This window comes from Paraburkholderia sp. (assembly GCF_050742655.1).
GTDB lineage: Bacteria > Pseudomonadota > Gammaproteobacteria > Burkholderiales > Burkholderiaceae > Paraburkholderia.
Genome location: NZ_JBOIGG010000001.1, coordinates 114,768 through 576,140, shown reverse-complemented (window position 1 = coordinate 576,140; position 461,373 = coordinate 114,768). Strand labels below are relative to the sequence as shown.

The following is a 461,373-nucleotide window of genomic DNA, read 5'->3' as shown; positions in this document are numbered from 1 at the left end:
GCGCACGACGACGGCGCGTGGGTCCGCGAAGCCGCACTCGCCCACACCGACAAACAACGCCAGCGCGCACAGCAGCACGCCGCCTGACGCAAGCAATCCGGGAGATCGACAATGAACAAGGAATGGCCGATTTGGGAAGTGTTCGTGCGCAGCAAGCAGGGCCTCGACCACAAGCATTGCGGCAGCCTCCATGCCGCCGACGCATCGATGGCGCTGCGCATGGCGCGCGACGTCTACACGCGTCGCCAGGAAGGCGTGAGCATCTGGGTCGTACCGTCGTCGGCGATCACGGCATCGGCACCGGACGAGAAAGCGGAGCTGTTTGAACCGGCCGGCGACAAGATCTATCGCCACCCGACGTTCTACACGCTGCCCGATGAAGTCAACCACATGTAAGCGCGTCATGGACATCACGCCCCAACATCTTTCCTACGTACTGCGCCTCGCCGACACCGCCCTTGTGCTCGGCCAGCGCAACGCCGAGTGGTGCGGCCACGGCCCGATCCTCGAAGAAGACATCGCGCTCGCCAACATGAGCCTCGACCTGATCGGCCAGGCGCGCCTGCTTTACACGCACGCCGCGACGCTCGAGCAACGGCTCACCGGCACGACGCGCACCGAAGACGATTACGCGTACTTCCGCGCCGAGCGCGAGTTCGCGAATTACACGCTCGTCGAGTTGCCGCATTGCGGTCCGCTGGCCGGCACCGCGCACGCGGACAAGGACTATGCGGTCACCATCGTGCGCAACTTTCTCTACTCGACGCTGATGGCACATCTGTGGACTGAGCTCGCCGCATCGCCGGACGAACAGCTCGCCGCGATCGCCGCGAAGTCGATCAAGGAAACCCGCTACCACGTGCACCACGCACGCGAGTGGTTGATCCGCTTCGGCGATGGCACCGACGAATCGCACCGCCGCGCGCAAGCCGCACTCGACTACCTGATGCCGTACACGCGCGAGTTCTTTAGCGCGGACGCCGTCGAAGAAGCAGTCGGCGCGGCCGGCATCGGTCCGCGTACGGCGGCGCTCGAAGACGCGTGGCTCGACGACGTGCGCACCGCGCTCGACGAAGCGACGCTCGTGCTGCCAGAACCGGTGAAGCACGTGACGACCGGCAAGCACGGCGAGCATTCCGAGCACATGGGCTACCTGCTGGCCGAAATGCAGAGCATCGCGCGGCAGCATCCGGGCGCCACCTGGTAACCGGCGCGGAGAGCGACATGAACCCGGCCTCGAACGCGATGCCCGCAGGCATGAACGGCACGAGCGACCTCACGCTGCAACGCGCGTGGTCCGCGCTCGAAGCGGTACCCGATCCGGAAATTCCGGTGGTCTCGATCCGCGAGCTCGGCATCCTGCGCGACGTGCGTCGCGCGGCTGACGGCACGCTCGAAGTCGTCATCACGCCGACCTATTCCGGCTGCCCGGCGATGTCGCAGATCGCGGAAGACATCGCGCTCGCGCTCGATGCGGCGGCGCTCGCGCCGTACCGCATCGACACGGTGCTCGCGCCCGCCTGGACCACCGACTGGATCACTGCCGACGCGCGCGAAAAACTGCGCGCGTATGGCATCGCACCGCCCACCGGCGATTGCGGCGGCGGTGCCGAGTCCGCGTCCTCGCAGGCTAAAGGCGAGGTCATCCGCTTCATGCCGAAACCGCTCGCTGCCCCCGCCTGTCCGCGCTGCGGCTCCGCGCATACGGAACGTCTCGCGCAGTTCGGCTCGACCGCCTGCAAGGCGCTGTATCGCTGCATCGACTGCCGCGAACCCTTCGACTATTTCAAACCGTATTGACATGGCCACTCCGCAATTTCATTCGCTGCGTATCCGGGAAGTCCGCCCCGAAACCGCCGACGCGGTTTCGGTCGCCTTCGAGGTGCCCGACGCGCTGCGCGAGCAGTATCGCTTTACCCAAGGGCAGTTCGTCACGCTGAAAACACACCTCGACGGCGAGGAAACACGCCGCTCGTACTCGATCTGCGTCGGCGTCACCGACTACGATCGCGACGGCGAGCTGCGCATCGGCATCAAGCGCGTGCGCGGCGGCCGCTTCTCGAATTTCGCGTTCGATACGCTGCAGGCCGGCCACACAATCGACGTGATGACGCCTGATGGCCGCTTCTTCACGCACCTGAACGCGGGCGAGAGCCGACAGTACGTCGCGTTCTCCGGCGGCTCCGGCATTACGCCGGTGCTCGCGATCATCAAGACGACGCTCGAAGTCGAGCCGCGCAGCACGTTCACGCTGATCTACGGCAACCGCAGCGTCGACGCGATCATGTTCGCGGAAGAGCTTGAGGATCTGAAGAACCGCTTCATGAACCGCTTCGTGCTCTATCACGTGCTGTCGGACGATCTGCAGGACGTCGAGCTATTCAACGGCGTGCTCGATCAGTCGAAGTGCGCGGACTTCCTGAACACACTCGTGCCGGCCGACACCATCGACGAAGCCTTCATCTGCGGCCCCGCGCCGATGATGGACGCCGCCGAAGCCGCGCTGAAAGCCGCGGGTGTCGACGCGCCGCGCGTTCATGTCGAGCGCTTCGGCACGCCGCTGCCGCAGGCCGGCGCACCGGTCGTCGAGATCACCGAGGACACGCCCGCCGCCGACCTCGAAATCGTGCTCGACGGCAAGCGTCGCAAGCTGCGTCTGCCGTACCAGGGCGTGAGCGTGCTCGACGTCGGGCTGCGTGCGGGTCTTGCGCTGCCGTATGCGTGCAAGGGCGGCGTCTGCTGCACCTGCCGCGCGAAGGTGCTGGAAGGCGAAGTGAAGATGGACAAGAACTACACGCTCGAAGAACACGAGATCCGCGATGGGTTCGTGCTCACCTGCCAGTGCCATCCGGTCAGCGATCGCGTCGTGGTCAGTTACGACGAACGCTGATGCTTCATTCGCGGATCGAGACCGGGCGCCTTTCGGCGCGGCCTCGATCCGCTTACACTAGGGGCCGCCCGCAGCCGGAACATCGTTCCGCATGCGGGCGGCCTTTTTCTTGTTGACGGGGTGGACAAGTTGTCGACGAATACGATCCACATCACGAATGGAGACGTCGCCGCGGAATCGCTGCGCGCGGCGTTGAGTGCAGCGAATCGCGATGATCGCGTGCTGCCGCTGCGCGACGATCTGGCTGTCGGTCCGCTGCGCGGTGTCGATGAATCGCCTGACGTGCGCGCCGAATTCTGGCAACGGGTAGTCGGCGATGGCACCCGCGATCTCACCGCGGAATTCGCGCAGCAGCTAACCGAACTGGAGCGCCTGACGGGCGCCGACTCGCACGTCGTGATCTGGCATGCGCAAAGCGCCGCGGACCAGTTGACCTTGCGACGCGTCTGCTATCACCTGCGCAACAGCCCGCAGCGGCTGAACGAAGTGCGTCTGTCGATCCGCGATCTCACCGATCCCGGCGCGTGGGCGCATAGCCGCCCCGATCAGGCGACGTCGCTCGGGATGTTCGCGCCGGACGTGCTGCAGGCGCATCTGCGCGACGCCGCGCCGATCTCGGTGCTGCGCATCAGCCGGCTGGCGCTCGAGTGGCAGGAGGTCAAGCAGGCGAACGGCGAGACGCGCCGCCTGCGCGACAACACGTTCGCGAGCGGCAGTTTCGGCGAGCTCGACGCATTCCTGCTCGCTCACACGACGCACGCGTGGCGGCCGGCCGCGTGCATCGCGGCGGAACTGATGGTTGCCAACGTGGGCTTTCTGGTCAGCGACCGCATCGCGCTGTGGCGCTGTCGCGAGCTCGCGGCAAGCGGCCGCGTGCAGCTGCGCGGCGACGCGTCGTCGTGGCGCACACTCGAACTGTGCGAGGCCGGCACGCCTCACCCCGCCGCGCTTTCCACCTGCCCCGACTGATCCTACTCAACCATGGCCCGCACACGCGCCCCCGACCACGAGACCCAGCGCGACCAGATTCTCGAACTGGCCGCCGAAAAATTCGCGCAGACGAGCTACCCCAGTACGTCGATGTCCGATCTCGCCGCGGCGAGCGGCACATCGAAAGCGCGGCTGTATCACTATTACGAGAGCAAGGAAGCGATCCTGTTCGATCTGCTGGACCGCTACACGAAGCGGTTGATGCTGATCATCGCGGAGGTGGAAGGCGCGAGCCAGCGGCGCAGCCTCAGCGAACGCGAGACGTTCGCCGAACTGGTCCGCGCGTTCCTCACCGAGTACGAGACCTCGCATAGCCGGCACGTGGCGCTGCTGAACGACGTCAAATACCTGGTCGATGCACAGCGCGAGGTTGTCCTGAATCGCCAGCGCGACGTCGTCGCCGCATTTGCCCGGCAACTGGCGCGCGCGTACCCCGAGCGGGTCACACGTCAGAACCAGACTGCGCTGACGATGATGGTGTTCGGGATGATCAACTGGACCTTTACCTGGTTGAAGCCGGGCGGTCGCATGGGATACGGGGAGTTCGCCGAACAAGTGGTCGGGATGATCGATCACGGTCTCGGATTGCCGAAATAATGCGGTGATGCAGCATCGCTGTATGAATAAATACGATTATTTAAATACAGAAGTTAGCGCATACTCACAAAAATAAAAATGTTAAATATCAACAATTTATAAAAATAAAATAACCCGCTAGAACATATCTTCCATTCATATTGCGGGTTTTCCCTAGGTTCATTTTGTCGGTTCGGCTACAATTGATGTCGCAGTGCATCATGCTGCCTGTCAGAAAAGGAGAACCGCAAATGAACAAGCTCGCTAAACGTGCCGATGAGCCGATCGTGACCCCCGATCGCCTGATGCAGGCAGGCGGACGCGCGCCTGCACTCGTTAGGGAACTCACGTCGGCCGATCGTGACCGCCTGCTGACCCACTTTCTCACGCTGAACGAAAACGACCGCCTGCTGCGCTTCGGCCAGATCGTGCCGGATCACGTGATCGAAAACTACGTCCGCACCATCGACTTCACGCGCGACACGGTGTTCGGCGTCTTCGACAGCCAGTTGCAGCTGACCGGCGTCGGCCATCTGGCCTATCTGCCGGACGACGGCAAAAAGCGCACCGCGGAGTTCGGCGTGTCGGTGCTGGAAAGTGCGCGCGGTCAAGGTGCCGGCACGAAGCTGTTCGAGCGCGCCGCGATCCGCAGCCGCAACACGCACGTGACGACGCTGTACATGCACTGCCTGTCGCGCAACTCGACAATGATGCACATCGCGAAAAAGGCCGGCATGAAGATCGAGTACGCATACGGCGAAGCCGACGCGTACCTGACGCTGCCGCCGGCCGATCAGTCGAGCATCCTTGCCGAAATGCTGCAGGAACAGGCCGCGGTGTTCGACTACGCGCTCAAGCGCCAGGCCCGGCAGACGTCGAAGCTGTTCGAATCGTTCATGCCTGCGGCCACCGCCGCCTGACACGCTACGCGGCATCGATACGAAGGCGGCCTCGGCCGCCTTTTTTACGTCCGCACGCCGCACACCATGAAAGCGGAAGCACTACAGGATCGGCAGCGCCGTCGTTTCCTTGAACTTCTCGAGCGAGAAGCTGCTCTTCACATCGATGACCGACGGATGGTGCAGCAACTGCTCCTGCACGAACCGCGAGAAGTGCGCCATGTCCTCGACCTGGACGCGCAACAGGTAGTCCATATCGCCGGTCATCGCGTGGCAGGCGACCACTTCCGGCCAGGTCTGCACTGCCGCGCGAAACAGTTCCGAATGCGTCGCGCCGGCCCGTCCAGCCGCGCCGCTCTGGCCACGCGCGCTGACCGCAGGACCGCCGCGTTTCTCGAGCCGCACGTTGACGTACGCAAGCAGATCCAGCCCAAGCTTCTGCGGATCGAGCAACGCGACGTAACCCCGGATCACGCCGGTTTCCTCGAGCCGGCGAATCCGCCGCAGACACGGGCTCGGCGACAGATTCACGTGCTCGGCGATCTCCTGGTTCGACAGGCGGCCGCTTTCCTGGAGGATCGCGAGAATCCGCCGGTCGATCGCGTCCAGCTCGATACTGGCCATTTTCTGTCTCCCATTCCGAAATTCGAGCCATTAAATCGCGCCAGCCTATCGATTCACAATTAAGTTCGCAAGTTTTCTCCCCGGATGGCCACTTACACTTCCGTCATTCGATCGCGCTCCGCGCGCCCTCACGAGAAGGAGACAGACATGCAGGTTTCAACCTGGGACAACCCCGTCGGCACCGACGGTTTCGAATTCATCGAATACACCGCACCCGATCCGAAGGCGCTCGGCAAACTGTTCGAGCAGATGGGCTTCACCGCGATCGCGCGGCATCGTCACAAGGACGTGACGCTGTACCGCCAGGGCGAGATCAACTTCATCGTGAATGCCGAGCCGGACTCGTTCGCGCAGCGCTTCGCGCGGCTGCACGGCCCGTCGATCTGCGCGATCGCATTTCGCGTACAGGATGCGGCAAAGGCGTACCGCCACGCACTCGATCTCGGCGCCTGGGGCTTCGACAACAAGACCGGCCCGATGGAGCTGAACATCCCGGCGATCAAGGGCATCGGCGACTCGCTGATCTACTTCGTCGACCGCTGGCGCGGCAAGAACGGGGCGCAGCCGAACAGCATCGGCGACATCGGCATCTACGACGTCGACTTCGAACCGATCCCCGGCGCGAACCCGAATCCTGCCGGCCACGGCCTCACCTACATCGATCACCTGACGCACAACGTGCATCGCGGCCGCATGCAGGAATGGGCGGAGTTCTACGAGCGCCTGTTCAATTTCCGCGAAGTGCGTTACTTCGATATCGAAGGCAAAGTGACGGGTGTGAAGTCGAAAGCGATGACGTCGCCGTGCGGCAAGATCCGCATCCCGATCAACGAGGAAGGCTCGGAAACGGCCGGCCAGATTCAGGAATACCTCGACGCGTATCACGGCGAAGGCATCCAGCACATCGCGCTCGGCAGCGACGACATCTACCGGACGGTCGACAGCCTGCGCGAGTCGAACGTCAAACTGCTCGACACGATCGACACCTACTACGAACTGGTCGACCGGCGCGTACCGAATCACGGCGAGCCGCTCGACGAACTGCGCAAACGGAAGATCCTGATCGACGGCGCACGCGAAGACCTGCTACTGCAGATCTTCACCGAAAACCAGATCGGACCGATCTTCTTCGAGATGATCCAGCGCAAGGGCAATCAGGGATTCGGCGAGGGTAACTTCAAGGCGCTGTTCGAATCGATCGAGCTGGACCAGATCCGTCGCGGCGTCGTGAAGGATCGCGAGTAAGTGTCACCAAGCGAGTAAGCGCCGCTAAAAAAGAAAAAGGGCGAAGATCGTTTCGATCTTCGCCCTTGTCTTTTAAATGCCGACGCCCTTAGGCTTCGGCGAAAAATGGAACGACGCGCCGCGTCAGCGGCCCATCACTTTTGCTGGCCGTCTTTCTCGACCGATGCCGACGCGCGCGAGCGGTTCATATCGGCCTGGCACGGTGTGACGTATGTCGTCGTGCGGGTAATCGCTTCGGCGGCACCTTCCGCGGCGTTCGAGCGCAACGGGGCGCTGATCGCGAAGAAGGCGGCGGAGACCGTCAGGAAGGTCTGGATGTGTCTTTTGTTCACGTGTACTCCTTTGTCAGACTACCTGTCGCCGCGGGCCTCGCAACGTAAGGCGGGGCGCACGCAGTGGCAACAGGTGGGGAATTAGACAGGGATTTCAAGTCCGGTTCCTGAATCCCGGGGGCTTTTACAGGCTGTTACAGCGCCGCACATCCGGACACATTCGCAGACATATGGGCGTCACAACCGCCGTTCCCGGCATGCCGCAATGCGGCAATTCTGACAGCGATGCGGCGGGTTTCTACCAGTGCTACCATCGCCGAAAAGCCGTCAATATGGCGACCCCGGCCGGAGCATTCACAAGATGCCGAGGCCCATGAAGTTTTGGTGATCCCAAACTGGTTGGAGGAGTACACAGAATGAATGCCCCGCTAGACGCCGGTCAGAGAGCTTCGCTCGAAGCCGCGCTATCTTCCGTCACGCTCGACGACAAATACACACTCGAACGCGGCCGCGCCTACATGAGCGGCATCCAGGCGCTGGTACGTCTGCCGATGCTGCAGCAAGAGCGCGACAAGGCTGCCGGGATCAATACGGCCGGTTTCATTTCCGGCTATCGCGGGTCACCGCTCGGCGGGCTGGATCTGTCGCTGTGGAAGGCCAAACAGCATCTCGCCGCGCATCAGGTCGTGTTCCAGCCGGGCGTCAACGAAGACCTCGCGGCAACCGCCGTGTGGGGCTCGCAGCAGGTCAATCTCTATCCCAGCGCACGCTTCGACGGCGTGTTCTCGATGTGGTACGGCAAGGGTCCCGGCGTCGACCGTTCCGGCGACGTGTTCAAGCACGGCAACTCCGCGGGCTCGTCGAAGCACGGCGGCGTGCTGGTGCTGGCCGGCGACGACCACGCAGCGAAATCGTCGACACTCGCGCACCAGTCTGAGCATCTGTTCAAGGCCTGCGGCCTGCCAGTACTGTTCCCGTCGAACGTCCAGGAATACCTCGACTTCGGTCTGCACGGCTGGGCGATGAGCCGCTACTCCGGCCTGTGGGTCGCGATGAAGTGCGTGACCGATGTGGTCGAATCGTCGGCTTCCGTGGACATCGATCCGCACCGCACGCAGATCATCCTGCCGACCGACTTCGCGATGCCCGACGGCGGCCTCAACATCCGCTGGCCGGATCCGCCGCTCGTGCAGGAAGCACGGCTGCTCGACTACAAGTTTTACGCCGCACTCGCGTATGTCCGCGCGAACAAACTCGACCGCGTCGAGATCGATTCACCCCATGCGCGCTTCGGCATCATGACCGGCGGCAAGGCGTACCTCGATGTGCGTCAGGCATTGACCAATCTCGGCCTCGACGACGAAACCTGTGCGCGGATCGGCATCCGTCTCTACAAGGTCGGCTGCGTGTGGCCGCTCGAAGCGCAAGGCGCGCAGGCCTTCGCGCGCGGCCTCGACGAAATTCTCGTGGTCGAGGAAAAGCGCCAGATTCTCGAATACGCGATCAAGGAAGAGCTGTACAACTGGCCCGATGCGCAACGGCCGCGCGTGTACGGCAAGTTCGACGAGAAGGATGGCGCTGGCGGCGAATGGTCGGTGCCGATGGGCAAATGGCTGCTGCCCGCGCACTATGAACTGTCGCCAGCGATCATCGCGAAAGCAATCGCAACGCGGCTCGACAAGTTCGAGCTGCCGTCCGACGTGCGCGCCCGCATCGCGACGCGCATCGCCGTGATCGAAGCGAAGGAAAAAGCGCTCGCGCGGCCGCGCGTCGAAGTCGAGCGCAAGCCGTGGTTCTGCTCGGGCTGCCCGCACAATACGTCGACCGCCGTGCCGGAAGGTTCGCGCGCGATGGCCGGCATCGGGTGCCACTACATGACTGTGTGGATGGACCGTAGCACGAGCACGTTCAGCCAGATGGGCGGCGAAGGCGTCGCGTGGACCGGCCAGGCGCCGTTCACGAACGACAAGCACGTGTTCGCGAATCTCGGCGACGGCACCTACTTCCACTCAGGCCTGCTCGCGATCCGCGCGGCGATCGCGTCGAAGGCGAACATCACCTACAAGATCCTGTACAACGACGCGGTCGCGATGACCGGCGGCCAGCCGGTCGACGGCACGCTGACCGTGCCGCAGATCACGCTGCAGCTCGCGGCCGAAGGCGCGACGAAAATCGTCATCGTCACCGACGAGCCGGAGAAGTATCAAGGCGCGATGCAGCAGCTCGCCGCGGGCGTGACGATTCACCATCGCGACCAGCTCGACGACATTCAACGCGAACTGCGCGAGATCGCCGGCACGACGATCCTGATCTACGACCAGACCTGCGCGACCGAAAAGCGCCGCCGCCGCAAACGCGGCGCGTACCCCGATCCGGCGAAGCGCGTCGTGATCAACGAGGCGGTCTGCGAAGGCTGCGGCGACTGCTCCGTGCAGTCGAACTGCCTGTCGGTCGAACCGCTCGAAACCGAATACGGCACGAAGCGGCAGATCAACCAGTCCACGTGCAACAAGGACTTCTCCTGCGTGAAGGGCTTCTGCCCGAGCTTCGTCTCGGTCGAGGGCGGCCAGTTGCGCAAGCCGAAGGCCGCAGCGGGCGTCACAGGCGACGCGCTGCCGCCCGTGCCGGATCCTGAGGTGCCGTCGATCGGCCGGCCATACGGCGTGCTCGTGACGGGCGTCGGCGGTACTGGCGTCGTGACGATCGGTGCGCTGCTCGGCATGGCTGCGCACCTGGAAAGCAAGGGCGTGACCGTGCTCGACGTGACCGGCCTCGCGCAGAAGGGCGGCGCGGTGATGAGTCACGTGCAGATTGCGAACCAGCCCGCCGACATTCACGCAACCCGCATCGCGATGGGCGAAGCGAGTCTCGTGATCGGCTGCGATGCGATCGTCACCGCCAGCGACGAATGCGTGTCCCGGATGCAGAGCGGCCGGACCAACGTCGTGCTGAACAGCGCGCCGACGCCGACCGCCGAATTCATCAAGAACCCGAACTGGCGCTTCCCCGGCTCGAGCACCGAAGCGGACGTGCGCGCCGGCGCGGGCGACGACGGTGTCGCGTCGGTCGACGCGAACCGCTTCGCGGTCGCGTTGCTCGGCGATGCCATCTACACGAACCCGTTCATGCTCGGCTACGCGTGGCAGCGCGGCTGGATTCCGCTCACGCACGAATCGCTGACCCGCGCGATCGAACTGAATGCGGTGCAGGTCGAGAAGAACCTTGCCGCATTCGAATGGGGCCGCCGTACCGCACACGATCCAGCCGCTGTGACTCGTCTCACGAGCACGCAGGGCCGTGGCAGCGACACCAGCGATACCGCGACCAGCAAGATCGTCTCGCTGCATACGCCGAAGGCGCTCGACACGCTGATCGACAAGCGCGTGCACTACCTGACCGCGTATCAGAACGCTGCGTACGCCACGCGCTATCGCGCGCTCGTCGACGAAGTGCGGACAGCCGAAACGGCGCTCGATAACGCCGACAGCCAGCAGCCGCTCACCGAAGCGGTCGCGAAGAATCTGCACAAGCTGATGGCCTACAAGGACGAGTATGAAGTCGCGCGCCTGTATGCCGACCCGGCGTTCATCGAGAAGGTGAAGGGAAGTTTCGAAGGCGACTGGAAGCTGAAGCTGTACCTCGCGCCGCCGGCATTTTCGAAGAAGGACGCGCACGGCCATCTGGTGAAGAAGCAGTACGGGCCGTGGGTGTTCAGTGCGATGCGGGTACTCGCGAAGCTCAAGTTCCTGCGCGGCACGGGCTTCGACGTGTTCGGCAAGACGGAAGAGCGCCGGACCGAACGCGCGTTGATCGGCGAGTACGAAGCCCTCGTGCGCGAGCTGATTGGCGGGCTGACGGTGCAGAAACGCGCGCTCGCAGTTGAGCTCGCGAGCCTGCCGGACGGCATCCGCGGCTACGGTCACGTGAAGGAAAACAACCTGAACGGCGTGCGGACGAAGTGGGCCGCACTGCTCGCGAAATGGCGCGCACCGGAGGGCAGCACCGAACGTCACGTCGCGTGACGCGGAGCAGGCCGATAGCAGCAACCGGTCGATAAAAAAGGCGCCACGTAAAAAAACGTGGTGCCTTTTTCTTTGCGGCGATCCCGCACGACACGCGCGATGCGTGCCGCGCGAACGCGAACTAAACCCCGCTTACTTCGCCGCCGCTCGCTGCACGCGTGCGTTGGCCGAAGCGACCGCGGTCATGTTGATGATCCGCCGCACGGTCGCGGCCGGCGTCAGGATGTGCACCGGCTTTTCCGCGCCGAGCAGGAACGGACCGACCGTCACGCCCTCGCCACCGATCATCTTCAGCAGGTTGTACGTGATGTTCGCCGCCTCGACGTTCGGCATGATCAGCAGGTTCGCTTCGCCGGTCAGCGTCGAGCCGGGGAACGCGGCCTTGCGCACAGCTTCGGACAGCGCCGCATCGCCATGCATCTCGCCGTCCACTTCGAGCGTCGGTGCGCGTTGGGCGATCAGCTTGCGCGCCTCGGCCATCCGCTGCGACGACGCCGACGGAATGCTGCCGAAGTTCGAATTCGACAACAGCGCGACCTTCGGCACGATGCCGAACTTCTCGATCTCGCGTGCGGCGAGGATCGTCATGTCGGCGAGCTGTTCGGCGGTCGGCACTTCGTTCACGTACGTATCGCAGATGAACAGGTTGCGGCCCGGCAGCATCAGCAGATTCATCGCGGCGAAGTTCTGCACGTTCTCCGCCTTGCCGAGTACCTGCTCGACGAACTTCAGATGGCTGTGATAGTTGTCGATCATCCCGCAGATCATGCCGTCCGCGTCGCCGAGACGCACGAGGATCGCGCCGATCAGCGTGTTGAACTTGCGCATCGCGGCCTTCGCGACTTCGGGCGTGACGCCTTCGCGCGCGCCGATCTCGTGATACGCCTGCCAGCACTTCTGGTAGCGCGGATCGTCTTCCGGATTGACGATCTCGAAGTCTTCGCCGCACTTGAGCTTCGAGCCCATCTTCTGCAGGCGCATTTCGATCACCGACGGCCGGCCGATCAGGATCGGCCGCGCGATCTTCTCGAGTAGCACGAACTGCGCGGCACGCAGCACGCGCTCATCTTCACCTTCCGCGAACACGATGCGCGCCGGCTGCGACTTCGCGGCGGCGAACACCGGACGCATCACCATGCCTGTGCGGTACACGGTCGCACCGAGTTCCTCGCGGTACGCGTCCATGTCCTTGATCGGCCGCGTCGCGACGCCCGAGTCCATCGCGGCCTGCGCGACGGCCGGCGCGATCTTGATGATGAGACGCGGATCGAACGGCTTCGGGATCAGGTAGTCCGGACCGAACTCGAGCGAATGGCCCTCGTAGGCCTTCGCGACTTCATCGCCCTGGTCGGTTTCCTCGGCCAGCTCGGCGATCGCCCGCACGCATGCGAGCTTCATTTCCTCGGTGATCGTGGTCGCGCCGACGTCGAGTGCACCGCGGAAGATGAACGGGAAGCACAGCACGTTGTTGACCTGGTTCGGGTAGTCCGAACGGCCGGTCGCGATGATCGCATCGGGGCGCACCTTCTTCGCCTCTTCCGGGCGGATCTCCGGTTCCGGATTCGCGAGCGCGAGAATCAGCGGCTGCGTGCCCATCTCCTTGACCATCTCTGGCTTGAGCACGCCTGCGCTCGAGCAGCCGAGGAACACGTCGGCGCCGCGGATCGCATCGGCGAGCGTGCGCGCGTCGGTGTTGGCCGCGTAGCGCTCCTTCGACGGATCGAGGTTGCCGCGCCCTTCATAGATCACGCCCTTCGAATCGGTGACGAGCACGTTGTGCTTCGACAGGCCCAGGTTCACCAGCAGGTCCAGGCACGCGATCGCCGCGGCGCCCGCGCCCGAACACACGAGCTTCACTTCGCCGAGCTGCTTGCCCACCACTTTCAGCCCGTTGAGGATCGCCGCCGACGCGATGATCGCGGTGCCATGCTGGTCGTCGTGGAAGACTGGAATCTTCATCCGCTCGCGCAGCTTCTTCTCGATGTAGAAGCACTCGGGCGCCTTGATGTCCTCGAGGTTGATGCCGCCCAGCGTGGGTTCGAGCATCGCGATCGCGTCGACCAGCTTGTCCGGATCGGACTCGGCGAGCTCGATGTCGAACACGTCGATGCCCGCGAACTTCTTGAAGAGGCAGCCCTTGCCTTCCATCACGGGCTTTGCCGCGAGCGGCCCGATGTTGCCGAGGCCGAGCACCGCAGTGCCGTTCGTCACGACGCCGACAAGGTTGCCGCGCGACGTGTACTTCTGCGCGTCGAGCGGGTCTTCGTAGATCGCCATGCATGCGGCGGCGACGCCGGGCGAATACGCGAGCGACAGGTCAAGCTGGTTCGACAGCGGTTTGGTCGGCGTGACCGAGATCTTGCCGGGCTTCGGATTCTGGTGATACGCGAGGGCGCTTTGCTTCAGTTGTTCGTCCATTTTTGACCTGCGAGACGTGAGAAATGGGACCGGCGCGCCGCGGCACATGAGCCTCGCTTGCGGGAATCGAAGGGGTGGTCGATTGCGGCGGTCGTTGCCTGCGCCGGTTGGGCGCGGCACCGGACCTCGGCGGAGGGCAGACGGCGCAAAGCTACGTGGGTCGATTAGTGTACACCCCGGGGATGTCGCGACGGGCTGAGCGTATACGACAGATTCGCGACAGATTCGCGCGGGTTTACGAGGTCCGCCGGGTCACTCCAGCGCGGCGCCGCGGCGTTCGGGAATCAGGAAAAGCGTCGCGAGAATATCGAGCACGTAGATCGACGCGAGCATCGCCAGCGCCACGCCGAATGAGAAGCGCGCGGCCAGCGCGCCGACCGCGACCGGACCGAAACCGCCGACCGCGCGCCCGACGTTGAACAGCACGTTCTGCGCGGTCGCGCGCGCCTGCGTCGGGTAAAGCTCGGAGATCAGCGCGCCGTAGCCGCCGATCATCCCGTTGACGAACACGCCCATCACCGCGCCACCGATCAGCAGCGCGAACGGCGTGCTCAACTGCGCATAGACGAACACCATCACCACCGCGCCCACCTGATACGCGAGAAACGTCGGCTTGCGGCCGAAGCGGTCGGCCGCGATGCCGAACAGCCAGATGCCCGCGCTCATGCCGACGACGGTGGCCGCGGTCCACAGGCCGGACTTCGTCAGCGAATAGCCGAAGGTTTTCGATAGATAGCTGGGCAGCCAGATCATCAGACCGTAGTAGCCGAAGTTCTGCACCGAGCACAGCACGACGACGCCGATGCTCGCGCGCGTCGTACGCGCATCGGCAATGAGCTGCTTCAGCGGCGACGTGCGGCGTACGTCGGTCGCCTTGCTCGCGACGCGCCCGGTGAACAGCTCAGGCTCCTCGACGCGCCGACGCACGACGAACGAGACGATCGCGGGCAACAGACCGATCGCGAACATCCCACGCCAGCCGATGACCGGCAGCAATAGCGGCGTGAGCAGCGCCGCGGCCAGCACGCCGAGTTGCCAGCCGAGCCCGACGTACGACGACACGCGCGCCCGCTGCGCGGCCGGCCATGCTTCCGCGACGAGCGTCATGCCGATGCCGAACTCACCGCCGAGACCGATCCCGGCGATCGTCCGGTAGACCAGCAGGTCGCCGTATCCCCGCGCGAGCGCACACAGGCCGGTGAACACCGCGAAGATCAGGATGGTCCACGTCAGCATCCGCACGCGGCCGAAGGTGTCGCTCAACACACCGAAGATCACGCCGCCGGCCACCGCACCGATCAGCGTCCACGTGACCAGGGACCCAGCCTGAGCCGACGTCAGATGCAGGTCGGCGGCGATCACCGGCAGCATGAAACCGAGAATCAGCAGGTCGAAGCCGTCCATCGCGTAGCCGAGCACCGACGCGAGCAGCGCGCGCGCCGGATGACCGGGCCGCACGGCGGCGGACGAAGCGGAGGGATCGGAGGAAGAAGGCACGACGTTCATCGAAGACATCCTGGCGGGGCGGCACAGCAACGGAAAAGCGTCGCCGCGAAAATCGCGTGAGTGTAAAGGCGGGCCGCGCCGCTCACAAGCGGACCAAAAAGCCGGCCAAAAAGCGGACCCAAAATGGCCGCCCGCTGCGGTTCGACACGCGCGCATACGGGTCATAAACGCACGACATGCGCGCACGGCGCCTCGTCGGCGGGGCGCTAATCGGGTAAAATATCGGGCTACGCGTGCAGCAAACCGGCCGATCCAAAGCCGGGCCACGTGTTTCGCACGGCTCCGTGCGAAACACCGCCCCCACGACCGTTTGCCGCACCACCGGGCCGCCCGCCTCCTCCCGCTCAACTCCAAGGACCCGCCCATGACAGGCTTCGATCGTCAGACGATCTCCGACACCACCGCCAAGATGCTGCTCGAAGTGCAAGCTGTGCACTTCAACGCCGAGAAACCGTATATCTTCACGTCCGGCTGGGCGAGCCCGGTCTATATCGACTGCCGCAAGCTGATCTCGTACCCGCGCGTACGCCGCGGCCTGATGGACATGGCCGAAGCGACGATCCTGCGCGACGTCGGCTACGAACAGATCGACGCGGTCGCCGGCGGCGAAACCGCGGGCATTCCATTCGCAGCATGGCTGTCGGACCGACTGATGGTGCCGATGCAATACGTGCGCAAGAAGCCGAAGGGCTTCGGCCGCAACGCACAGATCGAAGGCCTGCTGACCGAAGGCCAGCGCGTGCTGCTCGTCGAAGATCTGACCACCGACAGCCGCAGCAAGATCAACTTCATCAATGCGCTGCGCACGGCCGGCGCGCAGGTGAACCACTGCTTCGTGCTGTTCCACTACAACATCTTCAAGGAAAGCGTGTCGGTCCTGAAGGACATCGACGTCGATCTGCACGCGCTCGCCACGTGGTGGGACGTGCTGCGCGTCGCGAAGGGTTCGGGCTACTTCGAGTCGAAGACGCTCGACGAAGTCGAGAAATTCCTGCACGCACCGGCCGAATGGTCGGCGGCGCACGGCGGCGCAACCGCCGCGCCGCAGTAACGCCGGCACCGCTGTTTCCATTGGCCGTGCGCTTCGGTGCGGTCGGCGGACAACAGCAGTCGCTTGAGCAAAGCCGCCTTGTCATAGCGACAGGCGGCTTTTTTACGCGCGTCGCTCCTTCTTTGCGAATCGCGTCGGCTCACATTGCGACGACGGACTCGTCCGGCACGTCGAGCACACGCGACGACAGGTTCAGCAGACCGTTGCTCTGCGCGTACTGAAACAGCTCCGAGTCCCGCGCGAGCCCGAGCTTGCGCATCGCGGTCTTCTTCTGCGTGCTGATGGTCTTGATGCTGCGATTCAGCTGCGCGGCGATTTCCTTGAGCGTCATGCTCGACACAAAAAGCCGCACCACTTCCAGTTCGCGCTTCGACAGCAGCGTGCCGTTCACATCGCCGCTCGCACCGGCGTGCAGTGCGTCGAGCGACGCTTGCACCGTCGGACTACGATATTCATCGCGCCGGCTCGCGTGCTGAATCGCGACGCCGATATGGCGCAGATCGTCGGACTTGCTGACGACCGCGGTCGCCCCCAGGTCGCACACCTGCTTCAACAACGCGGCGTTTTCGAGCATGGTCAGAACGACCACCGGCAGATGCGGAAAATGGCGGCGCAGGTAGCCGATCAGCGGCAGTCCGTCGCCGTACTGGCCGCCGGGCATTGCCAGATCGGTGACGACCACGTCGCATGGCGTATCGCGCAGCCGCTGCATCAGATCGGTTGACTGCAACGCGCGCCCGACCACCTCGATATCCGGAAACGCGAGCAGCGCCTGCGCTGCGCCCAGCAGGATCACCGGATGATCATCGGCGATCAGCACCCTGACGCGACCCTCTATCGGATTCGCCCGTTTGGTCTCTCTCACTGCGGCTCCTCAGCGTTCGCGCGATGTTCGCGGTATCCGGACGTGGCTTGCCGGCCGGACAGCAGTGAATCGATTTATTGGTCAGACTATAGCCGAATTCGTTGTCTGACGGCCCTCGCGCGGAATATTCGACGCGTCTCGCCTTCGAGGCAGAAAATAGGGACAATAATCGAGAATCGCTGCTCCCTTCAGAGGAGAACCGGCACATGCGTCCGCCTTACCCAGCCTTGGCCCAGGCCATTCCATTGGCATCGCCGCGTGCGTCGTCGTCGACGCCGTCGTTCGGGTTCCTGCTGCTCAGTCTCGGGCTCGCGCTCGCCGTGGTGCACGGTCCACGGGCGCTGGCCGAAGGGGCGTTCGAACTGACCAGCGCGAGCTTCCGCAACGGCGCGACGGTCGACACGGCCCAGGTGCTCAACGAAGGAGACTGCAAGGGCGGCAACCGCTCGCCGCAGCTGTCGTGGCGCAACGCGCCGGAAGGCACGCGCAGCTTCGCGGTCACGCTGTTCGACGTCGATGCGCCGGGCCGCGGCTGGTGGCACTGGGCCGTCGCCAGCATTCCGGCCACGGTCACCCAGTTGCCGGAGAACGCGAGCGCGTCCGGATTCCTGAAAAAACTCGGCGCCATCGAAGCACGCAACGACTTCGACGACGACGGCTACGGCGGCCCCTGCCCGCCGCCAGGCAAGCCGCATCGCTATGTCGTCACCGTATATGCGCTCGATACAGTGGACCTCCGGCTTGCACAGGGGCGTCCGGCGCTGATGTTCGATCATGAGATTTCGACCGCGACGCTCGGCTACGCACGCATGACCGTCATGTATGGACGTTAGGCTGCGGCGAATGGGGGTGCCGTCGATGGCCGGCGAATGCGCCGCCAACGGCTCGCATCTGCCCATATCGTCTTTTTTCGGCCCAGGCCGCACGATTCCCGCACGTCCCCTCCAAAGGGTCTTAAAATATCGTTCCAGCGCGCCGCGGCGTCGCCCTCAGCCAGCGAGAATCAGATGAGCACCAAAGTTTTTGTCGACGGACAGGAAGGCACCACCGGCCTGAAAATCTTCGAATACCTGTCGGCGCGTACCGATATCGAAGTGCTGCGCATCGACGATGCGAAGCGCAAGGATCTCGACGAACGCCGCCGTCTCATCAACGCGTCGGACGTGACGTTCCTGTGCCTGCCCGACGTCGCGTCGCGCGAGTCGGCATCGCTCGTCGAGAACGACCGCACCGTGCTGATCGACGCGAGCACCGCGTTTCGCACGAGCGCCGACTGGGCCTACGGCCTGCCCGAACTGACCCGCGCGCAACGCGAGCGCATCCGCACCTCGAAGCGCATCGCGGTGCCCGGCTGCCACGCATCGGCGTTCGTGCTGGCGATGCATCCGCTCGTCGAGGGCGGCATCGTCTCGCCGGATTTCGCGGCCCACAGCTACTCGATCACCGGCTACAGCGGCGGCGGCAAGAAAATGATTGCGGCGTACGAAGCCGGCGGCAACGCGAAGCTGAAGAGCCCGCGCCCGTACGCACTCGGGCTCACGCACAAGCATCTGCCCGAGATGGCTGCGCACACCGGCCTCAAGTCGGCACCGCTCTTCACGCCGATCATCGGCGACTTCTACAAGGGCCTTGCCGTAACGACGTATTTCTCGCCGGCCCAGCTCGCGAAGAAAGCCAAGCCGCAGGACGTGCTGGCGCTGTTCGCCGAGTACTACGCAGGCGAAGCATTCGTGCGCGTCGCGCCGTTCGCGGCCGACGACAATCTCGATGACGGCTTCTTCGACGTCCAGGCCACGAACGATACCAACCGCGTCGACCTGTTCGTGTTCGGCAACGATGAGCACTTCGTCACCGTGGCTCGCCTCGACAATCTCGGCAAGGGCGCATCGGGTGCGGCGATCCAGTGCATGAATCTGACCATCGGCGCAGACGAAAACAGCGGATTGAAACGCTGACGTCACCCGGCCGGGCACGACCCGGCCACCTTCCGCATCAATCCAGGCCGGCGTTCAAACGCCGGCTTTCTTTTTGCCCGCGCTTTCAGCGGCAGTACCAATTCATACAATCCGCACAACCCACACAATCCGCATTAACCGGCCAATTAGCAAAAACCCCAAATAACGGCTAATTGGCCTCGCGATTAACGCCGGTAATTCATTCCCTTCCCATATTCGTTGCGCATCGTTTTTTCCTTCCTGGGGAAATCACTGATTCTTCTACGAACGATCGTTCGCAGAAGATAGAGCCATTTTGCCGGTGCCGTTGCCTGGCAGGCGCGTGCGGGCAAACAACGCCGCCGCCTCCGCATCGAAAAATCATTTTTTGTTTAAAAGGCTCGCGACCGTCGCCGCAGTGTGAGTTTCGCGAAACCTGTGTTGTTTGAATCGGTCTTTTTAGACGGTTCTATCAATTGACAGCCCTTTTAAGCGCGGCGAAATTACTTTGCACAATTACATGAAGGGAGACAGCGGTATGTCGTACGCCATTTCTAGAGGCGTGGCCCTGGCCATTGCCGCAACGCCTCTGATGATCGCCTGCAGTGGTGGCAACCCTGGCGATCCAGGCCCAATCAATTCAGCGCAATGTTCCGGCGCAAGCTGCGGCGTCCAGGGTCCTCCGGCCCAGGGTGCAGGCGCAGCATCGTTGTGTCCCGCGGACGGCGACATCGTCAAGAGCACGTATCTGGGCGGCGCAGGCAGTGGCGAAGTGGTCTCGCTGAACATCGACGCGACGGCGATGACCTACACGCTGAAATGGCTCGAATCGCCGATCCCGCTACACACCGGCCAGGTGACACCGTCGCGCGCCGGCGTGCAGATCACCGGCAAGGTGGCGCACCCGCCCACCGGCACGCTCCCGACCGCGGAACAGACGCGCTGCGCGTTTATCCTGACGCCGGGCACCGGCACCGCGGCGGTCGACGGCAGCACCTACACGACCGCCGATTCGTTCAACCAGGCCAATCCGCCGATGGTCCTCGTCGGGCTCGGCGTGGCCGGCGGCGGCATTCCGGGTGCGACGGTCCAGTTCGACGGTGTGAACATCAATGTGATCGGCATCCCGATCGTCAACAACGTCGGCGCGGTGAAGAACCGCCACTTCGACTTCTATCCGTTCCTCGGCTTCGCGAGCACGACCACCGACATCTCGAAGCTGCCAGGCACCTACAACGGTCTGCTCTATCACCTCGTGCCGTCGGGCAACTACCAGACGGTCGCCACCAACACGGACGAAACCTTCGACGCGAACGGCAACTGCACGTCGACGAGCACGGTACCGACCGGCGGCGCGGCCGGTCCGGGCGGCTGCCTGACCACCGGCACCGCCTGGACCGCAAACAGCAGCGGCTATTTCGACAGCCAGCAGGCGCCGCAGATCCTGCCGCAATTCCAGCGGCCCCTCGGACTCGGACCGAGCACGCCTAGAACCGGCACCGCACACATGGTGCTCGGACAGATCAACGGCGCAACAGTGCCGCTGGTGGTTCGCACGGGTGCCGTCAACCTGGGCACCCCGCCGCTCTACATCGACGCAAAGATCGACGACGAATCCGGCATCTCACTGCTCGCGAAGAACACGGCGATCTCGTCGGGCGGGTTCGACGGCGGCTACGTCGGTGCCGACTCGAACTTCAAGTACACGGCGACGCTGATCCAGGGTGCGACGGGCTCGTTCCTCAATCCGAACACGTCGCAGGTCGAAGGAAAGCCGTTCGCTCTGAACTACGGCCTGTCGTCGCCCGGCCTGATCGGCGTCACCGACAGCAATGGCAAGACCGGTTTCGCGATCGCTTCCGGCGGACTGTATGCGATCGCGATCCAGGGGGAACAGAACGGCGGCCTTACGTCGACGTCGGCGAATTCGGACACACCGAACACTCCGTACTTCGGCGTCGGAGCGCAAATCAGCAAGTAGCCCGCGACACGGGGCGTGAGCGGAACAGAGAAATTATTAAAGCAAGAAGCGGCTGGACAGGGAGCTGGCCGCCCACAACGAAAACATAGGATAGGAGGCGCGGTATGAAATGGAAAATCCTCTCGGCGCTCGCTGTTGCGGCGCCGCTTCTCGGGGCATGCAGCGGCGGCGGAAACGATACACCCGCACCGCCGGAAGCGCGGCTGTGTCCAGCCTCGCTCGACTACAGCACGGTGTTCACCGGTGGCGGGGGCGACGGTGAACTCGTAAAACTCCAGCTCGACACCACGAAGATGACCTGGCAGGTCAACTACGTCGAATCGCCGATTCCAGCGGCCGTGGGCACCGTTTCGCCGACCCGCGCGGGGCAGTCGGCGAACGGCACGATCACGCAGGAAACCGCGCTGCCAACGCAGAAGCTGAACCAGTGCGCGTACCGTCTGAACGGCGCGAGTCTCGATCCGAATCGCCCGGCGCGCATCTTCGTCGGCGAAGGCGTCGCGGGCGGCACGATCCCGGGCGCGGAAATTTCGTTCGCCGGGATTCTCGGCACGGGCGCAGTGCCCGACACGACGTTCCCGTACTACCCGTTCATCGGTTTCTCGTCGATCGAGACGAACATTGCGAACGTGGCCGGCACGTATAACCAGCTCGGCTATCACCAGGTGCCGTCGCAGAGCTTCGCACCGGTAGCCGTCGATTCGACGATCGTCATCAACGCGGACGGTACGTGGACCGAGCACGACAACAGCGGCGTCAACGCAGGCGTCACGCAGCAGCCGGGCTCGAACTGGGCGCAGTCGCCGGACGGCAGCGGCGCGTTCGTCACCAACGGCTTCCTGGGCCAGGTCAAACCGACGCTCGCGACGACGCCGCAAGCCAAGGGCTACATGATCGTCGGCAAGCTGCGCAACCAGAACGTCCCGATCCTGATTCGCACCGGCGCAGCCAGCTCATCGGCGCTGAACGGCGGCCCGTACGCCGACGACGAATCCGGCATCTCGATCCTCGCGCCGCGGACGGCCATCGCGAGCGGATCGCAGGACGGCGAGTACATCGGCGTGGACAGCCAGTTCGACTACCGCACGACGGCGATCGCCGGTACCGAGGCGACCTTGCTCGATCCGTTCCAGGCCTCGCAGGCCTCGCTCGCGACGGCGCTGAACTTCGACTACACGCAGACGGTTCCGGGCGTGGTGACGACGACGCACGTCAACGCGACGACGGGCACCACACCGACCGGGAAGTTCATCTTCACGGGCGGCGTGTTCGGCTACCTCGATCTGACGACGGCGACGTCGCCGTACTTCACGATCGGCGCCTTCGTCCAGTAACGGGTGCAACGCACGCACCCGACACGCAACCACGCGACCGTCTCCCTGCCCGCCGCCTTCGACGCGGCGGGCAGGGGTCGAGGGGAACGCCGCGGGCAGCAGCACGCCGCACGCCGCGCAAGGCAGTAATGCCCGCATGAAGAGAGGAAGAAAATGAAAAGAATCATTGTTGCAGCGCTGGCCGCCTGTCTGTCGGTGAGCGCCTATGCGCAGCACGCGGGCGACAACGTCGTCGCGCTCGGCTGGTTCCACGTGATGCCACAGGACACGAGCACGCCGCTCACGACCTACGTCGCGCCGACGCCGATCAATACGCCGCTGCGCCTGCCGAGTTCGTTCACGTCGTCCGGCACGGGGCTGTCGACCAACAGCGCCGATACCGTCGGACTGGTGATCAGCCACTTCCTGACCGATCACATTGCCGTCACTTCTGTGGCCGGCGTGCCGCCAACGTTCAAGATCTACGGCCACGGCACGATCAAGCCGCCGGGACCGGCCGGCGCGCTCGGCAGCCAGAACCTGAGCGATCCGTCCGCCAATCCGATCGTCAAGAACGTGCGCCAGTGGAGCCCGGCGTTGATCTTCCAGTATTACTTCGCTTCGCCGGACGCGAAGTTCCGGCCTTACCTCGGTATCGGCGTGTCGTACAACTGGTTCTCCGACATCCAGCTGAACGACAACTTCGTCCGCTCGACACAAAACAATCTGGGCGCGATTCTCGCGGCCGGTGCTGGCAAGCCAGGGCAGACAACGGTGGAAGCGAAGGCGTCGTCGTCGTGGCAGCCCGTGTTCAACGCGGGCCTCGCCTATAACATCACCCAGCACTGGGGCGTAACGGCATCGGTGACGTATATCCCGTTGAAGACGACGTCGTCCGTCATCATCAAGGCCGCTGACGGCACGCAGCTTGGCGTAAGCAAATCGGAGCTAAAGGCAGACCCGATCATCACGTACCTGGCAGTGACGTACAAGTTCTGACGGTTGGTTTGAGAGGGCGAGCGCTCGCCGCATGCATCGTCGCGGCGGCTGCCCCTGCGCCATTCATCAGAAACTCGGGGCAAAAAAAAGCCCGCCTGGTTTGGCGGGCTGAATCCATATCAGAGGAGACATGGAGGAGACAATTCCAACTATAGCAAAGCATTTGATGCGACGCAACATTTTCCTCTGAATCGATCCTCTAAGCTTGTGTTCTGGCGCCAGCGGCCTGCAACGCACGGGATGCTGCGATGCACTCCCACATTGTGGGTCGAGTGCAGCAATCAGCGCCCAGCCCGGCGGCTTGCCACCTTCCCTAGCACCGCAAAATCCTTGTCGCCGTCGCCATGCGCAACCGCTTCGAGCAGGCTGTCGCGTACCGCGCTCGCCACTGGTAGCGGCGTCGAAACGAGGTCGCCGGCCGCAAGTGCGAGCCGCACGTCCTTCAACCCGAGGCGCGCCTTGAAAAGCGCCGGTTCGTAGCGCTGTTCCGCGATCATCTTGCCGTAGCCCTGATAGACCGGGCCCGGGAACACGCTGCTCGTGATCACGTCGAGAAAATCCTGCATCGCGACACCATGGCCGCCGAGCAGCGCCGATGCCTCGCCGAGCGTTTCGACGGCCGATGCCAGCATGAAATTGGCCGCGAGCTTCGTGACGTTCGCGTGCTGAGCAAGCGAGCCGATGCGCCACGTCTTCTGGCCGATCGCGTCGAACACCGGCTGCACGCGGTCGATCGCTTCCGCCGGGCCCGCGGCGATGATCGTCAGCTTCGCGGCTGCGGCGACGTCCGGGCGGCCCATCACGGGTGCGGCTACGTAATGCAGCCCACGGGCCGCGTGCGCGTGCGCGAGTTCTTCGGCGAGCGTGACCGAGATCGTCGACATGTTCACGTGAATCAGCCCGCGCGCGGCGCCCTCGAGCAGCACCGCATCGATGACGTCGCGTAGCGCCGCGTCGTCGGCGAGCATCGAGAACACGGCGTCGCCGGCGAACGCCTCGGCCGGCGTCGCGACGACCTGCGCGCCCGCCTGCACCAGCGGCTGCGCGCGCTCGGGCGAGCGGTTCCAGACCCGCACGCGATGTCCGGCTTTCAGCATGTTCGCCACCATCGCGGCGCCCATCTCACCGAGACCGATAAAACCGATGTCCATCTGTCACTCCACGTCTGCGAAAAACGAAAGTAAAGCACAGCTGCGTGACGGCTGCAGCGGCCCAGTCGTCACACCGGCGATCGCGGTGCGATACTGGTGCGATGGTCACCGCGACATTCCGCTTCTATGAGGAGCTGAACGATTTCCTCGCACGGCCGCAACGCCGGCGTGCGTTCAGCTGTGTCTGCGCACGCGACGCGACCGCGAAGCACATGATCGAGGCACTCGGCGTGCCGCATACGGAAGTCGAGTTGATCGTCGTGAACGGCGAATCGGTGGGCTTCGACTACGCGGTGCAGGACGGCGATCGCGTCGCGGTGTACCCGAAGTTCGAGGCGCTCGACATCCGCCCGCTGCTGCGCGTACGCGACCAGCCGTTGCGGGTGATGCGTTTCATCGCCGACGCGCATCTCGGTGGACTCGCGCAGCTGCTGCGGCTCGCCGGATTCGACACGCTCTACGACAACCACTACCCGGACGCCGACATCGAGATGCTGGCCGCACGCGAACAGCGCATCGTGCTGACCCGCGACCGCGAACTGCTTAAACGCCGGACGATCACGCACGGCTGCTATGTCCGGCAACTGAAGCCGGAGGCGCAGCTGCGCGAGGTTTTCGCGCGGCTCGATCTGGCCGGCAGCGCGCAGCCGTTCAAACTCTGCCTCACGTGCAATGCGCCGCTGCGCCGGATTCCGAAGAGCGAGGTCGGCGACCGTGCTCCCGACGGCGTGCTCGCGCGGCACACGCAGTTCGTCACGTGCGACGTGTGCGGTCGCGTGTTCTGGGAAGGCACACACTGGAAGCGCATGCGCGAACTCGTCGACAGCGTGGCCGGACCGCCCGGGTAGTCCATCGGGACCACCGCCCGCAATGCGTACAATGCGGGCTCACTCTTTCCGCAAAGGCACCCCTATGACGATGAAAAAAACCGACCTTGAGAAAAACAAGGCATTGAAGCTGAACAACGCGCTGAAGCTGGCCGCGGCTGACCGCTTCGGCAAGGCCTCGGCACAGCCTAAGCTCGATCGTCGCGAGCAACGCAAGCTCGATCAGGCGCAGGGGCTCGTGCCGTTCGCATGCAAGCTGGAGGCGGATCTCGTCGCCCAGTTGAAGACGCGCGCCGCCGACCATCCCGGCGGTCTCAACGGTCTGCTCGACGAGTTGCTGAAGCGTGGCCTCGCCGCCGATGCATCGTAGCGCAAAGCATTCGACCGCAGACGCCGCGCGGTGTCGTGTCGTGCTGTGTCGCGAGTCGACACGCCGACAGCGACAACGCAACGGCTAGACAATCGTTGCCGGCAAACCACCCGTAAGAAAAAAATCCGTCCTGCGAAGCATTATTCGTTGACTCGCCGTTCGGCGAGTGCCTAAAATCCACCTGTTTTCATCAAAGGGGCGAATGCCTTGGACAGTAGCAGTAGTCGATCCTCGACACGTTTTTCTGCCTGACAGGCAGGACGCACCGCGCTAAGCCTCTTCTCTAGCCGCCGTCTTGCCCGCTGGGCAAACGGTGCGCGCCGCAGTTACTCGCAGCAGTATCCGCAGTACTTCTCCGTGCACATCCGCTGACCGTTGTCGTCGCGGCACGCGTTCGTTCGCGTGCACGACGGCCGGTCCGACGCTTCGGGTATTGCCCGTCGCGTTGCCTCATCGCGCCTGTGGTCCGCGTTCACGCGGAGCCGGCGTGCGAATCAACGCATCTGCGCGATACGCGCAAAGGAGGCCGCCATGCCGGACAGTGACTCTAGTCCCTGTACTTCCGTCCGCCGCACTTCCGTCCGCCGCACGCGTTCGCGGCCCGCGCCCGGCACACATGCCGCACGCTGCGCCGCCTGACTGATCGCCCGCCGCATTCTTCCGGTCGCCGTTGCGCCTTAGCTTGACCTGGCGCGCCGGCAAACGAACTGCGCAGGCCATCCGTGCGCCGCTCAACGTCTTACCGGAGGAATTGCCATGCACTTCGCTCTACTCGTCTCGCAACTGCCGCACATCGAAGAAGCTCGCGCGCACTACAACGAATTGCTGTCGCTCGAGCCGCGTCGCCACACGGAACCGTCGCATCGCATCGCCGATGCCGTGTCGATGCTCGGGTCGCTTCGCGGCACACTCGGCGCCGCGCTGCACGCGTGGCATCGCCATACCTGACAAGAACACGCGGCCCACGGGCCGCGACACCACACTCACGCTTCGGAGCACGACATCATGTCCACCCCAACCCAGGTTTCACCACCACGCAGCGCGGTCCTCGACGACGCGCATGTCGGCGACATCAAGGGCGCCTTCGGCACCATCGCGCATCACGACACGGCGCCGCGCACCAACTGGTTCGCGCGACTGCGAACGCTGCTCGCGATCCTCGGCCCGGGCCTGATCGTGATGGTCGGCGACAACGACGCCGGCGCATTCGGCACCTATACGCAGGCCGGCCAGAACTACGGGACCACGCTGCTGTGGACGCTCCTTCTGCTGATTCCCGTGCTGTTCGTGAATCAGGAGATGGTGCTGCGGCTCGGCGCCGTGACCGGCGTCGGCCACGCGCGACTGATCTTCGAGCGCTTCGGCAAGTTCTGGGGCGCGTTCAGCGTGATCGATCTGTTCATCCTGAACGCGCTCACGCTCGTCACCGAGTTCATCGGTATCACCTTCGCGCTCGCTTTTCTCGGCGTGCCGAAAGTGCCCGGCGTGCTGCTTGCCGCCGTGCTGACAGGTGCCGCGGTCAGTACCGGCAACTTCAGACGCTTCGAGCGTTTCGCGCTCGCGCTGTGCGTACTGAGCCTGCTGCTCGTGCCCGTGCTGGTATCGATCCACCCGCCGATCAGCCAGATGACACGCGACTTCTTCATCCCGAGCTGGCCCGCGCACTCGAAGCTGAGTGACGTCATGCTGCTTGTGATCGGCATCGTCGGCACGACGGTCGCGCCGTGGCAGCTGTTCTTCCAGCAGAGCTACATCGTCGACAAGCGCATCACGCCGCGCTTCATGAAGTACGAAAAAGCGGACCTGTGGATCGGCATCGCGTTCGTGATGATCGGCGCGATCGCGATGATCTCGTTCTGTGCGGCGCTGTTCGAAGGACGGCCCGAGTTCGGCAACTTCACCGATGCGGGCGCGGTGATCGCGGGTCTCGACAAATACGTCGGCAAGTGGCCCGCGGTGATCTTCGCGGTGGCGCTGCTGGACGCGTGCATCATCGGCGCGGCGGCGGTGTCGCTGTCGACCGCCTACGCGATCGGCGACGTGTTCCGCATCCGTCACTCACTGCATCGCGGCGTGTCCGACGCGAAGGGCTTCTACTTTGTCTACTTCGGGATCATCGCGCTCGCCGCGGCACTCGTGCTGATTCCCGGCAGCCCACTCGGTCTGTTGACCGAAGCCGTACAGACGCTCGCCGGCGTGCTGCTGCCGAGCGCGACGGTGTTCCTGCTGCTGTTGTGCAACGATCGCGCGGTACTCGGTCCGTGGGTCAACTCCACGCAGCTGAACATCTTCACCGGCGCGGTGATCTGGGTGCTGGTGATGCTATCGATCGTGCTGACCGCGTCGGTGATGTATCCGGACATCAGCGGCGAAACGATTCTCGCGGTGCTGGCGGGTGGCACGGCGCTCGCGCTGGCAGCGGCCGCCGTGGCGATCCCGTTGCGCAAACGCGGCATCAACGCATGGGCGGACGCGCTGGCGGCGTCGCTCCAAAAAGGCTCGCGCGATACATGGCGGATGCCGCCGCTCGACGAACTGCCGCCGCCCAATTTCACGCTCAGCAAGCGGATCTGGATGGGCGTACTGCGCGGCTATCTGGTGATCGCGGTCGTGCTCGTGCTCGTAAAGGTGATCCAGATGGCGTGGGGTTGACGGAGGAACCCCGCGCCAGAAACAGAAAAGCCAGGGCAGTGGCCCTGGCTTTTCTTTTGTGCTGCTGCTGCAGTACGCCAGCCCGACCTCGCGCGCCCCAAGGCGCACCGGCAAGACAGCGCTGCCGGTTTACTGCGGCGTGCCCTTGTCGGCCGTACCCGCAGCCGATGCAGCTTCCTGGACCTTGGCACGCTTGCCGTGATGCTTCAGCGTCTTGATCTTGTGGTGCTTCTTCGGCATGCTGGCCGCGGCGGCCGGCGCAGCTGTGTCCGATGCCTGCGCGAAAGCTTGAACGGACACCAGCGCGATGGCGACGGTTGCGAGCGAGGCGATGATCTTCTTCATATGTTTATCCCCAAACCTGAACGGCACTTCGAATTGAATGGAAAAAAGCAGAGCGGCGAAGCGGGCCCAGCAGTGCGGCGCTGGCCGATTCCCCGCCGGGGAGTATCACGCAGCGTAGGCGGTTTGTCATCTCATATGAGCCGGTATGTATTTTCCGGGAGACACGTTTCTTTCGACAACCTTTCCGCCATCGGACGCTCGGTGCCAGGCCGCGCGAAGTCGCGTTTCATCTGCTTCAGGATGCCCGTTCTATAGGACGTCCGCACGCATTCGTTCAGGTAGTCGGTGAAAGGCAGCGGGTCGAAGCCGATCTCCTCGCGCAGACGCCGGTTGTCGAATACGTAGTCGAGCTGCGCAAAGGCAGCATAGACGCCGAGCACCCGCTCCAGCAAACGCGCATGGCTGGCGGCGTCCTCGCCGAGCGCTTCATGCGCGACTGCGTACAGATCGCGCGGCGAGCACATCGAATAGCGCCGGCCGGAGGTGTCCGCGGCTTCGTCCATCGCGTTCAGGATCTGCGTGAGGGTCGGCGAATCGCAACCCGCCGACACGTGGTACGTGTCGTATGCGAGCGTCGGCTTGACGGTAAGCAGTGTCAGCGCGCGGGCGCAATCGTCCACCGATACCATGTCGATGCGGTTCGCCGCGCGCGCCGCGAAGCGTCGCGACGCGTGCACGACACGAAACACCCAGAAGATGCGCGCGGACGGCAGCGTGCCGAGCACCGTGTGACCCACCACCGCCGACGGCCGCACGACGACCAGCGGCAATCGCGGCAACTCCGTGCGCAACCGCCGTTCCGCATCGCGCTGGCTTCGCGTATGCGGCATCAGATGCCCGGTCTCGCCGTGGCCGAACGCCGCTTCCGGCACGACTGCGCCGCAGCGCGTGCCGCAGGCCATCGCCGCGCTGACGTGCACAAAGCGCTGCAGCTGCTTGCTGCCCGCAAAGCGTGATGCGAAGCGCAGCGTGTCGCGCACGCTGGATTCGAGCAGCCGCGGATGCGTCGAAAACGACGCCAGCGCCGCGCAGTTGATCACGTGCGATGCGCCGGCGAGCCGCGCTTCGTCCGCGCGCGAGAATTCAGTACCCAGTTCGCCGACGATCACGTTGGCCGTGGTCAAACGCTCCGCGCGGTAATGTGGAAGGCCGCTGCGCACCGCGGACGCGCGCAGCCGCGCGAGCGCATGCGCGGCGCTCGCACCACGCACGACGCAGACGAGCCGGTCCAGCAGACCGGCGTTCACCAGCGTCACAAGCACGCTGCCGCCGATGAAACCAGTCGCGCCGGTCAGCACCAGCGTATCGACGCCCGGCGCCTGGGTGTGCGACGAACGGATCAGACTGTCCTGCCATGCCGTGGACAGCGGGGTTTGCCAGGCAAACATCGCGTACTCCCGTACTTCGTGTGACGCGGCGGTCGATGCGCGGCCGCCGCTCAATATCGATAGGTCAGTGCCGTTATGCCAAACCAGTTGTTCTTCGTCTGCACGATCGGGCTGTTGCTCGACGAACCGATGAGGCGCGTGAGGCCACCCGTCGTCGTCACCGACCAGCGCGGCGAGACGATGTAGGTCCACGCGGTGGAGATCGTCGCCTTGTCGAAGCCGCCCTTGGTCGAATACGCCGAGAAACCGCTGCTCGCCGACTGCGCGCCGGTAACACCGAAAAAGGTCTGCGTGTAGCGGCCGTTGCCCGCATGCAGGCTGCCGGTCACGCTGATCTGGTTGGTCGACGTCTGCAGCACGGGCACCGTCAGGTCGACGTGGCCGCTGACGCCGCGCGTCGTGTGCGTGACGGGCTGGTCGAGCGTCACGCTGACGGTCGAGTCGCCGAACACATGCGCACCGGCCTGCAGCGAAATAAGCAGCGCCCCCGGGATGTTGCCCATCCCCTTCAGGTAGTCCGACCCGTTCCGGTCGAAGCGGTTTTCGTCGCCGCGGCCGTCGGCGTAACTGAGCGCCGCCGACACGTACATCCCGTTCGCGAAGGTCTTCTTGTAACCCGCTCCATCGAGCATGCTGACGAAAAAGCCGTTGTCGAACTGCGCCGAGAACGAAGGCCCCAATATCGCGCGATAGTCGCGGCTGCCCTCATAGCGCGCGGTCACGCCGGTGGCGAGCGAAAACAGGTAGGTGTTCTCCGCGTGGGCGGCAGAAACGCAGGTCAAGCCCAGCAGCGGGGCACAGCAACGAAGGAGGTGTTTGCGCACGATCGAGTCATTTCGGGAGGGGATGCCGCAGTCTAGGGATAACCCGCGTCGACGTCTGTCGCGAAATTCCTGGAATTTGTGCTCAATTGTGCAGAAGTGTCCAAGAGTGTCTGCTTACCTCCTCGCGCGCGCGTGCACGGATAGAATCGGCGCCTCAGCGGGAGAAAACGATGGACGGGACGCCGCTCAAGTACACGGTATTGCTGATCGAGGACGACGATCGCCTCGCTCAGCTGATCGCCGAATACCTCGGCGGCTACGAATTCGCGGTGACGATCGTGCGGCGCGGCGACCTCGCTGTCGCAGCGATGCACGAACACCGGCCGGCGCTCGTGATCCTCGATCTGATGCTGCCGAACATGGACGGTATGGAAGTGTGCCGCCGCATCCGCGCGTTCTCCGGAGTGCCGGTGCTGATCCTCACCGCGCGGGTCGACGTGTTCGACCAGATCGCCGGCCTCGAGACCGGCGCCGACGACTACGTCATCAAACCGATCGAACCGCGCGTGCTGGTCGCGCGAGCCCGGGCGCTGCTGCGGCGCGCGCCGCGCGAGCCCTTGCCCACGCCGGCCGCGGGCGAAACGCTGGTGTTCGGCGAACTGCAGATTTCGCCGCCCAATCGGACGGTCACGTGGCGCGGCCAGGTGGTCGACCTGAAGACCGCTGAATTCAACCTGCTACTGATCCTCGCACGCGCCGCCGGCACCGTGCTGAGCCGCGACGACATCCTGAAGCAGCTGCGCGGCATCGAGTTCGACGGCATCGACCGGACTGTCGATTCCGGCATCTCACGGTTGCGGCGCCGTTTCGAGGATGCATCGCCGGAGCCGCACCGGATCAAGACGATCTGGGGCCGCGGCTACCTGTTCAGCCCGTCCGCGTGGGAGGAGTGACATGCTCCGTTCGTTGATCCGGCTGTACCTCGTCGTCGTGCTCGGCTGCGGGCTCGGGATCGCGTTCGTCAGCTACTCGTTCGTGCGGCTGTTTCATGAACGCGTGACCGACAACACCCGCGAAGCCGAAAGGGGCTACGCGTTCGTGCTAAGCGACTACCTCGCGCGCCATCCCGGACCGGAGCGCGCCGCCGCGCTCGCCGAACTGCGGAAGCACGGCAGCGACGGCTTCAGCCTGCTGACGATGCGCGACGTGATCCCGCTGATGGACGACACGCAACTGCGCGATCTGCGCGACGGCAAGCTCGTGCTGAGCGCCGACGGACACGACTACTATCTGCCGCTGCCCGACGGGACGATCGTCCACGCCCACCCCAACGAGCCGACCAACCTCGACCTCCAGGTGCTGGCCTACGGTGTGATCGCGCTCGCGACGCTGCTCGCCATAGTGTCCTGGATTCACTTCCACTGGCGCGATCTGCGCAAACTACAGATGGCCGCGCGAGCGTTCGGCGCGGGCAACCTCGCGACGCGCGCGCAACTGTCGAAGAAGTCGAACATCTACGAGTTGTCGCAGCAGTTCAACGACATGGCGAGGCAGATCGAAGCATCGATCCTGCATCAGCGCGACATGATGCACGGCATCTCGCACGAACTGAAAACGCCGCTCGCACGGCTCGAGTTCGGGCTCGCGCTGCTGCAGTCGCCGGAGCCGGCGGAACGTCAGCGCGAGCGGCAGCGCGCGCTGCGCGAGGACGTGCGCGAACTCGACGACCTCGTCACCGAACTGCTGACGTTGAGCAGCCTCGAACAGGGCGGCCGGCACGTCGCGCCGATGCAGGTATCGGTTGGCGAATTGATCGACAGCGTCGCCGCCAGCATCGCGCACGACATCGCCGCCCGTACGCTGACGCTGACCGTCACGACAACGGAAGCGCCCGCGCATCACGTCTGCGATCCGAAGCTCGTCGCACGTGCGTTGCTGAACCCGATCCGCAACAGCGCGCGCTACGCTCGCCACGCGATCTCGCTGCGCGCCGCGGTCGGTGCGGGCGGTGTGCTGGTGCTGACGGTCGAGGACGACGGCCCCGGCATTCCCATCGACGATCGCGCACGCGTATTCGAGCCGTTTCACCGCCTGGACTCGAGCCGCGACCGTCACACCGGCGGCTTCGGGCTCGGCCTCGCGATCGTGCGGCGGGTCGCGCTGGTGCACGGCGGCGACGTGCATCTCGACAACGGCTCACGGGGCGGCGCGCGTTTCGTCATGACGCTGCCGCCGTTGCCGCTGCCCGATGCAGCACGGGCCGCGTGATATGTTCGGGGCCTGGACCTCTGCCCTAACCTCTCGCTTTTGAAAACCGCTGCCCGCAAACACCTCCGCGCCAATCTGCTGATGCTCGTCGCAGCAATGATCTGGGGCTCCGCATTCGTCGCGCAGCGACTCAGTCTCGATGCGATCGGACCGTTCCTGTTCACCGGCCTGCGCTTCCTGCTGGGAGCCGGCGTCGTGCTGCTGTTCGTCGCCTGCATGCGGCTGCGGCGCGCACCTATCGCCGCGCCGGCACGCAACACTGCAGCGCTGCTGCGTGCTGGCGGCGCGCTCGGGTTGTTGCTCGCCTTCGCAATCTCGATGCAGCAGATCGGCCTGCAGTACACGAAGGTCGCGAACGCCGGCTTCATCAGCTCGCTGTACGTCGTGATCGTGCCGCTGATCGGCGCGCTGTTCGGTCACCGGACAGGGCTCGGCACCGTGCTCGGTGCGCTCTTCGCGGCTGTCGGCATGTACTTTCTGAGCGTCAACGAGCATTTCTCGATGCTCTACGGCGACTGGTACCAGCTTGCCGGAGCGATCGTGATTTCCGCGCAGGTCATGCTGGTGGGCCGCTTTGCGCGCCGCCACGATCCGCTGTCGCTGGCGCTCGTGCAGTTCGTCACGTGCGGAGTGGTCTGCCTGGCGATCGCCGTCGCGTACGAACCGCTGCGGCTCGCCGACATCGTGCGCGCGGCGCCGAGCATCGTGTACGGTGGCGCGCTGTCGGTCGGCATCGCGTACACGATCCAGGTGGTCGCGCAGAAAAACGCCGCGCCCGCGCACGCGGCGGTGATCTTCAGCATGGAAGGGGTGTTCGCCGCGCTCGCCGGATGGTTCGTTCTTGGCGAGACGCTGTCGGCACGCGCGCTGCTCGGTTGCGCGTTGATGCTCGCGGGGCTGATCGTGTGCCAGGTGCTGCCGCAGCCGGCCGCGCGGCGCAACGCCGCGTCCGTGGGCTAGTGCGCGTTACCGCTGCGTTTACTGCGCGCGATGGCACACGCAGCACAGCTTGTTGCCGTCGAGATCCCTGACGTAGGTGCCGTAGTAATTCGGCGAGTAGTGCAGGCGGAGTCCGGGTGAACCTTCGTCCGCGGCGCCGCGCGAGATCGCCAGCGCGTGGAATGCATCGACCTGCGCGCGCGTCGACGCTTCGAACGCGACGGTGGTGCCGTTGCCAGCGGTTGCCGGCTCGCCGTTGATCGGCACGTAGATGCAGAACGTCTCGCCGCCCGGCGCATCGGCGGCCGCATAGAACACGCGTTCGGGATTGTGACGACGGGTCATCATGCGGATGCCGAGCGGACCGAGCACGGCGTCGTAGAACGCGATCGCGCGATCGAGGTCGCGCGTGCCGACGGTGATGTGACTGAACATGGCCTGTCTCCGGATCGTCGTGCGGGATACTCACGATGATACCCGGCAGACCCTGCCGCGCTGTCACCTTCTCGACCTTCGCGCCCGCTACAACTCGTCGAGCGCAAGCGCTTCTTCGGCGTGCCGCAATTTGTCCGGCGTCGGCGGAAACACGCACCAGCAGCCGTCGTCGTGGCGAAAGAAGAATAGCGAACGCGGCACGCTTGCTGCGCTGCTTTCGACCTCGACGCAGACGTATCGTCGATGATCCCAGCGCGTGCGGCTGAATTCGGTCACGTGAACGGGAAGAGACTGCGGCGGCGCGAGCCACTTCTCGACGAGGAGTCGCAGCGAGTGCTCACTGGAGGTTTTCACGACGCGTCCCCCCGACGAGCGGCTTGTCCGGCGCGGCATCCTGCTCCTGCGCGGCGTCCAGCGCTCCCTCGCATTCCTTGTCGTTCAGTGTGCGGTCGAGCTCCCTGCTCGCTGCCGCCGCACGCAACGCCGTGCAATTGGCAGCGTATCGAAGGTCCGAAAGCAAACGGACCAGCTGCCGTGGCGTTCTTCTTTTCATTACACACCCCCTGCACTGCACAATAAACTTGAGAAAACGCTTTAACTTTAGGCGTTAGAGCGCCGCTCCGTTTATTTTTTGACGAAATAGCAACACCTCTTTTCAACACGTGTGGTGGTCTAGGTCACACGGGTCGCTGCCAGCATGCTCGTGCGGGATCGCAGCGTATGTGCGATACCGGGCGAAACGCAGAAAGCGAACACGGTGCCGGGTTGTCCACGTCTGGCCGAGCATGGCTGCCGCGACGCCGTTAATTTAATATCGGCCAAAAAACAGACGAAATAAATGAGGGTATTCAACATCCAGGGTATTCGACGAGAGTCGCTGAGGTTGCCGCGGTGACGTTTCAGTCGCACGCAGCCCTTTCCGATCCGGAAAGGGTGCTTGAGAAACCGTCGATTATCACGGCCTCCGGAATCTTCCACCATCGCCGTCATGAATGAAGGACGGAGATACGGAGATGAAGGGTCCTCTGGACGGCGTGCGGGTGCTCGAGATGGGTCAGCTGATTGCGGGGCCGTTCGCCGGCAAAATGCTGGCCGAATTCGGCGCCGACGTGATCAAGATCGAACCGCCGGGAACGGGCGACCCGCTGCGTAAATGGCGGCTGCTGCACGAAGGCACCTCGGTCTGGTGGGCAGTCCAGTCGCGCAACAAGAAGTCCGTCACGCTCGATCTGCGTTCGCCCGAAGGCCAGGACGTCGCGCGCAAACTGATCGCGGAATCCGACGTGCTGATCGAGAATTTCCGCCCCGGCACGCTCGAAGGATGGGGCCTCGGCTGGGACACGCTGCAGCAGATCAACCCCGGCCTCGTGATGCTGCGTGTGTCCGGCTACGGTCAAACCGGACCGTATCGCGACCGCCCCGGCTTCGGCGTCGTCGCCGAAGCGATGGGCGGCCTGCGTCATCTGAGCGGCGAACCGGACCGCACGCCCGTGCGGGTCGGCATTTCGATCGGCGATTCGCTGTCCGCGCTGCACGGGATCATCGGCATCCTGCTCGCGCTGCGGCATCGCGAACAGCACGGCGGACAAGGCCAGGTCGTCGACGTCGCGCTGTACGAGTCGGTCTTCAACATGATGGAAAGCCTGCTGCCCGAGTACTCGCTATTCGGCGCGATCCGTGAGCCCGCCGGCAGCGCACTGCCAGGCATCGCACCGAGCAACGCGTACCGCTGCCTCGACGGCAAATACGCGCTGATCGCCGGGAACGGCGACAGCATCTTCCGCCGCCTGATGGACCTGATCGGCCGCCCGGATCTCGGCGACGACCCCGCGCTCGCGCAGAACGACGGACGCGTGAACCAGGTCGCACGCATCGATGCGGCGATCGGCGAATGGACCGCTGCACGTCCGCTCGAAGACGTGCTCGCCGCGCTCAACGAAGCGCGCATCCCGGCGGGCAAGATCTACGACGTCGCCGACATCGCCGCCGACCCGCACTACCGCGCGCGCGACATGATCGTCGATACCGAATTGCCCGACGGCACACCGGTCCAGGTACCCGGCGTCGTGCCGAAGCTGGGCGCGACGCCCGGCGTGATTTCGCAGCCTGCGCCGGCGTTGGGCCAGCACACCGACGAGGTGCTGGACACGCTCGGCATCGACCACACCACCCGCGACGCCTGGCGTTCGCGCGGCATCATCTGAAGGAGCCGCCGACATGTCGTCGAACGGAAAGAGACTCTACCTCCACGAAGTCGCCACGCGCGACGGATTCCAGAACGAAGCGCGCTTCGTTGATACCGACGCGAAGGTCGCGCTGATCGACCAACTGAGCGCGTGCGGCTACGCGAAAATCGAAGTCACGTCGTTCACGTCGCCGAAGGCGATCCCGGCGCTGCGCGACGCGGAAGCCGTCATGCATCGTATCGCCCGCGCGCGCGACGTGATCTACACCGTGCTCGTGCCGAACCTTCGCGGCGCCGAACGTGCGCTGTCGTGCAACGTCGACGAGGTCAACCTCGTGATGTCGGTCAGCGAGAGTCACAACCGCGCGAATCTGCGCATGACCCGCGAGCAGTCGTTCGCGCAGTTGCGCGACGTGATATCGGTCGTCCGCGAGACGCCTGTCGCGATCAACGTGTCGCTGTCCACCGCGATGGGCTGCCCGATGGAAGGCGACGTGCCGTTCGAGACCGTACTCGGCTGGATGCAACGGTTCGCCGATCTCGGCGTGCACGGCGTCACGCTGTGCGACACGACCGGCATGGCGTTTCCGTCGCAGGTCGCCGAACTGTGCCGGCGCGCCGCCGACGCGTTCCCTGCCCTCGAACTCACGCTCCACTTCCACAACACGCGCGGGATGGCGCTCGCCAATACGCTCGCCGCGCTGGGCGAAGGCATCGTCCGTTTCGACGCGTCGCTTGGCGGCCTCGGCGGTTGCCCCTACGCGCCCGGCGCGACCGGCAACGTCACCACGGAAGAACTGGTTCACATGCTCCAGCTCGACGGCTACGACACGGGCGTCGACCTCGCCGCCGTACTGAACGCGTCCGCCCTTCTGCCCGGTCTCGTCGGCCACGACGTGCCGAGCCAGTTGCTGAAGGCCGGCCGTCGCCTCGATCTTCATCCGATGCCCGCTGTCGCCGACGACGGCGCTCCTGAACAGCAGGCTTTTACCCAGCAGGGAGTTTGAGATGCCATTGATCGATCACCTCGACCATCTGGTCCTGACCTGCGTCGACCCCGAGGCGACGAAGCACTTCTACACGGAAGTCCTGCAGATGCCGCTCGAAGCCTTCGGCGCCGGTCGGCTCGCATTCCGCTTCGGCAACCAGAAGATCAATCTGCACGTCCGCGGCGCCGAGTTCGAGCCGAAGGCGCACGTGCCGGTGCCAGGTGCGCTGGACCTGTGCTTCATCGCGGCCGTGCCGCTCGACGATGTGATCGCGCATCTGGGGCGCGTCGAATGGCCGATCGTCGAAGGACCGGTCGAGCGGACCGGGGCGACACAGAAGATCCGCTCCGTGTACGTGCGGGATCCGGATCTCAACCTGATTGAAATTTCCGAACTGGTGTAAGCCGCTTCGACCAGATTTAACCCGACTCATCCAGATTCACGCAGGTTCAAACCAATAATTCAGGAGACTCGATGAACAGCAACCCGATCGGGCTGGACGCAGCGACGGCTGCCCAGACCTCGCCACCTGCAGCGAACACCACCGATGCCACGGGCCCGGCGCGCGGCATCACGCTCAGCGATTTCATGGACGACATGCCGGTCGGCTCACTGCACCGGTTCGTCGTATGGGTCGTCGGTATCGGCCTGTTCTTCGACATGTTCGAGATCTTCCTCGTCAGTTCGATCGGCACCGCGCTGCAGACCGAATACGGCATCGACCGGCATGGCAACGAATTCAAGCTGCTGCTCGCGTCGGCGTTCATCGGCATGTTCTTCGGCTCGTTCTTCCTCGGCAGCCTCGCGGACAAGATCGGCCGACGCAAGGCGTTCCTGTTCAACCTGGTCTGGTACAGCGGCTTCTCTCTGCTCGGCGCGTTCTCCGTCAACAGCACGATGCTCGTTGCCTGCCGCTTTCTCACCGGCATCGGCGTGGGCGCGCTGTACCCGATCGCCGACACTCTGCTGTCCGAAGTGCTGCCGAAGGAGCGCAGAGGACGACTGGCCGGATGGGCCTATACGACTTCATACATCGCGGTGCCGCTGGTCGGATTTCTCGCGGTGTGGCTCAACCCGCTGCATCTGGGCGCGATTGCCGGCTGGCGCCTGATTCTCGCGATCGGAAGTCTGGGCGGCGTATTCGTTATGCTCGTGAAGCACCGCCTGCCCGAAAGCCCGCGCTGGCTGCTATCGCAGGGACGCGTCACCGAAGCGCACGCGATGCTGAGCCGCTTCGCGCACAGCGCGAACGTCCGCGTTCCCACGCTCGCGGACGAAGTGAAACCGAAGCATGTGAAGCCGGGGCTCGGCGAGCGGATCGCGTTGCTGCGCCGCGCGCCGTACAACAGGCGCTACGGGATGCTGGTCGTCTTCCACCTGTTTCAGGCGTTCGGGTATTACGGCTTCGGCACGCTCGCGAGCGTCGTCGTGAAGAGCCGCGGCTTCGACGTGACGGACAGCACGCTGTTCGTCGCGCTGTCCTTCCTCGGCTACCCGGTCGGCTCGCTGCTGTCCATTCCGTTGATGAACGTGATTGAACGACGCACGCTGGTGATCGGCGCGATTCTGTCGGTGGCTGCATGCGGCCTCGCGTTCGCGTATTCCGGCAACACGGTGTTGATCGTCTGCTTCGGCGTGTTGACAACCTGCGCGTCGAACGTGTTCAGCAACGCGTATCACGTGTACCAGGCCGAGATTTTTCCGGCCCGGGTACGGTCGACGGCGATCGGCAGTACCTATGCGCTGTCGCGCATCGTCAGCGGCTCGCTGCCGTTTGTTTTGCTGCCGGTGCTGAACGGGCACGGCGCGGGCGCAATGTTCGGTGTGATCTCGGTGGCGCTTGCGATCGTCGCGGTTGTCGTGCGGACGTTCGGGCCGCTGACGACGCGGCGGAGTCAGGATGAGATCAATCCGGTTTAGGGCTCGATACGGTTTTCCCGGCGGTGACACGGCGGCACGGCGATCAGGGACATCTGCCGCTGTACCGCCGACACCCGATGCATCGCCGTACTGGCCGCGCAAACTGCTCAAATCACAGATGGAACGGATCGGGGTATTCCCGAATCTTTGGGGTTAACCCCTCCGTATTGAAGCGTCCGGTTGTCCTCTCTATGATGGGTCAAACGATTTAGTAAATCGTTTTACAAAACTTAGGAGACACCGTCATGCAGGTCACCCGTCGCCGTTTCATTCAGGGCGCGACAGCCGCCGCAGCAGCACTCGCCGTGCCGGAAATCGGTCGCGCGAGTGCGCCGGTCGCACTGCGCTTCTCGTCAACGATGACGGCCGACGAAAATTCCGCGCACTACATCTGGTACCAGCGCTTCAGCGAAAACCTGAAGAAGAGCGTCGGCGACCAGATCCGGGTCGACTTCTTTCCGAACGGGCAACTGGGCAAGGAAGCCGACGTCGTGCAGCAGGTCCGGCTCGGCTCGATCGACATGATGGTCACAGGCAGTTCGATCTGGGCGACCGCGCTGCCCGAACTCGCACTGCTCGATCTCGGTTTTCTGTTCGACGACTATGCGCACGTCGGCCGTGCGGCGGACAGCGGCGTGGCCGGTATCTACGACAACCTGCTGCAAACGCACACCGGTTGCTCCGTGATCGGCTGGGGTTCGCACTTCAGCGGTCGCAGCGTGTACACGAAGCCCGCGATCAAAAACCTTGCGCAGTTGAAGAACGTCAAGCTGCGAGTACTGCCGACCCAGGCGTTCGTCGAAACGTTCAAGCTGATGGGCGCGATCCCGACGCCGATCGCGTTTAACGAGGTCTATACCGCCGTGCAGACCGGTGTGGTCGAGGGCTTCGAACACGACGCGGCAAGCGTGCTGTCGAACAAGCTGAACGAGGTCGTGCAGAACAGCTGGCAGACCAACCATCTGTTCAGCCCCTGCATCGTCGTGATTGGCAAACGTGGCTTCGCGAAAATTCCCGATCCGCTGAAGCAACCGTTTCGCGCCGCCGCCAGCGAGGCGAGTCTGTATCAGCGCCAGCAGGCGGTCACCAAGGGTGCCGATGCGCTGGCCACGCTGCGCAAGCTGGGCATGACCTTCTATCCGATGGCGGCCGCGGAGCGCGACGCCGTGCGCAAAATGATGCGCGACCAGTTGTGGGTGCCGTTCACCCGCACGTACCCGGTGACCGCCCCGGTGCTCGCCGCGATCGACAAGACCCGCGCGTAACGTGCGCCCATTGGTACTGGCGACGGGAGCCACGCGATGAACGAATCAATCAGCCAGATGCACGGCCTCGGCCTGCGCGACGACACGACCACACCGGCCAGCGAGCCCGGAACGGCACCGGACAACTGGGGCTTCGGCACAGGCGGCCTTGCGGGCCGCACGCTGGCGGCGCTGTGCGTGCTGGTCGAGCGACTGTGCGCGGTGGTGCTCGCCGTCGACGTGCTGGTCGTGTTCGCGTCGGTGATCCTGCGTTACTTCGTCCACCATCCGGTCGACTGGGCGGAGGAAGTCGCCGGCGACCTGATGGTGATGCTGGTGTTTCTCGGCGGCGCGACCGTGCTGGCGCGCGGCCAGCATGTCCATATCGATTTCTTTCGCGGGCTGCTGCCCGAGGCATGGCGGCCAACAGCCACGCGCACGGGCGGCTGGATCGTCGCCGGCACTGCGGCGGGACTCGCGTGGTCCGCATGGCAACTGCTCGGCGACGCTGCCAATGTGACCACACCGATGGGCCTGCCGCAGTGGATCGGCGTACTGCCCGTACTGCTGGGTGCGCTGCTGATGACGGCCGTCGGCATCGCCAATGCCGTCAGCGGCGCGACCCGCGGCACCTGGTTCACGCTCGCCGGTTGCTGCGCGGTCGCGGCCGCGGTGTACGGCTGGAATGCGCTGGCCAGTGCGTATGCGATTGCTCCGTGGGGGCTGCTGCTCGCGGGCTTTGTCGTCAGCCTCGCGGTCGGCGTGCCGATCGCCTTCGTGCTCGCGCTGGCCGCGCTGCTGTTTTTCGTCAGCGAGCCGAGCCTGCCGATGATCATCTATTCGCAGCAGGTGATGGCCGGCATCGACCACTTCGTGCTGCTCGCGATTCCGTTCTTCGTCCTGGCCGGTCTGTTGATGGAAGCGAACGGCATGTCGGCACGGCTGATCGAGTTGCTCGTGCGCATCTTCGGCCGCGTACGTGGCTCGATGAACCTGATCGCGATTCTCGCCACCGCCTTCTTTTCAGGCGTCTCGGGCTCGAAGCTCGCCGACATCGCGGCGGTCGGCGGCATCGTCGTGCCGGCCGTACGGCGCACCCGCCAGGACGCGAACGAAACGGCGGCGGTGCTCGCGGCATCGGCGGTGATGGCCGAAACCATTCCGCCCTGCATCAACATGATCATCATCGGTTTCGTCGCGAACATCTCGATCGGCGGGCTGTTTCTGGCTGGCATCGTACCCGCCGCCGTGATGGCGCTTGCGCTTTCCACGATGGTCGTGATCTTCGGCAGGAAGATCGATCCACAGGCCGCATTTCCCGTGCGCACGCCGCTGCTGCGGCTGCTCGGCGGCGCGCTGGTCGCGCTCGCGATGGTCATGATGATCGGCAAGGGCGTGACCTCGGGGATCGCCACGTCGACCGAAGTGTCGGCGTTCGCGGTGATCTATGCGCTCATCGTGGGCGGTCTTGCGTTCCGCGAACTCACGCCGCGCGCGACGGCGCGTCTGTTCGTGCGCGCGTCGTCAATGGCCGCGGGTATTCTCTTCATCATCGCGGCGGCCTCCGGCGTTGCATTCGCGCTCACGATCCTGCAGATTCCCGCGCTGCTGTCGACGACCATGCTGGCGCTCGCGCACAACTACGGCAGCCTCGCGTTTCTCGGCGTGTCGGTGGTCATCATGATCGTGTTCGGCTCGGTGCTCGAAGGTGCGCCCGCACTGATCATCTTCGGGCCGCTGCTGGTGCCGATCGCCGTGCAGCTCGGCATCAATCCGCTGCACTTCGGCACGATCGCGGTGACCGCGATGGGATTCGGCCTGTTCGCGCCGCCGTTCGGCCTCGGGCTCTTCGCCACCTGCGCGATGACCGGTACACGCGGCGAAGACGTGGCGCGCCGGATGCTCAAGTACCTCGCGCTGCTGGCGATCATGCTGGCACTCCTGGTGCTGGTGCCGTCGATCTCGCTATGGCTGCCGCGGCATTTCAACATGGCGTAACCGGCACTCCACGCGCAACGAGACACACGACCTCTATGGCAACGGACAGAGCAACGGACCGGGCAACCGACAGGATCACGGCAACGATTCACGACGTCGCCGCACTCGCAGGCGTGTCGACGAGTTCGGTGTCGAACGTGCTCAACGGACGCACCGACAAGCTGAGCGCGCAGACATGGGAGCGCGTGGAAGACGCGATCCGCACGCTGTCGTTCAGTCCGAACCGCGTCGCGCGCCAGCTGAAAACCGGCCACACGCCGATGCTCGGGTTGCTCGTGCCGTCCACAGCGAACCCGATGTATGGGCAACTCGCACTGAACATCGAAGCGGCCGCGCAGCAGCGCTTCAACTACCGGCTGCTGCTCGGCAACACGCATCGCGACAAGCAGCAGGAAGCCCGCATGTTCGACGATCTGCTGTCGTTCGGCGTGCGCGCCGTGATCGTGATCTCGTCGCTCGACGATGAACGTCACCTCGAAAAAGCGGTGGCGCGCGGCCTCGCGGTAGTCAGCTACGACCGCGGTGCGGGCAGCGATAGCGACAGGCACTCGCGGGTCGATCACGTTTCGCCCGACAACTATCAGGCGGGTTATCTCGCTGCGGATCATCTGATCGAGCACGGCCACCGCCGGCTCTCGTTTCTGCTGCCGCACGGCAAGACCGTCAGTCGCGGCGAGAAGACCGCGGGTTTTCTCGAGCGCGTGTCGTCCGCCGGCGCCCGGTATTCGGCGAAGGTCGTCGAAGGTCAGGTGTCGCAGGCGTTCGGCGACTCCGAGCTGGCGGACCTCGGCTTCGCGATGGCGAGCCAGGTCGCTGCACTGCGGCCGAGGCCGACCGGCATCGTGGCCGTCAACGACATGCTCGCGATCGGCCTGATGTCGGGCCTCACGCGGCTCGGGCTGCGTGTGCCGGAAGACGTGTCGGTGGTCGGTATGGACGGCCTGCCGGTGGCCGCGTTCGTCAATCCCGGCCTCACGTCGGTGGCGATGCCGCTCACAGAAATGGCCAATGCGATGGTCGAGCGCGCGATCGAACGCTCGGTCGACCCGAACCTGCCGCCCTCCGATTTTCTATTCCAACCTGTTCTGATCGCGCGCCAGTCGGTTGCTGCGCCGGCCCGCGTCAGAAAGACTGCCTCCTCGACATGACCCGTATCTATCTGACGCATACCCCCGATGCGCTGAAAAACTACTACGGCGCCCGCGCGCTCGCGCAGCTGCGCACGCTCGGCGACGTCACACTCAATCCGCACGGACGGCTGCTCACGCTCGACGAATTCGTCGACGTCGCGGCCGGCCACGACATCGTCGTTGCGAGCCGCGATGCGGCGGCGCCCGCGGCGCTCTTCGAGCGGCTGCCGGACCTCGTTGCGATCTGCCGCGTGGCGGTCGATATCCGCAACATCGACGTCGACGCCGCGAGCCATCATGGCGTGCTCGTCACGCGCGCGACGCCAGGCTTCGACACGTCGGTGGCGGAGTGGATCGTCGGCGCGATGATCGATCTGGGCCGCGGCCTCAGCACGTCGGCGGCCGCGTACTGGCAGCGGCGCGCACCCGCGATTGCGATGGGCCGCGAGTTGCGCGCGTCGACACTCGGCATCGTCGGCTACGGTTTTATCGGACGGCGACTCGCCCAACTCGCTCGCGCGCTCGACATGTCGGTGCGCGTCTACGACCCGCACGCGACGATCGACGACGCGGACGTCGAACAGGTTTCATTCGACGACGTGCTCGCGCACAGCGACTACGTGGTGTGCCTCGCGCCCGCCGTGCCCGAAACTGCGAATCTGTTCGGTCGCGACGCATTCGCGCGGATGCGCAGCGACGCGTTCTTCATCAACGCGGCACGCGGCGAACTCGTCGACGACGACGCACTGATCGACGCACTGGACCGGAACACGATCGCGGGCGCGGCCATCGACGTCGGCCGTGCCACCGACCAGATGCCGGCCGCCACGCTGGCGGCTCATCCGAAGATCGTCGCGACGCCGCATGTCGGCGGACTCACGCCGCCCGCAATCGAACACCAGGCGATGGATACTGTCGAGCAGGTGCGCGCGCTCGTCGACGGCCGCATGCCTGCGCACGCGGTCAATGCGGAGCACGCGACGCGCCTGTCCGCCTTCTTTCGCGTAACACAAGGAGCACGCCGATGAGTACGCCGTTTTCGAATCCGCTGGCCGGCGCGTGCGACTGTCACGTGCATATCTATGAACTCGAATGCTATCCGCTTGCGCGAACGTCGACGTTCACTCCGCCCCAGGCTTCGTGGGCGCAGTACGCGGCCGTGCAGCGCAGTCTCGGCCTTTCACGCGCGGTTCTGGTCCAGCCGACGGGCTATGGGTTCGACAATCGCTGTCTGCTTGAAGCGCTTGCGCTGGCCGACGACGCGGCGCGCGGCATCGTCGTGATCCGCCCCGATACGTCTGTGGCCGAACTGCAGGCGATGCACGACGCAGGCGTACGCGGCGTGCGCTTCATGATGATTCCGGGTAGCGGTGGCCTGCTCGAATGGGGCGATCTCGAAGGGCTCGCCGCGCGGATCGCGGAGTTCGGCTGGGTCGTCAATCTGCAACTGGATGGACGCGACCTGCCGCACTACGAGACGAAACTGCGGGCCCTGCCATGCAGACTGTCGCTCGATCACACCGGCAAATTCCTGGAACCGGTCACAACGGATCATGCTGCGTTCCGCAGCCTGCTAGCGCTGCTCGATGCCGGCAATACGTGGGTAAAAATCTCTGCTCCCTACGAGACATCGCGTGTCGGGCCGCCTCACTACGACGACGTGAGCGCGCTCGCACAGGCACTGGCGGCGGCGCACCCCGAGCGTTGCCTGTGGGCGAGCAACTGGCCGCATCCGAACCGCAAACCTGTTCCCGACGACCGCGCGATGCTCGATCTGTTGTCGCGTTGGGCGCCGGATCCGGCGGTGCAGCTGAAGATACTCGTCGACAATCCGGCGCGGCTTTATGGGTTTGGGTTGGAGTGACCGGCAAACTGGTGTGGGCACTGAGCTCAAGATTGTTCAGGCCGACGAGCGGTCGGATCCCAATCGTCCTCGCAGCCTTGAGAGCAGCGCGAGAAGCTCGCTCCGACGAACCCAGATCACGAAGATCGACAGCACCCAGATGATGCAGGCCGTCATAAACAGGTGGCCGCCGTCATGTGCCGGGTCGAGGCCCAATGGGCTGACAACGTGAAAGAAGATCGCGCCGGACATGACGGCAAGTGCCAGCAGCGCACCATATAACCGGGTCCACGGAAGCAGGATCAGCACCGTCGCCAGCACTTCCGCCGACGCGGTAATCAACCGGAACTGCGCCTCATGGCCGGGGATGTGCAGCCAGGCCGTCAAGATCGTGAAAAGGTGCACGGGAAACGGCTTCGCTCCGAACTTGCCTATGTCGGCCGGAATGAAGACATACGCGGTGTACAGCGCCGCAGCCCAGGTGAGCATATCCAGGACTCGCGGTACGGCGCGCGGGCTGGTCAGCGAAGAAGTTTGCATGGAAGCCCTTCCATTGCGGTCGAATGTTGAGGAACCGCACGTGCCCGATGAGCTGTGCGTAGGTCGGTTCTATCTAGTTCGTTCCGGCAGTCGGAAAAGTTACATGCGCGATGTGGACCGCAGAAGCGCGATAATGGTCGCACTTCAACCCGTGAGGATGAACATCATGGCGAGCGCAACCGAACTGCCTCTTCACGAACGCGGAAAAATATCCGAGTCGCTCCAGACGCTGGCCGAATACCTCGAACTGTCGCTCGACAGGGTCGAGAGCGTCGTGATGATTCGTCACACGAGCGATGTCTGCACCGTCTACCTCGGTGACCCGACCGCTCCGCTTGAGGATCTGAAGAAGCGAGGAACAATTTCGGCCGCGTGCGCAAACGAGATGCTCGAGCTCACTCGATCGGGTATTAATGAGATGGAGATCGGTGACCAGGCGTACCGTTTTGTCCGGACCTTCGCCCAGATTGGCGACAACGCGGCGATTGTTTTTTCGGGCGCCTGAAATGGAGCCTGAGCAAACGGATGAATGCGCGGATAACCGGAACAGGTGTCCGGATCATCAACTCGTCATGTAATTCTGCTGACCTACAATATGTCCGACGAAGCCGCAATATCGTCGGAGCCTGCACTCTATCTATCAAGGATCACTGGAAGAGGAGCACAACATGTTTGGTATCGGTAAGAAAATCCAGGACGCAATAAAGAAAGCGGAAACAGACCCCGTAGGTGCGATGGAGGATCACAAGAAGTCGCTTAACTCCGGATTAACAGGCCTCATGACAAAGACTTTTATGGGCAAAGGATTTGTCGACAAAATGAATGGCGTGATGGACATGGGACAGAACGCTCTGGCGGGACAACAGGAGCGACTGAAACTGATTCAGACCGGACTGGACGGTACTGCCGATATCCTTTCCGTGCAGGACACCGGCGCCACGGTCAACGATAGTCCCGTAGTCGTGATCCACATGACTGTCAGCCCTGCGAACGGCACGCCCTACGATGTCAACATCCAGACCATGGTCTCCCGCATTGCCGTGCCACGGGTCGGTGACAAGGTAAAGGTGAAGTATGCCGCCGAGGATCCCCAGCAGGTAGCCATTCTGTAGGGGCCTGCCTGGATCGGCGCCGCTTGTCGATCGACGCCATCAACTGATAGCGGTCGGGCTCGCATCGAGCGACAGACACATCCAGTTTCTGCATGACAAACTTTCTTTGGCTTCTGAAACATGGACAACAGCTTGAATGGAAAGGTCGTCGCCGTAACAGGTGGGTTCGGTGCCCTTGGCAGCGCTGTTGGGAAAGTTCTGGCAGAGCATGGGATGCAGGTGGTGTTGCTGGGCCGCGAGGCGCCACCGCAGATGCCCAAAGATTCGGGCAACAACTCAATGGCGATCGGTGGAGTGGATTTGACTTCGCTTGTACAAACCCAGCAGGCTTTCGCCGAAATCAAGACCCGCTTTGGCCGTCTCGACGCATTGATCAACGTGGCTGGAGGATTCCGATGGGAGCCGGTCATCGGAGGTCATTCGGAGACGTGGGATCTGATGTATCAGGTGAACCTGAAGACGGCGTTGACCGCTTCCGAAGCGGCGATCCCCTTTTTACTGGAAAACGGCATGGGACGTATCGTCAATATCGGTGCCATGGCGGGACTTAAGGCCGGTCTCGGAATGGGGGCCTATGCCGCATCGAAGGCCGCTCTGGCACGCTTCACCGAAGCGCTTTCCGAAGAATTGAAGCACAAGGGGATAACGGTCAACGCCATTTTGCCGAGCACTATCGACACCGCAAAGAATCGCGCCGATATGCCCGATGCGGATTTTACGAAATGGGTCAAGCCGGAACAGATTGGCTCGATCATTGCGTTCCTGCTTTCTTCGGATGCCGACGCGATCACCGGGGCGTTGCTGCCTGTCGCGGGGCGTGTATAGGCTGGAGCCAAACGCGGCTCAGCGTGGAACCCGGCACTTCATCTCTTGCCGAGGTACATTAATTCTGGTTACACGTCACCGTTAGTTCTGGTTACGCCAAAATTATCTCGGCATATCAATCTGTTACGTGGGCGTCCTGTAGGCATCCAGTCCGACAAATGTTTGCGAACACACCTTCAACATCCGAACACACGTTTTTCCAATAATTTGGTTTACGGACAACGCCGCCTGAAAACCACGCAGGTGACTCACCGTCTGAGCGCACAAAAGCGCCGCACCAGTTGCGGCAGGCACCGAGTGTAGTCGAGCGTCAAATGCGAGTGTCGTGGCTTCACATCAGGTCGCCACGCTCGAAAGAGAACGACGACTAGGCACGGTTCGCCGGACATCACTGTTGCGTGCGGCTCGACCAGACGAATGCATTGATGCTGGACTAACACCTGTTGCCACATCTGGCGTGACTTTCAACCAGTTTCGCGAGCAAGTATTGCGCGACATCGTTCCAACTCCTTTGTGAGCAAATCCATTTCGGCTTGCATACTAACTGTTCGCCGTAGAAGCTGACCAACTTCGTGCCAGTATGCATACCCTAAATCGCCGTCCGCCATAGACAGTTCGTGAATCTTCCGAAGCGCAATCTCAAGGTCCAGAATATTTTCCGAAAGCATCTGCCGCTCCCCTGTAGTGACGGGCGATAGCCGCGTTGTCAGGTGGCCCGACCTCGGTGGTCAGCCTGCCCAGTCGCAAAGACATTTCGAGAACCAGACGATGACCGTGTCGTTCCCGGCATAGCTCATCTGAGCAGCAGCATGACAATGACTGCGACGGTAAATGTAGCTGCCAGAACTGAGACGCCCCCTCCGAACCACATCGCGACGCGGTCGATATTCTTTTGTGATGAAGCGAAGTGGAGTAGCCATTCAGAAAAGGGGTTGAGCTGCTTCATGTCTTACCTCCTTGTGGTTCTGATGATGGGCGAATAGCTAAACCATAATGTGGCGCTGGTGTTCGTTTTGACCATGTGGGGAGCCGATTGATGTCGCTAGGGCCAGATAGCGGCAGTGGCGATATCCTGAGCTAGGAATCATCGGGCGGAGGTCGTCGATGTACCTGCGACCTCACAGGGTCGTTATCCTCCGTCTGCGCATCCAGCCAGGCTCGCCGCGCGGCGTCCAATCTCTCCCGGTAAGCCTGTACCGAAGCCACTTCGACTTCGACCTCACCGAGCGGGTTTCCCGGCAAAACTTCGAGCAGCGTCCCTGACGCGAGAAGAACGCGGATATGAGAACGGCTCACGAAGAGATATTTCGCGGCTTCTTCAACGGTCATGGTGAACGCCTCCGCCGCTGCTCGCAGCCGACAGTAGCTCACGCGTACGCTGCATCAACCAGGCCATCACGCCGCGAGAAAAATCCCACCGGCCGGCGCCTACCTTCGCTTTCAGACCTTTCTCGACCCTCTCCAGTGCATCGTCCAGCGACAGGTCAGACGCGGACATCTTTCCCGAGGCGTACTCCGCGAGCTGACCGGAGAGGTCCTCGCACGCGTCATAGCGCGTCCACAACTCTTCGTCTGTGAGACCGGTGTGATATCGCCTGTTCTTCTCGCGCACGAGAAGCTTGGGTTGTGCACCGGGCACGAGTCCAGCCCACGACTTCCTCGGGAAATCGTCAGGAACCACATGCCGTCTGGTCATCTTCTTCTTCCTGACTGCGGACATCGTCAGCATCGCCCCGGTAGGGAGAACCTCGTGGACATTCCGAGACTGCTGTTGAGCCCGACCGCCTGTGTTTTGGTGCGGCCCAGATTCCGGGTAATGCTGCGGCCGACCGGTCCAGGTCAATGTCGAGTGGATAGTGCCTGAGCAGGCCTAGGGCCACGGTCTGGACAAGGCCGTTGATGGTTATCTCGTCGGCAGAGGCGAGCATCTGCAACAGCGCTCGCGTATCAATAACGGCTTTCGTGCGCTCATGTGGGGTCGTCATAATCAGCTCCGTCGAGCAGACGTTCGGTGACGTCGGTGTACGACGTCACCTCGTACAGCTCGCACCACCTTATCCAGACGTATTCGACATTCAATGACCAGCCTTTCCTGCCGACTAGCTCGTAAATACGTCCGGTCTGAGTCGTGCCCTGCATTGCGACCGGGTCGAACGTCACTATCGGCGAGCTGACACGCCCGGATGAGTCAAACATATCAACGCCAACAAAATGCCTGCTCCCATCCTCCGTCTCGAATATGCGCCATCGAGATAACGGAATCCTTGGCAATGCGGACGCAGGGCGCGGTCTCCAGATAGGCATCGCAGTCTCCCGGTGGCGGGAGGTCATACCCTTCGGTTCTGTCGTGGACCTGGCGGCCAACATGCGCAGTCCAACCATCTCCTGACCGACGCAGCGAACCGGAGTCGACGCGCTTTTGGGGTTGACCTGGAAAGCAGTACCAAAGCTCCCGACGCCCTCCACGACGTGTCGACGAAAGCGGCGAGTGTCACGCATTAGCGGGGCGTGACTGCACGGGGTCGACGATGAATGTCGGCGCAGCGACGGAAATTTGGCGCTTCAAATACGATACAAATGTATCGGTACAAGCAGTGTAGAACACTGCCTGAGGAACGCAAGACGCTTAGCTATTTAGCCCGATTTCGACGGTGGCTCTGCAACGGGTGCAGCTGCGGAAGTGAGGTCAGGGAAATCAATGTAGCGGTCGAGGCTGGTGCTTCCCAACACGACCAGACACTGGAGAAAGAGAGACAGCGGCAACGCGCCGCTCGACAGTTGGGAGACCAGCACCTTCTCGGAGATGGTAGTACCAATGTCGGCCAGCAGACCAGTCAATCTTAGCGGCGTTACCCACGGTTTACGCGCAAGTTCAGTGCTGACAACGGCTTGTGCGCGGCCCTCCCAAGAGTCAGCTGCCCTGATGGCATCTATCCACAGACAGGGAGGAAGTGCGTGAGTGACGTGAACAATCTGGAGCAGCAGAGTTAGCTTGGCGCTACCGCGTGCAACTCGCGAAATGAGAGAGCGTTCGGTTTCCTTCACGCCAATTGCGGTGAGCGCATTGGCTAACTCAGCATAGCTGAGGCCCTTTCGCTCGAGCGCCACGCGTATCACTCGGGAGGCTAGGTCGTTCCATCGCGTATCTGCCTCGCTCACAAAAAGGTCCTTTGTATTTTGAAAACGATGTACTAAATTAACTGTGACAAATGTATCGAAATCGCTCAAGAAAAATATAACGAATGCTGGCCCTAACCGAGCGTCCAGTGCCTGTGATTGTAGTGATGTATGGCGCAACACCGCCAGTAGTCAGTTTGCGCCACGCCCGTGAACAGGCCATCCGCCGCATCGAGTCGACGACGGACATTGGATTGCGATGCGCACGTCAACCAAGCTGCGAAAACGAAAACAAATAATCACAGTCTGGGCCGATTGGCGCCAACGCTTGATGTTTGGATTGATTGTCGCCCGAACGGGCAATGGATTGAAGCGAGTCTAGCCGACCGCGCTGTGGATGTGCTTGCAGAAAGGCAGCGATTTCCTGTAACATCGCGCCCCACCTTGGCCTGAATTTTTTGGCCGACTATTCGTATTTTTGTAGTTCATTAGTTCACTTTCCAGCTGATTCGAAGTGAACTCGGAGCGGATTTTCCCGCGAAATAGCTGTTTTGTCAAGTCGGCCCGCCAGTAGCTGACCAGAGTTCCTTGGCGAGCAAGCACCGTAGGAGGAAGCATTAACGCATTGCATCGCTACAAATGAAAAACGGCAACTAGGGGACCAGCCCTAATTGCCGCCTTACAGGACGTACCTCGAAAGGTAACTCCTAACGCTTCGACGCGCGTTAGGTTGCCAGAAAGGGTGCGCCTTGTCAACACGCCTGTACTCAGGCGTATAGGGACATCCCATGACGACGTTTCGCATGTCATCGCGCCTTCCTGCGCGCGACGATTTCATCCGCAGCAACGCTGCATCAATTGCGGCCCCGCGAATTAGCGCGGTCCGCTTGCCACCTACGTTCGCTCTCGCCCGTCGGAAGCCGACATGGCCATCGCCTGTGCGACCATCGGCGCGCTCGCGGCCGGCTGCAGTTCCTCCTTATTCGCGTCAGCAAACACATCGTGCCGTCGCTCTGTCCACACTCGCGGCGGAGGTGGCGCCATGCAAATGATTGTCGACGCTTCGGACGACATTGGCGTCGCGCAACCCGCAGACCATTTGGGTCTGCCTAATCCGTGCGCGCGGTTTCTCAGGGACATCACGTCGCTCGATGACGGCTACGACGCAATGGAGTGCATCCCAGCAGAGCGCCTCGGGGAGCGCAGCATTGGCGTAGGTGACTTTCAGATTCCAACGTTCGAGCATGCGCGACTCGCGGTCGAACTATTTGCCTCTGCTCTCGAAAGCGCGGCAGAGCGCAACTTGAATTGCGAAGAGTTCAGACGTAAGACCGTCTCCGCGGCCATGTACATCAATCATCAGACTGACCGGCACGGCCATGCGCTAGAAGCCGCGCCGATTACCGTCGACAGCGCCGGACCGCGTGGTCATTTCGTCATAATTCCGACGGGGATGAGCCAGCAGGCACTTCGGAAAGCTTTGCAGCGTGTGTTCGGCAAAGAGCGCGAACTCATTGAAATCGCTGTGCCGCAAGGTGGGGTGATTCGATACACGCGCCTGCCATCTCTGAGCGTGCCGTTCCCAGAAAACGGCTCACCGCGTTCGTTTGGAAAACTTTTCCTCCGCTACTTCGACGACGCCATGAATCTGGCGCATTCAGCGCGCCTGCGCGGTCCTTTCCATCGCGGAGAAGAGGAAGTTGGGCCGGCCTTACAGGCCTATGCGATTGCGGCAAATCTCGGCGTGCTGATTGTCGAACAAATCGATACGCGCAATGCAAGCACGAAGCCGGCCAAAAGCTTGTGGGCAATCCTTGCTCGTTTCACCGCAGATACCGGCATTCCGATTGTTTGCCTTGCTACACCAGGTGCTGCGGCGGCGCTCTCCGAGCAGAGCACTGCGACTACGTTCCTTGCCGGAAAGACCTGGTACAACATTGCGCCGGCACAACGAGGCTCTGCGCAGTGGTCCCTGACGTGCGAGTACATCTACTCGACGTATCTGACAGGTTGCATGGGTTTTGGCGAACCGGACTGGTTCGCTGACACGATTTGGTGGATGACTTGCGGACTCAACGAGCTTGCGGTCAAGGTATGCGTTCATATCGAGAGCATCAGCCGGAAAGAGGATTTCAAACGACCTGGGAAGGACGATTTTCTGAAGTTGGCAACAGATGCCCTCGCCCTGGAAGGGCCGCATCTCCGTGCCATCAGGAGACTGCGCGAAGGTGGCTCATTCACCTCTGCCAGCATTCGTAGGCACGGTGACTGGCTTCCCGTCGAGCCGATGATGCTGTCGGTGCCGGGACTGGAAGAGACGAATCCAGCATTGCGCATCACCGACGTGCCGACGCAGGGGGCTAACCATGCTTAGGACCTATGTTCCCGCTAGCGCGGGTGAAACCGCGACGAGTCTACTTGAGGCTGCTGCTTTTACGACCGGCACTGAAGCCGCTCGTCGGCTATCTGGACGTTGCTACCGACGTTGTGCTCCGCTAGTCGGGACCCTGCCGTCGCGCGCAAAGCTGTTCTGCGAAGCAACAGAAGGTGCATACGGAGGACCCGAACAGGTCGTGTCCGAGTTTTCGCTCGCGCCTTTGTATTTCCAGGGTATGAGCCCTCTAATGCAACGGAAGCTCGTTGCCCAGCTAGTGGGCGGGCTGCATTCCCGAACTTGCTGTCCTCGGCTGCAGCCGTTCATCCAATGTGGAAATCGCCACGGCCTGCAGTGCCCTGAATGCGCGCGTTTCGCCGCTGAGGTGCATGGGCGCCGCGTTTCGTATTGCATACACTGCATTGATTTCGTTACCCGCTGTCCGATTCACGAGTGCAAGCTGGTCAGCGACGACGATTGCAGCTCCCTCGAAGAGATGCTGGCGTCCCACGCCAGCGAAAATACGGCATGCAATGCAACCCGTTACGCACAGGTGGCTCACGCAATGGCGTGCGGATGCTCATCTCAGCGGACTAGGGACGGCATACGTCGGCGGCTATGTGAGAAACATTACCTTTCCGGAACCGGACGGTGCCGGCTCGATTCGCTTCGAAGCGCATTCACCGCTGTTTTCTCCGATGGCTTCGAGGACGTTCGTCTGAACGAGCTGCTCGCGAGTACGGACATCGCGGCAACCAGCATACACATGCTGAATCGGGAGGAGAGAGCCATCCATCCGGTCTTCCTGATACTGCTTGAATGGCTGTCGGCGGATGTTGACCCATTGCCCATCAGGTCATGCACAACAAAAACGGGGGGGAGCAATACGGCGCCCGCTATGGATAAACGTGACGAGAAGCGCACTGCATGGTTGCGCCATCAAACCGAGTGCGCTGGAATGGGGCTCAAGGAGATTCGGCATCGGCAACCGGCTCTTTGGGTGTGGTTGTATCGACACGACCGTGAGTGGCTGGTCAGCAACCAGGTCACTCGTCGACGCCGCTTGAATCGAAAGCAACCTGCGATGCCGTCGGCGTCGTTCGCAGGCGTCTTCTTGTCAAACGAGAGGCCGGTCCGCAGCAGCGCAGCTGGTCGCGAGCCGCTTCCGTCGGCATATCAGACACGTCTCGCCTACGGGATGAATCAATACCTGTTCGACCGTGCAACACAAGCGTTCGGTGGTGCAGGAAAAGCCGCACAGTTGCCCGCCCGTCGCGAGGTTTTCATCGCTCGCAGACTGGAGAGCGCGATTTCGGTCCTTGCTGAAAATGAAATGACAATGGATGTGGCCTCGGTCGCACGCGAAGCGAGATTACGGATTTCGACCGTGCTCAGCTATCAACGCGAGGGAGCCCGCTGAACATGCAATCGAATGAACCTTTTGCATCGATGGTGATGACCTCCATCGCCGAGGGTGAGCATTTACCCCTGTACCCGGCGCGCCTTCGTAGCTTCGCGTGTGTTGACCTGACACCAAGTGGACTGCTGTTTCCGAGTGGTATGCGGAGCCTTATTAACCAGTTTGGAGATTTGGTTGGACCGCTCGATAAGGTTTTCGCTCGCAATATGCTTTTGCCGTTATTCAAGCGCGCATTGGACCCCGAAGGGCAAGCCTTTCTCGAAGGTCACTGTCTTGACGCGCCCAAAATGGGGCTACCGGCCGTGGTCGGGCTAAACGGACCACGCTCTGGCTGGGCGCGCGCTACCGCTGCTTGCTGCCCTATGTGCATCCAGGACAATATCGCGCCGTGCGGCAACCCTTATTGGAAACGCGACCATCTTGTACCAGGCCTGCTCTTTTGTGGTCGGCATCAACTGCCGCTGCACGTCCCGTGCGAGATGTGTGCCGACTTCAGGAGATATCCGAATCTGACAACGCACCCGGGCAGGCATTGCGGCTGCGGACTGAGGCCTCTCTCGCAGGCGACGGCGTTGTCCGACGCCGACATGGCATCGGAAACGGAGATGGCGAAAGCTGCTTCAAACCTGCTGCAGCCTAACTACTTGCCGCAACTCAATCACATAGGTTTTGCGACCCTTGTTGCAAAATCCGCCAGTGAACTGGGGTTGGTAGAGGAAAAAGGCATCAACTGGCGTCGCACGGAAGAGTATCTTAAGGACACCCCTCACTCACGTCTAATCTCGCGTACTTCGATTCTGCTCGGACGCGTGCAAGTCGGGGCCGTCCTACGCGGCAAAGCCGTATTCCGAAATCCGTTGCAAGGCGTCGCGTTGCTGATTGCACTCTACGGAACTTGGGATGCGGTTGAAGCGGAATGTTTGACCGCGGCATCCGAGGAACGCCAAACTGCGCCCGCGACGGAAAAGGAGAACGTCAGTCTTCGAAGCACTGCCGCCAGAAACCGTAAATGGGCTGCGAAAAATCACGACCGATGGTTCGCTCACTACGTTGAGTTGTATCGGGAAGTTCGAAGGATGCATCCTGATGACACTTTCTCTCAACTGATGCGTCGCCTTCCTCGCTGCGCAGGTTATTTTCTGTCTCGCTCAAACATGGTCGCAGCAGGAGAAGACGTACCTACGCGATTTGCCTATGACAAAGCTCTCGACCGGTCATTCTCCGGACACATACGTGCGACGGCAAAGCGGCTTTTTGATGAGGGCTATCGCGGGAGACTTACACAACGCGCTTTGACACGTGGACACCGAATGGACCTCGCATGGCATCTAATCCGTGACCGATTGCCGCTCGCGAAACTGGCGCTCGCGGAGTGCGAGGAGTCCGAGCCGGCGTATAGACGCCGCCGCTTGATGACGCTTTGCAACTCGGCGACCGTCTTGAAGATGCCGCAATTCACCAAGGAACAGATTAACGAAATGGACGATGTGACAGTGCGGAAGTTTCTCAAACACGGAGTCGCACGATGAGTGTCCCCACATCCAGCAGAGAAGATATTGCTGCCTGCGCGGAAAGGTCTGGCTATCTCGCGACCAGCACTCTCCAGGTGAAGCGGACGTGGCCGCCTATCGCTGCCCATCGACCACCCGCGAACCAGGGAGCTACCATCGGTGAGTTCAGGCTGTTGAATCTCGCGCGCCCGTTCGTCACGCCGAGAGACATCCGGTTACCGCCGACCGACAAGTACGGTTGGCCGCACGGTGTTGACTATGACGCCTTGCTCAAGGCCCGCCAGTCATCGTTGAGTACGCGTACGACATTTCGTGGGCTGAAATTCCGCCGACGCTACGAGGCGTTATCAGGAAATGAGCAGCGCATCCTGTTCTCCCTCGCATTCCATCCGTACGTCATTGATGTGCGGGACCAGTATGGAATCTACGACGTCGCTGCCCTACGCCGCGCACAAAGCAAGCGCGAACTCCTGTTGCGCACAGACCTTATGACCATTGACGTCATCGTTACCTACGTGATGCCGGGCAGCCTGGAGTTGCACTACCACGGTATCTCCATCAAGGACGCGAAATACGTCCCGAACCAGGCGGAACTCGACCGGGAGCAGCGCGAGCGGAACGCTCTCGCGCTTCGTGGATGGACGTGGGAGTTGATGCGTGGCGACGCCATTGGCCAGCGGGAGTTCGTAAATAACTTCGGTATGTATCGAACCGTGCGCGACCAGGATGTGGCTTTGAACTATGACGACGCACATTGGTTTGCGAATGCGTTTCTTAGGAGCAGCGCACGGGGGGCAATGGGCTCCGTGCTTGGACGCATTTCAAGACGCCTTGGCATCAGCGACGATGCCGCGCATCAGCTCTTTGCCGTCGCTGTCTCATACGGTTTCTTGACGGTCGACCATTCGAAAGAGCTAAAGGTGGAGTTACCCATGCACCTGATTCGCTAGCAACAGGCAACCACAGCCGCTCATAGGTCGTCGTCGGGGCCATCCAGATAGCTGGTCATGGCCTCGTTCGGTCTCCGATTGTAGAAACATGTCAAATAACATCGATTAGTATACCTAGTTGATAAGAAGCAAAAAATGCAACCCATTTTCTCCGATTTCATTAATCCCCCTGTCCCTAATCCTGAGCAGCTTGCACAGCTGCTCGAGTTTCAATCCGCTACCTGGCCCCACCAGCTTGGCCGATTTACCCCTTTCAAGCGCGAGCGCGATGGCGACTACGTGATTTACCGGTCTGTCGCCTGGAACCCATACGACAAATCCCTCCACGTGCTGCGGGTCACCTCCGGAACACCCAAGGATGTCGGCGCATGGGAAACGTGGCATGAGAGCGCAGACGACAAGCCGCTCGACGACATTTATCTGGTCGATGACACCGTCATGCCCATCGAGATGAAGGGGGCTCGCGACAAGCTGAGACCCAGCGCCATGAAGGGAATGGATAAGCGTATGCGGATTGTGCAGGCGTTCGCGTATCTCGACCCTGTCGGAAAAGGCAACCCTTCCGATTTCATCTTCAATGACCTGGTGGTGGTCAGCGATAGCGCTCGCTCAGTGGCCCTGAAACGCGTAGTCACCGCGCTTGGTCAGCCGCATGGATTCCAGACGGCCATCAGAAAGTTGTTCCACAAATTCGTGCATAACGGCGGCCACCCGAACGCGCTCGCGAAACATACGTTCCGGCAGGGACATCCTAAAATGTCGCGTGTTGGGATAAACAAGATGAAGCCGGGTCCAAAGTCAGCAAGTGAAGTTCGCGTCGCGTCGCGAAACGCAGCGATTGGTGCTGAGAGTCATGAGCGCCGTCATCCCGTTAGGCCGAGCGACGAAACAAAGTTTATTCGCACGTTGGAGCAGCATTGGGCGCGGTTACGTTGCACCATGCGTGAGGCCTATGACCGCATGGTTCTCATGGACTATCCAAAATGGCCGAAACGTCTCATTCCTAGCCTTCGGTCGTTCCGCCATCACGCGACAAAGCGGCTCATCCCTGACCTTTCCCTCAAGAGCCTCAGGGAAGGAAAACGGCTGTCAGCGCAGTACAACGACGCGCGTGTCGGTCAGGCAAGCCATCTCACACAAGGGCTCATTGAGATTCTTGACGTCGACGGCTTCGTTGCGAAGATTGGCGTAGCCGCTCGAATTGGCGCCCGGATTGAAAGTGTCCACATGACGGTAATGTTCGCGGTGTCGCGTCTGTCCGGAGCCATCCTCGGTTACGAGTTAGCCATCAGGGGTGAGAATGCCGAAGCGTTTCGCCGATGCATCGCGTCGGTCTTTCTGCCTAAGGTTGAACGCGCGCAGGAACTCGGTCTCACGTCGACCAAAGGACTGCTTCACGGCAACATTGACGCGATATTCGTCGACAACGGAGCTGGCGCATCCGAGCACGTCATTGTGGCTGCTTGCGATGAGATGGGCCTGATGAGGATGCTGCCGCCTCCCGGACGTGGAGACCTTAAGGGTGTCGGAGAAGGCGTCAACAGCTTGATGATTCTGATGATGCTCGGCGAAGACAGCGCATACACCCGCCGAACCGACCATCTCTCCAAAGATATGCGGCGCCGGAAAGCAAAGGATGTCCCCATTCCATTGGACCAGTTCGAGCGCCTGCTGCTGAAGGCAATCCAGCATTACAACCTGTACACGAACAAAAAGCGGCTTAGGTCACACGCGATGCGAACGGCAGGCGTCGGGCTGACCCCGGAAGCCATCTTCAACTACACCCAGGCACAACGCCGCGGCGACGCCGCTCGCAAGCTTACACCCCGAGAGGTGTTCGAGCGATTTATCCCGTGGCAAACGCGGATTTGTCGGCGAGGTTTGGTCAACTTCATGTCGATGCGCTACACCTCCGATGAACTCGTTGAGCACTTCAATGAGCATGCGAGCCAGCCTGGCAGGCCCACTCCTTTGCCCGCGCGGGTGAAACGTCTGGACGGACACGCCCGAATCCTACTTTGGCAAAAATCCGATGGTACGACAGCTGTCCTCAACATCGTCGAGGAAGATGCCCGCAATATCGGCTCCGTCACCTGGAAAGGACTGGAGTTCCTCAACGCGGACGATTCGTGGCGAGAAGAAATACTCAAGCCAGCCCGTCGAACGAGTCGCAACCGGGTTACGGGCAGGACTCACTCCAACGTCGTCAAAGCGGACGGCATTCGCGCCGGAAACGAGATGGGCGGACTCGAAGGCGTCAGCGCGAAAAGCGCCAGGGCTAACGCCGAAGGGAAGCAAAACGCCAGGCGGGGTGCCGCCCAGGCTGACGCCTATGGCATTGCGAACACCGGTGTTGAAGTTCCAGGGTCCGAACCTGCGCGGCGCACAGAGTCCTCACTGGCCGTAGAGTCGTCTTACTTGCAACGACTTGCGCAGCGTCTTTCTCGGCGTATCCCAGGTCAGGAGGCGCTCGAGAAGCGCTGAAGCGAGGCAGATATTTCCGGTCAGGTAACCGGGTATGACTAACACCTTGAAGATTTGGAGCCTTTGCATCGGTGCGATGCGGCTCCGCAAAACAGGACAATTAAATGGATGAGGTTAAAGAAGTCTTCTTTGCGCCATCAATCGAGTGGTTCAAGACGATGGCAAAAAAATTGCGTCTGCATATCGGGTGGGACGTCAAACAGTATTACGCGTCGTTGAACCTGCTTGCACGGATTTACGGCTTCGCCAGTTGGCTCGACATCGTTGAATATCAAGGCGGTGCCCATGAATACGTGACCTTCTGGGATTCTGAGCTTGACGAGAGGACTTTCGAAGAGCGACGGTACATGCAAGCTTCCGAGCTGATGCGTACCCTGCAAATTGGGGAGGCAGAGGCCGCAGAAATCCTGGACGAAGTCGTTGCGTCCAGCCAGCGCGCGGCCATGTCAGATTTGACTGAAGGCGACGAAATTAACGAATTTAGTTTCGCGCTTCAGGAGATGCTCGGCGAATATCGTGAGGCGGCGCACGCTCGGAATGCGCTGCCTGCGAAGCCCGTTGTAACCTACAAGAAGCGGCATAGGAGGGTCCCGGATGTCGTGGCGCCGAGGGTTCACTAGCGACTTGCTTCCCTGTTACCTGCATCTCGTGAGGAGGCGAAAGACTGTCCATGCTCGCGGGTTTTACCTCGCGCAGCGGTAACGTGGTGCAGCGCCCCCGAGCGCTGCACCACCCCATCACTGAGTGACGGTGTTTGCCGGCAAGATGGCGATTACGAGCCGTTTGCCTACAGCGGGAAGGTCATGGTCGGGAATCGGCGTGAAGAACGGTTTAACTCCAGCCCGCACGACGCACTCAACGTCTTGCAAGTAGGCTAGAAACTCTTCGGCATCGACGGAGTGAACCGCCGCGTCAAGGCCTTGAATAACACCTGCGCGATTCTGCTCTGCGGCCCAGCGTGCTGCAGCAAGGTCCTCGGCCGCCTCATTGATGACGGCGATGGCGTGCGGAGAGAACTGGGGAGACACGTTGACGCGCACCTGCTCAGTCGCGTCCAAGAGGCCTTGCAAGACCCCTGCCGATTGAGCATCGAACCATGCATCACGGGGTATCCGGCCAACCAACTCGTTAAAGTCAGACACCCCGAGGAGCGATGCGACCTGGACGGACAATCCGATAGAGTAATCGTCCTCCAGTTCTGCCTCGTCGATTTCAAGGTGTTGTGCCAACTGACTTTTCGACATGCCGCGTTCGTCCAGCAATGTCGCGAGCGCATCGCGATTGACGACGACTGACCCTGGCAAGTCGCTGCCTGCCGGATAGCGTATTGCCGCCGATGGTTTCACCATCGAGCGCAACAGATTTCGCTTTGCAAATTGCTGTGCCCGCTTCAGCCGCGAAGCAGTGGCAGGCTGAGGCGAGGTGTAGTTGACCACGCGCAGAAGTGGTTAGGTTTCCCTAGGCGCCTGCACGAAAGCAGCCAACTATCGTAGCAGCGACGCCACGCCCTTTCACACTTAAGCCGCACGAAAAAATAATATAGCCTCCTACCCTATACTCATGATTATGACATATACTCCCCCACAGTATATGAGGAGGTCATCATGAGTCACACGGTTCGCGAAAAGCAGAAGCTCCTGAACAGAGTTCGTCGAATAAAGGGGCAGGTCGAAGCTATCGAGCGCGCGCTCGAGGAGGAACGAGGTTGCAATGACGTTCTTCAGCAAATCACGAGTTGCCGGGGCGCAATGAACGGTTTGCTCGCAGTCGTGCTCGAGGACCACATCCGGACCCACCTCGTCGATGCGGACGCGGAAGGGCACGAGCAAGACGGCAGTGCGACGGAGCAGTTAATCGAAGTGGTTCACAGCTACTTCAAGTAGAGGCAGAGATGAGTGACTTCAAAGACGCCGCCTTCGGGGCGGGACACGACCACATCTTTCTGGGTGCAGGCCACGAAAGCAACGAGCGCAAGACGTGGGCGGTGATTGCGCTGTGTAGCGCGATGATGCTGGTTGAGATTGTCGGCGGCAGCATGTTCGGGTCCTTGGCCCTCGTTGCCGATGGCCTCCACATGTCGACGCATGCCGGGGCGATGCTGATTGCGGCGCTGGCATACACGTACGCGCGTAAGCACGCTACCGATTCACGCTTTGTCTTTGGCACTGGCAAGCTCGGTGACCTGGCGGGGTTCACGAGCGCCATCGTGCTGGCAATGATTGCCCTGCTGATTGGCTACGAAGCCGTGTCGCGGTTATTCTCGCCGGTACCCATTCATTTCGGCGAGGCGATTCCAATCGCAGTGGTCGGTCTGCTGGTCAATATTGCCAGTGTCTGGCTACTGAGCGGTGGGCATCACGGCCATAGCCACGGGCACAGTCACGGTCATGGCCACGATGAGCACGGTCATGAGGATGAGGTGCAGCGAATCTTCACTCCGTCCGGCGTGTTTGCCCTGTCCATCTTCGAAGATGGTGTGCCGCCCGTTTTCCGCATCACATCGGAAACCGCGAACTCGAAACTGCCATTGCAGTCCGTCTCCGTCACGACAGTACGACCCGACGGAACGCAGCAATTGTTTATGTTTGCCGACCGGGGCGGCTACCTCGAGTCGAAGGAAGATATTCCGGAACCGCATGGATTCAAGGTCATCGTCCGGTTGCCGGATGGCGAACATGAAGTCGAATTCGAAGAGCACGAGCACAGCCACGACGACGCCCATGAGGCAGCTACCCGGGACCACAACATCCGGTCAGCGTACATCCACGTGATGGCGGACGCGGCGGTATCTGTGCTGGCCATCATTGGTCTTGTGCTGGCTCGCACATTCGGCTGGCTCTGGATGGACCCACTCGCGGGCGTCATCGGTGCGCTCGTCATTGCAAACTGGTCCTACGGATTGATGCGCGATACAGGTGGGATTCTTCTTGACATGAGTTCGGACCAGCGCATGGCGGACAACGTCCGTCACCTGGTTGAAGACAATGGCGACAAGGTGCTCGACCTTCATGTTTGGCGTCTAGGACCGGGGCATATGAGCGCCGTCGTATCGGTTGTAACGACTGAAGCACAACGTACTCCGGGCTTCTACCACGCTGCCCTCAAGCGCTTCAGGGGTCTGTCGCATGTGACGGTCGAAGTGAATCCGACTCACGTGGCGGTTTGACAGATGGCGGTGAAATCACCCTGCATCGACGTGTGCGCATTCGACGGCAAGACCAAGCTTTGCGTTGGATGTTTTCGTACTCTCGATGAAATTCGAGGGTGGAAGAAGATGACCGACCACAGGCGCCATCAGGTGCTTAACGACCGGGCGCGGCGACAGGCCAAGCTGCAGCGGGAATCCTCAGAGATGCCGTTAGAGTGAAGTCCAGTCGCCCGGCCTGATAGAACCGCCTTCAACGAACGTGCATTTCGGATTGGCGGGCAACTCTTCGTTTGGCTTACAAAAGGTTACAGGAGACGCCTCGCCGTTTCACCTGCCGTTCGCTCCCTCATCTACCATGGAATTCTGGGATGTACCGAGCCGCTTGGGCGGACTGCCTAACTTGAACGGAAGTGCATCATGAAACGCGCGATGGTTTTATCCGCTTTGGGAATTTGTGCCTGCGCGTCGGGGCAAGCGTCTGCGCATGCAGACGTCAACGTCTTTCTCGGCGTGCCCGGTCCGGTTTATGTAGCGCCGCCTCCAGTGGTCTATCAACCGCCTCCCGTCGTCTATGCACCGGCGCCTGTCTATGGTTACGGATATCAGGGTGAATACCGTGATGAACGTCATTGGCATGACAACGGCAAACACAAGGGCTGGTACAAACACCACGGGGACGATGACGAACAATGATTCGTCGTGTAATCGTTATCTGATGTCGCTCAGGGTTCGCAACGACATTGACCGTGCCCGGTTAGATGCACCGCTCGGCACCATATTCAACTAGAAGGCGCGCTTTCGGCGCAATCCTCCACCGACAGCCAGAGTGCACAGCGTCAACAAACAAATCCCCGCTCCCGCATAGAATGTCGCGCCGGCCCCCAGACGGTCCCGCAAGTCGTCAGACGACCCTCGCTACAAGCATCGCCAGACCGCTCATCAATTGAAGAAACCGAACGCGGTGCCTTTCAGGTCCGGCGGTGCTGCATGGGATGGGCACCACGGTTGCAAGCAAGCTCTGCGTGAGCCCCATATGCAGGCCCCACAACGCGACGCCCAGCACTACGAGCGGCCAATGGTTTCGATGAGCAAGTACGACATCCGATGCAATGAGTATCACAAGCCCGATGGCCAGGGTGGAAGGCATCGCATAAGACCGTTTTCGCGATTGAACTGGCACGCCCCATGCCGTAGCACCGTCAGGTGTCCCTTGGGTCCTTCATGCACACATAGGAGTTCGCTCGCGAGCGAACGCAGTTTAATCACGGCAACCACGTCCAGGGAGGACTGGTGCATTTAAGACAACTTTGGGCAGTGCTGCTGTCAATGGCGGCGTTTGGTTCAACGGGAGCATGGGCGAGCGACATTCGATGCGCAACCACGCGACAACCGGCCGAGCGCGTCATATGCGACCACGCCATCCTGAACAATGAGTACGACGATATTTTCGCGCAACAGCAGGCTCTGCTACGCAGTGGGAAGCTCTCGCCAGAACAACTCGCCCGGTGGAGGCAATCGCGAAGCGCATGCACTGACGTCCATTGCATCGACGGCGTATTTGCGCGGTGGGGGGTGATGGCCAAGTCCGAAACCAGGTCCAGCGCAGCACTGGCTCCGGCAATGACCTCATCTACTAGCATGGCCCCCGTCGGGCCGACGTCAGATGCAGTTCCCTCTGTCGCATCTCAGGCCTCGCCAACCTCGGAGGCCTCTCTCGTTCGCCACGGCAGTGCCGCCGGCGTAGCGCTCCCGCAGCCGGTTGCCACGCAGGCTTCCGCACCTACTGTGGCTTCTGCCGCCTCCAGTCCGAGTGATTCGCGCAGCACGACCGGGATGAGCGCCGGTCTGGTGGTGGCCTTGTTTGCCGCTGTTGGATTTGGCGTGCTCTTCAGGCGACGAATAAAGAGTGGCGGCGGCCCGGGCAATCACTGAAGGATTTGCGTGGAAATGACGAGCTTTGAGCACCCCCAACGTAAGGCCAACGTTGACTGGAGTTTTTCGATACTGCCGCGCGCCCATAGTGTTGAACGTCTTATCTCGGGTCAGTTAGGCTTCTTGCTACCTGGCCGCGCCGATTTGATGAGGCGGCTCGCCCGCGGAACGGGGGGTGCTTGACCGGCGTACGGTTTGCCTTTGAGGGTGAAAAGAGCCAGCAGGGACTGCACATCTATCTGCTGTCCCGGGAACAAAAGCAGTCTCGCGTGAAGCATCGTGTTTTCGAGAACAAGCTTTGCTGTGCTCAGCAGATATAGCGTGTGGACGTCAGACACTGACATGTTACCGGCTTCAACCAAATGGTGGCGCTCAACGAGAGAACTCATGACAAGGCGCCTACCTTGAAGCGGTCTGATATATCTGGACCGCATACACTATTACCGAATTCGTGGTTGTTGACGTGTTCCGCTGCTTCGGCGAAGCCCTTTACGCGTACGCACGTGAGGACTGGTCCGAAGATTTCCTCCTTGTAAATTCGCATCTCAGGCGTTACGTGGTCGAAAAACAGACCACCCATAAAGAAGCTCTCCTCGCGGCCTGGCAGTTACAGGGCTCGGACTTCAACGACCAGGTGAGCGCCTTCTTCGACACCTGTCGTGACGCCGACAGTTAGACTGAGTGCCTCTTGTGTGGTCCGTCGGGCAATCCTTGAGATTCCTGACGGGCACTCTGACAACCCGGGTACAACCGGGCATCCGTTCAGACAGCTTTTTTCTTTCCCATTATCGCGCCCATCGCAAGCGCAAGCAGCGTGACCAGGCAGAATCCCGCCCCTGCGTAAAACGTCGAACTGGCTCCGAATTTGTCCCACAGTTCGCCGGCGACCACACTCGCAACGAGCATCGCCAGGCCGCTCATCAGGTTGAAAAAACCGAACGCGGTGCCTTTCAACTCCGGCGGTGCCGAGTGCGCCACCATGGTGGCGAGCAAACCTTGCGTCAGCCCCATATGCAGCCCCCACAGCGCCACGCCAATCAGTACGAATGCCCAGGAGTTGCTATGGGCAAGTACGATGTCGGACACGATTAGTACCACGAGGCCGACTGCCAGCAGCCTCGTGTGACTCACTGAGTCGGCCAGCTTTCCAAACGGATACGCAGAAAGCGAATATACGACGTTCATCGCCACCATGACGAGAGGCACAAGGGCTATCGGCACCCCGCCCTGCATGGCTCGCAACACGAGAAATGCTTCACTGAAGCGTGCGAGTGTGAAGACTGCGCCGACACCGACGACCCACCAATAGGGCCGGCTGAGCTCTTTGAGGCTTTCAAGCTTAATCGGGTTGACGCGTTTTGCTCCCGGCTGCCGTGCGGGCTCCCTGACACCAAAGGCCAGCAACGCTACCGCAATGAGCCCTGGGACCACCGCGACCCAGAATACCCGCCGAAAATTGTCTGTCCACAGCAGCATCAGTACGACCGCCAGCAACGGCCCAAGAAACGCGCCGACCGTGTCGAGCGATTGTCGCAGGCCATAGGCCGCGCCACGCAGATGAGCGGGGGTGATGTCAGCCACGAGCGCATCGCGTGGCGCACCTCGAATGCCTTTGCCTACCCTGTCGACCACACGTGCCGTCAATACAATTCCAGCCGTGGGCGCCAATGCAAACAGCGGTTTGCTCAATGCCCCCAGGCCGTACCCGATGACCGCAAGCCACTTCCGGTTACCAAGGTAGTCGCTCAGAGCCCCCGAAAACACCTTTACGATAGGCGCGACCGCCTCGGCGATGCCTTCAATCAACCCGACCGTCATGGCGCTCGCACCGAGGCTCGTCACGAGGAACATTGGCAAAAGGCTGTGGATGATTTCCGACGAGATGTCCATGAACAGGCTCACCAAGCCAAGCATCCAGATGCCACGGGGGATTTGGCTGAGCGTACTGGCGCGCTGGGTGGAATCAGTCTGCACGTGTCCTCCGTTCACTGATGGTCTGCATCAACGCCCGCATTGTCACACCGTTGCGCAACAGAGCGGCGAAACTCGCTAACCGTCGTCGATGCATTCGGGCGTCGGCCGGACCTAGGATGTTTTTCGCAGTTGCCGCTCGCGTCGGTACACATAGAGAGCTGGCAACAGGTTTGTACTGAGCAAACCGCTCCAGACTAATCCGCCCAACGTAACGATGGCGAGCCCCTGTTCCGGAGCTGCACCTTTGCCGAAGCCAAGTGCGGTTGGGAGCAGCCCCAGCGAGGCAGTTAGCACCGTCAGGAGAATTGGCCTGAACCGCACCTCGACCGCGTCTCGTACTGCATCGAGCACGGACAATCCCTGCGCTTCGTTTCGCTTAACGAGCTGCAGCAGCACGATGCCGTGGTTCAGGCTGACGCCAATCAGTGTGAGAAACGCAATCAAGCCGATGGCGTTCAGACCGATGCCGCTCACGACCAGTGCGATGGCGCCACCCGAGAATGCTAACGGCATCTGCAATAGAAGCAATCCCGGCACAAGCAGGCCATCAAACTGCAGCGTCAGGATACCCAGCATGAGCACAAGTGCGATAGCAGCCGCGATGGCTACATTGATAGCAGCGTGCTCCAGTTGCGGATACAAACCGCCAAACTTCACCTCGTATCCTGCCGGCATGTGAAGTGTTTCGAGCGCACGTTTTGAGGCCGAGATGACCTGGCCCAGTGGCGCAGTTGGCGTAGCCAATATCTCAATCGCACGAAGTCCGTTCAGATGCCGGATGACGTTGGGGCCAGTGGCCATGCGGACGTCAGCCACGTCTCGCAAGGCGACCCAGCCGTTGGCCATGACGGGAATCTGTTTCAACTGCTCGATGGATAGTTGGGTGGGGTCCGCCAGTCGAACGAAGACGTCGAGGTGGCCGTTGCCTTCAGGGACCGTCGCAATCGTCTGTCCCGCCAGCAGGATGTGGAACTGCGAGAGGAGCTGCGCCGGTGTGATGCCGTGAATGGCGAGACCTGTCGGGTCAGGCGTGATTTGCAATTCGGTGATGGGATAACCATCGTTGTTGAACACGTCTGACAGGTCGGGCACGCCTGACAATCGGCTTGCCACATCAGACGAGAGAGACTGCAGGGTTGTGATTGAATCGCCATATACGTCAATCACGAACGGCTGGGGCAAGCCGGAAAGCGTCTCGCCGACCCGCTCCAGCGTCGGTGTTCCAATCGCGGTCTGCACCGCAGGGAGCTTCGACGCGGCGAGAACCTCCTGACCGATTTTGTCGAGACTGCTTGCATTCACGTTCGACTTCAGCGCAATCTGGATTTCGCCTGCGTAGGCAGGTTCCGTGTAGGACGTCCCAGATGCCGACCCCACGCGCGTGAAGACGTGCGCGACCGGGGCGAGCCCCATCAGTCGCTGACCGATGCGGTCGGCCACGTCCTGAGTATCGTGTAACGATGTACCGGGAGGCAGCGTGAAGCTCTCCAGCAGTACCTCCTCATTGGGCAGGGGCAGGAAGTCGACGGGCACCAACGCGAGGCCTGCCACCGAAACAGCAAAGATGGCGACGCACGTCCATAGGGACAGTTTCGGTCGGCGCAATGTGAAATCCAGCAACCTGAAGTTGTGGCTCTTGAGCCATGCGACTGCCCGGGAGCCTGAAGTCGTGCGCCTTTCGACATGCGGTCCGATGAAGCCGAGTACAAGTGGAATCAGGCTCAGGGAGATGAGGAGCGAGGCGATAAGGCTCACCGTCATCGCGAGTGAGAACGGGACAAAGAACAGTCCGGCCAAGCCGCCCACGAATGCGAGCGGCAGAAACACCGAGACGGTTGTCAGCGTGCCGGAAATATCGGGACCAGCGATGTCACGCAAGCCCTGTGCGACCCCTTCCCACCGGCCATCGCCTCGCTCCCAGCGATGGTAGATGCTCTCAAGCACGATGATGGCATCGTCCGCAAGCAAGCCAACTGCGACCGAAAGAGCGCCGAATGTCAGCAGGTTCAGCGTCTGTCCCATCAGATACAGGCCAGCAATGCCAAGTAGGAGCGAGAGTGGGATGCTCAAGGCAAGTGCCCATATTCCACGACTCGCCCCGAGCATCCAGAACAGGACGGCAACGGCCAGGACCGCCCCGATGGCGAGATTCCGTGTCAAATCCTGGGCGACCACTCCGACAATGTGTCCCTGGCTGTAAATGCGCACGAAGCGCGCACCTCGCGGCAGTTGGGGTTCAAGCTCGCGTAGCGTCCTGTCCACTGCGTCGACTACTGGCACGGTAGAGGCGTCAGGTTGCTTGAAGACAATCAGCGCGATGGTGGGTCGGTTATCGAGTTTGACCTCGTGGTGTGACGGCAGCGCTGAACGCACGACGTCAGCCATTGCCCCGAGTGGGACCGCGCCGCTGGGCGTCTGTACGGATACCCCGGCATAGGCCGACGGTTCAGTCGGCAGATTTCTGCCTTCGATAAAGACGTCCTGGTGACCTAGGTCGACATACCCGCTCGGCACCATCGCAGTCGTGGTTGCGAGTGACGACGTAAGCGCCGACGCAGAGACGTTGAACCGCTGCAACTTCCCGAGGTCAGGCCGCACCCATATTGCATCTGCACCTGGTCCCACGACGGACACGCGTTGTACACCAGAGACCGCTCGGACACGGGGTGCAAAGTTCGATTCGACGAGGCGCTGCACCTGTGATGCATCCACGCCATCCGGAATCTGTATTGCGTAGTCCGCGACTTCGTTGATTGCGTTGCCGGAGATTTCGGTGGTCAGGCTCGTCCCTTTGGGAAGCGCGCCATTGACGCGGCCCACAACACCGTTGACGTCCTGCAGTGCGCTTGCGGCAGTCTTCCCTTCTGCGAAACGCGCTTCGATTTTGACAGAGCCCTGGCTCACAACCGTCCGTACGTCGCTCAGTGACTGAAGCGACGTCAACTCCGCCTCGACCGGCCGGGCAATTAGTCCCTCAAGGTCGAGTGTCGTTGCCCCGGGTAACTGGGCAACGATGCTCACCTGCGGCATGTTGAACTGCGGCAGAACCTCCGAGTGGATATTGACGAGGGCATAGATGCCATAGGCAATCAATGCGCCGTACAGCATGACCCATAGCAAGGGCCGCTTGACGATGTCGTTGAGCATATTCTAGTCGGTTGGCGTCAATCGGCTTGCTGGTAGCGTGTGGAGAAATCCTGATGGAAGTGCAGATAAGCGTCCTGAGTGACGACCAGTTCGCCAGCTGAGAGCCCATTCCTGATGGAGGTCCAGCCAGCGTCAGCTATTCCGGGCGCGACGTGACGACGGTGGTTTCCCGTCTTGTCGTGAACCAATACCCACCATTCGCCACTGTCGAGGACGAGTGCAGTGGATGGAACGGCTAACTGCCTGTCGTCTGATGCGGAGAGGGATACGGTGCCAACCGCGCCGGACTCCAGGCTGCCGCCCTGCTCGGGACTGAGCCAGACTTCGAGTTGACCGGGTGTTGGAACACTCCATGAAGTACGTTTGACGACAACGTAGACGGGTGCCTCGCCGGATTCAGGCAGGAACACCGCCTTCATGCCGACCGCAACCAGGGCGGCGTCGCTCCCGTAGAAATTTGCGACAACATGGAGGTCGCGTGACGACGAGACAGTCACGAGGGCCTGTCCAGCGCTCACGTACTGACCGTCGGCTGCACTGACCGCTGTCACTACGCCTGGTTCCGACGCAGTGATTGTGGCAAGTCCGGTGTAGCCTTGAGCCGCCACCTGTGCGGCCACCAGTTGCTGACGCGCCGCGTCCAGGTCTGCGCGAACGCGGACGATTGCGTCGCGGGTGCTGAGTTGGTCATTAAATTTCTGTTGTTCAATCGCAGCAGCTTGTGTCGCAGCGGACAGGCGAATCTGGGCAGTTTTCAGGTCGCCCGCAAGACGCGCTTTCTCCGACATCACTGTCGGCCCGGTCAGATGCGCAATTGTCTGTCCCGCCCGAACCGTCTCGCCTGGCGTGATTCGCAGGCCCGAGACGACCCCCGCCGTCGGTGCAGTCAGTACCGCATTGGACACAGCCTGCACGTGCGCTGGAGCGGATACTTTCACCACAATGCGTTTCTGTACCGCGGGCATCGTCACAACGTCCTGGGCGAACACAAGGGGACTCGCGGCGCACCATGAGCTCAAGATGACAGCAATTGCGAGCAGGCGGATAGGCTTCATCTCGGACCTATTGAAGAGATTGGTGGTCGACGGCACTTATGCCAATCAGAGTGCACAACTCGACCTGCTGCTGAAGCACAGCGTTCGCGAGCTTCGTGGTCGTGATGCGCTGATTCAGTCGTCGAGACTCGAGGTCCATCAGCGTTGGGAGTGTCATGTCGCCTCGAGCGTGAGCGCTACGCGCCTGTAGCGTCGCTCCGTCCAGCGACGCTTCAAGTGACCGGGCGTTGCGGAGCTGGTCGTCGAGCAGGTTCATGTCTGAGACGATGTTGTCGACGGCCGCGTAAGCCTCTTCGAGCCGTTGCGTGTACTCCTCGTACAGACTTTCCCGCGTGGCTTTTTCGACCGCAATGTTTCCCCGGTTGCCGTTAAACAGGGGCAACGTCACCGTGACGGCGATGCCCGAGGTATAGATGGCAGACGTGTCCCGGCCGCGCGTGACACCGATATCCAGACGAGGAAATTGCCCGAGAAGAGCTGCGCGGTAGTGCTCGTCCTGTTCCGCGTAGCCGGCGCGCAGTGCCAGCAGGTCAGGACGACGCTGGCCGAGATTGGCGAGCGCGTCGCGCACTGCATCGGGAGGGACGCCGTAGGGTTCAGGAGGTGCCGAGAGAATCAGACGCATGCCAGGCGGCAGGTCGAGCAACGTAGCGAGTTCCTGCTGAGCTTTGAGATGGTCCTGTCCAAGCGTGTCCAGTTGCTGCAAGCTGTCGCGATACGCGGTCTCCGACTGTATTGCGATATCGCGCGTCACGTCGCCCCTTGCAAGCGCCTGCCGCATGCGGTTGTCGACAGCCTGTTCATGGACCGCGAGTTGTGCGACTTCTGCCTCGACCCGGGCAAGACTCACATTGCTGATGTATAGCGCGTAGGCGCGATTGGCGACTTGCCATTTGGTCCACTGCAGCGCGAACTGCTGTTTTTCCAGTGCCGCTGTGGCGCCTCGCTGCTTTGCAGGGTGGTCAACGAGTGCGGACACCTCATAGCTGAGCCCGACCATGAACGCTGGGGCAAATCCCACGGCCCCGGGTCGGTCCGTGCTGAAGCTGAGCTGAGGGTCCGGAAGCAGTCCATCCGCATATTTCCGCGCCGTTGCAATATCCAGTTCGCGCTCTGCCCGGCGGACATCCGGACTGTGCTCAAGCGCACGTTCGACCACCTGGTCGACGGTCAGCGGTGCGGTGGGTGTCGCGATGTTATCGGGCCATTCCGGTGTCGCCGGAAGAGGCTTGGTGGCATACGACGCACAGCCACACAGCGTCACGAGCAATGCCACAAGCGAGACCCGCACGAGCGCGCATAGGCTGACTTGTCGTTGATGACTGGTTGCGTGAATTCCGCTTTGCGACCTAGTATCGTAGGCACGACTGGGCACGATGGCTATCCGGTGTAAAAAACGCTTCGGATGCTATGCCGCAAGAATTAGTTTTGGCTTAGCACGACACCTGTGATTCCTTGAGACCGATGAGAATTCTCCTGGTTGAAGACGACGAAATGATTGGCAATGCAATTGTCCAGGCGTTGCAAGACGCTGCGTATGCCGCGGACTGGGTGCGTGACGCCGACTCCGCAACTGGGGCGCTGCTAGGGCAGGAACATGATGTCCTGCTGCTAGACCTGAACCTGCCGCATCGGGATGGCATTGACGTGCTGCGCTCGCTGCGCAGCGGCGGCAACAAGCTTCCGGTGATAATTCTTACGGCGCGCGACGGAGTCGACGACCGAATTGCCGGACTGGACGCCGGCGCGGACGACTACCTCGTGAAACCGTTCGAAATCGGCGAGCTGCTTGCGCGCCTTCGGGCCGTGACTCGCCGGTTGAGTGACCACGGCGATACCCGGATGACAAGCGGAAAGCTCACGCTCGATTCGGCGACACACATTGCCGTGTACGACGGAACGGAGTGCCGGCTGACAAGTCGGGAATTCGCTCTTTTGAGCGCGCTGTTGACGCGCCCCGGGACGGTCCTCTCACGAACCCAGCTGGAGCAAAAACTTTATGCGTGGGAGCAACAGGTGGAAGGCAATGCGGTGGAGGTCCTGATTCACGGCATCCGCAAGAAGTTGGGCGCGGCAGTGATTCGTAACGTACGAGGTGTGGGATGGCTGGTAGACAAGGACGACAATCACGCTCTCTGACGCTCCAGCTCTCGGCATGGATTGGCGGTGTGATGGCAGTGGTAGGTGTACTCGCATGCGGTTTTTCTTTCGCGTTCGCCTACCAGGAAGCGCGAGCGTTGCAGGATGGCCAGCTGAACGAAATTGCCGCCCTGATTGACAGCCACGCACTGGCGCTCACGGGAACGCGGTCTTCGGTCGAGAGCTCTCAGGACTCAGACGTCAAAGTCGTCATCGACCGACTAAGCGAGACGTCGGCTGGCATGTCGCAGGCCGCGGGACTCACGATTCCTCATGGGATGACCGACGGATTTTACGACCTGGACGGCAGCGGACAGAGTTGGCGCGTCAACATCCGTACGCTGCGAACCGGTGAGCGCGTCGCCGTCGCGGAGCCTTCTGCATTGCGTGACGAAATTGCCAGGGACGGTGCAATGAGGACGCTCGTGCCCGTGCTTCTCCTGATGCCGGTTCTGTTTGCGGTCGTCGTTGTTATTGTCAGAACGAAACTGGCGCCGCTTTCAAATCTGGCGACGGTCGTGGACCGGCAAACGGATGCCTCGCTCGAGCCGCTACCTGAAGAAGGCATCGCCACTGAAGTGCTGCCGTTTGTCCGGTCGATTAACAACCTCATCGCGCGACTGAAAGACGCCATTGGTCATCAGCGCCGCTTTGTCGCGAGCGCGGCGCACGAGTTGCGTTCGCCACTTGCCGCCCTGTCGTTGCAAGCGGGTAACCTGGGCGCAACCATTACGTCACCCGATGCTCGTGAGCGACTCTCAGCCTTTCAGGCTGGATTGCGACGTACCCACCGGCTGGTGGAGCAACTGCTGGCCCTGGCGAGGTCAGAGCAGGCAACACTGGAGCAGCCGGCAGCGTGGTCGTTGAGTGCTGCCGTGACTGACGCCATCAATGCCAGCATCGGACTTGCCCGCGCAAAGGACATCGACCTCGGGATTGAGCAGGTTGACGACATCGACGTGGTGGTTGATGCGTCATCCATGGCAGTGGTGCTGAGGAACCTCGTCGACAACGCCGTGCGATACACGCCAGATGGCGGGAAGGTCGATGTGTCGGCCTTTGAGAGAGAGGGCGAGCTGATATTCGAGGTCACCGATACAGGACCTGGCATACCAGACAACGAACTTGAACGCGTGCTGGAGCCGTTTTATCGGCTGAACCATTCGGTTGCGTCGGGAAGCGGACTGGGTCTCTCTATCGTTTCAGAAATCGCGCGACGCTCAGGTGGGCGCCTGGTGCTCGCGAACGTCAAGGGTGGATTTCGCGCCCGCTTTCTTCAGTCTCTTCGCCAGACGAGCAGCGTTCCTTGAAGCCGTTGCCGTCTTCGGAGTACACCGCGCTCACCAATGCCGAGGTGAAGAAGGTAGACGCGGAGACCGGCATGGTCAAGCTAAAGCGCGGCGCGCTTGAAAACGTCGGCATGCCACCGATGACGATGGCGTTCATCGTGGTTGGACGCTCCTCTCATTCTGAGGGACGCTCTCCAGTTCGATGGTCGACCACGAGACAATATCAGTGAGCGGTACCGTGTGAGCATGGATGGGACCGACCGGGGAATAAATGGCGCATAGCTTGTCGGTGCATGAGATGGGCACTCCAGATACCGGTCCTCCTTTTTCGCGGATAATTTCGACAAACTTCATCTCATGTGATTTCAGTTCCTTGACATCCCAATGCCGTATCGCGGTCATTGCCTTTACCGCATCATTTTCGCCTCTATTGCGAACAGGTCCAAGGAGAGCAAGCGGCACGACACTGCACACAAGCAGAACGATAATCACAATTGCTGCCACCCCGAAAAACATCACTTCGGTCGTGACGAGGTTTATCGATTTGCCCTCGTTTACCTTCGCGGGCTTTGCCGCTTGCTTCCGCGCCGCGCGACCCTTTACAAGGTTGCTTGCAACGAAGACCACTGCAAATAACACGGCGAAGACGACGAACAACCCAAGCAGAGGTACAAGATAGTCCCCTTGTGCGTAGTAGCCCAGGTAGATGAGGTCGTCGGCACTCCACGGTAGCGCGTCTGGCTGGAAACCAAAGCCGAGCAAATAGCCAAGTCGATACGCGTGCCCCGCATTGCGCAGTAGCCATAGAAAGATTGCGCCAGTGAGAGCAAAGCCGCTGATGATGACCGCTGTAAGCGGTATCGCAGGAAGCGAAGGGCGCGAAGTGACATCGTCAGTTTTCAAACTCTGTTGCGAGATGGGTGCCATTTTTTTGCTTGATTGTGTGCTCATGACTCGTAGATATCCGTTCTCTATGGAGCAGCGCACGACTGTATCGGCCGCAGTCCGCGTTTTTTAGGTAGTCACTGCTGCATAGTTCTATCGGTTACTCGCTCTTGAACTTTAATGTGTTCGTTGGCCGCGCGGGCTTGCGAGCCTACTGCCGACTCTTGAAGTTTTGCAAGTCCTCGACGCGGATAGCCACGTTCCATGCGGAAAGATTCAATCGACTCGGTTCGAGAAAATCGCGATGCATGTCGCTGACTGTCCGATTGCTGTCCCCAATGGTTCGACGATTCGACCAGAACTAGCGCACTCAGCCCTGTGCATGTCATAGTTCGGCCATCTCAACTACGGAGGCGGGAATGCCCACCCTGGAATCCTTGCAAGCAAAAATTCAAAAGCTGCAGACTCAAGCAGAAGCGCTCATCGCGAAGCAGTCGTCGACCGTTATCGAAAAGATTCGCGACCTGATGTCAAAGCACGGTCTGACGACCGCGGATATTGAAGCGTATGTTGGCGGCAAGAAACGCGGACCGAAAGCAGCAGCTAGTTCTGTGGTCGTCTCGAAGACCTCCGTAGCGAAATATCAGGACCCGAAAACCGGTGCCACCTGGTCCGGACACGGGCGCGCTCCGGGTTGGATTGCAAACGCAAAGGACCGCAGCAAATTCCTTATCGGCGATGGCGCCGATGCCGTCGTCGCTGCAACTACCAGCACTGTTGGCAAGGCAAAGACTGTGGTCAAAAAAGCTTCGACTGCTGTCCGCGCAACTGCTCAATATGGACAACCTAAAGGCCCGCAGCCGGCCAAATATCGAGACCCCAAGTCGGGCGCGACGTGGAGCGGACGTGGTCCGGCTCCTGCTTGGTTGGCTGGCACGAAGGACCGGACGCGGTTTCTGATTGAAGGGGCGGCTGCCGCTGCCCCGGGGGCGGAAACGAGCAAGCCGAAGACCGTTACAAGAAAAGCCGTTGCGAAGAAGGCGCCTGTCGACAAGAAGGTAGCCGCTGGTAAGAAGGCAACTGTCGCAGCATCTCCTGCTGCCAGCAAAAAGGTTGCAGCGAAGAAGGTCGCTGCCACGCCGGCGAAGCGTCCGGTCGTAAAGAAGGTGGCTGCCAAGAAGGCTGTTGCGGTCAACGCGGTTGCTGCGAATGCCGCAAACAGCACCGTCGCACCGGAAGCGTCGCTGGAATTGAGCGCATAACTGAGCGCTCCGTGATTGATGCCCGCCCGCCGGAGCGTATCGCTTCGGCGGGCGTCATTCGATTCACCTTCATCGACTTGGCGACGCTACAGCTAGACTTCTCGATGCCTAATCACATCCTTGGCCACTGCAGGTCACCGTGCAATTGAAGGCCCGCATGAACGAATTACGGCTTGCCTTTGAGGGTGAATGGAGCCAGGAGCGACTGCACGTCAATCTGCTGTCCTTGTAGCAGGAGCAGCCTCGCGTGAAGCACCGTGTTTTCAAGAATCAGTTTCGCGGTGCTCAGCAGGTATAGCGCGTGTATGGCGGAAACCGACATGTTGCCGGCTTCGACCTGGTGATGACGCTCAACGAGAGAGCTCATGACAAGGCGCCTGAGCTCCTGCTCTCCAAACGGAAGGTCTGCGTAGTCAATGGGGTCGTCGGCCTCGACTTCTCGCAGCATGTCAACAAGCGTTTCTGTGCTCACTTCCATGTGTCGGCTCCATGTTGTCGGTTAGAACCAGCATAGGCAAACAGCGTCATTCGTCACAATCAGCCTACCGATTCTATCGCCAGGAGTCCGGCCTGATGATAGCGACGGTGCCGGGCCATCCCGTGCCTTGGGCCAACGGTATTCTCCGCAACGCCATTGACCGCGCCGACCTGCGCTGTGCAACGTGCCTGCGGCACGTCTTACTTGGAGGCTTACGCTTTTCCTCGAGACTTGGACACTTCTTGCAGTCGTCGAAATGGGACGTCTATGGTGCCTGCCGGAATCACCGGGTCGGTCACGCCCTGCAACGATACGCTTGCCGGATGGTTCGGCCCGACGGCCCAAGCCTCAATCACGCTCAGTTTGCGCTTGATAATAGCCAAATCCGCGAGATGCTCAGGCATGACTAAATTTCCATTGGACATCCCTGCAGGCGCCAGAAAAAATCCATCATACTTCCTGAATTCGCGCAGGAAGATGTCCAGATTCCTGGTGTCTTTCGGGGTCATCTCCTTGCTACGAGATACCATGGTAAAGAATTGGTTGGGACCGGATTTGCTGGCAATATAGTCTTCGCCGACGCTGATTGAAACTAGGTAATGCGAGGGATTGGCACGGTCCACTCCGGTAATGATGGTGAGGCCAATCCAGCCTTCGGCATCCACTCGCCCGACTCGCTTCCGCCAACCTCGAAATATCTTTTCGCCGGATTGTATGTCGTCGAAGCAAAGATGCATTTTAGGGGGGCTACCGATGTAACCCGCATATGCGCAGCCACCCCAACGGGCGCGGTCCCACAAATGCATGTTAATCGGTGAATGAACACGCATTTTTTTGTGGGTAAGACCGTCGACCCCGAAGAGGTCATCTGGAGGTGGGCCGTCGGCGAACTCCAGTCTCTTCGATACCTTGTCGTCAGTTCCAGTCGAGATAGGAGTTACAGCCGGCATGCCTTCATTCCATGCGTTAGTCCGATGCACCTTGCTGACGTTACCTTGCCATTCTGACGCCCAGTCTTTCGCCCAATATTTGGGGGAGTCGCCCAGGACGTTGCAGGTAGAGATTGTGGAGCGTGCGACCATTAAAGCCCGGTCTATCGACCCATCTTCATCGAACAGCTTTCTTAGCGACTCGGACATTGACGAAAGGCAGAGTTGACCGAGCACGTCTCCAAGAAGACCAAGGAGGGCTTTGCTGAATCGCGAATGCTGGGCCATCCGAGGCGCGGTTAAGCTAGATAAAACGACTCGTATACTCACCTCTCCACAATCGTCCTCGACTGTCTCGTGGGTCAGTGGCACAACGTCGCCGCGACCTGTACCAACAACGACGTCCAACCGAAGATATTCGATGGACGACGCCGCGTAGCGCGACTGGTCAATTGACGTAGATAGCAAGGCTTCCAGAAATCCTAGCAATGCTTCTGCCGTCAACACTGCTGAAACGTCGGATTCAGCGACGCACTCAATTACACAACCCAGAATCACGGTTCGCATTGAGACTGTCGGCCCTGTATTCCACTGAGCGACGGCCGGTAAGTCGGAGGCGGCAGGCTGCATCAGCCAGCCAATCATTACCTTGTCCATCCCTTCGACCCCACTGTCTCCCAACTCGGCCCGTAACCTCTCCATATCTCCCAGGCTGAACAGCATGGCGACGCTCGACATTGGCAGTGCTTTGCTATCGAACGAGTCTGGAACCCATGTCAGAACTGGCAAGTCGGAGAACGCCGTTCTCAACATCAAAATTCCGAGCACGGTGTCCACGTGCGCGTACTCTTGGCGGACCTCCATCTCCGTCGTTTCGTCCGGCCCAACGATTGTCATCAATGGTTCGAACCACGAAAGCCACCCAAGTACACACGGTATGCGACCAAGCTGGAGTTCAAGCCACACAAGTTTCCGTAGGAATGACAGCGCCACACCCGGAATTTTTCCGTCTTTTTGGTATTCAGACATCGCCCTGCCTAAAGCAACGACCAGATTGCTACGAGCAGCCCACAGCAAGCCGGCTGCCTCATAGGCCAACCCGGTTGCGGCAACAGCCCGCACGAAGTCATCTCTGTGCTCCTCCTGCGCTAGAAGCGTCTGAGCGGCGGCGCATTGGCGGATGGCGGCATAATGGCTTCCGCTGTTGAGCTTTTGCAGGCCGCGCCGAAGCCGCATTTCACCTTCCTTTCCCCTCCCAAACCTCTTTGCGCGAAGCGCCACTGCGGCCTCGAAGACCTCGTCAACAACGTCGCTGCTTCCAAGCACCTCAGCCAACTCTTCAATTATCCGGGCGACGGTATCAGCCGGGTAATCTATGTGCCCGTCGGCTTCCTTTAGAACGGCCTTCAATCCCGACAAGGTGGCCGCGATTTCGTCTTCGTTTCCGACGGCTGCGTTGAGGTCTATAAAAAGCAACTGCGTACGTGCCCAAAGCGCACTCGTGGGTCGATTCGAATCCATCGCATGGCGAAGAAGCGCTTCTCTCAAGCGCTCAGTCCGTGGCGCCCACTCCTCTGGACGAGCGATTCCACCTGCGCGGGTCCACGCTATCCCGACCTGCCATAGGTTCTCGAGCTTGTCGACGTCCCAAACGTGCTCCGACGACAGGCCAATGGGCTCCGCCAGTTCATATAGGCGATTGAGTTCCGAGTAGTCGTCATACCACCAGTTTGCTGTCCACGCTCTGTGATAGTGGACCTGAAACAGCTGCCGCTGACTGCTGTGCTTTTCCGCAAGGCGTTGAGCGCGGTCGAAACGACCATCAACCTCTGAGCGTGGACGGCCGAGCGCCCGGGCAACGAGTGCGCTCTGCAGGCAGTCCTCGAACAACTGCCAGCCCGCGCCGATGTATCGCGCAGTATTCTCGATGAGCTTGTCGAGTTCTTCGAGCTCCTGTTCCCGCTGGGTGTCCAGGGGGCCTATCTTTGTGTGCTCGCGTCCCACCGGGGCCAGGATGTCCAGCGTTTGGTAGACGACATCCCAACGGCCGTTCTGAACTACCCGGTCGACAATCCAGGTGCGGTCCAGAATGCGCACATCGAAATTCCACTTCGCGCGTAGCTCGTCCTCGACCTTAGCCCGCTCCCGGTCTGCGACAGCCTGGTTAGTCATAAAGTAGACGACCGTGTATCCCCGTCTGGTCTCCGCTACCTTGCGGACATCGTCCTTTACCTTAGGCTTCCAATCCGCCTTTGCGCTGAAGGCGAAAGCCCATCGCTCGCTTGCCGCGCGGCTGGGGTCGCCCTCGTACCAGCGGTCCGCGATTGACTCCGCCACCGGATAGGTCTCGCTATCGACCTTGCTATCGCCACCGCCCGTTGGACCAGTTTGTGGCAACAGGTTTGGACACAGCTCTTTCTCGCCGAGTCGCCGGCAGAAATGTTCAAAACGAGTTTCCTCCTTGCGCTGGGTAAGCGTGTGGAGGTGGAACTCAAACTGGCTGCGGTCCATTCCCCGCTCTTCGACGAGGATGGAATCTGAGTAGAGTTCGGGCCGTCGCGCCCGCATAAAACTCGCGGGGCTATGGGCAGGAGCTTCGTTCTTTTCGTCGTCGTAAGATGCGCGCTGCATCACTTGCCTCGTCCGGTCCGTATGGTTTGCTGCAATATTATCCTGGCCGCGACCGCGATTATTTTGAAATCATATGGCCAGGTCTTGCAATAACGACGGGATGAACGATGCCCTCACTCTGCTCTAGTCCTTGCAGAAATTTTGCGTGTTCTACTCTCGTCCTACACGAAAGGCAAGACATGCACGCATGCTCTTTTTTTCGACTGTGGAAGGACGGCCAAATGTCTTCAACGATTGCGACAAACCCAAACCGGCGTTTGAGTACCAGAATTTAGGACTCACCGACCGATACTGCTCACTGTTGGGCGGCGACAATCATCAGACTGGCGAGGGCTCGTCAGTATCTTGCAGTGCTCAACTGCGCTTGGCTAGAGGATGTCCTACAGCGCGATGTCGCGTCTCCACGAGGCGCTCATGCATCGAGCTGAGGGCCTGTCTCAACGATTTAGTACGCTTTTAAGCATCTGGTTGACCGCTGCGAACGAGTTGATGACGCCATTGAAGATGAAATCGAGGGCACCGCCGTAGCCCGGATGCAGGGTTGCTCTATCGAACCCGAGCTCCTCAAGCCGTTGAATCCCTTCCGTAGTGAGCGTATGAGCATCGGCGGTCCGAAGGTCCCTAAGCACGAACAGGGCGGCAAGACGCTCGTTTCGCCGTGCCCAGTTTTCTGGAGCATTCTCGCTTGCGAACGCGCTGGCATCTTCCTGGTGGCCATCGAGACTCTCCAACACATTCAGCAGCGCTTGTAGAAGTCTCAGGCTGCGGTAGTCAGCCAATTCCTTCCTGTCGATACCGGACGCTATCAGGAGCCTCTTCAATACGCCTTCGGGAATGACCTGCCAAATCTCATGAAGAGCCTTACACCGGCTCAGGAACGCCTGCTGGGACATCTCAAGCGGCGCCACCCGCGCGAGTTGCACCAACGCTGGGGCAGTCGTCCATCCGTTCGCCTCGATAGAGGCGCGGGATAGCTTGATAAGGCTGACTGGCTCCAACTCAATGCCGATAGCGGCACCAAGTTCACAAAGGTTGTCCGCGAGGTCAAGTAGCTCCTTCGCAAGCCTTTCAGTTTTCGCGACGATATGCTCTTCGGCATCATCGAGCTGTGCGACGACGTCTGGGTCCATCGCGTAGCTATGGGCATGAAGAGTCTCTCGAGCCGGTATGCCCCTGTAGAGGTCGCGTAGCCGAACCCTGATGATGTTCCGACCGACGCGCTTGCAGTCCGTGAACGCCCATTTACCATGATATGAGGGGCTGTTGACCCAATAGGTGCCAAAGACCTTGACCGGTATGCTGTCGTAGAAAGCGTCTTGCTCGTATTGCTCAAGAAACTTGTCGTTCAAAAATACGAAAGTGCGGTCATCCAGCTGGTCTACGAATGCGCGCGTGACAGGTTCGGTAATGCCTGGCCACCGGAGGCCATAAGCTATCTGTTCCGGGAGCCGCTCGCAGGACACCACGACGACCGTTGCCCAAACTTGCAGGCGTATGCGCCGGTCGATTTCAAGCAAGCTGACCGAGCACCAATGACCTTCCTCTTCGAAGTCGAAGCGATTGTCGGCGCCCATCAACGCTCGTAGCTCGGGCCGGTCTTGAACGGTCGCCTCATAGAAGAACACGCGCGCTCCTTGAGCCCCTCGCATCCATAGGTACTTGCGTAAATATTCGTTCGACATCGTCCATCGAATATCGCGCGATGGCTCCCAGAAATAGCGACCGGAAATCTCGCCTTCGGCGATATGAGTCGTCGGGACTTGCAAGTCGTCGTACACCAGTTTTTGGATGTCGTTGCCGATACATCTCGGTACCAGACCAAGAGCCATCCACACCTTCTCCGCCAAGTTGTAGGCGTAGAACGAACCGTCTCCCCAAGCTGCGACAATATAGTCGTGACCATCAATGTTCGGCGAGAAGTTGCGTACCGCACCCTTTTCGCGGATGTCCGGAACGGAGAAGGCAACCACTCCTTCCTCGCTATGGAGGGCGGGAAGATGCTGTTCATCCGCATCCTCGACAAGAGCCATGAGCATGTGCAGGCATTCGTATGCAGCATTGTCTCGGTCATGCTCGAAAGTGCTGCATACCTCGACGGGATAGTCCGACCCCATGCCGATAGGGGACAGCAAGTCGCGAAGACGGTGAGGAAGAAGCTCTGCGGCGATGGGGAAGTTGCGGAGATAGTCGAACATATAAGGCGCGGTGGAAGGACCTGCGAAGAATGGAGCGGAATCCGAAGCGCTTTAGAACCCCGGCAGCGACTGTTGGCGCGAACTAGGTATCGCCGCGTCGTTCCAAAGCTTCGTCGCGAGGGGATGGCGGGCGAGATGGATGAGCCGATATAGAGGCCCCTTGTTCATGTTGACGAAGAGTGGCTTGCTCTGTGCGACATGCATTTTGGTCAGGTCGGTCACAAGCGATTCCCAGTATTCAAGGTAGGCACCGACCTGCTCGCGCTTCGGGACTGAATCGAGCTGAAGATTGTTGCGCCAGCCTGGCGCTGCCGCGTCCAGCCTGGAGCTGGCCAGGCTGAAGTCGCCACCGATGTTTCGCTGGACGTCCATCACGCTGAAGTGAATCAGGATGTCGATATTCGGCCGAACGGACAGCTTGCGGATAATATCGAACTCTAGGTGCTCGATGTTGAACGGGTCGAGAAAGGCGAAGTGCAATCCCCGTGGAAGGGCATCGAGCACCCAGTCGACGGTTTCGGATGCTTTGCCTACGCGTGCCTGGACGTTGGCGCCAGCGGAGCGAAGGCGCGTTGCGCATGCCTCCACATTGTCAGCATCCGCGTCACCGATGTAAATCTCGTTAAACGGAGCGCCGCCCTTTTTCGACATGCGCCATGCCGATAACACTCCACCGTCCGAGATTGTCTTGGAATCTCGGTTCATGACGCGTCCCGGACCGGAGAAAAGGTCGATGAACGACGCGTAAGGCCACTTCCCACGGGCCTTTCGAGCGGCGTCGACGTAGCGTGACAGCGCCACATGCTTGTCTTCGGACCAGGCGCCAACCTTCATGACCGGCAAACCATCGGCAGGGTCGATGGCAACCTCGTCTTCCTGTTTGCTGTTCACGCTTTGTGTCCCGTTTTGGGGGCTCAATGGGGAGATTAAATAGTATGCCGTGGTTTCGAAATATTTACTAAAACCTGATAATCTTTCGAGAGACCAAGGGCCACACCAAATAACACAGCGAATGGCAAAGTCAAAAGATAAGTATCTCTGGCAAGTTGGGAAGCCGCCGCCGATTCTCGACCAGCACAGTGCCGTAAAGCACTCGATTGTCGAAAGCTACGTTCAGAGATACATCGAAACGGTGATGTCTCAGGCCATTATTCCGAAGCTGACTTTGTCATTGGTCGATGGTTTTGCGGGTGGAGGGGAGTACATCAGCGAAGCTGGCATATCGGTCGATGGAACGCCACCTTTGATGATGCGCGCGACGCACGCGGCTCGCGCCAGCATAAATGTTGGTCGCAAAGTTACGGAACGCGAGGTCGACGCCGAGTTCTTCTTCATCGAGAAACGGCGAGAGTCAGCAAGGTATCTGCGCGAACACATTGATAAGCGGCGCGCGGAAGGGACTATCGCTGACATGGATTATCTGCGAACGACCATCCGGAATGCGAGTTTCGTAGACGAATTGCCTGGAATCGTCGCGCGAATCAAACAGCGTCGCGGTGGCTTTCGCTCCATCTTTCTGCTCGACCAGTACAGCTACAACGCCATACCGATGAGCACGCTTCGATGGTTGATGTCGGAGCTACCAGGTGCCGAGGTCATCATGACCTTCAACGTCGATTCCCTGCTTACGTACATCAGTGACAGAGAAACGAATCGGAAGGCGGTCCGCGGCGTTGACCTCGAAGGCTACATCCCATGGGAGCACCTCGGACAAATCAAGGCGGAGCATGGCCGGGCATCGCTGCAAAGATACGTCGCGCACGGCATTAAGGAGGAAACGGGCGCGCCGTTTATGACGTTGTTCTTTGTTCGCCCTAACGCAGCGAACCCTTGGAGCTACTGGCTCGTGCATTTGTCGCAGCGCTACAAGGCACACGACGTCATGAAGTCACTGCATTGGGACCATTCAAGCGAGTTCGGACATGAGCTTGAACCAGGGCTCTTCATCCTTGGCTATGACCCGAAACGCGATGAGGAATACAACGGCCAGTCGTCACTTCTGTTCGATAGAAGTGGGGAGCAACGCTGTATTGAAACGCTGACCGACGACCTCGGTCGCGTATTAGCCAGTCAGCAGCAACCTGTCTCGGTCGCGCAACTGTTCACGGGAAATATCTCGAACACAATCGCGGACGAAGCTCGTCTCCAGAAGGTGCTCCGTAGCCTGCACGCCGCAGGGACCATCGCAGTATCGAACAAAGAAGACCGAGCGCGGCGACCGTCGAAGCTGTATCGCCCGACCGACATCATCGAATACTCCCGGCAACTGCGGTTCACCTGAGCCGGCGTGGTCAGGTTAGCAGAGCTCGTTCGGGCATATCGTCCCAGGTGCGTCCTTCAAGAAGCCGGCCGTTGGCTGTCTTGGAGCGGCGCACGCCGTCGCTCCCCCACGTGCCCCATTGCTTGAAGAAGAACTTCACGCCTTGCTCTTCGCACTGGACCTTGACGTTCTGCACCCAGTCTTCGAGCATCGGGCGTGCCTTCGGGCCGGACTCCCCGCCGACGATTACCCAATCGATGTTTTCGAGATTCAGGGCGCCCAAGTCCTCGAGCAGCGGCTCGACCGACAAGAAGCGAACACCGCCTTCCACGCGACGCAGCTCGTCCATTCTTGGTAGGCCGTGCCGGCGGTCCTCGACGGTCACGCCAAGCCACGCATTCGCTGGTATCTCTCGGCGGCTGCAATAGGACGCCAAGCGCTCTGCTCGCTTCGTGAGTATCTGGAAGGTGTGCTGAGGGCATGCTCGAATCGAATCGAACACCTGCGTGATGTAGGCGTCCGACACGGAGCGGTGGAACAGGTCCGACATCGAGTTGACGAAGTAGACCGTCGGGATTTTCCGCTTCAGCGGCTCGTCCAAGCGGTTGGGCAAAACGGTCAGCTTGAAGCCATTTTCATAGCCTGGAGTCCCCATGGCGTGCAGACGCTTCGCCATGCCTTCGGCGTAGCAGTTTTTGCAGCCCTTGGAGATTTTCGTGCAACCCACAGTCGGGTTCCACGTGCGCTCCGTCCACTCAATTTTGCTTTGCCCACCGCTCATTATTCGACCTCTCAATTAGGTTGCGATTTTATCGGGCTTCCTGCGGCTGCTACGAAATAGCCATACTTTCGTCATGTGGTCGCGTTTGTCCGGATGCTTCCATGCGACAAGCGAGAGAAAAGTGGACCGAGCATCCGCGTAAGACGCCTCAGCAGTATAGAGACCGAGACTGTATATTTATACAGTATATGAGTAAATATGATTGAGTGAGGGCAGGAAATAGGCCCGGCCTATGCGCCGGCCGGTGCGTTCGGAGAAAGTGCTCCCGGCCAATACCAGCAAGGCTTATAAAACAGGACAAGGAACGCATTCATTTCCAGCGAACATCTCGGTCATGGTGCGCTGCGACGGCACGCAAAGCAAAAAATCTGAGGGCAATCGCAAAAAAGGGGCGCTGAAAAATGCTCCAGCACCCCTTTGACATTAATTCTGGTTACGCCCTGTCAGGTAAGGCTCAGCGGCAGGTAACAACCCCCGTAACCAAAACTGAATCAAGGCTTCGTAACTGAAATTAATGCAACTCAGCACTCTCTCGACTATCAAGACGGTTGCTCACTCCACCGTCACCGACTTCGCCAGATTCCGCGGCTTATCCACATCCGTCCCCCGCGCACAAGCCGTGTGATAAGCCAGCAACTGCAATGGCACGACGTGCAGGATCGGCGACAACATCCCGTAGTGCTCTGGCATCCGGATCACATGCAGCCCTTCGTCGTTGACGATGCGCGTGTCCGCATCCGCGAACACGTACAGCTCGCCACCGCGCGCGCGCACTTCCTGGATGTTCGACTTCAGCTTCTCAAGCAGCGCATCGTTCGGCGCCACCGTGACGACCGGCATCGCCTCGGTGACGAGCGCGAGCGGTCCATGCTTCAGCTCGCCAGCCGGGTACGCTTCGGCGTGGATGTACGAGATTTCCTTGAGCTTCAACGCGCCTTCGAGCGCGATCGGATAGTGCAGCCCGCGCCCGAGGAACAGCGCGTGCTCCTTGCGCGAAAACTCCTCCGACCACGCGATGATCTGCGGCTCCAGCGCCAGCACGCTGTTGAGCGCCGCCGGCAGGTGGCGCAGCTGGCGGAGGTAGTCCGCTTCCTGCGCCGCGCTCACGTGACCGCGCAGCTTGCCCAGCGTCACCGCGAGGACGAACAGGCCGACCAGCTGCGTCGTGAACGCCTTCGTCGATGCGACGCCGATCTCGCGCCCCGCATGTGTCAGAAACGCCAGTTCGGTGAGCCGCACCATCGCGCTCGCGCCGACGTTGCACACCGACAGCGTATGCCGATGCCCAAGCGCCTGCGCGTGCTTGAGCGCGGCGAGCGTGTCGGCGGTTTCGCCCGATTGAGAGATCACGACCACCAGCGCCTTCGGGTTCGGCACCGATTCACGGTACCGGTATTCGCTCGCGATCTCGACCTGGGTCGGAATCTTCGCAATCGATTCGAGCCAGTACTTCGCGGTCAGCGCCGAGTAATAGCTCGTGCCGCACGCGAGAATCAGCAGGCTGTCGCTTTCGACGAACGCCCGTTCGGCGCCTTCGCCGAACAGCGAAGGGTCGAATGTATCGGTTTGCGGAATCGTGTCGGTGATCGCGCGCGGCTGCTCGAAGATTTCCTTCTGCATGAAGTGCCGGTACGGTCCGAGTTCGACCGCGCCGCCATAAGCGGCCACCTGGCGCACTTCGCGTTGCACGTCGTCGCCGTCGCGATCGGCAATGCGCACGCGATCGATCGTCAGTTCGCAGACATCGCCTTCCTCGAGGAAGATGAAGCGTTCGGTGCTGCCGGCCAGCGCGAGCGCATCCGACGCAAGGAAGTTCTCGCCGTCGCCGAGCCCGACGACGAGCGGTGAGCCCTGCCGCGCGCCGACCACGGTGTGCGGCTGGTCCTTGTGCAGTACGGCGATCGCATACGCGCCATGCAACTGGTGCACGGCCTCCTTCACCGCCGCGAACAGGTCGCCTTGATACACGCTGTGGATCAGGTGCGCGATCACTTCGGTATCGGTCTGCGACGTGAACACGTAGCCCTTCGCACGCAGCATGTCGCGCAGCGTCTCGTAGTTCTCGATGATGCCGTTGTGCACGAGCGCGAGCGCGTCGCGCGAGAAGATCGGGTGCGCGTTGTCGGTGACGGGCGCGCCGTGCGTCGCCCAGCGCGTGTGCGCGATGCCGGTCACGCCTTCGAGATGCGAGTCCTTCACCTGCTCGTCGAGATCCGCGACGCGCGCGACGCTGCGCGCGCGGCGCGGTTCGCCGTTCGCGAGCACCGCGACGCCGCACGAATCGTAGCCGCGATATTCGAGACGACGTAGTCCTTCGACGAGAACGGGAACGATGTTACGTTGCGCTGCCGCGCCGACGATTCCGCACATGATCTATCTGTCCTTGAGGATGGAGGCCGGACACGCGCGGTGCCGGCGAGCCGGTTCAGCGTTTCTTTTTGGTCGGTCGCACGTAGCCCGTGCGGCTGGTCTGTGTCTTGTCGTTCAGCACGAGCCGGTCGGGCTCGACGTCCTTCCAGACGGTCGTGCCCGCCGCGATCGTCACGCCACGGCCCACGCGCACTGGCGCGACGAGCTGCGTGTCGGAACCGACGAACACGTCGTCTTCGATGATCGTGCGGTGCTTGTTCGCGCCGTCGTAGTTGCACGTGATCGTGCCCGCGCCGATGTTGACCCGCGCGCCGATGTCGGCGTCGCCGATATACGTCAAATGGTTCGCCTTCGAGCCATGACCGATCACTGCGTTCTTCACTTCGACGAAATTGCCGACGTGCGCCTCGTCCTTCAGCAACGCGCCAGGCCGCAACCGCGTGTACGGTCCGAGCACCGCGTGAGCGCCGACTTCGGCGCCTTCGATATGCGTGAACGCGTCGACCCGCGTACCCGCGCCGATCGTCGCGTTGCGGATCACGCAGTTCGGTCCGATCGTCACGTCGTCGCCGAGTACGACGCGACCTTCGAATACGCAGTTCACGTCGATCGAGACGTCGAGGCCGCATTCGAGCGTGCCGCGCACGTCGATACGCGCCGGATCGGTGAGCGTTACGCCAGCCGCGAGCAGCGCGTCGGCCGCGTTGCGCTGGTACACACGTTCGAGTTGGGCAAGCTGCTGCTTGCTGTTCACGCCGAGCGTTTCCCACTCGTCGTCGGGCTGCGTCGTGACGATGTCGATGCCTGCTTCGATCGCGAGCTCGACCACATCCGTCAGATAGAACTCGCCCTGCGAGTTGTCGTTCTTCAGCGAACCGAGCCAACCCTGCAGTTGCGCAGTCGGCCCCGCGATAATGCCGGTGTTGATCTCGGCGATGGCCCGCTGCTCCGGCGTCGCGTCCTTCTGCTCGACGATGCGCACGACCTTGGCCTTCGCGTCGCGCACGATGCGTCCGTAACCGGATGGGTCGTCGAGCGTGACTGTCAGCACGCCGTAGCCACTGAGACCGACCGCATCGGTGAAGCGCTTCAGCGTCGACGCGCGCGTGAGCGGCACGTCGCCGTACAGCACGAGCGTCGGCACCGCGGGATCGAGCAGCGACAGCGCCTGCTGCACGGCGTGGCCCGTGCCGAGCTGCTGCTCCTGAACGGCGAATTGCACGTCCGGTGCCGCGACCGCGGCGCGCACCGCCTCGGCACCATGCCCGACCACGACGACGAGCCGGGTCGGATCGAGCGTACGGGCAGTATCGATGACGTGTGCGAGAAGCGGCCGGCCGGCCAGAGGATGCAGCACCTTGGGCAGCGATGAACGCATGCGCTTGCCGGTGCCCGCCGCCAAAATCACGATGTTCATGGCGTAAGCGAAAGGACGATTGGGTAGCGGCCGATTCTAGCACGCAGCCTGTTTGCGCTGCGGCGCCCGCCGGGCCGCCGCGCGACGGCTGGAGGCGTATATGAGGCCGGTATCGAGGCCCCTACAGGTCGTCGAACTGAACGATCGAAATCGGCTTCGAGCCGGCGGCGAAACCGTCCGGCGCCGCATCGGTCGAGCACGGTTCCTCGTCGAACGCGATGTCGCCTTGCGGATCGACCTCGCCGGTCGCACGCAGGCCGGCGAACGGGAACAGCCCGGTGTCCATCAGATGCGACGGCACGACGTTCGACAGCGCGTTGAACATGTTCTCGACGCGCCCCGGAAAACGCTTGTCCCAGTCGCGGATCAGCGCCTTCATTTCCGCGCGCTTCAGGTTTGGCTGGCTGCCGCACAGATTGCACGGGATGATCGGGAATTCGCGCAGCGCGGCGTACTTCTCGAGATCGGTTTCCTTCACGTACGCGAGCGGCCGGATCACGATGTTGCGGCCGTCGTCCGACTGCAGCTTCGGCGGCATGCCCTTCAGCTTGCCGCCGTAGAACAGGTTCAGCAGCAGCGTCTGCAGGATGTCGTCGCGATGATGGCCGAGCGCGATCTTCGTCGCGCCGAGTTCGCCGGCGACGCGATACAGGATGCCGCGGCGCAGTCGCGAGCACAGCGAGCAGGTCGTCTTGCCCTCGGGCACGAGGCGCTTGACGATGCTGTACGTGTCCTGGTTCTCGATATGGAACGGAATGCCGAGCGCCCTCAGGTATTCGGGCAGTACGTGCTCAGGGAAGCCGGGCTGCTTCTGGTCGAGATTCACCGCGACGATGTCGAAATGGATCGGCGCGCGTTCGCGCAGGCGCAGCAGCACGTCGAGCATCGCGTAGCTGTCCTTGCCGCCCGACAGGCACACCATCACCTTGTCGCCTTCCTCGATCATGTTGTAGTCGCCGACCGCCTGGCCGACGAGCCGCGCCAGCCGCTTGAACAGCTTGTTGTTCTCGTACGCTTCCTTCTGCTCGCGGCGCGTGAGCGCGGGGCGCGTCTCGGTGTCGGCTTCGACGGTAGCAGTGGCGGTGAATTCAGGCGCGTTCATCGCTCAATTCTCCTTGATGCGGAAGACCTCGACGCCGACCGCGTCGCAGTCCGGATAGACGTCCGGCTTTTCCGTCGACAGTCGCACCGCGCGCACGTTCGGATGCGCGAGCAGCGCAGTCGCGAGGTCGTCGCACAGCGTTTCCTGCAGATGGATGTGCCCCTGCTGGACACGATGCGCGATCGTCGAGCGCATGAAGTCGTAGTCGACGACTTCGCGCAGCTTGTCTTCGACAGGCGTCGACAGCGCGAGCGGCACGAACAGCTCGACGTTGATCACCACGCGCTGTTCGCCGCGCTTTTCGAAATCGTGCACACCGATGTTGATGTGCACCTCGTAATTGCGCAGGAAGAGCCGGCGGCAATCGGCGAGTAGGGGATGCGAAAGAGCGGCAAACATGTTCGTTCCAGTCGTAAAAGGCGTGCGGACACGCAGGTGGGCCGACCGCCCGGGATTGCGCGTGTCAGGCGCCCGTCAAAAACATCACGTCGCGCGGCAGTGGCAGCAGATGTTGCCCGCCGTCGACGACCAGCGTCGTACCCGTCACCCCCGAGGCGTCCGCGAGATACAGTGCGGCCGCGACGATGTCCTCGGGCCGCGACCCGCGGCCAAGCGGTGTCGTTCGGTGCGCCGAGGCGAAGCCCTCCGGCGTCTGCCCCGCCGACTGCAGCGTGAGCCCCGGCGCGAGCCCGACCACCCGCACCTTCGGCGCCAGCGCCTGCGCAAGCGCCACGGTCGCGGCCTGCAGCGCGGCTTTAGTGAGCGTGTAGGACAGGTAATCCGGATTCATGTTGTACAGCTTCTGGTCGAGCATGTTGATGACCGCGGTGCGCTGCGTCTCGTCGCTGCGCGCGGCATCGGGCGTCGCGTCGAACAGCATCCGCGCGAGCACCAGCGGCGCGCCGACGTTGATCGCGGTGAGCTTCAGCAGCCGCTCGTAGCCGACGTCCCGCGCGGTGTCCTCGTCGAACAGCGACGCGTTGTTGACGATGCACGCGGGCAACCCGAGCGCCGCCGTGCAGGCCGGCAACAGCCCGGCAACGTCGGCCTCGACCGCGAAATCCGCCTGCAACGCAACCGCGCGGCGGCCCAGCGCGACGATGTCGGCGACGGTACGCCCGGCGCCCTCATGCGACGCGCCGAAATGCACCGCCACGTCCCAGCCCCGAGCGGCGAAGCCCAGCGCGAGCGCACGACCGATCCGGCGGGCGCCGCCGGTGATCAGCACGACGCGGGCCGCGCCCGTGGGCGCGCCGGCGGCGGAAAGGTCGGAAGAAGCGGTCATTTACAATGCGGGGATGAATCCGAAAGCTCACGAACCCGACAGTTTACCTGCTCCCGACCCCACCGCGCTCGCGCAGTCGTATGCGTTGTCCGCGCAGATTCGCGCGGACCTGGCCGCGGCCGGCGGCTGGCTGCCGTTCGACCGCTACATGGAACGCGCGCTTTACACGCCCGGGCTCGGCTATTACAGCGGCGGCTCGGTCAAGTTCGGCCGGCGCGCCGACGACGGCAGCGACTTCGTCACCGCACCGGAACTGTCGCCGCTGTTCGCCGCGACGCTCGCACGTCCGGTCGCGCAGGCGCTCGCCGACAGCGGCACGCGCGACGTGATCGAATTCGGCGCGGGAACCGGCAAGCTGGCCGCCGGGCTGCTGCGCGCGCTCGATGCCGCGCAGGTGCCGTTCGACAGTTATTCGATCGTCGATCTGTCCGGCGAACTGCGCGCGCGCCAGCGCGACACGCTCGAAGCCGAAGTGCCCGCCCTCGCGGCGCGCGTGCGCTGGCTCGACGCACTGCCCGACACGTTCGAAGGCGTCGTGATCGGCAACGAGGTGCTCGACGCGATGCCGGTCCGGCTGTTCGCGCGGACGGGCGGCGTGTGGCACCAGCGCGGCGTCGCGCTGAAAGACGATGCGTTCGTGTTCGAAGACCGTCCGCTCGACGAAGCCAACGCCCCCGCTTCCGCAGAGGACCTCGCGCTGCTGCAGGAGATCGACGAGACCGACGCCGGCACTAACGACAGCGACTACGTGACCGAAACACACGGCGCAGCACGCGCATTCACACGCACGGTCTGCACGATGCTCGCGAGCGGCGCGGCGTTCTTCATCGACTACGGCTTTCCGCGCAGCGAGTACTACCACCCACAGCGCGCGCAGGGCACGCTGATGTGCCATTACCGGCATCGCGCGCACGGCGATCCGTTCGTCTATCCGGGCCTGCAGGACATCACCGCGCACGTCGAATTCACTGGCATCGCGGAAGCCGGTGTCGAAACCGGCGCCGATCTGCTCGGCTATACGTCGCAGGCGCGCTTTCTGTTGAACGCGGGGATGACCGACGCGCTGTCGGCGATCGATCCGTCCGATGCCGCGCGGTTCCTGCCAGCCGCCAATGCGGTGCAGAAACTGCTGTCCGAAGCAGAGATGGGCGAGCTGTTCAAGGTGATCGCATTTTCGCGCGGCATCGACGGCGCGCTCGACGCCTTTGCGCGCGGCGACCGCTCGCATACGCTGTGACGCGACTGCTCCCTATGCGCGAGTGCCGACCATGATCCGCTGGCTGCTGACCACTTTCATCGCCGTCGCGATCCTGTCCGGCTCGTGGCCGTGGCTACGCAAGATCGGCATCGGCCGGATGCCCGGCGACGTGACGCTGCGGCTGTTCGGTCGCGAGTATCCGTTTCCGTTCATGTCGACGCTCGTGCTGACGATGGCGCTGTCGCTGATCGCGCGGTTGTTCTAAAAGAACACGACGCTGATCGCAGTGCCATCACTTCGAGCGCACCACCCGTGCGACGCACCGCCTTCATGATCGCGACGCACGACGCTCACGGCAACGCCGCCTCAACCGCGCTCACCCTCGCGCGATGCACCGCTTCCTTGATCTGTGCCGGCTTGTCGGCGAACGCCTGCGCGACCGCGCCCGCATCGACCGCGCGCGCCGCGACCAGCGCAACGCGCAGCCGCTCGGCCTGCGGATACTCGCGCGCCTCGAACCCAAGCCGCCCGCGCGCGTCCGCCTCGCAGGCCTGCAGTGCCTCCGCGAAACGCGCCGGCTTGCGCAGCGCGTCGCAGCGCTCGAAGAGCCGCACCAGCGCGGCGGCGCCCATCTCCAGCACGCGATGAATGTTGCCGTGCTCGCGCGCGACCAGCACCGCGAGATCGCGACACTCGTTCGGCACGCGCAGCCGGTCGCACAGCGGTTTCAATAGATCGACGCTGCGGCCTTCGTGGCCGAGATGGCGCGGCAGCACGTCGGCGGGCGTGGTCGCCTTGCCGAGATCGTGGGTCAGCGCCGCGAAGCGCACGGCGAGCGCGTAGCCCTGCGCGGCCGCGTGATCGACGACCATCATCACGTGCACGCCCGTATCGACCTCGGGGTGATAGTCGGCACGCTGCGGTACGCCGAACAGGCTGTCGATTTCCGGCAGGATGCGCGCGAGCGCGCCGCATTCGCGCAGCACCTCGAACATCCGCGACGGCGTCTTTTCCATCAGCCCGCGCGACACTTCCTGCCACACGCGCTCCGGCACCAGCGCGTCAACTTCGCCGGCCGCGACCATGCCGCGCATCAACGCCATCGTTTCCGGCGCGACGGTGAAACCGGCGAAGCGCGCGGCAAACCGCGCGACCCGCAGAATCCGCACCGGGTCTTCGAGAAATGCATCGCTGACGTGGCGGAACACGCGCGCGCGCAGATCCGCTTCGCCGCCGAACGGGTCGATCACCGGGCCGGTGAGTTCACCGTCGGGCCGCACCTCGCGCGCCATCGCGTTGATCGTCAGATCGCGGCGCGCGAGATCCTGTTCGAGCGTCACGTCGGGTGCGTAGAAGAACTGGAAGCCGTGATAGCCCGCCGCCGTCTTGCGCTCGGTGCGTGCGAGCGCGTACTCCTCGTGCGTGTCCGGATGCAGGAACACCGGGAAGTCCTTGCCGACTGGCTTGTACTTCTGCGCGATCATCTGTTCGGGCGTCGCGCCGACGACCACGTAGTCGCGATCCTGCACCGGCACGCCGAGCAGCGCGTCGCGGATCGCTCCACCGACCGCGTAGATGTTCATTCGCAGACGTCGTAGCAGGCGATGCAGTGGGTCTCGCGCCGCGCGGCGTCGATCCATGCACGCACAGCCGGCAGTTCGGTCACGCGACGCGCGTACGCGCTCGCCGCATCCGAGAGCGCCGGCTGCCACGTGTTAAAGCGCATCACGACCGGCGCGTACATCGCGTCCGCAATGCAGAATTCGCCGAACAGGAACGGGCCGCCGTAGATGTCAAGGCAGTCGCGCCACAGATCATCGACCCGCGCAATGTCGGCAAGCGCGCCAGGCGTCGCACCCTTGCCCGGAAATGACGCGCGGATGTTCATCCACATGTTGCCTCGCAGCTCGGCGAACCCCGAATGCATCTCGGCGCTGACACTGCGCGCATGACCGCGCGCCGCCTGCGCGCGCGGCCACAACGCGTGCTGCGGAAAGCGCTCCGCGAGCGTCTCGGCGATCGCGAGCGAGTCCCACACCTCGTAGCCTTCGTCGGTAACGAGGCACGGCACCTTGCCCGAAGGCGAATGTTCGAGGATCGCTTCCTTCGCGCCGGGATCGTACAACTCGATGAGCGTCTCGTCGAACGGGATCTCGAAGTGCTTCAGCAGCACCCACGGGCGCATCGACCACGACGAGTAGTTCTTGTCACCGATAATCAGTTTCATGCCGTGTATGAAGTAAAAGAGAGAAGGAATCAGCGCCCCGCGTTCGCGCGAAATGCATTGAAGCGCGAGCGCATCGACGCGCCGGTCAAATAGACGGGAGCGATCGTCTCGATGCTGGCCGGGTCGACATCCAGTTCGGGCGCGAGCGGTCCGGTCAGCACGTTGTCGACGCTCATCGAATCTAGATTGTCGCGCGAGATGACCGGATCGCCGGGCGCCATCTCGAACGTCAGCGCCTGCAGCCGCGCGAGCGCGTCGGGCAGCCGGACGATGCGCGCATGCCGGCCGATCACGTCGCCGCAATACCGGACCAGCTGCTCGAGCGTATAGACGGTCGGACCGCCAAGTTCGTAGGTGCGACCGCTTGCGGCATCGAGATCGAGCACGTTGACGATCGCCTTCGCGACATCGCCGACGAACACCGGCTGGAACTTCGCATCGGGCTTCGCGAGCGGAATCACCGGAAACACCCGCTGTAGAAACGCGAACTGATTGAGCAGCGCATCCTCCGGACCAAACACGACGGACGGCCGGAACACTGTCGTCGCGAGCGACGACGCGTGCACCGCCTTCTCGCCATCGCCCTTCGAACGCAGGTACATGCTCGGGCCGTCGGACGCCGCACCGAGCGCGCTGACGTGGATCAGCCGGTGCACGCCCTTGCCTTCGCAGGCGGCGGCGATTTTCGTCGGTAGCTCGACGTGCGTACGCGCGAACTCGGGACCATACGGATCACCGCGCTTGCCATACAGCGTGCCGACCAGGTTGATCACCGCGTCGGCGTTCTCGACGAAGCTCGCGAGCTGCACCGGGTCGTAGACGTCGGTTTCGATCACGTCGATGGGCAGCAGCGTGAGATGGCGCGCGTGGTTGCGCCGTCGCGTCGCGATGCGCACGTCCTTGCCGATCTCGACGAGCGCATTGACGAGATTGCTGCCGATGAACCCGGAACCCCCGATGACCGCAACGGCTTGATGTCGCATTTCGGACTCCCTGCTGGAAGCCGCGGCGGCCGGTGCAGCGCGGCGGTTGCAGCCCGGCGCTTACGGTGCGATGTAGCCGAGACGCGCCTTCAGCGATTGCGGACGGCCTTCGAACAGTGCCGCGTAGTAGACGGTATTGGACAGGACGTTCTTCACGTAATCGCGGGTTTCCTGGAACGGAATCGCTTCAGCAAAGATCGCGCCTTCCACCGGACGCTGCAACGACTGCCGCCAGTTGCGCGGCCGGCCAGGACCGGCGTTGTAGCCGGCTGTGGCCAGCACGTCGGACCCGTCGAATTGATTGTAGATCATCGACAGGTAGTTGGTGCCAAGCAGGATGTTGGTGTTGATGTCGTTCATCTGCGCGCGCGAAACCGGCCCGAGACCGATCTTCTTCGCGACCAGTTGCGCGGTGGCCGGCATCAGCTGCATCAGGCCGCTCGCGCCCACTTCGGAGCGCGCGTTCATGATGAAGCGCGACTCCTGGCGGATCAGCCCATACGCCCATTCGACGTCGAGCCCGGTCGACTGCGCATCGCGCTCGACGATGTCGCGGAACGGCGACAGATAGCGCAGCGAGAAGTCGTGTTCGGTCTTCGTGCGGTCAGCCGTGTTGACCGTGCGGTCGTACAGCTCGATCCGGCGTGCGTATTCCGCGACCGCGAGCAGTTGCCGGTCGGTCATGCTGCGCAGCGGCCAGTTCCATTCGCGGTTGCCTTCGAGCCGCAGATTCAGCTGATAAAAGCGCTGCGCGAGATCGAAGCCCGGCGTGTTCGCGGCCTGCTGCACTTCGGCGTCGGTGACGGTGGTTTTTGGCGGGACGGTGATCTTCTGGCCGAGTTCTTCCAGCGCGAGTTGCCCGTAGAAGTTGAATCCCTGCGAGATCTGCTCGAATTCCTGGTTCGCCTGCACCGTTTCGCCGGCCTGCTTCAGCGCCCGCGCGTGCCAGTAGACCCACGTGGGCTGGTTGCGCAGCGGCGTGGGCATCTGCTCGATCGACCAGCGCACCATCGTCCAGTCGCCGGCGAGCAGCGCGGTCCGCGTACGCCATTCGTAAGCGGGATTCGACAGCGGCGCGTTCGCCGACAGCCGGTACCAGTCGACCGCGCCAGGCATCTGCTTCGCCGCGGCCTGATAACCGATCGTGCCCCAGCCAATAGCGCGTTCGGGCGTGGTCAGCGACGGTGCCACCGATGCGAACGTCGCGGCGGCCGTGGCCGGGTCGTTGCGCGCCATCCGCGTGATCGCGAGCAACGCAAGCTGATGCGACTGCGGATCGGGGCCGACGCCGCGCGCGAGCAGCAGCGGCGGCATGCTTGTCGCCTGGCTGAAAAGCGTCGGGTCCGGCCGCTGGTTGCCGAGCGCATCGAGCAGCTTGCTGCCGGTGTCCGTCTGGTTCTGTTCGTACGCGGCGCGGATCAGTTGCCAGACGTCGTCGGTGTTGAACTGCTGCTTCAGCGCGAGCGCCGTGATCAGATCGACGCAGCCGTCGCCGTAGTTGCGCGGCTCGACGAGCACCGCACGCGCGGCATCGGCGACGTTTTCGCCGCGTGCCGCGCGCGACTCGAGCGCGTAGCACTTCACCTGCGTATCGTCGTTCAGCACGAAGCGCGCGTACTGCTGGTCGAAGTTGCGCCAGTCGTGCCGCGCGCCGAGCACGACGAGGTAGTCGTTGCGCATCCGGTCGGCGATCGCCTGGCCGTCGTACTTCTGCAGGAACGACAGCACCGGCGCATCGGGCGCATCGACGCGCGGATGGCCCTGGTTGTCGAACAGCTGCGGCTTGAGCTGGAAATATTCGAGATAGGACGGCGCCGGGTAGTCCGGGATCATCGCCGCGAGTTGTGCGGCGCGCGCTGGATCGTTATTGCGTGCGGCTTCGCGAAGCTGCACGAAAATCTGGTCGTCGTTCGTCAGCTGCGAAAGCGGAACCGGCTTCACCGCGGATGCGGTACTGCATGCGACGAGCGCCGCGACGGCGAGCGCCGCGCCGACCGTGCGATATACTCGATGGAAGCTTTTTGACATCGTTGTTTCTGGAGCGCGAAGTGGAGCCAAGCATAGCACGCAACCCCATCGCAAAATCGAAAAGCGAGCTGCGTCGCGCGCTGCTGGAAACCCGTCTCGAAGCGGCTCGCGAGCCCCTTTTGAACGATGCGCTGAGCCGTCGAATCCTCGACGTGCTGAATGATCGCGCGCCGGTCTGCGTCGGGTTTTACTGGCCGCTAACAGGCGAGTTCGACGCGCGCGGCGCGATCGCGGTGTGGCTCGCCGCCGACCCGTCGCGCACCGCGAGTCTGCCGGTCATCGTGCAGCGCGGCGCACCGCTCGAATTCCACGCATGGACCCCCGACATGCCGATGCGCGACGGCCAGCATCGTATCCCCGAGCCGACTTCGGATCGTGTCGTGATTCCGGATCTGCTGTTCGTGCCGTGCGTGGGCTTCGATGCGCACGGCTACCGGCTCGGCTATGGCGGTGGCTACTACGACCGCACGCTCGCCGCGTGGCCCGGCGCTCAAAGGCCGGTCACTGTCGGTATCGCGTACGAGGCGTGTCGCACCGATGCGCTGCCGCGCGAAGCACACGATATTCCGCTCGACGCGATCGTCACCGATTCGGCGATTTATCCTTAAACCGTAAGCGCAGGCGGCCTCGAAAACTCACAGCGACGCCGCCGCACGCGCAGCCGTGTCGTACAACCCGGACGCGTTGCGCATCAGCTGCGCGGCTTCGCCGATCTGCTCATTGGTCAGCCCGCTTTCCTTCAGCGTCGCGATCAGACAGCTCTCGCGCACCTCGCGATAACGTGCACACAGATCGCGTCCCGCCTGGGTCGCCGAGAAAAACACTTCCTTGCCGCTCTTTTCGCTTTTTACATACCCTCTAGCTACGAGCTTCTTCAGCGCGTAGGTGGCGACGTGGGTGTCCTCGATGTTCAACACGAAGCAGATATCGGCAAGCTTCTTGCGGCGCTCGCGATGGCTCACGTGGTGCAGCAGCGAGACCTCGATCGCGGTCATGTCCTTCTCTCCCGCCGCCGACATGCAGCGCACCATCCATCGGTTGAATGCGTTGCCCGCCATGATGAGGCCGTATTCGAACTCGGAAAGCTCGGCGCTCGTTTCGGAAACGAGGTGTTCCGAAGAAACGATTTTGGTCGGATGACGCGACATGGCGGACGTTCTCGATGCGCAAGAAAGGGAGTGTCCGGAGTGTACGACGGCGCCGGTCCACGTGGGCCTGGCAAAAACGCTTATTGATAAATTGTTGATAAATTATTGAAAATGTATCCTATGCAACCGGAATACCTGCCGCGACTCGCCTCCCGTCCGCGCCCGGCTTTCCGACCCAACCCGGAACGTTCATGAGTTCACCCCGTATCTTTCCGCTCGGCGATACCGCACTTGTCTGCGAGGCGCCCCCGCCCGCGACGCTCGACTGCCAGCGTCGCGTGTGGGCCGCCGCGCAGGCCGCGCGAGCCTGGCCGCACGTCGTCGAGGTGGTGCCGGGCATGAACAATCTGACGATCGTCTTCGACCCGCTCGAAGCCGACGCCGATGCGTTCACCCAGCGCCTGCAGGCCGCGTGGGACGCAGCCGGCGACACGCCTGCCGCCACACGCGAGGTCGAGATTCCGGTGCAGTACGGTGGCTCGTTCGGTCCCGACCTGGAGGTTGTCGCGAGTCACACGGGCCTTACCGCCGAAGAGGTCGTGCGCCGCCACGCCGGCGGCGACTACGTCGTGTTCTTCCTCGGCTTCCAGCCGGGCTTCGCGTACATGGGCGGCCTCGAGGATGCGCTGCACACGCCCCGCCGGGCCGAGCCGCGGCTCGAAGTACCGGCTGGCTCCATCGGCATCGGCGGTGCGCAGACGGGTCTTTATCCGGCGGTGTCGCCGGGCGGCTGGCAGTTGATCGGGCGCACCGACCTGCCGCTCTTCGACCCGTCCCGCACGCCGCCTACGCTGCTCCAGCCCGGCGACCGCGTCCGCTTTTCGATCGCGGGGATCCACGCATGATCGACGTGATCCGCGCGGGCGTCCTCACCACGGTCCAGGACCTCGGTCGCGAGGGCTACCGCCATCTCGGCATCGCGATGGGCGGCGCGCTCGACCGCCTCGCACTCGAGGTCGGCAATCGACTCGTCGGCAACCGGCCCGACGCGGCCGGCCTCGAAATCACCTTCGGTCCGGTGGTGCTGCGCTTCGCACGCGCGACGCGCCTCGCGATCACCGGCACCGAGTTCGGCGCGACGCTCGACGGCGAGCCGGTCCATTCATGGTGGAGCCTGCCGGTCCGCGCCGGCCAGCAACTGACCTTGCACGCGGCGAAGCGCGGCATGCGCGGCTACGTGTGCATCGCGGGCGGCATCGACGTGCTGCCGATGCTCGGCTCGCGCAGCACGGATCTCGCCGCACACTTCGGTGGCCTCGGCGGCCGCGCGCTGCGCGATGGCGACCGCTTGCCGGTTGGCCCCGTCGCGGCGCGCAACGGTCTCGGCCCAGACGCGCGCGAATTCGGCGTCAAGGCGCCGGCCTGGTGCAAGTTCGTGCTCCTGCACGAACCGCCGCCGCTGCGGCGCGGCCGGCATCCGGCCGGCCTCGCGTGGTCGGTGCCGATCCGCGTACTGCCCGGCCCGGAGTACGACAGCTTCACGCACGACGCGCAGCAGACGTTCTGGTCCGACGAATGGGTCGTCACGCCGAACAGCAACCGGATGGGCTACCGGCTGTCCGGCACGGAACTCGCACGCACCCGCAAGACCGACCTGCTGTCGCACGCGGTAATGCCCGGCACGATCCAGGTGCCGCCGAACGGCCAGCCGATCGTGCTGATGATCGACGCGCACACCACCGGCGGTTATCCGAAGATCGGTGCGGTGATCCGCGCAGACCTGTGGAAGCTCGCGCAGGTACGGTTGAACGGCGGCGTGCGCTTCGTCGCGACGACGCTCGCCGAAGCACACCGCGCGCTGCGCGACGAACGCACGTATCTGCGGCAGATCGATGCAGCGATCGCGATGCACGAAGAACGCGGCGCGCGCCTGCCGGCGCCCGCAGCACTGCAAGACACGTAGAGGAACATCATGGAAATCGATCTCAACGCCGATCTCGGCGAAGGCTGCGGCTCCGACGAAGCGCTGCTCGATCTCGTCAGCTCGGCCAACATCGCGTGCGGCTGGCACGCGGGCGGCGCCAACGCGATGCGCGACTGCGTCAAATGGGCCGTCGAGAAAGGCGTATCGATCGGCGCGCATCCGAGCTTCAACGACCCTGAGAATTTCGGCCGCAAGGAAATGGATCTGCCCGCAAGCGAGATCTACGCGGGCGTGCTGTATCAGCTGGGCGCACTGTCCGCGATCGCGCAGGCCGAAGGTGGCCGCATCGCGCACGTGAAGCCGCATGGCGCGCTGTACAACCAGGCCGCGCGCGATCCGAAGATCGCCGACGCGATCGTCTCCGCAGTGCACGACTTCGATCCGTCGGTCGCGGTGTTCGCGCTCGCGAACAGCGGGCTCGTCGCGGCCGCGCGCGGCGCGGGCCTCACCGCGATCGAGGAAGTATTCGCCGATCGCGGCTATCGCGCCGACGGTTCGCTCGTGCCGCGCAAAGAGCCCGGCGCGCTGCTCGACGACGAAGACGCGGTGCTGGCACGCACGCTCGCGATGATCCGCGAGCATCGCGTGCAGGCCGTGGACGGCCATTGGGTCGAGTTGAACGCGCAGACCATCTGCCTGCATGGCGACGGGCCGCATGCGCTTGCGTTCGCGCGGCGCATCCGCGCGGCGCTCGACGAAGCGGGTATCGGCGTGCATCCGGCGTCCGTACCGGATTGATTGGGCGCAACAGAAGCAGCATCACCCGAGGACCCGGCTCGCGCCGGGCACGCAGTCGCAGTATCGCAGTCACGAGAGAAGCAGTCAGGAAGCAGTCGATACGCGGCCATCAAGAGCCGCGCAGTGCATAAGTCGGTCGCCGTACGCGGCGGCTGGTCAGAACCCTGTTTGGAGATCAACGCATGCAGACAACAGTCAACTTATGGCCGCTCATCGGCGTGGCCGTCATCATCGTCGGGTTTCTACTGCGCTTCAATCCGATGCTGATCGTCGCGGCCGCGTCGATCATCACGGCACTCGCCGCGCACTTTCCGCCGGACAAGATCCTCTCGGCGATCGGCAGCGGCTTCATCAAGACGCGCAACATTCCGCTGATCATCCTGCTGCCGCTCGCGGTCATCGGGCTGCTCGAGCGACATGGGCTGCGCGAACGCGCGCAGATGTGGATCGCGGGCATCAAGGCCGCGACCGCCGGTCGTCTGCTGATCGTCTATCTGCTCGTGCGCGAGCTGACCGCGGCGGTCGGGCTGACGGGCCTCGGCGGCCATCCGCAGATGGTGCGTCCGCTGATCGCGCCGATGGCCGAAGGTGCGGCCGAATCGCGCTTCGGCAAACTGAGCGACGCGGTGCGCTACAAGCTGCGCGCGTACGCCGCCGCGACTGACAACGTCGGCCTGTTCTTCGGCGAGGACATCTTCGTCGCGTTCGGCGCAATCGTGTTGATGACCACGTTCCTGAAGGAGCTGGGTATCGTCGTCGAGCCGATACATGTCGCGGTGTGGGGCATTCCAACCGCCATCTGCGCGTTCCTGATTCACGGCTTCCGGCTCATGTTGCTCGATCGCAGGCTTGAACGCGAACTGAGCGGCAATGCAGCCGCTTCGAACGCTCAACCCACGCAACCCGCTGCGGGAGACGAAGCATGACGATCACCATCACCTACCTGTTCTGGCTCGTCGGCATCGTGCTGCTTGTGGTCGGCGGCATGATCGTCGCCGACCGCGACCATCCGCGCCGCTTTAGCACCGGCGGCTTCTGGATTCTCTACGCGCTGGTCTTCCTGATCGGCGACTACCTGCCCACCGACGTCGTCGGCGTGCTGGTGATCGCGATGGCGCTGATCGCGGGCTTCGGCGGCGTCAGGGCGGCGAAGCCGAAGCTGCTGTCCGACGAAGCACGTAGCACAAGCGCAAAGCGGCTCGGCAACAAGCTCTTCGCCCCCGCGCTGACGATCCCGCTGGTCACCGTCGTCGTCACGCTTGGCGCAAGTCATTTCGTGTTCGGCGGCGTGCCGCTCGTCGAACAGAAGAACGTCACGCTGATCGGCTTCGGCATCGGCTGTGTGATCGCGCTCGGCTTCGCGTGCGTGATGACGCGCGACACTGTCGGCCAGTCGATGAAAGAGGCACGCCGGCTGGTCGACGCGCTGTCGTGGGCCGCGGTGCTGCCGCAGATGCTCGGCATGCTCGGCCTCGTGTTCTCGGACGCGGGCGTCGGCAAGGCAGTCGCGCACGTTACGACCGCGTACATCAGCCTCGACTACCGGCTCGTCGCGGTCGCGACGTACTGCATCGGGATGGCGCTGTTCACGATGGTGATGGGCAACGGCTTCGCCGCGTTCCCGGTGATGACCGGCGGTGTCGGCGTGCCGATCCTCGTCAACGTGTTCCACGGCAACCCGGCGGTGATGGTCGCGATCGGCATGTTCTCGGGCTACTGCGGCACCCTGATGACGCCGATGGCCGCGAACTTCAACATGGTGCCGGCCGCGCTGCTCGAATTGCCGGACAAGAACGCGGTGATCAAGGTGCAGGTGCCGACCGCGCTGGCACTGCTGGTCGTGAACATCTTCCTGCTGAATTTCCTGATGTTCCGCTGAACGCGTCATCGCCGCCTTCAACGCCGGGCGGCGCGCTCAGTACGGATCGACCGTGAAGCCGTGCTGCCGCAATAGCTGCAGCACGCCGCGCGGGCCGCCCAGATGCAGCGCGCCGATCGCGACGAACACCGGCTTGTTCGGTCCGGCGATCAGCAGCATCCGCGTGACGAAGCGGCGGTTGCGCTCGTACAGGATCTTGTTGTTGACCGACGCGGACACGCGCGGATCGCGCGCGAGCGTTTCCACTTTCGCCGCCTGCCACGCGGCGATCGCGTCCGCATCGCCGACGCGCCACAAACGCAGCAGCGCCTCGACGTCGGCGACGTTTTGCGCGGGCGTCTGCACGAGATCCTGCGCGAGCATTTCGCGCTGCTGCGCGAGCGACAGCCCGGTGAACGCACGCATCTGTTCGGACAGCGTCTCCAGCCCGACGATCTTCCCCTTCGTGCGCAAATAGACGTTCTGCAGTTGGGCCTCGGTGCCGTATTCGGTCTGCAGGCCCGCACTCAATGAATCGTAGGTTTCGACGAGCAGCGATGCGAGCCACGGCCGCATCTTCTTGATTTCGTCGAGCGCGGCGGGGTTGCCGCGCAGCCTCAGCTCGAGCCGGTGCCACAGGGGCTCGGGCAACAGCTTCGGCAGACACGGCCGCGAGCAGATGCCATAGCGCGACACGTCGTCCTGCGACACCAGCAGATCGTCGGGCGACAGTTCCAGCGCAAGCGTCGGCGATGCGGCGAGCGCACCGAGGATCGGATTGCGAAACGGCTGGTTCGGCGGATAGTCGTCCGGGTCGCCCACATGCAGCGTGCCGAGCAGGTAGATCGTCGTCGAGCCGCGGGTCGCGACGTAAAAGGGCATCCGCGCGGGCTGCGTGCGCACCCGACCGCTGGCGGTCGTGCCCGAGCCGGGTGGCGGCGGATTGAAACCAGGCAGCGTCGCGCGCGGAAGTGCGGGACTGCCGACCTGCGCCGGCGTGTTCGCCGACGCGCCGGCCGCATACGCGGTGGCAAACGGCGACGCAGCAGGCCACAGTGCCAGTGCGAGCACCGCGCAACAGAGGCCAACCGCGAGCACCGCACAGCGCCGCGTGAAAACGGCGCGGCGGCCGCCCTCACGCAGGCAGCGCGCAGGACAACGCGCCGCCGACGCTTCAGGCATCCGCCTCCCCCACCTCCTCGGCCCGATGACATGCCACCTGGCGGCCGTCCACGTCGCGCAGCTTCGGCTCCTCGCTGCGGCAGCGGTCGATCACGTAAGGGCAGCGCTGATGGAACGTGCAGCCCGACGGCGGATTCAGCGGGGACGGCATCTCGCCCTGCAGCTTGATCTTGATGCTGCGGTCCGCCTCGAAGATCGACGGCGTCGCCGACATCAGCGCCCGCGTGTACGGATGCCGCGGCTTCGAGAAAATCCGCTGCTTGTCGCCCCGCTCGGCGACGCCGCCGAAGTACATCACCATCACGTCGTCGGCGATGTGTTCGACCACCGACAGGTTATGCGAGATGAACACATAGCTCGTCTTGAACTGCTCCTGCAGATCCATGAACAGATTGAGAATCTGCGCCTGGATCGACACGTCGAGCGCAGAGACCGGTTCGTCGGCGACGACGATCTGCGGATCGAGGATCATCGCCCGCGCGATCGCGACGCGCTGCCGCTGGCCGCCCGAGAACATGTGCGGATAGCGCTTCGCGTGCTCGGGCCGCAGGCCGACCGTGCGCATCATCTGCGCGATGCGTTCGGCGCGTTCCGCGGAGCTTGCCGGCGTGTTGATCGCGAGCGGCTCGCCGAGCGTCTGCTCGACGGTCTTGCGCGGATTGAGCGACGCGAACGGATTCTGGAACACCATCTGCACACGCCGCCGCAGCGCGGCGATCTTCGCGTGCCCCGCGCCCGCGACGTCTTCGCCGTCCACCAGGAGCCGGCCCGACGTAGGCGGTTCGATCATCGTCAACTGGCGGGCGAGCGTCGATTTGCCGCAGCCCGATTCACCGACGACCGCCAGCGTCTTGCCGCGTTCGAGCGAGAAGGACACGCCGTTCAGCGCCTTCACGACGCCATGGCCGAACATGCCGCGCTTCACGGTGTAGTGCCTCGCGAGCTGGTCGGCGACGAGCACGCGGTCGCCGCCTGGATGCGCATCGTGGCGCGCTTCAGGTACTGCGTTCATCGTGCGCCTCCGGGTTGATGGGCATCGGCGGCCAGGTTGAGCGGCTTGATGCAGCGGACCTGCGCGGCGTCGCCGTGTTGCGGCAGCGGCGCGAGCACCGGCCGCGCCTTCATGCAGTCGTCGACGACGTACTTGCAGCGCGGCGCGAACAGGCAGCCGCGCGGCCGGTCGTCGCGCCCCGGCACCATGCCCGGCAGCGCGGCCAGCCGCACCGCTCCGACATTGTGCTCGGGAATCGCGGCGAGCAGCGCCTCAGTGTACGGATGATGGGGTGCCGCGAAGATGTCAGGCACGCGATTGGTCTCGATGACCTCGCCCGCGTACATCACCGCGACGCGCTGCGCGACCTCAGATACGACGGCCAGATCGTGCGAGATCAGCACGAGCGCCATGCCGCGTTCCTTCTGCAGCTTCACGAGCAGTTCCATGATCTGCGCCTGGATCGTCACGTCGAGCGCGGTGGTCGGCTCGTCAGCGATCAGCAGCTTCGGATTGCACGCGACGGCCATCGCGATCATCACGCGCTGGTTCATCCCGCCGGACATCTGATGCGGAAACGCGGTGATGCGGTTCTTCGCGTCTGGAATGCCGACCTGATCGAGCAGTTCGAGCGCGCGCTGCTGCAACGCGGCGCCGCGCAGCCCTTCGTGCAGCTTCAGCACTTCCTTGATCTGGTAGCCAACCGTGTAGCTGGGGTTCAGGCTCGTCAGCGCGTCCTGGAACACCATCGCGATGTCCTTGCCGATGATCTTGCGGCGCTGCTTCGGCGTCGCGTTCAGCAGATCCTTGCCGTCGAACGTGACCTCGTCGGCACTCACCTTGCCGGGCGCGTCGATCAGACCCATCAGCGCCATCATCGTCACGCTCTTGCCCGAGCCCGATTCGCCGACGACGCCGACGACTTCGCCCGGCGCGACGTCGAGATTGATCCGGTCGACGGCGGGCAGGCCGTTGAAATTGACCGCCAGATTTCGGATGGTTAGTAGCTTGTCCATATCAGGCCATCCGTTTCAGTTTGGGATCGAGCGCGTCGCGCAGGCCGTCTCCGAGCAGATTGATCGCGAGCACCGAAATCACGATCGACAAACCGGGCAGCGTGACGATCCACCATGCGTTGTCGATGTAGTCGCGTGCGGACGCGAGCATCGCACCCCACTCCGCCGCCGGCGGTTGCACGCCGAGGCCGAGGAAGCCGAGCGCTGCCGCATCCAGAATCGCCGACGAAAAACCGAGCGTGGCCTGCACGATCAGCGGTGCCGTGCAGTTCGGCAGCACCTGCGAGAACATCAGCCGCAGCGTGCCGGCACCCGCGACGCGCGACGCTGTCACGTATTCCTTCTGCAGCTCGCCGAGCGCGGACGCGCGCGTGAGCCGCACATAGCCGGGCAGCGCGACGATCGCGATCGCGAGCATCGTGTTCGTCAGACCCGGACCGATGATCGCGACCACCGCGACCGCGAGCAGCAGTGACGGCAGCGCGAGCAGCACGTCCATGATGCGCATGATCGGCGTATCGACCCACTTCTGGAAAAACGCGGCGAAGAGGCCGAGCACGATGCCCGGAATCAGTGCCAGCACGACGGACACGAAGCCGATCCAGAACGACAGGCGCGCGCCGTACATCAGCCGCGACAGGATGTCGCGGCCCGCTTCGTCGGTGCCGAGGATGAACTTCCAGTTGCCGCCGTCGAGCCAGGCGGGCGGAATCTTCACGAAATCGCGGTACTGCTCGATCGGGCTGTGCGGTGCGATCAGCGGCGCGAAGATCGCGACGAAGATCAGCACGAGCACAATGGTGCCCGCACCGACCGCACCGCGGTTACGCGAAAAGTTGGCCCAGAATTCGCGAACTGCAAGCGCGCGGCCGCTGGGGGGAGTGACTGCCTGGGGGACTGTGTTTTGTATGTCGGCCATAGCTTGTTTTACCTCGTATGGCGGATGCGTGGATTGAGCACGCCGTACAGCAGATCGACGACGAGGTTCACGACGATGACGAGCGTGGCGATCATCAGGATGCCGCCCTGCACGACCGGATAGTCGCGTCGGCCGATCGCATCGATCAGCCATTTGCCGATGCCGGGCCACGAAAACAGCGTCTCGGTCAGCACCGCGCCAGCGAGCAGCGTGCCGACCTGCAGACCGATCACGGTAACAACCGGAATCAGCGCGTTGCGCAACGCATGCACGACGATCACGCGCACAGGCGCGAGCCCCTTCGCGCGAGCCGTGCGGATGTAGTCTTCACGCAGCACTTCGAGCATCGACGAGCGCGTCATCCGTGCGACGACCGCGAGCGGAATCGTGCCGAGCACGATGGCCGGCAGGATCAGGTGACTCAGCGCGGACTTGAACGAGCCTTCGTCGGGCGCGAGCAGCGCGTCGATCAGCATGAAGCCCGTGGTGTGCGGAATGTCGTACTCGACCGCGATGCGCCCTGACACCGGCGTCCAGCCGAGCTTCGACGAAAAGAACATGATGAGGATCAAGCCCCACCAGAAGATCGGCATCGAATAGCCGGTCAGCGCGGTACCCATCACGCCGTGATCGACGATGGTGCCGCGCCTCAGCGCCGCGAATACGCCGGCGGGCAACCCGACAATCAGCGCGAACAGCATCGCGCAGATGGAGAGTTCGATGGTGGCGGGGAAGCGGGCGAGGAATTCGTCCATCACGCTGGTGTTCGTGATGATCGACGTACCGAGGTTGCCGCGCAGGGCATGGCCGACATAGTGGATGTACTGCATCGGCAGGGGTTCGTCGAGCCCAAGGCGGTGCATCGCTTGCGCGTGCATCGCGGGATCGACGCCGCGTTCGCCCATCATCACTTCGATGGGATCGCCGGGGATCAGGTGAATCAGTGCGAAGGCGAGGATCGTAATGCCGATGAAGGTCGGTATCACCATCCCGATGCGACGCAAAACGAATCGGAACATGGTTCGTCCCTATGGTCTTGATGAACGGAAAAACGCAACCGGCGACGAGGGCTCGTGACCCCGGTCGCCGGACCATTTCGACCAGTTTTCTAACCGTGCGAAAAGCGTAACGCGCAAACCTTACTTCATGCTCACTCCGTCGAAGCGCATATAACCCAGCGGCTCGATGCGCATGTCAACCACCTTCTTGCTGACCGGCTGGTACACCGTCGAGTGCGCGATCGGGGAGAACGGCAACTGCTGCGCGAAGATCTGTTGTGCCTGCATGTAGAAATTCGTGCGCTGGGCCTGACTGGACGTTTCGCGGCCCTTGACCACGAGGTCGTCGAACGGCTTGTAGCACCACTTCGAGAAGTTGCTGCCGTTCACTGCATCGCAGCCGAGCAGCGTGCCGAGCCAGTTGTCCGGATCGCCGTTGTCGCCGGTCCAGCCGATCAGCATCGAATCGTGTTCGCCCGCGTGCGCGCGCTTGATGTACTCGCCCCATTCATACGTGACGATCTTCGCGCGCACTCCGATCTTCGCCCAGTCCGCCTGGATCATTTCGGCCATCAGTTTGCCGTTCGGATTGTACGGACGCTGCACCGGCATCGCCCACAGCGTGATGTCGAAGCCGTTCGGGAAGCCGGCCTTCGCGAGCAGCGCCTTCGCCTTGTCCGGATCGTAGGCGGCACTCTTCAGGCTTTTGTCGTACGACCATTGCGTCGGCGGCATCGGATTCGACGCCGCCTGGCCCGCGCCCTGGTACACCGATTCGATGATCGCCTTCTTGTTGATCGCCATATCGAGGGCACGCCGCACTTCGACGTTGTCGACGGGTTTGTGCGTCGTGTTGTACGCAAGGTAGCCCACGTTGAAGCCCGGCTGCGACGGCATCGCGATGTTCGCTTCCTGCTTCAGCGGCGCGATGTCGGCCGGACGCGGATAGCTCATCACCTGGCATTCGTCGCGCTTCAGCTTCTGCACGCGCACGCCCGGATCCGGCGTGATCGAGAAGATCAGCTTCGAGATTTTCACGGCGTTCGGCTTCCAGTAATCCGGATTGCCGTCGAAGCGGATCGTCGCGTCCTTCGTATAGCTGCGGAAAATGAACGGGCCCGTGCCGACCGGTTTCTGGTTGAGGTCGGCGGCCTTGCCGGCCTTCATCAGCGAATCGGCGTATTCGGCCGACAGGATCGACGCGTACTCCATCGCGAGGTTCTGGATGAACGGCGCGTTCACCTGGTTCAGCGTGAAGCGGACCGTGTATGGATCGACCTTCTCGACCTTCGCGATCAGCTTGTCGAGGCCCATGTCGGTGAAGTACGGGAACGACACCGGGTACGCCTTGCGGAACGGCTGGTTCGGATCGAGCATGCGCTCGAACGAGAACACGACGTCGTCCGCGTTGAATTCGCGGGTCGGCTTGAAGAACGACGTGGTCTGGAACTTCACGCCGTGGCGCAGATGGAACGTGTAGGTCTTGCCGTCCGGCGAGATGTCCCACGATTCGGCGAGGCCGGGCTCGACCGTGGTGCCGCCGCGCACGAACTCGACGAGGCGGTTATAGACCGTGAACGTGTTGGCTGTGAAATCGGTACCGGTCGTGTATTGCGCCGGATCGAAACCCGCGGGGCTGCCTTCCGAGCAGTAGACGAGCGTCTTGTTCGGGATATCGGCGGCGTTCGCCAGTTGGGCTCCCACCATCGATGCCGCTGCGACAGCGGCGAGCGTCGTGAGCCGCGCCGCGCGCAACAGGTTGTTTTGCTTCATGTTTCCTCCAGGTTTCGTGGCCGGCTGTAGCCAGCGTAGCGCGATATTACTGAGCTTTGCTGGCCCCCACAAGCAGACGAAATTGTTCGCACCGGCTGCCGGGAAGCCGTTCCGGCACAGGTGCGCGGGCGGTTGCCGCCTCTCGATGGAAGGTTACCCGCCTGCCACGGATCGTGCCGGAAAATGTGTCGATGAAGCGGAGATGAAACGCAGATGACAGGCCGCGTCCGGCCTGTGCGCAAGGAAATGGAAGAAAAGAGAAAGCCGCGCCGGACGGTCGGCGCGGCGGAACAGCCAGGATCAGACCGCGAGCCGTTCGCAGAGCGATTTCGTCGCCGCGGCGCCGTTCAGCGTGTAGAAGTGCAGCCCCGGCACGCCCGCGTCGATCAGCCGGCGGCACAGGTCGGTCACCACGTCGAGTCCGAACGCGCGGATCGCTTCGCGGTCGTCGCCGAAACTCTCCAGCCTGCGCGCGACCCAGCGCGGCACTTCGGCGCCGCACATTTCGGAGAAGCGCATCAGCTGCGAGAAGTTGGTAATGGGCATGATGCCCGGGACGATCGGCACATCGACGCCGAGCTTGCGCGCGTCGTCGACGAAACGGAAGTACGCGTCCGCGTTGAAGAAGTACTGCGTGATCGCCGAGTTCGCGCCCGCCTTCACCTTGCGCGCGAAGTTCTCCAGATCGTGACGCGGCGAACGCGACTGCGGGTGGTATTCCGGATAGCCGGCCACCTCGATGAAGAACCAGTCGCCAAACTCGGAGCGGATGAAGCTCACCAGTTCGGACGCATAGCGCAGTTCGCCGACTTCGCCCATGCCCGAAGGCAGGTCGCCGCGCAGCGCGACGATATGACGGATGCCGTGCGAGCGGTACTCGTTGAGGATGCCGCGCAGGCTGTCGCGCGACGAGCCGATGCACGACAGGTGGGGCGCCGCGTTGAGACCTTCCTTCGCCATATCGACGACGGTATCGAGCGTGCCTTGCTGCGTCGAGCCGCCGGCGCCGAACGTGACGGACACGAACTTCGGCTTCAGCGGTGCGAGCTGCGCGCGCGTCGCGCGCAGCTTGTCGACGCCTTCCGCCGTTTTCGGCGGGAAGAATTCGAATGACAGTTCTATCGGATTCATGATGCGTGGCTCAACCGAGCGAACGGTTACCAAAAATCAGCGCGGACAGCAGCCACGACACGATGCTGTACAGGATCGAGCCGAAGAATGCGGACCAGAAACCCGACACCTCGAACCCCTTCAGCAGCGATGCGCACAGCCAGAAGCACAGCGCATTGACGACGAGGATGAAGAGGCCGAGCGTGAGTATCGTGACGGGCAGCGTGAGCAGGATCAGCACCGGACGCAGCACCGCGTTGATCAGCCCGAGCACGATCGCGACGATCAGCGCGGTCCCGAAGCTGCGGATGTGAATCGACGGAACGAGGTACGTGATGATCAGCAGCGCGAGCGCGTTGATGAGCCAGGTCAGCAGCAGGGTCATGAAGAGCTCCTCGAAGACGGGTAGTCCGGATTGCGCGAATGCTTCAGCGCGCGGTGCACGATGCGCACACGGCCCGCGTTCCGGCTGCGGGCCGCGCGCGCAGGCGCATCAATAGCGGTAGTGGTTCGGCTTGTACGGACCGCTCTTGTCGACGCCGATGTAGCCCGCCTGCTCGTCAGACAGCACGGTCAGGTTAGCGCCGATGCGCGCGAGATGCAGACGCGCGACCTTTTCGTCGAGCTGCTTCGGCAGCACGTACACCTTGTTCTCGTACTTGTCGCCCTGCGTGAACAGTTCGATCTGCGCGAGCGTCTGGTTCGTGAACGAGTTCGACATCACGAACGACGGGTGGCCCGTCGCGCAGCCGAGGTTCACGAGACGGCCTTCAGCCAGCAGGATCACGCGCTTGCCGTCCGGGAAAATGATGTGGTCGACTTGCGGCTTGATGTTGTCCCACTTGTACTGACGGGTCGACGCGATATCGATTTCCGAATCGAAGTGACCGATGTTGCAGACGATCGCGTTGTGGCGCATCGCCTTCATGTGGTCGTGGCCGATCACGTGGAAGTTGCCGGTCGCCGTGACGAAGATGTCAGCCTTGTCGGCCGCGTATTCCATCGTCACGACGCGGTAGCCTTCCATCGCCGCCTGCAGCGCGCAGATCGGATCGATTTCGGTGACCCACACTGTGGCGCCGAGACCGCGCAGCGACTGCGCGCAGCCCTTGCCCACGTCGCCGTAGCCCGCGACGACCGCGATCTTGCCCGCGATCATCACGTCGGTTGCACGCTTGATGCCATCGACGAGCGACTCGCGGCAGCCGTACAGGTTGTCGAACTTCGACTTCGTGACCGAGTCGTTGACGTTGATGGCCGGGAACGGCAGACGCCCTTCCTTCTCCATCTGGTACAGACGGTGCACGCCGGTCGTCGTTTCTTCGGTGACGCCCTTGATGTGCGCGAGACGCGTCGAGTACCAGACCGGGTCCGCGTCGAGGTGCGAAGCGATCGACTTGTACAGCGCGACTTCTTCCTCGTTGGTCGGCTTCGCGATCACCGAGCGGTCCTTCTCGGCCTTCGATCCGAGGATCAGCAGCAGCGTTGCATCGCCGCCGTCGTCGAGGATCATGTTGGCGAATTCGCCGTTCGGCCATTCGAAGATGCGGTGCGAGAACTCCCAGTATTCGTCGAGCGATTCGCCCTTGAATGCGAACACCGGCGTGCCGCCCTTCGCGATCGCGGCGGCGGCGTGGTCCTGGGTCGAGAAGATGTTGCACGATGCCCAACGCACATCCGCACCAAGCGCGGTGAGCGTTTCGATCAGCACACCGGTCTGGATCGTCATGTGCAGCGAGCCGGCGACGCGCGCGCCCTTCAGCGGCTGCTGCGCCTTGTACTCTTCGCGCGTTTGCACGAGGCCGGGCATTTCCGTCTCGGCGATGTCGAGTTCCTTGCGGCCCCAGTCGGCAAGCGACAGGTCGGCCACGACGAAATCTTTGGAATCGTAAACTGCGGCGTTCATCACGCCCTCCTTTCTAAAAATGACTAGAAATTTGACGTGAGCGCCGTTCGATGCGGGGGTGTGAAGCGCTTGGTGCACACCTTCGTACACGCTTCAGACCACCCGGATTGAAAGCCTTCGAGCCTGGCGGGCTAACCCGTCGCAACGCTCCTCGTAGGCGAACCGCGATTGTAGCAAATCGGGATGACGGCGGCGGACGCTTTCGTGCAGGAGGGTCTTTCGCTTCGTGACGCGAGTGACGCGAGCGACGTGAAACCAGAGAACTACACCGGCAGGAAGCCGAGCAGCGGTGCGGCCAGCACCATCACGATGCCGGCGATCATCATCGTCAGGCTCGCGACGACGCCCTCCTCGCTGCCGAGTTCGCGTGCCTTCGCGGTGCCGACGCCGTGCGCGGCCGCACCGAACAGCGCGCCGCGCGCGAGTCGCGTGCGCAACGGCAGCAGCGCCAGCACGACCTCGCCGAACAGCATTCCGCAGACGCCGGTCGCGATCACGAACAGCGCGGTCAGCTCGCGCGGCGCGTGGATCCGGTCGGACACCGCGAGCGCGAACGGCGTCGAGATCGAGCGGGTCATCAGGCTGCGTTGCAAGTCAGGCGACAGATGCAGCAGCTTCGCGAGCAGCAGCGATCCGCCGACCGCCACCACCACGCCGACGCTCACGCCGACCGCGAGCGAGATCCAGTGACGCTTCAGCAGCGCGCGGTATTCGTAGATCGGCACCGCGAACGCCACGGTCGCGGGCCCGAGCAGCCACATCAACCAGCGCGTGTCGCGGAAGTAGACCGCGTACGGGATGTGAGCGACCAGCACGATCGCGGCGAGCACGGCCGGCACCCCGACGAGCGGCGTCAGCCACGGCGACGGATAGCGCGCGTACAGCGCCTTCGACGCGAAATACAGCGCGATCGTCAGCACGAGACAGCCGGCGGCGATCAGGCGCGACGCGTCGTCCGCGAACAAGGAGGCGTAGAAGGCGTTCATCGGGTGGCCTCGTCGGTGGGTAGGCGCGAGTGTCGATGGGATTCGATCACGCGCGTGCCGCGGCAACCCGCGCCACCCGCACGCGCCGCAGGGCGAAGCGGCGTTCGAGCCGCGCGGCCTGCTCGACCGCAATCGCGACGGCGATCATTACCATCAGCGTCCCGCCGACCACGACCAGCGCAAGGCGCCAACCGTCTTCGCGAAACAGACCGCCGTACTGAACGGCCGCAACCGCAGCGGGGATGAAGAACAGCAGCATGTCGGACAGCAGCCAGTCGGCGCCCGCCTTGACCCAGCGCGGCGCGACACCGCCGCAGAACAGCAGCGCCAGCAACGCGATGAGGCCAACCACGCCGCCAGGCAACGGCAGACCAAGCGTGCGCACGACGAAATCGGCGACGAACCACACCGCGCCGAGCGCGGCGCTCTGCACGGCGATGCGGCCGATCCGGGCAAACGACTGGGCAAGCGAGCGGCCGGTCATGGCAAACCCCTAGTGATTTCTGATGAAGTTGAGTATAGGGACCCCCTTGACATAAATATAATGACTTAGAATCATCCCCTTCATTCCGAATCGGAATCTCACCATCGAGGAGCCACCCGCCGTGGAACTGCGCGCACTCCGCTATTTCGTCGAGGTCGTCCGTCAGCAGAGCTTCACTGTCGCGGCCGAGCAGATGTTCGTCACGCAGCCGACCATCAGCAAGATGGTCAAGGCGCTCGAAGACGAAATCGGCTCGCCGCTGCTGCTGCGCGACGGCCGTCAGATGGTGCTCACCGACGCCGGACGGATCGTCTTCCAGCGCGGCCAGGACGTGCTCGCCGCGCATGCGTTGCTGCAGGCCGAACTCGACGACCTCGACAAACTCGGCCGCGGCGAGCTGACCATCGGCATCCCGCCGATGGGCGGCGCGCTCTTCACGCCGACCATCGCGGCATTCCGCCAGCGCTATCCGAAAATCGATCTGAAGCTGTTCGAGCAGGGTTCGCGCGGCATCGAGACCGCGCTGATCTCCGGCGAACTCGAACTGGGCGGCGTGCTACAGCCGGTCGACCCCGAGACGATCGACGTGCTGCCGATGTCCCGCCAATTGCTGTGGCTCGTCGCACGCCGCGGTTCGCGCTGGGACGGCGCCACGCAGGTCCGGCTCGCCGATCTGGCGAGCGAGCCGTTCGTGTTCTACGGCGAGAGCCTCGCGCTGAACGACGTCGTGCTGAACGCATGCCGCACCGCCGGCTTCACGCCGACCATCGTAGGCCGCAGCGCGCATTGGGATTTCATGGCCGCGCTCGTGCAGGCGGGCGTCGGCATCGCGCTGCTGCCCGCGCCGTACTGCCGGCGCCTCGACGCCGCGCAGCTCGCGTGCTGCCCGGTGATCGAGCCGGAGATTCCGTGGGAAATGGCGATCGGCTGGCGACGCAACGGCTATCTGTCGCACGCGGCACGCGCATGGCTCGACGTCGCGCGCGAAACGCTTGCCACGCAGAGCGGCGACGAGTTCATGCCGATGCCGGCGGCGCAATAAAAACCCGCCTCGCGGGGAAGCGAGGCGGGCGTCGTGAATCGTGAAGCGTTATTCGTATGGACCGTCGCTCGGTCCACGCGTTCGTGGGTCAGCGCGATGTCGCATCGACAGAAGCGCCCCCCTCTTCAAGCCGCCACACCCTCCGCCGCCGGTTGCCCCACCCGCCGCGCAGCCGCAATAAACTCCGCCGCGCGCTCGCCGATCATCACGGTCGGCGCATTGGTATTGCCGCCGATCAGCGTCGGCATCACCGATGCATCGACGATCCGCAGCCCCGACACACCCCGCACGCGCAACTGCGGATCGACCACCGATTGCGGATCGCTGCCCATCCGGCAGGTCGCGACCGGGTGATAGATCGTGTCCGCATGCGCCGCGATCGTCTCGCGCAACTCCGCGTCGCTCTGCTCCGGATGCGTGTACAGCTCGCGGCCGCCACACAGCGCGAGCGAAGGCGCATCGAGAATGCGCCGCGCGACGTGTGCGCCGTCGATCAGCAGATCGAGATCGCGCGAGTCGCTGAGAAAACGCGGATCGATGCGCGGCGCGACGCGCGCATCGGCGCTCGCGAGCGACACGGTGCCGCGGCTCTTCGGCCTCAGCACGCACACGTGCAGCGAATAGCCGTGACCCCAGTGCATGTGGCGGTTGTGATCGTCGACGAGCGCCGCGCAGAAATGCAGCTGCAGATCGGGCCGGTCGAGCGTCGGATTGCTCTTCACGAAACCGCCCGCCTCCGCGACGTTGCTCGACAGCATCCCGCGTCCATGCCGCGAGAATTCGACGAACTGCGGCAGCATCCGCGCGATCCCGCGCAATGAAATGCCGGTCGGCTCGATTGAACGCACGCGCTTGTTGATCGTGAAGTCGATGTGATCGATCAGGTTCTGTCCGACCTCCGTCGCATCGTGCCGCACCGCGACGCCGAACGCACGCAGATGATCTGCCGGACCGATACCCGAGCACATCAGCAATTGCGGCGTATTGAACGCGCCCGCGGCGAGCACGACCTCCGCGCGCGCCTCGAGCGTTTCCGTGCGACCGCCGGTCTGACCACCACGCACGATCTCGACGCCGTTCGCGCGCGCGCCATCGAAGGTCACGCGCAGCACCGTCGCATCGGCGATCGTATGCAGGTTCGGCCGTGGCCGGTCGTACACGTACGCACGCGCGACGCTGCAACGCCGGCCATCGCGCTGCGTCACCTGATAGAAGCCGACGCCTTCCTGGTCCGGTCCGTTGAAATCGGCGTTCGCGCGATAGCCGGCTTCGAGCGCAGCCTGCACGAAGCGCTGCGAAAACGGATTGCGAAATCGCAGATCGCTCACGGTGAGCGGTCCGTCCGCGCCGTGCAGCGCATCGGCGCCGCGCTCGTTGCCTTCCGCGCGGCGGAAGTACGGCAGCACGTCCTGCCACGACCAGCCGGTGCAGCCGAGTTCGGCCCATTCGTCGTAGTCGAGCGGATGGCCGCGCGTGTAGATCATCGCGTTGATCGCGCTCGATCCGCCGAAGCCGCGTCCGCGCGGCTGATAACCGCGCCGGCCGGCAAGACCAGGCTGCGGCTCGGTTTCGAAACCGTAGTTGGTCTTCAGCTTGTACGGCACGACCGCCGCGACGCCGGTCGGCATGTTGACGAAGAGATTGCGATCGGTGTGCGGGCCCGCTTCGATCAACGCGATCGTCGCGTCGGGGCAGAGGTCCGCGAGACGGCTCGCCAGAGAACAGCCGCCGGAACCCGCGCCCACGATGATGTAGTCGTATTGCATCGATGTCTCCCTCAGTCGCGCGCGTTGCTCGCACGCCATGTCTCGTGCACACTTGTCTACGTGTGTTTCATGCCGCATTGTAGGGAGCGCGGCGGCGCGCGCGACGCCCGATGTCAGAGCGATCCCTCTAAACGGACGCGAGGGCCGACCCCTATGATGAAAGAGGCCCTGCGCGCCGGCGGCGTGGTTTTGGCATCGGTTCAAACAACGCGTGCCGGAGGCCTTCCCGGTGCCGCAGCGTGCGGCCCGCAGCATTGAAACGCAACATGCGAAAAACGATCCGGGATGCGCTGGCGAAGCGGGTGAGCTGCAGGAAAGAGGAGACAGGCAAATGGATTGGCACGGCCCCGGCAACACGCACGAGGTAACGAATCAGGTCCCGCCGCTCGCGGACTACAACCTGTTCGCCATCGACACAGCGCTCGCCGACGCACTCGAACGCGACGGCGCCGCCTGGCATCGCGAGGCGCTGCTGCGCGACGGTGCCGAACTCGGCTCGCCCGAGACCCTCGCGCTCGCGGCACTCGCCAATCGCCACTCGCCCGAACTCTTCACGCACAGCCCGCGCGGCGAGCGCATCGACTCACTCGAATTCCATCCCTCGTGGCATGCACTGCTCACGCTGCTGCGCCGCGAAGGACTACACGCGCTACCGTTCTCCGATCCGCAAAGCGGTGCGATGGCCGCGCGCTGCGCCGGCTACTTTCTGCATGCGCAGCTCGAATCCGGCTCGCTGTGTCCGCTGACGATGACGTTCGCCAGCATCCCCGTGCTGCAACGCGAACCCGCGCTGTTCGACACGCTACGCGACAAGCTCTACTCGCGTACGCACGATCCGCGCGACGTGCCGCTCACGCAGAAAACATCCGCGATGATCGGCATGGGCATGACGGAGAAACAAGGCGGCTCCGATGTGCGCAGCAACCGCACGCACGCACGTGCCGAGAACGGCGGCGGACGTGGCGCCGGCTATCGGCTCGTCGGGCACAAGTGGTTCTTTTCCGCGCCACAGTGCGATGCGCACCTGGTGCTCGCGCGCACCGACGATCACGAGGGCCTGTCGTGCTTCTTCGTGCCGCGCTTCGCACCGGACGGCAGCAAGAACGCCGTGCAGATACAGCGCCTGAAGGACAAGCTCGGCAACCGCTCGAACGCGAGCAGCGAAGTCGAATTTCTCGATGCGTGGGGCACGCTGATCGGCGAAGAAGGCCGCGGCGTGCCGACCATCATCGAGATGGCGAACTACACGCGACTCGACTGCGTGATCGGCAGTGCCGCGCTGATGCGCGCCGCGCTCGTGCAGGCCGTGCATCACGCGCGACATCGCAGCGCGTTCGGCCGGCATCTCGCGGATCAGCCGCTGATGCGCAACGTGCTCGCCGATCTCGCGCTCGAATCCGAAGCGGCGACGGTGCTGTTCATGCGTCTCGCGCGCGCGTTCGAGAACGCCACGAATGCGCCTGAAGAACGCGCGTGGCGCCGCATCGTCACGCCCGCCTCGAAGTACTGGGTCTGCAAGCGCACGCTCGAATTCGCCGGCGAAGCGATGGAGGTGTGGGGCGGCAACGGCTACGTCGAGGAAGGTCCGATGGCGCGGTTCTATCGCGAGGCGCCGGTCAACTCGATCTGGGAAGGCTCCGGCAACGTGATGTGCCTCGACGTGCTGCGCGCAATCGAACGCGAGCCCGACGCGGCGCAGGCGCTGCTCGCCGCATGGCGCGCGGACGCGCATGCGCATCCGGCGCTCGGCGCCGCGCTTGAACGGCTGCTCGCCGCGCTGACCGGCGCACCCGATACGCGCGAAGCTTCAGCACGACGCATCGCGCAGCAGCTCGTGCTGATCGCGCAGGCGACGCTGCTCGTAAAGCACGCGCCGTCGTATGTTGCCGATGCGTTTATCGCGACACGTCTCGCGGACGGCGCGGGCGACAGCGGTCGCGTGTACGGCACGCTGCCGGCAGCGTTCGATCACGCGGCAATTGTCGCGCGGGCGTTTCCGGCGTGATCTGGCGCACGCGCACCCATACACGCACCCATACACGCATCTATACGCAACACGGACGGGACATACACACCGCATCGCACTGCCACCGGCAAAACGCGGGGACACGCGTTAGCCGTCCACATTGGAGGAGGGAGGAAAACACATGAAAAACGATCTACCGGACACCGCCGCACTCGACGCGCTGCTGCGCGAACAACGTCACGCCTACCTGCGCGCGCCGTTTCCGTCGTGGGAAACGCGTGCGGGTCATCTGAAGGCACTACGCGCGATGCTGCTCGACAACCGCGACGCGCTCGCCGACGCGATGCACGCGGACTTCGGCAATCGCTCGAAAGCCGAGGTGCTGCTCGCCGAGTTCTTCGTCGCGAAAGAAGAGATCAACGCGGCGCTGCGGCACGGCAAACGCTGGATGCGTCCGCAGCGCCGCAGCACCAACAAGTGGTTGATGCCCGCGCAGGCGCGCGTGGTGCCGCAGCCGCTCGGCGTGGTCGGCATCATCGTGCCGTGGAACTACCCGGTGCTGCTCGCCGCGGGCCCGCTGATCAGCACGCTGACCGCCGGCAACCGCGCGATGATCAAGATGTCCGAACTCACGCCGCGCACGTCCGCGCTCTTTGAAGAACTGATCGGTCGGACCTTCGCCCGCGATCACGTCGCGGTGGTCAACGGCGATGCGCAGATCGCCGCCGCGTTCAGCGCGCTGCCGTTCGATCATCTGCTGTTCACCGGCTCGACCAAGGTCGGTCACGACGTGATGCGCGCCGCAGCCGACAACCTTACGCCGGTCACGCTCGAACTGGGCGGCAAGTCGCCAGCGATCATCGGTCCGCATGCGCGCTTCGACTACGCGGTCGACAGTCTGCTCGGCGGCAAGACGCTGAACGCGGGGCAGACCTGCATCGCGCCCGACTACGTGCTCGTGCCGCGCGGCCGCGAAGCGGCATTCATCGCGCGTGCGCAAGCGCGGATGGCGAAGCTGTACCCGGACTTCGCGCGCAATCCGGACTACACGTCAATCGTGTCGGACCGCCATTACGCACGGCTGCAGCGACTCGCCGATGAGGCCGCCGAAGCGGGCGCGCAGTTGCATCCGCTCACCGATGCGCCCGCCGATCCCACCGCGCGACGCTTTCCACCGGTCGCGGTAACCGGCGCGCCCGAGCACACGATGCTGATGCAGGAAGAGATCTTCGGGCCGCTGCTCCCGATCGTCCCGTACGACACGCTCGACGATGCGATCGCGTGGATCAATGCGCGCCCTCGTCCACTGTCGCTATATCTGTACGACGACGACCGCGCGACGATCGAGCGCGTCACGCGCGAGACGATCGCGGGCGGCATGGCGATCAACGAAACGCTGATGCACATCGCGTGCGAGAGTCTGCCGTTCGGCGGCGTCGGTGCGAGTGGGATGGGCGCGTATCACGGCTACGAAGGTTTCGCGGCGTTCTCGCAGATGAAACCCGTGCTCACGCAGGCGCGCTTCAATGCGCGCGGGTTGATCTCGCCGCCGTACGGCAAGCGGTTTCATGCGCTGCTGAAGGTGATGCTGCGGTTCTAGATCGCGGCGGGTTTCAGCGGCGCTATTTGCGGCGCTATTTGCGTCGATAAGGCACCGGCACAGGTATCTGCGGCGCATCATCGGATGCGCCGCTTTCCAGCCGATGCAGCCAGGCGAGCAGTTCCGCAATCGCCTGATACAGCTGCGGCGGAATCCGCGAATCGAGGTCGACCTGCATCAGCAGCGACACCATCTGCGGCGCCTCGTGCACATAGAGGCCCGCTTCCTTCGCGCGCTGCACGATCATCTCCGCGACGAGACCGTAGCCCTTCGCGACGACGCGCGGCGCCGCATCGCCGCTCTGCGCGTCGTAACTCAGCGCGGCCGCGCTCTTGCGACGGGTGCGGCTCATCGCATATCCCAGTCGAAATCGTCGACGAGCGGCACCGGCCGGTCCGACTGCGCCGCGGACGCAGCCCGCGCCGCTTCGTCGGCTGCGGAAGCGGAGCGCGCATACGCATTCGCGGCCGCCTGCGGCGTAACGCGCGGCGGTGCGTCGCGCGTTTCCAGCGAACCGCCCATCCCGTTCGATTCGGCTTCAGTGCCGTTCATCGCCGTCGCTCCGCCGCCGATCTCGCGAATCGACAGCGCCCCCAGATCGATGCCCACCGCCGCGAGCCGCTGACGGAACGACTCACCGTGCGCAGCAAGCCGCGTCGCGCCGCCCGGACTCGCCTGCACGCGAGCGAAGAGTTGCGTGCCGGTCAGCGTGAGTTCGGCATCGACGGTACCGAGCGTCGGTAGCGACAGCGTGAGGCGCGTGCGCCACGGTATGTCGTCGGACGATGCACTGTCCGACCCCTCGCGACCGCGTCCGTCGTCATCCTGTTCGATCGTCCAGTCGAGTCGGGCGCCGGGCCACGCCTCGCCGGTCCAGCGAAATTGTCCGGTCGCGAGCAGATCGAGCTGCTGACGCACGAGCGGGATCGTCGCCGCATGGATCGACGCGGCGATCGACTGCGCGGGATCGGCTTGTGATGCCTGGTCGGCGGCGGCCTGATGCGCGGCCCCGTGCGACGGTGTGGCGAGCGCGGCGGCGTCGGCGAGAAGGCGTAGCGACGCGGGCGGCAGATTCGCGCCGGCCTGCGAATGCGCGGCCGCGAGTCCCGGAGCGCCGGCCTGCGCGGCTTGAGCCGCAGTCTGCGCGGCGGTCTGTGCCGACGTCTGCATCGGCAACGGCGATGCGTTTTGTGGGGTGCCGGGGGGCGGGGTCTGCGGACTGCCTTGAGACCCGGACGGTAACGACGAAGGCAGCGGCACACCAGCACGCAGCAGCGCGGCGGCAACCGGCCACGCGGAAGCATCGGCATCGCCGGCCCAGTCGAGCGGCAGTTGCTGCGCCGCCGTCGCGAGCCGATTCTGCGGCTCACCCGCGAGCGATGCCGGCGAACGCTGACCGGCGAGCCACTGCACGAGATGCGCCTCGTAGAAGAGGCCACTGTCCGCGACCGTCTGTTCGAGCGCGGCGGCAAGCGCGGCCACTGGCCATTGCGCAGCAGCGGCGGACACCGCAGCCGATGCGTTGGCCTGCGTGACGGTCGAGGCCGAAGCATTCGGCAGCGAGCCCGTCGCAGCCGCATCGCTTGAAGCAGCAGAAGAAGAGGAAGCGCCGTCGAACAGCGGCAAAGGCACGCTGAGCCTGACGGCAGACGCCACAGGTATAGATGAAGACAAAGGCACCGGCGCGGTCGGCCACACTGGTGTCTGACCGACCACCGCGGGCGTCGCCTCACCGCCCGAGCGAACGATCGCATCGAGCGTCAGCGCAACCGCCGACAGCGCGGTCTGCGCGGACGCCTGCGGCCCGCCGCCAGGCAGCAGCGGCAATGGAACGGCTGGGGTATCGACGGTCAGCGCGGACGCGCCCGTCTGCGACGCGGTCGCGTCGCCGGCCGCATTGCCGGACAGCAGGCTGTCGACCCGGCTCGCGAGCAGCGAAGCGACGACCGTGTCGATCCCGTTCATCCCGAATTCCCTCGTCGCAAAAGTCGATGCACCGCGCGTCCATGCCGTGCCGCTGTGCCATGCCGCCGTGCACCACCCACCCGCCTAGCGCGTGCCGTACAGTTCCTTGAGCACGCGGACCGGCCGGCTGGGCGAAAAGAGCGCCGCCAGCTTCGCCATCGGTGGGCTGGCGAGATCGCGGATCGCGGCATCGTCCGCAAGAATCCGGCGGATCAGGTCGTACTTGCGCAGCCGCTCGGTATCGTTGAGACACACGTCGAGCTCGGCGTCCTTCAGCGCGTCGACCATATAGCGATACTCTTCCTCCAGATGCGCCAGTTCGGCCCACAGCGAACGTCGCGCGGCGGACAGCATGAGGTTCGAGAGTGCGGCAATCGCTTCGTAGCGGTCGAAATATTCTGTGTTGTTGTTCATCGGGCGTGTTCCGCAGACGGCTGTGCCGCCATGCGCGCGACTTCGGGTGCAATTCCCAGCCAGGCATCCTCGAGGGTGGCGAGCAGACCATCCACCTCGATCAGCATCGTCTCGCTCTGTTTCAGGTTCGCTTCGAGCAGACGTCGTGTCATATAGCTGTACAGCCCGTCGAGCCGCCGCGCGATCTCGCCGCCGGCCTCGACGTTCAGTGCCGGCTGCAATCCGCTCGCGACGATCTGGATCGCCTTGCCGACCGCCTCGCCGCGCGCCGCGACATTGCCCTGCTGCAGATGCAGCCGCGCCAGCGCGATCGCCTGCCGTGCGCCCTGATACAGCATCACGATCAGACGATGCGGACTCGCGCCCATCACCCCTGTTTCGACTCCGACGCGTGCGTACGCATTGGCTCCAGAGTGTCCTGGGGAAAACATTGGCGCTCCTCCTGTCGAGACCGTTCCGATTCGTCCGTGACCGCCTGCCTGACGCACTTTTGCGCGCGCTTGGACAGCCTGTATCCGGGTTATCGGATAGCCATCTCAAAAGCTTTAGGCCGATGTAAGCAGGGAATGAAATGAAAGTTGCAACTCGGAAGGAAAGCGGGGACGGACGGGCTCCGGCATGCACCGGACGGACGACCGCAGCCGTGCCGACGGCCTCGCCGGTGCGCGGACGCACCGGCGAGGGACGCCGGAAGCAGCGAAATGAAAGCGAACAGAACCGTCGAAAAACCCGGCGCTCAGACCTGCGTCTGCATGATCTCGTTGTACGCGGACACCAGCTTGTTGCGGACCTGCAGGCCGAACTGCATGCCGATGCCGGCCTTCTGCATGTCGACCATCACGTCGTTCAGCGACACGTTCGACGCGCCCAGCTCGAACGCCTGCGCTTCACCGCCCGCTTTCATCTGGTCGCCGCTGATCTTGTCGATCGACGCCTTCAGCAGCGCCCCAAAACCGCCGGCACTTCCCGCGGCGGACGAGCTATCCACGGCACTCGAGGCACTCGCGGCCGTGCCGCCGGCGGCCTCCGCCGCCATCGCCTGCATCTGCTGCAGTGCGGACGTAATCGGGTTCACGACAGTCATCTTCGCTCCAGAGGAAAAGGGAGTCCGGCGGCCGGCCGCCCGCCTCCGGACAGCCTTGCCGATCTGGAGAAAAGCATAGCAGTGGACTGTTTTCGACAGTCGTCAAAGTAGGGGGGAAACCCGGCTCTATTCGGGCGATCGGCTTGCGGCCCGCTGCGGATAATCCCCATCGTGAAAGTCTCTGTCCGAGCGCCCGCCACCCCTTGTGGGGCCGGCCGGCAGCCGGGAGACGCAAGGCACCCGGAGATACCCGACGCATGGATTCGTCAGCCAATTCGATAGTCAACGCCGACGCCCGTATGGGCCTCGCCGGCACGCAGCCAGGCGGCGGCACGTCCGGCGCGGCCGCGGCCCAGGTGGGCGGCGCCGACCTGGGCGGCCTGGGCGGCGGCTTCGCGCAGCGCATTCCGTCGCTCACGCAGATGCGCGGCAACCCGCGCGCACCGCTGATTTTCGCGGTCGCGCTGCTGGTCGCCGTGATCGCGGGCCTCGTGCTGTGGTCGCGCGCGCCGGACTACAAGGTGCTCTACAGCAACCTGTCGGACCGCGACGGCGGTGCGATCATCGCGGCGCTGCAGCAGGCGAACATCGCCTACAAATTCAGCGACGCCGGTGGCGCGATCCTCGTGCCGTCCGACCAGGTCCACGAAATGCGCCTGCGGCTCGCGGCGCAGGGGCTGCCGAAAAACGGCTCGGTCGGCTTCGAGTTGATGGACAACCAGAAATTCGGCATCAGCCAGTTCGCCGAGCAGGTCAACTACCAGCGCGCGCTCGAAGGCGAGCTGCAGCAGACAATCGAGTCGATCTCGTCGGTGCGCTCGGCGCGCGTGCATCTGGCGATCCCCAAGCCATCCGTATTCGTGCGCGACCGCGAACAGCCGTCCGCGTCGGTGATGGTGAACCTGTATCCGGGCCGCATCCTCGACGAAGGCCAGGTGGTCGCCATCTCGCACATGGTGGCGTCGGCGGTGCCCGACCTCCCCGTGCGAAACGTGACGATCGTCGACCAGGACGGCAACCTGCTCACGCAGCCGTCGTCCGGCACCGGTCTCGATGCGACGCAGCTGAAGTACGTGCAGCAGGTGGAGCGCAGCACGCAGCAGCGCATCGACGCGATCCTCGCGCCGCTCTTCGGTGCCGGCAACGCGCACTCACAGGTCAGCGCCGACATCGATTTCTCGAAGCTCGAACAGACCGCCGAAACCTACGCGCCGAACGGCGCGAGCGCGCCGGCCGCGATCCGCAGCCAGCAGACGAGCACCGCGACCGAACTGTCGCAGGGCGGCGCGTCGGGCGTGCCGGGCGCGCTGTCGAACCAGCCGCCGCAGCCCGCGTCCGCGCCGATCGTCGCCGCGAACGGCGCAAGCTCGCCGGCCGCGACGCCGGTCAGCGACCGCAAGGATTCGACGACCAACTACGAACTCGACAAGACGGTGCGCCACTTCGAACAGGGCGGCGGCGGTATCAAGCGGCTGTCGGTGGCGGTGGTGGTCAACTATCTGACGCAGGTCGACGCGAAGGGTCACGCGACGTCGCAGCCGCTGGCCGCCGACAAGCTCGCGCAGGTCGAGCAGCTCGTGAAGGATGCGATGGGCTACGACGCGAAGCGCGGCGACTCGGTGAACGTCGTCAACAGCGCGTTCATGACCGACGTCGATCCGGTCGTCAACGTGCCGTGGTGGCGCACGCCGGACATGATCGCGCTCGCGAAGCAGGTCGCCACCTACGCGGGCATCGGCGCGGTCGCGTTGTTCCTCTACTTCGCGCTGGTTCGCCCGGCGATGCGCCGCGCGTTCCCGCCGCCCGAGCAGGTCGCGTCGCTGCCCGCCCCCGACGAGCCGCTGCTGCTCGACGGCCTGCCGCAGACACAGAACGCCAGCGACGCGGACGACGGCAACAGCCTGCTCGCATTCGAAAACGAGAAGCACAAGTTCGAGCGGAACCTGGAATATGCGCGCACGATCGCGCGCCAGGATCCGAAGATCGTCGCAACCGTCGTCAAGAGCTGGGTGTCCGATGAAAGCTGAAGGCGTGACCAAAAGCGCGCTCCTGCTGATGTCGATCGGCGAGGAGGAAGCCGCGCAGGTGTTCAAGTTCCTCGCGCCGCGCGAGGTGCAAAAGATCGGCGTCGCGATGGCCGCGCTGAAGAACGTGACGCGCGAGCAGGTCGAGGAAGTGCTGCATGAGTTCGCGAAGGAAGCGGAACAGCACACTGCGCTGTCGCTCGATTCGAGCGACTACATCCGCAACGTGCTGACGAAGGCGCTCGGCGAAGACAAGGCCGGCGCGATCATCGACCGGATCCTGCAGGGCAGCGACACGAGCGGCATCGAAGGGTTGAAGTGGATGGACTCCGGCGCGGTCGCCGAGCTGATCAAGAACGAGCATCCGCAGATCATCGCGACGATCCTCGTGCACCTCGACCGCGACCAGGCGTCGGAGATCGCCGCCTATCTGTCCGAGCGGCTGCGCAACGACGTACTGCTGCGGATCGCGACGCTCGACGGCATCCAGCCGGCCGCGCTGCGCGAACTCGACGACGTGCTGACCGGCCTGCTGTCGGGCAGCGACAACCTGAAGCGCAGCCCGATGGGCGGCATCCGCACCGCGGCGGAAATTCTCAACTTCATGTCGAGCAACCACGAGGAAGCGGTGCTCGAGAACGTGCGCCAGTACGACGCCGAACTCGCGCAGAAGATCGTCGACCAGATGTTCGTGTTCGAGAACCTGCTCGACCTCGAGGATCGCGCGATCCAGCTGCTGCTGAAGGAAGTCGAGTCCGAAGCACTGATCATCTCGCTGAAGGGCGCGCCGGTCGCGCTGCGCCAGAAGTTCCTGTCGAACATGTCGCAGCGCGCGGCCGAACTGCTCGCCGAGGATCTCGATGCGCGCGGCCCGGTGCGCGTGTCGGAAGTCGAAACCCAGCAGCGGCGCATCCTGCAGGTCGTCCGGAACCTCGCGGAAAGCGGCCAGATCGTGATCGGCGGCAAGGCGGAAGATGCTTATGTCTGACCAGGATCCAGCGTCGGGGAAAATCGGTCACGGCGGTCTCTCGGCGTATCAGCGCTGGGAGATGGCGTCGTTCGATCCCGTTCCCCTGCCCGATCCCGCCGACGAGCACGCGTTCGAAGCCGAACTGCAACGGCTGCGCGAAACGGCCCATCAGCAGGGCGTCGCGTCCGGCCACGTCGCGGGTCAGGCGCTCGGCTATCAGGCCGGTTACGACCAGGGTCACACGCAGGGCTTCGAACAGGGTCTCGCCGAAGCGCAGGCGGAAGCGGCCAGCCTCGCGGCGCTCGCGCAGTCGTTCAAACGTGCGCTCGATGGCGCGCAGGCCGATGTGTCGGAAACTTTGGTCGCGCTCGCCCTCGATATCGCGCAGCAGGTCGTACGCCAGCACGTGCAGCACGATCCGGCCGCGCTGATCGCCGCCGCGCGCGAAGTGATGGCGTCCGAGCCGACGTTGTCGGGCGCGCCGCATCTCGTCGTCAGTCCGGCGGATCTGCCGGTCGTCGAGGCGTATCTGCTCGAAGAATTGCAGGCGCGCGGCTGGAGCGTGCGTACCGATCCGGCTGTCGAACGCGGCGGCTGCCGCGCGCAGGCCGCGACCGGTGAAGTGGACGCGGGCATCGGGACGCGCTGGGAGCGCGTCGCCGCCGCACTCGGCAAAGTGAGCACATGGTGAAGCCGACGCTCAAGGATATCCGCGCAAGCGACCTGACGCCGCTCGAACGCGAGCTGGCGCTGGCGTCGTTCGGCGCGCTCGAGCCGGCGGGCGTGGTCAACGCAGCGGACGCCGAGGTCGCCATCGCGGCACCTCACCCCGCCGTCTTGCCGAACGCTGCATCGCGCGGGTCCGCACAGCCCGAGACAATCGACAACCCGCACACCGCCGCGTGGCGTGCACGCCTCGAAGGGCTGCGCGCGCGCAATGCGATCGCGCGTCCGCTGCGTGCATGCGGACGCCTGACGCGCGCGGCCGGCCTCGTGCTCGAAGCGGTCGGGCTACGGCTGTCGGTTGGGTCCGAAGTGATGATCGAACTGCCGCTCGGCAGCGCGCTGCCGATGGCCGAAGCGGAAGTCGTCGGCTTCGCGGGCGACCGGCTGTTCCTGATGCCAACCACCGAAGTCGCGGGTCTGTTGCCTGGCGCGCGCGTCTATCCGCTCGAAAGCGCGCCGATCGCCGATCCGATGGCCGGCGCGAAGCGTCTGCCGGTCGGCTGGGAACTGCTCGGTCGCGTGGTCGATGCATCGGGGCGGCCGCTCGACGGACTCGGCGCGCTCGGGACGCAGGTCGATGCGCCGCTGTCCGCGCCGTCCATCAACCCGCTGAACCGCGAGCCGATCCACAAGGTACTCGACGTCGGCGTGCGCGCGATCAATGCGCTGCTGACCGTCGGACGCGGCCAGCGGATGGGCCTGTTCGCGGGCTCCGGTGTCGGCAAGTCGGTGCTGCTCGGCACGATGGCGCGCTACACGAGCGCCGAAGTGATCGTGATCGGACTGATCGGCGAACGCGGCCGCGAAGTGAAGGAATTCATTGAACAGATTCTCGGCGAGGACGGCCTTGCGCGCTCGGTTGTCGTCGCCGCGCCGGCCGACGTGTCGCCGCTGCTGCGGATGCAGGGCGCCGCGTACGCGACGTCGCTTGCCGAATACTTCCGCGACCAGGGCAAGCACGTGCTCCTGCTGATGGATTCGCTGACGCGTTACGCGATGGCGCAGCGCGAGATCGCGCTCGCAGTCGGCGAGCCGCCCGCGACCAAGGGTTACCCGCCGTCGGTGTTCGCGAAGCTGCCCGCGCTCGTCGAGCGCACCGGCAACGGACGCGCGGGCGCCGGCTCGATCACCGCGTTCTACACCGTGCTCACCGAAGGCGACGACCAGCAGGACCCGATCGCCGATTCCGCGCGCGCGATTCTCGACGGCCACATCGTGCTGTCGCGCACGCTCGCGGAGGCCGGCCACTACCCGGCGATCGACATCGAAGCGTCGATCAGCCGCGCGATGACCGCGCTGATCGACGACGCGCATCTCGAGAAAACACGGCTCTTCAAGCAGATGCTGTCGCGCTACCAGCGCAACCGCGACCTGATCAACGTCGGCGCGTATTCGAGCGGACGCGACGCGGTGCTCGACCGCGCGATCGCGCTGTATCCGCGGATCGAGGCGTTCCTGCAGCAAGGATTTCGCGAGTGCGCGGAATTCGGCGCGAGCGTCGAGATGCTCGATGCGCTCTTCAATCAAGGAGCCTGACGATGGGCAAGCATCTTCCGATCAAGACGCTGATCGGCCTCGCGCAGGACGACGTCGACGCAGCCGCGCAGCGGCTCGGCCGCGCGCAGCGCGACCGCCGCGACGTCGAGGCGCAGCTCGACGCACTGATCCAGTATCGCGACGAATATCACGCGCGCTTCACGAACTCCGCGCAGGCTGGAATGGCGGCCGGCAACATGCGCAACTTCCAGGCGTTCATCGATACGCTCGATGCGGCAATCGAACAGCAGCGCGGGTTGCTCACGACCGCGACCGCCCGCGTCGAGGCGGCGAAGCCCGACTGGCAGCGGCAGCGGCAGAAGCTCGGCTCGTATGAAGTGCTGCAGGCGCGCGGCGACGCCGCCGAAGCGCTGCAGACATCGCGCCGCGAGCAACGCGACTCCGACGAGCACGCCGCGCGGATTCTGCGGATGCGGGCTGAAGGTGTGTAACGCGCGTTTGCCCCGGTTGCCCCGGTCGCCCCGTTTGAACGGACTCACCGAACAGGACCACGTATGTCGACTCTCTCAATGATCGGATCGCTGCTCGGCACAAGCGCCGGCTCATCGTCGGGCACGTCGGGCGCATCGAATGCGTCGTCGCAGGCCGCGCCGTTCTCGCAGACGCTGCAGCAGAGCATCGATGCACAGAACAGCGCGTCGAATGCGTCGGCTCAAGCGAGTAGCACGACGCAGAAGACTTCGTCTTCATCTTCTTCGTCCTCTTCATCTTCTTCGTCGCCGGCTTCGCCGGGTGTGCACGACGCGCCGCCGTCAAACGACGATCCGTCGAAGAGCACAAGTTCGGCGAACGGCAAGACGGATTCGGGCAACGGCTCGGACGGCACACAGGGTGCGTCGACCGGTTCGTCCGGCAACACGACACAGGCGGGCGGCACGGACGCGACCGGCAAGCCGTCTGGTGGCGGCGCATCGAAACCGCAGCAAGGCGCCGACGGCACAACGCCGACGACCGCCGCCGATGCAGCAGCCGTTGCGGCTGCTGCCGCGGCCTCGGCTGCCGCTCAGGCACAGGCTCAGGCCGGCACGCTCGCGACGCAGACGACGACCGCCACCACCGATCCCGCCGCCGCGTTGCAGGACGCGACGCAGACCGGGACCGGAACGTCGACCACGCCCCCGGACAAGAAGACCGCCACCGATCCGAAAACGGTCCGCGACGCGTTGCAGGCCGCATTGAACGCGCTCACGAATGCACAGGGCCCTGTCCCCGTGCCGGTCGCGGCCACGGCGGCGAGCACCGCTGCATCGACGCCTCTTGCCGCGACGGCCGACACCGGCATCGCGCAGCGCGGGTCGATTGCCGGCAAGGGTCTCGCGCCTGGCGCGGCGTTCGCCGACGGCAAGAACGCGAACGCCGGCACGCAAACGGGCGCGACCGCGGCCGGCACCACCGGCACGCAGGACGCGACAGCGCTGCGCAGTGCCGTCGATGCGTTCACCGCGTCGGGTGGCGCGCCGGGCGGTGATCAACAAAGCGTGCAGACTGCGAAGGACAACGCGGACGCAGTGCGCGCGACGCTTGCTGCTTCGCAGGCTGCGTCCACTGCACCGACCACGGCTGCGCAGTCGTCGAATCCTGCGTTTGCCGCGACGGCTGCCGCGCTTGCACCGCAGGTTGGCACGCCGGATTGGGAAGATGCGTTGAGTCAGAAGGTCGTATTTTTGTCGAATGCGCATCAGCAGACAGCGGAGCTCACGTTGAATCCGCCGGATCTTGGACCGCTGCAAGTGGTGTTGCAGGTCGCGGACAATCATGCGCATGCGCTGTTCGTGTCGCAGCATCCGCAGGTGCGTGAGGCGGTTGAGGCCGCGTTGCCGAAGTTGCGGGAGGCGATGGAATCGGGGGGGATAGGGCTTGGCAGTGCGAGTGTGAGTGATGGGTTTGCGCGGCAGAGTGGGCAGCAAGGGCAGGAAGGGGGTAGCCGCGGAAACGGGCGTTCCGGTGGGGCGGGGGTTGTGCCTGCTGGCGCCGTCGTTGCTGGAGTGCCTGCTCGGCGCACGGTTGGGCTTGTTGATACGTTTGCTTGATTGAACGCGTAGCGCCTGGTTTTCGTTGTTTTTGTTGTTGTGCCCTCGCGGGCGGCTACGATTTGGCGCCTCGCGGCGCGGGCGTTGGCCTTTGCTGTTTGCCCTGGCAGGCGGCTGCGATTTCGCGCCTCGCGGCGCAGGCGTTGGTTTTGCTTTTTGCCCTTGCAGGCGGGTGCTTATTAGCGCCTCGCGGCGCAGGCGTTGCCCCTGTGCGGGGCGGCACTTACTCTTCTTTGCCGCGGCAAAGAAGAGTAAGCAGAAGAAAGCCGCCGAGACGTTACCGAGTCCTTTCCGCGTGATGCCGGGAATGGCGCTCGCCTAAGTGGGCGCCGCGTTCACACTGGGTAGTGGTCCGAGACGAGACCTGCCCTCGCACCACACGCGTTAGTGACAAGGCCGTCATCCGTTCCGGCGGGCTTCGCCGCCGATGGGCATAACGCCTTGGACAACGCACGAGTCCAATGCGGCTGCCGTTCTGCACCGCGTCTCACTCTTCCCCGACGGTTTCCCACGTAGACCCGTCCGCGCGCACACCAGTGCGCCGCGGGGTGGGTGGGACCCTTGTCACTCCGGTTTGTGATCCGGGGGACGGTCTCGTCTCGGACCACTACCGTGTCTGTGCGAGGACGACACTTAGGTGCGGGCCATCTCTGGTTACGCGCGGAAAGGACTCGGTAACGTGTCGAGCGGCTTTCTTTGCCTCCTTTCTTTGCCGCGGCAAAGAAAGGAGGTGCCGCCCCGCACAGGGGCAACGCCTGCGCCGCGAGGCGCCAAATTGCAGCCGCCTGCCAGGGCAAGGGCAAGGGCAAGGGCAAGGCCAAGAGCAAGAGCAAGAGCAAGAGCAAGACCCAATACAAGAACACCAAAACAAAACCCAAGCAAATGCCATCGGCCATTCCAAAAGAACGAGATACCCCCAAATCCCCCTTCTTTTCGCCCCATCGCGCGGCGCGCCAATAGAGAACAATTCACCCTACCAGCACTGACGCACGCACAGACACCTCATGGCAACAACCACGACCGCAACCCAGCCGGCCATCGTTCCGTCGAACTCGCCGGGCCCGATCAAGCGCATTCTCCTGATCGCGCTCATCGCACTCGTCGCCGCCGCAGCAGCCGGCGCGGGCGTGTGGTTCTTCATGAACAAACGCCCCGCGACACCCGCGAGCCCGTCGGCAACCGTCACTCCGTCGGCGGTACCGGTGTTCTTTCCGCTCGAACCGATGACCGTCAACCTGCAGTCCGACGACGGTCAGCAACACTATCTGCGCATCGGTCTCACGCTGAAGCTCACCGACCAGAAAACCCAGGATCACCTGACGGAGCACATGCCCGAGATTCGTAGTCGGGTGCTGCTCGCGCTGTCGAACAAGCATCCCGACGATCTCGCGCCGCTCGACGGCAAGCAGGCGCTCGCGAAGGAACTAAAGGCACTGATCGAACAGCCGAACGATGCCGGCGGCCAGGCTTCGCACGTTCAGGACGTGCTGTTCACCGAATTCGTCGTGCAGTGACGCGTCACGCTGCGCCACCTCTTAACCGCGAACGGATGCACGAGGAATAAGGAATGGGCCACGAAGAGTTCATGTCCCAGGAGGAGGTGGATGCACTCCTGAAAGGCGTCACCGGCGAAGCCGACGCCGAAGCCGAGCAGACCGAACGCACGGGCGTGCGTCCGTACAACATCGCGACGCAGGAACGCATCGTCCGCGGCCGGATGCCCGGCCTCGAAATCATCAACGACCGTTTTGCGCGCCTGCTCCGCGTCGGTATCTTCAACTTCATGCGGCGCACGGCGGAAATCTCCGTCGGCCCCGTGAAGGTGGTGAAGTACAGCGAATTCACCCGCAACCTGCCGATCCCGACCAACCTCAACCTCGTTCACATCAAACCGCTGCGCGGCACCTCGCTGTTCGTGTTCGACCCGAACCTGGTGTTCTTCGTCGTCGATAACCTGTTCGGCGGCGATGGGCGCTTTCATACGCGCGTCGAAGGCCGCGACTTCACGGCAACCGAACAACGCATCATCAGCAAGCTGCTGAATCTCGTGTTCGAGCACTACGGGAATTCGTGGAAGAGCGTGCGGCCGCTGCAGTTCGAATTCGTGCGCTCCGAAATGCACACGCAGTTCGCGAACGTCGCGACGCCGAACGAGATCGTCATCGTTACGCAGTTCTCGATCGAGTTCGGCACGACGGGCGGCACGCTGCACATCTGCATGCCGTACTCGATGATCGAGCCGATCCGCGACGTGCTGTCGTCGCCGATCCAGGGCGAAGCGCTCGAAGTGGACCGTCGCTGGGTGCGCGTGCTGTCGCAGCAGGTGCAGGCCGCAGAAGTCGAACTCACCGCGGATCTCGCGGAAATCCCCGTGACGTTCGAAAAGATCCTCAACATGCGCGCAGGCGACGTCCTGCCGATCAACATCCCCGAGCACATCGTCGCGAAGGTGGACGGCGTGCCGGTGATGGAATGCGGCTACGGAATTTTCAATGGTCAGTACGCGTTGCGCGTCCAGAAGATGATCAGCGCAACCGACACGACGAAGGAAGGTGGATATGAGTGACCTCAACGGCACGCCGGAAGCGCAACTGCCGGCCGGCGAACCGCAGCTCGCGGCCGCACAGGCCGCCGCAGACCCGGCACTGGACGACTGGGCGAGCGCGCTCGCAGAACAGAACAACGGCGGTGAAGTGAGCGCGGCGGCAGCGGGCGTGTTCCAGCCGCTGTCGAAGGTGGCACCGACGACGACGCGCAACGACATCGACATGATCCTGGACATCCCCGTCCAGATGACCGTCGAACTCGGCCGCACGAAGATCGCGATCCGCAACCTGCTGCAGCTCGCGCAGGGGTCGGTGGTCGAACTCGACGGCCTGGCCGGCGAACCGATGGACGTGCTCGTGAACGGCTGTCTGATCGCGCAGGGCGAAGTGGTCGTGGTGAACGACAAGTTCGGCATCCGCCTGACGGACATCATCACGCCGTCCGAACGCATCCGGAAGCTGAATCGATGAAGTCTGCCGGTCGCGGGCGCGCGCCAGTCGCGCTCGCCTCGCTTTTCGCCAGCATCGCAATGGCGACCGCCTCGGTCATGTCAGCCGCCTGGGTCGGAACCGCTCACGCGGCCGACATCAACGCTGTGAACAACGCCGCGCGCATCGCGTCCGGCGTCGGCGCGGGCACCGCGGTCCCCTCGCTGGGTGTCGGCGCGGTGCTACAGACGCTGGTCGGTCTCGCGGTCGTCATCGGGCTGGTATTCGGCTTCGCGTGGCTCGCACGGCGCTTCGGCCTGCAGCCGTCGCAACGCGGCGGCCTCGTGAAGACGATCGGCGGCGCGTCGCTCGGCGGCAAGGAGCGCGTTGCGGTGGTCGAGATCGGTGACACGTGGCTCGTGCTCGGCGCAGCGCCTGGCAACGTTCGCCTGCTGCATACGATGCCCGCGGGTACCACCGATCTTCCCGGCGCGGACGCATCGTCCGCCGCTCCGCTCTCCGGCACGTTCGGTCAGCGCTTTCGCGAAGCGATGAAAGGCGAAGTCGGCAAACGCCTGAACCGCCCCGGCAGCGGAGACCAATAAATGTCGTTCGTTCGAATCTCCGCGCGATCCATGCGCGCGACGCGGCCCGTTGTAATGCGCGCTGTTATTCATTTTGCTGGGCGCTATGCGCTGCCGCTGCTGATGCTCGCGCTGCCGACGCTGTCGTTCGCGCAGACAGCCGGCCTGCCCGCTTTCAACACGAGCCCCGGCCCGAACGGCGGTACGACCTACTCGCTGAGCGTGCAGACGATGCTGCTGCTCACGATGCTGTCGTTCCTGCCGGCGATGGTGCTGATGATGACGAGCTTCACGCGCATCATCATCGTGCTGTCGCTGCTGCGTCAGGCGCTCGGCACGCAGTCGACGCCGCCGAACCAGGTGCTGGTCGGCCTTGCGCTGTTCCTCACGCTGTTCGTGATGTCGCCGGTGCTCGATAAGGCGTACACCGATGGCTACAAGCCGTTCTCCGACGGCACGATCACGATGGACCAGGCCGTGTCGCGTGGCGTCGCGCCGTTCAAGACGTTCATGCTGCGGCAGACGCGCGAGACCGATCTCGCACTGTTCGCGCGCATTTCGCACGCGGCGCCGATGCAGGGCCCCGAAGACGTGCCGCTGTCGCTGCTCGTGCCGGCCTTCGTCACGAGCGAACTGAAGACCGGCTTCCAGATCGGCTTCACGATCTTCATACCGTTCCTCATCATCGACATGGTGGTGGCCAGCGTGCTGATGTCGATGGGGATGATGATGATCTCGCCCGCGACCATTTCGCTGCCGTTCAAGCTGATGCTCTTCGTGCTGGTCGACGGCTGGCAGTTGCTGCTCGGCTCGCTCGCGCAGAGTTTCGTCTGATGCTCGCCGCCATGGACATCAGGAACACCGAGGACGCCCGACCATGACGCCAGAAACAGTCACCACGCTTGCGCACGAGGCGATGTACGTCGCGCTCGTGCTGGCCGCGCCGCCGCTCCTCGTCGGCCTGGTGGTCGGCCTCGTCGTCAGCCTGTTCCAGGCCGCGACGCAGATCAACGAAGCGACGCTGTCGTTCATCCCGAAGCTGATGGCGATCGCCGTCACGCTCGTGCTGATCGGCCCGTGGATGCTGACCACGATGCTCGACTACATGCGCCACATGTTGACGACCATCCCGACGCTCGCGAACTGAACGCGACCCTCTTCGTCCGCTCACGCCAGCGATGTTCACCGTCACCTACGCCCAGCTGAACGCATGGCTCACCGCGTTCCTGTGGCCCTTCGTGCGCATTCTCGCGCTGGTCGCGACCGCGCCCGCGTTCGGCGACAACTCGGTGCCGGTGCGCGTGAAGGTCGGCATCGCGGCGTTCGTCACGCTGATCGTCGCGCCGACGCTCGCGCCGCTGCCGCAGGCCACGGTGTTTTCGTCGACGGGCATCTGGATCATCGTCAACCAGTTTCTGATCGGCGCGGCGCTCGGCTTCACGATGCAGGTCGTGTTCGGCGCGATCCAGGCGACCGGCGACATGATCGGCCTCGGCATGGGGCTCGGCTTCGCGACCTTCTTCGACCCGCAGGTCAGCGGCTCGAGCGTGGTCGTGTCGCGCTACATGAACACCATCGCGATGCTCGCGTTCATCGCGCTCGACGGCCACCTGCAGATGCTGACCGCGTTGCTCTCGACGTTCGACTCGGTGCCGGTCGCGGCGAACCTGCTCGGGCCGGCGGGCTGGCGAATGCTCGCGGGCTGGGGTGTGACGGTGTTTTCGGCGGGGCTCCTGCTGTCGCTGCCGGTGGTCGCCGCGCTGCTGATCGCGAACCTCTCGCTCGGCATCCTGAACCGCGCGGCGCCGCAGATCGGCGTGTTCCAGATCGGCTTCCCGCTGACGATCCTCGTCGGCATGCTGCTGCTGCAGCTGATGGCGCCCAACATGATTCCGTTCTTCGCGAGGTTGTTCGATAACGGGATCGATGAGATGGGAAGGGTGGCGTTGGGGCTCAGGTAGTGCTGTCCGGGCCGATGCCGAGGGATCGATCCATCGAGGCTCGGAGGCTTTTCACCTGCTTCACTTGTTGCATTTATTGCATTTATTCGGACCATCGGCTAAGCTGGCTGACGTGTAAGCCAGCTTAGCCGATGGTCCTATTGGCGCTCGAAAGGAAGAATTGACATGCGTACCGTAGATCGAATTCGCGAGGTAACGCCTCCGCCGATGACGGAGCGTGAACAGGAAATGGCGCGCGTGGCGCAGCGTTGCATCATGGAGGCGCTCGACCACTCCCGTGCGGCATCGATCACGCTCACGACGGATAAGGGGGAATCTCCGTCTGTTGAGGTTCCGCCCGCCGCGTTGAAGCTCATTGGCCAGTTGCTCGGCGCAATGAGCGAGGGTCGCTCGATCCTCCTTACGCCGGCAAACCGGGAATTCACGACGGTGGAGGCCGCTCACTTCCTCAACGTATCGCGGCCATTCGTCATCAAGGAAATCGAGGAAGGCAGATTGCCGCATCGTATGGTCGGCACGCACCGTCGGATCGCTTTCAACGATCTGGTCGCCTACGCGAACCGGATGCGGGAGAAACAGACGGCCGCCCTCGAACGCATGGCCGACAACGCGCGCGAACTTGGACTGGATTATTGAATGGCCGGTTATGCACGCTATACGGCGTTGCTGGACGCGTGCGTCCTCTTTCCTCTCGCAATCACTGACACGTTGATGAGTCTGGCGACCGCAGGACTTTTTGCCGCGAAATGGACACAGCGAATCGAATATGAGTGGATCACCGCACTGGAAGAGCAACGACCCGACCTGAAGGGCAAGCTCGAAATCCGGCGGGACAGCATGCGCGAAGCGATTCCGGATTGGGAGGTTCCCGAAGCCGTCTGGACACCGCTTACCGACAGCTTCACGCTACCCGATCCTGACGACAGACACGTCCTCGCGGCTGCCGTTGCCGGTCACGCGGATTGCATCGTGACGGCAAATCTTCGCGATTTCCCGCCACAGATTGCAGCGGGATACGGCATTGAAATAGTCGACCCGGACCGATTCGTGATCAACCAGTGGGACCTGGACTCACTCACGGCGATGAGCGCATTCAAGCGCATGCGCGCTCGCTGGAAAAAGCCCGAGGCCACACCGGAGGATTTTGCCCGCGCCCTGGAGCGTAACGGGCTGCCGGCAACAGCACAGCGCATCCGTGACGCCGCGGACCTCATCTAGACTGCCCGACTCGCGGTTGCGACGGGCAGCTTGCCGGTCATCAATTCAGATAGTTGAACAACGACAGATTCTGAATCTTCGCAAACCCTTCCTGCGACGCCTGCAGCGCGTTCTGCTCCATCGTGTACTGGCTCACGATGGTCGTCAGGTTGACCGTGGTCAGATTGGCGAGATCGCTTTGCGTCTGCAGCGAGTTGGTCTGCGTGACGGCCTGCAGCGCCGCGATTTCCTGTTCGCGGCCGCCGACCGACGCCTGCACGGTCACCACGTTGTTGCGCGTGTTCGTGAGCTTCGACATGCCGGTCGTCAGCGCGTTGTTCAGGTTGGCGGTCGACGTCGGGCTCGTCACCGGTGTCTGCAAGGCGGCGACAAGCTGATCGATCGTCGCGAACACGTCGGTGCCCGCCTGCGCGGCTGGCTGGACCGTGAACGAATCGCCCGCGGCCGGTGCGCCGGTGATCGCCACCGACTGGCCGCCGCCGAGTGCGATCGCCGAGCCGGACGCGAACGCCTGCGGGCCGCTGACGGTCGCCGGCGTCGTCGAGTTATCGGTCACGGTGTAGGTCGTCGCGCTCGAAAATGCGATCGAGAACGAGTGCGCGTTCGTCGGGCTCGCGGCATTCGTCGTGCTCACCGAACCGATCACCCCGGTGCCGATGTTCGACGTACTGCCCGACGGAATCGCGCTGGTGCCGACGGTCGCGACACTCTGGAACACCGATGCGCCGTTGTCCGCCGTCGAGATGTTGCGCGTGTCCGCGACCTGCACGGTGCGATCGCCGCTGTCGCCGGTGTAGACGACCGAGCCGCCCGCATTCACGCTGTACGGCGCGGCGGTGGTCTGGAATCCGGAGAACAGGTAGTTGCCCTGCGAATCGGTCGAGTTGGCGAGCGTCATCAACTGGCTGCGCAGCCCTTCGAGCTGCGTCGCGATCGCGCTGCGGTCGGCGTCGCCGAGCGAGCCGTCGCCGGCACGCACGATCAGCGTATTGATGCTGGTCAGCACGGTGCTCACGCTGCCGAGCGTCGAATCCTCGGCCTGCAGCGACGACAGCGCGGTGTTCTGGTTGTCGGCGTACTGCGACAGCGTCGCGCCCTGCGTGCTGAGCTGCACCGCCTGCGCTGCGCCGAGCGGATTGTCCGACGGCGTCCCGAGGCTGATGCCGCTCGATAGCTGCTGGTACAACTGCGCGAGCGTGCTCTGCTGGTCGTTCATCTGCTGAACGTTCATGTTGAAAAACTGCGTCGTCGAAATGCGCATGATTCAACGCCTCACTGGAAAATGCCGAGTAGCGTCTGGAACAGCGTCGACGCGGTCTGGATAACTTTGCTGTTGGCCTGATACAGCTGCTGGTACTGCAGCAGGTTCGCCGCTTCTTCGTTGGTATTGACGCCCGACACGGACTGCTGCGCGGATGTGATCTGCGTGACAAGCGAGGTCTGCGCCGTGTTCTGCGTCTGGACCTGGTTGGTCTGGTTGCCGATCGTGTTCACGTAGTTCGCGTACGCGTCGGTGAGCGTGCTCGAGCCGCCGTTCAGCGACTTCGCGGTGACGAGGTTCGACAGCAGGAGCGCGTTGCGGCCGTCATTGCCGCCACCGGTGTTGCTGCCGATCGCAAACGTGTCGCTATTGTTCGGCGTGCCGGTGATCGTCACCGTCACCGCGTTCATCGAACCGGCCGGCGCGGGTGTCGTCGCGCTGTTGATCGTCAGCGTCGCGCCGGTGGCCGGGTTGTACGGCACGGGCGTCGTGCCCGCCGCGTTGATGTTGATCGTGGTCGGCGGCGAGCCGGCGATCGTCACCACCGAGTTCGGCGGGAAGCCGGTGAACTGCGCGGGCGTCGTCGTGTTGTCGTAGGTGAGCGTGGTGGTGCCGGTCGGCAGCGAATAACCGGTGCCGACCGATCCTTGCGAGATCGTCGCCGCACCGGTGTTCCCGCTGCCCTTGCTCGCAAGCACCGGCGACGCGGCGGCGATCGCGCCGCCGTTGCTGGTCGTGAGCGCGAAGTTGTCGAGCGCGCCGCGCGTCGGCTGCACGGTGAACGAATCGCCCACGGCCATCGTGCCGGTCAGCGAGAACTGCAGGCCGCCGATCGGGTTGGTCAGGTTCGTCGCGGTGCCCACGACGGAGCCAGTCGCGTTGTCGGTCAGCGTGTAGTTCGTGCCGTCGTACCCGAGCGTGTAATCGCTCGTGGTCGGCTGCGCCGCATTCGCGAACGATGCGCTGAGCGTCGCGCCGCCGGTGTTCCTCTGGTTCGCGTAGACGGTCGGGCTGCCGACGGTGAACAGGTTGCTGCCAGCATTGCCCGACAGGTCGAGGCCGAGTGCGTTCTGCGCGTTCACTTGCGCGGCGAAGCTGGTCGCGATCGCGCCGAGCTGCGCGGCGGCCGGATCGAGCGTCTGGCTGCGGAACGCGAGCAGGCCGCCGAGCGTACCGCCCGACACCTGGCTGTCCGACAGCGTCTGCGGCGTCGGTGCGGGCGTCGCGCCAGCGAGGCCGAGATAGGTCACGGCCTGTTCGGTCGGATCGCCCGGCGACGTCGCCGTGCCGAGATTGAAGCTCTTGTCCGCGAGAACGAGCGGCTGGCCGTTACTCATGAAGAGGCTGTAGCTGTTGCCGTTCTGCACGACCTGCACGCCGACGAGCTGCGACAGGTTCGACACCGCGAGATCGCGCTGGTCGAGCAACTGGTTCGGCGGCTGGCCCGCGCTGCTTGCAGCCGCGATCTGCGAGTTCAGCTGCGCGATCTGCGTGGTATAGCTGTTGACCTGCGTGACGGTGCTGGACAGCTGCGTGTTGACGCTCGCGCGCAACTGGTCGTACTGCTGACCGGCTGCGTTGATCTGGTTCGCGAGCGTCTGTGCGCTGCTGATCGCGGTCTGCCGCGCGGCCTGATCGGCGGGACTGTTCGACACGCCCTGCAGACCGGTGAAGTAACTCGTGATCGCGGTCGAGATGCCCGCGGTCGGGCTGCCGACCAGGTTGTTCAGCTGCGCGATCATCGTGTAGTACGCATTGAGCGAGCTACCCGACGACTGCGCGTTGTTCAGCTGGGTCGTCAGGTACTGGCTGTACTGGCGCTGCACGGTCGTCGTCGTGACGCCGCCCGGCTGGTAGCCGGAGCCGGTGTACTGGCCGCTTGCTTCCGCGTACACGGGACGTTCGACCGAATAGCCGGGCGTCGTCGCGTTGCTGATGTTCTGCCCCGTCGTCGACAGTCCCCATTGCGCGGCGTTGAGTCCGCTGAGGCCGATGTTAAAGAGGTTGCTGGACATGCGTCATCCTGGAATGGCGAGCGTCGGAAGCAGCCCGGCGCGTTGCGTGAACTTCCTGTATATCGGCTCGCCGGCGGGAAAATTGAGGGCCAGCGCGGCTTGCGCGCCGGCGTCGCGCTAGGCGCGTACGAGCGACCGGCGCTTCATTTCCAGCTGCGTGATCAGCCGTTGCAGCGTGTTTTCCGCGCTGCCCGGCAGAGTGAGAAAGCGCAATCCGAGTTGATGGCGCTGCATGCCATTCGGCAGTGCGACTGCGCGATGCGACACAAGCTGCAGATCGAGCGACAGCGTACCGAGCGAACCGAGGCTCAGCTCGACGTCGGGCAGCGTGACGCCCAGCGGCAGATCGGCTGCGCGCATATCCGTCGTTCGTACGCCCACGCCGCCGAGCGACATGTCGTGCACTTCGAAGCGGAACGCGTCGCCGTCCGGCAGACAGCCGCGGCAGGTGTACGGATCGAGTACAGGCGCATCGACGCGGAAATACTCGCGGCGCTGCACGTGATACAGCACCTCCGGAAAACTGGCTTCGAATGCGGGTAGCCCTTCGAAGCGTCGCTCGCGCGGCGCCGGCGTCGAGAACTCGATGCGCACGCCTTCCGGCGACGCGCGGAACTGGCAGTGCGGCGCGGCCAGCAGGCTGCGGTTCGCCTCCGGCAGCGCGCCCCAGTCGAAGGTGAACGTCCGGTTGCGCACATCGACCTCGAGAATCCGCGTCACCAGCTGGCCACCCTTGTACTGCACCGTCAGAAAGTCGCCGCGATTCACGAGGTTGCGCAACTGCACGCCGATTTCCAGCGTATTGCGCCGGCCGAAATCGTGGTCGCTCTCCTCGAGCGGGATGTCCGGTGGGCTGACGGTATCGTTCTGGCCGGTCGACTGGGTAGTATCCATGGGCTTGCCGGTGTGCGTAGTCGTGCGCACGCGCAGCCGGGTCTCTGGATTGCTGGACAGGCTGCCGCGCGCGTTCGGCCGGAATGGCAGCAAAGCCTTCCGGTCGTCGGGTCTTCCTGAATAGCGGCAGCGGGCAGCGAAAGTTTAGGGGATCCTCGCTAAATATTTCATCCCTTTTACGCCGGCCGGGGTGTGCCACCCGGGCGCAGCGCGTGTGATGCATGCGGTTAGGCCGACCGTCACGAGGACGGCCGGCGGTCCCGTCTTGTACTGCGACATGGCCCCGTCGCATTCCTGCCTCGTTCAGCTTTCCTCGTATGGACTGCATCGCGAACCCCGCTTCGACGTCGTTCCGACGTCGCCAACCTGGCCAACCCGTCAGGCCATTCTCTGCATAATCGAAATCAGCTTCTTCGCGTAGTGCGGATCGGTCGCGTAGCCGGCGCGCTGCATCCCGTGCGCAAAACCGGCGACGTCGTGCGACGAATTGAGCACCTGCGCGTAACGCGGATTGGCCTTCAGCATGCTGGCGTAATCGGTCATCGCTTCCTCGTACGAGTCGTACGCGCGGAATTTCTCGACGACGCGCTGCGGTTTGCCGTTCACGTACTCGGTCGTCAGCGTCGACACGGTCTTGCCGTTCCAGTCTTTGGTCGCCTTGATGCCGAACACGTTGTGGCTCGACGAACCGTCCGACTTCTTGATCTCGCTCTTGCCCCAGCCCGATTCGAGCGCGGCCTGGCCGATGATGAAGCGCGCCGGAATGCCAGTCGCCGCGCTCGCGGCCTGCGCCGGCGCGGCGAGCCTGTCGACGAATGCATCGACCTTCTGCGACGAGCCGTCGCCGCGCAGCGCCGGCGTCAACGCGCTGTTCGCCGAATAGCCTTTACCCGACGCAAGCGCGCCGTTCGCGGCGCTGTTGCCGTAGGCCTTCGAGAGCGCGTTCAGCGCGGCGTTGTTGCCCGCGCTCGCGTCGCCGCCCTGGCCGGCGTTGCGCATCAACTGCTTGAGCATCGCGTCCGCGACGCCAATGCCCTTCGACGACATCTGCTGCGACAACTGCTGGTCGAGCATCGAGGTGAAGGTCGCGCTGTCGTGCGAATCGAACGGGCCATCGGACGGCGTCGCTTCGCGCATGCTCTTCAGCATCATCTGCGTGAACACCGCGTCGAACTGCTGCGCGGCCATCTTCATGCCGGCCTGCGGCGATGCGTTGGCCTGCGCGCGCAGCGCATCGAAGCCCTGCACGTCGAGCGCGAAGCGCTGGGTCAGGTCGTTGGCGGTACTGGAAGGATCCGAGTTGTTCATCGCCGTCTTCCTTAGATGATTTCGAGGTCGGCACGCAGCGCGCCCGCTGCCTTCATCGCCTGCAGGATCGACATCAGATCCGCGGGCGTCGCGCCGAGTGCGTTGAGCGCCTTCACCACTTCGGCGAGATTCGCGCCGGCGGACAGCAACTTCACTGCGCCGCTGTCCTGCTTCAACTGGATCTGCGACTGCCGGGCAACCACAGTCTGGCCGTTCGAGAACGCGCCGGGCTGGCTCACCACCGGCGTCGTGTTGATGATCACCGACAGGTTGCCGTGCGCGACCGCGCAGCTTTGCAGCGTCACCATCTGGTTCATCACGATCGAGCCGGTGCGCGCGTTCAGGATCACCTTCGCGGCGGCCTGCGCGGGTCGCACGTCGAGGTTCTGCAACTGGGCCATGAACGCGACCTGCTGTTCGCTGTCGGCCGGCGCGCGCAACTGGATCGTGCGGCCGTCGAGCGCGGTCGCCGTGCCGCTGCCGAATGCGTTGTTCACGGCTGCGACGATGCGCTGCGTGGTGTCGTAGTCCATGTCGTTCAGCTCGAGCTGCATCATGCCCGCCTGCGACACCGAACTCTGCACCGCGCGCTCGACGATCGCGCCGCCCGCGATACGACCTGCCGCGAGCTGGTTCACCTGTACGCGGCTACCGTTCGCACTTGCACCTGCGCCGCCGACCACGAGGTTGCCCTGCCCGAGCGCATAGACCTGGCCGTCCGCGCCCTTCAGCGGCGTGAGCAGCAGGGTGCCGCCGCGCAGGCTCTTCGCGTTGCCGAGTGACGACACCGTGATGTCGATCGCTTCGCCGGGCCGTGCGAACGGCGGCAGCGTCCCGGTGACCATCACCGCGGCGACGTTCTTCAACTGGATCGTCGACAGCGACGACGTGCCCGAATTGCTGCCGCCCGCCGACTGGTTGTTGATCGAGATGCCAAGGTTCGCGAGCATGTTCGCGAGGGTCTGCGTCGTGAACGGCGTCTGCGTGGTCTGGTCGCCGGTACCGTCGAGGCCGACGACGAGGCCATAGCCGATCAGCGGGTTGTCGCGCACGCCCTGGATCGACACGAGATCCTTCAGGCGTTCCGCGTGCGCGGCCGGCATCGCGGCGAACGCGAGGCCCGCGCAGACGAGCGCGAGCAAACGTTGGAGCACGCGCGTCGATGAGAAGAATGAGATTCGAGGAGCGGAGTTCATGATCACCACGGCGCCACGTTGAGGAAGAAACGCTGCAGCCAGCCCATGTTCTCCGCCTCGTCGATATAGCCCTTCGCCGAGTATTCGATCTTCGCGTCCGCGACCTGCGTCGAGAACACCGAGTTCAGCCCGGAAATCGTGTTCGGATTGACAACGCCTGAGAAACGGACGAATTCGTTGCCCTGGTTGATCAGCATCTGTTTCTCGCCGCTCACGACGAGATTGCCGTTCGTCAGCACGTTCGTCACCGTCACGGTGATCGTGCCGTTGAAGGTGTTGGACGCGTTCGCGCCGCCCGTCGCCGCGAACGTGTTGTCGCCCTTCGCGCTGAGGTTCGCCTTGCCGAACAGGCCGCCGAGAAAACCGGCCGTCGGCACGTTGAAGTCCGTCGCTCCGTTGCGGTTGGTGTTCGCGCCCGACGACTTCGTCGCGTTGATGTTCTCCTGGATCACGATGGTCAGGATGTCGCCGATATTGCGCGGCCGCTGGTCTTCGAAGAGCGGTCGGCCCGCGTAGCCTGGATTGTAGATCGAGCCCGCCGTCTGCGCGTGCGGCGGCAGCGGCGGTACGGCCGTCATCGGCTGCTGGACGATCGGCTGCTTCGGCACGAGCCCGCAGCCACCAAGCACGGCGACGACGAGGCCGACTGTGGCGAGCCGCGCAGCCGCTCCGAGGCTCAAAGCCCCGGAACGGGCTGCCTGGCATGCTGCACGAGGCGAAGGACGAATGAAGTGCGACATCTTGATTACCTTGATATTCCCGACTGCTTCAGCCCGGTCACACCGGCATCTGGCTGAGCGTCTGCAGCATCTGGTCGGACGTGGTCACGGCCTTGCTGTTGATTTCGTACGCGCGCTGCGTCTGGATCATGTTCACGAGTTCCTGCACGACGTTGACGTTCGATCCCTCGACGTAGCCCTGGCTCAGCGTGCCCGCGCCGTTCAGTCCCGGTTGCGTGACGTTCGGCGTGCCCGACGACGACGTCTCCGCGAACAGGTTTTCGCCCTTCGCATCGAGGCCGACCGGGTTGATGAACGTAACCAGCTGCAGCGCGCCGATCTGCACGCTGTTGCTCGAATTGGCCTGGGTCACCGACACCGTGCCGTCGGTGCCGATCGTCAGCCCCGTCGCGTTCTGCGGAATCGTGATCGCCGGGATCACCTGATAGCCGCTCGATGTGACGAGCTGTCCCTGCTGGTTGGTCTGGAACGAACCGTCGCGCGTGTACGCGAGCGTGCCGTCCGGCATCTGCACCTGGAAGAAGCCCTGACCGTTGATCGCGACGTCCTTCGAATTGCCGGTCTGCGACAGCGCGCCCTGCGTGTAAAGACGTTCGGTCGCGATCTGCTGCACCCCGGTGCCGAGCTGGATGCCGGACGGCAGTTCGGTCTGCTGCGTCGAGTTCGCGCCCGGCTGACGGACGGTCTGGTACAGCAGATCCTCGAACACGGCACGCGATCCCTTGAAGCCGTTCGTGCTCACGTTCGCGAGGTTGTTCGAGATCACGTCCATCTGCGCCTGCTGCGCATTCATGCCGGTGGCGGCGATATACAGTGAGCGGTTCACGGTGGGTCTTCTCCTGGCTGGGCCTGGGTGAGTCTGGTAGAGCGGAGCTCGCGCGCCGCGCTTCCGTTTTTTCGTTCGCTAGCTAGCTGAAGTTGAGCAGCTGGTTCGCGGCCTGATCGTTCTGGTCGGCGGATTCGAGCAGCTTCGTTTGCATCTGGAACTGCCGCGCGTTGGTGATCATCGAGACCATCGCCGCGACCGGGTTCACGTTGCTGCCCTCGAGCGATTCCGGCGCGAGCACGACGGTCGGGTCCGCGTCCGCAGGATTGCCGTCGACGGTGTGAAACAGGCCGTCGTCGCCACGCTGCAACGTCGACGGATCGGGATTCACGAGCTTCAGTTGATCGACCACGGCGATCGCCGTCGGCGGGTTGCCCGGCACCAGCGCGGACACCGTGCCGTCCTTGCCGATCGTCACTTCCGCGCCGGGCGGCACCGACAGCGGACCGCTGTTGCCGACCACCGGCAGGTTCGACGCGTTGACGATCTGGCCGTTCTGGTCGACGTGCAGGTTGCCCGCGCGCGTGTACGCCTCGTTGCCATCCGCCGTCTGCACGGCCAGCCAGCCCGGGCCCTGTACCGCGACGTCGAGCGGGTTGCCGGTGCGCTGCAGCGGGCCCGGCGTGTAATCGGCGCCGGGCGTCGACGCGAGCACGAACGTGCGGGTCGTGTCGGTCTGGCTGCCGTCGCCGAAGTTCATCGGCACGGCGCGAAACGTCGCCAGCTGCGCGCGGAAACCCGTCGTCGAGGTGTTCGCGAGATTGTTCGCGACCACGGCCTGCTGTTCGAGCGCCTGTGAGGCGCCCGTCATCGCGGTGTAGATCAGGCGGTCCATGATGTGCTCGGTCGGTCCGGCGCTTACAGGTTGATCAGCGTGTTGTCGACGGTCTGCTGCGTCTTGATCGTCTGCGCGTTCGCCTGATAGTTGCGCTGCGCGGTGATCAGGTTCACGAGCTCGCTCGTCAGATCGACGTTCGAGTTCTCGACCGCACCACCCTGCAGCGAGCCGTGGTTCGTGCTGCCCGGCGTCGCGATCTGCGCGACGCCCGATGCCGCAGTCGCTTCGTACTGGTTGCCGCCGAGATTCACGAGGCCGTTCTCGTTGGCGAAGTTCGCGAGCACGATCTGACCGAGCGCCTGGGTCTGGCCGTTCGAATAATTGCCGGTGAGGGTCCCGTCGTTGCCGACCGTGAAGTTGGTCAGCGTGCCGGCCGCGTAGCCGTCGGGCTGCATCTTGTTCACGCCGTCGGCGCTGCCGAACTGCGTCGTGCCGCTGATCGCGAACTGCAGGGCCTGCGGTGTCGCCGAGCCGTCGCTGTTCGGGATCGAGAAGCTGAACGTCAGCGGCGGCGTGGTCGCGGCACCGGCCGCGTCGGTGGTGCTGGTGAGGTTGCCCGACGTGTCGAACGTCGCGGTGCCGACCTTCGCCGGCGTGCCGGTCGCGGTGCCCGCGTAGACGTCCCACGAGCCGGTCGCCGTCTTCACGAAGTACATGTTGACCTGCTGCGAGCCACCGAGCGAGTCGTACACCTGGGTCGACGTCGTGTAGCTGTAGGACTTGTTGTCGTTCGGGTCGAGCGGCGTAACGGTCGGCACCGTGTCCTGAGCGTTCAGGTTGAACTGGGCGGTGATCGTCTTCGTCGCGACCGGCGCGATGTTGCCGGTCGGGACCTGCAGCGGCACGGTTTGCGCCGTGTTGATGATGCCGCCCGCGTTCGCCGTATAGCCCATCAGCTGCAGACCGTCCGAGCTGACGATGAAACCGTTCTTGTCGAGCTGGAACACGCCGTTGCGCGAATACGTGAGCGAACCGTTGTTCGACATCTGATAGAAGCCGTTGCCGTTGATCGCGACGTCGAGCGCCTGGTTCGTCGTCGTGATCGTGCCTTGCGAGAACTGCTGCTGCACCTGTGCGAGTCGCGTGCCCAGGCCGATCTGCGTATTCACCGCGGTCGCGACCGAGTTCGCGTAGACGTCGGCGAACTGCGCCTGGCCCTGCTTGAAGCCGACCGTGTTCGCGTTCGCGATGTTGTTGCCGATCACGTCCAGATCGTTCGATGCCCCTGCCAGCCCACTCAAACCTTGTTGGTAACCCATGACGGTCTCCGTATCCGATGTAACTGAAAAGTGCTAGAAAGCGTTAGAGAATCGCGTTGACCTGCGTGAGGCCGATCGTCGTGCCATTCGACAGCAGCAGGCCTGGCGTGCCGTCCGACTGCTGGACGACGCTCGTCACCGTCGACGCGGACAGTGTCGTGCCCGTGCCGGCCTTGCCGGCGATCGTGCCGGTCGCCGAAACCGTGTAGCTGCCGTCGGGCAACGTGTTGCCGGACGCGTCGGTCGGCGTCCACGAGAACGGCGTCGAGCCGGCCTTCACGCTGCCGAGGTTGATCGTTTCGACGATCTGTCCCGCCGAATTCTTCACCGACACCTGCACGTTCGACGCGTCGCTTGCAAACTGCAGGCCGAACGGCGTGCCCTTGCCGCTCGCGACCGTCACGGCGTTGCCCGACGTGAGCACGGTCGAACCGATCAGCAGCGACGCCTGCGGCTGCTGGCTCGCCGACAGCTGCGTCGCGAGCGACGTCAGCGACGTGTTCAGCTGGCTGATGCCGGTCACCGTGTTGATCTGGGCGAGCTGCGACGTCATCTGCGAGCTGTCCATCGGGTTGGTCGGATCCTGGTTCTTCATCTGCGCGATAAGCAACTGCAGGAAGGTGTTCTGCAGATCGCTGCCCGACGTCGCGCTGCTCGTGCTGCTCGAGCTGGAACTGCTGCTCGCGCCGTTCATCGTGTCGAGCAGCGTCTGCGAAACGGTCGTGCCGTTGCTGCCGATAGTGGTCTGGGTGGTCACGGATTTCTCCTCAGGTGCCGATCGTGAGCGTCTTCAGCATCAGCTGTTTCGCGGTGTTGAGCGTCTCGACGTTGGCCTGATACGAGCGCGACGCCGAAATCATGTTGACCATCTCCTGCACCGGATCCACGTTCGGCAACGTCACGTAGCCGTCGGCATTCGCGGCCGGGTTGCCCGGGTCGTACGCGGTCTTCATCGGCGACGGATCGTCGATCACGCCGGTCACCTGCACGCCGCCGACCTGCTGGCCGGATGCCGTGCGCGCGCCGCCGAGCGGATCGACCGCGAACACGACCTGCTTCGCCTTGTACGGCTGGCCGTCGGGTCCGGTCGTGCTGTCCGCGTTCGCGAGGTTCGACGCCGTAACGTTGAGCCGCTGCGACTGGGCGGACAGCGCCGAGCCCGCGACGTTGAAGATGTTCATCAGGGATGGCATGGCTGTTCTCTCTGTGTGGTCTCTTGCTTGCGTTGCTCCGGGTGCGGTACGGTTTTGCACGGCCGGCGGCTTACGAGCCCGACGTGATCACCGTGAGCATTCCCTTGATCTGCTGCGACAGCACGGTGATCCCCGTCTCGAAGTGCAGCGAGTTGTCGGCGAACTGCACGCGCTCCGCGTCGAGATCGACCGTGTTGCCGTCGAGCGCGGGCTGCGTCGGATTGCGGTACAGCGGCGTGCCGTAGTCGTCGCTCGGACCGCCGGTCGGCACGAGGCGCGACGTACCGGCCATGTGGCCCGCGTGCGTCGACACCATCGACATGCCGCTGGTCACGCCGGCGGGTTGAGTCATCGCGAGCGGCGCGGTATTCGACGCACTCGCCATCGCCCCGTCGGTCTTCTTCATCGCGCCAGCGAGCGACGACGCGAAGTCGACGTCACGGGCCTTGTAGCCCGGCGTATCGGCGTTCGCGATGTTCGACGACAGCAGTTCCTGACGGTACGCACGCACATCGAGCGCCTGGCGTCCAAAGGCGAATTCGGCATCGAGTTTGTCCAGCATCGATATCTCCGGGAAACGGTCCGACCTGGCGGTCCGACCCAACGCACCGAGGCTTCCGCGAAGACGACGGGGTGCGTACTGCCGCACCTGACGCAAACCGCAGAGGCCTTTTGCCATGACGTGCATCTTATGAGCCGGACGCAAGCGGCAATCGGACGAATAACCGGGGAAGGCGCCCTCTATTCGACGTTTGCCCGGAGGGCCGGCTCTCTAGAATGCAAGTCGTACTGTTGTCTGCTGCTGGTTGTCTGCTGCTGGTTTCGACGTTGACGGAGAAAGAACCCATGTCCCAGTCCGCCCTTGCTGTCCGGCCCCGCGCGCGCGACGCCGCGCGGCTGCTGCGCATTGCGGTGCCTGGGGCCATCGCGGCGCTCGGGGCCGTCGCGGCGCTTGGGTTGCCGTTGCTTTTCGTCGCGCCCTCCGCCGCCTTCGCGCAGGACACCGGCGGTCCGATCGTGATTCCCGGACCCGGTGAAAAGAATCCGGCCGCACTCGCGGAGCTGGCGAATCGCGTGACGAGCGCCGCGAACGCGAAGACGACGATGCCTTCGAACGCGGCACTGTCCGCCGCTATCGGACCATCGACGCCGCGCGACGGCGACCGCTTCACTCAGGCCGCGAACGCGAGCGGCGCAATCGTGATCCCCGGCACCGGCGAGGCTGCGATGCCGGCGACGCCTGTGACACCCGCGATCCGCCGCGCGAGCTTCAATCCCGCCGCCGCCGAGCCCCCCATACTCAGCGAATCGGGCGGCATGATCCGCGTGAACGTGCCGGCTGCGCCGCGCGACGTGATACCGGTCGTGATCACGCCGGTCGCCACGCAACCCGGCATGAGGCCGGCGCCGATCGCAACGAATCCGCCGCGGGCCGCACTGCCTGTGCAGACCGCCTCGGTGTCCGGTTCGCAACCGGTAGCTGCCGACCCTTCTGCTGCCGGGACGCCCGCGATGCAGGACGGCGAATCGATTCGCCGCGCCGCGCTCGCGTGGCTGCAGCAGCAAGCCGCCGGGCTGCCGGGCAAGGTCGAGATCAGCGTCGCGCCGGTCTTTCCGCGCGGACTCGCCGCGTGCACGACGCTGTCGCCGTTCATGCCGACCGGCGCGCGGCTGTGGGGCCGCACGACCGTCGGTGTGCGCTGTGCGGGCGAACGTCCATGGACGCTCTATCTGCAGACGAAGGTGTCGATCCACGCGACTTACTATCTGGCTGCACGTGCGCTCGCACCCGGCGACGTGCTGAGCGTCGCCGACCTCGTCGCGCGCGACGGCGACCTCACCGTGCTGCCCATGGCCGTCGTCACCGATCCGTCACAGGCGGTCGGGTCGGTGGCACTGACGCGCGTCGCGGCGGGCCTGCCGCTGCGGCAGGACATGCTGCGCAGTGCGACGTCGGTGTCGATCGGACAGACGGTGCGGGTGGTCGCGCAGGGACAGGGTTTCGCGATCTCTGCGGAAGGCAGCGCGATGAACAACGCGGGGCCGGGCCAGCAGGTGCGGGTGAAGACCGCTGGCGGCCAGATCATCAGTGGTATCGTGAAGGACGGCTCCACCGTGGAGATCCAGCTGTGAACGGCCGCACCCGCCCGGACCGCGGCCTGCAGACGGCGCGCACCGGTTGCGCTAAAGTTTTGATCCGTGCATGCCGTTATCACGATCAAATCGTTCAGGAAGCCAATCGTGAAAGTCGATTCCACCACCAGCACCAGTCTGCAGACGTTGAAAGACGGTCTGCCGCGCACTCAACAGAACGACGCTGCGACCACGGGCACGCAGGGCACTGCTTCGGCGGCCCCGCAGACGCCGGCCGGCGACGCGAACGTGAACCTGTCGGGTTTGTCCGAGCATCTGCGCAGCCTTGCGGCGTCGGGATCGGCGGACATCGATACGGCGCACGTCGAGTCGGTCCGTCAGGCGATCCAGAACGGCACGCTGACCATCGATTCGAGCAAGATCGCGGATGGCGTGCTGCAGACCGCGCGCGATCTGTTGCAGAACAAAACGCCGACGAGCGGCAGTTAAGCGCCGCGTCGTCCGACGCACCGGCGGCTTTGCCGCCGGACGATATTCATCCATCCGGCCCGCGTGTTTCACGCGGGCCGGTTTGTTTTAGCGAGTCGCAACGATGAAAGACGCCCTGCTAGCCACCCTCATCGACGAGCATGCGAGCGTCGAAATTTTCGCCTCCGTGCTCGTGCTCGAGGAACAGGCGCTGACGGTCGCGCATCCGCTCGAGTTGCTGCCACCGATCGTCGAGAAGAAAACCGAGCTGATCGAGCAGCTCGCGGCACTCGAACAGGTACGCGACGCGCGCCTCGCCGAAAAGGGCTTTCCCGGCGGCAAACAGGGCATGACGCTCGCCGCTGCGGCCGACGCACGCATCGCCGCGCAATGGTCGTTGCTGCAGCAGGCCGCGCAGCGCGCGTGGAACCAGAACACGACCAACGGTGTGCTGATCCGCACGCGGATGGACTACAACCGTCGTGCGCTCGAAGTGCTCCAGGTCATGCCGCAAACGAACGGCTTCTATGGGCCGGATGGTCGGATTCCGGTCTACGGGGTATAGCGCGGATACGAAGTATTGAGCCTGTCGTGCAGCTGTAGTTAGCGGCCCGTCGATCACCGACGGGCCGTTTTCATTTGCGCATCTGATCGCGCGGCACCGGCCCATCGGCCGAGTGGCCCGGGCGCTGCACATCCCGTCAAATAGCGCGGTCGGCTGCGCATCTGCCTGTCCATCCCGAATTACGGTCGCGGCCTTTGCCTACCCACCTAGCCACTGGAAAAGGTGTGTACTCGTGTGTAAGATGGAGGGACGTGCCGCGTGAAAAGTATCGACGTCGTCAAGCTGCTCACAAGCGACGGCTGGATGATCGTGAGAATCTCGGGTAGCCACCATCATTTCAGGCACCCGGTGAGGCCAGGCCTCGTCACGGTCCCTCATCCGAAGAAGGATCTTCCTGTCGGCACGCTCAACAGTATCCTCAGACAGGCTGGCCTCAAATGAAGAATCTGACCTTTCCGATCGCGATCGAACCTAGCGACGCAAAGCACGCGTTCGGTGTCGTGGTACCCGACATTCCGGGTTGCGTGTCGGCCGGCGATACGCTCGATGAAGCGTACGCGAATGTGAAGGAAGCAATCGAGAACCATCTGGGCACGCTGGTCGACGAGGGTATGCCGCTGCCCGTTCGACGGCCGCTGGATGAACACTTCGGCAACCCGCACTACCGTGGATGGATCTGGGCCGTCGTCACGGTCGGGCATATCGCCGCGCTAAGAAAAGCCGTGCGTATCAATATTTCGTTGCCGGAGGTACTCGTCAACGACATCGACCGTTATGCGCAAGCGCACGGCATGTCGCGCTCGGCGTTCCTCGCGCTCGCGGCCGAACACGAAATGGAATAGTCCTGGCAAGCATCATCTACCTCAACCTGCCTCCGCATTCGCCCACGCCATCTCGCGCAGCCGCGTGCGCAGTCGCGCGACCGCCTGGCTGTGCAGCTGGCACACGCGCGATTCGCTGACCTCCATCACCGCGCCGATCTCGCGCAGGTTCATCCCGCGTTCGTAGTACAGCGACATCAGCAGCTTCTCGCGTTCCGGCAGCCGGTCGATCGCCTCGACCAGCGCCGAGCGCAGGCTGTCGTCGAGCAGCGCGGACAACGGGTCCGAATGATCGACGCAGTAACGGTCGAGGAACGGCTCGTCTTCCGCCGAGCGGTCGAAGTCTTCGTAGTAGATCAGCTGGCTGCCGTGCAGGTCCTGCAGCATCGACTGATATTCGTCGAGCGGCATGTTCAGATGATCGGCGACTTCGGTTTCGGTGGCCGGACGGCCGAGGCGCTGTTCGACGCGATGCACGGCCGTCTCGACTTCGCGCGACGTGCGGCGCAGGCTGCGCGGCAGCCAGTCGTTGCTGCGCAACTCGTCGAGCATCGCGCCGCGAATCCGCTGGCTCGCGTAGGTCTCGAACTGCGCGCCCTGGTCTTCCTTGTATCGGCTCGCCGCATCCAGCAGGCCGATCATGCCGGCCTGGATCAGATCGTCGAGGTCGACGCTCGCCGGCATCTTCGCGACGAGCTGGAGCCCGAGCCGCCTTACGAGCGGCGCGTACTTCGTCAGAACGTCAGCCTGGGAGATCTTTCCCTGAGCGTTGTACATCGTGCTCCCCTTGTCCGCGGCGCTGCGCTACGCGTGTTGCGCGGACGGTTGGTCGGCGTGTTGCGCCGCTGTTACGGCCGCGCTCGCCATCCTTGGCGCACGCGACGACATCGCTGGCCGCATCGGCCAGTACTGCAATTCCGCAGCGAGGTACCGGTAGCCGCGCGCGGCCGGCGTCGACGGAAACGCATCGACGACACAGCGCGACAACTCCAGCGCCCGCACGATCCGCGCATCCGCGACGATGCAACCCGCCGCCTCCAGCGCAACCGACAAGTACCGCCCCGCGACACCCGCGAGGTTTTCGAATGCGATCCGCGCGTCCGTGACGCTCTGCACGTGATTCACCAGCACGCGGAACTGCGCAATCGCGTGCTCGTAGTGCAGACGCTTCATGCAGGCATACGCATCGGTGATCGCCTGCGCGGCAACGCGCGTGACAATCAGCACGTCGTGCGCATGCATCGCGAGCGCCGACAGCGCGCCGTTGCGATCGAGCTGCGCATCGATCAGCACGACGTCCGCCGGACCGGCGAGCAGCGCGGCCAACTGCGCGGGCGTGCAACGCTCGCGGTTCGCGCGCGATGCCGCCAGCACCGCAAAGCCCAGCGGATGCCGCGCGACCGCGCGCTCGAAGGACATCTCGCCGCGCACGAGCGCCGTAAAATTCTCCGCACCGCCTGCGCCAGCGCTGCCACCCACACCGAGCGTCGCGCTGACCGAACCCGCGCCCGGTTGCTCGTCGATCACGAGCACGTCCTTGCCCTGCCCCGCAAGCGCCGCCGCAAGATTGACGACGGTCGTCGAGCACCCGGCACGCGGCGAGCCACCGGTCACCGCGATCACGCGCGCGCCGCTGCGTGACAGCAGCCGGCGCAGTCCTTCTGCCTGGTCGGGAACGACCTTATCCAAAATGGACCTCGTGCAGATCGGCGGTCGAACGCGCCGACAACGCCGACAGCAGCGGCGGAATGTCCTCTTCCTGCGGCACGAACGGCGAACTTTCGCGCGGAATGCAGAACGCGCTCTTGATCAGGAATTTCTTCGTCGCGACGTACAGGTTCTCCGGCACTTTCTGTCCGGTCGACACGTAGTGCACGGGCAAGCGATAGCGGATCACCGTATCGAGCGTGCTGCCCAGGTTGGTCGCTTCGTCGAGCTTGGTCAGGATGCAGCCGGCGAGCGGCTTCTGATCCGGCGCGCGCTGGTATGCCTGCACGACTTCGTTCAGCGTGTCGCCGTGGCAGGTCGCGTTCAGCAGCAGCAGACGCTGCACCGGCTGGCCGGCCCGGCACAGCATCGAGATCTGGTCGGACACAAGACGGTCGCGCTGGCTCATGCCGATCGTGTCGATCAGCACGATGTGCTTGTTGCGCAGTTCGGAGAGCGCGAGCTGCAGATCGGCGCCGTCCTTCACCGCATGCACCGACACGCCAAGAATCCGGCCGAAGATGCGCAGTTGTTCATGACCGCCGATCCGGTAGCTGTCGGTCGTCAGCAACGCGACCTTGCTCGCGCCGAAGCGCATCACGCAGCGCGCGGCGAGCTTCGCGGTGGTCGTCGTCTTGCCGACGCCGGTCGGGCCCATCAGCGCGAACACGCCGCCGCGCTCCATCAGCGCGTCTTCGTCCTCCATCACCGGCAGATTCGCGGCGAGCACCGAGCGCACCCACTCCATCCCGGCGTCGAGTCCATCGACCTCGGGCATGTTGTCGATCATCATCCGCACGAGCTGCGCGGAGAAACCGGCCGCGAACAGATGCCGCGTCAACGCGGCGTCCATCGGGCCGCGACGCTGGCGGTCGGCCCACAGCAGGCCGGCGAAATGCTCTTCCATCATCCCGCGCATCGACGCGAGTTCGCTCATCACGGTTTCGTTGACGACCTGCTCGACGCGCAGCTTGATCGAGTCGGCCATCGATGCGGTGGAAGCGGCGGGCAGCGGGGAAGCGGCCTGCATCGCAGGACGTGCCGTGTCAGCTGAAGCCGTAGTCGGCGCGACCCGCTGCGCCACGCGGCGCGCGGCCGATTGCGCGGCTTCGCGGGTCCATTCGGGCGCGTCGGCGGTATCCGCGGCGGGGCTCTGCAGTTCGCCCGGCACGCCGAGACCTTTCGCCATCGCGGTGGCCGGTGTCATCGTCGAATGGCGGGACGTGTGCACGGTCTGCTGCACGGCGACCTTGCGCGCGTGATCGATCAGCCACGGGTTCGATTCGGCCAGCGTGCGCGGCGCGGCGGCTGCGAGTTTCGCGTCTGGGCGCAGGGCGGGTTCCTTCGCGGGAGCGGCCAGCATGTCGTCGGCGCTGCTGTTCGACATGCGTTCGGTGCCCGCCTCGGGGCTCGCGCCGAACACCGACGAAAACACGTCGGGCATTCCGCTCGCGTACGGATTGGCAGGCGCGCCCACAGGCAGTGCGGCGCGCGACGCGGCCATCGGTGCATCGCCGAAAGAAGGTGCGGCGGGCGCGATCGACGCGAGTTCGCTGTCGGCGAGCGCGACGATTTCAACCGTGCCGTCGTCGACGGTGCGGTTCGACAGCACGACCGCGTCCGGACCCAGCGCTTCGCGCACGAGACGCAGCGCGTCGCGGGTGGTGGCACCGCTGAATTTTCGGATGTTCAAGCTGGACTCCCGGCGAGATGATCGGAGCGGCAACGTACCGTTACCCTATGAGTCCATTATTCCGAAACGCGTCGGGAGACGATCGATGGATAAGGGAGGAGAAACGCGGGCAATTCGACTGATCGGCGGCGGCGCGGCCGCCGGCCTCAGTGCTGCCCGCCGATCAGGTTGACGACCTTGATGTTGCGGGTGTCGGGCACTTCCGCGTAGGACAGCACCTTCAGTTGCGGCAGGCTGCGGCGCAGGAAGCGCGCGAGCATCGCGCGCAGCGAATGCTGCACGAGCAGCACCGGCGCGAGGCCGAGGTTCTGCTGGCGCGTCATCGCCTTCTGCGTTTCGGTGAGCAGCGTGTGCGCGAGGCCCGGTTCGAGGCCCGGATTCGCGCCGGTCGCGAGCGCCTGCGACAGTACGCGCTCGAGGTTCGAATCGAGGCCCATCACCTGCATGTCGCCGATGCCGGGGAACCACTGCTGCGTGATCGCGCGGCCCAGCGCGAGCCGGACTACCGCAGTGAGATCGTGCGCATCGGGCATCTTCGGCGCGTGTTCGGCGAGCGCTTCGAGGATCGTGCGCATGTCGCGGATCGGCACGCCTTCTTCGAGCAGGCTTTGCAGCACCTTCTGCAGCGTCGTCAGCGAGATCGTCTTCGGGACGAGATCCTCGACCAGCGACGGCGTGTCCTTCGACATCCGTTCGAGCAGCGACTGCACTTCGTGGCGGCCGAGCAGTTCGGACGCGTGCGTGACGACCAGATGATTCAGGTGCGTCGCGACGACGGTGCTCGAATCGACCACCGTGTAGCCGTACACCTGCGCCTGTTCACGCAGGTTCGTGTCGATCCAGATCGCCGGCAGGCCGAACGCCGGATCCTGCGTCGGCGTACCGGGCAGCGACGCGGTGACCTGCCCCGGGTTGATCGCGAGCCATTGGCCCGGATACGCCTCGCCGACACCGACCTCGACGCCTTTCAGCGCGATCCGGTAACCATTCGGGCGCAGTTCGAGGTTGTCGCGGATGTGGATCACCGGCGGCAGGAAACCGATTTCCTGCGCGAACTTCTTGCGGATGCTCTTGATCCGCTTGAGCAGTTCGCCGTCCGAGTTCTTGTCGACGAGTGGGATCAGCCGGTAGCCGACTTCGAGGCCGAGCGTGTCGATCAGCGTCACGTCTTCCCAGCTGGCCTCGGCGTTCTCGATCGGCGACATCGCGGCCGGCGCGACGTCGACCAGCGTGGAGGCGGTCTTGCGGTCGATCGCGCGCTGTCTCACCACGCGGCCGAGCTGGATCGCGCCGCCGCCGAGCAGCAGGAACGCGAAGTGCGGCATGCCGGGAATCAGTCCCATCAGCACGAGAATGCAGCCGGTGATGGTCAGCACGCGCGGGTTCGTGAACAGCTGGCCGGTCAGCTGCGTGCCGATGTCTTCGTTGGTCGCGACACGCGACACGATCACGCCGGCCGCCGTCGAGATCACGAGCGACGGAATCTGCGCGACGAGGCCGTCGCCGATCGTCAGCAGCGTGTAGGTCTTGCCCGCCGATGCGAAGTCCATCCCGTGCTGCGCCATCCCGACGATCAACCCGCCGAGGATGTTGATCACCATGATGATCAGCCCGGCGATCGCGTCGCCGCGCACGAACTTGCTTGCGCCGTCCATCGAGCCGTAAAACTCGGCTTCCTGCGAGACCTCGAGGCGCCGCTTGCGGGCCTGGTCCTCGTTGACGAGGCCGGCGTTCAGGTCGGCGTCGATCGCCATCTGCTTGCCGGGCATCGCGTCGAGCGTGAAGCGCGCGGACACTTCGGCGATCCGGCCCGCACCCTTCGTGATCACCATGAAGTTGATCACCATCAGGATGATGAACACGACGATACCGACCGCGAAATTGCCGCCGACGAGGAAGTGCCCGAACGCCTCGATCACCTGGCCCGCCGCGTCCGGACCCGTATGCCCTTCGAGCAGCACGACGCGGGTCGACGCGACGTTCAGCGACAGCCGCAGCAACGTCGAGAACAGCAGCACGCTCGGGAACGCGGCGAAGTCGAGCGGCTTCATCGTGTACATGCTGACGAGCAGCACCATCACGGACAGCGCGATGTTGAACGTGAACAGCAGATCGAGCAGGAACGGCGGCAACGGCAGGATCATCATGCCGAGGATCATGCAGATCAGTACCGGTCCCGCGAGCGCCCGCAGGTTGTTGCCCGCCAGTGCGTCGGGCCGCCGCGACAGGAAACCGCCGGCGCGCGTACTCATGCGGCACCTCGCGGTTTGTCCTGCTTGCCTTCCTTGTCTTCGTCGAGCACGTCGGACGCTTCTTCAGCAGCTTCTTGGTCGGAGACGGCGCCCTTGTCGAGTTCGGGCGGCACGTCGAACACGGTCGGCGCCGTGGGTTCGATCCCGCCTTCCTTGCTGAAGCGGCGCAGCTGATAGACCCACGCGAGCACTTCGGCGACCGCGCCGTATAACGGGCCCGGAATCTCGCGGTTCAGCTGCACGTTGTGATACAGCGCACGCGCGAGCGGCGGCGCTTCGAGCAGCGGCACGTTGTTTTCAGCGGCGATTTCGCGGATCCGCGCCGCGACCAGGTTCACGCCCTTCGCGACGACCTTCGGCGCGCGCATCTCGCCGTCGGTGTACTGCAGCGCGACCGCGAAGTGCGTCGGGTTGGTCACGACGACGTCGGCCTTCGGCACCTGGGTCATCATCCGGCGGCGCGCCATCGCGCGTTGCTGCGCACGGATGCGCCCCTTCACCTGCGGGTCGCCTTCGTTCTCGCGATGCTCGCGCTTCACTTCGTCCTTGGTCATGCGCAATTTCTTGTTGTACTGCCAGATCTGGTACGGCACATCGAGCGCGGCGACGACGAACATGCCCGCGACCGTCATCGCGCAGCACACGGCGATCAGATGGCCAGCACTGGCAAGCGCGGTGTCGAGCGGCTGCATCGACAGTGCGAGGACCTCGTCGCGGCGATGCCAGATCGCGACGCCGCCGACGATGCCGACCACCAGTGTCTTCGCGAGCGACATGCCGAGCTGGATCGGTCCATTGATCGAGAAGATGCGGCCGAGGCCAGTCAACGGATTGAGCCGGCCGAAATTGGCTCCGATCGATTTCGTCGACAGCAGCCAGCCGCCGAGTGCCATCGGCGCGAGCAGCGCCGCGGCGCCGAGTAGTCCCAGCACCGGCAGCATCGCGTATAGCCCTTCGCGGCCCGCGGTCGCGGCGCCGGTCAGCATCTGACGGGAATCGAATGCGGCGGCATGGTCGAACATGAATGCGCTGCGCAGCATCCCGCCCAGATGCGAGCTAATCGGACCCGCGAGCGCCCACGTGCCGAAAAAACCCGCTGACAGCAGCGCAAACGACGCGAGCTCCCGCGAACGCGCGACCTGCCCTTCCTCGCGTGCCTTCTGGACACGCCGGGGAGTGGCTGCTTCGGTTTTCTCGAGGTCGCTGTCCTCTGCCACCAGGCTCTCCACACAAAGACGGCACGATGCCGTTTTCCAGTGACAGCGATTATTCCTGCAGACGTCGAGCCCCCATCGACGGATAAGGATGGGGAAACGGGGGTATTTCGGAGGATGGGAGTGGGAGGCAGGGCGGCTCTTGGCCAGGCCGCTGCCCGGGCACGACGACAACGCAAGCGGGCGACCGGTCACCCGGCCGCTCGCCCCCGATCAGAACGCGACGTACGGCGCGGCGCCGCCGCTCGCGCGGCGATCCATCCCGTAGTAGATCGAGCGGCCGTAGAAGAACGGCAGACCGATGTCGAGCGTCCCTGTGCCAAGCTGTCCAGCCAGGTCGTTGAACGCGAAGTTGTTGCCGTTGGCGAACAGCGTCGACGCGCTGGTGATGTTCAGTGTGACGGTGCCGGACACGCCGTTGGCGCCGACGAGCGACGCGTTGCGCGTCGTCGGCGACGACGGGCAGTAGAAGCCCTGGAAGTTGCTGCCGCACAGCGTCATCGTCGAGTCGGAGAAGAACAGCGCGTTCGACCCCGAATCGAGGAACGCATTCACCGTCACACCATTCAACGTGCTGCCGGGAAGGTCACCCGAAGCATCCGTCGTGAACTGGTTGCTCGCGGCAAGCGCGTTGTTCGACTGCGTGCCGATGCCGAACGTCACCGTGCCCGAGCCCGTCGCCGCACCGGAACTGGAGATGCTTTGCATCGCGACGATCACGCCGTTGTTGTCGACCGGAAACTGCTGGACCGGATTCGCGACCTGCTGCGTGACCGGCAGCGCGGTGCGCGCGCAACTCGTGCCGTTCGGGCAGGTGTAGTAGTTGCTGCTGAGGGCCGAGGTTGCGCAGGTCGAGCCGCAGTCGTTCGGCCTGACGCCGATGCCGAGAATGCCGTTTGCGCCGAGATCGCTGGCGGTATTCTCCGACGCGCCGGACACGCACGCCGACGGCACCGTCGACGACGCGAGGTCGCCGATGATCTGGATCGGGATGCTCGACGCGGTCTCGCCGGCAATCGTCACGTTCGCGGTGCGGACCGTGCCCCACGTGTAGCCATCGGCGAAGTTCGCGCACTCGCCGACCTGCGCGCTGCCGATCGTCGTGACCGGCAGTGCGCCGGACAACGAGCTGTTCAGCACCGAACCGACGACGCGCAGTCCGTACGAACCGGTATCGAGCTGGACGTGGTCGATGGTCTGGCAGTTGGTGTTCGAGCCCGGCGCGCACACCGTGACGCTGACCGTCGGAATGTTGATCACGCGCGACACGCCGGTATCGACCGACACCGCGGCCTGGTTGCCCCCGCTCGGCACGAACGGCGTACCGCCGTTGTTGCTGCCGCTATCGCCGCCCCCACCGCCGCAGCCGGCGACGCATACCGCGACGAGCCCGAAGCCGGCCGCCTGGAACCAGCGGGAGAATGAAACATGGAACGAACCAAACAACGGAACGCGAAGGTGTGTCGACTGAAATCGTTGCACTGTCTGCCTCCCGTCGGTTACTGGATGTCGGAGCCGCTGACGCCGGCAGGCAGCGCCTGCGGCAGCCAGGCCTGGCCGGAGAACGCGCCCATGTGGCCGCCGGAGTGCACGATCAGCGTGCTGCTTTCGACTGCCGCGGGTCCATGGCCGCCGCGCGTCGCGCGCACCGCGTTCAGGCCGTCGACGTATTGCGGAAAGTAGCTGCCAAGCAGACTGCCCAGGTCAGGCATCTGCGGGCCGGTCCATGCAATAGCGAACACCGTGCCGGCCAGCGACAGGTATTCGCGCACCACCGTGCCGCTGGCAAGCGTGGTCTCGCGAACGGTGTACGACGTGGCCGCAGCGGACGATGCCGACCGCATGACGGCCTGGCTCTGGCTCGTGGAACTGGAAGAAGTAGTGGAAGCCGCGGACGGCTGCACGACCTGGGTCGTCGCGCCCTGCGGTGTGGTCATCGGGTTACCGCCCAGCGCCGCGAAGGCGGCAGGGACAGCGGACAGCGCAACGCAGAATCCGAACGCCGTCATGAAGACGGATCGGCAGACACGACTCGGCATGGCCAGGCTCCTCCTGATCGTCCGTCGCGCGCGCAGGCCTTCCGCGCTAACGCGACATGAAAGCCGCACCGGTGCTCTCAGTCCCGGTGCGAGATATCGTAGTATGCCTGTGCCTGCCAGTATCGCCCAACTCTGCAACGCGCCGGTGACACTGTGGGTTGGAAAATCAGAAGCCCAGACTCGCGAGCAGATCGTCCACTTGTGCCTGGTCCTGCATCACGTCGGGCTTGCCTTCAGGGTTGATCTGCGGCCCGTTCAGCAGCGTCTCGGTGGGGCCCGAACCCGTCGCCGCTGCCGGGTGGTCCGCCGCGACGAGCGCGGCAGCGGTCGCCGCGAACTGCTCGCGCCGCTCGGGCGCGATGTTCTCGACCAGCACGCCGAGCAGTTGCTGCTCGATCAGATAGACCACGTCCATGATCTTCTTGATCACCTGCCCGGTAAGATCCTGAAAGTCTTGTGCGAGCATGATCTCGAGCAACTGCGCATTGGTCGCCGAGGTCGACTCGGGTAGCGCGCGCAGAAAGCCTCGCGTGTCGCTCATCAACGCGCGCACTTCGGTGCGCTCGATCGGCGCTGTGTACCACTCGGCCCAGCGCCCATCGAGTTCACCGGCCTCCTTCTGCAGACGCTCCTGAATCGGCTTCGCCACCTCGATCGCGGTCAGCACGCGCTCGGCGGCCTGTTCGGTCATCGTGGCGACATACTTGAGGCGGTCCCGTGCATCGGGCACGGCTTCCGCCGCGCGCTCGACATGCTTGTCGAGCCCGAGCTCGCGCATCGAGTCGCGCAACGTGCGCGTGAGTTGCCCGATGCGGGCCAGAATGCGGTCGCTCGCGAAGTCGCCGCCATTTTCTTCTTTCAGGTCGACGCCTGGCGCGTTGATCGGCTGGTCCACATCAGCTCCCGGCTTTGGCCATCTTCTCGAGAATCTTGTTGAGCTTCTCATCGAGCGTCGCGGCGGTGAACGGCTTCACCACGTAGCCGCTTGCGCCGGCCTGCGCGGCCGCGATGATGTTTTCCTTCTTCGATTCGGCGGTCACCATCAGCACCGGCAGATGCGCGAGCGCCGCGTCGCCGCGGATCGCCTTCAGCATCTCGAGGCCGTCGAGGTTCGGCATGTTCCAGTCCGAGATCACGAAGTCGAACGTACCGCTCCGAAGCCGCGAGAGCCCCGCCTGGCCATCTTCAGCCTCGTCGACGTTCGAGTAGCCCAGCTCCTTGAGCAGGTTACGGACGATCCGGCGCATTGTCGGAAAGTCGTCCACGACCAGAATCTTCATTCCCTTATCCATAGCCATTTCCTTTCGCAAATCCAGTTCCTGCGGCGCGGCGCCGTCCGCTAGACGGCCCGCATCATACCCGTTGCACCCGCTCGCCCAGCGCGGCGAGGCTCGCCATTACGCGGCGACTCATCTCCGCGAGCGGCGCGATCTCGTCGGCGGCACCCAGCGCGATCGCCTCGCGCGGCATGCCGAAGACGATGCAGCTTGCCTCGTCCTGCGCGAGCGTATGCGCGCCCGCGTTTTTCATGTCGAGCAGGCCGGCCGCGCCGTCGCGGCCCATGCCGGTCAGGATCACGCCGACCGCATTCTTGCCCGCGTGCTGCGCGGCCGAGCGGAACAGTACGTCGACCGACGGCCGGTGCCGGTTCACCGGCGGTTCGTCCGACAGATGCGCGATGTAGTTCGCGCCGCTGCGCGCGAGCAGCAGATGCGCGTGACCCGGCGCGATGTACGCATGGCCTGGCAGCACGCGCTCGCCGTGCTCTGCCTCTTTAACGGTAATCCGGCACAAACCATTGAGCCGTTGCGCAAAAGATTTCGTGAAGCCGGGCGGCATATGCTGCGCGATCAGCACCGCGGGTGCATCGGGCGGCAGTGGCACGAGCACTTCGCGGATCGCTTCCGTGCCGCCCGTCGACGCGCCGACGATGATCAGCTTCTCGGTACTGACGAGAGGATTGTTGAGCATTGGCGCGAGCGTGGCCTGCGCATGCGCGGCCGTCGTCGATGCGGCGGGCGCGGTCTGGCGCACGCGGGCGCGGGCCGCTGCGCGCACTTTGTCGGCGAGCTTTTCGGCGTAGTCGAGCATGCCGTCGCGGATGCCGACGCGCGGCTTCGTGACGAAATCCACCGCGCCGAGTTCGAGCGCGCGCAGCGTGATCTCCGAACCGCGTTCGGTCAGCGACGACACCATCACAACCGGCATCGGCCGCAGACGCATCAGCTTCTCGAGAAAATCGAGGCCGTCCATGCGCGGCATTTCGACGTCGAGCGTCAGCACGTCCGGGTTGTGCTGCTTGATGAGTTCACGCGCGACGAGCGGATCGGGCGCGGTCGCGACCACCGTCATGTCGGGCTGGCTGTTGATGATCTCCGTCATCAGACTGCGAATCAGCGCCGAGTCGTCGACGCACAATACCTTGATCTTTTCCACAGCTGTCACGCCTCCTCGGCAGTTCTGGCGTTGTTCGATTGATCGGGCTTCGGTGCCGTGCCGAACAGCTCGATGCGCGGCTTCGCGCCGGCTGCGGGACGGCCGAACAGTTCGACACGCGGCCTGGCCAGCGGCGCGGTAGAAGAACCGGCCGACGCGAACAGTTCCACGCGTTCGCGTGCCCGCGCAAGACGTTCCGCGCGTGCCTCCGCGGTCTGCTGCGCGAGTGCCTGTTCGCGCGCGGCGACGCCCGCCTCCTGTTGCAGCCGCAGCTTTTTCACCATCACCTGGCCGGTGCGCGGCATGTACGCGACCTTGCGCGGATGCGTGCCCTGCAAGTCTTCGGCGAGGATCGGAATCTTTTCCAGCGCGAGATAGCGGCGCACGAAGACCGAGTTGCGGTCGCCGATGTTCATCGTCGTCATGCCCGCGAGCACCGCCGCGCCGCCGAACACCTTCGCCTCGAAGCGTTCGCGCCGGCCGCCGGCCTTGATCATCTCGTTGATCAGCACTTCCATCGCGTACGCGCCGTAGCGCATCGCATCCGATGCGGCCTGGCCGGCGTCGACGCCGTCGTCGGGCAGCATGAAGTGATTCATCCCGCCGATGCCCGCCGTGCGGTCCTGGATGCACGCCGCGACGCACGAGCCGAGCACCGTGACGAGCACCATGTCCTCGTTCGTCATGTAGAACTCGTTCGGCAGCAGCTTCACGCCGGCGCGTTTGAAGTGGTTGTCGAAATAGTGATTCGACGCAATCGGCAATGAGCTGCTCATGCGCTCACCCCGCTATGCGGTGCGCCGGCCGCGTGAGTGCGACCGTGTGCGGACGGACGCGCCGTGCCGTCGCGTGTCAGTTCGTAGACGGTCTGGCCGCGCAGCCGGAACGCCTGGCTCACGTAGGTGAAGTTCTCCGAATGGCCGGCGAACAGCAGGCCGCCCGGCTTCATCAGCGGGTCGAAGCGCGCGAGCACCTGCGCCTGGGTCGGCTTGTCGAAATAGATCATCACGTTGCGGCAGAAGATCGCATCGAACGGTGTGCGCAACCCGTAGTCGTGGTCGGTCAGGTTCAGGCGCTCGAAGCGGACCATCGCGCGTACTTCCGGACGCACCTTGACCATCCCCGCCTGCGGACCAGTGCCCTTCAGGAAGAAGCGCTTCAGGCGCTCCTGCGACAGATGCTTGACCTGCTCGAACTGGTACACGGCCGCATCGGCTTTCGCGAGCACCTGGGTGTCGACGTCGGTGGCGAAGACGGTCGCCTGGCGCGCCCCCTGTTCGCCGAGCGCTTCGATCAGCGTCATCGCGATCGAGTACGGCTCCTCGCCGGTCGATGCCGCCGAGCACCACACCGACACCGGTGCCGGACGCCGCGCCGCCAGTTCGGCGAGGATCGGAAAGTGGTGTGCTTCGCGGAAGAACGCGGTGAGGTTCGTCGTCAGCGCGTTGGTGAACGCCTCCCATTCGGCGGGATCGGCTTCGGACTCGAGCAGGTCGAGGTACTGCCGGAAGCTGTCGATTCCGCGTGCGCGCAGACGTCGCGCGAGACGGCTGTACGCCATGTCGCGCTTGTGATCGGACAGCGAGATGCCCGCGCGCTGATGGATCAGTCCGCGGATACGTTCGAAATCGGCGGACGTGAATTCGAAATCGCGCCCCGGATCGGCGGTGCGCGAGGGTTCGCTCGCGTCGGCGCGTGGCCGCGCTGCGGTCGGCGTCATGATGCGTCCTGCCGCAGCATGTGTGTGCAACGCGTGCGGACGCCCTCGCGCGCGCCGCTTGCGCGCGCTGCGATGAACCGCCCGTCGACGGGCGAGATGGCGTGGGTCCGCATGGGCTTCATCCTGTCCTAGAACGTTTCCCAGTCCGCCGCGTCCGCACTCGCTTTCGAGCCGGCGGGCGCGGGGCGCTTCAGCGGTTCGTTCGCGGCGGGTTTTGGCGCCGCGAAGGCGGGTTCGGCGCGGCGTGGTGCATCGTGTTTCGCAGCGGCGGGAGCGGGTGCAGGTGTGTGGCTCGGTGCCTGTGTGCTGCTCGATGTCTTCGGGGCCGTCGCGTGCGCCGCGGGACTCGCTGCGTGCGGCCGCGCCGCCGCTTTCACCGCCGGTGCCACCTTCGTTGCCGGCGCAATCGCGCGTGCCGGGCGCTCGTCGCCCTCGACATGCCAGCCGCTCACGACCACCTGCAGTTGACGCGTCTGCTCTTCGAGCGACGCCGCGGCCGCGGCCGCCTGTTCGACGAGCGCCGCGTTCTGCTGCGTCACTTCGTCCATCTGCGTCACGGCGCGGTTGACCTGCTCGATGCCGGTCGACTGCTCTTCGGACGCGGCGCTGATCTCGCCCATGATGTCGGTAACACGGCGCACCGCCTGGACGATCTCGTTCATCGTCGCGCCCGCGCGACCCACCAGCGCGGAGCCGCTCTGCACCTTGCCAGTCGAATCGCCGATCAGTTCCTTGATCTCTTTCGCCGCGCTCGCGCTGCGCTGCGCGAGGCTGCGCACTTCCCCGGCGACAACCGCGAAGCCGCGGCCCTGCTCGCCCGCGCGCGCCGCCTCGACGGCCGCATTCAGCGCGAGGATGTTGGTCTGGAACGCGATGCCTTCGATCACACCGATGATGTCGACGACCTTGCCCGAACTCGTCGCGATGTCCTGCATCGTGTTGACGACCTGGCTCACGACTTCGCCGCCGCGCGTCGCGATGTCCGACGCGTTGACCGCGAGCTGGCTCGCCTGCCGCGCGTTCTCCGCGTTCTGCCGCACGGTGCCGGTCAGTTGTTCCATGCTCGAGGCGGTTTCCTGCAGCGACGCGGCCTGCTGTTCGGTACGCTGCGACAGATCCGTGTTGCCCATCGCGATTTCGCGCGCGCCGGTGTCGATCGATTCGGTGCTCACGTGGACGGCCTTCACCATCTTCGACAGGCTTTCCTGCATCCGCTTGATGCCGCCGAACAGCCGGCCGATCTCGTTGCTGCTGTACACCTCGACGCGCTGCGACAGATCGCCCGCGGCGATCTTTTCGAAGCAGTCGATCGCATCGTTCAGCGGCTGCACGATCAGGCCGCGCAGCGCGAAGCGGATCGCGACCACCAGCACGAACGCGATGCCGATGGCCACTGCGATCAGCGTCGTCATCAGCGACACCTGCGCGTTCGCGTCGGTGCGCCGACGCTGCGCGTGGTCCTGCAGCGCTTTCACGACCGGCGTCGCGGCGTTGTCGTAGGCGACGAACATCGGACTGATCTTCGTATCGGCGATCGCGTGATAGCTGCTCAGGTCGCTGTTGCGCAGCGCGGCGAACTCGGGCTCGACGCCATCGTGCAGCAGCGTCGCACGGCGCGTGACCACCGCGTCGACAAGCGCCTGATCGGTGCCGCGACGCGGTGTCGCAAGGAACGTCTGCCAGTTTTCGTTCGACTTGCCGAGCAGTTCCTGCGCGCGGTCGAGGGCGGACTTCGCCTGTTCGATCTCGCCTGCGGCAGTTAGCGTGTTGACGCGATCGAGCGCGACGCGCGAGCGCAGCAGGAACGACGACGCGTCGTTCAGCGAACGCATCGCGGCGAGATCGCCGCCGGCGATTTCATCGAGCGACCGGCTCGCGTTGTTCAACGCAAAGAGCCCGAGCGCGCCGACCGCGACGGTCAGCGCGACGAAAATGACGCCGACCGCGGTGAGCGTCGTGCGGATCGACCATTTGCCCAGCATTTTCGTTTCTCCTGTCGGTGGCAGTTAGCGCTTTAGCGCTTACTGCCACCCCATGTAAGTGTTGCGGTCGACTGGAGTTAGCGCTTTAGCGCTTACTCCAGTCCCCGCAGCTTGCGGCGCGTCAAGCTACTCGACGAGCGCGTCCGTCAACGCCATCTCGCGGCTCGTCATCAGTTTTTCGATGTCCATCAGAATCAGCATCCGGCCATCGACGGTACCGAGACCCGTCAGATATTCAGTCGTCATCGTCGCGCCGAATTCGGGCGCCGGCATGATCTGCTCGGCCGTCAGCGTCAGCACGTCGGACACGCCGTCGACCACCATGCCGAGCACGCGATGCGCGACGTTCAGGATGATCACGACGGTCTGATGGTCGTACTCGACGCGGCCCAGATGAAACTTGATCCGCATGTCGACGATCGGCACGATGATGCCGCGCAGGTTGATCACGCCTTTGATGAACTCGGGCGCGTTCGCGATCCGCGTCACGTTGTCGTAGCCGCGAATCTCCTGCACTTTCAGGATGTCGATGCCGTACTCTTCGGCGCCGAGCGTGAAGACGAGAAATTCCTGACCGGCCGCGTCGGCCTGCTGCACGCCCCGGCGACTTGCCGTGCCGCTCATATGAATGGATTGGACTTCTGCCACGTTAGCCCCCAAACGGTTGGGAAAAGTTGATCGAGGTCCGCGACGCCGCGTTCATGCGAGCGTCGCCAGGCCGTTGTTCGCGTTGTGCACACTGTGCGCGGTCCGCGTTTCGCGGTTCAGCGCCGCGACGTCGACGATCAGCGCGACGCTGCCGTCGCCGAGAATCGTTGCGGCCGAAATGCCGTGCACCTTGCGGTAGTTCGTTTCCAGATTCTTCACGACGACCTGCTGCTGCCCGACCAGTTCGTCGATCACCATCGCGAAGCGGCGCCCTTCGGTCTGCATGATCGTGACGATGCCCTGGGTCGGATCGGTGCGCGCATTGTCGACCGCGAACACCGCATGCAGCGCGACCAGCGGCAGATATTCGCCGCGCACGCGCACCACGCGCTCGCCGTTCGCGACGGTATAAATGTCTTCGGCACGCGGCTGCAGCGACTCCATCACGAAGTTCAGCGGCAGGATGAAGATCTCGTTGCCAACCTTCACCGACATGCCGTCGAGAATCGCCAGCGTCAGCGGCAGAATGATGCGCGTCGTCGTGCCGCGGCCCGCATACGACGTGATCTCGACGTGGCCGTTCATCGCCTGGATGTTGCGCTTCACGACGTCCATCCCGACGCCGCGGCCGGACACGTCGGTCACCTGCTCGGCCGTCGAGAAGCCCGGCATGAAGATCAGGTTCCAGACTTCATCGTCGGTCATCGTGTCGCTGACCGACATGCCCTGCTTCGCAGCCTTCGCGAGAATCTTGTCGCGGCGCAGACCCGCACCGTCGTCGCTGACTTCGATCACGATGTTGCCGCCGTGATGCGCGGCCGACAGCACCAGCTGGCCGGTCGCATCCTTGCCCACGGCGCGACGGGCCTCGACGGTTTCGATACCGTGGTCGAGGCTATTGCGCACGAGGTGCGTGAGCGGATCGATGATGCGTTCGATCAGGCTCTTGTCGAGTTCGGTCGCCTGACCGAAGGTGACGAGTTCGACTTCCTTGCCGAGTTTCGCCGCGAGGTCGCGCACGAGGCGCGGGAAGCGGCTGAACACATAGTCCATCGGCATCATGCGGATCGACATCACCGCTTCCTGCAGATCGCGCGCATTGCGCTCGAGCTGCGCCATGCCGTTGAACAGGCGATCGTGTAACGCGGGGTCGAACGTGCTCGTGGTCTCGGCGAGCATCGCCTGCGTGATCACCAGTTCGCCGACGAGGTTGATCAACTGGTCGACCTTCTCCACGCCGACGCGGATCGAGCTGCCTTCCGCGCCGCCTGCGGCGGCCGGACGCGCTTTGCGTTCGGCATCGTTGGTCTGTGCCGGCGCCGATGCGCCAGCCTGCGACTGCGCGGCGGCTTCCGTCGCGGCGGCCAGGATGGCCTGCACTGCCGCGGCGGCGTCCTGCGTCTGCGGAGCCGCAGCAGGCGCAGTCGATGCAGCGGGCGCGGCCGGTGCGGACACCGGGTCCGCCGGCTGCATGAACGCAGCCGGCGCCGCAGCCGGGGATGACGGCGCGGCGTCGGGCGTTCCAGGTTCGCCCTGCTGCGCGCCATCCACCGGCGCATCGCCGCGGCCGATCTCGATCTGACTTTCGTCGATCACGAAACAGCACACGGCGACGATGTCGTCGGAGGGGACGTCGGTGTCGACCCACAGCGTCAGATCGCTGCCTGTCTTCACCTGTCCGACGATACTGCCCAGGTTGCCGAGCTCATCGATCAGCAATACCTGGTCCTTCTCCCCCACGCCCCGTAGCGTAATTTTCAGATGTGCTCCGGCGGGGGCTTCGCCCGCGCCGTTCGATGTGGCGGTACCGGTCTGTGCCGGTGTGCTGTCCGCACCATCCTTTGCTGCGTCGGCGACGTCGAACGCGTCGCCGTGAATCGCGTTGTCGACCCTCTCGCCGGCCCACTCTCCGGCGGCTTCGAACGCCTGCTCGACGACATGCGCCGGTGCGGCGGACGCGTGTTCGAAGATTTCGGTTGTGGCCGCGGCGGCCTGCGCCGGCCCGGCACCTAAACGGTTCTCCGTATTCAACCGCTCGAGCTTCGCGCAGATCGCCTTGGCGACCGCCGTGTCGGGCTCGGCACTCGCGCGATAGTCGGCGAGCTGGCCGGACAGCACGTCCTTCGTTTCGAGGAACGTGTCGATCATGTCCTTGCGCAGCACGAGTTCGTTGTTGCGCGCGCGGTCCAGCAGCGATTCGAGGATGTGCGTCGTTTCGGTGAGCGCGGTAAAGCCGAACGTCGCCGCGCCGCCCTTGATCGAATGCGCGGCGCGAAAGATCGCCGCGAGGTCCTCGGGGTCCGGATGGCCGATGTCCAGATTGAGCAGCAACTGCTCCATCTGTGCGAGCAGTTCGTCCGCTTCGTCGAAGAACGTCTGATAGAACTGAGTGATATCGAGTGTCATGCCTGGGTCACCACGAGTGATTCTGTCTGGGCTGCGCGTCCGGTCGCCGGTCTGGCGTCGGCGCTCAGGCCGGCCCTTCCCCGGCCAGTGCCGCCACCAGCTCGGTCAGCATGTCGGGGTCGAGCGGTTTTTCGATCCATCCCGTTGCGCCGGCCGCTCGCGCCGCCGCCTTGAAAGGCTCGCCGGATTCGGTCGTCAGCACGAGGATCGGCGTCGCGCGGTAAGCCGGGTTGCCACGCAACGCGGCGATCAGGTCGAGGCCCGTCTTGCCGGGCATGTGCTGGTCGGTCAGCACGAGGTCGAACGGGATCGCCAGCGCGTTCTCGAGCCCTTCGTCGCCGTCGGCCGCAAGCGTCACCTCATAGCCGGCCGTCGTCAGCGTCGCGGAGAGGATCTCCCGCATCGCAGCCGAATCGTCGATCGCCAGAATGTGCCTGATCATGAAAGAGCCTCGTTGCCTTGCGTATTGCGTGTGTAGTGCGTATTACGGTTTCGCCGACGGGTCGAGCTTCTGCAACATCGGCCGCGCCGAGCCCGCCGCGTCGTCGGACAGCGTGGTCGTCGTCGTGTCGTCGTGCGTCATCGCCTCTTCCGACTTCTTGTTCAGCACGATGATGCTGATCCGGCGGTTCTCCGGATCCAGCGGATCGGCCTTGTTCAGGTTCTGCGTCGACGCGAGGCCGAGCACGCGCAGCACCTTTGCTTCGTCCATACCGCCGGCGATCAGCTCGCGACGCGACGCGTTCGCGCGATCCGCCGACAACTCCCAGTTGCTGTACCCCTTCTCGCCGCCCGCGTAAGGCACCGCGTCGGTATGGCCCTGCACGACGATCCGGTTCGGCACGTCGTTCAGCGTGTTGCCGATCTCGCGCAGGATGTCGCGCATGTACGGCTCGACCACGTCGCGCGCGGTCGCGAACATCGGCCGCTTCTGCGAATCGACGATCTCGATCCGCAGGCCCGTGAGCGTCGAGTCGATACGGATCTGCTGCTTGAACTGGCGCAGCACCGGATTCGCCTCGATCGCAGCCATCAGCTTCACCTGCAGATCGTGCAGCCGCACCTGCTCGCGGCGCTCAAGTTCGCCCTGGAGCTGGTTGACCGCGTCGTCGTCGGCGCGGGTCGCGCTCTTGTCCGCGCGCTTCGCCTTGCCGTCGCTCGACCGGGTGACGGCCAGCTGGTCGATCGAGATGTCGCGCCCGCCGCCGCGGATCACGCTCGATTCCTCGGCACTGCGGTCACCGCCCCACAGCGACACCTTGAGCGGCGTGTTGAAGTAGTCGGCGATGCCCTTCAACTGCGCCGAGTTCGCCGAACTCAGCAGCCACATCAGCAGGAAGAACGCCATCATCGCGGTCATGAAGTCCGCGTAGGCGAGCTTCCACGCGCCGCCGTGATGCCCTTTCTTCGGCGGTGCGGAGCGCTTGACGACGATCGCGCGATCTTTGTCCTTGCTCATCGACGGGGCTCCGGGCACGCGTTACTTCGCCTTCACGCGGCGCACGTGCTCTTCCAGCTCGGTGAACGACGGACGTTCGGTCGAGAAGAGCACCTTGCGGCCGAACTCGACCGCGATCGCCGGCGCATAGCCGTTCAGGCTCGCGAGAATCGTCACCTTGATGCACTGGAACATCTTCGTCGACTCGGTCACGCGCTGTTCCGCGAGGCTCGCGAGCGGCCCGATCAGCCCGTACGACAGCAGGATGCCGAGGAACGTACCGACCAGCGCCTGCGCGATCATTTCGCCGAGCACCGCGGGCGGCTTGTCGGCCGACGCCATCGTGTGGACCACGCCCATCACTGCCGCGACGATCCCGAACGCCGGCATCGCGTCGCCGACCTTCGCGAGTGCATGCGCCGGTGCTTCGCCTTCCGCGTGATGGGTTTCGATTTCCTCGTCCATCAGGCTTTCGATCTCGAACGCGTTCATGTTGCCGCCGACCATCAGCCGCAGGTAGTCGGTCAGGAACTCGACGATGTGGCGGTCCGCCAGAATCTTCGGGTACTGCGTGAAGATCGGGCTTTTGCCCGGATCGTCGATATCGGCCTCGAGCGTCAGCGTGCCTTCCTTACGTGCTTTCGCGAGCAGGACGTAGAGGAGCGCCATCAGCTCCATGTAGACGTCCTTGTTGTACTTCGATCCCTTGAAGAGCGTCGGGATGACCCGGACCGTGGCACGGATCGTCTTCATCCCGTTGCCGAGAATGAACGCTCCGAGACCCGCGCCCGCGATCATCAGCACTTCGACCGGCTGCAGCAGCGCGCCGAGATGGCCGCCCGCCAGCGCATAGCCGCCGAAGACGGACAACAGCGTTACGAGTGTCCCCACGAAAATCAACACTGCCGAGCCCTCACAAAAAAATCGACGAAAGACCGTCGTTAATTGGGTTTACGGCATCGGAGCGGAAAACTTTGGTGGAAAAACGGCCGCGCGCCACGGTGTAAACCATGGCCGTGGAACGGTGCCGGAGCCGCGCCGGGCCTGCGTCCTGGGGCTGCTTCCGAGGTTGCCGGCACTGCCCTGGCTGGCGGTCCCAGGCGCCCTGCCTGGCTCAGGCAGCGAGCGCCGGCGCGGGGCGGGACTTCGCGTCGGCGGACTTGCGCGTCTTGCCGGCCCGCGACGGCGGCTGGCACAACCCGCAGACGTAGCCATGCCGCGGGTCGTGCGCATGCGCGACAAAATGCCCGCCGCAGCGTGAACAGGCGGTCATTTGCAACATGTGGGAATCGAAGAAGCGCACCAGCGTCCAGGCGCGCGTCAGGCTCAGCACCGGTTCGTCGCCGTGCAGTTGCACGTGCTCGAGGTACAGCCGGTAGCTCTTGACGATCGACTCGATCGTCTTGCAGCCACCGTGGTCGGTCATGAAACGGTAGATGTTGTAGAACAGCGACGAGTGGATATTCGGCTGCCACGTCATGAACCAGTCGGCGGAGAACGGCAGCATCCCCTTCGGCGGCGACACGCCCTTCAGCTCCTTGTAGAGCTTGATGAGCCGGTCGCGCGACAGGCTGGTCTCGGCCTCGAGCAGTTGCAGACGTGCGCCGAGTTCGATCAGTTCGATGGCCAGGGTGATCTCCCTGACCTCGAGCACTACGCTTTTCTGTGCCATCCGCTCCGCTTCCCCGGTCCCGATGCAGTGCCTCGCGATGAAACGGCGGCGTCAGCCAATCTGTTCGACAGGCTGGCCCGCCATCAGGATCGCGGAATGCGCCTGCGCGACGGCGCTGGTCTTGCCCTTGTCGGCGAGCGACGAAAGAATCGCGTGGTCGTCGAAGCGGAAGCGGCACAGCACCTGGCTCGACGCGGCGAGCTTGACGGTCTGCGCAAGCGACAGGTTCGCGAGGACATCGGCGAGCTGCCCGGAGATCCCCATCCTGAACATGCCGGTCTGCTTGTCCTCGTGCAGCAGGCGTTGGGCGAGCAATAGATAAGACAGGTTCACTTCCCTGATCTCATTGAGCATTTCACTGGTGGCGCTCATGATTCCCCCGAGTCGATCTGGCTGGTCAGGCCGTTACGGAAACGTTTGCTCATCCGCGCGCATCACGCCACGCGGTATGGCCCGTTTATGGTCATGCCTGAATTGTGGCTAAAGGGAAATGGAACGGAAATCGGACAGACACCCCGCCAGGCGGTAGAAAACTACCATTAATGCTGTCGGAATTTTTCCTACAGTGAGGCCGTGCGACGAGGCGGTCGAGAAGGCTTCGAACGCAGCCGGAAGGGAAGCTGCGCGAAATTATTAGCGTTTTCAGCGGTGCGCAATGTGATGCCGATTGGGTGCCGGACAGTACGACCGGGGCTCGTTCGAGGGTCTGTTGAGTTGGCCGAAAGCCTTGCTCCATAAGGGTCTGCGCCCTTCAACGAGACTCGTCGCGCATCATGTTTCGCGCTGTAACAACATTAAGCGTTTGAAAAATAGCTCGAATTGCGACGCTCGATCCCGATAATGAAACCTCAGGGAATACCCCATCCGGTTGCGGGGCGCCCTCGGGCGGCGGCTTGCCGCGCCCTTTGGTCCGACGGTCTTTCGCGCCCTCCGCACTGCTGCGGCGTCACGCGAAGCCCCTTTGAAACAAGGAGATTACGCATGCGAATCGCACAAATCGCGCCGCTCTACGAAGCCGTTCCGCCGAAACTCTACGGCGGTACCGAGCGCGTCGTGTCCTATTTGACAGAAGCGCTCGTGGACCTTGGCCATGACGTGACGCTGTTCGCGAGCGGCGATTCGGTGACGTCCGCGAAGCTCGAAGCGGCGTGGCCGCGCGCGCTGCGCCTCGACCCGACGATCCGCGACGCGATGGCGCCGCACATGCTGCTGCTCGAACAGGTTCGCCGCGTCGCGCATGAATTCGACGTGCTGCACTTTCACCTCGACTACCTGCCGTTCCCGCTGTTCTCGAGCCTCGACACGCCGTTCGTGACGACGCTGCACGGCCGCCTCGATCTGCCCGAACTGCAGCCGCTGTTCGATACGTTCTCGCAGGCGCCGGTCGTCTCGATCTCGGATTCGCAGCGTCTGCCGCTGCAGCAGGCGAACTGGCTGAATACGATTTATCACGGTCTGCCGGACCAGCTGCTCACGCCGCAGGCGCACCGGAAGCCGGAATACCTCGCGTTCCTCGGTCGGATCTGTCCGGAAAAACGCGTCGATACAGCTATCAAGATCGCTGCTCAAAGCGGTCTGCCGCTGAAGATCGCCGCCAAGGTGGACAAGGTCGACCAGGATTACTTCAAGGCGGAGATCGAGCCTCTGCTATCTCAGGCGCACGTCGAGTTCGTCGGCGAGATCAACGAGGCCCAGAAGCCGGAGTTTCTTTCGGGCGCGAAGGCGTTGCTGTTCCCGATCGACTGGTCGGAGCCGTTCGGCCTCGTGATGATCGAGTCGATGGCGTGCGGTACGCCAGTCATCGCGTTCAACCGCGGGTCGGTGCCGGAAGTGATCGACCAGGGTGTGACCGGCTACATCGTCGAAGACGTGCAGGGTGCGGTGGCGGCACTGCAGCGCCTCGACGACCTGTCGCGCAGCGAGATCCGCGCTCAATTCGAACGCCGCTTCAGTGCGAAGACGATGGCGCAGAATTACGTCGACGGTTATACGACGCTAATCGAAGCAGCGCGCCGGCCGGTGCTGCGTCAGGTCGCGGTAGGGTAACCAGGTACGGATAAGTGCAGCGATTTGCGACATTGAATCGTTTGCGTGCACTGAAACCCGGTCTATCCCATCGGACAAAAAAAGCCGCCTGCAAAAGGCGGCTTTTTATTTGAGCATTGATGAGAACGAATGCCCCGGCACATGTCGGCGATTGCGTTACACCACACCACCCTTTAGCCTTCCGATTGCCTTCGGAACGCTTTCGCCATAAGAACTTTCGCCATTAGGCGATTACGCCTCACCGATCAAAAAGCGCTCGCGGTTTTTACCGGCAATCCATTTGGGCGGCTTTCCCCGGCCGCTCCACGTGGTGCCCGTTTTCGGATCCTGGTACCGGGGCGGCAGCGGTGCCTTCTTGGGCGGCCGACCACGTCGTGCAGCCGCGGCGAAGCCCAGATCCTGGGCCGACAGGCCATACTCGGTGATCTTGCGTTTGATCTCCGCGATCACATTGACTACTTCAGTACGCCTGGCCTCGTCGGCCTGGGCTTGCAGCCGGGCGATCTGCGCCTTGAGGTCTGCATATTGGGTCATGCTGGGCTCCCCTCTTTTAGAACTGAATAGTCGCAGATTAACTGCAACTAAAGAAATTCGCAATGGACAATAATACCGCTTTAACCAGATAACGTCTGATAATTAATAAAATGAAGAATTGTTAAATCGGTAAGTTGCTATAGCGGCGAATAAGGAATCCCCCTGGTCTGATTGACAATTTTTGACACCGACATCAGGGTATTTGCCTAAGAATACGCATGCTTCGACTCTCGTCGGCGCTCCTGCCGATGCAAGCCGGGTATCGAACTTTTTTGGGGAAATACACATATGCAGCTATCCAGACGCGTTGCGGCGGAATTCTTTGGCACTTTCTGGCTGGTACTTGGCGGCTGCGGCAGCGCGGTTCTCGCCGCCAGCTTCGCGGGGCCGGTGCACGGGCTCGGCATCGGCTTCGTCGGCGTGGCTCTCGCGTTCGGTCTCACCGTCCTCACGATGGCCTATGCGATCGGCCACATCTCCGGCTGTCACCTGAATCCGGCGGTCAGCGTCGGTCTCACGGTGGCGGGCCGCTTTCCGGTGCGCGACCTTGTGCCCTACATCGTCGCGCAGGTGCTCGGCGCGATCGTCGGTGCATTCGTGCTGTCGGTGATCGCATCGGGCAAACCCGGCTTCGATCTCGTTGCGAGCGGCTTCGCGACCAACGGCTACGACGCCCACTCGCCGGGTCACTATTCGCTGATGGCCGCGTTCGTCTGCGAAACGGTGATGACGGCGTTCTTCCTGTTCGTGATTCTCGGCGCAACCGATTCGCGCTCGCCCGCCGCGCTCGCGCCGGTCGCGATCGGCCTGTGTCTCACGCTGATTCACCTGATCTCGATCCCGGTGACGAACACGTCCGTTAATCCCGCACGGTCGACCGGGCCGGCACTGTTCGTCGGCGGCGCGGCGATCGATCAGCTGTGGCTGTTCTGGGTTGCGCCGGTGCTAGGCGCGGTGATCGCGGGCCTCGTCTATCCGGCCATCGCTGGACGCGGCACGCCCGCGAACGCCTGACGGCAGGGGCACGACCGTGCCCCTTTCCTGCGGCAGCGCTCACGTGTTTCGCGACACGAGATGCGCGGCGCTGTCCGCGTCGGTGTTCTCACCGTGCGCTCAAATGGCACCAATGACGGTTCACAGGTCTTGCCTGCGCGCAACGCGGCGACCACCGTTGACCCCGACTGAGATCGCAGTGCGCACGGCCGCGGCGGCTGGCGCGGATAAGGCGTAGCGGCGGTGTCGTGCAGCGGTGCTGCGGGACTATCTCTCTACGCGCCACCCTCGAGATTCCCGAGCTTCAAGACGCCAGTTCGTCGTCGAGCGAAAACAGCTTGCGCAGATGATGCGCGACGCCTGCCTCGAAGTTGTTGCCGATGCGCGGAACATGCGGCAGCCGCGCGATCAGATCGGGGTTGGCGTTGTTCATCATGAACGGATGGCCCGCTGTTTCGAGCAGGTCGATGTCGTTCATGTTGTCGCCAAACGCGACGCAGCGCGAAGTTGCCACGCCGAGGCGATCGAGCACGAACTTGAGCGCCCGCCCTTTCGACACGTTCGACGTCATCACCTCCAGACAATCCGGCAGCGAATAAGTGACGTACAACGCGTCGCCGAACTGTTGCTGCAGGTTCGCGGCGACCTGCGCGAGATCGGCGGGATCGCCGATATAGAGCGCCTTCGCGATGTCCGAGCCATCGTGCTGCGGCATGTCGATCACCGAGTATGCAAAGCCCGAGTCCTGATGCAGACGCAGGAGTTCCGGTGCGTCTCGGTCGATGAGCCATGCGTTGTCGGCAAACAGATTGACGATCACGCGACCATGCGCGCCCACGACTTCCGGTTGCACGAGACGTCGCACGAGTGCCGGCGCGAGGTTATCGGAATAGATCATCGTGTCGTCGGGTGCGTGGACGCGTGCTCCGTTCGACGTGATCAGATACGGACGGATGCCCAGCAGATCGCGAATACCGGCGACATCGCGATAGTGGCGCCCCGTTGCGATCACGAACTGCAACTGCTGCGCTTCGAGGCGGCGCACCGTCTCGACGGTGAACGGATCGACCTGATGGTCGCCGTTGAGCAGTGTTCCGTCGAGGTCGGTTGCGATGACTTGGTACATGGCGTTGGAATGGGCGGCGACGAGCGTCGTATTTTATCGCCGCTCCCGGCCGACGACTCCGCTATTTCGCTTCGATACGCTCAGCCTCGCGTTGCGCGAGACGCAGCGCGCCGCGCGTGGAATCGGCAAGGGGCGCGCGCAGCCTGGACGTACAGGACGCGGGCACGTAGCCGCGCAGCGGCTCGCCCAACCCTCCGCACAGCGCGACGGGCAGCATGTTCGTGGAATCGAGCGCCGCGATCATCCTGCCAATCTCCTCACCCGCGGTCTCGAGCAGTTGCGCCGCGAACGGATGCTCGCGATGGGCGAGCACGATCGGTGCGAGGCGCGCATACGCGGTTTGATTGGCCTCACATAGCCAGACGACCAGACTGTCGTGATCGGTCGCGCCGACGTGTGCGAGCAGCGCGTTCGCGAACGCGTCGCGCGGGCTGCGCCCGTCGAGCGCGCGTTGCGCGTGCCCGATCGCGCGTATGCCCAGCCACGAGCCGCCTGCTTCGTCGCCTGACGGAAAGCCGTAGCCGCCGACGATCCGGCACTGGCCGTCCGCATCGAGCACCGCCGCAATGCTGCCGGTGCCGAGCGCGACGACAACGCCGGCTTCGCCTCCATGCGCGCCGAGCAGCGTGGTGTACACGTCGCTTTCGACGGCGAGGCCCGCGACAGACGGCGCGAGCGCGCGAAATGCCGCGAGCCAGTCGCGGTTGTTGGCCCCGGCGAGCCCGCAGCCGAGCACGCATCGGGACCAGTCGAGCGCGATGCCCGCTTCGGCGAAGGCAGCGGTACAGCCCGCGTCGATCGATTCCCATGCGCGCGAGACGCCGAGCCCAAGCCCCGATGGGCCGCTCGCCGCCTGAGCGAGGACGCGACCTGTTGTGTCGCCGAGTATCACGCGCGTACCGGTGCCGCCACCGTCGATACCGAGCAGGAAAAGGTCTGAAGTCATACGGTCGAGCGAGATGAAAGATGAGGTGAAAGATGTCGCATAGCGTGGCAGGTCCACCGCAATCGTGCAATCGACCAAAAGGCCAGGTGGCGACGCGCCGCGGTTCCGCTATGCTTGCCCGATCTCGTCGATATATCGTCGACGCCACTACGCGGAGCGGGACAGTGACACAGCGATGCAACTGGGCGACGAGCGAAGCGCTCGCGCATTACCACGACACCGAATGGGGCGTACCCTCGCGGGACGACCAGCATCTGTTCGAAATGCTGGTGCTCGAAGGCGCGCAGGCGGGGCTCTCGTGGTCGACGATCCTCAACAAGCGCGACGGTTATCGGCGTGGATTCGCCGGCTTCGACATCGACAAGGTGGCTCGCTTCACGCAGCCGCAGCTCGATGCATTAATGCTCGACGCGAGCATCGTCCGCAACCGGGCAAAGATCGCGTCGGCCGTGGCCAACGCACGCGCGGTCCAGCAGATCCAGACGGAACATGGATCGCTCGCGAACTTCATCTGGTCGTTCGTCGACGACACGCCGATCCAGAACGAATGGAAGTCATACGAGCACGCGCCGGCGTCGACCGAAGTCTCGGACGCGCTCAGCAAGGCGTTGAAACGCTACGGCTGCAAGTTCGTCGGCACGACGATCTGCTATGCATTCATGCAGGCGGTCGGGATGGTCAACGACCACCAGATGGACTGTACGCACCACGCCCGCTGCGCGGCGCTCGGTAAGAAAGGACGAAAGCGGAAAGCCGGCTAGCGCTTCGCCGCAGCTTCGGCATTTTTGCAACAGCACGGGGAAAACACCGAGCGCGGTGGCCAGCTGCCGCGCGAGCCTTGCTGGCAAAGGCTTCGCAGTTCAGTTGAAGGTGCCTCGCGCATGACCGCCCAGGTCAGAATTGCGTGCGAGCCCACGCCCAATTCTATTTTTACCGTCTCCAGCCGTTATAACGATAACGAGCGGCAGATCTACGCGATCTCCGCTCGAATAACGAACGATCGCTGCGCCCAGCGCAGAGAAGAACCACCATGAAAAATCCGAACTTCCTGAGCCATCAGGAGATATTCGACCGGGCAGTCGACCATCTTTTCGGTCAGGGCCGCGCAGCGCTTCTCCCTCGTGGCGGCGGCGCATATCGGGGCTATTGCGGCGGATGCCCTGTCGGCAATTTCATCAAGCCGCGCGACTACATGACGGCAATGGAAGGGATCCCCGTTCGCCTCATCGGCAAGTCGGCGGCGGACGTGCCCGCCTACATGGATGTCGGCATCCTCGCGCTGAAGAAGGCGCTGCTGCGCGCGCATATCAACGTCTTCGATCCCGCTACCGTGGAACTGCTCAGTTGTCTGCAGAACGTGCACGACGTGTTCGGCACATGGGAGTGGCGCGAGCGCCTCACTTCGATTGCACAGCAGTTCGGACTTTGCGCCGGGCGGCTGAAGAACGCGGCATAACGCCGGAGCCATTCGCCGATAGAGACACCCAACCGGGACAACAAAAAAAGTGGGGTGGCTTCTTTCGAAGCCACCCCACCTTTATTCAGCGTGCGAAGCTGCTCCTAGTGGAGCTTCTTCGGCAGCATCTGGCTGCGCAGGCGCTTGTGCAGGCGCTTCACAGCAGCAGCCTTCTTGCGCTTACGTGCCGTCGTCGGCTTTTCGTACGATTGGCGCTCACGCAGCTCGGCGATCAGGCCATTTTTTTCGATAGCACGACGAAAGCGGCGGATCGCCACTTCGAACGGCTCGTTTTCTTTCAGAAGAATCGTCGTCATGTAATTCCTAACTCAAATCGCTTGATACGGTTAACTGCGTGGCGGCAAAGCCGCTCACGCGCCGGCCCTCCGGGCGCTTCAACATGGCTGAACCACGGATGAAACGAGAGGTAAAGTGGCCGCGGAGGCCGGAAAAGAGAGGTGGGGAGTTCACCGCTTAACACGGGCAGACGCATGTTGCAGCCCCGCGTCTGGTTGCCGATTTACCGCCGGAAACGGCGTCAAAACAGGCAAAGATCTCAATTCACTCTCGATCATATCAGGAAAATCCCCCTCCGACCACCCTCTTTTTGCCCTTCCGCTCAGGCACTTGCGTCATTCAGCGCCCGAATATCGGAGTCCGACAGGGCCAGATGCACCGCATCGGCGAGACTTTTCAACTGATGCAGCGACGTCGCGCTGGCAATCGGCGCCGTGATGCTCGGCCGCGCGATCAGCCATGCAAGCGCGACGGTCGCCGGCGATGTGTCGTGTGTTGCTGCCACCTGGTCGAGTGCCGCGAGAATGCGCAGCCCACGATCGTCCAGATAACGCTCGACCCGGCTGCCGCGGACCCTGTTCGCGAGGTCGCTGCGCGACCGGTATTTGCCCGACAGAAAGCCGCTCGCAAGGCTGTAGTAGGGCACGACGCCCAGGTGCTCCGCCAGCGCCACCGGTTCGAGGTCGCGCTCGTAAGCGGCGCGATCATACAGGTTGTACTCCGGCTGCAGCAGCTGATACGCCGGCAGCCCATCCTGTCTCGCGACCTCGAGCGCCTCGCGCACGCGCGCGCCGCTGTAGTTCGACGCACCGATAATGCGTACCTTGCCGGCCTCGATCAGCCGCTGATAGGCGCCGAGCGTCTCAGCAAGCGGCGTGTCGGTTGCATCGGCGTGCGAAAAATAAATGTCGATGTAATCCGTTTGCAGGCGACGCAGCGAGTCCTCGACCGCGGCCTGAATGTTGGCCGCCGACAGGCCCGCGCGCTCCGGATGCTTGCCGACCTTGGTCGCGAGCACGATCTGCTCGCGCTTGCCGCTCTTCTTCAGCCACTTGCCAATGATCGTTTCGGATTCCCCGCCACGGTTGCCCGGCACCCACGAGGAATAGACGTCCGCGGTGTCGATGAAATCGAGGCCGGCGTCGACGAACGCGTCGAGAATCGAGAACGAGGTCGCTTCGTCGGCCGTCCAGCCGAACACGTTGCCGCCGAACATCAGGGGTGCGACTTCAACGGATGAATTGCCAATAATGCGTTTCTGCATGACGTCTCCATCGGGGATAAATCCGGGGAAATCAAGCATACGCCGCCTCCCGAACCCGCACAGCGAGCCGCGCCATGGCTGACGACGCCCCGGCCGGCGCAGTCCTTTCATCGACTCATTCCGAGCGCTTCCCTAAAGTTTTGTTCCTGGACCGCCGACAACCAGGAAAGGCGGGCAGCGCCACTCGTCAAAAGCGCTACGCCGAAACTGAACCAGCCTATATCCGAGGCGTTTTCCAAACGAGGAAAAAAATGCTTAATATCAACACCAACATTCTTTCGCTGACGACGCAAAAGAATCTGTCCGGCTCGCAAAACGCGCTGTCGCAAGCCATCAACCGCCTGTCGTCGGGCAAACGCATCAACAGCGCTGCTGATGATGCCGCGGGTCTCGCAATCGCGACGACCCAAACCGCCTCGATCAACGCGCTGAATCAAGGCGTCCTGAACGCGAACAACGGCATCTCGATGGTCCAGACCGCCGCCGGCGCGATCTCGTCGACGGTCGACAACCTGCAGCGTATTCGTCAGCTGGCTGTCGAATCCGGTGACGGCTCGCTCGGCACGGCTGCTCAGGCGAACCTGCAGACGGAAGTCTCCACGCGTCTGACGGAAATCGACCGCGTCGAATCGCAAACGACGTTCAACGGCCAGCAAGTGCTCGGCGGCCTCGGCAGCGTCGGGTTCCAGGTCGGCGCGAACGCCAACCAGACCATCACGGCCAACTTCGGCGCGACGGTGTGGAACCAGGCTGGCCTCGGCGTGTCGGGTCTCGACATCTCGACGACCGCAGGCGCGCAATCCGCCATCACCGCGATCGACGCAGCGCTGTCGCAAGTGAACAGCTTCCAGGCAACGCTCGGCGCAACGCAAAACACGTTCTCCGCTGCGATCACCAACACGCAAACGGAATCGACGAACCTGAGCGCCGCGGAATCGCAAATCACGGACGCCGACTTCGCATCGGAAACGGCGAACCTGAGCAAGGCGCAAGTGCTGCAACAGGCAGGCATCTCGGTGCTGGCCCAGGCGAACTCGCTGCCGCAACAGGTCCTGAAGCTCCTGCAGTAATCGATGGTGAAAGCAACCGGCATCGCAGTATGATGCCGTGCTGCCGGGGCGCCCACCGGCGCCTCGGCAGCGGCTTCCGGAGTTTCGTAGTAGAAGGATCGGCAACATTGATCGGCAACATCGCTGGGAGGCCTGCCTCCCAGTACGCGTTTGTCATCGGGCAGGTGCCCGATGACTCAAGCAACGAATGGAGCGCCCCGCATGACCACGACGACCCCGACGAGCGCGAGCGACGTAAGCAGCATCCTTGCCAACGCCGCGCAATCCATCATCAGCGGCTCGACCAAGTCGACGCTCGACGTCAACTCGCTCGTGTCATCGCTCGTTACCGCGAAAACCGCGGCGCAGAGCGCGACCATCCAGAACAAGCAGGCGCTCGACAATACGCAGCTGACCGCAGTCGGGCAGCTCAAGTCCGCGCTGTCGTCGCTGGAGACGGCAGCCAGCGCGCTGTCGGACGGCTCCGCGTTGTCGGCGGTCTCGGCCAGCGTGAGCGGCACGGCGGTCACCGCGAGCACGGCGACGAACGGCGGCGCCACGCCCGGCACCTACGCGATCAACGTCACCGCCGTGGCGAGTGGGGACAAGTACTCGTCGACGGGCTTCACGAGTTCGACCACGGTGGGTACCGGCACGCTGACGCTGTCGCTCGGGTCGAGCGGCACGATGAGCGTCAACGTCGACTCGACGAACAACTCGATCACCGGCATCGCCGCGGCGATCAACGCATCGTCGAACAACCCCGGCATCACTGCGACCGTCGTGAATGGCTCCGACGGCCAGCATCTGGTGCTCCAGTCGAACTCCACCGGCGCGGCCAACACGGTGTCGATGACCGCAAGCTCCGGCCTTAGCAGCGCGCTCAACACGTCGAACATGACGAAGCTGCAAACGGCGCAGGACGCGAGTCTGACGATCGACGGTTCGCCGGTCACGAGCGCATCGAACACGATCACCGGTGCACTGACCGGCGTCACGATCAATCTGACGGCCGCCGCTGCCAACACGCAACAAACGTTGACCGTCGCGACCGACACCACCGCGCAGACCACCGCGATCACCAACTTCGTTACCGCGTACAACAACTACGTGACGACCGCGAAGTCGCTGTCCTCGTACGATTCGACGGCCGCCGCGGGATCGCAGGCAGGCCCGCTGCTCGGCGACGCGATGCTGAACTCGATCACGAACGGCCTCGCGTCGATCGTCAGCAGCGGTGTTACGAGCGGCGGCGGTACCTTCAGCCTTGCGTCGATCGGCCTGAACCTGCAGGACGACGGCACGATCGTCACCGACACGACCGCGCTGCAAACCGCGCTGACGTCGAGCCCCGGCACCGTGTCGGCGCTGTTCAACCAGACGAACGGCATGGGCGCGCAGATCAACAACTTCTCGAACATCTACATCCAGACGAGCGGCACGATCGACCAGCGCACTGCGGCGCTCAACTCCGACCTGTCGAGTCTCGCCGCTCAGGCAACCACGTTGCAGACGTACTCGAGCACATTGACGGCGCAGTACAACGCGCAGTTCACCGCGCTGAACAACCTGCTGACGACGACACAGAACAACACGCAGTACCTGGACCAGCTGTTCGGCGGCAATGGTGCCGCGGGTACGCTGAACAAGACGTCGTAAGCCGCTTACGGAGAAATGCACGATGTCACACGAAACGCTGTCGCGAGCTTACGAGCTAACCCAGGCGATGAGTGCCGCAGCCGCAGCCAGCGACTGGCTGCGCGCCGCCGAACTCGCCGACGAACGCTCGCCGCTGCTGATGTCGCTCGGCGCCGGGCAGACGCCCGACGCGCTCGCGACGATCCGGGCGATCCAGGCACTCAACGCGGATATCACGCGCATCGCGCAGCAAGGCCGCGACGTGCTGACGAACGACATGAACGCATCGATGCGCCGCGTCGAAGCGGTGAGCTTCTATCACACGACCGGGCAGCTCTAGGCCGCGCGCCGTCACGCACAACGACCAACACCGCATCCGTAATGCGGGATGTTTCCGTGGTACCCAAAGCCGCAGCGATGCGGCTTTTTTTCGTCTGATATCAGGAACCGTCGCGGGCGCTGTCGAGCCAGCGCGTCCACATCTGTGTGAACGCGCTTTCGAGATGACGCGCGTAGCGCGGGGCATCGCACAGCGGCGACGCGAGCAGCTGCGCGCGCAACCCTGTGCGCAACGCGGCGAGCCGCGGCAGATCGCTTGCAAACGCTAGCGCCTTCGCGACGTAGTCGTCGTCGTTCTCTGCGATCCAGTCGGACAGACCGGCGGTCTGCAGCACCGTTTCGCCGAGATGCGACAGGAACCGGTCGCCCCGCCGGCTCAGCACCGGCACGCCCATCCATAAACCTTCGACACTCGTCGTGCCGCCCGGATACGGGAACGGGTCCAGCGCGAGATCGACGCGATTGAAGGTCGCGAAATACTCGTCGCGCGGCGACGGGCCTTCGAGCAACAGTCGCCCGGTCGCGATACCGTGCGCGGCGAAACGCTCGAGCGTCGTTTGCCGCGTCCACGGCTCGTTCAGCTGATGGTTCTTCAGCAGCAGCCGCGAGCCCGGCAGCGCGCGCAGGATGCGCGACCACACAGCGATCACGCCGTCGTTGAGCTTCTTCTGGTTGTTCAGATTGCCGAACGTGACGGCACCGTGCGCGAGCGCGGGCAGCGGTCCGATCTCCACTTCGCGCTCGGGCAGCGTAAAGCACAGATAGCTGTCGGGCAGGCGCCACAACTGCTCGACGAAGTGGCCTTCCTCGCCAGGCGGAAGCACATGCCGGTCACCGAGCACGTAGTCGATTTCGGCGATGCCCGTCGTCGCGAAGTAGCCGAGCCAGCTGACCTGCACCGGCGCCGGCTTCCATGCGAACACCGGCAGCCGGTTGCGTCCCGTATGGCCCGCGAGGTCGACGAGGATATCGATGCGGTCGTCGCGGATCTGCCGCGCGACCGTCTCGTCGTCGATGTCGACGATGTTCCGCCAGCCCGCGAAGCGCGGTTGCAGCCGTGCGGTCAGTTCGTCGTGCAGCAGCGCATTCGAATACGCGATGGGCTCGATGCGCGTGCGGTCCAGACGCGCGAGCACGCTCCCGAGAAAATACCCGACCGGATGCTTGCGCAGATCCGCCGATACGAAGCCGATCCGCAGCGGCCGCACCGCGCCGCCGAGATCGTTCGCGCCGGGCTGATGCACATGAGGCCGTGCGAGCGCGGTCATGCGCTCGCCGAAATAGCGCGCATCGCGAAGATGCTGCTCCGGCGACCATCCCGACGCATACGACTGGCCGAACAACACACACGTGTGCGACTCCGCGTAGTCCGGATCGAGCGCGAGCGCCTTCCGGTAGCTCGCGACCGCCGCGTCGAATTCGTTCAGATCCGCGAGGATCGTGCCGAGGTTGTTGTGAAACGACGGCACGTCGTCTTTCAGCGCAAGCGCCTTGCGACTCATCGCGAGCGCCTGCTGCGCGTGGCCCATACGACGCAGCGCGTTCGCGAGATTGTGATACGCGTCGGGGAATTGCGGGTCGGCGGCGATCGCCCGTTCGTACGCGGCCACCGCCTCGTCGAGACGGCCTTGTCCGTTCAGTGCGTTGCCGAGCGTGTTGTGCGCGTCGGCGCGTTCGGGCTGCAACGTTGCGACGGTCGCGAAGCAGTCGATTGCGGCGCGATACTCGCTGCGTTCGCTGAATGCGAGGCCGAGGCTGTTGTGCGCGACGGCCAGCGCGGGCGCGGCCTCGATGCTCGCGCGATAACACTCGATCGCCGCATCGAGATGACCCTGCTCGCGCAGCACGTTGCCGAGATTGTGGTGTGCTTCCGCGAAGTCGGGGCGCGCATCGATCGCCTTGCCGTAGCTCAGCGCCGCAGCCTTGAGTTGCGCGAGATCCTTCAGCGCGTTGCCGAGATTGTTGTACGCCTCGGCGTAGCCGGGCCGCAGCGTGATCGCGGTCGCGCAGCTCTCCATCGCCGCGGCTGCATCGCCGGCTTCACGCAGCGCGTTGCCGAGGTTGTTGTGCGCTTCCGCGTAGTCGGGCTTCAGTTCCACCGCGCGCCGGTAGCTGTCGATTGCATCGGGCAGCGTGCCGCTTTCGCGCAGCATGTTGCCGAGGTTGTTCGCGTAGATCGCGCTCGGCGACGGGCTCACCACAATCGATTCGCGGATCAGCGCGATCCCCGCGCCGTATTCACCGATCTGGCACGCGAGCAGGCCGGAGAAGTGCAGCGCGTCCGCGTGCTTCGGCAGCACTGCGAGAATCTGTTGATAGAGCGCGTGTGCATCCGCGAGGCGGCCTGCCTGATGATGCGCGAGCGCATCGTTCAGCATGCGGCGGATGGTTTGTGCGTTGGGTACACGTGCCGTGTGCGTCGACGCGCGGGCTGCCGCAACAGACACCACGCGCTCGCGATACATGCCCGATAACGCCTCCTCGAGATGCTTCGCGAAACGCGGCGCATCGCACAGCGGCGACGCGAGGATCTTCGTGCGCAACCCCGCACGCAGCGTCGTCAGCCGCGCCGGGTTCGCGGCGAATGCGATCGCTTTCGCGATGTAGTCGTCGGTATCGTCGGCGATCCAGTCGGCCAGTCCTGCCGACTGCAGCATGCTTTCGCACAGATGCGACAGGAAGCGGTCGCCGCGGCGGCACAACACAGGCACGCCCATCCACAGCCCTTCGACACTGACCGTGCCGCCGGGATACGGAAACGGACTCAGCGCGATGTCGACGCGGTTGTACGCGTCGAGATATTCGCCGCGCGGCGAGCGCCCTTCGAGGATCAGCCGTGCGCCGTCGATGCCCAGCGCCGCGAAACGCTGCAGCGTGACGTCACATGCGAACGCGTCGTCGAGCTGCTTCGCCTTCAGGAACAGCCGCGAGCCCGGCACCGCGTGCAGGATGCGCGCCCATGCATCGATGACCGTGTCGTTTATCTTCATCAGATGGTTGAAGCAGCCGAACGTGACCGCGCCGTTCGTCTGCATCGGCAGCGGACCGACGTCGGCCGGCTCGACGGGCGGCGTGAAGCACAGATAGCTGTCCGGCAGACGCCATACACGCTCGACGAACTGCGTTTCCTCGCTGGCGGGCACGACGTGCGGGTCGGCCAGCACGTAGTCGATCGCGCGCAGCCCGGTGCTCGCGAAATATCCAAGCCAGCTGACCTGCACCGGCGCCGGCCGCCACGCGAACACCGGCAGCCGGTTGTACACGGTGTGGCCCGACAGATCGACCAGCACGTCGATGCGGTCGTCGCGGATGCGGCGCGCCGCCGCTTCGTCCGAGAGCCCCGCGAGTGGCGTCCACGAGGCGAAGCGCGGTTTGATGCGCGCGGTCAGTTCGTCTTCGGCGCGGCGCGTCGGATAGGCGACGGCCACGATACGGCGCGGGTCGAGATGCGAGAGGATGCTTTCGAGGAAGAATCCGACCGGATGCGTCTTCAGATCGCCGGACGCGAAGCCGATGCGGAGCGGTCGCGCGTTGGCTTTGGTGGCATCGGTGTCTGCAAGCGCTGGCCAGTCCGTGAACGGTCGCGCCAGGGCGGCCGCGTGATCGCCGAAGCGCAGCGCCTCGTCGAGATAGTCGACAGACGATGTCGCTTCGCGATAGCTCAGGATGAACAGCAGATTGCTGTGCGGTTCAGCGAGGTCCGGCTGCAGCTCGATCGTCTTGCGGTAGTGCGCAATCGCGCCTTCCAGATCGCCGAGATCGACCAGCGCGTTCGCGATGTTGTTGTACGCCTGCGCATAGTCCGGCTGCAGCTCGATCACGCGGCGAAAGCTCTGCACGGCCTCGTCGTAGCGGCCCAGCACGCGCAGCGTGTTGCCGAGATTGTTGTGCGCGTGGACGTAGTCGGACTGCAGCGCGATCGCCTGCCGATAGCATTCGAGCGCGGCCGCGTGCCGGCCTAGCCCACCGAGCGCGTTGCCCAGGTTGCCGTAGAACATCGCGCTCGGGGCGACACCGATCGCGCGCATGATCCACTCGACCGCTTCTTCGAGCCGCCCTTCGTGATACGCGACGAGCCCGAGCAGGTGCAACGCATCCGCGTGGTTCGGCTGCGCGCGCAGAATCTCGCGATAGATCGCCGAGGCTTCGGCAAAGCGGCCGGCCTGCTGATGCGCGAGGCCGGCTTCGATCGGCACGGGCTGGACAGCCGCGCCCGTTGACGGGATCGTGCTCACTTGCCGGGCTTTTGCGAAGCGCGAACCGGAATGCGGACGGTGACCATGCAGCGAACCCTTTCGATGATTGAACGGCCCGCGCCGACGCCTCGCGCGTCAGGTCGGACTGAGCGATGACATCAGCTTAGCGTCGAAGCGGGGTGGTTAATCGGCGGAACAGCGTGGGGTTTCGGGGTCTTTTTGGCGGGCAGGCGAAGCCGTCACCATTGCGGTGAATCTGGAATGGGAGCGGCCAATCTGGTGTTCACGAACTTAACAAACTCGCCAACGAGAGGCAAAAATCTAACCTTCTCATCACATTCTCGTTAGCGATTTTTCATTCCCTTCAATTAGCTTTACCTGGCCTTTAATTTGCTCTGAGTGGGCTCCTCTTAAAGGAGACCACTGATGATCAGACGTTGGAATTCCGGGGCAGCTGCCTTGCTTCTCGTCACGATGCTGGCCGCCTGTGGCGGCCACGATGACATCACCGCTTCGCATACCTTGCCAGCCACGCCTGCTCCGATCCCGGACATGCCGGCGGTCCCGGTTCCCGCGACGCCCGCTCAACCCGCCGCACCCACTCCGGCGAGACCGGCCTCTCCGGCTGAGCCAGTGCCAAAACCCGTCGCGCTATCGGCTGCACGTTTTCTGGGTACCGCGCCATCGGTGGCGAACGGTAGCTACGGTGCGTCGCCGGGACTGTCGTATGACTTTGGGAGGTTGATGGTTAGTAGCGATGCGACTCTTGTTCGCGGCCACGCCCTCGTTTACCCCGCTCGAATGCAAGGCTGGGTGCAATATCCGAAGAGCGCTCCCGACGGGGCAACTCATAAGTACCCAGTCGTCGTTCTGCTTCACGGCATGCACGGTGCAGGTGTCGATAGTTTCAGGGGGTACGACTATCTGGGGGAGACCCTCGCGACGAATGGCTATGTCGTCATCTCGATCGATGCCAACGATGTCAATGCCGAACAGCAAGGGCTTAAAGGTGACATCACGTCGACTGCTCGCGCCCAGCTCGTCCTTGCGACGCTCGATCACTTCTTCGACGAGCAGATGATAAAGACCGCCTACCCCGACCTCGCGGGCAAGCTCGATCGCGACCGCATCGGCATCATGGGGCATTCGCGCGGCGGCGAAGGCGTGGCCGACGTCGTGGCCATGAATGGGCACCGGAGAGGAATTAGCCTGCAGGACGTGCGCACGGCGGCAACCGACAGCAATGCGAATGCGGATCTGAACGACGCTGCCATTCGTACGCTATTCGCAGACGGCTACTATCAGACTCTTCTCTGGGAGAGGATATACGCAACGTTGTCCTGGGTTACTGAGGGCAACATTAAGCAAGCCGTTGCGCAAGCGCTGCCCGCCGCTAAATCGGTGCCCATCGACATGTCGTTGCGCGACGCGGCCGTCGCGACGTCCGGTGTGGCCGATGCAGCACTGAGGATCAAACTCCAGGAAGCCCGCGTCGAACTCGCGCCAGGCGTCGAGGGTTCGACGCCACCGCCGGTCTACACCTTCAAGGGTATGTTCGCACTGGCTCCAACGGACCTGGTGAATGCGAAAGCGCAGCCCAACGTGCCGCTCGCAACCCTGCTGCCGTCGTGCGACGGCGACGTCTGGTACTACATGGGCGCACGGCTGTACGACACGAACCGATTCAGCAGCGAGGATGATCCCGCACCCCGCTATCAGATCGTCGTGCGCGGGGGCGATCACAACTGGTTCAACACGACCTGGACCTATGACACGCCGGTCATCCCGACGCCGGATGTGCCGACACAGGACGATTCTCACGAGCACAACCAGAATGACCTGTATTGCCAGATTGCCAGTAAAGCGGTAAATCAAGCCGGTGTCCGGGCGCCAACCAGCACGCCCGCCGAATCCATCCGTCTCACGGCCGCCGATCAACGCAAGCTCGGCATCTTCGTGATGGACTCGTTCATGCGCTACTTCGTCGGCGGTGAGCAGCAGTTCGCGGCTTACTGGAGCGGTGCATCGCAGGTGCCGAAAGCGTCGTGCCGCGCGGGTAAGGACACCTGCGACGACGACGTCCTGCTGACCACCCAGCGTCCTAAAGGTCAACGTGACCGTGTTACGGATTTTAGTCAGTACTGGTTGTCGGCAACCGCAAACGTCATAGTCAATCCGCCGACGAAGAGCACGTCCCTGTACACCGGATTCACCTCCGCTGTCGCGTGCGAATCGTTCTATTCGGCCAAGATTTTGCCTCTCGGCAACGACTGCTGGTCCGCAATCATGCCGAGTTCACATTCGACATCGTTCCTGACGATTGGCGACAGCGGCTATGGCGGCGGCTACGACTCCACACTCCTGATGTCCCCCGCCGACCACATGGAACTTGAATGGAACACCGCAGGCGCGTCCATCAGGACGAACCTCGCCGCAGCCAATCCCGCCGGCCTGTCCGCAGCGAACGACGACACGCTCACCTTCCGCATCGCGAATGCGCAGACGGAGGCGCAGGAGGTCCGCGTCACATTGTCGGACGGCCTTCATCCCGACGTCACCGTCGATGCGAGTCGCTACAGCGATGCGCTCTATACCCAGGTCCCGCATCGGCCTGCATCGCTACCCGCCAGCGACGTGACGAACCGCATGCTTCTGAACATGGTCGGCATCCCGCTCGCAGCATTCCAGGGGATCGATCCGGCTCGGTTGAAAACGCTCACGCTGACGTTCCCGCAGGCAAGCGGCACCATCGCAGTGACCGATGTCCAGTTCCAGAATCTCAACCGCCGATCGGCAATGGTTCAGTAATCTCGCAGCACGTATCCGCGCGACGCCTGGTCTTCAGGGCGTTCGCGCGGACGTACTCAATCCGTCGACGACCCCGCAATGATCGTAAGCCGCTTCAAACCCGACACGTAAACGCTGAACAGGAACACGCCCCACCATTCCATGCCGTCGACGAAGTAATCCGATACGTCGGGCAAGCGGTCGCTGCTCCAGTCGAGAATATCGACGTCAAATCCCGGTGGCATCAGAAAACCGCAGATCTGATCGAAGAGCACCTGTACTTCGCCATAGGGCGCCCGCAACTTGTAGGGCGGATCGGTGAACGCAAAGGCAAACTGTCCGCCGGACCCGGCGTCAGGTATCGAACCGCCACCCGAGATGATTTTCCTGTCGCCGATATCGACGAATCGAGGGTTATGGAGTTCCTTGCCTCCCTCGATCTTCCAGTCGCCGCACCGGATCAACGCCTTTCTGTCGAGGTCGTACCAGTCACCGAAGAACTCCCGCTGGGTAATCCGGCGATAACCGATCGACCGCAGCGCGTCAGTATTCACGGTGGCTATTTCGCTTAGCGTGGAGCACATCGCCGCGGCGATCTCGTCCTCGGTCCCTTCCGCCTCTTCGAACACAATGAATTCGAGCACGCCGCCAATCTGTTGCAGTCGGCGGAACATGGGTGGGAGGGGTTCGAGCTTCTTCATGCGGCTATTTTACGGACCGATGCGCGGTCAGCCGACCTTCGATGCGACGTTTCTGCGTTCGCGCCGGCAAACCGGCGGCGCGTATCGTTCGACTTGGTCGCGACGAACGAACGCACAATCACGCCGTATGGAAGGACGGACCCTGTCGCGACGGCATTTTCCAGCGAGCGGTCGTGTCAGTCGAAAAGGGATACGGCATTTGTCGCATATGCGCTCCGTCACGCGGGCTGTCTGCTGAGAGCAGTCATTCTTTCATGCACGTCGGGCCGTAGCCACCCGATCTTGCCCAGCAAGCCGGCCGCCGCGGCCCGTGGCCAGGGTAGCTCGTGGAAGTCCTCACAGATCTTCATGAAGTCATGGGCCTGCAGGTGGTGCAAACCTAGCAACTGCTTTGCCAGTACGCCGAGCACGGCCGGCTGCTCCTCGGGGGCCAGTTGAGTGAGATCCTCGACGAAACGTGGGAGACCGTCGTAAGCCAGCACGTCGTCCGCGCTGGCGGCGACCTTTGCCGCAGCGCCCCCCTTGGCGTCCATCATGCGTGCGAGATAGGGTCCGCGATCTTGCACCGGCCAATTTTCGGTCTGCCTGAACAGCTCGGTTAGCGGCTCGAACGGGGATTCGCATTTCTGTGCCGCATCGAACAACAGATCGAGGGTGGCCGCCCGCTGTTCACGCGGAACAGCTGAGAGCCTGGTGCACAGAACAGCGAGCGGGCCATGCCGATGGCTGATCGAAACCGAAGCCTCCAGTTGATCGAGATCGCGGCTCACCGCCGGCAGGCTCCGTGCGCGTGGGGCGTTGTCTGCTCTGGTAAGCGACTCGACGACGGCCGTCTCGTGGAAGACCCCTGCCAGCGTGCGGCTGACGTGTTGCATCTGCTGCGGATCCAGATTCATGTGCAATAGCACCTCGACTGGTAACCGTTCGAGGGGAGCACCGTTCGTCGCAACGGCGTTTGCCGTTGCCGGTCCGGGCGTTGCGGCCGGATGACTGGCATCGTCGGACGGACGATCGACGTTCGCATCAGGCGGCGGAACGTTGCGAAGAACGGCGCTTGCCCGTTTGTTGACCGCGCTGATGTCACGCCGGCCGCGCTCCGCATGCGCGTTTGCGACGCCGGGCGGCAGCGGCCGGGCGGGACGTTCTTTCAGATACAGCAACGCCGGATTACCGTTCGCTGGAGGAGTCGACGTCGTGTGCGGCTTGCTGGTGCTGGCCGCCGCTGCGCTCGTCGACGCCTTGCTGTCCAGCTCAGTAGATCGGAGGCGTTTCGATGCGTCGAAGGAAAGCATGGACAGTTCGGAGATAGGGCAAGGGTGTGTGCAGTCGATCAATTCCGCGCGATAACGACGCACTGGGACTGATTCGCTCCGATCGAAGTTCAGAAGCACGGGTAATCGAATGTTCGAATCCGAAGGCTAGATGATCGGGCCAGGAGGAGAAGGTCGATCGCGAAGGCAGGTGCGGAAAACGGAAGTGACAGGCGCATGGGCCCGTTTGTGCGGCCATCAATCGGGCTGCAAGGAAGGAAGCGCTTATCTTTGCCGTGTCGTGGATTGTCGCCGTAGCAGTGACTGCACTTCCGTGTGCCGCTCTATCCTGGATCGCGCGAAAATACGGCATCAGTTGTTGGCTCTTTTATGCGCTCTCAGGAATTGCCCTCGGAATACTGGCCGCGCTACTTGATTTTGGGCTATACGATCACTGGTACGGCGATCCACAATCTGCCGGCACTCGTCGGTGACCAGACCGCCGAAGTCTTGCTGAAACGTCGCGGCCGACCGGCGACGCCAATCGATCAACACAAGGTGCATACGTCGATTCGCCTCGATCCCGACTTGCTCGACGCATTCAAGGACACGGGCGCCGGCTGGCAATCACGCATGAATGACGCCCTGCGCGAGTGGGCGAACTCGCATGGCATGCTTCGCGGTCGGAAGCACGCTTAAGAGCTTGCACATAGCACGCAGCAACCCCAATTGATTGCTTACCGCGGCGATCCGGTCTATCAGACCGTGACGGCAGCGTGGCAAAAGGCACAGAAGCGAGCCGGTACCCGCGACTTCCGCTGACACGATCTGCGCCATACGTGGGCGAGCTGGCACTTGCGACGCGGTACACCTATCCAGGTGCTCAAGGAACTCGGGGGATGGGAAACGATGGAAATGGTGCAGCGATATGCGCACCTGTCGGCCGATCATCTGTCGCAGTGGGTGCAACCGATGACGGAGGTGCCGACGAAGCTACACCTAGCTGCGCTTTAGGTGCAATTTAGGCGTAATTCGGAGGGGGTGGGAATGGGAGAAGTTGCCGAAACCCTTGTCAGGGTTGGTGCGCCCGGCTGGGATCGAACCAGCAACCCCTGCCTTCGGAGGGCAGCGCTTCAACTTCAACGTAGCCCGCCTGCTCAACACAGTAAAGGCGTTCAGCTCACGCATGGTCGCTCGCCTCCGCAACCAACCACACACAACAGCTACAGCGTGACCACTCTCTACTTGTCCCGATAAGCGCGCACCATCACGCCATTCCACCCGAAAATAACGCTGTAGTCATCCGCTCGAAAGACGGTCGCACAATTGTCGCTGTCAAGCAGCGTCGCTTTCGATGGCAGCTTGAAGTCGTTCAGATAAGCGTCGTAGTCAGCCTTCAATCGAGACGCAGTGTCCACCGCATGCACAACAAAACCTTTACTCGGCTGACAATGGTCCCCATCGAAGTCGATCGCATTGGGACTAATGGTCAACGTCTCGCCAAGCAACCTCTTTGCTACAGGGGTTCCGCCAGAAGTGCCAGCGTATCCGAGAACATCCTCCACAACCCACTTGCCCTGAAAATTCCCGGTTGACGACCCCTTGGCACCTTGCGCGACACACACAGTCACACCAAGGCACAACGTCATTCCGATGAAAACATGACGAAGCATCACTGCGCCCCCGAACGGAACGGCGCGGATTCCCGAAGCCGCCGGTTCATCAGCCCGCGACTCATCCGCTGCGGGCCTATCTGCCTGCCGCTGCGATCACGCGGAATAATGATGATGTTCTGCATCATGTGATGCGCGACGCCGGCCATGTCGCCCTGATTCGCCGGTCGCAATGTCAACGCAGTATTCCTTCTGGTGGAGTTATATGCGAAGGACACCGCCGCATCGAATTGTGCCTGCGTCAGCTGCTGGCCCGTCACAATCGACCGAACCACAACCTCAGCATCATGAACACGCGCCTCTAGCACCCCATTCGCCTGTTCCGGTGCCACCGCGAGCCGCATCTCTTCCGGCGTGCATGGCCCGAGATGCGCCAGCGTCCCGATACCCCAAGTGCAATTCCCGTTGACGGGCGCATCGTTGTAGTAGTGCATCACTACGCCTTCATTAAAACGCAAGGCCGCGTACCCCGCCTGGCTCATGCGCATGCTGTCGTTAGCACCTGACATTTTCCGCTCCCAAAACAGCGGTCTAGCATATCAGCCCGCCCCACGTAACCGGCAACTACTCACTTTGATAGGGACCCGTCCGCCAGCATAGTTAAAAAAGTTAGCGGCCCTACGGCTCAACGCCGACGATCACCAGTGGCACGGCAGGAATCCCACGTCCTTGCCTCAAAAGGTTATATAACTCACTCTCATAGTAACCGACGCCTGACGACATTTCGACCTGCAAGCTCTTCATAGGTAAAATTTCTATGCCTAGGTCGATAACATCCCCGACAAAGAACGCCATATGTTTTACAAACAAGTCATACGCTACAAATGAGTATTTCCCAAATTGCACTTCTACGGCAACCCGATCTTTAACAAAATCGGTTTGATTATAAGACGCGATTGCTTTACCACCTGCACTTTCAATTTCCACCCTCTGAGCCGCAGCAGGCAAAGTCATGGTCTTTCGAACGAGTTTAGAGTCTGAAGTTACCCAATAAGACGTTCTCGATTCGGCCCAACCATGCTTCTCAAATCCATTCTTCAATGCCTTATTTAATTCCCTTGGAGCGTAAAAAAGTTTACCGAGCGTCCGTTGCTCTTCTGATTTTTTCACCTTGTGCGCTGGCGCATCAACTTTTTCAATAACATCTTTAATTTCATCCCAAAGATTTGGCTTATGAACCAAAAGATATTCGAGACCATTCAAATGAGAATATGTTTCTACTATTCTCATTAATGACCACCTCTCGGCAGAGTAGGATCATATACGGGCTTATTCATTGGCCGGGTTGCCAGTTCGCCAGATTTCAACCTATTTACGCGCTCCCACGCCACATCAACATATTCCGGCACAACATCGCAACCAAGACCATTCCTACCATTTTTCACGGCTGCAACAACGCTTGAACCGACGCCCATATACGGATCGAAGACTGAATCACCAGGATTCGTCATTGACAGAACCAGCCGCTCCACAAGTTCAACCGGAAACTGACACGGGTGTGCTGTCTTTTCAACGTGATTATTCTTCACATTTGGAATAATCCATAAATCCCCCGGATTTTTTCCGAGCGGATTTGAAGAAAGTTGGCCGGCCTTTGGTCCCTTATAATATCGTTTATTAGGATATTTTGACGGAACCCTAATAGGATCCAAATTAAATGTGTAATTGTCTGTTTTTGTAAACCATAAAATGGTCTCATGTCGACCGGAAAGTCGGTTTGTGCAATGCAACCCGTGCTCAAAGTGCCAAATTATCCGATTCCTCAGCTTCAGACCATGATCTTTAAAAACGTGATATAGCACCATGTCCAGAGGAAATACCTCACCCTTTTGGACGTGATTTCCCACTTGCCAACAAATCGAACCATCAGAACTTAAAAGGCGAACGCACTCTGCTATAACCTGCGCCTGCGATTGAATATAGTTCTCGATGGATGCACGCTTCTCGTATGACTTACCGATGTTATACGGAGGCGATGTCACTATCAATTTTTGAGATTCCGCCGGAAGATTTCTCATAAAACTGAGATTATCCTCACACGCCATGGATACATCATGGAAATTATTCAGCAATGAAATTTTTTTACTCGTGCGCATTTGATCCTCTCGAAATCTACTTCGAGATTGTAGCGGAAACGGTCAAATATGCCAGGTGATCCCATCCCCGCTGGGACGGACGCGGCACCACGCAGCCACCAAGATCAGGAGCCAAAATCGACAGCCGCGTGGACGTTCCTGACTCCTCAGGTCACGGGAAGGAGTAGTTGCACAGCCGAGCGGCCCACGTGCGGCGCCAAGTGCGCGTATCGCTCCGTCACAGTAATGGACGAATGCCCAAGCAAATCCTTGACAACGTACAGCGATACGCCGCTCATGACCAACCAGCTCGCAAACGTGTGCCGCAGATCGTGCACACGAAAATCGGCGATGCCGGCACGACCGCAGGCAGCGCGAAATCCATTCTGAACTGTAGTAAGTCGCGATCCTGACGCTACCGCAAACACCCACCGAGCACCCAGCGCGTAGCGCTCCACCCACTCACGCTGTGCCCTTAAAACAGCAATCGCTTCGTCGTTGAGCGGCACAACTCGTCGCCGGCGATTTTTCGTATGCTCTGCCCCGAGGACCAACGCACGCCGCTCGAAGTCCACACGCGACCATTCGAGTTTCAGCAGTTCATTCTTCCGGCAGCCAGTGTGCAAAGCCAACCTGATAAACGCAACTAGGTGCGGCCGACGGGCGAAACGGCCCGCAGCCTCTATCAGTGACCGAGCCTCTACGCGATCAATCCATCGCACTCGGGGCTCACTGCCAGCCAGCCCGAGACTCTGGACCGGGTTCACCAGATCCGCCCTGTCATGCTCCAGCCGCACGTAATTGATCGCGGCCGAAAATAACTTCAGCTCGCGTTTGATCGTAGATTCAACCACACCGTCCGCCTGCCGCGACATCACGTATCCACGCACGTCCGCACGCTTCAGATCAATCAGGCTACGACCGCCAAAATACGGCTGTAAACGCTTGAGCGAGTACAGATCCCGCTGCCTGCTGCGGTGTTTCTTTTCAGCCAGATAGATGCCAACCACATCTTCGAAGACCATGCGCGACGCACTCCACACGTAGAGACACCACGCGGACTAACGTCAAATGAAGCGGTAACTTAAGAAAATACCCAAACCGCATAGCTAATTTGACGTGTTCCCCGTCGCCATCCAGAAGACCCCTATGCCCCCATTCCAGAAGAACTGCGCACCGTCGCACGTGCCACCGTTGCCAAGCACGCATTCGTGCGCGGCCGCTACCGCATCGACCGCCCCATATTCCCGGCCGAGCTCGGCGTATGTCGTCAGCTCCGGCAACACGATGCCCTTGCTCGTCCAGTAGCGTTTCTTGTTGAACGTCGAGTCGTCCGCCTCTTTGCCGACGTACTTCGCGATATACGTCGCGATCCGGTGGCGCATCGCACGCCCCTTGCCCCCCAACCGACGAAACAGCCACGCCTTCTTCTTGTTACCGATGCTGTCATTCACTGCGCCGTCAGTGCCCGACTTGCGGATGACCGATATCCAGATCGAACGCAGTAGTTTCCAGTCCTGCCGCCCGTTGACCGCGACGTGGATATGCCACGAGCCACGCTGCTGACGCTCGAGCACCGCCACGTAGTGAAAATCCTTCATCCGGTTCAGCCGTCGACGGAATGCGTCCCACCACGCAGCCCACACTTCGACACGCGTTTCGTTTGCTCGCGTCGAGAGCGTCAATAAGCGATCGGCGCGAATCGCCTTGCAGCGCTTGCGGATCATCCGACGCGATCGCTCCACAGACGTTTTGAGCGACTTCTCCGCCTTTAACGTCATGTCTCGCTCAGTCCCATCCTCCAGCTGCTTACGCTCCCCACGTACACCCTTGGGCATCGCACGCATCGCCTCAAAGTGTCGCCATACCCGCGTACTGAATGCCACGACCTCCTGCTGACCGTCATCAAATCGTTGAGTGCGCACGACGTATTCATCCCAGCAGTTCGCGTCAATGAAGTCGGGCAGCGTGTCGCCACGCAATAGCGCCTCATGCCGCGATTCAAACGTGCTGTATTCCGCCTCCCAGCTCTCGCGTGATCGCACGTTCGAACCGTCATACCCGACAACGACACCATCGACTACAATAGCGTTACTCACGTTGGATACCTCGTATATCCGATGTTGGTCACCGCCCGGGATCGACGCCTATCGATCGCCGGGCCTTTCTTTTTCTGTCACATTCCAACCATTTCCAAGTGCTACGGTTGTCGCTCTCCCAGCGTCATATCACCCCGATATGAGCGCCTTATGCCCTGTCCGCCTCGAGCCCGACAGGGCATTTTTTAAACTCTCCGTTACCCTGCAAACGCCCGTGGACAAGCCGTTTCCGTTAAGTGTTAGAGGTACAAGTTTAGGGGCGCGCTTCGCGCGCCCCGCCGCTGCGGCCTCCGGCTTCGCTTGCGGCGTGCCGCGCCTCGCACCCCTCCACTACGACTACCCACACCCTGCGAACGCCGCCAAGGCCTTGCATTCGCGCCGACGCGGTACACAACCGCCCGCAACAGCGGCTTTCCAGTGAGAGGTTGCCAGCCCAACCGCAGCGCCTGCGTTCACCGCCCTCGGTGCTACCCGCTACTCGGTCCGGCGGGCCGCGCTGAGCCGCGCGATAACCGCTTGCACTTCGCAGCACCGCCGCAGCTGTCCATCGCTCCGACCACGCGCCGGACACTCCCAACGCTAGACGCCGCACACACGATGCCCCGCGCATGCGAACTTGAGCTACCCCAAGCCGCCCCTTAGAATTCAGTGCATTAAAAACGGGGGCTGCGATGCAACTTCAAATTTCCGAATACGGGTTCGTGACACTCAGTCAGTACGGCCCGGAGCGAAACGGCGAAATCATCGTCCGCTGCGACGAGCATTCCTGTGAAATCGTCAAGTCAACAGTCAAGAAGGAATGTCACGGTCACTGGCGCACTCACGACAGCGCATTAAGCGTACTGAGCGTCAACAGCATCGTCCTGTTCAACACCCTCTACGAACTCAACCGACCCTACGCTCAAAAGACAAATCAGGCAGGCTCAAGCGCCCCAACCTGACATGACTCATCCCGGGTTTCATCATCCGCAACAAGGGTATCGAACAGCCCTTCCATTCGCTGCATATCGTCGAACGAAGCCTCGCCGCCCATCGTATCGCTCCACACGCACACCGCGCCCAACGCACGCGCCTTCCAGACCGCCCGCTCGCCAACGTCCTGCAAGTCTCTGTACGCAATCGCGCAAAACGTCAACTGCGACTCCGTTACAAACGTCAACATCTCGCGCCACGACCTAACCGATTTCTCGTTACGCGTAACGCCAGTCCGTTTCATGATCCGTCCACAATCATCCAGAACACGCAACGCCAATCCCGCAAGCAACGCCGATAAAAACGAACCCATGCATACCAGCCCCACGACCACACCCAGCAACTGTTCGAGCGACATCGACGCCAGCGCCTTCACACGCAACCCGCCAGAATCAGGCAGATGCATAAACCCCACATCAAAAAGCCATAACGGCCCCAGCACTGACACAACGAACAGCACGACACTGGCAAGCAACTGGACACGATCATTCAACACCACCGCCTCCCGCCAACTTCTCAATTTCGCCAACATAACGCCCTCCGATCAGATTTTCTGAACCTGCAACACGAGCACAACCTCAGTGCGCGCCTTCGACCTCGTATGCCCACCAAGAAATGCGGGCAGGAACCGCTCACGACTGTTCGATACCGTGTCCGAATCCTGTATCAGTCCGCCGAGCACGATCACTTCACCGTCGCGCAGATTCGCCACGGTCTGCAACGAGCGCGTGTTCTTTGTCGGACTGCTGTTCACGCCCGTCGTCGTGCTCACGAAACTGGAGATCTCCTCATCGACGTTCAACTGGATCACGTCCTGCATAACGGTCGGCGTCACGTTGAAGATCACCCCCGCGTCCTGATACTGGATCGACTGCACAGGTGTCCCGCTCGTGCCCTGGTAGCTGATGCTTGATATCGTCGGCACCTGCTGCCCGACATTGAGCTTCACCTGCTGCCCCGACACGCACCGCACGTTCGGCGACGACACTTCGTGAAACCGCGAATCCGCGTTCAGCGCCGATATCGCGAAACTCAACCGGCCCGCACCGAACTGCAACGCGTTCGAGTCCGCTGCCGTCGACCCCTCCCCCACCTGCAGCCCGACACCGAGCAGCTTCGACGCGATGCTGAACCCCGAATTGCTGTTGTCCGTGTCGCTCACTTCATAGGCCCAACCGCGCACCACGACCTCGCCAGCGGCCGTATCAAGCTGCGGCAACAGCGCTTTCACCTGGGCGACGTCACTCGCTGTGCCGGCGAACACGAAATCATCCGCGGTCGACGCCGACGCCGCGGCGGATGCAACCGGAGCCGATGCGGCAACAGGCCCACTCGCACCCGTCGCAGCATTCGTCCAGGGCCGGTCCGCAGGACGCACCGCTATCTGTTGAGCCATTGACGCAGAGCTACTGCCCGCAAACAGCGGCACAATCAGCCCCGACAGATACGCAGCGCTACGATGCAGTGGGCGGTATACGTAGGTGACCCGCTCGACCGCCTTCGCGTCCGCCTTGCGCGTCACGAAATCCACACCATCGCGCGTGTCGACCTTGAAGCCCTGCGAGTCGAGAAACGCCACCACGAACGAGCGCAGATCACCGCGCGAAGTATCGAACTGGAACGACACCAGCCGGTCGTCCTGCAACACGTCCGACGCAATCACGTGCGGCACTTTCAGCCCCTCGTCGTACAGCAGGTCAATCACCTGTCCCACACCAACGTATCGAAGATCGAATGCGCCCGAATGCCCCTTCCGGTCGAGCGGCCTACGCGTCGACGTATCGATAGGCACCGCCACCCCCATCGATGCGGGCAATGGTGGAATGGGCGGAATCGTTGGAACCGGGATCTCGCTGAATGCAGCACGACACGTGCACGCCAGCACAAGCACACACGCCCATCGCATCGCACGCATCATTTGCGCACCTCTTTATCCGACGCTGTACCGGTCCATCCCGCCACGCGAACGCCGTCCGCCTCACCCGACGTATGCACCCCGCCACCCGCATAGCCGTTCGAATCCTCAACCCGCAGACGCCCCGCACCGTCCGCCAGCACGACATACGAACCGCCATCGAGCAGATACCGGCCCGCCACACGCCACGACGGAGAAGCCGCGCGACCACCGCCACCCGACGACACCGGACCCGACGCTGCGACCGCTGCCCCACTCGCACCACCACCATGCGAACCCACACCAAAGCCACCACGCACACCATGAAACGCAGCCACCCCAAACACCACGACCGCAATCAACGCGACCGGCAGAATAAACAGGGCTTTCGGTATCACCGCCTTCTGTTTCGTGTGAATCTCAGCACTGGTGTACAGCTTGAAGACGTCGCGCGGATACGCCCACATCGTCTTGACCGCATCCCGCAAGCTCGCGACGTTATGACAGTGATCCCACTCGTACAGCATCGCGCGATTCATCCCGAACAGCTTGCGCACATGCACATGCCGCCCCACGAGATCGCGGACTGTTTTGTTGATACGTTGAGGGTGCTGCGTGATGAGATAGAAGTCCACGCCGAGGTGACGGTGGACGTGCAGCTTTTCGATATCCTCGCTAACCTTCACGCTAACCGACGTCGGCGGCCAGATCCGTTGTGCCTCATCGATCACGATAAGGTCGTTATGCGCGCGATGGTCGAACCACTTGCGCAACCACGGTTCGTCAACGTCGACGTGATCGATTGCAAGATCCCTGATGCCGTCGACCATCAACTGACGTCCGGCTTTCTGTTCACGCGCAATCGACCATACGGTATAGAGCGTTTTACCGCTCCCTGGCGTGCCTGTAATCAGCGTGATCATTTGATGAAGAACCGCTTCATTGACGACGCGCCCGCCATTGCAACCCGCGCCGTAAATGCGCCGACGATGTACGACGCACCCTGCAAAAAGCCACCCATTGCGAGGATGTTCGCCATGTCGGCAGGCAGGCCGCCTACCGCATTCGTGAGCCACGACACCGCCTGATTCACCGCGAGATCGACACCGGTCACCGTGATGATTCCGACACCCAGCGCGATCAACCCCTGAATCACCAGCGGACCGATGATCGACATGAGAAAGGCCGCGAGCGTCATGACCTGATCCCCGCAACGACGATCAGGCCCGCAGCCAGCGCACACAGTCCGATCACCACAGGCGCAACACCCTGCGCGAGCCTGCACAGCGGATCGTATGAAAGCGCGTAACTCACACCGAACATGGAGAACGTCACCGGCAACGGACACACCGGGTTCGACGGACCACCCACCGACACCGGGCTCAGGCTGATACTCACGCCACTCGCGCCGACCGCACCAGACGCCGCAGAGCCGAACTCCGCACATCCGACGGTGCCCGCATCGGCGCCCGCGCAATTGCCTGAACTGGTACCGCTACCGCCCGTACCTGTCCCGGTGCCAGTTCCGGTGCCTGTTCCCGTCCCTGTGCCTGTGCCCGTTCCCGTTCCCGAACCACCGTCCGCACCGCTCGCCGGAGTCGTACCGGTACCTGTGCCAGTGCCCGTACCGGACCCCGAACCACCGCCCGGAGAACCCGGAATATACGTAGGATCGGACGCCCCTCCAGCGCCCGCCGCATCGGACGCCCCAACAGGATCATTGCCGCCGGAACCGCTGTCCGGATCGCCCTGAAGCGACGCGTCGCCGTCCTGCGTGCCCGAATACGCACACGACACGTCATAGGTCCCGGACGCATTAGGCGTCTCCGACACGACACATCCACCACCCGCCGACGACGGAACAAAATTGTCGGGGTCCTTGACGGCGACCTCGCAACCGTTCTGGTCGGCAACATACGACGTCTGCCCCGACCCGTTAAAGCCCGAAGACCACGTCGGTGTGGCGGTCGATGAACTCGTCGGTGCTGTACCCACAACCGGCCAGACCGTTTCGCTCTTACCCGACGAACATGCAGACACACCAGGACCGGTACAACCCGGATATCCATCGGAATATGAGGGATACGGAAGCCTCTGGACAGGAGCACCCGGATTGTTATTTGCCTGGCAAAGATACGCTGTCACCGGAGATGAAGGCGGCACCATCAAACTACCCTGGCTCGACGCGGTATGTACCCGTGACACCGAGCAATCCGCCTGGATATACACGTACGTGTTACCGGTCGTCGGACAGTTCGGCGGCGTTGTCGACTGTGCATGAACCACGCCACACCCCGCGAACACCAGCAACCACATCAACCAGCCAGCAAGCCTTCGCATAACGCGCCTCACGCCTCAGAAAAACAGGATCACGCCGACCGACCAGCATGTCCCCGCGATAATCAGTACCTCTATCCAGAAGCTCACGACTGCTACCCCTCTGACGACGAATTGATGAAGTTGCGCAGCACGCGGAACCCGTACGCCAGCCCCATCACGCCCAGCACCGCACCGCCGATCTCTGCACCCACCGGCACACCGCTACCCGACGTATCCGACGCACTCCCGGCCACCACCAGCGCAGGCGCGACCTGCAACGCCATCGCGTTCCCGCTCGCATCCGTGCCGCACGACACCGGCACATCGTTCGCCATGACGTAGGCAACACCACTCGCACCCACAGGACCGCACACCACGGCGTTCAACCCGAGCGCCGACGTCTGCGCACCCGCCACCATCGACACGCACCCCACCGCAAGCGCCACGACCACGCGAGCCACGACGCCACCGAGCCACCGCCATTCGCCCCACGCATCCCGCACTACGTCCATTGCGCCCTCACATAAAAAAACGGCGATGCCCGGATCGAGCCAGACACCGCCGCACTACACACAGCAACCGCTAGCGCGAGATCAACGGCCGCCGAGGAAGCCCTTCACCGTCTTGAAGCCCCACGCGACCGTCACGATGGCCAGCACTGCGCCGCCGACGTCGATGATGATCGGCGCGACACCGTTGATCGACGTCATGATTGCGCCATCGTTGAACGCGGGCGTCGCAGCCGTGGTTTGTGCGAATGCCGCGACCGATGCACCCGCCGCAACCACACCTACAGCCGCCTGCTTCGCGACACCCTTCACTGCTGCAACCACCTGTTTCAATTGCATGAACATCGTTTTTCTCCCTGATTACCTGTCGGCCCGTTGATTAGGAACCGTCCGATTGGGCCAGCTTCGAACGATTCAACTTCTTCGGCGGATCGCGACGCGCAAATACCGCTGTCACGAACGCCACACCCTTGCAGACCAGATACACGGCAAGCAGCATGTTCAACACCGCCAACTGCGTCGCTACGTGTTCCAGCGCGTCAAACGGAATGCTTTGCATCACCACTCCCCCATCAAGCCGCCGAGCAGATCGAGCGCGCGCCAAGCGAACTCGAAGTCATGTCGACGGATCGCACCTAACAACGCACCCCGAAGCCAGTCAGGCTCCGGACCCGGCTCCGCGACCGACCCCATGCACTCGATACACGAACACGTCCAGCTCACGACGCCTCCCCGCTACACGCTACGAATCGCGACGCGCACTTCGGACAGCAGCATGCCGAGTTCGAACGGCATTCCGAAAGCGCCCAACGTCAAAGCCGCTAACGTCCAGTCCTCAAGTTCCCGCAGCGCCTGCAACCCCGCAACACGGCGAAGCAATGCCAACGAGTCAAGACCCGCCCACGACCCGCCAAGCTCAAACCCGCCACGACAGACCGCAAGCACCACCGCCTGCTGTTCGTCGGACAGCTCGCTCACCATCTCCGCGACCGGCGGACATTCCTCATGACGCAGGTTGTCGACCAACTCACACAGCACCGCACGACCGTCGAAAGCGGGTTTCTCCGATTCACCGACAGATCCACCTACCGGGACCTCACCGGGCGACTGCACCGCAGGCACAACCGACTTCGGCGGCTTCGTCGCGACGGCGGGTTTCTTCTTCAGCTTCGCGAGCGTCGCGCGTGCTTCTTTCCGGCCCGCACTCCCCGCACGAATCTCGCGATCCAGCTGGTTTGCAGCGAACTGATCCAGCGCCGCTACCTTCACCACGCACTGGAGCAATTCGATGTCTTCCGTTACACCATCTACAAGCAGCTGCTTCGCACGCCAGTCAAAATCGCCATACGTGACCGCGAGACGCTTCGACACCCACGCAGGCGACTTCTTCACGTGCTGCGCGACGAGATCGACCTTGCCCCACCGGTCATAGAGACGCCGTACCGCATTCGCCTCGTCTGTAAGGCTCAAATCCTCACGCTGGATGTTTTCCGCCAGCTGCATATCCAGCACCGCATCGACCGTCGCCGCCCCCACCAGTGCAGGTACCGCCGACAATCCCGCCATACGCGCCGCACGCACCCGCCGTTCACCCGCAATGAGCCTGTACACGCCGTCAACCTCTGAACACAGCAGCACCGGTTGCAACACGCCGCGCACCTTCATGTCGTCAGCCAGCTCCGCGAGCGCCTGTTCATCGAACCCTGTGCGCACCTGCCCTGCGATCTCAATCGCATCGAGGGCCACGAACTTCAACGCGGGCCCATCCGACACCGGGAACACATCACCATTGAGCGGAGGCATATCCGATGCCGCCGCCACCACAACTTTTTTCGCCCTTGCCACCATCACCTCCCCCGAGTTTTCGCATCCGAAAAAATGCGGGCCCCACACCCTGCACGACCCGCGCGAAAACCTATGCCGCTACGGCATCGGTCCGAGGTTTCGCGGACGGACGGCCCCACGGTTGCAGCGCCGTGATGCGCGGTTCAAGACGCCCTTCCATCGACTGGAAAAAACCGAAGCTCGCGAGGTAATCACCGGGTTCCGTTTCCTTCAACACGTCCGGCAGATTGATCGTGCCGACGAGCAGCTGCGGCTTGCCTTCGATTTCCTGTTCCAGCACGCATTGCGCCGAGTAAATCGCCCACGGGCGGCCTGTCTTCTGCGAAACGCCCGAACGCGAGATGACCTGGAGAACCTTCAGTTTTTGCGTGTTCATAAAAATGCCTTTTCCGGTTAGGACTACTATTCACAATGAATAAACCCATGACGGGCGAAATTGACTCGCGCACTCGACGCGAACGCTTACCGCTCTACTGCAACAACGTCACTACAGGCACCACACCCACCTGCACGGTCGACACCGCACCATGCGCACACATCAACAACACTTTTCGAATCGGGCCGTTCACGCACATCGACGGGCAGCGCAACGACGCGCACGGGCACATCACGCAGCGCAGCGCGACACGAAGCGACCGGTTTAGCCCGAACACACATCATCAGTGAGAGAAAGGATTAGCCGGTGCGCCGACTTCAACGGGCACGAGCGTGAGAAAATTCGGTTGACGACCCAGCCGGTACAGTTCGGCACGGGCTTTGTCACGCGCGCTCGTCAGATCGCGGGCGCGGACTTCGACCGTTGCAACACGCGTATGCGCGTGCAACGTGTAGGCATGGACTCGATATGCAGGCACAACTAACCCCCGTTCGTTGGCTACATCACAATCAGCTATATTTAACGACTTCAAAACCCTACGGACTTAAACATGCAAATCAGCCCGTTTCACATCGCACAGATCGCCGTCGGTACTGTCGTTAAAGAATTCGATGACGACAAAGGCAATCAGAAAAACGCGTGGCAATTTCTAAACTCCGAAATCGCAAAGCATGACGACGAAGTAGCAGTCGTGATCGAACGCGACGACGGCCATCGTATCGGCGAAATATGGGCTAACTTCTCCGCACTGCCCGACGTCGAAACCGCCGACCGCTTCCGACATTACCTACTGCTAAACGCGTTCTACGACGACGATGAAGACGACCGCTAACGGAACAGAGACTCACAACTCCCTAGCACGCCCAGCACGGCCACGCCCTTAAGGCGATATGAAGCCACCCCGCCCGACGCGACGGAACACCAAACATCCCGCACTTCACGCCACGAGCAACGACCGCCACAAAGCACGTGCAACCACACGGCCCCACTGTTGCCACGCCCGACGAACGCCACTGGCTCAATGCCATCGACAATCAGTAACGTCCTAACCGCCTCATATCCACGCTGCAACAGCGCCACATCGGCAGACGCCGACCGAAACGTTAAAGTCACCAGACGCAGACTGTCTTGCATACGCTCCCCATTCGTTGAGCACTTCGCGTCATGCTTTCGCTTGCGAAACCCGGTTCGACCCGGTTTACCTTTTCCACCAGCCTGATAGACTGCGATCTACCAACTTTGGGAGCAATCTACCAAAATCGGCAGATTCGATTATCTACCAATTCCGGTAGATGTCAAGGAGAGATGTATGGACATCGGCGAACTCATCGACACAGCCAAGCGCAAGCAAGGATCAATTGGGAATGTGGCTGAGCGCATGGGCATTCGGCCCGAACGGCTCGCCGACTGGCGTGCCGGACGACGCAAGCCTGATGCTGCGCAAATAGTGATGCTGGCCGACCTAGCACAACTGCCAGCCTTCGAAACCCTTGCGGAAGTCGAAACTTTGATGGACGCCGAAAGAGCGTCCGTGTGGCAGCGTGCGCTGGACAACTTGCGCGCGGCAGGTGTAGCCGCAACGGTCGTACTGGGAGTGGGAGCAGTAACAGCAGCGGGCACCGCACCTGAACAGGCACAAGCCGCAGAGAAAGATAAGAACCAGGTGGTGCGCCCGGCTGGGATCGAACCAGCAACCCCTGCCTTCGGAGGGCAGTACTCTATCCATTGAGCTACGGGCGCATCGACACGACGGCGCTGCGACCAGCAAGGAAGCAGGAAGAGCAGGAAGGCGGCGCCCGGCGAGACCGAGAGGATACCCGGTTTCCAATGACCCGTCCACCGCACGGCCGGCGCGCGCCGCGCCGGTCAAGGCTCCGCGCCCACAACCGCCCACGACAAGTCGCACGGAGAACGCATCGCTTCGGGTAAACGCCTGCTGAACTGCGCCGGCCCCGCTGGCCGCCGCTGAAACCTTCCGTCTATAATCGTCGTGGCAATAAATTTTAAACACGCCGTTACGTCGTAGCCGTCACGCTGTACCGCTCACAATACCGATGGGAGACGAGACAAGCATGAGCGAAGCACCACACGGAGTCCCGATCAAAACCCCCGGGCAGCTTATCGCCGCGATCATCGCCGGGTTTGCTGTTCCCGTAATCATCATTATCCTGCTTGCGTACTACGTCGATAATTCGACGCGCATCGGCGCAGGAACGGACGGCTTCACCGATGCCGCCGTGGCCCAGCGGATCGCACCGATCGCCCAGGTCGACATCCGCGACGCGAATGCGCCGCGCGTCTATAAGACCGGCGAGCAGGTCTACAAGGCGGTCTGCTTCGCTTGCCATGCAACAGGTGCGGCCGGCGCGCCGAAATTCACCAATGCCGGCGACTGGGCCCCGCGCATCGCGCAAGGCTTCGACACGCTCTGGCACACGGCGCTCACCGGCAAGGGCGCGATGCCCGCGCGCGGCGGCACGAGCCCCGACGACTACAGCGACTACGAAATCGGCCTCGCGGTCGCCTACATGGCGAACAACTCCGGTGGCAAGTTCGCTGATCCGCCGGCCCCGGCGTCGGGTGCTGCTGCAGCCGCCGCCGCTTCGGGTGCTGCCGCGGCTCCTGCATCGGGTACCTCCGCCGACACCGGCGCGCAAGCCGCCGCAGCAGTGGCAGCCCTCGCGAACGTCCCGCAAAGCGCCGCGCCCGCGGCGCAAAGCGCGGATGCATCGCAGGCGGGCAAGGCGCTGTATCAGCAGGTCTGTCAGGCCTGTCACGCGGCCGGCGTGCTGAACGCACCGAAATTCGGCGACAAGGTTGCCTGGGCGCCGCGCCTGAAAGATCCGATCGATACCGTCTACAACTACGCGCTGCACGGCAAGGGTGCGATGCCGCCGAAGGGCGGATCGAATGCGTCGGACGCGGACGTGAAAGCCGCCGTCGACTACATGGTCAGCGCCGCGAAGTAAGCGGACACTCGCGGCACGATGTGCCGCCGAAGCGAATCGTTCCTGCGTATGCATCCGCATGCGCAGGGATTTTTTATTGTGTGGACAGCGGCTGCGCCGGAACGCTGAACGCGTCGATGAACGCGAGCGCAGGCACGTCGCGCGCCACCGACTGGAAGCGCTCGCACAACTCCCGCGGTGGCAACCACGGGTACGTCAGCCCTTGCTGAAGTGCGGCAAGCAGTGCGCCGTCCGCGTCGGGGACCACATCCATCCGCGCGATGTGAATATGCAGATGCGTCGCCCGCAGGCCGGCGTCCTCGTGCGCGAAAGTCCAGTCATACACACCGCGCCCTCAACATGAAACACTCCGGATCGAACACACTTTGCTCGCCTCCTGATCAATGCTTTGCACCAAATCCCAAATCCCAACGACTTCAAAAGCGAGGCCTCATCCTCACTTTCATACCTTGATCTTCCAAAAGATCCACATCGTTAGCGGTCACGCGTAATTCGCTTATGTGATCGGCGATCTTAGGCAGCACCTCATCGCGCACCTCCGGATGGAGATGTTGTCTCGCCGCCTCGACCAGCTGAGTTTCCAGACCTGCAACGACGTTCAGTCGTTCCTGGTCGCTGCCGGAGTTCCATGCGAGGGAATTGTGAAAGCTATCCAGATCGTTTCGCCGAAGTCCGAGAAGGTTTCCGATAACCTTCAAATCACCGATCAATTCCTTAGTGCCTATCTCTTCCGCCGGGTCCATGTCCTTTACGTACTCCAGGACAGCTTCTTGTAGAGGAAATGATTGTGCAGGTCCCTGCAAGCCGTGCACCGGCGAGACAGGAAGGGAGGGGGCCGTCACTGTGCGGTTACCGGAATTCGCTGGTTGATTTTGCGCCTGCATGTGCGGCAGCGATGACGCGCTTGCAGCAAACGCGCCGGGAGCGGAAGTGCCCGTCGACAAGCCACCCGCTCGCGATGCCGCCGGATCAGGCACGTAGGTGCCGCCCGCGCCATATTGCGGGGGTACGTTGCGCGACGCCGGCTGGCTCGGTCCACGATCAGCCGAAGGAGACGCCAAGGATGCAGCCACAGCCTGGCGATCGCGATCCGGAATGCTCGCTTCAACCGTCGGTTCCCCGAACCCTTGTTGTGTCGCAAACGCGTCCAGTTGACGGTCTACCGTCTGCATCGCTTCCTCATGCGCCAATCTTGCCGATTGCATCTGTGCCTGACTCTCTGCCTCCTGATCAGTCAATGTTTTCAGATGCACACGTGCTTTTTCGTATCTCCTCTGCGCCGACAAAAGCGATGCGGCATGATGGGGCTGAGGCCTCCCGCCCTTCGCTGCGAGATTGCATGCATTTTGGGAAAGCGTTATCGAAGAAGCCAGCATCTTCAGGTTCCCCTCTGCAAGTTTTATCAACTGCTGCCGCTGAGTCGGCTTCGCAGACGCAGCAGCCTCGCGCTCCAGCCGCTTGAGAGATTCTGGCTTCTCAGGCACAGGAGGTGGTTCTGCTGTCGGTGTTCTGGATCGAACCTGCGGGCGGGCATCGTTCGGAGCCGACGAAGAAGATTGCCTGGTGACGTTTGGAGAGGTGGTTGAAGATGGCGATATGGTATTCGGCATGGTGTCGTCCGTTGCGTTGCTGGGGGGCTAGCCCGCAGAAATCAATGATTTGATATATCGCTAATCATCCGCTTCATACGGCCCCTCGCCCTGCTGAACGCGAAATGATGTCCACTTTGGCGATGTATTTGCCGCAAGACACCGACACCGAGTCACGCGCCCCACCGGACCGCGACCGAGCCATCCACCGGCGTCACGCCCGACGCTTACGCGGCATCGCACGTCGACATGCGGAATCTCCGGTGAACGAGTCGCGCCACTGTAGCGTGTGCGTTGGCCGCACACGCCGATGAGCCTCGCGCGCCGAGGGTCTTTGTCCCTCAACCCGGCTTCTGCAACAACGCCTTCAAACTAGCGAGCCGATCCTTCGGCGACATCGGCGCCTCGTCCTCGGTCGGTGGCGGCGCCTCGTCGAGCCCCATCTCCGGAATGAAGCGCGACGGCTCGCACACCACGGTCTCCCGCGCACGCTTGCGCTTCTTGCACCAGTTCAGATGCAGGCTGCGCTGCGCACGCGTGATCGCCACGTACATCAGACGACGCTCTTCCTCGATGCGCGCATCGTCGATCGGCGCATCGTCCGAGCCGCCGCGGTGCGGCATGATGCCCTCTTCGACGCCGACCAGAAACACGTGCGGATATTCCAATCCCTTCGACGCATGCACGGTCGACAGCCGGACCGCATCCGGATCCTCGTCCTTACCTTCGAGCATCGACATCAGCGCGACGGTCTGGATCAGGCCGAGCAGGTTCTTGCCGGTATCGGCGAGGCCGTCCGCGTTGTCGTAGCCGGTCGCTTCGTCGTCACCGTCGCCGGTGAGTTCGGGCTCGGGCTTCGTGCCCTTGCGCTTCAGCCACTCGAGAAACTCCAGCACGGTCTGCCATTTCGACTGCGCCTGGCGCTCGTCGAATGCGTCGTACAGGTAGGCCTCGTAGTGGATCGCGTCCATCATGTCGTCGAGCACGCTGGTTGCGGGATCTTTGTCCGCGCGATCGGTCAGGCGCTGCATGAAATCGCAGAACGCGCGCAGCGGCTCGATCTGACGCGGCGACAACCGTGCTTCGATGCCGCCCATGTACACGGCCTCGAACAGCGACACCTTCGCCTGCCCCGCAAACGCGCCGAGCGCTTCGAGTGTGGTGTTGCCGACGCCGCGACGCGGCGTCGTGATCGCGCGGATGAACGCGGGATCGTCGTCGGCATTGGCGATCAGCCGCAGGTACGCACAAAGGTCCTTGATCTCGGCCTTGTCGAAGAACGACTGACCACCCGACAGCACGTACGGAATCCGTTCGCGCCGCAGCACCTGTTCGAAGATGCGCGCCTGGAAGTTGCCGCGATACAGGATCGCGTAATCGCGGAACTGCGCGCGCCGCTCGAACTTGTGTGCAGACAGGCGGAACACTACCGATTCCGCTTCGTGTTCTTCGTCGTTGCACGCCGTGACGGTGATCGTGTCGCCCATGCCGTGCTCGGACCACAGCTTCTTCTCGAACAGCTTCGGGTTGTTCGCGATCACGTTGTTCGCGGCCGTGAGGATGCGCACCGTCGACCGGTAGTTCTGCTCGAGCTTGACGAGGTGCAGCTTCGGAAAATCCTTGCCGAGCTGCGCGAGATTCTCGAGCGTCGCGCCGCGCCAGCCGTAGATCGCCTGATCGTCGTCGCCGACCGCGGTGAACGCGGCGCGCGGACCGGCCAGCTGTTTCAGCAACTCGTACTGGCACGCGTTGGTGTCCTGATACTCGTCGATCAGCAGATAGCGCAGCTTGTTCTGCCAGCGGTCCCGTACCTGTTCGTTGCTCGCGAAGAGTTCGGCGGGCAGACGGATCAGATCGTCGAAATCGACGGCCTGATACGCGTGCAGCGTCGCGACGTAGTTGCGATAGACGATCGCCGCCTGGTGCTCGTCTTCGTTCGCGGCGATGGCCATCGCCTCGTCCGGCATGATGAGGCCGTTCTTCCACAGCGAGATGATCGACTGGATCTTGCGGATGAAACCCTTATCCGTCGAACCGATCTGCTCCTGGACCATGCCGAAGCAGTCGTCGGAATCCATGATCGAGAACTGCGGTTTCAGCCCGACGTGTTCCGCTTCCTGACGCAGGATCTGCACGCCAAGCGAGTGGAACGTACACACCGTCAGCTGATTGACGGGCACCTTGCGGCCTTCCTTGCCCGGTGTGGTCAGCGTCTTGCCTTCGAGCAGCTTGCCGACGCGCTCGCGCATTTCGGCCGCGGCTTTGTTCGTGAACGTTACCGCGGCGATGTGGCGGGGCTCGAAGCCCTTGGCCTCGATCAGATGCGCGACCTTCTGCGTGATGACACGCGTCTTGCCGCTGCCGGCGCCCGCCAGCACGAGACAGGGACCGTCGAGATAACGCACCGCTTCGTTTTGAGCGGAGTTCAGGCCTGCGGACATCTTCAGTGGATGGGTGTAACGGTTGAGGGCGCGGGGCCCATGAGACCTGCGGCGCATCGCGTACGACGCGGTGCGGCAATGCCTGCGCGAGAGCCGCGATGTTAACACGGATGCCCGTGCCAAAATAACGGCGATGCGCGGCCCAGTCGCGTACCCTTCACGCTCTACACGCAGGATGCCTTTATGACTTCATCGCTGAAAACCGGACTGATGGGCTACGGCTTCGCCGGCCAGACTTTCCACGCGCCGGTCATCGCGCATTGCGGACGCGCGAGCGTCGCGGCAATCGCCACCGGCCAGCCGGAGCGCGCGCACGCCGATTTTCCCGACGCGCACGTTGTTCGCGATATCGATGCGCTGCTCGCGCTCGACGACATCGAATGCGTCGTGATCGCTACGCCTAACGACACGCACTACGATCTCGCGCGCCGCACGCTCGAAGCCGGCAAGCACGTCGTGGTCGACAAGCCCGTCACGCTGACGTCCGACGAGGCCCGCGCACTCGCTACCCTCGCGCGGACGAAGGGCCTGCTGTTCGCGCCGTTCCACAACCGCCGCTGGGACGGCGACTTCCTGACCGTGCGCGATCTGCTCGCGAGTGGCCAGCTCGGCCGCGTTACGCACTTCGAATCGCACTTCGACCGCTTCCGCCCGTATGTGCGGCAGCGCTGGCGCGAGGACGCGACGCGCGGCGGCGGTTTGCTGTTCGATCTCGGCCCGCATCTGATCGATCAAACGCTCGCGCTGTTCGGGGCGCCCGCGACCGTTTCCGCGACAGTCGCGACCCGGCGCGACGACGGCGGTGCGCCAGACTACGTGCATCTGCTGCTAGGCTACGACGGCCTCGACGTCGTGCTGCACGCGAGCGCGCTGACCGCGCTCGCGCCGGCGCGCTTCGCGATCCACGGCACGCGCGGCAGTTACTTGACACACGGGCTCGATACCCAGGAAGATCAGTTGAAGGCGGGACTGCGTCCCGGTCAGCCGGGCTTCGGCGGCGGCAATGCGGCGGGCCGTCTGCGTGTGCTCGAAGGCGACGACGAAGTGGAACGCGATCTGCCGACCCGCGACGGCGCGTACGCGGACTTCTATCGCGCGGTCGCCGCGACGATCCGCGACGGCGTACCATTCCCGGTCGCGGCGCAGGATGCCGTCGACGTGATGGCAATCATCGAGCTCGCAGCACGCAGCGCAGAGGAAGGCCGCCGGCTGCCGTTCGAACGGCGCGCCTGATTGAAAGCGCAAAGCAAGCGCGCAACGAAAACGAAAGCAATATCCAACAAACCGTTACAAATGAGCGGCGGCCGCCGCGTCATCGCGTGCGGTCGGCCGGTCGTTGTTCTCCGGTGACATCCGGAAAACGACTATAAGGAGAATGACGTATGCAACGCTTCATCCGCGCGCTGGCGTGCGCAGCACTGGTTTCGTCGCTGGCCGCCTGCGTGGTCGCGCCGCAGCAACCGGTGCACCCCGGTCCGAACCCGCGCGAGATCGCGGCCCAACGCTTCGACCAGGTCAACGGCCGCCTCGATAATCTGAGCCACCGCATCGATGCCCGCGTGAACCAGGGCTACTATCCGCCGCCGCAGGGTGGCGCGCTGCATCACCGGCTCGACGTGATCCGCCAGGAAGCACACGACATGTCCGCGCAGCACGGCGGCGGTCTGTCCGGCGACGAACAGCGCGTGCTGAACCAGGAACTGGACAACGCCGCTCACGCAATCGACCAGTAACGTTAGCAGGCACTTCCAATGCGGCCCGCGGTGCTCAATGCACCGCGGGCCGCAGTCATTCTGGCGCGCTTATTTTTGACACGTGAAGCCGCGCGAGCATCCGCAGAACCCACGCCCGCGCCGCCCCGAAGCGCCCATTTGACAAGCCTCCGGGCCTCGCGTACATTCGCCGCACGCGTCGGGAGAGCGCGTGGCAGCCGCTGTAGCAGGCATGCCGCGCCGCCGAAGGGGCACACCCACAAACTCTCAGGCAAAAGGACCGACCGCGTCGAAATCCGTCTGTCGCCGAGCATCATCCGGCACCGGTTTTCGCACTCTGGAGAGCGGCAGTAGCCACCATCAGGCAGGCTGCCCACCGAAGGGGCGCGCGTTTCGCCGTCGTGACATCGATGGCAGCGCAATCTCTCAGGTATCGAGGACAGAGGGGTCATGCATCGCATCGCTCGCCGGCATCCGCCGCGACGGTCGCACCGCATGGCCTTTTTTGTTTGCGACGCCCGAGGCCCCATGACCGAACTCAAACACACCCCGCTTCACGCCACGCACTGTGCGCTCAATGCGCGCATGGTCGACTTCGGCGGCTGGGACATGCCCGTCAATTACGGCTCGCAGATCGACGAACATCGCGCGGTGCGTACCGATGCCGGGATGTTCGACGTGTCGCACATGTGCGTCGTCGACGTGACCGGCGACAAGGCCCGCGATTTCTTCCAGTTCGCGCTCGCGAACAACGTCGGCAAGCTGCAGACAACCGGCCGCGCGCTCTACTCCTGCATGCTGAACCCGGACGGCGGCGTGATCGACGATCTGATCGTCTATTACTTCGCCGACGACAGCTTCCGCGTCGTCGTCAATGCGTCCACCGCCGACAAGGACATCGCGTGGTTCCGGCAGCTCGACGCGCAGCGCGGCTACGGCCTCACCATCGCGCCGCGTCGCGATCTCGCGATCGTCGCGGTGCAAGGCCCGAACGCGCGCGACAAGGTCTGGCAAGTCGCACCGTCCACCCGCACCGCCACCGAACTCCTGAAGCCGTTCCACGCCGCGAAGATCGACAACACGCCGTTCGGCGAATTGATGATCGGACGCACCGGCTACACCGGCGAAGACGGCTTCGAAGTCGTGTTGCCGGCAACGTCCGTCGGCGAGTTCTGGGACGCGCTGCAGCGCCAGGGCGTGCGCCCGTGCGGTCTCGGCGCGCGCGACACGCTGCGCCTCGAAGCCGGCATGAATCTGTACGGCCAGGACATGGACGACAACGTATCGCCGCTCGACGCGGGCCTCGCGTGGACCGTCGACCTCACGCAGCCGCGCGACTTCGTCGGCCGCCCGGTGCTCGAAGCGGAAGGTTCGCGCAGCACGTTCGTCGGGCTGATCCTGCTGAAAGAAAACGGCAAGGCGGGCGGTGTGCTGCGCGCGCACCAGAAGGTCGTCACGTCGCACGGCGACGGCGAGATCACGAGCGGCACGTTTTCGCCGACGATGCAGGAGTCGATCGCCTTCGCGCGCGTGCCGAAAGGCGTACAGCCCGGCGACGTCGTGCACGTGCAGATCCGGGACAAGGCGTTACCCGCAAGCGTGGTAAAACTGCCGTTCGTGCGCAACGGCAAAGTACTCGTCGTCTGAACGACCGCCCCGCGGCGCCCGACCCACACTTGATCAACGCATTCAAAACCAGGAGCATCCGATGAGCAACGTCCCGGCCGATCTGAAATACACCGACGAACACGAGTGGATCCGCACCGAAGCGGACGGCACGCTGACAGTCGGCATCACCGACCACGCGCAAAGCACGCTTGGCGATATCGTTTTCCTCGAACTGCCGGAAGTCGGCAAGCAGGTGTCGGCAGGCGACGCCATCGGCGTGGTCGAATCGGTGAAAGCCGCATCCGACATCTATTCGCCGGTATCGGGCGAGATCGTCGCGGTCAACACGACGGTCGTCGACACGCCGGACGAAGTCAACAGCGATGCGTACAGCGCATGGCTGTTCAAGATCAAGCTCGCGGGCGGCGCCTCGACCGATGCGCTGATCGACGCAGCCGCTTACACGAAGCTGATCGACTAACTTTCACTCACGAACCGCGCGGGCGCCGGCCAGGCGCCGGCCCGCACCCGCAGGATTTGCCATGAAGCTCGAACACCCGGATCACCTGATGAACCGCACCCCTCTCTCGCTCGCCGCGCTCGAAGTGCACGACGCGTTCGCCGAACGGCACATCGGCCCGGACGGCACCGACCAGCAGGCGATGCTCGACGCGCTCGGCTTTGCGTCGCGTGCCGCACTGATGGACGCGATAATCCCGCAGACGATCCGCCGCACCGAAACGCTGCCGCTCGGTCCGTTCGCGCAGCCGAAAAGCGAAGCGGAAGCACTCGCGGCGCTGCGCGAGCTCGCGGATAAAAACCAGGTGTTCCGCACGTACATCGGCCAGGGCTACTACAACACGCACACGCCAGCGGTGATCCTGCGCAACGTGCTCGAAAACCCGGCGTGGTACACGGCGTACACGCCGTATCAGCCGGAAATCTCGCAGGGCCGGCTCGAAGCGCTGCTGAACTTCCAGCAGATGATCGTCGACCTGACGGGTCTCGCGATCTCGAACGCCTCACTGCTCGACGAAGCCACCGCGGCCGCCGAAGCGATGACGCTGCTGCAACGCACGGGCAAGCCGAAGTCGAATGTGTTCTACGTCGCCGACGACGTGCTGCCGCAAACCATCGAAGTGGTGAAGACGCGCGCGAAGCCAGTCGGCATCGAAGTGAAGGTCGGTCCCGCCGCCGATGCCGCGCATGCAAACGCATTCGGCGTGCTGCTGCAGTACCCGGGCGTGAACGGTGACGTGCGCGACTATCGTGCGCTCGCCGATGCGATCCACGCGGCGGGCGGCCACGTGGTCGCCGCCGCCGACCTGCTCGCACTCACGGTGCTGACGCCGCCGGGCGAATGGGGCGCGGACGTCGCAGTCGGCAACTCGCAGCGCTTTGGTGTGCCGGTCGGCTTCGGCGGCCCGCACGCGGCGTACCTCGCGGTGCGCGACGAATTCAAGCGGCAGATGCCGGGCCGGCTCGTCGGCGTAACCGTCGATGCGCAGGGCAACCCCGCGCTGCGCCTCGCGCTGCAAACGCGCGAACAGCACATCCGCCGCGAAAAGGCGACGTCGAATGTCTGCACCGCGCAGGCACTGCTCGCGATCATGGCGAGCATGTACGCGGTCTATCACGGCCCGCGCGGCCTGAAGACGATCGCGCTGCGCGTGAACCGGATCGCGGCGCTGCTCGCGGCCGGCGCGAAGCAGCTCGGCTACACGGCCGTGAACGATACGTTCTTCGATACCGTCACGTTCGAAACCGGCGCCCGCACGCAAGCGCTGCACGACGCGGCCACCGCGAAGCGCATCAACCTGCGCCGCGTGAGCGCGACGCAGGTCGGCGTGTCGATCGACGAAACCACGACGCGCGGCGACCTCGCCGATCTGCTCGCGGTGTTCGCGCAGGTCGCTTCGTCCGCTGACGTGCCGCAGATCGACGCGCTCGACGCTGCACTCTCGGACGCGGACAGCACGTCGATCCCGGCCGCGCTCGAACGCACGAGCGCGTACCTGACGCATCACGTGTTCAATCGCCATCACTCGGAAACGGAAATGCTGCGCTACCTGCGCAGCCTGTCGGACAAGGACCTCGCGCTCGACCGCTCGATGATCCCGCTCGGCTCGTGCACGATGAAGCTCAACGCGACGTCCGAGATGCTGCCGGTCACGTGGCCCGAGTTCGGGCAGATCCATCCGTTCGCGCCCGCCGCGCAAACGGTCGGCTACCGCGAAATGATCGATCAGCTCGAGCAGATGCTGGTCGCCGCGACCGGCTATGCCGCAGTGTCGCTGCAGCCGAACGCGGGCTCGCAGGGTGAGTACGCGGGTCTGCTGATCATCCACGCGTATCACGAGTCGCGCGGCGAAGGTCACCGCAACGTGTGCCTGATCCCCGCGTCCGCGCACGGCACCAATCCGGCGTCCGCGCAAATGGCCGGCATGCAGGTCATAGTAGTAGCGTGCGACGCGCAGGGTAACGTCGATATCGACGACCTGAAGGCGAAGGCCGCGCAGCACAAGGACAAGCTCGCGGCGATCATGATCACGTACCCGTCCACGCACGGCGTGTTCGAGCAAAATGTTCGCGAAATCTGCGAGATCGTGCACGCGCACGGCGGCCAGGTCTACGTCGACGGCGCGAACATGAACGCGATGGTCGGCCTCACGGCGCCGGGCCAGTTCGGCGGCGACGTGTCGCACCTGAATCTGCACAAGACGTTCTGCATTCCGCACGGCGGTGGCGGCCCGGGCGTCGGTCCGGTCGCGGTCGGCGCGCATCTGGCGAAGTTCCTGCCGAACCAGGCGTCGTCGGGCTATGAGCGCGCGCCGCAAGGCATCGGCGCGGTATCGTCGGCGCCTTTCGGTTCCGCATCGATCCTGCCGATCTCGTGGATGTACATCGCGATGATGGGTGCGAAGAATCTGACCGCCGCGACCGAAACGGCGATCCTCAACGCGAACTACGTCGCGAACAAGCTCGCGCCGCATTACCCGGTGCTGTATTCGGGCCCCGGCGGACTCGTCGCGCACGAATGCATTCTCGATCTGCGGCCGCTCAAGGACACGAGCGGCATTACCGTCGACGACGTCGCGAAGCGTCTGATGGACTACGGCTTCCACGCGCCGACCATGAGCTTCCCGGTGCCGGGCACGCTGATGGTCGAGCCGACCGAATCGGAGTCGAAGGAAGAACTCGACCGCTTCGTCGAAGCGATGATCGCGATCCGCGACGAAATCCGCGCGGTCGAGGAAGGCCGTGCGGACCGCGAGGACAATCCGCTGAAGCACGCGCCGCACACGGCAGCCGTCGTGATCGCCGACGACTGGAAGCACACGTATGCGCGCGAAGCCGCCGCCTACCCGCTGCCGTCGGTGATCGCGAAGAAGTACTGGCCACCGGTCGGCCGCGCGGACAACGCATACGGCGACCGCAACCTGTTCTGCTCGTGCGTGCCGATCGCGGATTATTCGTGACACGCTTCGTCACCGTCGCGTGTCGCGGAAGCGGCACGCGCGGTGCACATCGTAAGGCGCAACCCGGCGCCACCATTTGAGCGCAGGAACGGCTAACATCACACACCGAATCAGCCTAAGAAGGAGTTCCGCATGGCGATAAAGGTGCTAACGATGCAACGCCCTCCTGTCGCAGCGTGGGTCGACCGGTGGCGTACCACCGGGACGCCGGTCGCTGCGCTGTTCGTCGGTGGAGCGCTGATGCTCGGCATGCAGCAGACGCGAGCCGCGATGAACTTCTGCGCAGCCCCCGCACTGCAGACCAGCGAACGCACGAACGCCGATCCCGGCGTCAAGGCCCTGGTCGCTCACGTGCAGTCGCACCTGAACGATCCACCGCATGCGCTGCCGCGACTGCACACCGAGGGCACGCTGCCGCACGAAGGGATTTACGACCAGAGCGTCGAGGCGGAGAAAGACCTCGACCTGCTGCGCGATGCCGCGCTCGCATGGCGCGCAACGAGCGACGACCGCTATCTGAAGTTCGTCGACCGGCTGCTGTACGCGTGGGTCACGACCTATCAGCCGAGCTTCAATCCAATCGACGAAACGCATTTCGAAAGCCTGATCCTCGCGTACGACATGACCGCGAGCGCGCTGCCCGTGAAGACGCGTAACGCGTCGATGGCGTTTCTGACAAAGCTCGGGAACGGCTATATCGCGCAGATCGACGCGCAGAAGCGACCGCTCACCGGCACGTTCCGCAACAACTGGCAAAGCCATCGCGTCAAGCTGATCTCGATGGCCGCGTTCACGCTCGACAACCGCAAGATGATCGACGCGGCGCAGCGTCTGTTCATCGAGCACATCGGCGACAACATCGCGCCCGATGGTTCGACGGTCGATTTCAGCGAGCGCGACGCGCTGCACTACGTCACCTACGATCTGCAGCCGCTCGTCACGGCCGCGCTGTCGGCGCGCCGCCACAACCGCAACTGGCTCCCCGAGCGCGCGGCGAACGGCGCGACGCTCGCGAGCGCGCTGAACTGGCTCGCACCGTACGCAGCCGGCACAAAGACGCACGAAGAGTTCGTGCATTCGAGCGTGCCGTTCGACGCGAAGCGTCGCGAAGCGGGCTTGCCTGGCTACTCGGGTCAGTGGGACCCGAAGAGCGCAACCGAACTATTTCATCTCGCCGCGCGGCTCAATGGGCGCTATACGCCGATCGCGCTGCAGCTCGCGCCGACGCCGCCCGCGTGGCTCGCCGTGTGCCTGCCGCTGCCGGCGCGCTAACTTCACTTTCTATTTGCAGGAGCAGTAATGGCCGTCAGCGTGTTCGACCTCTTCAAGATCGGCATCGGTCCGTCCAGTTCGCATACGGTCGGTCCGATGCGCGCGGCACTGATGTTCGTACAGGGCCTCGAACGCGATGGACTGCTCGCGTCCACCGCTTCGGTGAAAGTGGATCTGTACGGCTCGCTCGGTGCGACCGGCAAGGGTCACGGCACCGACCGCGGCGTGATGCTCGGCCTGCTCGGCGATGCCCCCGACACCGTGAACCCGGACACGATCGCCGAACGGCTCGAAGCGGTCCGCAAGTCGCGCACGCTCGAACTGCTCGGCACGCACGTGATCCCGTTCGTGCCGAAGGAGCACATCTCGTTCTATCGGCAGGCGCTCGCCGAACATCCGAACGGCCTGACGCTGCGCGCGTTCAACGCGCAAGGCGCCGCGCTGCGCGAATCAACGTATCTGTCGGTGGGCGGCGGCTTCGTCGTGACGGCCGGCGCGGCGAACACGAAGGTGCTGTCCGCCGCCGATCAGCTCCCGTATCCATTTCGCAGCGGCAACGACCTGCTCGAGATGTGCGCGTCGAGCGGCAAGTCAATTGCGCAGCTGATGTGGGACAACGAGCGCGCGTGGCACACCGAGGAAGAAACGCGCGTGGGTCTGCTGAAGATCTGGGACGTGATGCAGTCGTGCGTGGCGCGCGGTTGTGGGATCGGTAATCCGGACGCCGAAGGCAACCTGCCGGGACCGTTCCAGGTGAAGCGCCGCGCGCCGCAGCTGTACCGCACGCTGTCGGGCAATCCGGAGCGCGCGCTGCAGGATCCGCTGTCGATGATCGACTGGATCAACCTGTATGCAATCGCGGTGAACGAAGAAAACGCAGCCGGCGGACGCGTCGTCACCGCGCCGACCAACGGCGCGGCCGGCATCATTCCGGCGGTGTTGCACTACTACATGCGCTTCATGCCGGGCTCGAATCAGCAAGGCGTGATCGACTTCCTGATGACGGCCGCCGCCATCGGCATTCTGTACAAGCTGAACGCGTCGCTCTCGGGCGCCGAAGTGGGTTGCCAGGGCGAAGTGGGCGTCGCGTGTTCGATGGCCGCAGCAGCGCTCGCCGCCGTGATGGGCGGCACGCCCGCGCAGGCCGAGAACGCCGCCGAGATCGGCATGGAGCACAACCTCGGGCTGACCTGCGACCCGGTCGGCGGGATGGTGCAGATTCCGTGCATCGAACGCAATGCGATGGCGTCGGTGAAGGCTGTGAACGCGGCCCGGATGGCGCTGCGCGGCGATGGCAGCCACTACGTGTCGCTCGATTCGGTCATCAAGACGATGTGGGAAACCGGTGCCGACATGAAGACCAAGTACAAGGAAACGTCGCGCGGCGGACTCGCGGTGAATATCGTCGAGTGCTGATGCTGCGCCGCTCCCCATGACGTCGGAGCGTCTCCCGGCGTAAGCTGTCGAAGCCAGACTCATTGACGATCAGCTCGACCATTTCACGAGGATTTTCTGCAATGCCGCTGCCGAACGATTCCGCCCCCGCCACCACGACCGGTGCGCGCCTCGTCGTCGATGCACTGCTCACGCACGGCGTCGAGCGGGTGTTCTGCGTGCCCGGCGAGAGCTTTCTCGCCGTGCTCGATTCGCTGCACGACGAGACGGAGCGCATCCAGACCGTCGTCTGCCGTCACGAAGCCGCCGCCACGAACATGGCGGAAGCGACCGGCAAGCTGACTGGACGTCCGGGCGTCGCGCTCGTCACACGCGGACCCGGCGCGACGCACGCGTCGATCGGCGTGCACACCGCGTTCCAGGACTCGACGCCGCTGATCCTGCTGATCGGCCAGTGCGCGCGCGAGCATCTGGACCGTGAGGCTTTCCAGGAAATCGACTATCGACGGATGTTCGGCCAGATGGCGAAATGGGTCGCGCAGATCGACGACCCGCGACGCATTCCCGAATACCTGAGCCACGCGTTCCACACCGCGACGTCCGGCCGTCCCGGCCCGGTCGTGCTCGCGCTGCCCGAAGACGTGCTGAGCGATGCGTGTCCCGTCGTGCCCGGCGCCCCCCCGTATCAGCGCGTCGCGGCCTCGCCCGCGCCCGCGCAGATCGACCGGCTGCGGCAACTGCTCGACAGCGCGCAGCGACCGATGGTGATCGCCGGCGGCAGCGGCTGGACGCCGGCCGCCTGCGCCGATCTACGGCAATTCGCTGAAGCCTGGCAACTGCCGGTTGGCCTCGCGTTCCGCTATCAGGACACGCTCGATAACGAGCATCTGAATTACGCAGGCGACGTCGGCCTCGGCATCAATCCGGCGCTCGCGCAGCGCATCCGCGAAGCCGATCTGCTGCTGGTGTTCGGTCCGCGGCTCGGCGAAGCGACTACCGGCGGCTACACGCTGCTCGACATTCCGAAAACGAAGCAGACGCTCGTGCACGTGCATCAGGGCGCGGAAGAACTGGGGCGCGTTTATTCGGCCGATCTGCCGATCGTCTCCGGGATGCCTGAACTGGCGGCGCAACTCGCGGCGCTGAAGCCGGCTTCGACACCCGCCTGGGCCGGTGCCGCCGAAGAAGCGCATCGCTCGTACCTCGAGTGGCGCAAGCCGCGGCCGATTCCCGGCGACGTGCAACTCGGCGAAGTGATGCTGCAGCTACGCGAACGCCTGCCCGTCGATGCAATTCTGACCAACGGCGCGGGCAACTACGCGACGTGGCTGCATCGTCATTTCTCGTACCGGCATTTCCGTTCGCAACTCGCGCCGACTAGCGGTGCGATGGGTTACGGTGTGCCCGCGGCGATTGCGGCGAAGTCGCTGTATCCGCAGCGCTCGGTGGTCGCACTGGCCGGCGACGGCTGCTTCATGATGGCCGCGCAGGAACTCGCGACGGCGATGCAGTACGGTCTGAACGTGCTGTTCATCGTCGTGAACAACAGCCACTACGGCACGATCCGGATGCATCAGGAGCGGCACTATCCGAATCGCGTGCATGGTACGGGGCTCACCAATCCCGACTTCGCGGCGTTCGCGCGTTCGTTCGGCGCGCATGGCGAGACGGTCGAACGCACTGCCGATTTTCTGCCGGCACTCGATCGTGCCATCGCGGCGAATCTTCCGGCGCTGATCGAGATCCGGATGCCGCAGGAAGCGAGCACGCCGGGCGCGACGCTCGAACAGGTTCGCGAGCAGGGGCGCAAGCTGCGCGGCGCGTAAGCGGTCGTTAGATGGTTGGGCCGCCCTTTAGTGGACGGCCTTGCGTTTGCGTGAAGGTACAGAGAACGGCAGGGACGCTATCGAACGTAGCGAGCGATCCCCACCGCGCCTCTCACTCCCCGTACTTCTGCAAATACCGCTGATACCCATCACGCCACGACGGCGACCCGAACGCGCCGTGGCTTTCGTGCACGACGCTGATCGGCCAGGTGCCCAGCGAGAGCCCGTTGATCTCCGCCTGGCGGCAAAAATCCATGTCGTAGAAGTGGAACGCGAACTGATCGTCGAAGCGCACGCCGTTTTCGTTCAGACGCGTGCTGTCGGCTACCAGCATCAGCCCGTCAAGTAATTTGCACGGTTGCCCCGGCGGTCCGAACACCGACACGACGTCGCTCGGGAAACCCTTGCCGTGACCGACCACGCCGCTCAGATTGTCCAGTGCGTCCGGCTTGAAATCGGGCGTCGGAAACGCCCATGCAGGCTGACCCGGGACGCGGCGTTTGTTCCCGGCGAGGCCGACGACGTCGAACGTATCGACCGCCTGGTAAATCCGCTCGACCCAGAAGAAATCGCAGATCGACACGTCGTCGTGAATGAACACGAGGATCGCGGGATCGTTCTTCGCGTGATCGATGGCGGAGTTGTAGAGCGTCGACAGACCCGTCGTGTTGTTCGCGAACAGCATCAGTTCCGGCGGCTGCCTGTGACGATACAGCCCGAGTGAGCGGCCGAGCGCGGTCTTCGTCATGAAGTCGGCGTCCGCATGCCGCGTCGCGACGACCAGACGGATCGGCAGACGCTTCGGCACGATCGGGTTCGCGGATTCGTCGAACGGTTTCGCGTTCGGCGCGGCGACCTGCTTCAACGCGGCCTGCACAGCGCCGCTCGATGGACGGTTCACTAGCGGCAGCGACGGTTCGTCGCTCTTCGCGAACAGGAAAAACGGCTCGTGTTCGTTGCAGCCCCACGCGTCCGCATCGACGTCGCCGAGCACGCTCTCGTGCGGATACATATCGCCGCTCAGCCCCGACGCGCGGAACAGCTCGACGAGATCGGCGCCGAACATCCGCACGTGATCGTTCTGTCCAAAGTAGCGCGTCCTGAACTCGGCGCTCGTCGGCCCGCTCAGCTCGAACGTGTGCTTCAGTCGCGGCGAATACGGCGTCTGCGCAACCAGATGGCCGCCCGGCGCGAGACAGCGGCTGAATTCGGCGAGCGCCTTCTCCGGGTGATCGACGTGTTCGAGCACGTGGTTGCAGATGATCAGATCGAACCAACCCGCGGGGAAATCGAGCGCCTCAACGTCGATGCGTCGATGGTGCGGCGAGCGCGGGAACAGGTCGCCCGCGATGTACTCGCGCGGCTGCAGCGCGCGAATGCGCGGTTCGAGCCGCGCTTCGGGCGCGATGTGCAGGATGCGTTTGTTCGACGCGTCTTCGAGCAGTCCCGTGAACGCGAAATAGAGCCACAGATGACGGTCGCGATCGTTGCAGCCGCAGTTCGGACACTGGTACTTGTGTAGCGTAGACCCGACGATATTGACCTGCAGCAGGAACTCGAGATCGAGTCCGCCGGCCGGGTACGGCAGCCAGCCTACCACCGGCGTTTCGCAGACCGCGCAGATGTTCTGCGGCGTCTGTGGCGGCATTGCTTCCGGCGTGGATTGCACCGCCGGTTCTTCGTCGACCGCGACGTCGCCGGTCGTTTCCGCCTGCAGTGCGCGCGCTTCCGTCGCCGCGATGACCTGCGCCCGGCGCACGGCCCGGCGTTCGGCGACCGCCGCGCGCGCGAGCGCGAGGTCGGTCTGGTAGCGCGCGTTGTCGAGCAACTGATGCGCGGGAAGCTGCGTCAGTTCGTCGAGATGCGGCAGCAGCCGGGCGATCTCCGGCAACCCGAGCACGGCGCCTTCGGTCGTATAGCGCTGCTTCAGAAGCTGTTGCGCGTTCATCAGACCGGCGACCGACAGATTGCCCGCCGCCGCTTCGCCGCGCACCATCCATTCCCATTCGTAGAGACCGGCGCTCGTGCTAGGGCTCGCACGATTCGACGTCTGCTCGCCGTGCTGCCGGAACGCGCTCAGATAGCCGCCGACCGCGACGAGCGCCCCCTGCTCCGCGAGATTCAGATACATCGCGACGTCGGTGAGGAAATCGAGCTGCGAAGACCGGTAGCCGAACATCGTGCCCGGATCGACGCGGTCGCGCACGATCATTACGTTGCTCGGCTCGCCGACGAAGTTGGTCAGGCTGCCGATCATCCGCTCGACGAGATAGCTGCGCGTGATCAACGCACGCTCACCGACCTTCAGCAACGCGGCCGGCGCATGAATGACCGCGTCGTTCTCATTGATGAACACGCGCTCGTGGAACGCGAGCGCCGACTCCGGATGCAGCCGCAGCGCGGCGACGAGCGCCTCGACCGACGTCGGCATCAGCAGGTCGTCGTCGAACAGCCACTTCACGTATTCGCCGCTCGCGTGTTCCCACAGCGCGAGCACGTTGCGCAGGCCGTCCTGGAAGCCATGATGGAAGTAGCGCACGCGCGGATCGCCGGAGAGCGTCACGATCTCCTCGAGATCGCCGCCGGGCGTGTCGTCGCCGACCAGGATCTCGATGTCCTCGAACGTCTGCTGCTGCGCGCTCATCAGCGCGCGGCCGAGGTACTCGGGCTTGAACGCCGGGATCAGGATGCTAACGGTGGCCATTGAAACGAATCCCTCTGTGATTGAACTGCGACGGACATGCACGACGACAGTCCGCACCGATACGGCAGCTTAGTCCCGGTCGGCGGGAGTCAATCAGGGGAACAGGCGAAGGTTTTGCGGCCATTTTGCGTTCGGTCGCGGTGCACGGGGCGTGTCGAGGCGCAACCGGACGGCCGCCGGGAAAACCCGCTATCGGGCAAACAGGCGGGCTTTTCGCGCTCATATCCGGGCTTCGGGACGGCGGGGGCCATCGCATACTCGGCACATTCGCCTTCATCCGTCCAGAACCATGATGCCTTTCGTCGCGCGGGCTTCGGCCCGCTCCTGCCCGCGGCGCAGCCGCCCGGCCCGTGCCGCTGCGCCGCGACGCGCCGGCGCGCGCGACATGCAGACGCACGGCATGCGGCAAGGAGTCCCGCAATGAACGCCCCCGAACCGCTGCACGCCGTCCCGCTGCAGATCGATGAACGCATCCCGGTCACGCAGCCGCATCTCGCGCCGCTCGCCGAGTTCATGCCGTATCTCGAGAAGATCTGGTCGAGCAAGATCCTGACGAACGGCGGCCCGTTCCATCAGCAGCTCGAGCAGGCGTTGTGCGACTACCTGGGCGTCGAGCATCTCGCGCTGTTCACCAACGGCACGCTCGCGCTCGTTACCGCGTTGCAGGCGCTGCGCATCACCGGCGAAGTGATCACGACGCCGTACTCGTTCGTCGCGACCTCGCATTCGCTGCTGTGGAACGGCATCAAGCCGGTGTTCGTCGACGTCGATCCGGACACGCTGAATCTCGACCCCGCCAGGATCGAAGCCGCGATCACGCCGCAGACCACCGCGATCATGCCGGTGCACTGCTACGGACGGCCGTGCGACGTCGACGGGATTCAGCGCATCGCGGACAACTACAACCTGAAGGTGATCTACGACGCCGCGCACGCGTTCGGCGTCGAGACGCGCGACCGCAGCATCCTGCGGCACGGCGATCTGTCGGTGCTGAGTTTCCACGCGACGAAGGTCTTCAACACGTTCGAAGGCGGCGCGATCATCTGCCCCGACGCGAAGACCAAGCAGCGCGTCGATCATCTGAAGAACTTCGGCTTCGTCGACGAGGTGACCGTCGTCGCGCCGGGCATCAACGGCAAGATGAGCGAGATCAACGCGGCGTTCGGGCTGCTGCAGCTGAAGCACATCGACGCGGCGCTCGCGCGGCGCGCGGACATCACCGCGATGTACCGCGAACAGTTGAGCCGCGTGCCGGGCATCCGCTGCCTGCAGCCAGGCGACGAAACGCGCGCGAATCACGCGTATTTTCCGACCCTCGTCGAAGCCGACTACCCGCTGACGCGCGACGCGCTGTTCCAGAAGTTTCGCGACCGCGAGGTGCTCGTGCGACGCTACTTCTATCCGCTGATCTCGGATTTCCCGATGTACCGCGGCCTGCCGTCCGCGCATCGCGACAACCTGCCGGTCGCCGCCGACGCCGCGCGCAAGGTGCTGTGCCTGCCGATCTATCCGGCGCTGGCCGACAGCGACGTGCAGCGCGTGATCGATATCGTGACGGGCGACTGACATGAAGCTGGCGATCATGCAGCCGTACCTGTTTCCGTACCTCGGCTATTTTCAGCTCGTGGCGGCGGCGGACCGGTTCGTGTTCTTTGACGACGTCAATTACATCAATAGAGGCTGGATCAATCGTAACCGCGTGCTGCTCAGTGACGAAGTGCATTACATGACGGTCCCGCTTTCCGGCGCGAGTCAGTCGCGGAAGATCAACGAGATCGATATACAGCCGCGTGACCTGTGGCTGCGCAAGCTGCTCGAATCGATCCGTCACGCGTACGCGAAGGCGCCGCACTATGCGCGCGTCAACGAACTGCTCAGCGACGTGCTGGGCTTGACGGCGACGTCCGCTGTGACGTCGATAGCGACGCTCGCGTCGCGCAGCGTCGTCGACGTCGCGCGCTATCTGAAGCTCGACACCGACTTCGTGATGTCGTCCGCGCCGTACGGCAACGCCGCGCTGAAGGGCGAGCAGCGCCTGCTCGACATCTGCGCGAAAGAGCGCGCGGACTGCTACGTGAATCTGCCGGGCGGCAAGGCGCTGTACGCACCCGACACGTTCGCGTCGGCGGGCATCGATCTCGTGTTCATCGAGCCCGCGTTGCTGCCTTATACGCAGCACGGCAAGACGTTTCATCCGGGCCTGTCGATCCTCGACGTGCTGATGTTCAACGATCCCGACGAAGCACGCGCGATGCTCGCCACAGGATGACGCGCGCCATGTCCTTCCATCCGGATGCCGATGCGATCGGCGGCTATCTCCGAGGCGATGCATGAACAGTCCGATCGCCACGCACGAAGCGCGCGCGAGTCTCGCGACCGCGCAGCCGAACCGGAAGGTCCGCGTGCTCGTGTTTCCGTGCGGCTCCGAAAACGCCGCGGAGATTCATCAGGCGCTGCGCTATTCGCTGCACGTGGAGCTGTTCGGCGCATCGAGCGTCGACGATCACGGGCGCTTTCGCTTCAGCCGCTACACCGGCGACCTGCCGAGAATCACCGACGACAGCTTCGACGCCGCGTTCGCGCAACTGCTCGCGCAGCACGGCATCGACCTGGTGTTTGCGACGCACGACACCGTGCATGCGTACCTTGCGCCGCGCGCGAACGGGATGAAGTTCGCGCTCGTCAACGGCGACCTCGAAAGCGCGACGCTCGCGCGGCGAAAGAGCCTGACGTATGCGCATTTCGGGCACACCGCGTGGGTGCCGAAGGTGTTCGCCCACGTCGACGAGATCGTCGACTGGCCGGTCGTCGTGAAGCCGGATCTCGGCCAGGGCGGCCAAGGCGTCACGATCGTTCACGACGCGCAGCAGGCGCGCGACGCGTTGCGCGCCGTTCAGGAGCCCGTGCTCGTCGAATATCTGCCGGGCGGGGAACTTACCGTCGACTGCTTCACCGATCGCCACGGCCGTCTGCTGTGGGTCGGGCCGCGCACGCGTGAGCGCGTGCGCGCGGGCATCACGATGCGTTCGGCGCTGCTCGCGCCGACGCCCGAAGTCGACGCGATCGCGCACGAGATCAACAGCGGCCTGCGATTGCGCGGCCCGTGGTTCTTCCAGTTGAAGGCGGACCGCGCGGGCGCGATGAAGCTGCTCGAGATGTCATGCCGCGTCGCGGGGACGATGGTCGCGCAGCGCGCGCACGGCGTGAATCTGCCGCTGATGGCCGTGCAGGATCATCTCGGCCGCGACATGGTGACGCTGTGCAATCCGTACGTCACGCTGATCGAGCGCAACATCGCGACCCGCGCGCAACTCGATTTCGACTACGACACGGTGTTCGTCGATCTCGACGACACGCTGATCCTCGACGGTCATGCCGTGCCGCAGACGATGGCGTTCCTGTATCAATCGATCGCCGCGGGCAAGCGGCTTTGCCTGATCACGCGGCACAGGTTCGACGTGCTCGACACGCTGAAGCGTGCGCGCATCGACAGCGGCCTGTTCGAGCGGATCGTCGTCGTCGCGGACGGCGCATCGAAGGCCGACCACATCGATGCGCACGAGGGCGCGCGCGCGATCTTCATCGACAATCATTTTCCCGAGCGCATGGACATCGCGCGACGACTCGGCATTCCCGTGTTCGACGTGGATGCGCTCGAATTCTTCATTCGCTAGGGAGCGGGAAGGTCAACGCGATGGACAAGACATTACAGCGAGTGCCGACCGGCGCGAAGACGGCCACGCCGAAACCCGCGCATTACCAGTCGCTCGAATACGAGCGCATCGAGTCGATCATGCGGGCGTTCCAGCAAGGCCGCGACACGCCGCTGCGCGTGCTCGATTTCGGCTGCGGGCTCGGCAAGTACCTGGACTGCTTCGCGGCGCTGGGACTCGCCGCGACCGGCGTCGACACCAACGCGGACTACGTTGCGCGCGCGCAGGCGAAAGGCTATGCGGCCGCCAGCCCCGACGATTTCTTCGCCTCGCCGCACGAGCCGTTCGACATCGTCTTTCTGAGCCATCTGATCGAGCACGTCACGCCCGATGCGCTGGTGACGCTGATTCCGCGTCTATGCGCGCTGCTCGCGCCGGACGGCAAGCTGGTCGTGCTCACGCCGACGCCCGGCGAGCGGTTCTATCACGACTTCTCGCACGTGCGGCCTTATCTGCCGCAGAGCGTCCGTCATGCGTTCGGCGCGACCGGCATGCCGATTTCGTTCGGCGAAGCGGCGCTGATCGAACTCGTCGATATCTACTTCTTCAAGGATCCGTGTCGCACGAGAATGTGGCGTTCTTTCTACGTCGGCACGGGGATCAAGGGTGCGTTGACGCGAGCCTGCAATCGCGCGTTCGATCTCGTCTGGCGCGTGTCCGGCGGCAGAATCGGCGTGACGTCGTCGTGGCTCGGCGTGTACGCGCTGCGGGTGAAAGCGGCTGCGCGGTGAAGCGCGTGAGGCGCTCGTCGCCGGTTCATGGCAGGCGCTGCGAAATTCGCGTCGTACTCAACCCGCCACGGGAACCCCATGACAGACCGCGAAATCATCGTTCCTCAAGGCATGCAACGCATCGTCGAGCGCGCAGACCAGGTCGGCCGCACGGCGGATTCGCCTGAATCCCTCATTCGCTAAGACTGCTGGAACCCAACGCCATGGATAAAACATCCCCCGATTTTCTGCGTGTGCTGCGCGACGAACGAAAGGATCTGTTCAACCGGATGCGGCAGACGCGTTTCGAATCGCTCAAGGAAAACTACAGTCATTCGCAGATCATTCCCTTCGCGTCCTATTCGCCGTGGCTCGACGACGCGGCCTTTAGCGACATTCACGAGGCCGTGAAAGCGTTCACGCTGGTGGACGTCTACCGGTGCTACGCGCTGTATCAACTGGCGCGCCAGTCGCAGGCGGTGCCGGGAGACCTGGTGGAAGTCGGCGTATGGCGAGGCGGTACCGCGGCGCTGATCGCCAAAGCGGCACCGACGAAGGTCATGCATCTGTTCGACACGTTCACCGGCGTCGCGAAGGGCGATCCCCGCTTCGACACGTTGTACGAAGGCGGCGAACACGCGGATACCGACGAGCAGATCGTCAGGGATCTGTTCGAACGAACAGGCTCGCCGTACCGGATGCATCCGGGGCTCTTTCCCGATGAGACCGGATCTTCTCTGCCTGAACGTGTCGCGCTTGCGCACATCGACGTCGACACGTATCGCTCGGTCAAGGAATCCTTCGAGGCAATCTGGCCGCGCGTGCCGGTCGGTGGCGTGGTGGTGTTCGACGACTACGGGATGTTCGGTTGCGAGGGCGCGGCGCAGGCGATCAACGAAATCGCGGCCGGTTATCCAGGTGACCTGTTCGTGCACAACCTGAACGGACACGCGTTTCTGGCGAAGCGGGTAACCCGCGCAGGCTAGTCATTCGCGGTCGCGCGACAGCAAACAAAAATGCCCTGAGGTTGCGAAGCCCCAGGGCATTTTTTGCTACAGATATCGATACAAAAACAGCGCTTACTTCCCGCCCACGCTCTCCAGCGTCGACCACTTGCCGTCGACGACCTTGTACAGCGTGATGCCGCCGTTCTTCAGGTCGCCCCTCGAGTCATACTCGAGAGCCTTCGTCGTCACAGCCGGCATGTCGGTCTTCGCGAGGAACGGCAGGTACTTCGCCGGGTCCGTCGAGTTCGCCTTCTTCATCGCGGAGAAGAGCGCCATCGCGCCGTCGTACGCGTACGGCGAGTACGTCTGTACGTCTTCACCGAAACGCGCCTTGTACTTCGCGACGTAGTTCTTGCCGCCCGGCATTTCATCCAGCGGCAGGCCGGCGAGCGATGCCACCGTACCGTTCGCCGCGTCGCCCGCGAGCTGCAGGAAGGTCGGCGTGTGAACCATTTCGCCGCCCATCAGCGGCGCCTTCACGCCGAGCTGCTTCATCTGCTTGACCATCGGTGCCGCCTGCGCATCGGCGCCGCCGTAGTAGATCAGATCCGGGTTCGCAGCCTTCAGCTTGGTCAGGATCGACTTGAAGTCGACGGCCTTGTCGTTCGTGTATTCACGATCGACGATCGTGCCGCCCGATGCCTTCGCCGCCTTCTCGAACTGGTCGGCAAGACCCTGGCCGTAGGCCGTGCGGTCGTCGACGATCGCGATCTTCTTCATGCCGAGCTTCTTCACCGCGAACGTGCCGGCAACCGAACCTTGCTGCGTATCGGACGTCATCATCCGGAACGTGGTCTTGAAGCCTTGCTGCGTGTACTCCGGCGCGGTCGCCATCGCGACTTCGGGAATGCCGGCGTTTGCATAGATGCGCGAAGCCGGGATCGTCGTGCCCGAGTTGAAGTGGCCGAGCATGCCCTTGATGCCGTCGTCGACGAGCTTCTGCGCGACAGTCGTACCCGTGCGCGGATCGGCCTGGTCGTCGGCCGAATCCAGCACGAAGCGCACCGGCTTGCCGCCGATCACCGGCTTCGTCGCGTTGACGTCCTCGATAGCCAGCGTGATGCCGTTCTGGAAGTCCTTGCCGTAGTGCGCCTGTGCGCCCGTCATCGGACCAGCAAAGCCGATCTTCACGTCCTCTGTCTGCTGCGCGTGTGCGGTCCCCGCCAGCGACATTGCAGCAACGAGCGTTGCGCCTGCCAGCTGTTTCATCGTGTGTTGCATAGCTTCTCCTTGGTACCAGGTGTGAGCGGAGCGGTTCCGGGGTCACCGTACCGCTGCCGTTTTTTTTGAATGGACCCGTGAGGTTCGCTCAACCGATCGTCATCAAATTCGCATTGCCCCCTGCTGCTGCCGTATTCACGCTCACCGAACGTTCTGTCAGCAGACGTTCGAGCGCGTAGTCCTCCTCGCCACTCTCCAGCGTGCGCGACGCCACCCCTTGCACCGACACGATCGGCCCCGGGCGTTTCGCGACTTCCTTCACCAGCGCGAGCAGCTCGTCGCTGTCGCCTTCAAAAAGCACGGCGTCGAACGCCGCGTCGGCATTCTTGCGCACGCTCGCGTACGGCTTCAGTGCGGCGGGCAGCGCGGCGACCAGCGCATCGCCGGCCGCGCCGTCGAACAACGCACGGTTGCCCGTGGCGAGCGCCGCCGCGAACTGCGCACGGGCGCCGCTCGCCGTCGACGGCACGCACAGCACCGTGCCGCGCGCGCCGAGCGTGTACGTATTGCGCTCGCCGGTCGGACCGGCCAGCACCGCGGTCGCACCGGCCAGCACGTGCGCGAGATAACCGTCGCAGCGTGCCGCGAGCGCCGCCTCGCGTTCGCCGATCAGCCAGTCGCGCAACGCGGTCAGCGTCGTCTGGGCGGACGGATTGTCGCCGTTTTCCGCCGTTTGCGGCACATCGACCATCAGCGTCTGCGCGAGCGACTTCGGCAAACCCGGCGGCCGCGTCGCGAGCAGACGCTGCAGATACAGCGCGCCGCCCGCCTTCGGTCCCGTGCCCGACAGCCCCTCGCCGCCGAACGGTTGCACGCCGACCACCGCGCCGATCACGTTGCGGTTCACGTAGATGTTGCCCACGTGCGCGCGGCCGATCACGTGCGCGATCGTTTCGTCGATGCGCGTGTGGATGCCGAGCGTCAAACCGTAACCGGTCGCGCGGATCTGTTCGAGCAGCTTGTCGAGCGCACTGCGGCGATAGCGCACGACGTGCAGCACCGGGCCGAACACCTCGCGCTTCAGTTCGTCGATGCTGTCGAGCTCGATCAACGTGGGCGGCACGAACGTACCGTGCGTCGCGCCTTCAGGCATCGGCAACTGCACGACCTTGCGGCCCTTGTCGCGCATCGCCGCGACGTGCGCATCGATACCGCGCTTCGCGTCCGCGTCGATCACTGGACCAACGTCCACCGACAGCCGGTCCGGATTGCCCACCGCGAGTTCGCGCATCGCGCCGGTCAGCATCTCGAGCGTGCGATCCGCGACATCGTCCTGAAGACAGAGAACGCGCAACGCCGAACACCGTTGACCGGCGGAATCGAATGACGACTGCAGCACGTCCGCGACGACCTGCTCCGCGAGCGCCGACGAGTCGACGATCATCGCGTTCTGGCCGCCAGTTTCGGCGATCAGCGGAATCGGCCGGCCGTCGGCGTCGAGGCGGCCCGACAACGTCTTGTTGATGAGGCGTGCGACTTCGGTCGAGCCGGTGAACATCACTGCGCGCACGCGCGGATCGGCGACCAGCGCCGCGCCGACCGTTTCACCGTCGCCGGGCAGCAGTTGCACCGCGCCCGCCGGCACGCCGGCCTCGCGCAGGATGCGCACTGCCTGCGCAGCGATCAGTGGCGTCTGTTCAGCCGGCTTCGCGAGCACCGTGTTGCCTGCGGCCAATGCAGCGGCGACCTGACCCATGAAGATCGCGAGCGGGAAATTCCACGGGCTGATACAGACCACCGGGCCGAGCGGCCGATGCGTGTCGTTCGAGAACTCGCCGCGGATCTGCGTCGAGTAGTAGCGCAGGAAGTCGATCGCTTCGCGGATTTCCGACACCGCGTTCGCCAGCGACTTGCCGGCTTCGCGGACGACGAGTCCCATCAGCGTATGCATCTGCGCTTCGAGCAGGTCGGCCGCGCGCGCAAGACAGTCGGCGCGTGCCTCGACCGGCGTGGCCTGCCAGATCGGCGCGGTGGAGATTGCGTTCGCGAGCGCGGCACTCACGTGCTCGGGCGTCGCTTCGACAACCGTACCCACGAGGTCGCGATGATCGGCCGGATTGCGCACGTCGCGTGCCGTGCCATCGACGATCGCATCGCTTTCCAGCATCGGCAGCGCGCGCCACGGATGATGTGCGCTCGCGAGCAGCGCGGACGACAGCGACGCGAGCCGGTGTTCGTTCGACAGATCGAGGCCCATCGAATTGACGCGCTCCGAGCCGTACAGGTTGCGCGGCAGCGGGATCTTCGCGTGCGGCGCGCCGAGCGGAGCGATCTTCGACGCTTCGTCGATCGGGTCGGCAATCAGTTCCTTGACCGGCACCGATTCGTCCGCGATGCGGTTCACGAACGACGTGTTCGCGCCATTCTCGAGCAGACGCCGCACGAGGTACGCGAGCAGCGTTTCGTGCGTACCGACCGGCGCATACACGCGGCACGGCCGGTTCAGCTTGCCGGCCGACAGCGGGCCGGTGACCTCTTCGTACAGCGGCTCGCCCATCCCGTGCAGACACTGGAACTCGTACTGGCCGGGATAGTAGTTCTGACCCGCGAGGTGATAGATCGCCGACAGCGTGTGCGCATTGTGCGTCGCGAACTGCGGATAGACCGCATCGGGCGCGCCGAGCAGTTTCTTCGCGCACGCGAGGTACGACACGTCGGTGTAGATCTTGCGCGTGTACACCGGATAGCCTTCGAGGCCGTCCACCTGCGCGCGCTTGATTTCGCTGTCCCAGTACGCGCCTTTCACGAGCCGCACCATGATCCGGTGACGGCTGCGACGTGCCAGATCGACGATGTAGTCGATCACGAACGGGCAACGCTTCTGATACGCCTGCACAACGAAACCGATGCCGTTCCAGCCGGCCAGCTCCGGATCGAAGCACAGTGCTTCGAGCAGATCGAGCGAGATTTCGAGGCGGTCCGCTTCTTCTGCATCGATGTTCAGGCCGATGTCGTAGCGGCGCGCGAGGATCGCGAGCGCGCGCACGCGCGGCAGCAGCTCGCTCATCGTGCGTTCGTGCTGCGAGCGCGCGTAGCGCGCGTGCAATGCCGACAGTTTGATCGAGATGCCCGGCCCTTCGTAGATACCGCGTCCGCCGGCGGCCTTGCCGATCGCGTGGATCGCCTGTTCGTACGACGCGTAGTAGCGCAGCGCGTCGGCCTCGGTCGTCGCCGCTTCGCCGAGCATGTCGTACGAGTAGCGAAAGCCGCGTGCTTCGTATTTGCGGCTGTTCGCGAGCGCTTCGGAGATGTTCTCGCCGGTGACGAACTGCTCGCCCATCAGGCGCATCGCCATGTCGACGCCCTTGCGGATCAGCGGCTCGCCGCCCTTGCCGATCATCCGGGTCAGCGCCGACGACAGACCCGTTTCGCTATTCGTCGTGACCAGCTTGCCGGTGATCATCAAGCCCCACGTCGCGGCATTCACGAACAGCGACGGCGCGTGGCCGACGTGCGACTTCCAGTCGCCCTTGCTGATCTTGTCGCGGATCAGCGCATCGCGGGTCGCGCGGTCGGGGATGCGCAACAGCGCTTCGGCGAGGCACATCAGTGCGACGCCTTCCTGGCTCGACAGCGAGAACTCGTGGATCAGCCCTTCGACGCCACCGCCCGAACGCTTCGCGCGCAGCGTCTCGACGAGCCGACCGGCCAGCGCTTCGACGTCGCCGGCGAGGTTCGCAGGCAGCCGCGCCTGGCCGAGCAGGAATGGCACGCACTCCGGTTCCGGCCGGCGATACGCGGCGGTGATCGCCGCGCGCAGCACCGACTGCGGCTGGACGCTCTGCGCGAATTCGAGGAACGGGTGCGACGCGCCGTCTTCTTCCGCGTCGACGGAGGCGCCGTCGACCAGATCGGTCGTGCTCTGGACACCGGACAGTTCGGCGGGCAACTGGCCGTGCTCGATCTTCTCGAGGTAGGCGAAGATCGCCTGCTTGATCAGCCAGTGGGGAGTGCGTTCGAGACGGGTCGCGGCGTCTTTCAGCCGGGAACGCAGGAGGTCGTCTACCTTGACGCCGAGGGTGGTGCTAGCCATGTTTCCTTCTTGACGGACCGGCAGACCCACGCCGGCCAAAGACACACTAAAAAGTTGGCCGAATCGTACCCCTCCCAATAAAAAGGTGCAACCGCTCGTGATGAATGGTTGCACCAGTCGTAATCCCTTATCGCACAAGGGTTTGCGTGAGAGCGCACGCAGCGGCGCGACCGCCCCGGCGACCAGGATATACCCTGGCGAAATTCTTCGTCGATACCCTCAACCGGAACGCGACTTCAGCCGTTATACCGGTCACGCAGACCGAAAAAACGGTCGCGCTACGGGACGGCCAAAATGGAAAAGTGGGTAGTAGTAACGGGGATCTGGGCGATGTGCGCGCTCTGCGCAGTCTTTTTTATTCGCGGCGCGACTCGCCGCCCGGCGCGCGAGGCGCCGACACCGGCGGCACGGCCACGCACCGCGAGGGCGACGAGGCTGTCGTCGCAGCGGGTTCACGCCGACCGCTGAACACTGGACGCGCGGTTGAATGCCGCGCGCGCTACGTCAGATGTCGAGCGGATCGACTTCGAGATTCCAGCGCAGCACGCCCTTGAGCGCGCGCAGCGCGGGTTGCCATGCGTGCAGCGTCGCCTGCAGCGCGCCGCGCGACGCGCTCTCGATCAGTAGCTGCGCGCGATGCACGTGCATCACCTTGACGATGGTCAGTGGCACCGCGTCGTAGACGGTGACGCGCGCGGCGGCCGGAATGTCGGTTAGTGCGGCGGCGGCCTGCTGCAGGAACGCGAGCGCCGCGTCGAGCGTGCGTCCCTCCGCGCGCAGCAGCGCCTGGTAGACGAACGGCGGCAGATGCGCGTCGCGGCGTTCGGCGAGCGTAGCCGTTGCGAAGCCGATGTAATCGTGCCGCGACAGCGCGTGATACAGCGCGTGACGCGGATAGCGCGTCTGCACGAGCACTTCGCCCGGCAGACCGGAGCGGCCCGCCCGCCCGCTGACCTGCATCAGCTGCGCGAAGAGCCGTTCGCTCGCGCGGAAGTCGTGCGAGAACAATGCGGTGTCGGCGTTCAGTACGCCGACCAGCGACACTCGCTGAAAATCGTGGCCCTTCGCGATCATCTGCGTGCCGACGAGGATGTCGACCTCGCCCGCGTGCACATCGGAGAACAGCGCCTGCGCACTGCCTTTGCGGCGCGTGCTGTCGGCGTCGATGCGCAGCACGCGCGCGCCGGGCACCGCCGTCGCCAGCGTCTCCTCGACGCGTTGTGTGCCGCGCCCGAGCGGCGCGATGTCGACGTTGCCGCAATCCGGACACGCACGCGGAATCCGTGACTCCCAACCGCAATGATGGCAACGCATCGCGCGTTCGGGCTTGTGCAGCACGACGTAGGCGCTGCAGCGCGGGCAGCCCGCGACCCAGCCGCACGCGTCACACGACAACACCGGCGCATAGCCGCGCCGGTTCAGGAACACGAGGCTCTGTTCGCCGCGCTCGACGCGCGTTTTCAGCGCGGCAAGCAGCGGCCCCGACAGCCCGTCGACCGACGCGCGGCCACGCCGCCGTTCGTCTTCGAGATCGATCAGCCGTACGGTGGGCAGCACGGCGTCCGCGACTGCGCGACGCGACAACGTGAGCCGTCGATAGCGTCCCTGATCGGCCTGCCACCAGCTTTCCAGCGATGGCGTCGCGGAGCCGAGCAGTACCGGCACATCGAGTTGCTTCGCGCGCCACACAGCGAGGTCGCGCGCCGAATAGCGCAGTCCTTCCTGTTGCTTGTAGGCGGGATCGTGCTCCTCGTCGACGACGATCATCGCGAGCGTTGGTAGCGACGCGAGCACGGCGAGCCGCGTGCCGAGCACGATGCGCGCGTGGCCGGTGTGCGCTGCCAGCCAGTTGCGCGCGCGCTCGCCCTCGGCGAGGCCGCTGTGCAGCGTGACGATCGCGGTATCGGCGAGCGTCGCGAAGCGCGCGCGGAACGCGGCTTCGAACTGCGGCGTGAGATTGATTTCGGGCACCAGCACGAGCGCCTGTGCGTCCGGGCGCGCGGCCAGCAGATCGGTCAGCGCGCGCAGATAGACCTCGGTCTTGCCGCTGCCGGTGACTCCGTGCAGCAGGAAAGGCGCAAAGCCTTGCGCGCCGCGGATCGCTTCGACGGCCGCGGCCTGTTCGTCGGTGAGCGTGGGGAGCGATTGTAGAGGCGCGGTTGCCGGTGCGACGGCGAAACTCGAGGCCGCCTCGATCACGTCGAGTGCGACCCAGCCTTCCGCGCGCCATGCGTCGAGCGTCGCGATCGCCTTCGGATGCAGTGCGCGGGCATCGGCTGCGGACAGCGACTCGGCATCGGCCAGCGCCGCGGCGAGGCGTCGCAGCGCGCTGGCGCGCGGCGCCAGTGCATCCGGCAACGCCAGACGACCGGCCGACAGCAACCGGTACCGCTCGTCGGGCGCGAGCAGACGCGCCCACCGCGACGCGTCGCGCAACGCCTGCGGCAGCGCCGGCAACGCGACTTCGCCGAGACCGCGCTGATAGTAGTCGGCGGCAAAGGCCGCCAGTGCGAGCCATTCGGCCGACAGCGGAGGACACGCGGTGCAGAGCGTCTCGACGGCGCGTAGGCGGTCCGCGGGTACGTCGGTGTCAGTGGTCACTTCGCACACGAGACCGGTTACCCGACGCTTGCCGAACGGCACCTCCACGAGCATGCCGGGCGCAGGCGCGAGCGGCGTGTCGCACCGGTAGTCGAAGAGCGTCGGCAGCGGATGATCCAGTGCGACGCGGACGAACGTCGACGTCACGCGAGGGCCGATCTCGAAGAGCAAAGGACGGTCGTTGATCCCGGCCAACTTGCGGGGTACCAGCCGAAGTTAAAGTAAAACATCACTTTCGGCGCTAAGTTTTGGATTCGGCAGAACAATTGCGGTCCACCCCGGCGGCCTGTGGATAACTTTGTTGAGAACTTCGCGTCGATGCCCGGAAAACCGCGTCTGGCTGGCCTTCTGTGGGATTTCGCACACTGCGACCCGCATCCGTCAAACCCTTGCCAGTCAAGGCCGTGCCCGTGCGCGCACACAACTTGCAGCGCTTGTCGAGCGACGAAACCTTCTACCGCGCCGCAACGAGAGAAATGTGCATAAGTCAAGTCTTGACAACTGCGAGTGCCCGACCGGTGGCCCTTCTGCGGCCCTTTTCCCCTTAGGGTGAGAGCCCGCGCTATCGCAGTGCAACAAAAGCGTTATGCCGTGCGAAGCCGGCTCGACGACGTTCAGACGGCGCTTCCGCCGCTGCCGGACGCCGCCCCGCTCGCCCGGATTGCACGACTGTGCCGATGCACTTCATCGACGAGTTCCGAGACGTGGTCCGGCGGCGTGAATTGCGAGATACCGTGGCCGAGATTGAAGATATGGCCGGGATGGCAGCCGAAGCTGTCGAGCACCGCGCGCGCTTCCGCGCGGATCGTCTCGGGCGGCGCGAACAGCACCGACGGATCGATATTGCCCTGGAGCGCGACCTTCGCGCCGACCCGTTCGCGGGCCTTCGCGAGATTGACGGTCCAGTCGAGCCCGACCGCGTCGACACCGATGTCCGCGATCTCGTCGAGCCACAGACCGCCGCCCTTCGTGAACGTGATCACCGGTACGCGCCGGCCCTCATGCTCGCGCGTCAGCTGGCTGACCACCTGGGCGATGTAGTGCAACGAGAAACGTTGATAGATGCCATCCGCGAGCGCGCCGCCCCACGTATCGAAGATCATCACTGCCTGGGCGCCCGCCTCGATCTGTGCGTTCAGATACGCGGCAACCGCCTGCGCGTTGATGTCGAGAATGCGATGCATCAGGTCCGGGCGGCTGTACAGCATCGACTTCACGGTGCGGAAATCGTCCGAGCCGGCGCCTTCGACCATATAGCACGCGAGCGTCCACGGGCTGCCGGAGAATCCGATCAGCGGTACGCGTTGACGGCCTTGCGCATCGACCAGCGCACGGCGAATTTCGCTGACCGCGTCGGTGACGTAGCGCAGCGTTGCGTCGATGTCCGGCACGGCGAGACGCGCGACGTCGTCCTCGGTACGCACGGGACGCGCGAAACGCGGCCCTTCGCCGGCCGCGAAGTCGAGGCCCAGGCCCATCGCGTCGGGGATCGTGAGGATGTCGGAGAACAGGATCGCGGCGTCGAGCGGATAACGCTCGAGCGGTTGCAGCGTGACTTCCGTCGCGTAAGCGGGGTTCTTCGCGAGCCCGAGGAAACTGCCCGCCCGGCTGCGCGTCGCGTTGTATTCCGGCAGATAACGACCCGCCTGGCGCATCAGCCAGATCGGCGTGTAGTCGGTCGGTTCGCGCAGCAACGCGCGCAGGAAGGTGTCGTTCAGAAGAGGATGGGCCACGTTGCGTGCGACGAAAGACAAAGGGGCATTTTACCGGACGCGGACGCGCGCATTGTGATCGATGCACGGTATATCGGCTCCTTAGGTATGCACCCGACCTCGAGGCAGCGCCGATGTTCAGCGGCAAATTGCCGGGCTATCATCGGCCGGCCGGTCCCGGGCTGCCGTGGGCCGATGCGACGACCACACAAGAGGAGAAACGATGAAAAAGAGCTTCGCGCTCGTTGCGCTCGGCGGTTTGCTGTGCGCGTCGGCGGCCTGCGCGCAATCCGCGCCGACGTCGCGACTCGACGAAGTCATCGCGCGCGGCACGCTGCGCGCCTGCACGACCGGCGACTACAAGCCGTATTCGTTCTATCGCGCTGACGGGCAGTTCGAAGGCATCGACATCGACATGACCGAGTCGCTCGCGAAATCCCTCGGCGTGAAGGCCGAGTTCGTAAAGACCTCGTGGTCGAATCTGATGAACGACTTCGTCGCGAAGTGCGACGTTGCTGTTGGCGGCATATCGACGACGCTCGATCGCCAGCGACGCGCGTTCTTCACGGACGCCTATCAGATCGACGGCAAGACGCCGATCGTGCGCTGCGACGACGTCGCGAAGTACCAGACGGTCGCGCAGATCGACCAGCCATCGACGCGCGTCATCTTCAATCCGGGCGGCACCAACGAACGATTCGCGAAGCAGTTTTTTCCGCACGCGAGTCAGACCGTGTACCCGGACAACGTGACGATCTTCAAGCAGATCCTCGCTGGCAAGGCCGACGTGATGGTGACCGACGCGTCGGAGACGTTGCTGCAGCAAAAGCTGAATCCGGGGCTGTGCTCGGTCCATCCGGACAAGCCGTTCCAGTACGGCGAGAAGGCCTGGCTGCTGCCGCGCGGCGACGTGGTGTTCCAGCAGTACGTCGATCAATGGCTGCATCTGGCGCGGGCAACCGGCGAGTACCAGTCGATCTCGGACAAATGGCTGAAGTGATATCCGCGAATGGTCGGCTAGCGCTGGCCGTTTTCGGGCGCGCGGCGCCGCTCGCGGCGGGTCGGTCGTCGCGACTGGAGCGTTGCTCGATTACCGTTAAGCGGACGCCTAAAAAAGCCGCGCATGGCGATCCCGAACGCGCCACCGCCGAGGTCGATCGAAAACGCATCGCGCCATCTTTCGCTTTGTTTCGTTTTGAGAGAAATCGGGATGGAGTGCGCCGACCGGCTCGCGGCATGCCGCTCTCTTCGAACACCGTTTTTTACTCCCGACGACGCCAAAAATCGTTGCCTGCTATGCCTCGCGAATGGCGCCCAGCACGTGCGTTCATTGCGTCTTGAAAGCCCCGGTAAAAATGACGTTTTAAACTATTCTGGATGGCAAAAAATCCCGGAGAGCCTTATCTGGCGGGCGTTACAACCTGAAACACTTTGTTACCGCGTTCCTAGAATTATTCGCCCACAATGCCCTTCAACGGTTCCAACACGGATGTGGCTGGGTGCAAAGTGTGAGCGGACATCAAGCACTTGCCGGTCGGCGTATGCCGAAGCCCTGCGAAGGGGCATCCCTGCTGGACCCGTGGTCGACGGTTTGAATCGTCGTTCCCGGTTCCTCCATTGGTCTCCTCGCGCTAACCCCGTAGCGTGTGGTTTTTAGCGGGCTCCAGGCCCGCTTTTTTTTCGCCTTGCCAAACGTTTGCGTCGAGCCATGTTTCACGCTCGCGAAGACGGTTGTCTCCCCCACCGCGACTCCGCCTGTCCCGACACCGGCACTCACGCCGTCTTGTCTTCGTTCAGACGCAGTTCGCGGATCATCCGCTCGCGCATCACGAACTTCTGCACCTTGCCGGTCACGGTCATCGGCAGTTCATCGACGAAGCGGATGTACTTCGGCACCTTGTAGTGCGCGATCTGTCCGCGACAAAACTCCTGCACTTCCTCCGCCGTCGTCTGCTCGCCAGGACGCAGCACGATCCACGCGCACACTTCCTCGCCGTACTTCGCGTCGGGCACGCCGAACACCTGCACGCTCTGGATCTTCGGATGGCGGAACAGAAACTCCTCGATCTCGCGCGGATAGATGTTCTCGCCGCCGCGGATCAGCATGTCCTTCAGGCGGCCGACGATATTGCAGTAGCCTTCCGCGTCGAGCGTCGCGAGATCGCCGGTATGCATCCAGCCGTCGACGATGCTCTCGCGCGTCTTCGCCTCCTCGCCCCAGTAGCCCTGCATCACCGAGTAGCCCTTCGTGCACAGCTCGCCCGTCTCGCCGACCGGCACGATATTGCCGAGTGCGTCGATAAGCTTTACTTCGAGATGCGGCTGGATCTGGCCGACAGTCGTCGTGCGTTTGTCGAGCGGGTCGGTCGTCGAACTCTGGAACGACACCGGGCTCGTCTCCGTCATACCGTACGCGATCGTGATTTCGCGCAGATGCATCGTCGACACGACGCGCTTCATCGTCTCGATCGGGCACGGTGAACCGGCCATGATGCCGGTGCGCAGACGCGTCAGATCGAACGTCTTGAAGTCGGGGTGATCGAGCTCGGCGATGAACATCGTCGGCACGCCGTGCAACGCGGTACAGCGCTCTTCCGACACCGCAGCGAGTGTCGCAACCGGATCGAATGCCTCGCCGGGAAAGACCATGTTCGTACCGGTCGACACGCACGCGAGCACCGCCAGCACCATCCCGAAGCAGTGATACAGTGGCACGGGGATGCATAGCCCATCTTCTTCTGTGAGACGCATCGCCAGCGCGATGTAGCGCGCGTTGTTGACGACGTTTCGATGCGTGAGCGTCGCGCCCTTCGGATTGCCGGTCGTACCGCTGGTGAACTGGATGTTGATCGGATCGTCGGCAGTGAGCGTCGCGCCGATCGCATCGAGCCGTGCCGTATCGAGCGTCGAGCGGCCCTGCTCGATCACCTCGGAAAAGCTGAGCATGCCCGGCGTCTCGGTATCGCAGAGGCGAATCACGATCCGCAGATCCGGAAGCCGCGCGGCGTGCAGATCGCCGCGCGTGGCCGTCGCGAGTTCGGGCGCGAGTTCCTGCAGCATCTCGAGATACATCGACGTCTTGAACTGCTCGGCGGCGACGATCGCCTTGCAGCCGACCTTGTTCAGCGCGTACTCGAGTTCGGCGAGACGGTACGCCGGATTGATATTCACGAGCACCGCGCCGATGCGGGCGGTCGCGAATTGAGTGAGCACCCATTCGACGCGGTTCGGCGACCAGATCCCCACACGATCGCCCTTGCCGATGCCGAGCGCGAGAAAGCCCGCCGCGAGCACGTCGACTTCCTGCGCGAACTCGCGCCACGTCCAGCGGATACGCTGCTCGCGAAACACCACGGCGGGCCGGTCGGCGAAACGCTCGGCGGTGTCGAGCAGGAAGCGCCCAATCGTCGCGTCGCTGAGCGGAATGGCCGTCGAGCCTCGGACATACGACAGCCCGTCCTTCGGTTCGATCAATGCGCCGTCACCTGCGACCTGCGTTGCCATGGTGTGTCTCCGTGAGAGGAACCGCGCCCGATTGAACGAGCTTCTCTTGAAATGATTCTGAAACCGATTCTGCCACTGCCCCTGGGCCTGGCGGCATCAAGTCTTACCCGCACGCAGCACGCGCGCACGTTCACGTTCGGTACGACCTCGACGCGAAGCCTGCTGACCTTTCCGTAAACGTTAAGTGCGTGCGAAAAAAAAGCAGCCGCGCGGGCTGCTTCTTTTCGACGCGTGCGCGTCAGTGCTGACCGCGCAGTTTGCGCAGGCGCTGGATCGCAGCGAGCTGAGCCGTCGCGTACGCAAGTTCCGCCTGAGCGGTCGCGTACTCGAGGTTCGAGCCGGTGTTCTGCAGCGCTTCTTCCGCGCGCTTGCGTGCCTGCTCGGCCTTCGCCTCGTCCAGATCCTTACCGCGGATCGCCGTGTCGGCCAGAACCGTCACCGCGCCCGGCTGCACTTCGAGAATGCCGCCGGCGACGAACACGAACTCTTCTTCGCCGTTTTCCGCTTCGATGCGCACCGCACCCGGACGAATCCGCGTGATGAGCGGCGTGTGACCCGGCAGAATGCCGAGCTCACCCGCTTCGCCCGGGAGCGCGACGAATTTCGCCTGACCCGAGAAGATCTGCTCTTCCGCGCTGACGACGTCTACCTTGATGGTTGCCATTTATATCGACTCCTATCGACAAGAGTTAGCGCTTTAGCGCTTACTCTTGTCCTATGCAAGGCTATCGACAAGAGTTAGCGCTTTAGCGCTTACTCTTATCCTATGCAAGGCCGGTTGAGCGTAGTACATCGGCGCCGGCGTTGCGGCCGCACATCGATCGTGCGACCGCGCGAAGCCGGCGCCCGCTGCGTTACACCCCGCCTTTACTGGATCTTCTTGGCCTTTTCGAAGGCTTCGTCGATCGTGCCGACCATGTAGAACGCCTGTTCTGGCAAGTGGTCGCACTCGCCTTCGACGATCATCTTGAAGCCGCGGATCGTTTCCTTCAGCGGCACGTACTTGCCCGGCGAACCCGTGAACACTTCCGCGACGTGGAACGGCTGCGACAGGAAACGCTGGATCTTACGAGCGCGCGCCACGGCGAGCTTGTCATCCGGCGCCAGTTCGTCCATGCCCAGAATCGCGATAATGTCGCGCAGTTCCTTGTAGCGCTGCAGCGTTTGCTGCACGCCGCGCGTGATCGCGTAGTGCTCTTCGCCGATCACGTTCGGGTCGATCTGACGCGAGGTCGAATCGAGCGGGTCCACGGCCGGGTAGATACCCAGCGACGCGATGTCACGCGACAGCACGACGGTTGCGTCAAGGTGGCCGAAGGTCGTCGCCGGCGACGGGTCGGTCAAGTCATCCGCAGGGACGTACACGGCCTGCACCGACGTGATCGAGCCAGTCTTGGTCGACGTAATGCGTTCCTGCAGCTTGCCCATTTCTTCAGCCAGCGTCGGCTGATAGCCCACGGCCGACGGCATCCGGCCGAGCAGTGCCGACACTTCGGTACCGGCCAGCGTGAAACGGTAGATGTTGTCGACGAAGAACAGCACGTCGAGGCCTTCGTCACGGAAGTGCTCGGCCATCGTCAGGCCGGTCAGCGCGACGCGCAGACGATTGCCCGGCGGCTCGTTCATCTGGCCGTACACCAGCGCGACCTTGTCGAGAACGTTCGAGTCCTTCATTTCGTGATAGAAGTCGTTCCCTTCACGGGTACGCTCGCCAACACCGGCGAACACGGAATAGCCACCGTGTTCCTTAGCGATGTTGTTGATCAGTTCCATCATGTTGACGGTCTTGCCCACGCCCGCACCGCCGAACAGACCGACCTTGCCGCCCTTCGCGAACGGGCAGATCAGATCGATAACCTTGATGCCCGTTTCGAGCAGTTCGGTCGACGGCGACAGGTCTTCGAACGCCGGCGCCTTCTGGTGGATCGAGCGAGTGGTTTCGCTCGAGATCGGGCCAGCTTCGTCGATCGGGCGACCGAGCACGTCCATGATCCGGCCGAGCGTCGGCTTGCCGACCGGCACGCTGATCGGCTTACCCGTGTTCTTCACGACCGTACCGCGACGCAGGCCGTCCGATGCACCCAGACAGATGGTCCGCACGACGCCGTCGCCCAGCTGCTGCTGAACTTCGAGAGTCAGTTCCGACCCGTCGAGAATAAGAGCGTCGTAAATCTTCGGCATGTGTTCACGCGGGAATTCCACGTCGATCACCGCGCCGATGCACTGTACGATCTTGCCTTCTACCAAAGCAGTAGTACTCATCGCTTTTCCTTTAGATACCTGATTCTTCACTCGCGCAAAGGCGCAGTTTCGAGACGTTCAATCCGGCTTGCGTCCGGTCCGTCAGACTGCCGCGGCGCCGCCGACGATTTCCGACAGTTCCTTCGTGATCGCGGCCTGGCGGCTCTTGTTGTATACGAGCTGCAGTTCGTTGATGACCGTCTTCGCGTTATCGGAAGCCGCCTTCATCGCAACCATCCGGGCCGACTGCTCCGACGCCATGTTTTCCGCGACGGCCTGATAGACCAGCGCTTCGACATAGCGGACCAGCAACTCGTCGACGACCGTTTGCGCATCCGGCTCGTAGATGTAGTCCCACGACGTCTTCGGCGTTTCGCCCGCCGAGTCCGCCTTGCTCTCGAACTGTTCTGCCGACAGCGGCAGCAGCTGCTCGATCACCGGCTCCTGCTTCATCGTGTTGACGAAGCGCGTGTACGCCAGGTACACCGCCGAGATCTTGCCTTCCGAGTACATGTCGAGCTGAACCTTCACCGCGCCGATCAGCTTTTCGAGGTGCGGCGTGTCGCCCAGATGCACGACGTTCGACACCACCTTCGCGCGCAGACGGTTCAGGAACCCGAGGCCCTTGCTGCCGATCGCCGTCGCTTCGATGGTCTTGCCCTCGCTCTCCAGCTCCTTGAACTTCTGGACCGAAGCACGCAGCACGTTCGTGTTCATCCCGCCGCACAAACCCTTGTCGGTCGTGACGAGGATGATGCCGGCCGTCTTCGCGCCTTCGTTCGTCACCATGAACGGGTGACGGTACTCGGGGTTCGCACGGCTCATGTGCGCGGCGATATCGCGCACCTTGTCGGCATACGGGCGAGCAGCGCGCATGCGCTCCTGAGCGCGGCGCATCTTCGATGCGGCCACCATCTCCATCGCTTTCGTGATCTTGCGCGTGTTCTGCACGCTCTTGATCTTGCCGCGAATTTCCTTCATTCCAGCCATTGCTTGCTCCTTGTCGACTCGAGTTAGCGCTTTAGCGCTTACTCAAGTCCCATGCAAAGCTGTCGAAGCCGCGCGGGTTCAGTTGCCTGCGGCCCGCGCCGCTTCAAGCTCCGTCTAAGCCTTGCGGATCAATAAGCGCCGGACTTCTTGAAGTCTTTGAGGGCCGTGTGCAGCAGGCCTTCGTCGTCCTTCGAGAGTTCCTTGGTATCTTCGATGCGCTTGATCAGGTCGGCGTGGCTCGTCTTCAGGAATTCGCGCAGACCCTTTTCGAACGGCAGCACTTGCGCCACTTCCAGATCGTCGAGGTAGCCGTTGTTCGCCGCGAACAGCGCGATGGCCAGCTCCCACACCTGCAGCGGCTGATACTGCGGCTGCTTCAGCAGTTCCGTCACGCGGCGACCGCGCTCGAGCTGCTTGCGGGTGGCTTCGTCGAGGTCCGATGCGAACTGCGCGAACGCAGCCAGCTCACGGTACTGCGCGAGGTCGGTACGGATACCGCCCGACAGCTTCTTCACGACCTTCGTCTGCGCGGCGCCGCCGACACGCGACACCGACACGCCAGCGTTAATAGCCGGACGGATACCCGCGTTGAACAGATCGGTTTCGAGGAAGATCTGGCCGTCGGTAATCGAGATCACGTTCGTCGGAACGAACGCGGTCACGTCGCCAGCCTGCGTTTCGATGACCGGCAGTGCCGTCAGCGAACCGCTCTTGCCCTTCACTTCGCCGTTCGTGAACTTCTCGACGTAATCTTCCGACACGCGAGCGGCACGTTCCAGCAAACGCGAGTGCAGATAGAACACGTCGCCCGGGTAGGCTTCGCGGCCCGGCGGACGGCGCAGCAGCAGCGAGATCTGGCGGTATGCCCAAGCTTGCTTGGTCAAATCGTCATAAACGATCAGCGCGTCCTGGCCGCGGTCGCGGAAGTATTCGCCCATCGAGCAGCCGGCGTACGGCGCGAGGTACTGCATCGCAGCCGATTCCGAAGCCGAAGCCGCCACGACGATCGTGTATTCCAGCGCGCCGGTTTCTTCGAGCTTGCGCACCACGTTCATGATCGACGAAGCCTTCTGGCCGATCGCGACGTAGATACAGAAGAGGTTCTTGCCCTTCTGGTTGATGATCGCGTCGACGGCGACGGCGGTCTTGCCGCACTGGCGGTCGCCGATGATCAGCTCACGCTGGCCACGACCAACCGGCACCATCGCGTCGATCGACTTCAGACCGGTTTGGACCGGTTCCGAAACCGACTTACGCCAGATCACGCCCGGAGCGATCTTTTCGATTGCGTCGGTCTTCTTCGCGTTGATCGGGCCTTTGCCGTCGATCGGGTTGCCGAGTGCATCGACCACGCGGCCGAGCAGTTCCGGACCCACCGGCACTTCGAGAATGCGGCCCGTCGTCTTGACGACGTCGCCTTCCGAAATGTGTTCGTATTCGCCCAGAATCACGGCGCCGACCGAGTCGCGCTCGAGGTTCAGCGCGAGACCGAACGTGTTGCCCGGGAATTCGAGCATTTCGCCCTGCATCACTTCCGACAGGCCGTGGATACGCACGATACCGTCGGTCACGGAGATCACGGTGCCTTGATTGCGAACGTCTGTGCTCGCTTCGAGGCCCTGGATCCGGCTCTTGATCAGCTCGCTGATCTCAGAGGGATTGAGTTGCATTATTCGCTCCTGATAGTCAATTCTGTTGCGTGCCAGCCGCGTATGCGCTTCAGACGCTTTAAACGGTAAGCGCCGTCTGCATACTGGCGAGCCGCGCGCGGACCGAGGCATCGAGCACTTCGTCGCCGACCGTGACGCGCACGCCGCCGATCAGCGACGGATCGACTTCAACGGTGGGCTTCAGCTTGCACTGGAAACGGCGTTCGAGACTCGCGACGAGATCGTTCAACTGCGTGCCTTCGAGCGGGAATGCGCTGACGATCGTCGCGTCGGCGGCTCCTTCGCGGGCGTTCTTCAACGCTTCGAACTGCGTGGCGATTTCGGGCAGCAACTGCAGGCGATGATTGTCGACCAGCATCTGCACCAGGCTCTTCGCCTGCGCGTTGTCCTTGAGCGGCGACTTCACCGCGGACAGCAGCAGATCGCTGATCTGCGCGCGGCTCACTTTCGGGCTCGTGGCGACCGACAGCACTTCCGGCAGACGCGCAACCTGTGCCAGCTCCTGCACGAGCGTGGACCACGCGGCGATGTCACCAGCTTCGGCCACGCCAAACAGCGCTTCTGCGTACGGACGGGCGATGGTTGCAAGTTCGGCCATGATCAGAGCTCGGCTTTCAGTTGATTCAGCAGGTCGGCATGCGCCGTCTGGTCGACTTCGCGCTTCAGGATCTGCTCGGCACCCTTCACGGCGAGAGCAGCGACTTCGCCGCGCAGCGCTTCACGCGCCTTCACGACTTGCTGATCCGCGTCGGCCTTGGCCTGCGCGACGATGCGCGTGGCTTCCGCGTGCGCCTGAGCCTTGATTTCGTCGGCGACCGTCACGGCGCGCTTCTCGGCATCGGCGATACGTTGCTGGCCGTCGTTACGCGCCTGCGCGAGTTCCTGGTCGACGCGCTTATGGGCCGCGACGAGTTCCGCCTTGCCCTTTTCCGCGGCTGACAGACCGTCGGCGATCTTCTTCGAGCGTTCGTCGAGTGCGTTGACCAGCGGCGGCCACACGAACTTCATCACGAACCACGCGAGGATCAGGAACACGACCATTTGCGCAAACAAGGTTGCGTTGAGATTCACAGTGTTTCCTTCATCGTTGCTATTTCGGAAAGTGAAACGGCAAGGCGCTCATCGATTCATTGCTCGATCAGCGCCCGGTGCCCGTTCCGCCCTCTGCACCTCATCGACTGGCGACAGGCGCACACTTCCGAGGAACCTTAGCCGGCCAGCTTCGACAGCAGCGGGTTCGCGAACGCAAACAGCATTGCCACACCAACGCCAATCAGAAACGCCGCATCGATCAGACCAGCCAGCAGGAACATCTTCGTTTGCAGCGGGTTCATCAGTTCAGGCTGGCGCGCACATGCCTCGATGTACTTGCCGCCCATCAGGCCGATACCGATACAGGCGCCGATTGCACCCAGGCCGATGATGATGCCGATACCGATGGCGGTCAGACCCTGGATGTTGGCGATGAAAGCTTGCATGATCACTCCTTTGTAAAAAGTCTTTTTGGAACTGCGATTTAAAAAACTAAAACGATTCTGATTCTTCGCGGACAGGCCGTGGTTAGTGGCTGTCGTGTGCCTGGCCGATGTACACCAGCGTCAGCATCATGAAAATGAACGCTTGCAGCAGCACGATCAAAATGTGGAAGATCGACCACACGGTGCCGGCGATCACGTGGCCGATAAAGCCAAGCACCGTCGTGTCCGCGCCGAAGCTCCAGAGGCTGCCGAGCAGGGCAATCAGCAGGAACAGCAGTTCGCCCGCGTACATGTTGCCGAAGAGCCGCAGGGCAAGCGAAACCGTCTTCGCGACGAACTCGATGATGTTCAGTGCAAGGTTCGGGATCCACAGCAGCGGATGCGGGCCGAACGGAGCGGACAGCAGTTCGTGCACGAAGCCGCCGACGCCCTTGATCTTGAAGTTGTAGTAGATCATCAGCACGAAGACGCCGAGTGCGATGCCGAACGTGCCGTTCAGGTCGGCGGTCGGGACGATGCGATGATGGGGAATGGCTTCCGAGAGACCGAGCCAGCCGATCACGTGGCTGGGCAGATCGACCGGGATGAAGTCGAGCGAGTTCATCAGCGCGACCCAGACGAACACGGTCAGCGCGAGCGGGGCGATGAAGGTGCGGTTGCCGTGGATGATGGATTTCGACTGGTCTTCGACCAGTTCGACGAGCATTTCGATCGCGCACTGGAAGCGCCCCGGCACGCCAGGAGTTGCCTTACGGGCGGCAATGAACAGGATCAGCAGGGTAGCGAGCCCGCACAGGATCGACCAGAACAGCGTATCCAGATTCCAGACGTGAAAGTCGATGATCGACGTCTGGTGCGAGGTGGAAAAATTCTGCAAGTGGTGCGCGATGTACTCGGACGGATCCAGAGCGCGCGTTCCTTCGCTAGCTGCCATATCGTTAATGCACCCAAATTGTCGAAAATCGTTTCTGGCCGTTCCGGGCGCAGTTGGCGCCACCGGAATCCGCCGGCGCGGGTCGAGCCGAACCCGCGCGTCTCTTGCCGGTGCCGGGCACCAGCCTTTGTTCGTTCGTTACTTCACCGCCAGGCGAGCGCGATCCAGTACGTCTTTAGGGCGACGAGGTAGGTCACGAGCAGCGGAACCCACTGAGCTTCGTGATACCAGAAAGCGATGGCAACAAACATCGCGATCGTCACCCCCATCTTGAGCGCTTCGCCGACCATCCAGCTCATCGCCGTTTCGGCGCCGCCCAGTTTTTTCAGACGTGCCGCGAACAGCGCGCTCGGCACCCAGCAGATCGCTCCCCCCAGGAACGCAGACAGCGCAGCGGCGCCCGGCGGCTTGTAAAAAAGCCACCACAGCAACGTCGCACCCAGGGACAAAACCATTTGCGCCGTCACTACCCGAAAAGGCGTAACGCGCGATGGACGACTCACCTGCGGACCGAAGAGCTTTTCTGCCTCGGCCCTGGTGAGCGGAACGATATTGTTATCCTCTTGCCCGGCATCCCACGCGTCGTCATGCGACACGGGTTTTACATCCGACGACCCAGCGATACTGGCCTGCGTTGCGCGGAGTTCGTCGTGCCTTTCGTCCGGCGCTTGACCCGCCATCGCAGTATTCCGCAAAGTCCTCTGAATCCCGATTTCCAGCCCGCGAGCTTACGCACTACTTACGGGGTTGCCTAGCAAATAAATCCGGGCGATTGTAAGCGATAGTTGCAGGCAATTCAAGACTTTAGGGCCGTCAATCGCCGCGGTGAGACAGGGCTTCATGATGCGGGAGAAGCATCTTGACACGACGACGAACGATAACTGTAAGGCGTCCGGGTGCCAGGGCCGTTTGCCGCGTGTGGCGCTGCCTGTGAGCACTTCCTTCGCGTCGCGGCACGCGACCCGCGGACGTCAGAAATGCGTGAGCAGCCACGCGCCCGCGACACCACCGACGGCCCAGAACGGTACCGAATAGAGGTGGAACGCCCCCCACATGCGGCGCTCGCCCGACAGCCGCACAGCGATCAGGTTGGCGAGCGAACCGATCGCGATGCCGAAGCCACCGACACTGACGCCGAACGCAAGCGCGCGCCAGTCGTGCGTGAACTCCGCGAGCATGATCGCGGCGGGAACGTTGCTGATGCCTTGCGACAGCACCGCGCCGGCGGCATACGCGCGCAACGGTGTGGTCAGTCCGAGATGCGCGACGGTCGCGTGAACCGCCGGCAACGCAGCGACGCTGCGCAGCACGATGAACATGAAAACGAAGATCAGCAACAGCAACCAGTCGATCTTCAGCACGATCCGGTGACGCCACAACAGGAAGCCCGCACCGACGCCCGCGAGGCCGATGCCCGCACGATGCGCGTCCGCCAGCACGACGAATGCGGCGAACAGTAGGACCGCAACGCCAAGCAGCGCGCGATCGACCGGATGAGGTTCGATGTCCTTCGACAGATCGAGCGGTGCCGCGCGAAACGCAAAGGCCGCAAGCACGTACAGCATCGCCATCAACACCACGCACAGCGGCGCCAGCGCCCATACGAAGCCGCCGAACGACACACCGCTCGTCTGCCAGAGAAAGAGATTCTGCGGATTGCCGAGCGGCGTGAGGATCGAACCTGCGTTCACCGCGAGCGCGATGAAGATCACGAGGCGCCTGATCGGCAGCGGCGTCAGCTTGTGCAGCGACAGCGTGAGCGGGATCACCACGAACAGCGCGACGTCGTTGGTCAGCAACGTCGACAGTATGGCCGCGAGACCGATCAGCAGACACGCGAGCGCACGCTCGGAATGAATGCGATGCACGACGCGATGCGCGAGCCACATCAGGAATCCTGAATATTCGACGGCCTTGGTCAGAATGAGCAGGCCCGCGAGCGTCAGCACCGTCTGCCAGTCAACCAGCGCCGGCAGCGACGTCCAAGGCTGCGGATGAAGCAGTTGCAGCGCGATCAGCGCGGCGACGAGCACCGACAGCACCGGCTCCTTCCCGACGAAAGCAAGGAGCCTGCGCCAAATTGTCGCGGGCGCCGTTTCGACGCTTGGTTGATCCGGCACGGTCGCCGCGTCAGGCCGCGGCGTTGCCGCGCAACCGGGCGAGAATGCCTTCGAGCGCGTCGAGATCGCCGAAATCGACCGTCACCTGGCCGCGCCCCCGCCGGCCGAGCTTGATCTTCACGGTCGCGGAAAGGAGGTCCGACAGCTCTTCCTCGAGGCGGCGCGTGTCGCGGCCGCCGTCTTGCGCGCGGGCCTTCACCGTGGGCACCGCCTTGGCGGTCACGGTCACCAGCTTCTCGGTTTCGCGCACCGACATCCGCTTGTTCACGACTTGATTGGCGAGCGCGATCTGCGTCGCGGCGTCGACGGCGAGCAATGCACGGGCATGGCCCATGTCGAGATCGCCGGCCAGCAGCATCGTCTGGACAGGTGCCGCGAGATTCAGCAGGCGCAGCAGGTTCGACACGGCACTGCGCGAACGTCCGACCGACTCGGCCGCCTGCTCGTGCGTGAAATTGAATTCGTCAAGCAACCGCTGGATGCCCTGCGCCTCTTCCAGCGGATTCAGATCCTCGCGCTGGATGTTCTCGATCAGCGCCATCGCTGCAGCGGTCTGGTCGGGCACGTCCTTGACCAGCACCGGCACTTCGGTCAGCCCGGCGATGCGAGCCGCGCGGAAACGACGCTCGCCCGCGATGATCTCGTACATCTCGTGATTCACGGGTCGCACGAGGATCGGCTGCATCACGCCCTGCGCCCGGATGCTCGCGGCCAGCTCCTGCAGCGCGCCCTCGTCCATCCGGGTGCGCGGTTGATATTTGCCCGCCTGCAATTTATCGAGCGGCAATGCGTTGGGCGCGCCGTCGATCTTCACGGCTTCAGTGATGTCGGCGCTGCCGCCCAGCAATGCTTCGAGCCCGCGGCCCAGTCCCTTCTTTCGTGCTACTGCGTTCATCGTACTTCCTCGATCCGCCTGGATGGATGACCGCGCGTCACAGCGCGCGAACCCGTTCAATCATTTCCGCGCCGAACTGCACATAGGCCTGCGCACCACGCGAAGCCCGGTCGAATACCACGCCCGGCAGCCCATAGCTGGGCGCCTCGGCGAGTCGCACGTTGCGCGGGATCACAACATCGAACACCTTGTCGCCGAAATGTTCCTTCAGCTGATCCGACACCTGTTGCTGCAGCGTGATCCGCGGATCGAACATCACGCGCAGCAAGCCGATCACCTTCAGGTCGCGATTCAGGTTGGCGTGCACCTGCTTGATCGTATTGACGAGATCGGAGAGCCCTTCCAGTGCGAAGTACTCGCACTGCATCGGGATGACGACGCCGTGCGCCGCACACAGGCCGTTCAGCGTCAGCAGCGACAACGCCGGCGGGCAGTCGATCAGCACGAAGTCGTAGTCGTCGACGACGTGCGCAAGCGCATCCTTCAACTGACGCTCACGATTCTGCACACTGACGAGTTCCACTTCGGCACCGGCCAGTTCGCGATTCGCGGGCAACACGTCGTAGAGAATCGCCTCGGGCCGCACACGGGCGCTCGCGATAGAGACGCCGTCGACCAGCACTTCATAGACCGTGTTTTCGCACTCCGCCTTGTCGACTCCACTCCCCATCGTCGCGTTGCCCTGCGGATCCAGATCGATGAGGAGGACACGTTGGCCCTGCGAGGCGAGGCTCGCGGCAAGGTTGACTGCTGTCGTCGTCTTGCCGACGCCGCCCTTCTGGTTCGCGACGCAGAAGATTTTTGCCATCGTTGGTGTGTCCCTTTTGCTACCCTGGATGATTGAAATGGAGGTCGAGGCGATCAAGGCGGTAGCGAGCGGCGCTAGCTGGTCCGATCCACGATGACTTCGACCAGATGCCGTTCCGCCTCGAGCAGCGGCACGTCGAGCCGAATAACCCGCTCTGCCCGCGCGCCGGCGGGCAGTCGACCGATCTCGCCGTCGGGGTACACGCCCTTCATTGCCCAGATCGTGCCGTTCTCCGCGACAAGATGCCGGGCAAGTGTAACGAAATCCGCGAGCTCTGCGAATGCACGCGAGACGATTACGTCGAATTGTGCTGGCACCTCGACGCCGGCCCGCAGCGTCTCGACTCGCCCGGTCACGACCGAGAGATTGGCGAGCCCGAGTTCCGCCTTTGCCTGCGCCTGGAACGCGGTTTTCTTCTGAACAATGTCGTTTAGCGTGACGTTCCAGTCCGGCAACACAATGGCGAGCACGATGCCCGGCAGACCGCCGCCCGACCCGACGTCGAGGGCCGACGACGGGCCGCGCGCCGCCAGATGCGGCACGATCGATAGTGAATCGAGGATGTGTTGGACCAGCATCTGGCGCGGGTCGCGGATCGCCGTCAGGTTGTAGACGGCGTTCCATTTGACGAGCAAGGCGACGTAATCGAGCAGCTTTTCCCGCTGTTCCCCGCTCAGATCCAGATTCAGTTTGCCAGCGCCCTGCTCCAGCATCGCGGCGAGTGCTTCGCGCTCTGACAAGCGTCCCTGCGTCGAGGTCATTGAGCCACCGACGTGTCGCCTGCGAGGCTGGCCTTGCGGCGGCCGAGCCCGCGCTTCAGATGCACCATCAACAGCGAGATCGCCGCCGGCGTGATGCCGGAAATCCGTGACGCCTGACCGATCGTTTCCGGGCGGAATTGCGTCAGCTTCTGACGCGCCTCGAATGACAGACCGCGCACTTCGGCATAGTCCAGTCCTTCGGGCAGCTTCGTGTTCTCGTGCGCTTCGTTGCGCTCGATTTCATCGGCTTGCCGGTCGATGTAGCCCTGGTATTTGATCGCGATCTCGATCTGCTCCTTGATCTGCGATAGCAAAACAGCATCGTCCGACAGCGCTTCGATCGGACCGCAGGCGCCGTCGCGCAGGCCACAGACGCTTTCGTAGCTAACGCCGGGACGGCCCAGCAGATCGGCGAGGCTGTATTCGTGATCGATCGGCTTGCCGAGCAAAGCGGTCGCTTCGTCAGCAGGCAAGGTCTTCGGATTCACCCACGTCGAACGCAGCCGTTCGGTTTCACGTGAAACAGCGTCGCGCTTGCGGCTGAATGCATCCCAACGGGCATCGTCAACGACACCCAGTTCGCGCCCAGCCTCGGTCAAACGCATATCGGCGTTGTCTTCACGGAGGCTCAACCGATATTCCGCCCGGCTCGTGAACATCCGGTACGGCTCTGACACGCCTCGCGTAACGAGATCGTCGACAAGCACCCCGAGGTAAGCCTGATCGCGCCGCGGACACCATGCGTCTCTACCCTGCACGAAAAGCCCGGCATTGATACCGGCCAGCAGCCCTTGGGCCGCCGCCTCTTCGTAACCAGTCGTGCCATTGATCTGGCCCGCGAAGAACAGACCATGAATCACCTTCGTCTCAAGCGACGCCTTAAGGCCGCGAGGATCGAAATAGTCGTACTCGATCGCGTAGCCGGGTCGCAGAATGTGCGCATGCTCAAGTCCGGCCATCGACCGGACCAGTTCGAGCTGGACATCGAACGGCAGACTCGTGGAAATCCCGTTCGGGTAGAACTCGTTGGTCGTCAGCCCTTCGGGCTCAAGGAAAATCTGGTGCGATTCCTTCGACGCAAATCGATGAATCTTGTCTTCGATCGACGGGCAATACCGCGGCCCCACGCCTTCGATCACTCCCGTGTACATCGGCGAGCGATCAAGACCGCTCCGGATAATGTCGTGAGTCCGAGCGTTGGTGTGCGTGACCCAACATGGCACCTGCCGCGGATGCTGCTCCACCCGACCGAGGAACGAGAACACCGGCACCGGATCAAGATCGCCCGGCTGTTCCTCGAGCTTCGAGAAATCGATCGTCCGGCCATCGATGCGCGGCGGCGTACCAGTTTTCAGTCGCCCTTGCGGAAGCTTCAGTTCCTTAAGCCGTGCGGACAGCGAAACCGCCGCTGGATCCCCTGCGCGACCGCCGGTGTAGTTGTTCAAACCGACGTGGATTTTCCCATCGAGAAACGTGCCGGCTGTCAGCACGACGGAGCGCGACCGGAAGCGGACCCCGACCTGCGTCACCGCACCAACTACTCGATCGCCCTCGATCATCAAATCGTCGACGGCTTGCTGGAACAACCAGAGATTGGGCTGATTCTCCAGACGACGCCGGATCGCCTGCTTGTAAAGCAGCCGATCAGCCTGCGCCCGCGTCGCACGAACGGCCGGCCCCTTCGACGAATTGAGAATACGAAACTGGATTCCGCCCTCATCGGTCGCGGCAGCCATTGCCCCGCCGAGCGCGTCGACCTCTTTAACTAGATGACCCTTGCCGATTCCGCCGATCGACGGATTGCAGCTCATCTGGCCAAGCGTTTCGATATTGTGGGTGAGCAAAAGCGTCTTGTTGCCCATGCGCGCGGAAGCCAAAGCGGCCTCCGTGCCGGCATGACCACCGCCGACGACGATTACGTCAAATTCTGTGGGATAAAGCATCGTGGATCCCACGCCGAACGTCAGCGTGAGCCTTTCCAAGGAAAATGTATGCGCGAATTATAGCGGGTTCGCTTTTGTCCCGAATTTCGGCCAATCGGACAGCAACAAAAAAGCGCCGTGTTTCACGTGAAACACGGCGCTCAACTTCAGTAGCCGATGCAATCAAACCTGCTGCTATGCCGCTTTCTTCGCTAGCCCAAGATAGGTCTCGATGACACGCGGGTTCTGCGCCAGTTCGGCGGCGGGACCTTCCAGCGCCAGCTCCCCGGTTTCAAGCACGTAGCCATAATCCGAGATTTGCAGCGCGGCGCGCGCGTTCTGCTCGATCAGCAGCGTCGCCACGTTGCTCGACCGCAGCGCGCTGATGATGTGAAAAATCTCCTTCACGATCAGCGGAGCGAGGCCAAGGCTCGGCTCGTCCAGCATCAGTAGATCGGGCTTGCCCATCAACGCCCGCCCGACGGCCAGCATCTGCCGCTCACCACCCGACAGCGTCCCAGCCGCCTGCTTGCGCCGCTCCTTCAGCCTCGGAAACAGCTCAAAGACCGGCTCCAGCTGATCGAGAAAGTTGCGCTCGCCGGCGCGCTTACGCCGATACGCACCGAGGACAAGATTGTCTTCCACCGTCATCGTCGAGAACAGCTCGCGCTTTTCCGGCACAAGGCACATGCCGCGGGCGACACGCTTCTCGACCGGAATCGCACCGATATCCTCGCCTCGATAGACGATCGTACCCTTCGCATGACCGCTTACGGGCAGCGCGCCCATGATCGCGTTCAACAGCGTGGACTTGCCGGCGCCGTTCGGCCCGATGACCGACACGATCTGCCCGACCCGTACCTCGATCGCCGCGCCGTGCAGCGCCTCGACTTTTCCGTAGCGTACCGCCAGACCGCTGACGCGAAGAATCGGCTCTTGTGTCGTCATCATTCCACCCCACCGAGATAAGCTTCCAGCACCGCCGGATCCTTCTGCACGTCTTCCGGCAGCCCTTCCGCGATGCGGGTTCCGAATTCCATGACGACCAGCCGGTCCGTCAGGTTCATCACGAAATCCATGTCGTGTTCGACCAGCAGAACGCTCATCCCCTCTTCCTTCAACTTGCGCAGCAACGTCGCCAGTTGCTGCTTTTCCTGATACCGAAGACCCGCGGCTGGCTCGTCGAGCAGCAACAGCGTCGGGTCGCAGCACAGCGCGCGGGCGATTTCCAGGATCCGCTGCTGGCCGAGCGCGAGACTGCCGGCTTCCTCATACATGTGCTGCTCGAGTCCGACACGCCGCAGCTGCCGCGCCGCCTCTGCCATCAGCCGGCCCTCTTCCACCTCGTTCAGCCGGGCGACGCTTCGCCATACGCCCGCGTGCCCGCGCAGATGCGCGCCGATCGCCACGTTCTCGAGAACCGTCATCCCCGGCAGCAGCTTGACGTGCTGGAACGTCCTGCCGATTCCGCGTTTGACGATGTCGCGCGCGTGCAGCGAATCGATCCGTTCGCCGCGGAACGTGATCTCGCCGCTCGTCGCCTGCAAAACGCCGGTCACCAGATTGAAGGTCGTCGACTTCCCGGCGCCGTTCGGTCCGATCAAGCCAATGATCTGCCCGGCTCGCACGTCGAAGCTCACGTCGTTGACCGCGACCAGACCACCGAACTGCTTGCGCGCTCGGTCGACCGTCAGTAGCAGTTCGCCGGCGGTCGGCTTGCTGCGCTGCGGCAACGGCTCGGCATGCTCGGGAACGTGCGCACGAGGCCCGCGTGGAAACAGCCGTGCGACATACGGCCATACACCCTGCCGCGCATATTGCAGCAGCAGCACCATCAGGATGCCGAAGACGATCACCTCGAAGTTGCCGTTCTCACCGAGCAGCTTGGGCAGCAGCGTCTGCAAATAGTCCTGCAGGATCGTCAGAATCGCCGCGCCGAGCACCGCACCCCACACGTGCGCGACCCCGCCGACGACCGCCATGAACAGGAATTCGATCCCGTGATTCAGCCCGAACGGCGTCGGATTCACCGAGCGCTGCAAGTGCGCGTAGAGAAAACCGGAAATCGATGCCAGCACGGCCGCGTAGACGAAAATCACGACGCGCATCCACGCCGTGTTGACGCCCATCGCTTCGGCCATCAACCCGCCGCCGCGCAGTGCACGGATCGCACGACCCGGTCGACTATTAAGCAGATTCTGAACAGACACGACCGCGCCGAGCACCACGACCCAGATCAGGTAGTAGATATGGCGCCCTGACTCGAGATCGATGCCCAGTACGTCGAGCACCGGAATGCCGTTGATGCCGTCGTACTTGCCGAGCAGATCGAGATTGCCGAACAGGAAAAACAGCGCGAGGCCCCACGCGATCGTACCGAGCGGCAGGAAGTGGCCCGACAGCCGCATCGTCACCATGCCGAGCAGCAGCGCGATCAGCGCGGTGAGGAGCACGCCGACGATCAGCGCGAACCACGGTGACACACCGAACTGCGTGGTCAGATATGCCGTCGTATACGCCCCCACGCCGACGAACGCAGCCTGTCCGAAGCTCGTCATGCCGCCGATCCCGGTAAGCAGCACCAGGCCGATTGCGACGATCGAATACAGCCCGATGTAGTTGAGCAGCGTCACCCAGTATTCGGGGATGCGGATCGGCTGCGGCAGTACCGGCAGCGCGAACATCACGATGAGAAACAGCCAGAAAAAACGGTTCCGCAGAATGCGTTTCATCGCGTCACTCCTCGTCCTCTTCCGCATGCGGGCTCGCCAGACTCCGCCACAGCAACACGGGGATGATCAACGTGAACACGATGACTTCCTTGTAGGCACTCGCCCAGAACGACGAATAGGATTCGAGCAGCCCGACCAGCACCGAGCCGGCGGCCGCGAGCGGATAGCTGACCAGCCCGCCGATGATCGCGCCGACGAAGCCCTTCAGACCGATCAGGAAACCGGAGTCGTAGTAGATCGTCGTGAGCGGCGCGACCAGAATGCCGCACAGCGCGCCGAGCCCGGCCGCGAGCGTGAACGCGAGCCGGCCGGCCTGCGTCGTGCCGATGCCCACGAGCCGCGCACCCAGCCGGTTCACCGACGTCGCACGCAACGCCTTGCCGGAAATCGAGCGATCGAAGTACAGGTACAGCGCACCGATCAACACGATCGCCGTACCCACCACCCAGATGCTTTGTCCCGAGATCGTCAGGCTGCCGATGTTGAACGTCGCATCGGAGAACGCGTTGGTGCGCGAGCCTTCGGCGCCGAACATCACAAGCCCGACGCCGACCATCGCGAAGTGCACCGCGACGGCCACGATCAGCAACAGCAGCGTCGTCGCCTCGGCAATCGGTTCGTACGCGAGCCGGTACACGAACGGTCCCATCGGAATCACGATCAGCAACGTCAGCGCGATCTGCACGATCATCGGCAGCGGTTGCATGAAGACGCCGCGCGTCACCGCGTACACCGCGACCGGGAACAGCAGGTATTTGCCCGCCAGCACGACCAGCGTGCGGGCCGCGTGTCGACGCCGCTCCGCATGCCGTGCGAGCCCCGCGACCTCGACGACGAAGCATGCCCCGCCCATCGCGATGAGCAGCCAGCAGGTCGCCGGAAATTTCTGTGTCTGCAGTGCGGCGAGCGTGAGCGCACCGTACGAAACGAACTCGCCCTGCGGGATGAAGATCACCCGCGTCACGGAGAACACCAGCACGAGCGCCAGCGCGAGCAACGCATAGATGGCGCCTGTGGTGATCCCGTCCTGCGCGAGGATCGCCGCAATTGATAGATCCATACTTCCTCTTCGTGTGTTGCCGAACCTCATGAGCGGCGAACGCATGCAGTTACCCAGCCGCTGACGCACGGACACGATGCGACGCATCCGCCGCACCGCGAACCGGCGGGCGGATGTCATTGTCGTCGATCAGAAAGACGGCGCGACGTGAAACACCGTGCGCCGCAATAACGCTATAACGCCGTAACGCGAAGGATACGAACCGCGTCAGTCGTTCTGCAGCTTCCACCTGCCGTCGACCACCTGCACGATCACGCGTGCACGCTTGTCGAGGCCGTTATGATCGGTCGCTGTGGTGTTGATGATGCCGTGCGAAACCGGCAGTTCCTTGACGTTCTCGAGCGCGCTGCGCAGTGCCTCGCGGAACGCCTCGGTACCCGGCTGCGCCTTCTTCAACGCTTCGGGAATCGCCACCTGCAGCAGTTGGCCCGCATCCCACGCATGACCGCCGAACGTCGCGACCGAACCCATGCCGTAGGCCTTTTCGTACGCGGCCTTATAGGCGAGCGCCGATTTCTTCACCGGGTTCGAATCGGGCAACTGATCGGCGACGAGAATCGGACCGGCCGGCAGCAGCTCGCCTTCGCAATCCTTGCCGCACACGCGCAGGAAGTCGTTGTTCGCAACGCCGTGCGTCTGATAGATCTTGCCCTTGTAGCCCCGCTCCTTCAGCGTCTTCGCCGGCAGCGCAGCCGGCGTGCCCGATCCCGCGATCAGGATCGCATCCGGGTCCGCGCCCATGATCTTCAGCACCTGGCCCGTCACCGACGAGTCGGTCCGGTTGAAGCGTTCGTTGGCCACCACCTTCAGGTGATGCGCATTCGCGGCCGCGTTGAAGACGTTGTTCCAGCCGTCACCGTACGCATCCGCGAAGCCGATGAAGCCCACCGTCTTCACGCCGTGCCGCTCCATATAGTCGGCGATCGCATCGGCCATCAGGCTGTCGTTCTGCGGCGTCTTGAACGCCCATGCACGCTTCGCGTCCATCGGCGAGATGATCGCTGCGGATGCCGCGAGCGAGATCACCGGCGTCTTGCCCTGCGATACGACGTCGAGCATCGCCAGCGCATTCGGCGTCACCGTCGACCCGATGATCGCGTCGACATGGTCCTCGTCGATCAGCTTGTGCGTGTTCTGCACGGCGTGGCTCGTGTCGGATGCGTCATCGAGCACGATGTATTCGACGCTCTTGCCGCCGATCTCCTTCGGCAGCAAAGCGATCGTGTTCTTCTCGGGAATGCCGAGCGACGCAGCCGGACCTGTCGTCGACAAGGTCACGCCGATCTTCACCTGCGCGCTTGCCACGCCCGCCCCGCACATCAACGCCGCAGCAATGCCGACGCGTACCCACTGTCTCGTTTTTTTCATTGACTGTCTCCAAATCGCTGGTCTACATGTAATCCGGCTGCGAGCCGGCTCTTGAATCTAGTGATCGGGTCCGGACGTGCCAAGCATGGTTTTCCCTGCTCGGCGCGCAATAGAAAAGGCACGTCGACTGCACGTGCCTTTGGGGTTCATTGAAGTTCGCGATATCGTCCCGTTTCGAGTGCGGCGGGCCTGGTGGCCGACGCCGTCACGCCGATCTTCACGTCTGCAAAAGCAGCCTTGCCGGTCACCCCGAATACCCCCGCCACGACCGATGCCAGGCTCACCCACCGCAAAGCCAGCTTCATTGCGCTCCCCAACCCGTTTACTCGCTACGTCTTTGAATTCGTTCGAATTAAATCTGATGATTTAAATCGCCGACCGATCGGTCGGTTAATGGCGAGTTTAGCGGACGCAAGCGGCATACTGCAAGCGTTTTACAAGGACCGGTGGAACGGGAAATGTACTACGAGAAGTGCGTGAGTTAACACCACGCCATTTGAGAAAATCGAATGCAAAAGACAAAATAAAAAGCGCTGTTGGATACCATCCAACAGCGCTTTCGTCTGGGCACTGAGTGCCTCATGTCTCCTCGTTCTCCACCTGCAAATCTGCGGTGCATCAGAACTGCGTGAAGATTAAACGCGTGCCCCTAAGCGGACAACTAGCATTTACCCTAGTGGTGCACTGCGGCACTGATTTGGGGCGCCTGCGCACGAGTTAATTGCGTGATTTAGCCGTATTTTTGCGTACGGATTTTGCAGTGCATTTAGATCGGATACCGAAGCATTACCACGTCCGTGCGACCACAGGTCAAGCACGCAGCGGCCTCACTCGCGCGACGATCTCACCGACGATGCCGCGCCGGAACGCCAGCACACACGCGATGAAGATCAGGCCCGTGACGATCGTCGTCGATTCACCGAGCGAACGGAACCAGTCGATGCCGGTCCACGACGCCATCGTCGTGCCGATGTCGCCGAGCCGGTCCTCGAGCGCGACGATCAATGCGGCGCCGAGCAGCGGCCCGAACAGCGTGCCCATGCCGCCCACCAGCGTCATCAGGATGACGAGGCCGGACATGGTCCAGTACGCATCGCCGAGCGTTTCGAAACCCAGCACGAGCACCTTGAGCGAGCCGGCGAGCCCCGCGATGCCGGCGGACAGAACAAACGCGAGCAACTTGAAGCGGTCGGTATCGTAGCCGAGCGACACCGCGCGCGGCTCGTTCTCCTTGATCGCGGTCAGCACCTGCCCGAACGGCGAATGCACGATCCGCACGATCAGCAGGAACGCGAGCACCATCACGACGAGCACGACGTAGTACAGCGCAAGATCCGACGACAGGTTCAGCAACCCGAACAGCTTGCCGCGCGGCACGCCCTGCAGGCCGTCCTCGCCGTGCGTGAACGGCGCCTGCAGGTACACGAAGTAGACCATCTGCGCGAGCGCGAGCGTCACCATCGCGAAGTAGATGCCCTGGCGCCGGATCGCGAACAGGCCCACGATCAACCCGAGCAGCGTCGCCGACGCAACACCCACCGCCACGCCGAGTTCGGGCGTGAAGCCGAGCGACTGGATCGCATAGCCGGTCACATAACCGGCGGTCGCAAGAAACATCGCGTGACCGAACGACAGCAGCCCCGTGTAGCCGATCAGCAGGTTGAACGCCGCCGCGAACAGCGCGAAGCACAGCACCTTCATCACGAACAGCGGATAGACGCCGACGAACGGCGCGGCGATCAGCGCGAGCAGCAGCACGGCATAGAGCGCTTTTCTCTGCATCATTTTTCCTTGCCGAACAGGCCCGCCGGACGAACCAGCAACACGAGCGCCATGATCACGAACACCACCGTCGCGGACGCTTCCGGATAGAACACGCGCGTCAATCCTTCGATCACCCCGAGCAGCAACCCCGTTACGATCGACCCCAGGATCGATCCCATTCCTCCGATCACCACCACGGCGAACACGGTGATGATCATCGGCTGACCCATCAGCGGCGAGACCTGAATGATCGGTGCCGCGAGCACGCCGGCAAATGCCGCGAGGGCGACGCCAAAGCCGTAAGTGAGCGTGACCATCAGCGGCACGTTAATGCCGAACGCCTCGACGAGCTTCGGGTTTTCAGTGCCTGCACGCAGATACGCACCGAGCCGCGTGCGCTCGATCACGAACCACGTCGCGAAGCAGACCGTGAGCGACGCGACGACGACCCACGCGCGATAGTTCGGCAGGAACATGAAGCCGAGATTGGTCGCGCCCGACAGCAGATCCGGTACGTCGTACGGCTGGCCCGACGACCCGTAGATCGACCGGAACACGCCTTCGACGACAAGCGTCAACCCAAACGTCAGCAGCAGCCCGTACAGATGGTCGAGCTTGTAGAGCCAGCGCAGCATCGAGCGTTCGATCGCGATGCCGAACACGCCGACGATCAGCGGCGCGAGCACGAGCATCACCCAGTACGGCAGCCCGAAATAGGAGAGCCCCATCCACGCGAGCATCGCGCCCAGCATGAACAATGCGCCGTGCGCGAAGTTGATCACGTTGAGCAGGCCGAAGATCACCGCGAGGCCCAGGCTCAGGATCGCGTAGAACGATCCGTTCACGAGCCCGAGCAATAGCTGGCTCAGCATCGCCGGCAGCGGAATGCCAAAGATATCCATTGAACGCGTAGTCCATCGTCAAGGTGAAATCAACACGCGCCGGCCGCGGCCGGCGTCACAGGAAGCCCAGGCGAACGGCGCGTGTCTTGCCTACTTCCACAACGCGCAGCGCGTCTCCTGCTTCGTCGTGAAGGCCTGCTCGCCGGGAATCGTCGCGGTGATCTTGTAGTAGTCCCACGGCTCCTTCGACTCGGCCGGCGTCTTCACCTGCATCAGGTACATGTCATGAATCATGCTGCCGTCCTGACGGATGTAGCCCTTCGCGTAGAAGTCGTCGATCTTCTGCTTCTTCAACTGCGCCATCACCTTGTCGGCGTCGGTCGAGCCGACCGTCTGCACCGCCTTCAGGTAGGTCATCGTTGCCGAGTAGTCGGCGGCCTGCAGGCTCGACGGCATCTTCTTCATCTTGTCGAAGTAGCCTTGCGACCACTTGCGCGAGGCCGCGTCCTTGTTCCAGTACCAGCTGTCGGTCAGCACGAGGCCCTGAGTGGTTTCGAGTCCGAGGGCGTGGATGTCGTCGATGAACACCAGCAGCGCAGCCAGTTTCATCGTCTTCGTGATACCGAATTCCTTCGCCGCCTTGATCGAGTTGACCGTGTCGCCGCCCGCGTTCGCGAGGCCGAGAATCTGTGCCTTCGATGCCTGCGCCTGCAACAGGAACGACGAGAAGTCCGACGCGGACAGCGGAGCCCGCACCGCGCCGAGCACCTGGCCGCCGTTTGCCTTCACGACGTCCGACGTCGCCTTTTCGAGCGCCTTGCCGAACGCGTAGTCGGCCGTGAGGAAGTACCACGTCTTGCCGCCCTGCTTCGTCACCGCCGAGCCGGTGCCCTTCGCGAGCGCGGTCGTATCGTACGCATAGTGGACGGTGTACGGCGTGCACTGCTCGTTCGTCAGCGTGTCGGCCCCCGCGCCGATGCTGATGTACACCTTGTGCTTCTCGCCGGCCACAGTGTTCATCGCGAGGCCGGTTGCCGAATTCGTGCCGCCGATCAGCAGATCGACGCCGTCACGGTCGAACCATTCGCGCGCGCGCGATGCCGCAATGTCCGCCTTGTTCTGATGATCCGCATAGACGAGCTGGATCGGCTTGCCGTTCACCTTGCCGCCGAAGTCCGCGATCGCCATCCGGATCGCTTCGAGTCCCCCTTGACCGTCGATGTCGGCATAGAGGCCCGACAGGTCGGTGATGAAGCCGATCTTCACTGCGTCGTCGGCTGCCCGCGCCGTGCCCGCCGTTAGCGCGACACCCGCGACGCCCGCGGCGAGCGCAAAACAGAACGACGATAGCCGTGCGAGAGTTGTCCTTTTCATGCTGTCTCCTTCGTTTTCTGCGTTGTTGTGGATGTTGTGAGATCAGGCGTCATACCCCGAGCAGGTCGTGCAGCACCGGCATCTTGCTTTCGAGCTCCCCGGCCCCGAAGTGCTCGACGATGCGTCCATGCTCCATCACATAGAAGCGGTCGGCGAGCGGCGCGGCAAAGCGAAAATTCTGTTCGACCATCACGATCGTGTAGCCGCGCGCCTTCAGCGTGACGATCATTCGCGCGAGCGCCTGCACGATCACCGGTGCAAGCCCTTCCGAGATCTCGTCGAGCAGCAGCAGGTTCGCGCCGGTGCGCAGGATGCGCGCGACCGCGAGCATCTGCTGTTCGCCACCCGACAGCCGCGTGCCCTGGCTCGCGCGACGTTCCGAGAGGTTCGGGAACATCGCGTAGATCTCGTCGATCGACATCGCTTTCTCGGTCGAACCGACAGGCGGCGGCAGCAGCAGGTTTTCCTCGCACGACAGGCTCGAAAAAATCCCGCGCTCTTCCGGGCAATAGCCGATGCCGCAATGCGCGATCCGGTGCGTGGCCATGCCGATGGTCTCGCGTCCGCCGATGCGGATCGAACCGGTGCGACGGCCCGTGAGACCCATGATCGCGCGCAGCGTCGTCGTGCGACCGGCGCCGTTGCGGCCAAGCAGCGTCACGACCTCGCCGCGGTGCACGCTCAGATCGACGCCGTGCAATATGTGGGATTCGCCGTACCAGGCCTGCAGTCCGGCGATCTGCAGCGCAGGCTCGCCACCGCCTGCTGCCACCCCGCTCACTTCGGCGTTCTCGCGTTCGGCCACGGTGTTCATGCATGCGCTCCGGCAAGTGCCGCGTCGGCGCTACCCATGTAGGCCTGCATCACGAGCGGGTTCTTCGATACCTCTGCGTAGCTGCCTTCCGCGAGCACTTCGCCGCGCTGCAGGACGGTGATCGTGTCGGAGATGCCCGCGATCACGTTCATGTTGTGTTCGACCATCAGGATCGTGCGGCCGCTCGACACCTTCTTGATCAGCGCGGTAACGCGATCGACGTCTTCGTGACCCATGCCCTGCGTGGGCTCGTCGAGCAGCATCAGTTCGGGTTCCATCGACAGCGTCGTCGCGATTTCAAGCGCGCGTTTGCGACCGTACGACAACTCGACGGTGGGCACCTCGGCGAAGTCGGTCAGACCCACCTGCGTGAGCAGATCCATCGCGCGATCGTCGAGCTGACGCAGCGTGTGTGCGCTCTTCCAGAAGTGAAACGCGGTGCCGAGCGAACGCTGCAAGCCGATGCGCACGTTCTGCAAAGCCGTCAGATGCGGAAACACCGCGGAAATCTGGAACGACCGGATGATGCCGCGCCGCGCGATCTGCGCGGGACGTTCGCCGGTAATGTCGATGCCGTTGAAAACAATCTGCCCTGCAGTCGGTTCGAGAAATTTCGTGAGCAGATTGAAGCAGGTCGTCTTGCCGGCGCCGTTCGGGCCGATGAGCGCATGGATCGAACCCCGCCGCACGCGCAGGTTCACCCCGTTGACGGCGATGAAGCCCTTGAACTCCCGCGTAAGTCCGCGCGTTTCGAGAATCGAATCGCCGAGAATCATGTTCCCTTCCATGCGAAGTGAGGCGAAGCACTGGCGATCTTCGGTGCGCGTTGACGCGCCGTGCGAAGCCAACGAACTGTGCGAAGCCGACGACACCCCGTGTCGATCGTGGCATGGCGCGTCAATGCGGACGGTAATCCATGCCGCGCCACGCAGCATGGCAGTCATTGTCTCGCCAATGATGCAGCGCAATCATTGGGATTTGCACTTAGTGGAGGGCCCGTGTCGGCGCGGTAAACCCGCACCCGCGCGGGTGCGGGGCCGGTGTCATGCAACCGACATCGACGGTGTGAGAACGACTTGCGGCGCGGACGTGCTGCGGCTCGCGCGACGGTCCGCGCGGATCATGTCGCTCGCGCGCTCGGCGATCATCAGCGTCGGCGAGTTCGTGTTGCCCGACGTGATCGTCGGCATCACCGACGCATCGACCACACGCAACCCTTCGACACCGAGCACGCGCAAGCGGCTGTCGACCACCGCACCGGGATCGTCGGTGGTGCCCATGCGGCACGTGCCGACCGGATGAAAGATCGTCGTGCCGACCTGACTTGCCGCCTGCTGCAGTTCCTCTTCAGTCTGGAACTGCACGCCCGGCAGGATCTCTTCGGGACGATAGCGCGCGAGCGCGCTCGCGCCGACGATGCGTCGCGTGAGACGCAGCGCGTTCGCTGCGACGTGGCGGTCGTAGTCGGTGGAAAGATAGTTTGGCGCGATCGCGGGCGGTACAAGCGGGTCGCGCGACGCGATGTGAATGCTGCCGCGCGACGTCGGCTGCAACTGGCAGACCGACGCGGTGAACGCGTTGAAACGATGCAGCGGCTCGCCGAAGCGATCAAGCGACAACGGCTGCACGTGATACTCGAGATCGGGTCGCGTGATCGAACGGTCATCTGGGTTCGACTTCGTGAACGCGCCGAGCTGCGACGGCGACATCGACATCGGCCCGCTCTGGAACAACGCGTATTGCAGGCCGATCAGCGCCTTGCCCCACCAGTGCGCAGCCGCGGTGTTGAGCGTGCGCACGCCTTGCACCTTGAACGCCATGCGCAACTGCAGATGGTCCTGCAGGTTCTCGCCGACACCGCGCAGATCGCGCACGACGTCGATGCCGAGCGACTGCAGGCGCGCACCGTTACCGACGCCCGACAATTCCAGCAACTGCGGCGAATTCACCGCGCCCGCGCTGACGATCACTTCGCCGCGCGCCTTTGCGAGATAGTCAACACCGTTACCGCGATACTCGACGCCGACACAGCGCGTGCCTTCGAACACGACGCGCTGCGTGACTGCTCCGGTGATCAGCGTGAAATTCGGACGCGCAAGCGCCGTCCGCAAGAATGCCTTCGACGCGTTCCAGCGCACGCCGCGCTTCTGGTTGACGTCGAAGTAACCGACGCCCGTGTTGTCACCGCGATTGAAGTCGTCGGTGGCCGGGATGCCGGTCTGCTCCGCGGCCTGCGCGAACGTCTCGAGGATCTTCCATTTGAGCCGCTGCTTTTCGACGCGCCATGGGCCTCCTGCGCCGTGCCACTCGTTCTCGCCGCCGTGATGGTTTTCGCTGCGGCGGAACACCGGCAGCACCGAGTTCCACGACCACGCCGGGTCACCGGTGACGCGCGCCCATTCGTCGTAGTCCTCGCGCTGGCCGCGCATGTAGATCATCCCGTTGATCGACGAACTGCCGCCAAGCACGCGGCCGCGCGGATACGCGAGCGAGCGGCCGTTCAAGCCCGGCTCCGCTTCGGTCTTGTAGAGCCAGTCAGTGCGCGGATTGCCGATGCAGTACAGGTAGCCGACCGGCACGTGAATCCAGTGATAGTCGTCCTTGCCGCCCGCCTCGAGCAGCAGCACCGATACGTCGGGATCCTCGGTGAGCCGGTTCGCGAGCACGCAGCCCGCGGTGCCCGCACCGATCACGATGTAGTCGAACTCTCCTTCGAGCGCGCGGTTCGATGCGCGCGCGCCGTCTTCGTGATTGCTCACCCCTGTCTCCTTCATGAGCCGCCGGTCGCGGCATGCATGTCGATGGGTCTGTCGCGCCCGCCGTATGCACAAGCGGGCATTCGCGGTTGCGCTTATTTGCGCTTACTTCGCGACCGGCATCGTGAATTCAGCGCCCTTCGCGATGCTGTCGGGCCAGCGCTGCATGATGCTCTTGTAGCGCGTGTAGAAACGCACGCCCTCCTCGCCGTATGCGTGATGGTCGCCGAACAGCGAGCGCTTCCAGCCGCCGAACGAATGCCATGCCATCGGCACCGGAATCGGCACGTTGATGCCGACCATGCCGATCTGGATCTGCCGCGAGAACGCGCGCGCGACGCCACCGTCCGATGTGAACAGCGACACGCCGTTCGCGAATTCGTTGGCGTTGATCAGCTCGACCGCGGATGCGAAATCGGGCACGCGCACGACGCACAGCACCGGTCCGAAGATTTCCTCGCGATAGATCGTCATGTCGGTGCTTACGCCATCGAACAGCGTGCCGCCGAGAAAGAAACCGTCCTCGTGACCGTCCACCCGGTGTCCGCGTCCATCGACCACGAGCTTCGCGCCAGCCGCGATGCCCGCATCGATATAGCCCGCCACCTTCGCACGATGCGCGCCCGTGACGAGCGGTCCCATTTCGGCTTCGGCATCCATGCCGTTGCGGATCTTCAGCGTCTTCACACGCGGCGTCAGGCGTTCGACCAGTTCGTCCGCGATATGGCCCACCGCGACCGCCACCGAGATCGCCATGCAGCGCTCGCCGGCCGAACCATAGGCGGCGCCGATCAGCGCATCGACAGCCTGGTCAAGGTCGGCGTCGGGCATCACGACCAGATGGTTCTTCGCACCGCCCAGCGCCTGCACACGCTTGCCGCGTTTCGTGCCTTCCGTATAGATGTATTCGGCGATCGGCGTCGAACCGACGAACGACAGCGCGCTCACGTCGGGATGCGCGAGCAGCGCGTCGACCGCGACCTTGTCACCGTGCACGACGTTGAACACGCCGTCGGGCAACCCCGCTTCCTTCAGCAGTTCCACGAGCCGTACCGATGCGGACGGGTCGCGCTCCGATGGCTTCAGCACGAACGTATTGCCGCATGCGATCGCGACCGGGAACATCCAGGCCGGCACCATCATCGGAAAGTTGAACGGTGTGATCCCCGCGACGACGCCGAGCGGCTGCCGCAGGTTCCAGTTATCGATGCCGCCGCCGATCTGGTCGGTGAAGTCGGTTTTCAGCAGGTTCGGGATGCCACACGCGAATTCGACGATCTCGATGCCGCGCATCACTTCGCCCTTCGCGTCGGAAAACACCTTGCCGTGTTCGCGGGTGATCAGCTCGGCGAGTTCATCGTGATGACGGTCGAGCAGTTCCTTGAACTTGAACAGCACACGGGCGCGCTTGATCGGCGCCGTCTCGCTCCACGCGGGGAATGCCGCTTTCGCGGCCGCGACCGCGGCGCCGACTTCCGCGACGCTCGCGAGCGGCACGCGGGCCGTCACCTTGCCGAGCGCCGGATTGAAGACGTCGCCGAAGCGATCGCTCGTGCCTTCGACTGGCCGGCCGTTGATCACGTGGGTCAGCGCGCGGACGCGCGATTCGCTTTGATGTGTCTCGCTCATGTATGCCTCGTTGGATAGGAAGCAGCCCAAAACGGCCGTGCCGCGACTGCTGAAACCACAGCCTAATCGCGACGCGCGCAGCAAATCCAATGAGTTATGCTCAACTGCGTTATAAGTCGCGCTAATATCAGGCGATGGACCTGACTCTGCTTCGTGCATTCGTCACCGTCGCGCGCGAGGGTAATCTCACGCGCGCGGCAACGCATCTGCACCTGACCCAACCCGCGGTAAGCCTGCAGATCAAGAACCTGCAGGAAGCGCTGGGCGTCGCGCTATTCACGCGCACGTCGCACGGTCTGGTGCTGACGCGCGACGGTCAGGCGCTGCTGCCGCACGCCGAGCGAGCGCTCACAGCCGCGAACGACGTACAGCGCGCGGCGGCGACGCTGCGCCATGAAGTGCGTGGCCGGCTGCGCATCGGGACGATTCTCGATCCCGAGTTCCTGCGGCTCGGCGGCTTCCTGAAGCAGCTCGTCGAGACGTGGCCGCACATTGAAACCGCGCTGCGGCATGGGATGTCGGGCTGGGTGCTCGACGGCGTGCGAGCCCGCGAGCTGGACGTCGGCTACTACATCGGCCGGCCGGCGCAGGACGAAGCGCGCGACGCCACGGTCTTCCATGCGGTGACGCTCACGCACTTCCAGTATCGGGTGCTCGCGCCCGCGGGCTGGAAAGATCGTGTGAAGACCGCGCGCGACTGGCGCGGGCTCGCGGCGCTGCCGTGGATCTGGACGCCGCCGGCGTCCGCCCATCACCGGCTGCTGTCGCGCCTCTTCGCCGACGCGGGCGTGACGCCCGTTAAGGTCGCGGAAGTCGATCAGGAGCCGTCGATGCTCGATCTCGTTAAATCGGGTATCGGCCTCACGCTCGCGCGTGACGCGATCGCGCTAGCCGAAGCGCACGCGCACGCACTGACGATCGTCGAAGGGATCACCGTCCCGACCGAACTCACGTTCGTCGCGCTGGCCGCGCGCAAGGACGAACCGGCGATCGCCGCCGCACTGAAGCTGATCGAGCAGCAATGGTCTGTATAAGTGGGAGCCTGGGCGTGAGCGGGATATGAGTGTTGCTGATATCGCGGCGTAACGACACCGTCACGCGCTTTTTGCTAGATTCGTACTTCATGCGCCGGACGCTGATGCAGCCGGCCGTTTTTGTTTTCTGGCCCCCGTCTACGGTTACTGTCCTTCACGAGGAGCTTCACATGGCACGCAACATCGAAATCAAGGCCCGCGCGCGGCAATTCGACCAGCTGGTCGCCCGCGCCGCGGAACTGTCGCCAGAAGCGCCGCTGATCTTTCGCCAGCAGGACTTTTTCTACGACGTGCCGCGCGGCCGCCTGAAGCTGCGGCAATTCGACGACGGTACGCCCGCCGAACTGATCTTCTACCAGCGCGACGACCGCGACGGCCCGAAAGCGTCGTACTACACGCGCAGCCCCGTCACGAACCCCGAGGCGATGCATTCGCTGCTCGCCACCGCGCTGACCACGCGCGGCATCGTGACGAAGGAGCGGCACGTGTACATCGTCGGACGCACACGGATTCATCTGGATCGCGTCGACGGGCTCGGCGATTTCGTCGAACTCGAAGTCCTGCTCGCGGAGAATGACGACGAGGAAGGAGGCGAAGCCGAAGCGCATGCGATGTTTACGAAGCTCGGCGTGCCGGAGGCCGATCTGGTCGCGGTCGCCTATGTCGACCTGCTCAACGCGGATACCGAGCCGCAGGCCGCGTGATCTCACGCGCGAATCGGGCCCAGCGAATCGGGTTCAAGTCACGCGGCCGCGCCGGCCGCGAGATGGCCAAGCGGCAGCGGGCCGTTGCGCTTGAACGTGGCGAGCACGATGTTCGAGCGCACGCTGTCCACACCTGGCACGCGCATCAGTTTCTTCATCACGAATGAAGACAGCGTGTTCAGATCCGGCGATACGATGCGCAGCAGATAGTCGGCATCGCCAACCACCGCGTGGCACTCGAGTACTTCGGGCAGCATGTCGATCTGCTGCTGGAACTGGTCGATGACCGAGTCGCCGTGATGCTTGAGCTTCAGGCTCGTGAACGCCGTGACGCCGAGGCCGAGCTTTTCGGGCCGCAGCACGACGCGGTAACCGTCGACGACCCCCGCCGCCTCGAGCCGCTGCAAGCGCCGGCCAATCTGCGACGGCGACAGCGGCACCTGCTCGCCGAGCTGCTGATGGGTTGCGCGGCCGAAGCGCTGCAGCACGTCCAGCAGAGCAAGATCGAAATGATCCAGTTCAAGCATGAAATTCCTCCGCACCGGTTCGCGATTTCATGCGCGATTGTCGCATCGGATGGATAGTCGGCGCTAACGACCGCCCCAAGCGCGGGCGATGCAGGCAAAAGCAGGCGCCGCGGAAAAGCGTGAGAATGGAACGCACGGGGCGCGCATCCGGACCGACCGCTGACCGTCGACTGTCGTTGCGGCGCGCGCCGTACCGCCCATCACGATTCGCGCACGGCATCGCCCGCGCGCCCGCAGGTGACGCCATGATCCAGAAACTGTCTTCCGAAGAACGCGCCGCGCAAGTCGCCGGCCTCACCGGCTGGACCGTCGTGACGGACCGCGACGCGATCCGCCGCCAGTTCGCCTTCGCCGATTTCAACGAAGCGTTCGGCTTCATGACCCGCGTCGCGATCAAGGCGCAGCAGATGGACCATCACCCGGAGTGGTTCAACGTGTACAACAAGGTGGACATCACGCTGTCGACGCACGAAGCGAACGGCGTGACCGAACGGGACATCGCGCTGGCCCGCTTCATCGACGGTGTGGCGAAGCTCGCGTCGCGCTCGTGACGCACGAAAAACGCGGCCAAATGGACGACCAGGCGCACGACGTACCGGCTGAAAGCGGTTTGGAGGTTGGCGGACGCTTAAACCTTCAGTTCTACAGGCCGTTCTTAAGGCGGACGTAAGAATCCCACGCGTCGCGCGCTTTGGGGTCCAATCCTTCCGGCGTGAGGGCCGCCTGACGCTGTACAATCATCAACGCATATGGCTTGGAGAGCGCGCTAGCCTCCTTGCACAGAACGAGTTCGTCGCCACTCGAAGGCGAGCGGGCGCGCCAGAAGTTGATCGCGGCTTCCAGTTCGTTGAGCGTAATATCGGACATGATTCTCGTGGTGGCGGTGGCGCATCGCGCGGCAACGCGGCACGGCATTCCGTGCGGCGCGCGTCCGGCGAATCGCGTAGCTGGTATGCCTAACCCATTGTACTTGAGCGAAATCCATGCGACTCCTTCTGATCGAAGATGACCGTCCTATCGCACGCGGCATCCAAAGCAGCCTCGAACAAGCCGGCTTCACGGTCGACATGGTCCACGACGGCATCTTCGCCGAACAGGCTCTCACGCAAAACCGCCACGAACTGGTCATCCTGGATCTGGGCCTGCCCGGCATCGACGGCATGACGCTGCTGTCGCGTTTCCGCCAGAGCAACCGGCATACGCCCGTGATCGTGCTGACCGCGCGCGACGAACTCAACGACCGCGTGCAGGGCCTGAATTCCGGCGCCGACGACTACATGCTGAAGCCGTTCGAACCAGCCGAGCTCGAAGCGCGCATCCGCGCCGTGATGCGCCGCAGCGGACCGCATGGCGACATGCCGCGTCCGGAAGTGTCGCTTGGCGGTGTGCGTCTGTCGGGTGTCGACCGCCGCATCTTCAACGACGACAAACCGCTCGAACTCTCGCCGCGCGAATTCGCCGTGCTCGAGATGCTGCTGCTGCGCCACGGCCGCGTGGTCAGCAAGGCGCAACTGCAGGATCACCTGACCCACTTCGGCGGAGATCTCGGCGATACCGCGATCGAAGTCTATGTGCACCGTGTCCGCAAAAAGCTCGAGAACTGCCGCGTCGAAATCGTCACGGTGCGGGGCTTCGGCTACCTGCTGCAGGAAATCCGCCAGGCCGCATAACTGCCGCGGCACGACGGCGTCGCTACGCGCTGGTCTCGGCCAGGCTCCGGCCACCGGTCGGCGGCGCAGCACGCACGGCAGGCACGCTATGATGCAAGCTGCCGTGCGCGCGGTGCCGGCTCCCGTCGGCGCCGCGCGGTTCCTCCGCTCACGATCCGCCGCCGGGCCCGTCGACGATGATGTCCCTTCCAGCCGCGAATAGCCTGCGGCGCTCGCTGCTGCGCCGCCTCGCCGCACCTCTGTCGCTGCTCGCGCTGATGAGCGGCCTGATCGCGTACTGGCTCGCGTGGCAGTACACGCAGCACGTCGTCGACCGCTCGCTCGCCGATATGGCGACTGCGATCTCGAAGCAGATCCAGATCGCCGGCCCCAACGCGTCGGTCACCGTCCCCCCGCTCGCGCAGGCGATGTTCTCCGATCCGGTCGAGCAGCTCGTCTACCGGATCAGCGATGGCGAGACCGAGATCGCCGGCGATCCGAAGCTGCCGTTGCGTGGCGTCAACGTGCGCCGCATGCACTATGCGTACGTGTTCGAGACCGAGCACGAAGGCACCAGCGTGCGCGTCGCGCAGGTCCGGGTCGAGCAGCCGAACGGCGGCAATCCGATCGTCATCGAAGTCGGGCAGCCGGTACGTCACCGGTTCGAGATCGCCGCCGAATTCCTCGTCGCGATCATGATGCCGCTGCTTTTGCTGCTGCTCGCCGGCTGGGTGATCGTCTGGCGCGTCGTAAACCAGCAGCTCAATCCGCTGACCGATCTCGCCGACTCGCTGAACCGGCAGACCCACACGTCGCTCGAACCGGTCGACGAAACCTATGTGCCGGTCGAAATCCGCCCGCTCACCGGCGCATTGAACGCGCTGCTCGGCCGCCTGAAAAGCGCGCTCGACGCGCAGCGCAAATTCATCGCCGATGCCGCGCACCAGCTGCGCACGCCGCTCACCGCGGTGAAGCTGCACGCGGAACAGGCCGCAATCGCACGCGACCCGCAGCTCGCGCTCGCGGCCGTGCGCGAACTACGCGCCGCCGCCGACCGCGCGGTGCGGCTGTCCAATCAGCTGCTATCCCTTGCGAGAGCGGAGCCGGGCGAACAGGCCGCGCGCTTCGTGAACGTCGACATGGCTGTGCTCGCGTTCGAGACCGGCGCCGAATGGGTCCCGCGCGCGCTCGCCGTGCATGTCGACCTCGGCTTCCAGCGTCTCGACGATCCCGAAAACGCGCATCCGTTAATCGCGCGCGGCAATCCGGTGCTCCTGCATGAGGTGATCGCGAACCTGCTCGACAACGCGTTGAAGTACGTGCCGCCCTCGCGGCTCGACGGCGGACGCATCACGGTGACGGTGTCGCGAGTCGACATCGACGGTACGGATACCGCTGAAATCGTCGTCGAGGACAATGGGCCCGGCGTGCCGAAGAACCAGCAGGCCGATCTGTTCAAGCGCTTCTTCCGCGGCGACGGTCAGAGCGACGGCAGCGTCGACGGCGGCGCGGGCCTCGGCCTCGCGATCGTTCACGACATCATGGCGTTGCATCGTGGCAGCGTGCATTACGAAGACGCGGCCGAGGGCGGTGCGCGCTTCATCGTGCGCATTCCGCTCGTGATGGGCGCGGGCGTCGTGGCCACTCCGCGCGAAGAACGGCGTGTCGAAAAAAAATCGGCGCACCAGGCGCCGATCGATTTCTAGCCGCGTCGCGCGCGGTTACTTCTCGCGGTTACTTCTTTTTCCTGCTCTTCTTCGGCGCGTCCTTTTTCGATTTTTCCGCCTTGTCCGGCCGCGCGAGCATGGTGCCCCGGCACTTGCGCGCGCCGCAGCGGCATTCGTACTCGCGCTTGAGCTTCTTCGTCTGCTGCTCGTCGATGACGAGGCCGTAGTCGTAGAACAGCTCTTCGCCGTCGTTGACGTCGCGCAGCGCGTGGATGTACACGTGCCCGTCGATTTCCTCAGCTTCGCAGTTCGGCGCGCACGAATGATTTATCCAGCGTGCGCTGTTGCCGTCCACCTTGCCGTCGATCACGCGGCCGCTGTCGAGCGCGAAGTAGAACGTGTGATTCGGTTCCGCCGGATTATGCGGATGACGGCGCAAAGCTTCCTTCCACGAGATCCGTTCGCCCTTGTATTCGATCACGCGTTCGCCCGACGCGATCGGTTCGGTGGCAAACACGCCTTTGCCATGCACACCTGAACGGCGCACGGCGATCCTGCGTGAACTCATTGAATGAATCCTTGTGAAAAACGGGGATGAGTGGTGCGGCCATCGTGACACGGGGCCGCTACGTCTGCCGCTGTAAAAGCGGCGATGCGCGACGCACTGGCTCTCGTTGCGCGCATAGCAAACGCGGCGCCTTGCGGGCGCCGCGTCGACCTGCGACGCATCTGCGTCACATCCGGCATCGTACACGGTCGGGCCGGCTTCGTTCAACCGTCAAAAAGACGGACATGCGTGAAACGCGGTGTTTAACCGGGACCGCCGCGCACAGACTCAACGCTGACCGAACGAAATGTCGCCGAACAACGCCTTCTGCTCGCGCGGCTGCGAACGCCAGTATTGCGGCGGCGCTTCGACGCTTGCGCCGAGCTGCGCGGCCGCGTGCCACGGCCAGCGCGGATCGTAAAGCATCGCGCGCGCCATCGCCACCATGTCGGCCTCGCCTTCCGCAACGATGCGCTCCGCGTGTGCCGGGTCCGTGATCAACCCGACCGCGATCGTCGTGAGACCAGTGGCCTCGCGGACCGCGCGCGCGAACGGTACCTGGTAGCCGGGCTCGAGCGGGATCTTCTGCAACGGCGACACGCCGCCCGACGACACGTCGATCCAGTCGCACCCGCGCTTCTTCAGTTCTTCGGCGAACGCGACCGTGTCGTCGATCGACCAGCCGCCGTCGACCCAGTCGCTCGCCGACACGCGCACGCCAACGGGTTTATCGGCCGGGAACGCGGCGCGCACGATGTCGAAGATCTCGAGCGGAAAGCGCATGCGGTTTTCGCGCGAGCCGCCGTATTCGTCGGTGCGCTGGTTGGCGAGCGGTGACAGGAACTGATGCAGCAGATAGCCGTGCGCCGCGTGCACTTCGAGCGCATCGATACCGAGCCGAGCCGCCCGTCGCGCCGATGCGGCAAACGCTTCGCGGATCCGGTTCAGACCTGGCGTGTCGAGCGCGAGCGGTGGTTCTTCACCCGCCTTGTGCGGGACCGCCGACGGCGCATGCGGCAACCAGCCACCGGCCGACACAGGGATCAACTGACCGCCATCCCACGGCGTGTGGCTCGACGCCTTGCGCCCCGCATGCGCGAGCTGCATCGCGACCGGAATGCGCGAGTAGCGGCGAATCGCGGCGAGCACCGGTACGAGTGCCGCCTCGGTCGCGTCGTCCCACAGACCGAGATCGCCTGGTGTGATGCGGCCGTCCGGTTCGACGGAAGTCGCTTCGATGCACAGCAGGCCCGCGCCCGACAGCGCGAGATGACCGAGGTGGATCATGTGCCATGCGTTCGCCTCGCCGCGTTCGGCGGAGTACTGGCACATCGGGGAGACGACGATGCGGTTCGGAAGCGTCACGCTGCGTAGCGTGAGCGGAGAAAAGAGAGCGCTCATGAATTCGGATCCGGTGAAGCCGAGGAGCGATCGAGAATAGCACCGCGACCGGATTGCTGCAGGGCGGTACGCGACGCTTACGGCTTCGCTTCGACCTGATCGAGCCACTCGCCGAACATCAACCGCGCGGCGGCTTCGAGACCGGGCCCGAAGCGCGCGGTGTCGTCGCGCAGTTGCCGCACGTCGAGGCCCGCCGCGGCGATTTCGCTCGCGTGACCGATCAACCACGGCTCGAAGTGGTCGGTGCGAACCTCCGGATGACACTGCAGGCCGAGTACGTGGTGCCCCCATGCAAACGCCTGGTTTTCGCACACCGCTGTCGATGCGAGACGCGTCGCGCCGGCGGGCAGATCGAAAGTATCGCCGTGCCAGTGCAGCATCGACGTGTGCGCCGCATCCAGATGACGCACCGGCGACGCGCGACCCGCATCGGTCAGCGTCAGCGGCGACCAGCCGATTTCGCTCCGTGCGCCACGATAGACGCGCGCGCCGAGCACCCGTGCAATGAGCTGCGCGCCGAGACAGATGCCAAGCGTCGGCAGACCGGCGGCAATCCGTGTTTCGATTTTTTTGACGAGTGGAACGAGCGTCGGATAGTGCAGGTCGTCGGACGCATTGATCGGTCCGCCGAGCACGACCATCAGTGACGGCGCCACCGGGTCCGGCGCCTCGATGCGCGCAAAGCCGACGTCGAGATAGCGCACCGGCCGGCTACGCTCGCCGAGCACCAGCTCGAGACTGCCCAGATCCTCGAAGTGCACGTGGCGGATGGCCAGAACTTCGTCATTCATCGGCGGCTTCCGTCGTCAGGTTGGCGAATTGGCGAATGACTCGAACTGCGCGCCACCGGCCAAAGCCCGCGCGGCGCAGGGGCCGCCCGTTTGGGGGCAACCGTCGGCGCAGTGTAGCGGAGTCGGACTCAGGCGTGTTGCGTGAAGATCTTCCAGGTCTTCTTCTGCGTCGCGACGTCGGCGGTCTCGTGAACGGAGCAGTCGAGACGCAGGTCAGTGTCCGCGAACGACAGGTCGAGCAGCGCGCAACGATGCGGCACCTTCTTCGGATTCTTGCTCGGAATGAAATTCGTGCAGGTCACGCACATACGGTGCGACGGAATGTCGCCCTGCACTTCGAGCTGCCGGATGGTCTTCAGCAGCGTGCGATAAAGCAGCAACTGCTCTTCGTCGCGCAGCGTGCCTACCGCCTTCGCGAGAAAGTCTGGCCATTGCGCCGCACGCTTTGCCGCCGTGCGACCGCGTGCCGTGAGGCGTACCGCGAGTGCGCGGCCGTCGTCGAGCGCGCGGCGCTTTTCGACGAGACCCTTGCCTTCGAGCGTGCTGACCGCATCGCTCGTCGTGGCCGCCGTCAACGCCGTTTCGCGCGCGATTTCGCCGAGCCGCATCGGTCCGCGACGCTGCATCAGCAACACGAGAATTTCGCCCTGGGTCGGCGTGAGTCCCGCACCTTCCGCCCATTCCCATGCCTGGCTCCGCATGGCCGTGCTCAGTCGTAACAGACCATGGGTCACCCGTCCCATTGCCTGTTCTCCGTAAACGCCTTCGCTCATGATCTGTGTCTGGTTGTTGACAGTATTTCGCTGCGTGGTCAGTCGTCGTGCGCCGGATCGCAGGCAGCCTTGTGGGGGCAAGTTCCGCCGGAGTCCCGACGGGTCGACTTCAACTATCTCTAAAAATACCGCAAAAACAACCTGCATAACCGCCGCGTGACTCTCGCTTGCGCGGATGAAAGCCTCGCGCCGCTGCATGACGTTCGCACCGCGAAACGCCATTCTATGCGAGTGCGGCGAATCGCACAGCTAAGTTATCCCATGCAATCTGTGGATAACCCTGGGAAAAGCCCGCGAATAACGTGTGCGCCGTTTCTTGACAACGTTTGCACGACGCAATGGACCGATCGGGTTATCCGCATTCCGCCCGCTTCATGCACCCGCGATCCGCGTAGTTATCTCGCGCGCAGCACGATGATCTTTCAGGGATTTGCCGCGTTATCCACAGAAACAGCCTGTGCTTGTTAACTACTACTACAGACGTATACGTCTATTTTGGTAAACCTTTTAAGAACCCGTCGACGAAAAGAAAAAACCCGCGGGCCGCGGGTTTTCGAAGATTCGTCGTAAGTCCTTGCGAAATATCACCTGCGTGTGACGTGCGCGTTACGTGGTCATTACATGACCGTTAAGCCCGCCACTGCAGACACTGCTGTCGCACTGCTTCGTGCAGCGACTTTTCTTCCGTGACGACGCCGCGTAGCCACGTTGCGTCGTTGGTCTGGCTACGCGCGATCGTCCCGATTTCTTTCAACGCCTGAGTGGAGCCGAGCGCGTCGGCATGTGGCGCGATGCGCTCGAGCGTTTCGATGATGTCTTCCGAAATCGTCTTGCGCTCGCCTGTCTGCGGATTGATGCAGGTGCCCGCGAGACCGAAGCGGCAGGCCTCGAAGCGGTTGAACGTGTAGACGAGGTAGTCGTCCTCTTTCGGCATCAGCGGTTTGTCGAGCAGCAGATGGCGCGCGAGCGTCTGGATATAGCACGCGATCGCCGCGGCGCGATCGACGGAAAACGGCGTGTCCATCACTCGCACTTCGATCGTGCCGAAGCCCGGCTTCGGCCGGATGTCCCAGTAAAAATCTTTCATGCTGTTGACGACGCCGGTCTTGACCATCTTCGAGAAATATTCTTCGAAGCTGTCCCACGTCAGCACGAACGGCGCGCGTCCGGACAACGGAAACGCGAATACCGAGTTCAGGCGTGCCGAGTGAAAACCCGTGTCGACACCCTGCACGAACGGCGACGACGCCGACAGCGCAATGAAATGCGGAATGAAACGGGACATCGAATGCAGCAGGAATAGCGCGCTGTCCGAATCCGGGCAGCCGATGTGCACGTGCTGACCGAACACCGTGAACTGCTTGGCGAGGTAGCCGTAGAGTTCGGACAGGTACTGGAAGCGCGGCGTATCGACGATCTGCCGCTCGCTCCATTGCTGGAACGCATGGGTACCGCCGCCGCACAGGCCGACGTTCAGATGGTCGGCGGCACCGACCAGCGTGTCGCGAATCGTCCGCAGATCGGCGACCGCCTGTTCGTGCGACGTGCAGATTCCGGTGGACAGCTCGATCATGCTTTCGGTGATTTCCGGCGTGATGTTGCCGGGAATCTTCTCGTCCTTGACGAGTCGCATCAGATCGCTGCCGGCTTTCGTCAGGTCGTAGTCGTGCGTGTTGACGATCTGCATTTCGAGCTCGATACCGAACGTGAACGGTTTCGAATCGACAAAAGTTTCAAGTGACATGGCATCTCTTGGGTCGGATCAGCCGGCCCGTTCGTCTCGAACGGGCACAGCCTGGAACAAAACAATGCGTGAGGCCTGGTCCGCGCTCAGTCTGCGTCCCGACGCTCACCGACGAGCGCAAGGCTGCGATACACGAGCCACGGCCCGACGATCTGCAATACGACGATCGAGCACATCACGACGGCTCGCAGCATCGGATCGAAGTTCGGGTAGAGCGTGTACGTATCGTCGACGAGCAGATACGCGAGCGCCGACATCGGCGACAACGACAGGCCGAGTGCGACGCCCTGCTTCCAGTTCAGACCGCTCGGTTTCGCGAACGCGAGCACGCCGACCAGCTTCGCCACCAACCGCGCGACGATCAGTCCGAGCGCCGCGACGCCGCCGAGCGCGATGTCTTTCCATTCGAACGTCGTCAGTGTCAGCACGAACAGGATCACCGTCAGCAGCCAGCCAGCGGTGCCGAAATGCTGCGGCCACAGCTGCGGACGCTCGTCGAGATTCTTCACGATGATGCCAGCCGCGAGCAGGCTCAGGATCGTCGACAGTTTGAACACATGTGCGATTGCGATCGCGAGCAGCACGAGCCCGAACAGCGCGACGAACGAATGCTCGTCCTGCATGTTCATCCGGCGATAGAAAAAGTTGCACGCACGCGCGAGGCAATACGCGAGGATCAGCGAACCGATCAGCAGATACAGCGGCTGCAGGATCGTCGCGAACATGTTGCCGTACACCTCCTGATGCAGCCAGCTCGACGCGAGCTTCTCGATCACGACTGCGTACATGCTGTTCAGCGCGGTGAGCGTCATCAGACGCTGCGTGACCTGACCTTCCGCGCGCAGTTCGGTTTTCAGCTGGATCACCATCGCGGGCGACGTCGCCATCGCAATCGAGGCAAGCACCATCGCGACCACCGTCGGCACGCTGAGGAACAGCAGCACGGTCAGCACGAGCACAAAGGTCAGCGTCGCTTCGGCAACGCTCGACAGAATCAGCCAGTAGTTGCGACGCATCCAGCGCAGATCGAGACGGCTGCCGAGTTCGAACAGCAGCAGACCGAGCGCAACGTCGAGCAGCGGACGCGCGGCGGACGCGGATGCAGCATCGATTACACCGGCACCGGCCGCACCGGCAATCAGGCCGATGATCGCGTAACCGGAAATGCGCGGCAGACGCCACGCGCGATAGCAGAGTTCGCCGCACAACCCCGCGGCGAGCAACGCGAGGCCAGCCCAGAAGATCGCGTCGGGCGTGAGCGGCCACGCGGGAAAGAATGAAAACGCCGACTTCATCGTGATGGCTTCTCCTTGTGCAGCGACAGCCCTACGCACGGAGTGTGCGGTAGACGATGGCCCGGGGAGCGTACACCGAGTGTGTGGCCGGTATGCGCTGCGTGCCGATCGACATCGCGGACTGTCAGCGATCGGATGAATACTGAACGTGCCGGCACTGCATGTGCATGACGGCCTGCTGCGCTGACACCGCGCAGCCCAGGCAGCCGGCCCGGGTGAAAGAACGCCGTCGACCTTGCAATCAGATTCTGATTGACCGGCAACCGTTCCGTTGATGCGTCGGTCACTTGAAGCGACGGGGACGCGGGAAGAACGGCGATTGTGCCATAGCTTTTTCGGACTCGACGCAAAACGCCTCGAACATCGCTTCGAGGCGGTAAAACGAACCGTCGTTGCTGTATGCAGAGGAAAAACCGACCGGGCTAGCGTGCATTGCAACATCGATCCGGCTGCGTTTGCGGCGTCGAAGCATCGTTCGACATCAGCCGGTCGATACGCCCTTTGGTTTAAAAGGTTTACTCGTATGTATACGTAGTAGCAGTTAACAAGGGTTGCCCTTTTCTGTGGACAACCCCGGTTTACCGAAAGGAATCATCCGTTTGTCGAACGCATAACCGGATGCGAAGGATGTGCGGTCGCGGCGGGTTGTGAGGCGTAACTTTTCGGTGCAACGACGTGTAGCGAAGTTACCCCGTTTACGTCCACATCGGTTCCACACGAGATGCGCACGCAATTCGACTGGTTATCCACAGCGATGCGTGGATAACCTTGTACGTCGAGGACGGGGTTCGCAGATTGAGTTCAGCGCACTGTGCCGTGCCGCAGTGCGCGTAACAGGAAGCGTGCGGGATCGATGGCATCGGCGAGGTCGCGTTCGATCGGCCACGGCTCGCCTTCGACCTGCGAGGCGATCAGTTCGGCACCGAGCGCGGCCCATACGAGGCCGCGCGATCCATACGCGAACGCGGCATAGAGACCTGGCGCGCGAGGCAGGTCGAGCGGCCAAGCGCCGCGGAGCCGGTCGGCATCGCGTGCGGCGACGGTCTCGTCGGCGAGCTGGCCGATCATCGGCATGCGGTCGCTCGTAACACAGCGAAACGCGACGCGACCAGGCAGCGTCGCCGCTTCGTGAGGATCGAGTGCAGCCGACGGCATCATCCTTGCAAGCCGCTCGACGTTGTCGATGTGGTCCACTGCGCGCAGCGACGTGTCGGTGTCGTCGATATCGTAGGACGCGCCAGTCAGTGTGATGCCGTTGGCGAGCGGCACGGCGTAGCCTTCGCCGATTACCGGCAGATGGGGAGATGCGATGCGGTCCGGCAGCAGCGTCAACTGGCCGCGCACGCTGCGCGTCGGCGCATGTTGCAGCCCGGCGACGCGCGCTGCTTCGTGCGCGTTCGCGAAGATCACGACCGGCGCGATAGCGACGGTGTTGCCCGACGTATCGATTACCGCCCAGTGTTCGCCTACCCGCTCGATGCGCGCGACGTCGACGCCAAAACGTCGCTCGAGCCGCTCACCGGCCGCTGCGTATTGCGCCGCGCACAACGCGGCCGGATCGATCCAGCCGCCGCGCGGATGAAACCATCCGCCGTGCGCGAGCGGCACGCCCGCGAGACGCTGCGCGTCGTCGCGCGATACCGGCATGACGTAATCGCGTGGCCATCCGAATGCAGTAAGCGCGTTCGTCATGCTGTGCCATTCGTCGTCGTGCGCGGCGAGTTCGAGCAGACCGTTCGTGCTGCGCGACAGCGGCAGTCCTGCGCGTTCGAGCAGGGCCCAGCGCTGCAACGCATACGCGAAGCCCGCGCGCGTGATGCGCGAAGCGACGCTGTCGTCGCGCGATAGCAGCGGATGAAACACGCCCGCGGGATTGCCCGACGCTTCGCGAGCGACAGCGGCATGCCGCTCCAGCGACGTCACGTGCCAGCCGCGCGCAGCGAGTCGTTCGATGACTGCGCAGCCCGCGAGACCCGCACCGATCACGACCGCGTGACGGCTCTCGACGTCGAGCGGTACCGGCGGTTCGTAGCGACGCACGCGCCAGCGCGGCGCAAACCGGCCGACCAGCATCGCGCGTTTCCAGCCGAAACCGGCCACCTTGCGATACTCGAAGCCGGTCTGCATCAGTGCGCGTTTTACGTCGCCGGAGCTGGTGTAAGTCGCAAACGTTGCGTCGTCGCCGGCGATGCGCGCGAGCATCCGGAACAGCAACGGTGTCCACAATTCGGGATTTTTCGCGGGCGCGAAACCATCGAGATAGAACGCATCGGCACGTAGCCACAGCGAAGACAGCGTCGTCGTCGCGTCGCCGAAGACGAGCGTCAACGTGACGAGACCCCCTTCGAACTCGAGACGGTGTGTGCCTGGCACGAGCATCGGCCACGCGTCGGCGAGACGATCGGCGAGCTCGGCCAACGATGTGCCTGCAACGGTCGCGGCATACGCGGCGCGCAGATCGTCCGCAGTGAACGGATGCTTTTCAGTCGACACGAGATGCAGACGTTCGCAACGCGCCGGGTCCGCGCGCCACGCGGCCCACGTCGTCAAAAAGTTGATGCCCATGCCGAAGCCCGTCTCCACGATCGTGAAAACGCGGCGGCCGCGCCATCGTTCCGGCAGTCCGTTGCCTTGCAGAAAGACGTATTCCGCCTGCTCGATACCGCCGACGGCGCTGTGATAAATGTCGTCGTGACGCGGCGAATACGGGGTGCCGTTGTCGCGGAACGCGAGCGTTGCGGGGATGAGCGGGTCAGTCATGCGTGATGAAAAAACGGCGATGCGACATCGGACGATGGCCCGGAAAGCCGCGCCCCGTGGGGTTTTTACGAAGTTCCATTCATGCCGGCAACGCGTGAATCGTTGGCAAAAACCAACGTCAAGTGTGCACTGGAACCGTACCAAGCCGTCCGATGGATGCCGCGGAGTTGAAAAAACGGCACTTTCGTTACCGGATCGGGCAAAGAACGCTGTAATTCTTCGAAACCCTTATCCTGTATGGGTTTGCGCTGCGCTATCATAGCAAGCGCCGCGAAGGGAAGCGGCAGCGCGGCCGTCATGCAACACGTTGCGCGACGCGTCTGTCCGGAGCGCCTCCGGAGCCGTCGCTGCTCAACGGCGCGGCGCGCGCACGTATAATCGGCGCGTTCGCGCTGTTCGTATCAACCTAAACTCAGAAAGGAACCTTAATGAACAAACAGGAACTGATCGACGCCGTCGCAGGACAGACGGGCGCCAGCAAGGCTCAAACCGGTGAAACGCTGGACACGTTGCTTGAAGTGATCAAGAAGGCTGTGTCGAAGGGTGACTCGGTCCAGTTGATCGGCTTCGGCAGCTTCGGTTCGGGTAAGCGCGCAGCACGTACGGGCCGCAACCCGAAGACCGGCGAAACCATCAAGATTCCGGCCGCCAAGACCGTCAAGTTCACGGCTGGGAAGGCGTTCAAGGACGCAGTCAACAAGCGCTAAGCATCGGTTGCTTTTTTGTTGACGCCCGCCTCAGGCGGGTTTTTTTTCGTCTGCGATTTGTCGCTCAGTCGTGGCGATGCACGATCTCGCCGTGACCATCATCGTGATCATGCCCATGATCGTGATCTTCTTCTGCATCGATATTCCACGCGGGAAACGGATCGGCCAGGCGTGCCCACGCATCGACACCCTGTGCGTATTCCGCGTCGTTCAGCAGGCACGCGTCGAGCTTCGCATTCCACACAGTCGGGTCGATGCCGACACCGATCATCACGAGTTCCTGACGACGATCGCCAATACGCGTGTCGTGCAAATCGCCGTCCCAGTCTGCAGCGATTTCGGCAAGCAGCTCGTCGTCGCCTTCTGGCCACTCGCTGCGATCCTGCGCGGCCCACCACATACCCGCTGGCCCATGCCGGCATGCACCGCCCGCCTGCGACAGCGAACCCGCGATGTCGTTGCGCGTCGCGAGCCAGAAAAAGCCTTTGCTGCGCAGCACGCCTTGCCATTCTTCATGCAGCAGCGCCCACAGTCGCTCGGGATGAAACGGTCGCCGTGCGCGATAGACGAAATTGAGGATGCCGAATTCGTCGGCTTCGCTGTGATGATCGTGATCGTGATGCAGCGACGCGAGCCAGCCGGGTGCGTTCGCCGCTTCGTCGAAATCGAAGCGCTTCGTGTCGAGTACCTCGTTGAGCGGCACGTTGCCGAATTGGCTCACGACCTGCACTGCGCGCGGATTGATGTGCGCGAGGATGTGCTGCAGCTTCGTGAGATCGTCGGCGCTAACGAGGTCGGCCTTGTTCACGACGAGCACGTCGCAGAACTCGATCTGTTCGATCAGCAGTTCGACGAGCGTGCGATCGTCTTCGTCGGTGGCCCCGATGCCGCGCTCGACGAGCGCATCGGTGCACGCATAGTCACGCAGGAAATTGAACGCGTCGACGACGGTGACGAGCGTATCGAGCCGCGCGACATTCGACAGCGATACGCCGTCATCATCGACGAACGTGAAGGTCTCGGCGATCGGCATCGGCTCGGCGATGCCGGTCGATTCGATCAGGATTGCGTCGAAGCGCTGCTCGGCTGCGAGGCGCCGGATCTCGATCAGCAGATCGTCGCGCAGCGTGCAGCAGATGCAACCGTTCGACATCTCGACCAGTTGCTCCTCGACATGCGACAGCGCCGCGGCGTCGCGCACGAGCGCGGCATCGATGTTGACCGCGGCGAGGTCGTTGACGATCACCGCCACGCGCAAGCCCGCTCGATTTGCGAGGATGTGATTGAGGAGCGTGGTCTTGCCCGCGCCGAGAAAACCCGAGAGCACGGTGACAGGAATGGGCGGCTGATTCATCGCGGTACGGAGAAGCTTGAAGGGGGGAGCGGCCGGCTGCGTCTGGCAGCATATATCGGCCGTATGAAGCCGCATTGTGCATCAAACGGGCAGCGGTCGTGCGGGCGCGACCGCGTGGTCAGCGCGACCGGTCGGGATGATCAATATGTGGAAACTGCTTGCGCTTACATGCGCGGGTTCAGCGCGAGACGGTCAGCAGATTCCATTTCTGCAGGATGCCCGCAATCTGTTTCGCGTACTGATCGCGCAGCGTCGGCGTTTCCGAATGGTATGACCCGATGGCCTGCCAGGTGTTGCCGTACTTGTTCATCTTCTGGCGCAGATGCCATGCGGCGATGAACACGTTCTTGCACGGCTGCATCAACGTGCCGGTCGATATGCCGTAGTGAGCGAGCGTGGAAAGATGGATCGAGTTGATCTGCATCACGCCGTAGTCGGTCGAACCGTTCGCGTTCCTGTGCATCGCGTCCGGCCGGTTGTGCGACTCCTGCCACGCGATCGCGCGCAGGATCAGCGGATTCACCTTCTGGTAGTTGGCGGCCTCATCGAAACAGTCCGCGTGCGCGGACCCGGCTGCGCACAGCGCACCCAGGGCGACGGCAACGGTAAGCACGGTCTGTTTCATCGGCGTGAAAGATAAACGGAAGGCCACATCGAACCACCATCGGACAGCGATTCCAGACCTCGAGGCAGGCTTCGAGGACTCGGGGAAAACCCCTGTTCACACGACGGCTTTCGATACCGAACCGACCGTATCATACCGGCAGGCCGCAACGCGTCAAGTTGGCCAGCAGACAGAATTGTTGAAAATCCAAAACCGTTCAATGCAGTTACTACTGTTATAACGGCATGTCGAAGCGATGGCCTGAGCGAATCGAAAACTTTCCGAATCTTACTTATGTGGAAGGGGGTTTAGAGGAAAAGCACAGCGCAGATTTTTTTGTGACAAATTCGACATGAAAAGCTGATACTGTTCAGGTTTTTCGGGTATCGGGCAGCGTAGGTGCGAATCGCTTCGGGTTCCGCATCGATTGCAGCGAGGAGATTGCAAGCTGCCAGGGTACCCGCGGCGCATGACCGTCGGCGACGACGTTGCCGGCATCGACATCACACCCCATGAGAAGAAATCGTATGGCATTGCGGCGTGTATCAACGGCGCTGCTGGTGGCTGGCCTGATTACCGCGCAATATGCGCACGCCCAGGTAACGCTCAACTTCGTCAACGCCGATATCGATCAGGTGGCGAAGGCGATTGGCGCAGCAACCGGCAAAACGATCATCGTCGACCCGCGCGTGAAGGGTCAGCTCAATCTCGTTTCCGAAAACTCGGTGCCTGAAGACCAGGCGCTCAAGACCTTGCAGTCCGCACTGCGGATGCAGGGCTTTTCGCTCGTGCAGGACCATGGCGTACTGAAGGTCGTGCCGGAAGCCGACGCGAAGCTGCAGGGCGTGCCGACCTACGTCGGCAACACGCCGGCCGCGCGCGGTGACCAGGTGATCACCCAGGTGTTCCAGCTGAAGAACGAATCGGCGAACAACCTGCTGCCGATCCTGCGTCCGCTGATCTCGCCGAACAACACGGTCGCTGCCTACCCCGCGAACAACACGCTCGTCGTTACTGATTACGCGGACAACGTGCGACGCATCGCGCAGATCATCGCGGGCGTCGATACCGCGGCCGGTCAGCAGGTCGTCGTCGTACCGCTCAAGAATGCAAACGCGATCGACATCGCGCAGCAGCTCACGAAGATGCTCGACCCCGGCGCGATCGGTAGCACCGACGCGACGCTAAAGGTATCGGTCCAGGCAGATCCCCGTATCAACGCATTGCTGTTGCGTGCATCGAATGGCGCACGGCTCGCCGCGGCGAAATCGCTCGCCCAGCAGCTCGATGCACCGACCGCGCAACCCGGCAACATGCACGTCGTGCCGCTGCGTAATGCCGATGCGGTAAAGCTCGCGAAGACCTTGCGCGGGATGCTCGGCAAGGGTGGCGACACGGGTTCGGCCAGTTCGAATGATGCGAGTTCGTTCAACCAGAACGGTGGCAGCGGCGGTTCGGGAGGCAACTTTTCGACGGGTTCGTCGGGTACGCCGCCCCTGCCTTCGGGCGGGCTCGGCGGCAGCAGTGGGATATCGTCGCTCGGCGGCGGAAGCAGCAGCGGTGGAGGCCTCGGTAGCGGCGGCGGTAATGGCAACAACAGCACCGGTCTGCTCGGCGGCGACAAGGACAAAGGTGATGACAACCAGCCGGGCGGGATGATCCAGGCGGACGCCGCGTCCAACTCGCTGATCATCACTGCATCCGATCCGGTGTATCGCAACTTGCGGTCCGTGATCGACCAGCTCGACGCGCGCCGTGCGCAGGTCTACATTGAGGCGCTGATCGTCGAGTTGAACTCGAACACGAACGCGAACCTTGGCATTCAATGGCAGATCGGGAACAACTCGCTGGTGGCCGGTACCAATCTCGCGACCGGCACTGGCAACAGCATCATCAATCTGACAGCGCAAGCCGCGGCGGCGAGCACCACCGGCGGTCTGGCGACAGCGCTGTCCACCCTTCAGGGGGGGCTCAACGTCGGCTGGGTACACAATTTTCTCGGCGTGAAAGGACTCGGTGCGCTGCTGCAGGCGTTTGCAGGCTCCTCCGATGCGAACGTGCTGTCGACACCTAACATCATCACGCTCGACAACGAAGAAGCCAAGATTGTGGTGGGCACAAACGTGCCGGTCACAACCGGGTCGTATGCAAACCTCAACAGTGGTAGCGCTTCGCCCACGGCGTTCAACACTGTCGATCGGGTGGACGTCGGCTTGACGCTGGACATCAAGCCGCAGATCACCGAAGGCGGGCTTCTCAAGCTGCAGCTCGCGACCGAGGATTCGTCGATTGTGGGCGGCACAACCGACATCAACACCAACCCGAATGGCCCGGAGTTCAGCAAGCGTTCGATCCAGTCGACGGTACTCGCCAACGATGGCGAGATCATCGTGCTGGGTGGCTTGATGCAGGACAATTACGTGGTTAGCAACAGCAAGGTTCCGCTGCTGGGCGACATTCCGTGGCTCGGCCAGCTGTTTCGCTCGGAAAACAAAACCCGTTCGAAGACCAATCTACTGGTGTTCCTGCGTCCTGTGATCATCAGAGACAACGCGACTGCGCAGGCGGTGACGCAGAACCGTTACGACTACATCCAGGGCGTGCAGGGCGCGTACAAGTCGGACAACAACCTGATCAAGGACAAGGACGATCCGGTGGTCCCGCCGATGCCGGTCGGTCCGGCCGAAGGGGGATCGACGCTGAACCTGTTCGATCTCGACAAGATGCGGCGTCAGCAGGCAATGGGAGTTCCAGCGGCCCCCGCCGCCGCGAGCGGCACAAGCGGCACCGCTCCGAGCCTCGAATCGCCAGGGGCACATCCGTGAACACGCTGGCACGCGCACCGGCCGACGCGGGTTCCGGCGAGCGCGAGCCGCCGTCGCCGCTGGCAGCGCGTCTCGTACCGTACGGCTTCGCGAAGAGCGGGCAGATTCTCGTCGCGCATCAGCACGCGGACAGTCTCGAGGTATGGATCGGCGAGCGCACGAGCGACGCCGCACTCGCCGAGGTCGCGCGCAATTTCGGCGCGCTGTCGGTCGTGCGGATGCCGGCCGACGAACTCGCGCAGGCGATCAACCAGGCCTATGCGCGCCAGGACGGCAGCGCCGCGCAGGTGGTCGGCGAAGTGGAAGGCGAAGTCGATCTGTCGCGGCTGATGCAGGACATTCCGGAGGTCGAAGACCTGCTGGAATCGGAAGACGACGCGCCGATCATCCGCATGATCAACGCGCTGCTCACGCAGGCCGCGCGCGAACAGGCATCGGACATTCACATCGAACCGTTCGAGACCTCATCGGTGGTGCGCTTTCGCGTGGACGGCACGCTGCGCGACGTCGTGCGGCCAAAGAAAGCGCTGCACGGCGCGCTGATCTCGCGGATCAAGATCATGGCGCAGCTCGACATCGCCGAGAAACGCTTGCCGCAGGATGGCCGTATTACGCTGCGCGTCGGCGGTCGACCTGTCGACGTACGCGTATCGACGCTGCCCACCGGTCACGGCGAACGCGCAGTGCTGCGGCTGCTGGAAAAAGACGCAGCCCGGCTGAATCTCGAAGCGCTCGGCATGGCGGCCGATACGCTCGTGAAATTCGACAAGCTGATCGGTCGTCCGCACGGCATCGTGCTCGTCACGGGGCCGACAGGGTCGGGCAAAACGACGACGCTGTATGCGTCGATGTCGCGGCTCGAGACGGCGACGACCAACATCATGACCGTCGAAGACCCGATCGAATACGACCTGTCGGGCATCGGCCAGACTCAGGTGAACGAGCGCATCGGCATGACGTTCGCACGGGCACTGCGCTCGATCCTGCGGCAGGATCCGGACGTCATCATGATCGGCGAAATCCGCGACCTCGAAACCGCGCAGATCGCGGTGCAGGCATCGCTGACGGGCCACCTCGTGCTCGCCACCCTGCACACGAACGACGCGGCGTCAGCGGTCACGCGTCTCACCGACATGGGCGTCGAGCCGTACCTGCTCGCGTCATCGCTACTCGGTGTGCTCGCGCAGCGCCTGGTGCGGCGGCTGTGTCCGGTGTGCCGCGAAGAGCGCACCGAGGTCGGCGAGGATGGACAGCGCCACACGCAGTGGCATCCGGTGGGCTGCGACAAATGCGGCCACTCGGGTTACGCGGGGCGTCGCGGTGTGTATGAACTGCTGCTCGTCGACGACAACATCCGCTCGCTGATTCACCGCAACGCGGCCGACGCCGAAATTCTCGAAACCGGGCGCGCGCAGGGTATGCGCACGTTGCGCGAGGACGGCGACCGCTGGCTGGCGTCGGGGCTGACGTCGCTCGAGGAAGTGATCCGTGTGACGGGCGGAGTGTAAGCGCATGCCGGCATTCCGTTTCGAAGCGATCGATGCGGCGGGCAAGGCGCAGAAAGGCGTGCTCGATGCCGACAGCGCGCGCGGTGCGCGTACCCAGTTGCGCACGCAGGGGCTGACGCCGCTGATCGTCGAGCCGGCCGCGACCCGCACGCGCGGCGCGCGGCAACAGCGGCTGTCGCTCGGCCGACGTCTGTCGCAACGCGAACAGGCCATTCTCACGCGACAACTGGCGAGCCTGCTGATCGCGGGCCTGCCGCTCGACGAAGCGCTGTCCGTGCTCACCGAGCAGTCGGAGCGCGACTACATCCGCGAACTGATGGCGTCGATTCGCGCCGAAGTGCTCGGCGGCCACTCGCTTGCGAACGCGCTGTCGCAGCATCCGCGCGATTTTCCCGAGATCTATCGCGCGCTGGTCGCGGCGGGCGAACATACCGGCAAGCTCGGTCTCGTGTTGTCGCGCCTCGCCGACTACATCGAGCAGCGCAACGCGCTCAAGCAGAAGATCGTTCTTGCGTTCACGTACCCGGCGATCGTCACGCTCATCGCGTTCGGCATCGTCACGTTCCTGTTGAGCTACGTGGTGCCGCAGGTCGTCAACGTGTTCGCGAGCACGAAGCAGCAGTTGCCGTTTCTCACGATCATGATGATGGCGCTGTCCGGTTTCGTGCGGCACTGGTGGTGGGCGGCACTAATCGTGATTGCGGTCGTGGCGTACCTCGTGCGCGCGACGCTCGCGCAGGCTGGCCCGCGACTCGCGTTCGATCGCTGGCTGCTCACCGCGCCGCTCGCGGGCAACCTCGTGCGCGGCTACAACACAGTGCGCTTCGCGAGCACACTCGGCATCCTGACCGCGGCTGGCGTGCCGATCCTGCGCGCGCTGCAGGCCGCGAGCGAAACGCTCAGCAACGTAGCGATGCGCAACAACATCGACGATGCGATTGTCCGCGTGCGCGAAGGCACGTCTCTGTCGCGCGCGTTGAATAATACGAAGACGTTTCCGCCGGTGCTCGTGCATTTGATCCGCTCGGGCGAAGCGACCGGCGACGTGACGACGATGCTCGACCGCGCGGCCGAAGGCGAATCGCGCGAGCTGGAACGGCGCACGATGTTTCTGACGAGTCTGCTGGAGCCGCTGCTGATTCTCGCGATGGGCGGCGTGGTGCTCGTGATCGTGCTGGCGGTGATGATGCCGATCATCGAGTTGAACAACCTGGTGCAGTGACGTCCAGGTGGCGCGGCGCGCGGTGTGTCACGCAGCGCGGCATTGAATGCGTCAGCGGACGTAGATGGTGGGGCCGGGTGCGTTAGCGGGCAGGAACACTTCGGAATGCGCACCGTTGCGGTCGATGATGATCGAGCGGGCGTGTACTTCGGCAAGTTTCGCGCCCTGCATGATCGCGCCGCCGATTGCCACCGTATGCGGCGGTTCGCCGCCGGTGCTGACGATCGCCGCGGCGCCTTCCCGCAGCGCGAGGATGCCGAACAGATGCACATCCTGGTTGACGGTGCGTGTGAGCTGGCCGCCGAACAGCGTGGCCGCCTGTTCGGTCGACACGGGCGCACGAACCGCCGCAGCCGGTACGGGCGCAGGATGCGACGTGAGCGTGACGACCCAGTAGGTAGTCGTCGCGCATAGCACGCCGAACAGTGCGAGCGAAATGAGGCGAATCTGGAGAGCGTTCATGGCGCACCATTGTACGGATTAATGTGAAATTTGCGTTGGGTTGAAACCCTGCGACAGCATGACATTAAAATGTCCGACCGGACGCGTCCAGTCGTGCTGTCACGATACTGCACCACGCCTCGTAGAGGCGAAATCGAACCCAATTTTTGAAGAGGTAGCAAGCTATGCAGATGTGGACCAATCGCCGCGCTGAAATTGCGAATGTGCGCGCTCGCCGTCAACGCGGGTTCACGTTGATCGAAATCATGGTGGTGATCGCGATTCTCGGCATTCTTGCCGCGCTGATCGTGCCGAAGATCATGAGCCGTCCAGATGAAGCGCGCCGTGTCGCCGCGAAGCAGGACATCGGTACGATCATGCAGGCGATGAAGCTGTACCGCCTCGACAACGGCCGCTATCCGACGCAGGACCAGGGGCTGCGCGCGCTGGTCGAAAAGCCGTCCACCGAACCGGTGCCGAACAACTGGAAGGACGGCGGCTATCTCGAGCGCCTGCCGAACGACCCGTGGGGCAATTCGTATCAGTATCTGAACCCGGGCGTGCACGGTGAAATCGATGTGTTCAGTTATGGCGCGGACGGCAAGGCCGGCGGCGAAGGCAACGACGCCGACATCGGTTCGTGGCAATGACGGCGACGGGCTGATCCTGATCCCCTGCTCTATCGCCGGCACCATGCATTCGTTCAGCCCGTTCCGTTCGCTCCGTCCGCTTCATGCAGTCGCGCCGCATCGTGTGTCGAGGCGCGACGCGCGCCGGCAGCGCGGTTTTACGCTGCTGGAGATGATGGTGGTGCTGGTGATCGCCGGGCTGCTCGTGTCGCTCGCCTCGCTTTCGCTGGGCCGCAATCCGCGCACCGATCTGAACGAGGAAGCGCAACGTCTCGCGCTGCTGTTCGAGACGGCCGGCGACGAGGCGCAGGTTCGCGCGCGGCCGGTCGCGTGGCAGCCGCTCGACGACGGTTTTCGCTTCGACGTGCGCACCGAAGACGGCTGGCGCCCGCTGCGCGACGATCTGCTCGGGCAGCGTCGATGGGAAGGCGGTGTAACCGGCGTGACGATCGACTATCCGGGTTCCGATACGCACCCGAGCCGCATCGTGTTCGGTACCGAAAGCATCGATACGCCGGTGCAGGTCACGCTGTTTTCAGCGGCCGGCCGCGCGACGATCATCGGTACCGGGAACGGTCGCTATGAGGTGCGCTGAGATGGGGGCGCAAAGTTCGGCACGAACCGGCGCACGGCGAAGCTCGCACGCGTCGCGCGGCTTCACGATGATCGAGGTGCTGGTGGCGCTGACGATCATCGCGGTCGCGCTGTCGGCGTCGCTGCGTGCGGTGGGCAGTCTTGCCACCGGCGAGTCGGACCTGCACCGGCGCCTGCTCGCTGGCTGGAGCGCGGACAACGCGCTGGCGCAGCTGTACCTCACGCACACATGGCCCGAGGTCGGGTCGCAAAGTTTCGACTGCTCGCAGGGTAACCTGGAGCTGCTTTGTACGGAACGCGTATCCGGTACGCCGAACCCGCTGTTCCGTCGCGTGGAAGTGCTGGTGACGATGCCTGGCCGCGAGGACAATCTCGCAGAGATGGTGACGGTGGTCGCGAATGAAACCAACCGCTCGCTGTGAGCGCCGCGCGCCGCGCGCGCGCCGCAGGCAGGTTGCCGGCTTCACGCTGATCGAGCTGCTCGTCGCGATTGCGATTCTCGCGGTGATCGCCGTACTGTCGTGGCGCGGTCTGGACCAGATCATCCGCGGCCGGCAGACGATCACGAACGCGATGGAAGACGAGCGCGTGTTCGCGCAGATGTTCGACCAGATGCGCATCGATGCGCGCGAAGCGGCTACCGACGACGAGGCGGGCCAGGCGGCCGTGTCGGTCCACGGCAGCGTGCTGCAGATCGTGCGCGAACTCAATCCGCCGGGTGTCGCGCCGCGCCTGCAGGTGGTGCGTTACCGGATCACCGAAGGACGGGTGACCCGCTACGCGTCGCCGCCGCTCGCGAATTACAGCGAGCTGAGCAGCGCGCTGCACGCGAGCGACGAAAGCGGCTGGAGCGGAGTCGCGCTGATGGGCGGCGTTGGCGCAATTACCGCGCGGCTTTTCGTGCCGAAGGTGGGCTGGACTATCCAGATGAGCGACGTGCAGGCCGCGATTACCGAGAACACGAACAACCTGAAGGTGCCGCAGCTGGGGAATGCGCCGTTGCCGCGCGCGGTGACCGGGCTCGAGGTGAGCATCGGCGCGACGTCGCTGAAGCGACCGGTGACACGCACGTTCCTCGTCGGAGAGTGAGATGGGATGCCTTGATGCGACGCGATTCCTGAAGCCGGCCGGCCCGAGCGCACGCTCCGGTCGCGGGCAGGGTCGCGGTCGCGTCGTGCCGGGTCGTCGTCGCCGTGTCGAAGCAAACCGCGCGAACCGTGGGGTGGCGATCATCAGCGCGCTGATGGTCGTCGCGCTGTCGGCGATTCTCGTGTCGGGCATGCTGTACCGGCAGGAGGTGCAGATTCGCCGGATCGAAAACCAGCGGCTGCTCGCGCAGGCGCAGTGGGTCGCGCGCGGCGCGCTCGACTGGACGCGTCTGATCCTGCGTTCGGAGGCCGACACGTCGGCGGGCATCACGTATCTGGGCGGCGTGTGGGGTGTGCCGATCGCGCGCACGCGGCTGTCCGATTTCCTCGGGCAGATCGGCGACAAGCGCGCAGGCGAAGGCTCGGCCACGTGGCTGTCGGGTTCGATCGAAGACGCGCAGGCCAAATTCAATCTGCGCAACCTCGTGTCGTCGCCAGCGCCCGGCGTGCTGCAGATGAGCGCCGAACAGATCCAGTGTTTCCAGCGGTTGCTCACGTCGCTCGGCCTCAACGGGGCGCTCGCGAAAACGGCGGCCGTGAAGGTGCGCGCGTCGCTGCTGCGCTCGGCGACCCGCTTCCAGGCGCCCAACCTGACCAGCGGCGCGACGCCGGGCCAGAATGCGCCTGTCGGGGGCGGCGAGGCCGGCGGCAACAGCTTCACCGACAATCCGGGCCTGTCCAGCAGCAACGACGACAGCGGCGTCGCGCCGCTGCAGTTCACGAGTGTCGATTCGCTGCTCGACGTGCCAGGCTTCACGCCCGAGGACGTCGCCCGGCTGCGGCCATTCGTGACCGTGCTGCCGACCGCGACGGCGGTCAACATGAATACGGCGTCCGCCGAAGTGGTCGCGGCTGTCGTGCCGGGCATGAGCCTGTCGAGCGCGCAGGCGTTCGTGTCGCGCCGCGAAACGGTGTTCTTCCGCAACGTCGGCGACGTGCAGCTCGCGCTGAGCGCCGCGGGCGTGCCGCAGGCGCTGATCGATCCGAACCAGCTCGACGTGAACACCAGCTATTTTCTGGTCCACGGCCGGGTGCAGCACGAGCGCGCGGAAGTGGACCGCACGACGCTCGTCTATCGCGACGCGCTGACTCACACCACACGTATCGTGCGGGTACGCGACCAACTATGAACCACGTCCTTTCCGAAGAGAGCGGCCTTTGAGCACACTGATCGTCCTATTGCCGCCGCGCGATCCGGCGGTGCCGTCGCAGGAATGGCAACTGCCGGATCTGCCGTTCCTGCTGCTCGACAAGTCGGGTCGCACGCAACGCGCGGGCCGTTCGACGCTGGCGCTGTTGCCGCGCGCGTCGTCGACGGTGCTGATCGTCGCCGCGCGCGACCTGCTGATGCTCGCCACCGCAGTGCCGCCGTTGAAGGGCCCGCGGCTGCGCCAGGCGTTGCCGAACGTCGTCGAGGATCAACTGATCCAGGATCCGCAGACCTGCCACATCGCGGTCGATCCGAAACCGCTCGACGGCAAGCAGCATGTGCTGGCCATTGTCGATCGCGGCTGGTTCCGCTTCCTCGTCGAAGGGTTCACGGCGGCTGGCCATCGCGCGGTGCGCGCGGTGCCGGTGACGCGCTGTCTGCCGGTTGCGCCGGTTCCGGCCGCTGCGCCTGCCGACATCGACGCTGCCGCGGCCGTGGCTGAAGCCGAGCAGGCCGTCGACCTTGCGCTCGTGCCGCCGACGGTCGTAGCCGCCGTGCTCGGCACGGTCGTATCGACCGCGCCGCTGCTGCTCGGCGAAGCGTCGACACTCGACGCCGGCGTTGCGCGCCTCGAACTGGCGGTTGCGCGCGGATCGCTCGGCGAAGGGATGGCGGTACCCGCCGGCGCGGTGGCCGGCACGCTCAAGGCGCTCGCGGGGGCTGCGCCGGTCGCATTGCACGTGCTGACCGATCTGCCGGGCAACGAACCGCGCCTCGGCGCGAACGCGCAGACGGAGCTTGCCGCACACATCGGCGGCGCGCAGCCGCTGCCGTTCGAAACGCTCGCGCGGCGCGCGCTCGAATGCCGCTTCGATCTGTGCCAGTTCGAGTTCGCGTCGCAGCCGTGGCGGCTCGACCAGGCGACGCTGCGGCGCCTGCGCATACCGCTGATGCTTGCGGCGGTGTCGCTCGTCATCGCGATCATCGGCGCGAACGTGCAGTGGGTGATGCTCGCGCGGCAACGCGACGCAGTGAATGCGCAGATGACCGAGCTGCTGCTGAACGCGTTCCCGAAAACCACCGTCGTGCTCGATGCGCCCGACCAGATGTCGCGTCAGTTGCAGCAGTTGCGCATCGCGGCGGGCGAACTGTCGCCGGACGATTTCCTCACGCTTGCCGACGGCCTCGCGCGGTCGCTTGGACCGGTGCCGGTCAACGGCATTGCCGCGCTCGACTATCACGACCGGCGCCTCGACGTGACGTTCAAGCCTGAAACCCGCGTCGATCCGGATCTCGGCAAGCGGCTCGCGAGCAACGGCCTGTCGGGCGAGATCGACAGCAACACCGGCAAGTGGACGATCAGGGGCGGACAATGAAAGAGCAGTTACTCGAGACCTGGATCGCCTTCTGGGAGGCGCGCAACACGCGCGAAAAGGCGCTGCTCACGTGGGGCGGCGCGGTACTGGCGCTGGTGATCGTCTGGTCGATGCTGTGGGCGCCGGCGCAGGAAGGCCGCACGCATCTGCGCGACGAACTGCCGGCAATGCAGCGGCGCCTCGCGCAGATGACCGCGCAGGCCAACGAGGCGCGCGCGCTGTCGGGTGCGACCCAGGGCGCCGCGCCGACCGGCGGCGCATTGAAGGATGCGCTCGCGTCGTCGCTGACCAGTCATGGTCTCGCGGCGACCCAGGTGCAGGTGATCGGCAACGTCGTTCAGGTGCAGTTGAAGAACGCGTCGTTTCCGACGTGGACCGTATGGCTCGACGATGTGCGCCGGCAACTGAAGGTGCAGGTTGCGGAGGCGCACGTCACGGCGCTGAAAGCCGACGGGCAGGTCGATCTGACGGCGTCGCTGCAGCCGTCGACGGCGAAATGACCGCCTACGTTCAAGGGTTCGCATGATTTTCTGGATGCGGCGCCTGCGCGTCGCGCTGCCGTGGGTGCTGGTCGGCGCGCTGTCGTGCGCCATCGTATTGCTCGTATTGCTGCCTGCCGCGTGGATCACCCCGCAGTTCGCGAAGTCGACGCGCGGGCACATCAATCTCGTCGATCCCGCTGGTTCGCTGTGGAACGGTTCGGCTGCGCTGGTGCTTGCCGCGGGCTCCGATACCACGGCCGCAACGCTGCTGCCTGGCCGGATCGAATGGCATACGGCGTTCTGGCCGCTGTTCACCGGCCGCGTCCGGATGCAGATGCGTCAGAGCGAAGCGATGCCGGACCCGGTGACCGTCGACGCGACGGGCCGCGGCGCGACGCTGACGGCCGGCGCGATCGCGGTACCAGCGGCGCTGCTGACCGGCCTCGGCGCGCCGTTCAATACGCTCGATCTGCAGGGCGACGTGCGGCTGTCGTGGACCGAATGGCGCACGTTTCGCAGCGATGCGTTTGGTCAGTTGACCGTCACGCTGAACGACATGAGTTCGCGCGTATCGCGCGTGAAGCCGCTGGGATCGTATCGCGTGGTGTTTCAGGCGGAAGGCGCGACGTCGACGCTCAATCTGTCGACGCTGAAGGGTCCGTTGCTGCTGAACGGCCAGGGCACGCTGGGCGGCCCGGGCGCGTCGTTTCAGGGCACCGCGAGCGCGACACCCGATGCGCGCGACAATCTTGCCGGGCTATTGAATCTGCTCGGCCGCCCGGTCTCGCCGGGTACGGTTTCGTTGACGTTCACGCGTTGATTGTGCGGGCGGTAAATCGCCGCGCCTAGTTGCTGGGGGCTTGCGCGTCGGCGACCGAAGTGGGCGGGGTCGATGCGCCCGACACAGCCGACGCCGACGATGCCGCGGCCGGCGCCGCGACGTCGCCCGTTTCGCGATTCATCTGCGCCACGTCCCAGCCGCCGCCGAGCGCCTTCACCAGACCCACCGACGACACCATCCGCTGGCCCGCGATGCTCGAGAGCTTTTGCTCCGCGAGGAAAGCGGTGGTCTGCGCGGTCAGCACGTTCAGGTAATCGACGGTGCCGGATTTGTACTGGTTCGTGACGATGTCGAGCGCCTGACGTGCCGAGTCGACCGCCTGCTGCTGGACCTCGATTTCCTGCGCGAGGATGCGCAGCGACGCAAGGTTGTCCTCGACGTCCTGGAACGCGGTGAGCACCGTTTGCCGGTAGGTGGCGACCTGCTGGTCGTAAGCGGCGCGCGCGGCGTTGGTCTGCGCGCTGCGCAGCCCTGCATCGAACAGCGTGGCCGCGAGCTGCGGGCCGACCGTCCAGAAGCGCGACGGCGCCGTGAGCAGTTTGGAAAATACCGAGTTCTCGAAGCCGCCGCTCGCGGACAGCGTCAGCGACGGGAAGAACGCCGCAATCGCGATGCCGATCTGCTCGTTGGCCGCGGCCGCCTTACGTTCCGCCGATGCGATGTCGGGCCGGCGTTCGAGCAGCGCCGACGGCATTTGCGGTGGGACATCGGGCGGCGTGGCGTCGAGCGGTGCAGGCGGCAGCGTAAACGTCGACGCCGGTTCGCCGACGAGTACGGCGATCGCGTGTTCGTCCTGTGCTCGCGCGACGCCGTTGTCGATCGCGGAGGCCTGCGCCGATTGCAGCTGGGTGCGCGCCTGGATCACGTCGGAGCGCGCGGCGACGCCCTGCGCGTAGCGGTTCTGCGTGAGCTGCAGCGAGCGTTCGTATGCGGCGACTGTGTCGTCGAGCAGCTTTTGCTGCGCGTCGAGCGAGCGAATCGAGAAATAGGTTTGCGCGAGCGTAGCCTGCGCGGACAGCCGGGCGTTTGCGAGATCGGCCGCGGCGCCCTGCTGCCCCTCCTCCTGCGCGCTCACCGAACGGCTGACCTTGCCCCACAGGTCCGGCTCCCATGTCGCGTCGAGCGACAGGTTGAAGCTGTTGCTGATCGAACTGGAATTCCCAAACGACGTACTGCCGCCACCGGACGACGTGCGCGGTGTACTCGCCCGCTGGCCCGAACCGGACAGGCTGACGACCGGGAAGTAGGCGGCCCGCGCTTCGCCGACCAGCGCGCGCGCCTGCCGGTAAGCAGCCGCGAATTGCGCGACGGTCTGGTTCGATGCGTTGAGTTTGTCTTCGAGCGCGTTCAGCTGCGGGTCGTTGTAGACGGTCCACCACGTGCCGCGGTCGTGCTGATCGGCGGGCTGCGCGGTTTTCCAGCCGTCCGCAGCTTCCTTGTACGACGCGGGAACCGACACTTCCGGCCGATGGTAGTCGGGGCCGACCGCGCAACCGGCGAGCAGACTTGCGACCGCCGCCGCTACCGTCATGGCAAGCGTCGAAATGCGTGGCACGGACGCCACCGGGGCAACCGGGCGCGAGGGTCGGTCAGACTGCATGCAATGAATTCCTGTCGATTCGGTCGGCGGCCGGTCGCGTGGCCGCGTAACCGGGCGGCGCGCCGGTACCGGAATGGTAGCTTACGCGATGCCTGAATAGAGGCCGACGCCGGAGTAGGCGCTAAAGCGCTAACTCCGACATGGGACATGGGACCAGAGTAAGCGCTAAAGCGCTAACTCTGGTCGACAGAGGAGAGTAATGCGGCGAGTGCCACGGGTGTGTTACCGAGGGTTCCGGCCGGTTACGCGGCGTTACTGGACAAGGTGAATGTAGACCGACGGCGCGGGCCGCGTGGCCCATCTACGCCGTCGTGATTGGCCTCGCGTCAGACGCGTTCGGTCGGGCCCTGCCGGGCGATCTTGCCGGCGGCCGCGCGGCAAACCGGTGCATTGCCGCGTGCCTGGCAGATCGTGGAGCCCGGTACCAGAGAACCGGTGGACGCCGCGTCCTTGCCGGCAGCCGACGCGGGCAGCAACGGGAGTTGCCGTGCGCCGGCCTGCTGCGCCGACGGCGCCTCGCGGCGGCTACGCCGATGATCGATCCACGCGAAAAACAGCACTCCCAGCGATCCCCCGGGCAGCACGAACATCACTGCGTACAGCGCAAGCTTTAACCAGCGGTGCGGACCCTGGAAGGCATGCAGCGCCGTATCGGTGAGGGAGCGGCTCCAGCCGCCAAGGGTGTTTTTCAGGTACAGCATCGCGGACATCCTCTCGTGACGCGGGGTGTGCGGCACGCGGCAAATCGGTCAGAACATGGTTTCGGGCGGCGCGGAAGCGCGTAACTCGTTGCCTGTCATAATATTGACTATGCAATGAAATCTCAAGATACTTCGCTGTACGCGGCCCTCCGTCTGTTGTTTTCCAGCAGGATGAAGGCAGCAGTGTGAATCTGCTCGACAGATGGTTGACTTCGCTGTCCAGGCAGATAAAATTCGGCTCAATCCGCTGCCCCACTCTTGCGATGACCGACGGTCCCTACCACGCCAGCGAGATCTCTCCCGAATCGAGTCTCGGCTATTACCTTTCGAAGGCGCGCAACGTGCTCGCCGAACGGATGGATCGCGCGGTGAAGCCGCTCGGACTGACGGCGCAGCAGATCGGTATCGTGTTGCTGCTGTGGCACGGGCGGGCCACGACGCCGTTCGAACTGTCGCGCGCACTGTCTTACGACAGCGGCTCGATGACACGGATGCTCGACCGGCTCGAGAAGAAAGGCTTGATCGCAAGGACCCGCAGCGAGATCGACCGGCGCATGGTCAAGCTGGAGCTAACGCCGGCTGGTCGGGACGCCGCGACGCAGTTGCCGGAACTCTGCACCGCGGTGCTCAATGAACAGCTGCACGGATTTTCGCCGGACGAACTGGGCACGCTGATGAGTTTGCTGGGCCGATTCATCGCGAATGGCAGCGCACCGGACGACGGTATCTGCGGGGTGCATGGGAAGGCGGATGGGTTGCCGGGACACGGCGACGAGTAAGTCAAGAGGCGTCTTCGGACGCCATAATTCCCGGTAATTATCTGTCTGGGCAGAGGGTGTCAGAGCATGAAATATCCGCTTAATAGTTCACGCAGATCGGTGTCGCGACAAGTGTCCATCCGATAAGGAGAAAGGATCATGGCCACTACGGCTCCCGCCGCCGCGCCCGCGGAATCCGCATCGTTCAGCGGCGGCAAGCTCGCGCTGCTGACCGTCGGTCTCGCGCTCGGCACATTCATGGAAGTGCTCGACACGTCGATTGCGAACGTCGCCGTGCCGACGATCTCCGGCAGCCTCGGTGTGTCGAACAGCGAAGGCACGTGGGTGATTTCGTCGTACTCGGTCGCGTCGGCGATCGCCGTGCCGCTGACCGGCTGGCTCGCGCGTCGGGTCGGCGAGGTGCGGCTCTTCACGCTGTCGGTCGTGTTGTTCACGATCGCGTCCGCACTTTGCGGCTTCGCGCAGAACTTCGAATCGCTGATCGCGTTCCGGCTGCTTCAGGGCCTCGTGTCCGGCCCGATGGTGCCGCTGTCGCAGACCATCCTGATGCGCTCGTATCCGCCGGAGAAGCGCGGGCTCGCGCTCGGGCTATGGGCGATGACGGTGATCGTCGCGCCGATCTTCGGCCCCGTGATGGGCGGCTGGATCACCGACAACTACACGTGGCCGTGGATCTTCTACATTAACCTGCCGATCGGACTTTTCTCCGGCGCCTGCGCGTTCTTCCTGCTGCGCGGCCGGGAAACGAAGACATCGAAGCAACGCATCGACGCGATCGGCCTTGCGCTGCTCGTGATCGGCGTGTCGTGTCTGCAGATGGTGCTCGATCTCGGCAAGGACCGCGACTGGTTCAACTCGCATTTCATCGTCGCGCTTGCGATCGTCGCGGTCGTTTCGCTCGCGTTCATGCTGGTATGGGAAGCGACGGAAAAGGAGCCGGTGGTCGACCTGACGCTGTTCAAGGACCGCAATTTCGCACTGGGCGCGCTGATCATTTCGGGCGGCTTCCTGGCGTTCTTCGGTTCGGTGGTGATCTTCCCGCTATGGCTGCAGACCGTGATGGGCTACACCGCCGGACTCGCGGGTCTTGCGACCGCGCCGGTCGGCCTGCTCGCGCTCGTGCTGTCGCCGCTGATCGGTCGCAACATGCACCGGCTCGATCTGCGGATGGTGGCGAGCTTCGGGTTCGTCGTGTTCGCGTTCGTGTCGTTCTGGAACTCGACGTTCACGCTCGACGTGCCGTTCAGCCACGTGATCGGGCCGCGACTCGTGCAGGGTATCGGCGTCGCGTGCTTCTTCGTGCCGATGACGACGATCACGCTGTCGAGCATCTCCGACGAACGCCTCGCGAGCGCCTCGGGCCTGTCGAATTTTCTGCGCACACTGTCGGGCGCGATCGGCACCGCGGTCAGCACGACGTACTGGGAAAACGACGCGATCTACCACCACGCGGTGCTGTCCGAATCGGTGAGCGTGTATTCGCAGAACACTACGGCCTATACCGATGCGTTGTCGTCGCTCGGCATCGCGGGCCAAAGCATGACTGCGCAGCTGAACGACCTCGTCACGCAGCAGGGCTTGATGATGGCGACCAACGACTTCTTCCGTATCTCGTGCGTGGGCTTCGCCTTGCTCGCGGGCCTCGTGTGGATCACGAAGCCGAAGAAAGGCGTGGGCCCTTCGATGGGACACTGACGCCGCGACGCGATGCACTTACTGCGACGGCGGCTCTCCGGTCGCCGATCGCACCGACTGTGCGGGCATCGCAGTCATTCCGGACGCATCTTGCGGCGCCGACGCGCTGTCCGACGCGTTATCCGGTGATGATGCCGTGCCGTTTCTCACGAACTGCTTGAAGTCCGCGCCCGCTCTCCACGGGTCGGGCTTGCAGCCGAGCGCGCTGTCGCAATGCGCGGCGAAGCCGATCGTCGACGTGCCGTCGTTGTTGGGCGCCTTCGTGATCTGATACGCGAGCGCGCGTTTGCCGCCATCCGGACCGGCGGTCTGGATCAGCGAATCGTTGGCCGTTTGCAGCGGATAACGCGAATGATCGGTGACCCAGGTTTTTGCGCGTTGCCACCAGAGATCGCACTGAGCGCCGCTCGTGCACGTGAGCGGCGCGGTAGCGATCTGCATGACGTCGGGTTCGACCTGGCCGCGCGTCGAACAACCGGCGGCGAGCGTCCCGAGGATGACTATCGACAGGCATTGCTTGATCACGACGGACCTCCGTTGGCGATACACGTTGGACCCCGCCAACGCAGGTGTGTTTCAACGGATTCACGGTTCCGGGAAAACTTGCCGTCGAGCATGCATACGGCGATCGATGTTGTAGCGCTTACCGGTTATCGGTGCTGGCGGTGTGTAGACAACGCTGTACAGACAAAAAAAGGCAGCCTGTTCAGGCTGCCCTCTTCTTTGGGTCTTCAGATCGCGATTGCCGCGTCGCGCTTACACGCTGAAGCGGTTCAACGTATAGGCACGATAAGCTGCAACGAACGCATCGAACGAGCCAATTTCTTCGCGCTCCAGCTGTGCCTGCTCGCCGAGCGACTGTTCGGCGAGCGCCGCGAATTCGTTTGCCTTCGTCGCGTCGAGCGGCCGGCTGCGGAACTGTGCGGCGTGCGCTTCGCTTTGTGCGAGGCCGAACGCGAGAAAGCCTTGTTGCTTGTCGCGCATCGTTTGCAGGACGCGCGCCGACGGCGTCAACGAAGGATCGGCGAGCTTCGCGCGTTGCACGGCAACCGCACGCGCGTGACTGTCGTTGCCGTGCAGCGCATCGAGTGTCGCTGCGGTGAGGTCGATCTTCGCGAGCAGCTCATTGGCCCAGTCCGCCATCGCAACGGATGCGCCGTCGCGCATGAGTTCGAGCCCGGGCTTGCGGCCTTCCATCGTCACGCTGCTGAAATTGCGGTTTGCTTCGCAATACGCGTTGGGCGGCAGCGGCGCGCTGTCGTCGAGCGCGCAGACGAGCAGATACGCATCGAGGAAACGCGACGTCTCGAGCGAAATGCCGACCGGTTCGAACGGATCGATGTCCATGCAGCGCACTTCGACGTATTGCACGCCGCGTGCCGCGAGTGCATGCAGCGGACGTTCACCGGGATACGTGACACGCTTCGGCCGGATCGTCGAGTAGAACTCGTTTTCGATCTGCAGCACGTTGGTGTTGATCTGCACCCACTCGCCGTTGCGATGCGTGCCGATCGCTTCGTATTGCGGATACGGCTGGCTCACGGCCTGCGCGAGCGCGTCGAGATAACCCGGCAGCGTGTCGTAGTCCGCATGCAGCGCCGACTGCCCGGTGGTGTTCGAATAACCGAGATCGCTCATCCGCAGACTGGTCGCGTACGGGCGATATAGCGTGTCCGCGTCGAACGTCTCGAGCGTGTTCGGACGGTCGCGCAGGAAGCGCCGGTCGAGTGCGGGCGATGCGCCGAACAGGTACATCAGCAGCCAGCTCGTGCGGCGGAAATTGCGGATCAGCGCGAGGTAGCGTTCGGACTGAAAATCGACCGGGCTCGCGGTGGATTGCTGATCGGCGTGCAGCAGTCGCCACACTTCGTCGTTCAGCGAATAGTTGTAGTGAATGCCGGCGATGCATTGCATCGTGCGCCCATAACGCAACGCGAGGCCTACGCGATACACGTACTTCAGCTTGCCGATGTTCGACGTGCCGTAATGGGCGATCGGAATCTCGTCGTCGGCCGGCAACAACGCCGGCATCGACTCGTTCCACAGGAGCTCGTCGCCGAGTGCCGTGTAGACGAAGCGATGCAACCTGTCGAGCTGCTCCAGCGTGAGCGAGACGTCGTGTTCGGCGGGCGTGATGAGTTCGATGAGCGCTTCCGAGTAGTCGGTGGTCAGCGACGGATGTGTCAGCGCCGAGCCGAGCGTACGCGAATGCGGCGTCATCGCGAGATGGCCGTCGCGGGTGACGCGCAGGCTTTCCTTTTCGATGCCGCGCAAGCCGGTGATGAGCGCATCCGGTTGCGGGCCGGCGCTCAGTAGGGACAGTCGATGAGAAAGCGCGTCGAGCGCCGGGGAAGCAGAAGTGTTTGACATCGATGCGGTTGCAGGTCGGGCGTTGTCTGCCGCCAGGAGCCGCCAAAGGGCGGCCGACAACGTTCGGCGGATTCTCGGTAGCGGGCACTTTAACATCTCGCCACGAGACACGCTTGAGGCCGCTTTGATGCTGCTTCGGCACCGCTTTGAGCCTTCTGGCAGGCTGCTCGACGTGTTTCGGCGCGCCTGCCGGTGATTTGCGGGGAGTTCGCCGGCTCGTTCGCGCGCGGCGTCCCTGTGATATCTATCGGCCCCGGTCAGCCTCCGCGCGCGGCCCCTGCCCGATCCGCGACTTCGTTCCACAGATGCATCGCCGCATAGGCGCGCCAGGGGCGCCATTCGTCGGTACGTGTGCGTTGCTGCGTCGCGCGGGTCAGCGTAGGGTCGCGCGCCGCGATCGACTGCATCAACACCAGATCCAGTGCCGGCCAGGCATCGGCGTCGCGCCACGCGCGCATCGCGACGTATTCGACCGTCCACGGTCCGATGCCCGGCAGCGCGAGCAATGCCGCACGCAACGCGGCGGCGTCTTCAACCGCGCTGTCGAGCGGTACGTCGCCGCTCGCGACGGCCCGCGCGAATCCCTGCAGTGCCGCGACGCGTTTGCCCGGCATGCCGATCTTCTCGAGATCGACGGCGGCGAGCGCGGCCGGTGTCGGAAAGCGCCATGCAGTGTTCGCGTGCGGATGATCGTCGATGCGTTCGCCCGCACGCTGTACGAGCCGACCGATGATCGTCGTTGCGGCCTTCACGCTGACCTGCTGACCGACGATCGCGCGCACGACCAGTTCGAAACCCGACCACGCGCCGGGGACGCGCAGACCAGGCGCTGCGTCGACGAGTGGCGCGAGCCACGGATCGTCGGCGAAATGCGCGGCGATCTTCTTCGGGTCCGCATGTAAGTCGAACATACGCGCGATCGGCGCGGCGAGCGCGTCGGCATGGCGGCTCGCGGCGCCGTCGATCGTCGCGACGATGCAGCGCTTGCGCGGATGCAGACGAACGGTCAGCGTGCCGGCGTCGCCAGCCCAGTCGATCGCGCGGCGATATGCACCGTCCTCGACGGCTTCCACGCCCAGCGTCGCACGTCCCGCGAAGAAGCGCAGGATGCGCGGCCAGTCGAACGGTGCCTTGAACGGCAATTCCAGCGATATGGTGTCGGCGATGTCCGTACTCAAGCGGCGTGATCCAGATCGGCGGTGACGGGCTGGGCGACCTGCGCGCCCGTGCGATGAGCTTCGGCATCGAGCAGCGCAGCCTTGCGCGGCAGCCCCCAACGATAGCCGGCCAGCGCGCCGCCCTTCTGTATCACACGATGGCACGGAATCGCGAGCGCGACCGGGTTCGATGCGCAGGCACTCGCGACCGCCCGCACTGCGCGCGGCGAGCCGACCTCGGCGGCGATCTCCGAATAGCTGCGGGTCTCGCCGTACGGGATGCGCCGCAACGCATCCCACACGCGCTGCTGGAACGCGGTCGCGGCGATGTCGAGCGGTAGATCGACACGTCGGCGTGTGCCTTCCAGATACGCACCGATCTCGTCGAAGAACGGCGCGAGTCGCGCGGTGTCTTCGATCAGTTCGGCGTTGGCGAATTCGCCGCGCAGTTCGTCGACGAGTGAGTTGGCATCGTCGCCGAATGCGATCTTGCAGATGCCCTTGTCGGTCGTCGCGACGAGCACAAGGCCGAGCGGCGTCGGCGCGCTCGCGTAGTGCACGATGAGGCCCGCGCCCTTGCGGCGATAGTCGGACGGCGCCATGCCGAGTTCGGCCGCGGCGGTGTCGTACATCCGCGACGGCGAACCGAAGCCCGCGTCGACGCTTGCACGCGTCACCGCCGTGCCGCGTGCGAGCGCGTCGCGCAGTGCCGCGCCCCGCTGCGCCGCCTGATACTGGCGCGGCGACACGCCGACGACCCGTTTGAAGAGCCGCTGCAGATGGAATGGGCTTACATGGACGAGATCACTCAGTTGCGCGAGCGTCAGGCGTTCCTGCGGATCGGCGTCGAGCGCTGCGCATGCACGATTCACTATCTCGATTTCGCGTGGTAGCCGGCCCGGCTGGCAGCGTTTGCAGTCGCGGAAGCCGGCGGTGCGCGCCGCGTCCGCGGAGGCGAAGAAATCGACGTTTTCACGACGCGGCTGGCGCGACGCGCACGACGGCCTGCAGAACACGCCGGTCGTCCTGACGCCGTAGAAAAACTCGCCGTCGGCCTCGGTATCGCGGCTCGTGACGGCGGCCCAGCGTTCGGCGGCGGTGGAATAATCCGTTTTCATGGTGGATTCCGGAGACGGTTTCGATGGTCACCAATGTAGCCCGCAGGTCGACACAGTACGCTCCGGATCTTGCTCTGTCATTGCGTCCGGTGCGGCGCAGACGGCCGCGGCTGGGGGCCCGAAGCCCCCCAGGAACGCTTGCTGCACCTGAGATTGCTAGAGAATGTCAATTCCCGGGTTTTCCCTTAAAAAGTTATTGCGTCGCACCAACCCGTTGTGTATAGTGGTTCTTGTCTCCTCCATGTCTCCTCCTGATATGGATTAAGCCCGCTCCCAGTGAGCGGGCTTTTTTTCGTCCGCGTTTTCGTTTTCCTCCCCGCGCCTTCTTCTACACTTCCGGTAACCGGACAGCCTCGGCGAGGGAGTTTCCATGCAGATTCATATTCGCGAGATCGATCACGTCGTGATCCGGGCGGCGAGCCTCGACACGATGACGCGCTTTTACTGTGACGTCCTGGGATGCAGCGTAGAGAAGGAGCAGCGTGAACTGGGTTTGATCCAGCTGCGCGCGGGCCGTTCGCTGATCGATCTGCTCGAGGTCGGCGCAAAGATCGACCGTGCGGACAACGGCACTCACGGTGCTGGGCGCAATATGGATCACCTGTGTCTGCGTGTCGAACCGTTCGACGCCGACGCGCTCCAGAAACATCTGACGGAATGCGGTGCACGGCTCGGCGAGCGCGCGATGCGCTACGGCGCAGACGGCTTCGGTATGTCGCTGTACCTGTTCGATCCCGAAGGCAATATGGTCGAACTCAAGGGGCCGCCGGAGGGTACCGCCTGAGGCGCATTCCCCTTCGCTTCGATCAGGCGTTGGCCGGCTCTTTCAGCACGGTCCATTCGATCGGTACCGGATCGGCCTGAGACGACCCGAGCCACGCGGCGCCGTCCTGCACCGTGCATTGCAGGCGCATCGTGCGTTCGGCGAGGCGGCCGAGCGACGCGGCCACTTCGTCGGCGAGCGACCAGACGGTCACGTTGCGCAGGCGGTCGACCTTGCCGCGCACGCCCTGCCACCAGATATCCGACGTGCGGCCGCCATACGCGATCACGATGACTTCGCTCGCGCGACCGCTCGCCTTCGCGATTCGCCGTTCGTCCGGCTGCCCGACGTCGATCCACGTTTCGATGGCGCCGGTCAGGTCCTTTTGCCACAGATCAGGCTCGTCGATATCGGACAGGCCTTTGCAAAACTCCAGGCGTTCCTGCGCAAACAACGCGAACGCCGCGACGCGGACCATCATCCGTTCGTCGGTTTCGGACGGGTGACGGGCGATCGTCAACGCATGGTCGGCGTAGTAATGCCGGTCCATGTCGGCGATCTGCAGATCGGCTTTATAGATGGTCGATTTGAGAGCCATGCGACACCAGAAGCCCCCGTGAGGGCCGAAGAAAATGGGGAGATCGACGGCGTGCCGTCGTCTTTCGATGAGCATTTATCGTGCCGTTGTCATACATACGGCAGGCGCGCGTGATGATACCCAATGTGCGGGGCGCGTGGAGCAAGCCCGTCGAACTGTCACAGAAGAGTCGCTGCGCGCGGCGGGCGCAAATGAAAAGCGGCCGGGAATTTTCCCGGCCGCTTTTACACGCATCCGCTCACACCGATCCGAAAAGATCAGTTAAATCCGCTCCCCGGTTTATCGGCTCGATGCCACCGGGATTTACCGGCGTTACGGCTTGATAAACCGGTCGTTGGTCCAGAGGCCTTGCGTATCGCTGTTGCCGGAATTCACGAATTCGATATCGTGACCGACGACGCGCACTACGCGGAAACTCGCATTTTCCGGTGTCGAAAGACACTGGTAGCCGGAGAAGAACTCCTGCATTTTCTGCTGTTCACCTGCCTGCGCATGCTGGTTGACCGCGTCCAGATTGTCCTTGGACAGACAGCCATATGCGTTCGGCTTGAATTGAATAGTCTGCAGCGGCTTGACGACGACGTCCTGCGCCTGCACAGCCGATGCGACAGCAAATCCCGCCACTGCAAAAAGAAGAGCAATACGCTTGATCATGTTCAGCCTCCGTGCGGATGATTGCTCAGGTTAGCTATGTATTTAACTTCAATGGGGCATCCGCACCTTGCACTTTAGGAAACGCAGCGCCGAGCACAAGCACATCTTGTGTGCGACCGCAACAGTGGCGAATTGTCGCACCTGCTCCTGTAAAGGTTTTAAGCCCGTTGGCGAGACAAAAAGACGCAGTGGCGCAATACGTCGACAATCGAAATGCGTAATTAGAGCCTTTAATGGCAATGGTTTACGCCGTTGATTCGCGTAAACGCGGAGAGGCAATTAAGCGGCTTAATACAAATGCGGAAAAACGTGACGCGGCGCACACAAAGTCGTTTGGCGAATTAAGCGTGGGAACCGGTTTTAGGAATAAAAAAAGATGCCAGGTCCGTTTGCCGGACCGGGAAGAAGCCACGCGACGGGTACTTGCAACGGGCCGCGGTTCGTGGATAAATCGGCTCTCCTCAGGAGATAAAACTATGACATTCGCCCACTGGCTTCCGTTCGCGATCGCTTCGGCGATTCTCGTCGCGATCCCCGGCCCGACGGTTCTGCTCGTGATTTCGTATGCGCTCGGCCATGGCCGCCGCTACGCGCTGGTGACGACCGCCGGCGTTGCGCTTGGCGACATTACCGCGATGACCGCGTCGATGCTCGGGCTCGGCGTGCTGCTCGCGGCCTCGGCGACGCTCTTTACCGCGCTGAAATGGGTGGGTGCCGCGTACCTGATTTACCTCGGCATCAAGCTGTGGCGTGCGCCGGTTGTCGCGACCGATGAGTCGTCCATGGCCGAAACCCGTGCGGGTCGCATCTTCGCCCATGCGTATGCGGTCACCGCGCTGAACCCGAAGAGCATCATCTTTTTCGTCGCGTTCGTACCGCAGTTCATCGATCCGCATGCTGCCGCGTGGGCGCAAATGGTCATCTTCGAGGCGACGTTCGTGATTCTCGCGACGTTGAATTCGCTCGGTTATGCGTTGATCGCGTCCGCGGCGCGGCGCGCCATTCGCAGCGCCCGCGTGCAGCGCACGATCAACCGCACCGGAGGCACGCTGTTGATCGGCGCGGGTATTTTCGCTGCCGTATGGAAGAAAGCCGCCGCGTAAGCGCGCGCAGCGCGGGCGCGCTTCACTGCGGCGCCCGCGTGCGGGCGAAGAAGTCGCGCTGGAACATGCACATGCGCAACGCGTTGTGATACGCGCCGTTGCCGAAGAATTCCTCGATCAGCTCCGCTTCGTGCACGAAGCCCCATTTTTCGTACACGTGGATCGCGGCAGCATTCGATTTATCGACGATCAAATAGATCTTGCGCATATTCAGCACGGAGAACGCGTAATCGACGGCGAGCTTCGTCGCGATCGATGCGTAGCCGTGGCCCTGCGCACGCGGGGCGATGATGATCTGGAATTCGCCGCGCCGGTGGATGTAGTCCAGTTCGATCAGCTCGACGAGGCCGACGGTTTGCCCGGTGACGTCGATCGCGACGAAGCGCCGTTCGCGCTGATCGTGCACGTGCTGATCGTAGAGCTGAGAGAGTTCGGAGAAGGTCTCATACGGCTCCTCGAACCAGTAGCGCATGATTTTTGCGTCGTTGTTCAGGCCGTGAACGAAGCGCAGATCGTCGCGCTCGAGCGGCCGCAGCGTCAGGTCGGTGTGGCGTTCCGTGGTCATGGATTTCCCTGGCGATATTGGGTTATATGGACGAATTGCGCCGTACGGGACGACGGCAAGCCGAATTGTGCCAGCGCATGCAGGGTTAGGTGCCCGCGAATGCCAGAGGTTCGCCGGGCATTGCGTGTGCGATGTGGCACGGGCCCCGCATGGGTTGCTGCGGTGCGGTTTTGCGCGGCGGTCAGCGTCGCGTTGTCGCAGGTGCAGGAGCCGTGTTTCGCGCGATATGAGCGGCGGCGCACGCGAACCTCGCGCCGTCCGCCTACAATGAAGTGACAGCTTGTACAGATCGGGAGGCCATCGTGGTCGAGCACCTGATATTGGGCGCGTTTCTCGTCGTCCCGTTACTGATCGTCGCGTTTCTGTTTTCCGACGAGCTCTGGCAAGAGCATCGGGAGCGCGAGCAGTTGCCGCGCCAGCGGCGCATCGATTGGCGCCATCCGATCCGCAGTCTGCGGCATCCGCACTAACTGTTTTCGCGCACGTCTGCGAACGATGCTGCAAAACACGCGCGCAAAAAAAAGCCGCAGCGTTCGTGAGACTGCGGCTTAACCACACACGTAACGCCCTGCATGCACGTCACCTGGACAGTGTGAAAGCGACCGCCATCTCAGGCAAGCTTTTAAGCGGGGAGTTAACCATCTTTGACGTTCCGGACGCTTGCGGCTGGTCGCATCCGATCGGGGTTCATCTGCGTAAAGAGCAGTGAAGGGCGCGCGAACAGGTTGCGGCCCCATCGGTTTCGCGTTCGAGGAAAACCCGCACATGCCGCCCGATTCCGCTTGCGAGCGCTCCGTTCGCTCCTTCTGATCATGTCCGTGCTGCTCGCTGCATCGATCGCGCTCGCCGCGTTGGCGCTGGTGTTCTTCGCCGTCTGGCGATGGCAATTGCGCAGCCTCAATGCCGGCATGATCGACCCGGTTTGGGCCGCGTCGCTGGGTGGCGTCGCATTGCTCTATGCGCTGGCCGGCACCGGCGATCCATCGCGGCGGATTGCGGTCGGCATCGGTGGGGCGTGCTGGGGTGCGCGCCTCGGTTTTCATCTGTGGCGGCGTAACGCTGGCAAGCCCGAGGACGCGCGATATCGTCGGCTGCGCGAAGAATGGGGTACCGAGGCACCGCGACGGATGCTGGGATTTTTCCTCGTGCAGGCGGTCGCGTCGTCGGTGCTGGCCATATCGTTTGCTGTGCCCGCGTACACGCGCGGCAGGTTGCCGGCGGTACTCATCGCGGTGGCCGTTGCTATCTGGATCGTCGCAGCCGCTGGCGAGGCGCTGGCCGACCGGCAGCTCGCCGCCTTCGTCGCGCAGCCGGCGAATCGCGGCAAGGTCTGCCGCGCAGGCTTATGGCGCTATTCGCGGCATCCCAACTATTTCTTCGAGTGTCTGCATTGGCTCGCGTATGTGCCGCTCGCCGCAGGCAGCGCATGGATCGCGCTTGGCATCGTGCCGCCGTTGCTGATGATCTGGCTGCTGCTGCGAGTCTCCGGCATTCCGATGCTCGAAACGCATCTCGCCCAGAGCCGTCCCGAGTACCCCGACTATGTGCGCACGACCTCTGCGCTCATCCCCTGGCCTCCGCGTAAAACGCGCGCGGATTCCACGCGACTCGCCGCAAAGGAATGAATCGTGACTGCTTCGACTACCGGTAACGAATTGACGCCACCGTCCACACGCGATGGCTGGCTGATCGAATGTTGCGAGCGCGGCTGGTTGCCCGACGCATTGATTCGCCTCGGCATGCGTTCGCTAATGCGGCAGCGTCTGCGCGACGAAGGCGCCGATGATCCCGAGGCGAGCGCGGTTCGACTCATGCAGCTCGTCGACGAACTGCGCGCAAGCCCGATCGCGGTCGGTACCGATGCGGCGAACCGCCAGCATTACGAACTGCCCGCGGCGTTCTTCAATGCCCATCTGGGGCCGTGTCTGAAGTATTCATGCTGCCTTTATCCGACGGGCAAAGAGACGCTCGCAGAAGCCGAAGAAGCGATGCTCGAACTGTACGTGCAGCGTGCCGGTCTCGCGGACGGTCAGACAATTCTCGATCTCGGATGCGGGTGGGGCTCGCTGTCATTGTGGCTGGCCGCGCGTTTTCCGGCGGCACGGATCACGGCGCTGTCGAATTCGCACGGGCAACGGGCGTTCATCGACGCGCGCGCGGCTGCGCTAGGATTGAGCAACGTAACGGTGCTGACCGGCGACATCGTCGACTTCGAATTCGCCGATATGCCGGCCGAGGGCCGCTTCGATCGCGTGATCTCGATCGAGATGTTCGAGCACATGAAAAACTACGCACGCCTGCTCGAGAAAATCTCGCGCTGGATGCGCGCCGACGCGAAGCTCTTCGTGCATGTCTTCGCGCATCGCACGCTTGCGTATCCGTTCGAAACGCACGACAGCAGCGACTGGATGACGAAGTACTTCTTCACCGGCGGCACGATGCCGTCCGAGGCGCTGCTGCTGCACTTCCAGACGCATCTGCACGCGACGCATCACTGGTGGGTGAGCGGCACACATTACGCGCGCACTGCGAACCATTGGCTGGCTGCGCTCGATGCGGCACGTGACCGCGTGCTGCCGCTATTCGCGGCGACGTACGGCGAACGCGATGCGGCCATCTGGCTGCAGCGCTGGCGGATGTTCTACATGGCGGTGGCGGAGCTGTTCGGCTATGCGCAAGGCCGCGAGTGGGGCGTCGCACACTATCTGTTCGATCGACGCTGACGCGCATGGTATTGCCGTATCAGCGAGGCGCGTCGCTCGCGGCCGTGCCGAGCAGATGCCGGCGCAACTGCGGCGCGCGTGTGCGCGGATCGAGCCAGATCGCGAAGAACGCGCGCGCGAACGCGTCGTCGTCGATTTCTGCAGTGAGCCGGTCGTTCGCATAGAAGCGCACGCCGCGTCCTGGTATGAATGCACCGCAAAGCGTATCGCCGGGCTTCACATCGACGAATGCGGCGAGCATGTTGGCGTGCCAGCGCTCGCGTGTCGCTGCCGGCAGTGGGGAAGCCGCGAGCCGCTCGATTTCCGCGAGGCCCGTTTCGGCGAGGCGCGTCTTCGCGATGCTGCGGCTATACTCGATGACGAGCGCGAACGGCGATTTCGTCGACAGCGTCGCAGTGGCGCTCCACAGCTGTGCGTCGTACACGCAGAAACCGATGATGCAGAACGAACCCTCGCCCAGTTCGCTTGCCGGTGCGATGTCGTCCTTGCAGTCTGCCCACGCAGATGAGCCACACCATGCAAGCAGCAGAAACAGCAAGAGCGAACGCGCACGCACGTCAATCCCCATGCGTTAGCAGGAAGTGCATGACGCCCGTGCGCTGCTCCAGAAAGCCAGCCTCGCAATACGCGAGATAAAGCCGCCATGTGCGGATGAAGAGTTCGTCGAAGCCCTGCGCGCGGACCGCGTCGAGCTGCGCTTCAAATGCGGCGCGCCAGTGCCGCAGCGTGTGCGCATAGTCGTTGCCGAACGACAGCGACTCGTGCGCGCGCACGCCTGCACGACGCGCCGCGCGAACGAAGCGTTCGGCGCTCGGCAGCATGCCGCCGGGGAAAATGGTTTCGCGAATGAAGTCACTCGAACTGCGGTACGCGGCAAAGCGCGCGTCGTCGATCGTGATCGACTGCACGAGCGCACTGGCGCGGGGTGCGAGGCAGCGCTTCACCTTCGAGAAGAACGTCGGCCAGTAGCGTTCGCCGACGGCCTCGAACATCTCGATCGATACGATCGCGTCGTACTGCCCGTCCAGATCGCGATAGTCCTTCAATTCGAGGCTCGCGTAGCGCTCGAGGCCTTCCGCGGCGACGCGCATGCGTCCCAGTTCCAGTTGCTCGCGCGACAGCGTGACGCCGTGCACGTAAATGCCGAGCCGTGCCGCGTGCAGCGCGAAACCGCCCCAGCCGCAGCCGATTTCGAGCACACGCATGCCGGGTCGCAGCAACAGCACGTCGACGATGCGTTGATACTTCGCGTGCTGCGCGGCTTCGAGCGTGCGGGTCGCATCGTCTTCGAACAGCGCGCTCGAGTAGGTGAGCGTCGGGTCGAGCCACAGTGCGTAAAACGCGTTGCCGATGTCGTAATGCGCGTGGATGTTGCGGCGGCTGCCGCCGCGCGTGTTCGCGCGCAGCCAGTGCCGCAGTCCGTACCACGCGCGCGCGGGCAGGCTACCCGTCACCGTGCGCGGCAGCGCATGTTCGTTGACTAGCGCGAGACGCACGAGCGCGACCGGGTCGGGCGTGTCGAGCCAGCACGCGCGATACGCGTCGGCGAAACCGATGTCGCCTGCACGCAGGATCGCCGCGCACGCGCGCCAGTCGTGCAGCAGGAGATGTGCGCCGTCCGGCGCGTGCGGATCGCCGAATGTGCGCTGCGTGCCGTCCGGCAGCGTGACGAGCAGGCGGCCGCGACGCAGGCGTCCGAGCATCGCGAGAAAGAGGCGGGCTGTCGGCGGCGTTTCACCGGTCGGCAGGAAAGTGCGAAGGAACGTCATGGTCTCGTTGCTCCGGTCGACGGGGGATGCTTGCCGTAGAACGGCACCCTCTTGATAGCGAGGCGCAGTGCCTGCCAATGAATGCGAGCGACGACCGCGACCGTCATCCACGGCTGACGCAGCAGCGCGGCGAGTGCGGTCGTGCCGGTGAGCGGTTGCTTGCGTAGCGCAATCGACGTGTGGATTAGGACGGCTCCGTCGGCGTGGTCGTCGTGATAGTCGATCGAGATCGACGCGCGATCGGCGCTTTCGCGGACGCGAAACGCGTAGTCGCCCTGCACGTCGCAGAACGGCGACACGTGCAGCACCTTGCGGCACGCGAGCGGTGTATGCGCGTCGATCGGACCGCCGTCCGGCGCGCCGAGCAGATAGCAGTGGCGTTCGCCGAAGGTGTTGCGCACTTCGGCGACGAGCGCGCGCAGGTGCGCGTCGTCGTCGTAGCTGAACCAGAAGCTGACGGGATTGAACGCGTAGCCGAACACGCGCGGGAAGGTCTGCAGCCACAGCGGTCCCTGAGCGTGCAGGCCAGCCTGCGCGAGGCGTGCGCGCATCCATGTGGCGGGATCGCCGCCGTCACACGCGCCGTAGTCGGCGGCGCGCAGACTCAGCGGCGCGAAGCGGTCGATGCCGAACCACCAGCAGTCGAGTTCCGCGAGCCGCGACATGTCGCAGCGCACGCAGAACACCGGGTACGCGAATCGATGCCGGACGGGCCGCAGCCGCGCATGCACGACGCGGCCGAGCAGCAGCAGCGGTCCGTTGGCCGTCGCGCTCATGGCGTGGCCCATGCCGGCTGCACGCCGAAATCCGCGGCGACGCGCAACGCCGACTTCAGGCCGTCCTCGTGAAAACCGTAGCCGGTCCACGCGCCCGCGGACCACGTCCGGCGGTGACCCTGGAGCGTGGGCAAACAGGCCTGCGCATCGATTGCCGGCTGATCAAGCAGCGGATGATCGTAGACGAAGCGCCGCAGTTCCGTACCCGCCGCTGGTTGTGCGACCGGGTTCAGGGTCAGCACGACAGGCTGGCGGAACGGCAGCGGCTGCAGCCGGTTCAGCAGATAGCTGACGCACACAGGCCGCGCGCCGTCGACCGGTTCGCCATTGCGGGCGCTCACGTAATTCCACGCGGACCATACGCGTTGCCGGCGCGGCAGCAGCGTCGTGTCGGTATGCAGGACGGCGACGTTCGGTTGATAGCGGAATGGCGCGAGCGTCTGTTGTTCGAGTTCGTCGGCGTCGCGGAGCAGTCGCAGGCTGTCGGGTGCGTGCGTCGCGAGCACGACTGCATCGAAGCGTTCGGTGCCGGTCGGGGTCGTCAGCGTGACGCCGGATGCGTCGCGCCGCAGATCGACGACCGGCGATGCGGTGCGCACGTCGTCGAGCGTGCGTACGATGCGCTGCACGTAGTCCCGGCCGCCGCCTTTGACGGTTTTCCACGTCGGGCGTCCGGCGACCTGCAGCAGCGCGTGATTCAGACAGAAGCGCAGGAACGTCGCGGCCGGAAAGCGCAGCACATCGGCCGTCGCGCACGACCAGATCGCCGCGGCCATCGGCAGCAGATAGTGCTCGCGGAACGGCGCGCCATAGCCGCCCGCGCCGAGCAGCTGGCCCACCGATCCTCCGCTGCGCGCGGCCGCCGCGAGATGGGCGGGTGCCTGCGCGTTGAACCGGACGATGTCGCGCAGCATCCCGACGAACGCAGGCGACAGCAGGTTGCGTCGCTGCGCGAACACCGTGTTCAGGTTCGTGCCCGCCCATTCGAGGTTGCCGCGATCGACCGAGACTGAAAACGACATCTCGCTATCAACAGCCTCGACGCCCAGTTCGTCGAACAGCGCGATCAGGTTCGGATAGGTGCGGTCGTTGAAGACGAGAAAGCCGGTGTCGACCGGATGCGTGAAGCCGTCGAGTTCGACGTCGACGGTATTCGTGTGGCCACCCGGCGAGGCAGCCGCTTCGAACAGCGTCACGCGATGGTGGCGTGCGAGCAGATAAGCGCTCGCGAGTCCGGCGATACCGGCACCGACGACTGCCACGCGGCGGCCGGGCTCGCACATGTCGGACGCGTGCGTCATGGCCGGCACTCCGGCAACGGGCCGGCGGCGCGGCGAGGGCAGGGATGAAAACGAGGGGCGCGCATCATGCGCTATATACGCGCCGCCTCCGGGACTGGATGCGGCGGTCGACGGCAGCGATGCGGAGGCGTCAGGTGGCAGGCACCAGCTTGCCGACGAACAGTACCGGACCGCTCGGCCCGGCGGGATTGGTGGAGCCGCCCGGCGGCTCGAGTGACACCGCGAGCTGCGCATAGGCGTGCGGGTCGTGGCGCGCGGCGATCGTGCCCGCCACGCCTGCCGGCAGCAGGCCGAGTGATACCGGATGACCTTGCGTCGGCAAGCCCCACAGTTCCATTGCCTTGCCGGCGGGCGTCTCGACCGGTACAAGTGGATGCATCGCGACGGTCCGCTGCTGCTCGTTCCACGTGACGAGCAGTGTCGCGTGGCCTTGCGTGTCGTTCAGCACCGCGACCTGCAACTGGCCGGCGGATGTTGCGGCTTCCTGGCGGGCGACCGGCACCGGCTCGAACAGATTGCGTACCGGGGCGACCAGGGCGACGACGACGGCGGCCACCGCGCATGCGGATGCGGCGACTGCCCAGGCGCGCCAGAACGTCGCGCTGCGGCCAGCCGGCCGGACCGGTGCAGCTTGCGTCGTTTCGCTGCGCAGGCGATGCGCGATCGCGGTCCACACCGACGGCGGCGGCGCAACGGGCTGCGCCAGTTCCGCCATCGCGTCGAGCCGACGTTGCCAGCGTTCGAGTGCGATGCGCACGACCGGATCGCGCTCCGCGTAACTGCGCAGCCGGCGCCGCGCGCCGCCGCGCAGCGTGCCGAGCGCGTATTCGCCGGCGAGCCGGTCCAGCAGGTCGGGGTAGCGGCGCAAGTCCATCAGACCTCTCCCAGACAGGCGCGCAGGCGCTCGAGCCCGCGCCGGATCCATGACTTCACTGTGCCGAGCGGAGCCTTGAGGTTGTCGGCGATTTCGCCGTGACTCTGATCGCGGTAGTACGCGAGCGCGATGGCCTGGCGCTGCGAGCCTTCCAGCCGCTCGATGCAGCCGGCGAGGCGACGCGCTTCACCGCTCAGCCGCGACTGGTCGGCTGGGTCGGGCTCGCTGCCCGGGACCCGCTCGTCGAGTTCGTCGATCCAGCCGGTTTCGGCGGCATTCTGCCGCCGCAGGTAGTCGAGCGCGCGGTTGCGGACGATTGTCGCCATCCACGTCTGCGGAGCGGACAGGGTCTGCTGGTAGTCACCGGCGAAACGCCAGATGTTGATGTACGCGTCCTGTAACACTTCCTCGGCCCATTCGTGCTTACCGAGTATACGCAGCGCTACCCCGAACAGTTTCGACGACGTGGCGTCGTACAGAGTTTTGAGCGCCGCGGCGTCGTGTCTCGCGACGCCTTCCAGCAGCGGCGCCAGGGTTTCGGCGGTCCGGTCGGGTGGGGTGGGCATGGGCTCGATGGTTTTTTGGGCTACTTTCCGATGCAAAACCGGCTAAAGATCACCCCAAGCAGATCATCAGACGTGAACTCGCCGGTAATCGAATTGAGCTGCTCCTGTGCGAGCCGTAGCTCTTCCGCGAACAGATCGAGTGCCTGGGCGTTCTGATCCGCGTGTTGCGCGGCGAGCGCAAGATGTTCCTGCGCTGCCCGCAACGCGATCAGATGACGCTCTCGCGCAAGGTACAAACTTTCCTGACCCGCCTGCCAGCCGGCGATTTGCAGCAGTTGCTCGCGCAGCAGTCCGATGCCGTCGCGCTGCTTCGCCGACAGCCGTACTTCGCGCACGTCGTTGCCCGCGTTATCAGCTAGTGTGACGGCGGCCGGCTGCCCCGTCAGATCCGTCTTGTTGACCACGCGCACGACCGGCACGCCGGCGGGAAAACGCGCGGCGATGAGTTCGTCCCCGGGCGTCATGCCACTGCGCGCATCGAGCAGATGCAGCACGACGTCCGCGCGCTCGATCTCGTTCCACGTGCGCGCGATGCCGATCTTTTCGACTTCGTCTTCGGTGTCGCGCAGGCCAGCCGTGTCGATCACATGCAGCGGGATGCCTTCGATCTGGATCGTCTGCGCAACCTTGTCGCGCGTCGTGCCGGCGATCGGCGTGACGATCGCGAGCTCGGCGCCGGCTAGCGCGTTCAGCAGCGACGATTTGCCGACGTTCGGCTGTCCCGCCAGCACGACCGATAACCCTTCGCGCAGCAACGCGCCCTGCTTCGCGTCGACGAGCACGCGCGCGATCTGTTCGCGGATGCGCGCGAGCTTGCCGCGCGCATCCGCGGCCTCGAGAAAATCGATCTCTTCTTCGGGGAAATCGAGCGTTGCCTCGACCAGCATGCGCAGCGTGATCGTCTCTTCGACGAGCGCGTGGATGTCGCGCGAGAACGCGCCATCGAGCGAACGTCCCGCGGAACGCGCGGCCGCCTCGGTGCTTGCCTCGATCAGGTCGGCGACCGCTTCGGCCTGCGCGAGGTCGAGCTTGTCGTTGAGAAACGCGCGGCGCGTGAACTCGCCCGGTTCCGCGAGACGCAAACCGAACGCGCGTCCGGCGGCGAGACAACGTTGCAGCACCAGTTGCAGAACGATCGGACCGCCGTGTCCCTGCAGCTCGAGCACGTGTTCGCCGGTGTACGAGTTCGGCGCGGGGAAATACAGCGCGATGCCGCGATCGAGCGCCTCTCCGTTGCCGTCGAGAAACGGCACGTAGCTCGCGTGCCGCGGAGCCAGTGTCTGGCCGGTCAGCGCCTGCATCAGCGGTTGCGCGACCGCTTCGCCCGCGCGGCCGAACGAGATCCGCACGACGCCGATTCCACCCCGGCCCGGAGCGGTAGCGATGGCGACAATCGGATCGGAGTCGGTGGCGAGCATGGTGCGGGGGAGATAAGAAAAGACAGCGACGGCGTGACGCGACGCATTGTAACGCGCACGTCTTCCGCACCTGGCCGGAAGAACTAGGAAATATCTTAATTGAGATAACGACGTCTGTTTGGCGAGCAGACAGAGTGGTGCGACAGGTACCGGGAAGCCGCGTTATAAAAGCCATTGCACCGGCTGTACGAGCATGCGTTAATGGGTGGCGGCGTCGGCAGCTTGAGCTATATGTTGCTAATATGAGATAAAAATATCGCAACTGGTTGTCGGCGGTGCGCAGTGGGAATGCACAATCGCGCCATGCCCACCGCCGAAGAAAAAGCGGCCTTTGCCGAGCGTCTGCAATTCGCGATGCGTCGCGTGTCCGAGAACCCGCACGGGCCGACCGAGCTCGCGCTGCATTTCAATCTGCGCTATCGCGGCGCGCAGCCGATCTCGCCGCAAACCGCGCACAAATGGCTCAGCGGCCGCACGATCCCGACCGTCGACAAGCTGAAAACGCTTGCCGACTGGTTCGCCGTCGATCTGCACTGGCTGCACTACGGACCGCCGCCCGGTGACGCGAAACGCACGGTGCCGAAGCCCCGTCCGCGTGGCGAAAAATATCCGCTATCGCCGGAAACGCTCGAACTCGCGACGAAGATCGAAGCGCTGACGCCGCATCACCGCTACCTCGTGCAGGAACTGATTTCGCAGTTCTACGGCGACGCCGACAAGGAATAATCGCGACGCGACGCCCCATGAAAAAACCGCCCGGTTTGCGCCGGGCGGTTTTTTACTGGCGGGAAAGACGGCTGCGGATCAGGCCGCTTTCTCTTTCTTCCCCGTGCCCATCATCCGCGTGATGTAGTACTGCTGCGCGATCGACAGCACGTTGTTCACGACGTAGTACAGCACGAGGCCTGCCGGGAAGAAGAAGAACATGACCGAGAACGCGATCGGCATGAACATCATCATCTTGGCCTGGACCGGGTCCGGCGGCGTCGGGTTCAGGCGCGTCTGCAGGAACATCGACACGGCCATCAGCACCGGCAGGATGTAGAACGGGTCTTGCTGCGACAGATCGTGAATCCAGAGAATCCACGGCGCGCCGCGCATTTCGACCGACGACAGCAACACCCAGTACAGCGAGATGAACACCGGAATCTGGATCACCACCGGCAGACAGCCGCCGAACGGATTCACCTTCTCGGTCTTGTACAGCTCCATCAGCGCGCTGTTCATCTTCTGCGGATCGCCCTTGAAGCGTTCGCGCAGCGCCTGCATGCGCGGCGTGATTGCCTTCATCCGCGCCATCGACTTGTAGCTCGCCGCCGACAGCGGGAAGAACACTGCCTTGATCAGCAGCGTGAGCAGCACGATCGCCCAGCCCCAGTTGCCGACGTAGCCGTGGATCTTTTCGAGCAGCCAGAACAGCGGCTTCGCGATGATCGTCACCCAGCCGTAGTCCTTCACGAGTTCGAGGCCCGGCGCGATGCCTTCGAGCATCCGCTCTTCTTCCGGACCGGCGAACAGGCGTGCGGACACATCGGCGGACTGGCCCGGCGCAATCGTCGCGACCGGTTCCTTGACGCCCACGCGATACAGCTTCGGATCGATTTTCTCGACGTAGATGTCGCGCTTCACGCCCTGCTGCGGAATCCACGCGGTCGCGAAGTAATGCTGGACCATCGCGATCCAGCCGTTGTCTGCCGAGGTCGCGTAATCCTGCTTGTTCTTGTCGACGTCGCTGAAGGACATCTTCTGGAAGTGGTGCTGTTCCGTGTAGACGGCCGGCCCGATGAACGTGTGCGAGAAGCGCGGCGTTTCGACGGGCTGGCTGTCGCGCACGAGCTCCATGTAGACCGTCGGCGTGACGGGCACCGTGCCGACGTTGACGATCTTCGTATCGACGCCGATCACGTAGCTGCCGCGCGTGAACGTGTAGGTCTTCACGACCTTCACGCCGCCCTTCACCGGCGATTCGAAGCTCAACTGGAACGACTTCGCATCGCCCGTCAGCGCGTGCGGCTGGTCGGCGACCGGCGTGAAGATGTCCGTATGGTTCGGGAAATCGCCGCCGAGCAGGCCAGTGCGCGCGAGGTACGTGTGGTCCGCGGTGTGGTCGAACAGCGTAATCACGAGGTCCGGCTGCTTGCCGTCGCCCTGCTTGACGAGCGACAGCTTCGACAGCGTGCCACCGCGCGTATCGATTTCGCCGCTATAAACGTCGGTGCTGAACGGCACCAGCTGGGCCTGCGCGGCCGGCGCCGTGTTACTACCGGGCGCCGCTGCGGTGCTGGCCGCCGGCAGGTCGGCCGGCTGGGTTCCCGGGGTCGTCGTGCCCGGCGCGGCGCTGGCGACGGTGTGCGTCGGCGTGGCGCTCGGGAAGAACATCGACGGGCGTCCATGGTCGCGCTGCCAGTTGTCGAACAGCATGACCGCTGACATGAAAAAGATGACCCATAGGACGGTGCGTTTGATATCCATGCGTTGTCTCAGTGTCGGGGGAACGGCGCGTCAGCGCTTTTCAGAAGTGGGAGGCGGGACGAGATCGATGCCGCCCGCCGAAAACGGGTGACAGCGGCACAGGCGCCTGGCGGCGAGGTAAGTTCCGCGCGCGGCGCCATGATACTGGATTGCTTCACGCGCGTAATCGGAACAGGAAGGATAAAAACGGCACCGGTTGCCGAGCAGCGGACTGACGGCAACCTTGTAAAAACGCAGCAATGCGATGAGTACCGTTTGCATGGCTTGAGCGGCCGGGCGGCGAGGCGTCGGGCGGGGTAACAGCGCCGGTTGTCCGGCGGCGCGCGCGTGGCGGTTGCGCGTCATGGTGTCGCAGCCGGCGGTACGGGAGGCGCTTCTTCGCGCCGGGCGATCTCGCGTGCCGCCTTGTCGAGCAGCATGCCGATCTCGTCGCGGCACAGTGTCCGCAGCGGCGGTGACGAGGCACTTGGCAGCGCCTTCCTGTCGATGCGCGTATGCAGACGCAGCAGCACGTCCCATCCTCCGAAGTCCGCGCGCCGCAGCCGGAAGGCTTCGCGGGCGATGCGCTTCACGAGATTGCGGGTGACCGCGCGCGGCGCATGCTTCTTGCCGATCACGAGCCCGAGACGCCCTTCATTGCCGGTCGGGCGGCCATAGACGACGAAATGCGCGGAGCGGCGCCATGGGCGCAAACGAAAAACGGATGAGAATTCATCCGTTTTCAGCAGCCTTGCGGCTTTGGGGAAGGCGGCTTGCACTGGCAACGGAATCGAACCCTGCTGCGTCGCGTGAGCCGCTCCCGCTGAAGCGCGGGTGCCGGACACGGCGCGCAATCCGCTCGGAGCAGCCTTAGATCGCGAGGCGCTTGCGGCCCTTCGCGCGGCGTGCGTTGATGACCTTGCGGCCACCCGCAGTCTTCATGCGAACGCGGAAGCCATGGGTGCGCTTGCGGCGCGTCACGGAAGGTTGGTAAGTACGTTTCATGTTGCTCTCACTTATCGAGAATGGACCGCGCGAGCATCGCAGGGAGCGCAATGAACGGTGGTGCTGGAAATCGGGTTTTGCGGAACCCGCTATTTAAGCCGGTTTTCTCTTGGCCGTCAATAGCTTAGAGGCGCGTTCCACAGCCGCCGGGGCGCGCGGCGCGTTGATCCGGCCCTGTGGATAACTCTCCTTTCGGCGCCGGTTTGGCGTTAGAATCTCGCCTTAATCCCAAGAATCCTGCACGACGCCCCGGCTCGCCTGCTTCCCGCAAACCCTTGTGGTGCAAGCGCCTGGGGCCGTTCCGTCTTGCTGCTCCGGGCCTCGTTGCGCAGCGCGCGACAAGGAAGCGGCAAGCGGGCCGCCGTGCACATAACGATAGCAACTCGATGAACGAATTCTGGCAACACTGTTCCGCATTGCTGGAGCGCGAATTGACGCCCCAGCAGTACGTGACGTGGATCAAACCGTTGGCCCCGGTCGCCTTCGACGCCGATGCGCATACGCTGAGCATCGCCGCGCCAAACCGCTTCAAGCTCGACTGGGTCAAGAGCCAGTTTTCCGGCCGGATCACCGATCTCGCCCGCGATTTCTGGCATGCGCCGGTCGACGTGCAGTTCGTTCTCGATCCCAAAGCCGGTCTGCGCGCGCCCGTTGCGTCGGCGCCGGCGCGTGCTACTCCCAGCACATCCGCCGGTAACGGCAACGGCGGCCTCGCGGCCGTCGGCGCCGCGGTCGGTGCCGTGCAGGCGGCCCATGCCGCACGTTTCGGCAACGGCGCGGCACAAGTTCCGAACGGCGCCGCGCGTCATGGCACCGACGACGCAGCCGATCTCGACCTACCCAGCCTCGATGCGAACGAAGCCGCTGCGGCGCGCCGCACGTGGCGCCCCGGCTCGGGCCCGGCCGGGGGCGGCGAGAGCGACTCGATGTACGAGCGCTCAAAGCTGAACCCGGTTCTCACGTTCGATAACTTCGTCACCGGCAAGGCCAACCAGCTCGCGCGGGCGGCTGCGATCCAGGTCGCGGACAATCCCGGCGTGTCGTACAACCCGCTGTTCCTGTACGGCGGCGTCGGGCTTGGCAAGACCCATCTGATCCACGCGATCGGCAACCAGCTGCTGATGGATAAAGCCGGCGCGCGCATCCGCTACATCCACGCGGAACAGTACGTGTCGGACGTGGTGAAGGCGTACCAGCGCAAGGCATTCGACGATTTCAAGCGCTACTACCATTCGCTCGACCTGCTGCTGATCGACGACATCCAGTTCTTCTCCGGCAAATCGCGCACGCAGGAAGAGTTCTTCTACGCGTTCGAGGCGCTCGTTGCGAACAAGGCGCAGGTCATCATCACGAGCGACACGTATCCGAAGGAAATCTCGGGCATCGACGACCGGCTGATCTCGCGCTTCGATTCCGGCCTCACGGTCGCGATCGAACCGCCCGAACTGGAAATGCGCGTCGCGATCCTGATGCGCAAGGCGCAGTCCGAAGACGTGAGCCTCAACGAGGACGTCGCGTTCTTCGTCGCGAAGCATCTGCGCTCGAACGTCCGCGAGCTCGAAGGCGCGCTGCGCAAGATTCTCGCGTACTCGAAGTTCCACGGCCGCGAAATCTCGATCGAGCTGACGAAAGAAGCGCTGAAGGATCTGCTGACGGTGCAGAACCGGCAGATCTCCGTGGAAAACATCCAGAAAACGGTCGCCGACTTCTACAGCATCAAGGTCGCCGACATGTATTCGAAGAAGCGTCCGGCGAACATTGCGCGGCCGCGGCAGATCGCGATGTATCTGGCCAAGGAACTGACGCAGAAGAGCCTGCCGGAAATCGGCGAGCTGTTCGGCGGCCGCGATCACACCACCGTGCTACATGCGGTCCGCAAGATCGCCGACGAGCGTGGCAAGGACGCGCAGCTGAATCACGAACTGCACGTGCTCGAACAGACGCTGAAGGGGTAAGCGGTGTCCGCTCCGATGGAGCGCGGCCTCGGGTAACGGGAACACGCAGGGAACGCAAAACGGAAAGCAGGACGTGCCAGAACGGCGCGAAAGGGATGCCGCAGGCGGAGGCGATAAAAGCGGCCTGTTTATTTCGTGGAACGTCCCCATTTTAGGGAAGCGGTTTCGTTTTCAGGCACAATACAGGTTTAACCGCCCGGCGGTCGCGGGGCGGATTTTCAAGCCGTGGGTGGCGCTGCATGATTGGCGCCGGCAGGGGGCCGCAGGCGCGCGGCGGTGAGCCTGGCGAGGCGCGCAGGCCGTCATATCAACGAAGGAAATCTATGCAACTGGTCAAGACCGAACGCGATAACCTCCTCAGGCCGCTGCAAACCGTGAGCGGCATCGTCGAACGCCGCCACACGTTGCCGATCCTCGCCAATCTGCTGATCACCAAGAGCGGTTCCGACGTGTCTTTCCTGTCCACGGACCTCGAACTGCAGATCACCACGCGCGCCGATTTCGGCGTGGGCGGCGAGTCGATTGCGACCACCGTCGCCGCGCGCAAGCTGCTCGACATCCTGCGTGCGATGCCTGAGGGCCAGGTGAGCCTCACGCTGTCGGACAAGCGCCTCACTGTCCAGTCGGGCAAGAGCCGCTTCGCGCTGCAGACGCTTGCCGCGGACGAATTCCCGACCGTCGCGCAGGCAAAAGATTTCGGCGCGAACCTGTCGGTGCCGCAAAAGACGTTCCGCCAGTTGCTCGGCATGGTCCACTTCGCGATGGCGCAGCAGGACATCCGTTATTACCTGAACGGGATGCTGCTCGTGGTCGACGGCGACCAGTTGATGGCGGTCGCGACCGACGGCCACCGCCTCGCGTATTCGTCGATGAAGATCGACGGGTCGTTCCCGCGCCAGGAAGTGATCATCCCGCGCAAGACGATTCTCGAACTGCAGCGTCTGCTCGAAGACATCGACGACACGCTGGCGATCGACATCGCCGCGACCCAGGTGAAGTTCACGTTCGGCCAGGTCGAACTGGTATCGAAGCTCGTCGAAGGCAAGTTCCCCGACTTCCAGCGCGTGATCCCGAAGTCGCACAAGAACACCTTCCTGATCGGCCGCGAAGAACTGCAGCGCTCGTTGCAGCGTGCGGCGATTCTTACGTCGGACAAGTTCAAGGGCGTGCGCTGCATCATCGAGCCGGGCCAGCTGAAGATCATGTCCACGAACGCGGACCAGGAAGAAGCGCAGGAAGAACTCGAAATCGCCTACCAGGGCGATACGGTCGATATGGGGTTCAACGTCACGTATCTGCTCGACGTGCTCGCGAACCTGAAGGTCGACATGCTGCAGGTCAGCCTCGGCGACGCCAGTTCGAGTGCGCTCATCACGATTCCCGACAACGAGGAATTCAAGTACGTAGTGATGCCGATGCGTATCTGACGCAATCAACAATAAGAACACACCAAGGGGCGCAGCGCCCCTTTGGCGTTTTTATGGTGTTTTGAAAGTCCTTAGAGCAGCAACCAGGCAGTAACGCAGAACCGGAAAAAATCCATGACTGAAACGAACAATTCGCAACCCGATAACAGCTACGGCGCCTCGTCCATTCAGATCCTCGAAGGTCTGGAGGCCGTCCGGAAGCGACCGGGGATGTACATCGGCGATACCTCGGACGGCACCGGTTTGCACCACCTCGTATTCGAAGTGCTCGACAATTCGATCGACGAAGCGCTGGCCGGACACTGCAACGACATTCAGGTCTTCATCCACGCGGACAATTCGATCTCCATCACCGACAACGGCCGGGGCATCCCGACCGACGTGAAGCTCGACGACAAGCATGATCCGAAGCGCAGCGCCGCCGAAATCGTGATGACCGAGCTGCATGCCGGCGGCAAGTTCGACCAGAACAGCTACAAGGTGTCGGGCGGCCTGCACGGCGTCGGCGTGTCGTGCGTGAACGGACTGTCGAGCTGGCTGCGGCTGACCGTGCGCCGCGGCGGCAAGAAGCACTTCATGGAGTTCCATCGCGGCGTGCCGCAGAACCGCGTGATCGAGATCGTGGACGGCGTGGCCGTTTCGCCGATTCAGGTCATCGGCGACACCGAGAATCGTGGCACCGAAGTGCACTTCATGGCCGACGACACGATCTTCAACAACATCGAATACCACTACGACATTCTCGCCAAGCGGATCCGCGAACTGTCGTTCCTGAATAACGGCGTGCGCATCCGCCTGACCGATCACCGTACCGGCAAGGAAGACGATTTCGCATTCGTCGGCGGCGTGAAGGGTTTTGTCGAATACATCAACAAGACGAAGTCCGTGCTGCATCCGACCATTTTTCATGTGTCTGGCGAGAAGGATAACGTCGGCGTCGAGGTGGCGATGCAGTGGAACGACAGCTACAACGAAAACGTGCTGTGCTTCACGAACAACATTCCGCAACGCGACGGCGGTACGCACATGACCGGTCTGCGCGCGGCGATGACGCGCGTGATGAACAAGTACATCGCCGATCACGAGATCGCGAAAAAGGCGAAGGTCGAGACGTCCGGCGACGACATGCGCGAAGGGCTGTCGTGCGTGCTGTCGGTGAAGGTGCCCGAGCCGAAATTCAGCTCGCAGACGAAGGACAAGCTGGTGTCGTCCGAAGTGCGCGCACCGGTCGAAGAAGTGGTCGCGAAGGCGCTCGAGGAATTCCTGCAGGAAACGCCGCTCGACGCGAAGATCATTTGCGGCAAGATCGTCGATGCCGCGCGTGCACGCGACGCCGCGCGCAAGGCGCGCGAGATGACGCGACGCAAGGGTGTGCTCGACGGCGTCGGTTTGCCGGGCAAGCTCGCCGACTGCCAGGAGAAGGACCCGGCGAAGTCGGAGATCTACATCGTCGAGGGCGATTCGGCGGGAGGGTCCGCGAAGCAGGGCCGCGACCGTAAATTCCAGGCCATCCTGCCGCTGCGCGGCAAGGTGCTGAACGTCGAGAAGGCACGTTACGACAAGCTGCTTTCGTCGGAACAGATCGTCACGCTGATCACCGCGCTCGGCTGCGGCATCGGCAAGGAAGACTACAACCTCGACAAGCTGCGTTACCACCGCATCATCATCATGACCGACGCGGACGTGGATGGCGCGCACATCCGCACGCTGCTGCTGACGTTCTTCTATCGGCAGATGCCTGACATGATCGAGCGCGGGTTCGTCTATATCGCGCAGCCGCCGCTGTACAAGATCAAGGCGGGCAAGGACGAGCGGTATCTGAAGGACGAGTCCGAGCGCAACGCGCATATGCTGCGCCTCGCGCTGCAGGGCTCCGATCTCGTGCCGGCGGAAAACGCGACGCCGATCGCCGGCGATGCGCTCGGTGAACTCGCGCGCTCGTATCTGCTGGCGCAGGCAGTGGTCAACCGGTTGAGCCGGCTGTACGACGAGCAGTCGCTCGAGGCAGTGATGGACGGTGTCGTGATCGACCTGTCGGACGAGGCTTCGACGGAGCGCTCGGCGCGCTCGCTCGAGACCCGGCTGCGCGACGATCCGCTGAAGCCTGAGGTGTCGGTGTACGCGATGTACGACCCTGTACGCGAGCTGCGGTCGCTGCGCGTCGAGCGCCGGCATCACGGCAACCTGAAGATCTCGGTGCTCGACGAGGAATTCCAGCTAACTGCGGACTACCAGCAGCTCGTGACCACGGCGAACACGTTCAACGGGTTGATCGGCGCGGGCGCGGTGATTCGTCGCGGCGAACGCAGCATGGCCGTCACCAACTTCAAGAACGCGATGAAGTGGCTGATCGCGGATGCTGAGCGCAACGTGACGATGCAGCGCTACAAGGGCCTCGGCGAGATGAATCCCGGGCAGCTGTGGGAAACGACGATGGACCCGACCGTACGCCGCCTGCTGCGTGTGCAGATCGAAGACGCGATTGCGGCGGACGGCATCTTCACGACGCTGATGGGCGATGATGTGGAGCCGCGGCGTGCGTTCATCGAGTCGAATGCGTTGAGGGCGGGGAATATTGACGTTTGAGGGTTGTTGTAGTGTCGGGTGCCACAGATAGCGAAACAACCCGACTGTCCGTCGAGAACAAACGCCCGGCATGACCGGGCGTTATCTTTGACGGATTGCTCGACTGCGTCGAACAGACGAGCCGACAAGCCGCTTACGCAGCACAACAAAACGGTATCGCGGCGGAATATTCGCCGCTACCGGTCGTTTACCGCCTACGCATCGTCCGCACTTGCTTGCGTATCCCATCGGACGAGCCATCTCACGTTTCGCATGTAGTCCCTCGCGCTTGCCGCTCATCCTGCGACATCGCGCCTTTTCCGCTGTACGAGGCATTCGCCCCGCTTTCGACGCTGCGCGATCGTGTTCGGATCGCACGGAGGGGTTGCGCATGCCCAGCGCCCGCGCATGGGCGAAATCCGCTTGCGGTAGCGGGCTCACGCTGTGTGCAGCGACAACAGGTGCGCTGGCCCCCGCGGCTTTCATGGAGAACCGCGTCATGAACTCCGTCCTGGCAGGCTTCCCTTCCGCGATTGACCTGCTGCCGCGAGCGCGTCCCGTTCGTGGCAAGAACCATGTATTGAAGCGCGTGCTGCTCGCCACGCTATGTGGCGCGACCCTCGCGTGGGCGGCTGCCGTCTCAGCCGTTGCCGGCGATCTCTCGCAACTGCTGCCGCCGGCTTCGTTCACGGCTTCGACCGTGCCGCCTGACGGCGACGGCAATCCCTATGGCGTCGCCTTCGTACCGCAAGGCTTCCCGCAGTTCGGCACCATCGCTGCGGGCGACTTGCTGATTTCCAACTTCAATAACGCACAAAATCTGCAAGGCACCGGCACGACGGTTGTCAAGATCGTGCAGGGCGGTAGCCCGGCTGTGTTCTTCCAGGGCGCCCCCGGCCTTGGCCTCACCACTGCGCTCGGCGTGCTGAGGGGCGGCTTCGTGCTGGTTGGCAACGTGCCGACCACCGACGGCACATTCGCGACGATCAAGCCCGGCTCGCTGCTCGTGCTCAATCGTACGGGCAGTCTCGTCGCGCAATGGACACCCGCCACGGCCGGCATCGATGGCCCGTGGGATCTGACCATCTTCGATCAGGGCGATCGCGCGAAGATCTTCGTGTCCAATGTGCTGAATGGGACGGTGGTGCGTCTCGACGTCGCGATCGACAGCAGCGGCGTCCATCTGCTGAAGAGCACGCGCGTCGCGTCCGGCTATCCGTTCCGCGGCGATCCGGCGGCGCTCGTGGTCGGGCCGACCGGGTTGGCATACGATCCGCAGCGCGACGTGCTCTATGTCGCATCGACGGTGGACAACGCGATCTTTGCGGTATTCGGCGCAGGGAATAGCCAGCACGATGGCGGCAAAGGTGTGCTGATCTATGCGGACAACAAGCACCTGCACGGGCCGCTCGCTCTCGCGCTCGGACCGAACGGCCATCTGTTCACCGCCAACGGCGACGCGATCAACCCCGATTCGAAGCGGCCGAGCGAGATCACCGAGTTCACGCCGCAAGGGCGGTTCGTCGCGCAGCTTTCTATAGATCCGCAGCCGGGCGGTGCATTCGGCCTCGCATTCTCGCAGCCGCGCGACGACTCGGCGCGCTTTGCAGCGGTCGACGACAACGTGCCGAACATCACGACCTGGACGCTGCCGTTCGACGATAACGGACAGTGACATAGCCGATGCTCCGACGACGGACAAGGCGTCGGTAAGCCGCGAAGCGAGCATCGCCCGCGATGCTCGCTGCCGTGCATGCCGCGGGTCGTGCGCTTCCCGCGGAGCTTCATGAATTCACGTCCTGGTTGCGCAGCCAGCTTGGGGCGACAGGCCAATAGAAAATCTGCGAACCACCATCGGAACGGTCCGCAGTCACGCGCTCTATCGCGACCAAAGAACCGCATGCGCTCCAGAGTATCCTGCGATCTCGCCGCGATTGTTGATCCCCCGAGCGACGCTCTGAGTGTCGCCGGCCAGCACGCCCAGATCGATCATCCGCCCGTTTTCAAATAGAAACGCGTGCACGTCTCCGCTTGCGATGGACGACCAGCCGATCACTTCACCGCGCTCGTTGATTCCGTTAGCGGCACTGGTGGTGCCGCCGGGGAGCGTGCCCAGGTCCGTCACCTTCCCCTTTTCGAACAGAACGGCATGCGTGTTTCCGTTTGCGGCGGACGACGAGCCGACTGCCTGGCCGCGCTCGTTGATCGAGTTAGCGGCACTGGCATTGCCGCCGGGCAGCGCGCCGAGGTCGGTCATCACGCCGTGTTCGAACAGAAAGCCGTGTTCGTTGTTCGTGCTATTGGTGGACCAGCCGACGATCTGGCCGCGATTGTTGATCCCGTAAGCCGCGGCGTAGGCGCCGCCGGGGAGCGTGCCCAGGTCGGTCATCACGCCGTTTTCAAGCAGGACGGCGCGCGAGGCCCGGCTTGCGTTGAACGACCAGCCGACGATCTGGCCACGGTCGTTGATCCAGTCGGCGGCGCTATTGTCGCCACCGGGGAGCAGGCCCAGATCGGTCACCGTCCCGTTATCGAACAGCGCAGCGTGTGGATACCCCGTCGCGATGAACGAGTAACCGACCGCCTGACCACGATTGTTGACCGACAAAGCGCCAGCACTTTCATCGCCGCCGGGGAGTGTGCCCAGGTCGGTCACCGTACCGTCGTCGAACAGGGCAGCGTGTTGATTCCCGGTCGCGGTATACGCGTTACCGACAACCTGGCCGCGCTCGTTGATTGAGACAGCCTGACTGACGCCGCCACCGGGAAGCGTGCCGAGATTCCGGATGTGGATACCTTCGCCTGCGGCGGGCTGAAGTGCGGCCACCGCGACCAGCGTGAAACCGATCAGGACGCGGGGAACGTCGTGCACATCGCGGATGAACTTGGGTGCGGATTTCATGGTGATCCTCTTTTCTGGCATATGACCCAGATGCGACCCAGATCGCGAACCGGCTCGCGACCGGCAATCTGGTCGTCAGTGCGTCGAAGGGTTTCTGGCTTGAGGGCGAGAGCGTTGCGACATGATTAGCGGACGACCACGCAAAGCGATCCCGGACCAACCAGCAGCGTGGCCTGTTGCCGCTTCAACCGAAGCGGCTTCTCATGAGCGAAAAGAGACGAGGAGCGGGCAGGGGCCAGTTGCCTGCTAAAGCGAGCTGAACTTCTTTCTGATAATTCGCTACTTGTCAGTCAGGGGCATACCGTCGATTCGTGAGCGGCACGAAGCGATACACCTTGCGTCTCAATGTAGGCGGAGGTCGACGGGAAGTCGAATTTTTTTGAGCGACCCGTGAGCACCGAAGTAGCTGCTTTGTTCATTCACAGGAACGGCGCAATGTTCACCACCGCACGCGTCCTTCTCCCGACGCGCAATGAACGACGTGGCCAGATATTGCAAGGCGAGGCAACCGCCGGTGGTCGCGACGTTTCGCCTCACGTCCTCTTTGAGCCAGCCGGGCCCGACCCGCGATGTTCATTCATCGGGGAAAAAACCCGCAAACCTGTCCAGATGTTCGAGCGCGATGCCGGACCCGCGCACGACGCACGTGAGTGGGTCTTCCGCGACCAGCACAGGGAGCCCTGTTTCTTCGGCAAGCAGATGATCGAGGTTGCGCAGCAGCGCGCCGCCACCCGTCAGCATCATGCCGCGTCCGGCGATGTCGGCGCCGAGTTCCGGCGGCGTTTGCTCGAGTGCGATCTTCACGGCCGACACGATCTGGTTCAGCGGATCGGTGAGCGCTTCCAGGATCTCGTTGCTCGATATCGTGAAGCTGCGCGGTATGCCTTCGGACATATTGCGGCCCTTCACTTCCATTTCCCTGATTTCGGAACCGGGGAACGCCGAGCCGATTCCCTTCTTGATCGCCTCGGCCGTCTGCTCGCCGATCAGCATCCCGTAGTTGCGGCGGATGTAGTTAACGATCGCCTCGTCGAACCGGTCGCCGCCGACGCGCACGGAGCCTTTGTACACGAGGCCGCCGAGCGAGATCACACCGACCTCCGTCGTGCCGCCGCCGATATCGACGACCATCGAGCCGGTCGCTTCCGACACCGGCAGGCCGGCGCCGGTCGCGGCGGCCATCGGCTCCTCGATCAGGTAGACCTGCGATGCGCCCGCGCTATGCGCGGCCTCCCTGATCGCACGCCGTTCGACCTGGGTCGAGCCGCACGGCACGCAGATGACGATGCGAGGCGACGGCGCCAGCAGGCGCGCCTCGTGCACCATCCGGATGAACTGTTTAATCATCTGCTCGGTGAGATGGAAGTCGGCGATCACGCCGTCTTTCATCGGACGGATGGCTTCGATGTTGCCCGGCACCTTGCCGAGCATCTTCTTCGCTTCCTTGCCTACCGCGAGGATGGTCGTCTTTCCATTGGGACCGCCTTCCCGACGAAGCGACACGACCGATGGCTCGTCGAGGACGATGCCACTGCCGCGCTTATAGATCAGTGTGTTCGACGTACCGAGATCGATCGCGAGATCGTTGGAGAAATAGCTGCGCAAAAAACCGAACATTCAAATTCCTGTCTGGCCGGAAGCCGGGCGGGCTGGGCTAACACGTGAGGGCATGGGGATGCCGGGTGCCATGTATCGGCGGGAGCTACGACAGTTCGCCGCGATACCGGCTAAAGGGATGACTGGAATTCGCGCCTATACCGCGGGGTCGAGGATCAGATCGATCGAAGTCTGGCCGGCGATTCTTGACGCTGCACGAGACTCTTCCACTGCAGCGGGTAGGTCGATCACGAAATCGAGTAGTGGTTCTGCGGACCGCTTACGTACCGGCTCCTCGCCATTTCGAGCAGCTTCTCGCGAAACCTGTCGAAGGCATCGAGTATCGCGCGCTCGTCATTGCCCACATCGGGCTGCAGACTTTTCAGCATCGCGTCGTCGACGTCGAACGTGATTTCGCGCGAATTATCGTATCCCCAGAAGCTGACGCAATGACGCCCCGCATCGTAGCTACGGCTGGGATTGGGGAATTGAAGCGCCATGATCAGGTTTTGTCGCTCGTGACCGTATAGCGCCACTTGCTCGCGCGTGAATCGATGGAGGCGTAGCTAGTACGTCTCGCGTCGGCGCGCAGCGCATCCGCTGTTTCGAGGCGTCGAGCCAGGGTCGTGCGCTCGAGCGCGTACTCGCTCTGGGGGGTAGTCGATCGGGGAGCGGGTTTGATGGGTGATGGCATGATTGTCCTTGCAGCAGTTAGGCGCGCAAGGCGACCGTTCGACCCACTGTATACCCTTTCAAGGGCTGCCAGTGCGCTTTCTAGCCGTGTCGAATGCAGGGGGAGAAAGAACGCAGACCGCAGTCTGCGTCATCGATGGTGGGCTACTTTTTCTTGGCCGGTTCGCTGGATGCCGGGGTCTTCAGTGACGTCGCCGTCCTGGAGATGCCTCCTGCAGGAAGCGTCGGTTTCTTGGGTTGCTTCGGTTTCTTCGCCTCTTTATTGCCGCGTAGTTGACCTTTTGCCATCGTGCTTCTCCAGTTTTTGCCGGCCGCAGCGGCGACCGCACCTTCGGTCATTTTGGGCGCATTCGCGAGGGCTGTCGCGATCTATTTTCCGAAGGAGCGGGCAGCAGCCGCGCGTCATCTCGTGTTCGAGATATCGACAAAGCGCAAAGAAATGCATGCGAAAAAATGCCGACGATTCCGGCCTTGAAATTGAGATATATCGGCAACGTCGTGAATCAATATCCAGAGACGACAGATAAATCATGCCTTCTCTCTATTCGATTTCTGCTTCGCGCAAACGATTGCCTGGTTATGAAAAAATTCAAAATGAATAAACTGCGATGCAGAAAGTTATTTGAAAGTAAATATCTAGAAATTTCTCTAAAGTTTTCGTAATTTCCGCCGACATGTATCGAATGAAAGCGCGGCGAGCGGGTATGCCGCGCCAGGACCACACTAACTAAACGGGGCGTTGCCGATGGCAACGCAGTCAAGCAGCATGTCCAGGCGGCCTTCGATATGGCGTGCCGGTCGCGGGGGCCGGCGCAGCGCATATCCCTTTGCATTGTTCCTTTCTGTCGTGCCGCTTTATACGTTTGCGGCAGGTATCGTCGCGGACGGCGGAACTGCCACGTCTGTTTCCACTGCGGCGAGCGGCAGACAAACCGTCAATATCGCGCCCTCGGTAGGCGGTGTATCGAATAACACGTATAGCCATTTCAACGTCGGGAGTGCGGGTGCCGATCTGAATAACGTCGGTATCAATGCGCGGACTATCGTCAATCAGGTGACGAGTACCGATCCGAGCGTTATTGCGGGCCAATTGTCGGTGCTCGGTTCGAGAGCCAACGTCGTATTGGCCAATCCGAACGGGATTACCGTAAATGGCGGTTCGTTCGTCAATACGGGACGGGTCGCGCTGTCGACCGGCCAGGTCAGTTTCAACGACATCCAGATCGGCTCCGTGCTGCAGCGAAACGTCGTGCTCGACACCCATACCGGGACCATCGTCGTCGGTCCGCAGGGTTTGTCCGGCGCGCTGATCGCACTCGATCTGATCGCGAAGAACATTCTGGTCCAGGGGCCGCTCGAGAACACGTTCACATCGTCGACGGCGAATGTCCGGCTGCTGGCCGGCACGAGCAACGTCACGCTGAACACCGGGCTGTCGCCGAACGATAACGGCAACGACTGGCTGTCGCTGAAGCCGTCCACGTCGCCGGACACCGCCAGTTCGTTTGCGATCGATATCACCGCGGCGGGCAGCCTCACGAGCGGTCGCGTGCAGCTCATCGTCACCGACAAGGGACCGGGCGTACGCAGCGCTGGCCCGATGAACGCGACGCTCGGCGACTTCACGCTGTCGTCGAACGGCGAGGTCCAGTTCTCGAACACGACGCTCGCCGCGAACGGCAATCTGAACCTGGCGGTGCAGGACGCGCTGAGTGCGTCGTCGATGCAGATGAAGGTCGGCGGCACGTCGACGATCTCGGCCACCGGCGCACTCGATTTCGCCGGCACGTCGCTGCTGACGAACGGCGGCGTCGATCTGAGCGGCGGCGGCGTGGCGCTGCACCCCGAGGGCAATAAGCAGACGGTTATCGCGTCGTCGACCACCGGGGTCGTGATCAAGAGCACGGGGGATATCAGCAACATCGGTTCGCTGGTTCAGGGGCAGACCCAGACCACCACCGACGTCGACTCGAAAGGCGCGGTCACGCTGACCGCGGCCGGCAACGTGCTGAACCAGTCGACGCCGGATTCGCCGCTCGGCATTCTGTTCGGCGTCGCCGGCGACGTCGTCGTGAATGCGGGCGGCGACATCACCAACGAGGACGCGCGGATTCTGTCGAACGCCAACGTCGCGTTGACGGCGGGCGGCGACCTGAACAACGTCATCGACCATTCGAGTGGCGTCGATGGCGGCGCGGCGATCGGCTACTCGAGCCACAGCTGGCGTTTCGGCTTTATCCCGCGTCATCAGAACGGCTTCACGGTCGACTACGGCTCGCTCGCGGACCCGAACAAACTGTCGTACATCACAGCCGACAGCGGCAACGTCACGATCTCCGCGAAGAACGTTTCCAACGTCGGCGGTTCGATCCTGTCGAACGACGGCAACATCTCGATCACCGCGCGCGACAGCCTGCTGACGCAAGGCGTCTTCACCGGTCAGGCCTCGTACAGTCAGACGTGCTTCATCTTCTGCAGCTCGAGCGCGTCGAGTTCGGTGCAGGCATTCGGCGGTGTCATCGAGGCCGGCCAGAACATCGACCTCCATGCCGGCACGCAGATCACGAATACCGGCGGCACCGTCGTCGCGATCGGCACGCTGAAGCTCGATGCACCGAAGACGCTTGCTCAAGGCGTGCTCGGCTATACGGTCATCAACCGTCGCAACGATCTGAAAGAGTGGTTCGGCAACTCGTGGTCCGCGATTTACGCGGCCGACACGGGCGGCATCTTCAACGGCGGCTCGGGTCAGGTCGAACTCACCGGTGAAGCGGACATCGACGGCGGCGCGTTCAACGCGCCCGGCGGTATCCATGCGGCCGGTGGCGTGAATACGATTCGCGTGCCGTACCGGGCGCCCGTGACGATCGGCGGTCACAACCATCTTGGCCTCGTGTCGTGGTTCGGGCTATGAGGTACGGACCGTCACTCCCGCTCGGCGGCCTCGCCGTCGCGCTCGCCGGCATTCATGCGCCCGCGGTCGCGCAGACGCCTCCGGCGTTGCCTCCCTCAGCGCTCAACGGGTTTCCGGGCCGGGCCGAGCAGGATCCCGCGCAACGCCTGTTGCAGGAGCAGCAGGACCGTCAGCGGCGCAATGAAATCCAGCAGGCGCCCGCGCAGATCGCGGCTCCCGTCCCCGCATTGCCGAATCTGCCGGAGGGCGCGGACGTCGACACGCTGCAGGACGTCGAGCCGACCTTCGAGATCGATCACATCGAATTCATCGGCGATCAGGTGCTGGGCAAGAGCGAACTCGAGCACATCGCGAAGCCGTTTCTCGGCAAGCGACTCGGCCGCAACCGTATCAACCTGCTGCTGCGTCGTGTGACGGAAGCGTTCATCGCGCACGGCTACATCACGACGCGCGCGTATCTCGGTGCGCAGAATCTCGCGTCGGGCACGCTGAAGATCAACGTCGTCGCAGGCAAGGTTTCCAGGTTCACGCTCAACAACAAGCCGCTGCGCCCGTCCGACCCGAATGCGCCGTGGTACGCGACGAACGGCGGCGGTCTCGTCACCGACGCCGGAACTGCCTGGGCGTTCGGCGACAGCGTCGGCGACACGCTGCGTCTTCCCGATCTCGAGCAGGGCGTCGACCAGATCAACCGGTTGCGCCGCAATCAGGCGGAGATCCAGATTCTGCCTGGCGAATCGCCCGGCGATTCTGTCGTCGCGCTGACCAATCGCTATGGCGACCGAACCTTCTACAACCTCGGCATCGACAACTACGGCAGCTCGCAAACGGGCACGCTGCGCTATCGCGGTGGCATCGAGGCGGACAACCTGATCGGTCTGCAGGAGTCGCTGTCGTTCAACTACGTCGGTACCGAGGACAGCAACGCGGTGGTGTTTTCCGCCGCTGCGCCGTACGGCTACCAGACCTTCAGCTACACGACGTCGCTGTCCGAATACCAGCAGACGATCGGCGACACCGCGTTGCTGCAAGGGCGCACGTTCAGCCAGATCCTCGGCTGGAACGACGTGCTCGCGCGTTCGCGAACCGGGCGCACGAGTCTCGACGTCACGCTCACCAAAATGCGCACCGAACGCAGCGTGAACGGCATCGACCTGTCGCCGCAGGACCTGACGGTGCTGCGCGTCGGCCTGAACGGTCTGCGCCGTTTCGTCGTGCACGACCAGGGCGCGGCGGCTACCTGGGACGTCGGCGTATCGCAGGGTTTGCCGTGGCTCGCGGCGAGTCACGACGGCTCCGACCTCGGCAAGTCCGACGCGCACAGCCAGTTCACGAAGCTCGACTCGACGCTCACGCTGCAGATGGCGCTCGGCACGCTGGCAGGCAGCCAGTGGGCGTACCGCGGCACGCTGCGCGCGCAGCTCAGCCGCGTGGCGATGTTCGGCAACGAGCAGATTTTTCTCGGCGGCATGGACTCGGTGCGCGGCTTCACGGAAGGCGGCATCAGCGGCGACACCGGTGCGTATCTGCGCAACGAAGCCGCGTGGCAGAACGTGCCGGGCTGGCACGACGCCCACATCGAGCCCTACGTATTTCTCGACGGCGGCAAAGCCCATCTCGTCGCGCAAGGCGGCTGGCCGACGCTGGTCGGCGCAGGCATCGGCGCACGTGCCGAATGGCGTCACAACGCACAAACCATCACCGGCGAGCTGCTGCTCGGTCAGGCGCTGCTGCAACCGGCTGCGCTCGGCCGGAAAGCAACCGTGCTGCTCGCCACGCTCAACTGGTCTGAATAACGGAGGTTATATGGCTCGTTCATTTTTGTTGTTTCCCATCGATCGCCACGCGGCGGCCATCGTGCTGTGCGCCGGGCTGTCCGTGCTGACCCCGCCGGCACACGCCGTCAACAAGCCGTCGTCGAGCAAGCCCGGCGTCGCCGCGGCGGCGGTGCCCGCGTCGGGGCCGTTGCCCGCCAATGCGGTCGCACGCGTCAACAACGTGTTCATCACGCAGGACCAGGTCAGCGCCGCGCTGAAGGCGGTCAATGCGCCCGATACGCCTGCCGCACGCACGACGTTCAAGAACCAGCTGATTGCACGCGAGCTGTTCCGGCAGGCCGCCGCGAAGCAGCACTACGACACGCGTCCGCAGGTGCTCGCCGCGATGGAGCAGGCCAGATCGCTTGCGATGACGCAGGAATTTCTGCGCGATCAGGTCAAGCCCGTGCCGGTAACCGACGCGGACGTGAAGGCGAAATACGACGCGATCGTCGCGACGCTCGGCGACAAGGAATACAAGCCGAGCGTGATCGCCGTGACGGATGAGGACACCGCGAAGACCGTGCTCGCGCAGCTGAAAAAAGGCACTGACTTCGCGCAACTCGCGAAGCAATACAGCAAGGGACCGGGCGCCGCGCAGGGCGGCGCGATGAACTGGGTGTCGTTCAAGACGCCGGTGCAGCAGGGCGCGACGCAGGGGTGGCCCGAGCCCGTCGCGGACGCGCTGACGAAGCTGTCCCAGGGCGCGGTGACGGCCGCGCCGGTGCAGGTCGGCGACGCATTCTGGATCGTGAAGGTGGACCAGGAGCGCGCGACGCAGATCCCCGACTACGACACGATCAAAGGCCCGTTGCGTCAGCAGCTGGAGCAGGTCGCGTTGCAGAAGGCGACCGCGCAGGTCGTCGTGGATCTGATGAAGAACGCCGTGATCCAGCAGGACGACAGTACGCAGTAACGCCGAAGTGAGGCGATGAGCAGCGGGCGGGGAATGTCCCGCTGCCGGAACGAAGCCGGTCGATGTGCGTGCTTCGTATCGAACAGAAAAAGACGGTAAAAAAACGAGAACATCATGCGAGTTTCGACGCGAAACGCCTTGCGACAACTTGAGCGCGTGCAACTGCCGCGAGAAGAACTGCGCAGCGGACTGACACGCGCGTCCGGCTACGTCCGGACCATCGCCGGCGCGGCACGTTCATACAGCCTGTGGCAGCGCGCCGTGTCGGCGGTCGTTGCCGCGACGCTGTTCGTCGGGCCGCTGACCGTCACGTTCGAGCAGAGCGAATCGGCCGCGGGTCTGCTCGCGAGCGGCAGTCATCGGCTCGACGACAACGCATGGCAACGCATTCAGGATCTCGCATGGTTGCGGGTGCGGTTCGCGATGCAGGAGGCGATGGCCGCGCCCATCGTCGACCCGACCGCACCGATCTCGTTCCAGCCGAAAATCACGCAGACCACCGGCGCGAACGGCGGCGTCCCCGTCGTCAACATCACCGCGCCGAACGCGGCCGGCATTTCGCTGAACCAGTATCAGACCTTCAACATCGATCCGGTCGGGCTGATCCTCAACAACAGCCTGCTGTCGGGCACGTCGCTGACGGGCGGCAACGTCCAGGCCAACCCGAATCTCGCGGGACGCACGGCGAGCGTGATCGTCAACCAGGTGACGTCGACGGGATCGGCGTTCGCGAGTCTGCTGAACGGACCGCTCGAAGTATTCGGCGCACCCGCGACCGTGATCATCGCCAATCCGAACGGCATCACGACGCGCGGCACCGGCTTCACCAACACGATCGGCGTGACGCTGTCGACGGGCACGCCGCAATTCGTCGGCGACCTGAACGGCACGCAGACTGATTTCGCGCATGCGCAGGCGGTCGGCTACAACGTGACTGGCGGCCACATCCAGATCGAAGGCAACGCCGGGACCAACGGCCCGGGCGCGGGGATCGAAGGGACGGTCGGCACGATCGACCTGATCGCCGAGACGATCGGCATCAACGCGCCGCTGTACGCCGGCACGCGCATCAACACCGTGGCTGGACGTCAGTTCGTGTTGCCGGTTTCGGTGACCGACGCGGGCACGACCTATTCGACGTCGACGAACGGCGCAACGAACACGGCTGCCGCGATCAACAGCGCGAACGGCACCGCGAACAACGGCCTCGCGATCGACGCGACCGCGTTCGGCGCAATGACCGCCGGCCAGATCCAGATCATCAGCACGGCCGCAGGCATGGGCGTGCGTACCGACGGGCAGCTCGCGGCGAATGCCGGCGATCTGCAGCTGTCGGCGAACGGCGACGTGTCGATCGCCGGATCGGCGGTGCAGCAACAGGCGACCGTGCAGTCGACCGGCAACGTGTCGATGAGCGGCCCGCACGTCGGCGTCGGCGGGTATTCGATCAATGCGACCGGCGACGTGACATCGACCGGCACGCTTCAGTCCGGAGCGAAGCTGAACGTCGCGGCGGGCGGCAACGTCAACATCGCGAATGCGCAGTCGACCGGCGATATGACTGTGTCGGGCGGCGCGAACGTCACGCTCGGCGACGTGCAGGGCGGCGGCGTGCTGGCCGTTAACGCGGCCGGCAACGACGGCGCAGGCGACGTCGATCTGAACGGAACCTCCGTCGTGACTGGCGCAACGACGTTGTCCGCCGCCCGCGACGTCAACGTCGCGGGACAGACGAACAGCAGCACGCTGCAGGCGAACGCGCAGCGCGACGTCAACGTGAATGCCGCATTGCAGACGTCCGGCGACCTCGCGCTCACCGCGACGCACGGCAACGTCGCGATCAACGGGACGACGCACAGCGGCGCGAACCTCGCACTGTCCGCAGGGCAGGACGTGCTCGCCGCATCGCAGGTCACCGCGCAGAACGCGGTGACGGCGACGACCGGCCGCGATCTGCAGGTGAGCGGATCGCTTGCGAGCGGCACGACGCTGAATGCAACGGTTGCGCGCGACGTATCGGTTGCGGGATCGCTTCTGGTTGGCACCGACGCACAGGTATCGGCGGCACGCAATCTCGATGTGTCCGGCGTGTTCATCGCGCAGCACGACGGCGCGTTCAATGCGCAGCAGGACATCACGGGCAGCGGTTCGATCGCGTTCGGCCAGACCGGCGCGCTGACCGCCGGTCGTGACGTCGCGCTGACCGGCAAGCTGCTGTCGAACGGCCTGACCGTCGACGCGGCGAACAGCGTCGCGCTGGCGGGCCTGCAGGCGGGCGGTGCGTTGTCGGTGACGGCCAATGGGCTCGCAGGCGGCGGCGACGTCGTGTTCAACGACGCGGTGGCCACCGTGGGCGCAACCCATGTCGACGCGGCACGCGACATCGTCGTCAACGGCACGCTCGCAAGCGGCTCGCAAACCGCACTCACCGCGCAACGCAACGTCGACGTTGCGACCAGCGGTACGCTGCAGTCAGTCGGCGATCTTGCAGTCACCGCGACGAACGGCAGCGTGACCTCGACCGGCACGTTGAACGGTGCGTCGAATCTCTCGGTGAACGCGGCGCAGGACGTCGCGCTGACCGGCGCGACGAGTGCCGTCGGCGGCATGACGGTCGCGGCGGGTCACGATCTGACCATCGGCGGTGCGCTTGCGGGCCAGGGGACAGCAACGCTGACCGCGGGACACGACGTGGTCGCCGGCGGCAGCAGCGGCTTCACGGGCGATACGACGGTCACGGCGGCGAACGACTTGTCGGTGACGGGCGCGCTTCAGGGCAATGCCGTGTCGCTGACGGCTGGCCATTCGGTTGCGCTTAACGACGTCGTGTCCAACGCTGCGCTGCAAGTCGCGGCGAATGCCGGCGACATCACGGTCGGCGGCACGGTCACGTCGCTGTCGAGTGCCGCGCTGAACGCCGCGCAAGCCATCGCGGTGAACGCGGGCGGCACCGTACAGAGCGCGAATGCGCTGTCGCTGACCGGCGGTGGCGACACGTCGATTGCGGGCACCGTGCAGTCGAACGGCGACGTCACGCTGAAGAACGCGAGCGGCAACCTGACGTCGACCGGCAACATCCAGTCCGGCGGCAACCTCGTCGTCGATGCGGCGCAATCAGTCGATCTTGGGGCGCAAGGCACGTCGTCGCTTGGCGACATGACGATCACCGCAGGCCAGAACCTGACGATGAACGGCTCCGTCGTCGCGCAGGGCAACGGCACGCTGAACGCCGGCAATGCGATCGCGGGCGCGGCTGCCATCGCGCTCGGGCTGAACGCGAGCGTCGGCTCGGGTGGCGACACGAACCTCACCGGCTCGCTGCGCGCGGGCACCGTACAGACGACGGCCGGTGGCTCCGCGTCGCTGCACGACGTGCAGGCGGCATCGACGCTCGCATTGAACGCGACGAACGACCTGAACGTGACGGGCGCCGTCAGCGGCGGCGCAGCCGTGGCGTTGAACGCAGGCCAGAACATCGGCATCACCGGTTCGATCCAGTCCGCGAACGATACGACGCTGACCGCGCAGAACGGCAGCGTCAGCTCGAGCGGGACCGTCGCGAGTAACGGTGCGCTGAACGTGCAGGCCGGCACCGACATCGCGCTCGGTGGGACGACGAGCGCCGCGCTCGATGCGACGCTGAACGCGGCACGCGACGTCACGGTGACTGGCATGCTCGCCGGCCTCGGCAATGGAAACATCGTGGCGGGTCGCGACATCGGCGGCGCGGGGACGATGACCTTCACGCAAGCGGCCACGCTGAATGCGGGCCGCGATGTCGCACAGGGCGGACTGATCCAGGGCCAGTCGGTGCAGGTCACGGCGGCGGGCAATGTTGGCGTCAACAACGTCGAATCAACCAGCACGATTGCGTTGAATGCGAACGGCACGAACACGTCGACGGGCCCGGGCAATCTGACGATCAACGGTACCGCCGCAGCGGCGGGTGCTGTAACGGCGACCGCGCAGAACGACGCATCGGTCGCGGGCAAGATTGCGAGCGGCACGACGACGACCATCGACGCACAGCACGACATCGATGTCGGCGGCGCGATCGAAACGGTCGGCGATGCGGTGCTCAACGCGCAGCAGGGCAGCCTGAACGCGACGGGCGGCATCAACAGCGGCGGCAAGCTTGACGTCACGACGGGTCTCGACCTCTCGCTCGGCGCGAGCACGACCGCCGTCGGTGATGTCACGTTGAGCGCCGGCCGCGATGCGATGCTCAACGGCCTGCTGGTCGGACAGGCGAATGGCTTCGTCACCGCCGGCCGCGACATGACCGGTGCCGGCACGCAGTCGTTCACGCAGGCAGCAAGCTATACCGCGCAACGCGACATCGCGTTGACGGGCGGCGTGCAGGCGAACGTCATCAATGCGGTGGGCGGCGACAGTGCGGCACTGCACGACGTGAACTCCGCGACCACGCTGAACGTGACCGCGAACGGCAACGCAGGCGCAGGCGATGCCGCGATTACCGGCACCGCGACGGCACCCGGCGCGGTCACGTTGACCGCTGCGCGCGATGTGTCGATCAGCGGCTCGCTGACTGGCGGCAATACGCTGACGCTGGCTGGACAGCGCAATGTCGTCGTCAGCGGTACGGTTCAAAGCGAAAGCGACCTGACCGCAACCACCGCCACCGGCAGCATTCTGCTGACCGGCATGACGACCACGCTGGGTGCACTCGGCCTGACGTCTGCGCTCGATACGCAGCTCGGCGGTCAGATCAATGCGACGCAGGGGGTCACCGTACAGGCCGGCCGCGATATCGCGTTGACGGGGGCGCTGGCTGGCCAACTCGGCGGGACGTTGACGGCGTCGAACGATATCAGCGGTAGCGGCTCGGCCGCATTCGCTCAAGCTGCGACGCTGAGTGCCGCACACGACCTGACGTTGACCGGCGCATTGCAGGGTTCCAGCGTGGCGGTCACGGCCGGCAACAACGCGGGGCTCGGCAGCGTGCAGGCTGTGACCGGCAGTCTGTCGGTGACGGCGAACGGCAACGCGGGTGGCGGCGACGTGACACTGGGCGGCACGGCGACCGCGCTCGGCACACTCGCGCTGCAGGCGGCACGCGATGTCACGGTGGCCGGTGCGATCAACACCGGCGGCACGACGACCATCGATGCCGCGCGCAACCTCACGCTCGCCGACGTCAACTCGGCAGGCGATCTGACGCTCGCCGCGACGACCGGCAACGTGAGCGCAGCGAACGTCACGACGCAAGGCAACCTGACCACGAACGCCGGGCAGGCGCTGACGTTCTCGGGTGCGACGACCGTCGGCGGCAATGCACAGTTGACGTCGGGCGGCGACATGACGCTGACCGGCGGCATCGCTGCGCAGAACGCCGGCACGTTGAATGCGGGCGGTTCGATTTCCGCCAGCTCGGTGGCGTTCGGTCAGCAGGCGACGCTGAACGCGGGCAACAGCATCGCCGTGACGGGCACGGTCGCGACCAACGGCGCGCTCGCCGCAACGGCGGGCAACGATCTGTCGATGGGCTCCGCGCAGGCGGGCGGCACGCTCGCGCTACAGGCGCAGGGACACAATGGCGCGGGCGATGTGAAGGTCGGTGGTTTGCTGGCGTCCGGTGCGGCGACCACCGTTACCGCGGCACGCGACGTTACGCTCGGCGGCAACACGACGAGTGCCGACCATCTGACGATCACAGCCGGTCGTAACCTCACGGCGAACGGCGCGATCGGCGCGAACAACGATACGTCGCTGACCGCGACGACCGGCAACCTGAACGTCACCGGTTCGATTTCGGACGTGGGCAACCTGACTGCGAAGTCGGGTGGTTCGCTTGCGCTCGGCGGTGAGCTCGTCAACGGCGACACGACATTAACCGCGGGAGGTGGCGCCGTACTTAATGGCGCATTCCTCGGACTCGGCCTTGCAACGATCAATGCGGGCGGCTCGATAACCGGTGGTGGCGCGTTGACGTTCGGCAAGGACATCACGATCGGCGCGGGCGGCGGTGTGACGCTCGGCGCGATTCAGGGTGCGGGGGCATTCAACGCGACGTCGGGCGGTGATATGTCGTTCGGCGCTGCTACCGTGGTCGGCAACCTGGCGGCGAAGTCGACGGGAGGCAGTGTCTCGTTCAGTGGCGATGTGCAGTCGGGCGGTAACGTGCAGATTCTGGCGTCGAACAACGCGTCGGTGACTGGTGCGGTGTCGTCGATGGGGAACGTGAGCGTCAATGGCACGCATGGGAATGTCACGGTGGCGGGGGTGTCGTCGAATGGCGATACGACGTTGGGGGCGGGGCAGACGGTGACGTTGAGTGGGAGTAGTACGGTCGCCGGTCAGTTCACGCTGAGCGGCAGCAACGTAACGTTGAGCGGCGCGCAAGGCGGTTCGAAGAACGTGACCGTCACGGCGCAGGGCACCATCGACGCGAGCCACGCGTCGATGGTGTCGACAGGGAACATGCAGTTCACCGGTACGAACGTGACGCTGGGGTCGGCGATCGTCGGCGGGACGTTGACGGCGAACGCGTCGAATCAGTTGTCGCTGGTGGGCGCCGCAGTGGACGTGGTGGGCGCGGCGACGCTGACCTCGGGGAACGGGTTTTACAACGCGAGCAGCGTGCTGTCGGGCGGTGCGTTGTATGTATCGGCACCGAGCCTGACCAATGCGGCGAACGGGTCGCTGGCGTCGGCGGCCACGACGACGATCAATGCGACGAACTTCGCCAATGCGGGCATCGTGAACGGCTCGACGACGAACATCACCGTAGGCGGTGGGCTGACCAACGTCGGCGGTTCGCTGATGGGCGTGAATGGAATCTCGATCACAGCAGCGTCGTTGAACAACCAGAATGGCCTCATTTTCGCGGGCAATCCCAACACGCCTAACGCTCCGGTGACCGGCGACGTATCGGTGACGGTTACCGGCGGCGACGGTTCGTTCTACAACGCTGGCGGCCAGGTGCTCGCGCAGCGGAACATGAACCTCGGCCTGTCGAACATGGCGTTCGATCCGTCACAGGGGACGATCAGCCAGGGCGGCCAGCTATCGATTACTGCCGCGTCGATCAACAACACAGGTACGTGGAATTTCGGCGGACAGGGCGTGACGTTGACGGGCCTGAATGGCATCAACAATTCCGGCACGATAAACGGCACGGCGCCATTGACGCTTTCCACCAATGGCACGTTCACGAACACGGGACTGGTAACGGGGAACGACGTGACGTTCAACGGTGCGTTGAACAACGTGGCCGGCGCGGTCATGCACGCGGGCGACGCGCTTACGCTTAACGGCAGCGTCACCAACAGGGGCACGCTTGAAAGCGCCGGCAACCTCACGTTCAACGGTGGCGGCAACTACGACAATCAATCCGGTACGACGCAGGCGAACGGCAGCATCGCATTGAACACCGGCGGGACGGTGTACAACACGGTCGGCAGGATTACGGCCGGCAGCGATATCAACATCAATGCAGGCGCGGTCATCAACGATGCGCTGCAGGGACCATCACAGACGACGACCGAACTGGTCGGTGCATCGGCCGATCCCAATCTGCTGACCAATATCGTCGTGGGGACGCTGACGAGCTGGGGCTGCATGTTGAGCCAGGGCGACTGCTATCTGCAATCGGGTACGTCGTCGGCCACGATCGGGTCGCTCAAACCGGATCAGACCGGCGGATACATCGATGTCCACACGGGCGGCACCATCTGCAACGGCGATTCCACTGCCTGTCAAAACGTCGAGGTCGGCACCACGGTGCCGGGACCCGTTCAGCAAATCGCATTGCCGGGGATCGACCGGACAATCACGGCGCCGGGCACGGTGTCGCCCGGCGTGATCGCCGCGGGCGGTAGTGTCAATATCACGGCAGGCACGCTGTCGAACGCAGGCAGCACGATCTCTGCAGGGCTCGATGTCAATCTGAACATCCAGTCGCTCAACAATGCACCGCTGAGCAATTCAACCGCGACGATCGTCGACACGGTCGACCAGGCACAGCTCAATGCGTTCATGGCACAGATGAAGGCGCTGGGTGTCGTCGGGATTTACGGCACTGAGCACGTCGCCATATCCGAAACAGTGGTTCCGGAATCCACCGTCGCATTCAACAACACGGCCAATGTCCCGCCGAGTTCCGTCAGCACGGATACGTCGTTCGGCTCGCAAGGGCAGATCGTAGCCGGCAGGAACATGACGTTGTCCGGAGGGAATCTGGTCAACGGCGGCTTGCTCTATGCGGGCAACAACTTCAACGCGAGTGCGGCGCAGTCGTTCACCAACCAGGGTCAATATAATTCCGTCTCGACGACGCAGCCCGGCAACAACATGCGCGGCGGCAATCCGAACAACACCACGTTCTCGTATGCGCAGCAGAGCGCCACGGTGTTTGCTGGCAACGATCTCGTCATTGCTGCAGGCCAGATCAACAACACCTACGGCAGCCTGCTTGCGGGCCATGACATCGTTATTGGCGGAGTAGGCAGTACGGCGAGTTCGACCAGGCCGGCACAAAGCCTGAACAACACGTCGGGCAACATCGTCGCGGGCCACGACATCACGTTGAACGTATCGGGTGCGATCACGAACGACTTGCCGCCGCCCGTACCCGTTCACCAGAACTATGGTGCCCAGGAGCAGTACAACGGCTGCATGACGGCAGGCGGCTACAAGGAAAGCTACTGCGAAGCCTACGTCGACCAGCAGTCGGGCAATTCATCGGTGATCAGCGCGGGCAATAACCTGCAGATCAATGCCGGGACGCTGACCAACATCGGCAGTCTGATTTCGGCCGGGACGAGTGCATCGATCAACGTCGCGGGCCCCGTGGTGAACGAAGCCCAGACGTTGAATGCCTACTGGCACTCGCACTGGGTGCAGGAGACCGGCGACTTCAGCCCCGACAAGCGCCATGACGTGTGGGCTTGCGGGTCGGTGGCCGAATGCACCGCGCTGTACGGGAGCGCATACACCAACGCGGGCGGCACGATCGATCCGCCGACGCCCGTGGGCAATATCGCCGCGACGATTCAGGCACCGAACCTGTCGATTACATCGGGCGGAGAGATTCAGAACGTCGGCAACGTGGTCGGCACGTCCGTCTCGCTGACGGGGCAGAAGCTCATCAATGGCATCACGACCGCGAACACCTACACGCCGCGTGTCAATGCGCCGTCGCAGGTCATTTCATTGAGCGCAGTGAACCTGCCGGGGCTGAACCTGACGACGCCGAGCACGATCGGTGGGCAGTTGCCTACGCCGGTGGCGGGTAAGGCGTCGTACATCGAGGGTTCGCTCAGTGGCTCGACGCTCGGTGCGCTAGGTCCGCAAACATTGCTGGACAACCTGCCACCGAACCTGCAGCCGTCCTCGACGCTGTTCTACTACAGCCCGCAGGCGGAAGACCTGACGCTGCAACAGGCAGCACTGCAGCAGACAGGCCAGGCCAGTTTCCTGAATGGATTGTCTTACGACAGCAAGACCAACCTGTCGGTCACCGATCAGGAAAAGGCGATCCTGTATCAGAACGCGCTCAACTACGCGGAGCAGAACAACCTGCAGCTGGGCGATGCGCTGTCGCAAACGCAGATCAACGCGTTGACCCAGCCGATGCTGTGGTATGTCGAGCAGACCGTGCCTGATCCGAGTTGCATCTCGACTGGCGTGGTGACGTGCCCGACGATTACCGCATTGATGCCGCAGGTCTATTTGCCGCCGAACTGGGATGCGATGTCGGCGGGCGGAAATATTCTCGGCCAGAACGTCACGCTGAACTTCAACCAGGATGGGAACGGCAGCATCCTGAACACCGGCAATATCGATGCAACGGGAACGTTGACGGTCAATACCGGCACGCTGACCAATCAGGCGAACCAGGTCAACGTGGGCGATATCTGGCAGTACATCGCGGCCACTGGATACGAAAAGACAAGCGGCACCGAGGTTCAGCCAGGCGGATTCATGAGCGCGGCAAGCATGGATCTGAACGTGCAAACGCTCAATCAGATCGGAGGCGCACTTCAGTTGCTGGGTAGCGATGGGAACGTCGACCAGACCAGCACACAGCAGTTGCTAGCCGGCCTTCAGCAACAGCTTGGTAGCAGCTTCACGCAGACGAGCGTGAGCGATCAACTGAATACGAGCTTTACCGCGATGGGCGGATTTGGGGCCGCTGACATCGTCGGGATGGCGTTTGCGGTTGTGGTATCGATCATGTCGTTTGGCGCGGCGACTGCGGAGATCGGCGCAGCGTTCGGCACGGCCGCCGGCAGCACCTTTGCCGCAGGCACAGCGGCTACGACTGCGGGACTCGGCAACATTGCGGTGTCGGCCGCGATTGCCGGATTGACATCGAGCGTCGCTTCGCAACTGACGACAACCGGCAGTCTGAACTGGGGCAGCGCATTCGAAGCCGCCGCCGTGGCAGGCATCACGGCGGGGCTGACGAACGGCATTACGTATAACGGCGACAGCGGACTTGACTTTACAACCGGGCCATTGGCAGTCGGCGGCCCGACGAGTTCGCTCGCCAGTCTTGCTGGCGTCAACCCGTCGATTGGCAGCACGGTGAATCAGGCCACGAGTTCGTCTGCATCGACACTCGAGCAGCGTGCGATTGCGATGCTGGGTGAAGCCGGGATTTCGGCAGGCGTGAGTTCGACTATAGAGGGTGGGAGCTTTGGTACGGCATTCAAGGATGCGCTGACGCAGGAAGCGGCAGCGGCGGGGGCTTATGCGGTTGGGCAGGCGAATGCTGATGGTGTTTTCGGGACGGGGTTGTCTGGAGAGTTGGGCTATATCTCAACGCATGCTGCTCTCGGATGTGCCGCATCAGCCATCGAAGGGACTGGATGCGCTGGTGGTGCGATTGGTGGCGCGGCGAGCGCGGCGTTCTCACCGGATTTCATCAAGGCGATTGATCCTACGGGAGCGGCGCTGAATCCCGCGCAACAGGCGGCACTGGCCGGGTTCGCTACATTGATTGGCGGGGTTGGGGCGGGCCTCGCTGGGCAAGATGCACAGGCGGGTGCCACCGCTGCAGAAAATGAGGCGTTGAACAACTCGGGCAATCAAGCCCACATACTCGACACGATCAAGAACGGTGGATTGCTTGGAACTCTGTTGTTAGCGGCCTATACCCTTATGCCCGCGTCGCCGGGTAACCCAGTGTCACAGGCGATTGGGTCGTTCGTTGTTTCGACCGCACAAGGTGTTGCGTCGCAGATTCAGGCGAATGCCGGTGGACACCAGCCACCGGACGCGAATTCGCCGATAGAGGCAGACAATGGCAATCCGCCGAATACGGGTGGGGCTCCAGTGACGCTGCCGGTGGTGCTTTGTGTGCCCGATATGGGATGTGTGATGACCCCGCCTCTGGTCTCGCCGGGACCACCGAACAACGTGCCGAGCAATGCGATATTGTCGAGCGGGGACAGTGGGGGTGACAGTGGTTCGAGTAGTGGTACGAGCGGTCAAGGTGCCACAGACAATCCGACCGGTCCGCAAAATCTCGGGAACAATGTCCAGTTGTACCCGGATGGTAGTCTCAGAACTCCGGACGGGAAATTTGCAAGTGTCTCGGGAAGTCCGCCACCCGGAACAACAGCCGCGTCGCAGTTTGCGGATTTGCTGAGCAGCAATGGCATCAACGTTGTCGGTGAGGAGGTGGTGGTCAATGGTCCGCTTGGTCCGCGGCGTTACGATATTGTTACGCAGGACGCAAGTGGTGCTTTGCATGGAATCGAGGTGAAAAGCGGTGGTGCAACCCCGAATACATATCAACAATTTGCGGATCAGTTCGTAAACCAGTTTGGTGCCACAGCCGCAGGGCGATTCGCCGGAAAGAGTGTAAGCAGTGCGACGACGGTATACGTTCCGTAAGAGATACAGTCAATGAAACTTGAAGCAGAAGGTAAGCCTGAGATTCACGAGCCACGGGAATCTCAAGTGACGAGAACAATTAAGTCACTGAAGAGCTATGGTCCCTCTTCGTATGCATCATTGACAGATGCTAGCGGAAATTACGTGCAGGTCGCTGGTGGTGGAGTGACATGCATGATCGAGCGGTATGACGCAACTGGTAACAAGCGCTTTCGCGCGTTTCATGACAAGCCAAGTGCTGTTCGTCCGGATGGAACCATACTTTCGTTTCGCGCTGGAAAGGTTCCAATGCGATCTGATGAATGGTTCATGTCTAATCAAGTGGCGGAAGTGTTTGTTGCCTTTCTGAAGGGCGAGGCATTTCCCGGGGACGTCCATTGGAGGGACGCCCCCGGGTTTTAACGTGTTTCTGTTGCCACAAAGAGTGGAGGGTCTACCGGGGCGGGAGGAAATGTTCCAGCAGGGTACACGCAAAACCCAGATGGTACCGTGACAGGTCCCAAAGGTGGGGCCTACTCGCCAACCGGTACGTCGGATGCGTACGGCAATCCTATATACCTAGGTGGGAATGGCAACTACTACACCCTGTCGTCCGATGGGTCGACTAGAGTCGTTTCTCCGAATCCTCCGACGGGTATCGGTTCAACCGGTCAAATTGGAGAGGATGCGCTTAAGGCGCTGGGTGATCTTACCCACGAACCGTGGACACCTTGAATTTGGCGTTGGTCAATGTTTCAAAGGGCAGCGGTGCCTCGTAACCGATGGTTGAGTGACGCCGCTGGCGGTTATAGAACACTTCCATATATTCGAACAGGCTGGCGCGTGCCTGATCGCGGGTTTTGAAGTCGCAATGCATGACCAGCTCCGTTTTCAACGTGTGGAAGAAGCTCTCCATCGGCGCGTTGTCCCAGCAGTTCCCCTTGCGACTCATGCTTTGCCGGATCGAGTGCCGGCTGAGCAAGGCGCGATATTCGACCGCCGAGTACGTTGTTCCCTGATCGGAGTGCAGGATGCCCGGAGCTGATCCGCGTTTGCCTATCGCCATCTGGAGAGCATCCATCGCGAGCCGGCAATCGAGTGTCCTGCTCATGGCCCAGCCCACCACAGCGCGCGAATGCAGATCCAGGATCGCGGCCAGATAGAGCCAGCCCTCACGTGTTGGGATGTAGGTGATGTCGCTTAACCAGCAGATGTCCGGCCGGTCAGCCACGAACACGCGATTCACCAGATTCGGCGAGGCCTTTCTGGTGTTCCGGGAGTCGGTGGTCACACGATACCGCCGGATGGCCTTGGGCATGATCTGCGCCTGCCGCATCAACTTCGCCACGGTATTGAGGCTGCACGCGAACCCCTGCGCGTAGAGTTCGGCATGCACACGCGGCGCGCCATACGTGTGGCGGCTCGCAACGTGAATGACATGAATCTTCGACGTTAGCAGGGTCTGCCTTTCGCTACGCCTGCTCGGCGTGCGGGCGCGCGCTGCATAGCAGCCACTCGCGGAGACCTCAAGCGCCCGGCACATCGCCCTCACCGGGTAGCTATGCAGGTGCAGGGAAATGAACTGATACTTCATGTCGATCCCCGCGCGAAGTAGATGGCCGCTTTTTTTAAAAGCTCGTTCTCCTCCCTGAGTCTGGCGTTCTCACGTCGCAGTTTCGCGAGATCATCCTCCTGAACCGGTGCACGTTTCGGTGCGCCGGCGCGTTCCTCTTCCTCGAAGTCAAGCCGCCAGTTACGCAACTGGTTCACGCGAATTCCCAGCTCACGTGCAATCTGCGCCTTGGGCTTCTCGCCAAGTGCTGCCAGTCGCACGGCCTCCAGCTTGAATTCCCGGCTATACCGCTTGTAGTCTTTGCGTTCCATGAGATACCTCGCAGAGCTAGTATGCCTCTTTCAAGGTGTCCACCAAACGTGGGTAAGATCAGACGCGCTACTTTCGGACGGCGGTGCATCGGGTGGTGGCAACGGAGGCAGTGCGTCAGGAGGTAGTGGCGGTAGTACGAACTCGCCAGGCCAGACATTGGCAAACTCTCGAGCCGCTCACAATAATGCGGCTGCAGAAGTCGCAGATAGCTTCACCAATCAAGGAGCATCCGTTCAGCCTGAAGTGACATTGGACGCCACCGGTGCAGCTGGAACAACAGTGCGTGCACGTGCCGATCAGGTTGTCAGCGGTACACCTAATGGCAGCCTGGACGTGCCACCCGGCTACGTAGCCTTGGACTTGAATGGAAACCAACTAAGTTCGATTCCCCTCAATTCTGCTGGTAGAGTCATTGTCGAGATCAAAACAGGCGCAGGCGACTTGACTCCCAACCGGGCAACGGTTTACCCGGCTAGCCAGTTGGGTAATGCAACGGGTGCTGGTAGAAATGCAGCCAATGCAAACGTAAGCGGTGAGGTCGCGCCGACGCAGGTCGTTATCATTCGTCCGAAAACTCTATGACTTTCAAAAGCGATATCGTAGAAATTTGCCAGCAAGTCGTTGCGGAATTTCCGGGCTGGAAATTCACATCGTCCGGTGACTTTGTTAACAAGGAACTAAAGCACACGGATCTTGTGGTCAGCCCGGGTTTTACGTTTAATCCGGAGCCGAGTTGTTCGGTCATTCCTGTCGCAGGTATCCGGAATAGAAAAATTGTCCGTCTGTACAAAGACCTTTTTGGTCGTGATCCGTATTGGACGTTGTCGATCAAATTTCAATTGGAGTCGGCAATGTACCGTGGCCCCGGGAGTGTGAAGCGTATTTATCCCAAGAAGCTAGCTTTCACAACTGCGCATGGTGAGCCCGATCACTGGCTCGGCGGCTTTATTATCCAAGCCGACGCTCCTGCCTATCTAACGGGTGTATTGATGGACGGCCAAAGCTACATTAACAAGTACTTCACCCTCGACAGCGAAGAAAATCTGCTCCGGAATCTTCCTGTGACCTATCAATGGATGGACAACGGGGTCGGGAATTCCGGCCAAATGGGTTCGTTCTACGAGGAGACCGATGGGATCATTCATTGTCTTGCGGCAATAGTGCTGGGCGACTTTGGTTTTGTAGAAAAATATCGTAGCGATGAATTCAAAACCGCAACTCCAAAACGCACCAAGGAGATTGATAAGATCGTCTCGATGTTGCCGGACCTGAAACGACGGTTTGTCGAAACGGGAAGTGTGATCTGAGTTTCCTGAAATTCGTGTTCCAAAATCACTCGGCGCGTCGGCGCTGGGCGACCTCAGCCCGCAGGATCTGCTGAACGCGTTGCCGTCCAATCTTCAACCGAGTTCGACGCTCTTCTACTACAACCCGCAGGAAGAAGACCTGATGCTGCAGCAGGCGGCATTGCAGCAGACGGGCAAGGCGAGCTTCATCGACGGGCTGACGTACGACAGCAAGACCAACACATCGGTGACTGAGCAGGAGAAGGCGTACCTGTACCAGAACGCGCTCGACTACGCGCAGGCGAACAACCTGCAACTGGGCGACGCGCTGACGCAGACGCAGATCGGCGCGCTCGACAAGCCGATGCTGTGGTACGTCGAGCAGACCGTGCCGGACCCGACGTGCACGGCGACGGGTACCGCAACCTGCCCGACCATTACCGCGCTGATGCCGCAGGTGTATCTGCCGAGCGATACGAGCGCGATGTCGGCGGGTGGGAATATCACCGGTACGGATGTCACGCTCAATTTCGGTAAAGGGGCCGGCGGCAGCATCCTGAATACCGGAAGCATCACCGCTTCGGACACGCTGACCGTCAATACGGACTCGCTGACGAATCAGGCGAATCAGGTCGACATTGGTCAGATCTGGAGCAGCGTCAAGGGCGGCTACATCGATACGACGGGCACCACGGTTCAGCCGGGCGGCTTTATGAGCGCCGCGAACATGGATCTGAATGTTCAGACGCTGAGTCAGATTGGCGGAGCGCTCGAGAAACTCAACGCAGACGGTACGGTTGATCAGTTAGGTACACAACTGATCTTGAGCCAGCTTCAGGATCAGCTCGGCAGTGCATTCTCGCAGGTCACGGTAAGCGACAACCTGCACACGCAGTTCGTGCAGGCAGGCGGCCTCGGCGCGTTCGGCCAGATTCTCAGCATGGCGGTCGAGATTGTCGCGTCAATGTATCTCGGACCTATCGCAGGAGCTTTGGTCGGTAGCATCGCGGGCCAGATGATTACGACCGGTTCTGTCGACTGGGGCTCGGTGGGGCAGGCTGTGGCGGTGTCGGCGCTGACAGCCGGTATCGACTATGGATTGAACCTGAACGAGGCAAGCGGTTTCACCGATCTGGGTAGCGGGGTGGTGTCGGCCGACCCTGCGGTGACTCTTTCGAACCTCGGGGCGATGGCTGGCAACGTAGCGGCGCGTTCGATTGTGAGCGCGGGAGTTTCTACTCTTGTCTACGGCGGTAGTTTTGGGCAGGCGCTGAAGGATGACCTGGTTACGAATTTCTCTGCGGTCGGGGCGAATGCTATTGGGGACGAATTTACGGCGTCTTCGGGTTTGTTCAGCTCAGGCAGTCCGTTGGACATCGCCGCTCACGCGGCATTGGGATGCGCCAGTTCCGCGGCACTGGGAACCGGGTGTGCCGGAGGGGCCATTGGTGGGGCGGTGTCCGCCGGGTTGAATCCGCTCATCAACAGCAGCGGGGTGATTTCTCCTGGTGTGCTGGCCGGAATCGAAACCTTGGTCGGCGGCGGTGTTGCCGGGGCACTCGGCTTTAACGTTCAGGGAGCCACGACGGCGGCCCAGAATGAGACGCTGAACAACTTCTGCGAACACAACTCCTGCGGCAAGTGGGTCACGACATTCGTCGACAACGTCAGCAATGCGGTCAATGCGGGTGCCGACGTTCCAGCGATGGAGTCGGCAGCCGGCACCGATGTGCTCGCGGGCATTGGGAATACGGCGCTGAACGCAGCAACCTTCTCGTTGCCGGGGATGCCGGATTTTGTACCGTATTTTCAATACAACAACCAGGCGCTCGGCGCGCTCGGTGAGCTCTATGGGACGTTCGGGCTTACGACGCTTGCATCTTCGGCGCTCGCTGAATCGGTTGGCACGAACAATACGTTGAAGTTTTCTCAAACCACAGCTAGCCCATGGTTTAGCGGTGAAGGCAATCTCGCTGGATTTACAATCAGCGATGTTGCGTCTCAACTTCGTACTGGAACATTGGCCGCGTCCGATTTGCCCGTGCAAACCATCACTATGGGTGGTGACACGCTCATCGTTAATACGCGTTCGTCACTTGCGCTCACTCAGGCGGGCGTTCCACAGAACCAGTGGACGTTCATCGATATGACGGGCGATGCTGCTACCGAGGCGGCGATAGCGGCGCGCCTCGATAAGAACGGCTTGACCAACAGTGGTACGTCGACGCTACGTATCACCGGGTCTGGCCAAAACACAAGCACATACGTTGGGAGCGGAAGCATCCCACGCCCTGGAGCTAAACAATGACGGAACTTTGGCAATTACCGGTACCTGCCTCAGCTTTACTGCAGAGCCCTGAATTTGTTGTTCTTCCTCGCCGAGAGTGCGAGTTGAGGCTATCTATTGAGGGCGACGACGGGAGTCCAACCCCCCTCGTGCTGAGATTTGGCGGGTTGGAAGCCTACAAGTGCACATTTATGACATCGTGTACCGCAGACATGTTCAACCTTGCATATGGAAGGCTCGTGTCGCTTGACAGTGAGTGGCTAGTAAAGATCAAAAGGACAGGCAAGAAAGACCAAAAAGCTGTCGACGCATTGCGGCACCTGATGATTACCTTTGATGATGGTCCGTGCTACGAGGTGGTCGGCCGGTCATGGAGCGTCCACGGCTGATGTGTAGCGTTCTTTAAGCGACTTTGCGGTATGGCCGGACGGCGCTTCAAAGGCCAAGATCCGCAGGGAGCGCTGCGTCTGGATCGTGCGGCGCGACCCCCTTTTGCCAATTTTCGATAACACCCTTCCTTTTCGGCTCCCTACCATCGCCCAAAGCCCGCCCGCTCGCCTATACCTTTAGCGTGCGGCTCAACAGCAAAAAGGGAGTCCCCGATGACCCAAGAATCAAAATCCCAGCACGTCGGCAAGGTGACCCACCACGAGCTGAAGCAGACGTTAGGCACGTGGCAACTCTGGGGCATCGCAGTCGGCCTGGTGATTTCAGGCGAATACTTCGGCTGGAGCTACGGCTGGGCGACTGCGGGCACACTGGGCTTCGTCGTAACAGCGGTCTTCATCGCCGCGATGTACACGACCTTCATCTTCAGCTTCACCGAACTCACGACGTCGATCCCGCACGCAGGCGGCCCGTTCGCCTACGCGCGCCACGCGTTCGGCCCAACCGGAGGCTTTCTCGCAGGAGCAGCGACGCTAGTCGAATTCGTCTTCGCCCCACCCGCGATCGCGCTGGCAATCGGCGCGTACCTGCACGTGCAATTCCCTGGCCTGGAACCGAAACACGCAGCAATGGGCGCATACCTGGTCTTCATGGCGCTCAACATCGTAGGCGTCCAGGTCGCGGCGGCCTTCGAACTGTGCGTGACGCTGCTCGCTATCTTCGAACTGCTGGTGTTCATGGGCGTCGTGGCGCCGGGCTTTGAGTGGGCGCACTTCACGAAAGGTGGTTGGTCCGGCTCCGACCAGTTCAGTCTCGGCTCTTTCCACGGGATGTTCGCGGCGATCCCGTTCGCGATCTGGTTCTTCCTCGCGATCGAAGGTGTCGCGATGGCCGCCGAAGAAGCGAAGAACCCGAAGCGCTCGATTCCCATCGCCTACGTGACCGGCATCCTGACGCTCGTCGCGCTCGCGATCGGCGTGATGGTGTTCGCCGGCGGCGCAGGCGACTGGACGAAGCTCTCGAACATCAACGACCCGCTGCCGCAAGCGATGAAATACATCGTCGGCGCGAATAGCGGCTGGATGCATATGCTGGTGTGGCTCGGGCTGTTCGGGCTGGTCGCGTCGTTCCACGGCATCATCCTCGGCTACTCGCGGCAGATCTTCGCGCTGGCGCGCGCCGGCTATCTGCCCGAATGGCTCGCGAAAGTGCATCCGCGCTTCAAGACGCCGCATCGCGCGATTATCGCGGGCGGCGTGATCGGTATCGCGGCGATCTACAGCGACGAGCTGATCCAGTTCGGCGGCCAGACGCTTACGGCGAATATCGTGACGATGTCGGTATTTGGCGCTATCTTGATGTACGTGATCAGCATGCTCGCGCTGTTCAAGCTGCGTCGCACGGACCCGCAGATGGAGCGGCCGTTCCGCGCGCCGCTGTTCCCGTATTTTCCGGCGTTCGCGCTGGTCGCAGCGCTGATCTCGATGGCGGCGATGATCTACTTCAATCTGCTGGTGGCCGGTGTGTTCGCGATCTTCCTCGCGCTCGGCTACGTCTATTTCCTGCTGACGCGCCATCAGCGCGAAACCGCGCCGGCGGACATACTGCTCGAAGAGTGACACCCGCAGGCAAGGCGGTCACGCCTGCGGCATGGAGGGACGAACATGAGCTTCACCGAGACCATCGGTAGCCGCACGTACCGGTTCGCCGATCTGAAGACGCTGCTCGCGAAGGCGAGCCCGCTGCGTTCCGGCGATCAGCTCGCGGGCATCGCCGCGGCCAGCGAGGAGGAACGCGTCGCCGCGAAAATGGCGCTCGCGCAGGTGCCGCTGCGCGCATTCCTCAACGAGGCGCTGATTCCGTACGAAAGCGACGAGGTCACGCGGCTCGTCATCGATACGCATTCATCCGACGCGTTCGCCGAGATCTCTCACCTTACGGTCGGCGATTTCCGCAACTGGCTGCTCGCCGATTCGACCGATACCGCCGCGCTCGTGCGCATCACGGCGGGTCTTACGCCGGAGATGGTCGCGGCCGTGTCGAAGCTGATGCGCAATCAGGATCTGATCACGGCGGCGCGCAAGCGGCCGGTGGTCACGCGGTTTCGCAATACCGTGGGGTTGCCGGGGCACATGTCGGTGCGTCTGCAGCCGAATCATCCGACCGACGACGTGAAGGGCATCGCCGCATCGATGCTCGATGGCCTGATGTACGGCTGCGGCGACGCGATGATCGGCATCAACCCGGCCACCGACAGTCTCTCCGCGATCACGGTGCTGCTGCGCATGGTCGACGGCTTTCGCGAGCGCTATCAGGTGCCGACGCAGTCGTGCGTACTCACGCACGTCACCAACACGATTGCCGCGATCGAAAAAGGCGCGCCCGTCGATCTCGTGTTCCAGTCGATCGCAGGCACTGAGAAGGCGAACGCGGGCTTCGGCATTTCGCTCGCGCTGCTGCAGGAAGCGTATGAAGCGGGTCTGTCGCTCGGGCGCGGCACGGTCGGCGATAACCTGATGTACTTCGAAACCGGTCAGGGCAGCGCGCTGTCGGCGAACGCGCATCACGACGTCGACCAGCAGACCTGCGAGGTGCGTGCGTATGCGGTCGCGCGACGGTTCAATCCGTTTCTCGTCAACACGGTGGTCGGTTTCATCGGGCCGGAGTATCTGTACGACGGCAAGCAGATCACGCGCGCGGGCCTCGAGGATCACTTCTGCGGCAAGCTGCTCGGCGTGCCGATGGGCTGCGACATCTGCTACACGAACCACGCGGAAGCGGATCAGGATGACATGGACAACCTGCTGACGCTGCTCGGCGTCGCGGGCATCAACTTCATCATGGGCATTCCCGGCGCCGACGACGTGATGCTGAACTATCAAAGCACGTCGTTCCACGATGCGCTGTACGTGCGCGACGTGCTCGGGTTGCGGCGCGCGCCGGAGTTCGAGGAATGGCTGGAGTCGATGCAGATCGCCGATGCGCGCGGCGTGCTGCTGCATGCATCGGCGGCGCGTCAGCCGTTGCTCGAAGGCGCGCGCGAATGGATGGGCATCGAATGAACGATCCGGTCGAGAAGAACGCGTGGGATGCGCTGCGCCGGTTCACCAACGCGCGCATTGCGCTCGGCCGTGCGGGCAACAGTCTGCCGACCGCGCCGCTGCTCGCGTTCAATCTGTCGCATGCGCAGGCACGCGACGCCGTGCATCATCCGCTCGACACCGATGCGCTGCACGCGCAGTTGCGCGCAAACGGCCACACGACGCTCGACGTGCACAGCGCAGCGCCCGATCGTCAGCATTATTTGCGGCGACCCGATCTCGGGCGCCGGCTGTCGGACGAGAGCCGCGACGCGCTTGCGAACAAGCGCGTTGAGTCGCCTGAGGTCGTGTTCGTGATCGGCGACGGACTATCGGCGTTCGCCGCGGCGAAGCAGTCGGTGCCGCTGTTGCAGGCGGTTTGTCCGCGGCTCGCGGACTGGAAGATTGGCCCCGTCGTGGTCGCCCGGCAGGCACGCGTCGCGCTCGGCGACGAGATCGGCGAGCTGCTTGGCGCGCAACTGGTCGTGATGCTGATCGGCGAGCGGCCCGGTCTCAGTTCGCCGGATAGCCTCGGCATTTATCTGACCTACGCGCCGAAAACCGGATGCAGCGATGCGCAGCGCAACTGCATTTCGAACGTGCGTCCCGAAGGGCTCGCCTACGACGCGGCCGCGCACAAACTGCACTATCTGCTCACGCACGCACGGCGTCTCGGGCTGACCGGCGTCGGTCTGAAAGACGACAGCGACGCGTTGCTCCAAGCGACGCCGCCCGTCGCCGCGGTCGGTGCGAATCCTTCTTCGTCTTGAGCGACGCAGTCGCTTCAAGCGCTTTAAGACTCCGCGCGTTCGACCGGATGCGTTTCGAGCCAGGCGTTCTCCGCATCTTCGAATAGCCGCGAGCGCGTGAGAAAACGCAACCCTGTCGGCCGTTCGAGCGAGAACATGCCGCCGTTGCCCGGCACCGCATCGATGATCAGCTGCGTGTGCTGCCAGTATTCGAATTGCGATTCGCTCATGTAGAACGGCACGCCCGCAATCGCGCCGAGCCGCACATCCGACGAACCCAGCATGAACTCGTTCGCCGGAAAGCACATCGGCGCGCTGCCGTCGCAGCAGCCACCCGACTGGTGAAAGATCATCGACCCGTGCTCCTTGCCGAGTCGTTCGATCAACTCGACGGCCGCCGGTGTCGCGACGACGCGTGCTACGTCCTGTTCTGTCATCTGGCGCTGCCCCATAGAAGGAAAAACGGGCAGACCGCACAACGCGGCCCGCCCGCCCGATACCGCTGCCTCAGAAGAAGCCGAGCGGTTTCTGGCTATAGCTGACGAGCAGGTTCTTCGTCTGCTGATAGTGGTCGAGCATCATCTTGTGGTTCTCGCGTCCGATGCCTGACTGCTTGTAGCCGCCGAACGCCGCATGCGCCGGATACGCGTGATAGCAATTCGTCCACACACGTCCCGCCTGGATCTGCCGACCAAAGCGATACGCGCGTGTGCCGTCGCGGGTCCATACGCCGGCGCCGAGTCCGTACAGCGTGTCGTTTGCGATTTCGAGCGCTTCGTCTTCGTTCTTGAAGGTGGTCACCGACACGACCGGCCCGAAGATTTCCTCCTGGAAGATGCGCATTTTGTTATTGCCGCGGAACACGGTCGGCTTCACGTAGTAACCCTTGCTCAGTTCGCCCGAGAGCGTATTGCGCTCGCCGCCCGTCAGGCATTGTGCGCCCTCCTGCTTGCCGAGGTCGATGTACGACAGGATCTTCTCGAGCTGTTCCTGCGACGCCTGCGCACCGAGCATCGTCGAGGTGTCGAGCGGATGGCCCTGGCGGATCGCTCCGACGCGTTTCAGCGCGCGATCGATGAAGCGGTCGTAGATTTTCTCTTCGACCAGCACGCGCGACGGGCACGTGCACACCTCGCCCTGATTCAGCGCGAACATCGTGAAGCCTTCGAGCGCCTTGTCGAAGTAGCTGTCGTCGGCGTCCATCACATCGGCAAAGAAAATGTTCGGACTCTTGCCGCCCAGTTCGAGCGTGACGGGAATGATGTTCTGGCTCGCGTACTGCATGATGAGGCGGCCCGTCGTGGTCTCGCCAGTGAACGCAATCTTCGCGATGCGCTTGTTCGACGCGAGCGGCTTGCCTGCTTCGAGACCGAAACCATTGACGACGTTCAGCACGCCGGCCGGCAACAGATCGCGAATCAGTTCGACCAGCACGAGAATCGATGCGGGCGTCTGCTCGGCCGGTTTCAGCACGACGCAGTTGCCGGCGGCGAGCGCGGGTGCGAGCTTCCATACCGCCATCAGGATCGGGAAATTCCACGGAATGATCTGGCCGACCACGCCGAGCGGCTCGTGGAAGTGATACGCGACGGTGTCTTCGTCGATCTCGGAGATCGAGCCTTCCTGCGCGCGTGCGCAACCCGCGAAATAGCGGAAGTGGTCGATCGCGAGCGGGATGTCGGCGGCCATCGATTCGCGTAGCGGCTTGCCGTTGTCGATCGTCTCGGCGACCGCGAGTCGCTGCAGGTTCGCTTCCATACGATCCGCGATGCGGTTCAGGATGTTCGCGCGCTCGGTCGTCGACGTTTTGCCCCATGCGACTTTCGCGCGATGCGCGGCGTCGAGCGCGAGTTCGATATCGGCTTCGCGCGAGCGCGGAATCGACGTGAACGGCTCGCCGGTGATCGGCGAGATATTGTCGAAATACTCGCCGCCTACGGGCCTGACCCATTCGCCGCCGATGAAATTGTCGTACTGCTTTTTGTACGGAAACTCGGTCGTCAGGAATTGCATGTCCGCATGATTCATCTGTGTGCTCCTCACATGGTTCGAACGATGGGTTTTATGGGTGTTCGGGGTTCTGGCCCGAGTCTTCCGGGCCATCTGACTGATACGCCAGAAGCGTGCCAGTGCACCGCGTGAGCGATACGCGACGGTGCAGCGGGCACAATCGCGAGGCACGGGTTCAAGACGTGTTCAACAGTGTTCACAGCGGGCGCGCCGTTTCTGAACAGCGTGCACAGTGCTGTTCAGGAATTGAGCAGCGCGGACCGTGAGGTGCCGGTTACCGGCGGTCGTCCGCGTGCCAGCGATCCGATCGGCATGGGACTTGCATTCTCCCGATGTTTTGTTTTCATCGCGGTGCACGCCGTGCAGCGCCGCTTCCGGGCCGATCCGTATGACGATGACGAGCGATGCTTTCTCCCTCGCCGGCGCCGCAGTCGCCGGGCCACCGCCGTTCAGCGTGCAGACCTGCACCGCGCACGATGCGGACGAGCAGGCGCGCAATCTGCACGGCTGGCGTCAGACCTACGACCAGCTCACGGCCGGCCGCTTCGTCGGAACGATTACCGAGCTGTGCCTCGATCACATGCAGGTGTTCCGCGAGACCACGAGCCATTCGCTGCGTCAGACCTGCGAAGTGCAGAAGGACGCATACTGGTTCGGCATTCCATTGCGTCGCGACGGCGCCGGTCGCATCGCGGGTCGCATCGATACGCAGACGATCGCCGGTGACGCGCTCGCGTTCCGTCCAGGCGGCATCGAGTTCGAACTGCTGACGCCCGCGGGCTACGAGATTCTTGGTGTGGTCGTGAACGGCGCGCTGCTGCGCCGCTATGCGGCGGACGTCGAACGTGTCGGTCTCGAAGATCACGTGCCGCACACGGAGGTCGTTCCGATCGGCAGTGCGCGCAAGGCGCAGCTGTGCGTATCGCTGCAACAGATTCTCCACGCGGATGAAAGTGGCGACGCGGTACCCCGAGCACCGATGTCCACCTTCGCCCGCAACGCGCTACAGGCGTCGATCCTCGCGTCACTGTTCGATCTCAGGCCGTGGCCTTCGGTCGACGTGGCCGCGATGCCGACACGGCAACGCCGTCAGTGGATCGTCTCCGAGGCGCGTGGCTACGTGCTCGCGCATCGCGAGCGGCCGGTGGGCGTGCCCGAGTTATGCGAGCAGCTGCTCGTCAGTCGACGCACGTTGCAGTACTGCTTCCAGGATGTGCTCGGCATGGCGCCCGCGACCTATCTGCGCGCGCTTCGTCTGAACGGCGCGCGGCGCGAACTCGGCGACGCGCGGCAGCGTGCGCGCTCGGTGCAGGACGTCGCGTCTGCATGGGGCTTCTGGCATCTAAGCCAGTTCGCAACCGATTACCGGAAGCTCTTCGGTATGCGTCCTTCGGAGACGCTGAAGGCCGCTGTGCTGAACGGCTGCGACGATGTGCGGGTGCATGGCGTCAGCACATCGTTCGCGCATTAGCGGGCTACCAGGCTTGCTGGCAATAACACCTCACGCAGCCGCTTTCCCGCATTGCCCGCAGAACTTCGCGCCACCGGTTAGCGCGTTGCCGCAGCCACCACAAACAGCCGGTGCGAGCGCAGTACCGCATTGCTGGCAAAACCGCGCACCGGGTGCGGCGAGTGCGCGGCATGACGGGCACGCGATGCCGCCGTTGCTCTCCGGCGCAGGACGGCGAGATTCGCCACGCCCCCAGTCGTCATGATGCTTTCCGCCACCATGGCCTTGGCCTCTACCGTTACCGTGCCCGCCCCGCTGGCCACCGCCATGCTGGCCGCCAATCATCCGTTCCCAGAATCCCGTGATGTCGCTCCTGTTTTCAAAGCGCCGCGCTTAACGGCGTAGCAGTCGCAGGCCGTTCGCGACGACCAGCAGGCTTGCGCCCGCGTCGGCGAATACAGCCATCCACATCGTGCCGAGTCCCATCGCCGTGAGCACGAGGAACACGGCCTTTACCCCGAGCGCGAGTGTGATGTTTTGCACCAGCACTGAATGCGTCGCGCGCGAGAGCCGGATAAAGAGCGGAATCTTGCGCAGGTCGTCGTCCATCAGCGCGATGTCGGCGGTCTCGATCGCGGTGCCGGTCCCCATCGCGCCCATCGCGAAACCGATGTCAGCGCGCGCGAGCGCGGGCGCATCGTTGATGCCGTCGCCGGCCATGCCTGCCACCGTGCCGCTCGACGCGCGTGCGGCGACCGCATCGAGTTTGTCCTGCGGCAACTGGTTGCCACGTGCTTCGTCGATGCCGACCTGCTGCGCAATCGCGTCGGCGGTGTGCGGGTTGTCGCCGGTCAGCATCGCGGTGCGCACGCCGAGTCGGTGTAGATCAGCGATCGCTTCGCGGCTGCTGTCCTTCACCGTGTCGGCCACCGCGAAGAGCGCGAGCACACGCGCATCGTCGATGAGCATCACGACGGTCTTGCCCTGCCGCTCGAGCGCGTCGAGCCGCGCTTCGAGTGCCGCGGAACAGCGACCGAGTTCCTCGACCAGCCGGTGATTGCCGAGCGAATACGCGACGCCGTCGATCGTGCCGCGCACGCCGCGGCCGGGCAGCGCCTCGAAGCCGTCGACGCCCGGCAACGCGATGCGGTCCGTGTCCGCGTTAGAAGCGGCTGCGATCGCCAGCGACACCGGATGATCCGACCGCCCCGCGAGACTCGCCGCCAGACGCCGGCACGCATCGAGCGGGAGGTCCGCAAGCGCCTCGCTGTCGGTTTGCACCGGCTTGCCGTGCGTGATCGTGCCGGTCTTGTCGAGCGCGAGCCACGCGAGCTTGCGACCGAGTTCGAGGTACGCGCCGCCCTTGATCAGAATGCCGTGCCGCGCGGCCGCCGCGAGCCCGCTGACGATCGTGACCGGCGTCGAGATCACCAGCGCGCACGGACACGCGATCACCAGCATCACGAGCGCCTTGTAGACCCAGTCGTGCCACAGTCCGCCGAACAGCAGCGGCGGCACCACCGCGACCGCGACGGCGATCGCGAAGACGATCGGCGTGTAGACGCGAGCGAACTGGTCGACAAAGCGCTGCGTCGGCGCCTTCGCGCCCTGCGCTTCCTCGACCGCGTGAATGATCCGCGCGAGCGTCGAGTCGGATGCGGCGGCCGTCACCCGATAGTCGAACGAACCCGATTCGTTGATCGTGCCGGCGAACACCGCGTCGCCTTCGGTCTTGTCGACGGGCAGGCTCTCGCCGGTGATCGGCGCCTGGTTCACGCTCGAGCGACCCGCGACGATCGTGCCGTCGAGCGCGATACGCTCACCCGGCTTCACGCGCACGATGCGGTCCAACGCGATGCCAGCGACGTCGAGCGCGGCCCAGCTGCCGTCGCCCTGCTGAACGGTGGCCTGCGCGGGCGTGAGCGCCATCAAACCCTTGATCGCGTTGCGCGCGCGGTCGAGCGACTTCGCCTCGATCAGCTCGGCGATCGTGAACAGCACCATCACCATCGCTGCTTCCGGCCACTGGCCGAGGATCAGCGCGCCGGTCACCGCGATGCTCATCAGCGCGTTGATGTTCAGGTTGCCGTGACGGATCGCGAGCCAGCCCTTGCGATACGTGCCGAGCCCGCACACGGCGATCGCCGCGATCGCGATCGCGAGCGTCGCTGCGAGCCACGTCGGCGCGCCGAGCCAGCTGGCGGCTTCGGAGCCGATCGCCGCGGCGCCGGCGAGCGCGAGCGGCCACCACGGCTTCTGCGGCACCGCTGCGGGCGCGGACGGTGCAGCGCCCGCTTCAGGCACCTCCGGCAAGAAATCGAGCGAACGCAGCGCGGCGACGATCGGTCCGAGCGCGTCGGGCGCGTGCTCGACGGTCAGCGTGCGCTGCATCAGGTTGAATTCCATCGCGTGCACGGACGGCATGCCGCCAAGCCGCTTGCGGATCAGCGCTTCTTCGGTCGGGCAGTCCATCTGCAGGATGCGGATCGGCGTGCGCACGCGGTCGCCGGTCGTGACAGGTGCTGCGAGCGGCGCGGGCGCGGCAGCCGCGGCGTGTGGCCCGGCACAGCAGGCGCTGGCCTGCGCATGATCATGAGAATGCGCATGGGACGCCGTCTCGCCCGCGTGACGGCAGGTTTCGCCGGGTTCGTGACGATGGGGAGCATGGTTCGTGTGACGCATGAGAGTGGCTTCCGTGGAGGATTTGTGGTCTAGTAAACACCTTGAAGCCACTACAAGGTCAAGGACGCCGGGAGGGCACCATGAAAATCGGCGAACTCGCGAAGATCGCGCACTGCACGACCGAAACCATCCGGTTCTACGAGAAGGAAGGGCTGCTGCCCGAGGCCGACCGTACCGAAGCGAATTACCGCAGCTACACCGCACAGCACGTCGAGCGGCTGCGCTTCATCCGCAATTGCCGGGCGCTCGACATGACGCACGACGAGATCCGCGCACTGCTGCGTTTCACCGATACCCCGGCGGAACAATGCGGTGCGATCAATGCGCTGGTCGACGCGCACATCGAGCACGTCGATACACGCATCGACGAACTGAAGCAGCTGAAGGCGCAACTCACGGCACTGCGCGAGCAATGCCAGGTCGAGCGTGCGGTCGAGAACTGCGGCATCGTCCAGGGCCTCACCGACATGCAGGTGCCGGCGCAGCGGTCGCGCCACACGCACCTCGGCTGACTGGCCCGCCCGCATCATCAGCATCATCGCCATGCCGCGCACGCCGTGCGGCATACGGCGCAATCCATTACGGCATCGAGCTGGAGAATCAAGTGTTCACATGTAGAAACCAGTCCTGCGGCACCCGGTGGGAGCTGTCGGACGTCGTCATCCGCAACGAGGGGCAAGGGCTGCTGTTCCGTTGCGCGCTGTGCGGCGCGCGCAATTACGTCGACCGGCTCGAAGCAGAGGACGGCACCGTCGTCTACGAGCAGATCGAAGGCCGTCCGTTCCTGTGAGCCCTTCCACCGACATGAACCCTTCCGTCCCGTTCAGCCAGCTGTCGCTGCCACCTGCGACGCTCGCGAATCTCACCAGTCTCGGCTACGTCGACATGACGCCGGTGCAGGCGGCAAGCCTGCCGATCGCGCTGGCGGGCCACGACCTGATCGCGCAGGCGAAGACCGGTAGCGGCAAGACGGCCGCGTTCTCGCTGGCGCTGCTCGCGCGGCTCGATGTGCGCAACTTCGCCGTGCAGGCGATGGTGCTGTGCCCGACGCGTGAACTCGCCGATCAGGTGACGCAGGAAATCCGCCGTCTTGCGCGCGCCGAAGAGAACATCAAGGTGCTGACGCTATGCGGCGGCACGCCGATGCGTCAGCAGACCGCGAGCCTCGAGCACGGCGCGCACATCGTCGTCGGCACACCGGGCCGCATCATGGATCACCTCGAACGCGGCAGCCTCGCATTGTCGTCGCTGAACACGCTGGTGCTCGACGAAGCGGACCGGATGCTCGACATGGGTTTCTTCGACGACATCGCGACGGTCGCGAAGCAATGTCCGAAAGAACGGCAGACGCTGCTGTTCTCCGCGACCTATCCCGACGGCATCGCGAAGCTGAGCCAGCAGTTCCTGCGCAATCCGAAGCAGGTGAAGCTCGAAGAACGGCACGACAACACGAAGATCCGTCAGCGCTTCTACGAGGTGACGGACAACGAGCGGCTGCATGCAGTGGGGCAACTGCTCGACCACTACCGGCCGGTCAGCACGCTCGCGTTCTGCAACACCAAGCAGCAATGCCGCGATCTGCTCGACGTGCTGCGCGCGCAGGGCTTTCATGCGCTCGCGCTGCATGGCGAACTCGATCAGCGCGACCGCGACCAGGTGCTAATCCAGTTCGCGAACCGTAGCTGCTCCGTGCTCGTCGCGACCGACGTCGCCGCGCGCGGCCTCGACATCGCGCAGCTCGAGGCAGTGATCAACGTCGACGTGACGCCGGACCCTGAGGTGCACACGCACCGCATCGGCCGTACTGGGCGCGCGGATCAGGATGGCTGGGCGCTAAGTCTCGCGAGCATGGACGAGATGGGGCGCGTCGGCGGAATCGAACAGGCGCAGGGACGTGAAGTGGAATGGCATCCGCTTGCAGAGTTGAAGCCCGCGGGCGGCGGTCCGCTGCTGCCGCCGATGGAAACGCTGCAGATACTCGGCGGCCGCAAGGAAAAGATCCGGCCCGGCGACGTGCTCGGCGCACTCACCGGCGATGCGGGTTTTAACGGCGCGCAGATCGGCAAGATCAACGTGACCGAGTTTTCGACCTACGTTGCGGTCGAGCGCGGCATCGCGAACGACGCGCTGCGCAAGCTCAACGCGGGCAAGGTGAAGGGCAAGAAGGTCAAGGTCCGGCTGATGGACGAGTAAGGCTCGGCGTGCAGCGCGGCATGACGCGGCATGACATAAACGCATGCCGCGTATGACAAAGATTCGATTGTGAGCGCGCACCGGTTGATGCCTAATCGCCAGACCGGACGGGACCGCCGCGCGAATGGCGGCCCGCACACCTGCCCGCTGGAGGAATGCTCATGCAGAGCGCGTTGCACGCCCGCTCGAAACTGCCCGATGTCGGCACGACGATCTTCACTGTGATCGGCCAGTTGGCGGCCGAACACGATGCGTTGAATCTCTCGCAAGGGGCGCCGAATTTCGCGCCCGACCCGGAACTCGTTGAAGGCGTCGCGCGTGCGATGCGCGCGGGGCACAACCAGTACGCGCCGATGGCCGGCATCGGCGAACTGCGCGAGGCGCTCGCGCAGAAAATGGAAACGCTATACGGCGCGCGCTACGATCCGGCCGACGAAGTCACCGTGATCGCGAGCGCGAGCGAAGGTCTGTATTCGACGATTAGCGCACTCGTGCATCCCGGCGATGAAGTGATCTACTTCGAGCCGTCGTTCGACAGCTATGCGCCGATCGTCCGCCTGCAAGGTGCGACGCCGGTTGCGATCAAGCTGTCGTCGGAGGGCTTTCGCGTCGACTGGGACGAGGTCGCCGCGAAGATCACGCCGAAGACGCGGATGATCATCGTCAACTCGCCGCACAACCCAACGGCCACCGTATTCGATGCCGCCGACATCGAACGGCTGAACGCACTCACACGCGACACCGACATCGTGATCCTGTCCGACGAGGTGTACGAGCACGTCGTGTTCGACGGCGCGCTGCATCAGAGCGTCGCGCGGCATCGCGAACTCGTGCAGCGCAGCGTGATCGTGTCGTCGTTCGGCAAGTCGCATCACGTGACGGGCTGGCGTGTTGGCTATTGCGTCGCGCCCGCCGAGCTGATGAACGAGATCCGCAAGGTGCACCAGTTCATGGTGTTCGCCGCCGACACGCCGATGCAGTACGCGTTCGTCGAGGCGCTCGCGCGGCCCGAAAGCTATCTCGGCCTCGCCGCGTTCTATCAGAAGAAGCGCGATCTGCTCGCCGACGCGTTGCGCGATTCGCGGTTCGAGCTATTGCCGAGCGCAGGCAGCTTTTTCCTGCTCGCGCGCTTCCGTCATTTCTCCGATGAGCGCGACAGCGACTTCGTGCTGCGGCTGATCCGCGACGCACGGGTCGCGACGATTCCGCTGTCCGCGTTCTATACCGACGGCACGGATGCCGGCGTGATCCGGTTGAGCTTTTCGAAAGACGACGCGACGCTGATCGAAGGCGCGCGCCGGCTGTGTTCGATCTGACGGATTCAACGCATTCAAACGAAGGCAAACGAAGGCAAACAAAGGGGAAGGGAGCGGTGATGAAAACATTCAGGTACCTGCTGACGGCGTTCGCGTCGGTGTCGATCGCAACGACGCTACCGTTGTCGGCACTCGCCACCGAACCATCGGTGTTGCGCTTCGGGCTTGAAGCGCAGTATCCGCCGTTCGAATCGAAGGCCGCGAACGGCGAACTGCAGGGCTTCGACATCGACGTCGGCAATGCGGTGTGCGCGACCGCGCATCTGACGTGCAAATGGGTGGAGACGTCGTTCGACGGTCTGATTCCCGCGTTGCAGGGCCGCAAGTTCGACGCGATCAACTCGGCGATGAACGCGACCGAGCAGCGTCGTCAGGCGATCGACTTCACGCGCGTGATCTATCGCGTGCCGACGCAGCTGATCGCGCGCAGCACCAGCGGTCTGCTGCCGACGGCCGCGTCGTTGAAGGGCAAGCGGGTCGGCGTATTGCAGGCGTCGATTCAGGAGACGTTTGCGAAGGCGCATTGGGAAAACGCCGGCGTGACCGTCGTGCCGTATCAGGACCAGAATCAGGTCTACGCGGATCTCGTGGCGGGCCGTCTCGACGCGACGCTCGTGCTTGCGCCGGCCGGACAGACCGGCTTCCTGTCGCGTCCCGACAGCAAGGGTTTCGGGTTCGTCGGCGAGCCGGTGCGCGACGACCGGATTCTCGGCAGCGGCGTTGCGTTCGGTATCCGCAAGGGCGACACGGCACTGCGCGAGCGGCTGGATGCGGCGATCGCGAAAATTCAGAGCGACGGCACCGTGAAGACGCTCGCACAGAAGTACTTCGGCAACATCGACGTGTCGGTGAAGTAAGACGCGGGCTGCATCAGCCTGCGTGTATCGGGGTGACAGGCGTCGCGGTGTCGCCGAACAGCGTATCGACGCCGTCGCTGGAGATGCGTTTCGCGAGCCCATTGAGGTCGACGTCTCCGGGCTTGCCGATCAGCGCATAGCCGAGTTCGGCCCGACGCCACGTGACGACGTTCATGCTGGCGACGCGCGCTTCGGCGACGCCCGCATCGGGCTTCGCTTCCTTCATCACGCACAGCGCGACCGGCGCGCCCTGCTCCGGCAGATAGACGATCTGCACCAGCGCCTTGTCACCGAAACGCAGCCGCTGCACGCGCTTGAACGTGAGGCCAGCCGCGCGCAGATCAGGGATGCTGACCGCAAGGCCATCCTGGTCGCGAATCTGCTGGAGCGTCTTCTCTGACAGATCGGTGTTCGCGTCGACGTTGTCGAGCGTTTCGCGCGAATAGAGCTGCTGATAGCCGGCGGCGGCCGCGATCCACGGGCGCGTGTTCGCGGACGCCGCGGAGAAGCCGCCGCTGAATCCTGACGCTACGCCGGGCGCGAACCGGAGCGCGGCGCCGCATATGAATGCGCCCGCGACGAACGCGACCGCGAGCCACGCCGGCGCGACCCGTAGTCGCGACCGGATTGGCGCGGCGGGCGCGACGCCCGGTTCAGCCGGCACGACGGGATCGTTGGCACCCGATTGAGCCGCACTGTTTTTCTGCGCGGTCTCGTGGGCGAGTGCTTCGATCTGTGCGGCGAGGCGCGACGGCACCGGCGGCAGCTTCTGCTGCGCGAAGGCCTCGCGGTACGGCAGTCGCGATGCCCGCAGCAGTGCGACCTGCTCCGCGATGTCCGGCGACGTGCTCACAGCGCGCTCGATCTCGTCGCGCGCGTGCTCCGGCAATTCGCCGTTCACGTAGGCCAGCAGCTGGATGTCGTCCGGTTTCATGGCTCTGCGCCGTTTCCCTGTGCAGATGGAATCATTGTTTATCGATGGTCTAATCGACGTGCTGCTCGATGCTATTGCTTATGGACCGCATGCCGTTGCTGCGGTTCACCGCATTCCCCGATCCGGTTCAAACGTCCGGCGATAGCAGTGCGGCAGTATCCGCCAGCGCGCTCGCGGCGCCGTCCGCGATCTGCCTGCCGATCGATTCGAGATCGATCCCGTCCGGCTTGCCGATCAGCGCATAACCCAGTTGCCCCTGCCGCCACGTGACGACGTGCATCGCGTTGACCATGCGCGTCGCGACGCCCGCATCGGGCTTCGGTTCGCGCAGCACGCACAGCGCGACCGGCAGTCCCTTCTGCGGCAGATAGACGATCTGCACCAGCGGCTTGTTGTTGAAGTTCAGACGCTGAACCGCCTTGAGTTGCAGCCCCATGCGGCTCAGGTCCGGCACGTGCAGATCAAGGTGATCTTTGGCGCGGATGTCGTCGAGCGTGGCGGCGAGGTCCTTCGCGTCGACCTGTGCATACGCGACGGTATCGCGCGTATAGAGCTGCTGGTAACCCACCGCGGCCGTGACCCATGGGGACATGCCGGTCGCACTGGTTGCGTTGGTCGTGCCATTCTGCGCGAGTGCACCCGTTGCCGACATGCCCGTGCCGACGAGCGGCCCCGTGCGTAGCAGCAGCCCGATGCAAAGCGCGCCCGCTATGCAGGCGGCCGCGAGCCATACGGGCATCGCGCGCGGGGCCGTACGCAGGGATGAAAGCAGCCCTGCGGTCGTGCGTTGCGGCGCCGCGCCGGCATTCGCGCCGGCCTCGTCGGTGCGATGCTTCGCGATCAGCGCATCGACGCCGCGCGCGAGCGACGGCGGTACCGGTGGCAGCGATTGCGCTGCGAAGGCCGCACGATAGTCGACCCGCGACGCGCGCAACATGCCCACGAGTTCGGCCGCCTCCGCCGAACCGGCGACGAGCGCTTTCACTTCGGCGTGCTGCTTCGGCTGCAGTTCGCCGTCGACATAGGCCATCAGCAAGGTTTCGTCGACTGTCATGCGATCGAGTCCTTGCGTCTGGCCGGCGCGGGCGTCGCATCGCCGCGCGCGGCGAACCGCGCGCCGATCGCCTGGCGTGCACGCGACAGGCGACTCATCACCGTGCCGATCGGGACCTCGAGCGCGTCGGCGGCTTCCTGATAGCTGAGTCCTTCCACTGCGACGAGCAGCATCACGACGCGCTGCGCTTCGGGCAGACGTTCGACGGCCTCGATGATCTGCCCGTTCATCAATTGCGTTTCCGGCGTCTCGCCGGTGGGGTCGGCGACGTTCTCGAGGAAGTCGTCGTCCCAGTCCATGCTCGACCGCTTACGCACGCTGCGCGCGCGCAATTCATTGATCCACGTGGTGTGGACGATCGAAAACATCCAGCTGAGCGGCGCCGTGCCAGGCTGCAGCTGATGAGCGCGTTCGAGCGCTCTCACACAGGCGCGCTGCACCAGGTCTTCCGCATCGTGCTGGTCGCCGGCGATGCGCAGCGCGAACGCCCACAGCCGCGGCAGCATATCGGGAAGCAGGCCTGGCAAGTCTGCAGCGGTCATCGACGTGTCTCTCGCCTGTGGTGGGTGTGCAAGTACCTCGCGGTCGCTGCGCACGCAAACAGGGTGTTGCCGGCACGACGCGGATGTTGAAGTGTACCGTGAGACAAACGTTTTCGCGTGCAACGCAACTAGGCCCGCCGGGTCGTTCATCGAAGTGTCATGAGCCGGGAGGGCATCCGCTTCTAGCGGGCCCTCCCGGCGCGCAGCAGGAGCTTTCATGATGCAGACAAAACGCTGTCGAATGCCTGATTGCCGCGTGTTACTGAGAGGTGAATGACGACAATCAAGGCGTCACGTCGATGCGGCCGTACACGCCCGTCGTTGGCGTCGGGCCGGCGGCGAAGAACAACGTGTTGAGCGGCTGGTTCGCGAAGTTGTTGCCGAACGACAGACCCCAGATGCCGGGCTGACGGAACGTCGAACCGTCGGTGCTGGTCAGCGCACCCTGGAACTTGCCGCTGTTCGGATCGAAGACGTCGACCGTGCCATCGCCGAAGTTGCCGACGAGCAGATCGTTGCTCGCCGCACCGAAGTTGGCGGGCGCGATCACGAGACCCCACGGCGAATTCAGCGTGCCCGCGGTGGCGATGCGTTTCACGAAGTTGCCGGCCGTATCGAATGCATCGACTACGCCGTTGCCCGCGCCGTTCATCTGCGTGTGTCCGTCCGGACCGAGCAGCGCATAGCTGACGTACACCACGTTGCCGATCGCCGCTATGCCAAACGGCGAGAGTCCCGTGGGCAGCGCCGGATCGACGAACTTGCCGGCGAGCTGCACCTTCGTGAACGTCCGGTCGAACACGTCGACTTTCTTGTTGTGGAAGTCGGCTGCGTAGAGCAGATTGGCGCCCGCGTTCGTGCCGATCGCGAGACCCTTGTAGACCGCTCCGCCTGCGCCGTCGTCGAAGGCGTTGACGGCCTGCGTCGGCAATACTTTCGGCGACCATGCGGCGATCGTGCCCGCGTCGGTGGCCCACAGGAAGACCGCGTTCGCAGCAGCACCGCCGTTCGCGCTGATCTGGAAGTCGGTGCTCTTGTTGAACACGATGCCGGTCGGACCCGCGGCCTGGCCGGCGGCATTCGGCGGAATCGTCACGACGAGCGACTGCACGACACCGTTGCCGTCATAGAGCGTGGACTTTTTCGTGTTGTTGTCCGACACCCACATCACGCCCGTCGGATTGAATGCGATGCCCCAGCCGTTCTTCAGATTCGGGTCGATGTTCGGCGCGGTCGCGCTGCCGTCGGACACGAGCGTCGTTGCCTTGAACTGCGGCGGGATGGTCGGCGTCGCGGTGACATCGTTGTTGCTGCCGCCGCATGCGGCGAGCGTCGCGGCGGTCAGACCGGACAGGGTGGCAAGCACGGCACGGTGATGCAGTTTCATAATGGATTCCTGATTAATGGATGAGTTCGTCCCCGCCTCGCGACGACATCGTCGGGAAGCGAATGCATGGAATGGGCTGCAACGGCGGCGGCGCTTGCGAGCGTTGTCGTGCACCGCCCGGCCGTCGTGATCAGAACGCGTGGCGTTGTGCTTTATTCCGTGTCTGCGATGCATTTCGTCGCGATGTGCGGCGATGGAATAGGCGATGTGCGTCAGGTGTTGTGTAGAGACGGCTTCGCCGAGGCTGTGCTTTGTTACTTTTTCAGGGTGAGCGTCATGTCTACGAGATGTGTATTGAGGTCGGGCTTTGCGGGTGTTGTGGGTATCGCCGTTGTGTCTATGTTGAGCGCCTGTGCCGTGGCGCCGGGCGGCACCGCGCCGGCTGTGTCGATCGATCCGCCCGCGCCGACGACGCGCGTGCTGTCCACGCACGCATCGGGCGTGCAGATCTATTCATGCGAGTACGACGCACAGCATCGTTTGGGATGGGTGTTCAGGAGCCCGCAGGCGACGCTGTACGACGCGAGCGGACACGCGGCGATTCACCATTTCGCGGGACCGTCATGGGAAGCGGAGGACGGTAGCCGTATCGTCGGGCACGTGCTCGCGCAGCGGCCGGGTGGAACGAAAGCGAGCGTGCCGGAACTGCTGCTCGAAACGCATCTCGTGTCGGGTAGCGGCCTGCTTTCCGATGTGCGGTATGTGCAACGTGTGAATACCGTTGGCGGTCTCGCGCCGCAGGCGGCGTGTACGACGGAGCATCAGGCGGGGAGCACGCCGTATCTCGCGGAGTATGTGTTTTATCGGTAAGCCCGTGGGCGCGCCGGTTACGGTGCCGGCCAATCGAAAACGAGCCGGCCAGGCCGGGTGGATATGTCTTATCTCGAAGACCATCTTCATTGTGTCGCGCGCGACAAGGCAAGCAGGCAGCAGGCCCTGGACGCGTGTGTCGAGCGTGCAGAGCGGTGCGAGAGGGGGACGGTCACAAGCGGGCTGTCATGGGCGTGTACCACGAGTAGTTGGTCGTGGTGACGGTGCCCTGTGCAATTCAATCCTGTCTAACCCGCCCAGAAATGAAAAATGGCTTAGCGTACGCTAAGCCATTTCAAATTCTTTGGTGGGGCGTGACAGATTCGAACTGTCGACCTACGGATTAAGAGTCCCGTTTTCTGGGGCATTTACTGGCATTGATCGGCATTGTAAAAGCACCGCAAACCGTTTGTGGAAAAGGGTTTCGCCAGTTTCGTGAAATGGGGATCAATGTTGTACAATTGAAAGAAATTAACCCGATCTGCTTACGCAGCAGTTACACGACGATGGCCAGAATCAATTTCACCGCAGGGCGCGTTCGCGACTTCTCCTGCCCGCTTGATACGAAACAAACGTTCTTATGGGACGCCGGGGTACCCGGCCTCGGACTGCGCGCGACAGCGGGCAGCGTGTCGTACATCTTTCAGGGGCGTATTGCGGGGAGTACTGTGCGGACGACGATCGGCGACGCCCGCGCATGGGATATCGATGGAGCGCGGCAGAAAGCCCGCGAATTGCAGAAACTCATCGATGAAGGCAAGGACCCGCGTATCGAAAAAGCCGCTGCGCTCGCTTCGGCCGAGGCCGCGCGGGTGGAAACCGGACGCAGACAATCGACGCTCGGTGAAGCCTGGACGGCGTATGTGAATGCCCACCGCCAGCGGTGGAGTCCGCGCCATACGAAAGATCACGAGAAAGTCGCACACCGGGGCGGGGAGATACGCAAACGTAGCAGCAAGCTGACCGTGCCGGGTGTGCTCGCAGGTTTGCTCGATACGCCGCTGTTCGCGTTGACCGCCGATGTAATCGCACAATGGCTCAGGCGTGAAGCGGAGGTACGGGGTACACAGACGGCGCTCGCATTCCGGTTGCTGCGTGCCTGCCTGAACTGGTGTGCGGAGCAGGTGGAGTTTGCCGGTCTGGTGCCAGAGCATGCTTGCGCGGCCCGGGCGGTACGCCAGACGGTGCCTAAAAAGCGCGCGAAGACCGATTGCCTGCAACGCGAGCAACTGCACCTCTGGTTTGCGGCGACGCGGCGTGTCGGGAATCCCGTGGTTGCGGCATATCTGCAAGCGCTGCTGCTGACCGGCGCGCGCCGGGAAGAGCTGGCGGGTGTGCGGTGGGACGATGTGGATTTCCGCTGGCAGGGCATGACCATTCGCGACAAGGTCGAGGGCGCGCGCACGATTCCGCTGACGCCGTATGTGTCGGCGCTGCTCAAAGCATTACCTCGCGTGAATGAATGGGTATTCAGCAGCGCAAAGGCTGTTTCCGGGCGCTTGCAAGAGCCGACCAAGGCGCATGGCGGAGTGTTGCGGCAGGCGGGCGTCGAAACGCTGACCCTGCACGGTCTGCGCCGCTCGTTTGGCACGCTCTCGGAATGGGTCGAATGTCCGGCTGGCGTGGTCGCGCAGATCATGGGACACAAGCCGAGCGCGACGGCGGAAAAGCATTACCGGCAACGGCCGCTCGATCTGCTGCGTATGTGGCACGAAAAAATCGAGGGATGGATGCTCAACGAGGCCGGCCTTTCCCTTGCACACGTCGGCGGGGCGGACCGGGAGAATGGACATGTCTGATAACCATGGTCACACCGATGAGCAACTGCGGGAGGACATAAAGCAGTTACTCGAAGGCCACATGTCCCTCGCGACGCTCGCCCGTCACATGGCGTATGACTCGGTGAACCGTCCGAAGCGGGCGTTGACAGTTCAGGAGGACTGCATCTATTACAGCACGTTCCGGCAGTTCATCCGTCAGGCAAAGTCTGCAATCCGCTCTGGCGTGATCACCGTGCGCGAGCCTTACATGATGATGCCGGTAGAAGCGCGGCACCTGCGCGCGTGGCTTGATACTGACGAGACCCTGCGACAGATTGAAGACATGGTTGATACGCGGCTGGTCTTTGCCGTTGACGAGGCTCGCGCATGGCTGGCCTCGATCGGTGCGCGTGTGCCGGGTGTCCTGGCTGTGAGCGCGCTGCGCCGACAGTCCAGTCAGCCGTCGCCATCCGGGTCGGGTGCGAGTCCGTCCGCGCAGAAAGCCGGGCAGCAAAATTCCGATGCGGAAGTGAGAAATACCCCAGCAGCGGCCGGGCACGACAGGCCTGCTCGTCCTGAGCGGCTGGCCCGCTGGCGTGAGGCAATCGTGATGAACTGGCACGGCATCGTCGCCAGGCACGGTGCGTCGGTGAGCACACACGCGATCATGCGATACCTGAAAGCGCATGACGTGACGGGCTATATTTTGCCGGGCGGTACACCGGATGAATTGTGGTGGAAAACTGAAAGCGGAGCGCAGCGTGCCGCTTCGCGCAAAACGCTCGCCAATGCCGTAAGCCAGCTGCGAGCGCAAGGGTTCCTAACGCAGTAACGATTCGCAAGGGGAGTCAAACGATCCTCTCCCCTGTACGTACTTCCAATCGCCACACTGCGCCGCGCAATCCATGTGGACAAAACATGAAATCTGGCGAAGTCGGCGACGGTGGAGTCAATGCGGGTATTTGAGAAGTGAAGCCTGCTGGCTTCCGCTGCGCTCAACCAGAGAATGTCATTGGGCTGAACCGATGCTGAAGCAGAGAATGCAGACGCGTCGACGCCCATTCGTTGAAGGTACCCAAGCGGCCGGTCAGGTTCAAACCAATCACTCCGCCAATCACGGTTCTTCGTCGACCAAGTCTTCATGGTCTCCATTCCACTCTCGGTACTCAACTAGCGCCGGCACCCGCTCAATGGCTCCCAAGGGCTCAATGCCTAGCGCATACATGCGAGCCACCAGGTCGTTGAACACTTCGTCTCTGCGCATCGACCAGGTCGAAGCAAAGCAGCGCCAAAAGACCCAGCCGGCACGCTCAAGCACACGCTGCCGATTCATATCCGCTTGCCATCGGTCGGGGCCATGGAACTCGTCGCCATCCAGCTCAATGGCAAGCCGCGCGTCGTTCGCACCTTCAACCACCATGTCGATGCGAAATGCACCCGCCTTCACCTGTGGAATGACGCGGTAGCCCCGGTTCACCAGTTCCGTGTACACCTGCCGCTCAAAGCCAGACTCGCACAGGTCGATGAGGTTTTTCTCTTCCTCGCCATGGCCCTGTTGCTCAAGTGGCATCGAGAAGTGTTGTAGCAGACCAGCGCGCAGGTCCTTGCCCGACGCAGACAGTTCCGAAAGCTTGACCGAACGCACGAGATACATACGGTCCTGGGCGCGACTCGCAGCCACGTTAAATCGTTGTTCGGACGACCGGTCCGACAGCGCGCGCGTGCCCATCGAGTCAATAACTAGCGACAGGAAGATGATGTGCCGCTCAGCGCCCTGAAACGTCCGGGCATCACCGCAGGCGAATTTGCGCCGGTACAGTTCAGCCGCGTCACAACGCTCGCGCACGAGCGTGTCGATGAACTTGCCTTGCTCTGGTCCAAGTAGCGTGACTACGCCGAGAGTGCGATTCTCGAACTGCGGGTTGGTAATAATGGCCTGTATCTCGGCCACAATCGCCTCTGCCTCCGCGCGGTTGATATCCTTCTTGTCCCGCAAGCCGTGCGGCACGTAGACGTCGACCAGGGGTGGGTCAATCCTCTGTGACATCTTGGGAATGCGCAGTGGTTGGATGAAGTCCTTGTAAAAGTGCTTGTTGCTGTACGCGATGATGGGTGGAACGCAGCGGAAGTGCTCCCGCAGCATGACCTTCTGCGCGGCGAACACCGTCGACGCGATATCGTAGAGCGACTTCTCCGGCGTCAGCACGGGTGCATACGGTTGGTCAGAGAGGAAGCGGTCCTTTAGCTCCTGGATTCGCACGGCCGAGATGAAGCTGCCATCCGGTGACACCTGACGGTCGTCCCCAACCACCAAAATTTTCTTGCCGCGCAGGACTGCCGGCAACGCCCAAAGGTCAGACTGCGACGCTTCGTCGACAATGACGAGGTCGAAAGCGCCGAGGTTGGCCGGGAGCGTCTCTGACACCTTGGCGTGACTCATCACCCAGCACGGTACGGCATCCTGCGCGTCGTGCATTGCCTTCTGCGCGTCGCGCCGGTGCCGGACAGCATTGGGACCGGTGCCGGCACCGATGCGGCGAATTGCCGTGCGGTATGTCTCCAGTGCGGACAGCACCTTGGGCGTCGCATTCATCTTGGTCGAGAGCCACGCCGACTTCGAGACCAGGCTGGAGTACAGTCGCGAAAGGCCCGCCTCAACGTCACGGCGCTGCGCCGCGAGTTCAAGCAGTTCCTGCCGGGCCTCGATGTTTTCCAGATAATTGCGCACGCGCGCCCAGTTCCACGCTTCGCGCCAGTTCGCCGGCCAAGTGATATCTTCACCAGCAGCCAGCACCGCGACGGTGCGCAGACGCGCGGCAAGACGCATTGCGCCAGCTGTCTCAATCTTTTTGCTGAGCGTGCGGACCACTTCCAGCTCGTTGACGAGTCCTTCAATGCGTCGCAGTTCTGCAACCAGCTCGGCATAATCGGCCGCCGCTTTCTCGGTCAATAGCGTTGGCTCACCCAGGCGGTTCTCCACAAAATCGCGCAGCCGCTCCGCGACCGGACCGCGGATACCCGCGAGCTTCTCGCGTAGGATGCTCAGGTTTGTCATCGCATGCGCCAGTTCGACCCTGCTCAAGTGCTGGCGCAGGTACTCGCGAACGCGCGAAAGCTCCTTCGAGCCACCTCGTAGGTCGTCCACAGGCGGTTCCGCAAACACATTGTCGGCAGCCGCAGTGAGATGGACGTCGTGGTTGGTCGCGAAAGCATGCGCGTTGCGAGCGGCGATGGTCACCCGCTCAATTTGACGCAACTGTGCGACGCTCGGCGTGAGCCTCGGGACCGCCAAGGCATCGGCAAACTCGTTCCAGCGCGCGCAGAAGGATGCGACCTTTTCGTGCAGGTTCACGTACGAGAGCACATGCTGCCAGTCCGCCGCGTTCTTCGGCTCGACCTCCGCGATACGAATGGCTGCCACCATCTCCTTGGCATCGCCTGCACCCATTACGAACATGCCGAAGGCCTTTCCGGTCTTTGCGGCGCGCTCCAGTGCCACTTTCACCTTCGGCGAGCCAAGCGCGGCCTCGTCGATTTTGACCGGACGCTGCATAAACGCCGAGCGCGCCGCCATCAGCTGGTCGGATTCCCCCAAAAGCGCTTCCAGCGCTATGCGTTCAGTCGCGTGGTCGGCGCGGCGGCATTTGCGCCGCAGGTCAAACGGCCATGTCTCTTCCGCCTCTTCAATCTTGAGGGCAAGTGTGACGGCCGCGTCGACTTTGAGCAGCATGTCACGCGCTTGCTCGTAGACGTCGTCGGTTGTTGCCCTCAACGAAATGAGTGTGCCTTTCGCCTCAGCTTCCTTGAGGCTTGCAATGTTCACCATGACCGTATGCAGCCGGCGGACATCATCCACGGTCAGCAGCGCTGCACTCGATGGCAGATGGGACGAAACATATCCGATGTCCGAGCCGAGGTTACGCCGCGCCTGGCGCAAGGCACTGACTTCCTCGGCGACCAGAGGCGGCGAGTTCTCGGGAGAAAGCGAGAGCGAATCGTCAAACCAGGAGAACGTCTTCTCGCCTTCGATGAGGAGTTCGGCCATCTTCTGGGCACGCATGACGACGCCGTCCACCTCCACGTCCGATAGTTGTGTCATCGCAATTTCATCGATGCGGCGGTCGATGCGCTGCATGGTGGTATGCGCGCGGTCGATGGCGGAGAAGTCTGCCTGAATCTGGGTGGCGACAACTTCCGGGTTCATCTGACTGACCGAGTGGATAATTGCCTCGATACTGGCCTGAAACTGCTGCATGCCTTGCCGGTCACCGGAAAGCAGCGCCACGGTCAGCGGTCGGACTTCCTCGGGAATCTTCTCCTGAAGCAGTTCGAGGGCTTTCTCACCCTTCGACGTCACGAGAATCTTTTTCCCGTTCGCCAGGTAGTGGCAGATGATATTCGCGATGGTGTGCGTCTTGCCGGTGCCGGGCGGCCCTTGCACCGCCACGCCGTCGGAGCGCTCGAGTTGCTCGACAATGGTGACTTGCTCGTGGTTGTAGGGCAACGGGAAAAACAGTTCTCGGGTCTTGCCCGAGCCACGGGATGGCGTACCGGCGAGGCCGCGGAACGAGATGGCCTCATAGCAGATTTTCTCGTCGGCGGGCGGTGTGACTAGTGCGAGCGGGCCATTCGGAATCTCGGCGCCTTCTTTCAGGCGCGCCTTTAGCCGCTCGATGTCTTCGTGCAGGACGTTGTTCGACCGGGGCCTCGAATGGAGCACCCACAGGTCCGTTACGAGCAGCGACGTACCGGCAGGAGGCAGCCCCACCTGACCCTCGATGTATTTGCCGTTGCGGTCGATGTTGCCCGCAATACTTCTCAGGGCATGTTGGTAGCTACCCGGGTCGAACGGATTGGGTAAGCGCTCCGCCGACCGCTCGAGTTCCTCCTTTACCGCACGCTCGACCGCGGCGGCACTTTGCAACTGACAAGCGGAAAACGCGTCGAACTCGATACGCGGGCTTACCGCGCGCGGCCGGATTTCAATGGCGAGGGTCCGGTCGTCGATGAACAGTTCGAGCGACTGCGTGAGCACGGGATATTGGTAGTCGAATTCGACCTTCTTCATTCGCTCCTCGAAGCTCATCTTCCAGGACGCGACACCGACGCCGCACACAAACTCCTGCGGCTTGGCAGTGTCCTCAAGCTCCAGTTGTTGCTTGAGCGAGAACAACTCACCGTACAGTCGGATAGCCTGCCACCGCGGCTTTTCCACTTCGGCCCACGTCTGCCAGAGTCTTGTGTATCGCTCGAGCTCTGTCTGCGCAGCCCCTTTCTCGCTGTCTGCAAGCTGCTGCGCATCCAGCTCCGGCTTGCCTTCTGCCAAGATGGCAAGACGCCGCTCGAGCGCCGCTTCATTGATACGTGGAGGCTTTCCCGCCGGGTTGGTGTCGACGAGAAGCAACTCCTTCCATTCGAGCGGAACCGCCGGCGGATTCAGGGCTTCAAGTCGCTCAACGCGAAGCCAGATGTGGTCGCCTTCGACCTTTATGTCGAGGTCTACGCCCGGCAAGCCCCGCAGGTCACCACTCGTTCGCAGGAATCCCTCGGTGCCAGAAAGCTTGAACCCCCGAGGGTCGATGTCTTTTGATTGCTCGATGACGTAGTCAAGCAGCTTGGTAAGCAAGCCGGAAGAGCTCATTTATCCCTCGAATTCGGTGCAGTTGATGCGCGGCGTCGTGACGAGCCAGAGCTTTCGACAACTATCGAGGATAAGCGTCCCGAACAGCTTCGTCTGGCTGCGGTTTTCGCATTCGGCGACTTCTAGGAGCAGGCGTCTTAGGTCCGGCCGAACGCGCATATTGATTCTCTCAGTTTTACCAGCGATTTTATGTCGCTGAGTTTCTACACAATCGCTTTTTTTGCGGCAATCGCGATTGCCATCTGAAGTGGCGGTCAGCAGTCGACTCCGCCCGACCCATCTAGTCGAGCGCAAACCGGATGGCCATCATCACTGACGCCGACCGCGCACTCATAGCCCCTTCAGGGCAACGCTTAGTCTGACCGCGGTCAGCTATTCGCGCGTCGCCCAGCTCCCGCTTCCAACAGGGTCTGATGCGACACAGCCTTCTCCAAATCGGCCAGCTTTTTCTTGACGCCTATCTTCGGGTTGATGGCAAGCGCAGCACGGTAGGCCTCCATCGCTTCGTCGAGCCTCTGCACCTTTTCCAGCAACTCGCCCTTGAGGCGATAGCCGCCCGCCAGCCATCTGTCGTCCTGCCCGAGCTGGAAAGCGGAAATCGTTGCCGCAACAACACCGAACGCGCGTTCGAGTACCTTGTCGGACCCGTCCGTCTGGACAAGTTCCCCGGCGGCTCGAATGCGCGTCCACGGGTCACCTTTGGTGAGGCGTGTGGTCATGAATTTCTTGGCGTCGAGAAACTCCCCAGTCGGAGAATACGCAAACTTTCCGAGATGGTTGATTGTTGCGAAGACGCGCTTTAGCTTCCCGTCCTCGGTTTCAAACGTGTATGCCGAGCTCCAGCCCGCAACAGGCGTGCACGAGGCCAGCACCCGTTGCTGTACGACGTCGTGTATTTCGAGGACTGAGCTGTCCTCGTTGGCCGAATTGCAGGTTTGGCTCGCAACGTACCGCCCGCATGGTGAGATACTGAAGCCGAACAGATTCGCCTTGTATATGCGCCCATACATCGGCTTTCCGGTCGTATCGAAAATGACCAGATTAGAGGAAAGCTCGGAGGCTTGCCCGGCGTCGTTCACTCCGAAAACACCCGCGTCTGAGACGTCAACAGAGAACGGGCGTTCCAGGTTGTTGACCGTGGCCACAATCCGGCCGGTTGTGTTATCGCGAAGCCGGACAGTTCTTCGTCGCTTCTGCGAAGCGTCCGGGCCGGGGTCCCAGTACCCTACAGACCAATGCTTGTTGGGCGAGTGTTGCGCCAGCCCGAAATCCACGAGGTCGTCAAACTTGGATGGAAGCCGGATAGGCTTGTGAACGGCATCAACAGGTGATTTTCTTATCGTTTTGGCGGTCGTCGCGTCAGCCACCGGCCGGGGCGCCGGCGCAGATGCGCTTCGGGATTTCAGTCCTAAAATCCCGATGAGGTGTCTTAAGAGTGCCATGCCGGGTTTTCCCGTTGGTGGTGGTCTCGAGCGGCACGTGCATTATGCGCGCAGTCCATCCCGGACATCGTAGCGTGCCGCACTTCTCTCTATCGCCCTAACAACGATTCGGTAGAGCGTAGACGTCGGCAGCGCAGTGCCAGCAGTGAAGGAGCGGAGCAACTTCAATAGTCCATCGAATGGTGCGTTGACGATTGTCGTCACAGCTTGTCGGCGCCAGTGAAGTAGCCGGTCGCTTCGTCACCGACGAGTTTGGTGATGCTGTCGAAGAAAGGATTGAAAATGTCCTCGAGGTGCCTTGGCTGGTCGCTCAGGAGGTATGGCTGCTGTTCAAGTAGCTGCCTCGGAGAGAAAAGATGCGTGTGCGGCGTCGCTTGCCGCTGATAGTAGTCTTCGAAAAATTTGCCAATCTTGCACGGCCCTAATCTCACGGCTTCCACCAAACGGTCCACCTGGTCAATGCTGAGAACCAGAGGGAGGTCTTTCTCCGCTACGTTCTCAAAAAGGTACTTTGCGGAGCCAAGCATAAGGTCTCCGTAGGTTACAACAACCCGGTGAATACTCGCGTGTGAAAATGCCCCATCCGCCTCGACGTGCTTCGCTACGTTGTCTATCTGGGCCGCCGCCTTGACCACGGTTGCCTTGAACTTTGACTGATAGGTCATTGCAGACGCAGAAGCTGGCAGCGCGTGCGTAAGTGCCTTGTTCTTTGCCTCAAACAGGACGACAACATCACCGTCGATGATAGCGAAGTCGTTGCATAGGCCATCCAGCTTAAAGCGCTTTTTGATTTCGCCTTCGTTGAAAACCTGCGGCCCCGTTCTGCGGAGAGAATCACCAACGTACTGTTCGAACGCATTCTCGAACGCCTGCCGAACGGTATCTTGCTCGCGCGAGACAATGTCGCTGAAGGCAAACTCCAGATGACGCTGATTGTTGGGCCTGCCCCAATTGAATCGCTGGTTGCCATAGTCGACGTACGGTGTACGGTACGGTACAAAGGAGTGGGCTGGAACCACTCGTCCTCCGAGGCGGGCCCCAACCGAGAAGCTACTAGCTTTTGGGGGAAAACGATTGTTTTGAGAAAGGATTCAACCGGATACGGATAACTGCAACAAAGCTCCGAGCCTCAATCTGCTTTCGGCTAGCCGCGGCGTATCTTTCGTGGCCTGCCTCAGGTTCAACTTGTTGCTAATATAGGGTTCGGACGGGCAATTTTTGCCACTGGCGTGTGAGTCGCAGCGCTTCCACGTCCCTCCAACAACAAAGTCGTGATGCACTCGACATGAGAGTAGCTCGAGGCGTCGCTGAACGACAGCTGCGTATCCATAAGCCCTGATGTCGATACAACTGGCTTTCCAAACTGCCAATCTTCGCCAGATATGCGAGAGCTCGCTATCCGCAAAGCGAAGTCTGGGGGAAGATGCGGCACACTCGCTGCGCACACGCCTCGCGGACCTTTGCGCGAGCACCTCGCCTGTCGACTTAGTGAATTTGGGCCTCGCTGCCTTTGACAGCGGCTCGGATGTCCGGATTTTTATCTATATTGAAGGTAGCTACACTGTCACTGCAACCGTGAACAACCACCCAGAGCCGCGGTTGGAAGACGACCAGCTTGATTGGAAGCGAGTCACACGCCTGAAAATTCTGTCCATAGAGCGCGCCAATGAGAACTGAAACCGACTTTTTACCCACGTGGGCAGTTCCGCCTGGCCGGACCATTTCCGACCTGCTGGCGTTGAAAAGAATGCCTCCGGAGCAGGTGGCGCAGTCTCTGGACCTGTCGGTCGATGAGTTCGACGACCTGCTAACTGGCAAATGCACTCTTACCACTCCCGTAGCGACCCGACTGGAGGCTGTACTCGGTGCATCAGCCGCCTTCTGGCTGCGTCGTGAAGAGCAGTACCGCGAGCAACTGGCAGAGTTGACTGAAGGCGTTGACCCGGATGATGCTGAGTACAAGGCTTGGCTGAAAAGTCTTCCGTTCAAGCAAATGGTCGATTTCGGTTGGATAGACGAAGCCGCGGACAAGGGGACGAAGCTGCGCAGGTGCCTGGAATTTTTCGGGGTGCCAAATCTGGCCGCATGGAACCGTACATACGGAGAGACCAGAGAAGCGGCTGCATTCCGGACAACGGACGTGCACGTCGAAAGCGCGCCAGCGACGGCGGTCTGGCTGAGGCAAGGCGAGGTCTTGGCTGACCGGACTGATTGCGAAAAATGGAATCCGGAGCTGTTTGAGACGCAATTGTCGAAAGTCCGGGAACTCACGTTACTTTCGAACCCTGCCGACTTTATTCCGAAGCTCCAGCGGCTATGCGCGAGAGCCGGTGTGGCAGTCGTTATCGTGAAGGCGCCTCCGGGGTGCAGGGCTAGCGGGGCGACGTTCTTCGCGACGCCGACGAAGGCGGTGTTGCTGTTGTCTGTCCGCTATCTGAGCGATGACCAGTTCTGGTTTTCGTTCTTCCATGAGGCAGGCCACCTCGTACTTCACTACGACACGCAGTCGTTGATTCTCGAGACGACTGCGGACGGGCCGAAATCGCCAATGGAAAAAGACGCGAACCGGTTTGCTGCCGAGCACCTAATACCACCGGTGTTCCAGCAGCGTATGCCCGAGGCTGCGAAGTCCATGCTCGGTATCGCACGACTGGCCCGCGACGCTGGCGTATCAAAGGGAGTCGTAGTTGGTCAAATGCAGCATCACGGCTTCGTGAAACGCGGGCACTTCAACAAGCTGAAGACCCGCTATACGTGGAGCTGAGAATCATCCACGGAAAGCGAGGAAATTGTCGGGACTTTTCTGCCAGTTGCAGAGCGAGTCTTCGATAACCTGCATTCCGACCTGTAATTCGCCATCCAGTGCGATGGCGAGTTCGTCCATTTTCTTGCGGGACTTTTGCCCCATCCCCGGCACTCCGAACAGTAGCTGCGCCCCCCTCGCTGGCCCGGTCGCCTCTGTCATGTAGGCAGACGGCGGTTCGATATCGGCCAAGCCCACTTTGCCGACCATTGTCAGGTAGTCGAATTTGCCCAGCCGTCCGAAGCGGTCGACCGCGTCCATGGATTTATACAGGTAAGCGAACAGGTTCCTGGGGTCATCGCCGACTTTCGCCTTCGCTGCCTCACGCATCGCGATATGGGAGCGCTCTGGGCCGACCCAGTCAGCGTAGCTTTGCAGGACGCCATCAAGGTGTCTAATGCTTTCATACTGGCGGTGGTTCCCGAACTTGAAGCGAGCTTTCTCCTTCTCGATTGCCGGCAGGCGGTCGTGCAACCAGAGAGTGAAGCCGCTTTTTTCTTTGTTGTACTGTTCCCATGTCCAGACGAACTGGTCGTTAAAGGCACCATAGACCATTCGCAGTAGACCGTAGCCCGTCTTCAGGTTGCGGCCGCAGGTGACGAACAGGAAGACTATCCAGAAGGCCTCGTCGATATTCCCCCTGTCGATGTTCCACACCACAGCTCGGATAGGGTCGAACATACCGTCTTTAGGGTCGGTTCTGCGCTCGGATATTTTGTCTTGCTTGTCGCGAATCCGCTTCACGAAGTCCACGCGATGAACACTCTCCACCATCTGCTCAACCAGCGTGGTTAGCGCAGCAGGATTCGCAATCCCCGGTAGAGGCTGCTCGTTCACCCGATAGGCACGAAGCTGTTTTTCAAGGCGGGCAGCAAGTTCTTGGTCGTTCTTGGCCATTGTAATTTGACGGATGATGGAGGTGTTCGGTGTATCTGGCGCAACTCAGTTTGCTTCTTCCTGACTGGCGCCGGGTGGCGGCGGCGTATCGAGCTCGCCGGGGGCGAATAGAGGTTGCTCAACTGGGACAGCAGGCGGTGCCTTCCGACGCTCTCGTTTTTCGATATAGATTTCGTAAACACTGGAGTGCATCTGCTTCTTGATACGTCTAATTTGCTCCCGATGGCCCTTGTTGGGCTTAATCGAATAGCTGTAGACCTGAAGCAGCCTGGCGAGGTCGGCCCAATAGGGATGCATTCGCGCGAGACTGGTTCGTTCGCCCTGTCTGATGCTGTTTTCGGCCCGGAGCAACATCTCGATGGACCCATGCGGGTCGCCATGTGGCATCGCCGGCATTTGAACGCGCGGCTGAACACCTTCATCCAGGTAGTTGCTCGCTTTCTCAGCATCGTCGGCGTACAGATGAAAGCTTCCAACTGCATGCCTATAGGTTCCGACCTCGACACCGAGCTTCCGCGCCATGATTTCTTGCAGCATGGTGAAAGCAAAAACGTCGTGCGGAAGGCCTTTATACGCATCGTTTGACCGCATCGAGGCCAACATATGCAATTGCTCTTTGCGGACAGTGAATTGCAGCGTGCAAGTGCACGGCATGTCCTTGAGCGTCGATTCGAGGTCCGCTGCAAGGTCTTCGGCCTTGAAGAGCTGGACGACAGCTCGCCTTGAATCAGGCCAGCGTTTGAGCGTCTGTACGACGTTGTCGAGCTGATTAATCCCATTCAGGTTGAGCAGTCGAGGGCCGTACGCACCGTAGATAGTTTTTTTATCATCCGAGTATTTTTCGTACCCGGGGATGTAATATTCGATGAAGTCGAGTTCGTTAGTACCGGACAGATACCATAGGAATTCACCGATGCAACTGTAGAACGTGCTTTTGAGCTCTGTTCTACTTAATCTGGCTCGAGGATTCGTTATCTGAAGTAGGCCGCCGAATATTTCTGTCGCTGGACCTTTTCGAGGATGGATTTCATATGCTCCCCTCCGGCTCAGCAGGCGTTTGTAGACCTTGATTAGCAGGTCGTCCAGCGTTTCGGCGCTCAGATACATGATTAGCTTCTTATGGACCACACTGGGCTGCGGTCAACAATAACATCACGTCCGGTTATAACTTTCGCGAAATTACTCAAACAATTTGAGCTGGCTATTTTGATGCGCTGTCTGAGCCTGAAGCTCCACTCTTAATTGGCGGCCGCGCATGACCAAGGTTCGCCTGTCAGCGGTCTGGGCGCCGCGACTCAGCGCTATGTCTCGGACTTCGACGGTGACATCGTAGTGTGGCAACGACGCATGGGCCTGAAACCAACCGCGTCTCAGCCCGAGCGACATCGCGAACCTGTGAAGCTCATCCAGCGAATCAGCAACCAGATGGCACCACCGGCGACCTTGCCATGCAATGCGAGCGTTGTCTACGTAGACTGCCAATGTCGCCCCTAGGAAAAGCTTTTACTTTTGTTTATCCATGACGATGATACTTCATAAGTATGGTCCTTCGGGCGGGCATTTCTATGGGATTGCAGTACGCTTTCGCGCACGCTTCTGAGTAACGGTGTGAATTCCTTGACGGACCTCCTGAACGGATTGGCGAAAAGCGTGCAAACGACTCCGCGGTATACACGTGTAGGGCGAGCTACCACGCGGCGCAACGGGTATCCGCCTAGCGCACCGCAGTTGCCACGGGGGGCGGCAGATTCAGAAGACGACCAGCGTACGGCGCTGACGTGCGACACGTGGCACTTTCACTGCAGACCAAGACGAGGCACTCTGATGGCAAAAAACCTTCTCCACAAGTACGTCGGCATCGCCACGCTGAAGCGGATACTCGGAGTGTCCATCCGCATGACCGAGCCGGGCGAGTTCAACGACCCGTTCGAACTTTTGCCGGAGATAATCGTTCGAACTAACCAGGTGGAAGAACAAGTCAGCTTCTCGTTCGACATTCTTGCTCCCCGCCGCGCGAACCCGGTGGAGGCGGCCGTCCAGTTGAAAGATGGACATGTCGCCAGCGATATCACTTCACGACACATACTGGACCAACTCAATCAGCAAGTCGGCATTCTTTGCTTGTCGAAGTCGCCCGATTCAATCTTGATGTGGTCCTAACACGCTACAAGGGCTTCCCCGTTGAGCACAAGCTCAATCGAGGTTCGCTGTTGATGCATGCTGCAATGCCACGCCCGTGCATGTGAGAAGGTGAAGGACTGCGGTTCTACAACCGGTCATGTTGGACCAATGGCCCGGACCCTGATGAAAGACGCGCGCAGAGACCTCATTCTCTAGCCGGGAATGGATATCCCCGCCGTGTTATCCAGGTATGCCCCGCGCGGGTCCAACCCGCTTCACATCACTGCTGGCAGTGCAAAGTGATCGTTTCTATGTGCTCATAGTGTCTGCGCCCGCTTCAGTTGATCGACAGGCTCGAATCGGAGTCAGTTTGCAGCTGGTTCGAGCGTGAAGTCATCACCATATTTCAGCACTGCCCACGCCATTCTCGCGTTCTTTGCTGCAATGGCAATGGCTGTGCGCCAGTAACCCCGACGCTCGATCAAGGTTCTGATCCATCTGCTGAAGCGATCCTGCTTCTCGCCAAGGTTGGCAATGACAGCGCGGGCGCCGTTGACCAGCAGGCCGCGCAGATAGGCATCGCCTGCCTTCGTGATGCTGCCCAGCCGTGCCTTGCCACCACTGCTGTATTGACCAGGCGTGAGTCCGATCCACGCTGCCACCTGCCGGCCGTTTCTGAAGTCGTGCCCAGCACCGATACTCGCGAGCAACGCGCTTGCCGTAGTTGGGCCGATGCCGCGCAACTGCATCAGCCTCTTGCTGCGCGCATCTGCACGCGCGATCTCTGCGATTGCACGGTCGTATTCAAGCAGGCGATCCTCAATATGGCCGGCATGCTCAAGCAGATCGCTGATGCTGCGCTTCGCCCACCCTGGCAACGAGTCCAGATGTTCCGTGATGTACCTGCGCAGCTTCTCCGGGCTCTGTGGCAGCACCACGCCGAATTCCGAGAGCAGGCCTCGCAACCGGTTGTAGGTCGCCGTCCTCTCTTCTACAAAGCCTTGTCGCGTTCGGTGCAGGCAAAGCGTCGCCTGCTGATGTTCATCCTTCAACGGCACGAAACGCATGCTTGGGCGCGTCACCGCTTCGCAGATCGCTGCCGCATCCGCGGCGTCATTCTTGCCGCGCTTACCGGACATACGATAAGGTGCCACGAGGTTAGGCGCCATGAGTTTGACGGTATGGCCGTGCTGCTGGAACAGTCGGGCCCAGTGGTGTGCGCCCGAGCACGCTTCCATGCCAATAAGGCACGCTGGCAATTGTGCAATCAACGTAGACAACTGATCGCGTGGAACACGCGGCTTGATCAGCATCGCTTTGCCGGCCTCGTCTACGCCGTGAACGGCGAAAACGTTTTTGGCAAGATCGATTCCGATAGTGACAATAGGCATGGACTTCCCCTTTCGCTGGTGTCGATGAACGTTCGCAACTTCATCCTGGCACATTGATGCCGATTCGCGGCTTCCGCCGCAGCCTCGGGACGGGGAAGTCCCTTTCATTCTCTAGTCAACAAGACCCTCTAGGCGGCTCCCCCGAGGAGAGAATGGGCAGAATCTTTCGCGGGCAATGAAGTCCCGGTTTCGCCCGCGCGGCGTGGCATCCGGATTTCACTGGCGATGTTCAAAACGACTGAGGACATTGACCGGCTGGTCGAACTCATCCGTTTGGGTCTCAAGGACGATAGCATGTCGACGACACCGCGGCGTTGGCTAACGTTCGTAACAGAATGCATCGATGAACGCCATTCTTGAGTCCCAGATGCGCCCTTCCAAGTCGTCAGCGGGCCGCTCTGCGTTCCACCATGGGCTGCACAACAACGGACGAATCACGTGAGTCCAGTATGTATCGATGGTCAGGTGTACCTTCTTGACCCCGATGGCTTCGGACAGCTTGTTCTTGTTAGCGCTGTCGACGCACACGAAATAGTCCGGCCGCTTCAGCGCCAATAACCGGCTGGCCGTGGCTAGGCCGCCTCCACGCTCTGCATCTTCAAACGATTTCAGGAATCGAACTTTGAATCGCTCAAAGTCGCGCTCGCCAACACCACCCGTGCGCGGAATGAAATCTAGTGCAGCGCTCAAACCCTCCGGCTGCGATTTGACCATCCCCTTGAACACACCGGCACCGACCATTGAGCCGAACCACCCCCAATCCAAGTCGGCTGGCACACCTGATGGCCTTCTCTCGTTGCGTAAGTACGTACCGGCGATTGCCTTACGCTGGCCTTCGGTCATGTCGGCGAAACGCGGTACCTGCGAGAACCACACCCGGGCACAGTCGATTATTGCGACGCGTCCCCTGATGTCATGGTGCGGGTCCGATTTCACTCGTTCGATGAATTCGGACCAACCGTTGCCTAGGAGGTTGCGATAATCAGAATCCCCCGTTGGCATCTTGATGGGAAGGTCGGCCTCGAGGTCCGCTCTAGCGGCTCGGGTGGCTTGATGCTTCAGTCGGTACGCCCTCAAAAAATCGTCACCGATGCGGTTTGCTTCAGCCCAAGCAGATTCAACAGCATGGGAAACGTCCCGGTATAGGGTGTCCGATGTGTCTCCCTCGGCAAATAGCGCCGCCTCGTGGTTTATCCCAAAGCCGGCTCGCGTGAAATTAGGACTGCCCAACACGAGTGCGAACTTGTTTGCCGTTCTGAAAAGGTAAATCTTGGGATGAAACGTCCCTGCGCTGCTGTTGGGAACAACCCGCGCACCTGCGACGTCCCGAAGCGCGTCAAGTAGGTCAGGGTCCGTCTGATGGAAATGCGTGCCTATCGCAAAGCGTCTTACCTTGGAAGCGTTGGCCAGCAAATGTTTCGCCAAGGGGCTCATTGAGCCCCAAGCGACGGCCCAAAATAACTCGTCGTGTGATTGTCGATAAGCGTTCGGACCGTCGATTCCAGGTCCTGGCCTCGCAGGTACTTAGGTGCCGTTGCCATATGTTAGTTTTGTTGGTTTACGTCGATACACGACGGCCACAACCAGCCAGCCGAGGTCAATATTGCGTGCCAGAAGCCGCGTGGAGGCCGATGCCTGCTGACGACCTTCTGCGAGGAGACGGATTTGAGGCTGTGCGGACAGCGTGTTCCCTCAAACCTTTTTCAAAGCTCTCTCACCTCTACGGAGTTATCGGCCGTCGGTTCATATGATTTAGCCTTTCTTGGGAAAACGCTTTAGGACTCGAGTTTTCGGGTATTCTGGCCAATAAGCTATTGCTATTGAAAGGCAGGACCAGTGCGGACCTTCTATGGGCAGCCGAACAGGTAATGAAGGCGGGAACATGCGGAGCGGCGTTGCTATGGCAGCAGCATATCCGCACGGAGTCACTGCGCCGGTTGTCATTGAGCGTGGCAGCGTCCGAGTCGTTGCTGTTTGTGATTCGACCGCTCGCAGCGCAGCAGGATTCCAGTCCCGCCGCGTTACGGCTTGCAGTGCGGCCATCTCCTGTTGGAGTGTCGGTTGATGTGGTGAAACGCAAAGGTCCGGTCGGTGCAGGGCCTTTTGATGTTGTGCTCCCAACACCTGTGCTTTTAAGCCCGTTTGCGCGCCCGAGCAAACCTATGCGCGTCGGGCGTGAAGTGCCCATTGTTGTACCAGCGGTGGTGTAGCTATGCCCAAAGAACTCCCTAGCTTCGCTCGCGGGTTGCGCTGCCTTTACGGCGGCCCTCAGAATGGCTTACCACTACTCGGAAGCATTAACGGCAGCTCCGACCATCTCACGCAACCATTGATGCGACGGGTCGCGATGCAGGCGCTCGTGCCACAGCATGACCATCTCATATCCGGGAACGTCGACAGGCGCCTGTACTATCCTTAGTCCAGCATCCGCCCTGGCCAGGCGTGAGGGAAGCATCGCCACTAGATCAGTACGCGAAAGCGCGTCCCTGACGAAACTAAAATGAGGCACCGAGAGCACGACACGTCTCTGCATGCCCATTTGCCCCAACGCTGTATCGGTCACACCCGCGAATCCGCCTCCGTCTGGGGACACGACGACATGATCGAGTTTGCAGAACTGCTCCAACGTGATACGTCGCTTGAGCCGCGGATGACCGGGGCGCCCAACGAGGACATAGTGCTCCTTGAACAAGGTCCTGCGGCGCAGCCCTTCAGGCGCCTCATCGGCCGTGTGAAACGCTAGATCCACTTCACCAAGGTCACATTGCCTGGCGATAAGCCGGGGCGCGATTTGCACAACGCTGACTCGCGCATTGGGCGCAGATTCACGCAACAGGGGCAACGTGGGAAGCAGAACCGTCGCCTCGCTGTAATCTGTCGCGGCAATCCTCCAGGTAAGGCTTGCGCTAGATGGATTAAACGGTTGCAGGGGGGACATGACTTCATTTAGCGCCTCCAGCGCCACGGCTAGCGGCTCCCGCAATGAATCCGCCAGGGCAGTGGGTCGCATGCCACGAGGCCCCGGCAACAGCAAAGGATCCTTGAACATGTCCCTTAGCTTTGCCAACTGAACGCTCACTGACGGCTGGGAAAGATGGAGCCGCTCTGCCGAGCGACTGACGTTGTGCTCTGCGAGCAACACGCTGAGCGTGCGCAAAAGATTCAGGTCGAGATTTTTGAGATTGTCCACAGCTATATCAGGTATCGCAGAAATTCATTTCCAATATACCTTATCATTGATTAGCCTGATTGCTCCACCATCAATGAGATGAAAGATGAAAGTTCTTATCGTGTACGCCCATCCTGAGCCGACATCCCTCAACGGCGCACTACGCGACGTCGCCGTCCACGAACTGGAAGCACAGGGACACGAGGTTCGCGTATCAGATCTCTATGCCATGAACTGGAAAGCCGGGATCGATCACGCAGACTTTCCGCCGCTTGGGCCCGACCAACGGCTCCAGGTAGCGCCCGCCTCGGCCCAGGCCTTTGCCTCCAATACGCTGACCGCGGATGTGAAGGCCGAGCAGGACAAGCTTGTCTGGGCCGATGTCCTGATCCTTCAATTTCCGCTGTGGTGGTTTTCGATGCCGGCGATCCTCAAAGGATGGGTCGATCGGGTGTACGCCTTCGGCTTTGCCTATGGTGTCGGTGAGCAAAGTGAGAGACGGTGGGGCGATCGCTATGGCGAGGGGAAGTTGGCAGGCAAGCGAGCAATGCTTTTGGTGACCACGGGCGGCTGGGAGGAACATTATTCCGCTCGCGGGATCAACGGCCCGATTGACGACCTGCTGTTCCCGATCAACCACGGCATCTTGTTCTATCCGGGGTACACGGTGCTCCCGCCGTTCGTGTCCTATCGCGTCGACCGCCTTGACGAAGCCGGCTTCCTTGCTGTGTCCAGCCGCCTGCGCGAACGGATGAAGACAATTGAAACAACCCCACCGATCCCTTATCGGCGTCAGAACTTTGGCGACTACGTGATCCCCACAATGCAGTTGCGGCCCGAATTTGGGTCGCCGGGCGCTGCTGGCTTCTCTATTCATCGGAGTGAAACGGCTTAACGCGTATTGTCTCGTGAGTCCCGATGCCACGCGTGGCGGACAAACATTGCGAGTCAGGGACGGCACGCTCGCATACGCTCGAAAACACCTAGGCCACGAGGCTGCCGGATAACAACGGGATGGAAGCTGGGGCGGCACCTCAGCCATCGTCAGAATCAGGGAAAGCGGAGCACCGCCTATAAAGAGCCCGCCGTCAGGCGATCTGCCACCAGCAACGGCTCGATGAACGTCACCTTGCTACCTCATTGCTGAAACACGGTGAACACAGCACAACAGTTGCGGTTTCGCGGCTTATTCCATGGTTGGCTAGTGCTGCGTCGCCTGCCGCCGACCAGAGGCGTACCACAAGGCGAGACTCTATCGGTATGCCGGGTCCTTGCAGTTATTCGCATCGGAGAACTCGCAGGCGGTTCGCTCCAAACCCCATATCGCTTTTCCGGCCCGCTTCGGATGCGCCTCGAAGTGCAGATTGCGCTCAAGAAAGTACCGGTCGATTGCGTCCTTCGCGGCATTGACTGACTCGTAGTCACTGTTATGGATGATGGCCCTTGCCATACCGCTGAACACCGATTCGATAACATTCAGAAACTGCGCGCTCGCGGGCAACGGCGCCAACTCCAGCAACGGACGATGACTTGCCTCTGCAGTCGCATTGTGCTCATCGATAAAGGCAGTCAGCCTTTTTGACAGATGCCATGACGCGGCGTCCCAGGAGAGATAAAGCATGTTTTCATCGGCGTATCGTTCAAGCAACGTGTTCGCCATGCGAATCATCTCGTCAGTATTCTTGGCCGTTGAATAGAAGTGCGTCACCTGATTGGCCGAAAGTTCGAGTGCGGCCGTCAGAATCAGACATCCTTTCGACTTCTGCCATTGCGGCACACTGGGCTGTACGCCGGGCGCGGTTAGCAGTCGTCCCGGTTTCGCCTTCACTGCAAACGGGCCGAACTCGTCGATTGAAAAGAAGCGTTGGTTGGGCTTCAGATGTCCCAGAATTTCCCTGATGCGCGCAAGCTTTTCCTCGTAGTGAGAATCCGTGCTGGTCAACACCACCTTCGCAGACTTCCAGGCGTAACCGGCGCTTTTTATGATTGACCGGATGGTGTCCGCACCTGCCTGATGGCCCCGCTGCGCAAGAATGCGTTGCAGGTCCGTCAACTTCCACGCGGTTCGGTTAATCCCCGACGCACGCGGTGGCTCATGCAGCAGCGCAAACACCGCATCCCGTAGGGTTGTATTGTCCGTCAGCCGTGCGCGCTGCTTTCTGTTGAACAGTGCGTCTACGCCGCCAGCTTCAAAATCGCGCAGGTACCTGCGCACTCCGTTCCGACTTGCGCCGAGGTGGTGGGAAATCTCCCGAACCGAAATTCCGGATGCGTGAGCGAGTATCGACAGCGCCTTGTGACGCTGGTTAGCTGACTCCGGCAACAATCTGCGCATCAATATTTCACGCTGCCCGGGGTTTAGACCCGTTGCCACTGGCGCATGACCGCGCTCGATGTCGTACATGAGACGCATCCATCGCAATCGGCTCTGTTCGGCACGGTCAACCGGCTTTGCTCCGAATCTCCATGCACGAAGACACCGTTCCGCGGCTTCGCCGGAGCTGTCCGAATGCAATGCCCGAAACAGCGAGGACAGAAATCCAGCCGCCTCGCGTGAAGGAAGCGAGCGCACAACGCCGGCCACATCGTTCCACGGTATCGATGGCCGCAGCCGTGCACCCACCTCTTGTCCGCTAGCTGCTGTTCGCCGGTATCCCGGTGGCAGCTCGAACCTGAGCATCTTGCGTACGGTGTTGCGACTGATGCCTTCAGTTGCCGCGACCAAACGGGCCGATTCACCACGTTTCATGACACGGGCGCGGACACGGTTCCAGTGTGTAATGTCGGTGTACATTCGTCGCACTTCCGGTCGACCACCGGGACCTTGCATGCGCCGGTAGCCTGCGTTCGAACGCGGCTACCAACGTCAATCGATGATGCGTTTAGTGTAGTACGCGAGTAGTTTGATGAAGTTGCGTTTGGCGCGGTACACCGCGCGAATCTCATCGAGCTCGGCCGCGAACATTACCTGCTCGCCAAGCTTTGCCCGCAATCGGCCGATGGCCTGTACAACACCGAATGCTTCCTGATACCGCGCGTTTCGTGTCCCGTTCTCCGCCGCAATTGGCAACAGCCGGTGATACAGGGCGATGGCATCATGGGGATGCGTCTTCGCGCGAGCAGCCGCTATCTGCGGCCAGATATGCGCCGCGACCGGGCCGCCGCTGAAGGCATCCCAGGCGGCGTCGCTGTCGGCTTCAGAAAGGAATATCTTGACCAGTTCGGTGCGGGTCAACGCCTGCCACATGTTCCGCTTCGATTGCGCGGTTGACTCCTCCCGCTTTACTCTTGCCCAGAGATGACTGAGCGCGCGCTCACGGGTCGTATCATGTCTGGCCGTAGCGTCTGCGACCTGCATCAATTCTGCAAACCCTTCAGCGACGGGTCGCAAACCGAATCGCTCCCATGCGGCGGTATCGGCCTTCCCGAACTCGCCGCGACGCAGGTATTCCTGAATGCAGAAATCGAGCAGTCGCTGGTCGACATTCTTGCCGGAATCCGCAAGACCGCGTTCGGCCCATGCCAGAGCGTCGTCGTAACGTCCGTGGTCTGCACAAAGCTGCGCGACCAGCAGAAAGCGGTATGCACTCGACAGGTCCTTCGAACGGATGCGAATCAACGCGTCGATATCGCCATCGCGTTCGGCCAGGGAACCCATCGCCTTCTCGAGCCGCATCCGCAGCGGTTCGAACGACCGGCGAAATTCATTGCTGGGCGTAATCGACGGCAAGGCGTTCCAGCCTTTCTCGACGAGGTCGCGGTACCGTTGCAGTCCAGTATCGCCCAGCGGCTCCGCGTACGCCGGCAGCACATCGTAGAACGTATCCCACGCACCTTCCGTCTGGTACCTGAACAGACGCCCGGCGAGCTCCACCGCATCGGGGCCTGTCCGGCGGCACGCTTCAAGGTGCACGCTCGCGAGCTCCATGATTGCCGGCATCACGTCGCCACCCGAATCGTCAATCTGTTCAAGACTCTTTTCTGCTCCGGCAATCGCCAGTTCCGCGAGTTCGACGACCTGCGCAGCATATGGCCCTTCGAGCCGCTGACGCAGCATGTCCGCCAGCAACATGAGCCCGTCGCCATATGCGCCGGCTTCGCGCCAGTCGAGCGCCCGGGAAATCCGCGTTGCCTCGCGCACAGCTGTCTTCATGCCCGACAGGTCACTGGCATTGGCCGTGCGCGCGGCGAAAAGCAGCTTGTCGCGCAGGTTCATGTCACGCTCGACCGCTTCGAGCAGCAGTTCACGCAGGGCGTCTTCTTTCAGCGTTGCGATGTACTCGCGAATCAACTCCTCGTAAGTCTTGCGCTTTTTACGGGGCTTTGCTGGTTTGGCCTCGTCGGGATGGAACACTTCTTCCCCCGAGTTCTCCAGCCACGAGAGCGCAACTGCGACGGCATGCTTGCAGAAGATGCCATCGTCACCCACTGGACAATCACACTCGTATGTCGGTTCTCCGACCTCGCCTGCGCCCAGTTCGACGGTGTACCGCTGAGTGCCGCGCACGTTCGCGGTCAGTACGCCGTCGCGTTCCTCCAGCCGCGAAACCAGGCCGTCGTGGAAATAGGCCCGGCCCCGGGCAAAAGTCTTCGGGTCAGCAAGCGACTGGACCTCGACGAGGGTCATAACGTCATGAAAAGATGACTGGCGAGAGATAGCACACATCGGTTCGTTTCGCTGCATGGGGCAACGCGTAATTCTACGTCGGTGGGCACCGGGACACTCTCTGCGACGCGCGCCCCCTGTCATGCCGAATGGCGAAGCGGCAGAAGGTTCGAGTCACGCTGGCAACCAGCCCTCAGGAAGAACATCGGCGGTTGGCGATGGACATTCCGATGGAAACCAATCTCGACCGATTTCAGTTGTCGCCTGAGCAAGCGCGCCTGGAGCGATGCACCATGGGTCCGCTGCGTTCAGCGCCGTGAAGCTGGAAGGTTTGTTTGGCAAGATCAATGCCGAGAATATCGATTTTTATCCCGTTCGAGTCCCGGCTTCATCCCTACGAGCATCCCGATTTCCCGACGAGCATCCCAGTTTCCCAGTTGGGATCCCATTCGCGTTGATCGTCGCTACATTGCGGCCTGTCGCGCTGCACGTTAGCGGCGCCTAACGCGATCAGGAGAAAACGATGGGACTCACGACAAACCGGCTGGCGAAGCAACTGGGACTGCGTGCCGAGAGCCTGCGCGTAGCGCTGTGCCGCAAGGGGTCTTACTTTGGCGTACGCCCGCTCAAACTGCCCAACGGGCGTCTTGTGTGGCCGGAGGATACGATCGAACGCCTCACCGGCCAGATATCGCGTCAGGACTTCGCACAGTAAGCGGCGGGGTCACGATGTCCTGCTGCACTTGTTGTTACGCCCGCGGGTGTCCCGGCATTGCGCATGTCGCGCATCGGTTCATTCATCCGGTCCAGCCCGTCGTCATGACGCAGATCGGCGGTATGCCCACACCGGTGGGTGATGCCGCGCTCGACGCGCTTTACCGGCTGCTGGCCCGGCGCGCTTCGGCGCTCAAATCTGCCGCGTACACGCGCACGGCCCCTCACCCATCCCGTCCGGTGAGTGCATGGCTATCCTGAACTCATTCGCCACGATCAACCCGCGCATGCCGCAGCGGGCCTGGCGAGAGGCCATGCTCGGGAAGCTGCCGCGCAAATGGGCGCGCAGCATGTCGCGGCGCCTGGAGATGCTGGACCACCAGCGCCGCGACTGGCGACACGGCAATGTGTACCTGCGTGAACACGTTGCCAGTTACGCCGAGGCCGTATTACCGCTGACGGCAACACTGTCGGAGATTCGCGACTGCGTCGCCCGGCGCGCTGCCGACGCATACGCCATCGTCGAGCGGCTTGCCGATACTGCTTCGGTCGTATCGCATCTGAGGGCACTGTGCGAACGCTGGCGCATTGCGCCGCCTGAAATCGAGCGTCCGGGCGGGTTCATCGCCCGCGTGATCGATCCGGGCTGGTGGGCGCGACGGCTGCGTCGCATGCACGGTCGCCAGACCGAAGCACTGGCAATCCGCCTTGGACTCGTGAGCGCGCGCGCCGACCCGTACATCAGCGATGAAAACCTGCGACGCAGCGTCGCGCAGGGCGAGCGCAACGCGCAGATGCTGGAGCGTACGCAGGCCATCAATGAGGACGGCGAGATCTTTACGCTCTCGCAACTCGCGGAACGGTCGGTGAGCAACCCGGTGATCCGCCGGGGCGAACTGATGCTGCGCATGCGCGGTATGGAAGAGGTTGCTCAGGAATACGGTTGTGCGTGCGAATTCGCGGTGGTGACGCCGCCCAGCCGCTTCCACGCGGTACGTGCCAATGGTTCCGTCAACGAAAAATATGACGGCACCACGCCCCGCGAGACACAGGACTATCTGCAAATTCAGTGGAGTCGTTGCCGCGCATGGCTGCAGCGCAAGGGCGTGAGTTTCTACGGGATGCGCACGGTGGAAGCACACCGGGACGGCACACCGCACTGGAACATCATGGTGTTTATCCGCAAGCCTGCTGACGTATCGATCTGGCGCAAGGCGCTTGTGCGTTATTTCCTGCTCAACGATTCACCCGATGAACCGGGTGCACAGCAGCACCGTCTGCGGTTCGAGCGCATTACGGCAGCGCAGGGCGGGGCGGCAGCCTACATCGCCAAGTACATCTCCAAGAATATCGATGGCGCCGGTATCGAGCTCGACCTGTACGGCGAACCAATCGCGAAGACTACGCAGCGTGTGCAGGCGTGGGCGAAGCAATGGGGCATCCGCCAGTTTCAGGCCATTGGCGGCGCACCGGTAACGGTATGGCGCGAACTGCGCCGGATTGAAGAAAGCGCCATCGCGAATTCGCCGGACACGTTGCAGCGCGCGTGGAATGCAGCGCAGCGTATGAAGGGTGCAACCGGTGAGGAAGACAGGCGGGCCGACTACGCGGAATTCATCCGCGCGTGCGGCGGTCCGTGGATCAAACGCAAGGATGCGCTGATGTGGCTGCACAAGGAAGAACAGGAAGGCGTGGGGCGCTACGGCGATCCGCTGGGCGCACGCGCGGCGGGCGTCGTCGTGCGGGGCGAGTGGGCTGTCGACAAGGGCGGCATGGTTGGCGTCATCCGCACGGTCATGGCGAGGGTTGTCGCGAGCGTTCGCCGCACGTGGACGATTGTAAAGGCCGCACCGGCCAGCGCCGCGCCCTCTCGGACTCGTGTCAATAACTGTACGCAGGGTGAAGCGAAAGGAGACCTGACGCCAGCGTGGATGAATGAAGTCATGCGCGAAGCAACGCAGGAAACAATGCAGGAAATCTTTTTTAACGACGAAGGGAGCAGCATGCAGGACGGGATTACATTGGAACGGAGGGCGACATGAGGATTTCGATCTGTTGCCCCGTGTGCTCGACGCGCGCCATCGCGCGAACGAGCCGCAAGCTGTCGGACACACTGCGCGAGATCACGTACCGCTGTGAGAACGATGCGTGTGGGCATATCTACGTGGCGCATCTGGAGGTGGTGCGTACGGTGGTGCCGTCCGGGCTGCACGGGCTTCACCCGGAGATTCCGTTGTCGCGCCACGGCAAGGCCGGGCGGCGTCAGGATCATCACCAGGGAGATGCGTCATAGTGCGCACTGCGCATCAGGATGTATCACCTCCGGGCGTAGGAACGCCCGGAGTCCTGCTCCGCGGGGACTTCGCTTGGGATAGCTGGGTGTATCAGGGCCGGTGCCGAAGGCGAAGGATCAGCGCGTCGGAGTCGAAAACGATGAATCTCACCCGGTCGGCAACGACCGGGACAGACATTTGTTGCGTCAGCCGGATTCAACGCCAGTCGTAGTAATAATCGTGACTCGCAGAACATCGCCAAGCCGGTTGTCGTAGTGCACGCCAAGACTCATGCGCGCTTCTTCCGGAGCGGACTGATCCACCGCGTCAACAGCATCGGCGACCTCGCGCAGACGTAACGAGCGGGAACCCGCAATCAGGATCAGCAAGCCGGAAGCCTGCCTGATTCTGGGCAGACCAATTTTCATCATTGCCCGGTTTGCAGCCCAATGGGCCCGATCGACTTCGTTTGAATGGCCAATGCCGGTACGTGCGTCGGTGCAACCAGCAAATACCGCTCTCGCGTCGAGGAAGTCCGCGCCGACCGGCACGACAGGCCCGAAGCTCCCGGCATAGCCGGGGACAGTCGCGTGGATGTAGGCATCGAACACGCCGCGCAGTATGGAAACATGGGGTGTGGCGGGCAGCAGGACCAGCGCGTCCACGCTGTATTGCATGACGGCTGCAAGCATGGGGCGGTCCACCGGCAACGTGGCTTCATGTGCCAGTATCCCGATCACCTGTGCCCCTGCTCGCCGGGCTGCGCGCGCAATGACCCCGGACAATTCAAGCGCGATCACATCGTCCGCGCCAGCGAGAATCATCACCAGATCCGCGTCCCGGAAGCGCGTTGCCTCGAAGGCATCAATGTCAAGGAAGGAACCCGTGCTTCCTCCATGACCTCGATCCGCGCTGCCCGCAAGTGCGACACGGGCGAATTCCGTGTTTCCGCCGGTATGTTCACCGGCCAGTGCGTCGACCAGACGATCCCCGGCGACTCCCACGCCGATTACGGTGATCGCGGGATAGCCGGGCCGCAACGCAGAACGGTCCCGGCGGGCAAGCGTTTCAATGGTGGTCTCCTGTGCAACACCCAGGCCGTGTGGTCTGTCTTCAATCATTGGCATTTCCTTCCCGCGAACGCGGCAGACTCAAGCAGGGTGCAGTGTAGCGCATAAGATGCATATAAACATCAATAGCATAGATGCTTATAAACTGTGTATATAAAAACATCTACACGGCATGATCTGTCGCATGGCCGCGAAACCGAAAACTCGAGACAGACGTAATTCCGTTGCAACCGCCGTGGGTCAGCGGATCAAGGCATGCCGTATTGAAGCCGGTCTGTCACAGGAGGAACTGGCGTTTGATGCGCATCTGGACCGAACCCGGGTCGGCGCAATCGAGCGGGGCGATGCCAACCCGACAGTGGAAACGCTGGCACAGATCGCTTTCGTGCTGGGGATGACGCTTTCACAGCTGTTCGAACCGCTGCACGTTTCGCTCAGACCAGACGGCGACCGCAAGGCAATTCCGGTCAGCCCGGAGCCGAAACCCCGACGCTTGCGGTGACGTGTTCTCCACGGCCCGGATTGAAATGTCTCTGACCGCATCGAGGGACGCGGGGTTGAACTGGAGGGCAGGTTACTCTGGTTACTTTTTTCTGGTCGCCTTCCCGAAAAGCCCTTTCCTGTCGTCCACGCCGGCTTCGTCGCGCCGTGTATCAAATCGCATCATTTGCGCATCAGAGTGCGTCACTTTCCGGAGTGCTGAAACTCTCCGAGTCCTGCCCCGCGAAGGCTTTACCGCCAGACAGGCGTGTGCATCAAAACCAGTGCCCCAAGCGAAGCCCGCAGGCGGGAGGGGGACTGCGATTTCTAGGCGGCAAGGTCGCCCACCCCGTGGCTACCGTCCGCGCCCCCCTCGTCCTGAAGCCAATGAATACTGCGCGGTCGTCACCGTCGCTGCCACGATCCCGCAGCTAGTGCAGGCCGGTCTGCGTGAATGCTTTTGCAGTCCGTTATTCATCCGAATACCTATTTCGCATTAAGCCGATTTTCGGTTTTGCAATTCCTTATAATTGCCCGATTGCATTCACCGTATCGTCATACGTAAAATCGCGCGAGGCGACCGGAATAATCAGATAGAGAGGCGGTATGGGCACGCAGGACATAATCGGGGCAATAGGGGGCCTGTCGCAGCGGGGCCGTCTTCTGAAACTGGATACGCCGGCAGGCAATAACCTGTTGCTGCCGCACCGGGTCGCCGGACGCTCACGGATCGGCCGGGATTTCTTCTTCCTGCTTGATTGCGTGTCCACCTCGGGCGACGTCCAGCTCAAAACGCTGATTGCCCAGCCGGTCACCCTGTGGATCCAGCAGGCCGACGGGACTTACCTGCCACATCACGGCTATGTGCATACGGCACGGCGGCTGGGCGCCGACGGTGGCCTCACAAGTTACCAGCTCGGCTTCTCGTCATGGATGCACTTCCTCAGGTTCCGTCGTGATCAGCGGCACTGGCAGGACAAGAGCGCGGACGCGATCATCGCGGACGTGTTCAACCAGCATCCGCAGGCACAGGGCATGTACCGTTTCGCCCTGTCGACGCCGCTGCCCTCGCGCTCGTACTGCAGGCAGGATGAGACCGACTGGAATTTTGTGAATCGGCTACTGGAGTCCGAAGGGCTGTACGGCATCTGGCAGCAGGCTGCCGACGGCAAATCGCACACGCTCGTCATCACCGACCGCCTTCAGACGCTCGAACCGCTGTCACCGGAGACCGTCAAGTTTTACCGCGCCGGGACTAATAGCGAGGCTGATGCGCTCACGAACTGGTCGGGCACCCGCACGCTGCAATCAGTATTGCTGTCGACGCGGACCTTCGATTACAAGAGCCCGCCGACGCCGTTCAATCCCAAAGCGACGTCGGTGCCGACGGTGGCGAATCAGGGTGCCTTGCCGGGCCAGGCCGAGTTCTACGAATACACGGGCGGCTATACGTACCCGGAACAGGCGCGCGGCGACCACCTGTCGAAGATCCGCATGGAGGAATGGGAATCGCAGGCCAAGCGCTTTGAAGGTGTGGGTAGCCTGCGCGCGATGGATGCAGGGCGGCGCTTCACGCTTGCCGATCACCCCGAGCACGACCAGGACGCGGCGGACCAGCGCGAATTCGCGAGCCTTGAGGTCGAGTGGACCATCGAGAACAATCTGCCGCTCTCCGGGCACGAGGCGAATTACCCGCACAGCCTGACCAGTCAACTCGCGCAGGCCCGCGCCGATAATCCCGGCAAGACACTCAGCGTGAGCCACGCGGATGGCTCCACGGGTTTCTATCGTGTCTCGATCGAAGCGCAGCGCACGACGGTGCCGTACCGCAGCCCGTTCGAACATCACAAGCCCGAAGCGAAGCTGGAGTCGGCGATCGTGGCCGGCCCGAAGGGGCAGGAAGCCTATACCGACGCGCTGAACCGGATCAAGGTGCTGTTCGTCTGGGACCGGCACAACCAGGGTGACGAACGGGCGTCGTGCTGGGTACGCGTCGCACAGTCCGATACTGGCGATGGTTATGGCGGTGTCCACATGCCGCGCGCGGGCGAAGAGTTACTGATCGGCCACGTCGGAAATGATATCGACCGGCCCATCGCGCTTCATCGCGTATACAACGGCGCGGCAACGCCGCAGTGGCATTCGAACGCGCTGCTCTCGGGATACCGCTCGAAGGAGTTCTCGGGAAGCGGTTTTAACCAGATGGTGATGGACGACTCGACGGGCCAGAACCGGGTGCACCTTTACAGCAGTAGTGCGAATGCGCAACTGCACCTCGGGTATCTCATCAACCAGACCGGCAACAGCCGTGGAAACTTCCTCGGCAGTGGTTTTGACCTGAGTTCGGACGCCTATGGCGCGTTGCGTGCGGGGCGCGGACTGTACGTGTCGACGCATCCCGTCGGCAGCCAGCCACTCGATGCGCGCGAGGCCAGCAACCAGCTCGTCGGTTCAGAAGCCGTGCTCGAGGCATCGTCGGAAGCAAGCGAGACGTCACAGGCCGAAAGCCTGAAGGACGGGCACGACGCACTCAAAACCTTCACCGATGCAACGCAGCACAGCGCGGCGGGGGCAACAGGCAACGGTGGCAGCACAGCGGGCGGCGGCACCGGCAACGCCAATGCATTCACACAGCCGGTGATGCTGTTTGCCGCACCTGCCGGTATCGCGCTGTCGACGCAGAAGTCGGCACACATCGCGACGAACCAGCATATCAACCTCGTAAGCGGCCAGAGCACGCACATCGCGACGGGTAAATCGCTTGTCGCGAGCATCACGCAAAAGCTGAGCCTGTTCGTGCAGAACGCAGGTATGAAGCTGTTTGCGGCGAAGGGGAAGATCGAGGTGCAGGCACATGCGGACAACATCGAGGTCACCGCGCAGAAGTCGCTAATGCTGGTCTCGGCGACAGAGAAAATTCAGGCAGCGGCGCAACAGGAAATCCTGCTGGTCTCAGGGGGCGCGTATATCCGCCTCAAGGGCGGCGACATCGAGATTCACGCACCGGGCAAGATCGATATCAAGGGGGCGCAGCATCTGTTCAGCGGGCCGACGAGGATGGACGTGACCAATCCTGCGTTCAAGGATCTGCCGACGCGGCAACTGATGCTGAACACCTTTGCATCGCCGTCCGCCACGAACGTGGTGCCTGTCGGGATGCCGTACAAGTTGTTTGCCGATGGCGCGCTCGTAAAACAGGGCGTGTTCGACGCCAGCGGTCAACTACCTATCGATCATCACGTGACGACACAGAAATACACGCTGGAACTGGCAAGCGGCGTCAAGCATGAGATCCCTGTGCCGGGCGAGTACCGCGATGCCACTAATGGTGCGCTATCGAATCAGGGATTCCAGTTTCACGAGAACGGCAGCGCACCTGACATTACCCCACCCGGCGACCGTGCCTTGCATCGAACGCGCTACAGTGATCTGCTCGACCCCCAATCCGGAGACACCGTATGACAGTGCGCCCGCCCATCACCACGCCGCTCGCACAGAACCAGACATCGTGTGTCAACGTGTGCTCGCCCTGGTTTGTGGACACAACCGACGAAGGAAAACCGGTAGAGTTTCATCCTTTGCCATGTTCGTATAAACCTCTTGTGAACGGCATGGAAGCATTCGGTGCCGTGTACGATGCGATCTACGCGGCGAAGTACAGCGTCGATATCGTTTGCTGGGGCTTCCAGCCGTCGATGTATTTCAAACGCAATGACCGTGGGGCTTCATACAATATCGGGGACCTGCTTATCAAGAAGGGTCTGGAAGGCGTCAGGGTGCGGATTCTGTGTTGGGCCGATACATTGCACGTCGCACAGATGAGCGAAAATTCGACCCCCAACCTGGACTTGACAAGAGAGATCACACAGAACGAAAACAATACGGAACTGGAATACGACAAGCAGTGGTATCTTCACGCGCTTGCCACGAGCCCAGACCCGATGGTTGAGGATGCCATGAACGAGCTTGCGCTAAAGCAGCGCACGCAGTTTCTCACCACTGGCAAGACGCCAGACATGCCGAAACCGGGCATTTTGTTGCAATCGCTGCCGTGTATCCAGGTGGCTACGCGCGATTTTTCGACCGTGGACCGTGCCGAAATCATCTACCGTGAAACACGGTTCCGCACGGACAAGGGGCTGAGCGAAAACGCGGTCGTGACCGGTTTCGGTGCCGAGCCGTCGCACCATCAGAAAAGCGTGATGGTGGACTACGAATCGCCGGAGCTTGCAGTTGGTTTCGTGATGGGCCACAACACGCTCGACGCGTATTGGGACGATGACGCGCATTCCTATGTGCACATGCACCCGCGCTTTGGTCGCAACGGTGCGACGCCGAGACAGGACATGTCGGCTCTTGTCACGGGAGGGATTCTGGAGCATCTGAACCAGAATTTCTGCAACGCCTGGAAGCGCAGCACAGGCGTCGATCTGTTGACCCCACGCAAGCCGCTGGCGTTCCGTCTGAAATATCGTGAAGACATAGGCACCCCCGTGATGGCGCAGATCAACCGCACGCAATCGCAGGAGGGTCGCCGGGATATCAGGTCGCTGTACACGCAGACGACGAACAACGCAGCGAAATTCATTTATATCGAGAATCAGTATTTCCGTTATCCCCCACTGGTCGACTACATCAAGGCCGCAGCGCAAATCCAGCTAAAGTGGGGACGTGATCCCGGCAAACACGGCCCACTCTACCTGTTCGTCGTGACCAACTCCGATAACGATGCGCTGGACCACGGACAGGTATCGACCTACCGGATGATGGAATCGCTCGGGCGCACCGATACCATGCCGGACGTAACGAAGCTGGAACGGGCGGACTCCCTGACGCAGCAGCAAGGCGAGTTATCTACCCAGATGGCCAATGAAGAATTAAAGGAGGCTTCGGCCGGAGGCAATCCTATCCTCTATGCCTTGTCTAGCGCGTATAGGGAACAGGCGAGTGTGCAGAAGAGCCAGAGTGAGAATAACGAGCAGCAGATTCAACATCAGTTGGATGACGTCAACCGGCAGGCCGCAGCCAACAAGAACAAACCCGTGGTGCCAACCGACATTCCGGGCCTGAAGGTTCTAATCTGCACGCTCGTTGCACCAGACTCCCCGGCTGGGGCGTGGATGAACGTTTACGTTCACAGCAAGATCATGATTATCGATGATGTGTTCACGACGCATGGATCGGCCAACGTCAACAGCCGCAGCATGGAGGTGGATAGTGAACTCAATATCTGTCATGAGCATGGCGATGTTACGGAGGCGCTCAGGAAACGGCTGTGGACCATTCATACGAAATCGAGTCCGTCGGAGCGTACGTCTAATTCATCCGGTCCGACGGCGGGTCGCATCAACACCGACGCCGTTGGAGATGACATGACCAAGGCATTCACAGCATGGGGCAAGATCATCAAAAAGAACACCGAACGCCGCGATTCAAAGGACTCGCCTCCTGTCGCATCGCTGGTCGGTTTTCTTACCAATACAACGACGCGGAGCACCTTGGACTGACCATGCGTAAAGCTGTCCTTACCCTTTCTCTTGTGTGTCTAGTGTCTGCCTGTTCGAAGAACGAGAACCCCATGAATTCGTTACCCGATCTTAGCGCCGTGCGCGCCAATCTCGCCTTTACATGTACGCACGAAGCGGACCACCTTCCGGCGCTTGATCCCGAATCGGACAAGCTCTTTCAGTACGCACGGTATCTTGAAAAGAAAGATGGCCCGAAGAATTTTGACGATGTGGCCCGCTACTACCGGATCGCAGCGGCATACGGGCATTACAAGGCAAACCACAATTTGCAAATTCTGGTTTCGTCAGGAATGGCGTCATCGCCTGATCCTGAAAGAGAAAGTGTTGACCTCGCAGAACAACTGGTTAAGACAGGTATACCGAGCGGCTACTACGATATCGGGCATTATCTGTTGAACGGTTACGGACTCAAGCAGGATGCAGACGCGGCTAGACGCTACATTCGCAAGGCTGCTGATCTCGGTAATGCCGATGCTCAATATTACATCAGCGGGCTATTGGCCCCGGCTGATATGGCGCCAGATATCGCGACACAGATGCGGCAATGTGCGACCGATCAGGGGCATGCGGAGGCAGGGGATACGCTAGGTACGCATTTTCAAGACAAGAAGCAATATCCACAAGCATTGATCGTGTTTCAAAAGGCCACCACATCTGGAAGTCCCGGTGCAGCGTTGTCGCTTGAAGCAGGATTCGCCGCTTTGTCAGACGCAGATCAGATGGACTATCTGGGGGTAAAACAAGACTTAGAGCGGTCTCGCCGGTATGAGTTAATCGGGAAATTCATCAGCGACAACGACGGCCGCAATCCCAAGGTCCCCGACATCGACAAGATCGTGCCGTTTCCACCCGCGAAGCTTCCGCCGTGGGATGGTACGTTCCAATGGCAGAGGGAACAGGACGCAGCAGTACCACCGCAGAAACCGTCCGAAGAATTGATCGACAAGATGGCGAAGGCAAAGAGTCTCGATCCCGCGACGGGTCTGCCGCTGGCCGCCTCATCAAGCAAGACATCGCAGCTAGATGAGTCGGCGACCGTAGCTGCGCGGGTCCCGATCGGCACTGTCGCGAGCACTGGGGATGCGTGCCCCGAGGATGGCGTGTGGTGCGCGAAGCTCGGCGCGGGCCAGCTTGGCGACGCACAGCGACGCTTCCTGAGGGGTGACACGCTACCCTCGCTCGTGGTCCACGAGCCTCGACAACTGGCATTCCTCGACAACCTGATGGGCACGCGCAAGCAGACCTCGAAGGTCACGTGGGAACTGGTCGCGTACATCGATCAGGCATGACGCTCCGACAACCGGCGACTACGCGATGACACGATATCTGATCCTGGATGGTGACCGCACGACAGCATCCGGAACGGTCCACGCGAACCCCACGACCCTTGAATACGAAAACAAGCACGTTGCACACGAAGGCGATGACGTGGCGTGTCCGGCGTGCAACTCGACGGGCAAGATCAAATGCGACGGCCCCCGGCTGACCATGCCGGGACCGGACGGACGCCATACAGCCCTGAACGATGACCTGTGCATCTGCAAATGCACGCCTCCGCCGAAGCTCGTAGCCTTACAGCAGTCAATGTCTGTTGAAGCGTGATTTTCAGATGACAACCTTTCCCGGCGGGACGACGCTCCAACCGACAAGGAATTTCGGCAGCACACAGGGCATGAATCGGGAATTCGACGTCGCTCATGAGAAGACCAGACCCTGACCGGGGAACTGAAATATCCCGCGTGGATGGTGTTGTGTGGACGTGGCGAGCGGCTGCTCGCCAAACTGCGTCCGCAAGTTGAGTCGCAGACGCAATCGTGGACCTTCTCAAATCTGGAAGCTAGGTGTGGCAGAACTCGCGCTTCTACACGAGGCGGTCTGCTGCCAATGACGCGGACTGTTAATGACGTCCACTGGGTGGGAGAAGACTGCGCCAACACCAGCGGCAAGAACGGTCCGTAGGTGCCCATCATAGCCAATCTCATTGGCTCAATGCTGTCCGGCGTTAAGCAGCATCCAGACCTGCTTCCGTAACTCGCCTGCGAGGATGCGCGCAAATACCGCGCCGCAGCGCGTGCAGGTGTAGTGTTCTTCGGCAGTAGCATCCTTTACGGCGCCGACGCTGTTTAGGGTCAGTTTATGGTGCGGTTCAGCACCAGACGGCTGGCCATAAAGATCGGCACAGGGCGAGCAAGGTTGAATCCAGAAGTCCATTCGACCTTAGCTGTCGTGCGAGATACGATCAATGGCCTCTCTGACCAGATCAAACGACGCGTCGAACGCATTATCTTCAGTAGGGAACCGGCCGGAAGCGATACCTGTGATTGGAACGTTGAGCGTCGTACCAGCGCCCATGCGTTTGGCGACCTGCGAGGTGACGTAAAACCCCTTTGTGTGGTCGCCGTCGACTCCAGAGGTCATTTCGTAAGCCATGTACTGGTACATACGCTTCTTTTCCATGGGACCTTCTCCGACGAGTCAGAGGAAATCCTATCATGAAGGAACGCGTGATCCGTTTCAGTGCGGTGGTGGGTCGGAAGCTATGTCCGGTTAGCAACGAATAACGGGGTAAGCTGGTCTTTCGGTACACACTTCGGCACAAAAATTCCTCGCACCCCTCTTCTCTTTACCGGGTAAGGCTGCGATTGAATCCGCTCGATTCTGTATTGGACCGCCCCCGAGCTGAAGGCCGAGGCGTTTATATGTCTGTGTACCGGAAACAAGCGTCGATGCGCCGCGACGAAGTGTAGCCGCATTTCGCAAATCCGGTTACATGCCGGTTACACGGACGCTGAAAAAGGAAAAGGGCTTGCCAGCGAAAACCGGCAAACCCTTATGTACCTTGGTGGGGCGTGAGTGACTCGAACACTCGACCTACGGATTAAGAGTCCGCTGCTCTACCAGCTGAGCTAACGCCCCCAACAGACTGCAAATTATGCGGCAATTTTCGTAGTCTGCCTAGCCCCTTGCGTGGATTTTCCTGAAAAAAGCCGCAGATAATCGCGCCAGCCGACCCGAGGCCGCCACTAATCCGGACCGTGCACCATCCCGGTATCATGTCGCGACACACGCCGCGCGAAGCGTCGCACGGCTCGAACGGGGCATACGATGGACGAAAACGCAATCCGTGAACTGCTCGACCGGGTGCTCGCGCCGTGGGTCAAGTCGCTGGGGCTCACGTCCGTGGACGTCGACGAACAAAGCGCCACGCTGCGCCTGCCGTTCTCCGGTGAGCTGCGCCACTCGGGCGGCGTCATCTGCGGGCAGGTTTTCATGGCGGCCGCCGACACGGCGATGATCGTCGCGATCTCCGCGGCGCTCGGCGGCTTCAAGCCGATGACCACGGTGTCGCTGAACATCAGCTTCATGCGCGCCGTCCGCAAAGGCGATGTGCTGGTCACCGCGCGCGTTCTGCGGTTGGGCCGCAACCTCGTCTTCGGCGAGGTCGAACTGTTCGACGAAGACGGCAAGATGTCCGTCCACGCGACCACCACCTACGCATTGCTCGACTGACACGGACGCTGATACACGCACGCACATACGAACGTCGCGTCACGCTCCACCCTCAAGGACAATCACCGGATGTTCGATCAGGTCGTATTCGCAGGCGGCGGCAATCGCTGCTGGTGGCAGGCAGGTTTCTGGGACATCGTGCAGCCGGAGTTGCACATCCGGCCGCGGGTCATCACGGGCATCTCGGCCGGCGCCGCCACCGCGTGCATGCTGTACACGCGCGACGCGGAATGGGTGATGCGCTATTACCAGGAGGCGCTCCGCCACAACACGCGGAACGCGTACTGGGGCAATCTGCTGCGCGGCCAGTCGGTGTTTCCTCACTACCGGATCTACCGGCAGGCACTGCTCGACATCTACGGCGAGCGGTTCAGCGCGCTCGCCAGCGCGCCGGAAATCCGTATCGGCGTGTCGCATCTACCCCGCTGGCTTGGTGCGCGCAGCGCAGTCGCGGCAGGGTTGATCGCGTACAACATCGAAAAATATATCCGCAAGACGCTGCATCCAACGCTGGGTCAGACGCTCGGCTTTCATCCGGAGTTCGTGCGCGCGCAGGATTGCGCGACTGTCGAAGACCTCGCCGACCTGATCCTGCAATCGTCGAGCACGCCGCCTTTCACGCCGGTCCTGCGGCGCAACGGACGTCCGGTGCTCGATGGCGGGATGGTCGATAACGTGCCGGTCGGCGCACTCGATGAAACGCCCGGCAACGTGCTCGTGATGGTGACGCGGCTCTATCCGCGGCCACAGATGTTCGTCGTTCCGCACGGCACGCAGCAGCGCCTTTATGTGCAGCCGTCGCGCAAGGTGCCGATCTCGAGCTGGGACTACACGAGCCCGTCGCAGATGCAGCACGCGTACAACCTCGGGCGAGTCGACGGAGAAGCGTTCCTGCAGCGCGTGCCCGACCTGATGGCCGCGGGCGCAAACGACTGACCTCGCACGCGCCGGCTCCAAAAAGGAATCGGCGCGTGGTTCAGCGGCGCCGGCCGCCCTGCAGCGCGTCCGGATTCGCGACGCTCGTCGTATCCCCACTGTCGAATGCCAGGATGTTCCTGAACGCCGCGCTGAAATACAGCTCGTAGCTCTCGCGCTCGACGTAGCCGATGTGCGGCGTGCAGATCACGTTTTCCATCCGCAGCAGGCTGTAGCCCTGCAGGATCGGCTCGCTCTCGTAGACGTCGATTGCGACCATGCCCGGCCGGTTGCGCGACAACGCGTTGACGAGCGCGTTCTCTTCCAGCAGCTCGGAGCGGCTCGTGTTGACGAGCAGCGCGGTGGGCTTCATCCGCAGCAGGTCTTCCTGCTTGACGATGCCGCGCGTGTCGTCGTGCAGCCGCAGATGCAGCGACAGCACGTCGCTCTGCTCGAACAGCACCTCGCGGCTTTCCGCGACGCGGTAGCCGTCGGCGTGCGCCGCTTCCAGCGTATGTTCGCGTCCCCACACCAGCACGTTCATGCCGAACGCCTTGCCGTAGCCGGCGACGAGCCGGCCGATCTTCCCGTATCCCCAGATGCCGAGCGTTTGTCCGCGCAACACCTGGCCCAGTCCGAAGTTCGGCGGCAACGCGGAGGTCTTCAAACCCGACTGCTGCCAGGCGCCCTGCTTGAGGTTCGCGACGTACTGCGGAATCCGGCGCTGCGCGGCCATGATGAGCGCCCACGTCAGTTCGGCGGGCGCGGTCGGCGAGCCGGTGCCTTCGAGGACGGCGATGCCGCGTTCGGTACAGGCCGGGAGGTCGATGTGGCTCGACGCCTTGCCCGTCTGGCTGATCATCCGCAGACGGGGCAGTTTGTCGAGCAGCTGCGAGTTGATGCGAGTCCGCTCGCGGATTAGCACGAGCGCGTCGATTTCGGACAGGCGGCTGGCCAGTTGTCCGAGCCCGCGCACGCTGTTGTTGAAGACCTTGACCTCATGGTCGGCCAGCAGGTGAAAGCAATCGAGCTTGCGGACGGCGTCCTGGTAGTCGTCGAGGATGGCAATCTTCATGGCGTTGTGTTTTGCGGCGCACCACGGCGGTGCTGAACCGAATGTTATGCTGGCTGTCCCACCATGTGATCTACACCACATGCGGGGCGGGTTGGATGCCTTAGCGTGTAAGAGGTGCTGCCACGACGGCACCGTTCAGCCAGACAGATTCAACAGGTTTTATCAGCTTGTTGCTGGTCGACGCAAGCCGCTTTACACAAGGTTTCAGACCGGCGCGACGCAACAGGCTGTGCGGCCCATCACGACATGCCATGGCCGCGGCGGCACGGAGGTCGGGTGCCGTCGGGTCGAAACGCCTCTCGCAGCAGCGTGTCGCTGGGCTTGTACCGTTTTTCTCATTGCTTTTACAAAACGGAGACAGCTCGATGAATCATCCCGCTTTTGCAGGAACCGCCGCCATTGAGGCGCCGGCGTGGGTCAGGCACCGAAAGTTGATCGACTGGGTGCGGCATGTTGCCGCACAGACCCAGCCCACGCGGGTGGTCTGGTGCGACGGTTCGCAGGAGGAGTACGACCGGCTCTGCGCACAGATGGTCGAGGCCGGCACGATGAAGCGGCTCAACCCGGCGAAACGGCCCAATTCCTATCTGGTGTGCTCCGATCCTTCCGACGTGGCGCGTGTCGAAGACCGGACGTTCATCTGCTCGCAGCGTCGCGAGGACGCCGGCCCGACCAACAACTGGATTGCACCGGCCGAGATGCGTTCGACGCTCGACGGATTGTTCGAGGGCTCGATGCGCGGCCGCACGATGTACGTCGTGCCGTTCTCGATGGGGCCGCTCGGTTCGCCGATCGCGCATATCGGCGTCGAACTATCCGATAGCCCCTACGTTGCGACCAACATGCGGATCATGATCCGCATGGGCCGTCAGGTGTACGACGTGCTCGGCGAAGACGGCGAGTTCGTCCCCTGCGTGCATTCGGTCGGCGCGCCACTCGAGGCGGGCGCACAGGACGTGCGCTGGCCGTGCAACGACACCAAATACATCGTCCATTTCCCCGAAACGCGTGAGATCTGGAGCTACGGCTCGGGCTACGGCGGCAACGCGCTGCTCGGCAAGAAGTGCTTCGCACTGCGCATCGCGTCGACGATGGGCCGCGACGAGGGATGGCTCGCCGAACACATGCTGATTCTCGGCGTGACGTCGCCGGAAGGGCGCAAGCATCACGTGGCGGCGGCGTTCCCGTCGGCGTGCGGCAAGACGAACTTCGCGATGCTGATTCCGCCCGAAGGTATGAACGGCTGGAAGATCTCGACGATCGGCGACGACATCGCGTGGATCAAGCCGGGTAAGGACGGGCGCCTGTACGCGATCAACCCGGAGGCGGGCTACTTCGGCGTCGCGCCCGGCACGAGCGAGAAGACGAACTTCAACGCGATGGCCACGCTGAAGGAGAACGTGATCTTCACGAACGTCGCGCTCACCGATGACGGCGACGTCTGGTGGGAAGGGATGACCGACACACCGCCCGCGCATCTGATCGACTGGCAGGGCAACGACTGGACGCCAGCCATCGCGAAGGAAACCGGCCGCAAGGCGGCGCACCCGAACGCGCGCTTCACGGCGCCCGCCGCGCAGTGTCCGTCGATCGACGCCGACTGGGAGAATCCAGCCGGCGTGCCGCTCGACGCGTTCATCTTCGGCGGCCGTCGCTCGACCACCGTGCCGCTCGTCACCGAGGCGCGCAACTGGACCGAGGGCGTCTACATGGCCGCGACGATGGGTTCAGAGACGACCGCCGCCGCCGCGGGCAAGCAGGGCGTCGTGCGCCGCGATCCGTTCGCGATGCTGCCGTTCTGCGGCTACAACATGAGCGACTACTTCGGCCACTGGCTGAAGACCGGCGAACGCCTGCAGCAGCTGGGCGCGAAGTTGCCGCGGATCTTCTGCGTCAACTGGTTCCGCAAGGGTGCGGACGGCAAGTTCGTGTGGCCGGGCTTCGGCGAGAACATGCGCGTGTTGCACTGGATGGTGAGCCGGATCGAGGGAACGGGACACGGCGAAGAGCACGCGTTCGGCGTGTCGCCGCGTTACGAGGACATCGACTGGCGCGGCCTCGACTTCACCCGCGAACAGTTCGCCGAAGCGATCTCGGTGGACGACGCGGCGTGGCGGGCGGAGCTCGAACTGCACACGGAGCTCTTTGACACACTGCAGCAAGGGCTTCCTGCCGCGCTGAAAACCACCCGGACCGCGCTCGAGAGTCGTCTCGCCGCATGAGTATGTGAGTATCCACTTCGCATAAAGGCCGCCTTCGGGCGGCTTTTTTTATCCGACACGATGTGTCATGTCACTTTCTTGTGCCTTTCTCCGGTCGGCGCGGAGGCTTTCGCTGTTCTGGCAGCGCACTCAATGCTAGCTGCAATGCAGCAGATTGTTTCTATCGAGGGAACAATCAACGCCGATGCACTGCGCCGGTGAATACAGTGGCACGAATTTCGATCAAAAATGCCGCAACTTAGGCAACTTCTGCAGGAATTTGCGAGTCGTAGGAGAATTACGAACTCGCTTCATAGCTGTTAAAAGAAGCTGTAACACGGCAGGAGTTGTTCATGGATCATTTGCAGTCGATGAGAGTATTCGTCCGCGTGTCGGATCTCGGCAGTTTCGCCCGCGCGGCCAGCGCGATGGATATTTCCAACGCAGTAGCGACCCGTCACGTTGCCGATCTCGAAGGCCGTCTCGGCACGCGGCTGCTGAATCGCACAACCCGCAGCCTGTCTTTGACCGAATCCGGTCAGGTCTATCTCGAACGTGCGCGCCAGATTCTCGACGAACTCGAAGACGTCGAACAGATGGTGGTCGCGCGTAATCATGAGCCGGTCGGCACGCTGCGTATCGTGGCGCCGGTGGTGTTCGGGCTGCATAACCTCGCGCCCGTGCTGCAGACCTACGCGGAGCGCTATCCGAAAGTCATTCCCGACGTCACGCTGGTCGACCGTCAGGTCGATCTGGTCGAAGAAGGTTTCGACGTCGGCGTCGTGATCGCGCGGCAGATGCGCAGCGCCAGCATCGTCACGCGTCGCCTGACCACGGGCTGCATGATCGTCTGTGCGACGCCGGCCTATCTGGAAAAGCACGGCACGCCGACGCGGCCCGAGCATCTGCTCGAGCATCCGTGCCTGTCGCTACCGTCCGAATACTGGGGCGACGAGCGCGTGTTCACGGGTCCGGACGGCGAAGTCCGCGTGCGCCCGACCAACGTGATCGTCGCGAACAACACCGAGATGCTGCGGCAGTTCGCGCTGCTCGGCATGGGCGTCGCGATCCTGCCGAGTTATCTGATCGGCCGGGACAACACGCGGGGCCGCCTCGTCCGGTTGCTCAGCGACTACCGGCTGCCGCAGGTCGAAATCAACATCGCCTACCCGAGCCGGCGCCATCTGCCGGCCAAGGTCCGCACGTTCATCGATCATCTGGTCGAGCATTTCAACCAGACGCCGAACGGCCTGCTAGGCGAACAGTGGCTCAGGGGCGACGGTGGTGTGGGCCACGCGGTAGGCGGCGTGCACGAGTCGAGCATGCTGGCGCCTGAGGCATTTGACGGCGCCGAGCCGTTGTCGAGCCTTCTCGACAACGAGATCTCGCCGGCCAGCACGTCGAAGCCTTCGCCGCGCCGTTCCGCGGTATCGCCGACGCTGTAGATATTTGCGGGGTCGGTTGGGTCGCTGTCCGCGATCCGGCGCACGCATAAAGAAAGGGCGCAGCCACGGTTGGTGGCTGCGCCCTTTATTATTTCCGGCGCCGGCGAAACTGGCTCTCGATCAGGAGCCGGTCTTGCGCGCTACGGTTTTCTTCGCCGGCGCTTTCCGTGCTGCTGCAGTCTTCGCGGCCGGCTTGGCCGCTGTCCTGGTCGCCGGAGCAGCGCGTTCTTCCGCGTCGCCATCGTCGTCACTATCGCCAGCCGCGACCTTCGCCGTCTTTGCCGCAGCCTTTGCGGCGGTCTTCGCCGACGGTTCCTTCTTCTCGAACTCGAAGCCGATCTTGCCGTCGCTCTGCTTGACGAGGAATGCCTTGAAGTTACGACCGGTGCGCGACGACTTGAAGTTCGTCAGCAGATCGGTGCGCCCCTCCTCGAGCAGCTTCGCCATCTGTTCGCGCGTGATTTCCTGCTGGAGAATCACCTTGCCCGAACGGAAGTCGCAGGTCTTCGGATTCGCGACCGAGTTCTCGCAGACATAGCTCATGCCGTGCTCGTACACGCGCGAATTGCACTTCGGGCAGGCGCCGACCGGCTGCTGTTCCGAGAAATCGGGGACTTCGCCATCTTCGCCGCCTGAGTCCTGACCGAAGTCGAACTCGAGCTTGTAGTTCTTCGTGTCGTCGTCGAACGAGAGCTTCAGGATGGCCGAGAACGGCCGGCCCATCTTGCTGCGGAAACCCGACAGCGGGCCGATCTCCTTCTTCTGCAGCAACTCCTCGACTTCTTCGATCTCGAACTGCCGGCTGCCCGGAATCTTCGAAATCGAGAACTCGCATTTCGTACACGCGAAGCGCCGGTAGTTTTCCTTGACCACGCTGGCGCAGTTGGGACACGGCGTCTTCAGCGTCGCGTAGTCACCGGGGATCGTGTCCGAGTCGTACTCTTTCGCGCGCTTGACGATGGTTTGCGTCATGCGTGCGATTTCCTGCATGAACGCATCGCGCGGCAGGTTGCCCCGCTCCATCTGCGACAGCTTGTATTCCCATTCGCCGGTCAGCTCCGGCGCGGTGAGCTCCTTGACGTCGAGCCCGCGCAGCAGCGTCATCAGCTGGAATGCTTTGGCGGTCGGAATCAGGTCGCGGCCTTCGCGGATCAAATACTTTTCGCCCAGCAGACCTTCGATGATTGCCGCGCGCGTGGCCGGCGTACCGAGCCCCTTCGTGCCCATCGCTTCGCGCAGATCGTCGTCCTCGACGAGCTTGCCCGCGCCTTCCATTGCCGACAGCAGCGTCGCTTCGTTGTAGCGCGCCGGCGGCTTGGTGACGAGCGCCTGCGCGGCGATCTTGTCGGTCTTGACCTTCTCGTCCTTCTGGACCGGCACGAGGTTGGCATCCTCGCCGCTGATTTCGCGGCCGTACACCTGCAGCCAGCCGGGCTCGACCAGCACCTTGCCTTCGGTCTTGAAGTGATGGCCGACGACTTCGGTGATCCGCGTCGTGACCCGCGATTCGGCGGCGGGGAAGAACACCGCCAGGAAGCGTTTGACGACGAGGTCGTACAGCTTCTGCTCCGGCTCGGACAGCGCCTTCGGTGCCTGCAGCGTCGGGATGATGGCGAAGTGATCGCTGATCTTCGAATTATCGAAGATGCGCTTGTTCGGCTTCACCCAGCCCTTGTCGAGCACCTGCTTCGCGAACGGCAGATAGTTGTTGCTCTCCTTGAGCATGCCGAGCGTGTCTTTCACCGTGTCGATGTAGTCTTCCGGCAGCGCGCGCGCGTCGGTACGCGGGTAAGTCAGCACCTTGTGCCGCTCGTACAGCGCCTGGGCCAGACCAAGCGTGTTCTTCGCGGAAAAACCGAAGCGGCCGTTTGCTTCGCGCTGCAGGCTGGTCAGGTCGAACAGCGCCGGCGAGAGCTGCGTGGACGGCTTCGATTCTTCGGTGACCGTGCCGAGCTGGCCGCGGCATGCGGCGACGATCGTTTCGGCGGCGGGCACGCTCCACAGGCGCGAATCGCGCTTTTCGGGATCGAACTCGTCACGCTTGAACTTCGTGTCGAACCAGCGGCCCTCGTAGAAGCCGCCCGCGCAGACGAATTCCGCCTTCACTTCCCAATAGTCGCGCGGCACGAAGCGGCGGATCTTTTCTTCGCGCTCGACGACGATCGACAGCGTCGGCGTCTGCACGCGACCGACGGTCGTCAGGAAGAAGCCGCCGCCCTTGCTGTTGAACGCGGTCATCGCGCGCGTGCCGTTGATGCCGACCAGCCAGTCGGCTTCCGAACGGCAGCGTGCCGCGTCGGCGAGCGGCTGCATGTCTTCGTCGCTGCGCAGATGCGCGAAGCCGTCGCGGATCGCGGCGGGCGTCATCGATTGCAGCCACAGCCGCTGAACCGGCTGTTTCGATTTGGCGTGCTGCGCGATCAGGCGGAAAATCAGCTCGCCCTCGCGCCCCGCGTCACATGCGTTGATCAGCCGGTCGACGTCTTTGCGCTTCATCAGCTTCATCAGCACCTTCAGGCGCGACTCGCTCTTGGCGATCGGATTGACGTCGAAGTGCGGCGGAATCACCGGCAGGTTGGCGAAGCTCCACTTGCCGCGCTTGACCTCGTAGTCTTCCGGCGCGGCGATCTCCAGCAGGTGGCCGACCGCCGACGAAAGGACGAAGTCGTCGTTCTCGAAGTACTCGTCATGCTTGGTAAACCCGCCCAAAGCCCGCGCGATGTCGTTCGCGACGGAAGGCTTTTCGGCGATGATCAGTGCTTTGGACATGACTGGATGTGAGTTGGTGTATTCGGGTTTTGACCCTGGGGCTGGCCATCTCGGATTGGCGACCCATTAACGACCGCTTTATAGCACACGGTGACGCCACCGCGATTCTGTGCCCGAAAAAAGCGAGCCATCATAATTGCGTGTCTACATATTGAGCAAGCGCCGGCCGTTTCAATGCCGGCGACGCGCCATGCCTGTGCCGGACGGGTGCTCGCTGCCCGGCGAGCCGGTCGAAAAGCGCGTCAGGCGGCGGCGAGCGCGGGCCTCAGCTTCGGGGCGCCGGTCACGCCCGGCAGCGCGGTCAGATCGGAGAGCATGCGCTCGACGATCGCGGCCTGCGGCAACACGGTGCCAAAAAAACGGGTGGTCACGGCATCCTCGATCAGGATGGTCGGAAAGTTCTCCACATCGAGATCGTCGAAGCGATCCGCATGATTCTCGATGTCGATCCACGCGAAGCAAACCTCGGGATGCCGGTCGGCGAGCGCGTCGAACGCGGGCCGGTATTCCCGGCACGTACCGCACCAGTCCGCGCACAGGCAGGCCACGAACAGCGTACCCGGGCGATTGACGTGCTCGGCGATCCGGTCCTGGTCGGTGTCGAGGTTCAGCGCGGGCATGTCGGTTCCTTGGGGACTTTGAGCAGGGGCTTTGGGCGCGAATGTAGCATGACGGATCAGGATTCGTTGTTTGCTCGCGAAAACCGTCCGCCAGGCAGCACCGTCAGATGCCCCGCCAGTTCGAGCTGCAGCAGCATGCTTTGCAGCGCGGTGTCGTCCATGTCGGTGCGGGTGGCGAGGATTTCAAGCGTCGCCGGCGCATGGCCGAGTGCGTTCAGCAACCGTTGGGCCTCAGGGGCGAGGCCGGATGGAGGCCTTGCCGCAGCCTGTGACGGCTGTAGACCGCTCACGACAGGCGCAGCGCCCAATTCTTCCAGCACCTCTTCCGGCGTCTCGACGAGTTTCGCGCCCTGCTTGATCATCCGGTGGCAGCCGCGCGACAGCGGCGCATGGATCGAACCGGGCAGCGCGAACACGTCGCGCCCCATTTCGTTCGCGAGGCGCGCGGTGATCAGCGAGCCGGAGCGCATCGCCGCCTCGACAATCAGCACACCGCCGACCAATCCGGCGATCAGCCGGTTGCGCTGCGGAAAGTGCGAGGATCGCGCGGGCGTGCCGAGCGGCCATTCGGTCACGATCGCGCCGGCCGCGGCGATTTCGTGCGCGAGTGCATGATGGGCAGCCGGATAAACGAGGTCGGCGCCGGTGCCGGTCACCGCGACCGTGCTGCCCGGGCCCGCGAGCGCGCCCCGATGCGCGGCTCCGTCGATGCCGAGCGCGAGACCCGACACGACGGTGATGCCTGCATTGGAGAATGCGCGCGCAAACCGGGCCGCGTCCTCGGTGCCCTGCGGCGTCGCGCTGCGGCTGCCGACGACCGCGATACTGCGTGCATGCAGCAACTCGATGCGCCCCTTTACATATAGCAGCGGCGGCGGATCGGGCATCGTGAGCAGTGCCGGCGGGTAGGCCGGGTCGCCGAGCGTGAGCACGGCGTTGGCGGCCCCTTCGCGCCACGCACGGACCGTGTCGAGATAGCCTTCAAAGCCGTTGTGCGGCGCCGCGAGCGTCGCACGCGCGGTGGCTTCGTCGGTGACCGCGGCGAGCGACGCGAACGGCTGCCCGAGCACCGCATCCGGGAGCCCGAACTGCTCGAGCAGCGTGCGTAGTGCGGCGGGGCGCAGGCCCCTCGCCGATGCAAGCCGGAGCCAGCCCGTCAGCTCGTCGTCGGTCATCGGCAGCGTGTGCATCGAGACTCCCCATCCGGCAAGGCCCGGCGGGCGGGCAACGGCCATGTTAAAATTTTCATCATCCGAAATAATCTCCGGCAAAGTATTTCCAGTGCGGCATGCGGGATCGTGTGCACGCGAGGCATTGCGTTGAATCGAACTGGTTCGTCCGCATATCCTCTGCGTGTCGCGAGTGACTCACAAGCTGGCCGAACGGCCAGTGTCCACGGCCCCAGGTCGCGTATCGCAGACTGCCGCACAGCGCCGAACCACTGACTTCACGAATATGGCTTTACTCAACATTCTCAATTACCCGGACAAGCGTCTTTACAAGATCGCGAAGCCCGTCCAGAAGGTGGACGACCGCGCTCGCCGCCTCGTCGCCGATATGGCCGAAACGATGTACGGCGCGCCCGGCGTCGGCCTCGCGGCCACGCAGGTCGACGTGCATGAGCGCGTGATCGTGATCGACGTATCGGACGCGCACGACGAACTGCGCGTCTTCATCAACCCGGAGATCGTCTGGTCGAGCGACGAGCGGAAGCTCTCCGAGGAAGGCTGTCTGTCGGTGCCGGGTATCTACGACAACGTCGAGCGGGCGGAAAAAGTGCGCGTGCGTGCGTTGAACGAAAAGGGCGAGACGTTCGAGCTGGATTGCGAAGGGCTGCTCGCCGTCTGCATCCAGCACGAGATGGATCATTTGATGGGCCGCGTATTCGTCGAGTATCTGTCGCCGCTGAAGCAGACCCGCATCAAGACCCGGATGAAGAAGCTCGCCCACGCGATGTAACGGGCCCGGGCCATCACGGCCCGCTTTCGGTTTTTGCCGTAGCCGCTGTAGCCGCTGTTTCCGCCCATGAGCCATTCGTTACGCGTCGTCTTTGCCGGAACCCCCGAGTTCGCCTCGGCGGCGCTCGCTGCCATTCATTCCGCTGGTTTTCCTGTGCCGCTCGTGCTGACGCAACCCGACCGGCCCGCCGGCCGCGGGATGAAGCTGCAGGCGAGCCCGGTCAAGCGTTTCGCCGTCGAACACGGATTGACGGTCGCCCAGCCGCCGTCATTGCGCCGCGACGGCAAATATCCCACCGAAGCCATCGCCGCGATCGAGCAGCTTCAAGCGACGCCGCACGACGTAATGGTGGTCGCCGCGTACGGCCTGCTGCTGCCGCAGGAGGTACTCGACATCGCGCCGCACGGCTGCATCAATATTCACGCGTCGCTGTTGCCCCGCTGGCGTGGTGCCGCGCCGATTCACCGGGCGATCGAAGCTGGCGACGCCGAGACCGGCATCACGCTGATGCAGATGGACGCGGGCCTCGACACCGGCGCGATGATCTCCGAAGCACGCACGCCGATTCACCCCGACGACACCACCGCGACGCTGCACGACCGGCTGGCCGCAGCCGGTGCGACGCTGATCGTCGATGCGCTCGTCGAACTCGAGCGCACGGGCACGCTGCACGCGGTGCCGCAACCCGCGGACGGCGCGACCTACGCGGCGAAGATCGGCAAGCACGAAGCGGCGCTCGACTGGCGCCGCCCAGCTGCGGAGCTCGCGCGCCAGGTGCGTGCGTTCGACCCGTTCCCCGGCGGCGCCGCGACGCTGGACGGCGCGACGCTCAAGATCTGGGCAGCGATGCCGCTCGCTGCCGGCACGGCCGCCGAGCCCGGCACTATCCTCGACGTCTCGCCGGATGGCGTGACGGTGGCGTGCGGCGACGGCACCTTGCGGCTAACGCAACTGCAGAAACCGGGCGGCAAGCGGCTCTCCGCTCGCGAATTCCTCGCTGGTTCGCCGCTCGCGGCCGGTCACCGTTTTCAGCCTTCCGATACACCATAAACGCACCGGTCCGCGCCGCACATCGTCCGTTCGGCCGGGTCGCGCGGGCGATCCGCGGCGCGTAGAATTTCCGTCGTAAAGCTCCTGCTTTTGAGGTCCTCATGTTCGGCATCACCCATTTCGGTTTCTTCGTCGTCGCCGTTTTTCTGTTGAACGTCACGCCCGGACCGGACACCGCGTACATCGTCGGGCGCAGCGTCGCGCAGGGGCGGCGCGCCGGACTCGTGTCCGCGCTCGGTATTTCGGCGGGCTGCTGCGTGCATACGCTCGCCTGCGCGTTCGGCCTGACCGCGCTGCTCGCGGCGTCGGCCACCGCGTTCACAGTCATCAAGTTCGTTGGCGCGATGTATCTGATCTACCTCGGCGTGCGCCTGATCTTCACGCGGCAACAGGCAGCCCCCGCTCAGGGTGGCGAGCGCGTTGCGGGTGCGCCGAAGTCGCTGCGTCAGCTATTCCTGCAGGGTTTCTGGACCAACGTGCTGAATCCGAAGGTCGTGCTCTTTTTCGTGTCGTTCTTTCCGCAGTTCGTCGCGACGGACAGCGCGTACAAGACATGGGCGTTTCTCACGCTCGGCCTCGTGTTCCTCGCGATGAGCACCGTCTGGAGCAGCTTCGTCGCGTGGGTCGCCGGCAGCGTCACGCAGCGCTTTGCCGGCAAGCCGGGCGTGAAGCGGTGGCTGGACCGCACGGTCGGCAGCGCGTTCGTTGGTCTCGGCGTCCGGCTGGCAACCGTAACCCGATAATTGAATTTTCCCCGCGCACCCATATCTAACAAATCACTTACAATCGTTCGTCGCCGATCCACGGCGCGAGATAGGTGCCCGGGTTCGGGCAAGGAGTGGTGAACATGTTCAATTGGGTCAAAACCACGGTGTTGATGGCCGCGATTACGGCCCTTTTCATCGTCATCGGCGGCATGATCGGCGGTCAGCGCGGCATGATGCTGGCGCTGCTGATCGCGCTCGGGATGAATTTCTTTTCGTACTGGTTCTCGGACAAGATGGTCCTGCGCATGTACAACGCGCAGGAAGTCGACGAGGCGAGCGCGCCGCAGTTCTACCGGATGGTGCGCGAACTCGCGACGCGGGCCAATCTGCCGATGCCGCGCGTCTACCTGATCAACGAGGACGCGCCGAATGCGTTCGCGACCGGCCGCAATCCGGAGCACGCGGCGGTGGCCGCGACCACCGGCATCCTGCGGGTGCTGTCCGAGCGTGAAATGCGTGGCGTGATGGCGCACGAGCTGGCGCACGTCAAACATCGCGACATCCTGATCTCGACGATTTCCGCGACGATGGCCGGCGCGATTTCTGCAATCGCGAACTTCGCGATGTTTTTCGGTGGTCGCGACGAGAACGGCCGTCCCGGGAATCCGATCGCGAGCATCGCAGTGGCGTTGCTCGCACCGATCGCCGGCGCGTTGATCCAGATGGCGATCTCGCGTGCCCGCGAGTTCGAGGCGGACCGCGGCGGCGCGCAGATCTCGGGCGACCCGCAGGCGCTCGCTACGGCGCTCGACAAGATCCATCGCTACGCGAGCGGCATTCCGTTCCCGACCGCCGAGGCGCATCCGGCCACCGCGCAGATGATGATCATGAACCCGCTGTCGGGCGGCGGCATCGCGAAATTGTTCTCGACGCACCCGGCCACCGAAGAGCGCGTCGCGCGTCTGATGGAAATGGCGCGCACGGGACGCTTCGAATAAAGCGATGACGCGCTCCCGCGCAGCCGCACCGTAACGTAACCCAGCAAACCCGGGCCCAGGCCCGGGTTCCTTTTTTCCGCGTCTCCGCACCCGCGTACGCGTATGGCACGCGTATGGCGGGATGGCAGGTGCCAACGCTCGTCACGCTACAATGTGTGCCGTTTGCGTCGCGCGGCCTGCGCGACCCGCCCGTCCGTTCTCCATGACCCGAAAGCCTCCCGCGCCGCATCGTCCCCGCCCTTCTCCCGCGGCACCCGTTAGCGAATCCCGTCTGTCGGCGCTGCATCTTGCTCCCGATTCTCTCGGCTTCGCGCTCGACTGCGCGGCACAGGCCGTCGGCGCCGTGCGCGCCGGTGCTGCGCTGCCAGCTGCGCTGCAAAGCATCTTTTCTTCGGTGAGGAGCGGTGGCGTCGAGTTGTCGCGCGGTGCCGTGCAGGATCTCGCGTACACGACGATGCGCCGTCTCGCGGCCGCCGACTGGCTGATCGCGCAGCGCGTCCACAAGGCGCCGCCGCCGCATGTCGGCAATCTGCTCACGTGCGCGTTCGCCTTGCTGCTGACCCGCGATGACGAAACGCCGCCATACACTCCATTCACGGTCGTCGATCAGGCAGTCGAGGCGGTCGGCGCGCGACGCGAATTCGCGTTTGCCAAAGGGCTCGTCAACGCGGTGCTGCGCGGCTTCCTGCGCGAGCGCGACGTGCTCGTCGCGCAATTGCAGTCCGATGATGTGGCGCACTGGAACTATCCGCAGTGGTGGCTCGACGCGGCGAAGCGCGCGTCGCCCGATGCGTGGCAGACAGTGCTCGCCGCGGGCAACGTGCAGGGACCGCTGACGCTGCGTGTGAACGCGCGTCGCACGACCGTCGACGCGTACCTGCAACTGCTGCGCGAGCACGGCATCGGCGCCGTGCAGGCGGGCGCGCACGCGGTGCGGCTCGATGCGCCGCTGCCGGTCGAACGCGTGCCCGGTTTCGCCGACGGCGTCGTGTCGGTGCAGGACGCGGGCGCGCAGCTCGCGGCGCCGCTGCTCGACGCGCGCGACGGCATGCGCGTTCTCGACGCGTGCGCGGCGCCCGGTGGCAAGACCGGACATCTGCTGGAACTTGCGGACGTCGACGTCATCGCGCTAGAAAGCGATGCGTCGCGCGCGTCCCGCATCGGCGAGAACCTGCAGCGTCTGAAGCTCGCCGCCGACGTGCGCATCGGCGATGCGGGAGACCCTGCCGCGTGGCACGACGGCGAACCGTTCGACCGCATTCTCGCCGACGTGCCGTGCTCCGCGTCGGGCATCGTGCGGCGGCATCCGGACATCCGCTGGCTGCGGCGCGCATCCGATATCCCCGCGCTCGTCGACGGGCAGCGACGCATTCTCGGTGCGCTGTGGCCGCTCCTGAAGCCCGGCGGCGAGTTGCTCTACGTTACGTGCTCGATCTTCCCCGAAGAAGGCGAGTTGCAGGCACAGTGGTTTGGAAAGCAATACCAGGATGCGGTACGATTGGACGCGCCGGGGCAACTGCTGCCGACGGCTGCCCGCGTGCCCGTCGACGCCTCGGCCGGTTCCCTGGCCGGGCACGACACCGGCCAGCACGCTGACCACGACGGATTCTTCTACGCGCGCTTTCAGAAACGGTGACGATCAAACGCCTCTTCCCGCTTCGGCTTGCGGTCGTGCTCTGGATCGCTCTGGCCGTCTGCCTGACCGCAGCTGGCCAGGCGCGCGCCGATTCGATCGCCGTGCAGCGCGCGTCGCTGCAGTCGGACAACAATGGCTGGAGCCTCGACGCGCGTTTCGATTTCGACCTGAACAGCAGCCTCGAAGACGCGGTCAACCGCGGCATCCCGCTCTACTTCACGACCGATTTCGAATTGAGCCGGCCGCGCTGGTACTGGTTCGACGAGCAGCCGGTCAACGTGTCGCAAAGCATCCGGCTGTCGTTCCAGCCGCTCACGCGCGAATATCGCGTGTCGAGCGGCGGTTTGCAGCAAGGCTTCCCGACGCTCAAGGACGCACTCGCGGTGATCAAGCACATCACGTCGTGGCACGTGATCGACCGCAAAGACGTGTACGCCGGCGAGACCTACACTGCGTCGGTGCGCATGCAGCTCGACGTCGCGCTGATGCCCAAGCCGTTCCAGATCGACGCGGTGAACAACCGTGACTGGAATCTCTCTTCCGACTGGAAGCGTTTCACTTTCACGGTGACCGAACGTGCTAAATAGAGTGCGCCGCGTCACCAGTGTCAGCAGCATCGTCGCACGCGTGCTGGTGTCGACGGTCGGCGTAACGGCCTTGCTGCTGCTCGTGCTGCTGGCAGCGGCGAGCGCCAATACCGAATTCTTCGACCGCTACTACGGCTGGCTCTACGCGGCGAACATCGTGGTCGCGCTGATCTTCATGCTGATCGTGGCGGTGCTGGTCAGCATCATCGTGCTGCGGCTGCGGCGCGGAAAATTCGGCACGCGGCTGCTCGCGAAGCTCGCGTTCTTTTTCGCGCTCGTCGGCGTGGTGCCTGGCGGGATCATCTACGTCGTGTCGTATCAGTTCGTATCGCGCAGCATCGAGTCGTGGTTCGACGTGAACGTCGAGACCGCGCTGACCTCGGGCCTGAATCTCGGGCGCGGGATGCTCGACGCGTCGCTGTCCGATCTGCAGACCAAAGGTCGCCTGATGGCCGAGCAGATCGCGAGCGCCGATTCCGCCGGCACGACGCTGACACTGCTGCGGCTACGCGACCAGTTCGGCGTGCAGGATGCGACCATCGTCGAACCAGTCCGCAGCATGTCGGGCGCGGCGCCCGACATGCGCGTCGTCGCCCAGGCGTCGAGCAACTTCTCGTCGCTGGTGCCGAGCGACCTGCCCACTCAATTGATGATCGATCAGGCGCGCGGCCGCGGCTTCGCGGCGATCGAAGGCGAGGTGGACGGCGATCCGCGCGCGCAAGGCGCGAAGGGCGCGCTGCGGCTGCGCATCGTGCAGCGCATTCCCGATTCGAACGCGTCGTTGCTGCAGCCGGTCGAGCGCTTCCTGCAGCTCACGCAGCCCGTGTCGCCGACGCTCGCGCGCAACGCCGACGCGGTGCAGCGCGCGTATCGCGAGTATCAGGAGAAGTCGCTTGGCCGCACGGGGCTGCGCAAGATGTATATCGGTACGCTGACGCTCGCGCTGTTCCTCGCCACGTTCATCGCGATGATGATCGCGCTCGCGCTCGGTAACCAGCTCGCGCGGCCGCTGTTCCTGCTCGCACAGGGCACGAAGGAAGTGACCGAAGGCGACTACACGCCGAAGCGCGAAATCAAGTCGCGCGACGAACTCGGCTTCCTCACGCAGTCGTTCAACGCGATGACGCGACAGCTTTCCGAAGCGCGCGCCGCGGTCGAGAACAACCGTGTCGCGCTCGAACATTCGAAGGCGTATCTCGAGAGCATCCTCGCGAATCTCACGGCCGGCGTGTTCGTGTTCGATCGTCAGTTCCGGCTCACGACAGCGAACCGCGGCGCCGAGCGGATTTTCCGGCAGCCGTTCCAGGCGCTGCTCGGTTCGGCGATCGACCGCATCGCCGTGCTGACGGACTTCGGGGCGATGGTCCGCAAGGCGTTTGCCGATCGCGATGCGGCGAGTCGCGACGGCGACACCGGCGGCCATTGGCAGCAGCAGTTCTCGGTCGAAGTGCCGGGCGAAACGGATCCGCTCACGTTGCTCGTGCGCGGCGCGCGGCTCGTGTCGGCGGTCGAAGGCAGCGTGGCCGATCCGCAGACGTCGGGTTACGTGGTCGTGTTCGACGACATCTCCGATGTGATCTCCGCGCAGCGCTCGATTGCGTGGGGTGAAGTGGCGCGACGCCTCGCGCACGAAATCAAGAATCCGCTGACGCCGATCCAGCTTTCCGCCGAACGTCTGCAGATGAAACTCGCGGACAAGCTCACGCCGTCGGACGCCGACGTGCTGAAGCGGGGCGCGACGACGATCGTCAATCAGGTCGCGGCGATGAAGCAGATGGTCGACAATTTCCGCGACTACGCGCGCACGCCGCCCGCCGTGCTGGCGAACCTGCAACTGAACGATCTGGTCAGCGAGGTGCTGACGCTGTACGGGATCGAGGAAGGCAAGAGCCCGATCGCGGTCGAACTCGCGGTGCTGCCGGTGATTCGAGGCGACGCGACGCAATTACGCCAGGTGATCCACAACCTGCTGCAGAATGCGCAGGATGCGGTGGCCGATATGCCCGAGCCGCGTGTGTTGCTCGAGACGAGGACAGTAGAATACGGAGACCCCGACGCGGAGGGCAAGGTGCGCGTCGCGGTCAGACTCACCGTCACGGACAACGGGCCCGGGTTCCCCGCGCGCATCCTGACGCGCGCGTTCGAACCTTACGTGACGACCAAGGCCAAAGGAACAGGGCTCGGTCTTGCGATGGTCAAGAAGATCGTCGACGAACACGGCGCGCGCATCGACATACGCAACCGGATGAGAGCCGGCGATGTGATCGAGGGTGCGCAGATTTCGATTCTCTTTCTTCAACTTGCAGACGATGCTGCGGCGCCCGGCGCAGGGCCGCAGGCGACGCACAGTGCGGCGTCGCAGGGAACGACAAAAGCAGCAGTGCAGACAAGGGCAGCGTAAATGGCAACCATCCTGGTGGTAGACGACGAAATGGGCATCCGGGAATTGCTCTCGGAGATTCTGAGCGACGAAGGGCATGTCGTGGAGGCGGCGGAGAACGCGCAGGAGGCGCGCGAAATCCGGTTGCGCCAGGCGCCCGACCTGGTGCTGCTCGATATCTGGATGCCCGATACCGACGGCGTCACGTTGCTGAAGGAGTGGGCCGCGCAGGGTCAGCTGACCATGCCCGTCATCATGATGTCCGGCCACGCGACCATCGACACCGCAGTCGAAGCGACGAAGATTGGCGCGCTCAATTTTCTCGAGAAGCCGATCGCGTTGCAGAAGCTGCTGAAGGCGGTCGAACAGGGGCTTGCGCGCGGCAATGCGGCGCCGGCGCCTGGCGGTGTCGCGGCGAAGCCGGCGTTGCCGGCGGGCAGTGCGTCGGTCGCGTCGGCGGCCGCGTTGCCGGTGTTGTCGAGCGATGGCCTCGGCGGCGGTGCGCTGCCGAGCCAGACCGCGGCGATCTCATTCGACATTCCGCTGCGCGATGCACGCGACGCATTCGAGCGCGCGTACTTCGAATATCATCTCGCGCGCGAAAACGGCAGCATGACGCGCGTCGCGGAGAAGACCGGGCTCGAGCGCACGCACCTGTATCGCAAGCTGAAACAGCTGGGCGTCGATCTCGGCAAGAACAAGGGCGAATGAAGCGGGTGTGCGACGCTCGCTCGCGCCGCGGCAGAATTTTTCGGCGGGGGCTTGAGCGGGGCGGGTCGCTTTGCTATACTCTCGCTTCTTCGTTGGCCCGGTAGCTCAGTTGGTAGAGCAGCGGATTGAAAATCCGCGTGTCGGTGGTTCGATTCCGCCCCAGGCCACCAGAATTCAGCCCCAGGAAATCGCAAGATTCCTGGGGCTTTTCACATGCTGGATCCGAAGCGTCGCGCGCGTTGCGACGCGTCCGGCGCAAGCCCAAAGGCAGCCCGCCAGCGGCACTTTTGGCGCGATGATAAAATTGCACGTTTTCAAGGACTTGCTGGCGTAGCCGTAAGCGTGCCCGCAAGTCCTTTTCGTTTTGGCGCGCGATGCACGCACATGGGTGCGGTGAGCATCCGCTCCGGCGATCAGCGGTATAAGCGGCCGGCGCGCTGCGCGCGAAACGCGCGACCTATACTGCACGAGCCGGCATCGTGCCGGCGCGCGTCGCACGATGGCACGGGTGCACGGCAAGACCGCCACGAAAGCCACGCAACGACACGGCACTCATCATTCACGGAGTTTCATGGTGATCCGCAAAGACGCTAAGAACAGCGCGCTGGTGCTGTTTTCGGGCGGCCAGGACTCGGCTACCTGCCTCGCCTGGGCGCTCGATCGATACGAAACGGTTGAGACGCTCGGTTTCGATTATGGCCAGCGGCACCGCGTCGAACTCGAATGCCGCGACGGGTTCCGCCAGGCGGTGGTGCGAGGGTTTCCGGCGTGGGCCGCACGGCTCGGCGAAGACCACACGATCGATCTATCGGTGCTCGGCGCGATCAGCGATACCGCGATGACGCGCGAGATCCAGATCGAAGCGACGGCGAACGGCCTGCCGAACACATTCGTGCCGGGCCGCAACCTGATGTTCATGACGATCGCCGCGGCGATCGCTTACCGGCGCGGCTTGCAGGTACTCGTTGGCGGTATGTGCGAAACCGATTTTTCCGGCTACCCCGATTGCCGCGACGACACGATGAAGGCGCTGCAGGTCGCGCTGAATCTCGGCATGGATACGCGCCTGCTGCTCGAAACGCCGCTAATGTGGCTCGACAAGGCCGACACGTGGCGTCTCGCGCACGAGCTGGGCGGTGACGAACTGGTCGAACTGGTCCGTGTCGAGACGCACACGTGCTACGTCGGCGAACGGTCCGAACTGCACGCATGGGGTTTCGGTTGCGGCGAGTGTCCGGCGTGCCGTCTGCGCAAGCGCGGCTACGATGCGTATCTCGCCGGCGAGCAGGTCGCGGCGCCGGTGTGAACGTGAACGCGGCGTGAGTCTTTTGACATAACCGCCGCCGGCTAGATGAAGTTTCACCAGGAAGTAACGACGAAGCATTCAGGAAGCAGAGCATGACGTACGCGGTCAAGGAAATCTTCTACACGTTGCAGGGCGAGGGCGCGAATGCCGGGCGTCCGGCCGTGTTCTGCCGGTTCGCCGGCTGCAACCTGTGGTCCGGTCGCGAAGAGGACCGGGCGAGCGCCGTGTGCCGTTTCTGCGATACCGATTTCGTCGGCACCGATGGCGAGAACGGCGGCAAGTACCGCACGGCCGACGAACTGGTCGCGATGATCGCGTCGCTATGGCCGGACGGCGAGGACAACCGCTTCGTCGTGTGCACGGGCGGTGAGCCGATGCTGCAGATCGACGCGCCGTTCGTCGACGCGCTGCACGCGGCCGGCTTCGAGATCGCGATCGAAACCAACGGTTCGCTGCCGGTGCTCGACACGATCGACTGGATCTGCGTGAGCCCGAAAGCCGATGCGCCGCTCGTCGTGACCAAAGGCAACGAACTGAAGGTGGTGGTGCCGCAGGACAACCAGCGCCTCGCCGACTACGCGAAGCTCGACTTCGATTATTTCCTCGTTCAGCCGATGGATGGCCCGTCGCGCGACTTCAACACGAAGCTCGCGATCGACTGGTGCAAACGCCATCCGCAGTGGCGCCTGTCGATGCAGACTCACAAGTACCTGAACATTCCCTGATTTACCGTGCTGACCATTACCCGAAAACTCGAATTCGATGCGGGCCACCGCATTCCCGATCATCGCAGCCAGTGCCGCAACCTGCACGGGCATCGTTACGTGCTCGAAATCACGCTGCAGGGCGATGTGGTCGAAACGGAAGGCGCACCGGACCGCGGGATGGTGATGGATTTCGCCGACGTGAAGTCGCTCGCGATGCAGCATCTCGTCAACCTGTGGGATCACGCGTTTCTCGTCTATGAAGGCGACACGCGTGTGCGCGAATTTCTCGACTCGATGCCCGGCCACAAGACGGTCGTGCTCGACCGCATCCCGACCGTCGAAAACCTTGCCGCGGTCGCGTTCGAGATCCTCGCCGACGTCTATGATGCGCACTACGGCGTGAACCTGCGCCTGCAGCACGTGCGCCTGTACGAAACGCCCAACTGCTGGGCTGACGTGGTTCGCGACTAACCCGTTATTGTCACGGTATGATCGCCTCGACAACCATACGGAGCGAGACATGCCGGTTACCACGCTACGCGGCGCACGTCGTTCGAACCCGGTCCAGGCCGGGCTGACCCCACGCCACTTTTCTTCGCTCGCCCGCCTTCGCGGCGGCGCAGTGCCAACCCGAATGGGGGCCGCACGATGAGCACCTTCACGAATCCACTGAAACAACGTCTGCGCGAATCCGATGCGCTGTTCGGGCTATGGCTGTCGCTCGGCAGCGATGCCGCCGCCGAAGCGCTCGCGCATGCCGGTTTCGACTGGCTGCTGATCGACATGGAACATTCGCCGAACGACAGCGGCGACGTCACGTCGCAACTGCGCGCGATCGCCGCCGCGCATCTGCCGAGCGAGCCGGTCGTGCGCGTACCGGCCAGCGATGGCTGGCTCGTCAAGCGCGTGCTCGATGCGGGCGCGCGCACGCTGATGTTCCCGAACATCGAATCCGCCGACGAGGCTGCGCACGCGGTGCGTCTCACCCGCTATCCGGCTACCGACATGCCGGACGGTCAGCGCGGTGTCGCGGGCGCGGTCCGCGCCGCGGCGTACGGCATGCGCCGCGACTACGTGCAGAACGCCAACGCGCAGATCGCGACGATCGTGCAGATCGAATCGGCACGCGCGGTCGAAGCTGTCGACGAGATCGCGGCGACACCCGGCGTCGACTGCCTGTTTGTCGGACCCGCCGATCTCGCGGCGAGTCTCGGTCATCTGGGCGATTCGAAACATCCCGAAGTGCAGGAGGCGATCGCGCACATCTCGGAGGCGGCACGCCGCGCCGGCATCGGCAGCGGCATCTTCGCGCTCGACGTTGCGGGCGCACGTCAGTATCGCGACGCGGGCTTTCGCTTTATCGCGCTCGCTGCGGACGTGATGTGGCTGCTGCGCGCGACCCGCCAGGCGCTGCAGGAGGCACGGTCATGACCCGAAGTTTTATGCGTGCCGCGTGCGTGGCCGCTGCCGTGCTGCTCGCGGCCGGCCCTGCGCTCGCGCAGACGAAAAGCCCGAAAGCCCACGACATCGAAACCGACACGGCGGTCGCCGATTACAACGCGGGCAATCTCGGCGCGGCGCTGGTCGAGTTTCGCAAGGCCGCTGAACACGGCAGCCGGCTCGCGGAATTCAACTACGCGATGATGCTGATCAACGGCGAGGGCACTGCGGTGAACGCCGACGAAGGCAAGAAGTGGCTGCGCAAGGCCGCCGACGCGAACATGTCGCACGCGCAGTACGTGTACGGCAAGATGTACGACGATGGCGAGTTCGTCGGGCGCGATCCGGCCGAAGCGCATCGATGGTTTTTGAAGGCCGCGCAGCAGGGTCATGTGCTGGCCGAACTCGCGCTGGCGAACCAGTTTCTCGATGGCCGCGGCACGACGCGCGACAACCGTCAGGCGTTCATCTGGTACAAGAAGGCCGCCAAGGGCGGCGACATGACCGCGCAGTATGTGGCGGGCTCGTTCTACGAGCGTGGCGGCGATGGCGTGGAGCGCAACCTGAACGTCGCGCGCGCGTACTATGCGGCGGCGGCGGCGCAGGGCGATCCGGCTGCGCGCCTCAAGTATCAGGAACTGTCGGCGCAACTGGCCAACGAGGCGCCGAAACAGCCGTGACGCGAATGCCGCGGGCGGCTCGCATGAACGAGCCGCCGCGCGGTCAGCTCTGCCGCTTTAACTCTGCATCAACCGCTTCTGCCGCGCGACGCTCATGATCAGACCGATCGCGACGCCCAGCGTCGTCAACGCGGTGCCCCCATAGCTCATGAACGGCAGCGGCACGCCGACCACCGGCAGGATGCCGCTGACCATCCCGATGTTGACGAACGCGTAGGTGAAGAACGCCATCGTCAGCGAGCCGGCCAGTAGCCGGCCGAACAGCGTCGCGCCGTTCGCCGCGATGTACAGACCGCGCGCGATCAACGCCAGGTACAGCACCAGCAGCACGATCCCGCCCGCGAGTCCGAATTCCTCGGAGAACACCGCGAAGATGAAGTCGGTGTGCTTCTCGGGAATGAACTCGAGGTGCGCCTGCGTGCCCTTCAGCCAACCCTTGCCGAGCGTGCCACCGGAGCCGATCGCGATCACTGCCTGAATGGTGTGGAAGCCTTTGCCGAGCGGATCGGAGGTCGGATCGAGCAGTGTGCAGATGCGGTGCTTCTGGTAATCGTGCATCAACGGCCACGTCACGTCGGGCTGGCAGATGCGGTCCTGGAACGCTGCGATCGAGCCCACTGCGATCACGCCCGCGATCAGCACCGGCACGATGAGCTTGAAGCTGAGGCCCGCAAAGTAGATCACGAAGAACCCGGAGGCGAACACCAGCACAGCGGTGCCGAGGTCCGGCTGCTTTGCGATCAGCGCGACCGGCAGCACGAGAATGACGAACCCGACCAGATAGTCGTACCAGCGCATCACGCCTTCGCGTCGCTGGTAGTACCACGCGAGCATCAGCGGCGTCGCGATCTTGAGAATCTCCGACGGCTGGATCACGACGCCGACGTTGATCCACCGCTTCGCGCCCTTGCGCGTGAGCCCGAACGCCGCGACCGCGAAGAGAAGCGCGATGCCGAACGTGTACAGCGGCACCGCGAAGCGCATCAGCGTAGTGGGTGGCACGTTCGCGAGACCCCACATCAGCACGAATGTCAGCAGGATGTTGCGCAACTGGTCCTCGACGCGCCCAGGCACGTCGAGGCTCGCGCTGTACAGCGTGACGATGCCGACGCACAACAGCAGGAACACCGTCAGCGCGAGCGGACGATCGAAGCCCGCGAACATCCGCCTGATGCGGTCGAGTGAGGCGCGCCTGTCGAATTGCATGCCTTTCTCCTTACTCGTCGATGCCGCCGGAGGCCGGCTGGCGAGGCGGCGCGGGCTCGATACCGTTGTCGCGCGACGGCGCGGCGGCGGGAGCCGGCGCGTTCGCCGGACGGGGTTTGTGGGGACCGGACTGGCGCGGCACCGGGATCTTCGGGCGCGCTGCCGATGCAGGTGCGGCGGTTGCGGCAGCCGATGCCGATGTGTCGGACGCAGCAGCGCTCGCGGCAGCTTCCGCTGCACTAGCCGCCGAGGCCGCCGCCGCAGCCGACGCCGCGCCCGGTTCCGGCAGCGCGGTGTAGCCCGCAGCGATCGTCACCGGCAGCGGGGCCTTGACGGGAGCCGCGGCGCTGCTGATCACCGGCGCCGATGCGTCTTCGGTGGCCGACGCGGCGGCCGCGACCGCGGCCGCTTCGGCGCCCGGCTTCTGCCGGTCGACCAGATAGAAGTCGAGCACCCGACGCGCGATCGGGCCCGCCGATTCCGCGCCCCAACCGCCGTTCTCGACGATCAGCGCGACCGCGATCTTCGGGTGATCGGCCGGCGCGAACGCGATGAAGAGCGCATGGTCGCGCAGGCGTTCCGCGACCGCATGGCCCTTGTAGTTCGCGCCCTGCAGCGAATACACCTGCGCCGTGCCGGTCTTGCCGGCCGCCTGATACGGCGCGCCGATGAACAGCTTCGACGCCGTGCCGTTCGTCACGACGCTGACCAGCGCACGCTTCACGAAGTCGATGTCCGACTGCGACACGTTGATGCGCCCATCGTCCTTCGGCACGGTCAGGTGCGTGTCGCGGGTGATCGGGTTCTCGATTTCCTTCACGAGGTGAGGCTTCATCACGACGCCGTTGTTCGCGAGCGTGGCGACCGCGTGCGCAAGCTGCAGGATCGTGAACGAGTTGTAGCCCTGGCCGATGCCGAGGCTGATCGTTTCGCCTTCGTACCAGCGCTGCTGTTCGGGTTTGCGGTACGCCTTGCGCTTCCATTCGGTCGACGGCAGGATGCCGCGCGCCTCGCCGGCGATGTCGATGCCGGTGATCTGCCCGAAGCCCCACGGCTTCATGAAGTTCGCGATCGCGTTGACGCCGAGGTCGTGCGCGAGCATGTAGAAGTACGTGTCGTTCGACACGACGATCGCGCGGTTCATGTCGATCCAGCCCTGGCCCGAGCGAACGTCGTTGCGGAACGTGTGGCCGCCGAACGTGTAGTAGCCCGGATCCTGGAAGCCCCAGCTCGGCGTGCGCTTGTGCAGCGTCAGCGCGGCGAGCGCCATGAACGGCTTGTAGGTCGAACCCGGCGGATAGGTGCCGTGCAGCGGACGGTTCAGCAGCGGGTGATCGGGCGAGTTGTTCAGTTCGTCCCAGGTCTGCTGGTCGATGCCGTCGACGAACGAGTTCGGATCGAAGCTTGGCGCCGACACGAACGCGAGCACGTCGCCGGTGGCCGGCTCGATCGCGACGAGCGCGCCGCGCTTGCCGGCGAATGCCTGCTCGGCGACCTGCTGCAACCCGATGTCGAGCGACAGTACCAGGTTGTTGCCTGGTGTGGCTTGCGTGCGCGACAGCGTGCGCACCGGCCGTCCACCGGCCGTCACCTCGACTTCCTCGAAGCCGGTCAGCCCGTGCAGTTCGGTCTCGTAACTCTGCTCGACGCCGATCTTGCCGATGTAGTCGGTGCCTTTGTAGTTGTTCGCGTCGAGCCGCGGATCGTAGTGATCCGGATCCTTGTCGTTCTGGTCGCTGGCGTCGTCGATGCGGTCCTGGTCGCGCTGCGAGATCCGCCCGATATAGCCGATCACGTGCGCAGCCGTCGGGCCGAGCGGGTACTGGCGGAACAGCCGCGCGCGCACTTCGACGCCCGGGAAGCGGAAGCGCTGCGCGGTGAAGCGCGCGACTTCGTCGTCGGTGAGGCGAGTGCGGATCGGCAGGCTCTCGAAGTTTTTCGAGTCTTCCTGGAGCTTCTTGAAGCGGCGCCGGTCGCGTGCGTCGATCGAGATCACGGTGGCGAGATTGTCGATCACGTTGTCGAGCGTGTCGTTCAGCTTCGACGGCGTGATTTCGAGCGTGTACGCCGAGTAGTTCTTCGCCAGCACGACGCCGTTGCGGTCGGTGATGATGCCGCGGTTCGGCACGATCGGCGCGACCGAGATGCGGTTTTCGTCCGCCTGCAGCGAGTACTTGCTGTAGTGCCAGACTTGCAGATACAGGAAGCGGAACACGATCAGCCCGAAGCAGACGAACACGAACAGCCCCGCCGCCGCGACGCGCAGGCGGAATTTCGAGAGCTGCTGCTGGGTGTCCTTGAATTCGGTCATGCGAGGGCGGGTAAGGCCGCGGTGCGGCCGTCACGAGGTGCGCAGGCCTGCGGGCCGCGTACCGGATAGAACGAAGTGCGTGGGCCGGGCCGGCTGGACGCAACGAATTTCACTGATGGCCCCGGTGCGTGGATCAGATGGGACGCGTGTCGTCCGGGTCGGCCGGGCGGCGCTGCGGCATCAGCAGGAGCATGCTCGCGACCGGCCACAGCGCGGCCTCGACGAAACCATCGATCAGATAACCCCAGCCGGGAAACGCGGCGCCCGTCAGCAGACGGATCACGAACGGCACGAACTGCGCGACGACCAGCAGCGGCATCACCGCGAAAATCTGCACGCCGAGCGACATCCACAGTACGCGACGGTGGATCGTGATCGCGCCGTACGACAGCAGCGTATAGGCGAGCGCGTGTTCACCGAGCAGGCTCGCGTTGTGCACGTCCATCAGTAGACCGAGCAGGAATGCGATGCCCATGCCGACCTTGCGCGGCTGATGCACGTTCCAGAACAGCAGCACCAGCGCGACGAAATCCGGCACACCGATCATGCGCCCCCACGGCATCAGGTTAAACAGAAACGCCGCAGCGAGACTGAACGCAATGAAGTACGGATTGACCGGCTGCAGGATGTATTGCGGGCGATTCATCGCGTCGCTCCCTGGCCGGTGGGCGCCGCGGGTTTCGTACCGCGTGCTGCCGCTTCCTTGCCGGCGGGCTTGGCCGCTGGCTTCGCCGCCGGTTTCTCAGCAGGCTTGTCTGTACCCTTCTCCGCACCCTTTGCGGGTTTTTCAGCGACCTTCTTCGCCTTCAGATCTTTCGCGGCGGCGTTCGCGTCGGGGTCTTCGGGACGCGGCGGCAGGTTGTTCTGGTAGTGCAGGACGAGCAGTTGACGAGCGCCGCGCACGGTCGCGACCGGCACGCAGACGACGCGCGCGAACGCCGTGTCCGCCTGCTTGTCGACCCGCACCACCTTCGCAACCGGCAGGCCCGGCGGATAGAGGCCGTCGAGGCCGCTCGTGACGAGCTCGTCGCCGGCCTGCACGTCGGCGGCGATCGGCACGAAGCGCAGATCGAGCGAATCGCCCTTCGGCGTGCCGTAGATCACGCTGCGCAGCCCGGTGCGCACGATCTGCACGGGCACCGCCTGATCTTTATCGGTGAGCAGCGTGACCTCAGCCTGCAGCGGAAACACGCGCGTGACCTGGCCGATCACGCCATCTTCGTTGACGACCGGCGAGCCGTTCTGGATGCCCTGCTGCGAGCCACGGCCGATCACGACTTTCTGCGTGAACGGGTCGCTGGTGTCGTACTGGATTTCGGCGGGGATCGACTGCGTGGTTGAGCGCTGCGACAGCTGCAGCAGGTCGCGCAGATGCGCGTTTTCCGCGGCGAGCTGCGACGACGCGTTGGCCTGCAGCGACAGTTGCAGGTTGCGGTCGCGCAGCCTGGCGTTGTCGGCGCGCAGTTGCGCGCTCGTCACGGCGAGATCGGCGGCGCCCATGAACAGGTCGCGCGGCACGAGCGCAGCACGCTGCAACGGATACAGGCCCGCACCGAGCACGCCGCGAACGATTTCGAGCGTCTTGAAGCGCGCGTCGGAAATGAGCAGCGCAAGGGCCAGCATGACGAAGAAGATCAGCCGGGCGAGCGCCGACGGTCCTTGCTTGAATAGAGGCGGCGGACTGTATTCCATGGTCGGCGCCGGGGGCGTAAGCGGGTGGATGAAGCGGCGTGCGGCGCGGCGCAGACGCTCAGCGCGCGGCGGCCCGGGGGGCCGCCTGGCCACGCGCCGGCCCTTGGGGGGCTGGCCGGGCCGTGCGCGCTGCGGTCATGGAGCGAGGCTCGCTTACTCGTAGGAGAAGATGCTGCCGAGCTTGTCCATGCGCTCGAGCGCCATACCCGAGCCGCGCACGACGCACGTCAGCGGGTCTTCGGCGACCAGCACCGGCAGGCCGGTTTCTTCCGCCAGCAGGCGGTCGAGGTCGCGCAGAAGCGCGCCGCCGCCGGTCAGCATCATGCCGCGTTCGGCGATGTCGGCGCCGAGTTCCGGCGGCGTCTGCTCGAGCGCGATCTTCACCGACGACACGATCTGGTTCAGCGGATCGGTGAGCGCTTCGAGGATTTCGTTGCTGGAGATCGTGAAGCTGCGCGGAATGCCTTCCGACAGATTGCGGCCCTTCACTTCCATTTCCTTGACTTCGGAGCCGGGGAACGCGGAGCCGATTTCCTTCTTGATTGCTTCGGCGGTCTGCTCACCGATCAGCATCCCGTAGTTGCGGCGGATGTAGTTGACGATCGCCTCGTCGAACTTGTCGCCGCCGACGCGTACCGAGCCTTTGTACACGATGCCGCCGAGCGAGATCACGCCGACTTCGGTCGTGCCGCCGCCGATGTCGACGACCATCGAACCGGTTGCTTCCGACACCGGCAGGCCCGCGCCGATCGCGGCCGCCATCGGCTCTTCGATCAGGTAGACCTGCGATGCACCGGCGCCATGTGCAGCTTCCTTGATGGCACGGCGTTCGACCTGGGTCGAGCCGCACGGCACGCAGATGATGATGCGCGGCGACGGCGAAAACATGCGGGATTCGTGAGCGGTCTTGATGAACTGCTTGATCATCTGCTCGGTGACGGTGAAGTCGGCGATCACGCCGTCCTTCATCGGGCGGATCGCCTCGATGTTGCCCGGCACCTTGCCGAGCATCTGCTTGGCTTCCTTGCCGACTGCCTGGATCGTCTTCTTGCCGTTCGGACCGCCTTCCTGGCGGATCGACACGACCGACGGTTCGTCGAGAACGATGCCCTTGCCGCGCATATAGATAAGCGTGTTGGCGGTGCCGAGGTCAATCGCCAGATCGTTGGAGAAATAGCTGCGCAAAAAACCGAACATTCAAAATCCTGTCTCGCTGGGGGCCGGGCCTCGCACCATATGCGCAGGGCGGCAGCGGAAAAATTAGCAGATTCGCGCGGCGGGAGCGGCCACACGGGAGCACGAAACTGCGGGGGGAATCTACCGGCGGCTAGGGCAAGGCCGCTCAGCGCTTGCGGACGAAGCTGAAAAATGTCCAGCAAGGCCTTGCCAGGCGGTCCGGGTTTGGGTCGAACGCGTAATGATACCTTATAATTTTGCTTGTTTTGAAGGAAACGGGTGGCACTTTTTGCCGCCGCGAGCCCCTTTTTCGAGGGGCGCCTCCATTGACGTAACCTGCTCGTAACCCGCTGTCGCAGCACCATTTTTCCGCACTGCGGCAGTCCACCCTCTTCCCCGGTGACTGCATGGCTTTGACCCTGACCGATGTGAAACGTATTGCCCATCTCGCGCGGCTCGAACTCGCCGACGAAGAGGCGGGCCACACGCTCGCCCAGCTCAACGATTTCTTCGGACTCGTCGAGCGGATGCAGGCGGTGGACACGACCGGCATCGAACCGCTCGCTCATCCGATCGAGCAGATCGAAGACGTCGCGCTGCGTCTGCGTAATGACGCAGTGACGGAAACCGTGCGCCGGGAGGATTTCCAGAAGCCGGCGCCCGCTGTGCAGGACGGCCTGTATCTGGTGCCGCGGGTCCTCGAATAGCGTGATGCAGGCGCTGGTTTGATCCAGCGCGACCGGCACGGCGGCAGGCGCCGGCGTGCCGTTGGCTGCGGCGCACGGCGCGCCGCAGCGTTCTCCAGGAACAATGCAATGCATGAAAAGAGCTTGACCGAACTGCGCGCAGCGCTCGACGCGAAGGAATGCTCCGCGGTCGAACTGGCGCAGCTGTATCTGCGGCGGATCGACGCGGCGCGCGACCTGAATGTGTTCCTGCACGTCGACGCCGACCTGACGCTCGCGCAGGCGAAGGCCGCCGACGCGCGGCTCGCCGCTGGCAACGCCGGCCCGCTGACCGGCCTGCCGGTCGCGCACAAGGACGTGTTCGTTACGCAGGGCTGGCGCGCGACTGCCGGCTCGAAGATGCTCGAGCACTACACGAGCCCGTTCGATGCGACTGTCGTCGACCGGCTCGCGCGCGCGGGCATGGTGTGCGTCGGCAAGACCAACATGGACGAATTCGCGATGGGTTCGTCGAACGAGAATTCGTACTTCGGCCCGGTGCAGAATCCGTGGGACACGCGCGCCGTGCCGGGGGGCTCGTCGGGCGGTTCAGCCTCGGCCGTCGCCGCGCGCCTCGCGCCCGTCGCGACCGGCACCGACACCGGTGGCTCGATCCGCCAGCCCGCATCGTTCACCGGCGTGACCGGCATCAAGCCGACCTACGGCCGCGTGTCGCGCTACGGGATGATCGCGTTCGCGTCGTCGCTCGATCAGGCCGGCCCGTTCGCACAGAACGCCGCCGACTGCGCGACGCTGCTCAACGCGATGGCCGGCTTCGACGAACGCGATTCGACGAGCCTCGTGCGCGACGACGAAGACTACGCGCGCTATGTTGGCCAGCCGTGGCAAAACGGCGCTGACGCGGCCAGACCGCTCGCCGGGTTGCGCATCGGTCTGCCGAAGGAGTATTTCGGCGACGGCCTCGCCGCCGACGTGCGTGCCGCGATCGATACCGCGCTGAAGCAATACCAGGCGCTAGGCGCGACGCTCGTCGACGTATCGCTGCCGAAGACCGAGCTGTCGATTCCCGTGTACTACGTGATCGCGCCGGCCGAGGCGTCGTCTAACCTGTCGCGTTTCGACGGCGTGCGCTACGGTCATCGCGCAGCGGAGTATCGCGATCTGCTCGACATGTACAAGAAGACGCGCGCCGAAGGCTTCGGCCCCGAAGTGAAGCGGCGCATTCTGGTCGGTACCTACGTGCTGTCGCACGGCTACTACGACGCGTACTACCTGCAGGCGCAGAAGATCCGCCGCATCATCGCGCAGGATTTCCAGGAAGCGTTCAAGCAGTGCGACGTGATCATGGGACCGGTCGCGCCGAGCGTCGCGTGGGACATCGGCGCGAAGGGCGACGACCCCGTGCAGATGTATCTCGCGGATATCTACACGCTGTCGGTGAGCCTTGCGGGCCTGCCAGGCATGAGCGTGCCGTGCGGTTTCGGCGCGGGCGCGAACGCGCAGCGGCCGGTCGGTCTGCAGATCATCGGCAACTATTTCAACGAAGCACGGATGCTGCAGGTGGCGGACGCGTTCCAGCGCGCGACCGACTGGCATCGCAAGTCGCCGGCGGGAGTGTGAGCATGGCAAAAGAATGGGAAGTCGTAATCGGCCTCGAGACGCACACGCAGCTCTCGACGGTCTCGAAGATTTTCTCCGGCACCGCGACGCAGTTCGGCGCCGCGCCGAACACGCAGGCAAGCCCCGTCGATCTCGCGTTGCCCGGCGTGCTGCCGGTGATGAACCGCGGCGCCGTCGAGCGCGCGATCCGCTTCGGTCTCGCGATCGGCGGAGCGGTCACGCCGCGTAGCATCTTCGCGCGCAAGAATTATTTCTACCCCGATCTGCCGAAGGGCTATCAGATCAGCCAGTATGAGATTCCGGTCGTGCAGGGCGGGCAGGTCACGATCCAGGTGCCGGCCAATGAGAAGGCCGGCAAGGACGCGTACGAAAAGACCGTCAATCTCACCCGCGCGCATCTCGAGGAAGACGCCGGCAAGTCGCTGCACGAAGACTTCGCGGGCATGACCGGCATCGATCTGAATCGCGCCGGCACGCCGCTGCTCGAGATCGTCACCGAGCCGGAAATGCGCAGCGCCGCCGAAGCGGTCGCGTATGCGAAGGCGCTGCATGCGCTCGTCATGTGGCTCGGCATCTGCGACGGCAACATGCAGGAAGGCTCGTTCCGCTGCGACGCGAACGTGTCGGTGCGGCCGGTCGGCCAGCAGGCATTCGGTACACGCGCGGAAATCAAGAACCTGAATTCGTTCCGCTTCCTCGAAGAAGCGATCCAGTACGAAGTGCGTCGCCAGATCGAGTTGATCGAAGATGGCGGCACCGTCGTGCAGGAAACGCGTCTGTACGACCCGGATAAACGCGAAACGCGTTCGATGCGCAGCAAGGAAGACGCGCACGATTACCGCTATTTCCCGGATCCCGATCTGATGCCGCTCGTGATCGACAGCGCGTGGGTCGAACGCGTGCGCAGTGAGATGCCCGAGTTGCCGGCCGCCATACAGGCGCGCTTCGTCGAGCAGTATGGGCTCACGCCTTACGATGCGGGTGTGCTGACGTCGAGCAAGGCGATGGCCGTGTACTACGAGGCGGTAGTCGCGAAAGCGGGCGCGGCGCAGGCGAAGATTGCGGCGAACTGGCTGATGGGCGAGGTGTCGTCGCAGCTGCACCGCGAAGGCCTGGACTTCAGCGAGAACCCGGTATCGGCGGCACAGCTCGCGTTGCTGCTGCAGCGGATCGGCGATGGCACGATCTCGAACAAGATCGCGAAGGAAATCTTCGTCGCGATCTGGGAAGAAAAGGCCACCGACGAAGCCGCCGCCGACCGTATCATCGAAGCAAAGGGGTTGAAGCAGATATCCGACAGCGGCGCGCTCGAAGCGATCATCGACGAAGTGCTTGCGGCGAACGCGAAGTCGGTGGAGGAATTCCGCGCGGGCAAGGAGAAGGCGTTCAACGCGCTGATCGGCCAGGCGATGAAAGCGACGAAGGGCAAGGCGAATCCGCAGCAGGTCAACGAGCTGCTGAAGAAGAAACTGTCCTGAACGACGTGACGCGGTAGGTCGCGGCGAGCGTCTGCGCCGCGACGAGCGTCTACGCGACGGGCTGTTGCCGGATCGCATGGCGGGGCAACGGCCCGTTTCGTTTTATCGCTTGTGCACGAATGGGCACGCGGGCAACTCACTGGATGGAGACGACTGCATGGCGAAAAATCCCGAGCTCGACGATTTCCGCGTGCCGTATTTCGACGGCAAGAAGGCCGCGAAATTCGCGCTGACCGATTTCGATCCGACCGCGAAACCGTTCTCGACCGGCGACAAGGAAGCAGACCGGCAGCGTCTCGCCGAGATCGGCACACAGCTCGACCCGATGCAGGAGCGTCTGCACGCGCAGAACCGGCAGCGTGTGCTGCTGGTGTTGCAGGGCATGGACACGAGCGGCAAGGACGGCACGATCCGCGCGGTGTTCCACGAAGTCGATCCGCTTGGCCTGCGCATCGTGCCGTTCAAGGCGCCGACACCGGTCGAGGCCGCGCATGATTTTCTGTGGCGCGTGCATGCCCACGCGCCAGCTGCCGGCGAATTGGCCGTCTTCAACCGCAGCCACTACGAAGACGTGCTCGTACCGACGGTGCTGGGCCAGCTCGACGACGACGCGCGCGAGTTGCGCTACCAGCACATCCGCGAATTCGAAGGGCTGCTTGCGGACAGTGGCACGACGATCGTCAAGTGCATGCTGCACATCTCGAAGGACGAGCAGCGCACGCGGCTGCAGGCACGCATCGACGATCCGACCAAACATTGGAAATTCGACGTCTCCGATCTCGAGGCGCGCAAGCAGTGGGACAAGTATCAGACGGCCTACCGCGATCTGCTCGCCGCGACGTCGACGCCGACTGCGCCGTGGTACGTGATTCCGGCCGATTCGAAGACGCATCGCAACGTCATGGTCGCGGAACTGCTGCTGCGCACGTTCGAACGGATGAAGCTCGACTATCCGCCCGCGAAAAGCTCGCTGAAGGGCGTGAAGGTCGAGTAAGAGTAAAAGTAACGGCCGACGCTTCCACCTGTGATCCCCCCGGAAAATAAAAAGGAACACCATGTTGCGCGTAATCACCGCCAATCTGAACGGCGTCCGCTCCGCGGCGAAGAAGGGTTTCTTCGACTGGTTCGGCACGCAGGATGCCGACGTCGTCTGCGTGCAGGAAATCAAATGCTCGCAGGAGGACATGACGCCCGAGTTTCTCGCGCCGCACGGCTATACCGGCTACTTCCAGCACGCGGTGAAGAAGGGCTACAGCGGCGCGGGTGTCTACACGCGTCGCGAGCCGGACGAAGTCGTGATCGGGTTCGGCAGCGAAGAGTTCGATGCGGAAGGCCGCTATGTCGAAGTGCGTTTCGGCAAGCTGTCGGTGGTGTCGGTGTACGTGCCGTCGGGGTCGAGCGGCGAAGAGCGCCAGCAGGCCAAGTACCGCTTTATGGACGTCTTCATGCCGCACCTCGCGGCGCTTTCGAAGGAGCGTGAAGTGATCCTGTGCGGCGACGTGAATATCGTCCACAAGGAAATCGACATCAAGAACTGGAAGAGCAACCAGAAGAACTCGGGTTGCCTGCCGGAAGAGCGTGCGTGGCTCACGCAGCTTTTCGACGACGTCGGTTACGTGGACGTGTTCCGCACGCTCGACCAGCGGCCCGAGCAGTACACGTGGTGGAGCAATCGCGGGCAGGCGTATGCGAAGAACGTCGGGTGGCGGATCGACTACCAGATCGCGACGCCGGAGATCGCCGGCAAGGCGAAGCGCTGCGAGGTTTTCCGCGACATCAAGTTCAGCGACCACGCGCCGCTGACAATCGACTACGCGCACAAGCTCGCGCGTTGATTTAAACCGCGGCCGCTAGTCGCGCGTCGACACACGCCGTGGTCGACCGATGCCCGCGTAATCGGGCAACGCATCGACCGTCTTGCCGATCGCCTTCGCATACAGCGGCAGCATGTCCACGAGGCGCTTCATGATGTCCTGACGCCGCGCCGGGGTGTACGGGTGCACGTAGATGAAGCCCTGATCGCGGTTGCTGCGCGTCGCGACTGCGAGCTTGTCCCACAGCGTGATCGCCGCGCGCGGATCGTAGCCGGCCCGCGACGCGATGTCGCTGCCGATCACGTCGGCCTCGGTTTCGTCCGTGCGCTCGTACTTCATTTCCAGCAGTTGCGAGCCGATACCGAGCGGCGCGACGCCGAGGTCGGCGAGACCGAACAGCTGCGGGATCGAGCCGGTGCCGAACTGCGCCGCCTGCTGCTCGCCGAGGCGCTCGCGCGCATGCTCGCGCAGCGCGTGCGCGATCTCGTGACCGATCAGCATGCCGAGCTCGTTGTCGTTGAGCCGCACGCGATCGAGCAGCCCGCTATAGATCACGATCTTGCCACCCGGCAGACAGTACATCCGGATGTCGGGCGAGCGGAGTACCGCGACGTCCCATTTCCAGTTCTTCGCGCGGTCGTTCCATTTGAGCGAATACGGAATCAGCTTGTCGACGATCGCGCGCACACGTCGCACACGTGCGTCAGTGTCCGCATAGAGACGGTTCGAGTGTTCGGCGCCGTGCACGATCTGGTCGAACTCGTCGGCGGCCTGGCCTTCGAG

The 461,373-nt window shown here is 63.3% G+C and carries 408 protein-coding genes, 4 tRNA genes, 3 pseudogenes and 3 riboswitches (2 of these 418 running past the window's edge); of the genes and pseudogenes, 193 read left to right on the top strand and 222 right to left on the bottom strand.

All coding sequences use genetic code 11. The annotated features are described in order from the left end of the window. The 8 genes from paaA to ACREXZ_RS02545 form a co-directional block, all read left to right on the top strand. Positions 1-87, top strand: partial view of a 1,2-phenylacetyl-CoA epoxidase subunit PaaA gene (paaA, locus tag ACREXZ_RS02580; RefSeq protein WP_431762440.1) — the 3' portion only. 912 nt of this gene lie to the left of the window's left edge; the window shows 87 of its 999 coding nt (coding positions 913-999); its start codon lies beyond the left edge, outside the window; its stop codon occupies positions 85-87. Between the two features lie 24 nt (positions 88-111). After that, positions 112-396 (top strand): 1,2-phenylacetyl-CoA epoxidase subunit PaaB, encoded by a 285-nt coding sequence (gene paaB, locus ACREXZ_RS02575; RefSeq protein ID WP_431762439.1) that lies wholly within the window; start codon positions 112-114, stop codon positions 394-396. A gap of 7 nt (positions 397-403) precedes the next feature. Beyond that, entirely contained in the window at positions 404-1,207 is an 804-nt protein-coding gene (paaC, locus tag ACREXZ_RS02570) for a 1,2-phenylacetyl-CoA epoxidase subunit PaaC (RefSeq protein ID WP_431762438.1), read from the top strand. A 17-nt stretch (positions 1,208-1,224) separates the two neighbouring features. After that, complete coding sequence (paaD, locus tag ACREXZ_RS02565; protein ID WP_431762437.1) at positions 1,225-1,800, top strand: 1,2-phenylacetyl-CoA epoxidase subunit PaaD; 576 nt, start codon at positions 1,225-1,227, stop codon at positions 1,798-1,800. A 1-nt stretch (position 1,801) separates the two neighbouring features. Then, on the top strand, positions 1,802-2,890 hold the full coding sequence (gene paaE, locus ACREXZ_RS02560; RefSeq protein WP_431762436.1) for a 1,2-phenylacetyl-CoA epoxidase subunit PaaE: 1,089 nt from the start codon (positions 1,802-1,804) through the stop codon (positions 2,888-2,890). Positions 2,891-3,019: 129 nt separating this feature from the next. Then, positions 3,020-3,859: a DUF1835 domain-containing protein gene (locus ACREXZ_RS02555; protein ID WP_431762435.1), complete on the top strand. Its 840-nt coding sequence runs from the start codon at positions 3,020-3,022 to the stop codon at positions 3,857-3,859. A gap of 12 nt (positions 3,860-3,871) precedes the next feature. Next, the gene (locus ACREXZ_RS02550) at positions 3,872-4,477 is read left to right on the top strand and encodes a TetR/AcrR family transcriptional regulator (RefSeq protein ID WP_431762434.1); all 606 of its coding nucleotides are present in this window, start codon (positions 3,872-3,874) and stop codon (positions 4,475-4,477) included. Positions 4,478-4,707: 230 nt separating this feature from the next. Then, a complete protein-coding gene (locus ACREXZ_RS02545) occupies positions 4,708-5,376 on the top strand; it encodes a GNAT family N-acetyltransferase (protein ID WP_431762433.1) in 669 nt (222 codons plus the stop codon). An 81-nt stretch (positions 5,377-5,457) separates the two neighbouring features. Here the strand turns inward: ACREXZ_RS02545 and ACREXZ_RS02540 are convergent, their stop codons facing one another. After that, a complete protein-coding gene (locus ACREXZ_RS02540; RefSeq protein ID WP_431762432.1) occupies positions 5,458-5,979 on the bottom strand; it encodes an Lrp/AsnC family transcriptional regulator in 522 nt (173 codons plus the stop codon). A gap of 147 nt (positions 5,980-6,126) precedes the next feature. Between ACREXZ_RS02540 and hppD the strand changes: the two genes are divergently transcribed. Further along, complete coding sequence (gene hppD, locus ACREXZ_RS02535) at positions 6,127-7,224, top strand: 4-hydroxyphenylpyruvate dioxygenase (protein ID WP_431762431.1); 1,098 nt, start codon at positions 6,127-6,129, stop codon at positions 7,222-7,224. A gap of 134 nt (positions 7,225-7,358) precedes the next feature. Here the strand turns inward: hppD and ACREXZ_RS02530 are convergent, their stop codons facing one another. Beyond that, positions 7,359-7,556, bottom strand: coding sequence for a hypothetical protein (locus ACREXZ_RS02530; protein ID WP_431762430.1), 198 nt, complete (start codon positions 7,554-7,556; stop codon positions 7,359-7,361). Between the two features lie 356 nt (positions 7,557-7,912). On the opposite strand from ACREXZ_RS02530, the gene ACREXZ_RS02525 reads away from it, so the two are divergent. After that, complete coding sequence (locus ACREXZ_RS02525; protein WP_431762429.1) at positions 7,913-11,518, top strand: indolepyruvate ferredoxin oxidoreductase family protein; 3,606 nt, start codon at positions 7,913-7,915, stop codon at positions 11,516-11,518. 132 nt (positions 11,519-11,650) lie between these two features. Here the strand turns inward: ACREXZ_RS02525 and ACREXZ_RS02520 are convergent, their stop codons facing one another. Both ACREXZ_RS02520 and ACREXZ_RS02515 read right to left on the bottom strand, forming a co-directional pair. Next, positions 11,651-13,936: an NADP-dependent malic enzyme gene (locus tag ACREXZ_RS02520; RefSeq protein WP_431762428.1), complete on the bottom strand. Its 2,286-nt coding sequence runs from the start codon at positions 13,934-13,936 to the stop codon at positions 11,651-11,653. Between the two features lie 252 nt (positions 13,937-14,188). Then, positions 14,189-15,442 (bottom strand): MFS transporter, encoded by a 1,254-nt coding sequence (locus ACREXZ_RS02515; RefSeq protein WP_431762427.1) that lies wholly within the window; start codon positions 15,440-15,442, stop codon positions 14,189-14,191. Positions 15,443-15,806: 364 nt separating this feature from the next. On the opposite strand from ACREXZ_RS02515, the gene ACREXZ_RS02510 reads away from it, so the two are divergent. Beyond that, positions 15,807-16,493 (top strand): orotate phosphoribosyltransferase, encoded by a 687-nt coding sequence (locus tag ACREXZ_RS02510; RefSeq protein ID WP_431762426.1) that lies wholly within the window; start codon positions 15,807-15,809, stop codon positions 16,491-16,493. A 139-nt stretch (positions 16,494-16,632) separates the two neighbouring features. Here the strand turns inward: ACREXZ_RS02510 and ACREXZ_RS02505 are convergent, their stop codons facing one another. Next, positions 16,633-17,331 carry a response regulator gene (locus tag ACREXZ_RS02505; protein WP_431762476.1) on the bottom strand — a complete coding sequence of 233 codons (699 nt, stop codon included), beginning with the start codon at positions 17,329-17,331 and terminating at the stop codon, positions 16,633-16,635. Between the two features lie 233 nt (positions 17,332-17,564). Between ACREXZ_RS02505 and ACREXZ_RS02500 the strand changes: the two genes are divergently transcribed. From ACREXZ_RS02500 to ACREXZ_RS02480, 5 genes are all read left to right on the top strand, one after another. Beyond that, on the top strand, positions 17,565-18,191 hold the full coding sequence (locus ACREXZ_RS02500) for a YbhB/YbcL family Raf kinase inhibitor-like protein (protein ID WP_431762425.1): 627 nt from the start codon (positions 17,565-17,567) through the stop codon (positions 18,189-18,191). A gap of 174 nt (positions 18,192-18,365) precedes the next feature. Continuing rightward, positions 18,366-19,313: an N-acetyl-gamma-glutamyl-phosphate reductase gene (gene argC / locus ACREXZ_RS02495; RefSeq protein ID WP_431762424.1), complete on the top strand. Its 948-nt coding sequence runs from the start codon at positions 18,366-18,368 to the stop codon at positions 19,311-19,313. 517 nt (positions 19,314-19,830) lie between these two features. Continuing rightward, positions 19,831-21,273: a DUF2957 domain-containing protein gene (locus tag ACREXZ_RS02490; protein WP_431762423.1), complete on the top strand. Its 1,443-nt coding sequence runs from the start codon at positions 19,831-19,833 to the stop codon at positions 21,271-21,273. A gap of 104 nt (positions 21,274-21,377) precedes the next feature. Continuing rightward, the gene (locus tag ACREXZ_RS02485) at positions 21,378-22,607 is read left to right on the top strand and encodes a DUF2957 domain-containing protein (RefSeq protein WP_431762422.1); all 1,230 of its coding nucleotides are present in this window, start codon (positions 21,378-21,380) and stop codon (positions 22,605-22,607) included. 153 nt (positions 22,608-22,760) lie between these two features. Further along, entirely contained in the window at positions 22,761-23,585 is an 825-nt protein-coding gene (locus tag ACREXZ_RS02480) for an OmpW/AlkL family protein (RefSeq protein WP_431762421.1), read from the top strand. A 281-nt stretch (positions 23,586-23,866) separates the two neighbouring features. Here the strand turns inward: ACREXZ_RS02480 and ACREXZ_RS02475 are convergent, their stop codons facing one another. After that, complete coding sequence (locus ACREXZ_RS02475) at positions 23,867-24,736, bottom strand: NAD(P)-dependent oxidoreductase (protein ID WP_431762420.1); 870 nt, start codon at positions 24,734-24,736, stop codon at positions 23,867-23,869. Positions 24,737-24,837: 101 nt separating this feature from the next. Here ACREXZ_RS02475 and ACREXZ_RS02470 point away from each other — a divergent pair, with 101 nt between their 5' ends. The 4 genes from ACREXZ_RS02470 (at position 24,838) to ACREXZ_RS02455 (ending at position 28,585) form a co-directional block, all read left to right on the top strand. Beyond that, on the top strand, positions 24,838-25,584 hold the full coding sequence (locus tag ACREXZ_RS02470) for a Mut7-C RNAse domain-containing protein (protein ID WP_431762419.1): 747 nt from the start codon (positions 24,838-24,840) through the stop codon (positions 25,582-25,584). A 64-nt stretch (positions 25,585-25,648) separates the two neighbouring features. Next, positions 25,649-25,933, top strand: a complete 285-nt coding sequence (locus tag ACREXZ_RS02465) for a hypothetical protein (protein ID WP_431762418.1) — start codon at positions 25,649-25,651, stop codon at positions 25,931-25,933. A 756-nt stretch (positions 25,934-26,689) separates the two neighbouring features. Further along, positions 26,690-26,881, top strand: a complete 192-nt coding sequence (locus tag ACREXZ_RS02460) for a hypothetical protein (protein WP_431762417.1) — start codon at positions 26,690-26,692, stop codon at positions 26,879-26,881. A gap of 57 nt (positions 26,882-26,938) precedes the next feature. Continuing rightward, positions 26,939-28,585, top strand: a complete 1,647-nt coding sequence (locus ACREXZ_RS02455) for an Nramp family divalent metal transporter (protein ID WP_431762416.1) — start codon at positions 26,939-26,941, stop codon at positions 28,583-28,585. A gap of 129 nt (positions 28,586-28,714) precedes the next feature. On the opposite strand, the gene ACREXZ_RS02450 is transcribed toward ACREXZ_RS02455, so the two are convergent. The 3 genes from ACREXZ_RS02450 to ACREXZ_RS02440 form a co-directional block, all read right to left on the bottom strand. Beyond that, the gene (locus ACREXZ_RS02450) at positions 28,715-28,930 is read right to left on the bottom strand and encodes a hypothetical protein (RefSeq protein ID WP_431762415.1); all 216 of its coding nucleotides are present in this window, start codon (positions 28,928-28,930) and stop codon (positions 28,715-28,717) included. A gap of 131 nt (positions 28,931-29,061) precedes the next feature. Then, the gene (locus tag ACREXZ_RS02445) at positions 29,062-30,318 is read right to left on the bottom strand and encodes an SDR family oxidoreductase (protein WP_431762414.1); all 1,257 of its coding nucleotides are present in this window, start codon (positions 30,316-30,318) and stop codon (positions 29,062-29,064) included. Positions 30,319-30,368: 50 nt separating this feature from the next. Further along, the gene (locus ACREXZ_RS02440; protein WP_431762413.1) at positions 30,369-31,100 is read right to left on the bottom strand and encodes a MipA/OmpV family protein; all 732 of its coding nucleotides are present in this window, start codon (positions 31,098-31,100) and stop codon (positions 30,369-30,371) included. A gap of 212 nt (positions 31,101-31,312) precedes the next feature. Between ACREXZ_RS02440 and ACREXZ_RS02435 the strand changes: the two genes are divergently transcribed. The 3 genes from ACREXZ_RS02435 (at position 31,313) to ACREXZ_RS02425 (ending at position 34,310) form a co-directional block, all read left to right on the top strand. After that, positions 31,313-32,035, top strand: coding sequence for a response regulator (locus ACREXZ_RS02435; RefSeq protein ID WP_431762412.1), 723 nt, complete (start codon positions 31,313-31,315; stop codon positions 32,033-32,035). Between the two features lies 1 nt (position 32,036). Continuing rightward, complete coding sequence (locus ACREXZ_RS02430) at positions 32,037-33,350, top strand: ATP-binding protein (protein WP_431762411.1); 1,314 nt, start codon at positions 32,037-32,039, stop codon at positions 33,348-33,350. 81 nt (positions 33,351-33,431) lie between these two features. Then, a complete protein-coding gene (locus tag ACREXZ_RS02425) occupies positions 33,432-34,310 on the top strand; it encodes a DMT family transporter (protein ID WP_431762410.1) in 879 nt (292 codons plus the stop codon). 18 nt (positions 34,311-34,328) lie between these two features. On the opposite strand, the gene ACREXZ_RS02420 is transcribed toward ACREXZ_RS02425, so the two are convergent. From ACREXZ_RS02420 to ACREXZ_RS02410, 3 genes are all read right to left on the bottom strand, one after another. Then, the gene (locus ACREXZ_RS02420) at positions 34,329-34,724 is read right to left on the bottom strand and encodes a VOC family protein (RefSeq protein ID WP_431762409.1); all 396 of its coding nucleotides are present in this window, start codon (positions 34,722-34,724) and stop codon (positions 34,329-34,331) included. 87 nt (positions 34,725-34,811) lie between these two features. Further along, positions 34,812-35,078 carry a hypothetical protein gene (locus ACREXZ_RS02415; RefSeq protein ID WP_431762408.1) on the bottom strand — a complete coding sequence of 89 codons (267 nt, stop codon included), beginning with the start codon at positions 35,076-35,078 and terminating at the stop codon, positions 34,812-34,814. Further along, complete coding sequence (locus tag ACREXZ_RS02410; protein ID WP_431762407.1) at positions 35,062-35,277, bottom strand: hypothetical protein; 216 nt, start codon at positions 35,275-35,277, stop codon at positions 35,062-35,064. Before ACREXZ_RS02410 ends, ACREXZ_RS02415 begins: the two co-directional genes overlap by 17 nt. Positions 35,278-35,737: 460 nt before the next feature. On the opposite strand from ACREXZ_RS02410, the gene ACREXZ_RS02405 reads away from it, so the two are divergent. The 9 genes from ACREXZ_RS02405 (at position 35,738) to ACREXZ_RS02365 (ending at position 46,054) form a co-directional block, all read left to right on the top strand. Next, positions 35,738-36,928, top strand: a complete 1,191-nt coding sequence (locus ACREXZ_RS02405; protein ID WP_431762406.1) for a CaiB/BaiF CoA transferase family protein — start codon at positions 35,738-35,740, stop codon at positions 36,926-36,928. Between the two features lie 13 nt (positions 36,929-36,941). Next, positions 36,942-37,916 (top strand): hydroxymethylglutaryl-CoA lyase, encoded by a 975-nt coding sequence (locus ACREXZ_RS02400; RefSeq protein WP_431762405.1) that lies wholly within the window; start codon positions 36,942-36,944, stop codon positions 37,914-37,916. A gap of 1 nt (position 37,917) precedes the next feature. Then, positions 37,918-38,301: a VOC family protein gene (locus ACREXZ_RS02395; protein ID WP_431762404.1), complete on the top strand. Its 384-nt coding sequence runs from the start codon at positions 37,918-37,920 to the stop codon at positions 38,299-38,301. Between the two features lie 71 nt (positions 38,302-38,372). Then, positions 38,373-39,818, top strand: coding sequence for an MFS transporter (locus ACREXZ_RS02390; protein WP_431762403.1), 1,446 nt, complete (start codon positions 38,373-38,375; stop codon positions 39,816-39,818). Between the two features lie 245 nt (positions 39,819-40,063). Then, entirely contained in the window at positions 40,064-41,083 is a 1,020-nt protein-coding gene (locus tag ACREXZ_RS02385) for a TRAP transporter substrate-binding protein (protein ID WP_431762402.1), read from the top strand. A 57-nt stretch (positions 41,084-41,140) separates the two neighbouring features. Beyond that, positions 41,141-43,060: a TRAP transporter large permease subunit gene (locus ACREXZ_RS02380; protein WP_431762475.1), complete on the top strand. Its 1,920-nt coding sequence runs from the start codon at positions 41,141-41,143 to the stop codon at positions 43,058-43,060. A gap of 35 nt (positions 43,061-43,095) precedes the next feature. Next, positions 43,096-44,208, top strand: a complete 1,113-nt coding sequence (locus ACREXZ_RS02375; protein ID WP_431762401.1) for a LacI family DNA-binding transcriptional regulator — start codon at positions 43,096-43,098, stop codon at positions 44,206-44,208. Next, positions 44,205-45,218 (top strand): NAD(P)-dependent oxidoreductase, encoded by a 1,014-nt coding sequence (locus tag ACREXZ_RS02370; RefSeq protein ID WP_431762400.1) that lies wholly within the window; start codon positions 44,205-44,207, stop codon positions 45,216-45,218. Before ACREXZ_RS02375 ends, ACREXZ_RS02370 begins: the two co-directional genes overlap by 4 nt. Then, positions 45,215-46,054: an amidohydrolase family protein gene (locus tag ACREXZ_RS02365; RefSeq protein ID WP_431762399.1), complete on the top strand. Its 840-nt coding sequence runs from the start codon at positions 45,215-45,217 to the stop codon at positions 46,052-46,054. Before ACREXZ_RS02370 ends, ACREXZ_RS02365 begins: the two co-directional genes overlap by 4 nt. 36 nt (positions 46,055-46,090) lie before the next feature. Here ACREXZ_RS02365 and ACREXZ_RS02360 read toward each other — a convergent pair whose 3' ends face one another. Further along, complete coding sequence (locus ACREXZ_RS02360; RefSeq protein ID WP_431762398.1) at positions 46,091-46,573, bottom strand: hypothetical protein; 483 nt, start codon at positions 46,571-46,573, stop codon at positions 46,091-46,093. Positions 46,574-46,739: 166 nt separating this feature from the next. Between ACREXZ_RS02360 and ACREXZ_RS02355 the strand changes: the two genes are divergently transcribed. From ACREXZ_RS02355 to ACREXZ_RS02345, 3 genes are all read left to right on the top strand, one after another. Next, positions 46,740-47,078: a hypothetical protein gene (locus ACREXZ_RS02355; RefSeq protein WP_431762397.1), complete on the top strand. Its 339-nt coding sequence runs from the start codon at positions 46,740-46,742 to the stop codon at positions 47,076-47,078. Positions 47,079-47,241: 163 nt separating this feature from the next. Beyond that, a complete protein-coding gene (locus ACREXZ_RS02350; RefSeq protein ID WP_431762396.1) occupies positions 47,242-47,685 on the top strand; it encodes a hypothetical protein in 444 nt (147 codons plus the stop codon). A gap of 120 nt (positions 47,686-47,805) precedes the next feature. After that, the gene (locus ACREXZ_RS02345) at positions 47,806-48,510 is read left to right on the top strand and encodes an SDR family NAD(P)-dependent oxidoreductase (protein ID WP_431762395.1); all 705 of its coding nucleotides are present in this window, start codon (positions 47,806-47,808) and stop codon (positions 48,508-48,510) included. Positions 48,511-49,303: 793 nt separating this feature from the next. On the opposite strand, the gene ACREXZ_RS02340 is transcribed toward ACREXZ_RS02345, so the two are convergent. The 5 genes from ACREXZ_RS02340 to ACREXZ_RS02320 all read right to left on the bottom strand — a co-directional run bounded on the left by ACREXZ_RS02340 (position 49,304) and on the right by ACREXZ_RS02320 (position 51,738). Then, positions 49,304-49,456, bottom strand: a complete 153-nt coding sequence (locus ACREXZ_RS02340) for a hypothetical protein (RefSeq protein ID WP_179743072.1) — start codon at positions 49,454-49,456, stop codon at positions 49,304-49,306. A gap of 131 nt (positions 49,457-49,587) precedes the next feature. Further along, entirely contained in the window at positions 49,588-49,839 is a 252-nt protein-coding gene (locus tag ACREXZ_RS02335; RefSeq protein WP_431762394.1) for an excisionase family DNA-binding protein, read from the bottom strand. Further along, the gene (locus tag ACREXZ_RS02330) at positions 49,829-50,206 is read right to left on the bottom strand and encodes a hypothetical protein (protein ID WP_431762393.1); all 378 of its coding nucleotides are present in this window, start codon (positions 50,204-50,206) and stop codon (positions 49,829-49,831) included. The genes ACREXZ_RS02335 and ACREXZ_RS02330 overlap by 11 nt, the downstream gene beginning before the upstream one ends. Next, positions 50,181-50,495: a BPSL0761 family protein gene (locus ACREXZ_RS02325; RefSeq protein WP_431762392.1), complete on the bottom strand. Its 315-nt coding sequence runs from the start codon at positions 50,493-50,495 to the stop codon at positions 50,181-50,183. The genes ACREXZ_RS02330 and ACREXZ_RS02325 overlap by 26 nt, the downstream gene beginning before the upstream one ends. 649 nt (positions 50,496-51,144) lie before the next feature. Next, a complete protein-coding gene (locus ACREXZ_RS02320; protein ID WP_431762391.1) occupies positions 51,145-51,738 on the bottom strand; it encodes a DUF6471 domain-containing protein in 594 nt (197 codons plus the stop codon). A 931-nt stretch (positions 51,739-52,669) separates the two neighbouring features. Here ACREXZ_RS02320 and ACREXZ_RS02315 point away from each other — a divergent pair. From ACREXZ_RS02315 to ACREXZ_RS02290, 6 genes are all read left to right on the top strand, one after another. Then, positions 52,670-54,001: a hypothetical protein gene (locus tag ACREXZ_RS02315; RefSeq protein ID WP_431762390.1), complete on the top strand. Its 1,332-nt coding sequence runs from the start codon at positions 52,670-52,672 to the stop codon at positions 53,999-54,001. Positions 54,002-54,899: 898 nt separating this feature from the next. Beyond that, on the top strand, positions 54,900-55,421 hold the full coding sequence (locus ACREXZ_RS02310) for a TnsD family Tn7-like transposition protein (RefSeq protein WP_431762389.1): 522 nt from the start codon (positions 54,900-54,902) through the stop codon (positions 55,419-55,421). 2 nt (positions 55,422-55,423) lie between these two features. Beyond that, positions 55,424-56,950, top strand: a complete 1,527-nt coding sequence (locus ACREXZ_RS02305) for a TniQ family protein (protein ID WP_431762388.1) — start codon at positions 55,424-55,426, stop codon at positions 56,948-56,950. Further along, on the top strand, positions 56,947-57,882 hold the full coding sequence (locus ACREXZ_RS02300; RefSeq protein WP_431762387.1) for a hypothetical protein: 936 nt from the start codon (positions 56,947-56,949) through the stop codon (positions 57,880-57,882). The genes ACREXZ_RS02305 and ACREXZ_RS02300 overlap by 4 nt, the downstream gene beginning before the upstream one ends. 135 nt (positions 57,883-58,017) lie before the next feature. After that, positions 58,018-60,366 carry a hypothetical protein gene (locus ACREXZ_RS02295; protein WP_431762386.1) on the top strand — a complete coding sequence of 783 codons (2,349 nt, stop codon included), beginning with the start codon at positions 58,018-58,020 and terminating at the stop codon, positions 60,364-60,366. A gap of 104 nt (positions 60,367-60,470) precedes the next feature. Further along, the gene (locus ACREXZ_RS02290) at positions 60,471-60,986 is read left to right on the top strand and encodes a hypothetical protein (RefSeq protein ID WP_431762385.1); all 516 of its coding nucleotides are present in this window, start codon (positions 60,471-60,473) and stop codon (positions 60,984-60,986) included. Between the two features lie 117 nt (positions 60,987-61,103). On the opposite strand, the gene ACREXZ_RS02285 is transcribed toward ACREXZ_RS02290, so the two are convergent. Then, positions 61,104-61,802 (bottom strand): hypothetical protein, encoded by a 699-nt coding sequence (locus tag ACREXZ_RS02285; protein ID WP_431762384.1) that lies wholly within the window; start codon positions 61,800-61,802, stop codon positions 61,104-61,106. 168 nt (positions 61,803-61,970) lie between these two features. On the opposite strand from ACREXZ_RS02285, the gene ACREXZ_RS02280 reads away from it, so the two are divergent. From ACREXZ_RS02280 to ACREXZ_RS02265, 4 genes are all read left to right on the top strand, one after another. After that, entirely contained in the window at positions 61,971-62,249 is a 279-nt protein-coding gene (locus tag ACREXZ_RS02280) for a metal/formaldehyde-sensitive transcriptional repressor (protein WP_431762383.1), read from the top strand. A gap of 8 nt (positions 62,250-62,257) precedes the next feature. Next, positions 62,258-63,532 carry a CDF family Co(II)/Ni(II) efflux transporter DmeF gene (gene dmeF / locus ACREXZ_RS02275; RefSeq protein WP_431762382.1) on the top strand — a complete coding sequence of 425 codons (1,275 nt, stop codon included), beginning with the start codon at positions 62,258-62,260 and terminating at the stop codon, positions 63,530-63,532. A 3-nt stretch (positions 63,533-63,535) separates the two neighbouring features. Further along, positions 63,536-63,733 carry a DUF1289 domain-containing protein gene (locus ACREXZ_RS02270; protein WP_431762381.1) on the top strand — a complete coding sequence of 66 codons (198 nt, stop codon included), beginning with the start codon at positions 63,536-63,538 and terminating at the stop codon, positions 63,731-63,733. A 198-nt stretch (positions 63,734-63,931) separates the two neighbouring features. After that, complete coding sequence (locus ACREXZ_RS02265) at positions 63,932-64,207, top strand: hypothetical protein (RefSeq protein ID WP_431762380.1); 276 nt, start codon at positions 63,932-63,934, stop codon at positions 64,205-64,207. Positions 64,208-65,879: 1,672 nt separating this feature from the next. Here the strand turns inward: ACREXZ_RS02265 and ACREXZ_RS02260 are convergent. The 5 genes and pseudogenes from ACREXZ_RS02260 to ACREXZ_RS02240 form a co-directional block, all read right to left on the bottom strand. Further along, positions 65,880-66,140, bottom strand: a pseudogene (locus ACREXZ_RS02260) (aldehyde dehydrogenase family protein); the annotation flags it as partial. A gap of 68 nt (positions 66,141-66,208) precedes the next feature. Then, a complete protein-coding gene (locus tag ACREXZ_RS02255) occupies positions 66,209-67,420 on the bottom strand; it encodes an MFS transporter (RefSeq protein ID WP_431762379.1) in 1,212 nt (403 codons plus the stop codon). 111 nt (positions 67,421-67,531) lie between these two features. Further along, positions 67,532-70,567, bottom strand: a complete 3,036-nt coding sequence (locus ACREXZ_RS02250; protein WP_431762378.1) for an efflux RND transporter permease subunit — start codon at positions 70,565-70,567, stop codon at positions 67,532-67,534. 17 nt (positions 70,568-70,584) lie between these two features. Beyond that, positions 70,585-71,556, bottom strand: a complete 972-nt coding sequence (locus ACREXZ_RS02245; RefSeq protein ID WP_431762377.1) for an efflux RND transporter periplasmic adaptor subunit — start codon at positions 71,554-71,556, stop codon at positions 70,585-70,587. A gap of 73 nt (positions 71,557-71,629) precedes the next feature. Next, positions 71,630-72,898 carry a TolC family protein gene (locus tag ACREXZ_RS02240; RefSeq protein ID WP_431762376.1) on the bottom strand — a complete coding sequence of 423 codons (1,269 nt, stop codon included), beginning with the start codon at positions 72,896-72,898 and terminating at the stop codon, positions 71,630-71,632. A gap of 188 nt (positions 72,899-73,086) precedes the next feature. Here ACREXZ_RS02240 and ACREXZ_RS02235 point away from each other — a divergent pair, with 188 nt between their 5' ends. From ACREXZ_RS02235 to ACREXZ_RS02225, 3 genes and pseudogenes are all read left to right on the top strand, one after another. Continuing rightward, complete coding sequence (locus tag ACREXZ_RS02235) at positions 73,087-73,761, top strand: response regulator (RefSeq protein WP_431762375.1); 675 nt, start codon at positions 73,087-73,089, stop codon at positions 73,759-73,761. A gap of 32 nt (positions 73,762-73,793) precedes the next feature. Continuing rightward, positions 73,794-75,071, top strand: coding sequence for an ATP-binding protein (locus tag ACREXZ_RS02230; RefSeq protein WP_431762374.1), 1,278 nt, complete (start codon positions 73,794-73,796; stop codon positions 75,069-75,071). 20 nt (positions 75,072-75,091) lie between these two features. Next, positions 75,092-75,205, top strand: a pseudogene (locus ACREXZ_RS02225) (copper-binding protein); the annotation flags it as partial. Here ACREXZ_RS02225 and ACREXZ_RS02220 read toward each other — a convergent pair. After that, positions 75,204-76,001, bottom strand: coding sequence for a hypothetical protein (locus tag ACREXZ_RS02220; RefSeq protein WP_431762373.1), 798 nt, complete (start codon positions 75,999-76,001; stop codon positions 75,204-75,206). The pseudogene ACREXZ_RS02225 and the gene ACREXZ_RS02220 sit on opposite strands and share 2 nt — an antisense overlap. 353 nt (positions 76,002-76,354) lie before the next feature. Between ACREXZ_RS02220 and ACREXZ_RS02215 the strand changes: the two genes are divergently transcribed. Next, complete coding sequence (locus ACREXZ_RS02215; RefSeq protein ID WP_431762372.1) at positions 76,355-77,197, top strand: H-NS family nucleoid-associated regulatory protein; 843 nt, start codon at positions 76,355-76,357, stop codon at positions 77,195-77,197. 166 nt (positions 77,198-77,363) lie between these two features. On the opposite strand, the gene ACREXZ_RS02210 is transcribed toward ACREXZ_RS02215, so the two are convergent. From ACREXZ_RS02210 to tcmP, 4 genes are all read right to left on the bottom strand, one after another. Then, the gene (locus ACREXZ_RS02210; protein ID WP_431762371.1) at positions 77,364-77,675 is read right to left on the bottom strand and encodes a hypothetical protein; all 312 of its coding nucleotides are present in this window, start codon (positions 77,673-77,675) and stop codon (positions 77,364-77,366) included. Between the two features lie 212 nt (positions 77,676-77,887). Further along, entirely contained in the window at positions 77,888-81,235 is a 3,348-nt protein-coding gene (locus tag ACREXZ_RS02205; protein ID WP_431762370.1) for a hypothetical protein, read from the bottom strand. Between the two features lie 437 nt (positions 81,236-81,672). After that, positions 81,673-83,430, bottom strand: coding sequence for a hypothetical protein (locus ACREXZ_RS02200; protein ID WP_431762369.1), 1,758 nt, complete (start codon positions 83,428-83,430; stop codon positions 81,673-81,675). Between the two features lie 51 nt (positions 83,431-83,481). Beyond that, positions 83,482-84,321 carry a three-Cys-motif partner protein TcmP gene (gene tcmP / locus ACREXZ_RS02195; protein WP_431762368.1) on the bottom strand — a complete coding sequence of 280 codons (840 nt, stop codon included), beginning with the start codon at positions 84,319-84,321 and terminating at the stop codon, positions 83,482-83,484. Positions 84,322-84,442: 121 nt separating this feature from the next. Between tcmP and ACREXZ_RS02190 the strand changes: the two genes are divergently transcribed. Next, the gene (locus ACREXZ_RS02190) at positions 84,443-85,711 is read left to right on the top strand and encodes a three-Cys-motif partner protein TcmP (RefSeq protein ID WP_431762367.1); all 1,269 of its coding nucleotides are present in this window, start codon (positions 84,443-84,445) and stop codon (positions 85,709-85,711) included. 10 nt (positions 85,712-85,721) lie between these two features. Here the strand turns inward: ACREXZ_RS02190 and ACREXZ_RS02185 are convergent, their stop codons facing one another. The 6 genes from ACREXZ_RS02185 to ACREXZ_RS02160 all read right to left on the bottom strand — a co-directional run bounded on the left by ACREXZ_RS02185 (position 85,722) and on the right by ACREXZ_RS02160 (position 92,645). Further along, positions 85,722-86,471, bottom strand: coding sequence for a DUF5131 family protein (locus tag ACREXZ_RS02185; RefSeq protein WP_431762366.1), 750 nt, complete (start codon positions 86,469-86,471; stop codon positions 85,722-85,724). Positions 86,472-87,023: 552 nt separating this feature from the next. Beyond that, a complete protein-coding gene (gene glmS / locus ACREXZ_RS02180; RefSeq protein ID WP_431762365.1) occupies positions 87,024-88,841 on the bottom strand; it encodes a glutamine--fructose-6-phosphate transaminase (isomerizing) in 1,818 nt (605 codons plus the stop codon). 55 nt (positions 88,842-88,896) lie between these two features. Next, on the bottom strand, positions 88,897-90,258 hold the full coding sequence (glmU, locus tag ACREXZ_RS02175) for a bifunctional UDP-N-acetylglucosamine diphosphorylase/glucosamine-1-phosphate N-acetyltransferase GlmU (protein WP_431762364.1): 1,362 nt from the start codon (positions 90,256-90,258) through the stop codon (positions 88,897-88,899). 121 nt (positions 90,259-90,379) lie between these two features. Next, on the bottom strand, positions 90,380-91,360 hold the full coding sequence (ttcA, locus tag ACREXZ_RS02170; RefSeq protein WP_431762363.1) for a tRNA 2-thiocytidine(32) synthetase TtcA: 981 nt from the start codon (positions 91,358-91,360) through the stop codon (positions 90,380-90,382). Positions 91,361-91,363: 3 nt separating this feature from the next. Then, complete coding sequence (locus tag ACREXZ_RS02165) at positions 91,364-91,759, bottom strand: dihydroneopterin aldolase (RefSeq protein WP_431762362.1); 396 nt, start codon at positions 91,757-91,759, stop codon at positions 91,364-91,366. A 64-nt stretch (positions 91,760-91,823) separates the two neighbouring features. Beyond that, the gene (locus tag ACREXZ_RS02160) at positions 91,824-92,645 is read right to left on the bottom strand and encodes an SDR family oxidoreductase (protein ID WP_431762361.1); all 822 of its coding nucleotides are present in this window, start codon (positions 92,643-92,645) and stop codon (positions 91,824-91,826) included. A gap of 13 nt (positions 92,646-92,658) precedes the next feature. Here ACREXZ_RS02160 and ACREXZ_RS02155 point away from each other — a divergent pair, with 13 nt between their 5' ends. Beyond that, the gene (locus ACREXZ_RS02155) at positions 92,659-93,882 is read left to right on the top strand and encodes a class I SAM-dependent methyltransferase (protein ID WP_431762360.1); all 1,224 of its coding nucleotides are present in this window, start codon (positions 92,659-92,661) and stop codon (positions 93,880-93,882) included. 31 nt (positions 93,883-93,913) lie between these two features. Next, positions 93,914-94,108 (top strand): DUF2905 domain-containing protein, encoded by a 195-nt coding sequence (locus ACREXZ_RS02150; RefSeq protein WP_431762359.1) that lies wholly within the window; start codon positions 93,914-93,916, stop codon positions 94,106-94,108. 85 nt (positions 94,109-94,193) lie between these two features. Here ACREXZ_RS02150 and ACREXZ_RS02145 read toward each other — a convergent pair whose 3' ends face one another. Genes ACREXZ_RS02145 through ACREXZ_RS02130 form a run of 4 tightly spaced genes read right to left on the bottom strand, consistent with a single transcriptional unit; the run spans position 94,194 to position 99,081 of the window. Then, on the bottom strand, positions 94,194-95,426 hold the full coding sequence (locus ACREXZ_RS02145; protein WP_431762358.1) for a multifunctional CCA addition/repair protein: 1,233 nt from the start codon (positions 95,424-95,426) through the stop codon (positions 94,194-94,196). Continuing rightward, positions 95,423-96,070 carry a glutathione S-transferase family protein gene (locus tag ACREXZ_RS02140; protein WP_431762357.1) on the bottom strand — a complete coding sequence of 216 codons (648 nt, stop codon included), beginning with the start codon at positions 96,068-96,070 and terminating at the stop codon, positions 95,423-95,425. The genes ACREXZ_RS02145 and ACREXZ_RS02140 overlap by 4 nt, the downstream gene beginning before the upstream one ends. A gap of 29 nt (positions 96,071-96,099) precedes the next feature. Continuing rightward, positions 96,100-97,053, bottom strand: a complete 954-nt coding sequence (locus ACREXZ_RS02135; RefSeq protein WP_431762356.1) for a complex I NDUFA9 subunit family protein — start codon at positions 97,051-97,053, stop codon at positions 96,100-96,102. 60 nt (positions 97,054-97,113) lie between these two features. After that, positions 97,114-99,081 carry a transglycosylase SLT domain-containing protein gene (locus tag ACREXZ_RS02130; RefSeq protein WP_431762355.1) on the bottom strand — a complete coding sequence of 656 codons (1,968 nt, stop codon included), beginning with the start codon at positions 99,079-99,081 and terminating at the stop codon, positions 97,114-97,116. A gap of 20 nt (positions 99,082-99,101) precedes the next feature. Here ACREXZ_RS02130 and ACREXZ_RS02125 point away from each other — a divergent pair, with 20 nt between their 5' ends. After that, positions 99,102-99,689 carry a 5-formyltetrahydrofolate cyclo-ligase gene (locus ACREXZ_RS02125; RefSeq protein ID WP_431762474.1) on the top strand — a complete coding sequence of 196 codons (588 nt, stop codon included), beginning with the start codon at positions 99,102-99,104 and terminating at the stop codon, positions 99,687-99,689. Positions 99,690-99,716: 27 nt separating this feature from the next. Here ACREXZ_RS02125 and ACREXZ_RS02120 read toward each other — a convergent pair whose 3' ends face one another. Then, positions 99,717-100,229 carry a winged helix DNA-binding protein gene (locus tag ACREXZ_RS02120; RefSeq protein ID WP_431762354.1) on the bottom strand — a complete coding sequence of 171 codons (513 nt, stop codon included), beginning with the start codon at positions 100,227-100,229 and terminating at the stop codon, positions 99,717-99,719. Between the two features lie 191 nt (positions 100,230-100,420). Here ACREXZ_RS02120 and pxpB point away from each other — a divergent pair, with 191 nt between their 5' ends. The 5 genes from pxpB (at position 100,421) to ACREXZ_RS02095 (ending at position 104,770) form a co-directional block, all read left to right on the top strand. Continuing rightward, positions 100,421-101,074 carry a 5-oxoprolinase subunit PxpB gene (gene pxpB / locus ACREXZ_RS02115; RefSeq protein ID WP_431762353.1) on the top strand — a complete coding sequence of 218 codons (654 nt, stop codon included), beginning with the start codon at positions 100,421-100,423 and terminating at the stop codon, positions 101,072-101,074. Beyond that, positions 101,071-102,132 carry a biotin-dependent carboxyltransferase family protein gene (locus tag ACREXZ_RS02110; RefSeq protein WP_431762352.1) on the top strand — a complete coding sequence of 354 codons (1,062 nt, stop codon included), beginning with the start codon at positions 101,071-101,073 and terminating at the stop codon, positions 102,130-102,132. Before pxpB ends, ACREXZ_RS02110 begins: the two co-directional genes overlap by 4 nt. A gap of 9 nt (positions 102,133-102,141) precedes the next feature. Beyond that, on the top strand, positions 102,142-102,891 hold the full coding sequence (gene pxpA / locus ACREXZ_RS02105; RefSeq protein ID WP_431762351.1) for a 5-oxoprolinase subunit PxpA: 750 nt from the start codon (positions 102,142-102,144) through the stop codon (positions 102,889-102,891). 182 nt (positions 102,892-103,073) lie between these two features. Then, entirely contained in the window at positions 103,074-103,817 is a 744-nt protein-coding gene (locus tag ACREXZ_RS02100; RefSeq protein ID WP_431762350.1) for a DUF969 domain-containing protein, read from the top strand. Then, positions 103,814-104,770 carry a DUF979 domain-containing protein gene (locus ACREXZ_RS02095; protein WP_431762349.1) on the top strand — a complete coding sequence of 319 codons (957 nt, stop codon included), beginning with the start codon at positions 103,814-103,816 and terminating at the stop codon, positions 104,768-104,770. Before ACREXZ_RS02100 ends, ACREXZ_RS02095 begins: the two co-directional genes overlap by 4 nt. Before the next feature lie 36 nt (positions 104,771-104,806). Here the strand turns inward: ACREXZ_RS02095 and ACREXZ_RS02090 are convergent, their stop codons facing one another. The 11 genes from ACREXZ_RS02090 to ACREXZ_RS02040 form a co-directional block, all read right to left on the bottom strand. After that, the gene (locus tag ACREXZ_RS02090) at positions 104,807-105,931 is read right to left on the bottom strand and encodes a TraB/GumN family protein (RefSeq protein ID WP_431762348.1); all 1,125 of its coding nucleotides are present in this window, start codon (positions 105,929-105,931) and stop codon (positions 104,807-104,809) included. Beyond that, the gene (locus ACREXZ_RS02085; RefSeq protein WP_431762347.1) at positions 105,924-106,943 is read right to left on the bottom strand and encodes a peptide ABC transporter ATP-binding protein; all 1,020 of its coding nucleotides are present in this window, start codon (positions 106,941-106,943) and stop codon (positions 105,924-105,926) included. Before ACREXZ_RS02085 ends, ACREXZ_RS02090 begins: the two co-directional genes overlap by 8 nt. Further along, positions 106,940-107,938 carry an ABC transporter ATP-binding protein gene (locus ACREXZ_RS02080; protein ID WP_431762346.1) on the bottom strand — a complete coding sequence of 333 codons (999 nt, stop codon included), beginning with the start codon at positions 107,936-107,938 and terminating at the stop codon, positions 106,940-106,942. The genes ACREXZ_RS02085 and ACREXZ_RS02080 overlap by 4 nt, the downstream gene beginning before the upstream one ends. Before the next feature lies 1 nt (position 107,939). Further along, positions 107,940-108,857, bottom strand: coding sequence for an ABC transporter permease subunit (locus ACREXZ_RS02075; RefSeq protein ID WP_431762345.1), 918 nt, complete (start codon positions 108,855-108,857; stop codon positions 107,940-107,942). 8 nt (positions 108,858-108,865) lie between these two features. Further along, positions 108,866-109,876 (bottom strand): ABC transporter permease subunit, encoded by a 1,011-nt coding sequence (locus ACREXZ_RS02070; RefSeq protein WP_431762344.1) that lies wholly within the window; start codon positions 109,874-109,876, stop codon positions 108,866-108,868. Between the two features lie 120 nt (positions 109,877-109,996). Next, a complete protein-coding gene (locus ACREXZ_RS02065; protein ID WP_431762343.1) occupies positions 109,997-111,628 on the bottom strand; it encodes an ABC transporter substrate-binding protein in 1,632 nt (543 codons plus the stop codon). 300 nt (positions 111,629-111,928) lie between these two features. Continuing rightward, positions 111,929-112,759: a methylenetetrahydrofolate reductase [NAD(P)H] gene (gene metF, locus ACREXZ_RS02060; protein WP_431762342.1), complete on the bottom strand. Its 831-nt coding sequence runs from the start codon at positions 112,757-112,759 to the stop codon at positions 111,929-111,931. Between the two features lie 10 nt (positions 112,760-112,769). After that, positions 112,770-113,123 (bottom strand): phage holin family protein, encoded by a 354-nt coding sequence (locus tag ACREXZ_RS02055; protein ID WP_431762341.1) that lies wholly within the window; start codon positions 113,121-113,123, stop codon positions 112,770-112,772. Between the two features lie 108 nt (positions 113,124-113,231). Next, positions 113,232-114,644: an adenosylhomocysteinase gene (gene ahcY, locus ACREXZ_RS02050; RefSeq protein ID WP_431762340.1), complete on the bottom strand. Its 1,413-nt coding sequence runs from the start codon at positions 114,642-114,644 to the stop codon at positions 113,232-113,234. Between the two features lie 31 nt (positions 114,645-114,675). Then, positions 114,676-114,803: riboswitch (S-adenosyl-L-homocysteine riboswitch) on the bottom strand. 104 nt (positions 114,804-114,907) lie between these two features. Beyond that, positions 114,908-115,630 (bottom strand): LrgB family protein, encoded by a 723-nt coding sequence (locus ACREXZ_RS02045; protein WP_431762339.1) that lies wholly within the window; start codon positions 115,628-115,630, stop codon positions 114,908-114,910. Positions 115,631-115,676: 46 nt separating this feature from the next. Continuing rightward, on the bottom strand, positions 115,677-116,114 hold the full coding sequence (locus ACREXZ_RS02040; protein WP_431762338.1) for a CidA/LrgA family protein: 438 nt from the start codon (positions 116,112-116,114) through the stop codon (positions 115,677-115,679). Between the two features lie 121 nt (positions 116,115-116,235). On the opposite strand from ACREXZ_RS02040, the gene ACREXZ_RS02035 reads away from it, so the two are divergent. Beyond that, positions 116,236-117,156, top strand: a complete 921-nt coding sequence (locus ACREXZ_RS02035) for a LysR substrate-binding domain-containing protein (RefSeq protein ID WP_431762337.1) — start codon at positions 116,236-116,238, stop codon at positions 117,154-117,156. 125 nt (positions 117,157-117,281) lie between these two features. On the opposite strand, the gene ACREXZ_RS02030 is transcribed toward ACREXZ_RS02035, so the two are convergent. Further along, positions 117,282-118,922 carry a GMC family oxidoreductase gene (locus tag ACREXZ_RS02030; protein ID WP_431762336.1) on the bottom strand — a complete coding sequence of 547 codons (1,641 nt, stop codon included), beginning with the start codon at positions 118,920-118,922 and terminating at the stop codon, positions 117,282-117,284. 331 nt (positions 118,923-119,253) lie between these two features. On the opposite strand from ACREXZ_RS02030, the gene ACREXZ_RS02025 reads away from it, so the two are divergent. Together ACREXZ_RS02025 and ACREXZ_RS02020 are read left to right on the top strand one after the other, a co-directional pair. Next, on the top strand, positions 119,254-120,927 hold the full coding sequence (locus tag ACREXZ_RS02025; protein WP_431762335.1) for an isovaleryl-CoA dehydrogenase: 1,674 nt from the start codon (positions 119,254-119,256) through the stop codon (positions 120,925-120,927). Between the two features lie 142 nt (positions 120,928-121,069). Further along, complete coding sequence (locus ACREXZ_RS02020; RefSeq protein ID WP_431762334.1) at positions 121,070-122,488, top strand: coniferyl aldehyde dehydrogenase; 1,419 nt, start codon at positions 121,070-121,072, stop codon at positions 122,486-122,488. Positions 122,489-122,522: 34 nt separating this feature from the next. Here the strand turns inward: ACREXZ_RS02020 and ACREXZ_RS02015 are convergent, their stop codons facing one another. The 5 genes from ACREXZ_RS02015 to fliE all read right to left on the bottom strand — a co-directional run bounded on the left by ACREXZ_RS02015 (position 122,523) and on the right by fliE (position 125,951). Further along, positions 122,523-122,840, bottom strand: coding sequence for an EscU/YscU/HrcU family type III secretion system export apparatus switch protein (locus ACREXZ_RS02015; protein ID WP_431762333.1), 318 nt, complete (start codon positions 122,838-122,840; stop codon positions 122,523-122,525). Beyond that, entirely contained in the window at positions 122,837-124,453 is a 1,617-nt protein-coding gene (locus ACREXZ_RS02010) for a flagellar hook-length control protein FliK (RefSeq protein WP_431762332.1), read from the bottom strand. Before ACREXZ_RS02010 ends, ACREXZ_RS02015 begins: the two co-directional genes overlap by 4 nt. A gap of 84 nt (positions 124,454-124,537) precedes the next feature. After that, entirely contained in the window at positions 124,538-124,867 is a 330-nt protein-coding gene (locus tag ACREXZ_RS02005; protein WP_431762331.1) for a flagellar protein FliT, read from the bottom strand. Next, positions 124,864-125,298, bottom strand: coding sequence for a flagellar export chaperone FliS (gene fliS / locus ACREXZ_RS02000; RefSeq protein ID WP_431762330.1), 435 nt, complete (start codon positions 125,296-125,298; stop codon positions 124,864-124,866). The genes ACREXZ_RS02005 and fliS overlap by 4 nt, the downstream gene beginning before the upstream one ends. Before the next feature lie 305 nt (positions 125,299-125,603). Then, positions 125,604-125,951: a flagellar hook-basal body complex protein FliE gene (gene fliE / locus ACREXZ_RS01995; protein ID WP_431762329.1), complete on the bottom strand. Its 348-nt coding sequence runs from the start codon at positions 125,949-125,951 to the stop codon at positions 125,604-125,606. A 257-nt stretch (positions 125,952-126,208) separates the two neighbouring features. Here fliE and fliF point away from each other — a divergent pair, with 257 nt between their 5' ends. The 16 genes from fliF (at position 126,209) to ACREXZ_RS01915 (ending at position 139,996) form a co-directional block, all read left to right on the top strand. Further along, a complete protein-coding gene (fliF, locus tag ACREXZ_RS01990; RefSeq protein WP_431762328.1) occupies positions 126,209-127,978 on the top strand; it encodes a flagellar basal-body MS-ring/collar protein FliF in 1,770 nt (589 codons plus the stop codon). Further along, positions 127,968-128,963 (top strand): flagellar motor switch protein FliG, encoded by a 996-nt coding sequence (gene fliG, locus ACREXZ_RS01985; RefSeq protein ID WP_431762327.1) that lies wholly within the window; start codon positions 127,968-127,970, stop codon positions 128,961-128,963. The genes fliF and fliG overlap by 11 nt, the downstream gene beginning before the upstream one ends. Continuing rightward, positions 128,950-129,636 (top strand): flagellar assembly protein FliH, encoded by a 687-nt coding sequence (gene fliH / locus ACREXZ_RS01980; RefSeq protein ID WP_431762326.1) that lies wholly within the window; start codon positions 128,950-128,952, stop codon positions 129,634-129,636. The genes fliG and fliH overlap by 14 nt, the downstream gene beginning before the upstream one ends. Beyond that, entirely contained in the window at positions 129,630-131,207 is a 1,578-nt protein-coding gene (fliI, locus tag ACREXZ_RS01975) for a flagellar protein export ATPase FliI (RefSeq protein WP_431762325.1), read from the top strand. Before fliH ends, fliI begins: the two co-directional genes overlap by 7 nt. A gap of 2 nt (positions 131,208-131,209) precedes the next feature. Further along, positions 131,210-131,659 carry a flagellar export protein FliJ gene (gene fliJ, locus ACREXZ_RS01970; RefSeq protein ID WP_431762324.1) on the top strand — a complete coding sequence of 150 codons (450 nt, stop codon included), beginning with the start codon at positions 131,210-131,212 and terminating at the stop codon, positions 131,657-131,659. A 63-nt stretch (positions 131,660-131,722) separates the two neighbouring features. After that, positions 131,723-133,258: a flagellar hook-length control protein FliK gene (locus tag ACREXZ_RS01965; RefSeq protein WP_431762323.1), complete on the top strand. Its 1,536-nt coding sequence runs from the start codon at positions 131,723-131,725 to the stop codon at positions 133,256-133,258. Between the two features lie 696 nt (positions 133,259-133,954). Continuing rightward, complete coding sequence (locus tag ACREXZ_RS01960) at positions 133,955-134,218, top strand: hypothetical protein (RefSeq protein WP_431762322.1); 264 nt, start codon at positions 133,955-133,957, stop codon at positions 134,216-134,218. 44 nt (positions 134,219-134,262) lie between these two features. Beyond that, positions 134,263-134,772 carry a flagellar basal body-associated protein FliL gene (gene fliL, locus ACREXZ_RS01955; RefSeq protein WP_431762321.1) on the top strand — a complete coding sequence of 170 codons (510 nt, stop codon included), beginning with the start codon at positions 134,263-134,265 and terminating at the stop codon, positions 134,770-134,772. A gap of 53 nt (positions 134,773-134,825) precedes the next feature. Beyond that, a complete protein-coding gene (gene fliM / locus ACREXZ_RS01950; RefSeq protein WP_431762320.1) occupies positions 134,826-135,824 on the top strand; it encodes a flagellar motor switch protein FliM in 999 nt (332 codons plus the stop codon). Beyond that, positions 135,817-136,275: a flagellar motor switch protein FliN gene (fliN, locus tag ACREXZ_RS01945; protein ID WP_431762319.1), complete on the top strand. Its 459-nt coding sequence runs from the start codon at positions 135,817-135,819 to the stop codon at positions 136,273-136,275. The genes fliM and fliN overlap by 8 nt, the downstream gene beginning before the upstream one ends. Then, complete coding sequence (gene fliO / locus ACREXZ_RS01940) at positions 136,272-136,838, top strand: flagellar biosynthetic protein FliO (RefSeq protein ID WP_431762318.1); 567 nt, start codon at positions 136,272-136,274, stop codon at positions 136,836-136,838. Before fliN ends, fliO begins: the two co-directional genes overlap by 4 nt. Before the next feature lie 54 nt (positions 136,839-136,892). Beyond that, positions 136,893-137,651, top strand: a complete 759-nt coding sequence (gene fliP, locus ACREXZ_RS01935) for a flagellar type III secretion system pore protein FliP (protein ID WP_431762317.1) — start codon at positions 136,893-136,895, stop codon at positions 137,649-137,651. A 43-nt stretch (positions 137,652-137,694) separates the two neighbouring features. Next, positions 137,695-137,964 (top strand): flagellar biosynthesis protein FliQ, encoded by a 270-nt coding sequence (fliQ, locus tag ACREXZ_RS01930; protein ID WP_431762316.1) that lies wholly within the window; start codon positions 137,695-137,697, stop codon positions 137,962-137,964. A 31-nt stretch (positions 137,965-137,995) separates the two neighbouring features. Next, on the top strand, positions 137,996-138,778 hold the full coding sequence (gene fliR, locus ACREXZ_RS01925) for a flagellar biosynthetic protein FliR (RefSeq protein WP_431762315.1): 783 nt from the start codon (positions 137,996-137,998) through the stop codon (positions 138,776-138,778). A gap of 165 nt (positions 138,779-138,943) precedes the next feature. Further along, complete coding sequence (locus tag ACREXZ_RS01920; RefSeq protein ID WP_431762314.1) at positions 138,944-139,414, top strand: helix-turn-helix domain-containing protein; 471 nt, start codon at positions 138,944-138,946, stop codon at positions 139,412-139,414. Then, complete coding sequence (locus ACREXZ_RS01915) at positions 139,415-139,996, top strand: PIN domain-containing protein (RefSeq protein ID WP_431762313.1); 582 nt, start codon at positions 139,415-139,417, stop codon at positions 139,994-139,996. Between the two features lie 40 nt (positions 139,997-140,036). On the opposite strand, the gene flgL is transcribed toward ACREXZ_RS01915, so the two are convergent. The 12 genes from flgL to flgB all read right to left on the bottom strand — a co-directional run bounded on the left by flgL (position 140,037) and on the right by flgB (position 152,088). Continuing rightward, the gene (flgL, locus tag ACREXZ_RS01910) at positions 140,037-141,257 is read right to left on the bottom strand and encodes a flagellar hook-associated protein FlgL (RefSeq protein WP_431762312.1); all 1,221 of its coding nucleotides are present in this window, start codon (positions 141,255-141,257) and stop codon (positions 140,037-140,039) included. An 11-nt stretch (positions 141,258-141,268) separates the two neighbouring features. Further along, positions 141,269-143,272 (bottom strand): flagellar hook-associated protein FlgK, encoded by a 2,004-nt coding sequence (gene flgK / locus ACREXZ_RS01905; protein ID WP_431762311.1) that lies wholly within the window; start codon positions 143,270-143,272, stop codon positions 141,269-141,271. 117 nt (positions 143,273-143,389) lie between these two features. Then, positions 143,390-144,166: a flagellar brake protein gene (locus ACREXZ_RS01900; protein WP_431762310.1), complete on the bottom strand. Its 777-nt coding sequence runs from the start codon at positions 144,164-144,166 to the stop codon at positions 143,390-143,392. A gap of 378 nt (positions 144,167-144,544) precedes the next feature. Then, positions 144,545-145,474: a flagellar assembly peptidoglycan hydrolase FlgJ gene (gene flgJ / locus ACREXZ_RS01895; RefSeq protein ID WP_431762309.1), complete on the bottom strand. Its 930-nt coding sequence runs from the start codon at positions 145,472-145,474 to the stop codon at positions 144,545-144,547. A gap of 11 nt (positions 145,475-145,485) precedes the next feature. Continuing rightward, the gene (locus ACREXZ_RS01890; RefSeq protein WP_431762308.1) at positions 145,486-146,670 is read right to left on the bottom strand and encodes a flagellar basal body P-ring protein FlgI; all 1,185 of its coding nucleotides are present in this window, start codon (positions 146,668-146,670) and stop codon (positions 145,486-145,488) included. 2 nt (positions 146,671-146,672) lie between these two features. After that, positions 146,673-147,416 carry a flagellar basal body L-ring protein FlgH gene (flgH, locus tag ACREXZ_RS01885; RefSeq protein ID WP_431762473.1) on the bottom strand — a complete coding sequence of 248 codons (744 nt, stop codon included), beginning with the start codon at positions 147,414-147,416 and terminating at the stop codon, positions 146,673-146,675. A gap of 31 nt (positions 147,417-147,447) precedes the next feature. After that, positions 147,448-148,236, bottom strand: coding sequence for a flagellar basal-body rod protein FlgG (gene flgG, locus ACREXZ_RS01880; RefSeq protein WP_431762307.1), 789 nt, complete (start codon positions 148,234-148,236; stop codon positions 147,448-147,450). A gap of 82 nt (positions 148,237-148,318) precedes the next feature. Continuing rightward, entirely contained in the window at positions 148,319-149,071 is a 753-nt protein-coding gene (gene flgF / locus ACREXZ_RS01875; protein ID WP_431762306.1) for a flagellar basal-body rod protein FlgF, read from the bottom strand. A gap of 23 nt (positions 149,072-149,094) precedes the next feature. After that, positions 149,095-150,333, bottom strand: a complete 1,239-nt coding sequence (gene flgE, locus ACREXZ_RS01870; RefSeq protein WP_431762305.1) for a flagellar hook protein FlgE — start codon at positions 150,331-150,333, stop codon at positions 149,095-149,097. A 43-nt stretch (positions 150,334-150,376) separates the two neighbouring features. Next, entirely contained in the window at positions 150,377-151,090 is a 714-nt protein-coding gene (locus ACREXZ_RS01865; protein ID WP_431762304.1) for a flagellar hook assembly protein FlgD, read from the bottom strand. 10 nt (positions 151,091-151,100) lie between these two features. Then, the gene (gene flgC, locus ACREXZ_RS01860) at positions 151,101-151,526 is read right to left on the bottom strand and encodes a flagellar basal body rod protein FlgC (RefSeq protein ID WP_431762303.1); all 426 of its coding nucleotides are present in this window, start codon (positions 151,524-151,526) and stop codon (positions 151,101-151,103) included. Positions 151,527-151,596: 70 nt separating this feature from the next. Then, positions 151,597-152,088 (bottom strand): flagellar basal body rod protein FlgB, encoded by a 492-nt coding sequence (gene flgB / locus ACREXZ_RS01855; RefSeq protein WP_431762302.1) that lies wholly within the window; start codon positions 152,086-152,088, stop codon positions 151,597-151,599. A gap of 284 nt (positions 152,089-152,372) precedes the next feature. On the opposite strand from flgB, the gene flgA reads away from it, so the two are divergent. The 5 genes from flgA (at position 152,373) to ACREXZ_RS01830 (ending at position 155,495) form a co-directional block, all read left to right on the top strand. Then, entirely contained in the window at positions 152,373-153,659 is a 1,287-nt protein-coding gene (gene flgA / locus ACREXZ_RS01850; protein ID WP_431762301.1) for a flagellar basal body P-ring formation chaperone FlgA, read from the top strand. 108 nt (positions 153,660-153,767) lie between these two features. After that, on the top strand, positions 153,768-154,109 hold the full coding sequence (gene flgM, locus ACREXZ_RS01845; protein ID WP_431762300.1) for a flagellar biosynthesis anti-sigma factor FlgM: 342 nt from the start codon (positions 153,768-153,770) through the stop codon (positions 154,107-154,109). Between the two features lie 103 nt (positions 154,110-154,212). After that, positions 154,213-154,653, top strand: a complete 441-nt coding sequence (locus ACREXZ_RS01840) for a flagella synthesis protein FlgN (protein ID WP_431762299.1) — start codon at positions 154,213-154,215, stop codon at positions 154,651-154,653. Between the two features lie 258 nt (positions 154,654-154,911). Beyond that, on the top strand, positions 154,912-155,094 hold the full coding sequence (locus tag ACREXZ_RS01835; RefSeq protein WP_431762298.1) for a type II toxin-antitoxin system HicA family toxin: 183 nt from the start codon (positions 154,912-154,914) through the stop codon (positions 155,092-155,094). Then, positions 155,091-155,495 (top strand): type II toxin-antitoxin system HicB family antitoxin, encoded by a 405-nt coding sequence (locus ACREXZ_RS01830; RefSeq protein WP_431762297.1) that lies wholly within the window; start codon positions 155,091-155,093, stop codon positions 155,493-155,495. Before ACREXZ_RS01835 ends, ACREXZ_RS01830 begins: the two co-directional genes overlap by 4 nt. A gap of 21 nt (positions 155,496-155,516) precedes the next feature. On the opposite strand, the gene ACREXZ_RS01825 is transcribed toward ACREXZ_RS01830, so the two are convergent. From ACREXZ_RS01825 to flhD, 20 genes are all read right to left on the bottom strand, one after another. Beyond that, positions 155,517-156,251, bottom strand: coding sequence for an RNA polymerase sigma factor FliA (locus ACREXZ_RS01825; protein WP_431762296.1), 735 nt, complete (start codon positions 156,249-156,251; stop codon positions 155,517-155,519). Positions 156,252-156,278: 27 nt separating this feature from the next. Then, positions 156,279-157,163: a MinD/ParA family protein gene (locus tag ACREXZ_RS01820; protein ID WP_431762295.1), complete on the bottom strand. Its 885-nt coding sequence runs from the start codon at positions 157,161-157,163 to the stop codon at positions 156,279-156,281. Beyond that, positions 157,156-158,874: a flagellar biosynthesis protein FlhF gene (gene flhF, locus ACREXZ_RS01815; protein ID WP_431762294.1), complete on the bottom strand. Its 1,719-nt coding sequence runs from the start codon at positions 158,872-158,874 to the stop codon at positions 157,156-157,158. Before flhF ends, ACREXZ_RS01820 begins: the two co-directional genes overlap by 8 nt. A gap of 146 nt (positions 158,875-159,020) precedes the next feature. Continuing rightward, on the bottom strand, positions 159,021-161,126 hold the full coding sequence (flhA, locus tag ACREXZ_RS01810; RefSeq protein ID WP_431762293.1) for a flagellar biosynthesis protein FlhA: 2,106 nt from the start codon (positions 161,124-161,126) through the stop codon (positions 159,021-159,023). Continuing rightward, a complete protein-coding gene (gene flhB, locus ACREXZ_RS01805) occupies positions 161,123-162,343 on the bottom strand; it encodes a flagellar biosynthesis protein FlhB (protein ID WP_431762292.1) in 1,221 nt (406 codons plus the stop codon). The genes flhA and flhB overlap by 4 nt, the downstream gene beginning before the upstream one ends. Before the next feature lie 210 nt (positions 162,344-162,553). Then, on the bottom strand, positions 162,554-163,786 hold the full coding sequence (locus tag ACREXZ_RS01800) for a DUF3443 domain-containing protein (protein WP_431762291.1): 1,233 nt from the start codon (positions 163,784-163,786) through the stop codon (positions 162,554-162,556). Between the two features lie 53 nt (positions 163,787-163,839). Next, positions 163,840-164,379 (bottom strand): DUF2844 domain-containing protein, encoded by a 540-nt coding sequence (locus ACREXZ_RS01795; protein WP_431762290.1) that lies wholly within the window; start codon positions 164,377-164,379, stop codon positions 163,840-163,842. Positions 164,380-164,545: 166 nt separating this feature from the next. Continuing rightward, on the bottom strand, positions 164,546-165,274 hold the full coding sequence (gene cheZ, locus ACREXZ_RS01790) for a protein phosphatase CheZ (RefSeq protein WP_431762289.1): 729 nt from the start codon (positions 165,272-165,274) through the stop codon (positions 164,546-164,548). A 1-nt stretch (position 165,275) separates the two neighbouring features. After that, positions 165,276-165,671, bottom strand: coding sequence for a chemotaxis response regulator CheY (gene cheY, locus ACREXZ_RS01785; RefSeq protein ID WP_431762288.1), 396 nt, complete (start codon positions 165,669-165,671; stop codon positions 165,276-165,278). 61 nt (positions 165,672-165,732) lie between these two features. Next, positions 165,733-166,815 (bottom strand): protein-glutamate methylesterase/protein-glutamine glutaminase, encoded by a 1,083-nt coding sequence (locus ACREXZ_RS01780; RefSeq protein WP_431762472.1) that lies wholly within the window; start codon positions 166,813-166,815, stop codon positions 165,733-165,735. Between the two features lie 5 nt (positions 166,816-166,820). After that, positions 166,821-167,591, bottom strand: coding sequence for a chemoreceptor glutamine deamidase CheD (gene cheD / locus ACREXZ_RS01775; RefSeq protein ID WP_431762287.1), 771 nt, complete (start codon positions 167,589-167,591; stop codon positions 166,821-166,823). Then, positions 167,588-168,535, bottom strand: coding sequence for a CheR family methyltransferase (locus ACREXZ_RS01770; protein ID WP_431762286.1), 948 nt, complete (start codon positions 168,533-168,535; stop codon positions 167,588-167,590). The genes cheD and ACREXZ_RS01770 overlap by 4 nt, the downstream gene beginning before the upstream one ends. A gap of 128 nt (positions 168,536-168,663) precedes the next feature. Next, positions 168,664-170,517, bottom strand: a complete 1,854-nt coding sequence (locus ACREXZ_RS01765) for a methyl-accepting chemotaxis protein (RefSeq protein ID WP_431762285.1) — start codon at positions 170,515-170,517, stop codon at positions 168,664-168,666. Positions 170,518-170,643: 126 nt separating this feature from the next. After that, entirely contained in the window at positions 170,644-171,165 is a 522-nt protein-coding gene (cheW, locus tag ACREXZ_RS01760; RefSeq protein ID WP_431762284.1) for a chemotaxis protein CheW, read from the bottom strand. 51 nt (positions 171,166-171,216) lie between these two features. Next, on the bottom strand, positions 171,217-173,571 hold the full coding sequence (gene cheA / locus ACREXZ_RS01755) for a chemotaxis protein CheA (RefSeq protein WP_431762283.1): 2,355 nt from the start codon (positions 173,569-173,571) through the stop codon (positions 171,217-171,219). A gap of 64 nt (positions 173,572-173,635) precedes the next feature. Further along, positions 173,636-174,013, bottom strand: a complete 378-nt coding sequence (locus ACREXZ_RS01750; RefSeq protein WP_431762282.1) for a response regulator — start codon at positions 174,011-174,013, stop codon at positions 173,636-173,638. A gap of 42 nt (positions 174,014-174,055) precedes the next feature. After that, the gene (gene motB, locus ACREXZ_RS01745) at positions 174,056-175,030 is read right to left on the bottom strand and encodes a flagellar motor protein MotB (protein WP_431762281.1); all 975 of its coding nucleotides are present in this window, start codon (positions 175,028-175,030) and stop codon (positions 174,056-174,058) included. A 21-nt stretch (positions 175,031-175,051) separates the two neighbouring features. After that, positions 175,052-175,912 carry a flagellar motor stator protein MotA gene (gene motA / locus ACREXZ_RS01740; RefSeq protein WP_431762280.1) on the bottom strand — a complete coding sequence of 287 codons (861 nt, stop codon included), beginning with the start codon at positions 175,910-175,912 and terminating at the stop codon, positions 175,052-175,054. 211 nt (positions 175,913-176,123) lie between these two features. Continuing rightward, on the bottom strand, positions 176,124-176,681 hold the full coding sequence (gene flhC / locus ACREXZ_RS01735; protein ID WP_431762279.1) for a flagellar transcriptional regulator FlhC: 558 nt from the start codon (positions 176,679-176,681) through the stop codon (positions 176,124-176,126). Positions 176,682-176,732: 51 nt separating this feature from the next. Continuing rightward, positions 176,733-177,053, bottom strand: coding sequence for a flagellar transcriptional regulator FlhD (gene flhD / locus ACREXZ_RS01730; protein WP_431762278.1), 321 nt, complete (start codon positions 177,051-177,053; stop codon positions 176,733-176,735). Positions 177,054-177,662: 609 nt separating this feature from the next. Here flhD and ACREXZ_RS01725 point away from each other — a divergent pair. Further along, on the top strand, positions 177,663-178,727 hold the full coding sequence (locus ACREXZ_RS01725) for a glycosyltransferase family 4 protein (protein ID WP_431762277.1): 1,065 nt from the start codon (positions 177,663-177,665) through the stop codon (positions 178,725-178,727). A gap of 231 nt (positions 178,728-178,958) precedes the next feature. Here ACREXZ_RS01725 and ACREXZ_RS01720 read toward each other — a convergent pair whose 3' ends face one another. Further along, complete coding sequence (locus ACREXZ_RS01720) at positions 178,959-179,261, bottom strand: H-NS family nucleoid-associated regulatory protein (RefSeq protein WP_431762276.1); 303 nt, start codon at positions 179,259-179,261, stop codon at positions 178,959-178,961. A gap of 288 nt (positions 179,262-179,549) precedes the next feature. On the opposite strand from ACREXZ_RS01720, the gene aqpZ reads away from it, so the two are divergent. Then, on the top strand, positions 179,550-180,275 hold the full coding sequence (gene aqpZ / locus ACREXZ_RS01715) for an aquaporin Z (protein ID WP_431762275.1): 726 nt from the start codon (positions 179,550-179,552) through the stop codon (positions 180,273-180,275). 283 nt (positions 180,276-180,558) lie between these two features. Here aqpZ and ACREXZ_RS01710 read toward each other — a convergent pair whose 3' ends face one another. Then, on the bottom strand, positions 180,559-181,380 hold the full coding sequence (locus tag ACREXZ_RS01710; protein ID WP_431762274.1) for a Cof-type HAD-IIB family hydrolase: 822 nt from the start codon (positions 181,378-181,380) through the stop codon (positions 180,559-180,561). Between the two features lie 61 nt (positions 181,381-181,441). Then, the gene (locus ACREXZ_RS01705; protein ID WP_431762273.1) at positions 181,442-182,326 is read right to left on the bottom strand and encodes a BadF/BadG/BcrA/BcrD ATPase family protein; all 885 of its coding nucleotides are present in this window, start codon (positions 182,324-182,326) and stop codon (positions 181,442-181,444) included. Between the two features lie 164 nt (positions 182,327-182,490). On the opposite strand from ACREXZ_RS01705, the gene ACREXZ_RS01700 reads away from it, so the two are divergent. Then, complete coding sequence (locus ACREXZ_RS01700; RefSeq protein WP_431762272.1) at positions 182,491-183,087, top strand: DNA-3-methyladenine glycosylase I; 597 nt, start codon at positions 182,491-182,493, stop codon at positions 183,085-183,087. Positions 183,088-183,356: 269 nt separating this feature from the next. Beyond that, a complete protein-coding gene (locus ACREXZ_RS01695) occupies positions 183,357-183,782 on the top strand; it encodes a hypothetical protein (RefSeq protein ID WP_431762271.1) in 426 nt (141 codons plus the stop codon). Between the two features lie 104 nt (positions 183,783-183,886). On the opposite strand, the gene rpsU is transcribed toward ACREXZ_RS01695, so the two are convergent. Both rpsU and ACREXZ_RS01685 read right to left on the bottom strand, forming a co-directional pair. Next, a complete protein-coding gene (gene rpsU, locus ACREXZ_RS01690) occupies positions 183,887-184,099 on the bottom strand; it encodes a 30S ribosomal protein S21 (protein WP_006050883.1) in 213 nt (70 codons plus the stop codon). A gap of 302 nt (positions 184,100-184,401) precedes the next feature. Further along, positions 184,402-185,343, bottom strand: a complete 942-nt coding sequence (locus ACREXZ_RS01685; protein ID WP_431762270.1) for an aldo/keto reductase — start codon at positions 185,341-185,343, stop codon at positions 184,402-184,404. Between the two features lie 251 nt (positions 185,344-185,594). On the opposite strand from ACREXZ_RS01685, the gene ACREXZ_RS01680 reads away from it, so the two are divergent. The 3 genes from ACREXZ_RS01680 (at position 185,595) to fliT (ending at position 188,370) form a co-directional block, all read left to right on the top strand. Beyond that, positions 185,595-186,413 carry a flagellin domain-containing protein gene (locus ACREXZ_RS01680; RefSeq protein WP_431762471.1) on the top strand — a complete coding sequence of 273 codons (819 nt, stop codon included), beginning with the start codon at positions 185,595-185,597 and terminating at the stop codon, positions 186,411-186,413. 201 nt (positions 186,414-186,614) lie between these two features. Further along, entirely contained in the window at positions 186,615-188,051 is a 1,437-nt protein-coding gene (fliD, locus tag ACREXZ_RS01675) for a flagellar filament capping protein FliD (RefSeq protein ID WP_431762269.1), read from the top strand. A 22-nt stretch (positions 188,052-188,073) separates the two neighbouring features. After that, positions 188,074-188,370 (top strand): flagellar protein FliT, encoded by a 297-nt coding sequence (fliT, locus tag ACREXZ_RS01670; protein WP_431762268.1) that lies wholly within the window; start codon positions 188,074-188,076, stop codon positions 188,368-188,370. Between the two features lie 100 nt (positions 188,371-188,470). On the opposite strand, the gene ACREXZ_RS01665 is transcribed toward fliT, so the two are convergent. Continuing rightward, positions 188,471-192,604, bottom strand: a complete 4,134-nt coding sequence (locus ACREXZ_RS01665) for a tetratricopeptide repeat protein (protein WP_431762267.1) — start codon at positions 192,602-192,604, stop codon at positions 188,471-188,473. Positions 192,605-192,991: 387 nt separating this feature from the next. Here ACREXZ_RS01665 and ACREXZ_RS01660 point away from each other — a divergent pair, with 387 nt between their 5' ends. After that, a complete protein-coding gene (locus ACREXZ_RS01660; RefSeq protein WP_431762266.1) occupies positions 192,992-195,373 on the top strand; it encodes an alpha/beta hydrolase family protein in 2,382 nt (793 codons plus the stop codon). A gap of 56 nt (positions 195,374-195,429) precedes the next feature. Here the strand turns inward: ACREXZ_RS01660 and ACREXZ_RS01655 are convergent, their stop codons facing one another. Both ACREXZ_RS01655 and ACREXZ_RS01650 read right to left on the bottom strand, forming a co-directional pair. Then, positions 195,430-196,053, bottom strand: a complete 624-nt coding sequence (locus ACREXZ_RS01655) for a hypothetical protein (RefSeq protein ID WP_431762265.1) — start codon at positions 196,051-196,053, stop codon at positions 195,430-195,432. Positions 196,054-196,271: 218 nt separating this feature from the next. Next, on the bottom strand, positions 196,272-197,345 hold the full coding sequence (locus tag ACREXZ_RS01650; RefSeq protein WP_431762264.1) for a hypothetical protein: 1,074 nt from the start codon (positions 197,343-197,345) through the stop codon (positions 196,272-196,274). A 294-nt stretch (positions 197,346-197,639) separates the two neighbouring features. Between ACREXZ_RS01650 and ACREXZ_RS01645 the strand changes: the two genes are divergently transcribed. Then, positions 197,640-198,002: a BrnA antitoxin family protein gene (locus tag ACREXZ_RS01645; RefSeq protein WP_431762263.1), complete on the top strand. Its 363-nt coding sequence runs from the start codon at positions 197,640-197,642 to the stop codon at positions 198,000-198,002. Positions 198,003-198,041: 39 nt separating this feature from the next. Continuing rightward, positions 198,042-198,317: pseudogene (locus ACREXZ_RS01640) on the top strand (tyrosine-type recombinase/integrase); the annotation flags it as partial. Between the two features lie 65 nt (positions 198,318-198,382). Here ACREXZ_RS01640 and ACREXZ_RS01635 read toward each other — a convergent pair. The 7 genes from ACREXZ_RS01635 to ACREXZ_RS01605 all read right to left on the bottom strand — a co-directional run bounded on the left by ACREXZ_RS01635 (position 198,383) and on the right by ACREXZ_RS01605 (position 203,033). Beyond that, a tRNA-Arg gene (locus ACREXZ_RS01635) sits at positions 198,383-198,456 on the bottom strand. 88 nt (positions 198,457-198,544) lie between these two features. Beyond that, complete coding sequence (locus ACREXZ_RS01630; protein ID WP_431762262.1) at positions 198,545-198,976, bottom strand: hypothetical protein; 432 nt, start codon at positions 198,974-198,976, stop codon at positions 198,545-198,547. Further along, complete coding sequence (locus tag ACREXZ_RS01625; protein WP_431762261.1) at positions 198,976-199,485, bottom strand: lysozyme; 510 nt, start codon at positions 199,483-199,485, stop codon at positions 198,976-198,978. Before ACREXZ_RS01625 ends, ACREXZ_RS01630 begins: the two co-directional genes overlap by 1 nt. Positions 199,486-199,594: 109 nt before the next feature. Beyond that, positions 199,595-200,206 (bottom strand): BglII/BstYI family type II restriction endonuclease, encoded by a 612-nt coding sequence (locus ACREXZ_RS01620; protein ID WP_431762260.1) that lies wholly within the window; start codon positions 200,204-200,206, stop codon positions 199,595-199,597. Next, a complete protein-coding gene (locus ACREXZ_RS01615; RefSeq protein ID WP_431762259.1) occupies positions 200,206-201,072 on the bottom strand; it encodes a DNA-methyltransferase in 867 nt (288 codons plus the stop codon). The genes ACREXZ_RS01620 and ACREXZ_RS01615 overlap by 1 nt, the downstream gene beginning before the upstream one ends. A 146-nt stretch (positions 201,073-201,218) precedes the next feature. Then, positions 201,219-202,076: a tyrosine-type recombinase/integrase gene (locus ACREXZ_RS01610; RefSeq protein WP_431762258.1), complete on the bottom strand. Its 858-nt coding sequence runs from the start codon at positions 202,074-202,076 to the stop codon at positions 201,219-201,221. Between the two features lie 84 nt (positions 202,077-202,160). Further along, positions 202,161-203,033 (bottom strand): rolling circle replication-associated protein, encoded by an 873-nt coding sequence (locus ACREXZ_RS01605; RefSeq protein WP_431762470.1) that lies wholly within the window; start codon positions 203,031-203,033, stop codon positions 202,161-202,163. Between the two features lie 788 nt (positions 203,034-203,821). Between ACREXZ_RS01605 and ACREXZ_RS01600 the strand changes: the two genes are divergently transcribed. After that, positions 203,822-204,091 (top strand): hypothetical protein, encoded by a 270-nt coding sequence (locus ACREXZ_RS01600; RefSeq protein ID WP_431762257.1) that lies wholly within the window; start codon positions 203,822-203,824, stop codon positions 204,089-204,091. Here the strand turns inward: ACREXZ_RS01600 and ACREXZ_RS01595 are convergent. The 10 genes from ACREXZ_RS01595 to ACREXZ_RS01550 all read right to left on the bottom strand — a co-directional run bounded on the left by ACREXZ_RS01595 (position 204,064) and on the right by ACREXZ_RS01550 (position 211,065). Next, positions 204,064-204,654 (bottom strand): hypothetical protein, encoded by a 591-nt coding sequence (locus tag ACREXZ_RS01595; protein ID WP_431762256.1) that lies wholly within the window; start codon positions 204,652-204,654, stop codon positions 204,064-204,066. The two genes, ACREXZ_RS01600 and ACREXZ_RS01595, sit on opposite strands and share 28 nt — an antisense overlap. Positions 204,655-204,666: 12 nt before the next feature. After that, a complete protein-coding gene (locus ACREXZ_RS01590; protein WP_431762255.1) occupies positions 204,667-205,836 on the bottom strand; it encodes a type II secretion system protein GspD in 1,170 nt (389 codons plus the stop codon). A gap of 200 nt (positions 205,837-206,036) precedes the next feature. Then, complete coding sequence (locus ACREXZ_RS01585; protein ID WP_431762254.1) at positions 206,037-206,939, bottom strand: zonular occludens toxin domain-containing protein; 903 nt, start codon at positions 206,937-206,939, stop codon at positions 206,037-206,039. Then, on the bottom strand, positions 206,936-207,214 hold the full coding sequence (locus tag ACREXZ_RS01580) for a DUF2523 domain-containing protein (RefSeq protein WP_431762253.1): 279 nt from the start codon (positions 207,212-207,214) through the stop codon (positions 206,936-206,938). The genes ACREXZ_RS01585 and ACREXZ_RS01580 overlap by 4 nt, the downstream gene beginning before the upstream one ends. Next, complete coding sequence (locus ACREXZ_RS01575; protein ID WP_431762252.1) at positions 207,211-208,056, bottom strand: virulence factor TspB C-terminal domain-related protein; 846 nt, start codon at positions 208,054-208,056, stop codon at positions 207,211-207,213. The genes ACREXZ_RS01580 and ACREXZ_RS01575 overlap by 4 nt, the downstream gene beginning before the upstream one ends. A gap of 392 nt (positions 208,057-208,448) precedes the next feature. Then, positions 208,449-208,847: a hypothetical protein gene (locus ACREXZ_RS01570; RefSeq protein ID WP_431762251.1), complete on the bottom strand. Its 399-nt coding sequence runs from the start codon at positions 208,845-208,847 to the stop codon at positions 208,449-208,451. Between the two features lie 81 nt (positions 208,848-208,928). Beyond that, the gene (locus ACREXZ_RS01565) at positions 208,929-209,189 is read right to left on the bottom strand and encodes a major capsid protein (protein WP_431762250.1); all 261 of its coding nucleotides are present in this window, start codon (positions 209,187-209,189) and stop codon (positions 208,929-208,931) included. A 34-nt stretch (positions 209,190-209,223) separates the two neighbouring features. After that, on the bottom strand, positions 209,224-209,403 hold the full coding sequence (locus tag ACREXZ_RS01560) for a hypothetical protein (protein WP_431762249.1): 180 nt from the start codon (positions 209,401-209,403) through the stop codon (positions 209,224-209,226). A 176-nt stretch (positions 209,404-209,579) separates the two neighbouring features. Continuing rightward, positions 209,580-210,692 carry a ParB/RepB/Spo0J family partition protein gene (locus ACREXZ_RS01555; protein WP_431762248.1) on the bottom strand — a complete coding sequence of 371 codons (1,113 nt, stop codon included), beginning with the start codon at positions 210,690-210,692 and terminating at the stop codon, positions 209,580-209,582. A 67-nt stretch (positions 210,693-210,759) separates the two neighbouring features. Beyond that, the gene (locus ACREXZ_RS01550) at positions 210,760-211,065 is read right to left on the bottom strand and encodes a cellulose synthase (protein WP_431762247.1); all 306 of its coding nucleotides are present in this window, start codon (positions 211,063-211,065) and stop codon (positions 210,760-210,762) included. A 550-nt stretch (positions 211,066-211,615) separates the two neighbouring features. On the opposite strand from ACREXZ_RS01550, the gene ACREXZ_RS01545 reads away from it, so the two are divergent. Continuing rightward, the gene (locus tag ACREXZ_RS01545; protein WP_431762246.1) at positions 211,616-211,897 is read left to right on the top strand and encodes a hypothetical protein; all 282 of its coding nucleotides are present in this window, start codon (positions 211,616-211,618) and stop codon (positions 211,895-211,897) included. Positions 211,898-212,729: 832 nt separating this feature from the next. Here the strand turns inward: ACREXZ_RS01545 and ACREXZ_RS01540 are convergent. Then, positions 212,730-212,805: transfer RNA gene (locus ACREXZ_RS01540), tRNA-Arg, on the bottom strand. Between the two features lie 332 nt (positions 212,806-213,137). On the opposite strand from ACREXZ_RS01540, the gene ACREXZ_RS01535 reads away from it, so the two are divergent. Next, a complete protein-coding gene (locus ACREXZ_RS01535) occupies positions 213,138-214,034 on the top strand; it encodes a c-type cytochrome (protein ID WP_431762245.1) in 897 nt (298 codons plus the stop codon). Positions 214,035-214,107: 73 nt separating this feature from the next. Here the strand turns inward: ACREXZ_RS01535 and ACREXZ_RS01530 are convergent, their stop codons facing one another. From ACREXZ_RS01530 to ACREXZ_RS01520, 3 genes are all read right to left on the bottom strand, one after another. Continuing rightward, complete coding sequence (locus tag ACREXZ_RS01530) at positions 214,108-214,359, bottom strand: hypothetical protein (RefSeq protein WP_431762244.1); 252 nt, start codon at positions 214,357-214,359, stop codon at positions 214,108-214,110. A gap of 91 nt (positions 214,360-214,450) precedes the next feature. After that, positions 214,451-215,644, bottom strand: coding sequence for a hypothetical protein (locus ACREXZ_RS01525; protein ID WP_431762243.1), 1,194 nt, complete (start codon positions 215,642-215,644; stop codon positions 214,451-214,453). A 320-nt stretch (positions 215,645-215,964) separates the two neighbouring features. Beyond that, positions 215,965-218,064 carry a UvrD-helicase domain-containing protein gene (locus tag ACREXZ_RS01520; RefSeq protein ID WP_431762242.1) on the bottom strand — a complete coding sequence of 700 codons (2,100 nt, stop codon included), beginning with the start codon at positions 218,062-218,064 and terminating at the stop codon, positions 215,965-215,967. Positions 218,065-218,247: 183 nt separating this feature from the next. Between ACREXZ_RS01520 and ACREXZ_RS01515 the strand changes: the two genes are divergently transcribed. The 8 genes from ACREXZ_RS01515 to ACREXZ_RS01480 all read left to right on the top strand — a co-directional run bounded on the left by ACREXZ_RS01515 (position 218,248) and on the right by ACREXZ_RS01480 (position 229,356). Continuing rightward, positions 218,248-219,297: an oxidoreductase gene (locus ACREXZ_RS01515; RefSeq protein ID WP_431762241.1), complete on the top strand. Its 1,050-nt coding sequence runs from the start codon at positions 218,248-218,250 to the stop codon at positions 219,295-219,297. A 149-nt stretch (positions 219,298-219,446) separates the two neighbouring features. Next, positions 219,447-219,797 (top strand): hypothetical protein, encoded by a 351-nt coding sequence (locus ACREXZ_RS01510; RefSeq protein WP_431762240.1) that lies wholly within the window; start codon positions 219,447-219,449, stop codon positions 219,795-219,797. A 169-nt stretch (positions 219,798-219,966) separates the two neighbouring features. Continuing rightward, positions 219,967-220,069, top strand: a riboswitch (glycine riboswitch). A 34-nt stretch (positions 220,070-220,103) separates the two neighbouring features. Continuing rightward, a riboswitch (glycine riboswitch) is annotated at positions 220,104-220,229 on the top strand. 75 nt (positions 220,230-220,304) lie between these two features. Next, positions 220,305-221,423 (top strand): glycine cleavage system aminomethyltransferase GcvT, encoded by a 1,119-nt coding sequence (gene gcvT / locus ACREXZ_RS01505; RefSeq protein ID WP_431762239.1) that lies wholly within the window; start codon positions 220,305-220,307, stop codon positions 221,421-221,423. A 61-nt stretch (positions 221,424-221,484) separates the two neighbouring features. Next, a complete protein-coding gene (gcvH, locus tag ACREXZ_RS01500; protein ID WP_431762238.1) occupies positions 221,485-221,865 on the top strand; it encodes a glycine cleavage system protein GcvH in 381 nt (126 codons plus the stop codon). Between the two features lie 61 nt (positions 221,866-221,926). Further along, a complete protein-coding gene (gcvP, locus tag ACREXZ_RS01495) occupies positions 221,927-224,863 on the top strand; it encodes an aminomethyl-transferring glycine dehydrogenase (protein WP_431762237.1) in 2,937 nt (978 codons plus the stop codon). A 132-nt stretch (positions 224,864-224,995) separates the two neighbouring features. Beyond that, a complete protein-coding gene (locus ACREXZ_RS01490; protein WP_431762236.1) occupies positions 224,996-226,135 on the top strand; it encodes an alginate lyase family protein in 1,140 nt (379 codons plus the stop codon). 27 nt (positions 226,136-226,162) lie between these two features. Further along, positions 226,163-227,551, top strand: a complete 1,389-nt coding sequence (locus ACREXZ_RS01485; protein WP_431762235.1) for an L-serine ammonia-lyase — start codon at positions 226,163-226,165, stop codon at positions 227,549-227,551. A 101-nt stretch (positions 227,552-227,652) separates the two neighbouring features. Then, the gene (locus ACREXZ_RS01480) at positions 227,653-229,356 is read left to right on the top strand and encodes a thiamine pyrophosphate-binding protein (RefSeq protein ID WP_431762234.1); all 1,704 of its coding nucleotides are present in this window, start codon (positions 227,653-227,655) and stop codon (positions 229,354-229,356) included. Positions 229,357-229,468: 112 nt separating this feature from the next. On the opposite strand, the gene ACREXZ_RS01475 is transcribed toward ACREXZ_RS01480, so the two are convergent. Next, entirely contained in the window at positions 229,469-232,060 is a 2,592-nt protein-coding gene (locus tag ACREXZ_RS01475) for a glycosyltransferase (protein WP_431762233.1), read from the bottom strand. Positions 232,061-232,480: 420 nt separating this feature from the next. On the opposite strand from ACREXZ_RS01475, the gene vioA reads away from it, so the two are divergent. The 5 genes from vioA (at position 232,481) to ACREXZ_RS01450 (ending at position 237,469) form a co-directional block, all read left to right on the top strand. Next, a complete protein-coding gene (gene vioA, locus ACREXZ_RS01470; protein ID WP_431762232.1) occupies positions 232,481-233,626 on the top strand; it encodes a dTDP-4-amino-4,6-dideoxy-D-glucose aminotransferase VioA in 1,146 nt (381 codons plus the stop codon). 1 nt (position 233,627) lies between these two features. Continuing rightward, entirely contained in the window at positions 233,628-234,329 is a 702-nt protein-coding gene (locus ACREXZ_RS01465) for a WbqC family protein (RefSeq protein WP_431762231.1), read from the top strand. Between the two features lie 61 nt (positions 234,330-234,390). Then, positions 234,391-235,734: an ATP-grasp domain-containing protein gene (locus tag ACREXZ_RS01460; protein WP_431762230.1), complete on the top strand. Its 1,344-nt coding sequence runs from the start codon at positions 234,391-234,393 to the stop codon at positions 235,732-235,734. A 20-nt stretch (positions 235,735-235,754) separates the two neighbouring features. Then, complete coding sequence (locus ACREXZ_RS01455) at positions 235,755-236,504, top strand: class I SAM-dependent methyltransferase (RefSeq protein WP_431762229.1); 750 nt, start codon at positions 235,755-235,757, stop codon at positions 236,502-236,504. A gap of 203 nt (positions 236,505-236,707) precedes the next feature. Continuing rightward, positions 236,708-237,469: a TylF/MycF/NovP-related O-methyltransferase gene (locus tag ACREXZ_RS01450; RefSeq protein ID WP_431762228.1), complete on the top strand. Its 762-nt coding sequence runs from the start codon at positions 236,708-236,710 to the stop codon at positions 237,467-237,469. A 93-nt stretch (positions 237,470-237,562) separates the two neighbouring features. On the opposite strand, the gene ACREXZ_RS01445 is transcribed toward ACREXZ_RS01450, so the two are convergent. From ACREXZ_RS01445 to hemE, 4 genes are all read right to left on the bottom strand, one after another. Continuing rightward, complete coding sequence (locus ACREXZ_RS01445; RefSeq protein ID WP_431762227.1) at positions 237,563-238,711, bottom strand: branched-chain amino acid ABC transporter substrate-binding protein; 1,149 nt, start codon at positions 238,709-238,711, stop codon at positions 237,563-237,565. An 88-nt stretch (positions 238,712-238,799) separates the two neighbouring features. After that, complete coding sequence (putA, locus tag ACREXZ_RS01440; RefSeq protein WP_431762226.1) at positions 238,800-242,744, bottom strand: trifunctional transcriptional regulator/proline dehydrogenase/L-glutamate gamma-semialdehyde dehydrogenase; 3,945 nt, start codon at positions 242,742-242,744, stop codon at positions 238,800-238,802. Positions 242,745-243,248: 504 nt separating this feature from the next. Further along, positions 243,249-245,492, bottom strand: a complete 2,244-nt coding sequence (locus ACREXZ_RS01435; RefSeq protein ID WP_431762469.1) for a primosomal protein N' — start codon at positions 245,490-245,492, stop codon at positions 243,249-243,251. A 467-nt stretch (positions 245,493-245,959) separates the two neighbouring features. Beyond that, on the bottom strand, positions 245,960-247,078 hold the full coding sequence (gene hemE, locus ACREXZ_RS01430) for a uroporphyrinogen decarboxylase (protein WP_431762225.1): 1,119 nt from the start codon (positions 247,076-247,078) through the stop codon (positions 245,960-245,962). Positions 247,079-247,280: 202 nt separating this feature from the next. Here hemE and ACREXZ_RS01425 point away from each other — a divergent pair, with 202 nt between their 5' ends. Then, positions 247,281-248,057, top strand: coding sequence for a transporter substrate-binding domain-containing protein (locus ACREXZ_RS01425; protein WP_431762224.1), 777 nt, complete (start codon positions 247,281-247,283; stop codon positions 248,055-248,057). Positions 248,058-248,830: 773 nt separating this feature from the next. On the opposite strand, the gene ACREXZ_RS01420 is transcribed toward ACREXZ_RS01425, so the two are convergent. The 27 genes from ACREXZ_RS01420 to ACREXZ_RS01290 all read right to left on the bottom strand — a co-directional run bounded on the left by ACREXZ_RS01420 (position 248,831) and on the right by ACREXZ_RS01290 (position 278,719). After that, complete coding sequence (locus ACREXZ_RS01420; RefSeq protein ID WP_431762223.1) at positions 248,831-250,561, bottom strand: AMP-binding protein; 1,731 nt, start codon at positions 250,559-250,561, stop codon at positions 248,831-248,833. 238 nt (positions 250,562-250,799) lie between these two features. Then, entirely contained in the window at positions 250,800-251,225 is a 426-nt protein-coding gene (locus ACREXZ_RS01415) for a F0F1 ATP synthase subunit epsilon (RefSeq protein ID WP_087738538.1), read from the bottom strand. 203 nt (positions 251,226-251,428) lie between these two features. Next, positions 251,429-252,823 (bottom strand): F0F1 ATP synthase subunit beta, encoded by a 1,395-nt coding sequence (gene atpD / locus ACREXZ_RS01410; RefSeq protein WP_431762222.1) that lies wholly within the window; start codon positions 252,821-252,823, stop codon positions 251,429-251,431. A gap of 81 nt (positions 252,824-252,904) precedes the next feature. Next, complete coding sequence (gene atpG / locus ACREXZ_RS01405) at positions 252,905-253,792, bottom strand: F0F1 ATP synthase subunit gamma (protein ID WP_431762221.1); 888 nt, start codon at positions 253,790-253,792, stop codon at positions 252,905-252,907. 128 nt (positions 253,793-253,920) lie between these two features. Then, positions 253,921-255,462 (bottom strand): F0F1 ATP synthase subunit alpha, encoded by a 1,542-nt coding sequence (gene atpA, locus ACREXZ_RS01400; RefSeq protein WP_431762220.1) that lies wholly within the window; start codon positions 255,460-255,462, stop codon positions 253,921-253,923. A 58-nt stretch (positions 255,463-255,520) separates the two neighbouring features. Next, positions 255,521-256,060, bottom strand: a complete 540-nt coding sequence (locus tag ACREXZ_RS01395; RefSeq protein WP_431762219.1) for a F0F1 ATP synthase subunit delta — start codon at positions 256,058-256,060, stop codon at positions 255,521-255,523. Positions 256,061-256,062: 2 nt separating this feature from the next. Beyond that, the gene (locus ACREXZ_RS01390) at positions 256,063-256,533 is read right to left on the bottom strand and encodes a F0F1 ATP synthase subunit B (RefSeq protein ID WP_431762218.1); all 471 of its coding nucleotides are present in this window, start codon (positions 256,531-256,533) and stop codon (positions 256,063-256,065) included. Between the two features lie 137 nt (positions 256,534-256,670). Continuing rightward, positions 256,671-256,940, bottom strand: coding sequence for a F0F1 ATP synthase subunit C (atpE, locus tag ACREXZ_RS01385; protein ID WP_007180033.1), 270 nt, complete (start codon positions 256,938-256,940; stop codon positions 256,671-256,673). 82 nt (positions 256,941-257,022) lie between these two features. Further along, on the bottom strand, positions 257,023-257,874 hold the full coding sequence (gene atpB, locus ACREXZ_RS01380; RefSeq protein WP_431762217.1) for a F0F1 ATP synthase subunit A: 852 nt from the start codon (positions 257,872-257,874) through the stop codon (positions 257,023-257,025). 143 nt (positions 257,875-258,017) lie between these two features. After that, positions 258,018-258,554 (bottom strand): ATP synthase subunit I, encoded by a 537-nt coding sequence (locus ACREXZ_RS01375; protein ID WP_431762216.1) that lies wholly within the window; start codon positions 258,552-258,554, stop codon positions 258,018-258,020. Between the two features lie 291 nt (positions 258,555-258,845). Beyond that, positions 258,846-259,955, bottom strand: a complete 1,110-nt coding sequence (locus tag ACREXZ_RS01370) for an SLC13 family permease (RefSeq protein WP_431762468.1) — start codon at positions 259,953-259,955, stop codon at positions 258,846-258,848. A gap of 49 nt (positions 259,956-260,004) precedes the next feature. Next, a complete protein-coding gene (locus tag ACREXZ_RS01365) occupies positions 260,005-260,889 on the bottom strand; it encodes a ParB/RepB/Spo0J family partition protein (protein ID WP_431762215.1) in 885 nt (294 codons plus the stop codon). A 37-nt stretch (positions 260,890-260,926) separates the two neighbouring features. Continuing rightward, positions 260,927-261,697: a ParA family protein gene (locus tag ACREXZ_RS01360; protein ID WP_431762214.1), complete on the bottom strand. Its 771-nt coding sequence runs from the start codon at positions 261,695-261,697 to the stop codon at positions 260,927-260,929. A gap of 74 nt (positions 261,698-261,771) precedes the next feature. Further along, positions 261,772-262,458: a 16S rRNA (guanine(527)-N(7))-methyltransferase RsmG gene (gene rsmG, locus ACREXZ_RS01355; protein ID WP_431762213.1), complete on the bottom strand. Its 687-nt coding sequence runs from the start codon at positions 262,456-262,458 to the stop codon at positions 261,772-261,774. After that, positions 262,455-264,401, bottom strand: coding sequence for a tRNA uridine-5-carboxymethylaminomethyl(34) synthesis enzyme MnmG (gene mnmG, locus ACREXZ_RS01350; RefSeq protein WP_431762467.1), 1,947 nt, complete (start codon positions 264,399-264,401; stop codon positions 262,455-262,457). Before mnmG ends, rsmG begins: the two co-directional genes overlap by 4 nt. Before the next feature lie 174 nt (positions 264,402-264,575). Beyond that, positions 264,576-265,331 (bottom strand): ABC transporter ATP-binding protein, encoded by a 756-nt coding sequence (locus tag ACREXZ_RS01345; RefSeq protein ID WP_431762212.1) that lies wholly within the window; start codon positions 265,329-265,331, stop codon positions 264,576-264,578. Continuing rightward, the gene (locus ACREXZ_RS01340; RefSeq protein ID WP_431762211.1) at positions 265,328-267,112 is read right to left on the bottom strand and encodes a branched-chain amino acid ABC transporter ATP-binding protein/permease; all 1,785 of its coding nucleotides are present in this window, start codon (positions 267,110-267,112) and stop codon (positions 265,328-265,330) included. Before ACREXZ_RS01340 ends, ACREXZ_RS01345 begins: the two co-directional genes overlap by 4 nt. A 4-nt stretch (positions 267,113-267,116) precedes the next feature. Continuing rightward, positions 267,117-268,172 (bottom strand): branched-chain amino acid ABC transporter permease, encoded by a 1,056-nt coding sequence (locus ACREXZ_RS01335; RefSeq protein WP_431762210.1) that lies wholly within the window; start codon positions 268,170-268,172, stop codon positions 267,117-267,119. Positions 268,173-268,379: 207 nt separating this feature from the next. Further along, positions 268,380-269,540, bottom strand: coding sequence for an ABC transporter substrate-binding protein (locus tag ACREXZ_RS01330; RefSeq protein WP_431762209.1), 1,161 nt, complete (start codon positions 269,538-269,540; stop codon positions 268,380-268,382). A 146-nt stretch (positions 269,541-269,686) separates the two neighbouring features. Continuing rightward, on the bottom strand, positions 269,687-269,845 hold the full coding sequence (locus ACREXZ_RS01325) for a hypothetical protein (protein WP_431762208.1): 159 nt from the start codon (positions 269,843-269,845) through the stop codon (positions 269,687-269,689). Positions 269,846-270,350: 505 nt separating this feature from the next. After that, positions 270,351-271,322 (bottom strand): branched-chain amino acid ABC transporter permease, encoded by a 972-nt coding sequence (locus tag ACREXZ_RS01320; protein WP_431762466.1) that lies wholly within the window; start codon positions 271,320-271,322, stop codon positions 270,351-270,353. Further along, positions 271,322-272,206, bottom strand: coding sequence for a branched-chain amino acid ABC transporter permease (locus ACREXZ_RS01315; protein ID WP_431762207.1), 885 nt, complete (start codon positions 272,204-272,206; stop codon positions 271,322-271,324). Before ACREXZ_RS01315 ends, ACREXZ_RS01320 begins: the two co-directional genes overlap by 1 nt. A 90-nt stretch (positions 272,207-272,296) precedes the next feature. Further along, complete coding sequence (locus tag ACREXZ_RS01310) at positions 272,297-273,520, bottom strand: ABC transporter substrate-binding protein (RefSeq protein ID WP_431762206.1); 1,224 nt, start codon at positions 273,518-273,520, stop codon at positions 272,297-272,299. A 49-nt stretch (positions 273,521-273,569) separates the two neighbouring features. Then, on the bottom strand, positions 273,570-274,334 hold the full coding sequence (locus ACREXZ_RS01305) for an ABC transporter ATP-binding protein (RefSeq protein WP_431762205.1): 765 nt from the start codon (positions 274,332-274,334) through the stop codon (positions 273,570-273,572). Then, a complete protein-coding gene (locus ACREXZ_RS01300; protein WP_431762204.1) occupies positions 274,331-275,110 on the bottom strand; it encodes an ABC transporter ATP-binding protein in 780 nt (259 codons plus the stop codon). Before ACREXZ_RS01300 ends, ACREXZ_RS01305 begins: the two co-directional genes overlap by 4 nt. A gap of 267 nt (positions 275,111-275,377) precedes the next feature. Next, positions 275,378-277,093 (bottom strand): GMC family oxidoreductase, encoded by a 1,716-nt coding sequence (locus ACREXZ_RS01295; protein ID WP_431762203.1) that lies wholly within the window; start codon positions 277,091-277,093, stop codon positions 275,378-275,380. Positions 277,094-277,195: 102 nt separating this feature from the next. Continuing rightward, complete coding sequence (locus ACREXZ_RS01290; RefSeq protein WP_431762202.1) at positions 277,196-278,719, bottom strand: CoA-acylating methylmalonate-semialdehyde dehydrogenase; 1,524 nt, start codon at positions 278,717-278,719, stop codon at positions 277,196-277,198. 134 nt (positions 278,720-278,853) lie between these two features. Between ACREXZ_RS01290 and ACREXZ_RS01285 the strand changes: the two genes are divergently transcribed. Then, positions 278,854-279,753 carry a LysR family transcriptional regulator gene (locus ACREXZ_RS01285; protein WP_431762201.1) on the top strand — a complete coding sequence of 300 codons (900 nt, stop codon included), beginning with the start codon at positions 278,854-278,856 and terminating at the stop codon, positions 279,751-279,753. Positions 279,754-279,923: 170 nt separating this feature from the next. Next, positions 279,924-280,457: a class IV adenylate cyclase gene (locus ACREXZ_RS01280; protein WP_431762200.1), complete on the top strand. Its 534-nt coding sequence runs from the start codon at positions 279,924-279,926 to the stop codon at positions 280,455-280,457. 38 nt (positions 280,458-280,495) lie between these two features. Here the strand turns inward: ACREXZ_RS01280 and ACREXZ_RS01275 are convergent, their stop codons facing one another. Then, positions 280,496-280,984 (bottom strand): Lrp/AsnC family transcriptional regulator, encoded by a 489-nt coding sequence (locus tag ACREXZ_RS01275; protein ID WP_431762199.1) that lies wholly within the window; start codon positions 280,982-280,984, stop codon positions 280,496-280,498. Positions 280,985-281,229: 245 nt separating this feature from the next. Between ACREXZ_RS01275 and ACREXZ_RS01270 the strand changes: the two genes are divergently transcribed. Then, the gene (locus ACREXZ_RS01270) at positions 281,230-281,535 is read left to right on the top strand and encodes a 4a-hydroxytetrahydrobiopterin dehydratase (protein WP_431762198.1); all 306 of its coding nucleotides are present in this window, start codon (positions 281,230-281,232) and stop codon (positions 281,533-281,535) included. Between the two features lie 91 nt (positions 281,536-281,626). Here the strand turns inward: ACREXZ_RS01270 and ACREXZ_RS01265 are convergent, their stop codons facing one another. Then, entirely contained in the window at positions 281,627-281,851 is a 225-nt protein-coding gene (locus ACREXZ_RS01265) for a DUF3717 domain-containing protein (protein WP_431762197.1), read from the bottom strand. 116 nt (positions 281,852-281,967) lie between these two features. On the opposite strand from ACREXZ_RS01265, the gene ACREXZ_RS01260 reads away from it, so the two are divergent. Together ACREXZ_RS01260 and ACREXZ_RS01255 are read left to right on the top strand one after the other, a co-directional pair. Next, the gene (locus ACREXZ_RS01260) at positions 281,968-282,654 is read left to right on the top strand and encodes a response regulator transcription factor (protein WP_074262960.1); all 687 of its coding nucleotides are present in this window, start codon (positions 281,968-281,970) and stop codon (positions 282,652-282,654) included. Positions 282,655-282,833: 179 nt separating this feature from the next. Beyond that, on the top strand, positions 282,834-284,339 hold the full coding sequence (locus ACREXZ_RS01255; protein WP_431762465.1) for a sensor histidine kinase N-terminal domain-containing protein: 1,506 nt from the start codon (positions 282,834-282,836) through the stop codon (positions 284,337-284,339). A gap of 28 nt (positions 284,340-284,367) precedes the next feature. Here the strand turns inward: ACREXZ_RS01255 and ACREXZ_RS01250 are convergent, their stop codons facing one another. The 6 genes from ACREXZ_RS01250 to ACREXZ_RS01225 all read right to left on the bottom strand — a co-directional run bounded on the left by ACREXZ_RS01250 (position 284,368) and on the right by ACREXZ_RS01225 (position 290,851). Further along, positions 284,368-284,868, bottom strand: a complete 501-nt coding sequence (locus ACREXZ_RS01250) for an SET domain-containing protein (protein WP_431762196.1) — start codon at positions 284,866-284,868, stop codon at positions 284,368-284,370. 267 nt (positions 284,869-285,135) lie between these two features. Further along, the gene (locus ACREXZ_RS01245) at positions 285,136-286,248 is read right to left on the bottom strand and encodes an NADH:flavin oxidoreductase/NADH oxidase (protein WP_431762195.1); all 1,113 of its coding nucleotides are present in this window, start codon (positions 286,246-286,248) and stop codon (positions 285,136-285,138) included. A gap of 77 nt (positions 286,249-286,325) precedes the next feature. Beyond that, complete coding sequence (locus tag ACREXZ_RS01240; RefSeq protein ID WP_431762194.1) at positions 286,326-287,039, bottom strand: glutamine amidotransferase; 714 nt, start codon at positions 287,037-287,039, stop codon at positions 286,326-286,328. A gap of 128 nt (positions 287,040-287,167) precedes the next feature. Then, entirely contained in the window at positions 287,168-287,812 is a 645-nt protein-coding gene (locus ACREXZ_RS01235; RefSeq protein WP_431762193.1) for a MarR family winged helix-turn-helix transcriptional regulator, read from the bottom strand. 628 nt (positions 287,813-288,440) lie between these two features. Further along, on the bottom strand, positions 288,441-289,556 hold the full coding sequence (locus ACREXZ_RS01230) for a YbdK family carboxylate-amine ligase (RefSeq protein ID WP_431762192.1): 1,116 nt from the start codon (positions 289,554-289,556) through the stop codon (positions 288,441-288,443). Between the two features lie 86 nt (positions 289,557-289,642). Continuing rightward, positions 289,643-290,851 (bottom strand): cation:proton antiporter, encoded by a 1,209-nt coding sequence (locus tag ACREXZ_RS01225; protein WP_431762191.1) that lies wholly within the window; start codon positions 290,849-290,851, stop codon positions 289,643-289,645. 42 nt (positions 290,852-290,893) lie between these two features. Here ACREXZ_RS01225 and ACREXZ_RS01220 point away from each other — a divergent pair, with 42 nt between their 5' ends. Further along, positions 290,894-291,022, top strand: coding sequence for a DUF3039 domain-containing protein (locus tag ACREXZ_RS01220; protein ID WP_431762190.1), 129 nt, complete (start codon positions 290,894-290,896; stop codon positions 291,020-291,022). Between the two features lie 630 nt (positions 291,023-291,652). On the opposite strand, the gene mnmC is transcribed toward ACREXZ_RS01220, so the two are convergent. Then, positions 291,653-293,611, bottom strand: a complete 1,959-nt coding sequence (mnmC, locus tag ACREXZ_RS01215) for a bifunctional tRNA (5-methylaminomethyl-2-thiouridine)(34)-methyltransferase MnmD/FAD-dependent 5-carboxymethylaminomethyl-2-thiouridine(34) oxidoreductase MnmC (RefSeq protein ID WP_431762189.1) — start codon at positions 293,609-293,611, stop codon at positions 291,653-291,655. 65 nt (positions 293,612-293,676) lie between these two features. Next, entirely contained in the window at positions 293,677-293,910 is a 234-nt protein-coding gene (locus ACREXZ_RS01210) for a hypothetical protein (RefSeq protein ID WP_431762188.1), read from the bottom strand. 129 nt (positions 293,911-294,039) lie between these two features. Between ACREXZ_RS01210 and ACREXZ_RS01205 the strand changes: the two genes are divergently transcribed. Then, complete coding sequence (locus ACREXZ_RS01205; protein WP_018441348.1) at positions 294,040-294,318, top strand: HU family DNA-binding protein; 279 nt, start codon at positions 294,040-294,042, stop codon at positions 294,316-294,318. 64 nt (positions 294,319-294,382) lie between these two features. On the opposite strand, the gene ACREXZ_RS01200 is transcribed toward ACREXZ_RS01205, so the two are convergent. Together ACREXZ_RS01200 and ACREXZ_RS01195 are read right to left on the bottom strand one after the other, a co-directional pair. Then, positions 294,383-295,672: a GTP-binding protein gene (locus ACREXZ_RS01200; RefSeq protein ID WP_431762187.1), complete on the bottom strand. Its 1,290-nt coding sequence runs from the start codon at positions 295,670-295,672 to the stop codon at positions 294,383-294,385. A gap of 178 nt (positions 295,673-295,850) precedes the next feature. Next, positions 295,851-296,297, bottom strand: coding sequence for a lytic transglycosylase domain-containing protein (locus tag ACREXZ_RS01195; protein WP_431762186.1), 447 nt, complete (start codon positions 296,295-296,297; stop codon positions 295,851-295,853). A 491-nt stretch (positions 296,298-296,788) separates the two neighbouring features. Between ACREXZ_RS01195 and gspD the strand changes: the two genes are divergently transcribed. Genes gspD through gspF form a run of 3 tightly spaced genes read left to right on the top strand, consistent with a single transcriptional unit; the run spans position 296,789 to position 301,831 of the window. Beyond that, positions 296,789-299,101: a type II secretion system secretin GspD gene (gene gspD / locus ACREXZ_RS01190; protein ID WP_431762185.1), complete on the top strand. Its 2,313-nt coding sequence runs from the start codon at positions 296,789-296,791 to the stop codon at positions 299,099-299,101. Then, the gene (gene gspE, locus ACREXZ_RS01185; protein WP_431762184.1) at positions 299,098-300,609 is read left to right on the top strand and encodes a type II secretion system ATPase GspE; all 1,512 of its coding nucleotides are present in this window, start codon (positions 299,098-299,100) and stop codon (positions 300,607-300,609) included. The genes gspD and gspE overlap by 4 nt, the downstream gene beginning before the upstream one ends. A gap of 4 nt (positions 300,610-300,613) precedes the next feature. Then, positions 300,614-301,831 carry a type II secretion system inner membrane protein GspF gene (gspF, locus tag ACREXZ_RS01180; protein ID WP_431762183.1) on the top strand — a complete coding sequence of 406 codons (1,218 nt, stop codon included), beginning with the start codon at positions 300,614-300,616 and terminating at the stop codon, positions 301,829-301,831. A gap of 51 nt (positions 301,832-301,882) precedes the next feature. Here the strand turns inward: gspF and ACREXZ_RS01175 are convergent, their stop codons facing one another. Beyond that, positions 301,883-302,293, bottom strand: a complete 411-nt coding sequence (locus tag ACREXZ_RS01175; protein WP_431762182.1) for a type II secretion system protein N — start codon at positions 302,291-302,293, stop codon at positions 301,883-301,885. 164 nt (positions 302,294-302,457) lie between these two features. Between ACREXZ_RS01175 and gspG the strand changes: the two genes are divergently transcribed. From gspG to ACREXZ_RS01135, 8 genes are read left to right on the top strand one after another with little or no spacing between them, the layout of a single operon-like run. After that, positions 302,458-302,922, top strand: coding sequence for a type II secretion system major pseudopilin GspG (gene gspG / locus ACREXZ_RS01170; RefSeq protein ID WP_431762181.1), 465 nt, complete (start codon positions 302,458-302,460; stop codon positions 302,920-302,922). A 43-nt stretch (positions 302,923-302,965) separates the two neighbouring features. Continuing rightward, a complete protein-coding gene (locus ACREXZ_RS01165) occupies positions 302,966-303,496 on the top strand; it encodes a GspH/FimT family pseudopilin (protein WP_431762180.1) in 531 nt (176 codons plus the stop codon). A gap of 1 nt (position 303,497) precedes the next feature. Further along, positions 303,498-303,917, top strand: a complete 420-nt coding sequence (gspI, locus tag ACREXZ_RS01160; RefSeq protein WP_431762179.1) for a type II secretion system minor pseudopilin GspI — start codon at positions 303,498-303,500, stop codon at positions 303,915-303,917. After that, positions 303,895-304,584 carry a PulJ/GspJ family protein gene (locus ACREXZ_RS01155; protein ID WP_431762178.1) on the top strand — a complete coding sequence of 230 codons (690 nt, stop codon included), beginning with the start codon at positions 303,895-303,897 and terminating at the stop codon, positions 304,582-304,584. The genes gspI and ACREXZ_RS01155 overlap by 23 nt, the downstream gene beginning before the upstream one ends. Position 304,585: 1 nt before the next feature. Then, entirely contained in the window at positions 304,586-305,773 is a 1,188-nt protein-coding gene (gene gspK, locus ACREXZ_RS01150) for a type II secretion system minor pseudopilin GspK (RefSeq protein ID WP_431762177.1), read from the top strand. Positions 305,774-305,801: 28 nt separating this feature from the next. Continuing rightward, positions 305,802-307,169, top strand: coding sequence for a type II secretion system protein GspL (gene gspL, locus ACREXZ_RS01145; RefSeq protein ID WP_431762176.1), 1,368 nt, complete (start codon positions 305,802-305,804; stop codon positions 307,167-307,169). After that, a complete protein-coding gene (gene gspM / locus ACREXZ_RS01140) occupies positions 307,166-307,669 on the top strand; it encodes a type II secretion system protein GspM (protein WP_431762175.1) in 504 nt (167 codons plus the stop codon). The genes gspL and gspM overlap by 4 nt, the downstream gene beginning before the upstream one ends. A 22-nt stretch (positions 307,670-307,691) precedes the next feature. After that, positions 307,692-308,471 (top strand): type II secretion system protein N, encoded by a 780-nt coding sequence (locus ACREXZ_RS01135; protein ID WP_431762174.1) that lies wholly within the window; start codon positions 307,692-307,694, stop codon positions 308,469-308,471. 25 nt (positions 308,472-308,496) lie between these two features. On the opposite strand, the gene ACREXZ_RS01130 is transcribed toward ACREXZ_RS01135, so the two are convergent. Both ACREXZ_RS01130 and ACREXZ_RS01125 read right to left on the bottom strand, forming a co-directional pair. Beyond that, positions 308,497-310,092, bottom strand: coding sequence for an efflux transporter outer membrane subunit (locus ACREXZ_RS01130; RefSeq protein ID WP_431762173.1), 1,596 nt, complete (start codon positions 310,090-310,092; stop codon positions 308,497-308,499). A 326-nt stretch (positions 310,093-310,418) separates the two neighbouring features. Next, positions 310,419-310,793 (bottom strand): hypothetical protein, encoded by a 375-nt coding sequence (locus ACREXZ_RS01125; RefSeq protein ID WP_431762172.1) that lies wholly within the window; start codon positions 310,791-310,793, stop codon positions 310,419-310,421. A gap of 263 nt (positions 310,794-311,056) precedes the next feature. Between ACREXZ_RS01125 and ACREXZ_RS01120 the strand changes: the two genes are divergently transcribed. Then, entirely contained in the window at positions 311,057-311,572 is a 516-nt protein-coding gene (locus tag ACREXZ_RS01120) for a MarR family winged helix-turn-helix transcriptional regulator (RefSeq protein WP_431762464.1), read from the top strand. A 135-nt stretch (positions 311,573-311,707) separates the two neighbouring features. Next, positions 311,708-313,267: a DHA2 family efflux MFS transporter permease subunit gene (locus ACREXZ_RS01115; RefSeq protein WP_431762463.1), complete on the top strand. Its 1,560-nt coding sequence runs from the start codon at positions 311,708-311,710 to the stop codon at positions 313,265-313,267. Between the two features lie 18 nt (positions 313,268-313,285). On the opposite strand, the gene ACREXZ_RS01110 is transcribed toward ACREXZ_RS01115, so the two are convergent. The 4 genes from ACREXZ_RS01110 to ada form a co-directional block, all read right to left on the bottom strand. Continuing rightward, on the bottom strand, positions 313,286-313,792 hold the full coding sequence (locus ACREXZ_RS01110; RefSeq protein ID WP_431762171.1) for a hypothetical protein: 507 nt from the start codon (positions 313,790-313,792) through the stop codon (positions 313,286-313,288). Between the two features lie 231 nt (positions 313,793-314,023). After that, complete coding sequence (gene gshA / locus ACREXZ_RS01105; RefSeq protein ID WP_431762170.1) at positions 314,024-315,637, bottom strand: glutamate--cysteine ligase; 1,614 nt, start codon at positions 315,635-315,637, stop codon at positions 314,024-314,026. A gap of 257 nt (positions 315,638-315,894) precedes the next feature. Further along, a complete protein-coding gene (locus ACREXZ_RS01100; protein WP_431762169.1) occupies positions 315,895-316,815 on the bottom strand; it encodes a DNA-3-methyladenine glycosylase family protein in 921 nt (306 codons plus the stop codon). Beyond that, positions 316,812-317,912, bottom strand: coding sequence for a bifunctional DNA-binding transcriptional regulator/O6-methylguanine-DNA methyltransferase Ada (ada, locus tag ACREXZ_RS01095; RefSeq protein WP_431762168.1), 1,101 nt, complete (start codon positions 317,910-317,912; stop codon positions 316,812-316,814). The genes ACREXZ_RS01100 and ada overlap by 4 nt, the downstream gene beginning before the upstream one ends. A 370-nt stretch (positions 317,913-318,282) precedes the next feature. Here ada and ACREXZ_RS01090 point away from each other — a divergent pair, with 370 nt between their 5' ends. After that, positions 318,283-318,696 (top strand): VOC family protein, encoded by a 414-nt coding sequence (locus ACREXZ_RS01090; RefSeq protein ID WP_431762167.1) that lies wholly within the window; start codon positions 318,283-318,285, stop codon positions 318,694-318,696. A 22-nt stretch (positions 318,697-318,718) separates the two neighbouring features. Here the strand turns inward: ACREXZ_RS01090 and ACREXZ_RS01085 are convergent, their stop codons facing one another. Beyond that, complete coding sequence (locus ACREXZ_RS01085; RefSeq protein WP_431762166.1) at positions 318,719-319,273, bottom strand: YaeQ family protein; 555 nt, start codon at positions 319,271-319,273, stop codon at positions 318,719-318,721. A 312-nt stretch (positions 319,274-319,585) separates the two neighbouring features. Next, positions 319,586-319,927, bottom strand: a complete 342-nt coding sequence (gene sap1 / locus ACREXZ_RS01080) for a surface attachment protein Sap1 (protein ID WP_431762165.1) — start codon at positions 319,925-319,927, stop codon at positions 319,586-319,588. Between the two features lie 476 nt (positions 319,928-320,403). On the opposite strand from sap1, the gene ACREXZ_RS01075 reads away from it, so the two are divergent. Beyond that, complete coding sequence (locus tag ACREXZ_RS01075; RefSeq protein WP_431762164.1) at positions 320,404-321,030, top strand: LysE family translocator; 627 nt, start codon at positions 320,404-320,406, stop codon at positions 321,028-321,030. Between the two features lie 22 nt (positions 321,031-321,052). Here ACREXZ_RS01075 and speG read toward each other — a convergent pair whose 3' ends face one another. Next, positions 321,053-321,595, bottom strand: a complete 543-nt coding sequence (gene speG / locus ACREXZ_RS01070) for a spermidine N1-acetyltransferase (RefSeq protein WP_431762163.1) — start codon at positions 321,593-321,595, stop codon at positions 321,053-321,055. Between the two features lie 302 nt (positions 321,596-321,897). Between speG and ACREXZ_RS01065 the strand changes: the two genes are divergently transcribed. From ACREXZ_RS01065 to ACREXZ_RS01055, 3 genes are all read left to right on the top strand, one after another. Beyond that, positions 321,898-322,065: a hypothetical protein gene (locus ACREXZ_RS01065; RefSeq protein WP_431762162.1), complete on the top strand. Its 168-nt coding sequence runs from the start codon at positions 321,898-321,900 to the stop codon at positions 322,063-322,065. Positions 322,066-322,407: 342 nt separating this feature from the next. Beyond that, positions 322,408-323,220: a DUF1295 domain-containing protein gene (locus ACREXZ_RS01060; RefSeq protein WP_431762462.1), complete on the top strand. Its 813-nt coding sequence runs from the start codon at positions 322,408-322,410 to the stop codon at positions 323,218-323,220. 3 nt (positions 323,221-323,223) lie between these two features. Further along, complete coding sequence (locus ACREXZ_RS01055) at positions 323,224-324,318, top strand: SAM-dependent methyltransferase (RefSeq protein WP_431762161.1); 1,095 nt, start codon at positions 323,224-323,226, stop codon at positions 324,316-324,318. 19 nt (positions 324,319-324,337) lie between these two features. Here ACREXZ_RS01055 and ACREXZ_RS01050 read toward each other — a convergent pair whose 3' ends face one another. The 7 genes from ACREXZ_RS01050 to mnmE form a co-directional block, all read right to left on the bottom strand. Further along, positions 324,338-324,874: a chalcone isomerase family protein gene (locus ACREXZ_RS01050; RefSeq protein ID WP_431762160.1), complete on the bottom strand. Its 537-nt coding sequence runs from the start codon at positions 324,872-324,874 to the stop codon at positions 324,338-324,340. A 1-nt stretch (position 324,875) separates the two neighbouring features. Continuing rightward, positions 324,876-326,087, bottom strand: coding sequence for a class I SAM-dependent methyltransferase (locus tag ACREXZ_RS01045; protein ID WP_431762159.1), 1,212 nt, complete (start codon positions 326,085-326,087; stop codon positions 324,876-324,878). Further along, positions 326,084-326,863: a DUF1365 domain-containing protein gene (locus ACREXZ_RS01040; RefSeq protein ID WP_431762158.1), complete on the bottom strand. Its 780-nt coding sequence runs from the start codon at positions 326,861-326,863 to the stop codon at positions 326,084-326,086. The genes ACREXZ_RS01045 and ACREXZ_RS01040 overlap by 4 nt, the downstream gene beginning before the upstream one ends. Beyond that, entirely contained in the window at positions 326,860-328,164 is a 1,305-nt protein-coding gene (locus ACREXZ_RS01035; RefSeq protein ID WP_431762157.1) for an NAD(P)/FAD-dependent oxidoreductase, read from the bottom strand. The genes ACREXZ_RS01040 and ACREXZ_RS01035 overlap by 4 nt, the downstream gene beginning before the upstream one ends. Before the next feature lie 130 nt (positions 328,165-328,294). Next, on the bottom strand, positions 328,295-329,038 hold the full coding sequence (locus tag ACREXZ_RS01030) for an anti-sigma factor (protein ID WP_431762156.1): 744 nt from the start codon (positions 329,036-329,038) through the stop codon (positions 328,295-328,297). After that, a complete protein-coding gene (locus ACREXZ_RS01025) occupies positions 329,038-329,604 on the bottom strand; it encodes an RNA polymerase sigma factor (protein ID WP_431762155.1) in 567 nt (188 codons plus the stop codon). Before ACREXZ_RS01025 ends, ACREXZ_RS01030 begins: the two co-directional genes overlap by 1 nt. A 20-nt stretch (positions 329,605-329,624) precedes the next feature. Further along, positions 329,625-331,022, bottom strand: a complete 1,398-nt coding sequence (gene mnmE / locus ACREXZ_RS01020; RefSeq protein WP_431762154.1) for a tRNA uridine-5-carboxymethylaminomethyl(34) synthesis GTPase MnmE — start codon at positions 331,020-331,022, stop codon at positions 329,625-329,627. Positions 331,023-331,325: 303 nt separating this feature from the next. Here mnmE and ACREXZ_RS01015 point away from each other — a divergent pair, with 303 nt between their 5' ends. Further along, positions 331,326-331,748 (top strand): transcriptional regulator, encoded by a 423-nt coding sequence (locus ACREXZ_RS01015; RefSeq protein ID WP_431762153.1) that lies wholly within the window; start codon positions 331,326-331,328, stop codon positions 331,746-331,748. Positions 331,749-331,826: 78 nt separating this feature from the next. Here ACREXZ_RS01015 and yidC read toward each other — a convergent pair whose 3' ends face one another. The 4 genes from yidC to rpmH form a co-directional block, all read right to left on the bottom strand. After that, the gene (yidC, locus tag ACREXZ_RS01010) at positions 331,827-333,494 is read right to left on the bottom strand and encodes a membrane protein insertase YidC (protein WP_431762152.1); all 1,668 of its coding nucleotides are present in this window, start codon (positions 333,492-333,494) and stop codon (positions 331,827-331,829) included. 30 nt (positions 333,495-333,524) lie between these two features. After that, the gene (gene yidD, locus ACREXZ_RS01005; protein ID WP_431762461.1) at positions 333,525-333,755 is read right to left on the bottom strand and encodes a membrane protein insertion efficiency factor YidD; all 231 of its coding nucleotides are present in this window, start codon (positions 333,753-333,755) and stop codon (positions 333,525-333,527) included. Positions 333,756-333,835: 80 nt separating this feature from the next. After that, positions 333,836-334,327: a ribonuclease P protein component gene (gene rnpA / locus ACREXZ_RS01000; RefSeq protein WP_431762151.1), complete on the bottom strand. Its 492-nt coding sequence runs from the start codon at positions 334,325-334,327 to the stop codon at positions 333,836-333,838. Between the two features lie 16 nt (positions 334,328-334,343). Continuing rightward, a complete protein-coding gene (gene rpmH, locus ACREXZ_RS00995; protein WP_004198824.1) occupies positions 334,344-334,478 on the bottom strand; it encodes a 50S ribosomal protein L34 in 135 nt (44 codons plus the stop codon). Between the two features lie 386 nt (positions 334,479-334,864). Between rpmH and dnaA the strand changes: the two genes are divergently transcribed. From dnaA to ACREXZ_RS00975, 4 genes are all read left to right on the top strand, one after another. Next, positions 334,865-336,433 carry a chromosomal replication initiator protein DnaA gene (gene dnaA / locus ACREXZ_RS00990; RefSeq protein WP_431762150.1) on the top strand — a complete coding sequence of 523 codons (1,569 nt, stop codon included), beginning with the start codon at positions 334,865-334,867 and terminating at the stop codon, positions 336,431-336,433. 323 nt (positions 336,434-336,756) lie between these two features. After that, positions 336,757-337,860 (top strand): DNA polymerase III subunit beta, encoded by a 1,104-nt coding sequence (gene dnaN, locus ACREXZ_RS00985; protein ID WP_431762149.1) that lies wholly within the window; start codon positions 336,757-336,759, stop codon positions 337,858-337,860. Positions 337,861-337,974: 114 nt separating this feature from the next. Further along, complete coding sequence (gene gyrB / locus ACREXZ_RS00980; RefSeq protein ID WP_431762148.1) at positions 337,975-340,446, top strand: DNA topoisomerase (ATP-hydrolyzing) subunit B; 2,472 nt, start codon at positions 337,975-337,977, stop codon at positions 340,444-340,446. A 478-nt stretch (positions 340,447-340,924) separates the two neighbouring features. Further along, positions 340,925-342,100: a hypothetical protein gene (locus ACREXZ_RS00975; protein ID WP_431762147.1), complete on the top strand. Its 1,176-nt coding sequence runs from the start codon at positions 340,925-340,927 to the stop codon at positions 342,098-342,100. Positions 342,101-342,304: 204 nt separating this feature from the next. On the opposite strand, the gene ACREXZ_RS00970 is transcribed toward ACREXZ_RS00975, so the two are convergent. The 4 genes from ACREXZ_RS00970 to ACREXZ_RS00955 all read right to left on the bottom strand — a co-directional run bounded on the left by ACREXZ_RS00970 (position 342,305) and on the right by ACREXZ_RS00955 (position 345,955). Further along, complete coding sequence (locus tag ACREXZ_RS00970) at positions 342,305-343,327, bottom strand: DUF3466 family protein (protein WP_431762146.1); 1,023 nt, start codon at positions 343,325-343,327, stop codon at positions 342,305-342,307. A gap of 573 nt (positions 343,328-343,900) precedes the next feature. Continuing rightward, entirely contained in the window at positions 343,901-344,944 is a 1,044-nt protein-coding gene (locus tag ACREXZ_RS00965) for a rod shape-determining protein (protein WP_431762145.1), read from the bottom strand. 227 nt (positions 344,945-345,171) lie between these two features. After that, positions 345,172-345,423, bottom strand: a complete 252-nt coding sequence (locus ACREXZ_RS00960) for a DUF1488 domain-containing protein (protein ID WP_431762144.1) — start codon at positions 345,421-345,423, stop codon at positions 345,172-345,174. 337 nt (positions 345,424-345,760) lie between these two features. Further along, positions 345,761-345,955, bottom strand: a complete 195-nt coding sequence (locus ACREXZ_RS00955; protein WP_431762479.1) for a hypothetical protein — start codon at positions 345,953-345,955, stop codon at positions 345,761-345,763. A 427-nt stretch (positions 345,956-346,382) separates the two neighbouring features. On the opposite strand from ACREXZ_RS00955, the gene ACREXZ_RS00950 reads away from it, so the two are divergent. From ACREXZ_RS00950 to ACREXZ_RS00930, 5 genes are all read left to right on the top strand, one after another. Further along, positions 346,383-348,530, top strand: a complete 2,148-nt coding sequence (locus ACREXZ_RS00950; protein WP_431762143.1) for a filamentous hemagglutinin N-terminal domain-containing protein — start codon at positions 346,383-346,385, stop codon at positions 348,528-348,530. Continuing rightward, positions 348,527-350,326, top strand: a complete 1,800-nt coding sequence (locus ACREXZ_RS00945; protein ID WP_431762142.1) for a ShlB/FhaC/HecB family hemolysin secretion/activation protein — start codon at positions 348,527-348,529, stop codon at positions 350,324-350,326. Before ACREXZ_RS00950 ends, ACREXZ_RS00945 begins: the two co-directional genes overlap by 4 nt. A 10-nt stretch (positions 350,327-350,336) precedes the next feature. After that, positions 350,337-351,263: a peptidylprolyl isomerase gene (locus tag ACREXZ_RS00940; RefSeq protein ID WP_431762141.1), complete on the top strand. Its 927-nt coding sequence runs from the start codon at positions 350,337-350,339 to the stop codon at positions 351,261-351,263. A 114-nt stretch (positions 351,264-351,377) separates the two neighbouring features. After that, the gene (locus tag ACREXZ_RS00935; protein ID WP_431762140.1) at positions 351,378-363,128 is read left to right on the top strand and encodes a beta strand repeat-containing protein; all 11,751 of its coding nucleotides are present in this window, start codon (positions 351,378-351,380) and stop codon (positions 363,126-363,128) included. A 12-nt stretch (positions 363,129-363,140) separates the two neighbouring features. Next, the gene (locus ACREXZ_RS00930; protein WP_431762139.1) at positions 363,141-363,530 is read left to right on the top strand and encodes a hypothetical protein; all 390 of its coding nucleotides are present in this window, start codon (positions 363,141-363,143) and stop codon (positions 363,528-363,530) included. A gap of 286 nt (positions 363,531-363,816) precedes the next feature. Here ACREXZ_RS00930 and ACREXZ_RS00925 read toward each other — a convergent pair whose 3' ends face one another. Next, complete coding sequence (locus ACREXZ_RS00925) at positions 363,817-364,701, bottom strand: IS3 family transposase (protein WP_431762138.1); 885 nt, start codon at positions 364,699-364,701, stop codon at positions 363,817-363,819. Further along, positions 364,698-364,991 (bottom strand): transposase, encoded by a 294-nt coding sequence (locus ACREXZ_RS00920; RefSeq protein WP_431762137.1) that lies wholly within the window; start codon positions 364,989-364,991, stop codon positions 364,698-364,700. The genes ACREXZ_RS00925 and ACREXZ_RS00920 overlap by 4 nt, the downstream gene beginning before the upstream one ends. Positions 364,992-365,570: 579 nt before the next feature. Between ACREXZ_RS00920 and ACREXZ_RS00915 the strand changes: the two genes are divergently transcribed. From ACREXZ_RS00915 to eutC, 5 genes are all read left to right on the top strand, one after another. After that, positions 365,571-366,299 carry a hypothetical protein gene (locus ACREXZ_RS00915; RefSeq protein WP_431762136.1) on the top strand — a complete coding sequence of 243 codons (729 nt, stop codon included), beginning with the start codon at positions 365,571-365,573 and terminating at the stop codon, positions 366,297-366,299. A 79-nt stretch (positions 366,300-366,378) separates the two neighbouring features. Continuing rightward, on the top strand, positions 366,379-368,586 hold the full coding sequence (locus ACREXZ_RS00910) for a DUF637 domain-containing protein (RefSeq protein ID WP_431762135.1): 2,208 nt from the start codon (positions 366,379-366,381) through the stop codon (positions 368,584-368,586). 581 nt (positions 368,587-369,167) lie between these two features. Then, positions 369,168-370,571: an ethanolamine permease gene (gene eat, locus ACREXZ_RS00905; protein ID WP_431762134.1), complete on the top strand. Its 1,404-nt coding sequence runs from the start codon at positions 369,168-369,170 to the stop codon at positions 370,569-370,571. Between the two features lie 45 nt (positions 370,572-370,616). Further along, positions 370,617-372,014: an ethanolamine ammonia-lyase subunit EutB gene (locus ACREXZ_RS00900; protein WP_431762133.1), complete on the top strand. Its 1,398-nt coding sequence runs from the start codon at positions 370,617-370,619 to the stop codon at positions 372,012-372,014. After that, on the top strand, positions 372,011-372,802 hold the full coding sequence (gene eutC / locus ACREXZ_RS00895; RefSeq protein ID WP_431762132.1) for an ethanolamine ammonia-lyase subunit EutC: 792 nt from the start codon (positions 372,011-372,013) through the stop codon (positions 372,800-372,802). Before ACREXZ_RS00900 ends, eutC begins: the two co-directional genes overlap by 4 nt. Positions 372,803-372,825: 23 nt before the next feature. Here the strand turns inward: eutC and ACREXZ_RS00890 are convergent, their stop codons facing one another. Together ACREXZ_RS00890 and adh are read right to left on the bottom strand one after the other, a co-directional pair. Beyond that, positions 372,826-373,218: a DUF779 domain-containing protein gene (locus tag ACREXZ_RS00890; RefSeq protein ID WP_431762131.1), complete on the bottom strand. Its 393-nt coding sequence runs from the start codon at positions 373,216-373,218 to the stop codon at positions 372,826-372,828. A gap of 70 nt (positions 373,219-373,288) precedes the next feature. Beyond that, positions 373,289-374,809 (bottom strand): aldehyde dehydrogenase, encoded by a 1,521-nt coding sequence (gene adh, locus ACREXZ_RS00885; protein ID WP_431762130.1) that lies wholly within the window; start codon positions 374,807-374,809, stop codon positions 373,289-373,291. Positions 374,810-375,185: 376 nt separating this feature from the next. Between adh and ACREXZ_RS00880 the strand changes: the two genes are divergently transcribed. Beyond that, entirely contained in the window at positions 375,186-376,262 is a 1,077-nt protein-coding gene (locus ACREXZ_RS00880) for a helix-turn-helix domain-containing protein (RefSeq protein ID WP_431762129.1), read from the top strand. 30 nt (positions 376,263-376,292) lie between these two features. Here the strand turns inward: ACREXZ_RS00880 and ACREXZ_RS00875 are convergent, their stop codons facing one another. Next, the gene (locus ACREXZ_RS00875) at positions 376,293-376,586 is read right to left on the bottom strand and encodes a zinc ribbon domain-containing protein (protein ID WP_431762128.1); all 294 of its coding nucleotides are present in this window, start codon (positions 376,584-376,586) and stop codon (positions 376,293-376,295) included. A 48-nt stretch (positions 376,587-376,634) separates the two neighbouring features. Further along, positions 376,635-378,923, bottom strand: coding sequence for a heavy metal translocating P-type ATPase (locus ACREXZ_RS00870; RefSeq protein WP_431762127.1), 2,289 nt, complete (start codon positions 378,921-378,923; stop codon positions 376,635-376,637). Positions 378,924-379,003: 80 nt separating this feature from the next. On the opposite strand from ACREXZ_RS00870, the gene cadR reads away from it, so the two are divergent. The 5 genes from cadR to ACREXZ_RS00845 all read left to right on the top strand — a co-directional run bounded on the left by cadR (position 379,004) and on the right by ACREXZ_RS00845 (position 383,289). Beyond that, positions 379,004-379,435, top strand: a complete 432-nt coding sequence (gene cadR, locus ACREXZ_RS00865; protein ID WP_431762126.1) for a Cd(II)/Pb(II)-responsive transcriptional regulator — start codon at positions 379,004-379,006, stop codon at positions 379,433-379,435. A 92-nt stretch (positions 379,436-379,527) separates the two neighbouring features. Continuing rightward, entirely contained in the window at positions 379,528-379,713 is a 186-nt protein-coding gene (locus ACREXZ_RS00860) for a hypothetical protein (RefSeq protein ID WP_431762125.1), read from the top strand. Between the two features lie 14 nt (positions 379,714-379,727). Further along, positions 379,728-381,116 (top strand): ATP-dependent RNA helicase DbpA, encoded by a 1,389-nt coding sequence (dbpA, locus tag ACREXZ_RS00855; protein ID WP_431762124.1) that lies wholly within the window; start codon positions 379,728-379,730, stop codon positions 381,114-381,116. Between the two features lie 161 nt (positions 381,117-381,277). After that, positions 381,278-382,432 (top strand): pyridoxal phosphate-dependent aminotransferase, encoded by a 1,155-nt coding sequence (locus tag ACREXZ_RS00850; RefSeq protein ID WP_431762123.1) that lies wholly within the window; start codon positions 381,278-381,280, stop codon positions 382,430-382,432. A 59-nt stretch (positions 382,433-382,491) separates the two neighbouring features. Next, on the top strand, positions 382,492-383,289 hold the full coding sequence (locus ACREXZ_RS00845; RefSeq protein WP_431762122.1) for an ABC transporter substrate-binding protein: 798 nt from the start codon (positions 382,492-382,494) through the stop codon (positions 383,287-383,289). Between the two features lie 13 nt (positions 383,290-383,302). Here ACREXZ_RS00845 and ACREXZ_RS00840 read toward each other — a convergent pair whose 3' ends face one another. The 4 genes from ACREXZ_RS00840 to ACREXZ_RS00825 form a co-directional block, all read right to left on the bottom strand. Next, positions 383,303-384,223 (bottom strand): anti-sigma factor family protein, encoded by a 921-nt coding sequence (locus ACREXZ_RS00840; RefSeq protein WP_431762121.1) that lies wholly within the window; start codon positions 384,221-384,223, stop codon positions 383,303-383,305. Positions 384,224-384,350: 127 nt separating this feature from the next. Then, positions 384,351-385,277, bottom strand: a complete 927-nt coding sequence (locus tag ACREXZ_RS00835; RefSeq protein WP_431762120.1) for an anti-sigma factor family protein — start codon at positions 385,275-385,277, stop codon at positions 384,351-384,353. After that, positions 385,274-385,819: an RNA polymerase sigma factor gene (locus ACREXZ_RS00830; protein ID WP_431762119.1), complete on the bottom strand. Its 546-nt coding sequence runs from the start codon at positions 385,817-385,819 to the stop codon at positions 385,274-385,276. The genes ACREXZ_RS00835 and ACREXZ_RS00830 overlap by 4 nt, the downstream gene beginning before the upstream one ends. A 283-nt stretch (positions 385,820-386,102) precedes the next feature. Continuing rightward, positions 386,103-387,206: a TIGR03118 family protein gene (locus ACREXZ_RS00825; protein WP_431762118.1), complete on the bottom strand. Its 1,104-nt coding sequence runs from the start codon at positions 387,204-387,206 to the stop codon at positions 386,103-386,105. Between the two features lie 276 nt (positions 387,207-387,482). Between ACREXZ_RS00825 and ACREXZ_RS00820 the strand changes: the two genes are divergently transcribed. The 3 genes from ACREXZ_RS00820 (at position 387,483) to ACREXZ_RS00810 (ending at position 390,608) form a co-directional block, all read left to right on the top strand. Beyond that, a complete protein-coding gene (locus ACREXZ_RS00820) occupies positions 387,483-388,016 on the top strand; it encodes a DUF3455 domain-containing protein (RefSeq protein ID WP_431762117.1) in 534 nt (177 codons plus the stop codon). A 377-nt stretch (positions 388,017-388,393) separates the two neighbouring features. Continuing rightward, positions 388,394-389,815 (top strand): tyrosine-type recombinase/integrase, encoded by a 1,422-nt coding sequence (locus ACREXZ_RS00815; protein WP_431762116.1) that lies wholly within the window; start codon positions 388,394-388,396, stop codon positions 389,813-389,815. Beyond that, positions 389,808-390,608 carry a hypothetical protein gene (locus ACREXZ_RS00810; protein ID WP_431762115.1) on the top strand — a complete coding sequence of 267 codons (801 nt, stop codon included), beginning with the start codon at positions 389,808-389,810 and terminating at the stop codon, positions 390,606-390,608. The genes ACREXZ_RS00815 and ACREXZ_RS00810 overlap by 8 nt, the downstream gene beginning before the upstream one ends. Before the next feature lie 282 nt (positions 390,609-390,890). Here ACREXZ_RS00810 and ACREXZ_RS00805 read toward each other — a convergent pair whose 3' ends face one another. From ACREXZ_RS00805 to ACREXZ_RS00795, 3 genes are all read right to left on the bottom strand, one after another. Further along, positions 390,891-395,417: an AAA domain-containing protein gene (locus ACREXZ_RS00805; protein WP_431762114.1), complete on the bottom strand. Its 4,527-nt coding sequence runs from the start codon at positions 395,415-395,417 to the stop codon at positions 390,891-390,893. A 368-nt stretch (positions 395,418-395,785) separates the two neighbouring features. Continuing rightward, positions 395,786-396,859 (bottom strand): tetratricopeptide repeat protein, encoded by a 1,074-nt coding sequence (locus ACREXZ_RS00800; RefSeq protein WP_431762113.1) that lies wholly within the window; start codon positions 396,857-396,859, stop codon positions 395,786-395,788. 200 nt (positions 396,860-397,059) lie between these two features. Continuing rightward, a complete protein-coding gene (locus ACREXZ_RS00795) occupies positions 397,060-397,878 on the bottom strand; it encodes a hypothetical protein (protein ID WP_431762112.1) in 819 nt (272 codons plus the stop codon). Between the two features lie 319 nt (positions 397,879-398,197). On the opposite strand from ACREXZ_RS00795, the gene ACREXZ_RS00790 reads away from it, so the two are divergent. Both ACREXZ_RS00790 and ACREXZ_RS00785 read left to right on the top strand, forming a co-directional pair. Then, positions 398,198-398,536, top strand: a complete 339-nt coding sequence (locus tag ACREXZ_RS00790; protein ID WP_431762111.1) for a hypothetical protein — start codon at positions 398,198-398,200, stop codon at positions 398,534-398,536. Beyond that, complete coding sequence (locus ACREXZ_RS00785) at positions 398,526-399,623, top strand: ImmA/IrrE family metallo-endopeptidase (RefSeq protein ID WP_431762110.1); 1,098 nt, start codon at positions 398,526-398,528, stop codon at positions 399,621-399,623. The genes ACREXZ_RS00790 and ACREXZ_RS00785 overlap by 11 nt, the downstream gene beginning before the upstream one ends. Before the next feature lie 3 nt (positions 399,624-399,626). On the opposite strand, the gene ACREXZ_RS00780 is transcribed toward ACREXZ_RS00785, so the two are convergent. The 3 genes from ACREXZ_RS00780 to ACREXZ_RS00770 form a co-directional block, all read right to left on the bottom strand. Then, positions 399,627-400,559 carry a hypothetical protein gene (locus ACREXZ_RS00780; RefSeq protein ID WP_431762109.1) on the bottom strand — a complete coding sequence of 311 codons (933 nt, stop codon included), beginning with the start codon at positions 400,557-400,559 and terminating at the stop codon, positions 399,627-399,629. 45 nt (positions 400,560-400,604) lie between these two features. Further along, positions 400,605-401,666 carry a thymidylate synthase gene (locus tag ACREXZ_RS00775; protein WP_431762108.1) on the bottom strand — a complete coding sequence of 354 codons (1,062 nt, stop codon included), beginning with the start codon at positions 401,664-401,666 and terminating at the stop codon, positions 400,605-400,607. Positions 401,667-401,738: 72 nt separating this feature from the next. Further along, complete coding sequence (locus tag ACREXZ_RS00770) at positions 401,739-402,041, bottom strand: DUF4031 domain-containing protein (RefSeq protein WP_431762107.1); 303 nt, start codon at positions 402,039-402,041, stop codon at positions 401,739-401,741. Between the two features lie 342 nt (positions 402,042-402,383). Between ACREXZ_RS00770 and ACREXZ_RS00765 the strand changes: the two genes are divergently transcribed. Next, positions 402,384-402,719 carry a hypothetical protein gene (locus tag ACREXZ_RS00765; protein ID WP_431762106.1) on the top strand — a complete coding sequence of 112 codons (336 nt, stop codon included), beginning with the start codon at positions 402,384-402,386 and terminating at the stop codon, positions 402,717-402,719. Between the two features lie 326 nt (positions 402,720-403,045). On the opposite strand, the gene ACREXZ_RS00760 is transcribed toward ACREXZ_RS00765, so the two are convergent. From ACREXZ_RS00760 to ACREXZ_RS00750, 3 genes are all read right to left on the bottom strand, one after another. Further along, a complete protein-coding gene (locus ACREXZ_RS00760) occupies positions 403,046-404,071 on the bottom strand; it encodes an IS110 family transposase (protein WP_431762105.1) in 1,026 nt (341 codons plus the stop codon). 318 nt (positions 404,072-404,389) lie between these two features. After that, positions 404,390-405,496 (bottom strand): phospholipase D family protein, encoded by a 1,107-nt coding sequence (locus tag ACREXZ_RS00755; protein WP_431762104.1) that lies wholly within the window; start codon positions 405,494-405,496, stop codon positions 404,390-404,392. Positions 405,497-406,355: 859 nt separating this feature from the next. Then, on the bottom strand, positions 406,356-407,261 hold the full coding sequence (locus ACREXZ_RS00750) for a LysR family transcriptional regulator (RefSeq protein ID WP_431762103.1): 906 nt from the start codon (positions 407,259-407,261) through the stop codon (positions 406,356-406,358). 85 nt (positions 407,262-407,346) lie between these two features. Between ACREXZ_RS00750 and ACREXZ_RS00745 the strand changes: the two genes are divergently transcribed. Beyond that, entirely contained in the window at positions 407,347-408,135 is a 789-nt protein-coding gene (locus tag ACREXZ_RS00745) for an NAD(P)H-dependent oxidoreductase (protein ID WP_431762102.1), read from the top strand. A 357-nt stretch (positions 408,136-408,492) separates the two neighbouring features. Here ACREXZ_RS00745 and ACREXZ_RS00740 read toward each other — a convergent pair whose 3' ends face one another. Continuing rightward, a complete protein-coding gene (locus ACREXZ_RS00740; protein ID WP_431762101.1) occupies positions 408,493-410,034 on the bottom strand; it encodes an IS630 family transposase in 1,542 nt (513 codons plus the stop codon). 72 nt (positions 410,035-410,106) lie between these two features. Beyond that, positions 410,107-411,867, bottom strand: a complete 1,761-nt coding sequence (locus ACREXZ_RS00735; protein ID WP_431762100.1) for an SWIM zinc finger family protein — start codon at positions 411,865-411,867, stop codon at positions 410,107-410,109. Between the two features lie 502 nt (positions 411,868-412,369). Here ACREXZ_RS00735 and ACREXZ_RS00730 point away from each other — a divergent pair. The 3 genes from ACREXZ_RS00730 (at position 412,370) to ACREXZ_RS00720 (ending at position 414,853) form a co-directional block, all read left to right on the top strand. Next, positions 412,370-412,561, top strand: a complete 192-nt coding sequence (locus ACREXZ_RS00730) for a monooxygenase (RefSeq protein ID WP_431762099.1) — start codon at positions 412,370-412,372, stop codon at positions 412,559-412,561. A gap of 247 nt (positions 412,562-412,808) precedes the next feature. Continuing rightward, on the top strand, positions 412,809-414,602 hold the full coding sequence (locus tag ACREXZ_RS00725) for a replication endonuclease (RefSeq protein ID WP_431762098.1): 1,794 nt from the start codon (positions 412,809-412,811) through the stop codon (positions 414,600-414,602). Further along, on the top strand, positions 414,599-414,853 hold the full coding sequence (locus tag ACREXZ_RS00720) for an ogr/Delta-like zinc finger family protein (protein WP_431762097.1): 255 nt from the start codon (positions 414,599-414,601) through the stop codon (positions 414,851-414,853). Before ACREXZ_RS00725 ends, ACREXZ_RS00720 begins: the two co-directional genes overlap by 4 nt. Before the next feature lie 186 nt (positions 414,854-415,039). Here the strand turns inward: ACREXZ_RS00720 and ACREXZ_RS00715 are convergent, their stop codons facing one another. Further along, a complete protein-coding gene (locus ACREXZ_RS00715; RefSeq protein WP_431762096.1) occupies positions 415,040-415,954 on the bottom strand; it encodes a hypothetical protein in 915 nt (304 codons plus the stop codon). Positions 415,955-416,087: 133 nt separating this feature from the next. On the opposite strand from ACREXZ_RS00715, the gene ACREXZ_RS00710 reads away from it, so the two are divergent. From ACREXZ_RS00710 to ACREXZ_RS00690, 5 genes are all read left to right on the top strand, one after another. Then, positions 416,088-416,405, top strand: coding sequence for a helix-turn-helix domain-containing protein (locus ACREXZ_RS00710; protein ID WP_431762095.1), 318 nt, complete (start codon positions 416,088-416,090; stop codon positions 416,403-416,405). A 584-nt stretch (positions 416,406-416,989) separates the two neighbouring features. Further along, the gene (locus ACREXZ_RS00705; RefSeq protein ID WP_431762094.1) at positions 416,990-419,845 is read left to right on the top strand and encodes a type VI secretion system Vgr family protein; all 2,856 of its coding nucleotides are present in this window, start codon (positions 416,990-416,992) and stop codon (positions 419,843-419,845) included. Next, positions 419,842-421,890, top strand: coding sequence for a phospholipase D-like domain-containing protein (locus ACREXZ_RS00700; protein ID WP_431762093.1), 2,049 nt, complete (start codon positions 419,842-419,844; stop codon positions 421,888-421,890). Before ACREXZ_RS00705 ends, ACREXZ_RS00700 begins: the two co-directional genes overlap by 4 nt. 2 nt (positions 421,891-421,892) lie before the next feature. Then, positions 421,893-423,200 (top strand): SEL1-like repeat protein, encoded by a 1,308-nt coding sequence (locus ACREXZ_RS00695; protein ID WP_431762092.1) that lies wholly within the window; start codon positions 421,893-421,895, stop codon positions 423,198-423,200. Between the two features lie 25 nt (positions 423,201-423,225). Further along, positions 423,226-423,513, top strand: a complete 288-nt coding sequence (locus tag ACREXZ_RS00690) for a PAAR domain-containing protein (protein WP_431762091.1) — start codon at positions 423,226-423,228, stop codon at positions 423,511-423,513. A 384-nt stretch (positions 423,514-423,897) separates the two neighbouring features. Here ACREXZ_RS00690 and ACREXZ_RS00685 read toward each other — a convergent pair whose 3' ends face one another. The 3 genes from ACREXZ_RS00685 to ACREXZ_RS00675 form a co-directional block, all read right to left on the bottom strand. Further along, positions 423,898-424,122 (bottom strand): hypothetical protein, encoded by a 225-nt coding sequence (locus ACREXZ_RS00685; RefSeq protein WP_431762090.1) that lies wholly within the window; start codon positions 424,120-424,122, stop codon positions 423,898-423,900. Positions 424,123-424,128: 6 nt separating this feature from the next. Continuing rightward, positions 424,129-424,368, bottom strand: a complete 240-nt coding sequence (locus ACREXZ_RS00680) for a hypothetical protein (protein ID WP_431762089.1) — start codon at positions 424,366-424,368, stop codon at positions 424,129-424,131. Between the two features lie 383 nt (positions 424,369-424,751). Then, positions 424,752-424,827: transfer RNA gene (locus ACREXZ_RS00675), tRNA-Lys, on the bottom strand. Between the two features lie 189 nt (positions 424,828-425,016). Between ACREXZ_RS00675 and ACREXZ_RS00670 the strand changes: the two genes are divergently transcribed. Then, a complete protein-coding gene (locus tag ACREXZ_RS00670) occupies positions 425,017-425,421 on the top strand; it encodes a PaaI family thioesterase (protein ID WP_431762088.1) in 405 nt (134 codons plus the stop codon). A gap of 69 nt (positions 425,422-425,490) precedes the next feature. Further along, positions 425,491-426,357: a patatin-like phospholipase family protein gene (locus ACREXZ_RS00665; protein WP_431762087.1), complete on the top strand. Its 867-nt coding sequence runs from the start codon at positions 425,491-425,493 to the stop codon at positions 426,355-426,357. A 40-nt stretch (positions 426,358-426,397) separates the two neighbouring features. Here ACREXZ_RS00665 and ACREXZ_RS00660 read toward each other — a convergent pair whose 3' ends face one another. Then, entirely contained in the window at positions 426,398-427,411 is a 1,014-nt protein-coding gene (locus ACREXZ_RS00660) for a D-2-hydroxyacid dehydrogenase family protein (protein ID WP_431762086.1), read from the bottom strand. Positions 427,412-427,776: 365 nt separating this feature from the next. Between ACREXZ_RS00660 and ACREXZ_RS00655 the strand changes: the two genes are divergently transcribed. After that, positions 427,777-429,633 (top strand): phosphoenolpyruvate carboxykinase (GTP), encoded by a 1,857-nt coding sequence (locus ACREXZ_RS00655; protein ID WP_431762085.1) that lies wholly within the window; start codon positions 427,777-427,779, stop codon positions 429,631-429,633. 332 nt (positions 429,634-429,965) lie between these two features. Continuing rightward, positions 429,966-431,057: a LysR family transcriptional regulator gene (locus ACREXZ_RS00650; RefSeq protein WP_431762084.1), complete on the top strand. Its 1,092-nt coding sequence runs from the start codon at positions 429,966-429,968 to the stop codon at positions 431,055-431,057. A 120-nt stretch (positions 431,058-431,177) separates the two neighbouring features. On the opposite strand, the gene ACREXZ_RS00645 is transcribed toward ACREXZ_RS00650, so the two are convergent. From ACREXZ_RS00645 to dprA, 3 genes are all read right to left on the bottom strand, one after another. Next, positions 431,178-433,826 (bottom strand): DNA topoisomerase III, encoded by a 2,649-nt coding sequence (locus tag ACREXZ_RS00645; protein WP_431762083.1) that lies wholly within the window; start codon positions 433,824-433,826, stop codon positions 431,178-431,180. A 242-nt stretch (positions 433,827-434,068) separates the two neighbouring features. Then, on the bottom strand, positions 434,069-434,446 hold the full coding sequence (locus tag ACREXZ_RS00640) for a thioredoxin family protein (protein WP_431762082.1): 378 nt from the start codon (positions 434,444-434,446) through the stop codon (positions 434,069-434,071). Between the two features lie 56 nt (positions 434,447-434,502). Then, positions 434,503-435,636: a DNA-processing protein DprA gene (dprA, locus tag ACREXZ_RS00635; protein WP_431762460.1), complete on the bottom strand. Its 1,134-nt coding sequence runs from the start codon at positions 435,634-435,636 to the stop codon at positions 434,503-434,505. 265 nt (positions 435,637-435,901) lie between these two features. On the opposite strand from dprA, the gene def reads away from it, so the two are divergent. The 14 genes from def (at position 435,902) to ACREXZ_RS00565 (ending at position 448,607) form a co-directional block, all read left to right on the top strand. Continuing rightward, positions 435,902-436,405 (top strand): peptide deformylase, encoded by a 504-nt coding sequence (def, locus tag ACREXZ_RS00630; protein ID WP_431762081.1) that lies wholly within the window; start codon positions 435,902-435,904, stop codon positions 436,403-436,405. A 66-nt stretch (positions 436,406-436,471) separates the two neighbouring features. Continuing rightward, positions 436,472-437,455, top strand: coding sequence for a methionyl-tRNA formyltransferase (gene fmt / locus ACREXZ_RS00625; protein WP_431762080.1), 984 nt, complete (start codon positions 436,472-436,474; stop codon positions 437,453-437,455). Between the two features lie 101 nt (positions 437,456-437,556). Beyond that, positions 437,557-438,198 (top strand): LysE family translocator, encoded by a 642-nt coding sequence (locus ACREXZ_RS00620; RefSeq protein WP_431762079.1) that lies wholly within the window; start codon positions 437,557-437,559, stop codon positions 438,196-438,198. A 104-nt stretch (positions 438,199-438,302) separates the two neighbouring features. Next, positions 438,303-439,160 (top strand): zinc metalloprotease HtpX, encoded by an 858-nt coding sequence (gene htpX / locus ACREXZ_RS00615; RefSeq protein ID WP_431762078.1) that lies wholly within the window; start codon positions 438,303-438,305, stop codon positions 439,158-439,160. Between the two features lie 202 nt (positions 439,161-439,362). Then, positions 439,363-440,796, top strand: coding sequence for a 16S rRNA (cytosine(967)-C(5))-methyltransferase RsmB (gene rsmB / locus ACREXZ_RS00610; RefSeq protein WP_431762077.1), 1,434 nt, complete (start codon positions 439,363-439,365; stop codon positions 440,794-440,796). Further along, a complete protein-coding gene (locus tag ACREXZ_RS00605; RefSeq protein WP_431762076.1) occupies positions 440,793-441,383 on the top strand; it encodes a DUF4390 domain-containing protein in 591 nt (196 codons plus the stop codon). The genes rsmB and ACREXZ_RS00605 overlap by 4 nt, the downstream gene beginning before the upstream one ends. Beyond that, the gene (locus ACREXZ_RS00600; protein WP_431762075.1) at positions 441,373-443,784 is read left to right on the top strand and encodes an ATP-binding protein; all 2,412 of its coding nucleotides are present in this window, start codon (positions 441,373-441,375) and stop codon (positions 443,782-443,784) included. Before ACREXZ_RS00605 ends, ACREXZ_RS00600 begins: the two co-directional genes overlap by 11 nt. Then, complete coding sequence (esaR, locus tag ACREXZ_RS00595; protein ID WP_431762074.1) at positions 443,785-444,474, top strand: response regulator transcription factor EsaR; 690 nt, start codon at positions 443,785-443,787, stop codon at positions 444,472-444,474. Positions 444,475-444,568: 94 nt separating this feature from the next. Beyond that, positions 444,569-444,644, top strand: a tRNA-Phe gene (locus ACREXZ_RS00590). 404 nt (positions 444,645-445,048) lie between these two features. Further along, complete coding sequence (queC, locus tag ACREXZ_RS00585) at positions 445,049-445,780, top strand: 7-cyano-7-deazaguanine synthase QueC (RefSeq protein WP_431762459.1); 732 nt, start codon at positions 445,049-445,051, stop codon at positions 445,778-445,780. Between the two features lie 92 nt (positions 445,781-445,872). After that, positions 445,873-446,505, top strand: coding sequence for a 7-carboxy-7-deazaguanine synthase (queE, locus tag ACREXZ_RS00580; RefSeq protein WP_431762073.1), 633 nt, complete (start codon positions 445,873-445,875; stop codon positions 446,503-446,505). 9 nt (positions 446,506-446,514) lie between these two features. Continuing rightward, on the top strand, positions 446,515-446,958 hold the full coding sequence (gene queD, locus ACREXZ_RS00575; protein WP_431762458.1) for a 6-carboxytetrahydropterin synthase QueD: 444 nt from the start codon (positions 446,515-446,517) through the stop codon (positions 446,956-446,958). Between the two features lie 177 nt (positions 446,959-447,135). Continuing rightward, a complete protein-coding gene (locus tag ACREXZ_RS00570) occupies positions 447,136-447,918 on the top strand; it encodes an HpcH/HpaI aldolase family protein (RefSeq protein WP_431762072.1) in 783 nt (260 codons plus the stop codon). After that, a complete protein-coding gene (locus tag ACREXZ_RS00565) occupies positions 447,915-448,607 on the top strand; it encodes a tetratricopeptide repeat protein (RefSeq protein WP_431762071.1) in 693 nt (230 codons plus the stop codon). The genes ACREXZ_RS00570 and ACREXZ_RS00565 overlap by 4 nt, the downstream gene beginning before the upstream one ends. 57 nt (positions 448,608-448,664) lie before the next feature. On the opposite strand, the gene rodA is transcribed toward ACREXZ_RS00565, so the two are convergent. The 5 genes from rodA to ACREXZ_RS00540 form a co-directional block, all read right to left on the bottom strand. Continuing rightward, the gene (gene rodA / locus ACREXZ_RS00560; protein ID WP_431762070.1) at positions 448,665-449,813 is read right to left on the bottom strand and encodes a rod shape-determining protein RodA; all 1,149 of its coding nucleotides are present in this window, start codon (positions 449,811-449,813) and stop codon (positions 448,665-448,667) included. A 10-nt stretch (positions 449,814-449,823) separates the two neighbouring features. Further along, complete coding sequence (gene mrdA, locus ACREXZ_RS00555) at positions 449,824-452,124, bottom strand: penicillin-binding protein 2 (RefSeq protein WP_431762069.1); 2,301 nt, start codon at positions 452,122-452,124, stop codon at positions 449,824-449,826. A 133-nt stretch (positions 452,125-452,257) separates the two neighbouring features. Continuing rightward, entirely contained in the window at positions 452,258-452,770 is a 513-nt protein-coding gene (gene mreD / locus ACREXZ_RS00550; protein ID WP_431762068.1) for a rod shape-determining protein MreD, read from the bottom strand. Further along, entirely contained in the window at positions 452,767-453,816 is a 1,050-nt protein-coding gene (gene mreC, locus ACREXZ_RS00545; RefSeq protein ID WP_431762067.1) for a rod shape-determining protein MreC, read from the bottom strand. Before mreC ends, mreD begins: the two co-directional genes overlap by 4 nt. A gap of 153 nt (positions 453,817-453,969) precedes the next feature. Continuing rightward, a complete protein-coding gene (locus ACREXZ_RS00540) occupies positions 453,970-455,013 on the bottom strand; it encodes a rod shape-determining protein (RefSeq protein ID WP_004189550.1) in 1,044 nt (347 codons plus the stop codon). 386 nt (positions 455,014-455,399) lie between these two features. Between ACREXZ_RS00540 and gatC the strand changes: the two genes are divergently transcribed. From gatC to ACREXZ_RS00515, 5 genes are all read left to right on the top strand, one after another. Continuing rightward, positions 455,400-455,699, top strand: a complete 300-nt coding sequence (gatC, locus tag ACREXZ_RS00535) for an Asp-tRNA(Asn)/Glu-tRNA(Gln) amidotransferase subunit GatC (RefSeq protein ID WP_431762066.1) — start codon at positions 455,400-455,402, stop codon at positions 455,697-455,699. 108 nt (positions 455,700-455,807) lie between these two features. Beyond that, entirely contained in the window at positions 455,808-457,298 is a 1,491-nt protein-coding gene (gene gatA / locus ACREXZ_RS00530) for an Asp-tRNA(Asn)/Glu-tRNA(Gln) amidotransferase subunit GatA (RefSeq protein WP_431762065.1), read from the top strand. A gap of 2 nt (positions 457,299-457,300) precedes the next feature. Next, the gene (gatB, locus tag ACREXZ_RS00525; RefSeq protein WP_431762064.1) at positions 457,301-458,776 is read left to right on the top strand and encodes an Asp-tRNA(Asn)/Glu-tRNA(Gln) amidotransferase subunit GatB; all 1,476 of its coding nucleotides are present in this window, start codon (positions 457,301-457,303) and stop codon (positions 458,774-458,776) included. 157 nt (positions 458,777-458,933) lie between these two features. After that, positions 458,934-459,770: a PPK2 family polyphosphate kinase gene (locus tag ACREXZ_RS00520; protein ID WP_431762063.1), complete on the top strand. Its 837-nt coding sequence runs from the start codon at positions 458,934-458,936 to the stop codon at positions 459,768-459,770. A 61-nt stretch (positions 459,771-459,831) separates the two neighbouring features. Then, on the top strand, positions 459,832-460,611 hold the full coding sequence (locus tag ACREXZ_RS00515) for an exodeoxyribonuclease III (RefSeq protein WP_431762062.1): 780 nt from the start codon (positions 459,832-459,834) through the stop codon (positions 460,609-460,611). A 15-nt stretch (positions 460,612-460,626) separates the two neighbouring features. On the opposite strand, the gene ACREXZ_RS00510 is transcribed toward ACREXZ_RS00515, so the two are convergent. Then, a protein-coding gene (locus ACREXZ_RS00510; RefSeq protein WP_431762061.1) for a M48 family metallopeptidase crosses the window boundary here: on the bottom strand, positions 460,627-461,373 show its 3' portion. It continues 429 nt past the right edge of the window; the window shows 747 of its 1,176 coding nt (coding positions 430-1,176); the start codon falls outside the window, past its right edge — the gene reads right to left on this strand; the stop codon is at positions 460,627-460,629.

Coding starts and splice junctions, on each gene's coding strand:
- ACREXZ_RS02480 (WP_431762421.1), top strand. CDS start 22,761: ATGAAAAGAATCATTGTTGCAGCGCTGGCCGCCTGTCTGTCGGTGAGC.
- ACREXZ_RS01425 (WP_431762224.1), top strand. CDS start 247,281: ATGAAAAAGAGCTTCGCGCTCGTTGCGCTCGGCGGTTTGCTGTGCGCG.
- ACREXZ_RS01345 (WP_431762212.1), bottom strand. CDS start 265,331: ATGATGACGACACAAGAGCCGATTCTTCGCGTCAGCGGTCTGGCGGTA.
- flhC (WP_431762279.1), bottom strand. CDS start 176,681: ATGGCACAGAAAAGCGTAGTGCTCGAGGTCAGGGAGATCACCCTGGCC.
- ACREXZ_RS01270 (WP_431762198.1), top strand. CDS start 281,230: ATGATCCAGAAACTGTCTTCCGAAGAACGCGCCGCGCAAGTCGCCGGC.
- ACREXZ_RS01335 (WP_431762210.1), bottom strand. CDS start 268,172: ATGGATCTATCAATTGCGGCGATCCTCGCGCAGGACGGGATCACCACA.
- ACREXZ_RS00760 (WP_431762105.1), bottom strand. CDS start 404,071: ATGCCTATTGTCACTATCGGAATCGATCTTGCCAAAAACGTTTTCGCC.
- ACREXZ_RS02550 (WP_431762434.1), top strand. CDS start 3,872: ATGGCCCGCACACGCGCCCCCGACCACGAGACCCAGCGCGACCAGATT.
- ACREXZ_RS01040 (WP_431762158.1), bottom strand. CDS start 326,863: ATGAGCGCGACGGCCAACGGACCGCTGCTGCTGCTCGGCCGCGTCGTG.
- paaD (WP_431762437.1), top strand. CDS start 1,225: ATGAACCCGGCCTCGAACGCGATGCCCGCAGGCATGAACGGCACGAGC.
- ACREXZ_RS02220 (WP_431762373.1), bottom strand. CDS start 76,001: ATGAGCACACAATCAAGCAAAAAAATGGCACCCATCTCGCAACAGAGT.
- ACREXZ_RS02005 (WP_431762331.1), bottom strand. CDS start 124,867: ATGAACAACAACACAGAATATTTCGACCGCTACGAAGCGATTGCCGCA.
- ACREXZ_RS00570 (WP_431762072.1), top strand. CDS start 447,136: ATGAGCACCTTCACGAATCCACTGAAACAACGTCTGCGCGAATCCGAT.
- ACREXZ_RS00900 (WP_431762133.1), top strand. CDS start 370,617: ATGAGCTTCACCGAGACCATCGGTAGCCGCACGTACCGGTTCGCCGAT.
- motB (WP_431762281.1), bottom strand. CDS start 175,030: ATGAGCAAGGACAAAGATCGCGCGATCGTCGTCAAGCGCTCCGCACCG.
- mrdA (WP_431762069.1), bottom strand. CDS start 452,124: ATGACCGAATTCAAGGACACCCAGCAGCAGCTCTCGAAATTCCGCCTG.
- ACREXZ_RS01550 (WP_431762247.1), bottom strand. CDS start 211,065: ATGAACACGCAAAAACTGAAGGTTCTCCAGGTCATCTCGCGTTCGGGC.
- ACREXZ_RS02325 (WP_431762392.1), bottom strand. CDS start 50,495: ATGACGACCCCACATGAGCGCACGAAAGCCGTTATTGATACGCGAGCG.
- ACREXZ_RS00890 (WP_431762131.1), bottom strand. CDS start 373,218: ATGACAGAACAGGACGTAGCACGCGTCGTCGCGACACCGGCGGCCGTC.
- ACREXZ_RS00870 (WP_431762127.1), bottom strand. CDS start 378,923: ATGCGTCACACGAACCATGCTCCCCATCGTCACGAACCCGGCGAAACC.
- fmt (WP_431762080.1), top strand. CDS start 436,472: ATGAGCCATTCGTTACGCGTCGTCTTTGCCGGAACCCCCGAGTTCGCC.
- ACREXZ_RS02055 (WP_431762341.1), bottom strand. CDS start 113,123: ATGACCCTGCTGCTGACCTGGCTCATCAACGCGCTCGCGCTGCTGATC.
- ACREXZ_RS01130 (WP_431762173.1), bottom strand. CDS start 310,092: ATGCAGTCTGACCGACCCTCGCGCCCGGTTGCCCCGGTGGCGTCCGTG.
- ACREXZ_RS01485 (WP_431762235.1), top strand. CDS start 226,163: ATGGCCGTCAGCGTGTTCGACCTCTTCAAGATCGGCATCGGTCCGTCC.
- gyrB (WP_431762148.1), top strand. CDS start 337,975: ATGACTGAAACGAACAATTCGCAACCCGATAACAGCTACGGCGCCTCG.
- atpD (WP_431762222.1), bottom strand. CDS start 252,823: ATGAGTACTACTGCTTTGGTAGAAGGCAAGATCGTACAGTGCATCGGC.
- fliG (WP_431762327.1), top strand. CDS start 127,968: ATGAAAGCTGAAGGCGTGACCAAAAGCGCGCTCCTGCTGATGTCGATC.
- ACREXZ_RS01795 (WP_431762290.1), bottom strand. CDS start 164,379: ATGCCGAGTCGTGTCTGCCGATCCGTCTTCATGACGGCGTTCGGATTC.
- ACREXZ_RS01725 (WP_431762277.1), top strand. CDS start 177,663: ATGCGAATCGCACAAATCGCGCCGCTCTACGAAGCCGTTCCGCCGAAA.
- gatB (WP_431762064.1), top strand. CDS start 457,301: ATGGCAAAAGAATGGGAAGTCGTAATCGGCCTCGAGACGCACACGCAG.
- fliE (WP_431762329.1), bottom strand. CDS start 125,951: ATGACTGTCGTGAACCCGATTACGTCCGCACTGCAGCAGATGCAGGCG.
- ACREXZ_RS01195 (WP_431762186.1), bottom strand. CDS start 296,297: ATGAAACAGACCGTGCTTACCGTTGCCGTCGCCCTGGGTGCGCTGTGC.
- def (WP_431762081.1), top strand. CDS start 435,902: ATGGCTTTACTCAACATTCTCAATTACCCGGACAAGCGTCTTTACAAG.
- ACREXZ_RS00740 (WP_431762101.1), bottom strand. CDS start 410,034: ATGTACACCGACATTACACACTGGAACCGTGTCCGCGCCCGTGTCATG.
- ACREXZ_RS00915 (WP_431762136.1), top strand. CDS start 365,571: ATGACTTTCAAAAGCGATATCGTAGAAATTTGCCAGCAAGTCGTTGCG.
- ACREXZ_RS02210 (WP_431762371.1), bottom strand. CDS start 77,675: ATGGAAGTGAGCACAGAAACGCTTGTTGACATGCTGCGAGAAGTCGAG.
- ACREXZ_RS00850 (WP_431762123.1), top strand. CDS start 381,278: ATGCAGAGCGCGTTGCACGCCCGCTCGAAACTGCCCGATGTCGGCACG.
- ACREXZ_RS00845 (WP_431762122.1), top strand. CDS start 382,492: ATGAAAACATTCAGGTACCTGCTGACGGCGTTCGCGTCGGTGTCGATC.
- ACREXZ_RS01315 (WP_431762207.1), bottom strand. CDS start 272,206: ATGGATATCTTTGGCATTCCGCTGCCGGCGATGCTGAGCCAGCTATTG.
- gcvH (WP_431762238.1), top strand. CDS start 221,485: ATGAGCAACGTCCCGGCCGATCTGAAATACACCGACGAACACGAGTGG.
- ACREXZ_RS01450 (WP_431762228.1), top strand. CDS start 236,708: ATGGATAAAACATCCCCCGATTTTCTGCGTGTGCTGCGCGACGAACGA.
- ACREXZ_RS02485 (WP_431762422.1), top strand. CDS start 21,378: ATGAAATGGAAAATCCTCTCGGCGCTCGCTGTTGCGGCGCCGCTTCTC.
- ACREXZ_RS01465 (WP_431762231.1), top strand. CDS start 233,628: ATGAAGCTGGCGATCATGCAGCCGTACCTGTTTCCGTACCTCGGCTAT.
- pxpB (WP_431762353.1), top strand. CDS start 100,421: ATGAGTTCACCCCGTATCTTTCCGCTCGGCGATACCGCACTTGTCTGC.
- ACREXZ_RS00840 (WP_431762121.1), bottom strand. CDS start 384,223: ATGAAACCGGACGACATCCAGCTGCTGGCCTACGTGAACGGCGAATTG.
- glmU (WP_431762364.1), bottom strand. CDS start 90,258: ATGAACATCGTGATTTTGGCGGCGGGCACCGGCAAGCGCATGCGTTCA.
- ACREXZ_RS00650 (WP_431762084.1), top strand. CDS start 429,966: ATGGATCATTTGCAGTCGATGAGAGTATTCGTCCGCGTGTCGGATCTC.
- ACREXZ_RS01300 (WP_431762204.1), bottom strand. CDS start 275,110: ATGATTCTCGGCGATTCGATTCTCGAAACGCGCGGACTTACGCGGGAG.
- ACREXZ_RS02305 (WP_431762388.1), top strand. CDS start 55,424: ATGCAATCGAATGAACCTTTTGCATCGATGGTGATGACCTCCATCGCC.
- fliI (WP_431762325.1), top strand. CDS start 129,630: ATGGTGAAGCCGACGCTCAAGGATATCCGCGCAAGCGACCTGACGCCG.
- gshA (WP_431762170.1), bottom strand. CDS start 315,637: ATGTCAAACACTTCTGCTTCCCCGGCGCTCGACGCGCTTTCTCATCGA.
- ACREXZ_RS00830 (WP_431762119.1), bottom strand. CDS start 385,819: ATGACCGCTGCAGACTTGCCAGGCCTGCTTCCCGATATGCTGCCGCGG.
- eutC (WP_431762132.1), top strand. CDS start 372,011: ATGAACGATCCGGTCGAGAAGAACGCGTGGGATGCGCTGCGCCGGTTC.
- ACREXZ_RS01230 (WP_431762192.1), bottom strand. CDS start 289,556: ATGTCACTTGAAACTTTTGTCGATTCGAAACCGTTCACGTTCGGTATC.
- ACREXZ_RS00515 (WP_431762062.1), top strand. CDS start 459,832: ATGTTGCGCGTAATCACCGCCAATCTGAACGGCGTCCGCTCCGCGGCG.
- ACREXZ_RS02160 (WP_431762361.1), bottom strand. CDS start 92,645: ATGACCGCTTCTTCCGACCTTTCCGCCGCCGGCGCGCCCACGGGCGCG.
- ACREXZ_RS01175 (WP_431762182.1), bottom strand. CDS start 302,293: ATGAACGCTCTCCAGATTCGCCTCATTTCGCTCGCACTGTTCGGCGTG.
- ACREXZ_RS01360 (WP_431762214.1), bottom strand. CDS start 261,697: ATGGCAAAAATCTTCTGCGTCGCGAACCAGAAGGGCGGCGTCGGCAAG.
- ACREXZ_RS00645 (WP_431762083.1), bottom strand. CDS start 433,826: ATGTCCAAAGCACTGATCATCGCCGAAAAGCCTTCCGTCGCGAACGAC.
- ACREXZ_RS01260 (WP_074262960.1), top strand. CDS start 281,968: ATGCGACTCCTTCTGATCGAAGATGACCGTCCTATCGCACGCGGCATC.
- ACREXZ_RS02380 (WP_431762475.1), top strand. CDS start 41,141: ATGCACGGCCTCGGCCTGCGCGACGACACGACCACACCGGCCAGCGAG.
- ACREXZ_RS01650 (WP_431762264.1), bottom strand. CDS start 197,345: ATGCTTTCCTTCGACGCATCGAAACGCCTCCGATCTACTGAGCTGGAC.
- ACREXZ_RS02425 (WP_431762410.1), top strand. CDS start 33,432: ATGCTCGTCGCAGCAATGATCTGGGGCTCCGCATTCGTCGCGCAGCGA.
- ACREXZ_RS00925 (WP_431762138.1), bottom strand. CDS start 364,701: ATGAAGTATCAGTTCATTTCCCTGCACCTGCATAGCTACCCGGTGAGG.
- atpE (WP_007180033.1), bottom strand. CDS start 256,940: ATGCAAGCTTTCATCGCCAACATCCAGGGTCTGACCGCCATCGGTATC.
- atpG (WP_431762221.1), bottom strand. CDS start 253,792: ATGGCTGGAATGAAGGAAATTCGCGGCAAGATCAAGAGCGTGCAGAAC.
- ACREXZ_RS01510 (WP_431762240.1), top strand. CDS start 219,447: ATGCAACGCTTCATCCGCGCGCTGGCGTGCGCAGCACTGGTTTCGTCG.
- ACREXZ_RS02525 (WP_431762429.1), top strand. CDS start 7,913: ATGAATGCCCCGCTAGACGCCGGTCAGAGAGCTTCGCTCGAAGCCGCG.
- ACREXZ_RS01840 (WP_431762299.1), top strand. CDS start 154,213: ATGAAAGACGCCCTGCTAGCCACCCTCATCGACGAGCATGCGAGCGTC.
- ACREXZ_RS01235 (WP_431762193.1), bottom strand. CDS start 287,812: ATGAGCGAAGGCGTTTACGGAGAACAGGCAATGGGACGGGTGACCCAT.
- ACREXZ_RS02450 (WP_431762415.1), bottom strand. CDS start 28,930: ATGAAGAAGATCATCGCCTCGCTCGCAACCGTCGCCATCGCGCTGGTG.
- fliR (WP_431762315.1), top strand. CDS start 137,996: ATGTTCACCGTCACCTACGCCCAGCTGAACGCATGGCTCACCGCGTTC.
- ACREXZ_RS01415 (WP_087738538.1), bottom strand. CDS start 251,225: ATGGCAACCATCAAGGTAGACGTCGTCAGCGCGGAAGAGCAGATCTTC.
- ACREXZ_RS01045 (WP_431762159.1), bottom strand. CDS start 326,087: ATGACGTTCCTTCGCACTTTCCTGCCGACCGGTGAAACGCCGCCGACA.
- ACREXZ_RS00930 (WP_431762139.1), top strand. CDS start 363,141: ATGAAACTTGAAGCAGAAGGTAAGCCTGAGATTCACGAGCCACGGGAA.
- ACREXZ_RS01600 (WP_431762257.1), top strand. CDS start 203,822: ATGCAACTTCAAATTTCCGAATACGGGTTCGTGACACTCAGTCAGTAC.
- ACREXZ_RS01705 (WP_431762273.1), bottom strand. CDS start 182,326: ATGACTTCAGACCTTTTCCTGCTCGGTATCGACGGTGGCGGCACCGGT.
- ACREXZ_RS02015 (WP_431762333.1), bottom strand. CDS start 122,840: ATGAGCCGCACCCGTCGCAAGAGCGCGGCCGCGCTGAGTTACGACGCG.
- ACREXZ_RS00685 (WP_431762090.1), bottom strand. CDS start 424,122: ATGGACTTCTGGATTCAACCTTGCTCGCCCTGTGCCGATCTTTATGGC.
- gspK (WP_431762177.1), top strand. CDS start 304,586: ATGGGATGCCTTGATGCGACGCGATTCCTGAAGCCGGCCGGCCCGAGC.
- ACREXZ_RS01890 (WP_431762308.1), bottom strand. CDS start 146,670: ATGAACTCCGCTCCTCGAATCTCATTCTTCTCATCGACGCGCGTGCTC.
- ACREXZ_RS02205 (WP_431762370.1), bottom strand. CDS start 81,235: ATGCAGCGCGCATCTTACGACGACGAAAAGAACGAAGCTCCTGCCCAT.
- ACREXZ_RS02090 (WP_431762348.1), bottom strand. CDS start 105,931: ATGCCTGAAGCGTCGGCGGCGCGTTGTCCTGCGCGCTGCCTGCGTGAG.
- ACREXZ_RS02020 (WP_431762334.1), top strand. CDS start 121,070: ATGAAAAACGATCTACCGGACACCGCCGCACTCGACGCGCTGCTGCGC.
- ACREXZ_RS02515 (WP_431762427.1), bottom strand. CDS start 15,442: ATGAACGTCGTGCCTTCTTCCTCCGATCCCTCCGCTTCGTCCGCCGCC.
- ACREXZ_RS02435 (WP_431762412.1), top strand. CDS start 31,313: ATGGACGGGACGCCGCTCAAGTACACGGTATTGCTGATCGAGGACGAC.
- ACREXZ_RS00725 (WP_431762098.1), top strand. CDS start 412,809: ATGGCTATCCTGAACTCATTCGCCACGATCAACCCGCGCATGCCGCAG.
- ACREXZ_RS01560 (WP_431762249.1), bottom strand. CDS start 209,403: ATGCAAAGCATTCCGTTTGACGCGCTGGAACACGTAGCGACGCAGTTG.
- ACREXZ_RS02185 (WP_431762366.1), bottom strand. CDS start 86,471: ATGAGCGGTGGGCAAAGCAAAATTGAGTGGACGGAGCGCACGTGGAAC.
- mnmG (WP_431762467.1), bottom strand. CDS start 264,401: ATGCTTTATCCCACAGAATTTGACGTAATCGTCGTCGGCGGTGGTCAT.
- ACREXZ_RS00940 (WP_431762141.1), top strand. CDS start 350,337: ATGGCTCGTTCATTTTTGTTGTTTCCCATCGATCGCCACGCGGCGGCC.
- ACREXZ_RS01525 (WP_431762243.1), bottom strand. CDS start 215,644: ATGCCGAATACCATATCGCCATCTTCAACCACCTCTCCAAACGTCACC.
- ACREXZ_RS01325 (WP_431762208.1), bottom strand. CDS start 269,845: ATGAAGCTGGCTTTGCGGTGGGTGAGCCTGGCATCGGTCGTGGCGGGG.
- flgK (WP_431762311.1), bottom strand. CDS start 143,272: ATGTCCAGCAACCTCTTTAACATCGGCCTCAGCGGACTCAACGCCGCG.
- ACREXZ_RS00790 (WP_431762111.1), top strand. CDS start 398,198: ATGTCGATACAACTGGCTTTCCAAACTGCCAATCTTCGCCAGATATGC.
- rsmB (WP_431762077.1), top strand. CDS start 439,363: ATGACCCGAAAGCCTCCCGCGCCGCATCGTCCCCGCCCTTCTCCCGCG.
- cheA (WP_431762283.1), bottom strand. CDS start 173,571: ATGACACTCGATATCACTCAGTTCTATCAGACGTTCTTCGACGAAGCG.
- ACREXZ_RS02230 (WP_431762374.1), top strand. CDS start 73,794: ATGGCAGTGGTAGGTGTACTCGCATGCGGTTTTTCTTTCGCGTTCGCC.
- ACREXZ_RS02065 (WP_431762343.1), bottom strand. CDS start 111,628: ATGAAGCAAAACAACCTGTTGCGCGCGGCGCGGCTCACGACGCTCGCC.
- atpA (WP_431762220.1), bottom strand. CDS start 255,462: ATGCAACTCAATCCCTCTGAGATCAGCGAGCTGATCAAGAGCCGGATC.
- fliF (WP_431762328.1), top strand. CDS start 126,209: ATGGATTCGTCAGCCAATTCGATAGTCAACGCCGACGCCCGTATGGGC.
- flgJ (WP_431762309.1), bottom strand. CDS start 145,474: ATGAACAACTCGGATCCTTCCAGTACCGCCAACGACCTGACCCAGCGC.
- ACREXZ_RS01250 (WP_431762196.1), bottom strand. CDS start 284,868: ATGAGTTCACGCAGGATCGCCGTGCGCCGTTCAGGTGTGCATGGCAAA.
- argC (WP_431762424.1), top strand. CDS start 18,366: ATGAGCACCAAAGTTTTTGTCGACGGACAGGAAGGCACCACCGGCCTG.
- rpsU (WP_006050883.1), bottom strand. CDS start 184,099: ATGACGACGATTCTTCTGAAAGAAAACGAGCCGTTCGAAGTGGCGATC.
- ACREXZ_RS02340 (WP_179743072.1), bottom strand. CDS start 49,456: ATGAAGCAGCTCAACCCCTTTTCTGAATGGCTACTCCACTTCGCTTCA.
- ACREXZ_RS01655 (WP_431762265.1), bottom strand. CDS start 196,053: ATGAAGAAGCTCGAACCCCTCCCACCCATGTTCCGCCGACTGCAACAG.
- ACREXZ_RS01445 (WP_431762227.1), bottom strand. CDS start 238,711: ATGCAACACACGATGAAACAGCTGGCAGGCGCAACGCTCGTTGCTGCA.
- ACREXZ_RS00780 (WP_431762109.1), bottom strand. CDS start 400,559: ATGGCCAAGAACGACCAAGAACTTGCTGCCCGCCTTGAAAAACAGCTT.
- ACREXZ_RS01520 (WP_431762242.1), bottom strand. CDS start 218,064: ATGTCCGCAGGCCTGAACTCCGCTCAAAACGAAGCGGTGCGTTATCTC.
- ACREXZ_RS02510 (WP_431762426.1), top strand. CDS start 15,807: ATGACAGGCTTCGATCGTCAGACGATCTCCGACACCACCGCCAAGATG.
- fliM (WP_431762320.1), top strand. CDS start 134,826: ATGGGCCACGAAGAGTTCATGTCCCAGGAGGAGGTGGATGCACTCCTG.
- ACREXZ_RS02085 (WP_431762347.1), bottom strand. CDS start 106,943: ATGAACGCAGTACCTGAAGCGCGCCACGATGCGCATCCAGGCGGCGAC.
- ACREXZ_RS01580 (WP_431762253.1), bottom strand. CDS start 207,214: ATGACGCTCGCGGCCTTTCTCATGTCGATCATCGGTCCGCTGGTGATT.
- ACREXZ_RS01455 (WP_431762229.1), top strand. CDS start 235,755: ATGGACAAGACATTACAGCGAGTGCCGACCGGCGCGAAGACGGCCACG.
- ACREXZ_RS02235 (WP_431762375.1), top strand. CDS start 73,087: ATGAGAATTCTCCTGGTTGAAGACGACGAAATGATTGGCAATGCAATT.
- paaB (WP_431762439.1), top strand. CDS start 112: ATGAACAAGGAATGGCCGATTTGGGAAGTGTTCGTGCGCAGCAAGCAG.
- ACREXZ_RS02400 (WP_431762405.1), top strand. CDS start 36,942: ATGTCGTCGAACGGAAAGAGACTCTACCTCCACGAAGTCGCCACGCGC.
- ACREXZ_RS02370 (WP_431762400.1), top strand. CDS start 44,205: ATGACCCGTATCTATCTGACGCATACCCCCGATGCGCTGAAAAACTAC.
- ACREXZ_RS02520 (WP_431762428.1), bottom strand. CDS start 13,936: ATGGACGAACAACTGAAGCAAAGCGCCCTCGCGTATCACCAGAATCCG.
- gcvP (WP_431762237.1), top strand. CDS start 221,927: ATGAAGCTCGAACACCCGGATCACCTGATGAACCGCACCCCTCTCTCG.
- ACREXZ_RS02455 (WP_431762416.1), top strand. CDS start 26,939: ATGTCCACCCCAACCCAGGTTTCACCACCACGCAGCGCGGTCCTCGAC.
- ACREXZ_RS00920 (WP_431762137.1), bottom strand. CDS start 364,991: ATGGAACGCAAAGACTACAAGCGGTATAGCCGGGAATTCAAGCTGGAG.
- ACREXZ_RS01685 (WP_431762270.1), bottom strand. CDS start 185,343: ATGCAGAAACGCATTATTGGCAATTCATCCGTTGAAGTCGCACCCCTG.
- ACREXZ_RS02130 (WP_431762355.1), bottom strand. CDS start 99,081: ATGTCAAAAAGCTTCCATCGAGTATATCGCACGGTCGGCGCGGCGCTC.
- ACREXZ_RS01210 (WP_431762188.1), bottom strand. CDS start 293,910: ATGACGGCCGCGCTGCCGCTTCCCTTCGCGGCGCTTGCTATGATAGCG.
- fliS (WP_431762330.1), bottom strand. CDS start 125,298: ATGTTTTCCCCAGGACACTCTGGAGCCAATGCGTACGCACGCGTCGGA.
- ACREXZ_RS02150 (WP_431762359.1), top strand. CDS start 93,914: ATGATCCGCTGGCTGCTGACCACTTTCATCGCCGTCGCGATCCTGTCC.
- ACREXZ_RS01555 (WP_431762248.1), bottom strand. CDS start 210,692: ATGGTGGCAAGGGCGAAAAAAGTTGTGGTGGCGGCGGCATCGGATATG.
- ACREXZ_RS00565 (WP_431762071.1), top strand. CDS start 447,915: ATGACCCGAAGTTTTATGCGTGCCGCGTGCGTGGCCGCTGCCGTGCTG.
- ACREXZ_RS01090 (WP_431762167.1), top strand. CDS start 318,283: ATGCAGATTCATATTCGCGAGATCGATCACGTCGTGATCCGGGCGGCG.
- ACREXZ_RS02360 (WP_431762398.1), bottom strand. CDS start 46,573: ATGCAAACTTCTTCGCTGACCAGCCCGCGCGCCGTACCGCGAGTCCTG.
- ACREXZ_RS01765 (WP_431762285.1), bottom strand. CDS start 170,517: ATGCTGGGCAAATGGTCGATCCGCACGACGCTCACCGCGGTCGGCGTC.
- ACREXZ_RS02355 (WP_431762397.1), top strand. CDS start 46,740: ATGGCGAGCGCAACCGAACTGCCTCTTCACGAACGCGGAAAAATATCC.
- flhD (WP_431762278.1), bottom strand. CDS start 177,053: ATGAGCGCCACCAGTGAAATGCTCAATGAGATCAGGGAAGTGAACCTG.
- flgB (WP_431762302.1), bottom strand. CDS start 152,088: ATGCTGGACAAACTCGATGCCGAATTCGCCTTTGGACGCCAGGCGCTC.
- ACREXZ_RS00955 (WP_431762479.1), bottom strand. CDS start 345,955: ATGACCGAAGGTGCGGTCGCCGCTGCGGCCGGCAAAAACTGGAGAAGC.
- ACREXZ_RS00820 (WP_431762117.1), top strand. CDS start 387,483: ATGTCTACGAGATGTGTATTGAGGTCGGGCTTTGCGGGTGTTGTGGGT.
- ACREXZ_RS01595 (WP_431762256.1), bottom strand. CDS start 204,654: ATGTTGGCGAAATTGAGAAGTTGGCGGGAGGCGGTGGTGTTGAATGAT.
- ACREXZ_RS00735 (WP_431762100.1), bottom strand. CDS start 411,867: ATGACCCTCGTCGAGGTCCAGTCGCTTGCTGACCCGAAGACTTTTGCC.
- cadR (WP_431762126.1), top strand. CDS start 379,004: ATGAAAATCGGCGAACTCGCGAAGATCGCGCACTGCACGACCGAAACC.
- ACREXZ_RS01200 (WP_431762187.1), bottom strand. CDS start 295,672: ATGAATCAGCCGCCCATTCCTGTCACCGTGCTCTCGGGTTTTCTCGGC.
- ACREXZ_RS01490 (WP_431762236.1), top strand. CDS start 224,996: ATGGCGATAAAGGTGCTAACGATGCAACGCCCTCCTGTCGCAGCGTGG.
- ACREXZ_RS01900 (WP_431762310.1), bottom strand. CDS start 144,166: ATGGATACTACCCAGTCGACCGGCCAGAACGATACCGTCAGCCCACCG.
- ACREXZ_RS00705 (WP_431762094.1), top strand. CDS start 416,990: ATGGGCACGCAGGACATAATCGGGGCAATAGGGGGCCTGTCGCAGCGG.
- ACREXZ_RS01075 (WP_431762164.1), top strand. CDS start 320,404: ATGACATTCGCCCACTGGCTTCCGTTCGCGATCGCTTCGGCGATTCTC.
- ACREXZ_RS01245 (WP_431762195.1), bottom strand. CDS start 286,248: ATGAGCGCTCTCTTTTCTCCGCTCACGCTACGCAGCGTGACGCTTCCG.
- mreC (WP_431762067.1), bottom strand. CDS start 453,816: ATGGAATACAGTCCGCCGCCTCTATTCAAGCAAGGACCGTCGGCGCTC.
- ACREXZ_RS01155 (WP_431762178.1), top strand. CDS start 303,895: ATGAAACCAACCGCTCGCTGTGAGCGCCGCGCGCCGCGCGCGCGCCGC.
- ahcY (WP_431762340.1), bottom strand. CDS start 114,644: ATGAACGCCGCAGTTTACGATTCCAAAGATTTCGTCGTGGCCGACCTG.
- ACREXZ_RS00960 (WP_431762144.1), bottom strand. CDS start 345,423: ATGGCGCTTCAATTCCCCAATCCCAGCCGTAGCTACGATGCGGGGCGT.
- ACREXZ_RS02030 (WP_431762336.1), bottom strand. CDS start 118,922: ATGCAATACGACTACATCATCGTGGGCGCGGGTTCCGGCGGCTGTTCT.
- ACREXZ_RS01165 (WP_431762180.1), top strand. CDS start 302,966: ATGCATTCGTTCAGCCCGTTCCGTTCGCTCCGTCCGCTTCATGCAGTC.
- ACREXZ_RS02135 (WP_431762356.1), bottom strand. CDS start 97,053: ATGCGACATCAAGCCGTTGCGGTCATCGGGGGTTCCGGGTTCATCGGC.
- ACREXZ_RS01330 (WP_431762209.1), bottom strand. CDS start 269,540: ATGAAAAAAACGAGACAGTGGGTACGCGTCGGCATTGCTGCGGCGTTG.
- ACREXZ_RS02465 (WP_431762418.1), top strand. CDS start 25,649: ATGACGATGAAAAAAACCGACCTTGAGAAAAACAAGGCATTGAAGCTG.
- ACREXZ_RS01625 (WP_431762261.1), bottom strand. CDS start 199,485: ATGTCAGGTGCTAACGACAGCATGCGCATGAGCCAGGCGGGGTACGCG.
- ACREXZ_RS00690 (WP_431762091.1), top strand. CDS start 423,226: ATGACACGATATCTGATCCTGGATGGTGACCGCACGACAGCATCCGGA.
- ACREXZ_RS00970 (WP_431762146.1), bottom strand. CDS start 343,327: ATGAAATCCGCACCCAAGTTCATCCGCGATGTGCACGACGTTCCCCGC.
- ACREXZ_RS00520 (WP_431762063.1), top strand. CDS start 458,934: ATGGCGAAAAATCCCGAGCTCGACGATTTCCGCGTGCCGTATTTCGAC.
- glmS (WP_431762365.1), bottom strand. CDS start 88,841: ATGTGCGGAATCGTCGGCGCGGCAGCGCAACGTAACATCGTTCCCGTT.
- flhA (WP_431762293.1), bottom strand. CDS start 161,126: ATGAGTACGCGCGCCGGCGGTTTCCTGTCGCGGCGGCCCGACGCACTG.
- ACREXZ_RS01255 (WP_431762465.1), top strand. CDS start 282,834: ATGTCCCTTCCAGCCGCGAATAGCCTGCGGCGCTCGCTGCTGCGCCGC.
- ACREXZ_RS02490 (WP_431762423.1), top strand. CDS start 19,831: ATGTCGTACGCCATTTCTAGAGGCGTGGCCCTGGCCATTGCCGCAACG.
- ACREXZ_RS00665 (WP_431762087.1), top strand. CDS start 425,491: ATGTTCGATCAGGTCGTATTCGCAGGCGGCGGCAATCGCTGCTGGTGG.
- ACREXZ_RS01515 (WP_431762241.1), top strand. CDS start 218,248: ATGACTTCATCGCTGAAAACCGGACTGATGGGCTACGGCTTCGCCGGC.
- ACREXZ_RS00825 (WP_431762118.1), bottom strand. CDS start 387,206: ATGAAACTGCATCACCGTGCCGTGCTTGCCACCCTGTCCGGTCTGACC.
- ACREXZ_RS00810 (WP_431762115.1), top strand. CDS start 389,808: ATGTCTGATAACCATGGTCACACCGATGAGCAACTGCGGGAGGACATA.
- ACREXZ_RS02335 (WP_431762394.1), bottom strand. CDS start 49,839: ATGACCGTTGAAGAAGCCGCGAAATATCTCTTCGTGAGCCGTTCTCAT.
- ACREXZ_RS01275 (WP_431762199.1), bottom strand. CDS start 280,984: ATGCTTGAACTGGATCATTTCGATCTTGCTCTGCTGGACGTGCTGCAG.
- paaC (WP_431762438.1), top strand. CDS start 404: ATGGACATCACGCCCCAACATCTTTCCTACGTACTGCGCCTCGCCGAC.
- gatA (WP_431762065.1), top strand. CDS start 455,808: ATGCATGAAAAGAGCTTGACCGAACTGCGCGCAGCGCTCGACGCGAAG.
- ACREXZ_RS02385 (WP_431762402.1), top strand. CDS start 40,064: ATGCAGGTCACCCGTCGCCGTTTCATTCAGGGCGCGACAGCCGCCGCA.
- ACREXZ_RS01395 (WP_431762219.1), bottom strand. CDS start 256,060: ATGGCCGAACTTGCAACCATCGCCCGTCCGTACGCAGAAGCGCTGTTT.
- ACREXZ_RS00785 (WP_431762110.1), top strand. CDS start 398,526: ATGAGAACTGAAACCGACTTTTTACCCACGTGGGCAGTTCCGCCTGGC.
- gspF (WP_431762183.1), top strand. CDS start 300,614: ATGCCGGCATTCCGTTTCGAAGCGATCGATGCGGCGGGCAAGGCGCAG.
- ACREXZ_RS01680 (WP_431762471.1), top strand. CDS start 185,595: ATGCTTAATATCAACACCAACATTCTTTCGCTGACGACGCAAAAGAAT.
- flgE (WP_431762305.1), bottom strand. CDS start 150,333: ATGGGTTACCAACAAGGTTTGAGTGGGCTGGCAGGGGCATCGAACGAT.
- cheY (WP_431762288.1), bottom strand. CDS start 165,671: ATGGATAAGGGAATGAAGATTCTGGTCGTGGACGACTTTCCGACAATG.
- ACREXZ_RS01460 (WP_431762230.1), top strand. CDS start 234,391: ATGAACAGTCCGATCGCCACGCACGAAGCGCGCGCGAGTCTCGCGACC.
- ACREXZ_RS02145 (WP_431762358.1), bottom strand. CDS start 95,426: ATGAACATCTACGCGGTCGGTGGAGCGATCCGCGACGCGCTGCTCGGC.
- gspM (WP_431762175.1), top strand. CDS start 307,166: ATGAAAGAGCAGTTACTCGAGACCTGGATCGCCTTCTGGGAGGCGCGC.
- ACREXZ_RS01610 (WP_431762258.1), bottom strand. CDS start 202,076: ATGGTCTTCGAAGATGTGGTTGGCATCTATCTGGCTGAAAAGAAACAC.
- ACREXZ_RS01340 (WP_431762211.1), bottom strand. CDS start 267,112: ATGAAACGCATTCTGCGGAACCGTTTTTTCTGGCTGTTTCTCATCGTG.
- ACREXZ_RS00700 (WP_431762093.1), top strand. CDS start 419,842: ATGACAGTGCGCCCGCCCATCACCACGCCGCTCGCACAGAACCAGACA.
- ACREXZ_RS02500 (WP_431762425.1), top strand. CDS start 17,565: ATGCGTCCGCCTTACCCAGCCTTGGCCCAGGCCATTCCATTGGCATCG.
- queE (WP_431762073.1), top strand. CDS start 445,873: ATGACGTACGCGGTCAAGGAAATCTTCTACACGTTGCAGGGCGAGGGC.
- ACREXZ_RS01475 (WP_431762233.1), bottom strand. CDS start 232,060: ATGGCCACCGTTAGCATCCTGATCCCGGCGTTCAAGCCCGAGTACCTC.
- ACREXZ_RS00540 (WP_004189550.1), bottom strand. CDS start 455,013: ATGTTCGGTTTTTTGCGCAGCTATTTCTCCAACGATCTGGCGATTGAC.
- mreD (WP_431762068.1), bottom strand. CDS start 452,770: ATGAATCGCCCGCAATACATCCTGCAGCCGGTCAATCCGTACTTCATT.
- ACREXZ_RS02475 (WP_431762420.1), bottom strand. CDS start 24,736: ATGGACATCGGTTTTATCGGTCTCGGTGAGATGGGCGCCGCGATGGTG.
- ACREXZ_RS02375 (WP_431762401.1), top strand. CDS start 43,096: ATGGCAACGGACAGAGCAACGGACCGGGCAACCGACAGGATCACGGCA.
- gspG (WP_431762181.1), top strand. CDS start 302,458: ATGCAGATGTGGACCAATCGCCGCGCTGAAATTGCGAATGTGCGCGCT.
- ACREXZ_RS01085 (WP_431762166.1), bottom strand. CDS start 319,273: ATGGCTCTCAAATCGACCATCTATAAAGCCGATCTGCAGATCGCCGAC.
- gatC (WP_431762066.1), top strand. CDS start 455,400: ATGGCTTTGACCCTGACCGATGTGAAACGTATTGCCCATCTCGCGCGG.
- ACREXZ_RS00950 (WP_431762143.1), top strand. CDS start 346,383: ATGTCCAGGCGGCCTTCGATATGGCGTGCCGGTCGCGGGGGCCGGCGC.
- ACREXZ_RS02280 (WP_431762383.1), top strand. CDS start 61,971: ATGAGTCACACGGTTCGCGAAAAGCAGAAGCTCCTGAACAGAGTTCGT.
- ACREXZ_RS00945 (WP_431762142.1), top strand. CDS start 348,527: ATGAGGTACGGACCGTCACTCCCGCTCGGCGGCCTCGCCGTCGCGCTC.
- ACREXZ_RS01305 (WP_431762205.1), bottom strand. CDS start 274,334: ATGAACACCGTGGCCGAACGCGAGAACGCCGAAGTGAGCGGGGTGGCA.
- ACREXZ_RS02310 (WP_431762389.1), top strand. CDS start 54,900: ATGGATAAACGTGACGAGAAGCGCACTGCATGGTTGCGCCATCAAACC.
- ACREXZ_RS01535 (WP_431762245.1), top strand. CDS start 213,138: ATGAGCGAAGCACCACACGGAGTCCCGATCAAAACCCCCGGGCAGCTT.
- fliN (WP_431762319.1), top strand. CDS start 135,817: ATGAGTGACCTCAACGGCACGCCGGAAGCGCAACTGCCGGCCGGCGAA.
- ACREXZ_RS01135 (WP_431762174.1), top strand. CDS start 307,692: ATGATTTTCTGGATGCGGCGCCTGCGCGTCGCGCTGCCGTGGGTGCTG.
- mnmC (WP_431762189.1), bottom strand. CDS start 293,611: ATGACTGACCCGCTCATCCCCGCAACGCTCGCGTTCCGCGACAACGGC.
- ACREXZ_RS00835 (WP_431762120.1), bottom strand. CDS start 385,277: ATGACAGTCGACGAAACCTTGCTGATGGCCTATGTCGACGGCGAACTG.
- ACREXZ_RS01620 (WP_431762260.1), bottom strand. CDS start 200,206: ATGAGAATAGTAGAAACATATTCTCATTTGAATGGTCTCGAATATCTT.
- ACREXZ_RS00640 (WP_431762082.1), bottom strand. CDS start 434,446: ATGCCCGCGCTGAACCTCGACACCGACCAGGACCGGATCGCCGAGCAC.
- fliO (WP_431762318.1), top strand. CDS start 136,272: ATGAAGTCTGCCGGTCGCGGGCGCGCGCCAGTCGCGCTCGCCTCGCTT.
- ACREXZ_RS00695 (WP_431762092.1), top strand. CDS start 421,893: ATGCGTAAAGCTGTCCTTACCCTTTCTCTTGTGTGTCTAGTGTCTGCC.
- yidD (WP_431762461.1), bottom strand. CDS start 333,755: ATGCAAACGGTACTCATCGCATTGCTGCGTTTTTACAAGGTTGCCGTC.
- putA (WP_431762226.1), bottom strand. CDS start 242,744: ATGGCTAGCACCACCCTCGGCGTCAAGGTAGACGACCTCCTGCGTTCC.
- ACREXZ_RS02155 (WP_431762360.1), top strand. CDS start 92,659: ATGAATCCGAAAGCTCACGAACCCGACAGTTTACCTGCTCCCGACCCC.
- ACREXZ_RS01320 (WP_431762466.1), bottom strand. CDS start 271,322: ATGCAGAGAAAAGCGCTCTATGCCGTGCTGCTGCTCGCGCTGATCGCC.
- ACREXZ_RS00730 (WP_431762099.1), top strand. CDS start 412,370: ATGGGACTCACGACAAACCGGCTGGCGAAGCAACTGGGACTGCGTGCC.
- dnaN (WP_431762149.1), top strand. CDS start 336,757: ATGCAACTGGTCAAGACCGAACGCGATAACCTCCTCAGGCCGCTGCAA.
- ACREXZ_RS02540 (WP_431762432.1), bottom strand. CDS start 5,979: ATGGCCAGTATCGAGCTGGACGCGATCGACCGGCGGATTCTCGCGATC.
- ACREXZ_RS01585 (WP_431762254.1), bottom strand. CDS start 206,939: ATGATCACGCTGATTACAGGCACGCCAGGGAGCGGTAAAACGCTCTAT.
- ACREXZ_RS02460 (WP_431762417.1), top strand. CDS start 26,690: ATGCACTTCGCTCTACTCGTCTCGCAACTGCCGCACATCGAAGAAGCT.
- ACREXZ_RS00880 (WP_431762129.1), top strand. CDS start 375,186: ATGACGAGCGATGCTTTCTCCCTCGCCGGCGCCGCAGTCGCCGGGCCA.
- htpX (WP_431762078.1), top strand. CDS start 438,303: ATGTTCAATTGGGTCAAAACCACGGTGTTGATGGCCGCGATTACGGCC.
- ACREXZ_RS02215 (WP_431762372.1), top strand. CDS start 76,355: ATGCCCACCCTGGAATCCTTGCAAGCAAAAATTCAAAAGCTGCAGACT.
- ACREXZ_RS02070 (WP_431762344.1), bottom strand. CDS start 109,876: ATGTTCCGATTCGTTTTGCGTCGCATCGGGATGGTGATACCGACCTTC.
- dprA (WP_431762460.1), bottom strand. CDS start 435,636: ATGCACACGCTGCCGATGACCGACGACGAGCTGACGGGCTGGCTCCGG.
- ACREXZ_RS02080 (WP_431762346.1), bottom strand. CDS start 107,938: ATGGACAAGCTACTAACCATCCGAAATCTGGCGGTCAATTTCAACGGC.
- ACREXZ_RS02545 (WP_431762433.1), top strand. CDS start 4,708: ATGAACAAGCTCGCTAAACGTGCCGATGAGCCGATCGTGACCCCCGAT.
- ACREXZ_RS00710 (WP_431762095.1), top strand. CDS start 416,088: ATGGCCGCGAAACCGAAAACTCGAGACAGACGTAATTCCGTTGCAACC.
- ACREXZ_RS01285 (WP_431762201.1), top strand. CDS start 278,854: ATGGACCTGACTCTGCTTCGTGCATTCGTCACCGTCGCGCGCGAGGGT.
- ACREXZ_RS02265 (WP_431762380.1), top strand. CDS start 63,932: ATGAAACGCGCGATGGTTTTATCCGCTTTGGGAATTTGTGCCTGCGCG.
- ACREXZ_RS01030 (WP_431762156.1), bottom strand. CDS start 329,038: ATGGACTTGCGCCGCTACCCCGACCTGCTGGACCGGCTCGCCGGCGAA.
- ACREXZ_RS01660 (WP_431762266.1), top strand. CDS start 192,992: ATGATCAGACGTTGGAATTCCGGGGCAGCTGCCTTGCTTCTCGTCACG.
- ACREXZ_RS01695 (WP_431762271.1), top strand. CDS start 183,357: ATGAAAAATCCGAACTTCCTGAGCCATCAGGAGATATTCGACCGGGCA.
- ACREXZ_RS01015 (WP_431762153.1), top strand. CDS start 331,326: ATGCCCACCGCCGAAGAAAAAGCGGCCTTTGCCGAGCGTCTGCAATTC.
- ACREXZ_RS00720 (WP_431762097.1), top strand. CDS start 414,599: ATGAGGATTTCGATCTGTTGCCCCGTGTGCTCGACGCGCGCCATCGCG.
- dnaA (WP_431762150.1), top strand. CDS start 334,865: ATGAACGAATTCTGGCAACACTGTTCCGCATTGCTGGAGCGCGAATTG.
- fliP (WP_431762317.1), top strand. CDS start 136,893: ATGCGCGCTGTTATTCATTTTGCTGGGCGCTATGCGCTGCCGCTGCTG.
- ACREXZ_RS02395 (WP_431762404.1), top strand. CDS start 37,918: ATGCCATTGATCGATCACCTCGACCATCTGGTCCTGACCTGCGTCGAC.
- ACREXZ_RS00935 (WP_431762140.1), top strand. CDS start 351,378: ATGCGAGTTTCGACGCGAAACGCCTTGCGACAACTTGAGCGCGTGCAA.
- yidC (WP_431762152.1), bottom strand. CDS start 333,494: ATGGATATCAAACGCACCGTCCTATGGGTCATCTTTTTCATGTCAGCG.
- ACREXZ_RS00875 (WP_431762128.1), bottom strand. CDS start 376,586: ATGATTGGCGGCCAGCATGGCGGTGGCCAGCGGGGCGGGCACGGTAAC.
- ACREXZ_RS00680 (WP_431762089.1), bottom strand. CDS start 424,368: ATGGAAAAGAAGCGTATGTACCAGTACATGGCTTACGAAATGACCTCT.
- ACREXZ_RS01630 (WP_431762262.1), bottom strand. CDS start 198,976: ATGCTTCGTCATGTTTTCATCGGAATGACGTTGTGCCTTGGTGTGACT.
- ACREXZ_RS01240 (WP_431762194.1), bottom strand. CDS start 287,039: ATGAATGACGAAGTTCTGGCCATCCGCCACGTGCACTTCGAGGATCTG.
- ACREXZ_RS02120 (WP_431762354.1), bottom strand. CDS start 100,229: ATGTCGCGTCATCCGACCAAAATCGTTTCTTCGGAACACCTCGTTTCC.
- ACREXZ_RS01125 (WP_431762172.1), bottom strand. CDS start 310,793: ATGCTGTACCTGAAAAACACCCTTGGCGGCTGGAGCCGCTCCCTCACC.
- ACREXZ_RS02290 (WP_431762385.1), top strand. CDS start 60,471: ATGGATGAGGTTAAAGAAGTCTTCTTTGCGCCATCAATCGAGTGGTTC.
- cheD (WP_431762287.1), bottom strand. CDS start 167,591: ATGAGCAGCTCATTGCCGATTGCGTCGAATCACTATTTCGACAACCAC.
- rodA (WP_431762070.1), bottom strand. CDS start 449,813: ATGCAATTCGACAGGCGCGCCTCACTCGACCGCATCAGGCGGATGTTC.
- ACREXZ_RS02410 (WP_431762407.1), bottom strand. CDS start 35,277: ATGAAAAGAAGAACGCCACGGCAGCTGGTCCGTTTGCTTTCGGACCTT.
- dbpA (WP_431762124.1), top strand. CDS start 379,728: ATGAACCCTTCCGTCCCGTTCAGCCAGCTGTCGCTGCCACCTGCGACG.
- ACREXZ_RS01565 (WP_431762250.1), bottom strand. CDS start 209,189: ATGTTCATGCAATTGAAACAGGTGGTTGCAGCAGTGAAGGGTGTCGCG.
- fliL (WP_431762321.1), top strand. CDS start 134,263: ATGGCAACAACCACGACCGCAACCCAGCCGGCCATCGTTCCGTCGAAC.
- ACREXZ_RS01120 (WP_431762464.1), top strand. CDS start 311,057: ATGACCGACGGTCCCTACCACGCCAGCGAGATCTCTCCCGAATCGAGT.
- speG (WP_431762163.1), bottom strand. CDS start 321,595: ATGACCACGGAACGCCACACCGACCTGACGCTGCGGCCGCTCGAGCGC.
- ACREXZ_RS02330 (WP_431762393.1), bottom strand. CDS start 50,206: ATGACCAGACGGCATGTGGTTCCTGACGATTTCCCGAGGAAGTCGTGG.
- ACREXZ_RS01915 (WP_431762313.1), top strand. CDS start 139,415: ATGGCCGGTTATGCACGCTATACGGCGTTGCTGGACGCGTGCGTCCTC.
- ACREXZ_RS02010 (WP_431762332.1), bottom strand. CDS start 124,453: ATGAACGGGATCGACACGGTCGTCGCTTCGCTGCTCGCGAGCCGGGTC.
- ACREXZ_RS01965 (WP_431762323.1), top strand. CDS start 131,723: ATGTCGACTCTCTCAATGATCGGATCGCTGCTCGGCACAAGCGCCGGC.
- flgF (WP_431762306.1), bottom strand. CDS start 149,071: ATGGACCGCCTGATCTACACCGCGATGACGGGCGCCTCACAGGCGCTC.
- ACREXZ_RS00620 (WP_431762079.1), top strand. CDS start 437,557: ATGTTCGGCATCACCCATTTCGGTTTCTTCGTCGTCGCCGTTTTTCTG.
- ACREXZ_RS00765 (WP_431762106.1), top strand. CDS start 402,384: ATGGCAAAAAACCTTCTCCACAAGTACGTCGGCATCGCCACGCTGAAG.
- ACREXZ_RS02190 (WP_431762367.1), top strand. CDS start 84,443: ATGGCAAAGTCAAAAGATAAGTATCTCTGGCAAGTTGGGAAGCCGCCG.
- ACREXZ_RS01375 (WP_431762216.1), bottom strand. CDS start 258,554: ATGGCGGGTCAAGCGCCGGACGAAAGGCACGACGAACTCCGCGCAACG.
- flgA (WP_431762301.1), top strand. CDS start 152,373: ATGTCCCAGTCCGCCCTTGCTGTCCGGCCCCGCGCGCGCGACGCCGCG.
- ACREXZ_RS01310 (WP_431762206.1), bottom strand. CDS start 273,520: ATGAAAAGGACAACTCTCGCACGGCTATCGTCGTTCTGTTTTGCGCTC.
- ACREXZ_RS02200 (WP_431762369.1), bottom strand. CDS start 83,430: ATGTTCGACTATCTCCGCAACTTCCCCATCGCCGCAGAGCTTCTTCCT.
- ACREXZ_RS02100 (WP_431762350.1), top strand. CDS start 103,074: ATGCAGACAACAGTCAACTTATGGCCGCTCATCGGCGTGGCCGTCATC.
- ACREXZ_RS02025 (WP_431762335.1), top strand. CDS start 119,254: ATGGATTGGCACGGCCCCGGCAACACGCACGAGGTAACGAATCAGGTC.
- ACREXZ_RS02270 (WP_431762381.1), top strand. CDS start 63,536: ATGGCGGTGAAATCACCCTGCATCGACGTGTGCGCATTCGACGGCAAG.
- ACREXZ_RS01265 (WP_431762197.1), bottom strand. CDS start 281,851: ATGTCCGATATTACGCTCAACGAACTGGAAGCCGCGATCAACTTCTGG.
- ACREXZ_RS00715 (WP_431762096.1), bottom strand. CDS start 415,954: ATGATTGAAGACAGACCACACGGCCTGGGTGTTGCACAGGAGACCACC.
- gcvT (WP_431762239.1), top strand. CDS start 220,305: ATGACCGAACTCAAACACACCCCGCTTCACGCCACGCACTGTGCGCTC.
- vioA (WP_431762232.1), top strand. CDS start 232,481: ATGAACGCCCCCGAACCGCTGCACGCCGTCCCGCTGCAGATCGATGAA.
- fliJ (WP_431762324.1), top strand. CDS start 131,210: ATGGGCAAGCATCTTCCGATCAAGACGCTGATCGGCCTCGCGCAGGAC.
- ACREXZ_RS00775 (WP_431762108.1), bottom strand. CDS start 401,666: ATGTATCTGAGCGCCGAAACGCTGGACGACCTGCTAATCAAGGTCTAC.
- ACREXZ_RS01365 (WP_431762215.1), bottom strand. CDS start 260,889: ATGAACGCAGTAGCACGAAAGAAGGGACTGGGCCGCGGGCTCGAAGCA.
- paaE (WP_431762436.1), top strand. CDS start 1,802: ATGGCCACTCCGCAATTTCATTCGCTGCGTATCCGGGAAGTCCGCCCC.
- atpB (WP_431762217.1), bottom strand. CDS start 257,874: ATGGCAGCTAGCGAAGGAACGCGCGCTCTGGATCCGTCCGAGTACATC.
- ACREXZ_RS02445 (WP_431762414.1), bottom strand. CDS start 30,318: ATGTTTGCCTGGCAAACCCCGCTGTCCACGGCATGGCAGGACAGTCTG.
- fliD (WP_431762269.1), top strand. CDS start 186,615: ATGACCACGACGACCCCGACGAGCGCGAGCGACGTAAGCAGCATCCTT.
- ACREXZ_RS00975 (WP_431762147.1), top strand. CDS start 340,925: ATGAACTCCGTCCTGGCAGGCTTCCCTTCCGCGATTGACCTGCTGCCG.
- ACREXZ_RS02165 (WP_431762362.1), bottom strand. CDS start 91,759: ATGTTTGCCGCTCTTTCGCATCCCCTACTCGCCGATTGCCGCCGGCTC.
- ACREXZ_RS01290 (WP_431762202.1), bottom strand. CDS start 278,719: ATGAGCGAGACACATCAAAGCGAATCGCGCGTCCGCGCGCTGACCCAC.
- ACREXZ_RS02110 (WP_431762352.1), top strand. CDS start 101,071: ATGATCGACGTGATCCGCGCGGGCGTCCTCACCACGGTCCAGGACCTC.
- ACREXZ_RS01570 (WP_431762251.1), bottom strand. CDS start 208,847: ATGGACGTAGTGCGGGATGCGTGGGGCGAATGGCGGTGGCTCGGTGGC.
- ACREXZ_RS02350 (WP_431762396.1), top strand. CDS start 47,242: ATGTTTGGTATCGGTAAGAAAATCCAGGACGCAATAAAGAAAGCGGAA.
- flgL (WP_431762312.1), bottom strand. CDS start 141,257: ATGCGCATTTCGACGACGCAGTTTTTCAACATGAACGTTCAGCAGATG.
- ACREXZ_RS00965 (WP_431762145.1), bottom strand. CDS start 344,944: ATGTTCGGTTTTTTGCGCAGCTATTTCTCCAACGATCTCGCGATCGAT.
- mnmE (WP_431762154.1), bottom strand. CDS start 331,022: ATGCTCGCCACCGACTCCGATCCGATTGTCGCCATCGCTACCGCTCCG.
- ACREXZ_RS02345 (WP_431762395.1), top strand. CDS start 47,806: ATGGACAACAGCTTGAATGGAAAGGTCGTCGCCGTAACAGGTGGGTTC.
- ACREXZ_RS01545 (WP_431762246.1), top strand. CDS start 211,616: ATGCAAATCAGCCCGTTTCACATCGCACAGATCGCCGTCGGTACTGTC.
- ACREXZ_RS01205 (WP_018441348.1), top strand. CDS start 294,040: ATGAACAAACAGGAACTGATCGACGCCGTCGCAGGACAGACGGGCGCC.
- ACREXZ_RS02295 (WP_431762386.1), top strand. CDS start 58,018: ATGCAACCCATTTTCTCCGATTTCATTAATCCCCCTGTCCCTAATCCT.
- ACREXZ_RS02420 (WP_431762409.1), bottom strand. CDS start 34,724: ATGTTCAGTCACATCACCGTCGGCACGCGCGACCTCGATCGCGCGATC.
- ACREXZ_RS02300 (WP_431762387.1), top strand. CDS start 56,947: ATGAGTGTCCCCACATCCAGCAGAGAAGATATTGCTGCCTGCGCGGAA.
- ACREXZ_RS01420 (WP_431762223.1), bottom strand. CDS start 250,561: ATGGCAACGCAGGTCGCAGGTGACGGCGCATTGATCGAACCGAAGGAC.
- ACREXZ_RS00745 (WP_431762102.1), top strand. CDS start 407,347: ATGAAAGTTCTTATCGTGTACGCCCATCCTGAGCCGACATCCCTCAAC.
- ACREXZ_RS00660 (WP_431762086.1), bottom strand. CDS start 427,411: ATGAAGATTGCCATCCTCGACGACTACCAGGACGCCGTCCGCAAGCTC.
- ACREXZ_RS00800 (WP_431762113.1), bottom strand. CDS start 396,859: ATGGCACTCTTAAGACACCTCATCGGGATTTTAGGACTGAAATCCCGA.
- gspI (WP_431762179.1), top strand. CDS start 303,498: ATGGGGGCGCAAAGTTCGGCACGAACCGGCGCACGGCGAAGCTCGCAC.
- ACREXZ_RS00655 (WP_431762085.1), top strand. CDS start 427,777: ATGAATCATCCCGCTTTTGCAGGAACCGCCGCCATTGAGGCGCCGGCG.
- ACREXZ_RS01825 (WP_431762296.1), bottom strand. CDS start 156,251: ATGTACAACGCTCAGGGAAAGATCTCCCAGGCTGACGTTCTGACGAAG.
- hppD (WP_431762431.1), top strand. CDS start 6,127: ATGCAGGTTTCAACCTGGGACAACCCCGTCGGCACCGACGGTTTCGAA.
- aqpZ (WP_431762275.1), top strand. CDS start 179,550: ATGCAGCTATCCAGACGCGTTGCGGCGGAATTCTTTGGCACTTTCTGG.
- ACREXZ_RS02470 (WP_431762419.1), top strand. CDS start 24,838: ATGGTCACCGCGACATTCCGCTTCTATGAGGAGCTGAACGATTTCCTC.
- ACREXZ_RS02430 (WP_431762411.1), top strand. CDS start 32,037: ATGCTCCGTTCGTTGATCCGGCTGTACCTCGTCGTCGTGCTCGGCTGC.
- dmeF (WP_431762382.1), top strand. CDS start 62,258: ATGAGTGACTTCAAAGACGCCGCCTTCGGGGCGGGACACGACCACATC.
- ACREXZ_RS02250 (WP_431762378.1), bottom strand. CDS start 70,567: ATGCTCAACGACATCGTCAAGCGGCCCTTGCTATGGGTCATGCTGTAC.
- ACREXZ_RS01280 (WP_431762200.1), top strand. CDS start 279,924: ATGGCACGCAACATCGAAATCAAGGCCCGCGCGCGGCAATTCGACCAG.
- ACREXZ_RS02405 (WP_431762406.1), top strand. CDS start 35,738: ATGAAGGGTCCTCTGGACGGCGTGCGGGTGCTCGAGATGGGTCAGCTG.
- ACREXZ_RS02140 (WP_431762357.1), bottom strand. CDS start 96,070: ATGAAACTGATTATCGGTGACAAGAACTACTCGTCGTGGTCGATGCGC.
- ACREXZ_RS02045 (WP_431762339.1), bottom strand. CDS start 115,630: ATGAACGCCTTCTACGCCTCCTTGTTCGCGGACGACGCGTCGCGCCTG.
- pxpA (WP_431762351.1), top strand. CDS start 102,142: ATGGAAATCGATCTCAACGCCGATCTCGGCGAAGGCTGCGGCTCCGAC.
- ACREXZ_RS01025 (WP_431762155.1), bottom strand. CDS start 329,604: ATGCCCACCCCACCCGACCGGACCGCCGAAACCCTGGCGCCGCTGCTG.
- ACREXZ_RS01920 (WP_431762314.1), top strand. CDS start 138,944: ATGCGTACCGTAGATCGAATTCGCGAGGTAACGCCTCCGCCGATGACG.
- ACREXZ_RS02315 (WP_431762390.1), top strand. CDS start 52,670: ATGCAAATGATTGTCGACGCTTCGGACGACATTGGCGTCGCGCAACCC.
- rsmG (WP_431762213.1), bottom strand. CDS start 262,458: ATGACCTCGACGCAGGGACGCTTGTCAGAGCGCGAAGCACTCGCCGCG.
- ACREXZ_RS02075 (WP_431762345.1), bottom strand. CDS start 108,857: ATGGCCGACATACAAAACACAGTCCCCCAGGCAGTCACTCCCCCCAGC.
- ACREXZ_RS01225 (WP_431762191.1), bottom strand. CDS start 290,851: ATGAAGTCGGCGTTTTCATTCTTTCCCGCGTGGCCGCTCACGCCCGAC.
- ACREXZ_RS02365 (WP_431762399.1), top strand. CDS start 45,215: ATGAGTACGCCGTTTTCGAATCCGCTGGCCGGCGCGTGCGACTGTCAC.
- ada (WP_431762168.1), bottom strand. CDS start 317,912: ATGAAAACGGATTATTCCACCGCCGCCGAACGCTGGGCCGCCGTCACG.
- ACREXZ_RS01830 (WP_431762297.1), top strand. CDS start 155,091: ATGAAGAATCTGACCTTTCCGATCGCGATCGAACCTAGCGACGCAAAG.
- ACREXZ_RS02390 (WP_431762403.1), top strand. CDS start 38,373: ATGAACAGCAACCCGATCGGGCTGGACGCAGCGACGGCTGCCCAGACC.
- ACREXZ_RS01615 (WP_431762259.1), bottom strand. CDS start 201,072: ATGCGCACGAGTAAAAAAATTTCATTGCTGAATAATTTCCATGATGTA.
- ttcA (WP_431762363.1), bottom strand. CDS start 91,360: ATGAACGCGCCTGAATTCACCGCCACTGCTACCGTCGAAGCCGACACC.
- ACREXZ_RS00670 (WP_431762088.1), top strand. CDS start 425,017: ATGGACGAAAACGCAATCCGTGAACTGCTCGACCGGGTGCTCGCGCCG.
- ACREXZ_RS02095 (WP_431762349.1), top strand. CDS start 103,814: ATGACGATCACCATCACCTACCTGTTCTGGCTCGTCGGCATCGTGCTG.
- ACREXZ_RS02040 (WP_431762338.1), bottom strand. CDS start 116,114: ATGACCGGCCGCTCGCTTGCCCAGTCGTTTGCCCGGATCGGCCGCATC.
- metF (WP_431762342.1), bottom strand. CDS start 112,759: ATGAATCCGATAGAACTGTCATTCGAATTCTTCCCGCCGAAAACGGCG.
- fliH (WP_431762326.1), top strand. CDS start 128,950: ATGCTTATGTCTGACCAGGATCCAGCGTCGGGGAAAATCGGTCACGGC.
- rpmH (WP_004198824.1), bottom strand. CDS start 334,478: ATGAAACGTACTTACCAACCTTCCGTGACGCGCCGCAAGCGCACCCAT.
- ACREXZ_RS01480 (WP_431762234.1), top strand. CDS start 227,653: ATGCCGCTGCCGAACGATTCCGCCCCCGCCACCACGACCGGTGCGCGC.
- esaR (WP_431762074.1), top strand. CDS start 443,785: ATGGCAACCATCCTGGTGGTAGACGACGAAATGGGCATCCGGGAATTG.
- ACREXZ_RS01770 (WP_431762286.1), bottom strand. CDS start 168,535: ATGACGCCGACCGCAGCGCGGCCACGCGCCGACGCGAGCGAACCCTCG.
- adh (WP_431762130.1), bottom strand. CDS start 374,809: ATGAATCATGCGGACATGCAATTCCTGACGACCGAGTTTCCGTACAAA.
- flgC (WP_431762303.1), bottom strand. CDS start 151,526: ATGCCATCCCTGATGAACATCTTCAACGTCGCGGGCTCGGCGCTGTCC.
- sap1 (WP_431762165.1), bottom strand. CDS start 319,927: ATGATCAAGCGTATTGCTCTTCTTTTTGCAGTGGCGGGATTTGCTGTC.
- fliQ (WP_431762316.1), top strand. CDS start 137,695: ATGACGCCAGAAACAGTCACCACGCTTGCGCACGAGGCGATGTACGTC.
- eat (WP_431762134.1), top strand. CDS start 369,168: ATGACCCAAGAATCAAAATCCCAGCACGTCGGCAAGGTGACCCACCAC.
- ACREXZ_RS01060 (WP_431762462.1), top strand. CDS start 322,408: ATGTCCGTGCTGCTCGCTGCATCGATCGCGCTCGCCGCGTTGGCGCTG.
- ACREXZ_RS01720 (WP_431762276.1), bottom strand. CDS start 179,261: ATGACCCAATATGCAGACCTCAAGGCGCAGATCGCCCGGCTGCAAGCC.
- ACREXZ_RS01750 (WP_431762282.1), bottom strand. CDS start 174,013: ATGATCAGGCACATTCTGGCGATCGACGATTCGGCTGCGATGCGGGAG.
- ACREXZ_RS01035 (WP_431762157.1), bottom strand. CDS start 328,164: ATGACGCACGCGTCCGACATGTGCGAGCCCGGCCGCCGCGTGGCAGTC.
- fliT (WP_431762268.1), top strand. CDS start 188,074: ATGTCACACGAAACGCTGTCGCGAGCTTACGAGCTAACCCAGGCGATG.
- ACREXZ_RS00805 (WP_431762114.1), bottom strand. CDS start 395,417: ATGAGCTCTTCCGGCTTGCTTACCAAGCTGCTTGACTACGTCATCGAG.
- gspD (WP_431762185.1), top strand. CDS start 296,789: ATGAGAAGAAATCGTATGGCATTGCGGCGTGTATCAACGGCGCTGCTG.
- ACREXZ_RS01710 (WP_431762274.1), bottom strand. CDS start 181,380: ATGTACCAAGTCATCGCAACCGACCTCGACGGAACACTGCTCAACGGC.